This is a genomic window from Wolbachia endosymbiont (group A) of Opomyza germinationis (genome assembly GCF_964264765.1).
Lineage (GTDB): Bacteria > Pseudomonadota > Alphaproteobacteria > Rickettsiales > Anaplasmataceae > Wolbachia > Wolbachia pipientis.
This window is the reverse complement of sequence record NZ_OZ183482.1, coordinates 692,056-1,153,428: the sequence shown is the minus strand read 5'-3', so window position 1 is coordinate 1,153,428 and position 461,373 is coordinate 692,056. Positions and strand designations below refer to the sequence as shown.

Sequence of the window (461,373 nt, the reverse complement as noted above, 5' to 3'; positions counted from 1 at the left end):
TTCATTCCACAACTGTACGAACATTTGTTTTTGTTAAACACAACAAAGATGTCATCCCAGTGCCCTGACTACTTGGATCCAGGAAAGTTTGCTTGTGAGCAAGCAAACTAGCATAGAAAAACGTTTTCGATGAGATTGCAGAAAACCAGTGTCTGGGCACTGGGATGACAAAGGAGGACAGTGTCAAGCACTGACCATTTGCTGTGCAGTTTACCTTTAAAAATGAATGTTCATACAGTAAGCCATAAGATGACAAAAGAGTAAACTTTATCTGTGTGAGCTATAGACGCAAATTACAACAAATGCAGTAGCGTAATCTCCATCGTCACTTAAAGAAAGATGAATTTTGGAGATAAAATCCTTGCTAACGGTAAGATATGGCTTGCCTCTTACATCATTGTATATTTCTATATCTTTCATTGTAATACCCTGACCACTACCTCGTGCTTTAACAAAAGCTTCTTTTGCTGCAAAGCGTTTAGCAAAATACCTTGCTCGCATTTCTTGACTATTATACTTTCTACTTAGCTCTATTTCCTTTTCAGTGTAGATTCTATTGAGAAATTTTTCCCCGTATTTTTGTAATATTCTCAATATTCTTGGTATATATACTATGTCAGTGCCGATACCGTGTATCATTTTGCGCTAAAGTGATTTATTGCTTCCTCAATCTGCATTTCCTTTACCTCTCCAGTTGCTCTATTTTTTACTTCAACTATATTTTCACTTACTGCTTTCTTTCCGACAATTATTTGCCACGGCAAGCCTATCAGATCCATTCTAGAAAATTTTACTCCTACACTCCCTTCCGTATCATCGTAAAGCACTTCATCGCTCTTCAAAGCTTTGTATATTTTATCTGCAGCCTCCGTTACTTTCGTTTGTAAATTGATTAAACCAATTCTGAAAGGAGCTACCTCCTCCGGCCAGATAATTCCCTTATCATCATGAAAAGCTTCTATTATCGCACCAACAAGTCTTGAAACCCCAATGCCATACGAACCCATATGTATATTGACATTTTTTCCATCTTGAGAAGTAACACTTGCCTTCATAGGCTTTGAATATTTGTCGCCAAAATAAAAAATATGCCCTATTTCAATACCTTTACTAACATTTAACTGCTCTTGTGATATAGGGCAAGTCTCAGGATCATGCATATCATCTGCAACTGCGTATATACTCTTTAAACTTTCAATATCTTCACTCTCTAGTAGTTCAGAAAATTTATTGTCATAATATAAAGTGCTCTCACCAGTGTTTGCCAATATATGAAACTCGTGGCTCAAATTTCCTCCAATTGGCCCCGTATCAGCTCGAACTCCAATTGGAGTAAATCCCATGCGTTTGAAGATTTTTATGTAAGTTTTGTACATCAAATTATATGAATTCAGTGCACCTTCGTAATCTACATCAAAACTGTATGCATCCTTCATCAAAAATTCCCTGCCCCTCATAACACCATAACGTGGTCTTACCTCATCACGGAATTTCCATTGAATTTGGTATAAACAAAGTGGCAAATCTTTGTAACTTTTTACCACATCTCTAATTAAATCAGTTGCTATCTCCTCATGCGTTGGACCAAAAAGCATATCTTCCTCATGCCTATCCTTTATGCGTAGCATTTCCTTACCGTAATCATCGTAACGCCCTGATTCTCGCCAAAGACTTGCTGGTTGCACACAAGGCATTAATGCTTCAATAGCACCGGATTTGTTCATTTCATCTCTGATAATATCTTCAATATTCTTAAGCACTAAGAGACCAAGTGGTAACCACGTATAGATGCCAGATGCTATCTGCTTTATTAAACCTGCACGCAAAGAATATTGATGGGAGATAATTTTAGCATGGGCAGGCTTTTCCTTTAGAGTTGGCAGGTAATATTTGGATAAGCGCATATAATAGATCTGATTGTATTAAGTAATCTTAATACAATCAGACCTGTAGGTAAACTTATTTTGAAAAGGAAGGGAAGTGCATGGCTGACCATTTCATAGTTATCATAGTCCTTGTACAACATTTTCCTTTTGGCATCGCAACGCTTTTCCACCAAACTGTGCTATGCGATCCTCAACAGAAAGAGGAGGTGAATCTTGCACCTCATTATCCACTGAGTCAACATTATTTACTTGTGGTGAATCAACACACGAACTTGGCGGTACCGGTGACTCCTCTTCACTATCTGAGAATTGCATGACTGCTGCTCTCTCCTTAAGTCTCTTTGTCCAATCTGAATCATTATCATCCGACTTCTTTCTCTCTGCTTGCTCCCTATCTATTCTTGCAGCAAACTCTTCTGGTGTTTCTTTTTTGTCAGTGCCCCCACTACTTTCTAATTTTGCTTTCAATTCATTTGTAAAATTTTGTTGCTGCCCACTCTTTTTAACGTAGTACCTCCTCTTATCTGTTCAAACAGAGTAGAATGATTATTATTCTCAGGTTCACCAGCCTTCTTCGGTGCATCATTCTTAGGTTGCTCCGTACGCTTGGAAGCTGTAAAAAAATGCGGAGGCGGAGGTGGTAGTGCAGCATCTTGTGGCAATGGAGGAGGTGGCGGCGGTGGACTTGGATTTGGTTGTGTTCCAAACGTTACTGGAGGTGATTGAGGAGTAGGTACATTTGATTTATTCTCCAGATTAGTACAATTTTTACACACAAATTTTTGTGGTTCTTGAGATGGAGTATGGCCGAATTTCTGTCCATTAAGACCTACTTCTTTCTTATTATCATCTCTAGAAATAGCCAGTTTAACAAGATATGTCACTGAAATAAGTGCAACAACCGTAGAAACAGCAAAAATTGCTAAAGGAACTGCTGCAATAGGACCAGAACCAGAAACTGCTATAATAACATAAGGAAGATATTGACCAGATATGAAACTAAATATAGATAATAATGAAACAGCAATTAAAGGTTTCCATATAGTCTGCTTAGTTTTAGTAAGCTCCTGACTATCTTTTAGCAATGAAGAATTATTGGATATCATCATTTCTTTGCCTCACTTGTTAACGATAATTTAATAATAACCCAATTAATAATTTCTGTCAATAATTAATTATGAAAAACAAAGTTGCAATTTGAATAGATAAGCTATAAGTAATATACGACCAGCAATAGCCATACAATAGACTTCTTGTATAACCCACACTAAGTAGAAAAAAGGTGTCATCCAAGTAGCTGACACTGCTCTCCTTTGTCATTCCAGTGCTTGACACTGGAATGACACCGAAGGGGCTACTGCCGTCTTGGATGGAAACCAGTGTCAGAACTAGTTAACCATGGGGCTTCTTTTGCCTTTTTTTCCATTTGGTAAATTTCTTAAATATTTATGGCTAACATGAAGCTAAGTACGAACTTTGTTAAACATAACAAATGGTGCCATTCCAGTGCTCCTTTTTTTGTCATCCCAGTGCTTGACACTGGGATCCAGTTTTCCATATAATCTCATCGAAAATGTTGTAACCACTTTCTGTGCTAGTTTGCTTGCTTACAAGCAAACTTTCCTGGATCCCAGTGTCTGGGCACTGGGATGACATCATAGGGACACTGGGATTACACCCTGACAATCGTCATCCAGCTACTTGTTAGCGGCTAAGAGATACCGCGAATGAATCGCGGTATGACGGTTCGTGGCGGCATGACGATAACCTCGTCTCACTGCCATTAAGTTAAGGAAAAAAGATAGATTTTATGGGATAATGATGTATACCAATAAGTTTAAAGGTAGTATGAGTAAAAAAGGCAGTAATAAAATTTATTCAAAATGAATTGGCAAGTCTAGAATTTATAGAATCCCATAAATCATCTTCAAAAGATTTTATGAGAAAGAGGAAGTTATCTTTTATTGACATATTTATCTTAATTTTAAGAAAAAGTGTAAAGTCGCTGCAAGTAATACTAAACGAATTTATTTTATATAGGAAAAAAGACTATACCGTTACTGCTAGTGCTTTTAGTCAAGCAAGAAAAAAAATGAAACACAGTGCATTTTCAGAAATTAACGAAGGTGTGGTTTCCTTGTACTACCAAGACCAAAAATTTAAAACTTGTTTTGGCTTTAGAGTGTTAGCTCTTGATGCCTCCAAAATCATTTTACCAACAAGCGTTGAAATAAAAAATGAATTTGGCTCAAGAAAAATACGTAACCAAAAACCAAAAGATTTAGGTGATTATGCAAGTGCAACCTTTGCGGTTTGTTAAGATGTGCTAAATAATGTTGCCATAAGGTCAGTGTTAGATAGAGGTAACACTCATGAAATTAACTTAGCAGATGGAATGCTTAAAGTTGTAAATACTAATGACTTACTGATTTGTATATTTATCTTATAAATTTCTTTCTAGCCTTACAAAAAGAAAAATTGCTTATGTCATTCGATGTCCCAGATCATCTTTTAATGAAGTGAATGCTATGTTTGAAGAAAAAAGCCCATCTAGTGTTGAGGTTACCATATGTGCTCAGCGTAAGATAAAACAAGAAAATAGTGGAATAACGCTTCAAAGTGGTACTGCCATCTGGTGAAATTGAAGTGTTAGCTACATCATTAATGGATGAACAAAAGTTTCAAACTGGAGGATTTAAGGAGTTATATTTTTTACGCTGGGGAGTTGAGACATTTTTTGCAAAACTCAAAGGAAGACTAAGTCTAGAAAATTTTACAGGAAAAAGTGTTGAGTCTGTTAAACAGGATTTTTGGTCAGCTATCTTTATTAGCAACCTAGAAAGTGTTATGACAGAAGATGTAGAAGAAGCGTTGAATATGGACTTAACCGATGATAAGCTTAAGAGGAGCATTAACAAATCTGTCTCATTTAACGCGATCAAAAACTTGGCTTTCGACATTTTTGCTACGGAATCAGATACTGACTGCATTATGGATCAATTATCAAAGCTATTTTTGATGAACACTTTGGCGGTAAGAAAGGGAAGGAAAGTTGATCGTCATAAGGTACCTTATCTTCGTTCGTTCAATTACCAAAAAAGGGTTAGAAAACACATATTTTGACTAGAGGTAGTATTCATATCTTCTGATAATAACTGGGTAGCTTATTGCCATAGCTCCTGTAAAATGACTTCTAAACAAACTATTTCTTAAGTAATTTACACTTCAGAGTTTATCTGCTTTAAAGTTTACTCTATTCTGTTTCAGTATTTGTCATAAATCCTTAATTATTTCTGACTTTTTAGTTCAGTTTTTAACCATTCTTTCCTTAACTTAATGGCAGTGAACCTCGTCATCCCGCTACTTGTTAGCGGGATCTCTTGTTAGCGGCTGAGATACCGCGAATGAATCGCGGTATGACGGTTCGCGGCGGTATGGACGTAGGAAAACCTTTCTTGGGTTAGCTATAGAGACTCTCATCTTTAGCGAGCTTCAAGGTAATTGGTTGCTATTTGCGAAAATATTCGCATAATTTAAGTAACATTACTTAATAAAAATTAACTATGGAGCTTAATAAGATTGCAGCATCGATTTTACTTTCTGGGCTAATCATTATGATAGTTAGTAATGTAGTTGATATGCTTTACAGTCCAGAAGAATATAAGATTGAACACCAAACGATAGTAGCTGCTGGCAGCAATGAGTTCCAGCAAAAAATCGAGCAAGTGGCGCTTGATATTGGAGCGCTCATGCAGAATGCTAGCTTTGAGAAAGGTAAATCAGCAGCAAAAAAATGTATAGCCTGCCATAGTTTTGAGAAAGGTGGAATGAATAAAGTAGGACCAAACTTATGGAACATAGTTGGAAATAAAAAGGCCCATCTTGGTAACTCATTCAATTACTCAAAAGCAGTGCTTGAAAGAGGTGGAAAATGGGGGTATGAGGAGCTATTTGCCTTTTTAAAGAACCCAAAAGCCTATATAAAAGGTACACGTATGGCATTTGCAGGTATTTCCAATCCACAAGAAATTGCAGATCTAGTTAGTTATTTGCATCAATTGAGTGATAGCCCGGTTGCTTTGCCAAAGTAGTATGGATTATTGTAAATTGTTTGATGGAAATAATGGTCACATAGCATATCGAAAGCTACAAGGAAAGAAAGCTTCTGTAGTTTTTTTCGGTGGATTTGCATCCAATATGGATGGAACTAAAGCAACTGCTATTTACAAATTTTGCCAAGAAAATGACGTAGCACTTGTGCTATTTGATTATTTTGGTCACGGTCATTCAAGTGGTAATTTTATTGATTACACGATAAGTGATTGGCAAAAAAATTGTGCTAAAGTAATGAGTGAATTAACTAGCGATAAACAAATAATTATAGGTTCAAGTATGGGAGGATGGCTGATGTTGCTCACTGCCCTTCAATTTCCAGAAAAAATTGCAGCACTAATTGGTATATCGTCTGCTCCCGATTTTACTGAAGATTTGATATTCAAGCAATTGTCAGGCAAGCAAAAAGAAGAACTAGATTCTAAAGGTGTAATAGATTTTACTTCAGAGCATTGTACATACAAAATAACTAAAAATTTGATCGCAGATGGCAGAAAGAACCTTCTTTTAAACAAAAAGACAATAGATATAAACTGTCCTGTGCGCTTGCTGCATAGCATTAATGATAAAGATGTTCCTTATCAAACTTCATTGAATTTAGCTGAAAAAATTAAGTCAACCGATGTTGAAGTACACTTAATAAAATCAGCAGAGCACAATATGTCTGACAATCATTCACTGGAAGTTTTATTTAAGACCATTAGAGAATTTTGTAACCAGACTGCATTCTGTGATTTTTAGCAAAACACGATTTTTCATTTGAGCTTTCTTCAACTTAAAATAAATACAGAAAATTGCTGCCTATAGCTAAACTGACTTAGATTTACCGACAATTTGAAAAACCGTCATCCCGCTACGTGTTAGCGGCTGAGATACCGCGGCGGTATGACGGTTCGCACCATCACACTTTGGAACCTTACAGATATTGAGCAAATCCAATAATATCCTTGATTTCTTTTATATTATGGGTTGCAATTTCTGCTGCTTTCTTTGTGCCTTTTTTTAATATTTCATGTAAATGGAATTGGTCTTTTAAAAGATCATTCATTTTCTCACGTATGGGTGATATAACACTGATAATTAAATCAGCTAACTCTTTTTTGAAGTGCTTCATGTCATGTTTGTTCACTTCTTCACATACTTTTTTCACATTTACATTACTAAGCACTGAATAAATGTTTATCAAATTGCTTATTTCTGGTCGGCACTCTAAAGTAGCAAAGCCTAGAATTGAATCTGTTTTTGCTTTTTCTATTTTTTTGACAATTAAGTCATCCGTATCATCAAGGTTAATGCACGAATGTTCTGAAGGATCAGATTTACTCATCTTGCTTGTACCATCTCTTAAGCTCATTATCCTTGATGTGCAATCCAAAGTTAAGATTTCAGGTACGATGAAATGATCCAGCTTATAATGATTGTTAAAAGCTGATGCAATATCACGTGCAAGCTCCAAATGCTGTTTTTGATCATCACCAACAGGAACGTATTTAGTTTGATACAACAATATATCTGCAGCCATAAGTACTGGATAACTATATAATCCAAGAGAGGCTTTTTGTTTATCGCTGCCAGCTTTATCTTTAAATTGAGTCATGCGATTAAGCCAACCAATTGGTGTATAGCACCCAAGCAGCCAGCCCAGTTCTGCATGACCACTAACTGTGGACTGATTAAAAATAATGGACTTTTCTGGATCTATTCCACATGCAATATAAGCTGCTGCTGTTTTGAAAATATTACTTTTTAATTCACTTGCGGGAAGCTTATTTGCTGTGATTGCATGTAGGTCGACAATACAAAAAAGAGATTTGTATTTATCCTGTAAGTCTATCCACTGTTTGATTGCACCAAGATAATTACCTAAATGTAGTACGCCACTTGGCTGGATACCTGAAAAGACAATACTTGTCATTATACATTTACCTCATGCTAATCGTTTCCACAATCAGCAGATTTCTTAGAAAGAATAACCATTGCAGGGCGGAGCAACCTATTTTTGATAGTATAACCAGTTTGTAGTACCTCTACAATGGTGCCAGGCTCTTTTTCATTGTCTTCTCTTTCCACAACAGCTTGGTGTAAATTACTATCAAAAAGCTCACCAAGTGGGTCTACTTCCTCTATTCCATGTTTTTTTAGATCATTTATAATTTTTTGATAAGCTACTTTAATCCCCTCATGAACAGGATCACCGTCTTTCAAAATTTCCATTACTCTTTTTAAATTGTCGCACGAGTCGATCATATCACGTGCAAGTTTTGTGACTGCGTAGTCACTTGCATCGCTAATTTGCTTTTGCATTATACGTTTGACGTTTTCATTATCTGCAACAGCACGGCGTAAATGATCTTCAAGCTGAACTGCACGTTCTTTTAATGTATTGAGATCTTCATTTAAATCATCAGTTTGCTTATGGTTATCACTTTGTTGGTCGTCACCTTTCTGCCTACTTACCATATCAGCAAACTTCTTCTTTTTCTCCTTACTGCTATCTGACATATCATTACCCTTAAGAATCTAATAAATATATAACAATTAATCTGAAAATATCAAGCGCCAGCTACATTCGTCTTTCTATGCTCGCATTTAAAAAGTTAATTAAAGTAGTTTTATAAAAAGAATCAGAAAAAGTACTAATATCATTTTGTGCCATATTAATGTAGTGTCTAGCTTTTTCCATAGAAAGCTGAATGGCATTATGGTGATTAATATAGTGTAATGCTTGGTCAAAATTGTGTCTAGCTGAAGAAAAGCATTTTTCCCAGAATTTTTGCTCTGCTGGACTGCCCTTTTCGTATGCTATAATAGCAGGTAAGGTGACTTTACCTTCGAAAAAGTCTTTTCCGACTTGCTTTCCAGAAGTGCCTTGATTAGCAGTATAATCGAGCATATCATCAACTATTTGAAATGCCATACCAAAATTAAAACCAAAATTCTTTAGCCTCTCTGTTTCGTCATTTGTTGCACCAGATACTGTTGATGCAGCTTCACAGCATGCAGAAAATAAAGATGCTGTCTTTTCTCCAATGATATCAAAATAATTTTCCCTGACTGTGTGGGGGTCAAAGCGTGCTGTCATCTGCTTTATTTCACCCTTCACAAGTAAATGCGATGCTTTAGATAAAATAGAGAGAATATTTAAATTTCCACACTCTATAAGCCATCTAAATGCTAGAGTCAACAATAGATCACCAACTAAAATGCTTGATTTATTTCCCCAAATCTTATTCGCTGTTTTAACTCCATGGCGTGCCTCACTTTCATCGAGCACATCATCATGAAGTAAAGTAGCATTGTGTATAAACTCTACCGATGCAGCAACGTTGATCCTATTCTCCCCAGAATAGTTTAGCATTTTACATATAATAAAAACTAGTTTAGGCCTTATTTTTTTTCCACCTGACCTAACAAGATGAGATATAATATCAGTAGCAAGCTTAGCATCTTCATCATTGACATTTTTGAAGACAAAGTCATTCATAGCTGACAAATCAGAAGATACAATATCGTCTAATTTATCGCTGTTTGTTAAATCAGTATTTAGCATTTTAAGAGACTTATGCCTCTTGCCCTTGTGCTTTCTCGTTCTCTACTTTCTTCTTTTCTGTTTTCTTTGGTTCTGTTTCTAAAGTTACTATGCCTTTTTTGATAAACCACAGTACTCTTTCAGTTGCCTGCGCGCCTACACTTAGCCAATGTTTTAATCTATCAGCTTTCACCACAACACGATTTTTATTGTCTTTTGGTAACATTGGATCATATTGTCCTATTTTCTCAATAAAACGCCCATCTCTTGGTGCTCGTGAATCAGCTACAACTATCCTATAAAAAGGGCGTTTCTTTGCGCCAAACCTCGCCAACCTTATTTTAACTGCCATGTTAACCTTTATTCATATATTAGCCACAATTTTATACAATGAGCCGTTTTAAGTCAAATGAATTATACAGCTTTTGCACCTTATAATATAATTACCAATAATGTAGGGCAGTGCCGGGCGCACAGCTATACGAACATTCATTTTTGAAGGTAAATTGCACAGCAAATGGTGTCATTCCAGTGCTTGACACTGGAATCCAGCCTTTTTTTAATCATTAAAACGTTGTATTTTAACATAAAACGGCTACTTTTATGCTTACCAACTTAATAAAATTCCTGGATCCCAGTGTCTGGGCACTGGGATGACATCCTTTCTAGTGAAGATTGCTCTCAAATCGCAATGTTCGTACAGTTGTGTGTCTGGGCACTGGATGCGTTTGAAGCAGCTTATAAGATTTTTGATTATATATCATCAAGTATAGCGTGATTAACTTCGACTTTATACTTTGATTCCAGATAGCTAATTAATTGCTCTTTTAGCGATATCATCACACGTTTTCCGGTGTCAAGCGTGTTTAATTTGCCATTTGATGAATGCATTTCTTTTAGAACACCTATTATAATTTCATTATTGTATTGAATAGGATCTGTCACTGAACCAGTTGTTTTCATATTGAAAATCTCTTCTACAAAAGAAAAGGGGTAGTTTTGTTGATCCACTTTATTGCGGTGCATCTGCTGACCTTTAACTAATTCCACACCTTGAATTTCTTCCAAATCTGTTTTTTCTCTTAGTTGAACTGCAACCTCTTGCCCGAATTTAAACATTCTTTCTTTTATAAACTCACTACGCCAAAGCTCTACCGCTAATGCCTTGCCTTCTTCAAAACTTTGCAATTTGGGTGGAAAGATATCGACGATTTTTACACTAACAACGGCGTCCCCAACGCCCTTAAAATAACCTTTCTGATCCTTTTCTCGCGAAAAAATGAAAGAAATCAAATCACCAGAATCTCCTACGTTATTACCGCTTTGATCTTTTCCACTCGCATCTACTGGACCAATAGTTTGTATAGGTAAATTATATTCACTCAATATTTCTTCAATTTCTGAACCATTGTATATCTTATAGTTCACTTGGTTTATGAAATCATTGACTCTTTCAAAAGACTTTTGGTTAGTTAGAACTGACTTTATGTCTTTTTTTAAATCAACTAAGTCTTCATCAGAGATTTGATGCGCACTTTCCACTTTTACTATGTGCCAACCAAAACTGCTTGCTAAAACTTCACTTACTTCACCTACTTTAAGAGCAAATACCTTCTCTCTCACGTCTTCTGGTAAAAAATCCTTAGTTATATTATTTACTCTAGTTTCCTCAAGTTTTGCTTTGCCAAACTCTTCTACTATCTGTTCAAAGCTTGTTTTACCCTCCTCAAATGCTCTTCTTGCTGTCTCAGCTTCTTCTTTGGTAGAAAATATTGCATTGAATATATCTCTTTGATTTTTAAGTTCTTGTTGTTCTATTATACCATCAACTTCTTCATCTGAGATCTTGATTTGATCTTCAAAATACTTTTGGCCTAGGGAAATATATTGCGCAGTTCGATACTCAGGATAATAAAAATGGGATTTATTTCTTTCGTACAAATCAAGTAAGGCTTGATCATCTGGTTCAGGAATGTTTGTAACTGCATCTTCAGTTATTTTAACAATATCAACTACTCTAGTTTGGTAGCGACTTTTGTATATCTGCTCATCAATTTTCTCGCCAAAAGTTACTGGATAATTATCTTTAAATAATGAAGTCATGAACATCATTGCAGGCAGGACTTTCTCTAGCTTTGCTATATACTCTTTCTCTGTCATATGCAGGTCATTTAGCGTTTCATAGAATTTATTTTTGTCAAATTCACCTTTATCATTTTGAAAGTATTTGGTGTTTTTAATATGGTTTTTTATAGATTCTTCTCCAACTGTCAACCCCAGCTCACTAGTTAGGTTAAACAATAGTTTTTGCTCTATAAGTGCGTTAAGCAAATCATATTTCAGCTTTTTTACTTGTTCTCTACTCGCATCAGATCCAGAAATTTGTTTTCCATAATTTTGATATAGCGACTTATACTCATCTGACGTTATAACTTCTTTTCCAACCCTAGCTACCTCTTCTTTTTCATCATCACCTGATAAAAGGTTGCCAATTCCCATGAAGATTAACAAGCAAGCTAAAAGGACAACGGTTACTTTAGTGAAAAAATTTTTAACATTCATTTTAAACCCAGTTAATTAATGATTAATTATAGAATAGTGATAATTTAATGCTTGTAAACCTGTTGCTTTATTAGCTAATATATATAATATTACAATATATTAACTTAAAATTTAACTCTCTAATCTTAAATAGGAACATATGTTTAACTGAGTTATACTATACCTTAGGAAGGGGAAATATTTTGTTTAAAATATGCTTAAAGGTAAGCGCATTTAATTAACTTAAGAGGTGGGAAGTGACAAACAAAAAGTTATTGAATGACAAAATTAATGCTTTTTTAGTTTTAATAGTTTATATTTTAGCTCTGTATAACAGTAAGGGATACTTTAAATGGGAGATGCTTTTTTGATGTCAATGGAATCTTCTAAGGGCAATAACGATAGAAATAAACAGTTTCTAGTGCAAATAGCTGCTTGGTTAGTAGACAACACTGGTTTAACTTTTAATCAAATAGCACAATGTTGCAGATTGGCCCTTGAAGAAGTACAAGACATAGCTGATGAGGAAATAGAAGTAGAAAAATATAACCCTATTATTTCTGGAATAATTACTGAAAAAGAAATCGATGATTGCAAAAAAAATCCAAATCGTGTACCAAATTTGATTATAAAAAATATAAAAAAAAGGAGTAAAGCGATTGGTAGCATTCTTGGCTTTGCCTCTACGGCAAGACGTAGAGATAAACCTGATGCGATTTATTATTTAGTAAAAAAATTTCCTATCTTGGACAATAACGTTATAGCTAAATTAATTAGTACAACAAATTACACAGTTGAGCAGGTAAGAGATGGATCTCATCATAACATGCAAAATATAAAACCCCAAGATCCTGTACTACTCGGCTTATGTAGTCAAGAAAATTTAGAAGCAGAAGTGGAAAAAGCAAAAGTAGAAGAGGAGAAGCAAGAAAGGTTAAAAAAATATAAAGAATAGCTATTGAAAATCCTCAAATTTTTGTGTTTTGTTAACATTAAATTAACTTGACTTGCTAGTGTTTATTAGTATAATGTAAGTAAAGTACGGGGTTTAATGATAATTAAGCTTAATACGCACTGAAACTAACTCAGCCTAATTTATTATCTTATAGTCACATTTTAGGTTAGTAAGCATCAATTAAAATTTTTGGAGGATTATGACAACAATCAATGAAGATGTTTTGGCAAAAGGAAAGGTTACAGCTCAACCTGAAAAAAGTGAGCAAATTTACAATAACGATACAGTAAAACAGATGGTCAATGAAGGTACTGAGAAAAACAGAAAAACATTAGATCTGAGCGAATTAAAAGAGAAAACAGCAGAAGAATTGTTAGAGTTAGCTGAAGAAAGAAAAATTTCAACTAACGGTAAAAGCAATGGTAGAATGCTAAAGCAGGAAATAATATTCAGCTTAATGAAAAAAATGAGTGAAGAAGGAGGCATAACCACAGGGAGTGGAATAGTGGAAATATTGCCTGATGGTTTTGGTTTCTTACGTTCAGCAAGTGCAAATTATGCCCCAAGTACCGATGATGTTTATATTTCTAACGGGCAAATAAAGAAGTTTAATTTGCGTACAGGAGATATGGCATATGGAGAAATAAGGCCACCTGGTGATAAAGAGAGATATTTTACTTTAACTAAGGTTCAAAGTATAAACTCTACTGAAGTAAGTGAATTAAGAAAGTACGTCCATTTTGATAATTTGCTTCCTCTTTATCCTGAGGAAAGCATAGTACTTGAGTGTAATAATGGTGATGATAAAAAAGGCTTAAGCATGCGTGCTATAGATATAGTAGCTCCTCTTGGAAAAGGGCAAAGAGCGTTAGTAGTTGCTCCACCTCGCACAGGAAAAACTGTATTGCTTCAGCAAATGGCTAACTCTATAGCTATAAATCACCCTGAAGTAGAATTAATAGTGTTACTTATAGATGAAAGACCTGAAGAAGTAACAGATATGATACGTTCTGTAAAAGGTGAGGTAGTAAGTTCTACATTCGATGAGCCTGCTTACCGTCACGTACAGCTTGCTGAAATAGTAATAGAAAAAGCTAAAAGAATGGTTGAGCATAAAAAAGATGTGGTAATTCTACTTGACAATATTACTAGACTTGCACGTGCTTATAATGCGGTTATTCCTTCGTCTGGGAAAGTTCTAACTGGTGGTGTAGATTCAAACGCACTGCAGAGACCAAAACGCTTTTTTGGAGCAGCTCGTAATATTGAGAATGGGGGTTCTTTAACTATAATCGCCACAGCTCTTATAGAGACTGGTTCAAAAATGGATGAAGTTATTTTTGAAGAGTTTAAAGGTACAGGAAATGCTGAGATCATACTTGATAGAAAACTTTCTGATAAACGTATATTTCCAGCTATTGATATTACAAAATCCGGAACAAGGAAGGAAGAGCTATTAGTTGATAAGGCTATACTAAATAAAATATGGGTGGTGCGTAGGATACTCAATCCTATGGGACCCGTTGAAGCAATGGAATTTTTACGTGACAAACTACTTTTAACAAAGAGCAATGCTGACTTTTTTAACTCCATGAATCACTAAAAGTAAGCCAGTTATGATGGATATGCTGAGCAAAAAGTAAAACGCTCTTATAGCTAAAATAATTTGGATTTACCAAAATATATTTATAGTTAAGTTGGCAATTTACCTTAAGTTAGCGCGTGACACTGGAATGACACCCTTGGTGGCAGACAGCTAAAGGAAAATATCAACTAGGTTTATAATCTATCACTACCGTGTTTGCAATTTTGTCGTGAAAAGCTTGTTTATGTTCATCACCTACTGCACATACTAAAACTAAGATTAGTATAGCTAAGAATAAAATGGGATTACAAAGTGATATGCAATAAATTATAAAAAGAGCTATAGTCCTTTTCATTGCTTGCATTGTAGTGATTGACTCAAATGTATCTTTGTCTTTTACACGCATGCTAAATAACAAGTGTCCTGGAGTGCCGCCAAATTTTACTAGCATGAATATATGAAATATACATGGTATCATTAAAAATAAAGAAAATACAATCGTGGTGATTACAATTATTGCACCCATGATCCCTTGTATTGCGTGTGTAAGTGAGAAATCCACCGCCATTAAACCAAATGGTATTGCGATAAATAAAATACAATCAACTATAAATGCTAGAGTACGTCTTGTCATCGTTGAGTAGTTTACTTTTTTATCCATGTACTACCTATAAAGAAAAATATCAACTAGATTTATAGTCTATCACTACTGTTTTTGCAATTTTATCGTAAAAAGTCTGTTTGCGTTGATCAAATACTGCAAACAAAAATAAAATTAGCACAATTAAAAGATATAGAAAAGTATAACCATGATAATGCAGATGAAGCAAAAAGCGAAAAATAATCCAGATGCTTCCCTTAGAAATACATCTTATTGTTGCTTGCATAAGGGTAACATTTGTAAATGTATTAGCATCTTTAATATGCATACCACACAATAGTTTTCCTGGGGTACCACCAAGTTTTGTTACCATTAATATTTTGGATATTGTTAGTACTAATGTTGCGACCACTGTAGAAACTATAAATGGTATTTCTGTTGCTAGTTGTGCAAGTTCCTGAAAAGAGTCTTTATCTTGATCTTGTAATGATACGATGAATACACCATAGATAAAACCGAAGATAAAATGAGGGGAAAATATGATGAGGTCAAGTATTTCTGCTACAATACGCCTTGTAAATCCTACATAATTTACTTTAACATTTATTTCAGTATTCATAACCCCACCTATATTTCATAATATCATCATATGATATAAAAATACGTTATTAAATAACCGTAAATATACTAACTTGGGTAATATTAGCTACTTGTGCCACTCTATTATTTAAATTAATATTAAATCATTTATAACTAGGGAAGTTATGTCAACACTAATCACAGTTGCATATGGCGACGGTATCGGACCAGAAATCATGGAAGCGGTGCTGTCGATATTGCGCGAAGCAGAAGCGGAAATCTCAATAGATATTATTGAAATAGGGGAGCGTGTTTACAGTAAAGAATGGTCTCACGGAATTTCTCCAAGTGGTTGGGAATCAATTGAAAGGACAAAAATATTATTAAAATCTCCGACAACAACTCCTCAAGGTAAAGGGCACAAAAGCTTAAACGTTGCACTCAGAAAAAATCTAGGGTTGTATGCAAATATCAGACCATGCATTTCATATCATCCTGTTATAGAAAATAAATTCGATAAGTTTGATATCGTAGTGATACGTGAAAATGAAGAGGACGTTTACACCGGAATAGAGCATAGGCTCACTGGTGACTCTTACCAATGCACTAAAATTATTACTAGATCTGGCTCAGAGAAGATATGCAGGTACGCTTTTGAATATGCAAAAAAACACAACAGAAAAAAAGTAACTTGCCTGACTAAAGATAACATCATGAAAATGACTGACGGAACTTTCCATGCCGCGTTTGATCGCATTGCAAAGGAATACCCAGATATAAAGGCAGAACATTATATAGTTGATATTGGAATGGCGCGTGTTGCAACAGAACCGGAGAATTTTGATGTTATAGTAACCGAGAACTTATATGGCGACATATTATCAGATATAGTCGCACAAACCTCTGGATCTGTGGGGCTTGCCGGAAGTAGCAACATCGGGAATGAATACGCAATGTTTGAAGCAGTGCACGGTTCTGCCCCTGATATTGCAGGAAAAAACATAGCCAATCCTTCTGGTCTTTTAAATGCTGCAGTGCATATGCTAATTTACATAGGTCAAGTGGGTACTGCAAAACTAATCTACGATGCATGGCTCAAGACTTTGGAGGATGGAATACACACTGCCGATTTATATAAGGAGAAAAGAAGTAAACAGAAAGTTGGTACAAAAGAATTTGCAGAAGCTGTTATAGACAATCTAGGAAAAAAACCGAAAACATTATCTGAGCTTATAATTGGCAATGATCCAAATAGTAAAGTGGATAAAATACAGGATAATTATGAACAGGATTATAAGATTAAAAAACTAGTGGGTAGCGATATAACGCTTGCCTGGAGTAAGCCGGCTGACTTTGACCAAATAGTGAAGTTGTTTGAAACAAGTAATCCGCAGATTATAGCAATATATTCAAAAGGCCTTGCGATTTGGCCAGGAAGTTCAAAGTCTTCAAGTGACCAAATAACCTGCAGGTTCATTGCAAATAATGAAATTACAAATAGTGATGTGAATAACTTGCTAATCAAATTTGAGGAACATAATTTTGATGTGGTGAGAATGGATAAGTTGTATTTGTATGATGGGAAAGAGGGTTTCTTCTCTTAGTGGTTGCTTGATATTTTTATGCTTGTGTGAAACATTAAATATATTATACCAATAGTATCGTGTATTTATGTGAGGTGTAGTAATGAGTCAACATTTTAAGTTAACTGGTCAGGAGTTTTATGATAATAATGATCTGTTTAACGTACTAGAGATAAAAGCTGAACAAATTGTAGGTAAGGATTATCAAGCTCTTAGCAAGTTTCTGAAAAAACAATATAATAAATTGATACTTGTAAACCATCCTGACAAAGGTGGAGACAAAAATAGATTTGATCAGATTTATAAAGCTTATCAAGAGCTAAAAAAGTACATTGAACCTTTAGAGTCAGGAAATCCTTGTGTTAAAGTCAGTGTTGGTGCTGAAAGTGATGGGCGTTTAACGGCAAGAGAGTTTCACTATAGGAGAAGTTTGTTTAATAAGCTAAAAATAAGTTTAGAGGAAGATGCTGTAGGTAAAGATTTTGATGGATTGATTTCTATACTAAAAAGAAATGACTATTCGTTTAAAAAAGATCTAGAAAAATGCATGAAACTCCAAGCTCAAATAAATAGGATTTTGCAAAATCCAAATTTAGATAATTTTAAGAAGAGTGTAGAAAGTACAAAATTAATGAAAGAGCTATATCAATATATAACAAAGCCAAGCATACAATTATTCAATTATATTACTCCTCTAGAAGAAAAGAGAAGCCTAGTTAAAGAAGATAAGAAAGCATTAGCGTTGAAATTTATAGAGCGTAAAAATGCTCTACTGCTTGTCCCAAAAATAAGTCTTCTGCCTTTAGCTCTATTAACTACAGTTACTATAGGTTGCTATTTTTCATGGTGGATCATAGGATTTAATATCATTGCTGGTAATGCCTCTCATTTATTAGTAAATTATTATATGAAAAAGTATAAAAATTCAGAAATTTCCACTGATGAATTCATGAGTAAAATAAACTATATCACGCTAGGCAATAAGCTTCTTATCAACTATCCTTTAGCTGCTTTTTCTGTTTATCTACTTACAACAAATTTCATTGCTAATAGATTAACTGTTGGTGGAACCATACTTGGTTCACTATTGTTATTGGCAGTATTAATTGAAATGTTAGCTCCTGTTTTCTCAAAAGGCTGTGAAATATATGCTGAAAAGCACACAAAAGATTTACTAGAAGAGGATCCAAGAGATAGGGTACAAAAGGAAACTGACCTGTTAGGATGGTATGATCCACGAAAACTGTTAATGCCAATTGTTATGCCTCTTATTAAAAAGTGTTTTGCGGAAGTGGTAAGCGAATTTGCTGAGAGAAATTTTGATGAAGTGAACACTAATGTGTCTGATGTTAATACTGAAGGACTATCTAAGCCTCAAGGAATTGAATTTGCACAGTAACCAGTGTAGTATAGGCTTTTAGCTCTATGCATGGACTCAAAAAAAGTAGAATTGATATTTGAAAAGTTTCAAGAATCAAATTCTGCACCAAAAATAGAGCTAAATTATATCAATCATTATACGCTTCTGGTCGCAATAGTTTTATCAGCACGGACGACCGATGTAAGCGTTAACAAAATTACAAGAGAACTTTTTAATATCGCTGATACGCCAGAAAAAATGCTGAATCTTGGGCAAAACGAGCTAAAAAAACGTGTAAATAGTATCGGTTTATATAATTCCAAAGCAAAAAATATAATCGGGCTCAGCAAAATATTGATTGAGAGGTACAATAGCAAAGTGCCTACTGATTTCGATGATTTGGTGTCTTTGCCGGGAGTGGGAAGAAAGAGCGCTAATGTGTTCTTAAATTCGGGGCTTGGCATTCCAACATTGGCAGTTGATACTCACGTTTTTAGAGTGAGCAATAGAATTGGGCTTGTGAAAGAAAAAGATGTGTTTAAAACAGAGCAATCTCTTTTAAATGTGGTTCCCAAAAAATACCTGCTTTATGCTCATCATTGGCTAGTTTTGCATGGTAGATATGTTTGCAAAGCACAGAAACCTTCGTGTGAAACGTGCATAATTCATGATTTATGTGAATTTGAGTGCAAAAGGTATAAAGTCTAGTATTTCTTCTTTTGTCATCCAAGTAGCTATAGAAACGAAAAAACTTACTTGACACATTTTGCTGGAATGACACCAGTTGTTATTCAGACAACAGTTATGCAAGAGATCTGATTACATCTAAGCTAACAATGGACCACTAGATATATTACTAACTACGTTGACCTGATTCAATATTTTATTAGTGGGATTGAAATAATTTTCTATAAATTCCTTATATATAGCTGTTAACTTGTGTATATCGTTTACTGATACGCATTCGTTTATCTGATGTGCAGTTTTGTTGATTATACCAAATTCAATCACTGGACAAACATCTTTGATAAACGCAGCGTCAGATGTGCCACCACTTGTGCTAAGTATAGCATCAATGTTGGTAACCTTACTTATTGCATCAAGCATAATATCAGTATTTCTATCGGGAGTAGAGAGGAAAACGTCCCTGCTGCTATGCATAGAAAGTTTATAATCGTTAGTTACACTGGAGCATATTTCATCAATCAGCTTATATAAGCCACCCGGTGTTTGTTCATTGTTATATCGAATGTTAAAACGTGTAGTTGCTGAGCCAGGTATTAGATTGCTAGTATTATTTCCAACATCGATAGTAGTAACTTCGCAATGTGAAGGCTGAAAATATTTATTACCATGATCAAAAGTAGTATTTTTTACCTTACTCAATATCGATATTACCTTATATATTGGATTGTCTGCTAGGTCTGGGTAGGCAACGTGCCCTTGTTTTCCATGGCAAATTAATTCAAATGTTACAGAACCTCTTCTGCCTATTTTTATGGTATCACCTAATTTCTCACTACTGGTTGGTTCGCCAACCACACAAAAATCTATCTTTTTCTGCTTATTTTTCATCCATTCCAAAACTGCCTTTGTTCCATATTCTTCCATGCTTTCTTCAGCACTGGTAATCAATGCACTTATTGAACCATTAAATTGAAACTTCTCTGCAATCAAATTTACCATAGCAGCAATAAATGCAGCTACTCCGCTTTTCATATCAGCGGCCCCTCTTCCATATAGCATTCCATCCCTCACTTCTGGTTTAAATGGACCAAATGCCCAATCTTTTAACTGACCCGGTGGTACAACATCAACGTGCCCAGCAAAGCACAAATTTGGTACTCCATTTATATATTTCGCATAAAGATTTTTAACTTTATCACCAAATTCTAAAATCTCACAATCAAAGCCGCTCTTCTTGAAGATTATTGCTATATACTCTATTGCCCCGCTGTCTTCTGGTGTTATACTCTCAAAAGAGATCAATTTCCTAGTTAGCTCTACAGGGTCAATTTTCATGTCAATCTTAAAATACTTATACTGCTATATTGTAAACACTCTATGCACTATTTAAAACAAATATTACATCAAACCGAACAAACTTTTCTAAGGGAAGTAATAACAGATTACCACCTTGCTGATGATATCTATGAAATATGCACACAACACGGAAATGACATCTTTCTAGTTGCAGATGAAAATACAGCAAAACTTTTAAACAAAAACGTATTTAATAAAATTTCTCATTTAATTATTCCAACCCCACCTGCCATTCCAGTGTCACGCGCTGGGATGACATCAAGTAGAGAAATGACACCAAGCAGAGCTGCCTCTCTTGAAACCGTAAATCTAGTGAGAAACAAAGTAAAAGACAGTGACTTAATAGTTGCATTTGGTAGCGGCACCGTTAACGATATCTGCAAATATGCAAGCTACCTCGAGAAAAAAGATTATATATCCTTTCCAACAGCCGCTTCTATGAATGGATATACATCCGCAAATGCTTCAATATTAGTAAATGGATATAAAAAATCGTTCAAAGCACATCTTCCAAGAGCAATATATATAGATATAGACATACTTGCCAATGCGCCACTGCGCCTCACATTAAGCGGATTTGCAGATTTCATTTGTCGTTCAACAGTTCAGGCTGACTGGCTACTATCTCATTTGTTGCTTAGCACAGAATACAATGAATTACCTTTTACACTTGTTCACGATTTGGAGCAAATTTTGCTAAGAGAATATACGGCGCTTACTAAAAGAAGTGGAAAAGAGGTCCTATTACTTATGGAAGTTCTACTAATTTCAGGACTTGGAATGGTGATGTCAAAAGGCAGCTATTCTGCAAGCCAAGGAGAGCATATGATAGCTCACGCAATGGAAATGGTAACAAAAGATTATTCCTCACTACATGGTGAAAAAATTGCTGTCACAACGATTACTATGGCTAATTTACAGGAAAAGATATTATCAATACAAAACCCGATTATCAAACCGACCACTTTAGATGTAAAACATATAACTCAGTACTTTGATAATATCGAATTTGTAAGAACTTTTGAACAGAAGCAAATTATGCAGCAAAAAATCCAAGAGATTATTTGTAAAGAATGGCATAATATTTCCAGTTTAATTAAGCAAAATTTACTACCTGCAAAACACCTGCAAAAAATATTTGAAGATCTATCAATTCCACACTTACCAGAGCACCTCAGTTGGAATAAAGAACAATATTGTAAAGTGGTCGATCTTGCGTTTACAACAAGAGATAGATTCACCTTTCTTGACTTAGCTAACTGCATAGAAGAAAGTTAAGTTTTGTAGTGAAATTCTGTCATTTAAAGAGATCATAGGCCAAAAGCTAAACCCTTTTCACAATCTCTTATCCATTGTCTCCTCACCTGAGTGGATATACAACTCATTCCAAGTAACTGACACTGGGTTTCACCAATAGCACTGCTTTGCTAAACATAGTTTAGTTCGAGTGGCTGAGGAGGGACTTGAACCCCCGACCAAGAGATTATGATCCTCCTGCTCTACCAACTGAGCTACTCAGCCTAATTAAAAACCTTATTATACACACGATCTATATGTTTCGTATAATACTTCAAATCAAACAAAGATTCAAGTTTTTCCGAGTTAATAACCTTAAGTAAGGGTTTATCTTGTTTCAATTCGGCCAGAAAATCACTGTTGTTTTGTTTCACTTTCATTGCATTGCTCTGAACAATTTTATACGCCTCTTCCCTCGCCAAACCACTATTTACTAACTCAAGCAATACACGCTGTGAGAAAACTAAACCTTTTGAAGAATTTAAGTTCTTTTCAATGTTTTCCTTATTGATCACCAATTTATCTATCAAATCTGTTAATCGCACTAAAGCAAAATCCATTGTTATACAAGCATCAGGAGCAATGCATCTTTCCACAGACGAGTGTGATATATCACGTTCGTGCCACAATGCAACATTTTCTAACGCAGGAAAAACATAACTGCGTATTAAACGTGAGAGTCCAGTCAGATTTTCACTTAAAATAGGATTACATTTGTGTGGCATAGCAGAGCTTCCCTTCTGCCCAGTGGAAAAATGCTCAGAAATTTCGCCGATTTCAGTTCTTTGCAAATGACGAATTTCAACAGCAACATTTTCTATTGAACTTGCAATTACTCCCAAAACTGAAAAGAACATGGCATGTCTATCACGAGGAATGATTTGAGATGATATGGTTTCAGGTATGAGTCCCATTTCTTTCGCTACATATTCTTCAACAAACGGATCAACATTTGCAAAATTGCCTACTGCACCTGATATTTTACAAATTGAGATCTCTTTTTGCGCGCTAATTAATCTCTGATAATTGCGTTTAAATTCAGCATAAAATCTGGCAAATTTTATTCCAAGAGTTGTTGGTTCTGCATGCATTCCGTGACTGCGTCCAACACAAACAATATCTTTATAGTCCTCAGCTTTTTTTTTCAATGCTGCAAGTAAATTTTTTAGATTCTCGAGCAAAATATCACAGGACTCTTTCAGTTGCACCGCAAGGCATGTATCCAAAACATCAGAACTTGTCATTCCATAATGAAGATAACGAACATCAACTCCCGCTTTTTTAGCAATATATGTCAGAAAAGCTATAACATCATGTTTTACAATGGATTCAATTTCGTTGATACATTCAACATCAAATTCAATAGCACCAGAGAGGTTCTCAGCAATATTATTCGGAATCACTCCTAACTTTGCTTGAGCTTCACACGCTAATTTTTCTATTTTAAGCCATATATTAAATTTATTATTTTCCTCCCAAATGGAAGACATTTCTTTTCTGCTATAGCGGGGAATCATTTTTGATTTATTCCAATAATGGTGTCATTCCAGTGCGTGACACTGGAATCCAGATATAAAAGTATTTGCAAATTATTCAATGGACAACGGATTCTAGAAGCATAAAATAATGTCCATGATGAAATAAACTGGATCCCAGTGTCACGCACTGGGATGACATGAGGGAAGCACTGGGATGACACCAGCTTAGCCATGGCAGAAATTTCTTTACGGCTATAGCGTGGGATCATTTTTGATTTACTCCAATAATGGTGTCATTCCAGTGCGTGACACTGGAATCCAGGTATAAAAGTATTTGCAAATTATTCAATGGACAACGGATTCTAGAAGCATAAAATAATGTCCATGATGAAATAAACTGGATCCCAGTGTCACGCACTGGGATGACATGAGGGAAGCACTGGGATGACACCAGCTTAGCCATGGCAGACATTTCTTTACGACTATAACAAGGGATCATCTTTGATCAGCTATCATCACCATCAGTAGCTTCTTTATTCGCATCTTGCTCTGCCTCTTGTTGCTCAGACTTCTGATTTTGCAATTTTACTTGCCTTAGCTCATTTGCATCTGTTTCGGATTTCACGACGTATATAGTAATTGGTACTACTACTTCACTATGTAATTCTACGTTTACTTGGTATTCACCCAAGTTTTTGATGCTTACTCCACCAAAAGATAAACTACGGTGATCTATCACATGTCCTTCTTGTAGTAAAATTTTCGCAATTTCACGTGTTGTTACAGAACCAAAAATTTTACCATCCTCTGAAGCTTGCTTTATTAATACCACAAACTTATCATGTAGTGACAACGCAAGCTCTTTTGCTACATTTAATCTTTTTATATTCTCTTCTTCCAGTAATAAACGTTGCTCCTCTAGCTTTGTTAAATTTTCCTTGGTAGCTTTCACCGCTTTTCTTTGTGGAAAAAGAAAATTACGTGCATAACCTGGTTTAACTTTGACAACTTCACCAAGCTTACCTAAAGTCCTTATATTTTCCTTTAAAATTATCAACATAAATTACCTAAACTTTTTTAGTACAGTAAGGAATAAGAGCTAAAAAACGTGCCCTTATGATCGCTAAGCGTAACTTCCTTTGTTTTTTTGCACATACGCCTGTTAATCTTCTAGGTAATATCCTACCATAGTCAGAGGTAAACTTGGATAATAAATCTATATTCTTATAATCTATGTCTTCATCTTTAGACGCAGCAAGAGGGCAAACTTTAGAACGCCTAAAGCCAGTCCTATTATTTACAGATACGTAAGAATTATTAAAACTATTTCGTCTTTTCATCATTATGCGCTTTGCTCCTCAATTTGTTTATTCATCATATGAGATTTACCTTCAAAAATTTTATCAACCTGCACAGGAAAGTGGCGAATAACGTTCTCATTAAGTTTCATTCTACGCATAAATTCATCCAGAATGCTTGCAGTAGAACTTATGCACATTATACAATAATGACCGCTCTTCATTTTATTTTTGTGATATGCAAAATCCAAAAGACCCCAATGTTCATACTTGATTAATCCTGATGCTTCAATGTTTTTCAAAAGCATTTCCAACGCTTTGCTCGATTGAGTTGGACCGTTTATTCTAAAATCTTTCAAAATATCTTGAAAAATCTTTATTAGATGTTCTGAAATATTTCTCTTCAAAGCATTTACTGCGTTATGGATAAACGCACTTTTAGTACTGCCTCCTAGAAATTTTGTAAAATCTTGCGTTATTCCTAAATCTTTTAGGTCATCTTTCAACTCTTTATCGATTTTTGACTTCACTTCTTTCAAATTTGAAAGATCTTCTTCTAATTCAACCCATAAAATTTTTGTAAGATCTTCCAAGAAATCAGAGTAAGCAACTAGACTTTCTTTAATGTCCTCAGCACGCACTTCTAACTCTTGTTTTGTAAGCTTGTCATTTCCTTTTTTCAGAATATCCCTGATTTGCTGGAACATAATATCTGCTTTAATATTTTTCAATGAAACAGCTAGCTCTTGGACCATCTCCTCTACTTCTTGCTGTAACAATCCTTGTTGTGCTATAAAAGTAAATTCATAAAGATTCACTATATCTTCCTTTAATACCGATTAAATATTTCATTATATAAAGCTTTTTTATATAAGCAAGTTATTTGTATTAATTTCTACGCCTTTAATCCAGCTTAAATTAGATATTTCATAAATTACTTGAGGAGCAATTGAGTATGCACCTGGTAATAAGATGCTCACTTTATGTTTTTCGAGAAGAAGTTTTAGCATTATTTTGGTTCTGCCTTCATCTTTCAATATTGTGTTTAATTCCATAGCGGCTTTTTGCGAATCCGTGCACTCAGTGGTGAGAACTAATTCTTTTATTGTAGAAGTGACTCTTTTTGTAAACTCAGATATATCCTTGCCTGCTAATCTTGTTGTATTTTCCGAAGCTTCAAGATCAATTATCACAAATGTTCCTGGTGAAAATAAATCTCTTTTTTCTTCTATTATTTCATTATTATAGAATGCTATTTCAGAAACGTTATGGGGATCAGAAAGTGTGAGGATAACAAACCTTCCACGCTCTGAAGTTCTCATACGTGCATTTAATATTACCCCAGCAGTTTTTGCTGTTCTATTTTCTCCGATAAACCCAATATTTAACTTTTCCAGAAGAGTTCTAAATTTTTCAAGCGGATGATTAGTTAAATAAAATCCTAGTGAAAATAACTCATGTTCTAATTTTTCCTCTTCATCAAAATCTTCCACATTCTCAAGTTTCGGTTTGAGGACATCAAGACTACCAAACAAAGCAGCTTGACTTGATTCTCTATCCTGTTTGTTTTTATTTGCAAAGTAAATCAGCGTGTCCATTGACTCATATAGCTGCTTTCTGTTCTTATGCACGCTATCGAATGCTCCGGATTTAATCAGGCTTTCTAGCGCTCTCTTATTTATTATATGACCTGAATTTTGAATGAATTCCCATATGTCCTTACAAGCGCTTGAACGTACGTTCACTATTCCTTCCGCTATAGAAAAACCAACATTCCTCAAGGCAGCAATACCATAACGTATGCGTTCATCCTCTATTGAGAATTCAGCTTGAGACTTGTTTATATCAGGTGAAAGAACGGTAACGCCACTAAACTTTGCTGCATGATAAAATAAATTCAGTTTATCTCTATCATCAATATTCAGATTCATTAGTGCTGTAAAAAATTCTAATGGATAATTAGCTTTAAGGTAAGCCGTTTGATAAGATATCACCGCATATGCTGCAGCATGAGATTTATTGAACCCATAACCAGCAAATTTTGCAACAAGGTCAAAGATATAACTTGCCCTGTCGTAATCAACGCCATTCTTCGTTGCCCCTTGGATGAAAAGTTCACGTTGTTTATCCATCTCTTCCTTGATTTTCTTACCCATAGCACGTCTCAGCAAATCTGCTTCCGCTAAGCTATACCCGGAAAGAATACGGGCTATTTCCATCACTTGTTCTTGGTAAATTATTACCCCAAATGTCTCTTTTAATACTTCCTCAAGTAACGGATGAATATAATCTGGCTTTTCAAGTCCGTGTTTTCTTGCAACATAAGTTGGAATGTTATCCATAGGTCCTGGACGATAAAGGGAAATTAAAGCGATAATATCTTCAATGCAGTCCGGTTTTAGTTTAATTAAAGCTTCTCTCATTCCCGAACTTTCAAGCTGAAACACTCCAATTGAATCACCGCTTGAGAGTATCTCATAGGTTTTTTGGTCATTTAAAGGAACTGAAGAAATATCAATCTTTTTTCCATCACGATTAATTAAACGACATACATGATCTATTAGCGTTAGCGTACCAAGCCCAAGAAAATCAAATTTTATTAGCCCAGCTTTCTCCACATATTTCATGCTGTATTGAGTGATTGGCAAAGCCGAATTTGGATCATAGTACACAGGAACAAAATTTTCCAACTTTTGATCACATATTACAATTCCAGCAGCATGAGTTGAAACGTGACGATATATTCCTTCGAGCCTTAGCGATATATCAAGAAGCTTTGCAATTACCTCATCACTATCCCGCTCTTTCTGCAGGTTTTGATCAAACTCTATCGCTTGTGATAAAGTTACAGGATTTACTGGATTAAATGGAACCATTTTAGATATTTTATCCACTTGAGAGTAAGGCATTTGCAATACTCTACCAACATCACGCAATACTGCCCTTGCCTGCAATTTACCAAAAGTGATTATTTGAGCAACATAACCGTACTTTTTCTGAACATAATCAATAACCAGGTCCCTTTTCTCTTGGCAGAAATCGATATCAAAGTCAGGCATCGATACACGATCAGGATTCAAAAATCTTTCAAATATTAGGCCAAACTTTATTGGATCAAGGTCTGTAATCTGCAAGCCCCAAGCAACAATTGATCCAGCACCAGAGCCTCTTCCTGGACCAACTGGAATGCCATTTGCTTTGCTCCAACGAATGAAATCAGAAACTATCAAAAAGTAGCCAGCGTAGTTCATCGAAGTTATCACACTCAGTTCGTAATTCAGCCGATCGTAGTATTGTTTAAGGTCTATGTCTGTCTCATTCGCAATACGGAATTCTAATCCTGCAACTGCCTGCTCCCTCAGTTCTTCATTCTCAGTTTTATTTTCTCGACAAGGAAATTTAGGCAAAATAGGCTGCCTGCTTCTTGGCATGTAAGAGCACCGCTTAGCTATCACTAAAGTGTTATGAATTGCTTCGGGAATGTCGCTGAACAGCTCCTCCATTTCTGCCACAGACTTGAAGTAATGCTCGGTAGTTAACTTCTTTCTGTTATTCTCCAGGGCATAACTCCCCTCCGATATACACGTTAATATATCATAAGCCTCATAGTCAGACCTATTTGGAAAAAACACATCGTTCGTTGCAACTAGTGGTATATTGCGCTGATAAGCAAAGTCTATCAAAGCTTCTTCAAGCTCTAGCTCTTTATTCAGCCCATGACGCTGCAATTCAACATATAAATGACCATTAAATGCTGAAAGCAGTTTTTCAACCGTTTCTTTATCTTGCCCCAACAATAGTTGAGCCAAACATCCACCGGTTAAAGCGATCAGACCCGTACTTAAATTCAATAGCTCATCAAAATCAACGTAAGGAATATCGCTGTTATTCTTGCGCTTTCTAAAAGACTCACTCACCAAAGTGACTAAATTAGTGTACCCTTGCTCATTTTTTGCAAGCAATAATATAGGTAAATTTTGTTCTGAATGTTTAACTATAATATTGCATCCTATTATTAGCTGTATTCCCCTACTTGCCGCATATTCTGCAAATTCAAGTGAGCCAAACAAGTTACCTGAATCAGTAATTGCAACCGCTGGCATTTTATTTCGCAAACAAAGGCCGATCAGCTCCTCAATTTTAACCGAGCTTTCAAGCAGCGAATAAACACTATGAACACGCAAGTGTATGAACATAAAAAACTTTAGATCAACAAAAAAGGATAACATTAATTTACTCATGAGAACATAATTTTCATGAGAACAAAAGCCTATAAAATTCTAAAATTAAAATACAAAAACTTACTTGACAAACTCCGCCAGCTCCCTTATCATGATAGTGAAGCTATTGTATTTGCTTTCGCCAATCTGCAGATTAAAAGGTAAGGATTACTTAATGTATCGGCGTCTTATGTTCAATTTTTTGCAGTATATAGATACTGTATGTCTTTACAAAACTTCATCTACATCTAGATTTTTATCTAAATAAGCTGAACGCGCTTATAAAGCGTTACAAGACATCAAAAAATGCCAATACTCGACAGAGATAGTAAAAGACTAGCTAACTCGGGGATTCTTTGTCTTTTTTTCTGCTTAGTAAATTTCTTAAACATTTGCAGCGTAAGTTAGTTGCAATTAAAAGCGGCTGAATCTCGCTTGTCAAGCGTTTAAAACATAAAAAACGCCAATATTTTAAAGCGGATAATAACCACGGGGCTTCTTTTGCCTTTTTTTTCATTTGGTAAATTTCTTAATGTTTATGGCTAAACGACAACCGTCATCCCGCTGCTTGTTAGCGGGATCTCTTGTTAGCGGCTGAGATACCGCGAATGAATCGCGGTATGACGTAGATTGCTGTCATTCCAGTGCTCCTTTTTTTGTCATCCCAGTGTCTGGGCACTGGGATGACAAGAAAGAGGCTACTTGGATGACACCCTGACAACCGTCATCCCGCTACTTGTTAGCGGGATCTCTTGTTAGCGGCTAAGAGATACCGCGAATGAATCGCGGTATGACGTAGGGATTGCATTAGCTATAATTCTTTAGTTTTCACTTTTCTTTTAACCTTGCAATGATATTTTCTTTGCCGATAAAAATTAATAGTTTAGCGAGCTCTGGTCCTGTTTCTGTTCCTGTTAAAGCTGAACGCAACTGCGTAAATAGGTTTTTTGCCTTTATATCCACTGTTTGTCGAATAGTTTTGACCCATTCTGACAACGTGTTTTCATTACAATCACCTTGGGGCAATGCATTGAACGCAATTTTTATAAGCTCCTTATCAAGAATCACAGGCTCTATATCAGATTTGCATATTTTCCACCACTTGGCCACCTCAGAAAACCTTTCTATATTGTTCCTTATAAAATACCAAAACTCTGAGGAGCCCACTCCAATTTGATTTAAACGGTCTTGCACCATTTCAAATAGCATTTGTTGCAGCACTTTGCTATTTAGCTTATACATTTCACTCAAGCTGAATTGTGCAGATGCTGAGCTAAATTTTTTAATGTCAAATGAATCAATCAAAGATTGCATACAGGCGCAAGCTTCAATTGGATTGGATGTTCCAAGCTTCACTAAATAACTAACTAGTGCCATCGGTTCAATTTCATCTTCTTTTATAGATTTGATATCCAGCCCGCCTTTCCGTTTCGATATCTTGCTATCATCAAAATGTAGCAAAGGCAGGTGAGCAAATGTAGGGATTTTCGCTTTTAATGCTTTAATCATTTGGATTTGCACTGCGGTATTAGTTACATGATCTTCCCCGCGTACAATATGAGTTACATTAAAGTCAACATCATCAGTAACAGAAGGTAACATGTATGTGTAAATTCCATCTTCTCTTTTTACCACAGGGTCGCTGACGCTACTGGTTGCAATATTTATTTCACCTTTAACTTCATCATTCCATTTTACAACTTCATTTCTATCCAATTTAAATCTAAAATGTGGTCTTCGTCCTTCTTGCTCATAACGAATTTTCTCTTGCTCAGTTAGAAGTAACGCGCTTCTGTCATATACCGGGGGAAATCCTTGTTTTAACTGCAATTTTCGTTTAATGTCTAACTCTTCTCTTGTTTCATAGCATGCATAAATATGCCCTTCTTTTATTAACTGCAAAAACACCTCATTGTAACGCTCAAAGCGCTCTGATTGCTTAAAACTTGCATCCCAATCTATGCCAATCCATTTTAGGTCTTCTATGATATCATTTATATATTTGACATCTGAACGCTGAAGGTCAGTATCATCAAAACGGAGTAAAAATTTTCCGTTTTGATTGCGTGTGTACATCCAACAAACCAAGGCAGTTCGTACGTTTCCTACGTGGAGGTAGCCAGTTGGGCTTGGAGCGAATCTTGTTAGCATTTAAATAGCAATATTGTTTACTCTAATTTATTTTAATTTTATATAAATATATGGCTAGAGCAAGCGAGATCTGCTAATACAATTGAGCAAGAGAAGAATAAGTATGGCTATAGCATTGTGGCACCTTTGATATTTGATGGATTAAGACCATATGATAAATTCAAGAAAATTCACAGCTTGACGACAAAGGCTAATGTAGCATTATATTGGTATCATGACTAACTTAGAAAAGATGAGAGAAAAACTGCAAGATCAAATAAATTATCATAATGTTTTGTATCACCAAAAAAATAAGCCAGAAATAAGTGATGCTGAATATGATGAACTGAAGAAAAAGTTAGCTGAAATAGAGCCAGAAATTTATGCAACACAAGATAGTGTTGGTGCTCCACCTGATGAGAGGTTTTCTAAGGTGGAACATCAAGAACCTATGCTTTCCCTTGAGAATGCTTATGATGAACAAGGTGTAGAGAAATTTTTGTCTAAAATAAAGAGGTTTTTAATTGAGGACAAAATAGAGATATTATGTGAACCAAAAATTGATGGGTTGTCGTTTTCTGCAATTTATGAGGATGGAAGATTTGTTAAAGCTGCAACTCGAGGTGATGGTTTTGTAGGGGAAGATGTCACTCACAATGTTGCAATAATAAAAGGCTTTCCTAAGTTTTTGCAAGGTGTGCAAGGAAGACTAGAAGTAAGAGGTGAAATATACATCAGTAACAGCGACTTTTTAAAGTTAAATGAAAACGATGAATTTGCCAATCCTCGAAATGCAGCCGCTGGTTCTCTAAAGCAATTGGATGCAAACATTACAGCAAGCAGACCTCTTAGATATTTTGCTTATTCTTTGATTGGTGGAGCAGAGAAAAGTCAAAGTGAGGTACTAAATAAGCTTGAGGCACTTGGTTTTTGCGTAAATGAGCATCAGTCCTTAACGAGTAGTTTAGATGGAATGCTGAAGTTCTATAATGAAGTCTATAACTGTCGCTATAACTTGGATTATGATATTGATGGAATAGTCTATAAAGTAAATGATTTGGTACTACAAAATCGTCTAGGGAATACTCACAAAGCACCGCGCTCAGCACTTGCATACAAGTTTTCTGCGGTTTATGCAAAAACAAAGTTAAACAAGATATTTATACAGGTGGGCAGAACAGGGGTTTTAACTCCAGTTGCAGATTTAGTGCCAGTCAATGTTGGTGGGGTGCTAGTTAGTAGAGCAAGTCTGCATAACCAAGATGAGATAAAACGTAAAGACATAAGAGAGGGAGATATTGTAACAATCAAAAGGGCAGGTGATGTAATTCCCCAGATCGTTGAAGTAAGCAGAGATTCTCGTCTTCCAAATACACCTGAATTTGTGTTTCCTGAAGTATGCCCTGAATGTGGTAGTAAAGTACGTCAGGTTGAGGGAGAGGCAGCAGTAAGATGTCCTGAGGAATTTGCCTGTAAAGCTCAAATGATAGAAAAACTAAAGCATTTTGTATCGAAAGATGCATTTGACATTGTTGGCCTTGGTGATAAGCAGATAGAGTTTTTTTACGACCTTGGTCTGATAAAACAAATCCATGATATTTTTACTTTAGAAGAAAGATTGGATGAATTTAATCTGGAAGAACAGTCTGGTTGGGGCGAGAAATCTATAGCTAATTTGTTAAATTCTATACAAAGCAGAAGGGTAATAACTCTAGATAGGTTTATATTTTCTTTAGGTATTAGATTTATTGGCCAAGTTGCAGCAGAATTGCTTGCAGATTATTATGTTTCTTATAATAACTGGTATAATTCGATGATTGAACTGTCATTAGATAATACTGAGCTAGTAGGTATAGATGGCATAGGAAAAAAAGGGGCTGAATCTTTGGAATCATTTTTTTCTAAGGAACATAACATCAAAATGTTAAATGATCTTACTGCTTGTCTTCAAATTCTTCCTGTGAGCTCCAACTCTAGTAACTCTGTTTTAAATAATAAAATTATAGTGTTTACTGGTAAGCTACTTGCTATGAGTAGAGGAGAGGCAAAAGTAAGAGCCAAAACTCTGGGAGCAAAGGTCAGCTCACATCTTTCTGCTAAAACTGACTACCTAATTGCAGGAGAAAAACCAGGATCCAAATATAAAAAGGCAGTGGAATTAGGTGTAGAAATTTTAGATGAAGACCAGTGGCATAAAGTGATAAGTTTGGGAGTGTTCAAATGAAACTTGGATTGTATATTAAATCAAAGTTGCAAGACTATTTAGAGAGTAGCCAATTCTTTCCATCCAAGAATCATTTTATTGACTTGCCTCAATTTTTCAACAGAAGGCAAGTCTTCTGTGCTGAGCGGTAGGCGGACAGTTTGATGTTCTATGAGCCCAATATCATGCAAAAGTGCTTTAGTGGGTATTGGGTTGCTGGCAATAAATAGGGCTTCGCAAGCCTGTTGCCAGATATCTGCCTGAGGGTTCCTGCCATTGAGGCACTTCTTAACATATTCATGTGCTACATATGGCCAAACATTGGAAGCAACGGAAACCAGGCCAGCCGCACCATAAGCGGCCATATCGGATATCATATTATCATCTCCACAAAAGACCTCAATATTTGGTGCAACTTTCTTATACTGAGCTAAAGTATCAACAGTGCCACTTGAATCTTTGATAGCCCAAAATTTTTCGTGGCTGGATAAGTTGCGTACAGTTTCAGCGTGAAGATTTATTCCTGCTCTTGATGGAATATTGTAAAACATAACCGGCACATGTGCTTTCTCAAGCAGCTTTTCAAACCATAAAGTCTGCCCCATAATTCCGGGCTTTGCATAAATGGGAGTTGTCATTAGATAGCCATGAATAGGCATACCCTTGCAAAAATCAAGCCATTCAAGAGTCTGATATAGATTCACTCCTGGTACGCCAATTATAATTTTCGTATTTAATTTTAGCTTACATACGAATTCAACTAATGTACGCTTTTCAGAATCAGTAAGCGATAGGCTCTCACCTGTGCTACCCAGCAACACTACGCCATTTTCAGCTTTAACTTGCATTGTCAGTAAACGCTGCAAACTGCTATAATCTATACTATCTCCATTGCAATTAAAAGGAGTAACACAAGCAGTCCATAAAAATGTAGATTTCAATTTAAATTGTTAAAATGGTATTTCATCGTCGAGTAGTTCATCTTTTATATCGTTGTCAAAACTTTCGTGTTTATCTTTTTGTTCTGTTTCACCTTGTTTGTATTCACTTGGCTTGTAATCAGAATTTGGCGCACTATTTCGTGAATCCAAGAGAGTAAGAGCGCTATTAAAATTATATAGAACCACCTCTGTTGTGTATCTTTCACCACCGTTTTGGTCAGTCCATTTTCTAGTTCTCAAAGAACCTTCAACATAAACTTTACTGCCTTTACGTGCAAAATCTTTGACGATTTTTACTAATCCTTCACTAAAAATTACGATATTATGCCACTCTGTCTTTTCAGAGCGCATACCGGAAAGTTTGTCAGTCCAACTTTCAGACGTGGCTATTGAAAAACTTGCCATTTCTTTTCCATTTTGTGTAGTCCTAATTTCAGGATCTTTTCCTAAATTACCAACTAGTATGACTTTGTTTATGGTACCACCAGACATAATTATGCTCTAAATAAATCCTTTTATTATCTTATGTGAAAATACTATTGTCAAATTTAATTAAAAGTGCGCTTGGAGGGATTCGAACCCACGGCCTTTGCCTCCGGAGGGCAACGCTCTATCCAACTGAGCTACAAGCGCATATATATTTAAGTTATTTAATAGATAAGCCATCCAAGTCAAATTTTTGTTTTGGATAAAGCGTAAACATAATACTCCCATATCCAAAATATACATTTTGAGAATCATTCGCATGCTTTTTTATTGCTTTTTGATCTACGGTCCATACAAAAGTTACATAATTTTCAGTGACTGAGTGCACTTTTAAATCCTTAGTATTTATAAACAGTTTTCCATTTACCCATATTTTCCATGTATCGGGAGAAAGATATAAAATTGAGTCTAAACTCACTACCTTACCGTTGAAATTATCTGATACCTCCTCTTTTGCAGCTCTTGAAGATCGTAAATTGAACTTTTCCATTTCATTGACCATTCTATTAACTGGCTCTTCATCAAAAAAAATGCTTTTTACGTTACTATATTGTGACAAAACGTCAAAGTCACTTTCCACTGCTTCTCTTATTATATCGTCCCGATCTGTATAGCTTAGTTTTTGATTGTTGATAAAGAAACACTCTTTTGCACGCAAATTTGCTATATCAATAAAATCGTCGATTTCTTGATTGCCAACTTTAAGAATACTTTCAAAATATCTTTTTTCTATCATCATTCCATACTGAGAATGATGACAAACCATTTCATCATTACCTTGTTTTTCTATATATACGCATAAATTTCCACTATTTAATCCTAATATTTTATGCTCAATAAAATCTTCATTGCCAATATATTGTCGGCAAGAATACTCCTTACAAATTTCTATGCTTTCTATGATATCTTCACAACTGCAATATGCATTAACATTGGAAATGAGTAGCGTAAAAATAAAAAACAGCTTTATGTTCATCACCTTATCTACTTAATATAGTATACCAATCAAAGACTATATTAGCTCTCACTATCTCTATCATATTACCATTCAAAATCTGATTCATAGTTGCAGCATCAATATTTCTCTGCTTATTTAAAATAAGAGATTTGATCATAACATAACCTGGCAGATTTGGAATAGACTGTAGAAATAAAAAAATATGCTTATCGCTGATTGAGCTTAAATTTAGGATCACTTCACTTTTTATTACTTTTGTGCGTTCACTTTTGTTGTGGAGCTCAACTTCTTCGGGTATAGAAATTGATATTTCAGGTTCTAATATATAGTACTTTTTATATAACTTGCTAAGCTCGAAATTTAAATTTGCAATGTATCTGCTACTATGTAAATTTGAAGAGGAAATTTTTTTCCATAAATCTAGGTTTTTATTTAGAACAACTTCCTTTTTTTGAATTCCAGTAATCTGTAAATTAATAGAACGTATTTTATCAATCGCAATTTGGTTTTTATTATAAATCTTTTCGTTATAGATAACAACATATGTTAATAACCCTATTAATCCAACAGATAATAACAAATACGATATAAACTGAATTGTAGCTTTTCTTTTTAATTGAGAGATAGTCATTAATCTACATTGCCTCTCCTATTTCAACATCAATAGATAGATTTTGCTCTTTAGCAGCAGGTAAGCTAGAAATATTAATGTCATAGGTACGAAAATTATCGTTTAAATTTTTTCGTAGTTTCTCGTATTGATGAGAAATATTTTTACCGGATTGAAAATTAAACTTTAAAGTTGTGGTAATATAACTTTTTGCCTCATTATAATTCCATTCAAATGATCGAAGCTCTATACCTGGTATTTTTAACTTTTCTACATACTTAACTTGTGTAAGAGGAGAGTATTCTATTTTTGATAAAATATTATTGATATTAATAAAATCATAAATTTCATCTATTTTTTTTACATTATAGCTTTGGCTAAGTTTTGTTAATTGGTTATTTAAGGTGTTCTGCTTTGCTGATAAATTATCAGCGACATTGAAATTTGAATACAAATTTAGCAAACAAAGGGTGTTTGTTATAACTAAAACCAGGGCGAAGTATAGAAAAATTCGAGGAGAGTTTAAATAAAGGTAATTGAATAGATAAAATTCTTTAGTTTCCTTTGTATTAAAAATAGCTGCTAATTTATTCTTAAAGCTATGAAACAAAATTATGGTATCGCAAAAGTTATCTTTTTCACTTATAGCTAGTTCTGCTCCTAATAGTTTGCCTAACTCATATGGAGTTAATATGTTCACACTGTTCTCTGAAAAATTTATGACTGATAAACTAGCTTTGATATCTTCTGACACTATGATACAAAGGTCGATAGGGTTATTTTTTTCAAACCCAAACTTAGTTAAGGATCGAATAGTATCTTGCACTTCCTGATATATTCCACCAGCGATAATTCCTGGTAAATTATCATTAGTAAATGATGTTAAGCGCGTAAATACCATTTTATTCTCTTTAAGAACCACTTGTCTATAGCCTCCCGTTTTAGTTGCAGCAACTATAATTTTCCAATTATTAGGATCTTTATGTAGAATCTTTTTTGTTATATTACTTATTTCTATAGGAAACATTAATATTCCCTTAAAGTTGGAGCCTATCTCAATAAACACATTCAACCAATATTCTACTAAATGCTTTGCTTTTGATGAAACAAGAAGATAGCACCAGTTTTGATTGAATTTGTTTGGCTTCTCAACCAAAAAAACTGAACTTATGTCATTATTACGAGAAAAATGCTCCATCTTTGTTTTTGCTGATAGATAGGCACTAATCTTGTTTGCCATTGTAATAAACTGTAGCGAGTAATTTTGATCTGCATGATTAAGCACCAGGTATAAAGGTGCTTTTTTATCTGACGAAAGACATGAAATTAAATCGGAAACTGCTTTATCGTTTTTGCCCTTAACAAAATACCTTTTATTTAAAGTATTATTTTTAAAATATAGTAACATTATGCCTTCTTCTCCAATAGAAAGCATAAACTTACTTTTGGATTTTGAACTAAACATATTAACAAAGCATATACTTATCTAGAATTAAAAAGGCGATTTATTGAAATTCATTAAACGTTAGAGGGAAATATTGTTATAAATTTTCGCAGCAACATTATTTATATTATAATTTTTTTATAAAATTACCACTAATATTAAGTTATTTAGATAACAAATTAAGAAAATTCATTAAGACGAATTTGTTGTTTTTCAAATTGTAGGTAAACCTAAGCCACTTTAGCTATATCTGCCGATTGACTTTAATTAATAAGAGTTATTAATCTATTTACTATTCTTGTAATATTATTTCTAATGGTAAAGAAATATATATTTTTCTGGAACAGTTGTTATTTCAGATACAGAATTTATTGTAAGTAAACTAACCATTTGCTGAAGAGCGCTCATCTTCTGTGGTACTTGATGATGGAGCAACTAATTTGCTCAAAATCTCATCTTTTGGTCCCATAGCGTAAATGATACCATCTGACATGAGGATCACCTTATCAACTACGGACAATAACGGTAGCTTGTGAGTGATGATAACAGTAGTAGTATTTTGTTTTCTTGCAATGCCAATTGCATTAATTAAGCATGCCTCTCCATTGCTATCTAAGTTAGCGTTTGGTTCATCAAGTACTAAAAGTTTTGTGTGACCATAAAAAGCTCTGGCAAGTCCAAGAAGCTGTTTTTGGCCGCCAGAGAGCGTTACTCCTCCAGGACCTCCTATTGTTGTATCATATCCATTTGGTAAGCTTAGTATTAGTTCATGTATTCCTGCAATTTTTGCTGCTTTGATTATTTCTTCAGGATTTGGATCTGGCCTCATGCGAGCAATATTAGCTTTGACACTAGTGTTAAATAACTCAATATCCTGAGGTAAGTAGCCAACATAATTACCAAAATTTTCTCGATTCCAAGTATATACATCAGCGCCATCTAGTCTGACTACACCAGATATTGGCTTCCATACACCAACAGTTAATTTTGCGATAGTGGATTTACCAGAAGCACTTGCACCAATAACACCAACTACATCTCCAGGATCTATAATGAATGATATTCCTTTTACTGTCGGCTTATTGCTTCCATAAGGAGTAAAAAATACTCTATCAAATTCCAATTTTCCTTCAGGTTCTGGTAGAGCCATCGTTTGCTCTCTTTTTGGCGATGTTAATATAAGTCTTTGTAGCCTTCCATATGACATTCTAGCCTGATTTAAAAACTTCCAAGTATGAACCGCAGCGTCAAATGGTGCTAATACTCTACCCATTAAAATTGAAGCAGCGATGATGCTACCGGCAGTCTTATGAGCTGTGATTGCAAGTAATGCACCTGTTCCAATTACTGATATTTGCAGAGTTGAGCGCAAAAATTTAGTGATTCCAGTAATTACATTAGAGCGATTTTGTGCTTTAATTTGCATTGCTCGGTTCTGATCATTTCGTTTACACCAATCAGAGACTATGAATTCTGACATGCCCATAGCTTCAACCACTTCTGCATTTCTTGTTGCAACATCTATAGCATTGATATTCCGTATAGTTTCTTCGTTGGTTTCTTGTAATATTCGTTTAGTGGCAAGTTCATTCCATATTGCCATAGAGACTAATATAATAATTCCAGTAATAGCTATAAACCCCGTGGAGGTATGTATCATGAAAATCACAACAAGGTAAATTAACGACCATGGAGTATCAAACAGTGAGAATATACCATTTCCTGTAATGAAATTTTTTATCACTCCGAGATCTCGTATTGCTTCACCACTTGAAGTTGAGCTCTGCACTGACGTTAGCCTGATTGACCTTACTATCAGATCTGGTGTTGCAGTTTTATCGATCCAATCACCTATTTTTGCCATGGCTAAATATCGACAAGTTTCAAGCATTGCAGAACATGCAAATGCAGATAAAGTGATAATTGTCAGCATAGTTAGTGTTGATACACTTTCGCTCGATATCACCCGATCAAGCACTTGAGAGGTATAAAGTGGTAGGAATAACATTAATAAATTGATTCCCGCACTAAACCAAAAGATAAACCAAAATGCACTTTTGCATTTTTCTAGGCAAACATATAGAGTACTTTGCTTCAATTCTTTTTTTATTGATGGCGTAATTTCCACAATCTTCCTCTTAATTTGATTACATGCACCATATACAATTTTTATTACAAAAATATTAATAACGGTAGTTAGCTTACTTTAAGTGAGTAAAATATTAATATATGTGAATAGGAAATATAAACAATGGTAAAAAGAAGTATAGTTAATATTTCCTTCATTGCCTATAGCGAAGCTACGTCATACCGCGATTCATTCCATAGCTGTACGAACATTCATTTTTGAAGGTAAACTGCACAGCAAATGGTGTCATGAAAGTAGCTGACACTGGGATGGCTTTGTTGCATCGCTACTTATGAAAGGCTAACTATAATTAGGATTATAAGCAACTTATTGAAAATCTTGTTTTTTTGCAATCAATCTGATCAAATTTAAGAATAGTAATTTGTTATTTATATTAATAAATTTAATTCTATTGAAAATAGCTAAAGCATTGAAATTCTTGAATTTTAGCCAGATTAGTGAGTGGTAGTGAAATTTCTTTTACTCAAATTTAGGTATTCACTGACCGTTCTTGTTATAAATACCAGAATAATAAGCTACTGATATTCTCCACCTTTTTTATCTTTAATCCATCATAGCTAGCGATGCAACAAAGCCCACCGATTCATTCTACTGCAACGCAGAAAATTCGTACAATTGTGCATAATGTGGGGCTTCTGGCTACATTTTTCTATTGAACTCACCTTTTCTCTATGTGACAGATTTCGTATTAAATTTTAAATTTAATGCGCCTAGATATACAAGCATTCCTAGCAAAACCATAGGTATAGAAAGCAACTGCCCCATAGTTAAATCAAGCCACAAATAGCCAATTTGATAGTCTGGTTCGCGAAAAAACTCAACGAAAAAACGTGCTATTCCATACCACATAACTGCAATACCAGTTAACGCACCGTGATACAGTCTTATTCTAGTTAAGAAAAACAGTGAATTTGCAACTGCAAAAAGTAGCAGTCCTTCAAAAAGTGCCTCATAAAGCTGGCTTGGATGATGCAGCAAATTATCACCACTCTCTGGAAATACCATACCCCATGGCATAGTTGTAACTCTGCCAAATAACTCTCCGTTTATAAAATTGCCTATGCGACCTAAAAATAAACCTATGGGAACTCCGCAAGAAACTAGGTCCAGTGCATAAAATGTAGGGATATTATGTCTTTTACACGAAATTATTACTGCAAGCAAAACTCCTATAGCACCACCATGAAATGACATCCCTCCTTCCCAGGTCTTCAATATCTCAATAGGGTTGCTTATATAAAGAACTGGATCATATATCAATACGTAGCCAAGTCTACCTCCAAGGATAATACCTACAATAGTGGCTGTTAATAACGAATCGTAAAAATTCTTAGTAAATATTTTTTGGTCATCTAGCTTATGTAAATACCAATATGCAAACACTATACCCAAAACGTAGGCTAAGGAATACCAATATATAGAAACAGGACCGATGCTGAAAATTACTGGATTTAAAGACATATTTTGCTATAAATTATTCTTAGACAATCTACTTTTTTCACGATCCCACTCTCTCTGTTTTATGGTTGCTCTCTTATCGTAGAGTTTTTTTCCTTTTACAATGGCAATTTTAGTTTTTGCAAATCCTTTATCGTTAAAATAGACCGAAAGCGGCACAACAGTTATCCCAGCAGTCTTGATTTGACCAATTAGTTTATTTATCTCCTTTTTATGCAAGAGTAATTTACGTTCCCTTTTTGGTTTATGATTTTTTCGGTTCGCAGCTTTATATTCTGCAATATGCATATTGTGCAGCCATACTTCGCTATTCTTTTCAACAACGTAGGCGTCGGAAATATTTACTTTTCTTTCTCTTAGCGATTTAACTTCACTGCTTAATAAGACCATACCCGCTTCAAATTCTTCTAAGATGAAATATTCAAACCTTGCTTTCCTATTTTCTGCAATAACTTCCATATCTAAAGATATCTTTAAGCTTCAATATATTACAGAGTTTTTGACTTAATTCATAATAAAACAGTTATCCCAATAAATATAAGGTGCCAGGCTAGTCTGATAGCAACAGGATAACAAAAATCAAGTAAGTGCTTTTTCTGTCTCTCTAGGCACAGGTTCCTTTACTTCTTTCATTTCAGGTTTAGGCTTTGACATTATATATTGACCAGCACCAACTATGAGCGCAGATCCTGCAGCTAGTCCAATTATTGCTGGTACAGATAGGGCAGTAGCAAATGCAAGTGCAACACCAACTATCACTGCAGTTACAAAACACACAATAACACCTTTTACAATTGCATTTTTTGCAGATTGTTCTTTTTCTTTCACAATTGCATTTTTTCCAATTTGTTTTTCTTCCTTTTTCTCTGGAAGCTGCATTACATCTTTATTTTCAGTAAGATCCTTTGGCGTTTTTTTATTCTCATTTTTTAACGTTTGCTTTTTTTCCGCTTCCTCTAAAAGCTGAATTATACCTTGATCTTTAGTGAGGTCTCTTGGCGTTTTTCCATCAACATCTTTTAATGAAGGGTCTGCTCCAGCTTCTAGCAGAACTTTTACTATACCTTCGTGGCCATTTTTAGCAGCAAGATGTAAAGGAGTACGTCTATCACCATTTTTTGCCTTAACCTTTGCTCCTTTTGCGATTAGAGTTTTTACTACATCTTCGTGGCCATTTGCAGCAGCAACATGCAAAGGAGTCCATCTATCAGCATCCTTTATATTAACATCTGCTTTCTCAACTAGAATTTTTACTACCTCTATGTGGTTCCCTTCAGCAGCAAGATGTAAAGGTGTACATCTATCATCATCTTCTGCATTAACATTTACTTTGTTTGCAATTAGAGTTTCTACTACATCCTTATGGCCCTTTGCAGCAGCAAGATGTAAAGGAGTCTTGTCCTCAATACCTTCTGCATTAACATCTGCTTTCTCAACTAGAATTTTTACTACTTCTATGTGGTTCTTTTCAGCAGCAATATGTAAAGGAGTATATCTTTTATTATTTTGTGCATTAACCGTTGCTCCTTTTGCGATTAGAATGTCTACTACATCTTTATGGCCCCCTCTGGCTGCAAGATGTAAAGGAGTCTCGTCCACAATACCTTCTGCATTAACATTTGCTCCTTTTGCAATGAGAGTTTTTACTACATCTTCGCAGCCCTCTCTGGCAGCAAGATGTAAAGGAGTACATCCATCATCATCTTTTGCATTAACGTTTACTCCTTTATTTAATAGGTTTTTCACCTCCTCCTCATTATTATGTTTAACAGCTGAATGCAAAGCTTTGATGTTCTCTTGTGCCTTTAATAGAGCTCCTTTTACCACTTCATGGCCTTTTTGAGAAGCAAATGTTAAAGGAGTCCATTTATAATGATCTTTCGCATTAACATCTGCTCCTTTTTCAATTAGAGTTTCTACTATATCTTCGCGGCCATTTGCAGCAGCAAGATGTAAAGGAGTCCACCCATCACTATTTTTTGCATCAACGTTGATTCCTTCTGCTTTTGATAGAACTTGTACTATCTCTTTGTGGCCATTTGTAATAGCAAGATGTAAAGGAGCCCATCCTTTATCATTTTCTGCATTAACATTTGCTCCTTTTCCAATTAGAGTGTTTACTACATTTTCGTGGTTCTTTTCAACAGCAAAATGTAAAGAAGTCCATCCATCACCATTTTTTGCATCAACAATTGCTCCTTTTCCAGTTAGAATGGTTACTACATCTTCGTGGCCATAGTGAGCAGCAATATGTAAAGGAGTAATTTTATTATCATGTTCTGCATTAATATCTGCCCCGTTTTCAATCAGAGCTTTTGCTACATTTGCACAGTTCCAATAAGAAGCAAGATGTAACAATTTGACTTCCTTAGAATTTTGACCACGAGATATAGTAAATATGTAATTTATGCCAGATCCACTATCGTTGTCAGGTTTACTCTTTTCCCACTCTTGACATAAATCTGGATCTTCTTCTTGTAACTTAGCTTTTATTTTTTCAACTATATTGTCCTTGCTCAAATCTGAAAGGTCATTTATTTTTTTTAATATTTCCATAAATTTGTCATATTTCATAACTTCCTCACTTAAAATACATAACTTAGTTGTTATATCTTTTAACATAGAAGTCAAGAACCTAAATATTCGTTATTATCTTTCCTTAAAGAGTCATTTAAGTTATATTACAGACTATGAAAAACCTCAACTTTAGGAAGGAAATCAAGTTTTTTTCTCTGTCATTTATAATTTTATTTGTTCTATGGACTGTATTGTCTGGTTATTTTGAGCCGTTTTTTATTTTTTGTGGAGTGTTTTCCTCTATATTCACATCGTTTATCTTTAGAAGGTTGATAAACGCTGAAAGAGCTCTTAGCCAGATTTTAAATAGTACGAGTAGACTGTCGTTTTATAAGTTAGTAAGTTATATACCATGGTTAATGTACCAAATCATTTTATCAAGTGTTTATGTAACAAAAAAGGTGCTACAACTCAAATCTAAGCTTGAGCCAATCATTATTCTAAGAAAATGCAAAGGGCATAATGATGAAAGCATTGCGTTATTTGCCAATTCAGTCACAATCACTCCCGGAACTTTAACTATCAATGTTGAAAGTAAGCAGAAAACATATTTCTCTACCATGTATTTGATAGATAAAGATCTTGAAAGCGGCATTTCTGAAATAGAAAATAAAATCTTAAAAATACTACGTTCAGTTAAGTAATTGCTTTAAATAAGTTAACAGCATCCTTATATTCCCTTACAAGACTTTCAAGCATTTCTTTTGGAAGGCTATTGTTAACAATAGAACATAAATAATTATACAAATCTTCTAACCTTAATACGTTATTTCTCTTCTTGCTGTTGAATTTATACGGAAAAATACCTTCCATAACTTCAATAGTAGTAGCCTTGTTTAAAAATACATTTTCACTTGTCACGCTTATTCTTGCTAAAACAGTGTTAATTTCAGGTTCGTCACTCGTATAAAAATCTGATAGCTGAGTTATTCTAATAACGTACAAAGTTACTATTTTTGACAAGCAATTATCAGCATATTCACAATTTTTTATTACCTCCCACTGAGTAACCTGAGATTTACCTATTTTTGCATTGTTCGGTAATTTACTCATTGAACTTTCTCCATTTAATCCAGTGTAATAAATTATACTAATACTTTGTTAAATAAATAATAACGCGATTACAAAAATATATACTTATAGTAGTATATTATACAAAAATAGCACAATATCTAAGCATTAAAGCTAGTTTTAGCTGGGTACATGGGGCTATTCGTTATTTTGTGTTGTCCAGTGAGGTCCAAAATTAGAGGTCCACTTATATAAAGAGTTTAGTCTGCCTTCTTTGCTATAAAATAAGTTTTCCTTTTGAGCTGTTTTGTTAGTATTAACTAAATTCTAAACTAACTGTGCTATAATGAAAAAGATAAAACTCGGAATACTAATTTCAGGTAGGGGGTCGAATATGCAGGCCTTAATAGAAGCATGTCAAGATCAGAATTTTTCCGCAGAAGTTGCATGTGTTATCACAAATAATAGCGAAGCTGCTGGTCTGAAAATAGCAGAGCAAGCAGGAATCTCAGCGTTTATTGTTAAAGATAAACCGCTTGATGCTGGTAAAATTCACGAAATACTTGTTCAACATAAGGTTGATTTAATTTGCCTTGCAGGGTTTATGAGAATTCTCAAAGCTGATTTTCTGAGTAAATGGCATAACAAGGTGATAAATATTCATCCCTCTTTACTTCCGTCTTTTAAAGGCCTAAACGCTCAAGAGCAAGCTCTAAAAGCAGGTGTAAAAATTACAGGTTGTACTGTACATTATGTCACTCCTGAAGTTGATGCTGGAGCCATAATTGCTCAAGTTGTTGTACCAGTGTTACCAGCTGATGATATTCAAAGCCTCTCAGAACGCATTCTAGCTGAGGAGCATAAGTGTTATGTAGAAGCAGTAAGGTCAATAGCAGAAGATATATGACTGTAATAATTATTGACCTTGAGCGTTTTTTCCAACTTCAACAAAAAATAAATTTTCAGGTTCCAGTAAAGAACTTGCCAGTTCGTTTACTTCCTCTAATTTAACATCATTAATGATATTCGCATAATTATTTATACGGTTAACATCACGATCATTTATCTGCATATTATCTAGCAGCGTTGCTGTATTTGTGTTATTGGACAGGAAAAGGACAAGATTATTTACCAAGCCAATTTTTGCATCCTTGAACAATTGTTCGTCAATTCCTTGCTTTTTTATTCTGCTAAATGTATCTTTTACTGCTGATATAGCTTTGCCAGCAGTAGAACTATCAGTACTTATAAATCCAGATATAATATTTCCATGTTTATTGGAAATAATACTTGCATAAACACCATAAGTAATACCCAAGTTTTGCCTCAGTTCTGTCATTAATATTGAATTCAGCCTCATGCCACCAAGTGCATCAATTAAGACACCAGCGTTATAATAATTAGGATCTTCATAAGCTATACCTTTTTGAGCAAAAAGTATCACACTCTGTGGTATATCCATAAAAATATTCTTACTTTCTGCAGAACCAAAATTATTTTTTACAGGTATTTTTCTAACTTTTGATCTTTTTGACGGCAATTTAGATAAATATTTATCTAATAGCGTAATAATTTCTTCTTTTTTTGTACAACCAGCAACACTGATAACTATGTTATCTTTAGCAAAATTACGCTTTATGTATGTTAAAACATCGTCTCTAGTAATGCTCATTATAGTATCAAGAGTACCGTACACACTTTTTGAGTAAGGATGTTTTTTAAACAATAACGTATCTAATTCTTTTCCAGCAACAAAATAAGGATTTTTTTCAAGATTATTAAAATCAACTTTGGCTTTCTCGAAAACTCTATTCAACCCTTCAGGGTCAACTTTAGGACGCATTATAGTATCGCTCAGTAATGAAATTGCTTCCTCTAGATTGTCAGACAAAGTATTTAATGAAACCCTAAATGCTTCTAAATCAGCAATAAAATTTAAACTAATCCCTTTATCTTCAAGCTTTTTCGCAAAATCTTTGGCATCATTTTTTCCTGCCCCTTCTTGGATTACAAGAGAAGTAAACCAAGCAAGCCCCTGTTTTTCCTTATTCTCATACACATAACCTGCATCCTTGAACGATATATTTAGTGAAACTTTTGGCAAATCATGATTTTCTACAAATAAAAACTTAAATCCTTTACGGGTAGTGACCTCCTCTATATTTAGGTTACCACTTGCTTGTAAATTAAAGCCTAGACAGAAAAAAAATAGAAATATAATTTTACTTATTCTCATTATTATCTCCTTTTGGTAATAAACGACCAATTAACTTATTAGCAGAAAAAATAGCACGGATTTTATTATTTACATCCTCTAGATTGACATCATTAATCTTGCTATATGAAATATCTATTTCATCAAGTGGAATACCAAGTGCAAGGTGTGGCACATAGAACATCGCTATATGAGTTAAGTCAGATAGATTATCAAACTGTGCTGCCTTATACCTATATTTTGAGCTTTGTAATTCCTCGCTCGTCACCCCTTTAGATACGAAGCCATTAATAGCATTATCTAACTCTCTTTCAACAATATCTAAATTAGCGCCACTTTTTGGAATTATCATAATATCAATGTAGCCATCACTAAAAGCTAGGCTATTATAATAAGCAAACACTGATACTGCCACATCTTTATCTAAAACCAAATCTTTATACAGTTTGCTGGATTTGCCGCCACCTAAAATGTCAACCGCTAAATGAGCAGCAGAGGCTTCATTTATGTGATCAAATAAGGGAACACGATAACGAAAATATAAAACTGATTCTTTTACTTCAGTGCTCTCTAAGGTCACCGATAGACCTGCATTATGCACTGGATCCTGATTTGGGTAATTTCTCATTACAGGCTTAGCTTTAATTTCGCCATATTTTTCTTCTGCTAATTTCACTACTTCATCAAGTTCCACATCACCCACAATCAGTAATATTGCATTGCCGGAGTGATAATAGTTATCATGAAACCTCGTTATGTCATCCAAATTGTAAGTTTTGATATCGCTCTCCCAGCCGATAACAGACCTACCATAGCCAGTACGGTAAAATGCACTATCCATTTCTTCCCATAACAAGTTATGAGGTTGGTTATCAAATCTCATCTTTCTTTCTTCTAATACGATGTTTTTTTCTCTATCTATTTTGTCTTGAGTAACATTAAAGCTGCCCATTCTATCTGCTTCAACTTCCATTGCAAGTGGTAAATCTTTTTTGGGGATCAACTCAAAATAACAGGTATATTCTTTAGTGGTAAATGCGTTAAATTGAGCCCCAATGCTACTCATAGTGGCTTCTATATCTGTGAACTTCCCTGTAGTTTCAAACATTAAATGTTCAAAGTAGTGAGCCAATCCTGCTTTGCCGATTGGATCATCCATTCCCCCAACTTTGTATATTACTGCATGTAAAACGGCTGGAATCCGATGATTAGAAACAACATAAACATCTAGTCCGTTACTGAGTTTAGTATATTTTATGTTGTGCTCTATGTTTAAAGCATTCGAAGAAATTGGGTAAGTAAAAAAAAGTACAGGTAGTATAAGAAAACTAAAAAACTTATGAAGCATTATTTCGACCTAATATAAAAACAATTATTTTATTCCTCATTTTGTTTAGAAATAAGCATATCGTATATATACCACTTATATAACAATGTAAACATTCCACAAACTATAGATAAATCTGCTAAATTAAAGGCTGGCCAATACCAATCATCAATATGAAAATATATGAAATCATATACAGCTCCCCAATAGATCCTATCAACTACGTTTCCGATTGCTCCACCAATCATCAGAGAAAAACCAAGGTAAGTTGACTGATCGTCAGACTTGTATATCAAATATGCAAGTATACCAATTATTAGTATTGAAAATGCTGAAAAAAAGAAACCGCCATGTGGTAAAGCGCTACACATTCCAAAACTAATACCTGAATTCCAAACTTCAACTAGTTTTATAAAACTAGCGATCTCAATTGATTCTCCTTCATCAATCAATGAGTTTATGTACAATTTGCTCGTTTGGTCAATCAATACTATAATTAATATAACAACTAAGCATAACTTTTTCATAAATTTGCCTTTAACCTATAAACTTTAAGTATATCATAATTTATCTGTTTTGTTAACTCCTCAATACTATGGAATTTTTTTTCTGACCTTATGAATTTTAAAAGTTGTATATTGACTTTATGACTATATACGTCTTCATCAAAATCGAATATGTGCATTTCTATTATAGGCTTTTTCAGATCCTTAAAAGTAGGTCTCATACCAATATTGACTACTCCATATAACCAATTTGGATTACTATCAGGAAAAGTCACTCTAGCGTAATATGTGCCAAACTTAGGTTTTATCATGCAATCTTCTATAGGAATATTTATGGTTGGAAATCCTATTTCTCTACCTCTACATGCACCTTTTGTCACAACACCAGAAACTTGATAAGGCCTGCCGAGCAATTTATTAGCAATTTCTATTTCGCCCCTTTGTACATACTCCCTTATTGAAGAAGAAGAGCAAATTTTGCCGTCAATTGTTAATGGCTCTAATTTAGTCAAAGAGTATCCATATATTTCAGAATATTTCTCTAGAGTTAATATATTACCCAATCGTTTATGACCAAAAGTGCAATTTTCTCCGACAATTATGTGTTTAGCGCCATATTTATCTATTAAAATCTCACTGATAAAGTCATCGCAGCTAACCTCAGAAAAACCTCTATTAAAATTAATAATATATAAGTAATCTATACCATAGCTGCTGATTAGTTCCTTTTTTTGTTCTTGGTCTATTAACCTAAAATTGTTTCTACCAAATAAAACAGTTGATGGGTGAGGCTCAAAAGTTAAAACTGCAGAGGGTAATCCTCTTTCTTGTGCTACCTTCTTTAGAGTAGAAATTGCAAACTCGTGTCCTAAATGAATGCCATCGAAATTTCCGAAGGTTAGTGCTATATTATTTTCTATTCCTTGCTCACAATTATAAATAATTTTCATACAATTTGATGTTTTTACATGTTTCTTATATATAATAACTATATTTTAGTAAGCTACGGAGATAAATTGTGAAAAATGTTGTGATATATGTAAAGAAGGGCTGTCCATACTGCATAAGGGCAAAGGATTTACTAGATAAAAAAGGTGTGAAGTATGAAGAAATTGATGTGCTCAAAAACTCAGATCTATTTAACGACATAAAATCAAAGTATAACGTTAGAACAGTTCCACAGATTTTTATCAACGATAAGCACATTGGGGGGTGTGACAAATTGATGGATCTTGAAAAAGAAGGAAAGTTGGATGATATGCTAAATAATAATGACAATCACACTGATGTCACAACCTACACAAACAGCAATGATGAATGTGGAGAGTGTGTTATACCACATGATGATTTTATGTAACTTTTTATCTTGTTTTGTCGTGTAATACGTAAATGAAAACTAGTATGCTCACTTTAAACAATTCTTAATGAATTAAAAATACAATTCATTCAGTGAGTTTTTTTAGTGGGAAAAAATGACAAAAAATATTTCAATTATTAGCAGAAACTTAATTAGTATCGAATTAGTTAACAAACAAGATTTAGAGAATTTCATCAAGATTTTCACAGTGCTTGATAAACATATAGCAGCTAAAACACTTTTTACAGAAGAAGTGAGAATAGAGTATAAACAACACAACGGCATAGAAGTTGTTGAATTGCTAAAAGATACAGACTTTACATATCATGAGGTTGAAAATGTATTGAACCACCTGAGTAAACATGGAATGAAGGTGCCCAGCAGTGTTATAGCACACACCCTTTTTGCTGCATACAATCATGCACTTGAATTTAAGGATGTAGCATTTTCCTTTTCTGAAGGCTCTCCACAATTTAACATCAGAGTGAGTAAGAACACCTTCATAATAACTCCTATGAGTGAAGAGAATTTGGAATTGAATTCACAAAATAGCAGAACGCTTATAGAGTCACTAAAGAGCGAAAAAAGTATTTATGATTGTATAGTAGAAGAAAATACCATTAAAGTTATAGTGCATTCTGAAATGCATCAAGCTATAAATTTGATTATAAAATCACTGATAAAGTCTCGCCTTTTAGCAAAAGAGGAAGAAGGAAAATTCAAAGAGAAATTGAGACAACTTGCTTTTAAGGATCAAGCTTTTGTTGAGTATTCTAGCATCAGAACCATCAATAGGTATCCACATAATCATCCTCTGAGGAAGCATGAAAGTGTTACTAAGGATATAGAAAATATTTTATGTGATTTCATAACAAATGAGAACAGCGAGTTTGCTATAGAGCGACTAAATAGGCTGAGCTCAGCAGTTTCTCCGGATACTCCAAGAATCATCACTAAAACTATAGATAAACTTGTTAAGTTTCACTAAGGTATACGAGAGCCAATAGACTTCTTATATTACCTTCTGTCATCCAAGTAGCTTGGCTACTTGGTTCTTTTTTTGGGTTCCAGCTATGTACATAGCTGTATGAACATTGTAGCCGTTATTCAAGTAGCCCGCAGAAGCGAAAAACTTACTTGACAAACTCCGCCAACTCCCTTATCATAAAACTGAAGCTATTTATTTATCTTCTCTGTACAGATTAAATGACAAAAAAACTCACGTATCTGGCGTCTCATGTTTAATTTTTTGCACTATGTGCACCTTATGTCTTTATAAAACTTCTAGGTTTTTACCTAATATAAGCTAAAATGCGCTTATAAAGCATTTAAAACATAAAAAAACGCCAACTTAAAAAATGGATAGTGAATAACTAGCTACCCTAGGGTTTCTTTTGCCTTTTTTTCTGTTTAGTAAATTTCTTAATGTTTATAATTTAGATTAGTTGCGGCTTAAAAGCAACTGAATCGCGGTTATTAAACGTTTAGAATAAAAAAACGCCATACTTGAAAGTATAATGTAAGTAATTAGCCAACCACGGGGCTTCTTTTGCCTTTTTTTTCGTTTGGCAAATTTTTTAACATTTATAGCTAAACGACAACCGTCATCCCGCTACTTGTTAGCGGGATCTAGAGATACCGCGAATGAATCGCGGTATGACGGTTCGTGGCGGTATGACGGTTCGCGGTGGCATGACGATAAGCTCGTCATCCCGCTACTTGTGAGCGGCTGAGATACCGTGGCGGTATGACGGTTCGCGGTGGCATGACGTAGAATTTTATACTCACCAACTCAGTATTCCAACCTGGATTGTATCTTATTGGTAAAAAAGAAGAGCTATTTTAGGAAGTTTTTATAGGACTAAAACCAAAGAAAACTTGCATATAAGTTTATCAAGATGTAAAATTAAAGTTATTTTAAAAGAATAGGTTAATTATGAATCTTGTAACAAAATCTGCTATCGATTTTACTGCTTCATCTGTTCTCTCTGACGGAGAAATTGTTGATGATTTCTGTCTGAGTAAGCGCATAAAAAATAAGTATGCTGTCCTTTTTTTCTATCCACTTGATTTTACTTTTGTTTGCCCAACTGAATTGATATCGCTCAATAATAGAATAAATGAGTTTGCAAAGCGTGGTGTTGAAGTGATAGGAATAAGTGTAGATTCAAAATTTTCACATTATAAATGGCGAAACACTCCAGTTAATGATGGTGGTATTGGAGAGATTAGCTACACTTTAGTGTCTGATATCAAAAAGTCTATATCAAGAGACTATGGGGTCTTATATGATGACTCAATTGCGCTGAGAGCAACTTTCGTTATTGATGATAAATTTATTGTACGTCATCAATCGATAAATGATTTGCCTTTAGGGCGTAATATCGATGAATTCGTTAGAATCGTTGATGCAATTAAACATAATGAGGAGCATGGTGAAGTATGTCCAGCAGGGTGGAAGAAAGGTAAGCCAGCAATGCAGGCAAGCGATGAAGGAGTAGCTGATTATCTAAACTCATACAGTGAAGAATTATAAATTTAGTACAAAAGTTCTTATTATTGGATCTGGGGCAGCGGGTTATGCTGCCGCTATATATGCAGCACGTGCAAACTTAGAGCCAATTGTAGTAACGGGAATGCAGCCTGGTGGTCAGCTTACAATTACTACAGATGTTGAAAACTATCCTGGTTTTGTTTCAATACAGGGTCCAGAACTAATGGAGCAAATGAGGTTTCATGCAGAAAAGGTTGGAGCAAAAATAATAGATGATGAGATAAAAAGCGTTGAACAACTTGAGGACTTTAATGAGTATAGATTTAGATCTTCTGGTAATATCAATGACTACTATTCAGATGCAATTATCATTGCATCTGGTGCGCAAGCGAAGTGGCTTGGTTTAGAAAGTGAAAAGAAATTTCAGGGTTATGGGGTTTCAGCTTGTGCGACTTGCGATGGTGCATTTTTTAGGAATAAAGTTGTAGCTGTGATTGGTGGTGGAAACACTGCTGTTGAAGAAGCAATATTTTTAACTCGATTTGCCAAAGAAGTGATATTAATACACAGGCGTGATAAATTAAGAGCGGAAAAAGTAATGCAAGATAGGCTCTTTAAAAATGATAAAATAAAAGTAATGTGGAACCATACCGTAGAGCAGATTCTTGGAGAAGAAAATCCAAAAAGGGTTGCTGGTATTGCGATTAAATCAGCAGAGATCGATAAAACCCAAGAATTAAAAGTGGATGGAGTGTTCATTGCAATCGGGCATGCACCAAATACGGGTATTTTTAAAGGCTTTGTTGAAATGGATGAGCAGGGTTACATCATTACAAAACCTGGAACAACTTTAACTAGTAGGGCAGGAGTGTTTGCTGCAGGTGATGTTCAAGATAAGGTATATCGTCAGGCAGTAGTTGCAGCAGGAACAGGATGCATGGCTGCGCTTGATGCAGAAAAGTTTTTAGAGTCGTAGTTAATTCTAGGATTTTGAATAAATCGCTTGCAATTTTCCTTTTCTTTTTCATAATTATATTAGTAAATTATTAGGTAGGTTTAATATGCTTTATGGAGGGGATGGGATAAATACTAATGGTTATAGATATAATCAGACAACTTCAAGACAGCTCGATGAACCAACACAAAAGTTATTTAAGGCTATTGATAACGAAAACCCGGAAGCTTTTAAACAAGCTCTGAAAGAAGGTGCGGATGTTAATGCGTTTGATAAGGAGGGCATGACACCTTTGATGTCTATTGTCAATGTCTGCGCTGTCAGCGGTGATGGACAGGCTACGTTAGAGAAAATGGCTAAATTGCTTATACAAAACAGAAGTATCAATATTAATGCTCAGAGTAAGCAATCTGTGTCTACAACACGGACGAGATATGATCCTAGTACACAAAGTGAAATATCAGAATTTATAACAACATCTAATATGCGCAAAGACACAGCTTTACATATTGCTTGTCAAGTTGGGGCTAAAGATGTGGTAAAAATATTGCTCACGCACCCAGATATAAAAACTGATATCAAAAATTATGAATATAAAAGCCCTGAAGATTGTATTGCAAGAGGATTTGAGCGCGTAATAAAATTAGAATTTAAAAAAGCACAAAAAGCAAACGAGTTGTTAGGTGCTCTTTCTAGCAGAAACATTTACCAAGCGAAAAGACCATTAAATCAAGAGTTTAACCCTAATTGCTGGAAAAGAAGCCGAAATGAAGAAATAGAAACGCCGCTTAGCTTAATTATTCAATCATGTTTACAAGGAATAACATCAGATAACAAAGAAGTATTGACAAAACTTTTAAAACATAAAGAGCTAGATTTTAGTCAAATAAAGCCAATACAAGCTATAGAGCAAAATTCGTGGGTGAAGCAAATAATTGAACAAGCCATTACAGAGCGATTAACCGCTACTATTAATAAAAAAGATTTAGATGATGTAAAAAAATTAGTAGAAGATAATTGCTTCATGAGTCATGCAATTGTTACTGCTGCATTGAGGGGTGTTAATAATCCAATCGAATCTATTACAAATTATCTAAATGAAAAATTTCCTGCAAATACATTACAACCTTTGGCAAGTACGAATGATATACCGGTAGGTTCTGAGCAAGTTATACAAGAACTTAAAGGTGAACTTGAAAGAACGAAAGCTCAACTCATAGAAAAAGAACGAGAGCTGGATAGGGTCGTACGCGAAAGAACGAGAGGCATTAACAAAATTTCACAGTTAGAAGAAGATTTAAGGCAGGAAAAATCGGCTCAAAAAACAAAAATCAATGATCTAAATAGTGAAGTAACTCGACTTAATAGAATTGTGTATGGAAGAGCAAGCGACACTGTCGAAATTTCACGATTAAAAAGAGATTTGAAACAAGTAAGGGAAGAAAGAGATAGGCTTTCATCAGAAAATAGACTGCTCCGTAGTAATAAAAACGAAAAATCCTCGCAAGCAATTTCTTCTGGTAGAAAACTGAGCAACTACGCTTCTGCATGTTTTATATTGCTTGGAGTATATACTGTTGTTGCATGTTTAGTAATAGAAGATTATCCAGGGATAATAAGTGCTTTCTTTACAGCAGTTGCACTGGCTTTTTTTTTATTAGGATGTTGTAGTTTATATAAAGCAAACACAATACTTAGTGATGTTGAAAGCACTCAGCTTGGTGGTTTAGAACGAAGTTAAAGTTTTGATTTCTTCTCCAGGCCCTGCTGAAAATTTTTGTACATGTTAAAAACATCTTGATAATTGAGGTGAGTGTAAATTTGAGTAGTTTCCAGGCTTGAGTGACCAAGCAGTTGTTGTATTGATCTTATGTCAATATCTTCCTGAAGCAAATGAGTAGCAAAACTATGGCGAAATGCATGTGGAGATAAAATTTCTGGTAAATTTAACATTCTCCTTATTTTTTGCAAACGATTGGCCACATAAGTTCTTCCCAATTTTTTTCCTCTTACTCCCAAAAAAAGATATTGTGTTTCATTATTAGTGCCAAGATAAGGACAGGCTTTTACATATTCTTGTATACACTTTTTTACTACCGGAAGAATGAATACCTGCCTTTGTTTATCTCCCTTACCTGTTACTATTAAACTTTCATTGTTAATATCACTAACCCTAAGGTTCAACGCTTCGCTGATTCTTAAGCCTGTACTATATAGCAGGACGATAATCGCAATTTCTCTTTTTACCACCCAAGATTCGCCCAGATCGGATAGTTTCATTTCTTTCAATAAAGTTTTTATATCAGGTATTGATAATGCTTTGGGCAAAGTTCTTCTCTGAATTGGCCTTGATAAGGAAAATACAGCTTCATTGTCTATATTGTGGTTATTTTTTATGTACTTGAAGAAATTTCTGATTACTGAGAGTGCTCGAGTGTTGGATCTTGCGTTTACACTTCTTGCGTAACGAGAGGTAAGCCAACTTCTTAACTCAGGTACGCTCAATTTTTCCAAAGTGCCGACATTTACTTCTCCACCAATGTGAGTATTTAGGAAACTTATAAGATCCTTCAAGTCCCTCATGTATGACTCTAAAGTGTTTGGTGAATAAGATCTGTTGCACCTCAGCCACTCATACCATTTTTCAATGATTGAACCGAGGTCCACAATTATTTTTTAAAGAAAGCATCGATGCACGCATCTCGAAAGGCTTCATTTATATCAGGATGAGAGTGACAAATTCTGTATATATCCTCTGCTGCTGCGCTATATGCCATTGCAACTGCTGCTTCGTTGATTAGCGTATCAGCGTATGCTCCTATGATATGCACACCTAGTATTGTATCTGCTCTGCTACAAGTCAGCACTTTCACGAATCCTTCAGCATCATCAGTGATTTTTGCTCTGCCGTTTGCAGCAAATTGACATTTACCAACTTTGTACTTACGGCCAGCATTTTTGAGTTCCTCTTCGGTTTTACCAATCGAAGAAACCGCAGGGTGAGTGTAAATGACAGATGGTATGATTCCATAATCAACGTGAGGTGACTGTCCTGCTATTATCTCTGCAACTGCCACTCCTTCTTCCTCTGCTTTATGAGCAAGCATTGCTCCACCGATCACATCACCAATAGCAAATATTCCTTTCACATTAGTTTCATATCTGTTGTTAACTTGAACGAAACCGCGATTATCTTTTTCTATTTTTTCATCAATACCAAGATTCTCAGTGCATGGTTTGCGTCCTGCTGCCACCAATACCTTATCCGCCTCTATAGTGTTTGTTTGATTATCTTTTACAGAGCAAACTTTCACACTCAAAGAATTACTACTTTGTTTTATCTCCTCAACTTTAGTGCTAAGTAAAAATTTTATTCCTTGTTTTTGTAGACTAGAAAGTAGAGACTTACTTAATTCTCCATCCATTGCTGCAGCGATTCTGTCAAAAAATTCTACTACAGTGACTTCAGACCCTAGCCTCCTCCATACAGAAGACATTTCAAGCCCTATTGCCCCGGCTCCGATTACGACAAGTTTTTTTGGTACTTCAGTTAAAGATAATGCACCAGTTGATGAAATAATACTTTTCTCATCGATATTAATTCCTGGCAAAGAAATAACGTCAGAACCGGTTGCAATTACTATATTTTTTGTCTTCAGCACCTTACCTTCAACTGAAACTTCAAGATTACCTTGGTCAAAAGAAGCAAGCCCATTGATTTTAGTGATTTTGTGAAGGTTAAACAGATATTCTATACCTTTTCCAAGTTCCTGAACTCTGGCGTCCTTATAGCCTAGCATTTCTTTTAAATCGAAACTTGCATCCTTAATTTTTATGCCAAGCTTCGACAGATCATTTTTCGTGTGAGCATACTGATAGGAAGAATGAAGTAGTGCTTTGGAAGGTATGCATCCAACTCGCAAGCATGTACCACCAAAAATGCTATTTTTATCTATGCAGGCAACTTTCAATCCAAGTTTTGCAGCAGCGATAGCACACTTATAGCCTCCTGGGCCACCACCTATAACAATTAAATCATAATCAGTCATAAAAAACAAACCTATTTTCTAAAGAATAAACACCTTTTCCCTCAGTTGTTACATATATCTTATTGCGAGTAAACACTGGAGTGTGAAACACATTACCAGGTACTTTGACTACCTTTCCTGCACTTTCAGATCCCGGAAAAGCAAACATTGAACCTTTATTGCTTGTCACCCACAGTGTATGGGCATGCATAATTGGAGCAAACAATTGCGTATTTTCTATTAAATCAGATGCCCAGACTGTTTCTCCATTTTTTATATCCAGGCCAATTATTTTATCGTCTTTAGTAACTATAAAAATTCTTCCGCCTTCTTTTTGTTTCTCTGCAGGAATAAGAGGACTATAATATGACTCAATGTCTGATACACTTTTTACTTGCAGTGACTTTGACCATAAAATATTTCCTGATTTCACGTCAATGCTATAAATATAAGAATTATTTGTAGCTATTAAAGTATCGCCAAGCACTCTCGGTGTAGTAGTTACATCTGTGAGCTGTGTATCCAAAAGGTTTGTAGCCAATTTTTGGCTCCACAATTTTTTACCGTCTTCATTAAAAGCTATTAACTCACCATTTGAAAATGGTGCTATTATTTTATCATTAGAAATTGCTGGCGATATGGAATACAAACCTCGAACCTCATTGATGCCGTTTTGATAAGTCCAAACGAAGCTGCCATCTTTTATATCAAACACGTACAGATAATTATCAATAGTCAATACTACCAATTTATTGTTTATTACTGCTGCTTTCCCTCTTACTGGAGCTCTCAATTCTTTTTCCCACTGAATCTCGCCGGTTTTTGCATCTATTGTGTGTAGAACGTTATCCACTATAAAGAAAACGTTTCCTCTGTGACGCAATAGGCTCATGTTACTAATTTTTTTTCTGTGTGAGAGGTGTAATTTCCAATTCATAGCCTTTGAGTTATCAATATCAAAGGAATATAAAGCGCCGTGCTTGTCTGATAAAATAACGCTATCTTCTGTAAGCACTGGAGCTACATATCCTTGAGATAGTTTTTTATCCACTAGACTTATTCTCTCGCTTGCCATTGTGTAACTGCTACACAATAACATTATCATGACAATTATTACTTTCATTATTTATTGAAAACAAGATTCATTAATATACATCTTAAGAACCTTAATTACAACGGAAATGTTCTTGCTGCATGTTAAAAACGTTGATTTATGAACGAAATATTATATTATTATGTGAGATAATGTATACTCTTAGAGGTAGTACACCTCATCCACTATGCGGCAACGTGCATAGCTGTACGAACATTGAGATATAAAAGTAATTTATACCAAGAAGAAAGATGTCATCCAAATAGCCTCTTTTCCTGTCATCCCAGTGCTTGACACTGGGATGGCTCTGTTGCATCGCAACTGAAAAAATCTGGTGGCTACTGACAAAATTCATTATAAAATAGCCATTTAACCGCTTAAGGAAAAATATGCCACAAAAAATGAGAGTTAGTAACTGCCATGAATATAACAAATTTCTAGAAAAAAGAGGAAATATTTTTCGTTACATCGATAAAGCTATCGAAAATTGGTATGAAAATAGTCCAAAAATGCAGGGCGGCAACTATATTTATAGTGATAAAGTTGTGATTTTAGTGCATATAATCGTTAATCTTTTTAGAATTGGCTTAAGACAAACAGTCGGGTTTATAAAAGGATATTTGCAACAAATAGGAAGAGATTTAGCAGTTATCAGCTATTCGCAAGCTTCAAAAAAAACTTAATATTAAGATCAATGATTGCAGAATTGATAAAAATAATATGGAAGATATCGAAATTGCCATAGATAGCACAAGCATCAGCATTTATAACAACACACAGCAAGGAAAATAGCGCTGACAGAAAATATCGTGGTTATGAACAGACAAGAAAATTGCATGTAATGTTGAATATAAACAGCAAAAAAGCCATAGCTGCAAAATACAGTAACGGTCTGATCACTATGGAGCTTGCGATTTACTTAAAGGAGTTAATTTTCAGCATGCCATAAAAGCACTATATGCAGACAGAGCATATGACAGACATAAACTCTATAAATTGTGTGATGAATGCGGCATAAAGACAAAAATTCCTCCAAAAAAACAATGCAGCAGAGCATCCAAAGTATGGCAGAGAGAAATGCTGCAATTAGACTAATAAAGTCATACAGCGAAGATGGAATGAAGAGGTGGAAAAGGCAAACAAACTACGGAAAAAGATCTTATGTAGAAAGTTTTTTCTCGCGACTGAAACAAACATTCGGGTTTAATTTTCGGAACAAATCTGAAATTAATCGTGGGAAGGAACTGCTACTCAAGTGTTATTTGCTTAATCAATTTACTGACATTGGTATGGCTAAATTTGAAATGGCTACATGAATTTATCGTAAATTACCACCGCATAGTTGTAACATTGTACCATATTACAATGTTCGTACAGTTGTGTGCGCGACCGGGGGTTTTATACTATTCTAGAAGTAACATACGGAAAAGGGGGGATTCGAACCCCCGACATATTTTCATATGTGCACGCTTTCCAAGCGTGTGCTTTAGACCACTCAGCCACCTTTCCATGCTTATTCATAATATTGAAAATTGTACTGCTAAACAATATAAAAACCTGGTATATAGGGTTCACCACGAAAATTCACAGTATTGTTAAACTTGCTTCTGCAAGTTGGAAATGTTTTATCGCAACCTGCGAGTATTGAATATTTATCTCCAGCAAAAATTTGGTATGGAGGCGAAGTAAACAACGTAACTACTTTATTTTTATATTCTTTTACTACACCTTCAAACGCTATTGAGCCAAAGAATTTTACTACTCCGTGCTTATAATATTCATCACTCTCAGTTAAATTCGTGTCTTCAAATCTTCTTTCGTCTATTACTTTAGTGATTGTACTTATTTTACTAAATTTTTTAGTATCGGCTTTACATTTATCATCGCAAAATTGTGCTCTGCATGCAGGAGAGTATAATTCTGCTATGCTTCTCTCAAGCTTTGCTGAAAGCCCTCTAATTTCAACAATAAATCTTCCACTACTTAATGTCACTTTACCAAAAATTCCTGAATGTAGATTCATTGTTCCCTGGGTCAAGTCTTTATAATTCACAAGAAATATTTCAATATTTGCAAAGTCGTACTTTCCTGATAAAACATCTTCTTCTTTAATATCAGCACTATTTAATATCCCTTCAATTTCTAGATTATCAGTTTTCAAATCGCTGTTTAATATTATACTACTGGCTGTAAATCCACTTGAAGATTTATAGAGTATATTATCAATATTTAAATCTTCATCATAGTCAGTGAATCCCATTACTTCTCCACCTGCGAGCTTTAATTTCCAGCACGTAGCGGTGGTAAGTAATTCTCCAGCTAAATGATTTTTTAGTGTGGTTTGCATAGGGGCCTCCTGCTTAATTGATTAAATTTGAAAGTAGCTATACGGCCAGTAGAATAAGGGCAGTGTGTTCTTTTCTCATCATCTAAGTAGCCATAAAGCGTCATTCCGGTGACCATAGGGTGTCATTCCAGTGCTTGACACTGGAATCCAGGAAATTTTGCTTGTAAGTAAGCAAACTGATTTGGTGAGCATAAAAAGTGGCTGATCTTATGCTGAATAAACGCTTTTGATGAAGTTGCATGGAAAGCTGGATCCCAGTGTCTGGGCACTGGGATGACATCCTTCTTGGTGGAGTGTCCTCAAATCACAATGTTCGTACAGTTGTGTGTCACGCACTGGGATGACAGGAGAGAGGACACCATATGTTTATTTGATCGACAAATAAACACTAACAGACAAGAATACACCACAGTTAACTGTGGTGTGTACTGGCTGGTTAGAAAGAAAACTTCACACCAGTAAGAAGGAGAATTCCTTGGTTAGAAGGTACATCAGCATCAGACTCATCTTTCAGCTTACCTGTTTCGTTAGTCATAAAATAATGGAGAGCTGCGTAAGGAACAAATTTGCTCTTACTGCATGCAGGAGACAGATCATATTGAACGCCAAGTGCACCATCATGAAGCATATCTTTGTCATTCATTCTGCTGCCAAAATACGTCAAACTTGTGTAGATATTCTCATGTTGATACCCAGCTCCTACAGTCCAATACATGGTATCTATACTATCTTTACCAAATTGAGCTTTCAGCCCTTCCACTCTTTTGCCATCAGTAGCATCTTTACTATCAATTTCCGTGTAGGTATCACCAATTAATTTTTTAATACCCTTCGGTTGACCAGATTTGCCCAAGTATGCAAAAGAGGCAGCAAACTTTACGCCTTGATCTTCATTAATCTTATAATCAGCGCTTACACCAAAATTAACACCCATCAGGTCATTATACTCCACAAATTCCTTATAAAGATGCTTATCTTTACTTGGTTGCTTTGGAAAGCCATATTCACCAACTGCAGAAGTTTTAACTTTTATGTTATGTTTATCAAAGTCATATTCATATGATGCACCAGCACTTACTATGTGCTCATAGTCTGGGCCGACATGCTTTATCGTTTCCTTATGTTCTATCTTACCGCCTTTATCTTCTGAAACTGTTTCTTTTACAGTAAACAAACCACTATCATAACGAGGTGAGTAGCTGATACCAAATCTTGCGCCCATATAATTTGGTGAGTAGTAAGCAACTCTAAATGGCAGTGTAGTCATAACGCCTTTGTTATATTTCCCTGCCATGCGGAAAGAGAATTTTTCACTTTCACTCGAAAAACTTTCAGTGTAAAGACGTGGTGTTACATAAAATGGAAAGCTAGCAGCGCTTCCTTCTAAGTTCACTTTTCTGAACCAGTCACTATCTGCAGCTCCGTCAACAGTCGCAATTCTTGTTGCATCAAGCCTCATCAGAGCCTCAGGACCAAATTGGTAACCAAGCTTCACGTCACCATATTTTGAGTTAACAAACACATGCGCACTTCTGCCTTTTGCAGCATAAACACCCTGTGAAGCTCCCTTACCTTCGGTCACTGGAACATGAAACTGCACGTCAGCACCATAAAGAAGACCTAAATCTTCATTCTTATTTTCTGCTCTGAGGTGCAATATTGCATCAGCAATCATACCCATATCGTTGCTGTAATCACCAATATTTCCTATTCCTTCATAGAATATTGGATTTGCTCCTCTTGTTATATCTGGAGTGGCATTATAATACTCTGTAGATCTGTTTGGCATAACGTTATAACGTTTATAATCTGCGCCACTTGGTCCAGCTTTGCCATAACCTTGAGCATCAACAACACCACCAAAAGTTATTCTTAAATTACTTTGCCCTTGATTGGTATCGATAATATCAACTCCACCAACTGAAACAACAGGACTTGCCTTACCTTTTTCCTCTGTATTTTTGTTAACAACTTTTATATCCTTCTTTACATCTTTAGCTTCAACTTTAGCATTCTTAGTTTTAGAACGCTTAGTTTTTGAAACTTTACCTTTTTCTATATTAGAATTCTTAGCGTTTAGAGCTTTCGCTTTTGAATCCTCTATAAGCTTTGCTTTTTTCTCATTTGCTAGCCTGATCTCCTCTTTTTTCTTCTGCTCGGCTGCTAATCTTAGCTCCTCTTTTTTCTTAAGCTCTTCAGCTTTTTTTCTTGGATCAGCATTACATATTCTGTCCATCTTTTCTTTCAGTTTTTTATTTGATGTTTTCATAACTTCCACTTTTCCAGAAGTTTTTGTGCTCTCTTGCTTTTTTATTTCCTTCATACTCTCATCAGGAAAGTCAGCTGCAAAACTGCTGAAAGAACATAAAGTTAATAAAGAAACTAGAGCAGTTCTAGTATACATAGACTTTTTCATGAAGTGCCCCCAAAAAATTTCGAAATCATATCTTAAATGTAAATAGTATAAAAATGTTGAAAATTCAACTTAAAGCAACCTTATAACGAAAATAAAAGTAAAATGCAATACCTTAAAAGCAACTTTCTTAATATGCTCAACGTGTATATTAACCAAAATTTAGTACAGAGGTTCGCTTGTTAGTGCATTATAACTCGACTATTTATTCTATGGAAGTAAAATTTTTCCACCACAAGTTATTTGCCATTCTTCTTTAAATTTCTTTAGGTATTCTTTTTTTTCGCACTCTAAAAGTAGCTCTTCCACACTTTTGTTGTAGCTTTCAGTAGTAATCCTTCCCTGATGATGCATGAACCTTAAGTAAATCAAATAAGTGTTAATTACATCTGTTTCACAATAATCTCGAATCTCTTGTATCTTGCCGCTATCGTATAAGTCCATAACTTGTGACCCATCAACTCCAATCTTACCAGGAAGATTAAATGCTGCACAAACTTCGTTCATTTTTACTCTCGCAGAAGCTCCAAAATCAGAGAGGGATTCAAGCAAATCACAATGCCAATCACTGCTATATCTCTGATTGTAACTATTCCACTTATCGCCAGCTTTATGAAAATATTCTGCTTGAATGCCATGGACCATAGCACGATACTTCAGCACTGGTATATCAAAAGTGCGTCCGTTGAACGAAACTAATCTTGGCTTTTTCTCTGATATGTAGTTAAAAAATCCTTTCACTAGCTCCTTTTCACTGGAATTTAGTGTGCCTCCAGATCTTATTTCTTGCAGTGTGAACACCTCATAACCACTCTGGTAGCTTATATTGCAAAGTAAAAAACTAATAACTACAACAAGGTGAAAAGGCTGACGCAGAAAAGAGTTTTGCCCGTTTGTTATTTCAAGATGATATTTTGTTAATGCATCCCTCTTCTCTTCTACACTACTATCATCACTAATATTGAGTAAATTTTTGCAGGAATTTACATCTGGTATAGTTTCAATATCAAATACCAATAAAGAATTAAGCATTGCCTATATACTCCTCCGGACGGTCGATCCAAGGTCGCACTTTCACAAATAAAAAGAGGTGTACCTTGCACTCAAATAATTTTTCTAGTTCAGCACGCGCTTCGATATTAATTTTTTTAATATTACTGCCATCTTTTCCTAGTACTATTTTTTTATGACTATCTTTCAACACAAATATGATCTGTTTGATGACTAAACTCTTATCTTTTTTTTCCTCAAATTGTTCAGTTATAACAGCTGTAGAGTATGGCAATTCTTCACGCAAGTTCAAGAATAATTTTTCTCTCGTAATTTCTGCTGATAAAAAATTTGTCGAGGAATCGGTTATTTGATCTTCTTCATAAAACCAGGGGCTCACCGATGCAACTTCAGACAAGTAATTCATCAAATCAGAAAGTCCATCATTCTTTAATGCTGATATCATAAAAACCTTTTCAAATTTATAAAGCAAATTCAGATGCTCATGCGCCATCTTTAATTCAGGCCTTTTTACCAAATCAGTTTTATTGATAACCAAAATGCATCTGCCTTTTGTGCGCTGCAGCCGCATAAATATAGTCTTAATTCTTTCTATATTTTTCAAATAATTGCTTACATCAACAAGCAACAAAGTGATGTCACTATCCTTAACTGCCGACCATGCAGATTTGACTAAAGCTTTTTCAAGTTTTGTTTCTGCTGAGAAAATTCCTGGGGAGTCAGTAAAGACAATTTGTGTGTTGTTGCATGTTGCAACACCCCTTATTTGCGTCCTTGTTGTTTGCACTTTAGGGGTGACAATTGCAATTTTCTTGCCTATGATGCTGTTAATTAATGTAGACTTCCCAGCATTTGGTAAGCCAGCTATGGTTACAAATAAGCATTTTTGTTCTTTCACAAAGAAAATTATAAAGAAAACTGAATGCCCGCGTCAAGCTACTTATATGACAAGAAGGATGACAGAACCCTTTTTGGTTAGCATGCAAAAAGGAAAAAAACTTATTCTACAAATTAAAAATACAATATACTCAAAAACTTTTCAGAAAATCCATAGGAGGGTTTGCTAATGAAGGCTCTTGAGTTGACGCCATTGCCTGAACGACTGCTTGATTTAAGGGTAACGTTTTAACCATAAGGTCACTAACTCCTTAATATGTGTGTTCATAATTTGATTTTCCACGAAAGACATAATAGCAATAACCAGTGTAAGTTAAAATGATTGGTAAAAGCGGTATTATAACAATGAGCATTAAAGATAAACTTGGCCCAGAAGCAGCTGCATCCAGAATGGTATATTGAAAAGGTATAATCCATGGGTAGATACTAATTCCTAAACCTAAATATCCCATAAAAAAAATAGCAATACTGAGAAAGAATGGACGGTACTCCCGTTTAGTATTCTGAAGATCAAACCACAGCATGAAAAATAGCCAAGATGTGAGTAATGGAATAGAAAATAAATAATAAAAATTTGGCATGCTAAACCAAAAGTTTTTAATACGTTCATTTAAAAATGGTGTCACTACACTCACTAGTCCCATGAAAATACCTACAAAACCAAGCGTATAAGAAGCAACCTTGCGTGCCCATTCTTGTGTTATATTTTCTGTCTTCATTATGAGCCATGTAGAACCTAAAAGTGCATATCCAAATATCACAGCAATGCCTGTCATTACACTAAAAGCACTTGCCCAATCAAATTGGCCACCAGAAAAGTTGCGTCCGTTTACTTCTACACCATGTATAAATGCACCTAAAATCATGCCTTGGCAAAATGCAGCACCAAGTGACCCAAAATGAAAGGCATAATCCCATAATCGCCTGTATTTTCCTTCTGCCTTAAAACGAAACTCAAAGGATACTCCGCGCACTATAAGGCCAAGCAGCATAATAATGATTGGAATATAAAAAGCAGGCATTAATATTGAATATGCAAGAGGAAAAGCAGCAAACAACCCTCCACCACCCAATACCAACCATGTTTCGTTTCCATCCCAAAATGGTGCAATTGAGCTTATCATGTGATCACGGCATTTATCTGACGGTGCAAAAGGAAGTAAAATACCAATACCTAAATCAAACCCATCCATTAAAATATACAGTAAAACAGCTATGGCAATTAGTAATCCCCAGATTAGGGGTAAATTAATTAAGGAAGAAAAATCAAACATGATTGTTGTCCTTTCCAGATGTACCAGCATCAATCACTGAAGCTCCAATACCGTGTTTATAAAATTGCTCTTCTTCTTTAATGACAGGAATTCCTTTGTATATAAGTTTCAGAATATAGTAACTACCTGCTCCAAATATAAGGGTATACATAACGATAAATGCAATCAAAGACCATGCAACCTGAGGACCGGTAATCGCAGATGAAAATGATTCAATTGTGCGCATAATTCCATATACAGTGTAAGGTTGACGGCCAATTTCAGTAGTAAACCAACCTGCAAGTAACGCTATGAACCCAGACGGCATCATTGATATCCACCATCCATGTAAGAAACAACTTTGGAATAATTTGCCACGAAGATACTGTATAACACTTACTGACCCAATTATGATCATTAAAATTCCAACTCCAACCATTATACGGAAGGACCAGAATACCCATACTACAGGTGGTCTATCTTCTTTTTTCCATTCCTTTAATCCTTTTACTTCTCCTAAAAAATCATGTGTTAAGATCAAGCTGGCAAGATTAGGAATTTTTATCTCGTAGTGATTAATTTCATTTTGCTGATCCGGATAAGCAAATAAAAGTAAGCCAGCCCCTTTTTCGGTTTCCCATATACCTTCCATTGCAGCAATCTTAGCAGGTTGATGCTTTAGTGTATTTAATCCATGCCTATCTCCCATGAACAGCTGAAATGGTGCAGCTAAAGCTACCATAATGGTTGCCATACCAAGCATAATTCTTGCTTGAGGAGCATGTCGTTTTCTCCAAAGATAAAATGCTCCTACACCACCAACCACAAAAGCTGTTGTAAGATAGGCTGCTGTTACCATATGAATAAAGCGATAAGGGAAAGAAGGATTAAAAATAATCTCTAACCAATTGGTTGGATATAGGAGACCATTCTCACCAATCGTGAATCCAGCGGGTGTTTGCATCCAACTGTTGGCCGCAATAATCCAAAAAGCTGAAATAAGCGTTCCCACTGCAACAATACAAGTAGAAGCAAAGTGCATACGAGAACTTACTCTATTCCATCCAAATAGCATAATACTCAAAAAAGATGCCTCCAGAAAAAAGGCTGTTAAAACCTCAAAGGAAAATAGAGGGCCGAGAACATTGGCTATGCGGTCAGAAAAAATCGACCAATTGGTACCAAGTTGATATGACATTACAACTCCAGATACCACTCCCATGCCAAAAGCAACGGCAAAAATCTTGATCCAGAATTTATAAACATCACGGAAACGTGTATCACCAGTCTTAAGCCAACACCATTCCAAAAAGGCTAGAAAACTTGCAAGCCCGATCGTGAAAGCAGGAAATATAATGTGAAAGCCTATTGTGAAGGCAAACTGAATTCGAGCTAGCAGCACAGAACTAAATTCAAACATTTTATCCAATACCCATGTATTACAAATAATAGCCAAATCTACCTATAATTCAATCCATTTTTTCACAAAATTGACCTTACCCAGAAAAAGTAGAGAGAAAGTTAAGACGTTTTTGTCATGAGAATAAATTGTGCAGGAATACAACTGTTCTCCCTTGTCATACCGTCACGGTATCTCTAGATCCCGCTAACACGTAGCGGAATGACGAATTACTTAACCATCATTACACCGTCATACCGCGATTCATTCGCGGTATCTCAAAGCATAGATCCCGCTAACACGTAGCGGGATGACGGTTGTTGTTTAGCTATAAATATTAAGAAATTTACCAAATGAAAAAAAAGGCAAAAGAAGCCCTGGGGTTATTATCCGCTTTAAAATATTGGCGTTTTTTATGTTTTAAACGCTTGACAAGCGAGATTCAGCCGCTTTTAATTGCAACTAACTTACGCTGCAAATGTTTAAGAAATTTACTAAGCAGAAAAAAAGACAAAGAATCCCCGAGTTAGCTAGTCTTTTACTATCTCTGTCGAGTATTGGCATTTTTTGATGTCTTGTAACGCTTTATAAGCGCGTTCAGCTTATTTAGATAAAAACCTAGATGTAGATGAAGTTTTGTAAAGACATACAGTATCTATATACTGCAAAAAATTGAACATAAGACGCCGATACATTAAGTAATCCTTACCTTTTAATCTGCAGATTGGCGAAAGCAAATACAATAGCTTCAGTTTCATGATAAGGGGGTTGGCGAAGGGTGTCAAGTAACTTTTGCATTTAATCCATTTCTATGGCTTATATAATAATCGTTATTGTAGTATAATTTAGAATAATGCAATAGATACCTAAATGTTTTAGCTATTAATTATATGTTGCACAAAAGCATATATTGCCCTACCATCCAAGTAGGTTAGAAATAAAGAGGTTTTTATGAGTTTTACTTTACCTGAATTACCATACGATAAAACAGCTTTGGAGCCTTATATATCTGCAAAAACCTTAGATTTTCATTATGATAAGCACCATAAAGGATATTTAAATAAACTCAATGAGCTAGTTGAAAATACGGATTATCAACATGTAAAAATTGAGGAATTAATAACAAAAGTGCATGGTAATAGCGGCAACTTGCCTATATTTAATAATGCAGCACAAGTTTGGAACCATACTTTTTATTGGAATTCAATGAAAAAAAATGGTGGTGGTAAGCCTAAAGATGGTAGTCTTCTAGCAAAAAAAATTCAAGACGATATCGGTGGCTTTGATAAATTTTATGAAGAATTTTCGAGTCATGGAGTAAGCCAGTTTGGCAGTGGATGGGTATGGTTAGTGCTCGAAAAAGGTAGGTTAGGAAAGCTCAAAATCACCAAGACTCCAAATGCAGATTTGCCAATAATTTATGGCCAAGTGCCACTACTCACTATGGATGTGTGGGAGCACGCCTATTATTTAGATTGTCAAAACCGTAGAATTGACTACATAAAAGTTTTCCTTGATCATTTGATTAATTGGGATTTTGCAGAAGAGAACTTAGAAGAATATATGAGATGAATATACCCCGGGTAACAAAATTAGATAATGGTCTGCGCATAATAACTGAGCAGGTGCGTGATATTGATTCCGTAGCTTTAAGCATACGAGTTGGTGTTGGCAGTAGAGCAGAAAGTGCAAAGCAAAATGGAATATCCCATTTTTTAGAACACATGGCTTTCAAAGGGACGAAGACAAGAACTGCCTTTGAAATTGCAAAAGCTTTTGATGACATAGGTGGAGTTTTCAACGCTAGCACCGGTAGGGAAAGCACCACCTATTATGCAAAAGTCCTCAAGAAAGACATAAAAACTGGTATTGATATATTAATAGATATATTGATGAATTCCACGTTTCCAGAAGATGAATTGGAACGTGAGAAGGGTGTTGTAATACAAGAGATTTTTCAAACTAATGATTCACCAAGTGACATTATTTTCGACAAATATTTTGAGGCAGCTTATAAAGACCAACCATTTGGTAGGTCAATCTTAGGCACGCAAAATACTGTAAAATCTTTTACTCGAGGAGATCTAGATAATTACATAAATGAGCATTACTTTGGTGAGAATATGCTATTTGCCGTTGCAGGAAATGTTGAACATGAAGAAGTTGTTGCATTAACCAAAGATTTTCTCTCAAAGATTCATTCTAAAAAGCTGAAAAAAAGCCAAAATGCGAGCTGTACTGGTGGTGAGTATTTAGAACATCGTAAATTAGATCAGGTACACTTGCTAATTGGTCTACCTAGTGTTTCTCGCCATGACGATAAATATCACACGTTTCAAGTGCTTGATTCTATATTAGGGAGCGGAATGTCATCACGTTTATTTCAGGAAGTAAGGGAAAAGCAGGGATTAGCTTACTCTGTTTATTCATTTAATTCCAGCTATACTAATACAGGAATGTTTTCCATTTTTGCTGGTACAGACAGTAGTAACTTAGATAAGCTTTTAAAATCTATAACGACAGAGTTGAAGAAGTTGTCTACAGATGATCTGAAGGAAGAAGAAGTAAATAGAGTGAAAGAGCGAGTAAAATCCCAAATTTTAATGTCACGCGAAAGTGTTAGCTCACGTGCTGAAACATTGGGACACTACTACGGTAACTATAATAGGTACATCAGTAAAAATGAATTAATAGAAAAAATTAGTGCAGTTACCACTGCTAACGTAAAAAAAGCAGCAGAAGAATTGTTATCTCAGCATGAAAAAACCACTCTAGCTGCAATTGGAGAAATTGAATCATTGCCAAGTTACGATAAAGTGGTTTCTATGCTTAAAGCTTAGTGTACTTTAATTATGTTGCTTAAGCTCACTAAAAAGTTCAATGAACGGTTGCAAAATCCTTTCTATAAAAAGTTTGCTTTCTGGTTCATCGCGTATATTACTTATCAGTTTATTCAAAGTTTTCTCGCTGTTTCGTAAAAATAAATAGCTTTCTACTGCTTGCACACCAGACAAGACAGTCAAAATTCCTCCTATCACTAGACAAGCAGCTATAGCAGGTACGGTACCCACTGCAATTGCAGTTGCGATTAATGATAACCCAGCTAAGAATGTAACGGCTGAAACGCAAAACGCTATTTGATGTTTTTCTTTATTGTTAACCATAAATACCTCACAAAAACTATATTTTTAACATACCAGTGTTGTCATGTATTGTCAAGTTTTTAAAGAAGATTAAAAAATGCAACGCACATGTGCAAAAAACGCTAACTATGGATTAGCCAAGGAAGAAAGAGTAGGAAGAGGAAGGCTTTTTCTGTTTTAGGGAATATAAAATAAGCGTAGAAAAATATGAACTAGGTGTATAATTCACAGTGTAGTGGTGTCTCACTAATCCAATTATTTTTCTCCCGATCTAGCCTATCATCTAATATAGCCTGCCTTATTGATGCCATTAACTTATTCATAAAGAAAATATTATGAATGGTAACGAGCGTGTAAGCCAGGAGCTCTTTAGCTTTCAGTAAATGGTGTATATAAGCTCTTGAATGTTTTCTGCAGGTAAAACATAAACAGTCACTTTCAATTGGGTTGTTGTCCAGCTCAAATCGTTGATTCCGCAAATTAATATGCTCTTTGCACTTTGAAGAAATAGAATTTCTGTTTTTTACTTTAACAAGTGCGCCACCATGCCTTGCTAAGCGGGTTGGATGCACGCAATCAAACGTGTCAATTCCAAGCTCTACTCCGCGAAAGATGTCCACAATTCCACCAATACCAAGCAAATGAGTAGGCCTGTCTTTTTTCAGGTGGTCCATAGTGAAAGAAACTACATCATGCATCTGCTCTTTACTTTGACCAAGTGATCCACCTATTGCTTGACCAAAAAATGGCAAATCGTTGATAAAATCACAACTTTCTCTACGTAAATCTTGATACACTCCGCCTTGACTAATTCCATACAGTGCCTGCTTGCCATTATTGTTTTTTTCAAATTCATTTAAAGAACGTTCAGCCCATCTGTGGCTCATGAGCATTGATTTTGCTGTGTATTCTTTGCTTACGTGAAATGGAGTGCATTCATCTAAAACTAGGATTAAATCTGCACCTAATTTCTGTTGAATTTGTACAGATTTTTCAGGAGTTAAGCAATAAATTTTACCATTAATGTAAGAACGGAAAATTGCCCCATCCTCATTAATTTTGATCAAAGTTTTTTGTTTTTTTCTTATTCCTTTTATCTCTTCCGAAACTGATCCGTGGCCTAAGCTAAATATCTGATATCCACCTGAGTCAGTTAGCATTGGCCCATTCCATCCTATCATCTTGCGCAAACCACCAAGTTTTGCAACAGTATTCTCTCCTGGTTGAAGCATTAGGTGATAGGTGTTGGAAAGTATGATTTGGGTACCAGCTTCACTTATTCTTTCAATATCTGCAGCTTTAATTGCAGCTTTTGTTGCGCAGAATATAAAAGCGGGGGTTTCTACGCTTCCATTTGGAGTTTTAATTGTTCCAACTCTTGCAGAACCTGATTGCTTGATTCTCTTGAATGAAAATTCTTCTTTCATCTATTTGCCTGAAAGTTCTGTTATGATGTTTTCTACTTTCTCAGGAGTAAGATTTTCATAGAAGTCATTATTGATCTGCACAACGGGAGCATTAACGCATGCACCTAGGCATTCAACTTCTTTTAAAGTGAACAAATTATCTTTAGTAGTCTCACCGATATTGATTCCAAGTTTTTTTTTAAAGGTATTTAAAACTTCTTCACTATTGCACAACCAGCAAGGAGTTGTTCTACAAATTTGTATTAGATATTTGCCTACTGGTTTTAAATTATACATGGTGTAAAAATTTGCCACTTCATATACACGAATATGTGGAATATGCAGCATATCAGCAACATAACGCATAGCAGATTCAGAAACCCATCCGCATTGCTCTTGAACCAGATATAGTAAAGGCATAACAGCACTACCTTCTCTACCTTTGGGATACATCTCTATAAACTTTCCCGCTTTCTTGAGGTTTTCTGATGTAAAACTAAACTGCTCTTCTTTTTCTATCATTCATGAGACTCGTGTAAACTTTAACAGATTATACCTGTAGAACCAATGATTGCAATTGTTGGTTTTTTGAGAAATAGCATAAAGCTTCTTAGCCCTCTTCAAGCTTATATTTACCTTTTAGTATAAAATATTATATTAATTTTTTAATTTTAGTTAAAATTTTCATTGACATTAACACACAGGAGTAATCATAATAGCATTTTATTAATATTTTAAATAAAATTATGTCTATATTAAGAAGATTGCTCGGGATCAACTCAAATACACCGGAAATTAAAGAAGCGATAGGTTTTAATCCAACAAACGTAGAATTAATTGAGGGGAATGGAGTTGCTTACGGACTCAGCTATCAAGATAATGGTAATGGGAGCAGTAAAGTAAAATTACTTATTAGTCCATTATATCAATCAAAAACATACGAATGTGGTACAAATATCAGCGTAGCAAATGAATTCAAAGATCAATTATCTCTCACATTAATAGAAGATTCAGCTGAAATAGATAAAGTTGGAGTTATCTTTCCTGAAGAAGGAATTAGCGAAGAAGGAGAAAAATGCGTTAAAGGCTTATCTTTTAACACTTACGGAATTAAACAATCAGTTAATACTCCTTCAGTTGAACATTTAGATAAAAGAAAATTACAAAAGAATATTGATAATAATAGTCTTGCAAATGTGGGCAATAGTTACTTTCAACCAAGAGCAGTGAAAGTTGGTAATGGTGACGTAATTGTAATCGCCCATAACTTAAAGGATCAAACTTTAGTTTCTTGGTACTTAAAGTCAAGCGAGAGCGGAAAATTTAAGGTATTGACTGGAGAAAAAGGTGTTACAGAAAGAAAATTGTTCAATTTTGATAATCAGGGGCAATTGGCATTAAATGGAAACACGATGCTTTATTCGCAAGTGAGCAAAAGGATTACTAAGGAAAATCAAGAGGTGAGAAAAACACGTATTTTTAAATTTGATATGGCTAAAGTGATTCAGGGTCTGAAGGATAGAGTTAATGGCTTTTTACTTGGTAATCGAAAAGGTCAAATAGATAATAAAGCACTATCTCTTTCTAGAGAACATGAAATAAGCTTTTTGCAGTATGTTGAACAAACGGAAGGAAATGATCTAGTTGCTTTTCTTGAAAATGACCAATCAGCTAATGAGCAGAGGTTACATATAGCAACTCTACTTAAAAATGGATCAGTGTCAGATTTTCCTATCTATCAATTTACAGATCCTATAGAGCAATTATATATTAAAGGCAACGGTCAGGGTGGTTTTATCGTAACTGCGGTAAGTGGAGAAAATATTGTAACTTTTAATCAAAACGGCTCTGGAAAATCTTCTGAAGCAACAATAATACCGGCAAATAGCATCAAAACTCTCAGTGATTTTGTTAATATCATTAACGGTCGATTAACGCCAGATATTATTTCTAGTAGTACCGTGGCTCCTATAACTGTTGCAGAAACGGTTGTGACTTCTAAGAAGACGCCGACTGCTGCAATTACTAGCACAGCAGAAACCGACGCTGTGAAGACTACTAAATTGACAACGGAAGCCGTTGCACCTACTTCTACAATGAATAAACCTTCAACAGAGTCAACGACTCAAACAAGTACAGTAACAGTGGAGCCAACAACAGCAACAAAAACAACTGCTACTTCACAAGCAACCACGATTACTGCAACGTCAACTAATGTGCCTTCGGAAACTGAAATAAGTACTGTAAAACCTACAGCAGCGACTGGTGCGTCGACTTCTACGATGAGTAAACCTTCAACAGAGTCAACGACTCAAACAAGTACAGTAACAGTGAAGCCAACAACAGAAGCCGTTGCACCTACTTCTACAACGAATAAACCTTCAACAGAGTCAACGACTCAAACAAGCACAGTAACAGTGGAACCAACTGCGCCAACAACAAGCTCAGAGAAAACTACACAAACAGTATTTAGTATACCAAGTACTAGAACAAAAGAGTCAACAACTCCTATATTCACCACGACTTTACTTCCTCAGTCTACTTCTTCACCACAACCTACTCAACTTGCTATAGGGTCTAATAAGGCAGGAATGATAGGGGGATCTTTGGTTGGAGCAATAGGTATTGTTGGAATTATAGGATTCATAGCATATAGATATGTTAAGGGTCGTAATGCTGCTCCTGTATTAGAACTAACTGATTTGGGTTATAGAAGGCGATCATCTTCAAGTAGCGATGAAGAAATTTTTACCACTGGTAACAGAATGCGAACTATATATCAATCTGAAACAGTGCTAAATAGTATATCAGTAGAAAGTAGTAGTCGATCAAGAAGTAGCTCATCGTCTTCAAGCGGTGGACCAGGCTCTTGACTAACTGAAGCGGAGTCTAAAAGTGAAAAAAGCTTATCTTGGGATAGTGATGATGTGCCGGAATATCACCTTTAGCTATTTGTCTAAATGTTTTTAATATGTAGACTGTTAGGAAATTGTCTTTTGCTTTTGTGATTTTCATGTTAAAGTATAATTCCTAGGTGAAATAAGTAGCTGCTGTTGTGTGATAAACATAGCAGAGGAAAGTCCGGGCTCCAAGGAAAAATAGTGACGGGTAATGCCCGCCGGAGGTAACTCCAGTTATAGGGCTACAGAAAATTACCGCCTAAAATATTTTTAGGTAAGGGTGAAAAGGTGTGGTAAGAGCACACCATGGCAATGGCAACATTGGTAGTCGAGTAACCAACACTAGGAGCAAGATTAAATAGAAGTAGATTTTATGTTTTCCTCATATCTACTCGGGTAAATCGCATGCGGTAAATGGTAACATTTACTCCAGATAAATAGCTACATAAACAGAACTCGGCTTATATTTCACCTAGGCGTTCACATGATACGTGCGATATAAGCCATGCTATATTTAAATGTGTAGGCATTTCATGCGTTGTCCTTCACTTGTTCTGCTTGATAGCCATCACTACTTTCGCCTACATTAACATTAGAATATTCATCATCATCAATATACTCTTTCAGAACATACCCTCTGCCCCAAACGGTTTCTATGTGGCTTTTTCCATCATTTGCACTTTCAAGTTTCTTACGTAATTTGCACATAAAAACATCAACTATCTTGTTATCTGAAGGTTCATCCAAGCCATTGTAAAGATGATTTAAGAACATTTCTTTTGTTAGTACTGTTCCTTTACGCAGTGCTAGCAATTCTATCATAGAATACTCTTTATTAGTAAGGTGAACCGTTTTACCTTTCACCTCAACAACCCTGTGATCAAAATTGATATTTATATTACCAATCTTTATCACCGATTCAGGATGGCCTTTAGTACGACGCACTATGGCCTTAATTCGAGCTAATAACTCGCTTTTATGAAATGGCTTGGTTAAGTAATCATCGGCACCATACCCGAGTCCTTTAGCTTTGTGATTGACAGCGGATATGCATGAAAGTATTAAGACAGGAACTTTGATTTTTGCACTTCTTAGTCTTAACAATATATCATATCCGTCAATATCACCAGGTAAGTGTATATCTAAAATAACTAGGTCATAGTAATCTCCGTTTGAGGAAACCATATTATTGTTATAATCTTGTGCAGAAGTAACAACGTCACAGAAGTGTCCATCAGAAGTTAAGGCGTTAACTACAGTCTTTGCACTTACTTGATCATCTTCAATTAATAATATACGCATATTTTACACCCCATAAATAATTTATAATTTTAGTAATATATATAACTAAGGAAAGTAATAAATCAAATTTTTATTAACAAATGATCAAAATTACACTTATTAATTAATAGTAAATATATTGTTCCAAAGTTATATAAATAGATCTAAAATATAATAGACATACCATGATAGTAATAATATTTTTAGTAAATATTGAATTAAAGTTACTATTATTAAAAGAATACTTCGGTTAATAAATATTTAACTATTCTATATGTCTGTGTTATATTTTTAATTTACTTATCCTACTATTTTAAAGTATAAGTAATATTTTCAGGAATATTGTGTGGCAATATCAATTTTAGGTGCTGGTGCATGGGGTACAGCAATCGCAATTTCATTAGGTAGTAAGAAAGATGTGATTTTGTGGACTCACAATGAAACTACATTTGAATCAATCAACGGGAAAAGAGAAAGTGACAAGCTACCCGGTTGTCGAATTTCTGATAATGTGTCAGTAAAATTGGCTATTGAAGACATAATTAATGCTTCAGTAACAATCCTCGCTGTTCCCACTCAGTCTCTGAGGAAGGTATGTCAGCAATTGCATAATTGTAATCTGAAAAAAGATGTAGCAATAATTTTAGCTTGTAAGGGAATAGAAAAGTCTACATTAAAATTACCTAGTGAAATAGTAAATGAAATTTTACCTAACAATCCTATTGCTATTTTTTCAGGTCCTAGCTTTGCTGTAGAAGTTGCAAGAAAATTACCCTATTCAATGGTTCTTGCATGCCAAAATAACACATTAGGTTCAAAGCTAGTATCAGAGCTGCAACAAGAAAATGTTAAATTGGAGTTTAGTAACGACATTATAGGAGTACAGATTTGTGCAGCGTTAAAGAACGTTTTTGCTATAGCGTGTGGGATTGTTCTAGGTAGTAAACTTGGGTTTAATGCTCATGCAGCATTGATTACGAAAAGTATGAGCGAAATTAAGGCTTTATACTCAGCAAAAATTGGTGACGGTAGTGTGGATATAAATACACTACTTGGGCCAGCATGTCTGGGTGACCTAATTATGACATGCACATCCTTGAATTCAAGAAACTTATCTTTTGGGTTTAAAATAGGTAATAGTGACAATGGCTTTAATGTTCAGCAGATTTTGTCAGAAGGCAAGTCAGTGATTGAAGGTTTTAGCACTGCTGAGTCCATATTTAATTTAGCAGGAAAGCTAAAGATAAAAATGCCTATATGTGAAGCGGTCTATAGATTATTGTATGAAAGCGCCTCTATAGAGGATACTCTTTCTGTTCTTATAAGTTAATTTTGTATTTGGATATATTGTGAAATTTTTATATAAATTAATATCAACGTGGTGGCTGTCTGGAACAGTAAAAAAAATGCCAGGTACTGTGGGTAGTTTGGCTTCTTTTCCGCTTGTTCCTGTAATCCTGAGCAACAAAATTTTAGGTGCAGCAATTATTTCTTTTTTATTCTTAATTGGATTATGGTCTACAGGTAATTATATAAAACATTACAAGACTTCATGTGATCCAAAAGAGGTAGTAATTGACGAAGTGGTTGGTCAATTGCTGACGATACTTTTAGTTTCGATATTGTTAAGCCAAGAGATGAATTGTTCTTCATTGTTGTTGTGCTTTTTTTCTTTTAGGTTTTTTGATATAATAAAAACGTGGCCTATAAATTTAATCGATAAAAATACCAAAGGTCCTTTAGGTATTATGCTAGATGACGTTATAGCTGCAATTTTAGCCTGTGTTCTTATAGGAGCCTTTTATTGTTTATTGTTGGTGTATGCAGGATAAAAAAATTTATTATTCAAGCTTAATTGTTCAAAATCTAAAGGATTATATACTGTACACAGCGAATTTATCTGAGTGGGAAGTACACGATGAATTTGATAACATCATATTTACAATAAATGGTACCAGGGAGTCATTATTTAATTTTGTGTTCTGTGGAGATCAATGTACCGAGCTTTCTATACAAAAAACTCTAGATTATCTCAGAACAAGAGATATAGAAGCAACATGGGTAATAAATTCACATATGAAAATAAGAGATATTTTAGAAAAGTGTGAAATAAAACACGTTAGCACACCAAAAAAAGCTTTACTTAATATGAAAAATTACTTTTTACCTGCTGATGTTATTCCAAACTTGAGGTTAAATGCTGTGAATGGTAGCAACCTCTTAGAACAGTTAGATCTACACACTTCTAAAATTTTTTATCATGGCGTTGGAATTGTCAGCACATTTTTTCGCGGATTATCAAATTATGATGATAAGAACTCAAGATTAAGATTTTTTCTTGTAACACTAAATAATGAAATTATTGGGACATGCGGTCTTTATGTTCAAGATAGCGTAGCTGGTTTTTATAGTGATGGAGTTTTACCAATTTACAGGAATCGTGGAATAGGTACCCAAATGGTTTTAGAAAGAATAAAGATAGCTAAACAGCTTGAATGCAAATATATAGTAGCACATTGTATGAAATCTTCTGTGAACCTTTATAAGAGATTGGGCTTTCAAATGTTAGGCAATCTTTACTTATATACCTCTTCAGCATAATTCTGAGCGGTTACAAATTTTTACATTTGTTTTAAAAGTGCTATGTTTTTTTTGTATGAAGTGGTTTTAATATTGATTCTAATATTATTCTTTCTCTCTTATTCTAAATTAAAAATTAGTAATAAGATTAAGAACTTACAGCATCAAAATGTTATCATAAATAATTTAATTGATACTGTGAATGATGGGTTTTATATTTGGGATGCAAAAAAACGTATAGAAAAGTTCTCTCCCAATTTACTAATTTTGCTTAATACTGTTTTTTACTCATTTAATGAGTTTGTGAATTTTTTTGAGCAATCAGAAAGCTTAATCAAAAATTTTGTTGAGGCAAAGGAAATAAATAAATCTTTTACTCTAGATTTAAAGTCAAAAGACAGTGAGGTTTATTGCATATGTTACGGTAGAAGCATAATAGATGATTCTAACAATGTGATAGGTGTGCTGTTATGGATAAGGAATGTCTCAGACTGTAAGATAAAGGCTAACGGACTTGAGTTAGAAAATAGTAAGCTTACACAGGAAGTGGAGAGCTATAAAAACGTTTTCAACTCTTTACCATTTCCAATACTAAGATATAACAAGAGTAGAAAGGTGGAATTTTATAACTTGTTTTATGATAAATATGTAGATGGTTCTAAGAAATTTGCTATTACCGGTAGCGCTCATAGCACAAAACCAGGAAGACATGTCATAACTTATAAGAACGAACCTAAGGTTTTCGATTTTGTTAAAATTCCAATACAAGGTTCTGGTAGCATAGTAATGTATGGGAAAGATGTTAGTGATGCAGAGAAATTATATACTGAATTAAACAGTTATTTAGCTACACAGAAAAATTTGCTTGAGAGGTTACCGGTTGCTATAGTAATATATAGTAAGAATCAAAAGCTAAAATTTTATAATAATGCTTTTATAAAAACCTTTCAATTTGACCCAAAATTTTTGGCATCTTACCCAACTTATCACGAAGTTATGCTTTACCTCTTCGAATCTAAAAAGCTTTTAGAAAAAGAGGATTTTCAAACTATTAGTAACCAAAGACATGAGTTGTTCAAAAAATTATTTGAATCGTACGATGATACGATGCACTTCACAAACGGAAAAGCGTTCAGGGTATTAACAATACCCTACGCTTCGGAAGGTTTGCTGTTCTCTTACGAAGAATGCAAAAGATAATACTTAAACTCCTTCTCTCTCTACCATGAGCTGTTTTACTTTCGCTATTGCTCTTGCTGGATTAAGTCCTTTAGGACAAGTTTTTGTGCAATTCATTATTGTATGACAACGATACAACTTGAATGGGTCGTTTAAAACATCAAGTCTTTCACCTGTCTTATTATCACGGCTGTCAGCAATCCATCTGTAAGCTTGTAATAGTATTGCTGGTCCTAAAAATTTATCACTATTCCACCAGTAGCTTGGGCAACCAGTCGAACAGCAAGCACATAATATACAGTCGGACAAGCCATCTAATTTTTTTCTATCTTCAGAAGATTGAGAGTATTCTTTATTTGGTAGGGCAGGCTTATCTGCTTGTAACCAAGGTTTAATTGATTTGTATTGCTCATAAAATTGGCTCAAATCCGAGACTAGGTCCTTTATTACATACATGTGAGGTAATGGATATATTTTTACGTCACCTTTTATATCATGTATAGATCTAGTACATGCAAGAGTATTGGTTCCGTCAATATTCATGGCACAAGATCCACATATGCCTTCTCTACAAGAACGTCTGAAAGTTAAAGTCGAATCTATTTCATCCTTTATTTTTATTAATGCATCAAGTACCATAGGGCCACAACTATCCATATCAATAAAAAATGTGTCTATTCTAGGGTTTTTCTCGTCATCAGCAGACCAACGGTAAATTTGAAATCTTCTGATGTTTTTTGCTCTAGCAGGAATAGGATAAATTTTGCCCTTTTGATTAATTTTAGAATTCTTTGGCAAAGAAAACTGAACCATATCACTTACCTTTTATTGTTTATAGCTAAAACCCTTTGTAGATAACATATTTTATTATCATCTACTATATTTTTATTAAATTCCTTTTAAATCGCACACATATTGTAGCCAAGCGAAGCTAAAATCTCTCTTTCTAGATTTTTCATTATAATTTCTTCATCTTTTTTTTGGTGATCATAACCAAGTAAATGCAGTAATCCATGCACTAACATGTGTGCAATGTGAGCAAGAATGGGTATATAATACTCATGCGATTCTCTTTTTATTGTGTCTATTGAAATTGCTATGTCTCCTAAATCGCACTCATTAGACAATTGTTCATACGGAAATGATAGTACGTTAGTTGGCTTATCCATTTCTCTAAATTTTAAATTAAGTTGATGTAGCAAGTCATCATCAGCCAGAGCTATTGATATATTTGGTTTATAGTGGTCTATTTTTAATTCTTTTAGAGAAGCATTGATGACACCTAATACAAAATTTTTAGGATTTTCTATAATGCTGCACCATTTCTTGTCAAGAATATTTACTTCTAACATGAGTGACACATCAGTAAGGGTGTCATGCAAATAGCTGACACTGGAATCCAAAAAAGAAGAGTTATAGACCCTTGTGTCATGTACACAACTGTACGAATATTGTACACTAGAAGGATGTCATCCCAGTGTCTAGGCACTGGGATCCAGGAATTTTGATTAGACATCAAGTTAGTGAATATAAAAGTAGCTAATCTTATATTAAAACACAACGGCTTTAATGTGGTTGCATTAAGGCTGGATTCCAGTGTCAAGCACTGGAATGACACCTTTGTGTTTGATGCAAAATCGGCTATAACGTTTAATGCACTGCCTTCGAGACAAATATTCATACAGCTGTGCGTTGTGTGCTGAGATGACATCATTTAGGAACTGAAATGACAGGTATTACACATCACTCATCCTTATTATTTCATTCCATTCAATTTCCGAAACTGGGGCAATTGATAAACGTGGTTGTTTTAATATAGTCATATTTTTCAAAAGTGGGTTTTGTTTTATATTATTTAACGTTACTTGGTTATTTAAAGGTTTCAAAAACTTTACATTCACTAATCCGAACTTGGGATCATTAACATGATAATACTCTTTAAATACTTCAACGATTCCAAGTATTGCTTTCTCTTTACCTGTATGATAAAAAAACGCAAGATCGCTTGCTTTCATAATTTTCATGTAATTTTGAGCTTGATAATTGCGCACACCATCCCACTCAACTACCTGCTCCTTTTCCATTTTTTGCCATGAGTATTCACTTGGCTCTGACTTAAGTAGCCAAAATTGCATTATTTTTTTCTTCTTAAGTAAGCTGGTATATCATAGATATTGCTGCCCCACTTAGCTCCTTCGCTTACCTGTTCAGCTGGTTTTGTTTCCAGTGTTTTGTCTTGTGTACTTTCACTTTGACTATATGGCCACTTAAATTTCTCTTTCTCTGAGTCTTCGCTCTGACTTATAGGTGAAGTTTCTGATTTATTATTGCGACCATCAATGCCAGTTGCAAGAACAGAAACTCTAACTCTTCCCTCCATCGCTTGATCAAAAGTAGCACCAAATATTATATTTGCATTTTCATCTACTTCTTCACGCACTCTATTGGCTGCAGCATCAACTTCAAACAGAGTCATATCTCCGCCACCAGTAATGTTAATTAATATTCCTTGCGCACCTTTCATTGATACATTATCAAGCAATGGATTAGATATTGCAGCCTCTGCAGCACTAATTGCTCTATCTTCTCCTTCTGCCTCTCCGGTGCCGATCATCGCTTTGCCCATCTCGCTCATTACTGTTTCTATATCAGCGAAGTCAAGATTGATAAGCCCTGGCATGACCATCAAGTCAGTTACTCCTCTGATGCCAATGTGCAGAACATTATCAGCAAGTTTAAATGCATCAGAAAATGTAGTTTTTTCATTTGCAATTCTAAATAAATTCTGATTTGGAATGACAATAAGTGTATCCACGTATTTTTGCAGTTCTTCAAGTCCAAGCTCTGCAATGCGCATACGGCGCACACCTTCAAAACCGAACGGTTTAGTTACAACTCCAACAGTCAATATCTTTTTTTCTTTTGGCGCTCTATCCTTAACTGCGGCTCTTGCTTCTCTGGCTGCTTTTGCAATTACCGGTGCTGCACCGGTTCCAGTACCACCGCCCATTCCTGCTGTGATGAAAAGCATATGACTATCTTTTATATGCTCCATAATCTCATCAATTGACTCTTCTGCTGCACCTTTGCCAACATCAGGCAAAGCACCAGCACCAAGCCCCTTAGTTAAATTAATGCCAAGCTGAATTTTTTTATCACATAACGACTTTTCTAGTGCTTGAGCATCGGTATTTGCGACAACAAAATTCACTCCTTGCAAATTAGATTGGATCATGTTATTCACAGCATTTCCACCAGCACCACCCACTCCCACAACGGTAATCCTTGGGTGTAATATAGGCAACTCCGGCAGACTAAGATCAATAGACATTTAAATTACTCAAATTTAGCGAATTCACTTGATAATAAGTTACCGCTTTTTTAATAATATGCAAATACTTTTCACTTCTATAGGCGTAAATAGTAAACGGGATTTACTTATTCTTAACATTTATACTAATAAGTGCCGTTAATTATAATAACTAGATTCTTAGATGACATCACTTAACCGATGCAAAAAATAGAAAACGTTTATAAAAAGGGACAGAAACCTATCCCTTTTTATTTTGTTGAAGATTATTATATTGTCTGATCTTTCCCTTTCAATGCTTCAACTGCAACATCTTTTAATTTTGAGGCAACTTGATATGTTCCATAAACAGCAGCAACTGCAGCAATTGCCATTATGGCACCCGCAACTATCTGACCAGCAACACCTGTTCCGATAAATCCAGGTAATGAAGCAGCTATTGCTTGATTTGTTCCAACAAAGTAACTGGCAGTCTTAGCAAGAAACCCAGAAGCTTCTGCTGCACTAACAAAGCCTGCTTTCATATGCATTGCTGTAAAGACAACACTTGCAACTGCAAGCGGAAATAATGCTGTTCTCCCTTTATTATGCATAGCGTACTGACCAGCTCCACCAGCAGCACCAGGAATTCCCCAGTATTTTTCAGCTTGTATATATCCTTCTGAAATAGCATGAAAAATGCCATCCTCTTTTCTATACTCATAATTTGTTAATGCCATAACTCTACTCCTTAAATAGAATGTTAAAATTTCATTAAGGAAGCATATAGTAAAAAAAATTGCCTGTCAAGTAAACTAATTTTTTAATATACCTTTATTCTGTAATTGAGCGCTTCAGCAATGTGTGCTCTTTTTACTTCTTCACTTTTTGCAAGATCTGCAATAGTTCTTGCAACTTTTAATACGCGTGTGTAGCCTCGATTGGAAATGTAATTTTCTTTCAGTACGTATTTTAGCAATTCTAACCCTGCCTGATCTGGTTCAGTAAATTTATTAAATGCTTCACCGCTTACTTCTGAATTGCAACGAATATTTAATTCACTATAGCGCTCAGTTTGAACTTTTCTTGCTGCTATCACTCTTTCTCTTATAATTTTAGTACTTTCTCCCTCCACAGAGATTTCAGGAGAGAGTATGCTAACGTTTGGCATTTCAATGCATATGTCTATTCTATCAAGCAATGGGCCTGATATTTTGTTTTTGTAATCTGTGCCACACTTTGGAGCTTTGTTGCACGATCTGCTTGCATCACCTAAATAACCGCACCTGCAAGGGTTCATTGCAGCTATCAGTTGAAAATTGGCAGGGTAGGTTATGTGAGCATTTGCCCTTGCAACGGTAACTTTTCTATCTTCAAGTGGTTGGCGCAGAGAATCAAGCACGAGTCTTGGAAATTCAGGTAGCTCATCAAGAAATAACACGCCATTGTGAGCCATGGTAATTTCTCCGGGTTTTGCATTCTTTCCTCCTCCTATCATTGCTGGCATGGAACATGAGTGATGAGGTTCACGAAAGGGGCGAGTTACTTTGAATATTTCATTACCAGTTTTTGTTATGCTGGAAATAATATTAACATCAATCATCTCCTGTTCGGTTAAATCAGGCAGCAATCCTATAAAGCGCTTAGCAAGCATTGATTTTCCAGTACCAGGAGGGCCAACAAGAAGCATATTATGCCCACCTGCTGCTGCAATTTCAGCTGCTCTTTTTGCAACAACTTGGCCTTTAATATCCTTCATATCGGGAACCAATCTTTTTTCTTTGGGTGCATCACTATATTTAAAAATTACTGGCTGAATTAATTGCTCACCCTTAAAGTGTCTGATAATATCAGTTAATTTCTCTATAGCTAGAATTGAAACATTCTTTACCCATGAAGCCTCTACTCCATTTCCCCTTGGGCAAATTACTCCTTTATTTGCCTGTTTTGCATTGATCGCTGTTGGCAGCACTCCTGAAACTGGAATAACTCTGCCATCAAGGGCAAGCTCACCCATAATGATATAAGACTGAACTTTTTCAACTGGTATCACATTCATTACAACAAGTAGTCCAATAGCAATAGCCAAGTCATAATGACTACCTTCTTTCAGTAAATCCGCAGGGGAGAGATTAACTGTAATTCTTTTTGGAGGTAGTAGTAGATTGATTGAATTTAACGCTGCTCTGATGCGTTCTTTGGATTCCGCAACAGTTTTATCTGGCAATCCAACAATATTAAAAGCTGGAATACCATTTGCCATATGAATTTGTGCATTGACATTTACTGTGCTAATTCCCTGAAGCGCAACGGTATTTATATTTGCAATCATAATATATTATATAAAATTGTTAATACAATATATTAAAGAAGCGATGAAGTAAAGGCTACAGCAATTAAAGATGGCTTAACTTAGCAAAAAAGTGTAGTATTCTATCACTTTGCTGATTACAAATGTTTATAAGGATAATCACTTTTTTCTTACTATATTCAAGTACGGCTTTTTGTAGTGATTGTAATTTTAATTTACCATACTGTGGGCTCAGTTGTAATCTAGATCTATCATATAGAAATTTAAGTAATATAAAAAAATTATTGAATAACGACGATAAGTTTGTTGCGCTTACGTTTGATGATGGACCGTCTAACAATAGAGTAAACGATATTATTAATGTTCTGGAAAGCTATGAAGCAAAAGCAACATTTTTTGTGCTTGGTGAACGTATAAATGAAAAAACGTCTGAAATAGTAAAGAAAATTCATGAATCAGGTCATGAGTTAGGCAATCACTCTTGGTCGCATAGGAAGTTGACATCACTTTCAAGTGAGGAACAATTGCAAGAATTGGAAAAGACAAATACAGCAATTAAAAATGCAATAAAACAAGATGTAAAATGGTTTCGTCCGCCATATGGATGTTATGACGATAATCTGATTGAAAATACTGATCAATTAAATACGTATTCAATATTATGGACAGTTGATTCGCTAGATTGGCAAGGTGATAAGCCAGAAACTTTAGTTGAAAGAGTTTTAAGTAATGTACATAATGGAGCAGTTATACTGTTTCATGATCACAATAACAGGTCAAACACAATTGAAGCTTTACCTCATATTATTAAAATACTAAAAAAATCAGGTTATAAGTTTGTGACCTTAAGTGAGTGGGAAAAAAGGGTTTGTAATACGGTAAAAGCCAGAAGTGTAACAATAAAAGAGGGGAAAAAAGTGTGTTTTGAAGGAATGTTATGTGGACAAAAAACAAAGTCTTTAACCGCAGAGCATTCATATTAGGTGGTATTCAGCTTACCATTTCTGCGGTTTTTAGTTGCAGGTTATATAATTTACAAATACGAAACAGACAAAAGTACGAAGCACTATCTAATAGTAATAGAATAAGAGTTGCTACTATTATGCCTAAGCGGGGCAAAATTTTAGATAGGAATAGCATTGAACTTGCGGTAAACAAAATTTCGTATGTTGTTTTGTTTGATGGTTCTGGTAAGGAAGTTGATTTGCAGACATTATCAGAAGTCGAGTCTAAAATAGCAAAATCGTCAGAAAAAATAACTGCTCTTTATAAACGTTATTACCCGTTTGGTTCAATGTGTTCTCATGTAATCGGATATACAAAAAGACAGCAAGGCATAAGCGAAGTAGGAATCAGCGGTATTGAATATACATATGATCATATATTGAAAGGCAAGTCAGGAAAATCTGAGCAGGAAATAAATTCTAAAAAACGCGTCATAAAAGAATTATCAAGCATACCACAACAAGACGGACAAGATGTACAACTGACAATTGATATTAATCTGCAAGAGAAAACCGCAGAGGTATTTAAAGATCACCAAGGCTCCGCAGTGGTAATTGATGTAAATAATGGAGAAATTTTAGCATTATATAATTCACCTTCTTACGATAATAATCTTTTTGCTAGCAGGCTATCAAATGAGACTTGGGAGAGCTTGAATGCTCCTTCATTGCCGCTCGTGAATCGTGCGTTATCATATCAAATTCCACCTGGTTCAATATTTAAAGTAATAGTTGCGCTTGCGGGTTTAAAAGACGGGATAATAACACCAGAAGAGAAATTCTCGTGCAAGGGCTATATGAAAATAGGTGAGCGGAAATTTCGTTGTCTGAAAAGCAAAGTCCATGGGTATGTATCTTTAAATGAGGCAATGGCATTATCATGCAACACTTACTTTTATAATATAGGGAAAAAAATAAGTGTAGACTCTCTAGTAGAAATGGCCAGAAAATTTGGTATTGGAAGTGGGCCACTGATTGGAACGTTTAAAGAAGAAGCTCCAGGGTTGTTGCCAGATAGAGATTGGCGTACACGAAAGCTATATTCGCAGTGGTATTTAGGTGACACTATCAACTTAGTTATAGGACAAGGGTATATGCTTACAACACCACTACAGCTTGCAGTTCTTGCAGCGAGGATTGCAACAGGAAAAGAGGTAATTCCCCGCATTAAGATGAATGAAACGATACAAGATTTTCCCGATATTGATGTGGATTGTGAGCATCTTAGCATAGTTCGAAAAGCTATGTTTGACGTGGTGAATTCTAAAACTGGAACCTATAAGAAAGGGCTAAGCGGTATACAAATTGCTGGCAAAACCGGTACACCAGAAATAAACTCTAAGGGCGAAAGTCATAAGTTATTTATCGCCTATGGCCCTTACCATAACCCGCGCTATGCAATCTCTGTGTTTATAGAACACGGCAAAGCCCCACGCCAAGATGTTGCTATAGCTAATGAAATATTTCAGTATATGCTTGAAACTATGAGTATTAAACTTCTTGCATAACCATATAACAAACTTTTATTGGGAATAGAAACGAAAAAACTTACTTGACACCCTTCGCCAGCGCCCTTATCATGATAGTGAAGCTATTGTATTTGCTTTCGCCAATCTGCAGATTAAAAGGTAAGGATTACTTAATGTATCGGCGTCTTATGTTCAATTTTTTGCAGTATATAGATACTGTATGTCTTTACAAAACTTCATCTACATCTAGATTTTTATCTAAATAAGCTGAACGCGCTTATAAAGCGTTACAAGACATCAAAAAATGCCAATACTCGACAGAGATAGTAAAAGACTAGCTAACTCGGGGATTCTTTGTCTTTTTTTCTGCTTAGTAAATTTCTTAAACATTTGCAGCGTAAGTTAGTTGCAATTAAAAGCGGCTGAATCTCGCTTGTCAAGCGTTTAAAACATAAAAAACGCCAATATTTTAAAGCGGATAATAACCACGGGGCTTCTTTTGCCTTTTTTTTCATTTGGTAAATTTCTTAATATTTATAGCTAAACAACAACCGTCATCCCGCTACGTGTTAGCGGGATCTATGCTTTGAGATACCGCGAATGAATCGCGGTATGACGGTGTAGATGATGGTTAAGTAATTCGTCATCCCGCTACGTGTTAGCGGGATCTATGCTTTGAGATACCGCGAATGAATCGCGGTATGACGGTGTAGATGATGGTTAAGTAATTCGTCATCCCGCTGCTTGTTAGCGGGATCTATGTTAAGGTATAGTAGGGGATCTATGTTAAGAGATACCGCGAATGAATCGCGGTATGACGGTGTAGATGATGGTTAAGTATCCCGCTACGTGTTAGCGGGATCTATGCTTTGAGATACCGCGAATGAATCGCGGTATGACGGTGTAGATGATGGTTAAGTATCCCGCTGCTTGTTAGCGGGATCTATGCTTTGAGATACCGCGAATGAATCGCGGTATGACGGTGTAGATGATGGTTAAGTATCCCGCTACGTGTTAGCGGGATCTATGCTTTGAGATACCGCGAATGAATCGCGGTATGACGGTGTAGATGATGGTTAAGTATCCCGCTGCTTGTTAGCGGGATCTATGCTTTGAGATACCGCGAATGAATCGCGGTATGACGGTGTAGATGATGGTTAAGTATCCCGCTGCTTGTTAGCGGGATCTATGCTTTGAGATACCGCGAATGAATCGCGGTATGACGGTGTAGATGATGGTTAAGTATCCCGCTGCTTGTTAGCGGGATCTATGTTAAGGTATAGTAGGGGATCTATGTTAAGAGATACCGCGAATGAATCGCGGTATGACGGTGTAGATGATGGTTAAGTATCCCGCTGCTTGTTAGCGGGATCTATGTTAAGGTATAGTAGGGGATCTATGTTAAGAGATACCGCGAATGAATCGCGGTATGACGGTGTAATGATGGTTAAGTATCCCGCTGCTTGTTAGCGGGATCTATGTTAAGGTATAGTAGGGGGATCTATGTTAAGAGATACCGCGAATGAATCGCGGTATGACGGTGTAATGATGGTTAAGTAATTCGTCATCCCGCTACGTGTTAGCGGGATCTATGTTAAGAGATACCGCGAATGAATCGCGGTATGACGGTGTAATGATGGTTAAGTAATTCGTCATCCCGCTACGTGTTAGCGGGATCTATGTTAAGGTATAGTAGGGGGATCTATGTTAAGAGATACCGCGAATGAATCGCGGTATGACGGTGTAATGATGGTTAAGTAATTCGTCATCCCGCTACGTGTTAGCGGGATCTATGTTAAGGTATAGTAGGGGATCTATGTTAAGAGATACCGCGAATGAATCGCGGTATGACGGTGTAGATGATGGTTAAGTAATTCGTCATCCCGCTACGTGTTAGCGGGATCTATGTTAAGAGATACCGCGAATGAATCGCGGTATGACGGTTAAGTAAGGTGTCATTCCAGTGCTCCTTTTTTTGTCATCCCAGCGTCACGCGTTGGTTTCAACATTATATCATGAACTTTCTAAAATTCATTGAACTGTGCTTTCAAACGGTAGTGCCGGGGTGTGAGTATAACGATTATCAGTATATAAAAGTCATAGCAGACAGGCTGGAAGCAGCGAGCGCTGGTGAAGTGAAACGAATAATATTCAATATGCCTCCGCGCTCGATGAAGTCCATGTGCATAAGCGTTGCGTGGCCCGCATGGATACTGGGAAACCAACCAACTGCGAGAATAATAGTTGCAAGTTATTCTCAGCGGCTCAGCGAAAAGCACTCGCTCGACACCAGGTGCGTGATGCAGTCTAGTTGGTATAGAGCGCTATTTCCAGAGATAGAACTATCCAAAGACCAGAATACCAAATATAAATTTCAAACAGTGCAGAGAGGATACAGAATCGCAACATCAGTTGGTGGAACACTAACTGGTGAAGGTGGTGATTTTATCATTGTGGACGATCCGCTCAGTTCTGCTCAAGCTTTGAGTGAAACGCTTAGAAAGCGTGCCACAAACTGGTTTGATCAGACTTTAGTAACCAGGCTGAACGATAGAAAAAAAGGAGTCATCGTTCTTGTAATGCACAGGCTACACCAGGAGGACTTAACTGGACACCTTCTCTCCAAGCCAAAAAACATATGGCATCATATTTGTTTGCCAATGATTTCTGAAAATAAGCAGGTTATTTATTCAATCAAAAAGCCAATGCCTCCCGTTCCTGTCATCCGAGTAGCTCAGCACTGTGCGACCAGGCGATTATATAATAAACCAGCGTCACCTGTAAGGATATTATATTCAAGAGAAGAAGGTCAGTTGTTATATCCCCTCGATGGAGGAAAAGAAGAAGTTGAGATAATAAAAGCTGAACTTGGGAGTTACGCTTTTGCTGCTCAATATCAACAAAACCCTCTGCCGCTTTCAAGTGGTATAATTAAACCAGAGTGGTTGAAACGCTATAAAAAATTTCCTGATAATCTCTCGCATATAACACAAAGTTGGGATACTGCGGTTTCAACAAGTAACATGAGCAACTTTAGTGTCTGCACCACCTGGGCAAAAATAGATAATAAATTCTATTTACTCGACGTATATCGCGCAAAGCTTGAGTATCCAAAGCTTAAAGAACAGGTTTTGTCACTAGCTGCAAGATGGACGCCACACGCAATTTTAATCGAAGCAAAAACAAGTGGTCAACAATTGGTGCAAGAGCTAAAGACAAACAGTGATTTACCGATTATTGAAATAGTGCCACATGATGACAAGCTCACTCGATTTCATCAAATTGTTCCGATTATAGAGTCTGGCAAGGTTTTTCTGCCACATCAAGCAGTATGGCTGAACGATTTTGAGTATGAGATTTTAATGTTTCCTGAAACGCGCCACGACGACCAAGTGGACAGTACCGTGCAATATTTGCAGTGGGTGAGAAACAGTACCTCCAGGGTTGCAGCTATACGAGCATTGTGATTTGAGTCTACCAGTACTGGGATGACAGCTAGGAGACAACCGTCATCCCGCTACTTATTAGCGGCTGAGATACCGCAGCGGTATGACGGTTCGCGGCGGCATGACAATAAGCTCGTCATTCCGCTACTCGTTAGCGGAATCTATGCTGAGATATCGCGGCGGTATGATGTAGGGAAACCTTTCTTGGGTTAGCTATATCAATAGCATTGCTTTAAAAAGAGTGCCCATATTTTCAGTCAACCTTAAGAATTCACTAAAGATCCTATTCTTTTGTTCATCACTTGCGCTTTTCATTAAAGCCTGGGTTCTTTCTTTTATGCCAAAAAGATATAAAAATTCCCTTTGAGTTAAAATCTCACAATCTACATGCTTTAATGGATCTCTTAACGCTTGAAAGTTCACAAGTGCGGTAATATCACTATTACCAACATTCTCAAGAAAATTAGCATACTTATGTTGTTTTATCGATTGCAAAGTGCTCTTATATGCGGGGTATACATAACCGTAATCTACAATCAAAGCAGCTCCTTTATTATTATATATCTTCTTCTCAAGTTTTTTTAATATTTCAACCCCAACTGAACATATTTCCACCACTGCACCATTAAAAAATTTTCCATTTGTCATCTGAGTAGCTGACACTGGAATCCATGATTCTTTTTTTCTGGATTCCAGTGTCACGCACTGGCATGACACCAAGAGACTGCCATCATCTTGTTTTGTCACCATATTTTCATACCACCCCTCATCATGATATACAAACTGATCTATCGGAAGAGCGTCAAAGAACTCATTTGCTAAAAAAATGGTTGGTTGTTCTGGTAGGTTGTCAATATTTTTGTGCCAATTAACATCTAAGCTTTTTAATTTTTCCTTTTGTATCTTCCGTAAAGTAGGGCTTATTTCAACTAAGTGGATCAACATTGAATTAAAAAAGCTGCTGTATTTTTTAGTGACTCTTATTATATCGTGAATGAGTGTTCCTTTGCCTGGCCCAAGTTCAACTAGAGAAAATTTTGATGGCTTTCCTAATTTTTCCCATGTATGCATTATCCAAACTGCAATTACTTCACCAAATAATTGGCTGATCTCAGGTGCGGTAGTAAAATCACCATCCTTACCAAGCGGTAATTTACTTGTATAATAGCCGTATTTTTCATGGTACAAAACGGCATTCATGAAATCACTGATGGATATTGATCCTTGACTTTTGTCAATTAATTCGTGTATATAAGTGAGCATGTTATTAATAAATGTTTAACTATAGCGTGCCATAATATAAAATAGTAGAGTATTTATATATATAGTATAAACTTAAGTTTGTGAGTAATAGTGCTTCAGTTATGGACGACAAAAACACCGATTATGTTGCCCTTATACCTCAAGATGATAGTATTGAATACAAATTTGAAGAAGCTGTCAATTTTATAGAAAACAAGGTTATAAATGCTGATGGGCTAACTTTAGCGGAAGTGTTTCAAGTGCTAGTTCAAATGCTAAATGGTGATCTAGAATTGGTAAAAAAAGTACTAGCATGTGCTAATATTATGGCAAAGCATGGAATGAAGGTAGCAAAAGAGTCGCAATTAAGCAGAGCTGATGTTCGCCGAGCTTTGGAAGGTAGAGAAAGTGTTGTCAATAGACAAGATTTTATAAAGAAACCACCTCTTCCACCTGCTATAAAATCGACCAAAAAGAAAAGTAGAGGTCTTTAAATGGCCGAATCTATAAAAAAATTTACTGTACAATGTGACTTCAAAGGGCAAAGTTCACCTTTTGCAATATATATAGGAAATCCAAAAAGCGATGCTCATCCAATTCATCATCAAGATTCCTGGCTTGTAAAAGAACGTGGAGGGAATATCCCTAATAAAGTAAAAGAAAGTCTACAAAAATTATATAAACTATCTCAAGAAAATGGAGTCTCTTTCTCAGAGTTATGCGCGTATGCCATTACTGTGGTTAGTAATAATGATAAAAAAAGTGACGACAAGGAGTAAGATAGTTTAATCCCTCAATATTTCATTTATAGAGATTTTCGATCTCGTCTTTTCATCCACTTTTTTTACTATGACTGCACAATAGGTTGAAATATTATTTTTAGATGGAATAGACCCTGGTACCACTACAGAATAAGGTGGCACTTCGCCGTAAAATACCTTGCTAGTTTCTCTATCAATAATCTTTGTTGATGCCCCAATAAACACGCCTATGCCAAGGACTGATCCTTCTCTCACTACCACACCCTCGGCCACTTCGCTACGTGCTCCAATAAAGCAATTATCTTCTATAATGACAGGTGAAGCTTGAATAGGCTCAAGAACTCCACCTATTCCCACTCCACCAGAAATATGACAGTTTTTTCCTATTTGCGCACAGCTACCAATCGTTGACCAGGTATCTATCATTGTTCCTGAATCAACATATGCACCAACGTTGATAAAACTTGGCATTAGAACAACATTTGTACCTATATAAGCAGATCGGCGAACAAAACACCCAGGAACTGCTCTAATTTTTAACCGGCGAAATTTCTCCTCATTCCATTCACTAAACTTGTTACCGATCTTATCAAACCAGCAATTGGTATTATCTATTATTTTATTTTCTTCGGTGAGAAAATGTAATAATATTGCTTGCTTTATCCACTTATGTACTACCCATTCTCCACTTGATAGCTTTTCTGCTACTCTAATTTTGCCACTATCAAGGAGCTCAATTACCTCTTTAATTGCTATTCTTGCTGTTTTCTTTAGATTACAGTCATTAAATTTTTCTCTATTTTTCCAAATATCTTTTATCTCACTCTGTGTTTTTTTTAGTTGCAAACCTTCCATTTGTTATATATATATTGATATTAAATTTGTAGCTCGTATCATTTGGGCTTGTTACTACTTATATGTAAGTGCTATGAAAATACAATGTAATAGTTGTACTAAAACTTACTTAGTATCTCCTAAGCAAATTGGCGCGTCTGGAAGAAAGGTAAAATGTACGAACTGCAATCACATATGGCATGAATATCTAGAAGAAGTGTCAAACAAATCGCACTCTGCTAATATACAGGAAAAAAAAGTTAGTGGAAGGAATTTTTTACAAAATCTAGCATTTACCACTCTAGCTTTTGCAACAGCTACAGGGTTATGCGTCGTAATTGCTAACGGCATCTTTCCTAGAGAGATGAACAAAGCATACAAAACGATCAGTTTATACAAGGATTCAATAAGCTATAAATTAGGGTACAAAAAAGAACAAACAGAAAGTCCAAATGTAAAAAAACTTGCTGTAAATAAGTTTTATCAAGACTACCTTTTTTTATCTAATTTAAGATCTAGTTAAATAGGCATACCGATATCGGTCTCTAGCTACTCAGATGGTGCTTAGGGTGACAGAGTTTTGAAAATAAGTTATTTTTTAGCAAAAAAGGCAGCTCATGAGTATTAAAATTGCACCTTCTATACTTTCAGCAGATTTTGCAAAATTAGGGGAAGAAGTAAGAAAAATTAGCGATTTAGGTGTGGATTACATACACATAGACGTTATGGATGGGAATTTCGTTCCAAATATTACAATTGGTCCTAGCGTTGTTTCTGCAATACGTAAATATAGCAATCTTCCTTTTGATGTGCATTTAATGGTCAAATCTCCTGGTAACCACATTGAAAGCTTTATAAATGCTGGTGCTGATATTATCACTGTACATGCAGAAGCAGAGACACACCTTGAGAGGTTGATAAGAAAGATAAAGTCATACAAAAATGTAAACGACGAAAAAAAACCGATTCAAGTTGGAGTTTCAATTGTTCCTTCAACTTCTCCAAGTGTGCTTGAATATATAATACATGAGCTAGATATTGTGCTGATTATGACAGTCAACCCTGGCTTTGGAGGGCAGGAATTCATTCATTCACAGTTGAACAAGATATCTACTATAAAAAAAATGATACAAGAGCGTAACCTTAAAACACAAATTTCAGTAGATGGTGGAATTAACTTTTTTAACGCAGCTGATATAATAAAAGCAGGTGCAGATATTTTAGTTGCGGGATCGGCGATATTCAAGGCTGAAGATATTAAGAAGGCCATAAACTATCTTAAAAATCCATCGTAGTAATCCTATATAGCTAAAGTGGCTTAGGTTTACCTACAATTTGAAAAACAACAAATTCGTCATTCCGCTACTCGTTAGCGGAATCTATGCTGAGATACCGCGGCGGTATGACGTAGAAAAACCTTTCTTGGGTTGTATCCGTTCAGCTAAGCGGTGTGAGAGATGATAGATAAGAGGTTTTGGAAAGGATTGAGACCCCTTTGTTTCCATGTCAAGTATAATGAAATTATCCGTTCAAGTTCCCCACTTCGATTGGGTAAAATATGAATTTTTGCGATAAACGACATAATGCCGTATCTGCTGTTCAGCATGGTTGTTTGTCAGCGGAATGTTTTCTGGGTCATCTAAAAATTTCCACATCATTCTTTCAGATTTCAAAATATTCTTTGCAACTCGAGAAGCTCCAATTGCTTCAGGTAAACGGCTTCAAGTAATACCTTGTACGTTTTCGCAACTTTCTGGCACGTCTGGTAAATCTAAAAACATCTATCTCATTTTTTAGCAAGGCCTTTTTTAGTGCAAATAATTCAGTGGCTACGTTTCTTAAGTAACAGCCCAGAACTTTAACTTCAACTATGTGCTAATCTTTCAAAATCTCTTGATAAATGTGCCCAACAGATTTGCCTATTCTTATCGGCAAAGTAGTTGTATGCTGCGTACCTGTCGTAAGCTATTGCGATTGCAGAACTTACTATTTTGTAAAACCTTCATTCCTCTTGACTCTGTCAATTTTATAAAACTTGCTGTATTACTGGCAAACATCCAGCACCAACCAAGTTTACCTTTGTTATAATGGCTCGTTTCATCGATATGCAGAACTTCACTTTTACTTACTTCTTGCTCGATTTGCTCATATGCTTCTTGGCATTTTTCTGCAACTCTAGCCTCGCTATTTGACACGCTACCAACACTGATGTCCAGGTTGAAAATATTTTTTATAATATTTGCTACTTCTCTTTTCGAGTTCTTGTAAAATCCGCTCAGCGCCGCAATTGTTGACTTAACTTTTGGACCAAATGTATCCGCAGTAACACCTTCTGGTAGCCTGCTACTTTTTCTTTTTCCACACTTGCAACAGCGGCCATTGGTATTCCACAACATAAGCTGGCAAATCAACTTTTTGATGAATGTATGGCTCTTTCGATATCGCAATTTCTCCTCCGCACTCGCAAGAACTCTATTTTCACCACTTCATCTGCTTCCATTTTAGGGCGATACTTTCCTTCATGCCCAATCTGTGCCCCTATTTTCCTGTCACTTTTTTTCTTTTTCTTCTTTAGCTTGTATAACTCTTTTGAGCTCGGTATCGATGAATTTTGTGAATTCAGACCTAGTCTTTCTTTCAATTCAGCATTTTCGATTCTTAGCGCCTTATTCTCAGATCTAAAATTTTCGTTTTCTATCTCTAACCTCTTTATCTCTGCTTTTAGTTGCTCTATCTCTATTTTAAAGCTTTCACAGAGCTTGAGAAGACTAGCTAGTAGATCAGACATATTTACCACACATACTACTTGTGATATTATGTTTTTAGCACTCCTTGTCTACTTTTTATTTTACCGCTCCGCTGAACGGATACCTTTTTTTTACTGTTTGAGTATGTAAGGATTATGACGACCTATCCCAAACCTCAACTATATCCTCACTAAACTCTATTATCTTTGTTTTTTTAAACTGATAACAGTTGTTAATGAATTGAATCCCTAAATCTCCTACAAAAGGAGTGGCATCATTGCCTAAAATTTTACCACTGCGGCATATTATCAACCTGTCGATTAAATTACACTTTAATAGTTCTGTGATTAACACTCCTCCACCTTCAACTAATAATCTTGTTATACCAATTTCTGAAACAAGTTTTAATGCCATGTCCTTTAGGCAAACCTTACCTGCGTTGCTTGAATTAACTACTAAGTAGTTAATGTTTTTTATTTTTTTCTCTACTTCTTTATTTGTGATGACCCAAGTTATTACTTTGTCTGCAGTCTTTGCAATGTTATGCTCTTCCTTTAATCTCCCTTGACTATCTATAATTAGCCTTATTGGCGATCTACTTCCGAGTCCTGGTAATCTGCAAGTTAAGAGTGGATCATCATTAATAAGAGTATTGCTGCCAATCATAATTGCATCATATTTCGTTCTGAGCTCATGCACCCAGTTTCTCGTATTTTCACTTGTTATCCATTTGCTATCGCCTGTAAATGTTGCGATTTTTCCGTCAAGAGTTGTTGCGACTTTGCAAGCTATAAATGGTCTATGTAATTCTTTAGTGGTGAAAAAACCGACATTCAGTTCTTTTGCCTCTTTTTGCATAATACCTTGCTCAACTTCAATTCCTGCTTCTTTCAGAGCTTTCATGCCTCTGCCTGAAACTCTACTATCTGGGTCAATAGTTGCAATTACTACTCTTTTTATGCTAGCTTTTATGATTTTTGCAGTGCAAGGCCCCGTGACTCCGTGATGACAACATGGCTCAAGAGTGATATATATAGTTGCGCCATGAGTTGAATCTTTAGCGTTTTGCAAAGCGACTACCTCCGCATGCGGACGCCCACCAATCCCTGTGTATCCCTCACTAACAATTGTACCATCCTTTACAATAATACACCCGACAGCAGGATTTGGTGCAACATTTCCAAGATTTTTTTCTGCAAGCCTTAATGCAATTGACATGAAATGATCATCAGTCATTAGAAAGAAGTCATTTCGTATGAGGTATCAAAAATTCTTCTGTGCTCGTGTATAGCAAATCTATCTGTCATACCTGAGATATAGTCACATATTATTACTGAACGCTGAGATTCACAAGCGAGTTTGCTCCACTCTGTGGGAAGTAATCCTGGGTTTTCATAAAAACATTGAAAGAGTTCCTGTATTATGCGTTTTGCTTTGTTCATCGTTCTACTCAGTTTATAGCTTCTGTATATTTTCTCCATGTTGAATCTTTTCATTTCTTTTGTAGCATTCGCAACTTCTGGTGAAAATGTGACTAGCATTTTATTTAGACTTCTTACGTCTTCTACGCTTTTTATTTTGTGATCTTCAATATTTCTTTCAGTCTGAGAAACAACATCACTTATCATAGTTCCTATAGTTCCACTCAGTGATTCATGTATGAGTTTGCTCTGAGGCAATTCTGAATATCTGCTCCTTATGTCTTTAAACATTTTTTCAATTAAAGGAACATTCAGCAAATCTTCGATGGTTACTAAATTCGCCCTGAGTGCATCATCAAGATCGTGAACACTGTAAGCAATATCATCGGCAATTGAAGCAACTTGCGCTTCAATGCTTGAAAATTCTTCAAGTTTTAGATCATATTTTTTGTTGTATTCTAATAACAGCTGATTATTTGTAGAAGACTCCGCGTTTTGACCAAGCAAGGGACCGTTATGTTTTGCAACTCCTTCAATCACCTCCCAACTTAGATTCATACCATCAAAATCAGCATGTTTTTGTTCGAGGTAAGTTAAAATCCTTATAGCTTGAACATTATGATCAAACTCATACTTCTCGTTATCAAGATTCAAATCTTGAACTGATTTCTTTAGAGCATCTTCACCTGCATGACCAAATGGAGGATGACCAAGATCATGTGCGAGCGCTATGCATTCAGTGATATCCTCATTTAAGCCAAGTCTACGCGCAATGGACCTTGCAATTTGTGCAACTTCAAGGCTATGAGTAAGCCGAGTGCGATAGTAGTCGTGCTCATAATTGATAAAAACTTGTGTTTTGTACTCCAATTTTCTAAACGCATTAGAGTGAATGATACGGTCCCTATCACGCTGAAAGCAGCTGCGATTCTCATCTTCTGGCTCTTTGAAGTATCTCCCTTTTGTTTTGCTTGGAAAACATGCATAATTTAATAGAAAGTTATTGTTTGACATGTAAAATTTCTACTATAATAAGTTATCAATAATAAACGGTGGTTACTATGTCAACAAATTACAACATCAACTTAACTGATAATGCACTAAAAAAAATCCACTCTCTTGCAGAGCAGGAAGGGGATAAGAGTTCCATTTTACGGGTTGCAGTTTCAGGTGGTGGATGTTCTGGCTTCAAATACAATTTTCTTATGGATCAAATGAATAAAAATCTATCTTTGGATGATGAAGACGATGATTACGATGATGAGTTTGATGACGAAGACGAAGATGATGACTATGAAGAAAGTGAGGACTATAGAAGCCACTCCAGTTTTAGCGAAAAAGGTAAAGATATAGTAATTAATGATGAAAATGGAAACCCTGTATTAATGGTTGATAATTGTTCAGCAAAATTTTTAAATAACTCAGTTATAGATTATACTGAGGATCTCAGTGGTTCTGGTTTTCAAATAAAGAATGCCTTTGCTAAGTCTCAATGTGGTTGTGGTAACAGTTTTTCGGTTTAATTATTACTAAAACTTAGATGCCTTCTGGATCTTTTAAACATGGGTGGTAATGTAGCACTAGAACTAACTTCCGTAGATAAAAGCTTCAAGAACAATTCTGCTGTTGTAAAGGATATCAACTTAAGTGTCACAAGAGGGCAAGTAGTAGCGCTGATTGGCGATTCAGGTGCAGGGAAAACAACTATATTGCAAATCGCAGGCTTGTTGGACAAGCCAACTTCAGGTATAGTTACGATAGATGGAATAAATTGCACACAAGCCAGTAATAAGCATAAAACTCATGTAAGAAGAAATTTTCTTAGTTTTGTTTATCAATTTCACTATTTGTTACAAGAGTTATCGGTGTTGGAAAATATTATGCTTCCTCAACTCATTGCAGGAAAAAGCAAAGCTGAAGCAAAAAAAAATTCGCAAGCAATGTTGGAAAAATTTGGTCTGGAAAACAAAGCAAGTAGCATGGTATCTGAAGTTTCGGGTGGGGAAAGGCAGAGAGTTGCAATTGCAAGAAGCATTGTAAATTCTCCAAAGCTTTTACTTGCAGATGAGCCAACAGGAAACTTAGATCCAACAAATTCTTTTAACGTGTTTTTACTGCTACATTCATACGTAAAGGAAAATAACAGCTCTATGCTTATAGTAACACACAATCATCTCCTTGCAGAAAAGGCAGACTGCATTTTCCAATTGAGAGATCGATCATTAGTGAAGTTGTGAATAGGAAAAATAGCACAATTTCTATGCCTTATACTTATCTAACCAATGATCATTAACAGAGTACAACTCGCATGAAATGCTTTCATTGCTTTTTATACACGGACTTTTTAACTTACGCTGTTTACTTAGGGAACACCCCGATAACATAAACACAGCTAAAACAAAAAATAATAGCTTTTTAAACATAACAAAACCTTTTCATTTATATTACTACACTCATTTCTCTTGTTTGTAAAGATTAGGCATATTCTTTTACCCTTACCTCTTTTTTGACCTTTTGAAAAGAAATAGTTGCACTATTCAAGCGCAGTTTTATATAATTGTCCACGATTTGAGTCACTTCCTCTTCTTTATCCTTTAGAAAGTGATTAGTATCATCTATTATATAGTATTTCATGTGATCACTTCTTACTGAATTTATCAACCTTTTTGCTAATTCTGTTACATCGCTTTCTTCTGAGATTGTATCATTACTGCTTTGTATTATAAGCCCAGAAACTGGACAGGGAGAAAGAAAAGAAAAATCGTACTTAGTTACCGGAAGAGAAAGAGCAATAAAACCCACTATCTCAGGGCGGCGCATTGTTAGCTGCATAGCCACCCATGCTCCAAAAGAAAAACCAGCGATCCAAATTGGAACATTGCTAGGATTATGTTCCTGAAGCCAATCAATGGCTACCGCAGCGTCAGTTAATTCTCCTATACCCTTATCAAAAGTTCCGGTAGATTTTCCCACACCACGAAAGTTAATTTTCAATGCAGAAAAATTGTTATCGATAAAAGACGTATATGTACTATGTACAATTTTACTATCCATATTACCACCATATTGAGGATGATGATGTAAAACCAGCACAACCGGCGCGTTGGCATCTTTGCTTTGGTGGTATTCACCTTCTATCTTTCTTGTTGCATTATTCAAAAAAACTTCAACCATGGTAACCCCTAATAAGAACCCGCTTGACAGGTATTAATGACGTGAGTTATTAATTATGTATTAATTTCGCTGTTTTTGCAATAAATTTTTTATCGTGTTAAAGCTAACGTACATAGTTATGGCTATAGTTGATGGTAAACTTATTTAAGTGACAGATGAGTCCATTCTCTTTAGAAAATAGTGGTTGCGTATATGCTGATTACAATGCAACTGCTCCAATTAGTGAAAATGTAAAAAAAAGTATATTTGAGGTCTTGTTAAAACAAACGCTCAATCCATCATCACTACATAAAAGAGGACAAGAAGCGAGGAAGATTCTTCAGGATGCAAGAGATAACGTACGTGGTGCTATTGGCGTCTCAAGTGATAAAGAAATAGTTTTTACGTCTGGTGCAACTGAAGCGAATAACCTTGTTATGAGAGGAATAGCAGGCTACCTGCATATAATTTCAGCTATAGAGCATCCTTCAATTCTTAATTCTGCATGTAATCCATATATAATACCTGTTAATCAGGAGGGCATTGTTGACTTTTTAGAGCTAGAAAAAATTCTAAGCGAACTTAAAGGAAACAAAGCAATAGTTTCAGTTATGATGGCAAATAACGAAACCGGAGTTATTCAACCTATTGAGGAAATAGCTGAAATAGCCCACAAATTTGGAGCAATTTGCCACACTGACACTGCTCAAAGTGTTGGGAAAATTAAAGTTAATATGGAAGATTTAGGAGTGGATTTACTCACTTTATCCGCCCATAAATTTGGCGGTGTAGCAGGCAGTGGAGTTTTAATATTCAATAAAGAACTTGCGATAGAACCTATTATAATAGGTGGTGGACAAGAGAAGGGATTTCGTGGTGGTACGGAAAATATTGTTGCGATTGCAGGCCTTTCTGCTGCACTGCAAAATATTCCAGACCTTCTATCAAAAATGGATGAAGTAAAGGAGCTACGTGATCAATTAGAGTGTGAATTATTAAATCTTGCCAGTGACATAAGAATCTTCGGTAAAAACTCTAAGAGGCTGCCAAACACAAGTTTTATTTATATGCCAGGAGTAAAGAGTGATGTGCAGCTTATGCATTTTGACTTGAATCATATTGCAGTTAGTAATGGCTCCGCATGTTCTTCTGGAAAAGTTGAGCCTTCCCATGTTTTGCTTGCAATGGGGGCAACAAAAGAGCAAGCAGAGTGTTCAATTAGAATCAGTATAGGTCCAGAAACTAAACCACAAGACATAAAAAAAATAGTGGATTGTTGGTATAATATCTACAAGCAGAACACCTTGGTATAGATAATACGTGGTATCATGCAGGCACTGGCCGAGCATTAGATGTAAAAAATTACTTTACAACCCCGCGGTATCTCTAGATCCCGCTAACAAGCAGCGGGATGACGGTTGTTAGGCTAGCTGTCATCCAAGTAGCTGACACTGGTTCCTTTATGACGGCAGTGCCCCTATGGTGTCATTCCAGTGTCCTGACTACTTGGATCTAGCAAGCTTTGCTTGCAAATAAGTCTAATACGTGTCGCGTTTTATGCCAAAACACAATTGGAGTTACATGCAAAATAGATCCCAGACTGGGATGACAAAAAAAGAGCACTGGAATGACACCATTTGCTGTGCAATTTACCTTCAAAAATGAATGTTCGTACAGCTATGGATTCATTCGCGGTATCTCACCATAGATCCCGCTGACAAGCAGCGGTATGACGGTTATCAGTAAACATGAATTACTTTAGCTATGCAATCAGGCTTCCTAAAAACACTTTGTAGCCAATCAATTCTTGAGTATAAAAAGAATTCCTTTAATAATAAGGTATGCTAATCAGGAATTTAATAAAACAAGCAACTCAAGTAGGAAGCAGTGAAAATGCAATACGGTATGTCGAATATCTCTATCAATTTGAGAAGTTTAGAAACACATTAAACCTCACTTTATCACTAATAAAGCAAAACAGGCTCTCATTTGAAATATACCAAGAGGGATTAGTGGATATGGAAGAGGGAGTGTGTAAGACAATCAGGTCTTCCAGTGTAAATAGATATGTTATTGTACTGAGGAAGTCAAACCCATACATTATAGTGCATGAACTTTCACACATGGTTGAAAATGAACTGAACTTAAGTTTGGAACAGGAATTTCTCCATAAAGTTTACCAGGATATTGAGCAGAACCTAAAGCAAGCAAATATTCTTGTGCAGAAAATTATCGGCCAAGTTATATTTAAGGAGATACAGGCTTATCAAACTGCAAAATCACGTGCATCTGAATTATTTGCACGCTATTTTGAGCTATTTGCTTGGGCGCAGGAGGTTTACCCTAAAGATAAAGAATACTTAATCCGCACTCAAGACTTAAACAAAGTGTTCCTTGCTACTGGCCAATGGAAAAAGAGCTACCTTGATTCACAAATGATGGAGAGAATAGATAAGGAAATCAAGGAATACAGCAATAAAACTGCCACTAAAGACGTAACCAAAGTGCAAAGCAGTTGGACTAATAAATTTTCTCCTGGGGGCAAAAAAATTAGCTCTATATTTGGAGATGATGATTAGCTTATAGTGCAGGTTTTCCTACGTCATGCCGCCGCGAACCGTCATACCGCGATTCATTCTTTTGGTGTACGAACATTGCAATTTGCAGGTAATTTGAGTAGTAGATGGTGTCATTCCAGTGCTTGACACTGGAATCCAGGAATTTGGATTGGGCACTAAGTTGGTGAGCATAAAAGTGGCTGATCTTATGTTAAAACACAACGTTCTTGATGAGATTACGGCAAGGCTGGATTCCAGTGTCAAGCACTGGAATGACACCATTTGCTGTGCAGTTTACCTTTAAGAATGAATGTTCGTACAGTTGTGCGCGGTATCTCATCAGCTAACACGTAGCGGAATGACGGTTGTCGGTAAATCTTTTAGCTATAGAAGTTAACTTTGCAGTTAACTTCTACAGCGTTTCAAAGTATAGTTTTGGTAATACAGTAACTAAATATACATGAAAACCATTTTAGCTGTTGAAACAAGCTGCGACGAAACTGCAGTAGCGATTGTAAATAGTGACAAGCAAGTCCTTGCTCACGAAATTCTCTCCCAAGCAGAACACAAAAAACGTGGTGGGGTGATCCCTGAAATAGCTTCACGTGCTCATATGGAGCATTTAAGTGGTCTAATAAAAAGCGCCGTGGAAAAATCTAACCTTAACTTTTGTGACCTCAATGCAATTGCAGCAACATCAGGACCAGGACTCATAGGTGGATTAATAGTTGGTACAATGATGGCTAAAGCAATTGCGCATGTAGCACAAAAACCATTCATTGCAGTGAATCACTTAGAAGCGCATGCATTGGTTATTAGGTTACTGCATGAGGTAAAATTTCCATTTTTAGTCCTACTAATATCAGGTGGTCACTGTCAATTTTTAATTGCACAGGATGTAGGTAAATACATTAAACTTGGAGAAACGCTCGATGATTCACTAGGAGAAGCATTTGATAAAGTTGCTAAGATGCTGGGTTTAAGCTACCCAGGAGGCCCATTAATTGAAAAGTTGGCTAAAAAAGGCAATGGCACAAGATTCAAACTGCCAAGGGCAATGATAAAACGTTCTGGATGTAACTTTTCGTTTTCTGGGATTAAAACAGCAGTAAAAAACTTAGTACAAGAACTTAAAATGAGCGAGCAAGATGTGTGTGATGTATGTGCTTCGTTTCAAGAGTGTATTAGTGACATACTGCTGGACAGGGTTAGTAATGCAATTATTATGGCCGAATCTTTAAATATCAAAATCAATGACTTTGTGATTACCGGCGGAGTTGCAGCAAATAATTTCTTGAGAGAAAAATTAAAACAACACATAAACTTAAACATATTTTTTCCCCCTAACGACCTATGTACAGACAATGCAATTATGGTTGGATGGACAGGAATTGAAAGGTTACAGAAAAATTATATAGATCCACTTAATTTTGCACCAAGACCTAAGTGGGAGTTAGAGAGTTATTAAAAGCTCTCAATTCTGAATTATAGCTAAAGTGACTTAGGTTCTCTAATTGCACATAAGTCAACAATAATTTTCACACAAATCAAAACAGCATATCTTCTCCATAATCCTTGGTAATTTTACATAAGTGAAAAGTAGCATATGGTTCTCTCCGCGGTCTGAGATGACAATAAACTTGTCAAGCCGCATTATACTTGTTAGGCGGAAGTGGACGGTAACATGTTTACCACGAAGTCTAACTAAGTTCTTGCTTGTCCCTTCCATCGGCATTGCTATCTTTATTTTCAATAAAATTATTGTCCTATGCTCTTTTGATGTTTATTGATAATAAAATTCTGTTTTATCAACCAACATCCTATGCATAATTACAGCTAATTTTCTTGCTACTGCTACAATTGCTTTTTTCATTCCTTTTTTCTTCGCAACTCCAGTTTTTTAATTTAAATGTCCTCTTGGTAACTGTAAGCATTGTTTGTGCAGCTTCATATAACATACTTCTACATTCCGCTGGTCCCATCTTTGATATGCTGCCATGCCGATCAACTTCTCCAGAAGAATATTGCCTTGGTGTCAACCCTATATATGCTCCAACTGTATCAGATTTCTCAAACCTATGTGGGTTATCAATTGCAGCTTTATACGTCATTGCTACTATAATCCCCACTCCTGGAACAGTAGTTAACAATTTACAATCATCGTCTTTTTCACCTTGTTCTGAAAGCATTTTGTCAAGCTTTCTTAATGACTTTTCTATTGCTTCCAAACTACAAACTAACGCTTCAATTGAACTCCTACTGATTTCATCCAAATTATTTATTGCCTCTTGTATTCTTAAAGCGAAAGTTTCAAATTTTGATCCTTTACCGACCATGTATCTTCAACAACCCTCTTATTGTTCCAATAACCTGCTGTTTGCTACACATTAGCTGTCTTCTGCTTCCAAGCGCTATTTTAATTTGACAACTGATTTTACTAACACTTCTCATCATCTGCGCTATACCCCTCGCATCGTTTTTATCATTCTTATTGATTCTTGCAGACAACGCTGCTGCCATATGCCTTGCATCTACACAAATTACTGGTAATCCAAAACTCCTTAACTCTTTGCACATTGATATTGACAACTATCCACTTTCTATTCCTATGGGTTCGTATTTTTTGCCTTGGCTAATCTGCTATTGCCTTACTTTCGCTTGCAACAACTTCTTCCTTAACAACTTTTCCTTTCTCATCAACGATACTTATAAAAGTTTCTTTTAATGAGATCGCTATAATATTTCATGACCTACTGTAAAAGTTTAAATTATTTTTGAAGAACCAATTCATTGAATTTGTTACTTCGTGCTAAAATAATGGAGTATGTCTCTCCATCATTCAATAGCAATTACAGTATGTTTAGCTATAATTTGAAAAACAAAAATTCGTCATTCTGCTACTAGTTAGCGGGATCTAGAGGTACCGCGGCGGCATGACGTAGGATTGCTGTCATCCCGCTGCTTGTTAGTGGCTAAGAGATACTGTGAATAAATCACGGTATGACGGTTAAGTATCCCGCTACGTGTTAGCGGCTGAGATAACGCGAATAAATCGCGGGATGACGTGTTGCTTGGGTCAGCTATAGAAGCAAAACTCATCATTTTGAAAGAGGAGGAGATTTTTCCGGACCCTCAGCAGGGATTGATTTTGGATCTGATAATTCTGTATTTACCTTGATTGGCTCTAATGGAGTTTTCTGCTCTTCCGGTTTATCATCTGGAATTGGAACAGGCCAATCCATAATGTTTTGCGGTATAACTTTTGCTTCTTTAGCTTCTTTTTGACCTGTTGAAGATGATGCATCAACTCCTGCATTTTTGGTAACTTCTTGTTTTAGTTGTTTATTTTCTTCTTGCAGTTGCTTTAAATTTTTCTTTAACTCGTCAATCTCTCTTATTTTTTGTTTTAATTGTTCAGATATAGTTAGTTTGTCTCTAGTCAATTTTTTGTTTTCTTGTCTTAACCCACTAGCTGTTCTGCTTGAGTTGTTGTTTACAGCTTGTATACCTTGGTCTTGCTGCTGCATGCTTGTTCCTCTACTTTCATATTCAACTTCAGTTTGAGTTGCCTGACCTTTTTCCTGCTGTAATATGTTCTGCAGTTGCTCTAGACTCTCTTTGACAGATGCCAGCTCTTCCTGTGTACACGTTAACATCCCTTCCTTTTCCTTAAGTTGATATTGAAGTTTTTCTATTTCCCTCTTCGTATTTTCTTCGCTTAGCTCATCTGCAAGTGATCTTCCAGGTTCAAGTTGTCGAATTTCCCTCTCTAAATCTTCCTTTTCTCTCTGTAATTCATTTAATTCTTTAGACAATTGGCTCGCCGTTTCAGCCAATGTATTGTTTTCCTTTTTTGTTTCCATTAACTGTTCTGCCAACTGCTTTTTATGATCATCCTTTAAACCTTCCACTATTTTCTTCAGGTCATTCTCCAAATTTGCATTCTTTTCCTTTAGTACAGTTAAATTAGCTTCACTTTGCTTCAATTTTCTCTGTAATTCTTTATTTGCCTCATTTGTTTCACCTTCCTTATCTTTCAACTGATCATTTAAGTTCTTTATTACATCATTTTTATCCTGTAGTTCTTCCTCTTGTTCCTTTATTCTTTGACCTCTTTCAAATATCGCTCGCTGTTGTTCATTGACTTTATCTCTCAAGGAGTCACGTTCTAATCTTAGATCCTCAAGCTGCTTTGCCTGCACTGCAAAATATTTAGCAAATGTTTCTTTTTCTTCCTCTAATTCCTCAACTTCATCTTTTAATCCTTCTTGCTCATACTCTTCTTCATCACCAGACATATCATCCTCAAATATTTCATCTTCATCACTAAATTCACTGCTGGTGGATATAGAACTTCTACGTGAAGAAGGTGTGCTAGGAGAGGAATACCCACTGCTGCTTGGTGTAGGTGACTGTGGTGATATATGTAGATCTTTTGTAAATATTTCCTCTGCTGGTACTTGCTGATCGTCTACACTCTTGGATATGCCAGTAAAAGCTTGATACAGAGTTTTTCCGTTGATAAAAACTTCTTTATTTTGTCCAACTAACTTTAATACTTCTTCTGAACTCGTTATTCCTCCAAATTTTGGCTCACCAATAACACTCTGTATACCACCAGAATCCAATTTTACGGTCATGCTACAGTCTATGCTGTTACCTTCAGAATCCTTAGCCTGCCAATTAATGGTCATTTCACATGAGCTTGAATCAGTAAAATCATAGTGCCTTTCGCTGCCTTTTTTGGTTGCAGTTATTTGACTATCTTTCCCTAAAGATATGTTATAAACCTTACCTTCACTGCTGGTCCTTAAAATATTGCTAATTTCTATTGGTTTTTCTTCATTTTCAAATCTAATTTTGAAGTCATTATCCTTTGTTGGATACACTAAGAAATTTTGACCAGGCAGAGACGACTTAAGTTCTTTATGCATTGCGTCTATTGATTGCTCAAATTTTTGGAACTCCTTTTCCCACTTTAAATTTATCTGTCCTGTAATGTCCTCATCTTTGCGTAAAGGACCAATAAAGTACCAGATTAAATTTTCTTCCTCCAGTCTTTTGATAAAATCCTGAAGATCGTTGCAAGATTCAATGACATTTAAAGTATCATTTTTCTTTTGTTCATCTACATCTAAACTTTGACTTTCAGCTATAAATACATTTTCGTTTTCCTGTGGCATAATTTTACATTTTAAAAAATATACTATAATATTAACAGATTTCTTTAAAAAATCAACTAATTGTTGGATAAATAAACTTGAGCATTTGGCCAAAATGTTATATAGTAGTCACTTCAAGAAGTACAGTATGGACAATACCATTATAAGAAAATACGATATTAGAGGTATAGTAGGCAAAGATTTGCAGATTAATGATGGGTACGAGATAGGTAGAAAGTTTGGCCAAACCGTAGCTAGTGTTTGTGTCGGCTACGACAGCAGAATAGATTCACCAGGTATAGAAAGAGAATTAATTAGGGGCTTAACTTTATCCGGTGCAAATGTTATACGCGTTGGGCTATGCTCTTCACCTATGCTTTACGCTGCAACACAAATCACACAGGCGGATCTTGGTATCATAATAACTGCCTCTCATAACCCCAGCGAATATAATGGCTTTAAATTTTTTAGTAATAAAAAAGTCTTCTCAGATCAAGAAATGAAGGAAATTATAAGCAGTCCAATTAAAAACAGCACAAGAATTGGAAGCTTAATTAACATAAATATATATAGTGAGTACATTAGCATATTGAAAAGTGCAGTGAAGAACGATACTACACAGAAATTAAAAATAGCCTGGGATTGTGGAAATAGTCCAGCAAGTGGAATTATAAGGTATATTGAAAAGATCTTGCCTGGTCATACGCACATCGTAACCAATAACTCTATAGATGGGGCATTTCCACTGCATGATCCAGATCCCATAGAGGAAAAAAATCTTGCTCAATTAATTGACATTGTGAAGGAATATGGATGTGATCTTGGCATTGCGCTAGATGGCGATAGCGATAGGGTGCGCTTAATTGATAATAAAGGCAACGTTGTTTCCAATGACCATTTATTTATAATTTTTGCACGTGAAGTGTTGGAGGAATATCCAGAAAGCAAAGTTATTGCTAACGTAAAAATGAGTATGAAAGTGCATGATTTTGTTAGCAAGTTAGGAGGGCAAGTTATCACCTGTGCTACTGGACATTCACTAGTTAAGAAGAAGATGGTAGAGGAAGAGGCAAAGTTTGCTGGTGAATTAAGCGGGCACTTCTTCTTTTCTGAGCTAAGTTTTGATGATGGGCTATATTCTGCTGTTAAAGCAGTTGACATTTTGCTTAAGAAAAACCAAAGCCTATCTCAGGTGATTGAGGATTTACCGAAGTTATATATCACTCATGAAGTGAAGATTGTAGTGAAAGATGAGAAAAAGTTTCAAATAATTGAGTCAATAAAGAAAACACTGGAGCAGCAAAATATTGTATTTTCAGATCTTGATGGTGTTAAGGTAACCGATAATAAAGGTTGGTGGCTTCTTAGGGTATCAAATACGCAAAACTGCATTACAGCAAGATGCGAAGGAGAGACTTTAGAGGGTTTTGAACTTACTAAAAAGGTTTTGTTCCATTACATTGATGAAGCAAGGTCTTTAAATTGTAGCTACTCACAGAAATAAATTTGATTTATAAAATTGACATGAAAGTATAAAGATAAATAGGCTAAATGTACTTATCACCTGGTCAGGCTGCAGCATTATTTCGTGTAACCGTTTGCGGGTCCACTTAATTCTGCAATTCTTTGATCTCACTCATGGAGAGGCCAGTAAACTTAACAATAGTGGTGACATCAACATTATTAGCTAGCATTGTTTTTGCAACTTCAATTTTTCCTTCCTTTTTAGCATCATCAAGTTTTTGTTCAAGAACAGCCCGTTCATCACGAATACGTTTTATTTCCTGTTCGTAGGCAATAAATTCTTTCTCTGACCAGTTGAATCTATTTAGTTCTTCATATGCCTTTTTAATTATTACATCACTACCTATTATCTTTTCCAATTCTTCTTCACTAGTTTCATCTGCATATTTAAAATAATAGATCCATTTTTCAACTATACTCTCCAATTGGTCTTCTTTAGTTTTAGGAAATTTTGGTAACTCAATAAATGTAAAATAAAAATCTTTTAAATCATGTTCATAGCTATCTTTGTCTAACATTACATGATCTGACTTATACTCAGATTTATTAGGAAAGAGAATACAATCAGCAATAGCTATAAAAATGATTTCTTTAAGACCCTGATATTGATCACCTTTATCAGCTTGCCTTGAATAAGCTTTAGCAGCGTAATATTGAGCGCGTTTTTCAAAGCCTTTAGTTTTGGCAACTTGGTTAGGTAAGGAAGTAGTATTGCTACTACTCCCTCCCTTAGAAACGCAGCATGCAGGTTTCCCCACACTACGCTTGAGCCCCTTATCTAAGTCCTTCTTTTCTCGAACCGGCTTGTCCTTCATGATTCCTCAGAAAACATCATTCTTAATGGTGACACCAACAGTAGAGAACCTTCTCTTGAGAAAGAGCTTGCTAACATTTTTGTTTGTTTCACTCTTTCATCAAAATACTTTTTCCATTTTAAGTCAAGTGGATTTGCATCCGCCCTGATTTTAACATGTCGTCTGATAGGTATATCAATCAACCTAAGCAGTCTTAAATACCTTATCTCTTTCGGTTTGTTCTTGCATATGGGTGCAGCAAAGACCCATTGGCGTTGTTTCATTACCTTGAAGTAACGATTCTTTATCCAACGTAATCCTTTACGAGGATGTCTTTTCTTTGCCCATTTCCATAGAGCACACATAATTTCATGGTCTATTTTGTTAAAAGCTCTTTTCGCACACACATGGCTGTAGTAATTTCCCCATCCCCTTAATAGGGAATTGAGCAACTTGATTAGTACGGCCTGAGTGTTCGCTATGTTTGCCTTTATCAATGTACGTGCTTTATTAAGAAGTTTCTTAATACTTTCTTTTGAAGGTTTTATAATTAACTTCTTATTATACCTGCGTACATTACAACCAAGAAAGTCAAACCCTGTTGTAATAGATGTAATTTTTGTTTTCTCTTCGGAAAGGATAAGACCTCTCTCCTGAAGAAAGGACGATACTAGAGGTTTTACTTCATTTTCCAGTACTTCACGTGTGATTCCTGAAATGATAAAGTCATCTGCGTACCTGATTACATTTACTCCACTTCTGATTTTGCTTCTTCTTTTACTGCCAAGTTTACCAAATTGACTTTCCAATGATTTTTCAAGTCCATTTAGGGCTAGATTTGCTAGTATTGGAGAGATGATACTACCTTGTGGGGTACCTGCAGTTGTGGAATACAGAGTTTTTGATTCTAGGAAGCCAGCTTTTAACCAGCTATGAAGAATTTTCTTCTCCATAGGAATATGCTTCATGAGCCATTCATGGTTAATGTTATCAAAACACCCTTTAATATCACCTTCGAGTATCCATTGTAGTTGGTTACGGCTTGCCAGTAACAAGTGACAAGCCACAGTAGCGTCTGCGCAGGATCTTTTTGGTCTAAAACCATAAGAGTGACGATCACTGATCGTTTCAGCTATCGGTTCCAAAGCAAACAAGTATAATGCTTGCATGGCTCTATCTTTTATCGTAGGGATTCCAAGAGGTCTTCTTTTGCCATTAGACTTACTGATGTATATCCGTTTTAGCGGAGAAGGTTTGTATCCTCTTTGTTTTAATAGCTTTATTCCTTGAAATTTTGTGTTGCAAGTTGACCATATTTGACGATCTACACCTGCTGTGTTTTTTCCTTGGTTTTCAGTTACTCTCTTAACCGCCAAAGCTTTGCCGCTAAAAGAGCGTGTGAGAAGGTGTTGTAAAGTTTTCACCTTACCCCATCTGCCTTGTTGGACAGCCTTAACAATACGCCTCTGTAGCCTCATAACAACTTTTTGGCATTTCTTCCAGGGTAACTGGTTCCATGCTTCGGAGTTATTGGTAGGTGCACTTACAGTTGTACTTGTAATCATCTGCTTTCCTACCTTAAGTGGTTAACAAAGTTTCTTGTCATGAGGGACCAAATGGAAGTCTGCTCGTTTTCACGCGAATTAATGTTACAAATTCTATCCATTTCGTTACAAAATGGCATTCGCTTTCTCCATTATCCTTTACCTGCACATCCATCAGCATTCCTTGCGGGTTGCCTGCCATATAGGCGAAAATACAGGCTTATCCTGTTCCTTTTGTCATACAATAGTGGGTTAGGTGGCTTCTCTATACCGGTGGAATTATTATTTGCGTACATCCAGAAATGAAAAATGTAACTCATCCACATTACCTTTTGGTCGGAGCTTATCAGCATCTTTAGCTCTTTAATCGTTACGATACTTATGAAGCTTCACTTACGTTCACCATACCACTAAGCCTAGCCCTCCAACCACATGATGCTTGTAGTTTATGCTTTCTCTCACGATTGAGCATCTTCTTTATCAAGAGGAGGTTCATTGTCCGCGTCGCTCGGCACCAACTGGTTACCCAATTCGCACTGATGCGTAGACTCAGATGGCAAAACATCTGGTTCAATAAGCTTTAGAATCCTTTCAGTTTCTTTCTGAATGAATTCCTCTCCTTTTAAACAATATGACCGAAGGCTTTCAGGTCGCACCATTTCTGCTATATATCTATTTCCGTGAGAATCCTTGCAGAGAACATCAACAATACTTTGTTTATCAGAGGCAACTTCGGGATCCATAATAGTGCTAAGAAACTCAACTTCTTGTATTGCATTTATCTCAGTAAACCCTAAAATATCGTTCAAAAAGTGGATCAGGATATTCTTATTTTTTTCCGTTCCAAAGATTTTTTTGAAACACAAATCATTGCGAGGATCGAGAAATTTTGAAAGAGCCATAGCCAAAGTGCTTAAAAATATTAATAATTATACACTATTATTAACAATTATTCAACCATATTTTTGAAGATAGCTATAGCTAACACGTCATAACCGCCACGAACCGTCATACCGCGATTCATTCGCGGTATCTTAGCATAGATCCCGCTAACAAGTAGCGGGATGACGAGCTTATCGTCATGCCGCCGCGAACCGTCATACCGCGATTCATTCGCGGTATCTTAGCATAGATCCCGCTAACAAGTAGCGGGATGACGATTGTGTATCGTGCTTTGCTAAAAATCACAGAATGCAGTCTGGTTACAAATAAACTATTTTGACAGTTAATGGGGTCTAGTTTTGATGTATGGACTATCCAAAGAAAAGGGTGGTATCATAACTTCAAAAACTTTTATGCTTTCTTCATTCAGAAATTCATACTTACCCTGCATTATTCCTGACGGTACATTTAAGTATGTTCCACTTGTGTATTTAAATACCTCTCCAGATTTTATCACAGGTTGTTCTCCGATAACACCAACTCCGGCAATTTCATTTACTTTTCCCTTATAATCTATTATTTGCCAATGACGACTTAACAATTGAATAGTTGATTGGCTTTTGTTTTTTATCTTAACGTTATACATCCATACATAGCAATTTTCATAAGGAATGGATTGCTCTTCAATATAAATTGGTAAAACTGTAACTTCAACAAAGTTGGTAGTTAGTGTGTATTCTATCATTATAAAATATTCATGATAAGAAAATAGTATTTTAATTATATACTTTTTTCATAGATTTTTCAAGTATACTTTAATTAGGAAATATCAATTTATAGTATGAATGAACCAGATGCGCTGAGCAAAAAAGTAATAGGAATAATAGGTGGTGGACAATTAGGTAAAATGACTGCTATCGCTGCAACAAAACTTGGACAAAAAATACATGTTTTTGCCAGTGCTAAAGACGATCCAGCTTGTTCTATTGCTGATGATTTCACAATAGCAGATTTCTCTGATAAGAAAGCGCTTGAATCTTTTGCACAGAGTGTGGATTTGGTCACTATTGAGTCTGAAAATATTCCATGTAGTGCAATTGATATCGATGTAAATTTTTATCCGGGTAAAAAAGCGTTACACATTGCGCAAAATAGGCTTAGAGAGAAAGATTTCATTAGAAGCTTGAGTATAAAAACTGCTGAATACAAAAGTATACAAAATTATAATGAGCTACTGAAAAGCAGTAGAGCTTTTGGCTATCCAACAAGGCTGAAAACAACAGAAATGGGTTATGATGGAAAAGGGCAATATGTGCTTGAGAATGATTCTGAAGTGAAGCAATTTGCTTCCTTTGATTGGAATACAGAGTACATTCTTGAAGCAAGTGTTGATTTACTGAAAGAGGTTTCAATAGTCGTTGCAAGAGATAAAAACGGTAAAGTAGCTTTTTTTCCTATAGCAGAAAATTACCACGTTGATGGAATACTTGATACTTCAACAGTGCCAGCTAAAATAGATAGTAAATTAACTCAAGAGGTACAACGAGCTGCAAAGAAAATAGCAAATGCGCTTGATGTAATAGGAATTCTGGCTATTGAATTTTTTGTTACTAAGGATAACGAATTGTTAGTTAATGAACTAGCTCCAAGACCTCACAATTCTTGCCACTGGAGCTTGGATGCATGTAACGTTAGTCAATTTGAACAGCTAGTTAGGATAATATGCGGGCTACCTATGCAGGAAGTAGTATTACGCTTTCCTTGTATGACGAAAAATATAATAGGTAATGATATATATGATTCTCATAAGTATTTGAGCAACGAAAAAGCTAGTTTAACCATATATGGGAAAAAAGAGGTTAGGGATAAGCGTAAAATGGGACATGTCAATATAGATTTAAGTTAACAGTTTTTCTACGTCATACCGCCACAACTGTACGAACATTGTGATATGATGAGATGTTACATAGTAAACGGTGTCATTCTAGCACCTCTTTTCCCGTCATCCCGCTGCTTGTTAGCGGGATCTCATTTCACTTTGTGAAGGTGTCATCCCAGCACCTCTTTTCCCGTCATTCCGCTGCTTGTTAGCGGGATCTCATTTTACTTTATGAGGGTATCATCCGAGTAGCCCCTTTCTCGTCATCCCGCTGCTTGTTAGCGGGATCTCATTTCACTTTATGAAGGTGTCATTCGAGTAGCCTGACTACTTGGATCCAGGAATTTTATTAAGTTGGTAAGCATAAAAGTGGCTGATCTTATGTTAAAACACAACGTTCTTGATGAGATTACAGCAAGGCTGGATTCCAGCGTCAGCTACTTGAATGACAGCAGTCCTACGTCATGCCGCCGCGGTATCTCTAGATCCCGCTAACAAGTAGCGGGATGACGATTGTCGTTTAGCCATAAATGTTTAAGAAATTTACCAAACGAAAAAAAAGGCAAAAGAAGCCCCGTGGTTGGCTAGTTACTTACATTATACTTTCAAGTATGGCGTTTTTTTATTCTAAACGTTTAATAACCGCGATTCATCTGCTTTTAAGCCGCAACTAATCTAAATTATAAACATTAAGAAATTTACTAAACAGAAAAAAAGGCAAAGAAAACCTAGGGTAGCTAATTACTCACTATCCATTTTTTAAGTTGGCGTTTTTTGATGTTTTAAATGCTTTATAAGCGCATTTTAGCTTGTATAGCTAGAAATTTGATAAAGACATAAGGTGCACATAGTGCAAAAAATTAAACATGAGACGCCAAATACGTTGAGTTTTTTTGTCATTTAATCTGTACAGAGAAGATAAATAAATAGCTTCAGTTTCATGATAAGGGGGCTGGCGAAGGGTGTCAAGTAAGTTTTTTCGTTTCTATTTCCAATAAAAGTTTGTATGCAATAACACAGAAGCATGCACTGCTATTCCTTCATTTCTTCCAATATAACCTAATTTCTCTGCAGTGGTTGCTTTGATATTTACAAATTCATCATCAATTTCTAATGCTTTTGATATGAATTTCTTCATTTCTACTTTGTAAGGCGATATTTTAGGCTCTTCACAAACTATAGTAATATCTAAATTAGACACGCTGTACCCTTTTTCTTTTGCTTTTTTAGCAGCAAAGTCAAGAAAGTGAGATGAATTGCAATCTTTCCATTCAGAGGAACTAGGAGGAAAGTGCTCTCCTATGTCGCCACATCCCAGTGCTCCGAGTATTGCATCAACGATTGCATGTATTGCAACATCACCATCAGAGTGCGCTTCTATTGCCATGTTGTGTTCAATTTTCACACCGCAAATTTTTATAAAGCTTTCAGCACCATTTTGAACTTTAATGAACTTATGTATATCATAACCGGCTCCGACACGAAATTTTGGCTCTTCAAAAAGAAGCTTTGCCATATTGATATCCTCTTTTGTGGTTAACTTAAAATTGCTTTTCTCACCTTTAATAATCGCAACATGTTTTTTGTGCTCTACCATTAGTGATGAATCGTCAGTAAATTCTTTGACTGATTGATGGCATGATAATAATTCTTTGAAATTAAAAATTTGAGGGGTTTGTATGGCTCTGAGCTTTCCTCTTGAAATCGTAGATTCAATAAAACTATTACTCACCAATGACATAGTGTCTTCAACTTCTATTGCTGGAACTACTCCTGTATATTGATCATTAATCATAGATTCAACCAAGTTATCTATCAGAACATCTGACACAAAAGGCCTACAAGCATCGTGTATAACTACAAAATCTGGGTTAATTTTTTGTAAGCTTTCAAGCCCTAGTTTAACTGAACTTTGCCTGTTTTCTCCTCCGTATACAGGGCTTAGTAATTTAGTGTCTGTAATTAGTGATATAGCTTTCTCATAGAAACTTTCATGGTCTCTATTAATTGCTATTCTTATGTAATCTATATATTGGTTAGCCAGAAATCTTTTAATTGTATGAAATAAAACAGATTTACCTGCCAGTTTTATATATTGCTTAGGAATCGTAGAATTGCATCTACTGCCTACTCCCGCTGCAACTATTAATGCTGCTATTTTGTATTTCTTAGCGCACATATTTCTTTTTGTAGAAGCTTTCCTCTCTATCCAAGATTCTTTCCGAAAAATAAAATTTCTGACATCATATAAAAGTTACTTCCCCTATTAACTAGCATAATTATAATAGCAAAAGAGATATTTAGAGAGCTCAAAATCTATCTTTGCCTGCGGATTAAACAACTAAATTTTAGTAAAAAATGATAGTATTACAAATCGTAAAATACTTTCAACATAGGAAAAATAAATTGCATATTTTTCAGTAAATTAGCTATGCTAAACACATGCAAAAACGTCATATAACTATTTGTTTCATACTGCTTTTTATAATAGGGATGTTATTCCTGATGCGTCCTATGATTTTTCCATGTTTAATATCTATTATTATTGCATATTTGTTTAATCCGCTAGTAGTCAAGTTTGAAAAGTATAGAATACCACGTTCATGTTCTGTAATTTTTATAATACTTATTTTATTAATAGCTTTTATACTAGTCATAACATTTGTTTTACCTATTATATATGTTCAAATTACTTCAATATTAAATTTCTTAGTGAGTAAAGTGCCTTCATTAAAGTTTAAAGTAATCCCCTCTGTATTAGAATTTCTTAATATGAAAATCGAGGATAGCTTATTTGATCATTTATCTAAAAATCTAGCAGAAAATTACAGCAACTATGTATCTTATTTCATGAATGCTCTTGATATTGCTAGTAACTTTATAATCCAAGTGTTAAGTTCAAGCTTTAACACGGTATCATTAATGGTGATTACTCCTGTAGTGTTTTTCTATATATTACGTGATTGGCCTTTAATTATAGAAAAAGCTAGTAAATTAATCCCTATTCCTTACAGAGGAAAAATTGCAGATTATTTTTCCAAAGTGGATTTCATTATATCTAATTATCTAAAGGGGCAGGTAAATGTATGTATTGTCATGATGGTCTTTTACTCTGTGAGTCTGAGCATAATTGGATTGGAACACTCTATTGTTATTGGAATTTTATCAGGAATGTTAACGTTCATACCTTACGTAGGGCCATTATTATATACCATTATTGGGTTTTTGAGCGCTATCACTCAATTTAGTGGATGGTTTGAAAGTGCTGCTGTTTTGCTATTATTTGGTGTTGGACAATTAATAGATTCAAATATATTAGTTCCTTTATTAATAGGAAAAAAAGTTCATATACATCCAACTGTAATTATTCTGGGAATTACTATATGCGCTTCATATTTTGGATTTACAGGTATATTACTTTTTATTCCAATAATAGCAATGTTCAATGTATCAGTAGAATATGCAATCAATAAATATTTTAAAAGTGAGCTTTATAAAAACGGCTAACAGACCTTTTGCATAATCAATTTATGGTAAGAGGAGAAATGAGCCCAGAATACCTGACACATTTGAGGAGCGTAAGTAAATTTCTGCGCAAAAATTACTACCAGAAAGAGGTTACGTAAGAGGTTCAACGTGCAATTAAATTTATTTAACAACAATCAAGCTGATTATAGCCGGCAAAATTACATCATCTTAGATGAAAATAAGCACGTATATAATTCGGTAGTTAATGATTTATCTTGGAAATGTCTGATTCTTTTTGGACCTAAAAGCTCCGGTAAAACTCATCTTGCTCATATTTGGCAATCAATAAACGATGCAATCTTTATCAATGTGAATAACTTCGTAAGCGAGATTAGGTATAGCGATGCTTTTATTTTAGAAGACGTACAAAACATTAAAGATGAAGCCATGTTATTACATTGTTACAATTACATGAAAGAAAACGACAAGAGGCTGCTAATCACTTCTTCAATTTCACCAAAAAAGCTTAACTTCAAACTAAGAGATTTAAGTTCTCGAATATTATCAACTATCAGCGTAAAAATTTTGCCTGCAAGCGAGGAATTATTAAGAATTATGCTAATAAAACGATTTTCAGATAAACAGTTAAAAATTGATTTAAAAGTGATTAATTATATTTTAGCAAGAATAGAACGTTCTTTCTATAGCATTGATAAAATTATAGAAAAGATAGATAATGAATCTATAGGGTCAAATGTGACCGTTCCTTTTATTAGCACTTTATTAAAAAAAGATGCCATTTGATTTCTTCTTTTGTAAAGGTGTATATTAAAAATTTATTAACACCCATAACACTAACGTAATTGGAATCTCTACCTGTCCATGTTAGAATTATAATCAATGTTATGTTATAATAAATATAGATAGATACAGCTAAGAAGTATTCTATATTTATAGTAGAGCTCACTTTATAAGGTGTTTTTTATAGATTTAACGTTATAATTTAACTATGATAAGAGTAAGATTAAATTTAAGAAAAAGGTTAAAGCAAAAGTTTGTGATGTTCACTCTATTGATAAATGCTTTATTTGTCTCATATTTTCTCATAAGAAACACAGGGAACACTTCTAATCAAATTATAGCCAAAGAAATAAATATAGGAACTGATAATGAAAAATAAACAGTCGCAAAATAAAAAAGAAAATCTTTACATAACATATTACATAGATGCTTTAGCTTCAGAGAGGTCCGCTGCACAAAATACTCTGGAAAGTTATCGTTCGGATTTACACCAGTTTGAAGAATTTTTATTGGAAAGCGGCACTACCTTGGTTGGTGTAAACAAAACCAATATTAAAGATTATGTGAAATCTTTATGTACACAAAAAAAATATAAAAGTAGCTCTATATCAAGAAAAATATCCGCTATGAAAAATTTTTACAAGTGTCTATTTAATGACGGAATAATAGATTTTAATCCAGCGCCGGCTAATGATGCTGAATTAAAGAATCCAAAAGTTTCTCGTCCTTTGCCTAAGTATTTAAGTGTCGAAGAAATATTTTTGCTAATAGACACAGTGAGAAAATCAGCAAGCGAATCGAATAAAGAGATAAGCAGTAAAAGGCTATGTGCGATTTTAGATATCCTTTACTCTTCTGGAATGCGTGTTTCTGAACTAATTAGTATGAAATTATGTGAAGTGTCACATTTAATAAACAGTAATAACAAAGAATGCTATATAATAATAAAAGGAAAAAGTGGTAGAGAGAGGCAAATTCTTTTTAATGAACAAGCATTGCAGAGCCTTAGAAATTATTTATCAGTTCGTGATAATCTGATCTCTAAAGAAAAGGAATCCGATTGGCTATTCCCAGGTGATAAACCTAATAAACCAATTACAAGGCAGAGGGTCGGTCAATTAATGAAGGAGTTGGCAAGAAAATGCAATATTGATGAAAATAAGATCTCTCCACACGTGGTTAGGCATTCTTTTGCTACCCATCTACTAAATAGCGGAGCAAATATTGTGTTGATACAGAAAGTTCTTGGCCATACTAACCTTTCTACAACACAAATATATACTCATATTGCTAACGAAAAGTTAAAGGACAAATTAGCTGATTCGCATCCTATTACTCAGATGATCAATAATTAAATTTATTGTTTTTAATTTGTAATAAAGTTAAATTTAAATAAATTTATGTGAGTTTGTGATTTCAAGTTTATTGTTTAATTTCTTTCTTATATTATGGGAGGTATTCTATACTTTCATTACTCTCCCTGTAATTTTCTTTTCTGAGTGTGTAATAACCATTTTCCTCGTCTGTTCGGTGAGAGTTGTATTATTCATGCTGCGTTTATTATGTGGCATTAAATATGAAGTGAGGGGAATGGAAAACATCCCTAAGCAACCTTTTATCATTGCATCTAAACACCAATCTCCATTTGAAACATTTATTTTTATACTACTATTTAGAAAAGCGGTTTTTATTTTAAAACGTGAATTGAAATGGATTCCATTCATTGGTTTGCATCTTATAGCGCTGAAAATGATTTTTATTAACCGTTCAGATGGTATCAGTTCTATACGCCATATAATCAAACTAGCAAAAATGCGTATAAAAGAAAATAGAAGCATAATAATATTTCCTGAAGGTACAAGAACAACTATAAACCAAAATATAAAATATCAACCAGGTATTGCTGCTTTATATAGCGTATTATCTGTTCCTGTGTTACCGGTTGCTTTAAACACTGGTTTGTTTTGGCCAAAAAGCATACTTTCTCTGAGAAAGAATCCCGGAAAGGCAGTAATAGAAATATTGCCCCCAATATATCCTGGGTTAAACAAAAATGAATTCTTGCAAAGTTTAGAAAAAATTATTGAAGAGAGAAGCAGTAGATTAACCATAGGAAAAACTGATATTGCAAATTAACAAAAAAACTTTATAATTAAAAGAAAAGTACAGTATTTTAGGTATTAATATATGGCAAATCATAAGAGTGCTAAAAAAATGATAAAGGTAATAGCAAAGCGCACTTTAATAAATAAGATGCGGAAAAGTAAAACTCGCACTGCTATTAGAAATTTGGTTGATATAATCAAGTCTGGCGACAAAGAAAATGTTGTTCTGGCATTTCGGAATGCTGAATCTAATTTACACAAGTGTGTGAATAAAGGTGTTATTCATAGGAATACCGCTGCGCGTAAAATAAGTCGCTTAAATGCAAAAGTAAAAGCATTGATGACCGCTTAATACGGTTAATGTAAAGTTAACTGTATTAATATATACTCCTCAGTTTGTATATTCTGTATAAAATTTAAGTAGCTTAAGTGATGGATAAAAAAGTGCTATTAGAACTAAGTAATGGATTAAAAATCGAGCTACCTGTATTAAGCGGAACAACAGGTCCTGATGTGTTAAATATCAAGGATTTATATAAGATGACAGGATTATTCACTTACGATCCAGGGTTTGTTTCTACAGCTTCATGCTCTTCTACAATTACATTCATTGATGGAGATGAAGGAGTTCTTAAATATAGGGGACATAATATAGCTGATTTGGCAGAGAATAATAATTTTACTGCTGTGATTTATTTATTGCTCTATGGTGAATTACCCAGTTCAGAGCAACACAAAAAATTTCTTCTCAAAATACAAGAATCATCCAAAGTATCAGAGCAAGTTACAAATGTAATTAAAGCATTTCCAAAAACTGCTCACCCTATGTCAATCTTAGTTGCATGTTTTGCAAGTTTGTCAGCATCTTATCATGAAAAGCATGGCAACAATGTCAATGGTGAAGACCTAGATTTTGGAATTTCTGCAATAGCGCAAGTTTCCACAATTATTGCAATGATTTATAGGCATATCAACAATCAGGAATTCATAAATGCTAACAATGAATTAAGTTACAGTGAAAATTTCTTAAAGATGATATTTGGCGATGCTGTTGATAATGATAAAAGCGCCCTTTTTGCAAAAGCTCTGGATAAAATATTTACTCTCCATGCTGATCATGAACAGAATGCTTCTACGGCGGCTGTCAGATTGGTGGGATCGGCTGGTTCTAATCTGTTTGCAAGCCTCTCTGCAGGAGTTGCTACACTTTGGGGACCAGCACATGGTGGAGCTAATGAGGCAGTTATAAATATGCTAAAAGAGATAGAGCAAAGTGGAGATATAGATAAATTCATCGAAAAAGCTAAAGATGATAAAGATCCATTTAAATTGATGGGATTTGGACATCGTGTTTATAAAAATTATGATCCGCGCGCGCGTATATTGGAAGGCGCTTGCCATGAGGTTCTAAGTAAACTAGAACAAAATAATGAACTGCTTAAAATTGCAAAAAAACTTGAAGAAATAGCTTTAAAGGATGAATATTTTATCGTGCGTAAGTTATATCCAAATGTTGATTTTTACTCAGGTATAATAATGAATGCTATTGATATCCCCTCAAATATGTTCACGCCTATTTTTGCACTTGCAAGAACCACTGGTTGGGTTACTCAGTGGTATGAAATGATAAATGATAAAGAAACTAAGATCTGTAGACCAAGGCAACTCTATTTTGGTAAATAAATTTATTTTCACTTCATTAGACTTCTTGCATAACCCAAACTAAGTAGAAAAAAGGTGTCATCCGAGTAGCTGACACTGGTTCCTTTACGACGGAAGTGTCCAGAGGTGTCATTCCAGTCTGGAATCCAGAAAAAAGGATGGTGTCATTCCGTATCCGTTCAGCCAATGGCGTCAACTTAAGAACTTTCATTAGCAAACTCTCCTAAAGACATGATGGCGTTTAGGCTTATCTACTTTATTGCGGCTGTCCCGGTCGGATTTTAACTTTAGCGCGTATACTTAAAAAGGGCTTGAAAGTTTTTTGGCGCAATAAGTACCTGATAGAGTTTCTGCCTCATTACACCAAATAAAACTGAAAAATTTAAACGATACTCATACCAATTCTCATTATTAGTGAATCAAATAAGCGATATTGTAGAGTTATTTAATTGTGGAGTGAGAAAGAAAGGCAATAGTATGGCTTTTTTTCCATTGTTATCTATCCGTTTATTGTGCAGTGGGAATTGGTATCAGTAATTTGATCTGGGTTCCAAGGCCCTTGTGCATCACACATATGAAGCGATAATATATTGCACATGACCAAGTTTGCCCAAAATTCTTGTAATACAGCCTCTCCAGAAAAATTCTCTAACTCTGCTCCTACTTTGAGTCGTTTATAGCACTCCTCTATGTGCCACCTTAACACATAAGCTTTGCTCCAAAGTCTCGGTCAAAAACTCTGTTTCTCAGTTGGCTAATGTCAGCACTATAACTCTTACTTTCTGTCCTTTCATTTTATTTTTTAGCTTTTCATTTTCTAATATAAAATCAAAATCTAATTCGCCAGCGTTCCCATAGCTTACTATAATTTCTTTTTTGCAAGCGAAAAATAAAATCTACTTCCAAATTATAATGCTGCTGAATGAATTTTACTGAAGACGATCATAGATAAATAATAATTTCTCTTGATTTAATAAACGCATTTGAGTGATAACTTCGGGTAATTGCTCTGCCGCCAACGTTTGTTCACCTATATTCCAAGCTGCAAGACGAGCACTGCAAATCAATGAAGTACACAAATCAACAAACAAATTGCCAATGGTGCCTGTTGTTCCATTTGGTTCAAACTCGGATACAATTTCCCCAGAGCTGGGTAATCTCATACCAGAACCATCTGCTGCAATAAGTCTATAGCCTCTCCAACTCAGGTTCATCCTGATAGGCTGTTTGGATGCTTAGATTCTTGAAAGCCTGTATGGCAAATCTTATACCTTGCTTTAGAAAAAGCTTGCTTTGAGGGTACATGTCAATGGCTCCATAAGTTCACATTCTATTCCCAAACTTTTTTTAACTAACTTTAAAATCATAGAAAATACTGTCGAAAAAGGAAGTTTTCTTGTTCGTGTAAAACTCAACACAATGGATTTTCTGAAAAGTTTTCGAGTATATTGCATTTTTAATTTGTAAGATAAGATCTTTTCCTTTTTGCATGCCTCACCTAAAAAAGACACATTTTAAACTTTTTTGTTGCAATAAAATAGAAACAAAAGTGCTGTCCCTTGCACTCTTTGGATAATTTAATGATAAAAAATTTAGAGAGAAATTTTATATACTATCGCTGATATTTTTCCTTAAGTTGACGCCATTGCCTGAACACTTACCTAATGATGAAGCTATCGAAAACATAGCAAAGAGACTTCAAAAATCTATAGACGATGCAAAAAAGCACAAGGTCATGTTTAGTGTTGATGTATTCCAAGGAGAAAAAAGTCATCAATAATAGATTATTCGATACTGATCTTATACCACCTCATGGAGCAAGATAAAAATGTTACTGAGACTGGAAAAGAAAAACTACGGCCTCTTATGTTAGAAATGTTTAATCTAGTTTCAACAGGCACTGATGTGAGCCAAGAAGTTCGGAGATTATTGCCAGAAGATATACTGAAAGAACGCGGCGAATATTTGTCACGTCTAAAACAAATTGTAAGTGATAGTATTGAAAATGACAAAAAAAAAGGAATTGTAGTAGAAAGAGATAATAAATTTTATTATGTACAGTGTCCAGAAAAAAGTGTGATCACTCCTGCAAAATTTATGAACTCCCCGGAATTTAAGGACTTAGAATATGGTGCATTGCGAATAGGAGAAGGAGATAATCTAATCTGAATAAAAAGCTGGCAATATCATGATATGCAAGGCAAAGTAAAAATGACCTTTAGGGTAGGCGATGAAAAGATCGAAATGATTTTATCTTCTGAAAAAGCTGAAAGTTTTGGTAAAATAATGGTACATATGGATGACAAAAGTTGTGAAATCTTCTCAAAGTACCTAAAAGAGCTAGAAAAAGAACCTCGTATAAGCAAGGTTGTTGAAGCTGCTAAAAGTTTTGCACAAACGAAAAGCAGTGCAGTTAGTCCACCTCTTTCTAATATGAAAAGAGTTGACACATCGCAACATTTTCAAAGTAGTGACCATGAATCACCAGAGCATTAACAATTATCATACATACATTGTTGCATATAGCAATAGTGTATGTGTATAGTTAGTAGGGTTTGTAAACTTAATAAAGTCTACAACTAATTTGAAAACTACTTTATTGTATGCAAGACTTTAAAATACTAGAAAATCTAAAAACCAAAGCACTAGAAGCTGAAAAAGGAGGCGGTTCTGACAGGATTACCAAACAACATGAAAAAGGGAAATTAACTGCTAGAGAAAGGCTCAGTATATTGCTCGATGAAAGTTCTTTTGCAGAATACGATAAATTCGTAAAACATCATGCAAATGATTTTGGCATGCAAAATGCTAATTTTTTAGGTGATGGGGTAGTGATTGGTCATGGTACTATTTATGGCAGAAAAGTTTTTGTTTATTCTCAGGATTTTACTGTCTTTGGTGGTTCACTTGGTGCGTCACATGCAAAAAAAATATGCAAAATTATGGATATGGCAATTAATGCCAGAGTTCCAATTATCGGACTAAATGATTCTGGTGGAGCCAGAATTCAGGAAGGAGTAAATTCTCTTGCTGGTTATGGAGAAATTTTTCAAAGAAACGTAAATGCATCGGGTGTTATACCACAAATTTCTTTAATTATGGGCCCATGTGCAGGAGGTGCAGTTTATTCCCCAGCATTAACTGACTTTACTTTCATGGTGAAAAACAGTTCATATATGTTTATAACCGGGCCAGATGTAGTAAAAAAGGTTACCTACGAAGATGTAAGTTTCGAAGACCTCGGTGGAGCAAAAATTCATACAAGCAAAACAGGAGTAGCGGATTTTGCATTCAATAATGATGTTGAAATGCTGCTAAAAATGCGTGAATTCTTTACTTTCTTACCAGCAAATAATCAAGAATCACCAAAATCTGCACCAATCTGTAATGATGTTGACGACATTGATGAATCCTTAAACACTCTAATTCCTACCAATCCTAATACTCCTTATGATATGTATGAACTCATTGAAAAAGTTTGTGATGAAAGGAATTTCTTTGAACTGAAACCTGATTTTGCTCGTAATATCATAACTGGTTTTGGTAGAATTGGAGGAAATACTGTCGGTATTGTTGCAAATCAACCTATGCACCTTGCAGGATGTTTGGATATTGATTCTTCAAGAAAAGCTGCGAGGTTTGTAAGGTTTTGTGACGCATTTAACATTCCGATCATCACACTTATTGATGTTCCAGGATTTTTGCCGGGTACAAATCAAGAATACAATAATATAATACAACACGGAGCGAAACTGCTTTACGCTTACGCTGAAGCGACCGTGCCGAAAATTAGCCTTATCACTAGAAAAGCGTATGGTGGTGCATACATTGTTATGAATTCGAAACATCTAAAAGGTGATATAAATTATGCCTGGCCAACTGCTGAAATAGCTGTGATGGGCCCTGAAAGTGCAGTTGAGATTATATTTCGACACGAAAAAGATCAGCAAACGTTAATTAAAGAATATAAAGAAAAATTTGCTAACCCATTTTTTGCTGCATCATATGGATACATTGATGACATTATAGTGCCAAGTAAAACAAGGTATCACTTTTGTAAAGCATTAGAGCTACTCAAAAACAAGAAGGTAGAAAGGATATGGAAAAAGCATGACAACTTACCTCTGTAACTTTCTTCTAAGCCTTGCTTACAAGTTATGCAATATTATAAGTATAATCAGTGTGCCGTTACCAAGACTCGAACTTGGGACCTCGTCATTACCAATGACGTACTCTACCACCTGAGCTACAACGGCAAGTTTATATATTATGATAATGAATAACACAAAAAAGAATAAGGAAAAAGAAGAGGAGAAAAAAAGATTAGCGAAAGCTTTAAAGCAAAATATTTTGAAAAGAAAAAAGCAGCAACAGAGTAGACAGAGAACCCTTTCAAAACTCGTTTGTGGTGAGGAATTTTTAGGAGAAAGCACCGCAGAATACTCGAATGTATTTGAGAACGACAAAATTACCATCAGAAACTTAAGTTTTGAAGGAGGTATCATGCCAGAACTACCGGAAGTGGAAGTAATCTCTAATTTTTTGCTTGATAAAATTAAAAACAAGCAAATCAGTAATGTTATAGTGAATAATTGGAATTTACGTGCCCCAATAACAAAAAATATTGATGATATGCTAAAGGGCAAAGTCATACGCAACATCAAGCGTAGAGGTAAGTATACCATCTGGAATACAGATGGTAGTGTGGCTGTAATCATACATCTTGGCATGAGCGGAAAGCTTATATATGCTGACCACGATCAAATGCGGAATAAGCATGATCACGTGGTATTTTTATTTTCTGACAATACTTCAATAATTTTTAATGACCCAAGAAGATTTGGATTAGTTATCGTTTTAAATAAAGAACAAGAAACGGATTTTTTTAGCGATTTTGGAATAGAGCCCCTCACGGATGAATTCAGTGGAGACTATTTACAGGAGTTGCTGAAAAACAAAAAAGTGAATATCAAATCAGCGTTAATGGACAATAAATCAATAGTTGGCGTAGGCAACATATATGCTTCTGAGAGCTTGTTTAGAGCCCGTATATCACCACTCAGGTCAGCAAAAAACTTGACCTATAGAGAGTGCGAAAAACTTGCTGCTGAAATAAAAAATACTCTGAGTGATGCAATTGCTGCAGGTGGTTCAACACTGAAAGATTATGCACAGCCATCTGGATCTGCTGGATACTTTCAAAATAACTTTTACGTATATGGTAAAGTTCAAAAACCTTGCAAGATTTGCAATAATATCATAACACTTATACGACAAAATGGCCGTAGCACTTATTTTTGCAACGCGTGCCAGAATTAAGATTTTATTTTTTGATATGATATTTTCACTTGAAAAAGATCCATTTGATTTGTTTTCAAAGTGGTACAAAGCAGTACTTAATTCTCCGTGTGAACAACCAACTGCAATGACGCTAGCAACTTGTAGCAAAGACTGTATTCCATCTGCAAGAGTGGTATTACTAAAGGAATATAGCAAAGAAGGTTTTGTGTTTTTCACTAACGTAAACAGTAAAAAAGGGAAAGAATTGACTGAGAACCCCAAAGCTGCGTTAGTGTTTCATTGGATAGAATTTGCTAGGCAAGTGCGAATTGAAGGAGAGGTTAAACTTCTAAACGATGAAAGAACTGACAAATACTTCTCTTCTCGAGCGCTGGGTAGTCAAATTAGCGCATGGTGCTCAAAACAATCGAGCATTCTGAAAGATTGGCAAGATTTTGAGCAAGCTATAAAATTGAAGGAAAAAGAATTTCACAATACACAAGTTTCTCGTCCTGATTTTTGGGTGGGATTTTGCGTAATCCCAAAAGTAATTGAATTTTGGCAAGAAGGTGAATATAGGAAGCATATTAGATTTAGATACACTCTTGTTGAGGGAAGCGATTGGAAAGTGGAACAACTATATCCTTAAAAATGGTTGCGGGAGTAGGATTTGAACCTACGACCTTCAGGTTATGAGCCTGACGAGCTACCGAGCTGCTCCATCCCGCGTCGTTGCTTATTTAGTTATTATATATACAAATAATGAAAAAAGAAAAATAAAATTTCACCACATGCAAATATCGACACACTTATTAACTTTTCTTGACATAATAGTTAGTTATATACGTAACAATCTGCGCAATGAACAATATAACTTGATACTGTGGTTTCCTGTTCTTCAGTGTGCAGGAATTTTAACATATTTTTCCCTAAGTTTTGAACCAAGCTGCATATCTATTTTTCTTTTGCTTTTACCCACACTAATTTTGATTGCAATATTATACAGAAAGTACGCAATATTATGCATTGCTTTAATTGCAGTGCTCATAGGATTTACAGCCAGTAAATTAAGAACAGCTTTAGTTGATACTCAAATTCTTGATAAAGAGAGGTATGTAAAAAATATCGTTGCCACAGTGAAGGATATTAACGACAGGGGCTCATATAAACAATTTCTGCTTTCTGTTGAAAAATCCCCTACTATCTCAAAATCCTCTCCTGTCATCCCAGCGCCCCCTTTTGTCATCCCAGTACTTGATACTGGGATCCAGAAAAAAAAGATATGGATTCCAGCGTCACGCGCTGGAATGACACCGGATAGAGCTCTAGATAACATCAGAATATCAGTTAGAACCAAAGTGGAAAAAGGCATTAAAATAGGCGATCAAGTAAAATTATCAGCAAAACTCTTCCCTCTAAAGATTGCACCTTCGGAGTATGCATACGATTTTGCAAGAATAGCATATTACCAGAAAATAAGTGCAACAGGTTTTGCAACAAGCAAAATAGCCCTACACAAAAAGGCTGAAGCAAGGCAATTTCTAGAGTATATAGAATCTTTCCGTCAATACATTTATGAAAACCTGCAGCAAAATATCAAAAAACCACATGCGGATATAATCTCTGCATTACTGATCGGTAAAAAAGATGGCATAGATCAAAAAACTATGGACGCGATACGAGATTCAGGTATAGCACATTTGTTTGCCATATCTGGTTTGCATTTATCATTTGTTGCTGGTCTGTTTTTTGTAGTGTTTCGTAATTTATTCGCAATATCTGAAACTTTGACTCTTAAGTATAACACCAAGAAAATATCTGCATTCCTTACTATCTTGCCAACCACGTTTTATTTATTGATTACCGGTATGCAAATTTCTGCTCAGCGTGCCTACATTATGGTGATTTTAGTACTCGTTGCAATAATGATAGAGAGAAAATATCGAGGGTTAATAGCAATTGCGTTTGCTGCTTCAGTGATACTCTCAGTAGAACCAGAAGCAATTTTAAAGCCTGGCTTTCAGATGTCATTTTCTGCTGTTTTGGCACTGGTTGCCAGTTATCAAATTAATGCTAATAAGTTGTTCAAAATAAAAATAATGAAATATTTTGTGTCGATAATGATCAGCTCAGTAATAGCAAGTTTAGCAACTGTTCCGTATACGATATATAATTTTAATTATTTTTCAATTAGTGGCATTATCACAAATTTAGTTGCTATACCAATAGTTACATTAATTATTATTCCACTTGGAATAATCTATGTTTTGTTGATTCCTTTGGGTGTTGAATGGATTATAGCGCCATTTATAGAGCGCCCAATTGACAGCATTTTGTATATAACAAATGCAATCGCTAGTCTTCAGTATTTGGTTATTCCCATTCGTACTTTTCCTGCCTCATCAATTATTATAATAACATTTGGGTTATTGTGGCTGTGCTTGTGGGAAAGAAATTGGCGTTTCTTCGGAATTTTCTTTATTGTGCTGGGTATTTTCTCTAGTGCTATGTATAGAACTCCTGATATCTTGATAAATGCTGATAATGTTGCTGCAAAGGAGAGTGATAACTTACTATATTCTCTCACCAGAAAAAATAGGAACTTTGTTGTCAAAACATGGGCGAAGCAAAATGGGCAGAACCAAATTTTGAATCATAAAAAATACAATAACTCAGATAAAAGGCTAAAGTGTAACGATTATGGCTGCATATATAATAAAGGAAATAATAAATTAGTGCTGCTAGCTTATAAAAAAGAAGATATTTCAGAAAATTGTGATAAAGTTGATTTAACAATTCAATTAAGTGAATTCGACTATTCAGCTTGCAACGCTAAAATTATTAAACATGCTGATCTAGAAACGTATGGCACACATTCTGTTTGGTTAACAAATCGTTACGTAAAGATTAATACAGTGCGCTCCAATAGGCCTTGGCACATGTTGAAAAATTAAGAAACTTGATTTTAAGGTTTGGTTAACGTATACCTAAATAAGTTTAAACTAGAAAAATGTTATGGTTACAGACACTCAAGATCCTTTCAAAGACTATTTTGATTTTTTAGGATTTAGAAAACTTTCTGACCAGCCCAGTAGAATTTTGAGCTCTATAAGAAAGTATTCTGGTACTATATCGATAGCAAGTACCATTGCTACTCTTATAGCATTTACTGCCTTTTCTATTCAGCCTGTTACAGTAAGTATTGCTGGGTTTGCGTTCACGCCAGCACCTCTTGCCTTTATTCCTCTTATAGTTCTCTTATTTACTGCTGTTATAAACTTTATAAATACACAAAAAATAAAAGAGAATGAAATAGATAAAAAAATAGGAAACTATCAAGTTGATGAACAGTACAGCCAGATTGCTCAAGAAGCTAAAAAAATTGAAATTGTAACAAATTTAGATAAAAAGGGGGAAAAGCTTTCAATAGTTTTACCAATTTCTAAGACGCAGAGAGAAATACTAGAAGATATAGAAGCAGAAAATAGAAATAGGATTCTCTTGTTTACTGGATCATATGTATTTGGTACTATTATAGTAGTTTCAGCAATATCACAATCCATTAATGCTCCAATAATATTAATAGCTTTATTAGTCGCTATTCTTTTATGCATCATATCAACACTTAGCAATCTAATAAGTAATAGCGTGGATCATGAAAATCATACTATTAGAAAACACAGTTCTTTAGGTCTTCTATTTCCATACTGGTCTGGAAAGGGCATGGTTGTATCAGTAGTAGAAAATAAGCTTGGTAAAAGGGAAAATGAACTAATATCTCTAATGAAAAAACTACTTAGTCCGCTTTGCAACTCATTTGACAGTAACCTTAAAAAAGCTTGCGATTTACTTGATAATAGTCTTTTAAAGCCTGCAAATATTAACATTAAAGAAACGCTTGATCACCTAAAAAAAATCAGAGAAGACATCAAAAAAGATTTAGATTGGCTACATGCAGAAATTTCAGAAGTTTTAAACAACACTAAAGAATTGACAAAAAAAGCACATTCACTAGATATTGAAGGTACTTTTTCTAGGTTAGAGAATGCTATTAAAATTGCTGAAGATAAAATTGAACGATTTGAACCAAGCCGCTTTGTAGGCTGGCTTCAATCAACTACGCAGTCTAATAATAACGAGTTCCTTAGCATGCTAAAAAAGTTAAAAGAGGATACAGAAGAGGAAAAAACGGAATTGAAGGAGCAATTAAACGTAGTAAGGAATGAATTAGAAGAAATAAAAAAGAAGCAAGCTCAACCAAGTACGCCTGATTTAGAAGCTAACAATGGAAATAATACTAATAAATTATTAGTATTAGAAAATAAAGTCAAAGAACTACGTGACACAGTTAGAAAGTTAGAGCTGGAAGCAGAACAAAATAAGCTGCAGCAAAAGAAGGAAAAGTTAGAGCAAAAAAAATCTGAACAAGAAAAAACAGATGAATGGAAAGAAAAAATCAACGGCAAACCAAGTGAATTCTTATATTATTTATTAGAATCTATTAAGCTGGAAGAAAAAGATAATAAAGAAAAAAAGGTTGAGGCAACATTACGAGATTTTGATAATAAAGTTACAATCTACTGGAAAGATGGCTCTCAAACAATTTGCCATATTAAAAAACAAGGTGATCTGCAAATTGAGTCTAGTGCAACAATGTTTACAGACCCAAATGTTCAAGCAGCATGGGAAATGGCGCGGGGTAAATCACTATAGATTACTCAATAATAACCTTAAGTGTTAATAATGATAAAGAGAAATTAAGGTTAGACACCTATATAGCTGAAAAATGCAACATATCACGCAGCAAAGCGCAAAGATTGATACAAAATGAGCAGGTGAAATTACTTGGCACACCGATAATTAATAATGACTACATAGTAAAACCAGATGAAGAGTATGTGGTGCATCTCGTTCAACCTGACATATCCACATCAATTGAGCCTAATTATGACATAAAACTTAATATCGTCTATGAAGATGAGGACATTATAGTTCTGAGTAAACAAAGTGGATTAACAGTGCACCCAGGTGCTGGGACAAACAATGATACGCTTTTGAACGCAGTTATCGCTCACCTTAATGTAAGACCAGGAATTGTTCATAGACTCGATAAAGATACTAGTGGGCTAATGGTAATTGCAAAAAATGAAGCAGCCCATAGTTTTTTGTCTGAATTGTTATCGAATCGCAAAATAAAGCGGGAATACTTAGCAGTAGTTTGGGGAACATTATCTTCTCAGCAAGGCACGATAAAAACTAACATTGCTCCCAAACGCGGTAATAAAGAAATGATGTGTGTAACAAAAATCACAGGCAAATTAGCAATCACTCACTATTTAGTGCAAAAAGTTATAGGACAAGTAAGCCTCGTTAAATGCACTTTAGAGACAGGCAGAACACACCAAATTCGAGTCCACATGAGCCACATAGGACATTCCATAGTTGGTGATCAAGTTTATGGAAAAAATAGTAGTAAAAGCACAAAATATGCTAAAAACTCTAGTTTCATTCGTAATTTCAATAGACAAGCACTACATGCTTATACACTGGGCTTATACCACCCAAAAAGTAAGGAATACATGGAATTTGTCTCTGATTTACCGCAAGATATAAAAACTTTAATTGGTGAGTTTGACAACATATCTTAATAACATTCGTATTAACCTATCAATATTATCATCCATGTTATCAGGAAGTTAATTAATGAAAGAAAAACTGCTGCACTACCTAGATCTTTCACCTTTTTTGAAAGTATGTGTTGTTCACTGGAAATACGCTCAATTGTCGTTTCAAAAGCAGTGTTAACAATTTCCACAATTAACACCAGGAATAGGCTGCTTATCATTACTGCACGTTCTAGATTACTTACATCCAAAACAAACAAAATTGAGACACATACTATAAAAAGCAGTAACTCCTGTCTGAACGCAATTTCTGATATAAAAGCTGATTTTATTCCTTCACAAGAGTATTGAATTGCTTTTATTAGACGAATAATGCCCTTCTTCATTATTATTCACAAAACCCTTTAATCAAAATTTTAACTCATTTAGATTTGCTACACCCTATAGCATTTTTATCATTTGTTCACCCTATTGGTTTTGAAATTAAGATTTACCGCAACTACAATAAGTACTCTTATCATCACATTTTGGTGTTAAGTCAGGATAGAACGTGAGTATAGCATCATTCTTTCTTACAAACACTGATTGATAATTGTCATCTTCCATTTCATATAGACACATTCCATCTTTTCCTAATTCCTTAAACGCCTTAGTTGCAGAAATTATCGGCATGAAGGTTATATGCGTATCCATTTGGGCATTTAACTTTCACTTCCCCATCCTTACCCAAATATTTCATTCCAAATGTATAAACCGGCGGCTTAATATCTGATTCATTGCACAGGATTCCAACTGCCCATTTATCCTCTTGAGCTTCAACATATCTACCTACAAAATGCATACCACCTAATTTATCGTTTGGCTCACCACAAAAAATATGTCCAAACCCTATAGTTTCTTTTTCACTTCCACTATTTGTAAACCAAATGTTAGCCAGTTCATCTTTAAGTAACTCCAAATCCGCATCTGGCGTAATCACTTATATATTCCTTTCACTACTTCTTGATGCTGCGGACAACTAAGTAAAATTTTGAAATCTTCTTTATCTGGATGTGCTCCCCAATCTCCACAAACTTTCAACACTCCTCTATCGAAGTCAGTTAATTCTGAAACGGTGGCTGGTTGTGAACTGAAAAATGGTTCAAAATTGACTTCAACATTTTCTTCTACATAGCCGGTGTGAAAATAATGATCCTTAATATAAAAAATAAATCCTATTATTGGTATTATTAAACACAAAATTAGTTTAACTGTCTTCGACATAATCACGTTCACAAAAAAGCTAGCCTATAAGAAATAATTTAAAAAAGTTTTAATCTAATCGTTTTTGCAGAGCAGCAACTCCCGGCATTTCATCGCCACTTAACCAATCTAAAAATGCTCCTCCACCAGTGGAAACATATGTAAAATCCTTATCGGCAAGGCCTGCAGCGCTTATTGCAGATAGACTATCGCCTCCCCCTATTATGCTGGTTAACTTTCCTTTGTGCGTTAAGTCACTTACGATTTTCATTACCCCTATTGTACCGCTTGCAAAAGCTGAATGTTCAAAAACACCAATAGGTCCATTCCACAGCAGAGTCTTACTGCTTGCTATTATACTGCTTATTGTACTCAAAGTTTGTGGTCCGATATCCAAAATTATATCACCGTCCAAAATGGACTCAGTTCTTCTTGAAATACTAGTGCTGTAATCAGAGTTTACTGCAACCAGAACGTCTTCTGGCACAACTATTTTGCAATTGTTTTTATTTGCTGTTTCAAGAATATTATGCAGAAGGTCGTCAACACCATTTTGAAAGAAAGATTTCCCTATATTTACTTTGCTAAATGACAAAAAATTATTGGCTATTGCACCACCTAGAACTAGGTAATTAACCTTTTCTGTTAGCTTCATAAGCACTTTTATTTTAGTTGATATTTTAGCTCCCCCAACTATCGCAGTAATAGGTTTAGCTTTAAACGATACAGCTTTTTCAAGATACTTTAGCTCATCTTGCAAGCAAAACCCTGCATAAGAGGGTAAAAATTCTGTAATGCGTGAAATAGAAGCGTGAGCTCTGTGAGAGCAAGAAAATGCATCATTTACATATATATCCGCTAGAGATGCTAGTTGTTTGGCAAAATTTGAGTCACTTTGCTCTTCCTCTTTATAAAATCTTAGATTCTCTAGTAATATTATATCTCCTGCATCCATAACACTTACTGCTCTTTGTACTTTTTCACCAAAGCAATCGTCAATGAATTTCACTTTTTTATTTAGTAACTGCGATAAAGTGTCAATTACATTTTTTAGCGACAGATTATTGTCTCTGGCCTTTGGGCGTCCAAAATGTGATATAATAATAATCTTTGCACTCGCATTCACTAAATACTGAATAGTAGGCAATGCTCTCAAAATACGAGTGACGTCACGAATTTCTCCATCTTTTATAGGAACATTGAAGTCAACTCTGAGTAAGACGGTTTTATTGTGAAGATCACAATTTTCTATACTAGGTATATTCATTACAAAATTGAAGCTATAAAGTCACTATACAGCAGTTTGATCTAAAGTAAAGTTTTAAGCTTACGAACGTTTAAGGAAATTTGCATGCCAAACGCTTGACACTGGAACCTTATCGTCATGCCATCACGAACCGTCATACCGCCGGGTATCTCTTAGCCGCTAACACGTAGCGGGATACTTGACCTTTACAGGGATGACGATTGTCGTTTAGCCATAAATATTTAAGAAATTTACTAAACAGAAAAAAAGGCAAAAGAAGCCCCGTGGTTGGCTAATTACTTACATTATACTTTCAAGTATGGCGTTTTTTTATTCTAAACGCTTAATAACCGCGATTTAGCTGCTTTTTAATGCAACTAACCTTTAGTCATAAATATTTAAGAAATTTACTAAACAGAAAAAAAGGCAAAAGAAACCCTAGGGTAGCTAATTATTCACTATCCATTTTTTAAGTTGGCGTTTTTTGATGTTTTAAATGCTTTATAAGCGTATTTCAGCTTGTATAGGTAAAAACCTAGAAATTTGATAAAGACATAGAGTGCACATAGTGCAAAAAATTAAACATGAGACGCCAGATACGTTGAGTTTTTTTGTCATTTAATCTGTACAGAGAAGATAAATAAATAGCTTCAGTTTCATGATAAGGAGGCTGGCGGAGTTTGTCAAGTAAGTTTTTCGTTTAATCCGTTTCTTGATTTAGGTGCCCTTGACTTCCGGCTGGGTCGAATTTGTATAGCTACATTGTCGGTAAATCTAAATTGCTTTAATGATTTTGATTGAAAAATAGTTTTTCTATTATATAAATGCTACTTTAGGGTAATCAAAATGGAAGACGATAAATATAGCCTAGGTTTAAGAGTTATCCATTGGTTGATGGCTGTTTTTATTATCGGTATGCTTTGTTCTGGACTTTATATGAAAAGCCTGCCACTTAGCAATGAAATTAAGTTCAACATATACGCTATTCATAAGGCTTGCGGTATCACTATTCTTGGATTAATCATAGTACGCATATTTTTTCGCGTCTTTACTTATGTTCCACCACTTCCAGCAAATTTTTCTCGGTTTGTAATCAATATAAGTAAAGCAGTACACTTTGGTTTATATTCTTTGATGGTGCTAATGCCACTATCTGGCTATGTCATGTCTTCTGCTTCTGGCAAACAGATCAAATATTTTTTTCATATCCCTTTGTTGATTAATCAAAACAAAGATCTAGCTAACACGGCTAACGAGCTACATTCGATGCTTGCATATTTTATGGTACTCTTTATAATCTTACATATACTTGGCGCCTTAAAACACACATTTATAGATAAACAAAACATTTTTAAACGTATGATATAGGTTATATGTTAAGTAGCCTCTGGAAAAAAGGAACAGATTTTCTTAGCAGTGAGTTTGCTATAATGGGTGGTGCTATGAGCTGGGTTTCAGAGAGAAACTTGGTCTCAGCAATCTCAAACGCTGGTGGTTTTGGTGTGATTGCATGTGGTGCAATGTTTCCAGACTTGCTAAAAAAAGAAATCATAGAGACGCAGCAATTAACTAACAAGCCATTTGGTGTAAATCTAATTACTATGCACCCAAAGTTGAGTGAGTTGATAGATGTGTGTATTGAAACGAAAGTGAGCCATATAGTGCTTGCCGGTGGACTGCCAACAAAGCCTAATATAGAAAAAATCAAGGGTGCAGGCATTAAAGTTATGTGCTTTGCACCAGCATTAAGCCTTGCGAAAAGGTTAGTAAAAATGGGAGTAGATGCATTAATAATAGAAGGAATGGAAGCAGGTGGGCATATAGGTCCAGTTAGCACTTCTGTTCTTGCACAAGAGATATTGCCTCATTTTAAAAATGAACAAATACCAGTGTTTGTTGCAGGTGGAATAGGAAGAGGTGAAATGATAGTTAATTACCTGGAAATGGGAGCAAGTGGCTGTCAAATAGGTACATTATTTGTCTGCACTAATGAGTCAATTGCCCACAAAAATTTTAAGGAAGTGTTTATTAAATCGGCCGCACGTAATGCAATACCTTCTGTACAGATAAGTGCTGATTTTCCTGTAATTCCAGTAAGAGCTATAGCCAACAAAGCAAGCGATGACTTTATGAAGCGTCAAAAAGAAGTTATTGATGAATACCAAAAGGGACAGATCTCAAAAGAAGATGGGCAGCTTGAAATAGAAAAATTCTGGGCTGGAGCTTTAAGAAGAGCAGTAATTGATGGAGATGTTGAAACGGGATCTTTAATGGCTGGCCAAAGTGTTGGCATGGTTGATAAGGAAAAGCCTGTAAAAGAAGTAGTGGATATGTTAGTTCAACAAGCAAAGAATCATATTAATAGCAAATCTGTAGAAGTAGAAAGCCCAGAAAGCAAATAGTTAAGCGACCTTCCAATAAGCAAGTTGCCGCAATTATTTATAATATGGCATAATTGCCCAGTTTTAATGTAAAATTAACGCTAAAGAGGTATCTATACATTTTGTTATGTATGGAGGAGTCTATGCTAAGTTCTAAAAAAGATATTAACCAACAATTGCACGACACTATATACAAAAAGGTAACAAAAGAAAATCATAAATATGGAAGCCCACAAAAGGGAGATGGAACTATCAAAAAATGCATAGAGTTGTTCAAGGAAGGAGCTAGTCCTGAGGTATTAACTGAATTAGAAAAATCGCTGAGAGAACAATTAGAAAAATCACCAGAAAAACAAGAGGAATATCAAAAACATTATAAGTATTATATCGAAAACTTTCTTCCTGCATTGAAAGATGAAGTAATAAAATCAGAAGAACTAGCTGTACCTACAGTATTTAACAATGAAAGAGAACAATCACAAAGACCACAAACAATAAGAGGAAAAATAGTAAAAACAATTTTGGATATTACTAACAGGAGCAGCAGTGTAAGCTCAATACCAAATGCTGTTGAAGAAAATATTGAAGATCAAATGCAGCTAAAACATATTGAAGAGCAAAACAACACACAAGAAACACCCTTGAATGTAGCTGAGAAAAAAAGTGGTGATAATAAAATACTTAGTAATTCAGATGTTGCAGAGGAAGTGTTTGAAAAATATAGCAAGGTTGTGAAAGAAATAGAGGAGAAGAAAACTTCTAAACTCAGTAGTGGCAATGACTCAGATAGTGGAATAGACTCACCTAGAACGAGTAAAGAAAGTTTGAAATCACCAGTAAGTAGCAGAAGGAGCAGTTTAACTTTAGTAACAAGCACTTCATCTGAGGAAAGTTTAAACTCAACATTGAGCTCTGTTGAAGGAGATAATGGCTTACAACCAGAGGGTGGAGAAAAAACTGAGTTATTAGAATCAAATTTGGAATCCCCAAAAGAAAACGAGACTCAAGTGCAGCCAGAGCAGACTGTAAAAAAAGAGCCAAAAATGCAAGAAAATGAAAACTCAGATGGTCAAGCAAATCCAGATCAAGTTAAGAAAGATATCCTACTTAAAAACCAACCCAATAACAGAAATCTTCACGTTGCACTTGTAGCAGGTTGTGCTCTCTCCACAATAGGGTGCATTGTTGCAGGAGCAATGACATCAGGATTGATAGGAGCAGGACTACTTGCTATGGCTGCAGTGTTTGCTATAGCAGCAGTAGCTGAATTGCATTCAAACTTCCTATCAAGTAAATTAACATCCATTAATGTGAGTCCTCTTGTTGATGATAAAGAGCTTACAGCATGTTCACGTCTGTAAAAATTAAATATGTGTTACTTGTAGTGGATAAGTGAATTCAGTTCTTGCCTATTGATATAAAAGTTGTTATATTTAAGAAATGTTTAAAAGGTATTTAGTTGATGCGCATTCAATTGAATAAAGTTTTGGTTTTTATAGCCTTATTAAGTTTCATTTTTGCATCATATTCTAGCGAAGCAAGTTCGGCGAGTGATGAATTAAAGGGTATACAAGAAACGGTAAAAAATTTTATTTCTTCATTTTCAGTTAAAGATACTGTAGAAAATATGAGTCCTTCAACAATCATAGGGTTGTGTATAGCTGCAGTGATACTTGCAGTAGTGTTCAGAGGTCTAATCTTTTTTATGATAATGTTTGGTGTACTGGTCCTGATGTTCGGTAGTACAGAAAAGGCAACAGACTACTTAAAAGAAAAATTTAACTTTGCAAAAGATATAAAATTACAATCCGATAGCGAAAAAAAAGATAAAAATTAAGATAGTATTTTTATCTTTTTTAATTATCTTTATTGAATACGCATATGCAGTTAAAAGTACCAACAGTTAACTCTAAGCTTAAAAAAAAGAACAACTTAGCATTACTAGAAAGCATTGATTTAGATTTTGTTCCTTATGCTTGTCATTACGATGAAGAAACCATACTAACAAAACAGGGAGAATTGTTAAAAATAATCAAGTTAGAAGATTATTCTTCTGTTGATAACTACAGCGACCTCAGAACTGAAATTAGAAAAAGCATATCAAAAAATATTAATAGCCTGTGTTTTACCGTTTGGATTCATACCGTTAGAAAGCGCAATAAACTGAGCTTGAAATGGAATAAAACTGAAGACTTCTCTGACAACCTACATTCAACGTGGTTTAATAAACTAACTGATAGTAAATTACAGTATATAAATGAACTATACATTGTAATATTGTTTAGCGATTTTGGCAAGCATACTAATAATTCGTTTTTTTTCAATAGAATAAAGAATAAGCATAAGTTGTCTTTACAAGAAAGCCATCAGGAGTTGCAAAAGATAACTGACGTAATTCAAAATGATTTAGGACCTTTTGGAGCTAAAAAACTGAGTCTAAGGTTTAGTGAAGGTAAAATATATTCTGAAATGATAGAATTTCTCCACTATATTGTTACATTAACGCACAAAGATTATCCAATACATGAAAGGGACCTGTCGCAATATATTAGAAATTTTAAAATAGCTTTTGGTTTCAATACGTTTCAAACAATATTTGAAAATCAACAGAAATTTGGCTCTATTTTCAGCATAAAAGAATACCGGGAAATCTCTTTAGGTAATATAGATAGATGCTTGCAGCTTGAATCTGAATTTATCATTACAGAAATAATGATATTTACTAGTAATAACAAAGCAATAAAAGAATTTAAAAAACAAATCAACATGCTGCAAATTAGTGAGGATAATACCTTACTTAAAAGCTCAGGAATTGAAGAAATAATAGAGCTTGAAAAGACCTCTAGTATAGACTTCTGCCAACAGAAAATTATTTTTACAATATTTGCAGATGATAGGAATAAGTTAGCTGAAAGTATTAGTGATTTATCTTCTATAATGTCATTAGTTGGCTTCATGATGTTTAGAACTGATTTACATATGGAAAGTCATTTTTGGGCACAACTTCCAGGCAATTTTGCTTTTATTACGCAACCGAAAAATATCTTAACAAAATACGCTTGCAGCTTTGCTATGCTGCACGATTTTACGTCAGGTACATTAAAAGGAAGAAGGTGGAAAGAAGCGGTAATGATTTTTTTTTCAAAAAAAGGAAATCCTTACTTCTTTAATTTTCATGGAAAAAGAAATAATGGCCATACTACGATACTCGGAGCTCCAAATTCAGGCAGAACTTCACTCATTAATTTTCTATTATCAGAATCAAGAAAGTTTAACCCAAGAATTGTCATATTGGATAACACTGGAAAATCAATAATTTTTACTAAAGCAGTGAGTGGTAAATATTACATAATCGATCCAAAATATAAGGACAAAAGCCTAAAATTTAATCCACTAAACATTGAAGATAGTGCTTCCAATCGCAATATGTTGGTTGAACTGATCAGAAGAATGGTAGCCGATACGAGCTTGGTGGACGTAGAAGAAAAGATAAGAAAAATTGTGGATTCTATATTTGCTATACCCAAGGAATCACGTTCTATTTCACAAATTTCTGAGGTGCTCTTGCTCCTTGGGGGTAAGATAAGTAGATGGTGTGACGATGGTGACTTTGCTTACTTATTTCAAGATGGTGATGAATCAGATATTGACTGGGAAACAAAAATTATATCTCTCAACACCGCAAACCTTACAAAACAAAAGGAATGTATGTCCGTGATACTTTACTATTTTTTATATTCTTTTGAGGCAAAATGTGATGGCTCGCCTGCAATACTTGTTTTGGATGAAGCATGGGAGATAAGTAATATTTTTCCTACAGAGAAAGAGTTTGATAACTGGATGCAAAGAATGACGGAACTAAATGTTGTAGTAATCCTAAGTACTGAGAATTTAAATCTCGCATTTGCTAGCAAATTTACTCAATATTTAGATAAACATGTTGATACAAGAATCTTGATGCCGAACGTCAATGCAAATAGATTATACATGAAGGCATTTTCTCTATCGAAAGAGGAGCTGAATATAATTCTGCAGACGCCAACACAGGAAGGTTTATTTTTGATAAAACAGTACAAAGGATTAGTAACCTTAAATCTGGATTTGAAGGATATGCAAGAAATACATGTACTTTCAGCTAACAAAGAGACTATAAAGTATATGTATGAGGCAATAAAAGAAAAAGGAGAAGAAGTTAATGAGTGGTTACCGGTATTTTATGAGAAGTGTAAGGCTTAATTTCTTATTGATATTTTTTTTGATACTTGGTCTTTCGTATCAAGGATATGCTGATTGTCCAACATTTGTAGAAAGTAATACTTGGTGGGAAGCAATAGTTGGTGGAGATTGGGTAAAGGAAATTAAGGTGCAAGCAATAAAAGATCAAGGAGTTGATGGTTACTTTAATCCCAAAATTAGAGTATGTGCTTATGATGGACAAAGTTATTGTTATGACTTACAAAGTGGGGAATCCTGCCGCCAGATGTATGGAACGCAAGGTACAGGAGCTGGAGTTTCTGCTGCAGCTTTTATCGACTGGGAAGGAGATAAAACAAAAGCTGGAGGAGAAATTGCTCGGGGTCTTAAATGGGAATGGGCAGACGGTGTTACTGATGAGGAAAAAAGAAGATTCGCTAACTCTCCTAAAATATGTGCTTGCAGTCAAAAAGTGGCTTGTATGTCAGGAATTTCTTCATGGGGTTCTAGAGTATTTTCGGGTGAGAATATTTTCCGTCCTGGGGAGATGGAAAAAGTCTGTGATACCTGCTACCAAACGGCAGTAAAATGTGCTCCTGTTCCACTTGCACCTGGCCCCCCTCCATTTTGTGAACAACTTGCAATGTCGCTTCCACAAGTTAGAATTGTTCCTATAACAGATAAAGACAATGATTACTTTAATCCTAAGGTTAAGGTAATCATTGGTGATCTGAAAGGAAGAGACGGAGAGATTGGAGAAAAATTAGATTTCCCTAAAGGGTATGGAGAAAATAAAGCTGAGTGGCGCTCTATTTTAGACAAAGATGGCATCACGTACTACTTCAAAACTTATAGAGAAAAAGATAAGCTCTGCGCTGAATACCTTGGAACTCAAAGTATAGATGAAAACAATCCACAGTTCATCCGCTGTTTTCCTGCACCACCTGCTCCAGAACCTGAGATAGTGGAGATAGTAAATGCAAATACATTGAAAGTAGAAATGAAGATGAGTGAGAGCACTTGTGCTAAAGCACATGGAACCTATAGTAATGGTTCCTGTACTTTTAATGTTAATACTGACCTCAACCATCCTATAAACATTGGCCCCCTATCTTTAAAAGTAGTAAAACCAGCAATAGTAGCAAAAACAACTGATAGTAATATTGATAATATTATAGAAGGTATATTAGAAAGTAATCCGCAACAATTTAAAGTTCTGAAAGAATATGGCTATGTTCCTGATGTGCAAATTAAATGTTCTAAAGGCGGAAGTTTTTATAGTTTTAATGATTTTGAGAAAAAGTTAAAAGACAAATCTATTCAATGTGAATTTAATAACTCTGGGCAGCCGGAAATAGAAGTAAAGTATAAAGGAAATTCTAACAGTAAAATGCTTTGTCTTTCTGGATGGCAGCCAGAACCAGAGGAGTTTGTTCTTAAAAGAGAAAATAAAATAATACCACTAAAATTAATGGGAACAAGATATACTAAATACAATGCTGTTTACTCCAAGGAATCAAATCAGTTCTATTATCTTCCAAGCAAGGAAATAGTTTACCCTTTGAAAGAAACTCAAGAGAGGTTGGATAAAATAATATTTAATAAGCAAGAGTATGTTTTCTTCCCTGATGAAAATGAGCAGAAGAAGGAAGAATGCAGTTATTGTGTGAAGAAAGATAGCAAAATAGACGAAAAATTAAAATCTGGTGAAGGACTGAAAGTAGTATACAAATTGACGGATGTAGAGCATAAAGAAGGATGTGAGCAAGGTGATGATGGTTGCATCTGCTTTGATGGAAAGTGTAGCCGTTCAAAACAATATTTGAATAAAAATGAAGATGATAAGCCATTCTACTTAAGGTATGAGGAAGTGGATTGTAAAGATAAGGATGGTAAAGTATTAAGAGATGAAAAAAATGAAGTACGAAAGTGTACACAATTAAAAGATCAACTGATTAAAGCAAACAGAACAGAGGTTTTTTACGCTGATAAATTGTGTAGGTTCGATTTAGAAGGTCTCAAAAAGAAATTAAAAGAAAAATTAAAAGAGATAATCAAGGAACATCTGAAAAATAAGAAACCAGATCTTGAAAAAAATAATGAAAAATCCTATGATCATAAAAATAAAGATGTTTATACAGATGACTTATCAATAAAATTTGATCGTATTAAAATAGAAGCGTGGGGAAGTGGTGAAGCAGGTCATATACAAGGTAGTGGCTGTGACAATCAAAAATGCCATTCTACTGAAAGCAGAGTAGGGATGCCAGGAGATTATATTAAAGCTAAACTGAAAATCGATCCTAATTATCCTATAATTAAGGTGCAAGTCACAGAGGGAGGGGGTAACCAGGAAAGTAACTTCTCAGATAAGGACGGGGGACCTGTTTTCATAGAAATGTGCAATTCGCAGAAGCAACATTGCCAGCAACTGATTACTGTTGCAGGTGGAGGTGAGTATAGAACATACGGTGGTAAGGGTTATGAGGAAACAGTAATTCATAAGCAAGATTTAAAGCTAGAGGAGAAAATTGTAAAGGCAGATAAACTGAAGTCTACACAAGACAATCAAATAGCATATATAGAAAATGGTGAAATCAAGTATGAAACAGTAGAGTGTGGAAGTGGTTTGAGAAGCAGTAGATCTGGTGCAGGTGGCTGCATTAATAAAAGCAAAGGAATTTATGGTAAAGGCTCTCCAGGGTATGTGAAGATTAGACCTATTATAAAGGAATTTGACGAAGAAGAAATAAATGCTGCTATTAAAAAAGTAATAGAGGATCTATACGATCTTGAAACTATGACTGATTTTTGGGTAGGGGATCTTAACGTGAATATAAGTGGGATAATTAAAGAGGAAGTCAAAAAAGAATTATCAAGGTAAAAAGATATAGCTCTGGAAATGATGCTCTTGTTTTAATAATTAATTAAAGTAAAGCATGTAGTAAATGGTGTAATTGCTGTATCTTAACAAAAAGGTATAACGAATGTAGGAGGGTGCTTTATGTCTCTAAAGAATAAAATTTCTGAGTTAATAGAACAACAATTTAGCATTAAATACCATGACAATTATTTGGCTTACACTATACATAATTGGGCTGCAAGCGAAATATCTGATTCTATTACTTTTTGCATAATTGGTTGTGGAAATTGCAAGATTGGATATCAAGATGTTGCAAAGTCATTCAACATAACAAAAGAAGAAATTGACCAAGGTAATATTGCAAGCATAGAAAGTAAAATAAAAAGTGAAGCTGAAAAATCAGGTAGCGAGTTTTCTGAGTTGATTTCTAGAGTGGATCAATCGCTAAAAGAGCAGAGTGAAAAGTCTATTGTACAAATTTTAGATTCATCCGCTGAGGAGATGTTAAGGAGTTTCTGTGATAGCCCTGTACAGTCTCCAGAGCCTCAAGAACCCTCTGCTTCATCTGAAGAGCATGCTACAGAAGGCCCAGAAACTAGTGTTAATTCAGATCTTTTGTCAACCTAATCAACCCCATATATATGTTTTTTTTGTACCCATGCTTTGCGTTTTGGGGTGGAAAGAAAGCACCATTCTTCGTTGCATTTTTCTATCTTCATCACAACAAACTTGTCTATTTTCATAGTAATCTTGCTGTCTACACTCTGTTTTTGATATCCATAAGTATCTTCTTTTACAATCGCGTAGCGCTTATCACTAAGAAGATTGCCTTTTATCCATCCGCAGTCTTCATCTATATCGCAGACCTTTTTCCAACTCTCAAACTCTTCTATCACTTTCAGGGGCAGATTTTTGCAAGTGTATATCCATTTTACAGGATAGTGAAACCCTGGCCCCGTTCTCATGTTGATCTTATTTGATTTGGTTGAAACAAAGTTGTTAGCAAACAAGCTATGGCTAAATAATAAAAACAATAGGATAATAGTACTGAACCAAGATCCCAGTGTCACGCACTGGGATAACGTGAGGGATAGTGTAACAGACTTATTCATCATAATTCACGATTAGGTTGACATAAGATAAAGAGTAAATTAAAAATTGAATAGATCTTTAAATGCAAAATCAATGCCTATAGAAATATTAATGCCTGCTCTTTCACCAACAATGAGCAAAGCTGGAGGAAAAATTGTAAAGTGGCATAAAAAAGAACAAGACAAAGTTGAAGTAGGCGACGTAATTGCTGAGATAGAGACTGATAAAGCCATAATGGAGTTTGAATCTATAGATGAAGGAGTTTTAGCAAAAATTTTAGTAACAGAAGGAACAAGTGGCGTGCCTGTAAATCAACCAATAGCTTTAATGCTGGAAGAAGGAGAAGATGAAAGTGCACTTAACAACTATACTTCAACTTCCATCAATAGTGCAGTTAAAAAGGAAGTGACAAAAAGTGCTGTTGATAATCAAAAATCAGAACACCAAGATTTAAACGGAAAGCCAATAAGTCATTCTTCGGTGTCATTCCAGCGCGTGACGCTGGAATCCAACCCCTCAATGTCATCCCAGTGCTTGACACTGGGATCTAGAAAAGAAGAATGGATCCCAGTGTCAGCTACTCAGATGACAGAGGGTTATGCAGAAGGTAGAACAAAAATAAGCCCATTAGCTAAGAAAATAGCTCAAAATGAAGGGGTTAATGTGCAGCAATTAAAAGGTACAGGACCATATGGTCGCATAATTAAGGCTGATGTGTTGGAGTTTTTAGGCAGTGGTATACATACTGAAAGTCCTGAGAAAGATACCATAGTTGAAGTAAGCAACATGCGCCAAGTGATAGCACAGCGCCTGACTGAATCAAAACAGAATGTTCCACATTTTTATTTAACTGTAGACTGCCAGGTTGATAAGTTAATATCGTTAAAAAACGAGATTAACTCAGCAGATGAAAACAATAAAGTAACAATTAATGATCTAATCATAAAAGCTGCAGCTTTCAGCATGAAAAAATTTCCTGATATAAATTCTTCGTGGATAGATAATAAAATACTGAGATATTCAAATATAGATATTTCAATCGCTGTGGCACTTGAAGATGGGCTAATTACTCCTATAGTAAAAAATGCTGATAAAAAGGGTATTTTATCTATATCAAAAGAAGTGAAAGATTTAGTAAGCAGAGCAAGATCTGGAAAATTGAAACCTGAAGAGTTTCAAGGAGGAGGGTTTACTATCTCCAACTTAGGGATGTTTGGTATAAAAGCCTTCAGTGCTATAATCAATCCGCCGCAATCTTGCATTATGGCAGTTGGTGCATCTAAAAAACAACCAATTGTTATGAATGAGAAAATAGAAATAGCAGAAATAATGACAGTAACGCTCTCTGTTGACCATAGAGCAGTTGATGGGGCACTCGGAGCAAAGTTTTTAAATGCCTTTAAGCATTATATAGAGAATCCTCTGGTGATGCTTATTGAAACTGCGGTAATCTATTAGCATTGTTATTACAAAATTAATACCTCTAAGTTTATACTTTTATTAGTTAATAGGTTTAGAGGTAAAAAAATGAATACTACAGTAGAAAAAAATAATCCAAAAATTTTTCCTCAAAATGAAGGAAAGATTAACTCAAAAGGCATGGTTGCCCCACCTGTTCCTCCGAAATCTTCCCAAGCTAAATTTGCTGGAATAAAAGCAATTTTTGAGCGAAATGTACCTCATTCTCAAGCAAATGATAGTAATAAAACAGTGAGTAGCAATCTTGGAAGAACATTTGGCCCAACAATGCAAAAACTCATGGAAGACAACATTCATAGCACTCCTAACAAACAACGCCGCAATTCAGGGGATAGTGGTATCAGTGATATTAGTAGCAGCACTTCTGATGATGAGGATAGAACAATAAAAGATAAAATGATGGAAAATGTTAAGCAGGATAACCATCAAAAAGGCTTTGATTTACATAAAGTACAAGCAACTGATGAATTAGAAACCGTAAAATTTCTCAAAACGCTAAGCAAGAAAGAAAGAGAAAAACTTGGTTTTTCTCCTAAACAGCAAAATAACCAAAAGGTTGAGACTAGCAAAAAAACTTATAATCCACTTGATTGGAATCCAATCTATCAAGGTAAAAAGCTCTTTAGCTTAGGCAATATGTCGAGTAATTCGTCTTCATGTAGTGAAAAAAGCAATATTTCAGATGTAAGCGATAAGTCTAATAATTCAAACATTGTTAGATGTAATATTACTAGGAGTAACAGTAAGGAAGACCTTCGTAAACCTGATGCTTCACATAATGACAAATCTGCAGGTAAAAAATTATCTAATGTCAATGTAAGCGAATTAATCAGAAAGTTTGAACAAGGTAATGACATAGTAAAAGGGCGTTAATCAAATGTTACCCTATCTTTGTATATGTAAAGGTAGGGTATCTTTTCAAAATAGTATATCCTTTATAGCTTTGTTAATTTTTGACTCCCTCTCTGCAAAAGCAGTTTCTAGAGAGGTTTTAAGTTTTTCCCATTCTTCTTGACCATTTAGAACTAAAGATTTATATTCATTTTCAATTTTTTCCAATGCTCTTTGATATGAAAAACCTAATTCCTCATATATATCAATATTTATCGATTGCAGTATTACCAAAAATGAAAACAAATTCGGATCAGGTAATTCTTCTCTTGTGTGATTCAGAAGACACAGCTTTATTTTTTTTACGCAGTATTCTATTGTTTTTAACGATAGTGACAGGCTTTCTGCATAAAATATAAAACTATCTACAATCAAATTTTTTGACTTTTTCGGTAATTTAATATTTTCAAATAGTTCTTTTGTAAATTTTTCTATCGGTTGTTTTGGCAAATGTAAAGAGAGATCAGTAAAAGATTTTAGGTCAAAATTTGGTCCAAGTATTGTGCTGATTGCTCTTTGTACATTACTCTTATCTTTACTTACAGAAATAATGAAAACCAGCCCCTCCACATCAAGCATATACTTTATAGATTCCAAAAAATCGACAACGAATTTAGGACGGCACACATCAAGATTATCCACCATTATATAAATGTTTTTGTCTTTTCTGATTTTATTAACCACATCCGCTAACTGTGTTTTAAAATCTCTAGTACTCTCTTTTCTTCTTTGGAGAAGACTTAATTCACTCAAGACAAAACCTATGTCTTTTTTATCAGCCTCTTTTGCAGCATCAAGAAATACTGAAAGCATAGCAAGTGGAGATTTACTGATCAGCTTTCCTAGTGTGTTTAGAGAAAATAGCTCTTGGTTTATGTTCTTGAACTGTTGTATAACACTTCTTTTTACTTTATACGATACAAATAAATCTTCAAATAGGAAATTTAAAAAAGAAGGCAGTGGTTGGTCCAATGCATTGATATCCCATGCACTATAATAAGCTGCAATTTCATTTTGCTGTTTTAACTCTTTTACCCATTCTTTCAAAAAAAACGTCTTGCCCCATCCATCATATCCTTCCAAAGATATTATTGTAAAAGACTGATCAATTGTTTTAATTATAGTGTTGAATTTACCTGAAAATTGCTTATAGTTTAGGTGGTTATTTTCCCAAGCCACCACTTTAAGTGGTGGCACTATTTTTTTCTTTTTGAATGTTATTAGCGATATAAGTTTTTTTAAGCACATGTCTTATTTTATATTTAACTCATATTCTTGTCTTGAAGTAAGTGCTATCCTCAGCGTTCCTTCATCAAGATAGTCAATTTCTCCGCCCATTGGTATGCCGCAAGCAAGGCGTGATATTTTCACATCCAAATTTTTTAGCAATTCAATTATATATTGTGCAGTAACTTGGCCCTCTAATGTCGGATTAATTGCGATAATTATCTCTTCAATTTTAGACTCTGTCACTCTTTTCAGAATAGTGTCAAGGTTGAGTTCTTTTGGACCTATGCCATTTATTGCAGACAATCTGCCACCCAAAACATGGTATAAACCTGAATATATATTTCCTTTTTCAAACGCCCATAGATCACCTAATTCTTCTACTACACACAGTAACTTAGTGTCACGTTTTGGGTTAGTACAAATAGAACAAGGTGACTTAGTATCTAGATTTCCGCAAACTTCACACTCTATTATAAGATCTGCTAGCTCTTTAATCAAAGATGCAAGTGGTAGCATAACTTTTTCTTTGTTTTGGAGTAAATGTATAACTAACCTGCGTGATGATGATGGCCCTAAACTTGGCAATTTAGAGAAAGCATGAACTAGATTCTTTATGTTAACGTTCATTCAATAAATTCAGAATAGGCAGTCAAATGGTAACATCAAACCCTTTGTAAAGAAAGTGGTAAGTTTCTCTTGATCCCACTTTGATTAGCTATAGAAAAAATTTTTTACTCTAACGCAAAAAATTACTTCCGCACACTTAAAGCCTGATTATAATAGACTTCTTGCATAATCCAAACTAAGTAGAAAAAAGGTATCATCCGAGTAGCTCTCCTTTGTCATCCTAGTGCCTCCTTTTTTGTCATCCCAGTGCCCAGACACTGGGATGGCTTTGTTGCATCGCTAGCTATGATGGATTAAAGATAAAAAAGGTGGAGAATATCAGTAGCTTATTATTCTGGTATTTATAACAAGAACGGTCAGTGAATACCTAATTTTGAGTAAAAGAAATTTCACTACCACTCACTAATCCGGCTAAAATTCAAGAATTTCAATGCTTTAGCTATTTTCAATAGAATTAAATTTATTAATATAAATAACAAGTTACTATTCTTAAATTTGATCAGATTGATTGCAAAAAAAACAAGATTTTCAATAAGTTGCTTATAATCCTAATTATAGTTAGCCTTTCATAAGTAGCGATGCAACAAAGCCCACTGGGATCCAGGAATTTTATTAAGTTTGTAAGCATAAAAGTATAGCTAACGTGAGCTCTACGTCATACTGCCGCGAACCGTCATACCGCGATTCATTCGCGGTATCTCTTAGCCGCTAACACGTAGCGGGATGACGGTTGTCAGGCTAGCTGTCATCCCAGTGCCCAGACACTGGGATCCAGAAATTTTAATTGTAAGTAAGCATACTGGGTTGATAAGTATAAAAGTAGCTAGAAAATAAACATTTTTGATGAGATTATATGGAAAACTGGATGCCAGTGTCAAGCACTGGCATGACACCCTTCACGGACTTTTAAATTACTTTAGCTATAAATATTAAGAAATTTACCAAATGAAAAAAAAGGCAAAAGAAGCCCTGGGGTTATTATCCGCTTTAAAATATTGGCGTTTTTTATGTTTTAAACGCTTGACAAGAGAGATTCAGCCGCTTTTAATTGCAACTAACTTACGCTGCAAATGTTTAAGAAATTTACTAAGCAGAAAAAAAGACAAAGAATCCCCGAGTTAGCTAGTCTTTTACTATCTCTGTCGAGTATTGGCATTTTTTGATGTCTTGTAACGCTTTATAAGCGCGTTCAGCTTATTTAGATAAAAATCTAGATGTAGATGAAGTTTTGTAAAGACATGCAGTATCTATATACTGCAAAAAATTGAACATAAGACGCCGATACATTAAGTAATCCTTACCTTTTAATCTGCAGATTGGCGAAAGCAAATACAATAGCTTCAGTTTCATGATAAGGGGGCTGGCGAGGTTTGTCAAGGAAGTTTTTTCGTTTCTATGTTGTCAGCTACTTGGATGACGCCAATCTGAGTTGACTACACCAACTCACATTCAGCAAAAAAGAAAGCTATCTCCTTACGAGCATTTTCTAGACTATCTGAGCCGTGAACTCTATTTTCACTAATATCATCAGCAAAATCACCCCTGATTGTGCCTTTATCTGCCTGCTTTGGATCGGTAGCTCCCATGATTTGTCTGTATTTACTTACTGCATTTTCACCAACTAAAACTTGAACTACCACAGAACCAGAGGTCATAAACTCTACTAATTCCCCAAAAAAAGGCCTATCTTTATGAATTTCATAAAACAGCTCTGCTTGTTTTTTTGTTAGTAACATCATTTTTTGTGCTGTGATTTTCAGCCCAGATTGTTCGATGTAGGAATTTATATTGCCTGTAATATTATTTTTTACTGCATCAGGTTTTAATATCGAAAGTGTTCTCTCAATTGCCATATTATTTCCTTATATAAAATAGTATATTTATAGATTTATTTTATTGTAAATTTTGATTTGATAAAAGCAGTTTTTTATTTATAGTTAAGAATAAACCATCAAGGAGGTATTGTATGGGTGAATGTTGTAAAAATAACACTACTAAACAAGCTGAGCCTACCACTAAAAAACAAGCTAAATCTACTACTAAAAAATTAGTAAGTAACTTTAAGTCATCACTTTTTTGTGGAACAAAAGGGTTTTTGACTTTTAGTCTGGCATTTTTAAGTTATTTGGAATATAGTTCACATCATAATACAAAATTAAAAGAAGGTGCTGCCTTTGCAATGAAAAGAAACACTATTCCATTTCTTGAAATGACAATCATAGCACCGCTTGTTTGTTTTGCACTGCCAGCTATGCTAGGCAGTATGAGCCTCATGCAATGCGCACTTTTATGTGCTTCCTTAATGATTGCCACATGTTTTATTGTCAGAACTTTTCATCTGCGTGAGAAGTTAATGGAAAAAATCACTAACCATAGTAGAAAAGAAATAGACGCGGAATTTAAGAAAGATACTATAAAATTTCCTATCTTTGATCAAAATAGAAAACACACCGAGTATAATTCGCCTAACTCAGGGCGACTACTGGATGAAACAAGTAGCACCTCTCTTTTCGTTAAAGTTTTACTTTTTCCCCTCAAGGTTCTTCTGAATGTCCTGCAAAGTTGTATAATGCTATCTTTAGCTGCTGTTGAACTTCTTGAAACGGTACCAAGTCTTTTTGTCGATACATTTTTCGATTGGAACTTCACATCCACCAAGAGTAACCTGAAGAGATCAGGCCACTTATTGTATGCCAGTGTAAGAAATTTAGTGCCTATAACTAAATTTGATGAGTGTGTAGCTAATTTTATAGGCACCCCAGAAGTAACTTGTTGTAGTAGTGCGTAGGTGAAAAAGGCAGTTATCTTATTTAATCTTGGCGGGCCTGATTCACTAAATGCGGTCCGTCCTTTTTTATTCAACCTTTTTTATGACAGGAGAATAATCAATCTACCGAATCCCTTTCGGTTTCTTTTAGCAAAGTTTATATCTGCGAAACGAGAAAATACTGCACGAAAAATATACGAGGAAATTGGAGGTAAATCGCCAATTCTAGAGAATACAAAAATGCAAGCTAATGCTTCAGAACTAAAATTAAACGAAAATAGAAACCATGTACACAAGGTATTCATCTGCATGCGCTATTGGCGTCCATTTGCTGACGAAGTTATTGAAAGTGTAAAACAGTTTGATCCTGACGAAGTAATTCTGCTGCCACTGTATCCACAATATTCAACTACCACAACTCTGTCATCCATCGAGAATTGGCAAAAAAATGCTAAACGGTATGGCCTAAAATGCAATACAAAAATGATTCACCGTTATTATGATAACCAAGATTTTATTGAAGCTCACACTAATCTGATAGCTAAGTACTATAAATTGGCTAGAAAAATCGGTAAACCAAGAGTCCTATTTTCAGCCCATAGCTTACCTCTTAGTATCATTAAAAAGGGCGACCCTTACGCTTCACAGGTAGAAAGAAGCGTAGAGTTAATAGTAGAAAAGTTAGCTATCAATAACTTAGATTGGTCAATATGTTATCAGAGTAAGATTGGTCCTGTAAAATGGCTAGAGCCAAGCACTGAAAGTGAGCTATTACGCGCAAAAGCTGATGGTGTACCTGTAGTTCTATCACCTATATCTTTTGTTTCTGAGCATTCAGAAACTCTAGTTGAACTTGATATAGAATATAAAGCAATTATCAAGGATGGATATTACTTTCGTGTGCCAACTCTCAGTACCGATCCCTTGTTTATAAAATGCTTAGCCGATTTGTGCATAAATCTCCCTTAAAGTCCTGATTCATAGGGCTTTTCTTTTAGGATTTTATGTGATAGAATAACAGGAAGTTATTAACTATTTCATGCCAAACAAGCTAAAAAAGAAATCTAACATACTCGCACAAAGGGTGCATGATATTTATGATCATGATTTCAGGAAGGTAATCTGCATCACAACAGGTTTAACAGCCCTATTGTGTAAGATTTCACTGCAATTTTGCTGCGAGTTCATTGACAATAATAGATCCAATATCTTTCTTATACGGAATGTTGCTCGACTAGTAAAGTTTCCGACATCTATTCTATACATTGCCCATTCTGCATTTACTCTACAGGATCTAATTAAGGATTACAGAAACCCTGAGAGTAAAAAAGAGCTGGCAAAAATTGTGGGTAAATCGGCTAATCTTGCAAGCAGCACCATAGAAGCATTGATGATGTTGAAAGTCATCCATTTTTTGGCTAGAGGTAATGCAGATGTAACAAGTTATATTAGTTCAACATCAACGATCCTATTTTTGTTCATTTCAGAACCTATAAGCTATTATTATACATGCAAGAAATATCTGGATAATAAGGATCCTGAAAAGTCTGCTAAGTGTAAGAAGGACCTTATTATCAGCACATTAACTTTGTCGTTAGGTTTATTAAACTTCATATTAAGAAGGATAGAAACTCCAACTATACCAATAAACTTGGGTAGTGGTATAATCTATAATTTCAACTTAAGCGTAACAGTCAGCATAATATATAGTGCAGTATTTCTTGCAGTTCAACTTGATAAGTTGTTTAATCAACCTGTCAATGATGATCCTTCCACTGAACTTGATGATGTTCATAATATAAACGGTCATTCTAATGACAGCACTGTAGAGGTATAAGAATTAGGGATGAAAAGATTTTATTTCTACTGCCAACGCTAGTACTGCTAATTTGCTAACAATACTCCAAAGTGATAGAATTTTACCTTCTACAACCTGGCTAACATCATGAAACTCACAGTCAGTGGCATTCAAGCTAGAATATACATCTTTTCTGCTATTACATCGGTATAAGTAACATGTTGAAGTATCTCCTATATAGTATATTAGCGGTTCTGCAGAACTGCTTTTAAACATGTCAATGGTTGGTACACCTTCTTGTATAATAACGCTATTGATTGCTATTCCTTCTTTTATCTTTTTCATTTTATGACGCTTTTTTTTATTGAGGTTTAATATTTCCTCTCCACTTGTTGCTGTTATAATGCCCATCCCATATGTGCCATTGCTTGCTTTGATAAAAACGTAAGGTTGTGTTTTTATTTTATATTCTTCGTATTTTTTTTGCACTAGAGATAATATTTGGTCAACTTTAGTTGCTACTGCTCCTAGTGACAAATCATCATCAAAATCAACTCCATCACAGCTCTCTGTAAGCACAGAAATTAGCCATGGGTCTATTTTAAATTTGCCACAAAACTCAGATGCTAATTCTTGATAGATTTCAAAATACTTAAATTTCTGCCTGCTATGCCAACCGTATAGTGGGCTTGGTACTATATCTTGCTTTACGTCTTTCAGCGTGTCTGGAATGTGGCTCGTCATATCACGGTTCAGTATAATAACATCAGGCACAAATCCTGAAGTTGTCTTTAGCAGAGAGTTTTCTTTCACAACAGTTTCATACTGTTCTATTAAATTGTATACTTCATTATATAAAAGGCCAATTCTAGTCTCAAAACCTGCGAGTTGTAGTATTTTCTCTATAACAAATACGTTTTCTATATACATTTTATTGCGTGTATAATTTTCCGGTATTATAAGAACCTTTTTGTATTGATGTCTTTTAAAATAGCTTTTTATCAATCTTGCTGCCATCGTTCTTGATTCTTCACTTAAGTTATTGAACCCCGCAGGAAATAAATTAGCGTCTACTGGAACGATTTTATAGCCAGAGTTTCTAAGATCTATAGAGCTATAAAATGGCGATGTAAGGCCATTAAATTTTGCTTCGAACCAATTATTTATACTTTTTTCCAAATCTGGGTGAATTATGTTTTGCATCTGCACTTTAAATGTTATAAGGAAGGTATTATATTATAAGCTATAGTTGAACATATTTAGTAAATTTGACTAAAGATTAAAGTATAATGAGATTCTTATTTAAAGTGATAGAAAAATGATTCAACACGATAACAATAAAATGTATGGCACTACTATATTATCAATTAGAAAAGATAAAAGTGTAGTAGTAATAGGTGACGGACAAGTTTCACTGGGCCACACTGTTATAAAATCTGGAGCAAAAAAAGTTAGGCGTCTTTCTGGTGATTCCGTAATTGCTGGATTTGCCGGGGCAACAGCCGACGCATTTACTCTTTTTGAAAGATTAGAATCTAAACTTGACAAGCACCCAGGGCAATTAATGAGAGCATGTGTTGAACTTGCAAAAGACTGGAGAATGGATAAATATCTGAGGAAATTAGAAGCTATGATGATCGTTGCAGATAAATCTATTTCATTAGTAATTACGGGAACAGGTGATGTTCTTGAACCTGAAGATGGAGTCGCAGCTATTGGCTCTGGGGGAAATTTTGCTCTATCTGCAGCAAGAGCTTTAATTGACATTAAAGGAATATCAATAGAGGAAATTGCGAAAAAGGCTATGAAGATAGCTGGCGATATATGTGTTTATACAAATCATAATGTAGTTATTGAAAAGATAGAGGAGTGATATGTCTTCCAAGCAAAAAACTTTATGCACCAATTTTTCCAATCAGCCCATAACCCTTTCAGAAGGGCGGTCTTGTAGTAGTGACACCTACGATGAAAAAGATAACCTCTATAAAGATACTAAGAGTGGTTTTGATTCAAATGACAGCGATGTTCAAGTTAATGACAGCACTCAAGTTTTGTTAGATGACCTGCCACCACAGAAGATAGTTAAAGAATTGGACAGATTCATAATCGGACAGGATGATGCAAAGCGTGCTGTTGCTATTGCGCTCAGAAATCGTTGGCGTCGCAATCAGGTTCCATTTCCATTGCGTGATGAAATCATACCTAAGAATATATTGATGATCGGTCATACAGGGGTTGGTAAAACTGAAATAGCTCGTCGCTTAGCAAAACTTGCCGGTGCACCGTTCATAAAAATTGAGGCAACGAAGTTTACTGAAATAGGGTACGTTGGACGTGACGTTGATTCGATAATACGCGATTTAGTTGATGCAGCAATAGTTTTAGTTAAAGAGAAAGCCCGTAAAGCCTTAGCTAAAAAGGCTTTAATTTTAGCTGAGAAAACAATAGTAAACTCTATGGTAGGCGAAAATGCAACCGAAGAGAGTAAAAAAATTTTTAGAGAAAGGTTGAGGAATAAAGAGTTTGAGGACGGAGAAGTTTCTATTAACGTCAGAGAGAGCAAGAGTATGTTACCTACTTTCGATATACCAGGCATGCCAGGTGGGCAAGTTGGTGTGATGAATGTAACAGAAATAATGGGCAAGATGTTTAACGGGAGCAAAAAAACAAAAACTATTACGGTGAAGGTAAAAGAAGCGCGTGAAATATTAATTAATGAAGAAAGTGAAAGGCTAATGGATGAAGATAAGATAATCAAAGAAGCCATTGATCTTGTTAGTAATGACGGTATAGTATTTTTGGATGAAATAGACAAAATTGCAGCGCGTACAGAAGTAAAAGGTGAAGTAAACAGAGAAGGAGTGCAACGCGATCTGTTACCATTACTTGAAGGAACAACTGTTACAACTAAGTATGGCCATGTAAAAACAGACTATATATTATTTATTGCATCTGGTGCTTTTCATCAGTCTAAACCATCTGACCTCTTACCGGAATTGCAGGGCAGATTACCGATCAGGGTAGAACTTAAGGCACTTACTCAAGAGGATTTAATAAGAATATTAAAGGAACCAGAATCTAGTTTGTTAAAGCAGTACATAGCTTTAATGAAAACAGAAAATGTGACACTTGAGTTCACTGATGATGGTATAAAAACCATAGCTGAAATAGCGTTTACAGTTAATAGGCAAGTGGAAAATATAGGCGCAAGAAGGCTTCACACTGTCATGGAGAAGCTTTTAGATGAAATAAGTTTCATTGCTTCTGAGAAAAATAGCGAAAAATTCATTATAGACAGCAAGTATGTAAAAGATAAACTTGAGTCAATTTCGAAGCAGCTTGATTTATCTAAGTTTATACTTTAGGAAAAACGAAAAGCCTACTTTAAGTAGTATAGAGAGTGTTCAGAAGATTAGCCAGTAGACCTAAAATTTCAGCTATATTCTTTAGGCTGTTTTTCAACAGTAGAATGGTGTGCTGCGACCTCTTGCTTAACATCTAAGCTTAAGTCAATTATTGAGATATTTTCTTCATCATAATCTATGTCTTTTATTAACATATCGTCAGTAATAGTCAAAAGGTCAGGCGGAGAAAGAATAGTTCTTTTATTACCAGCTCTCATTCCCACAACTCCAAGCTCTATAGCAAGTGGTATTTTTTTATCGCCAACCCTAAATTGCACTGTTTGATCTTTGACTATATATTCCCCATTATGCTCCTTTACGCTATATTTAACCGATATCTCATCACCGCACCTTACTTGTTTTCCAGTCTTGTTAATTAAGTCATTAAAAACCATCAGATTATTTACTGAGTCGGGATATTTATCCTTTACTTCGATCAGTTTGACGTAATAAGAATTAAAATTCATTTTGTTCTCATTGGCAATAGTAACTACACGCTCTCCGCCTTCTTTCATACCTATTACCCCTAAACTCACTTCTTTTAGGTCATCTTGACCTATTTTCAAAGTAACATCAGAAACTTTGCTAGGGAGTGTTGCTGAGTTATTATTAGAAATTTTATATATTTGCAATAGGACTTCCAGGCCACAAAAAGCCTTGCTGCCACTGCCTTCAGTAATTTCATAAAAATTTATTGAATCTTCTTCCTTTTGCTGCGTTATTTCTTCTAAATATTCTGTCAGCCCATGCTTTTCAATATAGCGGTCAAGTGCTGATTCAAGTATTGGCTTCACTAGGTAATGTGCTATCGTCTGTATCAAACCACCATGCGTGGCATTTATCTCATAAAGCTTGTCCTTTTTTTCCGGTTTACCTTTGTTTATATAGACAATAGTAAACACAAAAGCAGAAGTTAAAGTGAGAATCATTACTACGGAAATAAGCATTTGTAATATAATTTTTCTAACCATCTTTCTTTACTTGATTCAATAAATCATATAAATAATTAGTATCCCCTGAAAGCGCACTCAAATTATCCAAGCCTTGTTTAAAGAGGCCGTCTATATAGTCCTCTACTTCACTTTTACCAAGCACAGACATAAGATTATTTGTTTTATCTTGTTCGTAGTCTTCAATATCATCCTTAGCTTGAAAGATAAGCCCTAGATTTATTCCATAGTTATATAACGCTTTACGTTGCTTGTCTGTAGCACCCCCTATTATAGCACCTATTTCACATGAAGCTGCAAATAGTTTTGCGGTTTTCATCAAATGAATTTCTTTTATTTTATCAGCTTGGCCCGACGTCATTCCAGCGTCATACATACAGCCGTACGAATGTTGTAGTTTTAAGGTAGAAAGGGTGTCATGCAAGTAGCTGACACTGGAATCCATTTCATGTTCAGCTCCACTATCGCATGGCTTTTTGCACGAAATGCTTGTAGGCAAAGCCTTCTGGATCCCAGTGTCCGCTACTTGAATGACAGAGGGTTGGGGGCTAAAATCTATATGCTCACTGTTAATATCTAAAGCCTGTCCTCCCACCATTCCCCTAATTCCTATTGCCTGAGAAAGAACTTTTATGATCTCACAGCGTTTCTCATTTAACGAAGATAATACCTCAAAAGCCAGAGTAAGTAGTGCATCTCCGGCAAGCACTGCTGTTGCTTCATCAAATTTTTTATGGCAGCTTAGCTGGCTTCTGCGAGTATCACTGTTGTCCATGCACGGTAAATCATCGTGAATTAGAGAGTAAGCATGAACAAATTCAATTGCTGCAGCAACTGATATTACTTTTTTAGCTTCCGCGTTAAACACTCGCGATGAAGCTAAGACTAAAAAGGAGCGTATATGTTTTGCAGGAGCAAGGAGTATATAACGCATAGCTGATATAAGCTTATTCTCGCTATTTTCGGGTAAGAGTTTATTTACTTCTACAATAAGCAAATTTTTTGTTGTTTCGTCTAGCATTTTTGAATTGTTAATTGTTTAGCACGTAACGCTAGCCAGCTAGGGCAGTAGAAAACTTTACTGTAGTTTACCAGTTATAAAAGATATTGCAAACATAAAAATTTTTTATAACATCAAAGAATAGGTTATTTTTTTGGTAAGAAATGTGAATAGCGAACTAGCAAAGAGCACTAGAGAAGACATAGAAGAAAAAGTGAAAAAGATTATACTAGAGCATATTAGTAAGGATGTAGAGAAATTCAACAGCTCTTCAAAGCTTTCGGAGCATGGTACAGACAGCTTAGATGCAGTTGAAATCATCATGGCAGCAGAAGAAGAGTTTGGAATAGAAATTCCAGATGAAGACGCACAAAAAATGGAAACTATGGAGCAAATAGTTGAGTACATTAATAATAAAAAAGGCTAATAGTTAGTGTTAAATGAGCAGAAGAGTAGTAGTCACTGGTGTTGGTTTAATCACTCCACTAGCGGCAGATGTTGACAACACTTGGTCAAGGCTAATAAAAAGTGAGTCTGGCATAAAAGCAATCAATACGGATAGATTTGACTCTTCTGATCTTGCTTGCAAAATTGCAGGGCAGGTGCCGTTGCAATCAGACAACATTGAGCACCATTTCAATCCACTAGATTATATTTCTGAGAAAGACTCAAAAAGGACAGATCGTTTTATCCATTACGGTATTGCAGCAGCTATTCAGGCAGTAGATGATTCATTAATTTTGGAAAGCCAAAATATCAATCGGGAACGTGTTGGTGTGACTATTGGCTCTGGTATAGGTGGTCTTCCGTCAATTCAGGAAAATGTTATTACCATGCAGGAAAAAGGGCCCAGACGTGTCAGTCCATTTTTTGTCCCTGCAAGTCTAATAAATTTGATATCTGGCCATATTTCTATTAAATACGAATTTACAGGTCCAAACGATTCAGCAGTAACCGCATGTGCAACAGGTGCGCATGCAATCATAAACTCAGCAAGAACTATAAAACTTGGTGAAGCGGATGTTATGATTGCAGGTGGAGCAGAAAGTGCACTGTGTAGAGTTGGAATTGCAGGTTTTGCATCTATGAAGGCGTTATCAACTAAATTTAACGATAAACCGGAAGAAGCTTCAAGGCCATGGGATGAAGAACGCGATGGTTTTGTTATGGGTGAAGGAGCAGGTATATTGGTGCTGGAGGAATACGAACATGCGAAAAAAAGGGGGGCAAAAATACATGCTGAACTGGTTGGGTACGGACTCACAGGAGATGCGCACCACATTACAGCACCACATCCAGAAGGAAGAGGCGCATTTAAGGCAATGCAGCTTGCTTTAAAGAGCGCACAAATTAATCCCAATCAAGTAGGGTATATCAATGCACATGGAACTTCAACGCCACTTGGAGATAAAATTGAAGTAATAGCAATGAAACAGTTATTCGGTGACTACGTTTATAAAATACCTGTTTCTTCAACTAAATCTTCTATAGGACATTTACTTGGTGCTGCAGGGAGCGTTGAAGCAATATTCAGTATTCTTGCGTTAAATAATGGAATTATTCCGCCAACCTTAAATTTACACAAGCCTTCAGAAGGATGTGATTTAAATTTTGTACCGTTTAAAGCTCAGGAGCATAAAATTCAATATGCACTTTCTAATTCGTTTGGTTTTGGTGGCACTAATGCATCGCTCATATTTGGACAAGTTTAGTTGATGTCACCCCAGTGTCTTCCTCTTGTCATTCCAGTACCCTCCTCTTGTCATGCAAGCAGCTCTCCTACTGTCATCCCAGCACGTGACACTGGGATGACAAACGGTTGTGAAAGGGAATACATATAAAAATTAAACTATCAATAGCAATTCAAAAAGAAAAAATATTCTATTCATCCCTGAAGAAGTATTTTATTGACAATTTATGAATAAAGATCAATAATGCAGAAAAGGAATTGATGGGCGTATGCATGAATTTAACCACTATTAATTGTACATTATTTGTTGTAATTACATATTTTTTGACGTGCATTATAGCTTGGTGCTTACCTTTCAAAGACATAACATTATTAACAACATTTGTTCCGGCTTCAGTTGCAATTTTGCTAACCATTTATAATAAACAGAAGGTAAGGGATCTTTTTAAACTTAGTTCGCCAAAAAACTGTCTATTAGGGTTTATACTTATTCTGGTAAGTATGCTAATTTCCAATGGTCTTTTGTCAATTTATTGCGGTTTTTCATTTTTCCGAGAGTCTTTTACGTTAGACCGTGTAAAGGATTTGAGTGCAGTTTTGAGTCCATTAGTGATGTTATTTGTTTTATTATCAACCTTTGTGATGTGGATCATTATGTCTCTTGGTGAAGAGATCGGTTGGCGTGGCTATCTTTTGAAAAATCTTAAAAGCAAAATATCAAATTTTTATATCAGAGCAATTATTGTCGGTATTATTTGGTCAGTATGGCACATACCAACTTATGTGGTTGCTGGCTCAGCTTTGTGGAAGGATGGCTTTACATTCCCGACTATTTGTGCTTATACCCTTTATATTTGTGCAATGTCTATAATGTTTACCTGGTTGTTTGAAAAAGACAACTCGATTTGGCCAGTAACTATTGCTCATGCAACAAATAATCTTGTGTATAGTGTTTTGAGCATTCTAATGCCGTCTCCTCCTCTGTCAACTTTCGATGCAGTAATTCGCCTTACATTAGGAGCAGCTGGTTATTTCATTGTTGCAATTGGTGTTATTTGGTTTGATAAAGCTCGAGAGCGTCATTTGAGTAATTCATAGTATAAAATTTCGGGGGCAATTCGCATCAGGTGTCATGCAGGTAGCATGACACTGGGATGATGAGGAAGAAAAAGCAAATTTTGCCTTTTACGGTCAATCTATTATACTTAGTAAGACTTCAATAAACTAATGAATTATACTTTATATCTAATTAAATGCACAAGATATTAATAAGAAATAACTACAAACCTTTGGTCGGAAAAATCAAGATTAATGGCTCAAAAAATGCTGTTTTACCAATAATGGCAGCAAGTCTATTAAGTAGCTCCCCGGTAATTTTGCATAATGTACCTGATTTAATTGATGTGCATCTAATGTCTAAGTTGCTTGAAAGTCTTGGAGCAGAAGTGAACTTTATGCACAATAAAAATTATAAAGCGAACCATACTTTGAAAATTGACTGCAGCAATATCAACAATCACGTGATGCCATATAAAACCGCAAGTAAGCTAAGAACTTCTTTTCTAATATTGGGTCCAATGCTTAGCAGATTTGGCAAAGCGAGAACAGCATTTCCTGGTGGATGCAACATTGGAAAGCGTCCCGTTGATATGCATATTAAAGCATTAGGAGAAATGGGAGCTAAAATTGAAATTGACGGCTATAATATAATTGCAACAGTGAAAGGAAAGCTACAAGGAAAAGAAATCACATTTGAGAAAATAAGTGTTGGCGCAACAGAAAATGTAATAATGGCAGCAACATTTGCAGAAGGAGTGACAACAATAAACAATGCTGCAACTGAGCCGGAAGTTCTTGATTTAATAGATTTTCTGAAGAAAATGGGTGCTGATATTGAAATTGATAATACAAAGGTCATAATAACAGGAGTTGAAGCACTAAATGGATGTGTTCATAAAATAATACCAGATCGCATAGAAGCAGGCACCTATGCACTAGCTGCTATAATAACCGGTGGTAAGTTGGAGTTGGAAGGAATAAATCTATCTGATATAAGGTGTATTACAAATGAGTTGGAGACTATAGGAGCTATGGTTGAACTGTATGATGGAGGCATTGTTATTTCCAGAAAAAATGGCTCTATTAAGTCTGCTAACGTTGCGACAGATCCATATCCCAATTTTCCCAGTGATATGCAACCACAACTGATGTCTGCAATGTGCATCGCTGATGGGATATCAGTAATTGAAGAGAACATTTTTGAAAACAGATTTACACATGCAGATGAATTGAGAAAGTTAGGTGCTAATATCAGCATCGAGAAAAGCAAAGCTACTATAAGTGGAATAAAAAGCTTATCTGGAGCTAATCTATATGCTACTGACTTAAGATCAACAGCAGCTTTGGTGCTTGCTTCTTTGGTAGCCGGTGGAGAAACTATAATAAACAATTCACATCATTTATGGAGAGGATATGAAGCAATGCATGAAAAACTCAATTCATGTGGAGCTGATATCTCCATTTCGTCTTGAGGATATTTTATGAATGAAGCAACCAAACGAACTATAGTAAAAGAAATAGATGCAATCTTATATGAAGAACATAAGGTATTAGACCATGGATTTATTCGAGTAGTGGATTATATGGGCTCTGATAGCGCTATAGTTCAAGCTGCTCGTGTTTCTTATGGCAAGGGAACAAAACAGATAAGTCAGGATGAAGCACTTATAAAGTATTTAATGAGACATCATCATACAACTCCATTTGAAATGTGTGAAATTAAGTTTCACGTGAAACTTCCAATTTTTGTTGCAAGGCAATGGATAAGGCATAGAACTGCAAATGTGAATGAATATTCAGCAAGGTATTCAATACTTGATAATGAATTTTATACACCTAAACCAGAACAAGTTGCAAAACAATCTGACAATAATAAACAAGGTAGCGGGGAAGCTTTTGATCCAGATACCTCAAAGGAAATAATAGATTCTCTAATAAATGACTCTAATTTAGTATATTCTCATTATGAAAAATTTATTGAGCAGGGGCTTGCAAGAGAAATTGCCAGAACTAACCTAATGCTTAATTACTACACGCAATTTTATTGGAAAATAGATCTGCATAATCTCCTTCATTTTTTGAAGCTTAGAGCTGATAAGCATGCCCAATATGAAATCAGAGTTTATGCAGAAGTTATGCTGGATATAATAAAAAAATGGGTTCCACTGGCCTACAATGCCTTTGTTGAATATTGCCTAGAATCAGCCTGTATTTCAAGAACTGGTCTAGAAATAATTCGCAAATTAATTAAAGGGGAAAACGTTACTAGAGAAGAAAGTAATATTGGTAAAAGAGAATGGGGCGAGCTGATGTCTATACTTGATAAACAATCTTAAAGATAAAGGCATACGTGTCAATCTCCTCTGTCAGTTAACTCTCGTTCACCAGATTGAATCTTGCTTTTTACATCACATTAACTCATCACTTTTATAGAACATCTCATTAAAATCATTTAGAGTTCCAAAATCCTGACCCTTGATAAACAGGTGATCATTAGCAACATGTGCTTCATCAAGAGTAAACAGCTCGTAATGATGATTGTGAGCGGGCCTAACAATTTCATTATATAAAACCATTACTTGTTCGTAGTTATATCCATCGCCAGCATGATATTTACCACGTACGGTATCATAAAAATTCTTTACATCATCATATGTCACTTGCAGCTCCACCTTATACTTTCCCACTTCAAGAGGACTTCCTGTCTTTATTTTTAAGGGATGTTGTGAATTTGCAACACTGTTAGAAGTTTCTGCTTCAATATCAGAATTTTTATCCATATTTTCTATCACACTTGCCATAACAGTTTCTTGTTCATCTTCTGTTGGTTTTGTTTGTTTTTCAGTCTTATTACTGCTACTGTCAGTTTCCACAGTTACTTTTTTTACTTCTATATCTTTTTGAGCTTTCTCATTACTTTGCTTGTGTATTTCATCTCCATGCAATTTTTCCTGCAGAGCTTTTTTCGTATCAGCATAATCATCACGATTGCTTTGCAAAGCTGGTTTATAACTGCTGCTATCATCCGCTTGCATTTGATCTATATAGTTAGATTCTTCTTCCTGTATAGTATTTTTTGCGTTATCCTCACCAACCGTTCCTTTCTCCCCAGACTTGGCTTCACTCTCTACCACAACTTCTTCGTCTACTTGCTCATCATCAATTGTAAATTCAGTACCTATCTGATTGCTATCTTCCTCCAATTCATTAGATAATTTTTCAGATAGCTGGTCACCACTCAAATATGGTTCCTTTGAATATTTAGCATAATTATGGGGATCGGTTCTGTTTTCTGAATAAAACCCACTTTCAAAGTCTGAGTAGGAGCTTTGATTGAGCACAAAAAATAAGTTTTCATAATTAACCAGCATATCACTATCAGGGCTAACAAAATTTAAATATTCATCGCCTTCCCATTCTGGGTGGTGTCTATACTCTGCTATGTAGTATTTACTAGAGTCGAGAGGTATCTTGTCACCTTCTTCCCCATCAAGTTGTAAAACTACTGCTGAATGCCCATTACCTAAATCATTACCTTTTACCACTTTGAATATTTTAATCTCATCCTTTTCTACAAGTTCTTTTAACTCCTCGTTCTTTTCATTTAACTCTTCCTCCCTTTGTCTTTCTGCTTCTCTCTCTCTTGCCAATCTTTCTGCTTCTTCATCAGCTTTCTTCTGCAGTTGTGAGAATACATTTTGTAATATATCTTGTGTGGTTAAGCTATTTGTGTTGCTTAAAAAATTATCTAACACATTTGATGCAATTGGTGACAATTCACCGTGATCATCAAATACTTTTTCCTTTGCTTTATCATAGTGATTTGGGTTATAGATTGCATACAGAGGATAAAAACCATAATCTGCAATTGACGCTCCGTCAGGTGATAGTTCCATTGAGAATCCATAGTAATTAAGTGGAAGATTGGAGGTTAAATATTTACCGTTATCATCCCTAACGTGTAGCTCACTTCTACCATTGTGCTCACTATATTTGTTGTAGTAGATATAAAAATTCTCATGGTTAAGATTGAAGTGATCATCTAGATTATCGAATTGAATTGTACTGCCAAGCTTCTCGCGCAAAAGATTTTTGCTTTCATCTGTAAGCTTTATATGTGCAGAAAAGTAGTATCGATCTATAGGTTCGCCTTTTTCTATTTCAAAGTTCAAAGTAATCTTGTCGTTGACCATTGGTAGCCTCCACAAATTCTATAAATCATTTTATTTATCAATCATACGGTCTGTACTATGAAAAATGTGTTAAACGTTAAGATTTTCTCTGTACCGATTCATCTATATTGCCAAGCTTAATAAAGTTACAAGCTCTTTAAAACAATGTTAAACTCAATCACTATGGCAAAAACAGTTGACGTATTACTACCACTTCCAATTGATCAGTTATTTTCATATGCAATTGAGGAAAATACTGAGATTTTACTTGGAGATTACGTAGTGGTGCCATTTGGCAAAAAACGCTTAATCGGAATAGTTTGGAAATACAGTGATAAAAGTAACCGAGAATTAAAATTTATTGAGCAAAAAATTGATTTACCAAATATTAGACCAAAATTGATCGCATTTGCAGAGTGGGTTGCGCAGTATAACTTAATACCTGTTGGTATGCTTGCCAAAGTGATAATGGGAGGAGTGTTAAAAGTAAATCACATAGATAAATTGGTTTGTGCTAAGCAGAAGCAGGAAATAAGTGAAATAAGTTGCCAATTAAGCCCTGAACAGCAGGTAGCTAGTGATAAAATAATCAGCAGTTTGAATGAGTATTCAGTGACTTTGCTTGATGGTGAGACAGGATCTGGAAAAACGGAAGTTTATCTCTCTGTGATTGCACAATTGATTAAGAATTACACTGCCGTTCCAAATGCTGCTCAGACTTTACCATCCCAGTGCCCAGAGACACAACTGTACGAACATTGTGATTTGGGTCTACCAAGAGGGTGTTATCCGAGTAGCCTGACACTGGGATCCAGTTTTTCATATAACCTCATTACAAATGTTTATTTTAACTTAAAACCAATACCTAATTTACAATCAAAATTCCTGGATTCCAGTGTCAAGCGCTGGAATGACACCTTTATACTCAAGGCAAAACCCACTGTAACATTTAGCATACCGTCTTTGCCACGTACTAGTATGACACCAGAATATGTTGAAATGACATCAGGAGAAGGTAATACACAAATTTTAATCCTCCTACCTGAAATTGTTTTAACTTCACAATTGGTAAATCGTGTTCGCGGTCAGATATCAAAAAACTTAGTTGAATGGCACTCAGGACTCACTCCAAAAACTCGCCGGAATAATTGGCTCAATATAGCAAGTGGAAATGCGCAGATAATTATTGGTGCACGATCAGCACTTTTTTTGCCTTATAAAAACCTAAAATTGATTATCGTTGATGAAGAGCACGACTCATCTTTTAAACAAGAACAGGGAATTATATATAATGCTCGAGATATGGCGATAATCTTAGCCAAATTTGAAAATATTCCGATTATTTTATCATCAGCTACTCCACTGCTTGAAACGATTCATCATGTTAAAAACGGGAATTACAATCATGTAAAGCTAACTAAACGATTTGGTGGTGCAGAATTGCCACTCATTAAAGTAGTAGATATGAGGAACAACAAGCAATGGATCTCCTCTGAGCTTTTTGAAAGCATCAAACAAACCATAGAGAAAAAACAGCAGGTTATGCTTTTTCTAAACCGCAGAGGGTATGCACAACTGGCAATTTGTAAAAAGTGTGGATATAAAATTTCCTGCTTAAATTGTGCTGTTTGGCTTACATATCACAAGAAAAAAAATGCTCTTTTGTGCCATCATTGCTCTTATCAATTAAAACTTCCAGAGAAATGCTCTAATTGCCAAAGTGAACAGCCATTGTCCCTCTACGGCATAGGAATTGAAAGGTTGCTTGAAGAAATGGTGAAATTAATACCAAACGCAAAAACTGCGATGATAAGCAGCGATCAGAAGTCGGTTAGTAACGTAATTGACTTGATATTGAAAGAAGAGGTGAACATTATAATCGGCACACAAATAATTGCTAAAGGGCACAATTTTCCCAAATTAACTTTGGTTGGAGTAATGAATGCAGATTTGAGTCTCGAAAATTCTGATTTGAGAGCAGCGGAAAAGACGTATCAATTATTGCACCAAGTTGCAGGCAGATCAGGAAGGTTTAATGAAAAAGGAATGGTAATAGTGCAAACCAATAATCCTGAAAGTTCAATAATAAAAGCATTGCTGCATCAAAAAAGAGACTCATTTTATGAAATCGAACTTAAGTCAAGACGCGAAGCCAAAATGCCACCATTTAGCAGATTAATAGCGCTTATAATCTGTGGTAAGAATCAGATTGCAACACAAAAAGCAGCGAATGAAATAGTAAAATCTCTTCTCTGTCATTCAAGTAGCTCAACTATTTGTATCCAGGAAAAAAATGTAGGTGTAGACAAAAAGGAATTTGAAATTCTTGGCCCATCACCAGCAGCGATAAATTTTTTAAATAATAAGTATCGGTATAGGGTATTATTAAAAATACACAATAAGCATAGTCTATCCATACAAAAAAAGCTGAAATATTGGATTAAAAATTGTAACTTGAATTCGAGTATTGCAGTGATAATAGATGTTGATCCTGTGAGTTTTTTTTAACGAGTTTATTTATATTCGTTAAGCCTTCTTGCCAATTACCACAACATTCTCACTGGGAAAAAAATAATCAGGTACAGCCATATTTTTCGGTGCAGGACCCCCAATTACTCGACCTGATGTATCATAATATGAACCGTGGCAAGGACAGAACCAACCATTACCATCTCTTGTAGCGTGGTCAACCGGTACACACCCAAGATGTGTACATATTCCAAGCATAATTAACCATTCGTCTTTTCCTTCGTATACTCTCTGCTCATCTAATTGAGGATCCCTCAAGCTCTTCACATTCACAGCTCTTGCAGCCTCAATTTCTTGCTTTGTGCGTCTACGAATGAATACTGGTTTACCTTGCCACTTTACTTTTACTCCGTGTCCTTCCTGAATTCCAGACAAATTCACCTCCACTGTGGAAGTTGCTAGAACTTCAGCAGAAGGATTCATAGATTTAACCAGTGGCCAAAGTCCGCTTGCAGCTCCTATACCTGCCATAGCGCATGTAGTTAATGTTATAAAATCTCTCCTACTCTTATTTTTAGTAAGATCTTTAACAGGAGGTGTTTTTTTATCCTCTTTGTCTGCCAGTGGTTTTTTATTTTTAGTTAATTTTTTGTCCATTGATCTTTACTTAGCCATAAGTATATATTTTAATTTAAATACTGCGTATTAATCAACAAAAACTTGCGCTTTTTGTTTAACCTATACTACGGTTAAGAAGCGATAGAGTTTTCAACTTCAAAAATACTATCTTCAGTGGAATCAGGATCTTCAATTTTCGCTACTGACACCACTTTTTCTCTACTTTCTGTTTTAAACAGAGTGACTCCTTGAGTGCTGCGTCCTGCAATTCTAATCTCATTGACCGAAATGCGAATTAACTTTCCTTTATCTGTAATAAGCATTATATTATCACCCTGCTCAACTGGAAAACTAGCAACAACATTACCGTTTCTGCTAGTAGTAAGAATATTGGTGATACCAACACCACCCCTGTTAGTTACTCTATACTCATACGCAGAAGTTCTTTTACCAAAGCCATTTTCAGTAATAGTTAATATAAACTCCTCATTCACTGCAAGTTTTAAGAATAATTCGTTATCTATTCCTAAATCATTCAAAGTCTTTTCCAATTTAGAATCAATGGAGTTATTAATTGCAGTCCCCAGTCTTTTTGCAAGTGGAACTTTTAAGTAAAGTTCTTTTGTTTCTGTTGCTACACCTATCCCATTTAATATGGTCATGGATATCACGCTGTCATTCTTTACAAGTTTGATACCTCTTACGCCATCTGAATTGCGACTCTTAAATTGACGCACATCACTTACAACAAATCTGATACTTTTTCCAAGCGTTGTTGAAAGTAAAACATGGTCAATTTCATTACATACCTTAACCGATACTAATTTGTCTCCTTCATCGAGCTTTATTGCTATTTTTCCATTGCTTGGAATATAGTGAAAGTCCGCTAAGGAGTTACGCCTTATGTTTCCATAGGCAGTAGCAAAAACTATGTTTTGATTTTCGTCATTTTCACTTGGCAATGGCATGATATTAGTTATAGTTTCACCATCGCTAAGCGGAAATATGTTAACAAGTGCTCTTCCACGTGCGGTTGGCTCTGCAAGAGGTAACTTATAAACTTTTAATCTATAAACTCGACCAATGTTAGAAAAGAATAAAAAGCTAGTATGGGTATTTCCAACAAATAATTCTGTGATTACATCCTCTTCTTTTAATCCCTGTCCTAGCTTTCCTTTTCCACCACGACGCTGAGTTCTGTAGTGAGAAAGTTTTACACGCTTGATATAACCATTCATAGTTACGGTTATCACCATATCCTCTTGTGGAATTAGATCTTCAGCTTCAATGTCCGCGTCTGACTCTTCTATTGAAGTTTTTCGCGGCACAGCAAATCTGTTCTTTATTTCTTGTAGATTGTTTTTTATTTCTTTCATCAACTTCTCTCCTGAGCCAAGAAAAGCGATATATTCTTTTATCAGGTTGATCATTGAACTTAGCTCAGCTTCTAATTTGTCTTTTTCAAGGCCTGTTAAACGCTGCAGTTTCATATCAAGGATAGCTTTAATTTGTAGTTCAGTTAATCTATACACTCCATCTTTCAAAAAGCTTGCGCTATCTGAAATCAACTCGATAATAGTATTGATTTCATTCGAAGTTTTCCATTCTTTATTTAAAAGTTCTCTACTTGCTTCCGCAGGATCTTTTGCACCGCGGATGATTTTTATCACTTCATCTATGCTGAGGACCGCAATGTAGAGCCCTATATATATATGAGCTTTTTCCCTCGTTTTTCTTAGACGAAATTCTGTTCTCCTGATTAATACTTCTTTTCTAAAATCAACAAAAGCAGTTATGATTTCTTTCAATGACATCAAAGCAGGCCTGTTGTTATTGAGCACTAAAGTGTTAACACTAAAACTACTTCTTAGTGGAGTTAGCCCCAATATTTGATTAAGTATAAAACTTGCTTCAGCATTTCTTTTGAGGTCAATTACTACTCTAATACCAGACTTATCGGACTCATCCCTAATTTCTGTTATACCATCAATTCTTTTTTCTTTTACAAGCTCACCTATCTTCTCAATTAATTTTACTTTATTTACCTGGTAAGGTATTTCATCAATCACTATTGCTTGCCTATCTTGTGGCAGATCTTCTATATGAGTCTTGCCTTGCACAACAATTGATCCACGACCAGTTGCAAATGCTGATCTTATTCCAGACCTTCCAAGAATTGTTCCCCCAGTTGGAAAATCCGGCCCTGGCATCACTTCAAGTAACTCATCCAAAGTAACTTCAGGATTATTTACATATAATATACAAGCATCTATTATTTCTCCAAGATTATGAGAAGGAATATTGGTTGCCATACCAACTGCAACACCACTTGCACCGTTTACCAATAGATTCGGAAACTCTGCAGGCAGCACAACTGGTTCTGTTTCATTTCCATCGTAGTTTGGCCTAAAATTAACTGTATCTTCATCAATATCATTCAGTAAAAAGTGCGACACTTTTTGAAGTCTTGCTTCTGTGTATCGCATTGAAGCTGGTGGATCTCCATCTATCGAACCAAAGTTACCTTGCCCATCAACAAGTGGTAAAAGAAGAGAGAAATCTTGGGCCATTCTAACCAAGGAATCGTAAATAGCTGCATCACCATGTGGGTGATATTTCCCCATTACATCCCCAACTATACGAGCTGCCTTTTTATATGGCTTACCGGCATCGAATCCAGCTCTTGACATTGCATATAATATGCGCCTGTGAACAGGTTTAAATCCATCCCGCACGTCAGGTATAGCCCGGCTTATGATAACGCTCATTGCGTAGGAAAGATAAGAATCTTCCAGCTCTTTTACTATTGAGATTGGTACTATATTATCCTGCATTTTCTATACTTTAATTGAAGTAATTAATAATACTAACATTCAGTTAAGCAAATGGGCAATGACAGACTTGAACTGCCGACCTCCTCGGTGTAAACGAGATGCTCTACCAGCTGAGCTAATTGCCCCTTTAGATCTAATTCTATAGCTCAATATTATTATTGTAAACAAAAATAGCAATAAATTGTATCCGTTCAGCAGAGTGGCAAAATAGGTAGACAAGGTGATCTAAAAAGATAATCATAGAGTAAATGTGAGGTAAGTCCTTACAATAAATGGTGTCATCCAAGTAGCCGACACTGGGATCCAGAAAAAAGAATGGTGTCATTCCAGTGCTTGACACTGGAATCCAGCTTTTTCATAATCATTAAAACGTTGTATTTTTACATAAAACAGCTATTTTTATGCTCGCCAACTTAATAAAATTCCTGGATCCCAGTGTCAAGCACTGGGATGACACCCTCCTGATGGGCCAAAATCACAATGTTCGTACAGTTATGCATTTGTTGTGTAAATTACCTTTGCAAACAAATGTTCGTACATCTGTGTTTCACACACTTTGCTTCAATATTTGCACATTAGCCACTCCCTTGAACAGATACGATAAATTAGATTTAGGTGAGCTATAAGCTTTTATGAAATCTTTGAGTGCGTGCTGTGAAGTTTTATAAATTTTAGTCTTGCTGTCACTTTGTATAAAGGTATTTTTTCACTCACATCTTTCGAAGTTGTAGCCATGTTCAACAATTTTAAGTAGAATATTGTAGCATTTTGAAAATCTGAAAGTTTATCTAGAATAACAGCTAAATTATAAGTATAAAAAATATTGTTTTCATCGAGGGAAATAGCAGTTATCATATACTCTTTACCTTTTACATAATCCTCCTTTTTCATATAGATCATACCTAAATTTGCTAATAAAGGAGCATAATTTTTATGTATATCATACAATTTTAACATTTCACTCAACGCCAGATCAGGATTATATTGTGAGATTATCGTCAGAAAATTTTTTAATATGTAAGGGTTACTAGGGTGTTCTTTTAACAGTCTTGTGTAAATCTCTACAGCTTTTTTGTATTCTTTATTAGCGTAATAAATATTTCCCAATCCAATTAAAGCATTTTTATGATAAGGAAACTTTGCAATGATCTGATTAAGGAGAGAAATAGCTGTTTCATTATCTCCTGATTCAAAGGAATCTTTTGCTTTTTTTAAAGTAGAGTATATGTCAAAACTCTTGCCAGAATTCTGCGCAATTTTGATGTTAAATTTATCACTTTTTCTCTCAATAACATCAAGATCTTTATATTTTTTATCAGCTTTTATATGCTTGACAACACTATCAAAGGCCTTCTGTATCTCCAAATTTTCACTAGCATAGGTAACAGAAGACCTCCATAAAATCACAACGCAAATTAACATGCAGATAAACATAGGTCCTAGTGTTGTGGCATTGGCTGCAGCGTGTAACCAGTAAACCTTATTTCTTTGAGCTATATGCAACACATTACAAATTCATAAATGCTAAATTACCTATCTCATACAATAATAAAGATATTATTAATTAGCGGGACGAACATGCTGTGTAGCCTTTCAGAATGCATTTATCTTTTGTCTTCCATATTTCGCTTTATTTCCACAAAAATGCTTCAATTTATCTTAACATTTTGTCAACTACCTTTGTAGATTTAAAAGGGCATTTTTACATATTCCATATGGCTGCCAGTTGCACCCCTCACATGCGTACTCGAATTTCTCTAAAGACATTTTCTCCCTAATCTTTTCTACCGCTTCACTCCAGGTCAAAGTCTCGCCAATTTTAATTCCTAAAATTTCCATATGCCTTCTATCTAGCTCTAAAACTTTAGCTTGTTCGGTGCATTTACCTTGTTTAGTCTGGTTTGGGCAAGCACTACAAATACTATCAAGGTTACCAACTACTTCGATTTGAGTACTAACCACTTCACTTGCTATCTTCCTATAATTTTCTACAAAACCCTGAGAATACCCATATCCCCGAAACGCGAGGGTGCACATAAAATGATGAGGGCGAAATTTTATCATTTTTTCAAATATTGCAAAGCTGCTACAAGTAGAAAAATTTTTATCAAACCAGGAAGGATAAATGGTAAAACACCCACCATTATTGCTTGTCCCAGACCCAAGTAAACAGCAAGCCAACTAACACCACAAATAAAGATTACAACTGTACCAGCCAGACAACTTAAAGAATTACACACAAATGATTTATATTTAGAGTTCAGTAATTCATTTACTTTGCTCATTACCATAACAGCAGCTAAACAGCCAATTAAATATCCACCTGTTGGTCCAAGGAGAGCGTGATAACCACCAGAAAAATTTGCAAGAACAGGCAATCCTGCTGCACCAAGTGATAGATATGTAAGCACAGAATAGAATGCTGTTCTGCGGTTAAATTTAAGCCCAATAAGCATTACTCCTAAAGTTTGCAATGTGATAGGCACAGGCTGCAATGGTATACTTATTTGAGCCATCAAGAATAAAAGTAAAACGCAAGACAATATTTCAGCCAGTGTTGATCTGCTGCTAGATTGTGTTATAAACATACCTTCCCAATAAAAATAACTTATTAAATGTAATATATGTGTATGAGAGGTTTTGCAATTTAAATTTTGCTTATATTGTGCTACAATGAATTATTTATGCACTATTAAATTAAAAATGATGAGTAAACAAGATCTATTATCGTTGATGAAAGCAAGACACAGCGGACGTTCATACGATCCTACAAGAGCAATATCTCAGGAAGACATGGATATTTTAATGGAAGCTGTAAGGCTGACTCCCTCATGTTTTGGTGATGAACCCTGGAGATACGTAATATGCAACAAACAGAACAATCAAAGCGCATGGGAAAAGCTGCTAAATTGCCTTGATGAATCTAATCAAAAATGGGCAAAAGATGCACAAGTGTTAATCATATCTTTAAGCGCTAAGAATTTCCGCAAATCTGATAAAGGTGAAAATTTTTGGGCTAATCACGATACTGGTGCAGCGAATTATGGACTTATGTTACAAGCTGCAGTTATGAACTTAATGGCCCATCAAATGGGTGGATTTGATAGAGATAAAATAGTGAAAGAGTTCAATATACCCAATGACTTTAACGTAATGTCAGTGATAGCGGTTGGTTACGAAGAAGAGGGTGCTGAAACAAGTAAGAAGAAAAGAAGACCAATAGAAGAAATATTTTTTTATGATGAGTGGCCAAAATTCTGAAAATTTTATCAAAATGCACGGCACTGGTAACAATTTCGTTATCATAGACTCACGTTCAACAAACAATTTAGACTGGAACCATAGACAAATTGCTGATCAAAGCAGTTGTGATCAAGTGATAATTATAACAATGTCTAATGCTGCAGACTGTTTTATGCATATCTATAATGCTGATGGCAGTCGAGCTGAAATGTGCGGAAACGCAGCACGCTGTGTTGGATATTTGATAATGTCAGAAAAAGGTGCTGAATACTCCATTATTGAGCTAACAAGCAAACGCATTTTAGAGTGTTTTAAAGTGGGTGATAAATCCATAAAGGTTAACATGGGTAAACCTTTGCTAAAATGGCATGAAATTCCCTTATCTACTGAGTGTGACACTCTTCACTTACCTATAGAGCTTGAAATGCTAAAAGATCCTGTTGCAGTAAATATTGGCAATCCTCACATAGTTTTTTTTGTTGATAACATAAGTGAAATACCATTGCGAAATTTAGGACCAAAGCTAGAAAATCACGCATTATTTCCTCGGAAAATTAATGTTAGTATTGCACAAGTTGAAAAGTCTGGAGAAATAGCTTTAAGAGTTTGGGAAAGAGGTACAGGCATTACTGCATCATGCGGTAGTGCAGCCTGTGCAGCACTTGTTGCATCCACACTACGTGGATATCTGGTTGCCCAACAGACTTCAGTAAATTTACCAGGAGGCAAGTTATTAATCGAATGGGCAAATAACGTATTCATGACCGGTGATATAGGGTTTTTGTGACCCTAATTCTAGTGATGCATTACTTCCAATACCTTCTTACCAATTACTGCAGGGGTTTCAGCAATTGCAATTCCAGCGCTCCGCATAACTTCTAGTTTTGCACCAGCACTTCCACCGCTGGAAGAGATGATTGCTCCAGCGTGTCCCATACGTCTTCCTGGAGGTGCCGTTTGGCCTGCTACAAAACCAACGATTGGCTTTTTAGTTTTTTCTGTTTTCACAAAATGTGATACATCTTCTTCTTCGTTTCCACCTATTTCACCAATAACTACAATACCATGAGTATCGTTATCTTTTAAAAAGAGCTCCATACAGTCGACAAATGTTATACCATGAACTGGATCCCCCCCAATTCCGATACACGTGGATTGACCAAGACCAACAGCGGTTGTTTGTGCTACTGCCTCGTAAGTTAAAGTTCCGGAGCGAGACATAATTCCTATGTGTCCACGCTTATGGATATGGCCAGGCATAATTCCTATTTTGCATTCTTCAGGGGTAATAATTCCCGGGCAGTTGGGACCAATCAATCGACTTTTTGAGCCGATAAGCGCACGCTTAACTTTCACCATATCAAGTATAGGAATGCCCTCTGTAATACAAATTATCAATTCTATTTTTGCATCTATTGCTTCAAGTATTGCAGCAGCAGCAAATTTAGCAGGTACATATATAACTGTAGCATTTGCACCGGTTTTTTCTTTGGCTTCTGCTACAGTATTAAAAACCGGTAAATTAAGGTGAGTGCTCCCACCCTTTCCAGGAGTTACACCTCCCACCATTTTCGTTCCGTAATCAATTGCTTGCTCTGAATGAAATGTGCCTTGTGCGCCAGTAAAACCCTGGCATATTAATCTTGTATCTTTGTTTACTAAAACGGACATGCTTTATTTTACCTCTTTTACTATCTTTTGCGCAGCTTCATCTAGCTCATCTGCAGCAATAATATTTAATCCTGACTCTTCTAAAATTTTTTTTCCTTCTTCAAAATTAGTACCTGATAATCTAACCACTAGAGGAACTTTAATGCTCATTTCTTTTGCAGCCGCAACAATTCCACTTGCGATAATATCGCAACGCATTATACCACCAAATATGTTAACCAGAATTCCTTTTACGTTGCTATCAGACAATATGATTTTAAATGCTTCAGTTACAGTTTCTTTACTCGCTCCACCACCAACATCCAAAAAGTTAGCAGGCTCTGCTCCGTAGTATTTTATTATATCCATTGTTGCCATAGCAAGACCTGCACCATTTACCATGCAACCAATACTGCCATCCATTTTGATGTAACTGAGCCCATACTTTGAAGCCTCTATCTCTTCTTTCACTTCCTCATCATAATCACGAAGTTCCATAATTTCTGGGTGACGATATAAAGCATTATCATCGAAATTAATTTTTGCATCGAGCGCAATAAAATCTCCAGAATTTGTTTCAACCAGTGGATTAATTTCAATTTGGCTCGCATCAGTTGCAATAAACGCATCATATATTTTTTTTGCAATGTTCGATATCTTTTCTATTTGTTCTGGACTCAAATGAAAACTGCTGCTTAACTTGCTGCTATCAAAACTTGTAGCAGGATCAATATCAAATTTCACAATTTTTGCAGGAGAATTTTTTGCCACTTCTTCGATGTCCATTCCACCTTCTGAGGAAAATATGAATATTGGCCTACTGAGCTTCGGGTCGATTACCAGGCTTAAATAATACTCTTTCTTAATGCTTGAGCCTTCTTCAACGTACACTTTTCTTACTTGCTGCCCGCTTGGCCCTGTTTGATGAGTAACTAAAGTCATACCAATCATGTCCTTTACAAACTGTTGAGCTTCTTCAACTGACTTTGCTAGCTTTACGCCACCGGCTTTACCCCTACCACCTGCATGAATTTGAGCTTTAACTACAAACACGTCAGATTTTAATTGACTTACTTGAGTCTTTACTTCTTCTGCAGATGTAGCAACAAAACCTTTTGGCACTGGGACATTAAATTTATGCAAAACTTCTTTCGCTTGATATTCGTGAATATTCATAAAATAACCAATGATAAACTATTAACTTGAGTACAAACTACCAACCATAACGTTGCCTTCTGCACTCTTGTTGGTACCTCTTTTTTTTAGCTTCAGCTTTCTTTTTAGCTCTTTTTTCTGATTTTTTTTCATGATATTGTTTTTTCATTTTCAACCCTCTTCCTTCCTTTTGAATTGTTTTTTTCAATACTGGAAGAGCTCTGTCTACATCACCATAATGGACTGATACTTCTATCAAACTCTATACCTCCTTCGGTAATCATTTCAAAATCTATTTATAAATTAGAAAATTAACATTGTCAATTATTTTATAAACTTGAGCGTTAAAATGTAATATGCCATAATTTACATGGTAAATAATGTCATTCCAGTGTCAGCTACTTGCTTACTGATGGAGATTGCTCTTATGTTACAGCGTTCTTACAATTATACTAACATCGGGGCGGAGAGATTTGAACTCCCGACCCTTTGGTCCCAAACCAAATGCGCTACCAGGCTGCGCTACGCCCCGACTTCTTTACTCAGAGTATCAATAACTCAGGCAAAATGCAAGATTCATTTGTTTACTTTAGAAAAAATATAATATGAGATTTAATATTATCTTAGAATATGTTTTTTATTAGCTCCTCTTTAACAACAGACTGCTTCGTAGAAAGTCTACAGGGTTTTTGTGCGCGCAACACTGAACCAGATTTCTTTATGACCCAAACCTTAGTCATATTTAAAAATCTAGCTACACCAATTGGTGAAAGTGAGTGCAGCAACTACAGCAGTATCGACCCTTAAAATTCTTTTTCCTAGACTCAATTTTTGACAAAACTTATCGGCAAGATCAAGTTCATAAGATGAAAAACCACCTTCAGGGCCAACAATAATAGCAACATTTTTTTTGCCTTTCAGCACTTTGTCAGCTTTACCTGTTTCATCACACAAAACAAAATTTTTACTCTGGGAATCAGGTAACTCACAAAAGTTAATAGGAGGCAAAATCTCTGGTATACTTATCCTACCTGATTGTTCCGCTGCTTCGATTGCTTGTAATTTTGCTCTACTTAGGTTAATATTTTTTACCACTGTACGTTCCGTTGAAATAAATTGAATGCAGATTACTCCCATTTCAGTTGCCTGTCTTACTATGTTGTTCAAAGCAGCACTTTTTACCATGGCACAATACAGGTATAAATTTTCCTCATATTGCTGTTGTTTAGTGCATTCTTTGGGTGTAACTTCTGTCAATTTACGCGATATATTAACTACTTCTCCTAACCATTCTCCATCTTTTCCATTAAAAAGAGAGAGATTATCATACTTCTTAAGCCGCATTACATTGCAAATATAGTGACTTTGTTGTGGATTAAGTGCTAAACTCACGCCTTGTGATAAAGCTTCTTCAACATAGAGCCTAATTTTTCCCATTCAAAACTTTAATTATATTCTACTTGAGTGACTCTTACGGGATTTGAACCCGTGTTACCACCGTGAAAGGGTGGTGTCCTAACCACTAGACGAAAGAGTCAACTTGAATCTAACTAGGTTATATCGATTACATATATAAAGTCAATTCAATTATTTTGAATCACATAGTTAGAGGGATATATCAGTAATCTTATATCGACAGCCTCCTATTACTCCATGCTCAATACTCACTGAACCTATCTCAGATTTAGGAGCTAATTCTAATTGTTGTTCAACTTTTGTATCGGAATCATAGCCAGAATCGTAGCCAGAATCTCTACGCTCATATTTCTGCCTTATTTCTTCTACACTAAAGCCAGCCTTGGTCTTAATTTTTTGATCATTAGTCTGTTGCTGACTTATCGACTTATTAGCACTTAGCTCATTTAGCTTCACTTGCCAATCATTCACTTTATCTTGCACTAACCCATGGCAAGTTCCAGAATTAGCTTTTATGTCTTTTGCTTTTCTTTCTGCTCTTTTCTTGGACAAATCTACCCTAGCATAAATAGGTTCTGACGACTGTTCTGGCTCTTTCTGTTTTAGGCTAGTAGGCTTTTTTTGTTCTGAAAGATCATCTATAGTGCAATAAATAGGTTCTTCTGATATACTCAAATAACCACTATCTTCCAATGATAAATTTTCAGTGGATTTTTTATGTGAATCATATATTTCAGCATAAATAGATTCTTCTGATACACTCAAATAACCATTCTCCCCTAATGAGTTACTAACCTTAGCATCATACACCTCAGCGTAAATTGGCTCTTTTGAAGGCAAAGCATCATAATTAGTGCTCTTTGGCTTATACTCAAAAGTTCTAGAAGGTTTTTGAGGTGGTATTACATTGTTGTTCACCTCAGCGTACATAGTTATTGGCTCATATTCAGAGGTTCTAGGAGGTTTTTGTTGTATAGCTTCAACATTCAAATCATCTGTAGAATAATACTCTGCGCCTTTTCCTAGTAAAAAGGAAACTGTGGGGTGAAGAATTATCTCTGCTGGTAAGTTTTTCTCACTATCCAATTTTAGATTTTTTGATTCTGCTAAACTCTCAATAACACGAATTATAACATTCTTTCCATTCTCATCTATTGAGTGGATATCAGCTCCACGATTAATCAGCAATTCCATTATTTTGTGATCTGTAGCATGTCCTAAAGCCTGATTTAAAGCTTGATTATTATTTATATCAAATGATCCTGTATTCTTGAGAGACATAGTCTTTGAAAAGAATTTTCTAAAACTATTTAATGCATCATAGAGAATTAGAGTCAGTTTAACACCTTTTATGTCATTGTTTTTGACAGATTTAATTAAAAAATTATCTATTATGCCCATGATTATACCCCCTATATAAAAGCTCACTACCATGGTACAATTTTAAACTATGATGATTTATTTTCTACTAATAGCAGCTCTCTATAACCACTTAACAAGTGGTGGCATTGACATCATAATTGCATCTGGATTGCCGTCAGTCATTAAACCAAACCTTGTGCCACGATCGTATAACAGATTGAATTCTACATATCTGCCACGTTTTATTAATTGATTTTCTCGTTGTTCTTTTGTCCAAGATTTTTGTATATGTTTACGTATGATGTGCAAATAAATTTCCAAAAAGGCTTCACCTACTGCTTTTGTGAACTCAAAATCGTTTTCCCAGTTGCTAGAACTCAGATTATCATAGAAAATGCCACCAATACCACGCGGCTCTTTTCTGTGTTGTAAGAAAAAATAGTTGTCACATTGCTCTTTAAATTTTGGATAATATCCGGTGTCAAATCTATCACATGTCATTTTGATTGATTCATGAATATACTTGCAATCTTCTTCATTTTTATATATTGGCGTAAAATCCATTCCTCCACCAAACCATTGTTTTGAAGTATATATCAGCCTTGTGTTCATATGTGCTGCAGGGATAAGGGGCGATTGCATATGAGACACTAAAGATATACCGCTTGCCCAGAACTCTCCGTTACTTTCACTTGCACCAGGAATTTCATTAATGGCTGAATCTGCAAATTTTCCGTGTACTTTTGAAACGTTTACTCCAACTTTTTCAAAAACATTACCAAAAATAATTGTAGATTCACCACCTCCACCACCTGGGCGATCCCACTTTCTCTTTTCGATTTTTGGCTCTGCGGATGATTGTTTTTCAATTAATAAGAAAGATTCTATAATCTTATCTCTTAGTGCACAGAACCATTTAAATGCTTGTGTTTTTTGTTTTTCCATAATATCCTCTTGCTAGCTTATTAACATTGTTATATCTGATATTTAAGGAACTTAATTAGATTTGGATGATAATTATCTATCAAAGACGTTAATAAATCTATAATAATTAAATCAATATAATAGAACATTTTCGTATGTACAACAATGCCAAGTAACAATAATGAATAAAAGATACATAGATAACAAAAAAGAGAACAGGGTTGACTTCATACTAAGAAATTATGGAATGTCAATTGTTGTGATGGCAGTTATTATGCTCTTACCTCCAGTAGCAATATCGATACTCTACTTTTTTGATATATATAGTCAGCATATTAATATAGAGATTAATTTATTAGTTAGCATTCTAACAACTCTCTTTATGATGTATAATGTAAAACGCTACAGATACCTACTTAATACTATAGAATTTCAAAATGCAATATTTGCAAATGCACTAAATCATAATACAGAATTTTGCCTTATTTTACATAAAGATGAAGGTATTATTTATGCTGATGCAAGGTTCTACGAAAGGTTTAAAGATCATATAGATGATGACATTACGTTAGACAAGATTCTTGAAATAGGAGATGTTTCAGAAGCAGACAAAAAAGTACTCTATCATGCACTAAAAAATAACTCTTCTGTACAGGTATGCATTTCCTTAAACAAGAAGAATAGAGTATCTAACTTTCTTTTGCTCTTTGAGCCGATACCAGATAATCCCCAAATTGCTATAAATAGTAATAAGATTTTAAATTTATCATTAGTGCCAATAGCAAGGCCAGATGGGTATTTTGTATTAAAAGCAACACAGATAAACAAGGAGCAGATATATGAAGAGTTAATAGAAAAACACAGCATAGGAACTTACATTGCAAATGCCAAAGGGGTGATTTTATCTGTAAATAAAAGATTTTTAGACATATTTGAACTAAAAAAACTGGAAAAAGGTAGCTCAATCAGTGATTTTATATCTCAATCTAAATATAACAATACAACAACCGATAATGAAATTTTGTTTTTTACTATAAGTGGTATTCCATTCAAGGCTTATATGAGCACTGCTATATTTTGTGATAAATACAACCATAGCTATATATATGGCTTTATAACACCAACCGAATCAAATATTGTTGATTATCAATTACACCCTTGTTTTGCAAATTCATCAATTGCTATTGCACAATGTGACATAAACGGCAACTTTGTAAAGAAAAATACGGCACTAATAAAGCTTGCAGGGTCAGATAATAATTCAATCTTTACGTTGATATTGGATAGTTATCATGTGAAAATACGTGAATATTTTTCGAGTAATAGAATAAATAATGCGTCTTTTGATGTACAGCTCAACGGCGGTAATAACATAAAAATATATTTCAATAAGTTTCTTCATAATAAAATGATCTTCATACTTTGTTATTTTATTGACAATACTGAACACAAAAACCTAGAGATAAAGCTTGAGCATTATCAAAAGATGCAAGCTATAGGGCAGTTAGCAGGTGGTATTGCGCATGATTTCAACAATATATTGACTGGGATAATAGGATTTTGCGATTTGCTTTTACTCCAACACTCAGCTGGTGACCCATCTTTTGGAGATATAATACAGATACAGCAAAATGCAAAGCGTGGATCAAATTTAGTAAGACAATTGCTTGCTTTCTCAAGAAGACAGACCTTGCAGCCAAAAATTATTGATGTAAATAATACTATAGCTAATCTTTATGAAATGATAAAAAGATTAATAGGTGAAAATATAAAATTTAATATTTATTATGGTAGAGACTTGGGTGCTGTTAGGGCTGATCAAGGGCAATTAGAGCAAGTTATACTTAACTTAGCAGTCAATGCTAGTGCTGCTATGGAAAAGGGCGGAGAATTAACTATACGAACCTTTAATCAAAAGATTGACTCATTAAATTCTACACCTCAGGATATGTTTTCTCCAGACAAGGAAGCGATTGAACATGGAAATTATGTTGTGATTGAAGTAATTGATACTGGATGTGGAATGACGAGTGATACAACTGAAAAGATCTTTGATCCATTTTTTTCTACCAAAGATATTACCTCTGGTACAGGTCTTGGCCTCTCTACTGTATATGGCATTATTAAACAAACTGAAGGATACATCTATGTTGCTAGCAAAGTAAATCATGGAACTAAATTTAGCATATTTTTGCCCATGGTTTACATATCAGATGAAAATGATAGAGAGGAAGATAGTGAAGAAACAGAAAAACCGGTAGTAAGTGAAATTAAAGGTAATGGTATAATTTTATTAATCGAAGATGAAGATTCAGTAAGGGAATTCATCTCTAAAGCACTCAAAAGAAAAGGATTTGATGTAATAGAAGCAAGCATAGGCAGCGAGGCGCCAGAAATAATCAGTAAAAAAAGTCAACGTATAGATCTTATAATCACTGATGTAATCATGCCAGAGGTGAGCGGCCCAGAAATAGTTAAAGAAGCATTGATCCATAGGCCAAATATCAACGTTATTTTTATTTCTGGGTATGCAGAAGATGCTTTTTTAAAGAGTGATGACATCAATATAGAAGATTTTCACTTTTTGCCAAAACCATTCACTCTGAATGAATTAGGAAACAAGGTTCAAAGTGTGTTACACAAAGCAAAAAAGACAGTCTAATTTTAGTGTGGTTAGCAACAAAAAAATTTTCTAATGCAAAAGTTTCTTGCATATATACAATAGAATTATTTTATACATAAGATAAAAGGCGTGAGCAAGATTATTGCAATAGTAAATCAAAAGGGTGGAGTTGGCAAAACCACAACTAGTATAAATTTGTCGACAGCCTTTGCTGCTGTGGGAAAAAGCACTTTATTGGTAGATCTTGATCCTCAAGGAAATGCTAGCACCGGACTCGGGATTTCTTATCGTAGTAGGGAAGAAAAAAACATATACAAAATACTACTAAGCAGCGAAAATAAATTGATAGAATCGGCAATTTTCAATATAAAGGAAATTCCGAATTTATCGCTAATTTCGTCAGTAGTTGATTTGTCAGCTGCAGAAATTGAATTATCGCAACTTGAGCGAGGAAAATTCGTACTAAAAAGCGCATTGGAGAAGATACGCGATAATTATGAGTATATAATCATCGATTGCCCTCCATCACTTGGGCTTCTGACCATAAATGCTTTGACTGCTGCTAATTCTATTATTGTTCCTCTTCAGTGTGAATTTTTTGCTCTGGAAGGATTAAGCCATTTAGTTAAAACTGTGGAGCTAATAAAAAGGAATAACCTAAACCCTTTTTTGGCAATAGAAGGGATAGTGTTAACAATGTATGACAGGCGCAACAAACTCAGTGAACAGATTAAAAACGATATTTGCCAGTATTTAAATGATAAAGTATACAAAACTATCATCCCATTGTATGAGACTGTTATTCCACGTAACGTACGGTTATCAGAAGCGCCTTCTCATGGAAAACCCGCTATTGTGTATGATCTTAAGTGTCCTGGTGCACAAGCATATATAAGTTTGGCAAGGGAAATTTTAAAAAAGCACGCGAGCAGTTGTAAGGAGAAGAAACTAGTAAGCGAGGGCGTAGTATGAAGGATGATAGACGCCTCGGCAGAGGTCTTGCCGGCCTCATAGGCGATAATTATGATAATAAAGAAGATCGACAAGAGCATTTGCCTATTTCATTACTGCACCCAAGCAAATTTCAACCGAGGAAACATTTTGACGAGGAGTCATTAAGAGAACTTGCAAATTCGATAAAGAAAAGTGGCATTATACAGCCTATCGTGGTACGCAAAGATTCAAATGATGATGATTATGAAATAATAGCTGGAGAACGTCGTTGGCGAGCAAGCAAGATTGCAAATCTTGATAGTGCACCGGTTATCATAAAAGATCTGAGCGACAAGGAATGCTTGGAAGTATCCATTATTGAAAACATACAAAGGCAAGATATTAATCCAATAGAGGAAGGTGAAGCTTACAGAAAACTGATAGATGAGTTTTTCTATACACATGAGGAATTAGCTTCAGCTATAGGCAAAAGCCGCAGCCACATAACCAATATGATTCGGATGTTGTTGCTCCCTGATAGGGTGAAAACAATGATCAATGAGAAAAAATTGTCTATGGGTCATGCAAGAGCGTTGATTAATGTTGAAAATGCGGAAAGTATTGCAGAAAAAATAGTTTCTCAGGGCTTAAGCGTTAGACAAACTGAAAAACTGATAAAGGACCTACATCAAAACAACAATCAAAAAGAGCAGAGATATACTAGAAATCAAGATATGACAGTAATAGAAGGCGCTATATCTTCTCAACTTGGTTTAAAGATCAAAATTAATGACAACAATTCTAAGGGTAAAGTTATGATACGGTATGATAATCCAAATGAATTGGATTTGATATTGAAAATTTTGAATAGGAAACTTGAGGCATAGCTAGTAGTTGGCTAGCAAAGCAACAAACCAATATCAACTGTTGGTGTCATGAAAGTAGCTGACACTGGAATCCAGGAATTTTATTAAGTTGGTAAGCATAAAAGTATAACTTCTACGTCATACCGCCGCGGTATCCGCTAACAAGCAGCGGGATGACGATTGTCAGGGTAGCTGTCATCCCAGTGCCCTGACTACTTGGATCCAGGAAAAAGAATGGTGTCATCCAAGTAGCTGACACTGGGATCCAGAAGACTTAATTTCAACCAAGTGGCTGCATAATAAAGGCTGGATTCCAGTGTCACGCACTGGGATGACACCCTAGTAGAAATCGTTTTTGTAATTGCAACATTCGTGCAATCTTTAGCCATAAATATTAAGAAATTTACCAAATGAAAAAAAAGGCAAAAGAAGCCCTGGGGTTATTATCCGCTTTAAAATATTGGCGTTTTTTATGTTTTAAACGCTTGAAAAGCAAGATTAAGCTGCTTTTAATTGCAACTAACTTACGCTGCAAATGTTTAAGAAGTTTACTAAGCAGAAAAAAAGACAAAGAACCCCCGAGTTAGCTAGTCTTTTACTATCTCTGTCGAGTATTGGCATTTTTTGATGTCTTGTAACGCTTTATAAGCGCGTTCAGCTTATTTAGATAAAAATCTAGATGTAGATGAAGTTTTGTAAAGACATACAGTATCTATATACTGCAAAAAATTGAACATAAGACGCCGATACATTAAGTAATCCTTACCTTTTAATCTGCAGATTGGCGAAAGCAAATACAATAGCTTCACTATCATGATAAGGGCGCTGGCGAAGGGTGTCAAGTAAGTTTTTTCGTTTCATCCGATGCGCTGCCAAAAGCTATGCAAAAAGTCCAATGAGTTAACTCCCATATATCCTGAGTAATTCTTGTGCATTAGCTTTGATTAGGATAGGGCATTTTCTATCATTTAATAGGGAACGCAATATTTCAGTTGCACCTTTAATGTCGTTATTATGTATCTTTACTACAGCGATAGCTTCTTGGCTTGAATAAGGATACACTGTGCTTGATTCTAAATTATCAATTTTGTCTTTATTTATTTTTTCACCGTTGGAGTGAAGTAAGCTCATTACTTCTAAATATTGTGCTAACTCACGCAAAACATTAGGAGCATCTTTATCATCTGCCAAATCATTATAAATAGATGCTGTGTCTGTTGGCATTGAATCTGAGATATGATTGAATGCGCGTTCAAAATTTGCTAAATACTCCCAATTTGAATCTATTTCTTCTAGCAGCGGCTTATTATCTTTTTTTAAGAATAATACTTCGTAAAACTTGTCACCTGCAGTTATAGATTGTTTTGTGTTATCAATGTTGCGCAATAAGTATAATGTGATGCCAACTAACATTGGCGCGAGTGCAAGCAGAAAGATGTATTTTTTCATGGTAATATTCTGAATAGTTATATATTTATACATTAATGCTTTTGATTTGCAAAAACATATTGACATAGTGATTATATCACATAATAATATTCTTAAAGTTGTTTGAATAGTTGGAGATTAAAATATTTCTAAAGTAGAAATAAAGACAGCAGTATTAAGCTAAATTATTTTTTGTCGGATTTATCCGATGTACCCTCAACCTTTTATAGGTTGAAGTCTAAATTTGAGAGTTTGATCCTAGCTCAGAATGAACGCTGGCGGCAGGCCTAACACATGCAAGTCGAACGGAGTTATATTGTAGCTTGCTATGGTATAACTTAGTGGCAGACGGGTGAGTAATGTATAGGAATCTACCTAGTAGTACGGAATAATTGTTGGAAACGGCAACTAATACCGTATACGCCCTACGGGGGAAAAATTTATTGCTATTAGATGAGCCTATATTAGATTAGCTAGTTGGTGGAGTAATAGCCTACCAAGGCAATGATCTATAGCTGATCTGAGAGGATGATCAGCCACACTGGAACTGAGATACGGTCCAGACTCCTACGGGAGGCAGCAGTGGGGAATATTGGACAATGGGCGAAAGCCTGATCCAGCCATGCCGCATGAGTGAAGAAGGCCTTTGGGTTGTAAAGCTCTTTTAGTGAGGAAGATAATGACGGTACTCACAGAAGAAGTCCTGGCTAACTCCGTGCCAGCAGCCGCGGTAATACGGAGAGGGCTAGCGTTATTCGGAATTATTGGGCGTAAAGGGCGCGTAGGCGGATTAGTAAGTTAAAAGTGAAATCCCAAGGCTCAACCTTGGAATTGCTTTTAAAACTGCTAATCTAGAGATTGAAAGAGGATAGAGGAATTCCTAGTGTAGAGGTGAAATTCGTAAATATTAGGAGGAACACCAGTGGCGAAGGCGTCTATCTGGTTCAAATCTGACGCTGAGGCGCGAAGGCGTGGGGAGCAAACAGGATTAGATACCCTGGTAGTCCACGCTGTAAACGATGAATGTTAAATATGGGAAGTTTTACTTTCTGTATTACAGCTAACGCGTTAAACATTCCGCCTGGGGACTACGGTCGCAAGATTAAAACTCAAAGGAATTGACGGGGACCCGCACAAGCGGTGGAGCATGTGGTTTAATTCGATGCAACGCGAAAAACCTTACCACTCCTTGACATGGAAATTATACCTATTCGAAGGGATAGGGTCGGTTCGGCCGGGTTTCACACAGGTGTTGCATGGCTGTCGTCAGCTCGTGTCGTGAGATGTTGGGTTAAGTCCCGCAACGAGCGCAACCCTCATCCTTAGTTACCATCAGGTAATGCTGGGGACTTTAAGGAAACTGCCAGTGATAAACTGGAGGAAGGTGGGGATGATGTCAAGTCATCATGGCCCTTATGGAGTGGGCTACACACGTGCTACAATGGTGGCTACAATGGGCTGCAAAGTCGCGAGGCTAAGCTAATCCCTTAAAAGCCATCTCAGTTCGGATTGTACTCTGCAACTCGAGTGCATGAAGTTGGAATCGCTAGTAATCGTGGATCAGCACGCCACGGTGAATACGTTCTCGGGTCTTGTACACACTGCCCGTCACGCCATGGGAATTGGTTTCACTCGAAGCTAACGACCTAACCGCAAGGAGGGAGTTATTTAAAGTGGGATCGGTGACTGGGGTGAAGTCGTAACAAGGTAGCAGTAGGGGAATCTGCAGCTGGATTACCTCCTTAGGCTTTGCACATAATTTACCATTTTTAATGATGGTGTTGTTATGTGCTATACTGCTGTCTTTACTTCTACTTTATTTTAATTTCCCGATAACGGAATTTTATGAGTGATAGACCTCTTTCTCCACATTTACAAATATATAAAGTACAAGTTACTAGTTTTTTCTCTATTATGCATAGATTGACTGGTATCTTGCTATTCCTTTTATTAATGATACTTTCTTGGTATTTCATATTACATGTTTACTTTCCTGAGTTACTTATAGTAAGGTACTTAAATGCATTATTATTCACTCCTGTTGCTAAATTAGCTTATGTCTTATGTTTTATAAGTTTTGTATATCATTTTCTTAATGGTATTCGTCATTTATTGTGGGATGTTGGGCTTAATTTAGAAATTACTGGCGTTTCAAGGAGTGCTATACTGCTGACAGTAACGCTACTTCTTTCTACTATGGCTTTTTTATTTATGTTTATATGAGTCAGTCTGGAAATTCAGTACATCATTGGTGGGTTCAGCGTGTTTCTGCGGTAATTTTACTGTTCCTGTTTCCTTGGTTTATCTATTCATTTTCTTGCACATTTTATACTGATAGCTCTTTGTCTTTTAGTGAAAAATTTATTAATCACCCTCTAGAGCTTTTATTTTTTGTTGTATTGTTGTTTTGCATTTTTTGGCACGCAGTTCTTGGAATGCAGGTAGTATGCGAAGATTATATACACAGCGTACCTTTGAGGATTTTTACAATTACATGCATAAAGTACTTATCAAGCATTACTTATATAACCCTCGCTTTTACAATCTTTATCTTCTACAGGCATATTTTCTTGTAAAATCACCGGTGCTGTGTTAATATATTATTAGTGTACTAGTTTTATTATTGAACTATAGCATTATAGCGATTTTGGTTTGACAATATGTTTGAAGCATTAAAAAAGGGAGCAATAGATCTTACACTTAAAGCAAAAGGTCTGCTTACTTCACCTGAATCTCAAGTTTACGTCGAAGACCTTAGAAAGGTAATGATGTATGATGGAAGGAAATGCCAGTATCCAAAAAATTATGATCAAATTGTACAGTCTGCTAAAATCATAGAAAACAGGGATATGCATGGAAATGCTATACTAGATAAAGATAAAAATCCAACCTATAAACTTTTGTATGGTCAAAAAGATGAGAATGGAGAACAACCAAGTTTCAGATTATCTTTAGTTACCAAAGATAAAGATAATGATAGATCTTATTTTACTATCAATTATATAGACAATCAGGGTAAGCAAATTCCGATAAATGAGTTGCATAAGTCATATTTTGAGCCATTAGGCTTTTCGAGAATGGATTTGAAAAAACACGTGCCAATTTTTGAAGCTGAAAAAACTAAGGATCCTCAATATCCATTTGAATTAACTAATTCTTCTGTGCTAACTAAAGAGGTAAAAAATAAAGAAGGTAAAGTTCAGGAAGTTGTTGATGAAAAAGGAAGAAATGGAGAATTATTATACACTAGTGATTACAAGAAGCTAAGCACCCATTTTTCAGAAATTAGAGATCAGAATGGTAATCTAGAGCTAGATAAAAGTCTTATATCTGTTCCTATCGTTTTTGCTACAAGTTTAGCTAAAGTTTGTACTAAATTGTTGACTTCTCTTCCTATAAAGTTAGGGGAGCATTTAATAAGCGAACAAAACCCAATTGCAAAGTCTTTTGGTTATCTTTTATTTACTCCTGCAATGGCAGTAAAAAATTTAGTGGATATGGGAGCTACCATACTTAAGGCTCCAATTTTATTGTTTGTAGCAAATGAGAAAAAATATGGTGATGCTTACTACACCATGTGGAAACACCAACTGAAAGGATGTTTGGAAGAAGCAAAAAGTGACTTTAATGTTATTAAAGGTGAAGAAAGGCTAAAGCCGGATCATGGGAATCGTGATTCACTAGTGGGCACATGGGATGAGCTTAACGCTAGAAGGCCAAAGAAACAAGGGGATGATAAAGAAGTTAGCAAGAGTAATGAAATACTAAAGAGTCCTGAGGAAGAACAAAATAAGGGTAATGAAATATTAAGTGATAAAAGAAAAGGTCATGTTGAGGAATTACAAAATAGAAGAAATTCACAGCAAGGGCAAGGCGCTACACATGATCACTCTCATTAGCAATTACTTTAAATCAACATTTACTTTCTTTATTAACTATTCCACAACAAAAACTTGCATGTATTTTGCCCTCAGTATAAGATATTAATTATTTAATTAATATCTTAACTAAATGCGCCCTGTAATATTGTGTGGTGGTAGTGGTAGCAGACTTTGGCCTTTATCTAAGCCAAAGCAATTTCAGAAAATATTTAGTCAGAACACTATGTTTCACAACACTTTGTTGAGGCTAAAAAGCGATTATATGCCGCCCATAATTGCTACAAATATACAGTACGAGTCATTAGTGATGGAGGAATTGCATGCACTGCAAGAATATAAAGTGATTTTCGAACCAGTGAAAATTGGAACAGCAGCGGCAATATTAATTGCTGCACTTCTCTGCAATGAAAACGAGACAATGTTAATTCTGCCTTCAGACCATTTTATAGGTGATTTGAATAGTTTTTATGCTTCTACTCAAAAAGCGTCTAAGTTAGCCTCTGAAACTAACTCTATAGTCACTTTTGGGGTTAAGCCTCATGAATTCAATTCTGAATACGGCTATATAAATGCAGTATATGATCAGAAAGAAAAATGTCATATAGTGAAAGATTTTACAGAAAAGCCCGAGCGTAAGTTAAGTAACGATCATTATTGGAACTCTGGAATATTTGTGTTTAGAGGTTGTCCGGAAACAAGTAAAAGGCTATAATATCTGAAATTTTAGTACGGGGTAAAGATGAGAAAAAAGTATCCAACAGATCTAAGCGAAAGGGAATGGGCAAGAATAGAAAAACACTTCAGAGTATCATACAAGAAAGGAGGAAGGCCGCCAAAGTATAGCAAAAGAGAAATATTAGAAGCAATTTTCTATGTATTGCGTACAGGGTGTCAATGGCGGTATTTACCAAATGATTTTCCGCTATGGAAGACTGTGTATGAGCAGTTCAGGCAATGGAAGAAGCAGGGAATTTTTGAGAAAATGAATTATGAAATTACAAAATATAGTAGAAGAAAAATAGGAAGGAATGAGCAGCCGAGTGCCTGTATAGTAGATAGTCAATCTGTAAAGACTACAGAAAAGGGGGGATCAAAGGCTATGATGGAAGTAAAAAAGTAAAGGGTAGAAAAAGGCATATAATTACAGACACTCAGGGTTTTATACTAGGTTGTTACGTAGGCGCTGCTAACGAAAATGATAGAGATGGTATTAAAATAGCATTAAACAATATGAGAACAAAATATACTAAAGTTAAAAAAATGTGGGCTGACATGGGATACCAAGGAAGAAATTTAAAGAATCACATAAAGGAAGAATATGACATAGATATTGAAATTGTTAAAAGGCCTCCATGTAGATTTTGGGTGCACAAAGATACGCCACCTGAGCTACTACCAACAAGAGAACAAGGGTTTAAAGTACAGCCAAGAAGATGGGTTGTAGAAAGGACTTTTGCTTGGGTTAATAGGAATAGAAGGCTATCGAAGGAGTATGATTTACTCACAACATCCACTGAGAATTTCATATACCTAGCTATGAGTAGGGTTATGTTAAAGAGGGAATATGCTTGAATTTACTAGTTTCCGGACAACCTCTTAAAGCAAAACGCTACATAGATGAGATTAAAAAATCTGCCCCGAATCTTTACAATTTATGTTTTAAATATTTCACACCGCAAGAGAGATTTCTGTATTTAAAACAACGAGATTTTGCAGGAATTGAAGGCATATCCATTGATTACTTGGTGATGGAGAAAGCAAAAAACGTTGCAATGATAGAAGCTAATTTCGATTGGTTGGATGTTGGAACTTGGAATTCAGTTTTAGAATTGAGTGAGAAGTTTAGTAAAGAACCGGCATCATTTCAGCATGTGATTAGAGAAAAAGAACCAGTTTCAACGACAGAAAGTAATAAAAATTTATTGAGTGGAGCTTGTAAGCAACCAAACAAAAGTCTAATTTCATTTATTCATAAAGTTAAGAAAGTAAAGGTGATAAGGAAAGAAGTTAAACCATGGGGATTTTGTAGTATAATTTTAATGAGCGAAAATTTTCTTATAAAATATCTTTTTATCAATCCATTAAGCTGCACTTCTAAGCAATTCCATCACTATAGAGATGAATACCATATAGTGCTATCAGGAGTTGGATATGTTAGTTTAGAAGACAAAGAATATGCTATAGCAAAGGACCATATGATAGAAATCCCAAGGGAAGTTTCCCATAGGATTGAAAATAGAAGCACAAGCTTTCCACTTGAAATAGTTGAATTTCAGATAGGAGAGCATTTATCTGATAATGATATAGTGAGATTGGATGATGTATATGGAAGAATATGGTAACGCCATAAATGCATTTGTTGGCAATTTATAATATGGGTATAGCTGCTTTATGTAAAAAATAATATTTACTAAATCTTAATATTTTAAACCTATACCCATATTTTAATAAATAATGAGTTGTAATTAATATGAAGGATCCATTTAAAAGTGACAATTATAGAGAAAATCTCGGTTTCCTTAAAGAAGCTATAAAAGCAAGAGATGAGTTAGTAACTATTAGACATTATAATAAAACGGTAAGGGATTTATCTCAGGCATTAAAGCGTTTTACAGATAAGGCAGAAGATGTAGCTAAGTTTGTTATACGTAGTGACTCAATTGATTATGTAAAATCGATGAATGGAAAGCCATCAGGTCTTAAGATATTAAAGGAAATATTGAATAGAATCTCGGGAAGAAATGTTCCAGTTAAGAATATAAGTAGTTTTATTGATAAATTACCTCCTCCTACTTCAATGACAATCTTTGAATATCTAGAGGCTTATCGTAAAATTTCAGGTTTGGAGCAAGTTGAAAGAGGAAATATTGCAATAGCTCCAGAAAAGCCAGAACGCAGTTTTCTAAAAGAAGATAGACAAGTAGAAGTTAATTATAATGATTCAGGCCATGGAAATTCATTAGATGAAAAGCCTGGATACAAAGAGATATCAAATTATCAAGAGAAGAAGAGTAAAATTTTAACAGAAAATTCACAAAGTTCAAAATCGCCTAGAGAAGAGCTAATTTATGTAACAGTTCCTAAAGAACATATGGAAGCAAAAAGAGAACTTAAACAAAAACAACAATCTAAACCTCCAATATTGCCAAAACCATCAATAGCACCCCCATTGCCAAAAAAAATGTTTACTGCTGGTCAAGAAGTTAGACAAAAACCAAAAGTAGTAGGAACTGTTCCTAAATCAACTAAAGATAAACCTGAATTACCACTAAAACTTAAAAAGTTAGGTCATACTGATCAAAAATCAAGCACAAAGCTAGAAATGGTAGTATCTTCTATGGAAAAAGAAATTAATTATAATATCGATATTAAAGTACAAGAGATAAGAAAAAAATTCAAACAAAATCAAGCAAAAGAAAGTCCTAATGCGCAAACTATTGAAAGCAGGACCCCTCCTGTTGCACAAGTGAATATAGATGTGGAGAAAAAAACTAGGCCATCACCAAAAGTTGCTTCCCAATCTCGCTTATTTCCAATGAGGGATGAAATATCTCAGATGAATCCCTTATCAGCAAAATCTGATCCGAGACCTCATGTTAGCAAAAATGCTCTTCTCACAGATGTAAATGTAAAGCAACTAGTTGTACAATTTGAAAATTATGGAAGGAAAGAATTATAACTTATTGAATAAACCCAATAATATTCTTGATTTTTTCTATGTTATAAAAGCACAAGCTCTCCACTTGAAATAGTTGAATTTCAGATAGGAGAGCATTTATCTGATAATGATATAGTGAGGTTGGATGATGTATATGGAAGATTTTGAAATTCTAATGTTAAAGATACTCTATAAGTCTGCTAAATTTAAGGAAGCAAAAATCTCTAGTTTTTAAATAAAGAAAAGTCTACAATTATACGAAGTTTCAAAAATATAATGTCTAACCTCAAAATATTTTGTAATGTCCATTGCCTTTGAAATTACTATGGCTGCTTGCTATTTGCGAGCAAGAAATGCCAGATTTTGCTCTATAATGACTTTGTTCTCTATTATCGGCATTGCCCTTGGAGTTGCAACACTAATAGTGGTGATGTCTGTGATGAACGGATTCAGAGCAAAGTTGCTTGACTCAATACTTGGCATTGATGGCCATATTAACGTTTATTTTGATAGGAACATAAATTCAGATTACTACGCAGTTTCAAAATCTATTGAGAGAATTCCTGGTATATTAAAAGCTACTCCTATGACCAATGATCAAGTTATTATTGTAGCAAATGGTAAAATTGCAGGTAGCGTAGTGCGAGGTGTGTCAACTAAAGATTTGCTTGATAGTACTGCCGTTACAAATAATGTAATTATAGGTGATGTAAAAAAATTTGATGAAGGGATAATAATAGGAGCACGCTTAGCAGAAGTTTTGAACATTGACTATGGCGACGAAATTACGTTTATATCATCTGAAGAATTTGATGCATTACTTGGTGAAATGCCGCGAATGAAAAAATATAAAGTTATAGCAATATTTGATATGGGTATGTTTGAGTATGATAATACCTTGATATATATGCCTCTAAAATCAGCACAAGCCTTTTTTAATTATAAAAATAGCATAAAAAATATAGAAGTACTTGTAGACGACGTTACTAGAGCTGATAAGCTGGCAGATGCTATAGAAAAAGAAATAGGAATGGAAGCTGAAAGTTGGCAATCACAGCAAAGCCATTATTTTAGTGCTTTAAAAACTGAAAGAAATGTGATGTTTTTAATTCTCACTTTGATTATAGTTGTAGCAGCGTTTAATATTATCTCAAATTTAATGATGATAGTGCAAGAAAAGAAATCCGCGATTGCAATTATGCGTACATTTGGTGCAACAAGTGGAAGCATTATGCGTATATTTTGCGCTTGTGGTCTATTAATCGGTTTTACGGGAACTTGTCTTGGCTGTATTATAGGTGTCGTTTTTTCTCTCAATATCGAAAGCATTAGAGTGTTTTTAGAAAACATTACTAACGTCAAGCTGTTTGATCCTATGATATACTTTTTTTCAAGTTTGCCAGTGATATTAGTACCCCAAGACGTAGTAAATATTTCTGCACTTGCGTTACTCTTATCATTTTTAGCGACAATTGCTCCTGCGTTGCAGGCAGCTGCACAAGATCCTGCGGAGATACTACGTTATGAATGATACTCAGCAAAAGTACATAGGTTGGTTCTTAATTGTATTGTTATTTACCGGTTACATCACAATAAATAACATAATCTTTTTAAAAATAAATCAGCAAGAGAGTGAAAACAATGTGAAAGCTTTAACGGAAAACATGGATGAATTTAGAATGTTGCTTGAAGTTAATCAATCTAGAATAGAAAAAAAGATATTTGACCTCAAGAGAAGTCAGCATACTCAATGTGAGCAAGGTGATAATAACTCAAGATGTAAGAACCTTGCAAAATTGCTATTACTTGTGGTTAAAATGAAGAATTCGTTATTGCGAGAAGCAAAATTTGATAACCATATAAATTCAATAAAGCCTTTGATATCAGAGCTTGACGATCCAGAGATAGAAAATGCAGTAGATGAATTAGAAAATTTGAAAGAGATAAATACCTTACACGAATTGAAGTTATCTTTTGAAAAAACTATTGATACTATCGATTACAACAAAAGTACATTGTCTAAAAAAATCATTTCAAACTGGATAAAGGTAGACGACCGAAATGATCCATTAAGAGTAAAATTCGCAGAAATTGAGGAGTCAATAAATGATAATGATTGGCAAAATATAACTGTTACAGTAAGCAATTTAACGCATTCAGAATTCAAGCTATGGCTGAATAAATTGAATGGTTTTATTGTAGCTTCTAAGAATATTTCAACAATATATCATCACTTATTACAATATATCTCATGATTTATTTTATAATTTTCGCTTTTTCGTTTTTATTTGGTATATGGGTCAAGGTAAGTGGTGAAGTAATAAAATTGGAATTAGGCAATTACACTATAAGTATTGATCTATATTTCATTATTTTTACTTGTGTAGTTTTATTATTTTTATTAATTACACTTGTACGCTTTTTTTCCTCCATTTCATCAACATTTGCCAACATAAGAAATAGAAGAAGGGATAGGGAAGAATTGCTTCTCTTTGAAGCTTTCTTTAGCATAGACTTAGACAATATAGAGAATGCCCAAAAGCTAGTTAAAAGTCTGAGTGAGGAGAGCGATAGGTTGTCTTTAATAAAGCTCTTTAACTCAGGTAAGACGGGAAATTACAGCTTTTTCAGTAACGGTTTAACAAATATTGCAAATAAAAATCGTAACTTAGCTCTACTTCTAGCCAATAAGCTGATTGTCCACCTCAAACAAGAAAAAGTAGTCTTTCAAAAATTTATAGAATATTGCTCTAGTTCAATTAACGATAAAATGCTATCTATTCCCTTTCAAATAGAGCATTGCATATTGAAAGAAGATTGGATTAATGCAATTTTGAGGTTGAAGGAAGCAGTTAAGTCCAATATTTTTCTCCCCTTTGATCATAAAGAAATGTTTGCAGTGTTTTATTGCGCTTTAGCAAAGCAATATGAAAGTAAAGGAAATTTTAAGGAGGCTATAAAGTCTTTATTTAGAGCACAACGTTATAGTGCAATTTTTCAGCCCATCAATTATTTAAAGGCAGAATTATATATTAAACTTGGAAAAATCAGAAAAGCTTCTGCAGTGCTAGAGGCAGAGTATACAGTAAATCCTACTCCTCAGTCAGCTAAAATGTACATCAATTTAAATAGTAAAGGTGCTGAAAGACTATACAACTTACGCCCTGATTATTATTTTAGTTACTGTTTACTTGCTTTGTCCTCAATGAGTTCAGGTAAATATGATCTTGCAAGTCAATATTTAGATACTGCTATGAAAAAAGCTAATTACATGTCAATCTACTTTATTGTAATACAACTCAAGGTTACATTGCAAGAACACGACAAGGTAATTTATTGGCTAAACAAGATGGGCTCAGAAGCTTTGCCTGATCCAGGCTGGAAATGTAAAAATTGTAACAGGGAACTAGAACAATGGGATCATAAGTGTTCAAGTTGTAATAGTTTTAATTGTGTTTATTATATATTATAAAATTCCACAAAGTGTAGAAATTACCATTAGGCTACTTTCACATTGATATTGCTGAAGTTAGAGCACTTTCTTAATATAATCCTTATCTCCAAACAATAAACCTGCAAGTTTCTTAGCTAGACTTGGTTTTAATGTCAAAAAAACTTGCTTTTAGACACTAACAGTTATATATTTTAATAAATCAGGGTTGTATACAAAATGAAGAGCTTAAAGGAATTATCCTTAAGAATTAAGAATATTAGGTCTGTACAGAAAACCACGAAAATAATGCAAATGGTTTCTGCAGCAAAGTTGTTACAAAGCCAAAAGAAGTTATTAAATTCAAAATTATATGTATCTAAGCTGCATAACATTATTTTTTCATTAATGCTATCAGTTGATCAAGAATTACTGGCAAAAATTCTAAATGTCAGTAACGACGGTTCTTACCTAGTATTCATTATTGCGTCTGATCGTGGCTTGTGCGGCAACTTTAACTCTTCTATTGTCAAATTTAGTCAAGAGCGTGTAAATAAGTCAATCGCAAATGGCAAAAAAGTAGATATTGTATTTCTTGGTAAAAAAGCTTTTGATGTAGGTAAAAATAGATTTGACTCTAAAAGTATCTTAAAAATTGAAAATAGTAAGGGAATCACGTTAAAGCACGTAGAAGCTTTGGTTGATGGTATAGATTTAAGTAAATACGATAAAGTTAAAGTTTTTTATAGTAAATTCTATAATACCTTCACGCAAAAACCAATGTTGGAAACAATAAAACCATGGAGTAAAGACTCATCCTTGATTGATAGCTCTCTGGCTGGTCCAACAACAGATTACGGCTATGAGTATGAACCACAAAATATTGAATTTATTTTAAAATCTTTGGTTCAAGATTACGTTGTAATTGCTCTTTACTCTGCTTTACTTGAAAGTGCAACGAGTGAGAATAGTGCTAGAATGGTTGCTATGGAATCAGCAAACAGAAACACTAAAGAGATACTGAACAAATTAGCATTGCTTTATAATCGTTCTCGTCAAGCAGCGATTACGACTGATTTAATTGAAGTTATAGGTGGTGCAGAATCTTTATAGAAATCTAAGGAATAGAAAATGAATATATTAAATATTGCAGCAGATATTACTAAACTAATAAAAAAGCAAAATCAAGATGCGGAAGTTACAATATATGAAACTAATAAGACTTCAGTTTCTCAGCGTCTATCAAAAATTGAGCAAATATCACAATCTAAAAATTGCACTGTAGGAATCAGAGCTATAGCAGGTAAAAACAAAGCTGCGTATATTTCTACAAACGATTTGAATAATCTGAGTGATACAGTAAGCCAAGTGGTAGAAATGGCAAAGAATGCGCCAGAAGATCCTTGCATTAATTTTGCTGTAAATGGTAGTAATTATATCTCTTCTGCAGATTTAAGTATCTCAGATAATAATGTTGTAACCGTTGATAACCTAAAAGAAATTGCTGAAGCTGCAGAAAATTCAGCCCTTGCACATAAGAGTATCACTAATTCTGAAGGAGCCTCTTCTTCATACGCTTTAGTGAATACAGTATTATCGACTGTTTCTGGTTTTATTGGCTCGTTTAGTAAATCAACCTTTGCTAATCAGGTCTCTGTTGTTGCTGGAAGAGAAAGTGAAATGAAGGTTGGTTACGATTATGATATAGCATGTAATTTTAGTGATTTAAAGTTGCCAGAGTTAATGGGAAAAGAAGCAGCAAAAAGAGCAGTTGATCAATTGAATTCACGTACAATGAAAACTGGTAAATTTCCAGTTATTTTTGAAAAAAGAGCAGCAAAAGGGCTAGTAAAAAGTTTTGCTTCTGCTATAAATGGGAGCAGTATTATAAGCAACAGTTCTTTCTTGAGGGGTAGTTTAAACGCTCAGATTTTCAACGATAGAATTAATATTATCGATGATCCATTGTTGCCAAGAGGCATAGCATCGAGACCATTTGATGGAGAAGGGATAACTAGCAAGAAAAATATATTTGTAAAAAACGGAATATTACAAAATTGGATTTTAGACTTATACTCGGCTAGAAAATTAGACTCAGAAACAACCGGAAGTGCAACTCGTGCAAGTAATGCTGCAGTTATTCCTGCAGCTAGTAACCTCTACATTGAGAATGGTGATGTATCGTTTGAAGAATTAATTCAGGAAGTGAAAGAGGGAATATATGTAACTGATTTATTTGGTTTTGGTGTCAATTTAATCAATGGCGATTACAGCCAAGGCGCTTCCGGATTTTTTATAGAAAATGGAAAAATAACGTATCCAATACATGAGATTACCATTGCTAGCAATTTGAAGGATATGTTTAGCAATTTAGTCGTTGCAGATGATCTAACTTTTTGTGGGCAATTTAATTCACCAACGATTAAAGTTAGCGAAATGACGGTTGCAGGTTCGCTTAACGATTAAAAAATTTATTTGCATCAAGTACAACAATTGTGTATTATTGTCATGTAATGTTAAGAATAGACTATGGAGTATAAAGGTTTAGTTTCAATAGCTAAGCTTAAAGCATTCTCAATCGTAATTTCAAAGTTTTTCATCACATTAGTAATGTTAGTTAATAATTTAGGAGTTGTTTAAATGGAATTTGGTAATGTAAAATGGTTTAATGCCGAAAAAGGCTATGGTTTCATCAAGCCAGAAGGTAAAGGGGGTGACGTTTTTGTACATATTAGCACATTGGAACGTTCGGGAATAAGACCTGAGGCACTTAAAGGAGAGAATAAAGAGAAGGGAATAAAAGGAGAAAGGGTGAGTTATGAGGTTAAAGAGGAGCGCGGTAGAAACGGAGAAGATAAAAAATCTGCAATAAATTTAAGATTGGAAGATTAATCTATTATGAAGTCTTTTAACAGGATTAACGTATTGTGAATAATTTTCATGAGATGGGTCTCCCAGCTTCGCTTAGACAAGCTCTAGATAAAAATAATCTTTTCGTCCCAACTCCGATTCAAATACAAGCGATTCCCTTAGCGCTACAAGGTAAAGATATTCTCGGATCTGCTCAAACGGGGACTGGAAAAACTTTAGCATTTGCTATTCCGTTGGTTGCTAAGTTGCTGAATGAGCCTAACACTGGTTCAGCTTTAGTCATCATGCCAACCAGAGAGCTTGCGCATCAGGTAACAAATGAGATAAGAAAACTCTTATCTCAAAATTCTGCACTAAGGGTCGCTTTGTTGATTGGTGGTGAGCCTATTTTTAGGCAGCTAAATCAGCTTCAGAAAAAACCACAAATTGTAATAGGTACTCCTGGTCGTATTATAGACCATATTGAGCGTAAAACTTTGATTACTCGCAATGTTAGCGTTCTTGTGCTTGATGAAACGGATCGTATGTTTGATATGGGCTTTGGAGTTCAGATTGAAGAAATTATGAAGCATTTGCCTAAAATAAGGCAAACTCTTATGTTTTCTGCAACTCTTCCTGGAGATATAGTAAAACTTGCTGAGAAGTACCTTAATCGACCAGAACGTATTTCTGTTGATTGTGAGGTTACAACTTCTGTAAAAATTAAGCAAGAAATTGTTTATGCATCAGAATCAGAAAAATATGAAAAGCTTGTTACACAACTATGTCAGCGCGAAGGATCAATCATTATCTTTGTCAAAACAAAGCGAGGAGCGGATCAGCTAGCTAACAGATTGCACAAAGATGACTATAGCGCTTTAGCAATTCATGGTGATTTAAGGCAGCACAAGCGCGAAAGGGTCATTAATTCTTTTCGTCGTGGCCGTAATCAAATCATGGTTGCAACAGATGTTGCTTCTCGCGGCCTTGATATTCCCCACATTCAACATGTTATCAATTATGATGCACCACAATCGCAAGCTGACTATATTCATCGTATAGGTAGAACTGCACGCGCTGGAGCTGAAGGGTATGCGCTATCTTTTGTTACACCTCAAGATAAGAGAAGACTGCCTGCACTGGCAGACAAAGAAGGAGAGCTAAATTTTGATTGTAGTGTGCAATTTAAAAAACGTAACAGCAAAAAGGTCTTTAAAAGGCCAAGTACGTTAAAGACTAAATACGGTAGAAAAAAGATCAATGCATTTAAGAAGAAAAGCAGAGTACTAGAAAAAGCGTATTAAATAGGATTTACCTACAATTTGATAAGCGTAAAACTCGTCATTCCGCTACTCATTAGCGGAATCTATGCTGAGATATTGCGGTGCTATGACGTAGATCCAGAGTGGGATTCAAATTGGCTACAGCGAACTGCTGGATTTCAATTTTTTTAATAATTGTGTGCTATTCATTATATATGAGTTCCCACTTTTAAAGAGAATAGGAGATGATTTCCAAAAACTTAGAGGCAAGTTTGAATAGAGCACTATTCATTGCTTCTAATTTTAATCTTAAATATGCGAAAGTAGAACATTTATTGCTGGCGTTAACTAAAGACGTGGATGTAAATTACGTTTTATCAAGATGTAATATCAGAGCCGATGAAATCATCAGTATGGATAACATTCTATCAAGATGCAATATTAAGGCTAATGATTATAATAATAATATAAAAGGGTTTTTACAAAGCAGTTCTGAATTGATTATCAGTGGAGTTAAACCTAGCTCAATGTTTCAATGCATAATACACAGAGCAATAATACGGGCTCATAGCTTGGGGAAAAAAGAAATAAATGGAGCAAGTGTTCTAGTAGAAATTTTGTCTGGGCAAGATTTATACGTTGAAGATCTATTGCAGAAACAAAGTGCGAAAGATTCCAATTTGATTTACCACATATCTAACATGAAATACTCTAACGATATAGATGAATACACCACTAATCATAAAGTAAAACTTGATAAAAATAATGATGCTCCTACTACAGTAAATAAAGGTGAGCTACTAAAAGATGAGGAAATTCTACAAAGTTATTGTAAAAATTTAAATGACTATGCAAGAAGCAAAAAAATAGATTATGTTATTGGTCGTGATTATGAATTAAATCGCACTATAGAAATATTATTGAGGCGTAGAAAAAACAACCCTTTATATGTTGGAGATCCAGGTGTTGGCAAAACCACAATAGTTGAGGGTTTGGTACTCAAAATCATTGAAAACAGTGTTCCAAGTGCGCTCAGGTCCAGTATAATTTATGCTTTGGATTTAGGGTCACTCCTTGCAGGGACACGCTATAGAGGTGATTTTGAAGAGAGAATAAAATCTATAATAAAAGCGATTGAGGCAAAACCAGGTGCTATCCTTTTTATTGACGAAATACACACTATCATTGGAGCAGGTTCTACAAGTGGTAGCTTTCTTGATGCAGGTAACCTACTCAAACCTGCGCTTGCAAGAGGTACACTGCGTTGTATAGGTGCAACTACATATAGAGAATACAGCAATAGTTTTGAAAAAGATAAAGCATTAGCGAGGAGGTTTCAAAAAATTAATGTTAAGGAATCTTCTGTTAACGAAACGATAAAGATACTAGATGGTATAAAGCACTACTATGAAGGGTATCATGGAGTATATTATACAAAGAATGCCATTAGGTCTGCGGCTGAACTTTCGCATAAGTATATTACTGGGCGAATATTACCTGATAAAGCGGTTGATGTTATTGATGAGGCAGGGGCATATTGTAAATTGCTAAGAAACAGGGGTAAAATTGTAAATAGTAGAGATATTAAGAATACCATTACTAGAATTACAAATGTGCCTTGCGGATCTGAATCTGATGATTTGCAGAAAGTAAAGTCTTTAAAAGCTAATCTAGAGAAGGTGATTTTTGGCCAAGAGCAGGCAATAGAATCTCTTGTTAATTCTATTAAAATTGCTAAATCTGGGTTGAGAAATTACAATAAGCCTTTAGCAAATTATCTTTTTGCAGGGCCAACCGGTGTTGGTAAAACCGAGCTAGCAAAACAATTAGCAGAAAGCATGGGCATGAATCTTATACGCTTTGATATGTCCGAATATATTGAGTCTCATACGATATCAAGGATGATTGGTTCTCCTCCTGGATATGTAGGTTATGATCAGGGTGGATTACTCACAGAGTCTGTATCTAATAATCAATATAGTGTTGTGCTGCTTGATGAAATTGAAAAGGCTCATAGCGATATCTATAATATATTGCTACAAATTATGGATTATGGTTGCGTTACAGACACTTACGGACGTAAAGTTAACTTTTCCAATATAATCTTAATTATGACAACTAATGCAGGAGCAGCTGAACGCAGCAAAAGTTTTGTTGGCTTTGGGCATAAAAAATTTAACACTGGTGATAGTGAAAAAGCGATAGAACAGGTTTTTAGCCCTGAATTTCGTAATCGTCTTGATGCGATTATTTCTTTTTCTGACTTAAATGCGGATATAATTCTGCATATTGTAGATAAATTTATTCAGGAACTGAAAAAGCAGCTGACGCAAAAAGGCATAAACTGCTTGGTAGAAGATGAAGTGAAATCTTATCTTGCACAAACAGGTTATAGTAAGGAAATGGGAGCACGTCCGATAGAGAGACTTATTGAAAAAGAGATAAAAAGTTACTTAGCGGAAGAAATACTGAATCGTAAATTAATAAAAGGAAAGAAATTAAGAATCTATATGAATAAAGTAGAAAATAAAATTGCTTTTGATATAGTTTAAAATCCTTGTATTGAACTTCATCTTTGTTACAATCTATAACTTAAATTCAATTTGAATTATAGTGATAAGTGATAAAGTAAAACAAGTCCTAAGCTACTACGAAAGTGAAAACCCTGGGGTAAAAGCAAATCTTACTCGTATTCTCATGCATGGAAAGCTTGGCGGCACTGGCAAGTTAGTGATTCTGCCAGTAGATCAAGGATTTGAGCATGGTCCAATTAAAAGTTTTGAAGTTAACCCTGATGCTTATGACCCACATTATCATTTTCAGCTTGCGGTTGATTCGGGAGTAAGTGCATATGCTGCTCCACTTGGTATGATTGAAGCTGGTGCTGCAACTTATGCTGGAATGCTCCCACTTATTTTGAAACTTAATAGTTCCAACTCTTTACATTCAAAGGATCTAACCTCTGATCAGGCAATAACCTCTTCTGTGAAAGATGCGCTGCGTTTGGGATGCTTAGCTGTCGGATTTACTATATATCCTGGTTCTGCTAAGTGTTTCGATATGATGGAGGAAGCCCGTGGAATCATAGCTGAAGCCAAATCTTATGGACTTGCAGTAGTGCTATGGTCTTATCCACGCGGTGAAGGGATTTCCAAAGAAGGTGAAACAGCAGTTGATGTTATTGCCTATGCTGCGCACATGGCAGCTTTGCTTGGCGCTAATATAATAAAAGTAAAACTTCCAACTAAATATTTGGAAAGGGAGAAAATAGAAACAGAAAATATTGAATCATTATCTAAAAGAATTGAATATGTTAAAAGGTCTTGTTTTGCAGGGAAAAGAATAGTAGTTTTTTCTGGTGGTGAATCGAAGGAAGTAGATAACATATACAATGAAGCGAAAGAAATTAAGCAGGGTGGCGGTAATGGTTCAATCATTGGACGTAACACTTTTCAACGCAAAAGGGAGGAGGCTTTATCTATGCTAAAAGATATAATGGATATCTACACATAAAAAACGGCTGGGTGGCAGAATGGCTTATGCGGAGGACTGCAAATCCTTTTATACCGGTTCAATTCCGGTCCCGGCCTCTTTCATTCTCTATATCTTGTAAAAGTTAACAGTAGCTTTAAGTGTGTAACCTATAGAGAAAGCTTGTCCATAGTAAAATCAATTTCTTTTCAAGTTATGGTTATACTCTTATAGCGTTTCATGGTAAAAAATAAACTAAAAATAAGCAAAGTGTTTTACAAACGTAATTTACTATTTTTACTACCGCCCGAAGTTGCTCACTCTTTGGCAATTATGGCATTAAAGAAAATGCCTTATAAGAATCCTATAGAGCTACCAGAATCTTTGAGTGTGAATTTTTTTGGTAATAAGCTCAGAAGCCCCGTAGGTCTGGCTGCAGGTTTTGACAAGAATGCAGAAGTTATAAGGCCTATGCTCTCATTTGGTTTTGGGTTTATTGAAACTGGTACTGTAACTCGTAATCCACAATATGGAAACAAAAAGCCAAGAATTTTTCGGTTAATTAAAGATCAAGGGGTAATTAACAGATTGGGATTTAACAATAAAGGAATAGACTATTTTCTTAAACAAATAGGTGAAACCAAGCTTGATGACTGCATTTTTGGCATCAACATAGGAAAAAACAGTACATCAAAGGACCAAATCAGCGATTATGTTGACTTAATAAAGATAGTATATGGAAAGAGCAATTATATAGTGCTGAACATCTCATCCCCAAACACGCCTAATTTACGCAATCTGCACAATAAGCAAGAATTATCGGAATTGTTGAAATCCGTAACTCTAACCCGAAAATCAATTGATAATTCTAAATCCATACCAATAATATTAAAAATCTCACCAGATGTAGATCAGCAAACGAAAGAAAATATCGCTGAGCTTGCGTTGGAATATAAGATTGACGGATTAACAGTAAGCAACACTACGGTAAGTAGAGATAATCTGCATTCTCACCATAATGAGAGTGGTGGGTTGAGTGGCAAACCGCTGTTTAAACTTTCAACCGAGTTATTGGGCGATATGTACAAATTTACTAAGGGCAAAATATTATTGATAGGGTGCGGAGGAATCTCAAGTGGTGCTGATGCATATAAAAAAATAAAGGCAGGAGCTTCTTTGGTGCAGTTGTACACTGCTCTCATATACCACGGACCTCAAGTTGTAAACAAAATTAATCTAGAACTTGCAGAACTAATAAGGAGAGATGGATTTAGTAACATTAATGAGGTGGTGGGTTGTATACATTAATTTTGAAAGTTGGTGGTATTATTTTAATAAAATAAAACTAATTCTCTGGTATAAAGGTGGTAGAAAGTGCTTTTCTTTTAAATAATGGGTATGAAGAGTTTGAATGATGCAATATCTAAGATCATTGATTATAAATTTACAAATTATGCAATATTAGAAGAGGCACTAACTCACCCAAGCGTAAATAAAAGGAATAGCAAAAACCAGATTGTAAGCTACGAAAGACTAGAGTTTTTGGGCGATAGTGTTTTGAATATGGTTGTATCTGCCACACTGTTTAAACTATTTCCTGAAGAAAAAGAAGGAGCATTGGCAAAAAGAAAGACGGATTTAGTTTGTGGCAACACCATTGCTAATGTTGCTAAAGAAATAAAATTAGGCAGCTTTATCATCATGAATAATAGTGAACGCTGCAATGGAGGGAGATGTAACTTAAAAAATTTAGAAAACTCGCTTGAAGCACTAATAGGTGCAATTTATATTGATGGCGGGCTTGAAAATGTTGAAAAATTTATTATCCAATATTGGGAAAAGCTAGCTAAAGGCATGCTTGACCCCCCTCAAGATCCTAAAACCTCACTGCAAGAGTGGACTCAGAAAAACAAATTGCCTTTACCAGAGTATGAGCTTGTAAAACAAACTGGACCAGCGCACAATCCTGAATTTACTATATCAGTTTGCATAGAAGATTATGGTAAAGTTTCTGCATGCGCTTCTAGTAAAAAGATTGCTGAACAAAAAGCTGCTGAGTTGATGCTAGAAAAAATTGGAAAAGACGCTTCAGTTTAGGCAAAATAGGCATTAATGTAAATTTTAAGGAAGCTAATAGCGTTTAGGGTAAATGGTCAATTTAAGGAGAAGCATAGTATTATTCATAAAAAAGTTGATTTACCAAAAATCAAGCCTTATGTAGTGGAATATCAATGGCTGTTGTCGGAGATGCGGAAAAAAAGAAGTAGCAAGTTACCAAAAGGTGTTATGCCAGATACATTTGGTCCAAGAGTTGTTTTGTGAAGTTGACAGAGTCAATGAGAATGAAAGTTTTAAAAAATAGCATATTTTTTAATTATAAAAATTTGATATTAACTGTTGTTGGTTGATTGAGTAAAAACCAGTGAATGGTCACGTTAAAACATATTTTTAAATTTCTGCCAAAATCCTGGTTTATTATCATTAACCTTTGTAAATGTTATATTTAAACTGTATTTCGGATCATTTGGCACGTCGTATTTTATGCTAAATGTTGAAACTTTATCGTTATTGTAAATATGTACATCATCATATGATAGCTTTGTTGTGTAACACTTTACATACTTTTGCTTATCATGCACTAAATCACCTGACTCCCTTTCTAGTTCCACAAATTTCGTTTTTTTCTGACATTCCTTCATTTTTATTAAATCCTTATCTAGTGATATTGAAACTGGCAACGTATTTCCAGCATATTCTTTAGCTAAAAGTTCACTTTGAGGATACATTTTTATTTCCCTGCCAAAATGTGAGTCTATGAAATTATTACTCCAAAATTTATCGCCAGAATGCACGTACTCATCAGTAGCATACGGCACCCCACCATAATTGCATTGAACTTTGTAATCTCCAACACCGTTGTTTTGAAAAAAATCATGAATAGCAGTGTAGCTACCGGCAGCATCATTTATATAATCCATTACTTTATTCCTTAAATTTTTAGTTCATTATATCATAATCATTATGCCAATCAATCAAAAAAGCTCTCCCTTGCTGTTTTTAAAACTGATTTTGAGCAAGCGCTCTCGATTAGTTGGGAGCGTATTTGTAAGATTGTGACATTCGTGCCTCCCAGTTTTTCACATACTGCTGAATCAATTCAGGATAATCTGTAATAATTAATAAATTTTCAGCATTTCCTTTTTTAGCTGTCTTACTAAGGTTAAATGACCCTGTGATGACTTTTTGATTGTCAGCAATCATTATCTTATTATGAGCAATCTTTGGCTTATCATCGATCCAAATTGGTACTCCACCTGAAAATAATTCATTTATAACACTATATTTTGAGTAGAGTTGCGATTTATCTAAGATGACTTTAACATCAACACCGCGTTCTTTAGCATTAATCAAAGATTTTGCAACTGTTCCAAGAGTAAATGTATATTCTTGAACTAAGATAGATTTTTTAGACTGATCTATTACGTTGATTATCGGTACAGCACAATCTTCTCCAGGTGAAAAGCAAACCGTAGCTTTTGGGCAGGGCGAAAATATAAAACCCGCATAGTAATACAGAGAAAAACACATTAACAAGAATAAAAAGTGAAAAAGCCTCACAACAACCCACCCCCGGATATACGGCGATAGGCTACATTATAATTTAATCACCTGTCAATAGACTTCTTGCATAGTTTTTGGCAACAACCGTTAGAAACGAAAAAACTTACTTGACAAACTCCGCCAGCCCCCTTATCATGAAACTGAAGGTATTCAGTTATCTTCATCTGTGCAGATTAAACAGCAAGAAAACAACGTAGTTGGCGTCTTATTTTTAATTTTTTGCACTATGTGCACCTTATGTCTTCACAATATTTCTAGGTTTTTACCTACACAAGCTGAAACGCGCTTATAAGTCGTTTAAGACAGTATAGTACGCCAATTTGCAGGATTAGGGAGTGACAACTAGCTAACACGGGGTTTCTTTTGCCTTTTTTTCTGCTTAGTAAATTTCTTAAACATTTAAACTAAGGTGAGTTGCATTTAAAAGCAGCTAAATTGCAGTGTTTAAGACTTAAAAAACGCTAATGTTCTAAAATAGATATTAGCTGGGGCTTCTTTTGCCTTTTTTTTCGCTTGGTAAATTTCTTAATGTTTATAGCTAACATGAAGCTAAGTACGAACTTTGTTAAATACAACAAATGGTGTCATCCCAGTGCTCCTTTTTTTGTCATCCGAGTAGCTGACACTGGGATCTATTTTGCATGTAACTCCAATTGTGTTTTGGCATAAAACGCGACGCGTATTAGACTTATTTGCAAGCAAAGCTTGCTAGATCCAAGTAGTCAGGGCACTGGGATGACATCATAGGGACACTGGGATGACACCCTGACAATCGTCATCCCGCTACTTGTTAGCGGATGAGATACCGCGGCGGTATGACGGTTTGTGGCGGTATAATGAAGCTTGAAAGCGGATCACCTTTCACGACCCGTGTTTACTTCATTCACTTTAGGAGTATTAACAGGCGTTATTGCCGGGTTTTCAAGCTTTGTTGCCTGCTTCAAACCCTCGCTTACACTTTTGTCCTTTAAAATTTCATCAAGCTGCTTACTCTTTTGTTGCTCTTCGTTATTTGACGTATCTCTTTGAGCATCTTCTTTCATGCCACGAGCATTCTCTACATCCTTTTCACCTTCACCTAAAAATTTTTCTAATATTTTCTTAACAAAGCGCTTCAGAAGACTCAAAAACCCTTCTTCTTTTTGATTTTCTTGTGGTTGAGGCGTGTTATCTTTTTTGTCCGGCTCAGTGTTGAGCTTCTCTTTTACAGAACTCTTGCTTACTGAGGGATTAACGGTTTGTGAATCGTGCTCTGATGCTGTTTGCACAGAAGCTTCAGTAGTCTTTTTTTGTGTATTATGTTCAAGGTCTTTAACTGCTGTTGTAGTTTTTCTCGGAGTGTCTTGGAGTTTTTTGTCACTTTTTGGCTCTGCAACTTTTTCACTTGTGAAGATGCCCTTCCCTTTATATTGTTGGTCAAGCTCAGCAATTCTTTCAAAATCTTGACGTACTTTTTCATCTGCACGTCCTTTTTGACTTTCAAATCTCTGACTCAATTCTGCAACGTTTTTCATTTTGTTCTCAAGCTCCTTACTTTTCACAGCTTTTAGAGCCTCTGTTCCTTTTGCGATATAATTAACCTTCTTTTCTAATGAGGTACCTTCTGGAAAAGCACCTGGAGAACGTTCAAAAACATCTTTAAACTTTTTTTCAACACTTTCTTTAGATGTCTGGGCCATACCTGTTACCTATTAAAACATATCATATAATCAGTATATTAGCTAATTATATAAAAAACAGTTAACATAACTTGTGGTAAAAAGTGTTTATCAAGGGCGTCCTATTTATATCTTTTTCATTAAAATGCTATTTACTTATTAAGTTAAAATGTATAATTATATAAGAGATGAAAGATAGCTCATTAGCAGTAGTATTCGATTGGGATAATACCTTAGTTGACACTCAAGATAATATTTTTAATGCTATTAAGCATACCATAAACTCAATGGGGTATAGTAATAAAGCTGCTGATAGAAATTCCCATGAGTCGAGAAAGAGCTATATGGTCAATTTATTTGGCGATCAGTGGAAAAAAGCGAATCAGATATATCAACAATATTTAGATGATGCACTATTGCAAAACATTGCTTTGAATCAAGGAGTAGAGAAAATGTTGCAGACACTGAAAAGCCACAATATTTATCTAGCAATAGTAAGTAATAAGAAAAATACTAATTTACGTAAAGAAGTTGCCTATTTTAAACTAGATTCCTACTTTGAAAGAGTGGTTGGGTCATGCGATACTGCAGAAGATAAACCATCTGCAACCCCACTGCTATTTGCACTAGAAGAGAGTACGTTGCCTATAAATAGAGAAAATGTGTTTTTCGTTGGTGATAGCATCACAGATGTTCTGTGTGCACAAAATGCCAATTGTTTACCTATTATATACGGTCAATCAATAAGCGGTTATGAAGATTTGTTATGTTTTCAACATTTTGATAAACTTACAGATTTTATAATAAAGTATTTAGAAGATAGGTAATGACCACTGTTACAGAGATTGCCAGTATAATAAGACGCTTTTGCGCATATTTGATAGATAGAGCAATTTTATTAATTCCAAACTTATTAATCAGACTATTGTTAAAGAATTTTCCGTTAATTTCATCTATGTGTATAGATTGCAGTTACTTCACATATTTTATATCTTCAAAAGCCCAAGCAACTCCTGGTCAGCAATTAATGAACATACATACCATAAGCTTGGACGGTTCTAAAATAGATTTGAGTTTAGCATTTGATAGAAGCATTTCTCAGTTTTTTCTTTCTCTATTATATAACATAATAGTTATCCTCATCGAGCTTTTCCAAGAACAGGACGTGTTAATAAACGCTTTCGATATATTAATAGTGCTACTCACTATATTAACGGTGCTGCTCACTCTTTGCTGGTATCTAGTTGCTTGCTTCTCTAAGAAAAAACAGACATACCACGACATGCTATTTAATACGGTTGTTATCAAAGGAAATATTAAATGAGTTGCTATAACTATCGTTATCATATAAATTATGCTGATGAATTGAACTAAGGGAAGATTATGAATGAAGAGATAGTAAAACATTTGAACAAATTATTGACCAATGAGCTAACTTCTGTACGCCAGTATCTTTTGCATTTTGCGATTCTCAAAAACAATGGAATTAATAGATTTGCAGAAAAGGTAAAAAATGAGCTTAACGAAGAACTTGAACATGCAAACAAGTTGGCAGAAAGAATTTTGTTATTCAAAGGAGTTCCAAATTTTCAGGATACAAACGAAATATCAAAGCATGATGGAAAGTTTACAAAAGACACAATACGGAAAATCTTAGAAGCTAATTTGAAATTAGAGGGAAAAGGTATTAAGGATATCAAAGAAACGATTTCTATCGCTGAGAAAGAAAAAGATTTTGTTAGTGTAATGTTATTAGAAGAGATGTTAAAAAATGAAGAAGAGCACTTCCATTGGATTGAAAAACAGATTGACCTTATTGAACTAATGGGTGTTGAAAACTATTTAAGAACACAAATATAGAGTGTTAAAAAAAATAGTATTTATTTTAATTGTACCTTGCTTGCTCCTTTTTTTATTAGGATTATGGCAAGTATTCAGATTGAACTGGAAGAATAATATTATCAAAAATATGAGTCTTCCTGTTGTTCATCTGTTGCCCAATAACGACCTTGAAAAATTTAACTATAGGCATGTCAAGATTGATGGGATTCTAAGTGACATAGAACTATATGTTTTTGCAGGGCAACACGGCTATCACGTGCTGTCTCCTATGTTGCTCACCACTGGACGTTACATGTTGGTGAATAAAGGAATAGTCGGAGAAAAAAAGGAGAAAAAAGTAAAAATTGAAAAAGTAGTTGCAGATGGAATTTTATATTGCGATAGCAATAAAAGTAAAAATTGGTTTATCAAGAACGATACTGCTTCGAATACATGGTTTACCCTGAGTACAGAAGAAATTTCCAATGAGTTAGGTATTAAGCTAGAGAAGTGTGTATTGTGGCCGAACAATTTTGGCAGCAAAGTAGCTATACAGCCAATGAAGCATTTGGAATATGCAATCACTTGGTTTGCACTTTCCTTAATTTGGTTGATTATGTGCGTAATTTACTATAGGCAAAACCTCAATAAAGCTTGAAGCTTTCTGTACATAAAATTAGAGAAGTAGTTATTCATCTTTATCACTACCAAGGTCTTTTAACATACTGTAATTGCCTTTTCTGAATCTACTTTTTAAAGACGTAACTCCACTTTCGCTAATACCACTAAGGCTCAGTGCAGCTCCACCTAGCTGCAATCCTATCTCAGATGTTTCAGGAATAATTTTACTAGCTCCTAGATCTCTATAAACCTCCACATTACTCAGATCTGGTAAGCGTATTACAATATTTACATGCGGAAAATTTGCTGCAACTAAAGAAACAACTTTTTTTATAGTAACTTCATTCTTTATTGAAATAACGAGAGCTTGAGCTCTTTCTATTCCTACCGATTTTAAAATTTCACATCTTGTAACATCTCCAAGATATATAGGAAAACTATCACTTTTTCCTTCTTTGACTATTTTCGATTGAATATCTACAACAACGTAACTTAAATGCTCTGCCGTAAGCATTTTTGTTACCATATATCCCACTCTACCAAATCCAGCAACTATCACATGGTTATAAAGATCTTGTGTATCTGTTTCAACAGCTTCATCATCTAATATTGTTTTCTCAGTGCTAAATGAGTTTGCTATCCAATCTCCAAGCCCCGATAAAAGAGGAGTGAAAGCCATGGTTACTGTAGTTACCATCATAAGTACTTGAGCGATTTCACTTGGTAGCACATTTAGCTCATCTGCTAAGCGAAACAAAATAAACGCAAATTCACCGCCTTGTGAAAGCAGTAACCCAGCTTGTATAGCAGGTGCACTCTTAAACCCAAAAAATCTACACAATATATATATAATAGATGTTTTTAAAACGATAAGGATAATCGATAATAAAGTAATTAGTGGTAACTTATTGAGTAAAAGTTCGGTATTGATGGACATACCAACAGTCATGAAAAATAAGCCAAGAAACAAATCTTTAAATGGCAATACTGCGTGTTCTACTGAGTGTCTATATTCTGTTTCTGCAACTAACAATCCAGCAACAAATGCACCTAATGCTAACGATAAATGGAATTGCTCAGTAATAAATGCTGCTCCTAATACTATTAAAAGCGTTGTTGATATAAAGATCTCATTACTTTCCATTTTAGCAATAACCGAAAATAAAGGTCTAAGCAATAATCTACCAGTTATAAATATCAGCACTAATGCAATAGCTGCTTGCACCAATGAACCTGCCAATGAGCTTATCAGGCTGTGCTCAGAATTGCCAGTAAGTAAAGGTACCAATACTATTAATGGTACCACTGCAAAATCTTGCATTAATAGCACTGCTATCGACAACCTACCAACCTGACTTGCTTGAGAACCTTTTTCTTGCAGAACCTGCAACACTATTGCTGTTGAGGATAGCGCAAGCCCACCACCAATAACTGTTGCTATATTCGTATTCACTCCGAAAGCAAGAGCGATGCACCATATTGCTACCATGGTAACTATAACTTGAAGAGAACCGAACCCAAATACATGAATACGCATAGCGATCAGGCGTTCAAATGTCAATTCAAGGCCTATAATGAATAATAGAAAAACTACACCAAATTCTGCAAGATTATCCATTGCTTCAGCTGAGTGTATCAGATTAAATCCGTGAGAACCAATAACTGCACCTGCAACGAAGTAACCAAGCACTGGACTAATATTCATTTTCCAAAATGCTATGACTATAAACACAGCAGCAGAAAGCAAAATTATAATATCAAACAAATGCTGAGAGCCACTGTGCATGATATTTAACCTGTAGAATTAGACCATTTAATTGAGCAGCCAATACTTGATTTTTGGTCAATTGGAGAATTACCAGTTTCTGCAATAAATTTCATAGCTTGAAATAAGTCACTACTTCCTACTTCATAGCTTTGAACCTTTTCTTTTTTTGTGTCGTTAAAACGTCCACGATAGCAAAGGTTTAAATTGGAATTAAAGCCGAAAAAGTCAGGAGTGCAAACAGCCCCGTATTCTTTAGCTATTTTCTGTGTACTATCAATTAAATATGGAAATATAAACTTATTTTCCTTGGCAAAATTAATCATATTTTCAAAGGAATCTTCTGGATATTCATTTACATCATTTGGCATTATTGCAATGGTGTTTACCTGATAATCTTTTTTCAATTGATCAACATCGCTTACCAGATTGCTAATAATTGACTGAACGTAAGGACAGTGATTGCATATAAACATTATAATAAGACCATTTTTTCCACAACAGTCACTTAATGCATAATATTTATTGTCTACTCCCAAAAGATTAAAATCTTTTGCAGTAAAACTAAAATCGACTTTAGGAGTATTCAGAGCAACCATAGACTATTATTATACCACATGTAATTTACGGTCTTATTATTTAAATGTCAAACGGTTTCTATGTATACTGTTTGCATATTCTTTTTTAGTATTATAATTATGAAACTTATGTTCATAACTTTCGAAGGAATAGACGGCTCTGGTAAAACAACACAATCTAAGCTACTTGCAAATCATTTTAAGCAAATTCGCGGCGAAAATAATGTGGTATTGACTCGAGAACCAGGTGGCACTAACTTTGCAGAGAAGGTAAGAGGAGTATTGTTAACGAATAATATTGATTCTATTTCTGAACTCTTGCTACTTATCTCGATGAGGCGCGAACATATGAAAAAATTAATATTACCAGCTCTTGCAGAAGGAAAAATAGTGATTTGTGATCGGTTTATTGATTCAACTATTGCATATCAAGGATATGGGTTTGGAGTTGACTTAGGGCTAATAAGGGACTTACATAAGCTAGTGGAAATTAAATATCCAGATATTACATTCATTCTAGATATTGATGTTAAAGTTGGGTTAAATAGAGCAAAAGACAAGAATAAATATGAAGAAATGGATGTTAATTTTTACAATAAGGTCAGAAAAGGATTTCAGGAAATAGCCATAAAAGAGCCCGTTAGGTGCAGTGTTATCACTGGAATTGAAACAAAAAATGATAATCACGTACACAATGAAATTATTGATAAAATCACCTAGCTTGTGATAGAAAATTATCAATTTCAGGTAACATTATTTCATATGAATAACTTTTTGTTTGAGTAGCTAAAAAATCCTGTATTTTGTCTGGATCTTCTTCACTTATCATCTTATATGCCCTTGCGAGGTTCATTAATTCACTTCTATTTTTTTTATTGCTTACTTCAGTAATAGTAAAAAATTGATCAAAATGGTCTAAGAGGTCTTTATTTTTTATTGAAGACACAATATCGTCAATTTCTTTCACATATAATGCAAGTTTGTGTGCTTTACTACGATCTTCAAAACAAAGATTAACAAGCACGTTACGAAACCTATCTTTCGTAGTACTTCTCACTTCTGCTAATAAGGACTTAATATTTTCTTGGCAATGCACTCTCTTTACCGATTCAGCCGGTTCAACCATACCAAGAACATTCTTTACCAAAGATTTTTCTTCACAACTAAATATGAACATGTAATAACCCATCGATAAAGTGAAGAGCAAGAACATAGCCGGAAGTAAAAACGGAGCTAATACATTTTGTGACGCAGGGAAAATAAACCAGGTAACAGTTGCTATTGACACAGTTACAAATAATCCTGATAAACATAATTGTGCTTTTCTTCTATAATTCTGATCAATAACTGTACTTACACCAATAGAAGCTATATCAATCATTACTCACACCTCATTAAACATTAATACTAACTGAATGATAGCATTATTGTGATGAAAATGCAATATTATGAATATTTTAATACAATTTATATTGACAGTTACAATTCTGAATGTTTTATTGCAGCGTTAGCTGATTAGCATTTTTAAGATGAGGTCAACTCTCATAGAGAGAGGATTTTTTTACTTTCTCATTCTTCTCATTTTCTTCTCTAACAATTTTTTTTCCGTTTAGTATATCCTTTATTTCATCTCCTGTTAAAGTTTCAAACTCCAGTAGATTTTCAGCAATAAGCTCTAAGCCTTTCTTATGCTTGGTCAAAATGTCTTTTGCTTTTTCATAGCAAGAAGATATGATTTTTTTCACTTCTTCATCTATGAGCTTTAGCGTATCTTCAGATGTCATATGAGGATGTTGTGGATCTTGCTGCTCACGATTGTGATACACTAGCCCTATCTCATCATTCATTCCACATTTTTTTACCATAGCACGTGCTATGTTAGATGCTTGTCGTATATCAGAAGACGCGCCACTTGTAACTTTATCGTAGCCAAAAATTAACTCTTCTGCTGCCCTGCCACCCATGGCAACAGTTATATCTGCTATCAGCTTTTCTCTTGTGTGGGACACTCTATCTGTTTCCGGTAGTCTCATAACTAAACCTAAGGCCATACCTCTTGGAATGATTGTTGCCTTGTGTATAGGATCAGAAGCAGGCATATTAACCGCAATTATCGCATGACCAGCTTCATGGTATGCAGTCAGTCTCTTTTCCTCTTCTGTCATAATTAGGGATCGTCTTTCTACGCCCATCATTACTTTATCACGTGCATATTCAAAATCATCCATGGTAACAATTTTCTTGTTTCTTCTTGCAGCGATAAGTGCAGATTCATTCACCAAATTTGCTAGATCAGCCCCTGAAAAACCTGGTGTTCCTCTTGCAACTGTTTTCACGTTTACATCTGGTGCTATTGATATTTTCTTTATATGAGTATTTAATATCTTTTCACGCCCATTTATATCGGGTAAAGAAATAGTAATCTGTCGGTCAAAACGACCAGGTCTAAGCAGTGCTGGATCTAAGACATCCGGACGGTTAGTCGCAGCAATTATTATTACACCTTCATTAGACTCAAAGCCATCCATCTCAACTAATAACTGATTTAATGTTTGTTCTCTTTCATCATTGCCGCCACCAAGACCAATGCCACGATGTCTACCCACCGCATCTATCTCATCTATAAAAATTATACAAGGAGCATTTTTCTTGCCTTGATCAAACATATCACGAACACGGCTCGCACCAACACCAATAAACATTTCAACAAAATCAGATCCAGAAATGCTAAAGAATGGCACATTAGCTTCTCCTGCAATTGCACGAGCAAGTAAAGTTTTACCAGTTCCAGGAGAGCCAATTAAAAGGCACCCTTTTGGTATTTTTCCACCTAATATTTGAAATTTTTGCCTTTGTTTAAGGAAATCAACGATCTCTACTAGCTCTTCTTTTGCTTCATCAATTCCAGCAACATCATCAAATGTTACTTTTTTTCCACTAGTCATGAGTCTAGCCCTTGACTTGCCAAAGCTTATAGTGCTGTTGCCTCCCGCTTGTGTTTGTTTAAGAAAGAATAGCAAAAAGCCAATAAAGATAAATGTTGGGACCCATGAGATAAGTAATCCACCAATTACGTTCATGGCAGAATCTCCAGTTGAAAAGGAGAATCTCACTTTTCTATCATGTAAATTTTTTATTAGGTCGCTATATATGACACCGCTTGAATTGAAACTTGAACCGTCCCTGAACTTGCCTTCAATGCTCTGGTTTTTTATGACAATATTTTCTACATCATTGTCTTCTAGTCTAGTTAAAAATTCCGAAAAAGGTATAATTGTTTTACTTTTACCTACATTTCCGCTGAATTGAATATAAGCAACTGAAATAAGAACAATAATTACTAACCAGATCAATAAGCCTTCTAAAAATTTTTTCATTTCTATTTCTAACTAAATACTAATCAAGCTTACCAAATTTTGTTTTATCGTGCTATTAATAATGCATTGAACCTTATCGTCATTGGTATTTTTTCCGTTATAATTTACATCAGGATAAGCAAGCACCTTGCTATCTTTTTGTACTGTAGGCAAAGAGTAGAAAACTTCAGGGCAGCAGTTGTAATCCTTCAGAAATTCAGGAACTTTTTGTGTTTTTTTTAATGGAGCGATGATAACTGAACACCCTTGATTTCCGAGTATTGTGCAGCTAAATCTGTTATCCCATTGGGTAGGTTCATTTAAAGGTAGGTTTACGGTAATTTCTTGTATCCTTGACGATTCTCTAATTATTAAGATATTTTCTCCATACTTTCTTATTTTACACCCAGAAAGTGTACAGTTAACATTACTATCCTTTTGCAATATTCTATTAAATATTGCAATGAGGCTGCTGTACCTTGGTTTATAATGTTTACTGGCAATTGCCATTATAGAGTAAAGAAGAAGCCTCAAGGCTATTTCCTCTGGCAATTGATAAAATTCACTTAGTTTAATTTCAATATAACCAAGATCATGCACATTAACGCAGTCATTAAACGCAAGGCGTGTGTAGTGCATCAACGCTTTTGCAGCTCTTTTCATATGAAGGGCTGTGAGGCATATTCGCTCTGTTAAAATCTCTTGATTATCACTTGCTTTAAGTAAGTTACGGTATAAAGTTCGTCTGTATTTTAAGTCATGATTGCTTCTATCTTCGATCCATTTTAACCGATGAAGCTTAGCGTACTTTTCTATTTCACTACGACTAAAATTTAACAATGGCCTAAATATATAAATACCATTTAGGAAAGACTTGTAGTCCATTGATGATAATCCATCTACGCCACTACCTCGCTCTAATCTTAACAAGAACGTTTCTGCTTGATCATCTTTGTGATGAGCAACAAGTAAATATTTAACATTATTATTTTTACACCACTCTGCTAGTAACTTATACCGTGCTTTTCGTGCCTGTAACTGAATATTGCCTTTAATATTTTGCTTCTCCCAATTTAATATGAACGATTCCTTTGCTCCAAGTTCCTTTGCATAACTTACAACAAAATCAGCTTCTTTTTGAGACTCTGGACGTAATCCATGATTTACTGTTAATGCTATAGGAAGTGAAAGCTTGTTTTTTTTTGCCCAGTTAGTCATTAAGTGCAGTAAGACTATACTATCTACACCACCTGATACTGCAACTGCAACTTGATTGTTATAGAAAGCAAAACTATTAACCACATTTTGAAATAATAACTCTAATTCCATTATGTCTCTTGATGGCCAGACAGGTCAGATCTCTTACGTCATACCGCGACTTATTTGTGGTATATATAGATCCCGCTAACAAGCAACGAAATATGACAAGTTTGTCCTTTTTTGTCTACCCCAGTGCCCTTTCTTTATGTCATCCCAGTGTTTGACACTGGGATCCAGGTTTTAATGCAAGAAACTATTTCTTTATTCCAGAAAATGAAAATTCCACTCTACGATTTTTAGCATGCTCTTTTTCATATTTAGAATTTCTAGAATCATCTTTTACATTAACCAAAGGCTCAGTTTCACCTTTAGAAGCAGTTTTTATTCTGTTTTCTATGTAGGGTGTACAACTAACCATAAATTTTTTAGCTGCATCAGCCCTTCTAGCGCCTAGCGCAAGATTATATTCATGAGAACCACGGTTGTCAGTGTGACCAGTTAAAGTAACCTTCGCGTCAGGGTTATCTTGTAACACCTCCATTACGTCAAGTAATGCATCTGCACTTACTTCAGCAATACTAGATTCATCATAACCAAAGAAAACTCTTTTATCACCTATCTGCTTAACAACAGAATTTATTTTATTTGTTGTATTTGCTCCTTTTTTTGGGCAAGAACTTACACCAGTAAGTAATAAACAAAAACAGCACATTATAACCAGTCTACTCCACATTACTAAACCTCCATAAATTTTAAATAGTGCGTAACTTTAATTTCAGTAGCTAATATCTCTCCATATTGTAATATAGTCAAGAGAAATAAAATACTAAATACTTTTTCTACAACCTTACAATTAATTTTCCTATAATATGCTGGACTCTGAGTAGAAAAATCCAATAAAAGAATAAAAAGTACAATTTTTTATTGTACTTTAAGCAAATATACTTTTAACTTTATTATTAATCTATTACGGTATTAAACAGATGTTTTCTAAAATAATGAACAAATATGCAATCTTATAAGTTTTTAGAGGAAGTATTATATAGGGTAAAGAATATCGAAAATACGCTAAAAGTACTAAACCAAAGCCAATTGAATATAGAGGACAAAGTTGAACAAATGAGTCTTCTAGAAGAAATCAGACATGAAATTATCTCTCATGACGCAATAAAGGAATCATTAGCAGATGCTCTTGGTAACAAAAAAAGTGCAAATACTCAGCAGCTAAAGTTAATAGAGAGAATACATAAAAGCAACAGTGCTGTTCCTATTGATTTAGTAAAGTCTTTATCCAAAGCTAAGGTTGAATGCCAAAATTTATGGAAGCTATCTCATTCTGAAACCAGTAACTTAGAAAAACTAAAAGAACGTTTTACTGATTTAATCACACTCATTCGCGAAGTAGCTTCTATAAAATCGCAGCAATTAAAATGCTCAAAATACGACTCACTGCTTGCTGACTATGACTCTGATATCACAGAAAAGAATATAAGGGAAGTATTCCCCAAGGTAGGCAAATTTTTTAGCGAAAATGTAGATAAAATAATTGAAAAGCAGAAAAAGGATAAGGTTACTAATATACAAAAAGTTGCTACTCAGAAACAGATTGAACTTGGCTCATTATGTTTACAGCAAATGGGTATTGCACTAAATGAGATTCGTACTTCTTATTACTACCCTATAGATTATGATGAATCTGATTTTTGTTATGGTTTATTTTCACTTTTACGGCATAGTGGTTATGCAATTTATCAAAAATGTTTAGCGCAAAATTCTATAAGTAGTCCAATTACGAGACATGTTATGTATGAAACTCAAGGGTTATTCATGGAAAGGATGATTGGAACATCCAGAGAATTTATTGAGTTTATTCAACCACACATAAAAGAGAAATTTGCTATAAAAGGCAAAACTAACGAGAAAGTTAGCAGTGTTGAAAATTTGTACTTGATTTTCAATGAAATAAACCTTTCTTCTTTTTTAAAAAATGCAGATGAATTTAGTCTGTTAGCTCATATTATGTTGAGAACTAGGTTAGAACAAGATATAATAAATGGTACATTGGAAGTCAAAGACCTGCATGATGCGTGGCTGGAAGGTATGAAGCACTATAAAATTCCAGTAAAAGCTGAAAATGAGCTAAACACTTATTTTCAAGATGAATATTGGGCAAGCGGTGTTATGGGCTACTTTCCTATAAAAATTATTGCTTTAATTGCTGCTGTGCAGATTTTCTCTTGCGTTAAAAAGAATCATTACGAATCATTAAGTGCTATAATAAAAGGAGATTTTAGTTTACTTATCAGTTGGTTATCTCAAAATATATACAGTGCAAAGTGTGGCCTGGAACTGCTAAAAAAAGTAACAGGTAAGGGTTTAGACGTTGAGTGTGTTACTTACTACTTATCTGAAAAGTATAATTTGTCTTAATAAATGGTTTTCTTGAGTTATGTATGAATTTTGTTCGAAAATTAACCGGAAAGTTTTATAGCCTTTTTACTTTCAAAGGTTTGTTTGCTAGCGATATTGCTATAGACCTTGGTACTGCAAACACTTTAGTTTATCAGAAAAATCAGGGAATAGTGCTTGATGAGCCTTCAGTTGTAGCAAGAATAAAAGAAAAAGGAAGTTACGTTCCTTATGCTTTTGGTAAAAAAGCTAAAATGATGCTTGGGAAAACGCCTGGAGAAATAGAGGCGATAAGGCCCTTAAAGGATGGAGTTATTGCTGATTTTAAAAGTGCGGAAGAAATGCTAAAATATTTCATACGCAGTGCAAACACAAAATTCACTGTTAATAAACCTAATATTATCATATGCGTTCCATCTGGATCCACGCCAGTTGAAAGGCGTGCTATACAAGATGCAGCAGAAAGTGCTGGTGCAAATGAAGTATTTTTAATTGAAGAACCAATGGCTGCAGCAATCGGAGCTGGGCTCCCGGTTACTGAACCTGAGGGTTCTATGATTGTTGATATAGGAGGCGGTACAACTGAAGTTGCAATTATTTCTTTAGGCGGAATTGTTTATTCACGTTCTGCCAGAGTAGGTGGCGATATTATGGATGAGGCAATAAAGTCATATATTCGTGAAAATCATAAATTATTAATCGGTGAAACAACCGCTGAGAAAATTAAGAAAAGCATAGGTTCAGCCAGTCTGCCAGGTGAAAATAACAAAGAGGGAATGATAATTAAGGGCAGGGATTTAGTGAGTGGCATGCCAAAAGAAATGCTTTTATCAGAATACCAAGTTGCAGAGAGTTTAATAGAGCCTGTACATCAGATAATTTCTGCTATTAAGACTGCGCTGGAGAGCACTCCACCTGAACTTTCTTCTGATATAGTCGATAGAGGAATAGTTTTATCCGGTGGTGGTGGATTATTACGTAATCTAGGTAAAGTTATCAGTGAAACAACAAAATTACCGGTTCGTGTTGCAGATGACCCACTTTGTTGTGTTGCTCTGGGTAGCGGAAAAGTGCTTGAAAACATGGATTATTTTGGCCATGTTTTATTTAAGCAGGATTAAATTATTTTTAAAGGTAGTTCATCGAATTTTATAGCAAATTTTACCTCAAGCATAAAGATGTCATCCAAGTAGCCAACACTGGGATCCAGAAAAATTGACTATAAACAAGTATGCTGTTTCGATGAAATTGTGTAATAGAAACTAGATTCCAGTGTCAGCTACTTGCATGACACCAAGTTTGTGTTTATAAATTAAGGCGATTATGCTAAAAGAATTTGAAATAGAACCTCTGCTAAAAGATAAAGCTCCGCACCAGACCAAGGCTGTTGTTGCAATGTCCGGGGGAGTTGATAGCTCCGTTGCTGCAGCACTGCTACATAACCTTGGGTACAAAGTGGTAGGTGTGACTCTTCAACTCTATGGCACCGACGGTAATGCTAACGCAAGAAAGGGCGCATGCTGCGCTGGACAGGATATTTATGACGCTAAGCGTGTAGCTGAAAGTGTTGGCTTTCCTCACTATATTTTAAACTATGAGGAAATATTCAAAAAGGAAGTAATAGAGGATTTTGCGAGTACCTATATGCGTGGGGAAACTCCCATACCATGCGTGAGATGTAACCAAACGGTAAAATTTCGTGATCTATTGCAAGTTACAAAAAATCTTGGTGCGGATGTGCTCGTAACAGGACATTACGTGAGAAGGTTAGAAAAAAATGGTGAGGTAAAGTTGTGCAGAAGCATTGATAAAAGTAAAGATCAAAGTTATTTTTTGTTTGCTACAACTCAAGAGCAATTGAAGCTTTTGCGATTTCCACTAGGTGGGTTCTATAAAAGTGATATAAGAAAATTAGCAAAGTATTTCAGCTTACAAATTTCTGAAAAGCAGGACAGTCAAGATATATGCTTTGTTTCCGAAAGCTATAGTAAAACAATAGCTAAATTAGCTCCACAATCTGTACAGAAAGGTAAAATAGTGGATGTTAATGGAAAAGTGCTAGGCGAGCACAGTGGCATAGTAAATTTTACAGTGGGGCAAAGAAAGGGCTTGGGTATCGCACACAATGAACCTCTTTATGTGATAAAAATTAATACAGAAAATAATGAGGTTATAGTAGGTCCGATCAACGTATTAATGCAAAAAAAAATATTGATCAAGGAGTTAAATTGGTTAGAACAACCAAAGGAAGGTATGGAAGTAACTGTGAAGCTGAGATCATCACATGTGGGAAGTTTAGCAACAATACATTCAACTGACGAAAAAAATAAAGCCTGTGTCATTTTAAACGACGATTACTTTGGCATCAGTCCAGGTCAAGCCTGTGTAGCGTATAAAGATGAGCAAGTTATCGGCGGTGGATGGATATGCTCTTAACTAAAAGCTTTAATGCAGAGTGTAAACATACAATAGACTTCTTGCATAACCATATAACAGAAACGAAAAAACTTGCTTGACAAACTCCGCCAGCCCCCTTATCATGAAACTGAAGCTATTTATTTATCTTCTCTGTACAGATTAAATGACAAAAAAACTCACGTATCTGGCGTCTCATGTTTAATTTTTTGCACTATGTGCACTCTATGTCTTTATCAAATTTCTGGGTTTTTACCTACACAAGCTGAAATACGCTTATAAAGCATTTAAAACATTAAAAAACGCCAACTTAAAAAATGGATAGTGAATAACTAGCTACCCTAGGGTTTCTTTTGCCTTTTTTTCTGTTTAGTAAATTTCTTAACGTTTATAATTTAGATTAGTTGCGGCTTAAAAGCAGCTAAATCGCGGTTATTAAGTGTTTAGAATAAAAAAACGCCATACTTGAAAGTATAATGTAAGTAATTAGCCAACCACGGGGCTTCTTTTGCCTTTTTTTTCGTTTGGTAAATTTCTTAATGTTTGTAGCTAAACGACAACCGTCATCCCGCTAGCGGGATCTCTTGTTAGTGGCTGAGAGATACCGCGAATGAATCGCGGTATGACGGTTCGCGGCAGCATAAAGATAAGTCTCGTCATCCCACTGCTTGTTAGCGGGATCTGGAGATACCGCGGCGGTATGACAGTTCGTGGCAGCATGAAGATAAGCTCGTCATCCCGCTAGCGGGATCTCTTGTTAGCGCCGCGGCGGTATGACGTAGGATTGTTGTCATTTCGCTACTTGTTAGCGGCTAAGAGATACCGCGGCGGTATGACGGTTCGTGGCAGCATAAAGATAAGTCTCGTCATCCCGCTACGTGTTAGCGGGATCTATGTTGAGAGATACCGCGAATGAATCGCGGTATGACGGTGTAGATAGTATCCCGCTGCGTGTTAGCGGGATCTCTTGTTAGTGCCGCGGCGGTATAGCTATACCTTTTTCTACTTAGTTTGGGTTATGCAAGAAGTCTAATAACATTTATTGCTATTTTGCCATGTATCCCTTATACTATAAAGTAGAACATTATAGGTTTCAGCAATGATAAAAGAAATTGAAGAACTAATAAAAATTGTTGGTAAGGGTAATTTATTAGAGACGTTATTTATTTTTTTAGGTAGCTTTCAACATGCTGACTTAGGTCGTTTTATGGATCACAGAAATCATTTTGGTTTGTCTGAATTCATTAGAAAAAAAGAGGAACCATTAGATAAATATTTTAACTTAAAATTTAGTCTACAAGGGCTGTTTTTAATTTATGCTCAAGCTTATCAAATTCTAAGTGAAAACAATAACCTGAATACTAAAGATGTCATAGATAAAATATATGAAGTTATTAAAGGATCTGAGTTAAATGAATATATAAATGAAGTAGTAGATGGAAGAAAATTAGATTTACTTAACATCTTAGCAAATCCAAAGAGAGAACCAATATTTAAAACAGAAGAAGATTTTGAAAATAAAGTACTCATTGGTCTTAGAAAGTTACTAAGTGAAGGAAATACATTAAACAAATATGACAGAGAATTTGCATTAAATAAGTGCGTTATCAGCAGCTATTATTCCATTCATGACATAAAAGCAGATAAAGATATAGCATTGTTCTTTTCTTTGGGTGGTCACTATAAAGAACTTTCGTCATCTAACAAAACAGTAAAAAGAGAAGTATTAGAGATATGTGAGAATCAGTTAATAGAGAGCTATATAATGTTCTTAGCTGGCAAACTACACATGATCGGATTATCAAGTAGAGATAAATATACAATCGACCATGAGAATGTGGATCGGCAAGAGAAAGCATTGAAAATGGATGGATTAATATATCCTATAAATACAAAAAACACCCTAGAGCAACTGTTAAAAAACCAAAATAGTGATGAATTTGAACAATTAATAACGAGCCCTGATAATATATACTACTCAGTGCTGCAAGAAGAGAATGAATGTAGGCCAAATCCTATCACCAGCAAGAAAAAAGAAAAAGACCATAAAAACACAGTCTGTAAACTTATTTTAGGTATGTTTGTATTATCTGTTGGGTTATATGTTGCTGATTATTTCTTTATGGAGCAAAAATTATTTAATCCAATAAAAGGTGTCCTACCACAGGATAATTTTGCTAATCTAGTAATTGCTGCAGTGCTTACTATCGTAATAGTATATGCTTTATTTCAATTATCACAGGAACCACCACTTTCAACAGTCAATAAGATGACGAATGAAAATTTAGGACAGCCCGTGCAAAATAAGTTTAGAATTACATAAATGTAGCAACTTAAAAGCATATATTGTATAATGCTTATTCTTAAGTTAAGAGGTAATTTATGGATTTAAGTAAAATAACAGCAGGACCAAATGCGGTGAATGTGGTAATTGAAATAAGTGCGAATGCTGAGCCTGTAAAGTATGAATTTAATAAAGAGTTTAGGTTGTTACAAGTTGACAGATTTTTATCTACCTCAATGACTTATCCTTGCAATTATGGGTTTGTACCAAATACCTGCGCAGGTGATGGTGATCCTGTGGATGTTTTGGTGCTAACTCAATTTCCCTTAGCATCTAGTGTTTTAATATCGGTGCGTCCAATAGGCGCATTACTCACTAAAGATGAAAAAGGAGAAGATGAGAAAATATTAGCAGTGCCTGTTTCCAGTGTTGATAGCTATTATGACAATATAAAGGACTATTCTGACTTATCTAAAAGCCTACTAGATAAAATTACTCATTTCTTTTCTCATTATAAAGATCTGGAAAAGGGAAAAACGGTAGCAGTTGGAGAATGGGTTGGTGTGGAAGAAGCAAAGAAAATCATTGAAAAAAGCAGAAATTAGTTTTTATTGATTTATAGCTAAAGTGGCTTAGGTTTGCCCACAATTTGAAAAACAACAAATTCGTCATTCCGCTACTTGTTAGCGGAATCTATACCGCGCACAACTGTACGAACATTGCAATATGGCACATAGTAAACGATGTCATTCCAGTGCGTGACACTGGGATCCAGACTTTCCGTAAAAACGTTATATTTTAACATAACACTTATATGCTCACCAACTTAGTGCTAATCAAAATCCTGGATCCCAGTGTCTGGGCACTGGGATGACAAGAAAGGGAGCACTGGAATTTTTGTTTCAGCATTAGCCATGCATCTGAACAGATACAAATATTGCAATTAAAAGCATTAGACAGGTGGTAGAGGTCTTGGTATTATATAATCTTTAGGTTCTAAATTTGGAAGGGTGGCCGAGCGGCTGAAGGCGGCGGTTTGCTAAACCGTTATACGACCCAAAAGTCGTATCGAGGGTTCGAATCCCTCTCCTTCCGTATACTGTTTTTAGCACGGTTTAAATTCGCTATATTAGCATGTTTTTAGCCTATTTACCAGCGTACCTGATTTTGTTGCAATGGTTTTTATTTCCATTGTCACTGAGATCACTATTAAAAAGTTGGCTAGCATTGACTCAGTATTTATTATAGAATTGGTTATTAACTTTACTTGTATGTATAAAATACTAATTTTACTGTTGATAGTGTTGCCACTTAGGTTGCTTGCAACCGAGATTGAAATTGTTGCAGATGTAAATGGTGAACCAATTTCAAATTTAGATATCGAAAAACGCATCAACTTTATAAATTCATTGTTTGGCACTCAAAGTGTTAATCAAAAAGAAGCAAAGCCTCAAGTGCTTAGGGAGCTAATAGACGAAATTATCATTATCAATGAAGCACAGAGGCTGAATATAAAATTGAGCAACGAGGAGTTAGATAATGCTATTATGTTATTTTTAACCCAAAGTTTTAAACTTAAGGCTAATGAAGTTGATCAATACATAGAGAAGCATAATATAGATCTTGGTATTTTAAGAAAACAAATAAAATGTCAGTTACTGTGGAGCAAAATTATTGAAGTAAGAATTGTGCCATTTATTAATATAAGCGATAAAGAAGTAGATGATGTAAAAAGGCAAACAGAAAAGCCGGATTATCTTATCACGTTCCAAGAGTTTATAATTCCTGATCAAAAAGACAAGGACGTTTATGGTATAGCTGAAGATTTAGTAAAAAAATTACGCAACAGTGATAACCCAGAATCTCCAATAAAGATGCGTAAAGCAACAGTTAATTTAAGTCAGCTAAAAGGAAAACTCAAGAGCGTTTTAGAAGGATTAGAAACCAGCGACATAGCAGGTCCATTCAGTTTCAGTGAAGGTTACTCCGTTATAAAAGTAATAGATAAAGTACAACTTAATCATGCACTGCTGGAAAGCACTTTAAAATTAAAACAGATTGTGGTTGAAGGTTCAGAAAGTTTATTAGATAATCTCAAGGAGCAAAAGGTCAGTTGTTTAAATTTTGATAAATTGGCAGATAATTTTAAGCTGCCAAACGCAAAAGAATTTGAAATAAAAATGCGAGATTTAAATCCTGATTTACAGATTTTATTTAGTAAAACAAGTGTGAATGAAATAGTAGAATTGAGAGAAAATGGCACTGCAAAGTTGATGATGTTGTGTGATATCAAGAGTAATGTAGCGGGTATAGAAGCAATCAAACAGAAAATGTACCAACAAAAGATTATGATACAAAGCAACTTGTTATTAGATGATATGCGTAAAAATGCAGCTATCAGTTATCGGTATAGTTGAAGTCAGAGAGTGTTCTTGTCTTTGTGTATAGAACTATATAAATTACTTTGTTCTATAAAATTTCAAAAAATTTGAACAAATGCAGTTAAAATAGCACATGAAGAATATAATGCTAATTGGTGGTGGAGTTGGAAATGCAGTGTTATTTTCGATAGGGAAGGCATGTCTTGAAAATAATAACAAGGTTTTGTACTTTGCTGGCTATAAGAAGTTAAGTGATGTATTTAAACGAGCACTGATAGAGCGTGCATCAAATGCAGTAGTTTGGGCATGTGAAGAAGGATTGATAGAAACAAGCAGAGATCAAGATAAATCCTTTCATGGTAATATAGTTGATGCAATAGTCTCTTATCAACAAGGAAGATTAGGTATTAATTTGAACGTTATAGATAAAATTATCACTATTGGTTCTGACAAAATGATGAAAGCTGTGAATGAAGCTAGAAAAACAATTTTAAAGCCATATCTGAAATCAGGCCACATAGCGATATCATCAGTTAATTCTCCTATGCAGTGTATGATGAAAGAAATCTGCGCTCAGTGTGTGCAGCAACATATAAATGCGAAAACAGGAGAAAGGAGTTTTGTTTATAGTTGCAGTAATCAAGACCAGGATATGGGGTGTGTTGACTTTGACTTTTTAAGTGAGCGCTTGAAGCAAAATAGTTTACAAGAAAAACTTACTGCAAAATGGATAGATCATGTTCAAAGATATTAAACAGCACAAAAAGGAAATAAGAGAGCAATATAGAGCTATAAGAAAAGATATTGATGAAAGTTATTCCAGTTATGCGGCAAATTCCCTTATTAATCTCTTTAATCAGAACTTAAGCTACGTTAAAGGCAAAACAATAGCAGCTTACATTCCAATGGATGAGGAAATAGATGTTGTGCCTTTGATGCATAGTTTACTCGATTTAGATTATAAAGTAGCAATTCCTAATAAAAATAAGTTACTAAAATTTGAGGAATGGAACAAAACAAATGAAGACGTAATTCCCGACACAATCATTACTCCTGTTATTGCTTTTGATGATCATTTTAATAGATTGGGTTTTGGCGGTGGTTGGTATGATACAATGATAGAAAAACTGCGGCCACTTGGAAAAATATTTATAGGTGTAGCCTATGAGAAACAATATTGTAAAGATTTACCTGTAGAAAAACATGATCAAAAATTGGATATTATAATCACTGAGATGTGTGTTAGATGTGGAAGTGGATTGCTCAAAAAAGTGGATAAAAAAGAATAGATCTCTACCTTTTCCATTCCCTCCCTCTCCAAGCCATCAGAGGGTTTTGGTTTCTCCTGTACTCGCTTGTTCAGAACTTGGACTATCTAATTGAGGAACTGGTGACTTCATTTGGTTAACTTTATCATTAACCATTTTTTCTACCTCCTCTATTTTACCCTCACCAATGGCCATAATTTTAGATTGAAATTTCTCCATAAGTTCCTCAAGTGCTTCCTTATCACTTTCATAAGTACTAGTACCTTTTTCTCTAAGCTTTTTCATGTCATCTTCTGAAAAATTTTGAATAGTTCCATTCTTTACTAACTCTTGTATAGCAGATCGCTGCCCTTCATTTTGAAGCATGCCTATGACCTTTGCTTTACTCTGGGCGTTTTTTATTTTTTCACCTTCTTCGGACATATTATAGCCTATAATCTCTTGAGCCAAACTGTTGTATAATTTACTAAAGTTATCTTTTTTTGGCCCAACCTCAGGCAATTTATCCCCTAAATTTTTAGATAAACTTTTCACTGCTTTTCCTGCATCAATCGCACCTTCTTTTATTTTTTCCCCTGCCTTTACTATACCTATTCCTGCATAACGTGCTCCAATACCTACAAGTGCTATTAATGTAGCAAGCACAATAAGTGGAGAAAATGCTGCTCCTAATACCATTACGGCAGAAGCTATTCCAATTTTTTTATTTGCAGATGCTGATTTAAAATAATTGACTAGATTGTCCAGTGGACCTTTATTATTATTTATAACATTACTTATTGCTTGCTGATTAACAGATTTTAACGCCTCTTCTATTATTTTTGAGTCAACATTTTCAGAAGTTAAACCTTCAAGCGCTTCTTCAATGAATTTTATAAATAATTCTTTGTTGACCTCCTTTTGCAAGCCTTGGTCATTAATCGCTAAACCTAAATCTTTGAGGTTCATCCCTTTAACTTGTTCTGATAGGGTTGTAAATAACTCTTTTTTCCCCTCTTGTGAGGATTGTGCAATACTTTCTATTATATCTGAAATAGCTTTTCTTAGTTCTGGATAGTCAGTGTCAAAAAACATACTATTGCTAGATTCCATATTCAGCTTCGTTGATTATAAATATGCCTAATTATACATACTAATCATTAATTATATTATAATTGATATAACACACCCCTTTCCAAATATAGAATTTGTATTAAAATATCTAGATTATATGAAATCAAGGTACTTTATGGGTGAAAAAAAATTAAAAGCTGCTGTGGTCTTATCAGGGTGTGGTCACCTTGACGGTGCAGAGGTAAGAGAAGCGGTTTTAAGTTTGCTTGTGCTTGATCAGCAGGAAGTGGATGTTAAATGCTTTGCACCTGATATCAATATCACACAAGTTATGAATCATAGAACAAAAGAGGCAACAAAAGAAAAAAGGAATGTACTTGTGGAAGCAGCAAGAATCGCAAGAGGCGAAATATATGACTTAAAAGAAGCCAAAGCTGAAAATTTTGACATGCTAGTTGTACCTGGTGGATACGGGGTTGCGAAAAATTTATCTGACTTAGCTGAAAGTAAAGACATGGTGACAGTAATGCCTGAATTTGAAAGATTAGTTTCAGAATTTTTTGTTACAAAAAAGCCAATAGGAGCGATATGCATATCTCCAGCCATCATTGTTTCAATTTTAAGTAGCAAGATAGGTAAAGAAGAAAGTAAGGTTAAGGTAACTATAGGAGATGACAGAGAACAGTTGATAGAAAGGCTTGGCGGCGAGCACATAAAATGCGATACAGAGTTATCAATAGAAGACGAAGAACATAATGTATTTTCCTGTTCTGCTTATATGCGTAGCGACGAAAGTACATACTCTGTATATCAAGGGATAAAGCATATGATTGACAGCATGGTAAAAAAGATTAACAAAAAAACTAAACAGCCATTCCTATAAGGTGTACTAAATAAGACTTCTCTATTAATCACACAATTAACTGTTGAATTTTACATTTCTAGCTGTATTATGGCTACGTAGCTAAAGTAACTTAGGTTTATCGACGCTTTACTACTTGTTAGCGGTGTGGTGTAGTGGCCATATATGTTTAGTTCTTTTTTTTAAGGTATTTTGTATGTCAGATCTTTTCTATATTGAAACTACGTGTTGTGTGGACGGTCAGTGTGATGTCTATACAGGGGAAGTGAGTTTTAATGATGTCATGTTAGGCAAGTTCAGTCTAAATTCGTGCAGCGGGAAAGAAGCTATGATAAATCTAGACATTATTACATTCGATATTAATATCGCTATTGATGGTCAAAATGGAAAGACAATAAAAAAAGACCTTAAAGGTCTTGAATTTGTAACTAAAGATGATGGTTCTTGGTATATTAATAAGGATTTTGGTGATGATAAATTTGAAGTTGTAGTAAAGCAATCATAATTTTACATCTCAGGTGTAACATTTAGTATAGGCGCTATTCTATTTATAATGTTCTTTACTATAGGCGCAGCAATTATTCCCCCGGTATGGTGCATCCCTTGAGGCTCATCAATAGCAATTAGCACTATGTACCTTGGGTCAAGCATAGTTAGCACTCCTATAAATGATGCTATGTTTGCATCTTTGCTATATTTACCATCTACAACTTTTTCCGCCGATCCAGTTTTTCCTCCTATTGAATATGCCTTTATTTTTGCTTTTCTGCCAGTGCCATCTGTTACTGCTGCACGTAATAATTTTCTCATTTCCCTGGAAGTTCTTCTTGAGATAATTTGCTCTCCTATACTTCTTTTATTCAACATCAAGGTTGCGTTATGAAATATCCCATTGTTGATTAATGCTGCTGCAGTTTGTGCAAGATGTATAGGAGTTACAGCTATGCCATAACCATAAGATGCTGTTATTAAAGTGGTTTCACTCCATTTATCCGGGATTATCGGTGTGGATTTTTCTGGTATTTCTATTTTCAAAGGAGAAAATAGCTTCATAGCTTTAAAGTATTCTACCTGTTTTTCAATACCTAGTTTGACTGCAATTTTTGCTGCACCAATGTTGGATGATTTTACAAATATATCTTGCACAGTAATTTTTGGAATTTTAGATTTATGAAAATCCTGAATTTTATACTTTCCGATGGTGATTGGTGTTGATACGTCATATAAATCGCTAGTTTTTGTAGCGTTCGCATCAAGCGCTGCGGCTATTGTAAAGTATTTTAATACCGACCCCATCTCATATACCCCAAGACTGGCGCGATTAAACTTTTGTACGTCTTCTGCCTTATTCTGTAAGTTGGGATTAAAATCAGGTAGGCTGACCATCGAGATAACTTCACTATTTCTCACATTTAAAACAATTCCTACTCCGCCAAGTGCCTGATATCTGCTTACAGCTTTAGTTAGCTCTTCATGCACTATGCTTTGCACTCGTGTATCTAAGGATAGTATTATGGGCTTTTCTTGCTCATTGTTTTTACTTATATACGCCTCAACTCCTGCAATACCATTGCCATCTATGTCAGTGTAACCAAGCACGTGTGAAAATAAATTACTGTGAGGATATATACGCTTTATGTCGTCATCAAAATTTACTCCTGGTACACCAGCGTTTTTGATCGCTAGTAATTCTTTTGGAGTCAAGTGCCGCTTTATCCAAGCAAATTTCTTTTCTGAAGTAAGTACTCTATATAAGTTCTTGTATTCGAGGTCATGCAAAGTAGAACACAGTTGTGCTGCTATACTTTCCGGATTCTTTACTTTGGTTGCATCTATATATAGTGATGTTGTGGGCACATTTGTTGCTATTACCACTCCATTTCTATCTAAAATATCAGATTGTTTATGTACTATATTATCTTTTCTAAAATTTTCTGAAGTAGTAAGTTGATCAAATGTTAAAGAGAATATGCGAAAAATAATTATTATATAAAATATAAATAATGGTACTATAAAACACAGTGAGCGGAGCTTATTTTTAAGTAATGCTTGCATATTTACTTGATTTGACAAAAATGGAAATCATCTTAGCTGAACCACGAGGTTTTTGTGCCGGGGTAAAAAGAGCTGTGGACATATTAGCTATTACTTTAGAAAAATACAAAAACGAGCGCCAAGTTTATGTGCTACACGAAATTGTTCACAATAAATATATAGTAGAGGACTTTAAGAAACAAGGAGTGGTTTTTGTAAGCAGTATCGAGGAAATTGAAGATAATGAAGGAATACTGATCTTCAGCGCGCACGGAGTATCAAAAAATATAGAAGATGAGGCAAAAAGAAAGGGTATTCAAGTGATTGATGCAACATGTCCTTTAGTCAACAAAGTGCATAAAGAAGCAAAAAGGTATGAAAACAGTGGTAAAGAATTAATTCTCATTGGGCATGAAAACCATCCAGAAGTTAAGGGAATTAGGGGAAGAGTAAACAATCCTATCACTTTAGTGCAAACTTTGCAGGATGTATATGATTTAAAGGTTAAAGATCCAGATAATTTGTCTTATGTTACACAAACTACGTTAAGCATCGACGATACCCGTGACATTATTGCTGCCTTGAAATTAAGGTTTCCAGGCATAACAGGTCCAGATTTAAAGGACATATGCTATGCAACGCAAAACAGACAAAATGCTGTTAAAAAGCTAGCTGAAATTGTAGACATGGTATTAGTTGTAGGAAGTAAAAATAGCTCAAATTCAAACCGCTTATTAGATCTGTGCACTGCCAGAGGAAAAAGAGCCTACTTGATTGATAATTACAGCTGTGTGAATAAAAGCTGGTTTCAGGGCGTAGAAAAGATAGGAATCACCGCAGGTGCTTCCGCTCCTGACATATTAGTTGATGAATTAATAGACTACCTAAAAGTAAACCTGAGTGTAAAAATTTCAGTTATGCCAGGTGGTATTACTGAAAATGTTCAGTTTAAAATACCGAATCTGGTTTAAAACACAACTTATCTACTAAACTTCTCTTGAAATCACACAAACCAGCATCTATAGCTAAGACGTCATACCGCGATTCATTAGACTTCTTGCATAACCATATAACAAACTTTTATTGGGAATAGAAACGAAAAAACTTGCTTGACAAACTCCGCCAGCCCTCTTATCATGAAACTGAAGCTATTGTATTTGCTTTCGCCAATCTGCAGATTAAAAGGTAAGGATTACTTAATGTATCGGCGTCTTATGTTCAATTTTTTGCAGTATATAGATACTGTATGTCTTTACAAAACTTCATCTACATCTAGATTTTTATCTAAATAAGCTGAACGCGCTTATAAAGCGTTACAAGACATCAAAAAATGCCAATACTCGACAGAGATAGTAAAAGACTAGCTAACTCGGGGATTCTTTGTCTTTTTTTCTGCTTAGTAAATTTCTTAAACATTTGCAGCGTAGGTTAGTTGCAATTAAAAGCGGCTGAATCTCGCTTGTCAAGCGTTTAAAACATAAAAAACGCCAATATTTTAAAGCGGATAATAACCCCAGGGCTTCTTTTGCCTTTTTTTTCGTTTGGTAAATTTCTTAATGTTTGTGGCTGAACGACAACCGTCATCCCGCTACTTGTTAGCGGGATCTCTTGTTAGCGGCTGAGATACCGCGAATGAATCGCGGTATGACGGTTCGCGGCGGCATGACGATAAGGTTTATACCTTGTCATCCCAGTGCCCAAACACTGGGATCCAGTTTTCTTTACAAATTCACCAAAAGTGTTTCATTCTATAACATAAAACCCATACTCACCAAATCCAATGCATTACTTGCAATTAAGTTTCCTGGATCCCAGTGTCTGGGCACTGGGATAACAAAGGAGGACGTTATTCCAGTGCCAAGCACTGACCATTTCTGGTCTCTTAAATTGCAACTAATCTAAGTATTAAAAAATTTACCAAACGAAAAAAAAGGCAAAAAAAGCCCGATGGTTGGCTAGTTACTTACATTATACTTTCAAGTATGGCGTTTTTTTATTCTAAACGCTTAATAACCGTGACTCAGCCGCTTTTAAGCCGCAACTAATCTAAATTATAAACGTTAAGAAATTTACTAAACAGAAAAAAAGGCAAAGAAACCCTAGGGTAGCTAATTATTCACTATCCATTTTTTAAGTTGGCGTTTTTTGATGTTTTAAATAGCGTATTTCAGCTTGTGTAGCTAGAAATTTGATAAAGACATGAGGTGCACATAGTGCAAAAAATTAAGCATGATTTACGCCAAATACATTAAGTTTTTTTGTCATTAATCCACTGCAGAGATTGCGAAGATAAATAAATAGCTTCAGTTTCATGATAAGGGGGCTGGCGAAGGGTGTCAAGGAAGTTTTTCGTTTCATCCAATGCGCTGCCAAAAGTTTGTTATGCAAGAGATCCCATAAATTGGGTGTCATAATAACTACACCCACATTAATTTTGGTATACGTGACCTTGAAAGATCGTGATTCAATACTTAAATTATTAGGGTAGTAGGCAAATAATGGAGCTCAAAATGCATAATGTACAAGAAACTGAAAATTTAAAATTTGACGCTGAGGTAGGGAAAGTACTGAATATAGTGATTCATTCACTTTACACCAATAAAGACATTTTTCTGCGTGAATTAATATCAAATGCATCAGATGCATGTGATAAGTTGCGCTATGAATCTCAACTAAACCCTAATTTGCTAGATTTGAGTGACGAATTAAAAATCACTATCAGCTCCAATAAAGATAAGAACGAGCTATATATCACTGATAATGGCATTGGAATGAATAGACAGGATTTAATAGACAATCTTGGTACAATTGCAAGCTCTGGTACGCAAAAGTTCTTGGATGCGATTAAGAATAGCAAGGATTCAAGCCAAACTGTGGAGCTGATTGGGAAGTTTGGTGTTGGTTTTTACTCAAGCTTTATGGTTGCATCAGAAGTAATAGTAGAATCGAGAAAAGCTGGAGAAGAGGAGTCTTGGATCTGGCAATCCAAAGGAGATGGGGAATATTCAATCAGCAAGTCAGATAATCAAGTCCCTCGCGGAACCAAAATTACGCTCATTATGCATCCTGAAGAAAACGAGTTTTTAGATAAATTTCGTGTTGAAAATATTGTCACTACTTACTCTGATCACATAAATTTTCCTGTTGAATTTATAGACGAAGAAGGAAAAAGTGAAAAGTTAAACAGTAAGGCTGCAATTTGGACTAAGCCAAAAAATGACGTTACTCAAGAGGAGCACAACGATTTTTTCCGCAGTGTTGCCCACGTTGGCGGGGAGCCCTGGATGATATTGCATAATAAAAATGAAGGTGCAATAGAATATACAAATTTGCTTTATGTTCCTTCTATAAAACCTTTTGATTTATTCCATCCAGATAGACGTTGCTCTGTTAAGTTATATGTAAATAAAGTATTTATCACTGAAGATAATGTACAGATCATACCGCAGTATTTACGTTTCTTGAAAGGTATTGTTGATTCACCGGACTTACCTCTTAATATCAGCAGAGAAACGTTGCAGAATAATCGTGTTGTTGAGCAAATCAGGAAATCCCTCACTAAACGCGCGATATCAGAGCTCGGTAAAAAGGCAAAAGAGAATTTAGAGGAGTACACAAAATTCTGGACCAATTTTGGTGCAGTATTAAAAGAGGGTCTTTGTGAAGCTATGCCAACTGATGAGAGAGAAGCGCTGCTCTCGATTTGCAGATTTCATAGCACTGGTGATGAGAAATTAGTCAGCATTGATGACTATATAAGCAGAATGAAGCCTGAGCAGGAGCATATCTATTATCTCACTGGAAATAGCTTGGATTCAGTGAAAAACAGTCCGCAACTTGAGGGATTCGTCAGTAAAGGACTAGAAGTGCTCCTATTTGTTGATCCAGTTGATGACTTTTGGACTAGTGTAATTCATGAATACAAAGATCAGAAAATCAAGTCTGTAACCCGTGCAGATGTTGATTTGGAAAAATTCTCTTCAGAAGAAGATAAGACAGATGAAGAAAATAAATCGAATGAAGAAAAAACTGAGGAAACTATACTGCAATATTTTACCACAGTGCTTGGAGATTCAGTAAAAAGCGTAAAAATTTCCAAAAAATTGACTGATAGTCCCGTATGCCTAGCGGTTGATGAAGGTGCTATGGATCTTCGCATGGAGCGTTTTTTGCGTGAACAAAAGCAGCTAAATTACCGCACGCCAAAGGTGCTTGAAATTAATACTAAGCATCCTGTAATAAAGAGTATAATGAAATCTTATGCTGAAAGTGGTGAAAACCCAACATTGGAAGACATGATTCATTTATTATTTTACCAAGCTTGCATCGTGGAAGGTGAAGAGATGGATGATGTAAGTCTGTTTGCTAAGAGATTGAATAATTTGCTTGGCAAGATTTCTGTTTAATGCTATACTTAGCTTAGCTGCTAGTTAGGAGGTAAAACATGTTTGGTTCCAATTTTAGAGACTTTGTATCACAGGATACAACTTCACAGGGCCAATCAAATTCTGAAAGATTAATCAAAAGTTGGCATGGTTTTGAAAAACCAGATTCTGAAGATTCAGGTATTGAAGAAGAGTTTGAAGTTTTAGATAGCGAAAGTCAAGAGATACCAGCTACTCCATGTAGCACACCCTCTGAAGATCTAAGTTTAGAGAATGCAATACTTGCAAACTTTCCTGATGGTTGTGATAGGTCGTTTACCGTAGAATCAAAAGATGAAGGTTCATTTGATACCATTCCTAAAAGTTTAACTTTCGCTGAAATAACAAATATCCTAAATCAAGCTATACAAGAAGATAATTGTGAAGAACTAGACAAGGTTGTACAAAATATTGAAGATTATGAAGGCAGGTCTATTACGCTGGATAATGTAAATTTAAAGAGTTTTTGTGAGCAACAACTTAACTTAGATTTACAAGATAGAAGCGATCATCAACATATATACTCAAATGTACTATCACAGTATAAATTTGATCAGGAGAATTTTGAGTGTGATTATTCAGTAAAAGAATTGGTATTATTGGCAATTGCAGCTAATGACAAGCTAGTAGAGCAATATCAGGATTTTCTTTTTGCTGAAGAAAATTTAAGTCTTTTACCTGTACTTGTTGGTGGTCAAAAATATATTGAAGCTTTTATAGAAAAATTCCATGGTACTGATGGAGTTTATGGAAGATTAAAAGGTCAAGCTATACAACTTGTCGAACCTAATAAGATTGACTTTTTCTCAGTTATAGCACTAAGAAAAGAGCAAGAATTACTAGAGACAGTTTTTGTCGAATACGTTTTAAGAGATTTTGGACAGGTGTTAAAAACAAGTAAACCTAATCCTTTGTATGGTGCGCTTGAAACAGCATCTCTGATCAAAAATGAAGAATTCATCACGATAGTGCTAGATGCATTTGAAAGATATATTAATGAGCTAACTAAAAAAGCCTCAACAGAAGAGTTATTAAAAAAGAGCTTTGCTACCTTGTTAGAAACTGCGATAAGCCAGGAACACACATCTGTCATTGAATACCTGTGCAAACGATACACTAATAGTGCAGATCGTGCCATTTACGATGTATATGAACAAGCATTTGCAGATGATAAAGTTATTACAATACTAAGGCAACAAATCCTGAAAAACATAGGAGCTCGTGGCAGAAAAGAAATTTATGATTTAATTCTGAAAACTGCATTGGATGCTGGTAATATTGCATTTATCGAGCACTTGTGTGAAAAATGTGCTAAATGCAGCAATGATGTTATTAATTATCTTGATCATAAATCTAAAAACAACGAGTTTGATGAAATATATGAATCAATTCTGATTGCATTGTCTAATACTGAAAGTCAAGACATTATAGTCAGTGTTCTAGCTCATGTTCAAATTTATCAAAGCATACTCAATAATAAACAGCAAGTAGTCAGGCAAACCATACAAAATATACTGAGAAATGCAATAAAAGAAGCTAGTTATGGAGTTGTTGTACCCTTATGTCAGCATGTTGACCTAAAATTCGCAGCTCTTCAGGCAATATGCAAGGAAGAATTTGAGAAAGCTTTACCAGTAATTGCAGAACAGCTTGAAAAAATAAGTATGGAACTTTCTCCAAGTATGACTCGTAATGAGTATCAAAAAAATAGAGATACTTTGAGTCATCTATATCTAATTAGAAATTTGTTAGAAAGTAGTAAATTAATCAATACTTCCAGTAAAGCAAATATACAGACACAAGCGAATACACAAGTTAATAAAAGAAGCAGCAGTGATAATGCAGTATCACCTGTTATAAAAGGCGATACGGCTGTAGTAAATGAAGAGAATAACAATCAACCAAGCAGTCAAAGAAACCCAAAATCCAAAAGTGCTGGCAGTCAACAGACAGAAAAAAATGTTCTTGCAGGGGAGGAAGAAAATGCTATCTTAAATAACACAGGGGTTTCAACGCAGGAGCCTTTAATTAATAATTTTGAGGAGGGTGAAATCAAAAAAGGCAGCGGAAAAAAAGGTGTTAAGCAACTTGCCAGTCCTGTTAAGAAAAAGATTGATGGACTTATAAGCAAAACCAGTACTAACTCAAGAGAAGAACTCGAAAATATTCTAAAAAGTAACTCTCCTACTCTTGTACTACAATATGTAAAAAATAAAGACGGTCCCTTTAAGGGTAAAGTAGAAGAAATTAAAAAAGAAATTAAAAACCATAATACAAAACAAGGTAATGTTAATATTTCACTGAACAACGATTTGCCAAATTCAGGAGACCAATCTACAAGTTCTAATAATACCGGAAGCAATAGTACACTTACCACAACTCCAGAAATTACGGGTTGTGAAAAGAAGTTGGGGGTAAGTGAAGTTTCTTCGAATGCTGACAATGTGTCTACAATTGGAGGTGTTATTAACAGTAAGGAAAAGCCTGCAGCAGTAGAAAAAACTAGTGCTATAAACAATCAATCAACCTCTATTACTGCAACACAAAATACGCAAAAGAGTAAGTGGCCTACCATAGCTACATGGACGTTAGCAGTAGCTGGAGTTGTTTCAGGAGTAGCTATTGCAGTTTATTTGGAAATGCTAGCTGCAGGAATAGCAGTTGGAGCTTGTTGTCTGGTTGCCGCTGCAATTATATACTGCTGTACACCTAAAAGCCAAGTTGAAAACAACAAGGTTGACAAACCTTTCAACACGGGGAAAGTACCTACTGCCGTACATGTATAATAAATATAGTAGTTTACCATTTAATAATTTATTATAATTATGTTAATTATCGGTAAATAAGGACTTGGTAAACTACGAAGAAATATTCTTGAATAAAATAAAAGATATAAAAGATGAGGGGCGCTACCGTGAATTTACGCACTTTGCGTCATTACCAGGTAGGCTCCCCCACATTATGGACTATGAAAGAAATAGGGAAGTAATAGTCTGGTGCAGTAATAACTATTTGGGAATGTCACAAAATGAGAGTGTAATTGCCGCTATCCAAAATTCATCTGTTGGTGCTGGAGGAACAAGAAATATATCTGGTACAACAAAAGAGGTTGTTGAACTTGAAAAATCCTTAGCTTGTTTGCATAAAAAAGAGGCTGCTTTAACTTTTGCTTGTGGCTACCTCGCTAACCAGACAACACTTAGCACTTTATCGTCTGTTATTCCGGGCGTAGTAATTTTTTCAGACGAGAAGAACCATTCTTCGATGATAGAAGGCATAAAATCAGGAAAAAGGCCAAAACATATATTTAAACACAATGATGTTAATCATCTAGAGCAGTTACTCAAGTCTATAGACAAAAAGACACCAAAAATAATAGCACTTGAATCCGTATATTCAATGGATGGTGATGTAGCTCCGCTTAAAGAAATATGCGACCTGGCAGATCAACATAATGCAATTACCTATTTGGATGAGGTGCACGCAGTTGGCATGTATGGTTCACATGGTGGCGGAATTGCAGAAAGAGAAGGTCTGATGGATAGAATAACCGTTATTCAAGGTACACTATCAAAGGCTTTTGGAGTGATGGGTGGGTATATAGCGTCTTCAAAGAGCTTGGTAGATGTAATAAGAAGTTCCGCTCCAGGATTTATTTTTACCACTGCTATGTCGCCTGTTTTAGCAGCGGCAGCAAAGGCAAGCGTTGAGCACCTAAAATCGAGCAACATTGAAAGGGAAAAGCAAAAGCAAGTCGTTGAAAAAGTAAAAAACTCACTGAGAAATGCAGGAATTAACTTCATTCCAACAGAAACTCATATAATTCCAATAATAATTGGCAACTCAGAGTTATCCAAAAAAGCATCAAAATTATTATTTGATGAGTATGGAATATATGTTCAACATATAAATTACCCGACAGTTCCAAGAGGAACTGAGCGTTTCCGTATTACCCCTACACCTTATCATACCGATGAAATGATAGAGCATTTAACAGAATCTCTTGTAAAAGTTTTCGAAAAGTTGTCTATCTCTGTAGCCTGTTTATGCTATAGCTAGTACAGCCCTACGTCATACCGCGATTTATTCGCGGTATCTCAGCATGAATTCCGCTAACAAGTAGCGGAATGACGAGTTTTACGCTTATCAAATTGTAGGTAAACATAAATTACTTTAGCTATAGTTTTATATCTCCAGCAATGATTAGCCCGTTGTCTTCCGTTAGCCTTCCACCGCTTTCTTGCAGAAAAAGTCTACCGAGCAAGGCTTTATATTTGTTAACTCCAGAGTAAATTATTCCACTGTGCCTTCCTGCCGCAAGGTATGCAAAGCCTAAAATTGTTGAACCTATGGAGCGTACATTACTATTGCCAGGCAGCAATTTATTTAACAAATTACCACTTACATCTATTAGACCCCCTTCACGGCTTTTCACTCGCATTTTTACATGACGAGATCTAAAATCCTCAAGAAAAGCACCTTTCTTTTCTTCTGCCCAAAAAGTTTCTCTAAGAGCCGGAGCATCAATTACAGCTGCCACAACTTTATTTTTATGAATGAGACAGACTGATACTGCAAAATAAACCATGCAACTAGAAAAGTTCTCCCTGCCCTCTATAGGCATAATAAACCAGGTATAAGTGTTATCTTTTACTTCTTGATCAGTATCATCTTCAAAAATAAAACCATAGTCTCGTTTGTAGTCGTGCAAGCAATCGTATATGGTTTGCTTGGATTTTGAATAAGTTTTATTAATAAAGTCTGCTGATTTAACATTAGAAATTTGCAATTCATTAAAATCGCGCATAAGCTGCTTGGAAGCATTACGCACAGAATCAAGCATCACATTAATTCGTGGTGATGAGAGGGACATTCTTCCTTTTACTCTTTCACTCTTTCATAATAGCTGTCACCTGGAGTATATACTACAATTTTATCCTCTTCTTTTATAAATTGAGGCACGTTAACGCGCATTCCGTTTTCCAAAATTGCAGGCTTATAAGAAGCAGTAGCAGTTTGTCCTTTAATAACAGACTCTGTTTCTTTCACAGCAAGTGTAACATAATCAGGCACATGCGCAGAAATTATTTTGTCTTGATAAGCTACAACTTTAATTTTCATGTTATCCTGTAAATAAATTTTTTTTTCTCCCAATAAGTCCAAATTTATAGTGATTTGCTCGTAATTACTTGGATGCATAAGATTTACAATGTTTCCTTCAGTGAAAAGGTAAACATATTCCTCTTCATCTAAAATTGCCCTTCTGATTGTTGCATCAGAACGAAATCTTTCATAGTGTTTTGCTCCGGTTTTGATGTTTTTCATTTCGGCTTGTATGTATGCACCACCTTTACCAGGTTGAGTATGCATAATACCTACAACCAAAAATAATCCGCCGTTATGTTCCAACACCTGACCTGGTCTGATATCGTTAGCTCTTTCTGCCATAATTACATTTTCAATTTGATCTTATAATTATAAATAGCTTTATATAAATATCAAAGTCTTTATTAGTCAATAAATTCTGGTATATTTAATACTATATACCTCCCCTTTATATTTATATGTGGAAATATCTCTTTAGTGAAAGACAGCATAATACGTTTTTTTGTGCTGATAACTAAAATTTCTAATATATCCCCTGAGCCGAAATTATACACAGATTTTACATAGCCATATAATTCATTACTTTTCAGCCTTACTTCCATATCTACAAGGTCACTTTGGTAAAATTCATCCTCATCATTTAGCTCTGGTAACTTGCTTCTTTCTATATATAGCTTCTTATTCCTTAAAAGCTCTGCTTCATTACGGGAATTTACTCCGCTTATTGTAGCTATTACTAAATTATCACCTATGACGGATACTGAGTCTATTTTATAATTCTCATCACCACTTATTAGCTTACCATATAAGGAGATATTTTCAGGCTTTTCAGTAAAGGTTTTTACTTTAACAGCTCCTTTAATTCCGTGAGGAGAGGTAATAATTCCTAAGCATACCAGATTGTCGTTCATATTAATGCAAGTATCTAATCAGAAGATTTCTCAGATAAATATTGAGTCAAAATCTCGATGCCTTCATCAATCTCTTTTTCAGTGATAATGAGTGGAGGTAAAATTCTCACAACGTTATCTGATGTTACCCCAACAGTAAGCAAGCCGCGATGACTTAACTCTTCTGCAAACTTTTGATTGTCTGCTTTCACTTTTATTCCAAGCATTAACCCTTTCCCTCTTACTTCCTCTATTATTGGAAATTTACTTGCTAAGTCTTCTAGTTTATTTTTTAAGTATTTACCTCTAATTTCAACATTTTTCAAAAAGCCGGGGCTGAGCAATTCTTCGAGCACAGCATTACCTACTGAGGTTGCAAGCGGATTGCCACCAAAAGTGGAACCGTGCATACCGACCGCCATATATTTAGCAGCATTTTCAGTTGCAAGACAAGCCCCCAGCGGAAACCCCCCGCCTATTCCCTTTGCAAGAGCACATATATCAGGTTCCACTCCTATATGTTCGTATGCGAATAATTTTCCTGTCCTACCAGCACCGCATTGTACGCAATCAAAAAATAACAATATGTCATTTTCATCACACAGCCTTCTTAGTTCTTTCATAAAGACTTCATTCATTACTTTGATACCACCTTGCCCTTGTATTGGTTCTATTAATATAACGCCTATACCACTTGAAATTGCTTTCTTTACGCTCTCAATATTGGGCTCGATGTTATCACACCAATCAATGTAGGGATTTAGTAATTCAGAAAATTTCTGTTTATCGTTTGTAGCACAAGTTAAAAAGGTTCTTCCATGAAATGCACCATGAAATGTTAAAATTCTGTGACGATTTTTATTGCCTTTTCCATTTTGATAGATCCTAGCAATCTTAAGTCCACATTCTACTGCCTCTGATCCAGAATTTGAGAAAAATACAGTGTCAGCGAAACTATTGTTTATTAATTTTTCTGCAAAATTATTGGCAGCAGGTATATTATAGGTATTTGATATATGCCATAATTTTTCTCCTTGCAATTTAAGAGCACTAATTAATCGCGAATTAGTGTGACCTAAGCTACTAACGGCTATTCCGGAGTGAAAATCTACGTAGCGCTCACCATCAACATCATATAGGTAGATACCTTTGCCATGAGAAAAATTTATATTAACAGGAGAATAAACTGGCAAAATAGGAGAAATTGTCATAAAATATTATATGCTAAATTTTATTATTAATAACATAAAAACCGTTGTTTCACAATAAGAAGGATATGTATAAGCTAGGTAAATTGATGTTTTCTGCGTTGAAGAAAAACAAATACACAAAAGTTATTGTATTACTCTCATCGATCTTTATGATTTTATTCAGTGTGATATATTGTAATCATTTACTAAGGAGTAATTTCCTTTCTTCTTACCGTGATTCAAGTGTAAACTTAAAAAGCGTACTGGAAAATGGCATAATAAAAAAATACCATTATTTACTAATAGAAAAGCATCACATTAAATACAAAAATTTTGACTACATAAACCAACTAGTAAAACTACGTGCTGAATTATTACAATCAGTGAGCAAAGTAAAGGATTTCAGCTTAATACTGTATGATCAAAACGGCAGAATAATATTCAGTAATTTTAACACTCAAGATTATGATTATGAACAGTTACTTACAAACGATGAAATTGATAAACTATTAAGTAACCAAGAAATATTTTATACTACAGGAAATACATTAACTTCTATTTTCCCTATATTCCATGAAAATAGCGTTAAACCGTCGTTTTTTTTGAAGATTCTTCGAAACTACAATAATTCTTATGTTATAGCATATGGCCTGTTTTTAACATTTTTGGGCCTATTATTAATAATCTTAATATTAATAATGTTCTATTTGCACTTTTCTAATACCCAAATGCTAGCCAAGCAACATAAAACTAACATTGAATTACAGCAGATAAAAGAGACATTAGAGCAAGAAAATGCAAACAAGCTAAAGTTTTTTGCAAGCGTTACACATGAATTACGCACACCTCTTAATGCTATTATTGGATTTGCAGAGTTGATCAAAAATGAAACTTTAGGTTCAATGGATAACTCTCAATACAAGGAGTATGCAGACGATATATATAATGCAGGGACACACTTACTTGCCTTAATTAATGATGTGTTAGATTTTTCAAAAGCTGAATCAAGTAGTTTAACAGTAGAAAAAGTGAAGTTTAACCTGAACAAAATAATAGATTCATGTGTAAATATGCTATTGCCTAAATTAAAAGAAGCCGGGATTAATTTAAAAAAAGAGATGACTAATAAACAATTATTAGTCATTGCAGATCCCAAGAGAATGAAACAAGTTATAATAAATTTATTATCAAACTCAATCAAGTTTACTCCCAAAGATGGTTTAATAAGAATGGTGATAAAAGAAAATATAGAAAAAAACTTATTAACTATTGAGTTTCATGACAATGGAATAGGAATAATGCAGCAGGACATATATAAAGTTATGTCTGTTTTTGGCCAAGCAGATTCGGGGTATAGAAACGAAGGTACGGGCATCGGATTGCCGCTAAGCAAGAAATTAGTAGAGTTAATGGGTGGAACTTTTGACATTAAAAGTGAAGCAAAACTTGGTACTACGATAACATTGAACTTCTTTTATGAAGAACAAACATGTGAAGATTCGATTGATTTTTAATAGGATCTATTTGATATGGCCTTACATCAGACGAAAACCACACTTTATCAAGAGCGGCAAGCCGAGAAGGTAGGCAGAAATTCATCAATAAGCCCCCATCAAGAATCTTATCTGTTAGCTATATATAAAATTTGATACTCTGACTACAATATACTACTATAGATGGAAGTGTTATTAATGGAGCAAGGTATGGAATTAGCAGTAGGAAATAATGCACCCGATTTTAGCTTGCCAGCAGATTCTGGTGAAAATTTATCACTGAGTGAATTTTTTGATAAAAAAAATGTAGTTCTTTATTTTTATCCTAAAGACGATACTCCGGGTTGTACAATGGAGGCAAAAGGCTTTAGAGATAAAATAGATGATTTTTCTTTCCTTGACACAGTGATAATTGGTGTATCAAAAGATAGTGTTAAGTGTCACACTAACTTCAAAGCAAAATATTCTCTGCCGTTTTCTTTAGTTTCTGATGAGAATGCTGAAATGTTGGGAAAATATGGTGTTTGGGTAGAGAAAAGTATGTTTGGCAAAAAGTATATGGGAATAGAACGCACTACTTTTTTAATAGATAAAAAAGGTAAAATAGTGAAGATCTGGAAAAATGTAAAAGTTAGTGGACATGTTGATGAGGTTCTGGAAGAAGTAAAGAGAATATAAACTAAAGAATAGGTTAATGGCTACCCATTGCTACATAAAAAAGCTGAAATTACATAATTTTCGTAGCCACTCAAACTTTGAACTGGATTCAGATGATAGCTCAGTTGTAATAACTGGCAAAAACGGTATTGGTAAAACTAATATACTTGAAGCAATCTCGTTGCTTGCTAAAAGCAATGGAATGAAAAAAGCAAAAGCCAGTGAGATACAAAATAGATTCAGTAATGAAGATTGGGTAGTGCACTATGATTTTTTTAATGGAATGGATTTTAATTCAATTGGTATCGCAAAGAGTTTTGATAAGAAACTAATACAAATTGATGGAAAAACGCAATCGAGTTATTCATCTTTGTATAAGATATCCAATGTAATATGGCTGATTCCACAAATGGACTATGTTCTTCTTAATTCTCCAAGTGACAGATTAAAATTTTTAGACCGTATAGTCTCACTGTTTGAGGAAAATTACACTTGCTGCTACATGAAACACAGAAAAGCTAAACGTGAGCGAAGTAAACTGTTGAGAGAGAACACCTTGGACGAAAATTGGCTCTCTAGTCTTGAAAACATAATGGCCGTTAATGCAGTTAGTATTTTACGTATGCGATCGTCTGTTTTAAAGACACTACAAGACACAATTGATAACCATTCCAGTGAGTTTTTTCCGAAGGCAAGTTTGAAATTCAGCAGCCAGCTAACTTTGGACGATACTGCAGAATATTTTCAGAATCGTCTAAAGGAAAACAGAGAAAAAGATTCATTGACTGGTAGAGTAACCTTTGGTGTGCATAACGATAATTTTCGGGTTTTTTGTCAAAAAAGAAACGTACCAATAAATCTGTGCTCCACTGGAGAACAAAAGTTATTACTGCTTTCTATTATTTTATCCAGTGTAAAAGCAAGGTGTATTCATTACAATAAGGCACCACTTCTTCTACTTGATGATATAATGTCTCATCTGGATAAACATTACAGAAAGGCGTTAATGGAGGAAGTGTTAAGTATTCAATGTCAAACTTGGATAACTGATGTAAATCAAGATAATTTCAATAGCTATCTTTATTCTTTCAAGTTTTTTGAATTATCAAATGAATTAAATGCAAAACTTCCTTGACAAACCTCGCCAGCCCCCTTATCATGATACTGAAGGTATTCAGTTATCTTCATCTGTGCAGATTAAACAGCAAGAAAACAACGTAGTTGGCGTCTTATTTTTAATTTTTTGCACTATGTGCACCTTATGTCTTCACAACATTTCTGGGTTTTTACCTATATAAGCTGAAACGCGCTTATAAGTCGTTTAAGACAGTATAGTACGCCGATTTTGCAGGATTAGAGAGTGACAACTAGCTAACACGGGGTTTCTTTTGCCTTTTTTTCTGCTTAGTAAATTTCTTAAACATTCAAACTAAGGTGAGTTGCATTCAAAAGCAGCTAAATTGCAGTGTTTAAGACTTAAAAAACGCCAATACTGAAAATAGACAATGACCAGGGCTTCTTTTGCCTTTTTTTTCGTTTGGTAAATTTCTTAAATATTTATGACTAAACGACAACCGTCATCCCGCTACTTGTTAGCGGCTGAGATACCGCGAATGAATCGCGGTATGACGGTTCGCGGTGACATGACGATCAGCCTTGTCATTCTAGCGCGTGGCGCTGGAATCCAGACTTTAACTGATATGATTACAGAAAGAGAATTTATTAGGTAGTTATAGACACTGAAAGTGGTAAAACTTACCACTTTCAAGTAAAGAAAACTACGTTTACGCCTTCTATAATTTCTATGGATTATTCACTACTGCACCGTCTTCACAAATCACACCTCCTGGTGTTATTTTTGAAACGACTACAGGAGCGCCAAAAAACACAGCAGTAAATGCACCGAGTGCAAAAAGCGCTGGCCATGGCATTCTGCCAAATATCGCAAGCAAAGCTGCACCTATTATCACTATTGTGATCATCGGCCCACCTATGCCGTGAGTATAGCCTATTATCTTGCATATCACTGATGATGTTATATCACTTTCATCAACAAAAACGGTGTTGGTGGTGCCACCACTAGTATTAGCATTTGCATCAAACGCAAAGGAGAGAATTAACGCCACAAGTAGAAGAAAATTTTTCATTACGCCTCCTATAATTTCTGTTTCATGTTTGATTATCTATCGCTTTGATTAAATTTAAGTAAATGGTGAGGGTTCTAGTAAATTTGTCATCCTATCAGTTTATAAAAATTCCCGGATCTCAGTGTTATTCACTTGGACAACATTTATACAATTGTGGAATAATGGTGCTCCTTTAAGGAGCACCATTTAGCTAATGTTTTTCTGAAATTTTAGTGCCTAGTTGCATGTATTTGTTGTTGCATTCCATACTTTACCATCAGGGCAAGCAGTTGCACCATTTTTACAAATCACACCGCCTGGTACTATTTTTGAAACAACTACAGGCGCACCAAAAAACACAGCAGTAAATGCACCGAGTGCAAAAAGCGCTGGCCACGGCATTCTGCCAAATATTGCAAGCAATGCTGCACCAATTATTACTATTGTGATCATCGGTCCACCTATGCCGTGAGTATAGCCTACTATTTTGCATATTGTATTTGACGTTGCGTCATCAGTAACACTGCTAGCAAAAGCATTATCAAATGCAAAGAAGAGAATTAACGCCACTAGTAGAAGAAAATTTTTCATTATGCCTCCAATAATTTCTATGGCTTATTCGCTACTGCACCGTTTTGACAAATCACACCTCCTGGTGTTATTTTTGAAACGACTACAGGAGCGCCAAAAAACACAGCAGTAAATGCACCGAGTGCAAAAAGCGCTGGCCACGGCATTCTGCCGAATATTGCAAGCAACGCTGCACCTATTATCACTATTGTGATCATTGGTCCACCTATGCCATGAGTATAGCCTATTATCTTGCATATCACCGATGATGTTGTATCATTTGTATCAACAAAAGTAGTAGGAGGAGCATTTGCATCAAATGCAAAGGAGAGAATTAATGCCACAAGTAGAAGAAAATTTTTCATTATGCCTCCGATAATTTCTATTTAATGCTGGATTATCTACCATTTTGATTAAATTTAAGTAAATGGTGAGGATTTTTTTGCTTAAAAGTATCCTTTATTTCATTTAGAATACTTTTCTTGGTTCGTTTATATTACAGTGCCACAGAAATTTTACAGCATCGTTTATTGTCTTTATCGTGCTTTGATTGACACAATTTATAATGATGGAGTGGAGCATGCAGGGTATTTATCATTTTTAATTCTGTTATCAATATTTCCTTTTCTCATCGTTTTAATGGCTGTGGCGTCAACATTTGCAAATTTTTTAGACCAGTACAACATTGGCTGGGTATTTATCATTGATAACATGCCACAGGATATTTTATCATCTTTGATGCCGCGTATTAGGGAGATAATATCAGGCCCGCCGCAAAGCTTACTAACTTTAGCAATTGTAGGTGCTGTTTGGACCGCTTCATCGACAATTGAAGGGCTTAGAACAATACTCAATAAGGCCTATAAAGTTCCGGTTTCGCCGCCTTATATATTAAGAAGAGTACTAAGTATATTACAATTTTTAGTAATCACGCTTATTATAACTCTAACTATAGTGTTTTCTACACTAGTACCAATGCTAATTGATTTTTCCTATCAGGGACTAAGTTATACTAGGTATTTACTTATTGAATTTGTACTTTTCACAGTAGTCTCTTGGCTATATTTTATGTTGCCAAACATAAAACAAAATTTATCAGACGTATTTCCTGGATCTTGTGTAGCTGTTATTCTTTGGACGATTTCTGCTTCAGCTTTTAAGCAATACTTAAAAGCTTCCTTTGACCAACTGGATTTGATATATGGAAGTTTAGGTGGTGTGGTAGTGTCATTACTATTTTTTTATATGCTAAGTTTGATTTTTATATATGGAGCAAAATTCAATTTTCAGCTAAAATATTTCAATGAATCTCGCTAAGGAGAAAGAAATGGGTAAGTTAGAAGGTAAAGTAGCTTTAATCACCGGAGCTTCAGGTGGAGTAGGCTCTGCTGTTGCAAAAAGGTTTATAAGAGAAGGTGCATGTGTGATTCTGATTTCAAGATCTCTTGATAATCTCAAGCCACTATATAATGAAATTGAAGAGCTTGAAGAATTTAAAGAAGGCTCTGTGAAACTAATTCAGCTTGATCTTTTAGACTTTGAGAATGTAAAGATACTGACAAACATGATAGAAAGCCTGAAATTATCAGAATCTGGAGCACTTGATATATTAGTTGCGTGTGCTGGAATTTTAGGCAAACTGAACCCCATTCATGACTGTGAGATTGAAGAGCTACAGAACGTAATGAATACAAATTTTACTGCCAATTGGTACTTACTAAAAAACTTAGATCCAATGCTAAAAAAGTCTAATGCTGGAAGAGCGATATTCATGACCTCAGAAGTGACACTTTCTCCTTCCTCTTATCCATATTGGATGCCGTATGCTGCAAGTAAAGTTGCACTAGAAATAATGGTGCAGATATATGCATCTGAGACAAAACATACAAAATTATGTGTAAATGCTGTATACACGGAAGGACCTGTGGGTAGTGAGCAGGCATTTCCTGGATCTGAATTGGTGTCACCTGATAAACTAACAGATAAATTTGTGGAATTAGCTTCTGAAGACTGCAGCATATCAGGAAAAATCTTACCGCTCAGCAAATCTCCCGAATAAATTACCATAGTATCTGCAAAGATACCGTTAAGCCCACAATTGTATGAACATTGTGATTTGAGAGTAATCTCCACTAGGAAGGATGTCATCCCAGTGCCTCTATGGTGTCATTCCAGTCTGGAATCTAGTCTTTATTATGCAGCCACTTATTTAAAGTTAAGTTTTCTGGATCCCAGACTGGGATGACACCTCTGGGCACTGCCGTCATAAAGGAACCAGTGTCAGCTACTTGAATGACATCATTTGCTGTGCAATTTACCTTCAAAAATGAATGTTTGTACAGCTGTGTGTCAAGCACTGGAATCTGCCACGCAAATTGCAATGTTCGTACAGTTATGCGTCAAGCCTAAAAGTAATTAGCTAATAGGTTTAATAAAAATTCACATATACAGGAAAGATTGGTAACATTACTTGAATAGAGACCGTTATTGTAATTATGCCGAAACGCACAGATATAGAATCTATATTAGTAATAGGAGCAGGCCCAATAGTTATAGGTCAGGCATGCGAGTTTGATTATTCCGGAACGCAAAGCTGTAAAGTATTAAAAAGCGAAGGTTATAAAGTCATTTTGGTTAACTCCAACCCCGCAACTATAATGACAGATCCTGAGTTTTCTGATGCGACGTATATTGAGCCGGTACTGCCTGAAATCATAGAGAAAATTATAATTAAGGAGAGGCCAGACGCAATATTGCCAACAATGGGCGGGCAAACAGCGCTCAATTGTGCAATAAAACTTGCAGATGATGGAGTGTTAGACAAATACAACGTAGAATTAATAGGGGTAAATAGAGAAGCAATAAAAAAAGCAGAGGATAGAGAGTTATTCCGTCAGTCCATGGATAGAATAGGACTGAAATACCCCAAAAGTATCATTATAAAAAATCAAGAACAAATAAAAAAGGCTTTGGATTACGTTGGATTACCAGCAATCATTCGTTCATCATTCACTCTTGGTGGTGCAGGTAGTGGCATAGCATATAATAAAGAGGAGTTTTTCAATATCGCAGAAAGTGCTCTCAAAATTTCGCCAATAAATGAAGTTCAGATAGATGAATCAATTATCGGCTGGAAAGAGTATGAAATGGAAGTTATCCGCGATTGTAAAGATAACTGCATAATAGTCTGTTCGATAGAAAATGTTGATCCGATGGGAGTGCACACCGGAGATAGTATTACGGTTGCTCCTGCTTTGACTCTGCGTGACGTAGAATACCAACAGATGAGAAATGCATCTATAGCAGTGCTGAGAGAAATTGATGTTAGTGCCGGTGGTGCAAATGTTCAATTTGCAGTGAATCCTAAAGAAGATGGAAGCCTCGTTGTGATTGAGATGAATCCAAGGGTTTCTCGCTCTTCTGCACTTGCTTCGAAAGCAACAGGCTATCCTATTGCAAAAGTTGTAACTAAACTTGCTATTGGCTATTCGCTCGACGAAATACGTAACGACTGTGCTCCAATAATACCAGCAGCATTCGAACCAGTGATTGATTATATCGTCACTAAAATTCCTCGATTTGAGTTTGAGAAATTTAAGGGGACGAATTGTGAATTATCAACCTCCATGAAATCAGTGGGAGAAGTGATGTCTATAGGCCGCACTTTTAATGAGTCACTACAGAAAGCTTTCCGTTCACTTGAAACTGATTTTACAGGACTTGATGAAGTATTTCCTGAGAACATTGATATTGATCACATAAAATCTCAATTAGCAAAATTGCTACCAAACAGATTACTGATTGCTGCTGACGCAATGCGCCACGGAATTAGCATAGAAGAAATAAATTCGATTACAGGATATGACTTATGGTTTCTGCAAAATATACAGCAAATTATATTAACTGAACAAAAAATCAAGGAAAATGGATTTCCTGGAACTGCGTACGAAATGTTAGAGCTGAAAAAAATGGGATTTTCAGATGCAAGATTAGCAAAGTTAAGTAATAGACCTACCTCTGTCATTCCAGTACCCTCTAATGTCATCCCAGTGCGTGACACTGGGATCCAGCCAGCGTTACACGCTGGAGATCGAGTAAAACAAATCGAAGAAATAAGAAAAAAATTTGGCATTAAACAAGTTTATAAACGCGTAGACACCTGTGCAGCTGAATTTGAATCGAGCACTGCTTATATGTATGGCTGCTATGAGGGTGATGTTGAAAATAAAACGGAATGTGAGGCGAATATTTCTGACCGAGAAAAGGTTGTCATTTTAGGAAGTGGTCCAAATCGCATTGGTCAAGGTATTGAGTTTGATTATGCATGCGTACATGCAGCTTCTGCCGCCAAAGAAATGGGGTATGAAACAATAATGATCAACTGTAATCCCGAAACTGTCTCAACTGACTACGATACCGCTGATCGTTTATATTTTGCACCACTCATTGCAGAGGATGTGCTTGAAATACTAAGTAAAGAGCAAGAAAATGGCACACTGGTTGGTGTAATAGTTCAAATAGGCGGTCAAACACCTTTAAAGTTAGCCAAAGTGCTTAACGAGAGAGGTTTCAAAATTCTGGGAACTTCGTTTGATTCTATTGACCTTGCAGAAGATCGCATGAGGTTTAAAAACCTTGCTTTGCAACTTAATTTAAAACAACCTGAAAATTCTATCTGCCATTCAGTAGAAGAAGCGTTAACCAACGCAGAAAAGGTGGGGTTTCCACTAGTAGTCAGGCCATCATATGTCCTCGGCGGTCAGTCTATGTCGATTAGACACGATACTCAGAGCTTTAAAGAGTACGTCTTAGATCAAACTAAAATCTTTGAGCATGGTTCGCTGCTTCTTGATAAATTTTTAGTCAATGCAGTTGAGGTTGACGTTGATGCTGTATGTGATGGGGAAAAAGTTTTCATTGCAGCGGTCATGGAGCATATTGAAGAAGCTGGTATCCACTCTGGTGATTCAACATGCTCAATACCGACAAATACATTGAGTGACGAAGTAATAAAAGAGATCGAGCTCCAAACTGAGAGAATAGCATTAGCATTAAAAGTGAAAGGTCTGATAAACATTCAGTTTGCTGTTCAAGAGAATAGACCTCTTGCAGAACCTGTTTGTGATGAGAAATCTTTAGGAAAAGTGCAGATGAGCACCACAGAATACTCGAATGTATTTGAGGAGCGCAGACAAGCTTTGACGACAAAATTGCCTTCAGAAATCGAGTTATGCAAGAGGTCTAGTGATGTATACATACTTGAAGTGAATTTAAGGGCTAGTCGAACCGTTCCTTTTATTTCCAAGGTAATCAATATTCCTATTGCAAAGCTTGCCACTCAGGTTATTTTGGGTAAAAAATTGAATCAGGAAAACAAGCCTTTCAATCATTTTGCAGTTAAAGCTGCTGTTTTTCCATTTACCCGCTTTGCAGGAGTTGATACTTTACTTGGTCCTGAAATGAAATCAACAGGAGAAGTGATGGGAATTGACTCATCATTTGAAGCTGCACTTGCAAAAACGCACATGGCTGCAGGATACAAGTTACCAACAGAAGGAACAGCTCTGGTTTCAGTAAAAGATGATGATAAAAAGTATATATTGCCAGTTGCACGAATGTTGAAAGAACTGAGTTTTGAAATATATGCCACCAAAGGCACAGCTTCGTATCTGAACAATAACGGCATTGCTGCACAAGCTGTAAATAAAGTAAGAGAAGGCAGACCCCACATAGTTGATATGCTCAAAGATGGAAAAATAAATCTAGTGATTAATACTTCAAAAGGTGTAAAGTCAGTCTCAGACAGCAAAGATATCAGGAGAACTGCTATTTTGCAAAATATAGCTTACAGCACCACAGCTTCCGGAAGTAAAGCGTTAGTGCTTGCAATTCAATATGTAAAGAATAGCAAACTGGAAGTGAAATCATTACAGCAGATACAAAACGTTTAAATATCAAAACTAGAATAATTCACTCTCAAAATGCTAAAGAGAACATAATAAAAAGATGGAAATTTTGAAGGAAATAGTATACCTAAAGAATCAACTAGCGTAATTGAACAGCCAAATGCTGCAACGAATGCTCCACAATCTCACCTAGAGGACACTTCCCTTATATGTTAAGAACAAGTCTTTATAAATATCAAAGTAGTGAGATTAAAGACACACAGAGAAGAGGAATCGTCACGCCCCTTGATTATAAGAATCGTTGTTCAGCAAGGTTCTCTTCTCTGGTTTATTATACTGAAAGTTCCGAACAACTGATTGAGCTTTTAGGCTCGTATATAAGGCTGGAAAATGCAGTATATGTTATTATTACGGAGGAATTATGAATTCATCAAACATTATTGCTGGCATTGATGTTAGCAAAAGTAAATTAGATCTCCACATTCACCCACTTGAGCATTATAAAATATTTGAAAACAATGTACAATCCATTGATGAAATGCTGGACTTTTTACGTTTGCATAATGTAACCAAAATTGGTCTTGAGGCAACTGGTGGATACGAAAAATTATGTGCCTATACTTTACTAAGCAATGGTTTTGAGGTGTACGTCATTCAACCAAGGTGGGAGAGACTATGCTAAAAGCCTTGGTATTACTACAAAAACTGATAAAATAGACTGCAGTATCATCTCACGTTATATTAATAATACAGATATGCGTGTTACTCCTTTAACAGTTAGTAATGGTAATATTGATTGCTTGAAACAAAAATTATCTCGTAGAAACCAACTTGTAGAAATAGCAAAAATACAAAAAACCCAAATCCAACAGGTAACTGATACATCTATAATCAAACAAATAGAGGAACTTCTTGCAATTTTACGTAATCAAATTAAAACTTTAGAAGATGAAATGATTACATTTATCGATCAAAACCAAGAGCTTAAAAGAAAATATATATCAATAACTATATAGTAGCGGGATGACGGTTTTTCAAATTATCGGTAAATCTAAGTCAGTTTAGCTATAGGCAGCAATTTTCTGTATTTATTTTAAATTGAAGAAAGCTCAAATGAAAGATCGTGTTTTGCTAAAAATCACAGAATGCAGTCTGGTTACTATTTAAAAGGATATGTTCAAAAAACTGTGTCAAATCAACTCATACACTTCATTACCAACTTCATGATGAAGTTCCGCAGTTGGATGGAAATAATCAAAAAAGAAATAATCCTTTAGTGTTTCTTTGCTACACCCAGGGTTATAGTGAACGTCAAGTTCCCCTTTAAATATCAACTTTAAGAGTATTTTTATATTTTCTTTAAATCTCCCAACTTGGTCTGCAATGTTCGATGTGCATGCATCTTGACAATTTAAACCTTTGCTCTTGTATTCGCTAAACATACTTCTCATTTTAGAGTTAAGATCAAATGCTTTTATTTCAAGATTTGTACTTTTCTTCATATAATCTAAGCCTTTAGCCAGTTTTGCATTGAAACTCTCCGTGAGCTTTGTAGCTAGTTCCCTTGCTTCTTCATCTCTATTAAAAGCTGGTATTGAGCCAACTTCAGGTGCATTTGCAACAACTACATGCTTAACACCATGTTCATTTAGAACCTTAAGTGCATTACATATTTCACTCACTGCTTGTTCCAACACTTCTTCCGCTTTAGTATCGTCATAAGCAGTGGCAACCATAACATCATTTCCGCCGATTATGATGCAAAATAAATCTTCTTTACCTATATCTGGATGATGTTTAATTACCGCATCTAGCTGGTTAGCTAAACGAAATTTATTGAAGAAATAAGAAAAAATAGGGTCAAAAATTTCAGATGCTGTTGCATATGAAACTGCGTAATTCTGACCTTGCTGTTCGTGGCATCTCCCAAAAAATGAATAACTCCACCCAGGTTTAAATTCATCTAAATCTAAATATTTTGCTATATATTCAACAGCAGTAGGGCCATTGCTAAAAGATCTTCCTTGATAAAAAGGATCATCAAATTTTACGCTTTTTGCAAAGGATAAATTATTTAAAATTCCAATGATTGCGCCATTATCGGATAAGCTATCACCCAGAACATAAAAATTTCTATACTTTGAATTAGAATTGTCATTTTTGTTTGTCATAATATTTACCGTAGATTAGCATGTTGTTTCATTAGATTCATAGAAAAAGAAAAATAGCGGTGAAATTATACAACTTTGGCCTAACTTGCTCTCCACTTTTTCCGGGCAAAATCAGCTTCTTCTTAACTTGACACGTATACTTAAAAGAACCCTCTAAGTTTTCTAGCACGGCTTGGATGTTTCAACTTGCGCAGTGCTTTTGCCTCTATTTGCCTAATTCTCTCACGTGTTACATTAAAAATTTTTCCTACTTCTTCTAAGGTATGTTCCTTCCCATCTTTACCAAGGCCAAAACGCATTCTTAAAATTCTTTCTTCCTTTGGTGTTAAAGTTGCAAGAACATTGGTTGTAATGCCACGCAAGTCAGCAAGTATTGCAGCATCCTCTGGCCTGGAGACTCGCTTGTCTTCTATACAATCACCAAAGGTACTACTATCATCTTTTCCTGTTGGAGCTTCAAGACTTACTGGATCCCTTGCTATTTTCATAACTTTGCGTATTCTTTCCAGTGGCATTGTCAGTTCTACACTCAATTCCTCTAACGTCGGCTCTCTTCCCATCTCATGAGTCATCTTTCTTAATGCTCTGTTGATTTTACTGATAATTTCCACCATATGAACTGGTATTCTAACTACTTTAGACTGCTCAGGTATTGCTCTAGTGATTGATTGTCTTACCCACCAAGTGCCATAAGTTGAAAATTTATATCCACGTTTGTAATCAAACTTATCCACGGCCTTCATAAGACCAATATTGCCTTCTTGTATCAAATCAAGCAGATCAAGGCCTCTTTTTGAATACTTCTTAGCAATGGAAACTACTAGCCTTAAGTTAGCCTTAATCATTTCTTGCTTTGCTTCAGAGACTTCTCGTTCGTGTTTTTGTATTCTCTTGATTAGCTCCTTAAATTCTTGTACGTTATCTTCCTGTATATGCTGCTTAATACCGTTCAAGGTACTAGCTATATGTTCAGAGTTATCGTCTATAAACCTTAAAAATTTGTTTTTTAATTCACCTGTAAAAGAGGACTGATTTTCATTGATCTTTAAAAGACTTATCTTTTTCAATTCGTGCTTTAAAAGCACGTCATCATAAACTTTATAGAAACTTTCTCTATCGATATCGTATTTTCTAGCCTCAGCAATAAGATTAGCCTCTTCAAGCGTAATGGATCTATTTATCTTATAAAGTTCTTGTGTAATTCTGGCAACAGCAGCATCACTTAACTTAATTTGTAATGCTATAGACCATATTTGATTATACAAATTTTCTAGCTCATTAGAGAAATTTTTAGAATTTTTTCTTAATATCAACGCTTCATTTGTTAAAGTAATTATCTCATCCAATGCAACTATGACCTTTGGCAATAAGTCACTTTCCATTTCAAGAATAGAAACATTTAAATTGACTGAACTTATATCTTCATTATTACCGTCTTTCTCATCATCACTTTTTTTACTATCTTTCTCATCATCACTACAGTACTCAGCATCTTCAGAAACATCCTCAGAATCCTCAACATCTTCAGCACTTTCTTCACTCTCTTCACTTTCTTCTTTGGGTACCACATTAAAATCAGAGTTATAAATTGCATCCAGATCTATAATTTCTCTCAGTAAGAGAGCTCCATTACTTAAATCATCACGCCATACTTTTATCACCTTTAATGTTACTGATGTTTCAATTATTGCACGTAACATGTTATGCTTTTCAGATTCAATTTTTTTTGCTATCTCGATTTCATCTGCCCTTGATAAAAGCTTTACGGAGCTCATGTCTTGTAAATAAATCCTCACTGGATCATCATTTTGTACTAAAGTTGCAGTAACATTTGGCGATGTGTCATCATCATCAAGTTTACTATCATCACTGTTGGAAGGAATATCTTCTTCATCTTCGCTACTTTCAAGCACATTAATTCCGGAATCCTGCAATAAAGATATAGCATCATCTATAAAGTCAGACGAAAAATTTTCATCTGATAATTTATCATTTATATCATCAAAGGTGATAAAACCACCCTTTTTTATACTCTTAGTTACCAGATCTTTGATAATTTTTTTCTTATCTTCTGCATCATTAATAGTTGACATCATTACCTTTATAGTTTATAATTTTATTTCTTATTAACAAACAAACTTACAACGAGCAAGTCTATAATTTTACTTTTAACTTGTGGCTATTTGTTACTTCATATAGTTTAAGATACTGTTAATTTATGTACACTTGTCTTAATCAATTGTTCCATACTTTTCTTCCATTTTTACTGCTATGGATAATCCAACTGAAAATGTTGCAATTCCAACCACTATAGCAGTAAGCATTAAAACATGGGGTATAGGATTGCTATATGAATAAAAATTTGAAACCAATATAGGAGGCAAGGAACTTTTTATATATCCTAGAGATATGTAAAATAACAAAACAGATGCTTGGAAGACGCTTACCCCTATCATTTTCTTGATTAAATTTTTATCGTTTATAATAATATATAAACCTAGCACCATTAATACAATAATAATCGTATAATTATATAAAGTCATTGTTTTTTCCTACGAGCAAAATTTATATATATAATTAACATAGAGGAGCAGACAGTAAATGCTACACCTAATTCCACCAAAAAAATACCTAATTTTTGACCGGTTCTATTATTGGTTAACAAGATATCATAAGATAAAAAATTTTGGCCAAGTAAAGTTGTTGCAACGCCCGTTCCTCCATAAATTAAAATACCTAACACGTTAGTCAATCTAATCACAGAATAAGGTATTGCTTTTAGAGTTGTAGATACACCAAATAGCATTGAATATAATATTATCCCGGAGGCAATAATTATTCCTGCTTGAAAACCTCCACCCGGAGTGTAATCACCGTGAAATTGTATGTATAAACCAAATAAAATGATAAAAGGTATCATCAAAAATGTTACTGCATTTAATATCGGATCTTTAATCATTTTCTTTTTCTTCTTTTAATATCAACGTTATACAAAGCGCAGCAGTAAAAACTACTATAGTTTCTCCAAACGTGTCATAACCACGAAAGCTTGCCAAAATAGCTGTCACTATATTAGGAATACCGGTAGCTTTTTCGGTATTTTCCACATAATAAGGAGCAACATGCAAGTGGATCGGAGCATTGTGGCTGCCAAAATCTGGCAATTGAATCATAAAATATGACAAACATACAGCCAGAAATAACATAAAAAAAAGCGTTATAGGGTTATGAGATAGATTTACTTTATGATTCTTTATCAAGGAGAGTGCTGCAAACGTAAAAACTGTACTGAGCCCCGCACCAACAGAAGCTTCAGTAATTGCAACATCAGGTGCATTCATAATTAAGTATATAAGCGCAATCAGTGAACTAAATACACACATTAGAACAGCACTTACGACTAAATGTCGCGAGAAAACTATAAAAACCGTAACTGTTAGTAACAACAAAAGTAACACTACATTTAATATTTCTAACACCTTAGCCTTCTTTAACAGTTTTTTTCTTAACTTTATAATGAGTGCGCGCTAAAATATAGCTATTAGTTGAGTTAGCTACCCATATTATAAAAATTAATAATACTATTTTAACAGTATTGATTGAAAATCCATTCTGCAAAGCAAAACCAATTAACAATAACGTTGCACCGCTAGAATCTGTAATACCTGCTGCATGTAACCTAGTATAGAAATCAGGAAATCTGATCACCCCTATATTTGAAATAATTATCAAACAAATACCTAAAAATATGAAAATGGATCCTATCATAAATTATCAAAACAACATTAATCTCATTAGTGCTATAGTTGATATAAAGCTAACGCTAGCATACAACAATGCTATATCAATTAAAAAAAAATTATTCAGAATGATTGATATTGCTGTTATAAGTACAACTACTTGCGTTGAGAAATTATTGAACGCTAAAACCTTATTGTACACATCATTTGACTTAGACACTATGCAACACAACATTACACTCATACAGAACAACAGTGTATAGATAGCAATGCAAATCATTTAAAGACTATGTGACTTCAGTAGATTTCTAAACGGATACTTCTTCATCGCCATCTTGATCATTTATTTCATCATCTATTTCACCATCCACTTCATAATCTTGGCTTTCTTGACTTGCATCAAGATCTGTGTTATCAGAAAAATTTAATAAATTCGCTAGCTTACTTGTATTACTGCTGTAAACATTATTCATATTTCCTTTCATGTATTCCTTGCATCTACCTACCAAAAGGCTAAACAGCTCATGATTATCCACCTGTTTTCCTGCTATTTCATGTAAGGAAACTATGGTATTTTTATGACCTTTAAACTTAGCTGCTTGAATTGGATTACTTGCCCCTGTATTTAAATCATGTGTTCTTTGACTTGCCAACAGAACCAATTTGAAACGGTTACTTACCCGTTCTATACACTTTTCTACAATAGACTCAGCCATAAGATACTACCTTAATAAGTTTTATACTATATCACAAAAAACAAGTTGTCAACTTTGTATCTATTGCGATTCAACTTCATGTTTTACTTTTTCTGCCTCAGATTTTATTTCTTGGCTTTCTGTCATCGTGATTGTTATCTCATGATCAAGTTTTTTTAGAAATCCTAACAATCGCTCTAAAGAAAAACCATCTATTTTACCATTTTTAATTTGCGATACCTTTGGCTGATCAATACCAAGTTTCTCAGCTGCAAAAGCCTGAGTCCAAGCATTTTTTTCTATAATTTTATTTATTATATAAAGCAACTTTGTTTTTATTCCTGCACTGTCTAAGTTATTTAACGATATTATTTCCATAATTCTTACACTCACATATCAATTAACTTTATTAAATATTATAACATAATATTTAATATACCAAGATATTAATATCATGTAACTTGTCAATAATTATATGATATCAATATTTAAAACTTTAAGTTGATTATATATTAATATTTTTATCAAATTTCTAGTAATTTTAAATTACCATTTTACCATCAGTCTATCTGAAAAAACCATTTATAGAAAGAACAAGCTAAGATTACAAAGCTTGAAATACAAAAATAATTATTTTATAAATTTATCTTACATAAGAAGTTTATATCTCTATATCTTAATATAAATATTTATTTAAATTTTTAAAATTTCTATTTTAACGAGAATTCTATATATTATATTTATAATATAATTTAAATATTTGTTGCTTTTTAGCTGGAACATTATTTAGTTAGTAAGTAAAATTGTGTTGAATATGACAAAAATAAAAAAAGATGTTGCTGTTATTATGGGAAGTGAGTCAGATTACACCACTATGGTCCATACTGTTGATATGTTAAAAGCATTAGAAGTTTCACATGATATATTCATAATATCTGCACATAGAACACCAGAAAGGCTCTTCAATTTTGCTAAATCTGCACAAGAAGAAGGTTTTAAGGTTATTATAGCTGGTGCAGGAGGTGCAGCTCATTTACCTGGTATGGTTGCGTCACTAACTTGTTTACCAGTTATCGGCGTTCCTGTGCATAGTAAACAATTAAATGGGCTGGACAGCCTACTCTCTATAGTTCAAATGCCAAAGGGTGTTCCAGTTGCAACCATGTCTATAGGGGAAAATGGAGCACATAATGCTGCCATTACCGCCGTATCTATATTGTCAATTTCTAACAGTGAAATTGCAGGTAGGTTAAAAAAGTGGAGAGAGAAGCAGACCAAAGAAGTAAAAGAAAAACCAGTTTCATAATAAATCTATGGCAATAATTCTTTTAGACACAAAAACCATAAACCGTATAGCAGCGGGGGAGGTGATAGAAAGGCCAGCAAGTGTAGTAAAGGAATTAGTGGAAAATGCAATAGATGCTGGAAGTTTAGAAATAGAGATTAAAATAGAAAGTGGTGGGCGTAACCTTATTATTGTGACAGATGATGGTAACGGAGTAGAAAAAAACGATTTAGAACTTGCGTTTATGCGCCATGCTACTTCAAAATTGAGCGACAATGAGTTGATAGAAATCAAGCATCTTGGCTTTAGAGGAGAAGCTCTGCCTTCAATAGCAGCAGTAAGTAGGATAAAATTATCGTCTAAGGCAAGAGAAGCAAATGAAGCATGGTCTATAAGTTATGAGGGTGGAGAGAAAATAGGGGAGCAAACTCCTTACTCTTTATCACAAGGCACACATATTGAAGTACGAGATTTATTTTTTGCCACTCCAAATAGACTAAAATTTCTAAAAACTGAAAGAGCAGAAACTCAAAGCATTGTTGATATTGTAAACAACCTAGCAATGATTAACTATCATATAGGGTTTACTCTCACTTCAGGTAATAAAAAGCTCTTAAAATACGCTAAGCAGACTTCGTTATTTCATAGATTGTGTGAAGTAGAAGAAGAATTTCAGGGCAATTCTTTGGAGATCAATGAAGAAGAAGACGGCATTAAACTTACGGGACACATCTGTAAGCCGACCGTCAATCGTGGTAAGTCCACTCAGATCTATACGTTTGTTAATGGAAGGCCAATTAAAGATAATTTACTTATTGGCGCAGTTAGGTATGCATATCATGATTTTATTCCAAGCGATAGGTATCCTTTTGCAGCGTTACATTTAGAGATACCTTATGATCAAGTAGATGTAAATGTGCATCCAAATAAGTCAGAAGTAAGGTTTCAGAATAAGAAGCTCATATATGAGATAATGACAAGAGGATTAATTAAAGCATTGTCAAGAAGGATAGGCACTTTTCCAGCGCATGACCAGAAAATGGATTCAACATTGCCGGATCCTTTTGATAAACCTAATGTTCAAAAAGAATTTTATGAAAAAAGACCAAGTCCTTTTAAAAATCAACTAATAAAAGAATTTGCTTCTCCAAATGAAAAAGCAAAAGGCTTATCAGAACAGTCAAAATCGTTTGATTATACCGGCATACAGAAATTTCCATCACAAGCGGAGACTATGGTTCTAGAAAAAAAGGTGTTAGAGCAAGTTGATTTGATAGAGAGCCACCCGCTCGGGTTTGCACGCTGTCAGGTCTATAATACTTACATTATTGCCGAGGTAAGAGACAAATTGATTATAGTCGACCAGCATGCAGCCCACGAAAGGCTAGTATATGAATGCTTAAAACAAAAATCAAGTGTAAAAAGACAAAAACTACTTCTTCCTGAAACGGTTGAAATCAAAAATCAAGCCGGAATGGAGATGATTGAAATCTATAAAGATAAGTTATTTGAAATGGGTTTTGATATTGAGATCAAACCAGAAAATAAAGTGATAGTAAAAGAAATCCCTGCAATTTTGGGAGCAATAGATGTGAAAGAGATGCTAATTAATATAGTCGATAGATTAACGGAAATAGAAGATACATTGCCAGTAGAAGATAAAGTGAACAAAATATTGGCCACTATCGCTTGTTATGGATCAATTAGAGCGGGTAGAAAAATGAGATTAGAAGAAATGAATGTGCTGCTTAGACAAATGGAAAAAACCCCATATTCCGGGCAATGCAACCACGGAAGACCAACTTATATAGAAATGAAACTCAGTGATATTGAAAAACTTTTTGAGCGTAGGTAATGAGGTTGCCATAAATATGTAAGTGCTCCTTTCTCGTCATCCAAGTAGCTCATAGAAACGAAAAAACTTCCTTGACAAACTCCTCCAGCGCCCTTATTATAGTATTAAGGGTATTTATAACTCAAAACTTGTTTTTGACCTGCAGGCTCAATGACAAAATTCAGTAAAAAACTCAGGGTATTTTTTGGCGGATTACATAAAATTATAGCGGCTGCATGTCTTTTAAATTTTTTCTACATTCAGCCAAACCGCGCTTAAACTAAGCGTCAGCACATTATTACAGCGCCACTTACAGTAATATAGAGTCAAAACTCGCTACTCGGGGCTTCTTTTGCCTTTTTTTCGTTTGGTAAATTTCTTAAATATTTATGGCTAAAGTAACTTAAGTTCACCGACAATCGTCATCCCGCTACGTGTTAGCGGGATCTATGCTTTGAGATACCGCGAATGAATCGCGGTATGACGGTTCGCGGCGGCGTGACGATAAGCTCGTCATCCCGCTGCTTGTTAGCGGGATCTATGTTAAGGTATAGTAGGGGATCTATGTTAAGAGATACCGCGAATGAATCGCGGTATGACGGTGTAGATGATGGTTAAGTAATTCGTCATCCCGCTGCTTGTTAGCGGCTAAGAGATACCGCGGCATGATGTAGGATTGTTGTCATCCCGCTGCTTGTTAGCGGGATCTATGTGAGATACCGTGAATAAATCACGGTATGACGGTTCGCGGCGGTATGACGTAGAAGCTATACTTTTATACTCACCAACTCAGTATCCAATCTGGATCCCAGTGTCGGCTACTCGGATGACACCATAATAAAGTGAAACTAGATTCCACCTTCACGCGCTGGAATGACACCCTGACAATCGTCATCCCGCTACGTGTTAGCGGCTAAGAGATACCGCGGCATGACGTAGGATTGCTGTCATCCCGCTGCTTGTTAGCGGGATCTATGTGAGATACCGTGAATAAATCACGGTATGACGGTTCGCGGCGGTATGACGTAGAAGCTATACTTTTATACTCACCAACTCAGTATCCAATCTGGATCCCAGTGTCGGCTACTCGGATGACATTATAGGGGCGCTGGCCTGACAATCGTCATCCCGCTACGTGTTAGCGGCTAAGAGATACCGCGGCATGACGTAGGATTGTTGTCATCCCGCTGCTTGTTAGCGGGATCTAGAGATACCGCGAATGAATCGCGGTATGACGGTTCGCGGCGGTATGACGATAACCTCGTCATCCCGCTACGTGTTAGCGGGATCTCTTGTTAGCGGCTGAGATACCGCGAATGAATCGCGGTATGACGGTTCGTGGCGGCGTGACGATAAGCTCGTCATCCCGCTGCTTGTTAGCGGGATCTCTTGTTAGCGGCTGAGATACCGCGAATGAATCGCGGTATGACGGTTCGTGGCGGCGTGACGATAAGGTTTATACCTTGTCATCCCAGTGCGTGACACTGGGATCTAGCCTTTATTATGCAGCCACTTGGTTGAAATTAAGTCTTCTGGATCCCAGTGTCAGCTACTCGGATGACACCATTCTTTTTTCTGGATCCAAGTAGTCTGGGCACTGGGATGACACCATAGGGGCGCTGCCATTATAGAGTGAACCAGTGTCACGCACTGGGATGACACCCTGACAATCGTCATCCCGCTACGTGTTAGCGGGATCTATGTTAAGAGATACCGCGGCGGTATGACGTATAGAAACTAAAAAAGTTCTTTTTTAAAAAACTTAAGTTATACTTATAAGTATTTGATACTTTTTATAGTGATTATGTCGAGTTTAAGCTGCCTTTATGGTGATAATGCAGAATTTGTGGAAGAAATGTATAGCCGTTATTTGCAGGGTGATAAATCAATCGGGGAGGATTGGTATAGAATTTTTTCAAGCAATTTAGAAGTTAATAAAGCGGAGACCTGCGGTGCACAACATGTAACTAAGGTGGATGATTCAGTTTCTAGTTTAGCAAATTTTTTCAGATCTTACGGTCATTTTTTTGCGGATCTTAATCCGTTATTACCCAATGTGAATAAGGAAGTAGATTATCAGAAATATTCGAATCTATATCCGGCAAGTGACGCTGGAATCTATAGAGATATTTACTGCAAGAACATCGGTTTTGAATTTATGCATATCTCCTCTTATGAGGAGAGGATGTGGCTGCAGGAAAAGATCGAAAATCAAACCTATACGCTGAGTTCACAAGATAAAAAGGAAATACTGAGGCACTTGATCGAATCTGAGATGTTCGAGCAATTTCTCCATATGAAATTTCCTGGATATAAACGCTTTTCTATTGAAGGTGGAGAATCAGCTATCGTTGCAATTGAAAAAATCATTAGTGATTCTACGGTTTTTGGTATTGAAGAAATAGTCCTTGGCATGGCTCACCGCGGACGACTCAATGTTCTAACCAAAGTGATGGGGAAAGAATATGCGGCAATGCTGTCTGAATTTCAAGGCAATCTTGCATACCCAAGTGGTCTTGAGGTGTCCGGTGATGTTAAATATCACCTTGGTTACTCTTCTGATCGAGCACTTTCAGGTGGCAAAAAAATACATTTAAGTTTATGCCCTAATCCATCTCACCTTGAAGCGGTAAATCCGGTTTTGGCTGGAAGAATAAGAGCAAAACAGAATATAAGATCTGTGCTTGGCATATCAATTCATGGTGATGCGGCTTTCATCGGTCAAGGAGTGGTTGCTGAAACTTTAACCTTAAGCAATATTGAAGGCTATAAAGTGGATGGCATTGTGCACATTGTCATTAATAACCAAGTTGGTTTTACTGCTAACCCATGTTGCGCACGATCCTCTTTTTATTGCACTGATATAGCAAAATCAATAGAAGCTCCAGTGTTTCACGTCAATGGAGATAACCCGGAAGCTGTGAGTTTTGCTACAAGTCTGGCGATGGAATATAGGCAGAAATTTAAAAAGGACGTAGTAATTGACATAATGTGCTACCGCAAATATGGCCATAATGAAGGTGATGAACCGAATTTCACTCAGCCACTTATGTATAAGGCGATATCAAAGCATAAAACTCCTGGAACATTGTATGAAGAAAAATTGACTGCAGAGAAAGTATTAGATGGCGATGAAGTAAATAAATTGCGCAGTGAATTCAGGGCAAAATTAGATAAAAGTCTTGCTGAATCAGCGGCTTACACTCCAAAAAAAGCTGACTGGTTCGGTGGAGTGTGGTCAAAATTAAGAAGAGCAAAGCTGAACGATTTGAGCGAATACTACACGGATTCTGGTGTTCCGCCAGATGAGCTGAAAAAATTAGGTGTGCGTATAAATAGCAATATCCCAAGTAACTTTAACATTAACAATAAGGTTAGAAAAATACTCGATGGCAGAATAGACAGCATAAATTTTGGTAGTAATATAGACTGGGCAACTGCCGAAAGTCTTGCGTTTGCATCACTGCTCACAGAAAGAATAGGAGTGCGTTTATCAGGACAAGACTCTGGTCGTGGAACTTTCTCGCACCGTCATTCAAGGCTTGTTGATCAGGTAACAGAAGAAGCATTTATTCCGCTAAACAATATAAATGAAAAGCAAGCTCACTTTGAGGTCATAGATAGCGCACTATCTGAGTATGCTGTAATGGGCTTTGAATATGGATATAGTCTTGATTCTCCGTATTCACTGGTGCTCTGGGAAGGACAATTTGGTGATTTTGCAAACGGTGCGCAAATTATGATCGACCAGTTTATCGCATCTGCAGAAACAAAGTGGTTGCGATCAAGCGGTCTAGTTTTATTGCTGCCTCATGGTTATGAAGGACAGGGACCTGAGCATAGCTCCGCACGTATAGAGAGATTTTTGCAACTCTGCGCAGAGGATAATATGCAGGTAGTTAATTGTTCCACTCCGGCGAATTACTTCCATGTCTTACGCAGACAAATGCATAGAGACTTTCGTAAGCCTCTGGTAGTGTTTACACCTAAATCGCTACTGCGCCACAAAAGAGCAGTATCTAACCTATCTGATTTTGAAGGAAAATTCCTCACAGTAATTCCAGAATGTAGAACAGGTTTAGTTTCGAATGATAAAATACGTAAAGTTGTAATATGCAGTGGTAAAGTTTATTACGACATATGTGAAGCACAAAAAATAAACGATATAGCAGTAATACGTTTGGAGCAATTCTATCCTTTTCCTGCAGATAAACTAAGTAATGAACTTGAAAAGTACAAAAACGCTGAAATTATATGGTGTCAAGAAGAACCAAAAAATATGGGAGGATGGTTTTTTGTCAACCCATTGATAGAAGAAGTGTTATCTAATCTCGATATCCAAGCAAAAAGACCTAAGTGTATCGCAAGACCTGCTGCTGCATCTCCTGCATGTGGTTATGTTAGTGTTCACACTCAGCAGCAGGAGGAGATTTTAAAGCAGGTTATGCAGGGGATCTAGCACAATTGTGCAAATATTGAAGCGAAAGCTGGCAAGCGAACATTGTTCATCAGATCTTGACGCTGGGCACTGCAGCCAGGCGCAATAGAAAACGCATTACACCAATAAAGCCCTTTTGGTACTCAAGCAAATATAAAAGATTTTTATTCTATTAAAAAAAATTTAATTTTTATTAAAATTTTCATTTATTTTTATTTAAAAAGTAAACATTATTAATATTTACTTTAATTAATATAGGATATATATGAATACAAAAATATTTGAGATGTTAATAAGGAGAACTGGTCTACGCAGAGATAGCAAAGCTGAGATCATACAGTTAAATAGAAATGAAAAAGCTTTTGTAGATGAGGATAAAGAATCTATCGAATTAGCTGAGGCCATTTTTGAAGAGAATAATATGTTTCGTTTCCGCAAATCAGGTCCTGCTATGGATTACATTTTGCACAAATTAATAAATGATAGGAAGCTTTTCGAGGAAATGAAAGATAGAGGTACAAGTATAATACGTCTTTTTTCTTTGTTATCAATGTATCATGGTCGTCTCAATTGCTGTGTTATAAGAAAAGGAGGGTGTATTACTGAGTGTGGCATACTTGATTACGCTGGCACCTATCCAGAACTAGTGCCTTTAGAGGACTTTATACTTATTGAGCCTTCCTCGTACCTCGAGTACATTGTGTTTGACAATGAGAATATCAGAAATAGGTTAGCTGAAGACTTAACTGAAGATAAAACAAAATTAGATATCTTTTTGAATGGAATTTTAGCAACAAAGAATTCGGATTTAGTATTATCTTGTATTAACAAGATAGAGGTTCTTAATGAGGAAGATAGATATTTTGTTAATCTCTTACAGAAAAACGGCATGCTAGACTACATCTTAAACAAAGATGATACAACACTTGCAAAATCAACTCTAAAGGAGTTGTTGAAGCTTTCTATTTTGCAGGAAGAAAAAAGCACTGAGTTAGAATCTCCCCAAGCTTCAAGTGTAAATGTTAGCAAAGCTCAGCAACATTGTAGTATATAGCTGGTGATAAAGTTTAAAATAATTGCATATACTGAGGCTCATTTAGGTATAGAGCCTCAGTGGTGCTTAATTTTTCAATTTATGGTAGACTAGTAGCCCTACTATGATGTGGATCTATGCTCGCTTATAACTAAAATTTCACTTCCACCAAGGGGATATTATTCCAGCTATTGCTTCCATAGTCATCAATAGAAGCGTTTAAGTAATCTGTATCAAAGCGCACGGGCACATCAAATTCGAAGCTCGCAGTGATTATTGCATCTTTTACTGGCGGTTTCATGAATGTTATTTCTCCCGTTGAATAATTTACTGAATATTCACTCTCTTCTTTACCATTTAAATAAATCTTTACTGTCCCATGCACTGGCTTTTTGATCATACGTATATGCTTATCTTCCCCACTTACATAAGTTTTGATTAGCTGAAAAGTCGTTTTTTTGTTATCTCCTATACCAATCTCTTGGTTGATGGCTATAAAATCCGACCAATCCTTAAAACGAAACCCTATTGCTTTACCTTTTCGTGCATGAAAAAATGTTATTAGTTCTAGTAGCTGCTCGTTTGATCTGACCCCGTAAGCTATGTTGTATCTAGTGCGTGCATGAGACCAATTGATGTTGCGCTGTTCACAACCATTGTGAGTTATTACAACGTCAGTGGAAAATTCCGGTCCTCCAGTGGAACCATAAGATATATTTTCTGGAAATCTAATTTCTGTGAATGACATATGTCCTCCTGTGAAAGTAAAATAGTTTGGTTGAAGAAAATGTTGTAATTTGAAAGCGTTTCACATAGTAAATGACGCTATGGAAAGTGGATGAGACTACTGAGTTAAACTGCTGTCACACCCACAATTACTATACTCAGGTTCATTTGAGTTGTCAAGCAAAAAAATAAAATTTTATGGCAAACTGTAACTAGCCTTGCTTGTGACTTAATTCATCTACTTTTTTGCGTAATACATTCAAATCAGTTGCTCCTACAAACAGGCTATCTCCAATTATTAAAAAAGGTGTACCACCTACTCCCAAATCTCTTACTAGAAGCCTACTGTTGTTTATCATTTGCTCAATTTTGTCCGCGTTATCTTTTATGGAATCATTAAAATCGTCCTCATCAATCCCTATGTTTTTCACTATATCCAATATGCTTTCGTCTGAAAATTCTCCTTTGTGACTTAAAGCAGCATGGTGAAAATCGAAATATTTTTCTTTATCGAGAAAATAGACAGCTAAAGCACTTTTTGCTGCCTTTAAAGAAGCGTTACCAAGTATTGGAGCATCCCTAAAGATATACTTAATTTTGCCGTCGTTAATTAACTGCTTTATATCATTCTTTATAGCTTTGCAATGTCCACAAGAATAGTCAAGGAAGCCTACAGCTATAACACTACTATTTTCATTTCCGGAGTAAGGATAAGTAAGGTCAAATATTTGATCCTTGTATTGTGAAATTTTACTTTTGGTTACATTATCTCGAGCAGCGTAACTACTTTTAATCGACTCCTCTTTGAGAGTTTTTACGATCTTATCAAAATTTCTGCTTATATAATTATCTAATTTCTCACCTATATAATCATCGTTTAGCATTTGGCTGCGATTTGAAAGCCAATTGTTTATTATCGGCAAGCTTGCTATTGCTATTATTAAAATTAATAAAAACGATATTCTAGACATACAATTTATTTAAAAACCTACAATATAAAACTTTTAGTACACATTTATCTATATATTAAAAGAAGCATCTAATGTTAATATATAAAAACATTTATATCAAGTGTATTTTATAACCAGTTTTGCCTCAAATGCAAACTTTACACAATAAAACTCAAGCACATTACCACAAAGTTCATCAGAAGACTTGGTAGCAGAGGCGCGCGGAGCGTAGATTTAAGTTGTTTCCGCTGTGTATAATTTTCCGCGGAATAAACATATGAACGAGCCAATAATTGGTAGAGAAAAAGAAATAGCTATTCTACAAGACAAACTTCTTTCTCAATCAGCCGAATTTATTGCTGTTTATGGTCGGCGTCGTGTAAATGTTGTATTATCTGCATTTTATCAGCATAATATAGAAGTAATGTAATGCAGATATTATGCCGATGCCAAATTATACGATTACTTCTAAAATTGCTAGTTGTCTTATAAGGATTGAAGCAGCAAAAGAAAAAGTGTTACATTTGCCGCTCACTGTATCAATGCTTTTGTCTCTTCGTGAAACTGCACGGCTTTATACCACACACTATTCTACTATGATTGAAGGAAATCGACTTGAACCTAAACAGATTGAAGAGGTTTTAAGTGGTAAAAGCCACTTTCCAAAATATAGGAGAGATGAAAATGAGGTTAAAGGATATTATGCAGCTTTAACTCAAGTTGAACAATGGGCAGCAAGGAGAATACCCATTACTGAGAAAGCTGTTCAAACACTACATGCTCTAGTAATAGCAAGTGGAAAATCTAAAATAAAATCAACACCTTATCGTGATGGTCAAAATGTTATCCGCGATAGTCTTACACGTGCAATAATTTATATGCCACCTGAAGCAAAGGATGTACCAAAGCTCATGAGCAGTATGATTGATTGGATTCGTAACAGTGAGCAAGTGCCTTGCCCAATTATTGCAGGTATTGCGCATTATCAATTTGTAACAATTCACCCTTACTATGACGGTAATGGTCGTACTGCAAGATTGTTGACTACATTAATTTTACACCTTGGTGGGTATGACCTAAAAGGACTTTATTCATTGGAAGAATATTATGCTAAGAATCTAGGAGCTTATTATGAGGCAATCAGTGTAGGTCCATCGCACAATTATTATATGGGACGAGCTGAAGCAGATATCACTAAGTGGGTGGAGTATTTCGTAAAAGGTATGGCAAATTCATTTGAGAACGTTTTACAACGTATAAATGAAGAAGAATACCACACTGATCAGACTGATCTTATACGTAAGCTTGATCCTAAACAACGCAAAGCTCTTGAGCTCTTCCAGGAGTTTTCCGCTATTACAGCTAGTCAGGTTGGCGAACTATTTAATTTTAAGCCTCGTACCAGTGCGCAACTTTGTAAAAAGTGGGTGGAAATGGGGTTTATCAAGATTGTAGATTTTTCCAATAGAGGAAGGAAATACAAACTTAGTAAGCAATATGAAGATTTGATCTCAAATTAACTGAAAGCTCGCTAGACAGTGCATAGGTCAAATTTCAATAAAGTGCTTGAAAACTAGATATAAACTTAAAATTTTAAAAACTGGAATATGTACAACAACTTACGCGACTTCATCAAAGCCTTAGAAGAAAAAAAAGATCTGATTAGGATTAAGGAGGAAGTTTCAACAGTTCTTGAAATGACAGAAATTCATCGCAGAGTTTTGTCAAGCAAAGGGCCAGCGATCATTTTTGAAAATGTTATCACAGAAAATGGCAAAAATTCGATTCCAGTTTTGGTGAATTTATTTGGTACTATTAAGAGGATTGCATTGGGGTTGAACATAAATCCTGATGAACTAAGAGATCTTGGTAAACTTTTAGCATTTTTGCAATCACCTGAGCCGCCAAAAAACTTTAAGGATGCTATAAAAATGTTTCCTTTGTTGAAAGTCGTGTTATCGATGCGAAGTAAAGTCGTGAGCAAGGCTCCATGTCAAGAGGTAGTGCTAACCGGAGATGAAGTGGACCTAAGTCTACTGCCCATTCAAACATGCTGGCCAAATGAACCTGCACCACTTATCACCTGGCCGATTGTGGTAACAAAAGGACCCACGAAAGAAAAGCAAGATAATTTTAATCTTGGAATATATCGTATGCAGGTTATAGATAAAAAAACAACACTAATGCGTTGGCTTGCACAAAGAGGTGGCGCAACTCACCATAAGCGTTGGAAGGAAGAAGGCAGAGATATGAAATTTCCTGCTGCTGCTGTGATCGGTAGTGATCCTGCAACGATTATTGCTGCGGTAACTCCAGTGCCAGAAACATTGTCAGAATACCAATTTGCTGGACTACTGCGAAAGAAGCCGCTTGAGCTTGTAAATTGTAAGACTATTCCACTTCAAGTGCCAGCTCACGCAGAAATCGTTCTGGAAGGCTATGTGAGTTTGGATAGCTATCAAGACGAAGGGCCATACGGAGACCACACTGGCTACTATAATTCTGTTGAGCAATTTCCTGAATTTAATATTACTGCAATTACTATGCGCAAAAATCCAATTTATCTCAGCACTTTCACTGGCAAGCCACCTGATGAACCATCGATTCTTGGTGAAGCACTCAACGAAATTTTTGTGCCCATTCTTATCAATCAATTTCCAGAGATAGTGGACTTTTATCTGCCACCGGAAGGTTGCTCATATAGAATAGCGGTAGTGTCGATAAAAAAATCCTATCCAGGGCAGGCAAAAAGAATTGTTATGGGCATACTTTCCTTTCTAAAGCAATTTTTATACACGAAGTTTATTATCGTTGTTGATGATGATATAAATGTACGTGATTGGAAGGAAGTGATGTGGGCAATGTCAACAAGGATGGACCCTGTGCGTGATACAATCATGATAGAAAATGCACCTATTGATTATTTAGACTTTGCTTCCCCTGAAAGTGGACTTGGAGGTAAGATGGGATTTGATGCGACAAATAAAATCCCGCCTGAAACCAAACGAGAGTGGGGAAAGAAAATTGAGATGAGTGAGGAAATAGTAAGGAAAGTCGCGGAGAAGTGGGAGGAATATATGGACTAGACTTCTTGCATAAAAGCAGAAAAAAGTTTGGCGTTTTTTATAATGCCGCATTAACTGATAATTGTGATTTAAGTTCGTCACAGTGCCCTTTTTTTGTCATCCTATAGCTATACCGCCGCGGTATCTCTTAGCCGCTAACAAGTAGTGGGATGACGAGCTTATCGTCATCCTGCCGCGAACCGTCATACCGCGATTCATTCGCGGTATCTCAGCCGCTAACAAGCAGCGGGATACTTAGGGATGACGGTTGTTGTTTAGCTATAAATATTAAGAAATTTACCAAATGAAAAAAAAGGCAAAAGAAGCCCTGGGGTTATTATCCGCTTTAAAATATTGGCGTTTTTTATGTTTTAAACGCTTGACAAGCGAGATTCAGCCGCTTTTAATTGCAACTAACTTACGCTGCAAATGTTTAAGAAATTTACTAAGCAGAAAAAAAGACAAAGAATCCCCGAGTTAGCTAGTCTTTTACTATCTCTGTCGAGTATTGGCATTTTTTGATGTCTTGTAACGCTTTATAAGCGCGTTCAGCTTATTTAGATAAAAATCTAGATGTAGATGAAGTTTTGTAAAGACATACAGTATCTATATACTGCAAAAAATTGAACATAAGACGCCGATACATTAAGTAACCCTTACCTTTTAATCTGCAGATTGGCGAAAGCAAATACAATAGCTTCAGTTTCATGATAAGAGGGCTGGCGGAGTTTGTCAAGCAATTTTCGTTTCTGCGAGTACCTGAGTTTATTGACTTCATTAGAGCCAAAACTCTTGAGACCTAGGTGATAATTCTATCTAAAAGGATGCCAAAAAAGAGAAGCAACCCTACGTAGGAATTATTTTTAAATATGGACATGCATTGACTGGGATCGTCAGGATTGAAATTTTTGTATTGGCGGTGAAATATGAACCCTACAGCAAGTAGAGCAATATAAAAAATGTTATTTAATGATGATAAGATACCAGCATATAGCCACGTCATAAGAGATATTAAATAAAATCTTTTCAACCAAGATTTTGTTGTATCACCAAAATATAATGCGGTAGATTTCATCCCGAGTTTTTCATCATCTTTTTTATCTTGATGGGCGTATATGGTGTCATAGCTAAGTGTCCAAAAGACGCATCCTATATAAAACAGCAAGGATTCTATACTGATCTGGTTTGTTATTGCTGCTGAGCCCATGAGCGATCCCATATTGAAGGTAAACCCTAAGAACAATTGTGGCCACCAAACATACCGCTTTAATAAAGGGTAAGTAGCTATCATACACATTGAGATTATTCCAAGTATGAGTGTAGTTTTATTAGTTAATAATAAGATTACCAGGGCAATAGACAGTAACAGTGAAAGTAAAGCTAAAGCCTGCTTTATGTTTAATGCACCACTTGCAAGTGGCCTATATTTTGTTCGTTCAACGTGCGCATCTATTTTTCTATCGAAGATATCATTGATTATGCACCCTGCGGGTCTCATTAAAAATGCACCTATAGTAAACAAAACAAGGAGAAAAAGAACCTGATACGATAGAGAAGTTGAGGCTAAAAGAATACCGCTCAAACTGGGAAATAGCACAAGCCACAAACCTGTTAAACTGTGCAACCTCATTAATGAAAAGTAATGGTTGAAATACATTAATTAAGTGTGATTATGTAATATTTTGCTTACATTAACAAAATTATCGAACGCTAAATCAGGCTTGAAAACTAACTCAGGTATAAATCGCAAATCAACATAACACAATATAGATTTACGTATTGACCATGCAGACTGGTTCATTTCATTAACAACAGTGTTAATATCACAATTATTCTCAGAAGGATCTCCAGTGCGTCTTTTTTCTGGATCTAAGTAGTCAGCTACTTGAATATTCAATGAAGATAACACAATATATACATCTGCTTTTTTCAAATCTTTACTTAATTTTACGTCAGATACCGCTACATTTTTATTGAACACCTTACCTTCCATTAGAACTCTTGATATTGCTCTATGCAATACCGATGCTATCTTTAGGTTTCTAATTTCCTTTTTCATATCCAGCTACTATAACACCCTTTCTTCTTGCACTAATTGATAAGCTTCCAAAATATCTCCAACTTTAATATCGACATTACCCTCTAGTGATACTCCGCATTCAAAGTTTACACCTACTTCTTTAACATCATCTTTAAATCTACGTAGTGCTTTTAACTTTCCTTCATGCACCAATTTGCCACCACGCATTACCTTAATTAAAGAATCTTTTCTTATGACTCCATCACTTACGTAACATCCAATGATATTACCAGCTTTAGATACGTTAAATATTTGCCTCACAGATGCAAAGCCAACACGAACCTCTCGTGTAACAGGCTTTAACATTTTAGTTAAATACATTCTCATGTCGTCAATGAGCTCGTATATTATGTTATAAGTATGTATTTCTATACCTTTTTGTTTTGCCAAGTCCCTTATTTTTGAGTCCACTTTTACATTAAAAGCTAAAATTACTGCACTTGATGCTTCTGCAAGCAGCACATCTGAATCTGTTATCCCTCCTACTGCTTTGTGTAGGATATTTAATTTCACTTGGTCTTTACCGAGTTTATCAATTGAACTTGATATTGCTTCAATAGAACCAGTTACATCGCACTTTAAAACTACAGATAGTTCTTCTGTTTCGCTGTTATTACGACTGAATATATCTAAATTATTGTCGCCCAAATCTTCTTTCTTTTTCTTGATTAACTCTAGCCTGTATTCAACAATTTCACGCGCCTGCTTTTCAGAATTTACAACAACAAATTTATCTCCAGCATTTGGTACACCATTTAGACCAGTAATTTCAATTGGAGCGGAGGGTAGTGCTGCTTTTTCTCTTTGACCGAGGTGATTAACCATACTACGTACTTTGCTGTATGTTGTACCAACTACCAATATATCACCAACCTTTAACGTTCCTTCTTCAACTATCAATGTGGCTGATATTCCTTTCGCTTTATCTATTTTGGATTCTATTACCCATCCAAGTGCTCGACAATCTTCTATTGCTTCTAGCTTCATTAATTCAGCGATTAACAAAATCGCCTCTTCTAGTTTATCTAAATTAGTTTTCTTTTTTGCTGATACTGGCATAATCATAACATCACCACCAAGCCCTTCAGGGATGAGATCATATTGAGGCAAACTATTAATTATTTTTTCTACATCACCAGGCTCAGATTTATCAATTTTATTAATAGCAACTATAATGGAAACATTTGCTGCTTTTGCATGATTTATTGCTTCAACTGTTTGTTTCATGATTCCATCGTCAGCTGCAACTACTATTACAACTATATTAGTAATATTGGCACCACGTGCACGCATCGCAGTGAACGCTTCATGTCCTGGTGTATCAATAAAGGTAATTTTTTGCTTATCTTTTGTCGTTATTTGATAAGCACCTATGTGTTGAGTTATGCCACCTGACTCTCTTTCTGCAACATTAGATTCACGAAATGCATCGAGCAATGAGGTTTTACCATGATCGACGTGTCCCATAAAAGTGACGATTGGTGGTTTAGGTTTTTTAGGCAGGCTTTCTCTGCCTTCTATAAAAAATAAATCTTTTTCTCTGTTGGTATCGCTCACTCGTTTAGCCGTATGATTAAATTTTTCCACTATTTCACATGCTATATCTGGATCCACCAGATCATCTACTCTATAACTCTCACCGACTTCTTCTTTGAACATTTTTAGCACACTCTTGCTATCTTCTGCCATGCGAATAGATAACTCCCTGATAGTTATTTTGTCTGGTATAATAACTTCTCTTGATATATTTTTACCCTTAGTAAACTTTGACTTTCTACCTCTTATACCAAACCTTTGCTTAAATACAGGGGGTTGTTCAGTTTTTTCATCTATTGCCTGTGCAATTACCAGTTTAGAATGCTTAGAATATATATCTTTGTTGACTTTAAAAGACTTTTTATCGTTGTCCTCATGGTCAATACTATCTTCTTTTGGTTCAACTAAGTGGGTATTACTTAAAACTTGCTTATTTATTTCCTTAGATAAAGCGTCCGCTTCATTTTTCTCGTCAATCTCTTTATTGCTGTCTTCTTTTGCTGTTTTCTCTTTTTCTTCTCTCTGATTTCTTTCTTTCAGCAAAGCAGCATTCTGCACAGCATTAATGCGAAAAATTTGTTCTTTCTCTGTTAAAGAACATAATTTACTCTCGTCAAATAAATTATGTTCTTCTGCATCATGAGATTTTTTTCTTCTTTTTTTTACTACTGTAGCTCCAGTACTTGGGCTAGCTGAAGAGTTTAAATTGAGGTCTAATTTAAGCTTGCTTAAACCTTGGAGCGTTAATTTTTTATCACTGATATCTTCATTATTCATATTATTTTATTATATTAATCCAAGCTTTTTACGTGCTTCTATGATTATTGAATCTACTGTATCTTTTAGATCTTCTTTGCTATCGGATGAGGAAGAGAGTATGCTGCAAAACTCATAACTTGATAAATCTGCTATGTCCTCTAAAGTCTTAATATCATGCTTACTAAGAGCAATTTTATTGTCTATTGATAAAGTTAAATTGATTACATCATCCTCCATACCTAAACTTTTTAGCTCTTCTATTTTTCTATCATTTTCTGCTTTCAGGTACTTATTTGCTCTATTGTGAAGTTCGTTTGCAATATCTTCATTAAAGCCCTCTATTGAAGCAAGCTCTTTAATTGAAGCGCTAGATATGTCTTCTACACTTGAAAAACCTTCTGTTACCAATAGCTGACCCATAATCTCTTCTAAGTTTAAAGCTTCAGCAAATAAAGCTGAACATTGACTAAGTTCTTTACTTCGCCTTTCTGATTCTTGCTGAGTGCTTAATATCTCAATTTTCCATCCAACAAGCTCTGAAGCTAATCTTACATTCTGGCCCTTTTTTCCTATCGCTAAACTCAATTGATCTTCAGCAACTATTAACTCTATGCAATTTTCATTTTCATCAATAATAACCTTCGATACTTCTGCAGGAGTAATGGCTTTAATAACGAATTGACCCAAATCTGAGGAGTAATTTATAACGTCAATTTTTTCACCATTTAATTCGTGTATAATAGTTTTTATTCTATCTCCCTTAACTCCAACACAAGCACCTACTGGATCAATGTTCTTGTCGGGAGAGAAAACGGCAACCTTAGACCTTGAACCAGCATCTCTAGCTATACCTTTAATTGTCACTAATCCGTCAGCAATTTCTGGTATTTCTTGATTTAATAATGCCTCCAAAAAGCCTTCATGAGTCCTAGAAAGAATAATTTGACGTCCATCATCAGAGCGCTTAACAGTCTGTATGTAAGCTTTAACCTTATCACCTTCACGAAATGATTCACCACCAGTTAAATTTCGCAATGGAAGATATGCCCTAGTGCCATTTATGTCTATAATAAGATCTGAATATTCTACTTGTTTAACAATACCATACCTTATTTCTCCCACTTTATCTTTAAACTCCTCATATTGCTTTTTTGACTCTTCATCTTTAATTACTTGAGCAATCTTTTGCTGGGCAATTCTTGCTGAAGCAAGATCAGTGTTAAGAGAGAGCAATTCACTAACAGTATCTCCAACTTTTGCATCTCCTTTTATTAATTTAGCTTGTGTAAGCGTAATTGATTCACACTCAGTATTCTCTTTTTCATTTGATTCATCATCAATAACTTTTAGTTTTCTATATGAAGTAACTTTGCCTGTGTTTCTATCTATATCAACTACAATTTTACTTTTGCTACCATATTTTTGATGAGCCACTGCTTCTATAGCACTTTCTAGTGCCTTTATTACAACATCAAAATCTAAACCTTTTTGAAGTGAAAGCTCTCCTGCTGTTTTTATTACATCAAGGCTTCCAACTATGTTATTCTTGTTACTTTTCTGCTTAACACTGCTTTTACGATTAGCAATCATAATAAATAAATCCAATGTAATTAGTTATAATTATAGCTCCAATGGGCAAAGAACACTATCTTAAATGTTAAATGATTGCTAATTTAAGTCAAGTTTTTTCATGTTTTTGTATAACAAGCAACGCAGGAGTAAAGAATAAAGTTAAAACCGTTGCAGCCAATATTCCACTTGCTATGGTTGTTGAAATGTCAACCCACCACTGGCTTGATGGAGCATCATATGTGATTTGTAGCGTAAAAAAATTGATATTTAACCTGGTAATCATCGGTATTAAACCAAGAACTGTGGTTGCAACGGTAAGCAATATTGGCCTAACGCGAGAAATTGCAGCGTTTATTACACATCGCTTGATGTCATTTTTGTGTACCTTAATTTGATGATGAAAGGCATCAAGCAATAGTATGTTATTATTCACTATAATTCCTGCCAAAGCAATTATCCCCACTCCACACATAACAACTACGAAAACTTGTTGGATAAGAAAGAAAACAAAAAACACACATGTTGTGGATAAAAACACTGCTGTCATTACGATAAATGTATGGTATACATTATTAAACTGTGTCACTAATACCAATATCATTAGTGTAATCGCTAATATAAAAGCCTTTAACAAAAATGCTCCTGATTTTTGTTGATCTTCTTTGTCGCCTTTAAAATCAATTTTTACTCCCTTGTCCCAATCCTGGGCAATAGAATTCTGAATGAACTTTACTCTTTCATCAACAAGATAGCCAGTATCAACGTCAGCAGAGATTGTCACTGTGCGTAATCCATCAATCCTGTTTAGTTTGTTTACCTTTTTTTCGGGAGCATATTTTACTATGTTGCTCATAGGATACGGGCCATTAACTGTATTGATAAAAAGATTGTCTATAGTCTTCATATTGCGGTCCTTTCTGGGGAAACGGAGTACAATATCGATTTCTTCATCCGTGTTATTTGGTCTATATTTTCCAATCAATACTCCATTTGTAACCATCTTTATAAAATCGCCAATGGTTGCAACACTTACTTCAGAGCTTGTAGCCTTACTCTTATCAACACTCATATTCCACTCTATTTCAGGTGCTGATCTGCTATCTTGAATATTTATAAACCCGGATGAAGGTTGGTTCATAATTTCTAGAATTTTCTCTGCTGCTAAATTCAAACTGGATACACTCCCGCTGAGGTTAATTTGTATTGGCTTGTCAGCCGACGGTCCTGGCTTTTCCTCTTGAACATTAATTATTATTCCTTTCATGTCTTGCACACTGCTCCTTATATCATTTAGTATGTGCTTAGCTTTGCGCCTGAAGCGCCAATCCATAAGTTCTAGTTGTATTCTGGCGATAACGTTGTCTGAAAATGCTCCTGATCTAGCATAAGAAACATGAATTTCTTTTTCAATGCTCAAAATGCGTTCTTCCACTTCTTTGAGTATCAGATCTCGTTCTTTGGCTGATAAGCTTTCTTTTGCTTTAACACTGATTAAAATATTATCTGAATCCACTTTCGGAAAAAACTTTACTCCAGGACCAAAAGTAAAGTACAGCACACTAAATGAAAACAAAACGAATACAGTAGCACATACGAATTTTTTAGGATGATCCAAAACCTTCTCTAGCATGCGTACGTAAGCTCTTATTATAGGCCCAGCATTTTTTATTTCACCACTTTCTATAGCACTCATTTTTTTTATTTCTTTTTTTGAAGTTATCGAAGGCTTACCAAATATTGCACCAAGTGTTGGTATAAAAACCAAAGCCATAATGAGCGATCCAGTCAAAGTTAGGATTATTGTAATTGGTATGTACTGCATGAATTTACCAACAGTATCAGGCCAGAATAATAGAGGAAAAAACACTGCTAATTTAGTTAACGTTGATGATAGAACCGGATAAAACATATCACGAACTGAAGTGTAAAAAGCTTCTACTTTGTCCATTCCGCAGATCATCTTTCTATCGGCATATTCGCTGATCACAATTGCATCATCAACCAGCATGCCAACAGCCATAATTAAACTGAAGAGCACAACGATATTTAAGGTTATACCCATAAAGTAAAGAGCTATTATCCCAATGAGAAAGGAACCGGGTATCGAGAGTGCCACAAGAATAGCAATCCTTGTTCCCATAGAAAGCATCATTATGATCAATATTAACAACACAGCAAATATTATGCCGTTTTCCAAGTCATCAAGCACATCGCGGACGTTTTTTGACTGGTCGTTTAAGTACACCACTTTTAAATTTTCAGGTAATTGATCTTTTGCCTTATCCATTAAGTATTTTACTTGATTTACTGTGTCTATTATGTTTTTTCCGTTACGTTTTGAAATTCCTAGCACGACACTAGGTAATCCATTAATGCGAGCAAATCCTTGGTGATCCTCAAACCTAGGGTATACTTTTGCTATATCTTTGATTCTCAAAACTGCATCGCCTTGAGATCTAATAGGAATATTCATAATATCTTCTATATCTTTTAATAACCCTGATATTTTAATCGAATATTTACCGGTATCATTTTCCAGTGACCCAGCTCCCACTAGTCTGTTATTGCTTGATATAGCTTGGAATATTTCGTTTGATTGAATGTTATATTTTGTTAGAACTGTGGGCTCAACTATCACTTCCACTGTTTCTTTACGCATACCTGCCACTTCAACTTTGAGAACATTTGGCAGAGATTCTATTTCTTTCTTTAGCTTGCGTGCTATTTCAGTTAAGGCTCTTTCTGGCAAATTACCAATTAAGCCGACATTGAGTATCGGAAATAAGCTCAAGTTTATTTCATTGATTATCGGAGATTCCGCTTCAACAGGTAACTTCGATTTTATGTTTGAAAGCTTTGAACGGACATTATCGAGCACTTCTTTATTATCATACTCTGTTCCAAATTCGAGTATCATGTGAGCACCATCATTAGTTGCAAAAGCTCTCAATTCTCTTACACCTTCGATGGATCTTAGTTCATTTTCTATAGGAAGCACTAATAGCTTTTCACTATCTTGAGCAGAAATCCCAGGAAGTCCAACAAACACGCTGATTATAGGAATCTGTATACCAGGATTGCTTTCCCTTGGCATTTTTACATAAACGTATGAACCGAAGATAAAAATTACTATAAGTAATAATACCACCGCCCTGTTTCGCTCTATGAGTAAGCTCTGCATGTTGAATGTTAGCTGAATATGTGCGTTTGTACAATATTATAGTCGAGATACATTGCATATTAATTAATCCTTGTGTAGCTTTAAAACTTTACGCAAATAATTAAAATTTTTGCAAAATTGCAAGTATAAGAAAATTTCTGTATAATAATTCTAGAGCAGTATTTGAGAGGTTATTATGGTGGCAATTCTAAATATAACAAAAGGCAAAAATAAAGTTATTGTGTCTGGATTAGCTGGAGCTTTATCAGCTTTAATATTTTTAACAGCAATCCACATTGCCGCAAAGATAGCCATTATCGTTTCTGCTGCTGCAGTTACTTACTTATTACTTTCGCTGATTCATAAAATAAGAACTAAAAAAGAACAGCCTGCTGAAATTACTGGTGTTTCAGGAGATGAAGGTGAAGAAAAAGGTACCGTAAAAGAACCAAAAAGAACTGAAACTGAGCTAGCAGAAGAAATAATAAGGAAAAGAGCAGAAGAGCGCATGGAGAAAGGATCACTTGGTGGCCCTATAAATGCGTTTGGCGAACCAATTCTTGATGAATTTAAGAACACTGAAGGCAGTCATTCTGCTGATTATACAAAAACTATGGTAGTACCTGAGAAAATTATTCTTGACATGTCAGATGATAGAAATCCTGCACAAAATAACTCTAGCTCTATAAAGAATCAGATGAAATCTCTCCCTGAACACATGGATGTATCTGGTAATCCACTTCCTGAGCAGCCACCGAGCAACCTTACCAATATAGGGCTTGGATCATCTAAAAGTACGCAGAAACTATCTGCTGCAGACTTGCTATTACAGTATGGGAATGTAAATAATGATGTGAGGAAAGTGCTAGAATGGCCAATTACCTCAAAGGAGTTTAATGGGTTAGGGTTTAACAGGTAGTTGCTATATCAAACTCTCCATCTTATATTGAGGATCAGATGCAATGCCATACACTCTATTTGGCGGAGCAATTTTGTTCTCTATACCAAAAACTATACCTTCAATTATTGCTGTGAGTACTTTTTCAAGGTTACAATCTGTTCCAGGAACACGGTGCTCTAGGCGGCATCTTTTGGAATCGTTGCCAAAATAGGGAATTCTTATCGCAGCAGTTCTGTTATTTACTCCCCAACTAATCGTAGTTGGAGTGTGAATATCCGGATACTGAAATCTTAAATATGAATCATCATTTGGAGCAAAAAACAACATATGTTTTTTCATCATTGCACATAATCCACCAATACTATGAATCAGATAGTCACTGTACTTTTGCTCATTGATATAAAATAAGTTACCGTTATTTGAATTCACGAGATTAACATGCACATTTAATGCACTGCCTGCTCTATCCAAATAAGGCTTTGCTTTAAAAGAAACATTCCCACCTAGTTTTTGTGCTGTTTCAGTAAGTGATTGTTTTGCTAACTCAAAATGCTTAATTAAATTGTAGGAGTTCGTATAACAACCACTTTTTATCTCATACTGATGTGTAGAATTCTCCTTCTCGCAAGAAAATTCAAGAGATGCTATTTTATTTTTGATGCTATTCAGAAATAAGTATTCTTTTTCTATTCCTTCAATGTAAAACTCTAGTTCAATACCGAATACAGCATAACAACTCAAATTACTTAATATAATCATAAATTTGCTTCAGTAAATCTATATTAGGTTAGCTATATTTATATGAATACTTTACTTATTTGCCAGTAAATTTAACATCTTATTTATACATAATGTATTACTGTTTTTAATAGCATGCTTCTAATCCTCGATACAAGCGACATTTACAAATTTTTCATTTTTTTGAAATAAAAATGATCAATTTTAATGTTTTTATACCCTTTACAACCCATCAAAAAATCACCATAATTTTTAGTATGTATTAAGTAGTATTAGCTTTTCATTTTGCAGTAAGCTATTGATTATCTTATATTTTTCTAATTATTGCTTTTTTCTTGGTGTGGTATATGAACTTAACTAGCCCTAAGGTTTCTACTATGTTTTTTGATCAGATTATTACAGTAACGGATCACAATGTTACTTGGGAAAAAATCCAAAATTGTCTTTATAATCTTTATGGAGAAGCAACATATAATAGCTGGCTGAGTTCACTAAAATTTGTCAGTAGCAGAAATGGGGAAGTTCTTTTATCCGTGTCAACAAGGTTTATAAAAGAGTGGATTACAGTTCATTACATGAAAAAAATATTATCATTATGGCAAAGCGAAGATAAAAGTATACGTTCTATTGATATTCAAGTAATTGAGGAGAGGAATTCAAATTTTAATGTTATACTAAAAAACAGAGAGGAAAGTAATCATAATCTTGGTTCGCCGCTGGATCCAAGGTTCACCTTTGATAATTTTGTAGTGGGAAAGCCAAATGAATTAGCATTTACGGCGGCAAAGCGTGTGGCAGAATCTATAGATCCAATATTAGGCAGCAATCCTTTGTTTCTATATGGTGGAGTGGGACTTGGTAAAACACATCTAATGCATGCTATAGCTTGGCACATAGTCAATTCCCCATCAGCAAAAAGAAAAGTGGTGTATTTATCAGCAGAGAAATTCATGTACCAATATATTACAGCGCTGCGAAGCAAAGATATTATGTTATTTAAAGAGCAATTTAGATCAGTAGATGTATTGATGGTAGATGATGTGCAATTTATCAGTGGTAAAGATAGTACACAAGAAGAATTTTTTCACACTTTCAATGCATTGATAGACCAAAATAAACAATTGGTTATATCAGCTGATAGGTCTCCTAGTGATCTTGATGGAGTGGAAGAAAGAATAAAATCACGACTCGGTTGGGGGTTGGTGGCAGATATTAATGAAACAACTTTTGAATTAAGGCTTGGTATATTGCAGGCAAAAGTGGAGCAGATGAATATGTATGTTCCGAAAGATGTCCTAGAGTTTTTAGCAAGGAACATAAAATCTAATATAAGAGAATTAGAAGGAGCATTAAATAAGGTTACCCATACCTCATTAATTGGAAGAAGTATGACGGTAGAATCAGCTAGTGAAACCCTAATCGATCTTCTTAGGTCAAATCATAGGTCAGTCACAATAGAAGAAATACAAAAGAAAGTAGCTGAATTTTTCAATATAAAGGTTGCAGATATGCAATCCAATAGAAGGCTTCGCAGTCTTGCAAGGCCAAGACAAATAGCTATGTATTTTGCCAAAAAATTTACGCAAAAAAGCCTACCAGATATTGGGAGAAACTTTGGTGGCAGAGACCATGCTACTGTTATACATGCAGTAAAACAAGTAGAAAATTTTATAAAGACCGACTCAAAATTTGCTGATGAAATCAATCGATTAAAAAAAATGTTTAAGTAGCGTTTTTAAAATAGCTAATAACAAATCCTAAAATGAATCGACTATAGTTTTAATCCGTTTAAGTTTAAAATCTTCTGTTAGCTTCGCAGAATACATTTCCTTATTGTGTTGATTATAGAAGGTAAATTCGTGATCATCTAAATTTAGTATTGCAAAGCCAAAGCCAAAAAAGTTTCTAACCTCGTGTGCTAAGTAGTTTTTACCATTTGAATAGTCAAATTCTACATTTTGATAAACAGATTCTTGATCTTGAGCGTGTAATGATGCACCACCGTTTCCAACTATAATTTGGTCTGGAACATTATCCATTAATAAAATCTGGGCTATATGAATGTGGCCAGAAACTATGGTAGTAACATTGCTTGGAAATTTATCTCCAAAAGCTTCGATTTGTGTAAGATTACCATGGCTTTTTAATGTCAAAAATTCTTTTTTTGGAGATCTCCAAAGCGGTTTATGAGTTAAAAACCACATGGGCTTGTCAGAACTATTTTGTATCAATTTATCAAATTGCCTCTCAAAAGCATCAATTGTGCTTTGGGTTGTAAAAATATCCTCACCGGATGAAGAGTCGAAGATAAAAAATTTCATCGGTCCAGCATCTAAGGACCAACTAGAAACGAAGTTTCCACATTTTTCAGACGAAAAGGGGTATGAATCTAGATACCTGAACCATCCTTCATAAGCTCTATCACAACTCTCATGGTTTCCACGAACAAAAAGGAAAGGGGATTGTGATAAAATATCCTTTGCAGGCTCAAACCAATCAGCGTACCAAACTTCTTTATTATATCCATAAATATCGCCACACTTTTTTGTATTTCTACATTTTGTTTGTCTATAATGATAATCACCAACATGGATAATTAAATCTGGTTTATGAAGGGCGATTGAATCTAAATTTTTTTTTAAAGGCCAGCTATCTACCGAATTACATTCCTGCTGAAATAACATATTTATTCTACAGCCCGTGTCACCAATGAAAGCAATTTTATTAACCTTTTTTGGTAATATAGGAACCCGTAGATCCTCAATACTAATGTTTTTGGCACTTGTTTGTACTGTCAGTTCACAAACTGTTTCGTTATGACCACCATTGTTAATTGAGCTGCGATTCAGCATTTCTGTTTCCTCGCCATCAACATAAACAATGGGACACATGTCATTGTCCGTAATTGCGCGTATGCTTAGTTTATTTTCTGGGATAACTTGAGACCATGTGTATAATATTTGTGCATGGACGAAATGAAAGCTAGTTATAAGAGAGAGAGCTAAAAAAATAAAGATATTAGCTATATTCATTTGTATAAAAACCTAAGTTAAAAATTAGTAGTAAGGTTATCTTAAATGATTAAAATTTATAATCACAAAATTCATAATCAAATTATACAAACAATTTCTAAATTATTCTAGTATCAGATTGACACTCTAGATGAAAAATTCTAAAATGATTAAGTAATTTAAAATAATTATATAAAAACTAGAATATAGTGCGGCCGTGGTGGAATTGGTAGACACGCAGCGTTGAGGTCGCTGTGGCTCATAAGGCCTTGGAAGTTCAAGTCTTCTCGGCCGCACCAGTTTTTATCGCTGTTTAATATGGGTAAAAATGTTTATAGGAAATCAGAGTAGCAATAAGGTAGAAAGAGCTATCAGCGAAATCAGGCGCGGTCGGCCAATTGTAATATATGATGAAAGTAATTACCTATTGTTTGCTGCTGCTGAGGCTTTAGAAAGAGATTTATTTAATCAATACAAGCTTACATCAAGTAATGTATATGTTACTTTAACTTCAAGTAAGGTAAAATACATATCTCAGAATAAAGAACATAACAGCAAACGTCTGTTGGTGAATAATTTTGATGAACTGCTCTATTTAATAAACTGTTCAAAGGAAGATTGCATAAAAGAGTTGCAATGCTCAAAGACAATAGATGAATGTGCTATTGCCTTGCTTAAGTTCTCAGAATTATTGCCATACGCGTTAGTGGCTGATATGACTTTTGAGAATAACCATGAAATGCGAAATTGGTGCGAGAAAAATGACGTTATTGCACTGGACACGTCATTCATAAATAATTTTCAAGAAAATCAGGATGTATATGAAGTGTGCAAAACATCATTATTTTTAAAACAGACTCAAGAAGTAAATATCATATCTTATAGAACCGAAAGTGGTGGAAGAGAACATCATGCAATTATCATTGGCAATCCAGATAAAGATGACGAACCATTAGTGAGAATTCATTCTTCGTGCTATACGGGTGACTTGTTAGATAGCTTGTCATGCGATTGCAGAAGTCAGTTACATCAAGCAATTCAAATGATAGCTGACTCTGGAAGTGGTATTATATTGTATTTGATGCAAGATGGAAGAGGCATTGGTTTAACTAATAAGTTAAGAGCGTACAGTATGCAAAGAGGACATAATCTTGATACTGTTGATGCAAATAGAATATTGGGTTTTGAAGATGATGAAAGGAGTTTTGCTGTTGCAGCTAAAATGCTTAAGAAATTGAACATTAACAAAATCCAATTACTTACAAACAATGATAGGAAATTGTCAGAATTGGAAAGTAGTGGTATAGGAGTTACAAAGTGTCTACCACTTATTGTGGAACGTAATAAATATAACGATTCATATATGGAGACAAAGTTTGGTAAATTAGGCCATAGATTAAGAGTTTTTTAGCTTTTTTGCTGTAACTACTTTGTTAATTTGCTATGTTTATTAACATAAGTTAAGATTTTTAGGAATACTAAAATGCTAAGATTTTTTAAGCGAGAAAAAAATACTGAATCCTTAGATAAGGATATAAATTGGAATTCAAACCGCTACAGCACAGTTATTGCTCAAAGGAATATTCTACTTTTATTTGCATTAATATTATTAGCAACGATCTCTATCAGCATATTAGTCATATTTAAAATTAGCACAAGTAGCACTATTGAGCCATTTGTTATAGAAATTGACAAGAAATCAGGAATAGTGCAATTGGTTGATCCTGTCACAGTAAAACAGTATTCTGCAGATGAAGCGCTAAACGATTATTTTATTTCAGAGTATATAAAAGCAAGGGAGGTTTTTGATCCATATCATTATAATTATAACTATTATACAAAGGTGAGGTTGTTTTCCTCACCTGATGTGTATAATGAATTTAGAAATTATGTAGGATCGCAGAATATGGATGATCTTTTTAATTTATATTCAGATACCAAAAGTGAATTTAAAATTCGCTCAATTCAAAAGTTGGGTAACGATGCTCTTCAGGTGAGATTTTTTGTGGAATTTACACGGAAAGATGGAAGTTCTACGAGAAAAAATAAGATAGTTATTATGTCATATAGATATGCATCGCTTGAAATGGATGATCAGCAAAGATATATTAACCCATTAGGATTTCAAGTTATTTCATATAGAGTAGATGATGAATATGTATAGGATATTATTAGTTTTAGCTTTACTTGTAAGTGGCAATTTAAACGCATCCATTAATTATAATGAGCCTATTTCTATAGATAGTAGAATAAAGACTTTTGTGTATAGCCCTAATGAAGTATTTACGGTGGTTTTTAGTCAGGGTTACTATTCTTATATTGAATTTGCGGAAGGAGAAAAAGTTAAAAATATCGCTGTTGGTGATGCATCAAGTTGGAAAATTAATCCTTATGACAATAAATTGCTTATCATGCCATTTGAAGTTAGTAGTCGCACTAACATGATTATTACGACAACTAAAAAAAGAAATTACATTTTTGATTTAATCTCAAGGCCAAACTACGATAAATACCCGGATACTGATGCTAAGAAAGTAGATCACGATTATTCTGCTGAAAAGGATATATCTTACGTAGTACGTTTTTATTATCCTCAAGAAGAAGGTGAATTTGATGTTGATTTAGATGAGGTTTCTTTACCTACTCAAATGCAATATACTACAGACAAGCTAGAAAAAATAATACAAGAAAATGATACGAAGTACAATTATACATATATTGATGAAGGTGGTAATGCGGATATAGTTCCGATCGAGTTATTTGATGATGGTTATTTAACCTATTTAAAATTTAGAAATAATAATAAAATACCTCAGGTTTTTGTAGAAGGGGAGGATAAACCTTGTAAAAGGCTGTTATTTGATGATTATGTTATAATAAAAGGAGTACATAAAAAGCTATTTATGCGTTATGAAGATGGTGAAGTTGAAATTATAAATAGGTCACTTTAGCTGTGGTACATGCAATATGAATAAAGAAAGGCGTAACAATTCAGAAGATGAATCAGAAATAGAGAATAAGGTAGTAACAGTTGGCTCTAATCAAGGTCATAGGGCATTGATGGTCATTATTTTAGTGCTTCTGGCTGGTGGAGTGTATTATCTCTATTTTAGTCCTTCTCCTAAAGAGGGTTCAGAAGTTATTAAAAAAGAGGAAACAAAGCAAAACGTTCAAGAATTGAAAGGAAAGTTGGAACAAGTTCCAGATAATGTAATGGTTCCTGAAAGAATAATAACTGATCCCTTACCACCCTTACCTCCTCTTCCTACACCACTAATCATACCAGAAATAAAACAAATTAGAAAAGAAGAAGTGATGAAAAAAGAAGAAGAGAAACCAAAAGAAACTCCTGTGTCAAATATACCTATTTTGCCAAAGCAAAATTTTCCTTCTAGTAATGTTATGGGCAATTTACCTACCTCGTTTCCTACAATAGGGGGTGGCGGTTATCCTAGAGACAGACGTAGTGCACAGATGTTGACAATTTCAGGTGGTAGTGGAGAGAACAAGGCTGCTGATGCTATTTTATCCGACACTTCAGCACAATCGAGCAAAGCTACCAGAGTAGGAAAGCTTGGTTTAATGATTACTCAAGGTAAAATTATTGATGCTGTTCTTGAAACTGCAATAAACTCTGATCTGCAAGGAATGCTGCGTGCTATGGTGAGTAGAGATGTTTATGCAGAAACTGGTGATACAGTTTTAATACCTAAAGGCTCAAGATTGATAGGCAGTTATTCATTTGACTCGAATGTTGCTAAATCTCGTGTAAATATAAACTGGAATAGAGTGATTCTGCCACATGGAATAGATATTGCAATCTCATCACTTAGTACTGACGAGCTTGGTAGAGCAGGAATAGCAGGAATAGTTGATAACAAAATAGTAAGTGCGTTATTCTCTTCGGTGACACTTGCTGGTGTTTCGATTGGTTCTGCTGTTATAGGGCAAAAGGCTTCTAATCTTGTTGATACGCTAACTGTCAGAGATGCAGTAAAGTCTATCACTGCAACCGAAATAGATTTTTCTTCTCTCCAACTCATTATTGACCCAGAAAAGAAGATATCTAGTGACAAATGGAAATTAGGCCTTGGGGCTATCGGAAGAATTCGGAGTGCCAAAAGCAGACAAGATTTACTAAAAATAATGAAAGAGGAAATAGCAAAAGCACTAGGAATTGAAGAAGACGAGGTAAATATAAGCCTGGAAATTGTAAATCAACTGTTAGAACAAATTCAAAGAAAAAGCAAGTCTGTTTATGATGAAGCAATCGGGAAATCAATCGAGGATTTTTCTAAAGATATGCGGGATGTAGTGGGCAGATATACAGATAAAAAACCAACTATTTATGTTGATCAAGGCACTGCATTGAAAGTATTTGTTAACCAAGATATAGTATTTCCTCCACAGGCAATATTAAATCAATGAAATGAACTATGCTGCACTTGATACATATTTGGAGCCATTACAAGGCATATTTCAAGAAGAAGGCGTAAATGAAATATCAATAAATAAGCCAAAGGAAGTATGGATTGAAAATCGCGGTGAAATAAGGTGTGAAAAATTAGAAGTATTCGATCTTAACCATTTGAAATCTCTTGGCAGACTGATTGCTCAAGCTACAGAACAAAAACTTAGCGAAGAAGCGCCGTTACTTTCGGCAACATTACCAAATGGTTATCGTATACAGATAGTATTTCCGCCAGCATGTGAACCTGATAAAGTAGTCATGTCGATTCGTAAGCCTTCTAGCATGCAGTTAGCACTCGATGATTACGAAAAAATGGGGGCTTTTTCTGAAACTGTTACAGAAGCAACTGATAATCCAGTTGACCGTCATTTGGATTTATTGTTAAGGCAAAAAAAAATAAAAGAGTTTTTAGAATACGCTGTAATAAGTAAGAAAAATATTATAATTAGTGGTGGAACTTCCACTGGTAAGACTACTTTTACTAATGCTACTTTGCGTGCTATTCCAGATGAGGAAAGAATTATTACTGTTGAGGATGCAAGGGAAATCGTTTTGAACGATCATCCCAATAAAGTCCATCTAATTGCCTCTAAAGGAGGGCAGGGCAGAGCAAAAGTAACCACTCAAGATTTGATAGAAGCGTGCTTACGTTTAAGGCCAGACAGAATAATAGTTGGTGAGCTCCGTGGAGCGGAAGCTTTTAGTTTTCTTAGGGCGATAAATACTGGTCACCCTGGATCAATATCAACCCTTCATGCGGATAGTCCAACAATGGCCCTTGAGCAAATAAAACTGATGGTTATGCAAGCAAACCTTGGCATTCCTCCAGACCAAATTATACCATACATTAGAAATGTGATTGATATTGTTATTCAGCTAAAAAGAACCGGTGGGGGCAAAAGAAGCATTTCTGAGATATTATTTACTAGATCTGCGAGCGAAAATGCTTAAATTTATACATAAGTTAAGGAAGAGTAGTTTATGAGTAATAGAAATCACCTACGTAATATTCTCATAGGAGGTGTAGTAGCTTTTAGCGTACTTGAGTTTTGCTTCTATCTATCTGGTATATTGTTTGTTCTGTTTGCTGATGGTCCGGATGCTGTGGATTTTAAGGCAATTAATCCTAGTTTGACGCCTTTCCCTCAAGCTCTTTGGCCAACGATTTTTGATCATATACAATATTGTTGGCATCATCCAGAGTTATATAGCCTTGAGCTCAAAATCACATTAATTATATCTTCTGCACTGCCTATCATTGTTTTAATGATTATCTTATGGAATTTAAGAGAAAGGATAATTGAGTGGCGACCATTTAAAAAGAAGGAATCACTTCATGGAGATTCGCAGTGGGCATCAGAGAAAGACATACGAAAAGCAGGATTAAGAAGCAAAAAGGGATTATTGCTTGGTAAAGATAAAAGAGGATACTTCATTTCTGATAGGTTTCAGCATGCATTGTTATTTGCACCTACAGGTTCTGGTAAGGGTGTTGGCTTTGTAATTCCTAATTTATTATTTTGGACTGACTCGGTAATTGTACACGACATAAAATTAGAAAACTATGAAATAACAAGTGGTTGGCGAGAACGACAAGGACAAAAAGTATACGTATGGAATCCAGCGCAGCCAGATGGAATAAGTCACTGTTACAATCCATTACAATGGATTAGTGAAAAACCTGGGCAGATGGTTGACGATGTGCAGAAAATAGCTAACCTAATCATGCCTGAACAAGACTTTTGGCAGAATGAAGCAAGAAGCTTATTTGTTGGAGTGGTATTATACTTACTTGCTGCACCAGAGAAAGTTAAATCTTTTGGTGAAGTTGTGCGTACGATGCGTAGTGATGACGTGGTTTATAATCTTGCTGTTGCTCTTGATACAATGGGTAAAATACTACACCCTGTAGCATATATGAATATTGCAGCTTTTTTACAAAAAGCTGATAAAGAAAGGTCAGGTGTTGTATCAACCATGAACTCATCACTTGAATTGTGGGTAAACCCATTGATTGATACTGCAACTGCGTCAAGTGATTTTAATATTCTAGATTTTAAAAAGAAGAAAATTACAGTTTATGTTGGTTTAACTCCTGACAACTTGACTAGGCTCAGGCCTTTAATGCAGGTTTTTTACCAACAGGCAACTGAGTTTTTATGTAGAAAATTGCCATCGGATGACGAGCCTTATGGCGTATTGTTTTTAATGGATGAGTTTCCTACACTTGGAAAAATGGAGCAATTTCAAACAGGTATTGCATATTTTCGTGGTTATCGAGTTAGGTTATTCTTAATTGTTCAAGATACTGAGCAGCTCAAAGGAATATACGAAGAAGCAGGGATGAACTCCTTTTTGTCAAACTCGACTTACAGAATAACTTTTGCAGCCAATAATATTGAAACAGCTAATTTAATATCGCAACTTATAGGAAACAAAACTGTACAACAAGAATCGTTGAATAAGCCTAAATTTTTAGATTTAAATCCTGCTTCAAGGTCATTACATATCTCTGAAATACAGAGAGCATTGCTATTGCCTCAAGAAGTTATTATGTTGCCACGTGACGATCAGATAATTTTAATAGAGTCGACTTACCCAATTAAATCAAAGAAAATTTTGTACTACAGTGATACCACCTTCACAAGAAGGCTGCTCAAACAAACTCGTGTGCCTACACAAGAACCATATGACCCAAACAAAGTTCTTTCTGCCGCTGCGAGCAAAGATAAGGTTAATAACGAGGGGAATAATGTTCTTGAGGGACCTAATTCAGTTGATTATCCTGCTGAAACTAAAACCGAAGATGCAGTATATGATGAATCAGATGAATTTGCAGACGAAGATATTGATGATGAAGATATCGACGATAAGTTTGAAGATGATGACGAGGAAGATGAGGATAGGAGCGATGATGGGTTTGATGACGAAGAAGAGGAGGATGAATTTGAAGATGAGGATAAATTAAAAAATGACGAGAAGTAAGGTTAACTTTGCCTATTTTTAGCTCAGAAAAGTGCAAGTTATGCAAATAATTAGGTTTTTCATATTAAGCCATTTTTAATTAATTAGTATTAGATTAGCTATTTTAACTAGGGGAGTAGTAATGATTAGTAAAAAAACATTAGCGGTTACAGCATTTGCTTTATTGTTGTCACAACAATCTTTTGCAAGTGAAACAGAAGGGTTTTACTTTGGTAGTGGGTATTACGGTCAATATTTAAATAACACAAGCGTACTAAAAACAAGCACTACAGGTATCAAAAATTTGTCTATAAATGACAGGGGTGCTCAGAACACAGAAGGTCAGTCACTAAGTGAGTATAAAGGAGATTATAATCCACCTTTTGCTGCAAATGTGGCATTTGGTTACACAGGGGAATTGGGTAACAACAGCTATAGGGCTGAATTGGAAGGGATGTATTCTTCTGTAAAAGTGGATAATATTGGTTTAACAAGTAGCCAAATAACTGTTTCATACCTAAAGGAGACTGGTGAGGATCCTGATAAAGAAACTTATCTCTATAGTGCTGCAGTTAGTCATGACCAAATTGAGAACATATCTGTAATGGCAAATGTTTATCATCATTGGAAAAGTGACCGTTTCTCTTTTTCTCCTTACGTTGGTATTGGGATCGGTGCAACAAGAATGACGATGTTTGAAAAACCGTCAATAAGACCCGCAGGTCAATTAAAAGCTGGCTTTGACTATCGCATAAACGAAGATGTAAATATGCATATCGGATATAGAGGTTTTGGTGCTATTGGTAGCGATATTAAGCTTACAGCAAAAAGGTTAGGACAAGTGGTAGACGACCCTAATAATGATAAAAAAAAGAAGCTTAATCCTAGCTCAGGTAGCAAAGTAACTGAGGAAATAAATATAGGTAATCAACTATTTCACACACACGGTATAGAGGCTGGTCTTACTTTCCATTTTGCCAGCAAAGCTTAAACATGTTGCCCTTTAAAAAATGCATAAAACCGTTCCTGTCGTCCTATGGCTTGACCATAGGATCTAGTTAAATATAGATCCAAGTAGTCACGCTACTTGGATGACTAGGTAGAGGGTACTGGGATGATATAGGATAATATGGGATGAAGGCAAAAAAACATTAGCTATGTTCTTTTCACAACAATGCATCTCTTCATTCCCGCTAAGTCATATACATATTCCTGAAAAGCTAATTCGTATGAGGGGATTATTTTGTCAATATTGCTTTGATCTTCACCTATCTCCAATATCGCAAACCCATTTTTTTTAAGGCACTTTCTCAATATTGGAAAAATGCTCAAGTAACAGCTCAAACCATCAATACCACCATCAAGGGCAATTCTTGGTTCCTTTTGCACTTCAGCTTGCAAGTCTTTCAATTTGCTTCTTTTAATATATGGAGGATTACTGATTATAAGATCGAATGAACCTCTGCACTCTGTCCACGAACTTGGAAATATTTTGGCTCTGCTGAGAAGATCATGTTTTTTTGTGTTCTGATAGGCAACTTTATATGCTTCCAAGCTTTTTTCAAAACCGACGCCAACAGCATATTCATACTCACTAAGTACGGATATCAATAAACAACCTGTGCCTGTACCAAAATCTGCAATTTTTAGTTTCTGTTTTTTGTTTGGGTAATATTTTAACACTGCTAGGATTATTGTTTCACTATCTGGCCTTGGATCTAAAACATGCTGGTTAACTATAAAATTTTTACTCCAGAATTCACGATTACCTATTATTTGCGATATTGGATATCTTTCCGCTCTTTTTTTTGTTAATTTCCAAAATAAAAGTTCTTTCTCCATCGGCACTTGATCAGCATGGTTCACAATTATAAATGATCTTTCCACTCCAAGTACGTGCTGCATGATGATTTCACAATCTAAATGTGGTGATTCAACTTTATGTGACGATAATAACTCCGATCCTTCTTGAATTAAAGTGCTGATTGTTTTCATTATTCTAAAAATATGTTTCTTTCAGCCAAAAATAGCAAGATGAGCTTCCAGTTTAGGGTAGCTGCACTAAATCCCAGTGTCAAGCACGCAGCTGTACGAACATTGCAATTTGCAGATCCAAGTAGCTTGACTACTTGGATCCAGCTAAGTTGGTGAGCATAAAAGTATAGCTAATGCGAGCTTTACGTCATACCGTCACGGTATCTCTAGATTCCGCTAACACGTAGCGGGACGACGAGGTCAGGGTGTCATCCTAGTACCTTCTCCTGTCATCCCAGTGCCCTGACTACTTGGATCCAGGAAAAAGAATGGTGTCATCCAAGTAGCCTCCCTCCCCTGTCATCCCAGTGCCCAGACACTGAGATCCAGAAAAGTTTGCTTGTAAGCAAGCAAACTAGCACAGAAAGTGGTTACAACATTTTCGATGAGATTATATGGAAAACTGGATTCCAGTGTCAAGCACTGGAATGACACCTTCCTGCCCAGTTCATGTTGCCATAAATATTAAGAAATTTACCAAGCAAAAAAAAGGCAAAAGAAGCCCTAGTCATTGTCTATTTTCAGTATTGGCGTTTTTTAAGTCTTAAACACTGCAATTTAGCTGCTTTTAAATGCAACTCACCTTAGTTTAAATGTTTAAGAAATTTACTAAGCAAAAAAAAGGCAAAAGATATCCCGTATTAGCTAGTTGTCACTCTCTAATCCTGCAAATTGGCGTACTATACTGTCTTAAACGCTTTATAAGCGCGTTTCAGCTTATATAGGTAAAAACCCAGAAATGTTGTGAAGAAGTAAAGTGTGCATAGTGCAAAAAATTAAAAATAAGACGCCAATTACGTAATACTGTTGTCATTTAATCTGCACAGATTGAAGATAAATGAATACCTTCAGTACCATGATAATGGGGCTGGCGAAGGGTGTCAAGTAAGTTTTTTCGTTTCTACTGAATGACAGTTGTGGCTTGGGAGGTAGTGCAAGAAGTCTACTGATGGCTTTCAAGGCAGTTGAGCTTAATTATTAGAGTAGTAATGTTTATTTTTATATTGACTATTGAGGTTTATTATTTTATAACTAAAAACTTAGTTATTTTAATGAGCTTGAGTTTATAACATATGCCTACGATAAATCAATTAATACGTAAGGGTAGATTAGGATTGACCCATAAGAAAAAGGTACCAGCTTTGGGAGAAAGCAACCCTCAAAGGAGAGGTGTTTGCACTAAGGTGTATACTACAACTCCTAGAAAGCCTAACTCAGCACTCCGTAAAGTAGCCAGAGTAAAAATTAGTGGGTATGGTGAAGTGACGGCTTATATACCTGGTGAAGGTCATAATTTACAAGAACACTCTGTTGTTTTGATACGTGGTGGGCGGGTTAAAGATTTGCCAGGTGTGCGTTATCACATAATAAGAGGTGCCCTTGATCTGCGTGGTGTGCAAAATCGAAAGAAAGCTCGTTCAAAATATGGTGTAAAGAAATCTGGTTAAAGTTTATGGCTCGTCGGAATAAAGCAAAAAAAAGAGAAATAAGTCCTGATTCGCGTTACGGCAGTGTTTTGCTGATGCGTTTCATTAATACAATCATGAAATGTGGTAAAAAATCTACTGCAGAAAAGATTATCTATGACGCTTTGTCTTTAGCTGAAAAGAAAATAGGCGAAGGTGGGTTATCAATTTTTGAGACAGCAGTAGGAAATGTTACTCCTTCTATAGAAGTGCGTTCTCGACGCATTGGTGGTGCAACTTATCAAGTACCTGTTGAAGTTCGACAAGATAGAGCGGTTTCTTTAGCGTTAAGGTGGATTGCTAAAGCAACTTCTGCTGCTCGAAAAAAGAGTGGAAAAACCACTGTTGATTGTTTGCAATCTGAAATACTGGATGCTTATAATAAACGCGGTGGTGCGTTTAAGATGTGCGAAGAAAAATATAAAATGGCTGAAGCTAATAAGGCATTTTCTCATCTTCGTTTTTAATGTTAGCTAATTAATTGTGATATGGAAATTGGAATATCTAAATACAGAAATATAGGGATAATGGCTCACATAGATGCTGGTAAGACTACCACAACAGAGCGTATTTTATTTTATACTGGTAAGCAAAATAGAATTGGTGAAGTGCACGATGGTGCAGCTTCTATGGATTGGATGGAGCAGGAAAAAGAGCGTGGTATTACAATCACATCTGCTGCAACAACATGTTTTTGGAATGATCATAGGGTCAATATAATAGACACTCCTGGTCACGTTGATTTCACTATTGAAGTTGAGAGATCTTTAAGGGTTTTGGATGGTGCAGTTGCTGTATTTGATGGAGTTGCTGGAGTTGAACCTCAATCTGAGACAGTGTGGCGTCAAGCTGATAAATATAGCGTTCCTCGTATCTGCTTTGTTAATAAGATGGATAGAATAGGGGCAAATTTTTATCGATGTGTTGATATGATAAAGACGAAGCTTGGTGCAGCACCTTTAGTTATTCATTTACCAATAGGGAGTGAGAAAGATTTCAAAGGTATAATTGACCTTATTTCTATGAAAGCCATTATATGGCAAGAAGAAACGTTGGGCGCTAAATTTTCTTATGAAGATATTCCTTCTGATTTGCTTGATAAGGCTCAAGAATATCGAAATCTTTTATTAGATGCTGCAGCTGAGATGGATGATGAAGCGATGAATACTTACTTTGAGTCTAATGATCTGCCAGTGGATTTACTGAAAAAATGCGTGAGAAATGGGACCATTAAAGGAAAATTTGTTCCTGTGTTATGTGGATCAGCTTTTAAAAATAAAGGCGTACAACCACTTTTAGATGGTGTGGTTGACTTTTTACCTTCTCCTATTGATGTTGATGTAATTGTTGGAATTGATCCTAAAGATTCAGAAAAGAAAATTGAGGTCAAACCTTCAGAAAAAGAGAAATTTGTTGCTCTTGCATTTAAAGTGATGACGGATAAATTTGTAGGCAGCTTGACGTTTATCCGTATTTATTCTGGTAAATTAAAGTCTAAATCTACCGTTTCAAATGCGTTAAAAAACGAAACTGAAGGGATTGGCAGAATGTTACTTATGCATGCAAATAACCGAGAAGATATAACTGAGGCTAGGGCTGGAGATATAGTTGCTTTAGTTGGGCTAAAGAAAACAACCACCGGAGATACTTTATGTTCTGTTGATTTTCCTATATTATTGGAGCGTATGGAATTTCCTGAGCCTGTTATTGAAATTGCTGTAGAACCTAAAACCACTTCAGATCAGGAAAAATTAGGTATTGCTCTAAATAGGTTGGTTGCAGAAGATCCTTCTTTGAGAATGTCAGTAAATGCGGAAAGTGGCCAGACTATATTGAAAGGCATGGGTGAGCTCCATCTTGAGATTATTGTTGATAGAATGAAGCGCGAATTTAACGTTGAGGCTAACGTCGGTGCTCCTCAGGTTGCATATCGTGAAACTATCACTAAATCTGTTGAAATTGATTACACTCATAAAAAACAATCTGGTGGAGCTGGTCAGTTTGCTAAGGTTAAAATAAAATTTGAACCTCTTGAGCCTGGTTCTGGGTTTCAATTTGAAAGTAAAATTGTAGGTGGTGCTATTCCAAAAGAGTATATTCCTGGGGTAGAAAATGGCTTGGAGTTGATAAAAGAAGGTGGTATAATTTCGGGATTTCCGTTGATTGATTTTAAGGCTACCCTTCTTGATGGTGCTTTTCATGAGGTTGATTCTAGTCCTTTAGCTTTTGAACTTGCTGCTAAAGGTGCTTTTAAAGAGATGGCAAATAAAGCTGGTCCAAAAATGCTGGAGCCTATAATGAAAGTTGAAATCATTACTCCTGAAGAATATATGGGTGATGTTATGGGTGATATAAATAGTAGAAGAGGAAATGTTGCTGATATGCTCGATTTAGGTAATAATAGTAAAATAATTACTGCTTCGGTACCTCTTGCAAATATGTTTGGTTATATCAACGTTTTGCGTTCTATGTCTCAGGGAAGGGCGCAGTATAGTATGCATTTTTCTTGTTATGAGCAAGTGCCACAATATGTGGTTGATGAGTTAAAGTTAGAGTATAATTAAGGGTAATAATTATGACAGCAGTAGTGGAAGCATTTGGAAAGCCGCATGTAAATGTGGGAACAATAGGACATGTGGATCATGGGAAGACGACGTTAACAGCGGCGATAACGAAGCATTATGGAAATTTTGTAGCGTACGATCAGATAGATAAAGCGCCAGAAGAAAGGAAGAGGGGGATAACGATAGCAACAGCGCATGTTGAGTATCAGACAGAGAAAAGGCATTATGCACACGTTGATTGTCCTGGACACGCTGACTATGTAAAGAACATGATAGTAGGTGCAGCACAGATGGATGCGGCGATATTGGTAGTGTCGGGGGTTGATGGGCCAATGCCACAAACGAGAGAGCATATATTGCTGGCGAAGCAGGTAGGTGTTGGATATATCGTGGTGTATATAAATAAAGCTGATGTTGCTGATGCTGATATGATAGATTTAGTAGAAATGGAAGTGAGGGAATTACTGAGTAAATACGGATTTCCAGGGGATGAAGTGCCTGTGGTGGTTGGTTCAGCGCTCAAGGCGCTGGAGGATGACAGCAGCGAATATGGAAAGAAATCAATAGATAAATTGATGGAAAAGTTAGATGAATATGTAGCGGTTCCACCAAGGCCTGTGGATTTACCATTTTTATTGCCAATCGAAGATGTATTTTCGATATCGGGGCGAGGAACAGTGGTAACAGGAAGAATAGAGAAGGGAGAGATAAAGACGGGAGAAGAGATAGAGATAATAGGTCTGAAAGCGACGCAAAAGACGATATGCACAGGTGTTGAGATGTTTAAGAAGTTGCTGGATAAGGGAAGTGCAGGACTCAATGTAGGAATATTGTTAAGAGGAACAAAAAGAGAAGAAGTGGAGAGAGGGCAAGTATTAGCGAAACCGGGGACGATAACACCGCATAGAAAGTTTAAGGCGGAGGTTTATATATTAAAGAAAGAGGAAGGAGGAAGGCATACACCATTTTTTGCGAATTACCAGCCACAGTTTTATTTAAGGACAACGGATGTAACTGGGAGCATAAAATTGCTAGATGGGAAGGAGATGGTAATGCCAGGAGATAATGTGAGTGTAGAAGTAGAATTGCAAGTACCGATAGCAATGGATAAGGGATTGCGTTTTGCGATAAGAGAAGGCGGTAGAACTGTTGGTTCTGGTGTTGTTTCTGAAATTTTGGAGTGAGAGTTTGAGTTATAGGAGTGTAGCTCAATTGGTAGAGCGCTGGTCTCCAAAACCAGAGGTTGTAGGTTCAATTCCTATCGCTCCTGCATTAATGTTGTGGTGGAAATGTTAAAAAGTTTGTGTGGTTTTTTCTGTGATATAAAGCAAGAAATACGAAGAATTGCTTGGGTAAAGAAACAGGAGGTGTTGTCATCTCTATTTGTTGTAATGATTGTTATATTATGCTTTTCGATTTTCTTCTGTTTTGTGGATTTTATGTCTCTTTACGTAATTAAGGCTTTATTTGGAATTATTTATGGAATGTGAATATAAATGGTATATCATTAAAGTTGATTATGGATATGAGCAAAACATACGCGAATTGGTAAGTAATGCTGTTTATTTTAAGGAAGTGTTTATTCCTTATCAAACGGTATGTAATTCAAAGTCTGATATAAAAGAATTATGTGAAGTGTATGTATATATGCATCTGTGTGATGAAAGCAAAAATATTTTGAATCAAACGCCTGGATTCTGCAGTGGCGAATCTGGTGATTTTGAGATGATTTCAGATGATGAGATAAGTTTAAAGTGTAAAGAATTTAATAGATATAAATGGTATATCTTGAGAGTTGCTTCCAATTGTGAAGAGAAAGTGCGCCAACATATATTGGAAAATTCTATGAGATTGGGTGTTAATGATTACTTTAAGGAAGTTTTTATTCCATATGAAGAGCTAAGTGAAGTAGAGTTGAAATCTAAGAAAATTGCTACACGAAGGAAATGCTTTCCTGGTTATGTCTTTTTATACGTGAATTTATGCGATGAAGTATTGAATTTTATCAATAATATACCAAAATCTCTTAAGGTTTATGGATTTTTGAAAAACGGTAATATTCCAAAGGTGATTTTGGATGATGAGATTCACTCAATGTGTAATGCACTTTATAATGCTCAAGAGACAAAGAAGTTAGGTTATGGTTATGAAAAAGGTGAAAAAGTGAAAATTAATGATGGTCTTTTTCAAAATTTTACTGGTAAGGTAAATATGGTAAACGATGAGAAAAAAATTATTAATGTGGAAGTATCGATTTTAGGTAAGCCGACAATAATAGAGCTTGATCTGGCTCAAGTAGAGAAAATAGAGGATTAATTATGAGTGTTATAGTTGCTAAGATTAACTTACTTATGGAAGCTGGGAAAGCAGTTCCAGGACCGAAAATTGCTTCAGTACTTGGTCCACGTGGTATACCTGTTCCTAAGTTTTGTGAAGCTTTTAATAAAGTTACTAGTGCTGCTAACGCTAATTATAAAGTAGGCGATTTAGTAACAGTGCGAATTTCCATAAAGGATGATCGCTCTCATGATTTTACTGTCAGCGGTCCGCCTGTGGCTTATTTACTTAAGCAGGAGGCTAAATTAAGTAAAAGTTCTGGTAATCCTGGTAAAGAATTAGTGGCTAAATTACCTATGTCTGCTATAATTAAAGTAGCAAAGTGCAAGATGGTTGATATGAAAGTGGATAATGAAGATTCAGCAGTGAAAATGGTTGTAGGCACTGCAAAATCTATGGGTATAGAAGTTGTGGAAGGTTAGGTAAATGAATACATATAATGATAATCCTAAGCAGTGTTTGAAGAAGATTGTTGAGTCTGCTTCAGCAAAATTTAATGAATCAGTTGATATTGCGGTCAATTTAGGCGTAGATTCACGTAAATCTGAAGAGCAGGTGCGTGGTACAGTAGTTTTGCCTAAAGGTATCGGGAAGAATATTAAAGTAGCTGTTTTCGCTCAAGATAAACATTTATTAGAAGCTGAAAAAGCTGGTGCTGATATTGCAGGAGGAGAGGATTTAGTTGAAGAAATAAAAAAAGGTAGAAAGTTAGATGTTGATTGGTGCATTACTACTCCTGATTTTATGGCAAAAATCACTCCTATTGCAAAAGTATTGGGTGCTAAAGGGCTGATGCCTAACCCTAAATTTGGTACTGTGACTTCTAACATTGCAGAAGCTATTAAAACCATTAAGTCTGGTCAGGTAAAATTTAGAACAGATAAAAATGGTGTTATTCATGGTAAATTAGGAAATATTAAATTTGATATTGATGACTTGCTAGAAAATTTAAAAGCCTTTCTTAAAGTAATTAAAGATAATAAACCTATTTCTGCGAAAGGAATTTACTTTAAGGGTGTTTTTTTAAATTCAACTATGGGTAAAGCTTATAAGATAGGCAAAGTGGAAGATATAATTTAAGGGAGTGATACCGTGAAGCGTAAAGATAAGGATGAATTTATACAGAGCACAATAAACGTATTTGTAAATAATGATTTCTTGATATTAGTAAATTTTAAATCTATAAATGCTAATGATTCATTAACTCTGAGGAATAGTCTGAAGTCTATAGCAGGTGGGGTATTAGTAGTTAAAAACACTCTAGCGCGCTTGGCTTTGGAAAGGACTGGTAAATTCTCTTATTTATCAGGCAAATTTTCCGGTCCTGTTGCTATTATATACTCTAGTGGCATAGTAGAAGCTGCAAAATTAATAGTTGATTTTACTAATGCTAACAAAGAAAAAATGTCTGTGATTTGCGCAGCTCATTTAAATGAATTGTTAACAGTGGAAGATGTTAATAAACTGGCTAAGTTGCCTTCTCTGGATGAATTGCGTGTTAAAATTATGCGTTTAATATCTTATGATATTCCTGCTCGGTTAGCGTTGTCTATTAATTCATCTTCTATGAGGCTTATGAGAGTTTTGGATTATTATAGTTCTAAAAAATAAATTTGTTGTTAAGTAAGGTGGTAATTATGAGTAATGTAACAAGTGATTTGGTTGATAAAATATTATCTTTAAACCTATTAGAGGCTTCTGAACTTGTAAAAGTTTTAGAAGAGAAAATAGGGTTGCCTGCTGGTTCTTTTCTTGGTGGAGCTGTTGGTGCTGGGGCGCCTATTGGTGATAATGCTGCTGCTCCTGCTGCTCAAGAAAAAGCTGAGTATAAAGTTGTGATTAAAGAAATTGATGCGAGTAAAAAAATAGGAGTTATTAAAGCTGTGAGAGAGGTTAATTCTACATTGGGTTTAAAAGAAGCAAAAGAGTTGGTTGAATCTTTACCTAAAGATTTGACTGCTAATGTTCCTAAAGACGAAGCAGAAAAAATCAAGCAAAAACTTATTGAAGCAGGAGCAACTAAAGTGGAGCTTGAATAATATTTAATGTATTAATTTTATATTGATATAGCTCTTTTAATTAGTTTGGGGTATTTTAATGGTTGATTCTTCTTATATGTACGCTTCTGGTGCTTTTGTTCCTAGAGTTTCTTATTCTAGGTCGATTGATTTAAAAGATTCTTTATTGGATTTGGTTAAGGTTCAAAAAGAATCATATGATTCTTTTACTCCTAAGAATAAGGGTAATGAAAGACTTGAAGTTATCTTTCATACAATCTTTCCAATAAATGATCCTTTGCGTAGGGCTACTATTGAGTTTATAAGTTGTAGGGTAGATGATCCTAAGTATGATGAATCTGAGTGTATAAAGCGTGGTGTAACTTTTTCTGCTCAGGTTATTGCTTCTATACGTCTTGTTGTTATGCAGGATGGTATTTCTCTTGATGAATATAAATCGATTAAAGAGAGTGGAGATCATTCTAAACTTGCAACCGTTGTAAAATCTATAGAAGAGCAGAAAGTCCACTTTTGTGGGTTGCCTATGATGACTGATAAGGGCACTTTCATCATTAATGGTGTGGAAAAAGTTATCGTCTCACAAATGCATAGGTCTCCTGGTGTATTTTTTGATAGCGATAAGGGAAAAACTTACAATTCTGGTAAATTGATCTATTCTGCTAGAATTATTCCTTATAGGGGTTCTTGGCTTGATATTGAATTTGATGTTAAAGACCATTTGTATTTTCGTGTTGATAGAAAAAGAAAATTGCCAATTTCAGTTTTATTAAAGGCGTTGGGTCTATCAAATAATGATATACTCGATAGATTTTATGAGAAAATAAAGTATGTAAAACATAAAGATGGTTGGAAAGTGCCTTTTGTTCCTGATAAATTTAAAGGAGTGAGGCTGCCTTTCGACTTAATGGATATTGAAGGTAATGTGCTGCTTAAAGCTAACGTTCGTATTACCTCAAGACTAGCTAAAAAGCTATATGATAATGAATTGAAAGAGTATCTGGTTCCGTTTAATTCTATATGTGGTTTATTCCTCGCAGAAGATTTAATGGATAGTGCTAGCTCTACGAAAATTTTATCTGCTGGTAAATCTATAAAGCTGGAAGACATAAAGAAGCTTGAGTTATTATCTGTAGATGAAATATCAGTGTTGAACATAGATAATTTGTTTGTTGGACCTTATATATTAAATACGCTTTTCTTAGATGAAAACATGTCTTATCAGGATGCACTATATGAAATATATAGAGTTTTGCGTCCTGGTGAAGTTCCTGTTTTAGAGATAGTAGAAGAGTTTTTCCGTAATCTTTTCTTCAGTCCGGAATATTATGATTTGTCTAACATTGGTAGGTTGAAGCTTAACTCTTACCTTGGATTAAATTATGATGAGGATTTAACTGTTTTAACGCATGAAGATATTATTGAAATTGTGAAAAAAATAGTATTGTTACGTGACGGTCAAGGATCTGTAGATGATATTGATCATTTAGGAAACAGAAGAGTAAGATCAGTTGGAGAGTTTATAGAAAATCAATTTAGAACTGGGTTGTTGAAATTGGAACGCGCAATAGTTGATTCTATGTCCACTTCTAGTTTAGATAAAGTTTCTCCATCTGATTTTATTAATCCAAAAGTGTTAACTAATGTCTTAAGAGATTTCTTCAATTCTTCTCAATTATCTCAATTTATGGATCAGACTAATCCGTTATCTGAAATAACACATAAAAGAAGGTTATCCGCGTTAGGTCCTGGCGGTTTAACAAGAGAACGGGCAGGATTTGAGGTGCGTGATGTTCATCCAACTCATTATGGAAGAATTTGCCCTATTGAGACTCCTGAAGGGCAAAATATAGGGTTAATCAACAGCTTAGCTATATACGCGCGTATTAATAAATATGGTTTCATTGAAAGCCCTTATAGAAAAGTAGTCAATAGGGTTGTTACTGATCAAATTGAGTATCTTTCTGCTATAGACGAAGGCTCACATCATATAGCTGACACTAGCGTAAAGCTTGATGAAAATAATTGCTTTGTTGATGACATGCTATACTGTAGATATGCTGGTAGCTTCGTCATGGTAAGTAGCGACCAAGTTAGTTACATTGACGTATCTCCTAAGCAGGTAATATCAGTTGCAGCTTCCTTGATTCCATTTTTAGAAAATGATGATGCTAATAGAGCATTAATGGGCTCAAATATGCAACGTCAGGCCGTACCTTTATTGAAGCCTACCGCTCCTCTGGTTGCTACTGGTATGGAGTCTTTTGTAGCTTCTGGCTCTGGTGCTGTAGTTTTAGCAAAACGCGATGGCATAGTTGATAGTTCTGATAGTAACTCTATAGTTATACGTGCTTTTGATAAAGAAAGGGTTAACTACTTGGACGTAGATATTTATCATCTAAGGAAATTTCAGCGTTCTAACCATAATACTTGTATTAATCAAAGACCGCTAGTGTGCGTAGGTGATTATGTTAAAAAGGGTGATGTAATAGCTGATGGTCCTGCAATTAACAGTGGTGAGTTGGCGCTTGGTAAAAATTTGCTAGTCGCTTTTATGTCTTGGCAAGGTTATAATTTTGAAGACTCTATTATTATTTCTAGTGAAGTTGTTAAAAAAGATCTCTTTACTTCTATTCATATAGAAGAATTTGACTGTGTTGTACATGATACCCCTTTAGGATCAGAAAAAATAACTCGTGCTATACCTGGTGTTAATGAAGAAAATCTATATCACTTGGATGATAGTGGTATAGTGAAAATTGGTACAAGAGTTGGTCCAGGCTATATTCTGGTAGGTAAAGTTACACCTAAACCTTCTCTTTCATTGCCTCCTGAAACGAAGTTATTAATGACAATTTTTGGTGAAAAGTCATTCGATTGTGCGGATTCCTCTTTATATACATCTCCAGATGTTGAAGGGACAGTAATTGATGTACAAGTCTTTACACGCAGGGGGGTTGAAGAAAATGAAAGGGCATTACTCATCAAACAAAAAGAGATAAATGACTTTGAGGAAGAGCGAGATTATATAATCAATGTTACTAGTGAATATTTCTATGATGAACTGAAGAAACTTCTTATTAATTCTGGTTCTCAAGATCGAGAAAAATTTGACTCTATTGAACGTGAGCAATGGTGGGGTATAGGATTAAAAAACCAATCCATTTCTGAGCAAGTTAAGAGCTTAAAAAAAGATTTTGATGAAAAAGTATCACATGCAATAGCACAGTTTAAGCGAAAAGTAGAAAAATTACATGAAGGTTATGACCTGCCTCAAGGTGTGTCGATGTCAGTAAAAGTTTTCATTGCTGTGAAACATAGTCTGCAACCAGGGGATAAAATGGCTGGTAGACATGGAAATAAAGGTGTGATTTCTCGAGTTGTGCCAGTGGAAGATATGCCTTATTTGGAAGATGGTACTCCTGTTGATATTATTCTTAACCCTCTTGGTGTTCCTTCACGAATGAATGTAGGGCAAATACTGGAAACGCATGTAGGTTGGGCTTGTAGAAAATTAGGGGAAAAGGTAAGTAATATTCTCGATGAGATCAATAAGATCAAAAGTGCTTTTTGCAAGGGAATTAGGTCCCTTAACGATGATAATTTTACACAATTTGCAGTAGCATACCTTGATAATAAAAAAATTGAAAATATTGATGATGATGAAATAACGGCTTCTGTTTTAAATACACCTAATAAGAATGCACTAAATGACGAGTTGAATGAGTTAGTAGAGAACTATTTGAACTCTTGTAAAAGTTCATACAGCAATTTACGTAACTTCCTGATTGAGGTTTATAGCTATGGCAGTAACGTATCTATCTGTAATGATATTCGTAATATTAGTGATAATAATCTCATTGAATTTGCACGCAAATTACGTGATGGCGTTCCTGTTGCTGCACCTGTATTTGAGGGTCCAAAAGATGAACAAATAGCAAAATTATTTGAACTTGCTGGTTTAGATAACTCTGGACAAGCTGTATTATATGACGGTTGCAGTGGTGAAAAATTCGACCGCAAGGTTACAGTTGGTTACATGTACATGCTTAAGTTGCACCACTTGGTTGATGGTAAAATTCATGCGCGTTCAGTAGGGCCTTATAGTTTGGTTACTCAACAACCTCTTGGAGGAAAATCTCATTTTGGTGGTCAGCGTTTTGGTGAAATGGAATGTTGGGCATTACAAGCCTATGGTGCTGCTTATACTTTGCAGGAAATGTTAACTGTGAAGTCTGATGATATTAATGGTAGAGTTAAGATTTATGAATCGATAATAAAAGGTGACAGTAATTTTGAATGTGGAATTCCTGAATCCTTTAATGTGATGATAAAAGAACTACGTTCTTTATGTTTAAATGTAGATTTAAAGCAAAATGATGTAGTGATTGAAGATATATCTCACACTAACATTGCACAACCTTTTAATGAGGTTAGCATATCGATTGCTAGCCCTGAAAGTATTAAGCGTATATCTTGTGGTGAGATAGAAGATGTTTCAACTGCAAATTATCGTACGTTCAAAGTTGAGAAAGGTGGATTATTTTGCCCTAAGGTTTTTGGCCCTGTCAATGACGATGAATGTTTATGTGGAAAATACAAAAAAAGAAGACACAGAGGTCGCATATGCGAAAAATGCGGAGTAGAAGTTACATCTTCTAAAGTAAGAAGAGAAAGGATGGGTCATATAGAGCTTGCATCTCCTGTTGCTCATATATGGTTTTTGAAATCGCTTCCTTCAAGAATTGGAGCATTATTGGATATGTCTCTCAGAGATATTGAGAATATTTTATATAGCGATAATTATATCGTAATAGATCCTCTTGTTTCGCCTTTTGAAAAAGGTGAGATTATTAGTGAAAAAGCTTATAATGAAGCTAAAGATAGCTATGGGATCGATAGTTTTGTAGCTATGCAAGGTGTTGAAGCTATAAGAGAGTTGCTAACGCGCCTTGATTTACATGAAATTAGGAAGGATTTAAGACTAGAATTAGAATCTGTTGCTTCTGAGATAAGAAGAAAGAAAATTATAAAGAGATTGCGTATTGTTGAAAACTTCATTAAATCTGGAAATAGGCCTGAGTGGATGATACTTACAACTATACCTATTTTACCACCTGATTTGCGTCCTTTGGTATCGCTTGAGAGTGGTCGTCCTGCAGTTTCTGATCTGAATCATCATTATAGGACTATTATTAATAGAAATAACAGGTTGAGAAAATTGTTGAGCTTAAATCCTCCTGAGATTATGATTCGTAATGAAAAAAGGATGTTACAAGAAGCAGTTGATTCTCTTTTTGATAATAGTCGTCGTAATACTTTGGTAAATAAAGCTGGTGCTGTTGGATATAAAAAGTCCATTAGTGATATGTTAAAAGGAAAACAGGGTCGTTTTCGCCAGAACCTCTTAGGAAAAAGGGTAGACTACTCTGGACGTTCTGTAATAGTTGTTGGTCCAACTTTGAAACTAAATCAGTGTGGATTACCAAAAAGAATGGCTCTTGAACTATTCAAACCTTTTGTTTACTCAAAGCTTAAGATGTATGGTATGGCTCCAACTATTAAGTTTGCTAGTAAGTTGATAAGAGCAGAAAAACCAGAAGTTTGGGATATGCTTGAAGAGGTAATAAAAGAGCATCCTGTTTTGTTGAATAGAGCGCCTACGCTACATAGACTTGGTATTCAGGCTTTTGAGCCAATCCTTATTGAAGGCAAAGCAATACAGCTTCATCCGCTTGTCTGTACGGCGTTTAATGCTGATTTTGATGGTGATCAAATGGCAGTGCATGTGCCAATTTCATTGGAAGCTCAGCTTGAAGCTAGGGTGTTGATGATGTCCACTAATAACGTTTTAAGTCCTTCTAATGGCAGACCGATTATAGTTCCTAGTAAAGATATAGTACTTGGTATATATTATCTGACTTTACAAGAACCTAAGGAAGATAATTTACCATCTTTTGGTGCTTTTTGTGAAGTTGAGCATTCCTTGAGTGATGGTACTTTACATATTCATTCTAGTATAAAGTATAGGATGGAGTATATTAATAGCAGCGGTGAAACTCACTATAAAACTGTTTGTACAACTCCTGGCCGTTTAATATTATGGCAAATTTTTCCTAAGCATGAGAATCTAGGCTTCGATCTAATAAATCAGATATTAACAGTCAAGGAAATAACTGGTATAGTTGATTTGGTATATCGTAACTGTGGTCAAAGTGCTACAGTGGCATTTTCTGATAAATTAATGGTACTTGGCTTTGAGTATGCCACATTTTCTGGTGTCTCTTTTGGTCGTTGTGATATGGTTATACCTGAAACTAAAGCTACACATGTTGATCACGCGAGGGGTGAAATTAAGAAATTCTCTATGCAATATCAAGATGGGCTAATAACTAGAAGTGAGAGGTATAACAAGGTTATAGATGAATGGTCTAAGTGTACGGATATGATAGCTAATGATATGTTAAAAGCAATATCTATATATGATGGAAATAGTAAGTACAACTCAGTGTATATGATGGTTAACTCTGGTGCAAGGGGTTCTACTTCACAGATGAAACAGCTAGCAGGAATGCGAGGGCTCATGACCAAACCTTCTGGTGAGATTATAGAAACACCTATAATTTCTAATTTCCGTGAAGGATTGAACGTATTTGAATACTTTAATTCTACTCACGGTGCGCGTAAAGGTTTAGCTGACACTGCACTTAAAACTGCAAACTCTGGATACTTAACTCGTCGTTTAGTTGATGTATCTCAAAATTGCATAGTTACAAAGCATGACTGTAAAACAAAAAATGGTCTTGTTGTGAGAGCTACAGTTGAAGGAAGTACTATAGTTGCATCTCTAGAGAGTGTTGTGCTGGGTAGAACAGCTGCAAATGATATATATAACCCAGTGACAAAAGAATTATTAGTAAAAGCAGGGGAATTAATTGATGAGGATAAAGTAAAGCAAATCAGCATTGCAGGTCTTGATGTTGTAAAAATTAGATCGCCTTTAACTTGTGAAATAAGTCCTGGTGTATGTTCTTTATGTTATGGAAGAGACCTTGCAACTGGTAAAATTGTTTCAATAGGTGAAGCAGTTGGTGTTATAGCTGCTCAATCTGTTGGAGAGCCAGGTACTCAGTTAACGATGCGTACTTTTCATATAGGTGGAGTAATGACTAGAGGCGTTGAATCCTCGAATATTATAGCTTCTATTAATGCTAAAATAAAGTTAAACAATAGTAATATAATTATAGATAGAAACGGAAATAAAATTGTGATAAGCCGTTCCTGTGAAGTCGTGTTGATTGATAGCCTTGGTAGTGAGAAGTTGAAGCACAGTGTACCTTACGGCGCTAAGCTTTATGTAGATGAGAGTGGGTCAGTAAAAATTGGCGATAAAGTTGCGGAATGGGATCCTTATACATTGCCTATTATCACGGAGAAGACTGGTACAGTGTCTTATCAGGACTTAAAAGATGGAATTTCGATCACTGAAGTGATGGATGAATCTACAGGAATATCAAGCAAAGTAGTAAAAGACTGGAAATTGCATTCTGGTGGAGCTAATTTACGTCCTCGTATTGTGCTGCTTGACGATAATGGTAAAGTAATGACACTCGCAAGTGGCGTTGAAGCATGTTATTTTATACCAATCGGTGCAGTGCTCAATGTACAAGATGGCCAGAAGGTTCATGCAGGTGATGTTATTACAAGAACACCAAGAGAGTCAGTTAAAACTCGTGATATTACTGGTGGTTTACCGAGGGTTATAGAGTTATTTGAAGCACGTCGTCCTAAAGAGCATGCTATTGTTAGTGAGATAGATGGCTATGTAGCGTTTTCTGAAAAAGACCGTAGAGGAAAACGCAGTATATTAATTAAACCTGTAGATGAACAAATTTCTCCAGTTGAATATTTGGTATCAAGAAGTAAGCATGTAATAGTCAATGAAGGTGATTTTGTACGTAAAGGTGATCTATTGATGGATGGTGACCCTGATCTCCATGATATTTTACGTGTGCTTGGGTTAGAAGCTTTAGCGCACTATATGATTTCTGAAATACAGCAAGTTTATAGATTGCAGGGTGTTCGTATAGACAATAAGCATTTAGAGGTGATCTTAAAACAAATGCTACAAAAAGTGGAAATTACTGATCCTGGTGATACTATGTACTTGGTTGGCGAAAGCATTGACAAGCTGGAAGTTGATAGGGAAAATGATGCTATGAGTAACTCTGGCAAACGGCCTACTCATTATCTTCCTATTCTGCAGGGGATTACTAGGGCAAGTCTTGAAACTAGCTCCTTTATTTCTGCTGCCTCTTTCCAAGAGACAACAAAAGTACTTACAGAAGCAGCATTCTGCGGGAAGAGTGATCCTTTAAGTGGATTAAAAGAAAATGTTATAGTAGGAAGATTAATTCCTGCTGGTACAGGTTTGATTATGAATAAGATCAGAGCACTTTCACTTTGTGATAATGTGGATAAATATGAAAAATATTTTGATATTGAAACTTATGACGAGGAATGGTTGATGGATAATGGTTGTCATTTACACTCTGGTGAGGAAGAGAGCGTAGTGGCATACGATCAGTCGAATTGAGTACAGCTAGTGTGTCTCTTGACCAAAAAAGCCAATAATATTTTCTTTCACTTCTGTGCTATCTGTCATGTTATTTACTCTCACACGAAATTCAGATGAGCCTTGAAGCCCGCTACTGTACCAACCTATGTGTTTGCGGGCCATCTTTATTCCTGTGTCATTTCCATAGTACTCAAGAATATTGTCGTAATGCTCGAGTATGATGCTTAATCTCTCTGAAGCTGTTGGCTCAGAAGTTTCACTTCCACTGAGAAAGTTCATTGCTTGATTAATCAGCCAAGGTTTACCGTAGGCACCACGACCTATCATCACTCCGTCTGCTCCAGATTCTTTGAGAGCATTCTGAATATCATTTAAATTTTTAATATCGCCATTTACTATAACTGGAATTTTCACTTGCTCTTTAACATTTCTAACGAATTTCCAATCTGCTTGACCATTATAAAGCTGCGCTCTTGTTCTTCCATGCACAGTGATCATTTTTGCTCCTAAGTCTTCGGCAATTTTCGCAAGTCTCGGGGCATTGCGATTTTCATCGTTCCATCCAGTGCGCATTTTCACCGTAACTGGCATATTCACTGCTTTGACCACAGCTTCAATTATCTCAGCGGCTTTTTTCTCATCACGCATTAGCGCTGATCCTGCATAACCGTTTACAACTTTTTTAACAGGGCAACCAAAGTTTATGTCTATAATTTTTGCTCCCATGTCCTCGTTTAATTTTGCAGCCTCCGCCATAACATCTGGCTCACACCCAGCAAGCTGCACAGCAGTTAATGCATCGACTTTTGCTTTTTGCAAACTCTGGCGAGTTTGCATAATCATAGCTCTGCTTGCGATCATCTCTGAAACTAACAAACTTGCACCAAGTTTCTTCACAATACTTCTAAACGGATAATCAGTCACTCCAGACATTGGAGCTAAAATAACTGGAGAATCAATTGTCAAATTTCCTATTTGGAGGGGCATAAGGTCAATGGTAATTTTTCATTGATTACATAATGCAACACAAACTTGCATTCTCCCTTGAAATAGAAGACTGAGATGTTTTCGTCCTTGGCGGACGCTTACGATTTCTTAGATCTTCCTTACATTTCTCATCTTCCATAAGCGCTCTTGTAAATTCTTCTCTTTTCTCATTCAAATCAAATTTATATTCTGATAACTTTTTGTCAATTTCGTCAAATGATTTGTCTTCGTTAAGCATTTGTGTAATTTTATGAGCATTTTCTAACGCAAATATTCCACAGTTATACCCGTCACTTTGCTGCTTAGTTGGGGAAATTCTTATGTCTAATACCCATTCCTCTTTTTGCAGTTCTCTTTTAACAATATTTAGCACATTATCTGGCAATTGATTACCAAATGAGTCACAGTAATAAGCTCTAAATTTTTTATCACCTGCATCAGGTTTAATAACCAAAGTTACCCAATGATTGTTGTTAATATGAAGAACCGAAGTAAATATCAATTTAGAATTTTGTTTTAATTCACCTCTATAATTCTGAAGAAATTCTTTTGTGAGTTCGTCCCAACCATTAGAATAGCTAGGAGCAAGAAAATAGACATTATTATTACTATGTTCACTTTGTGAGTACCCATACACAACTCTTGCAATATGTGTAATGTCATCATCACATAACCAGTAAGCATAATTTCCTCTGTTTGTCTGATGCACAAGAGTGTCCAAATTTTCATGAAACTCTTTACCACCCAAACCACTATCTTTTGAAGCAATAGAACTTCTGCGACTACTGTTCTCTGAAACAGTTGACCCATCTTCATTATCTGGTCCAGGAAAAATACCACTATCCTCATCTGGAGTTTTTTGCTCACCTTGACTTGCTCTTTTTCCATTAATATAACCCTTCGCTAAGTAAAATAAAGGTTCAACAACCATTTTGTATGCTACTGTAAGAATTGTTCCCATTAAAACCCAAACTACGGGGTTAGAGATGAGCATAGCAAGTGGAAAGGTCAATAGAGGGGATCCTATTACCGCCCCTAAACAGCCAGCAGCGAATGTGGCTGCTAGGCATACACAAGTAGCGTAGATAACGAATTCCTCACCAGCAAAGTAAGTGCTCTCTTTCTGATTATTTTTTGTAATGCCCAACATACTACACCCTATGAACGCTAAGTTAATTAAATTTAAACAAATTCTAACAAAAAAATCAACCATAATAATTTTAGTAGTATGAGAATATATTGAATATTAAGAGCTTTTGGAGTACAGTAACAATGTTAGTAATAGCACAATATATGCACGATATAGAATATATACGCAAAAACCCTGAAGGATTTGAAAAGGCAATGAAAAGCAGGGGAATTAGAGAATCTACTGCGGAAGAGATATTAGAAATCGATCACGAGAAAAGATCATTAACCACTAAACTGCAGGATTTGAATAGGCAGCGCAATGAAATCACAGAGGAAATAAAAAAGCTTAAAATGAGCAAGAGCCCCTGTGAAGAGCAAATAGAGTTGTCAAAAAGCATCACAAATGAGATAGAGGCAATCAGCTTAAAAGAACAAGCAGAAAAGGATAAGTTAGTGAATGTTTTATCTAACTTGCCGAATATTCCTGCGCAAGATGTGCCAATAGGCGCAGATGAGAACTCTAATTTAGAGGTGAGAAGATATGGAGGAAAAAGACAGTTTGATTTTGTACCAGAATCTCATTATGAACTCGGAGAAAAATTAGGTTTAATGGACTTCGAACAAGCGGCGAGAATTTCCGGATCAAGATTTACGATATTAAAAGGACAGTTAGCTAAGCTTGGACGAGCGCTAATAAATTGTATGCTTGAAATGCATGTTAATGAATTTGGCTATACTGAGGTGTACCACCCGGCTTTGGTGAAAAACGAAGCTATGTATAATGTTGGTCAGCTACCGAAATTTTCTGACGATTCGTATTTAACTACCGACGAATTGAGGTTGATTCCCACAAGTGAAGTGTTTTTAACAAATTTAGTTGCTGACAAAATAATGGAAGAAAAAGAACTGCCTATTCGCTTTACTGCATATTCGGAGTGCTTTCGTAAAGAAGCAGGTAGTGCAGGTCGCGATACCAGGGGCATGATAAGGCAACACCAATTTGGTAAAGTGGAGTTGGTAAGCATCACAACTGAAGACCAATCAAATGATGAGCTTGAGCGTATGACGAGTGTTGCTGAAGAGATATTAAAAAAATTAGAATTGCCATACAGAGTAATGCTGCTTTGCAGTGGCGATATGGGTTTTGCTGCACAAAGGACTTATGACATAGAGGTATGGTTACCTGGGCAAAATAAATATAGAGAAATATCAAGCTGCTCAAATTGTGGTGCATTTCAAGCAAGAAGGATGAACGCTAAATACTCTTCAGAAACTGATAAAAAGATGAAAAAATATATTCACACTTTAAACGGCTCAGCTTTAGCTATAGGAAGAACGATTATTGCCATAATGGAGAATTATCAAAATTCTGACGGGTCGATTGCAATACCAAACGTGTTGCAAAAATACATGAGTAATGATACTGTTATAAGCAAATAATAATTTTGACATATAGAAAAGCGAGGAAATAAAGATGAAGGTTCTGGTTATAGGTTCTGGTGGGCGTGAGCACGCTCTACTTTGGGCTCTAAAAAAATCTCCTATCTTGACTGAGTTATATGTAACTCCTGGTCGCCAAGCTATGAAAGATCTTGGGGCTCTTGTGGATGTAAATATTCAAAATTCAGTGGATGTTACACAATTTTGCAAGAGAGAAAATATAGAGTTGGTTGTTATTGGTCCAGAACAACCAATAATTGATGGGCTTGCTGATGATTTAGTTGCAGAGGGAATAAATGTTTTTGCTCCAAGTCAAGCAACTGCAAAACTTGAGGGATCGAAGTCTTTCACCAAGGGACTATGTAAGCGATATGGTATACCAACTGCCAAGTACGAGTGTTTTGTTGATGAAGGGTTAGCTAAAGATTTTGTACGTAGCAATAAAATAAAGTTTCCACTTGTAGTGAAAGCAAATGGAATTGCAGCAGGAAAAGGGGTGGTTATATGTAATACAGAAAGCGAAGCTTTTTCAGCAATAAATTCAATGCTAGTGGAGAAAAAATTTGGTGAATCAGGTGAAGAAATAATCATAGAAGAGTTTTTAGTTGGAGAAGAAGTAAGTTTTTTTGCTCTTATTGATGGGTTGAAAGTAGTAACTCTTGGGTGTGCAAAAGATTATAAGAGAGTTGATGAAAGTAATGAAAGCCAAAATACTGGAGGTATGGGGTCGTACTCATCACCTTCAATTATAAGTAAGGACATGGAGCAAAAAATTATCCAAAAAATAATATACCCTACAGCTCAAGCATTGGTTAACATGGGTACGTCTTATAAAGGAGTACTCTTTGCTGGTTTAATGATTTGCAAAGATAGCCCAAAACTTCTCGAGTATAACGTTAGATTCGGTGATCCAGAAACGCAATCTATATTACCTAGATTTGATTCAAATTGCGATTTGTTAAAATTGATGTTGTCAGTTGCAGAAGGAAAGTTAAATGTCAAAATGGTGGAACTTAACAACAAATCTACAGTTTGTGTAGTTGTTGCAAGTAAAGGCTATCCGGGTGATTATCAAAAGGGAGAAGTAATTAAAGGATTAGATAAGATTGAAAGCATTCCTGGTGTGTTGGTGTTTCATGCTGGTACTAAATTCGATGAAAGTGGTAACTTAGTTTCCGATGGCGGAAGAGTGCTAAATATAGTAGCAGAAGGGAGCACTATAGAGGAAGCCAAAAGTAAGGTGTACTCAGCATTAAATTTTTTAGAATGGCCAGGGGGCTTCTTCAGATACGATATCGGTAGTTAATGTTAGCTGTCGGTTAGCAGGTGGTTCACAGAAACGAAAAACTTCCTTGACAAACTCCGCCAGCCCCCTTATCATGAAACTGAAGCTATTGTATTTGCTTTCGCCAATCTGCAGATTAAAAGGTAAGGATTACTTAATGTATCGGCGTCTTATGTTCAATTTTTTGCAGTATATAGATACTGTATGTCTTTACAAAACTTCATCTACATCTAGATTTTTATCTAAATAAGCTGAACGCGCTTATAAAGCGTTACAAGACATCAAAAAATGCCAATACTCGACAGAGATAGTAAAAGACTAGCTAATTCGGGGATTCTTTGTCTTTTTTTCTGCTTGGTAAATTTCTTAAACATTTGCAGCATAGGTTAGTTGCAATTAAAAGCAGCTAAATCTTGCTTGTCAAGCGTTTAAAACATAAAAAACGCCAATATTTTAAAGCAGATAATAACCCCAGGGCTTCTTTTGCCTTTTTTTTCATTTGGTAAATTTCTTAAATATTTATGGCTAAACGACAATCGTCATCCCGCAGCGGGATCTAGAGATACCGCGGCGGTATGACGTAGGGAAACCTTTCTTGGGTTAGCTATAAAACTAATCAGCATCTTGTTTAGCACATATAAATTAAGTTTCACAAATATAGTGCTAAACCTTGAAAATATGTTATAGCTACTTCTTCCAATTTAGTGGTGGGTTTTGACAGTACACATGTTATTTTACTAGCTACCAACTCAAGTGTCACAGAAGTTGCAATCATTTTAAATGTCACAGAAGTTGCAATCACTGCATTTATATTCTGTACTTTAACATTTACTCTACTTTCTATTAGAGGCTTTACCCCCCTTACATCATTACGTACAGCAGTATGATTTATTTCATTTTCAATTCCACTACTATGCTGCAACAAGATATCCCCATTAACTTTTATTTCAACATTTTTGTCACTACTACCATTGTTAAAATTTAATCCCTCATCTCTTCTACTTTGTCTTTTTTCTTTTAATTTTAATTCAGTTTCTCTTTTATCAAGGGTAGGAAATGGGATGTGAGTTTTTTCCTGACCATCTTGATTTATAGCTCTTGTTGTATTAAAAGCTTCGTTGCTTTTACATGATATTGTATAAGTAAGTGGTGTGTAGATTTTTTCTTCACTATCTGGATATTTTATAGTTATTGTTGCATTAAGAATGTCTTTCAGAATATCATTTTCTCTAGCTATGTCTAAAATTTTTTGAATAACTTTGCGATCATGTAATGCGGCAAGTAACTTATCAGTTACTTTTTGATTATTTTTATGTTTTATGGTTATTGTTGTGTTAAGAATGTCTTTCAGAATACCGTTTTCTTTAGCTACTCTTAACATTTTCTCAACAGCTATACTATCTTTACGTAGTATAGCATAAGCAAGTGGTGTGCAAGTTTCTTCCTGACCATCTGGATATTTTATAGTTGTTGTTGCGTCAAGAATGTCTTTCAGAATACCGTTTTCTTTAGCTACTCTTAACATTTTCTCAACAGCCATACTATCTTTACGTAGTATAGCATAAGCAAGTGGTGTAACAGTTACTCTCCGACCATCTAGACATTTTATAGTTATTGTTGCGTTAAGAATATCTTTCAGAATACTGTTCTCCTTAGAGATTTTTAAAATTTCTTCAATAGCTATACTATTTTCACGCAGTATAGCATAAGCAAGTAGTGTGTAAGTTACTTCCCGGCTATCTGAATGTTTTATAGTTGTTGTTGCGTCAAGAATGTCTTTCAGAATATCGTTTTCTTTAGCTACTCTTAACATTTTCTCAACAGCTATACTATCTTTACGTAGTATAGCATAAGTAAGCGGTGCGCAAGTTTCTTCATGACCATCTGGACATTTTATAGTTGTTGTTGCATCAAGAATATCTTTCAGAATACCGTTTTCTTTAGAGATTTTTAAAATTTCTTCAATAGTTTTGCTATTTTTACATGATATAGCGTAAGTAAGCGGTGTGTAAATTTCTTTCTGACCATCTAGATATTTTATAGTTGTTGTTGCGTCAAGAATGTCTTTCAGAATATCGTTTTCTTTAGAGACTTTTAAAATTTCTTCAATAGTTTTGCTATTTTTACATGATATGGCGTAAGTAAGCGGTGTGTAAATTTCTTCTTGACCATCTAGATATTTTATAGTTGTTGTTGCGTCAAGAATATCTTTCAGAATACTGTTCTCTTCAGCTGCTACTAGAATTTCTTTAATAATTTTGCCATCCTCCCAGAACATAGCATGAGCAAGTGGTGTGTAAGTCACTTCCCGGCTATCTAAATGTTTTATAGTTATTGTTGTGTCAAGAATATCTCTCAGAATACCGTTTTCTTTAGCTACTCTTAACACTTTCTCAACAGCTATACTATCTCTACGTAGTATAACATAAGCAAGTGGTGTGTAAGTCACTTCCCGGTCTAGATATTTCATGGTTGTTGTTGTGTTAAGAATATCTTTCAGAATACTGTTCTCTTCAGCTGCTACTAGAATTTCTTTAATAGCTTTGCTATCCTTCCAGAACATAGCATAAGCAAGTGGCGCGTAAGTCACTTCCTTGTTATCTGGATATCTTATAGTTGCTGTTGTGTTAAGAATATCTTTCAGAATACCGTTCTCCTTAGAGACTTTTAAAATTTCTTCAATAGCTATACTATCTTCATATAGTATAGCATAAGCAAGTGGTGTAACAGTTGCTCTCCGACCATCTGGATATTTTATAGTTGTTGTTGCGTTAAGAATATCTTTCAGAATACCGTTTTCTTTAGAGACTTTTAAAGTTTCTTCAATAGTTTTGCTATTTTTACATAATATGGCATAAGTAAGTGGTGTGCAAGTTTCTTCCTGACCACCTGGATATTTTATAGTTGTTGTTGCGTCAAGAATGTCTTTCAGAATACCGTTTTCTTTAGCTACTCTTAACATTTTCTCAACAGCTATACTATCTTTACGTAGTATAGCATAAGCAAGTGATATAATAGTTGATTCTTTACCCCGATGTTTACTTACTTCCGTAGTAAGAATCCTTTGTTTTTCCTTTTCAGATATTTTTTCTAGTTCTTCAGCAATGCTACTTTTTTTGCCTTCTATTTTTGATGCTAATTTTAAAATACTTTTTTCATCTTTCTCTTTCAATTTCGAATCGTTTACCTGATGAGTCATTTTTTTTCTCAAGGTCTTTCTTATTAAACTAAGCATAACATTTTCTCTCTTCGTGGTTATAATATTTGCTTTTATGAATCAGTTGTGTTGATAATGTATTAATTGCATAGTTCAGACATTGTTTTATAAAGCAAAATTTTAGTAGACCACCTTACAAGAACGTTTCTTGCTAATTCTGAATCCGAAAAAAGGACGCAGTAAAGTTATTTGTAAGGGAAGAATGAAACTTGTAGCTATAGCTAAACTGACTTACGATAATTTGAAAAACCGTCATCCCGCTGCTTGTTAGCGGGATCTAGAGATACCGCGGCGGTATGACGGTTCGCAGTGGTATGACGGTTCGCGGCGGGATGACGATAAGCTCGTCATCCCGCTACATTAATATTGTATTAATAAAAACTTAATAATAATCCTTAATAATATATGAACTAACATGTTTGCAATTTCGTATGACAGAGGAAACAAAAGATGGATATGCTTCCTTATACGTTGCAATTCAGGAAGGTAATATTGAAGCTGCAGAACTACTAATAAAATGTGGCACAAACGTCAATGATCATTATGAACGCAATCGTACGCCACTGCATATTGCCATCGGACGCAAACAATTAGAAATAGCAAAATTGCTGATAAAAAATGGAGCAAACGTTAATGCAAAAACTCAAAATCATGGTAAAGATGATCTAACACCAATGCACTTTGCAGTTTTTGCAAATACGCCAGAATTTATAGAATTACTAGCTAGCCATGGTGCATTGATTAATGAAAGAGAAAGTACCGAAGGGTATACTCCTCTTCACTTTGCTGCTTTATATGGGAACAAAAATATAATACAAGCCTTAATTGATAAGGGACAAGATATTGAAGATGTGGACAATAATGGGCGAACAGCTCTGTTTTTAGCTGCTAGGCAGTGCACTGAAGCAGAAGATGATAGCAGAATAGAAATTATCAAGTATTTGATAGACAAGCTCAAAGCAGATGTAACAAAGAAAGACAATAATAACAATGCAGTACTCTTTCCTGCCGCTAATAATTGCCCTGGAAAAGTGGTAGAATTCATCATTGAGCAATATATAAAAATCTTTGAGTTAGAGAATTTTATCAACCACAAAAATAATGATGGAATGGATGCTTTGGATATTGCGCTGAATAGTGGAAACGAGAAAGCTATTGAAGTATTAAGATCATATGGAGCAGATATCAAGAATAAGGTAGATGGTAGCATTCAAAAAATTACTGCAGAAAAACCAAGTAGTACCCTAGACAGAGCAGAAAGTGCAGAGGTAGCGCCTCCAATTAAGCAAAGAGTATAAAGCTTTTTATAAAGCGATTATAAATTTCAGTAAGTTGCAGAGGCTCTACAATGGGAAGTGTAGTATGTTAGCAGATACAAATGACTAGATAAATTATATTTCATTAAAGTCATTTATCTTGAAACATAAGCAGGATTTTGTATAGTTGTTTCAATTTGGGTCTATATATTGAAACAACACGTGAAAATGACAGGTCATTGTACAAGAGGTATCTAATTCACCGACAAGAATGCTAGATAAAGACACTTACATTTCAATTATTTCACAATTTCTGTATAATCTTAAAAACTCAATTAGTGCGTTATGAAGATAATAATAGGTAATGCTAGTAAGGAATTAGGGGAATCAGTAGTTAACCGGCTAGATGTTCAACCATCCTCTGCTTGGATATCAAAGTTTACCGATGGTGAGGTAAATGTAGAAGTAGCAAATGATCTATATAATCAAGAAGTATATATAATACAATCTCTTTCTCCCCCTGTGAATGATAATCTTATGGAGCTTCTGCTTATAATTGATGCAGTAAATAGATTAGGAGCCAAAAGGATAGTAGTAATTATCCCTTATTATGGATATAGCAGGCAAGATAGAATTATCAAGAACAATAATGTGCAGTCTGCTTTAAGTGCCAAATTAGTTGCAAATCTTATTCAAACTGCAGGTGCAAGTAGCGTTGCAGTTATTGATTTGCACTCAAGTCAAATTGAAGGATTCTTTGATGTACCGATAACTAATTTGAACTGCTTTGAAGCATTTGTTGACTCTATACACACAGAAAATTTGGCAATTGTTGCACCTGATGTTGGAGCAATTGGCAGAGCACGTGCTTTTGCAAAGACTTTAGAGGAAAAGTACAAGATAGGGTTAAATGATAAGATTATTGTAGTAGATAAATATAGGGAGAAAGCAGGCACATCTCAAGTAATGAACATAATAGGAGAAGTTGCAAATAAAAATTGTGTCATTGTTGATGATATAGTTGACTCTGGTGGAACATTGTGTAATGCAGCTCTTGCTTTAAAAGGCCACGGAGCAAAGTCCGTAATTTCATGCATCACACATGGCGTGCTTTCAGGAAGTGCAGTTGAGAAAATTTCTTCCTCTTCTTTAGATAAATTAGTGATTACGGATACCATACTTCACAAATTTGAAAAAACTGGTAAAATAGAAGTTGTTTCGGTCGTAGATATTTTAACTCACTTTATCCAAGGAGGTAAAGATGCCAGCTAAGTCAACAGAAGACGTTATTACTTCACTAATAGAATTTGCAAATAAGAGAAAAATAACAATTACCAAAGAAGAAATGCTTAAAATTGCACAGCTTGTAAGGATTAAGTTATCAAATGACGAGATTGATCACTACTCCAAAGAACTGACAATGCTGGATTGGATACATGATACTTTATTGCAAGTTAATACTGAAGGTGTTTCTCCTATGCGTTATGGCAGCATAGACAAGGACATTCATGTACGCGATGATGTTATAAATTCTCAAAACATTAAAAAAGAGATATTGTCCAATACAAAACCTGAGCATGGGTATTTCGTAGTGCCAAAGGTTATAAGCAATTAAAGTAAAATAAGGCTCATATCAAATCTATAATAGATCTACTTTCAAAAATAAGACCAATCCGGTAAAGAAGCATTTGTGGGAGTGGAAACCATTTTTTGATTTTTCTTTACTAAGTCTACTAAATATAGTTTAGAGTTGCTTGGTGATTCTGTTCTTGTAAAAATGATTTCTCTACCATTTGGTAACCATGCCGGGGATTCAATTTTATGCCCCTCTGAAAGCAGACGTTCTTCTTTGCCATCTGGCTTCATAACTCCTATGTAAAATTTTCCTGACTGAATCTTTGTAAAAGCTATCAGATCTCCTTTTGGCGACCAAACAGGCGTAGCATATCTTCCACTTCCAAAACTAATTCTTTTAGGTTTTTTACTTTTGTTAGTAAAATCGATAACGTACAGTTGCTGACTCCCACTTATATCAGAACTAAAAGCCATATACTTTTGATCTGGAGAAAAAGAGGGAGAAGTGCTTATAGCTGAACCTTTAGTAATTTTTTTTGTTCGTTTACTACTTAAATCCAAAGATAATATATTCGTTTCACCACCCAATGAGTGGGAAATTAAAAGAGATTTACCATCGGGAGAAAATCTTGGTGCAGAAACAACTCCTTCAAATGCGCTGATTATTGATTCAGTGTTATCTTTTAAATTTTTTAATATTATATAACTTTTACCATTTGCGTACGAGATATAAACAATACCCTTTCCATTTGGTGAGAATCTCGGTGTTGACACAAATCTATCGCCATTTGTTAAGTATTTTATATTACTTCCATCTTGATTCATCACAGCAATTTTACGCACAGATTTGTAGTTGCTATCTTTTTCTTCAGCGATATACGTGATTTTTGTGTTGAAGTGCCCTTTCTCACCAATTAATCTATCATGTATCACATCCGAAACGAGGTGACCAATTTTTCTCCAGTCTTTTGCTGGAAAAACAACTGACTGAGTAAGTAATTCTCTTTTTGTAAAAGCGTCAAATAAACGAAATGATAGCTCTAATGCACTACCAGATATTTCGCTTAAACTTACTGTGACTACAGTATCGCTTTTCCAAGATTTAGATTCAGCTTCCGCGCCACGTTTTACATTAAATAAGCCACAATTAGATAAATTTGTTCCTATTACCTTTGCAATATTTTCGCTTAATTCGCTTTCCAACGCTGTTTTACATGTACATTTAGATACAACAAGACCAATGTTACCAACACTGCTTTTTTTTATATCAACATATAAAGCAGCTTTTGTAAAATAAGGAATAAATAACGAAATAAATAACACCAGATGAACGAATAGCTTCATTCATTTCATACCTGTTCTATCTGAACCTCAATTATAGGCCTTTTTAGTAAATATTCCTTTAAGATACTCAATATTGAACTTTCAATCTTATTTTTAATTTTTTTTGTTGGCTGCAAACTAAACAACGACTCAACTTTCTTGACAATTTTCTGTATGGTAGCTGCATCTTCTAGCACTTCAAAAACACCAGGTACAAATACTTTTGGTTTAGCAAGCAATTTATTTTTCTTGTTTACAACTGCTGTTACCACAATAACTCCGGCATCTCTCATTCTTTTACGCATTTTTATAACACTGCTCTCCGGATGACGTAGCAACATACCATCAATACCAAAGTAGTCAACATCAATTGAATCAACCTTTCCTCCGTTCTCCAAATTAACAATATCACCTGGTGCAATCATTATTGCTTTTGCCACACCGCACTCTTTAGCAAATTTTACATGTGCATGCGTGTGAATATATTCGCCGTGAACTGGAATAGACATCTTCGGTTTTATTAAAGAATACATTTCCTTTAGCTCTTCTCTTGTTGGATGCCCAGAAGCATGAACATGCTCTGTTTTTTCAGTAATAACTTCTACCCCCATCTCAATAAAGGCATTGAGCATGTTGTGCGCACGAGTTTCATTTCCAGGAATGATTTTTGACGAAAAGATCATGGTATCACCTTGCTGCATTTTAAATGCTTGATGACTCTTAGCAGCAAGTCTTGCGGTAGCTGCCAGTGGCTCACCTTGACAACCTGTGCAAAGTAGCACCAGTTCTTCCCTTGGAAAATTTACTGCTTCCTTTGCTTCAAGAAACTGAGGAGAATCAGTTAAATAACCACTATCTTGCGCAACTTTCACTATTCTCCATAAAGATCTACCAAGTAAAACTACTTTTCTATTTAGTGCTTTTGCAGCTTGGCTTATCGTTTCAATTCGTGCCACATTTGAAGCGAATAGCGAAACAGCAACTAATTTTTTAGACCGCTTTATTATGTTATAAATATTATTATAAATTTCACCTTCTGACCCAGGGTGATGCTTGCTTAATATATTGGTTGAATCGCAAATTGCTGCAAGCAGGTCACCTTTATCGCCAATTTCTTTTAGACGCTCCATATTAGAAGTTAATCCAACAACAGGTTTTGGATCAAATTTCCAGTCTCCGGTATGGAGTGCACTACCCATTTCAGTGCTAATTAATATTGAATTTGCCTCAGGAATTGAATGAGTTACATTTATAAACTCGACGGTAAAAGGACCCAAATTTATGCTGCCATTTATGTCTACCTCTTTCACAGGCACTATACCTTCCAATCGAAATTCTTTTAGTTTCTCTTTAAGAAAATTAACCGTAAACTTTGTTGTATATATGGAGCACTGCAACTCTTCCCACAAGTGGGGCACTGCACCGCAGTGGTCCTCATGTGCATGTGTAATTATTATTCCAAGTAAATCTTTTTTTCTTTGAGCAATAAAATCTATATCAGCAATGAGCAGCTCAACACCTGGCATAGTTTCATCTGCAAAACCAACACCAAGGTCGATCATAATCCACTTACCTTGGTAATGATATAGGCTAACATTCATCCCGATTCTTCCTACTCCCCCAAGCGGAAGAAATAAAAACTCATTTTTGTTTATATTCATTAAATTTAAATTATTAAAACCTGAGAATAGCAAAACTTCGACCTTAAATAAAGAAATTTATTGCTTTTACATAGTTTTAAGGAACTAAGAAGTTTCTGTTGGCTAATAATAACACTATTGTTAAGTTTTCCATTAATAAGGTCAAAGAATTGCAGGATTAAATGAAAACCCGTAAACAGTTACCCCTTTAATGTCATTTAGCAGATTTCTTATTTTTTTTTTACTTTACTAAAAAACCCTTCAGATTGCTGTTGTACACTTGCATTTTCCTCTTCTTCAAGCGCTTTTAATAGTTCAATTTGCTTTTTAGTTAAATTTTTTGGATTTAAAGTCTCAACTATTACCTGTACGTATAAATCACCACGAGCATGTGAGTTCATATATGGCATACCCTTTTCCCTACAACGTAGTTTGGTACCAGTTTGAGTGCCTTCAGGGACCTTTACTTTTATTTTAGCTCCATCAATTGATTGAATATCGATTTCACCACCAAGCACTGCTAGTGTCATTCTTATAGGCACTTTACAGTGTAAATCTGCTTTATTTCTAGCAAAGATTTTATGGAAAATTATTTTCACGTATACGTATAAATCTCCACTTTTTCCACCTTTTGTTCCAGCTTCTCCTTTACCACTTATCCTTACCTTAGCTCCTTCTTCTATGCCTTTTGGAATTGAAACGGATATATTTACTTCATCTCTTCTACGTCCACTTCCACCACATTTCTTACATTTGTTTTGTATTATTTCTCCTTCCCCATAGCATGTAGTACATGTTCTTTCGATGGTAAAAAAGCCTTGTTGAGTTCTAATCCTACCGCTTCCCTGGCATGTGTGGCACTGAACTGGTTTAATTGCTCCTTCGCCACCTGTGCCTTGGCATGTATCACATTTTACATTTGTCACATAATGTATAGGCGCTTGTATTCCTTTAAATGCATCTTCTAAGGTAATTTCAAGATCATAACGTAGGTCTGCTCCAGATACTCCTGTTGTACTTCTTTTTGCTCTCGATCTACTTGCACCACCACCGAATCCTCCACCAAAGAAGTCATTGAATATGTCGCTAAAATCTCCTGCAGAGCTAAAGCCTTGAAATCCACCAGAAGCACCTTCGTGGCCATAACGGTCATAGCCTGCCCTTTTCTCAGAGTCAGACAGAACTTCATATGCAGCTGTTACTTCTTTAAATTTTTCCTCTGCTTCTTGATTGCCAGGATTTCTATCAGGATGATATTTTAATGCTAATTTTTTATACGCTTTTTTTATCTCATCAATACTGGCATTTCTGCCTACTTCCAGCAGATCATAGTAGTCTTTTTTGCTCATATATAATAGTTTAGTGCTTAACCTTTAAAGATAGGTATTACATATATTAATTTCAAGTGTGACTTCTGTTTCCTATAAAATGTGGTGCACCCTGAGCGACTTGAACGCCCGACCTTTTGATCCGTAGTCAAATGCTCTAATCCAACTGAGCTAAGGGTGCTTTCACAAAGTTAACTTTAGCAGGTTTTGTAGCTTGATTCAATTAATTTGGCTAAAAATAAAACTATTGATTTCTATCATACGTGAACCCCTCACAATTCTCAAACTGCCGTTTCGCATTAGAATTATCAAATTCACTACAAGGAGGAGCAGTTGGAGTAGTATTAGGATCTTGAGAAAAGTAAGGAGGTGGTGCATCATAACGAGAAGAATCTCCATAACCATGCCCTTGTCTAAGACAGCTATCTACCGCTCCTTTAGCTTTCTCGATATTTTCTAATTCTTCCTCATGCTTCATATGAAAAGCTAAACCACCAGCAAAACATACGAGAGAATTAACGCCAAGGATAGCTAAACCCCACACTGGTAAGACTGGGTAAACAGCACAAGCTACCAAAGCTGCCAAAGAAACAACGCCAACCGCAAATTCTATATTTCTGAACGTTTTAAATTTACTATCCAGGTAATCTATTTTTTCTTCTTTTCTAGCCACTTTTCTGCTGCTGTTATACCAAAAACACATACCAGCATGGAAAGCAACACACACAACTGCAGCTACTATACCCAAAGCTAATAGCTTTCTACTGTCTTCTGATTCTTTTTTATTCTCTTTTCTCCCTTGATGAGTGGTATTACCATTGTTAATATTCGTTATATTATTAACCGTAGTGTGACCACGTCCACCGAATAAAGAATCCATCCAGCATTGTAATAGCAAATAATCCCAAAAGTCTAAACCTCTATTGTGTACATGTATATGTGTAATCTGAGAGCCTGTAGGTTGTGCGTTATTCCCTGCGTTATATTGATCATTTCTGCTTCCTGTATCGTGCCTATTGCTTGAATTTGGATGTGTAAATTCTTCATACACATTTTTAAAATTCTCCTTGCTCCAAGTTAAATTCGGTGTATTATTACAATACTGTAGAAACCCTTCAATATTATTATTATTACCTAATTTCTTTATATAGGCTAACGCATACCTTTTTAAAACACTATCACTTGCTACCATAAATACCCTCTTAAGTTAAGATTAAATTAATAAATATTTATTATAACAAGATAACATCTACTTGTCAACTTGAGCCTGATTCAAGTATCCGTTCAGAGTGTGGCAGAAGAACTTATTCAAATAAAGTAGGTGGTAAAATATAAACATTTTATAAAGTGAAAAATGGACTTTTCAGACCACTGCCGAGCTAAAAAAGCCCTGAAAAACGTGATACTTAGGCCACTTCTTGCTTAAGCTGTACAATTTCAGCTTGAGAAAGGCCAGTGGATTCAGCTATTAAATTAACAGATACACCAGCTTTAAGTAAATTTTTTGCAACTTCGATTTTTCCTTTCTCTATACCTTCCTCAAGTTTGTATTCAAGAATGGCTTCTTCTTTCCGCAGATCCATTATTCTTTCTTCATATGCTACTAAATCTTTTTCATTCCAGCTAAACCTGTCTAATTCATCGTAGGCTAACTTTATTATTGGTGATTTTTCTGCTATATTCCTTAGGTCTTCATCTGTAGTTTCATCTGCATACTGTTGTCTAAGTGAAGAAGGTCGCCCCTCCTCACTCGACTTCAAAACCGTACGTGAGACTTTGCGCCTCATACGGCTTCTCTCTAATTTGGTGCTTGTCATGCACACCTCCTGTGTAATTCATCGTGACAATGCCCATGTAACAAAGATAAATTTTTGATCATATTGTTTCGTCTATTCCGGTCTTTATGATGTATTTCTATTATATCATCACTTTCAAACCATAGTCTACAATTACTGCATTTACTTTGTTGTAACTTCAATAGTTTTATTACTCTCGATGGCTTATCTGGTATTTCTCTAAGACGATTACCCCAATATACCCAATCACCATCATATGGAGATCTGGTTTTTTGCACTTTGATATGTCGTTTAATAACATGATCGCTGTGTATAATAAGATGTATCTTGTTACTTGTCATAAAACGCCAGTTATCGTTATTATACTTTTTAAAGTATTTTCTTTTTATCCAGCATTTCCCTTTGTTTGGGTGCCTAAAGACTGCCCACTTCCAGAGCTTTCTATGTATAGTATTATCCAATGAGCTAAAGATTTTACATGAAACTACCGAAGAGTAATATTGACTCCATCCTCTGTTTATTGGATTGAGATTCCTTATTATTACTTCCTGTGGCGCCCCACGCATTTCTCTAAGTTTATGTTTAATAGCAAATGTATGCTGCTTTATAGAATTACGACTTGGTTTTATTAATAATGTGTAACCTTTTTTACTTTCTTTTGTTGGATATTGTCTTATTGAAAATCCAAGAAAATCAAATCCTGGTTTTGTTTCGTCAATGGTTCTTAATGTATGAGAAATTCTTGTTTTAGAGGGCTTTAATTTTAGTCCAATGGTTTCTAACCATTCTTCAACTAAAATTTTTGCTTTAAGAATAATCTCTTCGTTTTCATGTATGATGACAAAATCATCACAGTAGAAAATTACACTAATAGACTTTTGCGCGTTTTTATGCGATATCCTACCATATTTTCTTTTCATGCATTGAAAGAGTTCGTTTGTTAATGCTTTTTTGACATGTTGCTCTAATCCGTGTAATGCAACACAAGCTAGCAACGGTGCCTCCTTGAATTGTACCACGTTTTGTGGATTGAAGCTTTCCATCTTCCATAACACCCGCTTCTAACCATCCTCTTATGATTTTCTTTAACGCTGGTGTGGTTTTCAAGCAGTTTATTATGGTTAATATTGTCAAAGCATCCAGAAATATCAGCATCTAATACATATGCTGTTTTCTGTTTTAGCACATTAAATATGGCTTCAATTGCATCATGACATGATCTACCAGGTCTAAAACCATAAGTGTTTGGCTCAAGTTTTGCCTCCCATTCTGGTTCCAACACCATTTTTACAAGTGTTTGTTTTGCTCGACACGATATAGTTGGTATACCAAGCGGGCGATATTCCGATGGCTTACCAGGTTTTGGGATCCAGACACGTCTTGATGGCTTTGCTTTCTCTCTTATATCTAAGGAGTTTGCCAATTGCAATCTTTCTTTTTGACTAAGGTTAGCTTTTCCATCAATACCTGCAGTTTTTTTCCCTCTGTTGTCCTGAGTTACCCTTCTAACTGCGATCGTTCTTGCACTTGTTGATTTGAGTAATAATCTCTGAAGGTTGTGCATCTTTTTGATATCATTACATTTAGAGGCTTGGTAAATTCGTTTTTGTAGCTTAAATGAAGATTTCTTCAGCTTTCGCCAAGGAATTCCATTCCATTCATACCTAGCTTTTTGCTGGTCCATAACATATTCACTACTATTCACCACTTTACCTTCCAAATTAAAGTGTTTACGTCTGCATATCCCAGATATTACTTTGGGCATTAGCTTCTTAAACAATCCTTCCACATAGCGGCTTGTGGTTGGCTACCTACTTATATTTAATGAATATAAGAGCTTTTATGTGGTTACTCCGTTCCATAGCTTCGTTTCACGTTAAACTTAGATTCCTACTATTTGCCGGAAGCTGGGAACATCAATAACTAAAGTCTTCAATCTTTAGTTCCCCTTTTGCTTCGTACCATTTTGGTCTATGCGTAGTTCAACCTCTTTTCGCATACTATGCTTTGACGACAATTCAAACATAGGTTCCTCTCGTAATCATATCTAACTCTGTTTGCAGGGATTCACCATGAGGTTTAGTGTTACCTGCTTTTATCTCATGCTTGCATCCCAAAGGTTGCCATCCTTTGAAATGTGAGACATACATTATCCCCGATGTCTAGGGAAGATGGAATTTAACCATCACAAAACCACGGCTTTCCGGGTCGCACTGAAGAAAAATAACCAACGATCCACTATGCTTTCTAGCTGTTCTTCCTTATTCTTAGGAAATTTAGGTAGTTCAATAAATACAAATTGAAAATCTTTTAAGTCATGCTCATAGGTTTTCTCATCTCTTATAGTGTGGCTGGATATATAATCAAGCTTATCAGGAAATAAATTACAATTAGAGATAGCAATAAAGAAAACCTTCTTTAAATCAATGTACTTACCAGATTTATCAGCTTGCCTTGAGTAAGCCTTAGCAGCATATAGTTGAGCTCGTTTCTCAAAACCTTTATCACGAGCAAACTGGTCAGGTAAGGAAGCAGTATTACTACTACTCCCTCCCTTAGAAACCTTACTATTACCCACAAATATGAGGTTCATGAGCAAGTCTCCATCCTTCTGCTAGATCAAAGAGACGTCTCCACCCTTTCCAAAGAGTAATTGGTCCTGGTTTTGGGTCGCTTTTTCTTGCTAAATGACCTCCAAGTTCACGAAACGGCTTCTTTTATAGTAGGGGCTATATTTGGACATGGTTTCCTGTGTATTTTAACATATAAAACTTTCCATTCTTCCTCAGCTAATAAGGCAGTACATAGTAATGTTGGGTTAGTTCTTGCAATTGATGTAATAAAGAAAATTCTCCAAGCAATAATGCTCATGACTGTTAAATACCTCATTAATCTTTCTGCTGTTCCAAGTCTACATTCCTCAACTTTGAGACCAGATTTTAAAATCTTATGCAATATCTCTATTTTCCATCTCAAACAATACCAACTAACTTTTTCAACAGCTTCTTCAAAAGTACTGACCGGAAAAAAGCATCCACTCTAGAGGACTTGCTTCGGGAGGAGAGTTTTTTTCAACAACATGAATTGCGTGAAGTTGTAGACTCTGTCGGTTTATATTTTATGTGACCTTCTTTACATTTTATATGGCCTTCATGTGATAAATTTTCCGAATCTAATTTCTAAAAACGCTGTCCTTTTTTGCTTGTTATCTCTAGCAGGGATTTCAACTTCTACTTTTCCAGCGCAAGGGAGGCCTTGGATAAATGACCATAATTTTTGCTTGTTCCTGGTATGCATGAATTTTTTATTTACATTTCTGTTGTGGCGAGCTCTTACTAAAATTGCTGAGTTAAGATTATGTGCAAGTTCAAAAAAATCATGCATATCTGCTTCTCTGTCACATACAGTTATAGCTTCGGTTTGGGCCAGATCTATAATATTATTTGTTTTCTTTAAACTTTCTAGCCATTTCATACTTTCTTTATCCTCAATATGAACGTTGTTACGATGGCTCTTTAGTCTTTTTTCTTCTTCAGAAATGAGTTGCCTCGAGTAAATCTTTTGATCCAGTATTCCCAGCTTCCGTACTAACAGCAAGGGCTGTATGCATTACTGCTCCTTTTCCAGCAATAGTTCCCAATCCGCTTATGGCTTGAGTATGAAATATAAGTTGTATCTTGAATCACAAGAATTCTTTTATGAGCTTTTGTTCTTTCAACTGTTTTATCAATGTGTGAAGCTAGAATATCGACTTCTTTTACGTTCTCATTTTGAAAAAAACGTTATGCTGCTTTTGCTTCTGACCAACTTCCGCATGCCTCATTAATTGAGCTTTCAGGTAAACTTATCAAACTATCAGCAATCTTTACTAATCGGTCAGTTAATCTTTTATCTCCAAGTACAGCATCTCCAAATTCATTTTTAGCCCATTCATTACTCTCGTTTGCCATTTTTATACCCTCAATATTTGCAAACTTTAATATTGTAATACTTTATTTATAAGTACATTTATATTTGTGGGTAATAGTAAGATTTGATATGCTGCCAACACTTATGTTCAAATTAAAAATGTCATTTATGATACTAGCCACTTCACGCTTTGAGTTTTTGTAAAATCCGCTGAGTGCTGCAATTATAGACTTAACCCTTGGACCAAATGTATCTGGCGTAACACCTTCTGGTAACTTGCTACTTTTTCTTTTTCTGCATCTCCAACAACGACCATGTTCCAATTACTACATAAGGCCTAATTTCCGGAAGATCAACTTTTTGGTGAACATAAGGTTTTTCGCATATTACAAGCTCTCCTCCGCATTCGCAAATATTAGGCAACTCTATTTTTACTACTTTATCCGCTTCCATTGTGGCATGAAAATTTCCTTTATGCCCAACCTGATCGCCAACATTCCTTTCGCTTTTTGGCTTGTCCTTTTTTGTTTTGTACAATTCTTTAGAGCTCGGTAGAGATGAATTTTTCGAGTTTAAACCAAGCCTTTCCTTTAATTCAGCGTTCTCTATCTTTAAAGCTTTATTTTCTGCTTTTAAGTTTTCTATCTCTGCTTTCAGTTTTTCTATTTTTTGCTGTAAATTTTTGCAAAGTTCTAAAAGGTTTACCACATTACCTCACTTTTGCTCTATGATTATCTTTATTATCTTGCTTTGTCTACCTTATTCTACCACTCCGCTGAACGGATACAATTTACTAAACAGAAAAAAAGGCAAAAGAAACCCTAGGGTAGCTAGTTATTCACTATCCATTTTTTAAGTTGGCGTTTTTTAATGTTTTAAATAGCGCGTTTCAGCTTGTGTAGGTAAAAACCTAGAAATATTGTGAAGACATAAGGTGCACATAGTGCAAAAAATTAAAAATAAGACGCCAACTACGTTGTTTTCTTGCTGTTTAATCTGCACAGATGAAGATAACTGAATACCTTCAGTTTCATGATAAGGGGGCTGGCGAAGGGTGTCAAGCAAGTTTTTTCGTTTCTATTTCCAATAAAAGTTTGTTATATGGTTATGCAAGAAGTCTATTATAAATGAAATGAATGTGAAAAATATCTTGTTAGCACTTTTAGTACAAATGATATTCAGTTTGCCGCTATTTGCAGCTGATCCTGTTTTGCTCAACTGCATTAAAACTCCGGAAATATATGACCTTGATGCAAGGCCAAAAAATTTTAGCTCTTCAAACAATTTAAGAAGGAAACCTGGTTCTCCAAATAGTGCAATAGGGGAATTAATACACATAGTGGGTAGAATTACTGATATAAACTGCTTACCAATACAAAATGCTGTAGTTTCTATATGGCACGCGAATTCACGCGGCGTGAACCATTACGATAAGAATATAGAGGATGATCTGAATTTTGCTGGATCAGGAAGGTTTGTAGTGAATAATCTTGGCTATTATAATTTTATTACGATAGCACCTGGTAAAATTGGTGATAGAGCTCCACATATCAACTTTCTAGTTCAACATCCGGATTTTCCAGAATTCACAACGCAAATGTTTTTTGCTGACCATAATTGCGATAATTGCGCTGATCCTGTTCTTGAAGATTTTGTTAGTAATGGGCTTGCAAGCCTTCTCATAACACCATTTACTTACAGTGATCAGGTCATAAAAACCTATACGTTTAACATTACCTTGGGCGGATATAATAAGTTCTCTAATAAAAGATAAAAAACCTTGCATGTAAGGGAGTCCATAGTAAACTTAAGTGTTATTGTACTTAGGATGTATATGAAAAATATCTTACTGATGTTTTTGCTATGTTTTATGTACAGTTTACAATTATTTGCAACGGAGATACCAGCAATGAAAATAACAATTTCTAAAATTTCGCCCGATTTTAAAACAATAGTAATGGGTTTATTTGAAGACAACGAAACCGTAAATGATGGCGGAGTTTTGCAAGGAAAACAGGTCATAGATAATATAAAGCAATTTAGCGATTTCAATGGAAGTTTTGGTGAATTTTTCTCTACTGCTTTGCCAGAAGAAAAAAATGTTATAGTTGTTGGACTGGGTAAGAAGGATGAATGGAATGAAAATAAAGAATTAAATATTGGTGGTAAAATATATTGTGAGCTAAGCAGATTAAAAATTAAAAAAGCAGCGGTTTTAATCGAAGGTAGTGCAGCAAATGTTGCATATGGTGCGTTTCTGCGTAGTTTTAAGTTTGATAAGTATAAAACTAAAAAGGATGAGAAAATTACAGAGGTAGAGGAGATTACCGTATTAGTAAAAGATGAACAATTAAGTAATGCTGAAAGATCATTTGAGCACTTAAGGCAAGAAGGTGAGAGTATATTCCTTGCGCGCTCTTTTATAACAGAGCCTCCTAACATTCTATATCCAGAATCCTATGCTGATCATATAAAAAAAGAACTTACTAAGCTTGGCCTTGAAATCGAGGTGCTTGATAAAAAGCAGATGGAAGAGAAAAAAATGGGAGCCTTGCTTGGAGTTGCACAAGGAAGTAGTAAAGAACCAAAATTAGTAGTGATAAAATGGAATGGAGCTTCTAAAGAACAAAAGCCTATAGCTTTTGTTGGTAAAGGTATAACGTTTGACACTGGTGGAGTATCACTCAAACCTTCACGTGGTATGGAGTCAATGAAATATGACATGGCAGGCTCTGCTACTGTGGTTGGGGTGATGCATGCTTTAGCAGGACGAAAAGCAAAAGTAAATGCGATCGGTGTGGTCGCACTTGCAGAAAATGCAGTGGGTGGTAATGCTCAAAGACCAAGTGATGTAGTAACTTCAATGTCTGGACAAACAATAGAAGTGTTGAACACCGATGCAGAAGGAAGGCTCATACTTGCAGATGCTTTATGGTATACGCAAGATAGATTCTCACCAAAATTTATGATTGATCTTGCAACTTTAACTGGTGCTATAGTGGTTGCACTTGGAAATAACGAATATGCTGGTCTTTTTTCAAATAATGATGAATTAGCAAACCGTCTGATTGATGCAGGAAATGAAGTAAATGAGAAGTTATGGCGTTTTCCTATGAATGAAACTTATGACAAAATTATTGATTCACCGATTGCTGATGTTCAAAACATCGCTCCTGCAGGCTCTGGTGGAGATAGCATAATGGCTGCACAGTTTTTACAGCGTTTTGTGAATGAAACTTGCTGGGCACATTTAGATATCGCAGGCACTGCTTGGCACGAGAAAGGTACTGACATTTGTCCAAGAGGAGCAGTAGGTTTTGGTGTAAGGTTACTTAATAAGTTGGTTGAGAAGTACTACGAAGCCAATGATTAAAGGTCTTTATACTGGATTTATGGCTTAGCTACATGAACGTTTATTTTCGAGGCGCAGCAAATGAAAGTAGCTGATACATATTTCTTTTTTTCTGGATTCCAGTGTCAGCTACTTTCATGACACCCTGACAACCGTCATCCCGCTACTTGTTAGCGGCTGAGATACCGCGAATGAATCGCGGTATGACGGTTCGTGGCGGCGTGACGATAAGCTCGTCATCCCGCTGCTTGTTAGCGGGATCTAGAGATACCGCGGCGGTATGACGTAGGACTGCTGTCATCCCAGTGCTCCTTTTTTTGTCATCCAAGTAGCCTCCTATGGTGTCATCCCAGTGCCCAGACACTGGGATCCAGTTGAGCTATTTCAACAAAAATACTGCATTTTGAGATGAACGTTTATTTTCACCAGATTATTTACAAGTATAACAATTAAAGTCTGGATTCCAGTGTCAAGCACTGGAATGACACCGTCTTGGATGGAAACCAGTGTTGGCTACTCGGATGACATCATAGGGGCGCTGGGATGACACCCTGACAATCGTCATCCCGCTGCTTGTTAGCGGCTAAGAGATACCGCGGCGGCATGACGTAGGGAAACCGTTTTTTGGGTTAGCTATAACAGTAGTCAGGAAACAATAGCTTAAAAAGAGACTTAGTGTTAAATTTCTAATAGATTACTTATAAAAATAAATCTTATGGAAAGCAGAGCTAAGGCTTGGTTCATTTGGCTGATTAGTAACTTGGTTGTTATATTCAGCAACATGCAGATAATTTATACCTTTATAAGTGTAAATCTCGAAAAGGAACTTGGACTTACAATCGCGCAAGTTGCACTGGCTAATTCAGCATATACTTGGACTTTCGCCATCTTACAATTTTTTAGTGGAGCAACGTTTAATGTTTTTTCCAGTAAAAAAATTTATTTTTTCTCGTTATCAACTATGATCTTGGGGTTTTTTGTCCTTATTAATAGTGACAATTTCTCCCATTTGATTTTGTCTCAAGTGTTGATTGCAACTGGAGCATCATTTGGTTTTATTGGTGCTGCTCACACAAGTAGCATATGTTTTTCCGCTGCCCAATTTGGACTAATGTTTTCACTAGTGCAGACAATTTCAAGCCTTTCTGCTTTGGTAATTCAAATACTGTTCTCTAACTTGCTTGCCGAAGATGCATATTGGAAAAATCTGATTGTATGCATAATACTATTTGGTGTGTTGATATTTGTACTTACGCTTTTTTGTCCAAACACACTTCCAGAAAGCAGCTCAGAAAAGCGCACAATAAAAAGCTCTATGAAGACAGTAATGTGCTCTATATTAACAGTGCTAAAATTAAGAGATATCTGGATAACTTCAGTGGTGGGTGCTATTACTTTTGGAACATTTTTAGCACTTAATACCTTGTGGGCTCCAAGGTTACTGGGCAACTCAGAACTCAATGCAATGGAGTCAGGTATAGCAACTGCAATACTATGGCTTGGTCTTGCAGTTGGTGCTCCAATTGCAGATCGAATCTCAAACTTATTTAAAAATAGGAAACATGTAATTTCTGCTTTTGCTTTATTGCAAGGCGTCTCAATTATTATTTTACTATACAGCCATTTAACAGTCCACGTTGTGTACTTTTGTATGTTAATGTTCGGGTTTTTTGCGGGAGGACATATGCTTAATTTTACTGTCGGCAGCGAGATTGTGAAACGAAAATACATCAGCACATCATCATCCATTATCAATGGATTTATGTTTATTGGCAGTGGAGTTATAGTGTCAATGTTAGCACTTTTTACAGATCATAAAATGGAACTTTTTGCAATATTTGCGATATTGATAGTTGCCGGTATTTTAAATTATGCAACAAAAGAGACATACTCTAAAAAATAAAGTAGCTGAATCTCGAGTCGATTGCTATATTATATTTACGTATTGTAATATTTATCAATAATGGATCACGTTACAACAAAAGACACAACAGTAACTAAGGCAACGATAGCTGGAGATATAAACCAAGAAATAGGATTATCAAAGGAAGACTCTGTTTCGATAATAGATGATATATTGGACGAAATAAAGACAAGCTTGGTAAAGGATGGAATAGTAAAAATATCGTCATTTGGAACATTCTTGGTTAAGAAAAAGAAGGAAAGACCAGGAAATATACCAAATACATCGGAGAAAGTGATGATTCAGGCAAGAAATTCAGTTTCTTTTAGGCCTTCAAAAATTATAAAAAAATCAATCAATAATTAATGAACAAGGAAAAATTATTTTATACGATTGGGGAAGTAGCTGAAGAGCTACATTTGGAACAGCATGTTTTGAGATTTTGGGAAGGTCAATTTCATCAAATTAAGCCTACAAAGCGTAAAGGAAGAAGGCTATATGATCGCAAGTGTATAGAGGCCATAAAGAAAGTAAAATACATGCTATATGATAAAGGATATACAATAAAAGGAGTGCAAAAAGAATTTGGTAATGATATAAAAGTCACAAAGAATTTGTTGCAAGAACTCACCGATTTGAGGGACTATTTAACTAGTAAAATAAATAACGAGGAAAGTAACAAGCAGGCGTGAAACACTACGTCTCGCTAAAATTTTGGAGTTTTGTGAGAGTTTAAAATGTGGCATATAGCCTCATTTCTTATGTTATTAGCAATATTAATAGGCTGTGGCCTGCAAAAACCTGCACCTGTGCTGCTTAAAGGCGAAGAATTTTACGGAAAAAGAGATCTGGAATATACAAGAGAGTACCATTTAATTAGGGAGCCTTCAGTGCAAAAAGAAAGTAGAAAAGCCATCATAAATAGGATATACAAAGATAACAATAATACACAAAATGTGGGGGTAAATTGTAAATTTGTAATGCCAGTTAAAGGTTCAGCTACCTCTTCTGATGAAATGTGTAAGGATGGCATAAAAATTGCTGCTCAAAATGGAACGAACGTAGTTTCCTCTGCACCAGGCAAAGTGATATATGTAGGCAAAGGGCTGAGATGGTATGGGAATTTAATTATAGTGGAACACAAAGATAATTACATGACTGTGTACTCCTATTTAAAAAACATACATGTTGAAATTGGCGATAAAGTAAAGCAAGGTCAAGTAATTGGATCTGCAGGTAAATCAAGCACACAAGATAAAGATCCACAGATGTGTTTCACAATACGACATAATGGCCAAGCGGTTGATCCTTTGATGCATATGAACTGTAATTGAATTTGGATTTATATGAAATATGATTTTAAAAGTGTTGAAAAATTTTATCAAGATAAATGGGATTTTTCTGTAAGCAAGAGTGGTAAACAAGAAAAGTGTTACGTGTTGGAAATGTTTCCATATCCATCTGGTAAAATTCATATGGGACACTTACGTAACTATGCAATAGGGGATGTGATAGCGCGTTACAAGAGAGCTAATGGATTTGAGGTTTTGCATCCAATTGGCTGGGATGCGTTTGGATTACCAGCTGAGAATGCAGCAAGGGATAACAATATTAGCCCCGAAACATGGACAAAAGAGAATATAGATAATATGCGTACACAGTTGAAATCTATAGGTCTTTCTTATAATTGGGAGCGTGAACTCTCCACATGTGAACCTGACTATTATAAACACGAACAAAAATTTTTCCTGGATTTTTTAAAGCATGGGCTTGCCTATCGAAAAGAGTCATGGGTTAACTGGGATCCAGTGGACCAAACAGTGCTTGCAAATGAACAGGTGGTTGATGGAAAAGGATGGCGATCAGGTGCAGTTGTTGAAAAACGTAAGTTGTCCCAATGGTTTTTAAAGATTACTGATTTCGCTGAAGATTTACTCAAGTGCCTGCAAAGTTTGAAAAATTGGCCAGAAAAAGTCAAAACAATGCAGGAGCGTTGGATAGGAAAATCTGAAGGAGCAACTATAGAGTTTGAAGTAGTTGGCCTGAATAAGAAATTAAAAGTTTTTACAACTTATCCTCATACTTTGTTTGGGGCTTCTTTTTGTGCAGTGGCAGCAGAGCATCCTATTGTGCAGGATTTAAAGAATGGTTCTTCTGTTGTCATCCCAGTGCTTGACACTGGGATCCAGGAAATAAAATCAAAAAGAGAGAACGATGAAAAAATAGGAGTTTACACCGGATTAAACGTCAAACATCCATTTCTTGATAAGGAATTGCCGCTTTACATAGCGAATTTTGTGTTGATGGAATATGGGGAAGGCGCGATTTTTGGTTGCCCTGCACATGATCAGCGTGACTTTGAATTTGCACAGAAATATAATTTGCCGATAATTCCCGTTATTTCTTCAGCCCACTTAGGTGTCATTCCAGCGCGTGACCAGAATTCTTACAATGGATCCCAGTGTCAAGCTACTCAGATGACAAAGGAGGCGTATACTGGAGACGGGACAATGTTTAACTCCGAATTCTTAAACGGATTAATGGTTAGTGAAGCAAAGGAAGCCATAGTTAAAAAATTTGAAGAAAAAAAAATAGGCAAAAAAACAATAAACTATCGTTTGCACGATTGGGGAGTTTCAAGGCAGCGTTATTGGGGATGCCCTATACCTATCATATATTGCAAAGATTGCGGAACTGTTCCAGTGCCAGAAAAAGACCTTCCTGTAGTTCTACCAATAGATGTAGAATTTACAAGTGGTGGCAATCCGCTGGATAAGCACCCAACTTGGAAATTTGTTGATTGTCCAAAGTGCGGAAAGCAAGCAGAGCGTGAAACTGATACATTCGACACCTTTTTTGAATCTTCCTGGTATTTTGCTGCATTCTGTAGTGAAGATAAATCAATAGACAAAGATGCATGTAATCGTTTTATGCCTGTTGATTATTATATAGGTGGGATAGAACATGCAATTCTGCATTTGCTTTATTCAAGATTTTTCTGCCGTGCTTTAACCAAATGTGGCTATTTTGATATTAAAGAGCCTTTCTCTACTTTAATCACTCAAGGAATGGTCTGCCATGCAACTTATAAAGACGAAAATGGTAAGTGGCTATTTCCCGCAGAAGCAAAAGAATTAATAGCGCGAGGTGCAAAAGTTCAAGTGGGCAAAGTTGAAAAAATGAGCAAATCGAAAAAGAATACAGTTGACCCAAACTTTATCATAGAAAAGTATGGTGCTGATACTGCTCGCTTGTTTGTGTTGTCCGACACTCCTCCGGAGAAAGATATGGAATGGTCCGATGATGGCGTGGAAGGTTGTTCTCGTTATGTAAATAAATTGTGGCGTATGGTCATGCAGCTAAGACCTGTAAATATACACTATGATAATGAAAATGTTACGGGTGGACTTCTAGAGTACAGAAAAAAAATTCATAAACTCTTACACGGACTTACAGATGACTTGGAAAACTGCAGATTAAACTGTGTAGTGGCAAAATTTCGTGAGATGACGAATTTAATAGCTGAAATAGACGTAAAAACTGGAAAATCTCTTATTGATGAAGGTATATGTATATTAATCAGAGTAATCGAACCATTCATACCACATCTAGCTGAAAGCCTATGGCAAGAAATAGGAGGTCAACCTTGGCCAAAAGCTGATGAATCATTATTAGTTGACGATACGGTAACTATAGCAGTGCAAATCAATGGAAAATTACGTACAACAATCAAGGTGGCAATTAACTTACCTCAAGAAGAATTGAAGAAAATAGCGATAGACTCTGTGTCCAGTAAGATCGATCAAAGCAAAGTTCGCACTGTATATGCTGTACCAAATAAGATAGTAAATATAGTTATATAAAAGACCTGAGTAGTACGTTTTATATAATCTGATTTTATGGCTATACTTTTTTTGACATGTAGTTATATCTTTTTTAATATAAAGGATATATACTTATGCATTATATATTTTTTTGTATGAGGAGTTATATGAAAATAAAGAGATTGTGCGTTTTGGCTGTGTTGCTTACTTCATCTCTAGCAGGTGCAGCTAGTAATAGTGCAAGTAAGTCAGAAGATAAGTACTATGCAGGTTTAAACTTTGGTGCTGGTTGGGGTGGTGGCTTTAAAATGAAACCTGGTGTTGTTCTTGGTTACCATTATGACCAAAACTCTAAATTTGAACTTGAGGTTCTCAGTAATATTAAGTCATTAAAGAGCATAGGAGCTAGCTTATTGGCAAACTACCGCTTCTATCCTGACCTTGATATTGATCCCGTTAAACTATATGTCAGCGGAGGTTTAGGAGGATATCTCCAAATAACACCTTTTGGCTTTGGTGTTAGTGATACAGTTGATGGTGATGGCAATAGTTCACAAGAAGAAAAAGAAAAGGAAGAAGAAACACAAGGTGCTCCAGAATCAGGTGGTGAAGCTGCTGGTTCATCTGTAGTAGATAAAATACTGAGTTCTATTTCCTATAAACTAAAGTTAGGTGTTGATTATGAAATTACTCCGCAGATAATTGGTGCAGTTGGTATGACCATGGGTGGGCAACTAAGTGGTATAAAAGCAAAACAAATACCAGATGCAACTCTAGAGATAGGGGTACGTTATAATTTTTAATGCTGCTACTTAGTTCATAAAGGTAGAGACGATGTTGAGGATGAAATAAACAGCATTAAAAAAAATCCGAAAACGTATTTTCGAATATGGTTTTGAACGCTAGCTATAGATTAGAAAAATAACAAGAAAAAGGGTAAACATACTGTAATTGCTGTTGAATGATGGAGTCCATTATTTTAGCACGAAGTAACGAATTCAGTAGAATAAGTTCTTCAAAAATAATTTAAACTTTTATTAGTAGGAGCAGTCTCATGGAATATTATAGCGATCTCACTAAAAGAAACTTTTATAAGTATCGTTGATGAGAAAGGAAAAATTGTTAAGGAAGAAGTTGTTGCAAGAGAAAGTAAGGCAATAGCTGAATTTTTTCTTGGTCAAGGCAAAAATGACCTTACCCAGAAAAAGTGGAGAGAAAGTGTGGAATGTTTTTTACAAAAAGAATGATGCATCAAATTGTTCTGGAATGCAATAGTTAATAGTGACGTTGTTTGTTATAAAAAATTTCTATGTATTCAAATATTGCAGTTCTAGTTTGTTGAGCAGAGTGTTGTGAAGTATCAATAAGTATTTCTCTTTTCAATGAGCTAAAGAAGCTTTCTGCAACAGAATTGTCGTAACAACAGCCTTTATTACTCATCTATATTCTTTACAGCTAAGAGATATTGATACCCTTGCGCAGTATATTGTGAACCTTGGTCACTGTGCAGCAGTAGATTTTTAACAGGTTTACGCCTATTAATGGCCATTAATAAAGAGTTCATAACCAATTGTTTATTTATTGCACTACTCATTAACTACCATACGTGAGAATTATTGCTGCCAAATATAGCCATCCCTCCTTGGTTTTGATGTAAGTAATCCCATACTTTATTTGGTTGATCAACAATAAAGTTTTGATCTAGTATATTGGGAGCTACAGCTCTATTATCTGTTTGTTGTTTTTTAATTTTAAACTTTCTTCTCAGTATAGCCCTGATGTCATTTTTCTGCATAATACTTTGCACCGTTTTTAAGTTGCAACTTTTACCCAAAGCCTTTAATTCAGCATGAATTTTAGGAGCTCCATATCTACATTTAGAAACTTGATATATTTTTTGAATAGCTGCGAGTAGCTCTTTATTTGCTGATTCTCTACTGCTTATTTTTCTTGTGGTCCACTTATAGTAGCCACTAGCAGAAAATCCTACATAATTCCTGTACTTTATAGCAGTTACTATACTCTTTTATAAAAAAATATTTTACTCTTTTTGACTGGCCAGGGCTTTTTTTTAAATGTCTCTTTCCCTTGTTACTTTTGCTAACTCTTTCTGTAAATCAAATCTCTCTTTGTCGTAAGGAGCCATGTTACCTCTACCTGGAAATGCATCTGCTGCCGACTTTTTTTCGTTGTGTTTCTTTATCCATTTTCCTAATAAACCACCCTTTATTCCTAAATCCTTTGCTGTTTTTGTAATTGTTTGACCTACCTTTCTTTGTTCATTTGCCAGCTTAACAGCTTCCAATTTGAACTCTGCCGTATATTCTCTTGCCATTTCTAATCCTCCAAAATTTTATTTTACCCAAAAAAACTCTTTTCTTTCTCTCCACTTTTTCTGGATAAGGTCAAACAATGACTATGCAAAAAACCTAATAACATGTATAATCTATAAATAATTTCTGAGGTAGATTGTGAAACTAGGTGTTAATATCGATCACGTTGCAACCCTCCGCAACGCACGTGGAACTTCTTATCCAGATCCATTGAAAGCAGCAGAAATAGCCATTGACGCTGGAGCAGACTTTATTACTGTACACTTACGAGAAGATAGAAGGCATATTAGAGATGAAGACGTATTTAACCTAAAAAAAAGCATTAGCACTGAGCTAAATCTTGAAATTGCAGCCACGGAAGAAATGCTTGAAATAGCAAAAAAGGTAAAACCCTATTCGATTAGTATAGTACCAGAAAAAAGAGAAGAATTAACAACCGAAGGTGGCCTGGATATCGTGAATATGCACAGTAAACTTTCTAGTATAATAGAGGAAATGCATAGCTCTAGCATAAAAGTCTCACTGTTTATCGATCCAAATATTGATCAACTAAAATATCTTGAAAAGCTAGGGACAAAACCTGACATAATAGAAATTCACACAGGGGATTACTGTGATAATCCATCAGAAAAAAAGTTACAGTTAATTACTAATGCTGCAGAGTACGTCAATAAATTAGGAATAGAATGCCACGCAGGACATGGCATAACTTATAAACACGCTAAGAAGATGAAAAGAATACCTCACATCTCAGCTCTTAACATAGGCCACTATTTAATTAGCGAAGCTGTATTTTACGGCTTACACAGCGTAGTAAAAACAATGAAAATGACAATGTCTAACTAACTGCTGCTTTTTCCTTCTCATTTAAAATACTTAAAAGAGTTTGGCTTGCTTTAAATTTTACCCTTGTCTTTTTAGGAACAGTCATGATCTGACCACTTTGGGGGTTACGACATTGTTTTTCCTGACTGATAGCAGTAGAAAATGTTCCTATTCCATGCAAACGTATTTCACCTTTCCCATGCAGCTCATTCTTTATTATTTTAATAAACGCATCATGAATCTTGCTCAAATCAGATTTTGTTATATCTATATTCTGACTAGAACAATCTTCCTTTAATTGTTTTATTATATCTTCTTTACTCATAAATTACCTTAATATTGAAAAAATCACATAAATAGCATATTATGTTGACACCGATAGTCAACTAAATTCATCACAAAAATAGAGGATATCATACATTTTTGCAAATATTTGTATAATACTTACAAAAAAACACCCCTATAAAATAACTATCTCTTAGAAAATTGACACTTTTTCCGAGCTTTATGTTGACCATATTTCTTACGTTCAACAACACGTGAATCTCTAGTTAAGAACTCACCATTACGTAGTATAGAATGCAAATCTTGGCTTACACTACTTAAAGCTCTGCTTATTCCATGAGCTAGAGCACCTGCTTGACCAGATAGCCCTCCACCTTTTACAGTTGCAAATACATCGTATTTATCCAATGTGGAAGTTGCAACAAATGGCATTTTTACTATTTGGCACACTGACTCTCTTTTAAAATAAGAAATTAGATCGCCTTTTTTGTTAACACTAAATTTTCCACTCCCCGGCTTTATCCATACTCTTGCTACAGATTCTTTTCTTCGGCCTGTAGCATATAAACGACCAAGCGAATCAACTGCTGATTTAATTGTCTTTTCTGACCAATCATTGTTATTTATTGTAGAACTCTTCATTTTTACTCCATTACTTTTTATTTTTACGATTCAAAGAGGCAAAATCTATCTTTTCAGGTTGCTGTCCTTGATGCTTATGCTCTGAACCAGAATAAACATACAAATTTTCAAAGCGTCTACGTGCCATAGGCCCATCATCAAGCATCCTTTTCACTGCCATTTCTATTACACGCTCAGGAAATTTGCCATTTAAAATATTATCTGGAGTAGTTTTCTTCAAACCACCAGAATAACCTGTATGCTTATAGTAAATTTTATCTTTAAGCTTCTTTCCGGTGAAATGCACCTTTTCTGCGTTGATAATAATTACATTATCGCCACAATCCATATGAGGTGTATACTCAGGTTTATGCTTTCCACGTAATAGTGTCGCTACAAATGCTGCAAGCCTCCCTACCACTAATCCTTCTGCATCTATGACAAACCACTTTTTATTGATTTGTTTCTTCTTTAAGAAAAAAGTCTTCATTATTTGATCCAACAATAGTAAGCTATGATATACTTAATTTCTCAATAGTGTCAACAATATTAGTTATTGATTATTAAAGTAATTTATGTTAGTAATTGAGCTGCGCAACCAATATGCATAGGAATTAGAATGTTTCGATTGATTATCACACTTGCGATCATTTTTAATACTATAAGTTGCTATGCAACCGATGTGGGAGAAGTGATAAGCAAAGCCATCAAAAATAGCTCAAAAATAAAGTCTCAATTTTACCAATATAAAAGCGCAGAAAAACACTATAAATCTTCTGGGTTAGCTGGATTTTTACCTGACATTAATTTGCAATACAATTTCGATAGTAACTTTAATCTTGATACATCTGAAAAAAAACTTACATTGCGCCAGAAATTAATCGATGGCGGTGGTACCTTTGCCACATTCAGTCGATCAAGCCATCTTCTCAAAGCAGAAAAGATGCGATTTCAGCAATTAAAACAAGAGCTTGCACTTAATGCTGTGAAAGCATATGTTAATGTTTTACAAAAGACAGAAATATTAAAGCTCAGAGAACATAAAGAACGCGTTTCTTTGGAACATTTGTCAGCTATGAAAAAACGCTTTTCCCTTGGAGAGGTAACCAATGCTGAAGTTTTGTTAGCAAAAGCAAAATTTTCGTCTTCTATATCCGAAAGAGTTGATGCTGAAGGTAAATTAAAGTTGGTAAATATTGCTTATTATCATTTGATTGGCGAAGATGCTGATGACCTTTCTGAAGCTAATGATAAACTACCTTCTGTTCCAGAGCTAAATGAATGTTTACAGTTAGCAAAAACCAATAATTTATCTCTAAAAGCAGCAATTTATCAAAAAAGAGCAGCCGGAATGGAAGTGATTGCTGAAAGCTCCAAGTGGCTTCCTTCTTTAAATCTAAGTGCAAGCAAAAATTTTGGGGAGGATGGTATGAAGGTAGACAAACTATTAGAAAATGTTCATGTAGTTTTTACTCTTGATGTTCCAATCTTTAAGAGAGGAGTTAATGCTTTTGGTGTCAGTAAAGCTAAAATGGATGCAAAAAAATCTACCTACGATTATTATGAAACGGTAAAAAATATAGAACAAGCAGTTGTAAATGCTTGGAATAATGTGTTGACAGCAAAGGCCATTATCAAAGCAAGTCAAGAAGCGGAAAAAGCAGCAGCTCTAGCATTGGAAGGAGTTGAGCAAGAAGTAAACTTAAATTTAAAGAGTACATCTGACCTTTTGGACACTGAAGATGCATTATTTAAAGCACGTTCAGACTTAGTTGAAGCAAAAAGCAATTATGTGATTAGTGTTTACAACTTGCTTTTTATGATAAATAGTATAAACCTCTAAATTTAATGGTATTAGCACTATGCATGATGAACAAGGTAATCAATCTGTAAAAGATATCCTAGAAGATATAAAAAAAGCTATATCGGGTAAAAACGCGAGTAACGATAAAGCAGAAATAAAGGATGAAAATGATGATGTGCTATACCTTGAGGAAGAGTATCCAGAAGAAATAGAAGAAGATGGCAAAAAAGAAAATAATGAAAAAGAGGACATTGATAATGATGACCAAAGTGAGGAAATGGCTTGCAACAGTAACCAATTTAATGGCCATAGCTACAATTCAGAAGAAAAAAAAGATATTTATTTGTACGATAATATCCAAATGAGTAATAACAAAGCGAGTAATAGCGGCTTACAAGCGCAAAATAACGATCATCTAATTTTAAAAGAGAATATGGAAGAGATCAAAGCGTTGCTTGGAAAAATGCAAAACGAATTACAGCATAAACAACAAAAAAAAGCGAACCTTACTGTTGAAGAATTAGTTACATCTCTTTTAAAACCTCAGCTCTCAGAATGGCTGAATAAATATCTACATGCACTGGTAAAAGAAGTAGTTGAAAAAGAGCTTAAAGATATAATCAATAATAAGTAGGGTATTAGCAATAAAAACTAGAGTAAAGACGGCTAGAGGCAGAAAACTATCTTCAACAAGGTGGCTACATCGTCATTTGAATGATCAGTATGTGCAAAAAACTAGCAAGGATGGTTATAGGTCACGCTCAGCATATAAGCTGGTAGAAATGGATAACAAATTTAAATTATTCCAAGAAGGGCAAAAAATTATTGATCTTGGTGCTTCTCCTGGTGGATGGTCACAAGTTGCATCTCAGAAAGGTGCAAATGTGGTTGCTCTTGACATAAAACCAATGAACGCAATTAATGGAGTAGAGTTTATACAATGTGATATTATCAATGAGTTTGAAATTTTAAGAGAAAAATTCAAGGATCAAAAATTTGATGTAATTTTATCTGACATGGCGCCCGAATCTTGTGGTTTAAAATCGTTGGATCATATCAGAATTATGCTTTTATGCGAAGCAGCGCTCAATTTTGCAAAGCATTTCTTGAGTCATGGTGGCACGTTTGTAGTAAAAATTTTCCAAGGAGAATCTGACAAAGATTTTTGTAACGAGCTAAAAAAAATGTTTAAAACAGTAAAATACTTTAAACCAAAGTCAAGTAGATCTGAATCTACAGAAATGTATTTGGTAAGTTTAGGCTTTATTGGCAGCAAACCTTCTATATAATATTAATCTAGGTAGTCCGCAGAAACAAAAAACTTGCTTGACAAACCTCGCCAGCCCCCTTATCATGAAACTGAAGCTATTGTATTTGCTTTCGCCAATCTGCAGATTAAAAGGTAAGGATTACTTAATGTATCGGCGTCTTATGTTCAATTTTTTGCAGTATATAGATACTGTATGTCTTTACAAAACTTCATCTACATCTAGATTTTTATCTAAATAAGCTGAACGCGCTTATAAAGCGTTACAAGACATCAAAAAATGCCAATACTCGACAGAGATAGTAAAAGACTAGCTAACTCGGGGATTCTTTGTCTTTTTTTCTGCTTGGTAAATTTCTTAAACATTTGCAGCATAGGTGAGTTGCAATTAAAAGCAGCTAAATCTTGCTTGTCAAGCGTTTAAAACATAAAAAACGCCAATATTTTAAAGCAGATAATAACCCCAGGGCTTCTTTTGCCTTTTTTTTCATTTGGTAAATTTCTTAAATATTTATAGCTAAACGACAATCGTCATCCCAGCGGGATCTGGAGATACCGCGGCGGTATGACGGTTCGCGACGGCATGACGATAAGGTTTATATCTTGTCATCCCAGTGCTTGACACTGGGATCCAGGAATTTTATTAAGTTGGTGAGCATAAAAATAGCTGTTTTACGTTAAAATACAATGTTTTGATGATTATGGAAAGGCTGGATTCCAGTGTCAAGCACTGGAATGACACCATAGGGGCACTGCCATCATAAAGGAACCAGTGTCGGCTACTCGGATGACATCATAGGGGCGCTGGGATGACACCCTGACAATCGTCATCCCGCTACTTGTTAGCGGGATCTGGAGATACCGTGACGGTATGATGAGGGAGAACAGTTAGCGGATGAGATACCGCGAATGAATCGCGGTATAACGGTTCGCGGTGGTATAGTAACTCGTCATCCCGCTACTTGTTAGCGGGATCTGGAGATACCGTGACGGTATGATGAGGGAGAACAGTTAGCGGATGAGATACCGCGAATGAATCGTGGTATGACGGTTCGCGGTGGCATGATGTAGGACTGCTGTGACACCATTATAGAATGAACCAGTGTCAGCTACTTGCATAGAAAATGTTTATGACTAATTTTTAGATCAAACATGGAATTTCGACAAACTTAACTTTTTTGTGAGATGGTTCAGCAATAATAAATAAATTGAGAGGAAAGGTTACGGCAATGGAAAAGAAAAAGTTTTTTGAAATAATAAATGAGGTAAGCAAGAGTGAAGGTTTAAATGAGAATAATTTACTTGAAAGAATAGGGAATAAGCTAAAAGATGCAGACTCAATAGTATATAGCACTTATAACAATTTGAAGATAGATAAGATGTTCAGTATATTAGATTCAGACAAAATTGTAAATTATATGTTGGTACATCTTGCTGTGGAATGTAACAGTGTACCAATAGTAAAACTCCTACTAGCAAAGGAAGCAAAAGTTAATGAACCAATATATGAACTTGATGAAGCTAAGTCTAAGCTAACTGCTTTGCACATTGCTGCTTTGCATGGTCATCAAGAGATAGTTCAGCTTTTATTGAATAATGACGCAAATCCTTTACTAAAAGATAGTCAAGGCCGAACTCCAAGGGATATTGTCGGCGATGTAGAAGGTAAAAAGGCTATAATAAAAATGTTAGAGGAAGGAGAACAACGTTATGCTGAGACAAGAGCTACGAGAAGACAACCTTATAGACAAGGCACTTTACTGCAGCCTAATAATAAAACTCCAGGAAATTTAGCTTTGAACGGAAATAACGTAACTGCTGCAGTACAAGCATGGGGTGCAAAACATCAGGAAGAGAATAGTAGAATTACACCAAACAACAAAAAAGTCTATGTACAAGATGAGGATGAACAGACTTCTTCAAACTCAATCGTTAATGAAAACAATACAGACAAAGTAGATGATACATTAGAAAAAGAACAGGCTATAAGAGAAAGAGATGCTATGGCGCAAAAGTTGCAAGAGGCAGAACAAAGACTTGCCAATAATCAGAAGCGCATAGAACATAATGACTTGCACAGTCAATATCCAGAGCAGTATACTACATATAATGGGGAACAGACCTTTTTAAATAAAAGTAATAGTGGCGATAGTGGAATATATTTTGATGCAGATGAATCTGAAGCTTTAGGCCAATCTATATTAGAAAATGGAGAAGATATTAATGCACAAGATAAAGATGGCGTGACCCATTTACATTGGGCTATTGCAGATAACAATAAAGAATCAGTGGAACTTTTGGTAAAATGTGGAGCAAAAGTTGATGTACAGGATAAAGATGGACTGACCCCTTTACATTATGCTGCTGCATATGGTTGTGTAGAGATTGCAGAATATCTAGTAGAAGGTGGAGCAAATGTTAATGCACAAGATAAAGTTGAGCATACTCCCTTATATTATGCTCTTGCAAATGACAATAAAAAATTAGCAAAGCTTTTGATAAAGCATGGAGCAGATCGCTCATTGATAAAGGATGAAGACCTAATAGATAGACTAAACAGTATGTGTGATCAGCCATCTGAGGTTGTACCTAGTACCTTTTCTCATTCCAAAACACACAACGCAACGGAAACTCCAGAAAAAGCAGAAAAGGTTGAAAAACGTAAAGCTAAGTTAAAAGAATTACGTACTCAGCTAAAGGATGAGCAGAAAAAGAATGAATTGCTAAAACAAAAAATACAAGATCTAGAAAGTAAAAACACAACGCTTAATAGTGAATTAGAAAAAACAAAAACTAAAACAGACGAAGTACCATTAGAAAAAGCGCAAAAGGAACTAACAGAATTGAAAAGTTATATCACTGGACATGGAGCTAGGCTGGACACACTGGAGAAACTCAATGAAGAGAATGAATCACTAAGACAAGAAATAAAAAATCTAAAAAATGAAAACACAACACTTAAGGGTGAATTAGAAAAAACAAAAACTAAAAAAAACGAAGTACCATTAGAAAAAGCGCAAAAGGAACTAACAGAATTGAGAAATTGTGTCACTGAACATGAGACTAAATTGGAAGTACTGGAGAAACTCAATGAAGAGAATGAATCACTAGAACAAAAAATACAAGATCTAGAAAGTAAAAATACAACACTTAATAGCGAATTAGAAGAAAACGAAAATAAGCATTCTAAAACAAAAGTGTTGTTAGAAAAAGCGCAAAAGGAACTAGCAGAATCAAAAAGTTGCATAGTTGGACATGAGACTAAGTTGAAAGAATTCAATAAAGAGAATGAATCACTAACACAAAAAATAAGAAGTCTGGAGAATGAAAACACACCACTTGATGGTGAACTGGGCAAAACTAAAACAAATGAAGTGTCACTAGAAAAAGTAGGAAAAAGACAATTTTCCCCAAAAGTTGCCTATGCGAGCCTTGCAGCTATGTTAGCAGTAGGTGCTGCTCTTAGTATTGCTTCCGGATTGTCTGCTCTATTAATAGTTGCAGCTTCTGTGGTATCTGCACTGATAGCTGGTGGCATTACATACACAATATCAAAACCCATCGCTGAACCAAAACCTACCACTGAATTGAAAGAAGTGAATATTCAAGATTCAGCACAACGGTGTTTGTAAAATTTAATTTGTACACTTGCTATAGATTCCAGCGCGTGACGCTGGAATGTAGTAAAAAGTATTTGTAAGTTACACAGTAGTGTGAATTTTTTACTTCGGTAGTTTTTCATTGTCATTATAATCATAATAATAGTTGAGTTTAATTGATATGAAAACTTTTACGAAAAATTTTAAAAATAACGAAAAAAAGCTAGAGGAGTTTAATAAGGAAATTGAAGATATAACAACTATAGCTCAAGATAAATTTGCACATGAACTTGAAAATATCGCATATGACAGTGTGCAAAAATTTCGCAGTCTGCTTGCTAAAGAGTTAAACTCCACCTTCAATAATATTCATTCTCAAAATGTCAATCTACTAAAATCCAGCCTAGTTGAATATGCTATAAGTTCAAATTTTATCAACAAAAAAGGAGAAACAGCTTTAATACGTTCTCTTCTTAATATATTCATACGATAAAGCACTCAGAGTTGTTGCTGCGCCAATTTAACTTAATGTTGCATGCAAGCTGCATAGCTAAAGTAAGTAAGATTTGCCCCACGCTGTCACGAGGTAAACCTTACTTATTCTAGCTATATCAAAAAGGAGGGTTATTATGTCAATAAGATCTACTTCACCAAGAATATCTGTGCAACGTAAATCTAAGCCTGAATCTTTTCCAGTTACTTTAGAAGAGGTTAAATCTTTTTTACGCATTGAGAACGACCAGGATGATAAGTTGATTTCAGATCTAATTTTTATGGCAACTGATTACGCTGAATGGCATATGGAAAAGTCACTGGTGAAACAAACATGGCAAGTTTCATATGAAGATTATGTACCTCGTAGGATCTATTTAAGCTATGGCCCTGTGAGTAAGATAGTATTGGCTACTGCAATGATGTCTAAAAATCAAGAGAAGAGTACACTTAAGTATTATTTTAGTGATGTAGGGGGCTATGTTGAGTTTTTCAATTGTTTGAATGCAATAAGAGTTGATGTTGTATACGAAGCTGGTTATGACAATGTTCCTGAGCAGATAAAACTAGGTATTATGCGGCATGTTTCTGCTCTTTACAAAAATCGTGAATCGGAGGTAAGTAGCCATTTATCTGAAGTGAAGAAGGTATATTCTCCATTTCGCGAACCAAAGGTTGTTTTGTAGCTCTTTCTGGTCATTCAAACTGGGCTACTACGTCATACCGTTACGGATAGATCTCGCTAACAAGCAGCGGGATGACGAGGTATAAACCTTATCGTCATACCGCCGCGGTATCTCAGCCGCTAACACGTAGCGGAATGACAGCAGTCCTACGTCATACCGTCACGGATAGATCCCGCTAACAAGTAGCGGGATGACGAGGTATAAACCTTATCGTCATACCGCGATTCATTCGCGGTATCTCTTAACATAGATCCCGCTAACAAGCAGCGGGATGACGAGTTTCTATATATCTTTCGAGGGTTAATTATGAAAAAAATTCAAGCTATAAACGAGTTGTACAGTAGCATTTATGAAGCACTAAAAGCAAACTCTGATTTAAGGAAATATGTTACTAACATTTATGACTACTTACCTAAACAGGTCACCATTCCTTACCTGAGATTGTGTGTAGTGAATTATAATAACCTGCATATGCTGTCCAATTTTGCTACAAAGGCAAGATTTTCATGCGACATATATACTTATCATATAGACAGTATGTTTGCCATTATAAGGCATATTAACTTGATACTTAAGAGCATTGAAGGTTTTAATAATGAGGCCATTTTAGAAAGTAATTGTGCTATGGATCAGCACGATGAAATTTTACATTCAACAATTAATTTTGATATTTTAATAAAAGGAGGTGATAATGAGCAAATTACAGCTAAAAATTAAAGATCATGACAATAATTTTATTGTGTTAAATAATATAAGAAACCTAAGGTTTACTTTGCGTAATAACAGAGAAGAGGTGAAAGATATTTCTTCTTTTGGCTGGAGGAAAGTGCTCGATTGTGCTGGAAGCAGACACATTACGATAAAAATTAATGGAATTTTAGACTCTGTATTAGCTGATGAATTATTACGTAATTCTGCTATGCTAAACTCTAATAATGATTATGAAATTAGTTTTAATGCTAAGGAAAAGATAAGGCTTAGGTGTTCAGTTGAATTGTATGAGAGGTATTATGATCCTGTTACTTTTGACAGCTTTACTGTAGTTTTAAATAGTGCTGAAGTTGTAAACGCTTTTCATTAATGTTAATTTAATTTTTTCATATACAATAATAACTGGTGAGAATTTTAACTAAATTAAAAAAAATCATGAATGACGAAAACCTTTTCGAGGAAGACGGTGATAATATTGAAGAAAATAACGATGATAAAAGAGAGAGAAGTTTAGAAAATGAAAATCAGCAAAATCAAGAAGAACAACACAAAGAGGAAGATAAGCAATACATAATACAGTATATTCAAGACTATTTGAAAGTTTTTGAGGATATTCTAAATCAGATCGACGAAGGAATTGATAATTCGGATAGTTACGAAAGGACTATGCAAATAAAGCGAAGCATAGACAGGCTCATAGAGACTTTATATAGTCAGGCTGCGTCCGAAGATATTGATGCAGAATTTGAAACTACCAAACACACTCGCGATAAATCAGAATCTATGAAAAGAGTTAGAGAGAAGAGAAGAAAGCAAGTGATAGAAGAAGTATTAAGTAGCATGTTTGCCCAGCAACAAAAGGAGCTAATGAACGCTAAACACTTAAGTCATGGACATGAAACAGCAAAAGATGGGGATGTCCACGAAGCAAAGGAAAAAGTGAAGTCTTCAATCAGGGGAGTGTTGTTTTCGGTGATTGCTCATAGGATGGATCCAAGAAGGAGGGCAGGGGAAACTGCTGACGGTAACGAAAAGCAAGCTCATATATATGGCAGGGAAGCAGTTGGTGGAGCTTTAGGTGCATTGTTAAAAACGTTTTTAACAGCAGTTATTGCCGTTGTGCGTGAAATTGCTAAGCCACTTCAGAAACCGGAAACATCTTTTGCAAAACAAGTTGAAGAAAGCAGAAACGCAGATTCACAAAAGGGTCGATCTGTGTAGATTTCTCCTTGTAATAATCTTTCGATTCTACTGTCTGTTAATTCAAATTAGGGTTATAAAATTTTAGAAGCCAGCTCTTATATAACCAATTTATAGCAAGAAATTACGATACAAAAATCAGCGTCCGTTAGAAAATAAACATAACACAGGGTGATAGAGTTGCCCCTATCCATAAGCGTCAGTTAAGCTCAAAATTGTAAGCTTAAAATATGGTTGAATAATTATTAATAATAGTATATAATTATTAACGTTTTTCAGGCATTTTTGTTATGGGTGCGCCAAGTAAGCGTTTAGAATACAGTTGGTGAAAATCCAACTTAGGCAAAGTCTAGCCAACAGCCTAGAACAGACCATTATGCTGCGTGAGGTAACGAGCGTAGTAAAGCTAATGGAATGGACAATATAGGGTGCAATGAAAATTGACCTTACCCAGAAAAAGTGGAGAGAAAGTGTGGAATGTTTTTTACAAAAAGAATGATGCATCAAATTGTTCTGGAATGCAATAGTTAATAGTGACGTTGTTTGTTATAAAAAATTTCTATGTATTCAAATATTGCAGTTCTAGTTTGTTGAGCAGAGTGTTGTGAAGTATCAATAAGTATTTCTCTTTTCAATGAGCTAAAGAAGCTTTCTGCAACAGAATTGTCGTAACAACAGCCTTTATTACTCATCTATATTCTTTACAGCTAAGAGATATTGATACCCTTGCGCAGTATATTGTGAACCTTGGTCACTGTGCAGCAGTAGATTTTTAACAGGTTTACGCCTATTAATGGCCATTAATAAAGAGTTCATAACCAATTGTTTATTTATTGCACTACTCATTAACTACCATACGTGAGAATTATTGCTGCCAAATATAGCCATCCCTCCTTGGTTTTGATGTAAGTAATCCCATACTTTATTTGGTTGATCAACAATAAAGTTTTGATCTAGTATATTGGGAGCTACAGCTCTATTATCTGTTTGTTGTTTTTTAATTTTAAACTTTCTTCTCAGTATAGCCCTGATGTCATTTTTCTGCATAATACTTTGCACCGTTTTCAAATTGCAACTTTTACCCAAAGCCTTCAATTCAGCATGAATTTTAGGAGCTCCATATCTACATTTAGAAACTTGATATATTTTTTGAATAGCTGCGAGTAGCTCTTTATTTGCTGATTCTCTACTGCTTATTTTTCTTGTGGTCCACTTATAGTAGCCACTAGCAGAAAATCCTACATAATTCCTGTACTTTATAGCAGTTACTATATAAAAAAATATTTTACTCTTTTTGACTGGCCAGGGCTTTTTTTTAAATGTCTCTTTCCCTTGTTACTCTTGCTTTGTAAATCAAACCTCTCTTTGTCATAAGGTGCTACATCTGGAAATGCATTTGCCGCTGACTTTTTTTCGTTGTGTTTCTTTATCCATTTTCCTAATAAACCACCCTTTATTCCTAAATCTCTTGCTATTTTTGTAATTGTTTGACCTACCTTTCTTTGTTCATTTGCCAGCTTAACAGCTTCCAATTTGAATTCTGCCGTATATTCTCTTACCATTTCTAATCCTCCAAAATTTTATTTTACCCAAAAAAACTCTTTTCTTTCTCTCCACTTTTTCTGGGTAAGGTCAGTTTACTGGCCTCTCCATGAGTGAGATTGAAAAATTAAGTGTGAACGGTTACCTTGGATGACAGAAAAGAGTGTTGGAAGGAGGCAATATTAAAAACTTAATTTCAGTCCAGCCAAGAGCACATAACCAGAGTTGTTATTTTCTATTTTAGGTTCTTTGGTACTAAATTTTACAATATCGAAATAGTATGAAGTACCTAAAAAAAGAGAATTTTCAAGGCTTAAAGCATATGATGTTAACTCGTTTGTACCTTCGCCTGCAATATCCCTACCACTACTAAAATATGTTAAGCTTGATTTGTAAGAATCAGAATGGTAAGCGATACCTGCATTCATATAATACGTATTATTTATTTCAGGATTACGCCTCTCACCAGATTCACCACCATTACCATACGAAAAAATGCAATCAAGATCGAACAATTTTAGCTTCAAACCAAAATTCCAGTGCAGTAATTGATTGCGACATTCATAATTTTTAGAAGTTCCATCTGAGCAACCAGTTAAATTTTCTCTTGCAAATTCACCAGTCAAAGCAGTAGTAAAACCTATATCATTTGACAAGCTGTTTTTATAGGAAAGGCCAGCAGCAATTAAATTGCTGTACTGTAAGTTATTTTTTCCTGGAACATAACTGAATCCGAGTTGAAAGTTATAGATTTCAGGGGAGATGTAGTTAATTGATGATTGTTTTAACCCTAGTTCGAGTTCATTATAATCGCTATAAATATTGGGCTTGACCCAGAACACCTTGTCTTGATTATATCCAGGGTCACCATCTTTTTTATGATCACCGCGCAAATTTGCATAGTTTGTCCAATGACCATTTACTCCTCCAGCAGCTGCATAAATTTTTGAAGTGTTAATTAACATGCTCTGACCAACTAAACTTCTTTTACCATATTCAATTGATCCAAGTTCCTGGTTTTTTATGATAAAATACCATTCCTCCATGTCTAACTTTTCTATGTCTAACGCTTTTAGGTTTGCAATACCAGAAACCCCTGCCTTAACATTAACCCCCATTTGAGTATTTGGATAAACTTGCTGTAAATAAAGAAAGCGCAAGTATGAATAACTTGAAGTTTTATCCTTAGGCTTAGCATTGAAAGAATCTCTGTTGAAGGCGTAGCCGAATCTCAAATCTATTTTTCCGTCTAGTTCTGCATAAAATATTTCCTTATCCAAAATTGTTTTAGAGCTAGCACTATTCTGCAAAAACAATGATGAAAGCAGTGCTACCAGGTAGTACTTTAACTTCATAAATAAACTTAAATCTTTATAAAAATTTAAGTTTAAACTCAATATAAATAAAAAACAACTTTTCAGAAGGCACCGCTGGTAGATTTTGCTGCCTGTTTTTGAGCTATATTCCCATAAATTATTGATACACTTGGTAATTTTCGCTTTAATAACTGCTTATTAATGGCAGAATGTATACGATTAATTATTTTAGATATACTTTTTACATCGCAGTTAATCAAAACAAAAAGCACTTTATTCTCATCAATATACCCTAGAAAATCATCACTACGGCAATTTTTATAAAAATGTTCTATGATAACTTTCAGTGCATTATTTGTCTCACTACAGCTACTATTTAAGCCAATCACTCCTATAGCTGCATTAATTTGATGTTGAAAGGCAAAATTTAATATAACGTATAACTCTAGAATAGTGGACTCATTGCCCGGTATATCGAATAAGTCATGGTTTTTATATTTTTTACCCATTAGATATTTATCTCTAAAGATTCCTAGTTTATGGGACAAACTGATATCACGTATTAATAGCTCATAATTTATTTTATTACTGGCAAATTGTGCAGTGCGGAAAACTTTTACTTTTGTCCTGATATCTTCTCCCTTAGCATCAATTAAGGAAAAATCTATCACTTTAGGTAGTATATCAAGTAAATCGTGTCCATTTTCGGTATACTCTAAATAATTCTTCACGTTGTCAGCTGCTCTTGTGCTTAAGATATTAATTAATGGCTTATTAAGCAAATTCTTCTCTTCATATTTTAACAAATCCCTTGCAACTTGATTGAGCCCTAAAATTAACACGTTTTTTTTCTTATTATCCTGACAAACAGATACCACAGCATCATCTTTTCTTCTTGCAGTTATGAAATCATCCATACTTTCATTCTATACAGCGTATTTATAAGTATAATAAGATTATATTAAGATTTACTTACTTATTAATATGCTTAATTGGGTATAGGCAGAATGTCATATGGAATGGCTTTGTTGTAGAAGAATCAAGATTACTGTTTATAGACTTCAAGTTACTGCAAAAAATATTTTAAAACATAGTGATATCTTGACTTTACCTAGTTAATATTCCAAATTATAAAAAAACAGATAGTTCTATGACGACAAGTCTATTACAAGGCAAAAAGGGATTAATAACCGGAATAATAAATAAGAGATCAATAGCATACGGTATAGCAAAAACTCTCTCAGAGCACGGAGCAGAACTTGCAATCACCTACCAGAATGAAATAATAAAAGAAAAACTATCACCAATAGCAGATGAACTAAATGTGGAGCTAATATTACACTGCGACGTTTCAAATGAAAAAATCATAGATAACGCTTTCGAAATAATAGAGAAAAAATGGGGTACTCTTGACTTTTTGGTGCATGCAATAGCATTCTCCGATAAAAATGAGTTAGATGGTAAATATGTCAATACTTCACTGGATAACTTCCTCAATGCAATGCATATATCGTGCTATTCTTTTACTGCTTTAGCGCAAAGGGCTGAAAAAATGATGTCAAATGGTGGTAGTTTACTTACTTTATCTTATTATGGCGCTGAAAAAGTTATGCCAAATTATAACGTTATGGGTTTATGTAAAGCGGCACTTGAAGCAAGTGTAAAATATATAGCATGTGATCTCGGGCCACAAAATATCAGAGTAAATGCAATTTCCGCTGGTCCAATCAGAACTTTAGCATCTTCTGGAATAAGCGATTTTCACTCCATATCAGAATGGAATAGAAATAACTCTCCGCTCAGACGCAATGTTACAATAGAGGATGTTGGCAAGGCAGCGTTATACTTATTAAGCGACTTAAGTAGTGGCACTACTGGAGAAATTTTGCACGTTGATTCAGGATATAACGTTGTGGGAATGAAGGTGGTTGACTGAGATCTAAATCCTTAATTCAAAGCGCTAGTTCCTTCGGGTTCATACACAACTCTATCAGGAGTTTTGTGACTGTGATTGCAGAAAACATCGAACATAAAATTCCTATTGATAGAGTGACAGAAAAGCCTCTTATTGCTCCACTGCCAATAATGAACATTATTCCTGCAGCAATTAATGTAGTGATATTTGAATCCAGTATTGTCTTTATAGCGTTTTTAAACCCTTCTTCAATAGCACGTTCCACTCTCTTGCCAGATTTGATTTCCTCACGAATTCGCTCAAATATTAAAACATTTGCATCCACCGCCATACCAACAGTAAGTGCAATACCGGCAATTCCAGGTAAAGTTAGAGTTGCTTCAAGCAGAGTGAGAATTGATAATATAAGAACTACATTAGAAAAAAGTGCAACAGAGGCCAATACACCTAATTTGCCGTAAGTGATGATTATAAATAAAGCCACGGCTATAATAGAGATTGTTGCTGCCATTTCCCCTGCCTTTATTGATTCTTCTCCAAGACTTGGGCCAATGTTTTTTTCTTCAATTATTTTAAGTGGTGCTGGCAGTGCTCCAGATTTTAAAAGTATTGCAAGTTCGCTTGCTTGTTTTTCAGTGAAATTACCGCTAATTTCTCCCTCTCCATTTAAAATTGGCTCACGTATTGTAGGTACTGTTAAAACTGTGTTATCCAGAACAATTGCAAAAGGCTTTCCTACATTTTCTTTAGTGATTTTCGCGAATCTTTTACTCGCTATACTGTCAAATTTAAAATGCACTGTCGGTTTACCTAAATTGCCGAATCTAACTGATGCGTTAACCAGCGAATCACCACCTATTTCAGTTTTGCGGAATATTGGATAAGAATTACCTAAAGAATCCTTGAGCATGACAGTGGTTTCATGGTCTATATCCTGCACCTTGGCTATGTTAGTGTTTGCCAAATGAAAAGCTAGCTTAGCAGTTTTGCCAAGCAGAGATTTTATCTGCTTGGTATCTTCTACTCCAGGCACCTGCACTAATATTTTATTCTGCCCTTGTTTTTGAACGCTGACTTCCTTTGTGCCAAGTTTGTCCAAACGGCGCTGGACATTGTTTATTGATTCTGCAGCTACTTCACTGATCAAAGAATTTTTATAATGTGGTTTATACGAAATGAGAATCGAAGAATCTTTTCTATTTAGCTCTAAATTTGGATTTATCGCATTAATCAACACAGATGCTTTTTTATAATCATCAATACTATTTAAAGTTATAACGCTATTTTGTACGTTAGATTCAATATTTTTTGTTAGCAATGTCTCTTTTATTTCGTTAGCTAGCATGCTTAGCTTTTCCTTAAAATAGAAGTCTAAGTCTATGTTTAAAAGCAAAGATGCCCCTCCTTTCAGGTCAAGGCCTAAGTTTATTCTTTTTTTCGAAATAAAAAGCTTATTATCAAAGAAATTTGGCAGTGTTATGTATAAAGCAAATAAACAGATGCATAATACTGAAAAAGATTTGACTATAAGTCTGTTATACATAAGTTGTAGGTTTAAAATTGTAATAATTGATTGTAAGTTAAAAATAGATTTTTGTAAAATTCTCTATTTGACCTTACCCAGAAAAAGTAGAGAGAAAGTTAAGACGTTTTTATCATGAGAATAAATTGTGCAGGAATGCAATAGTTAATAGTAGAATGTCTACGTTATTTGTTATAAAAGATTTCTATGTATTCAAATATGGCAGTTCTGGTTTGTTGAGCGAGAAGTATCAATAAGCAGCTCCCTTTTAAGTGAACTTTTCTGCAACAGAGTTATCGTAACAACAGCCCTTATGGCTCATGCTGGAAATGATGTTTTTTGTATTCAATAGAAATTGGTAATTTTGAGAGGTATACTGTGACCCTTGATCGCTATGTAACAGCAGATTTTTATCGGGTTTGCGTTTATCAACGGCCATCAATAAAGAATCTATAACTAATTATCATGTTACTCATTAACCACCATGCGTGAATATAGGTCAATTATTGCCGCCAACAACCTTCTTTAGTTTTTATGTAGGTAATCCCAAACTTTATTTGGCTGATCAGTAGTAAAATTTTGATCCAATGTGTTCGGAGCCACAACTCGGTTGCTTATTTGCTGTTTTTTATTTTTGAACCTTCGTCTAAACTTGGCTTTAATGCCATTTTCTTGCATAACACTTTGTACTGTTTTAATTTTTGCCTAAAGCTTTTAATTCAGCGTGAATTTTAGGGGCTCCATATCTGCATTTAGAAGCTTGATGTATTTTTTGAATATCTGCTAGAAGCCCTTCTTTTGCTAATTCTTTACTGCTTTTTTCCTTAGCAACCCATACCACCAGTACAAAACCCTACATAGTTCCTGTGTTTTATAGCAATTTCTATATAAAAGAATACTTTACTCTTTTTCTTTGCCCAGGGCTTTTTTTAAGATGTCTCTTTCTCTTATTAGCTCTTTTTTTAGATCAAATCTTTCTTTGTCATAAGGAGCCTTTGCCTGGAAATGCGTATGCTCCAGACATTTTTCCATTATATTTTCTTACTTAACATACTGCCATCTATACCTAGATCTTTTGCTATTTTTGTACTTGCTTGACCTGTTTCTTTAACCAGCTTAACAGCTTCTAATTTGAATTCTGCTGTATATTCTCTTCTATTTGTCATATTTTGAAAAAACGTTTTATTTTACTCCAAAAACGTTTTAACTTTCTCTCTACTTTTTCTGGACTACTCCGAATCGGTTGACAAATTGGACGTTTGATAAGCATAATTTGGAGCTTCTTGTGTAATGACTATATCATGAGCGTGACTCTCTCTTAATCCTGATGCAGTAATAGTAACAAATTTACAATTTTTTTTCATCTCTTCTATATTCCTATTACCAGTATACCCCATTGCAGCTTGCAATCCGCCAATCAATTGATGGATTACTCCTGAAGCTGGACCTTTGAATGGAACTCTTCCTTCCACTCCTTGTGGAACTAATTTGAGTTTTGAATCTTTATCTTGAAAATAACGGCTAGCTGAACCTCGTTTCATTGCACTAATAGATCCCATTCCTCGATAGCCTTTATATGCTCTGCCCTTATACATAATAATCTCACCTGGGCTTTCGTCAGTGCCAGCAAAAATCGAACCAATCATCACAGAGTCAGCACCAGCTGCAATAGCTTTTGCAACATCTCCTGAGTATTTTACCCCACCATCAGCAATTAGTCTGACGTTTCTTGCTCTACACGCCTCTGCAACATTCTTGATTGCAGAGAATTGTGGCACACCAACACCTGTAACTATTCTGGTTGTACAGATTGATCCTGGTCCTATTCCAACCTTCACTGCATCAACACCCGCATCAATCAACGCTTCAGCAGCCTCCTTTGTTGCAATGTTTCCGCCAATTAATTGCGTATTAGGATACATCTTTTTTATTTCCCTAATGGTATTGATAACGTTTTCGGAATGACCGTGAGCAGTATCCACAACAACTACATCAACTTCTTCTCCGATCAAAGCTTCACATCTGTCTATACCATCTTTTTTACCAGTGCCAATTGCAGCGGCAACTCTGAGACGCCCTTTACTGTCTTTACATGAATTTGGGTATCTATTGTATTTTTCAATGTCTTTAACCGTAATTAAACCTATACAACAAGAATTTTCATCTACGACCAAAAGCTTTTCTATTCTATTTTCATGCAACAATTTCATTGCTGAGGCACTATTCACTCCCTGCTCCCGCACTGTCACTAACTTATCTTTTGTCATCACTTCGGAAACTTTTACATTCATGTTCTGGTCTTCAATAAATCTCACATCTCGGTTAGTTAAAATTCCAACTAACTTGCGTTGATCGACTACAGGAATGCCAGAATAATTGTGCTCTCTCATTAATGAAATTGCTTCCGCAACTGTTTTATCCGGTGAAATCGTAATTGGGTTATACACGATCCAACTTTCATATTTTTTCACCCTTCTCACTTCTAAAACTTGTTCATCTATTGATAAATTCTTATGTATGCAACCTATCCCTCCATGTTGGGCAATAGCTATTGCAAAGCCCGATTCAGTAACAGTATCCATTGCAGAGGATATGAGAGGGATATTTAGTTCTATACTATTTGTTAAATAAGTTTTTGTATCTGCATCGCAAGGCAATATATTAGAATAGGCTGGCAAAAGAAGTATATCGTCAAACGAATAACAAGCTTCCATTTTTTTCATAGGCTTTATTTAAAGCTTATACGCCAATTAATTAAATTGCAATAGGCAAAATTAGCTAGGAGCCTTTAATTGTATAGCTCTAACTGTTTTTAGGAGATAGAAAAGCTATATAGTTGCTAATACATTTTATTGCACAATAAGCATTCTACATTATTTGCCAGCAAACAGAACTGCTCAATAGTTAAGTTTTCTGGACGTTCATTTCCACTCAATTTAGCGTTTTCAAGGACAGTTTCAGCGTGGTTCGTTATATTTTGCAAGCTATTTCTCAGCATCTTTCTTCTTTGAGCAAAAACAGCACGTATTAATTTTATTAAGGTTTCCAAGTTTACTACAAACTTTGGGGTAGGCAAAGGATTTACTGTAATTACTGAAGAATGTATTTTTGGTCTTGGAAAAAACTCTTTAGGTTCAATATCAAATTCCTTTTTTATATCGCATAGTAACTGGCTTAGCACTGATAGAGGACCATAATCTTTAGAATTGGGTCTTGCTGTAATGCGATCTGCTACCTCTTTTTGAAACATTAATGTCAAACTCGTAAAAAATTTTATACTATCTAACCACTTTAAAAATAACGCTACCGAGATATTGTAAGGCAAGTTAGCAATAACTTTAACTGGGCGCTCTATCAGCTCTTCTTCTATAATATGCAGTGCATCCGCTTCTATAATTCTATACTTTCCTTGATGCTCATTTAGCAGTTGGTCATGGTGTTTTACTAAATCTCTATCTTTTTCTATAGAAAGTAGAGACTTTGGATTATGCACCAATATTTCTCTTGTTAATGCACCATATCCAGGACCAATTTCAATGACATTAAAATTTTCCAGACTACCAGCTAAAGCGACGATTTTTTTTGTTATCTCACTCGATAAAATAAAATTTTGCCCTAGACTCTTTTTTGGCTTCAGTAAAAATTTTTTCATATTATTTTCATTATACAGTATTTTAAAAATTAGTTGACGAAAATTCATTGATAATTGTATATTATTAATGTGTTTAACGCCGGCTTAGCTCAATTGGTAGAGCAACTGACTTGTAATCAGTAGGTTGTCAGTTCAAGTCCGACAGCCGGCACTCTCGCCCATATAAGTAAAGTTGATGTCCTTTTTAATAGTAGCAAATTGGAAAATGAATGGAATGCGTTCTTCATTTGTTGACTTTATAGGCAAACTTAACAACAAGAGCAACGAAATTACCTCTAAGCTAGTGATTTGCCCTCCTTTTACGTCATTTCCAAGCAGTATAGAGTTGAACAATAATATTAATATAGGAGCACAGAATTGCCATCATAAAAAGTTCGGTTCTTACACAGGTGAAATTAGTGCAGAAATGTTAAAAGAACTAGGGTGTACTTACGTAATACTTGGGCATTCTGAAAGGGCTAATGAAAAAGATAGTGAAATAAAACTTAAGTCGGAAATAGCAATAGAATCAGGCTTACACCCAATTATCTGTGTGGGTGAAAATTCAGAAGATTATAAGAATGAAAAAACAAAAGAAGTAATAGAATATCAATGCAAAAACCGTTTGCCAACACACGGTGAATATACCGTAGCATATGAGCCAATATGGGCAATAGGCACAGGTCATGTGCCAAATAATGATGCAATTGCTAAGGTGATAGAGGTAATAAAATTGTGTACTAGTAAAAAACACATTATATATGGTGGTTCAGTCAGTTCAGAAAATATAGAAAATTTGCTCAGTATCTCAAATTTATCAGGAGTTTTAATTGGCAGTGCAAGCTTAGATTTCGATCACTTTTATAAAATTATACAACAAGTTGAAAAAAAGTTTTCTCTTATCAATTCTAAAATCAGCAACTAAGAATCCTATAACAAATGGCATCATTTCAGTGTCAAGCATATGTCTGTACGAGCATCTAGTATAGCTAAAGTAATCTAGAAAATTAACGATATTTTATTCCCCGGTGAACGCTCTATTTTGTTTTCCAACTCTAGTTCTAAAAGAGCCATTAGAGCTATGTTGGTAGAAAGTCCGCTTGCTAATATAAGTTCATCTATATCAACAGGTACAGAGTTAATATGATCAACTATAACAGATTTTGCCTGTTGTAATTTTTCTTGTTTTTGGTTAACAAAATGGTGCTCAACATCAAATAGGTTTTTTTGCTGCGGAGGTAAACTAAACCTAATACTCTCTATTATGTCATCAGCGGATTCGATAAGCTTAGCACCGTTTTTAATTAAATAATTACTACCACTACAGCGTGAATCTAAAGGGAAACCAGAAACTGCAAACACCTCTCTCCCTTGATTTAAAGCAAAATCTGCTGTTATTAGAGAGCCAGAACGTTTCGATGCTTCAATCACTGCAACACCTAGCGATAGGCCAGATATAATTCGATTCCTTTGAGGAAAATACTGAGGCTTTGGTTTAGTAGCAAATGGAAGCTCAGTAATTACTAACCCACCGTTCCCAGTGATTTTTTTGTATAGATCAAAATTCTCTTTTGGATACACCACATCAATTCCGCTTGCTGTAACAGCAATAGTGGGATGATTTTTGTATATTACACTGTTTGCTGCAGTATCAATTCCTCTTGCAAGTCCAGAAACGATAATAAAACCAGCTTCGCTTAAATCAAGTGCCAACTTATTGGCAAAATTTCTTCCATTCATTGAAGAGTTACGCCCACCGATTATTGCAATTATCTCACGGCTTAATAATGATATATCACCAAGCGCAGTTATTACAGGAGGACAACTAGGGATATTTCTTAAAAGATCAGGGTAATCTGGGTCACATGCGGGTATAATTTTAGCTCCAATTCTTTCTGCATTATTGATTTCTTCTCGTGCATCTTGAATGCCATACACCTTATCATTAGCCACCCTATTGAGATATTTTAGCACCTCATCTAGCGATCCGTGTGTTCTTAGTATACTAAAAAACTTTATTGGTCCTATGGTTCTAGCCAGGCTTAACCATACTTCTAATTCTTTGTTGTTCAATTTATTTATCTTCATAAAAAGCTTGAATTTCTTATCAATTTAGTGTACCCAAGATAATGCAAATATACAGTGTTTTATGACGCATTTTGTTACAGATAAATGCATAAAATGTAAATATACAGACTGCGTGGAAGTATGTCCCGTTGACTGCTTCTATGAAGGCAAAAACATGCTCGTGATTAACCCAGATGAATGTATTGATTGCGGAGTGTGCATACCTGAGTGTCCAGTAGATGCAATTGTAACTGATGATTCCATAAAAGATATTTTAGAACTAGATGAAGAGTTGCTGAGCAGCGAACAAAAAACTTTCAAGTTATTTTACGATATAAATGTAGAATACTCACAAAAGTGGCCAAATATCACAGCTAAAAAGCAACCCCTCTATACTGCAGAAGAGTATAAGGAAAAAAAGGATAAAACAGCTTATTTTGATGAAAATTTAGAATAATGCTACTGAAGGAAAAGAAACTTTTTGTATTTCAGGGTTGTTGTTTTTGGTTGCTGAAAATAGTTGCGTTATCTAAGTTGTTATGCTGATAAATTAGTATCGATTAATTTAAGGATTAAGGAAAAAGGCTTATTGACTTTTGAAATATTTGATTATAAAACTAGCTGTTAGCATTAAATCTTGGGGGTAAGTTATGAGTATAAATAAAAGAGAAACCATTAAAAAGATTGAAGGGTTACTTTTTCAAGCGAACGGTAATCTTGAAAAAGCATGTGATCTATTATCAACAGTAGAGTTAACCGAAGATGATATTAAAATATTGCTGGAAGAGATGATAAAAGAGTATCATAGCTTGTTTGAAAAGATTTCTTGGAGTTGTGGAATTACTGCAGGCAGTGCACAAGATGCCAACGCAAGCAGCTTCAACGAAGTTTTTAAGCTAGGTTCAAAAGAGTTAGCATTGGCAATGACGTCAGATCTCAGAAAGTCTTATGATCAAGAATTATTTAAGAAATATAAAAAAGAAGAAATGTCTTATCCTGAAGGAGAAGGAGTACAATTTATTAGAGAATTGAGAGTTCTAAGTAGAATACTTACTATATCTTTAATAAGGAAACTTGATGAAGTTTACAAGTTTACTCCAGAAGAAATTGAGCGTTTGAAGGAATATATGTTAGTTAGCAACTATGATATAAGCAAAAGTCTTTCTGATATAGACAAATATATGCATGCACTATCTGCCTTAATTAGAAACTCTTCACTTGATACAAAAAAGATATTTGAGCTAAATAATCGAATGATAATACACACTACAGCCTTAATTGATTTAGTAACTAGTGGAGTAGTGAAAAAAGAAGAAGCAAAAGAACAATCTGCTGAGGATTTAGAAAAGCTTATCTGTGAACAGTATAAAGGTGCAGCAAACACGCCACTACCGTTGCAGAGCACGCTATTTGAAGTGGATAAAAAAAGTGCTTGAAGAAAGTTTATAGTTAGCCAAAGTAGGTATTTAATAAGCTTAATGTAACCATTATGTATGCTATATAGCAAAACATAGAATGCTTATGATTCCAACTATAGCAATTTTAAGTGGTGGATTTTCTTGTGAGAGAGAAATATCGCTTATGAGCGGAAAAGCAGTGAAGAAGGCGCTCGATAGCCTTTCATATAATGCAATAGAAATAGATGTTGACAGCAATATTGCTGAAAAGCTTAAAAAAATTAATCCGGGCCTTGCTTTTATCGCTCTGCATGGACCTTATGGTGAAGATGGCTGCATTCAAGGTTTATTGGAAATCTTAGGTATAAAATATACACACTCAGGAGTTATGGCTTCTGCCGTTGCTATAAATAAAGTGATGTCAAAGCATATATTTCGATCCCTTAATATCGACACTCCAAAAGGTTATGTAATTAGCCGAGAAGATGTACTAAAAAATAATATTAAAATCGATTATCCGTACGTCTTAAAACCAATTAATGAAGGTTCAAGTATTGGAGTGTACATAATTTTCTCGCACGAGGATTACTTAGAACTGAAAAATAATAGTTCTACTATAATGGAAAAGATGATCGTAGAAGAATACATACCGGGCATAGAGTTACATACTGCTGTATTGCTGGATGAAGCAATTGGCACTATAGAAGTACGACCAAAAAATAAATTCTATGATTATGAAGCAAAGTATACAGATGGATTTGCAGAACATATATTTCCTGCTAAAATTCCTGACAATATATATAAAATGACCTTGGAACACGCACTGAAAATACATCAATTTTTAGGATGCAAAACTATTTCCCGCTCAGATTTCCGTTATAATCCCAAAAATAACACTTTAAAAATGCTTGAGATTAATACACATCCTGGCTTTACTGAGTTATCGTTAGTGCCAGAAATTGCAAAATTGGCAAAAGGAATCAATTTTAATGAATTAGTTAAAATTATTATTGAAGATAGTTTGCAGCACAAAAATATTAGGGATTTAAGTCATGTTGAGCAGTATTACTAGAAGCCAAAGGAGTTTTTTGCGTAAGTGTGCCTTGGTTGTTATCACAGCACTTTTTCTTACGCTAATACTTTACAGCTCACTTGATAAAATAATAAATCGATTTAATTACTACTTTACTTGGTACAATGACTGCCTATCTAGTTTATTACTCAGTAGTGGATTTTCAATCGACGAAGTAGTCGTGAGCGGCAATAAATTTACAAACAAAAAGGATATTCTAAGTTTGACAGATAGAACGCAACCTATCCTGTATATATCACTTTCAAAACTTGCCGGTAACATACAATCCGTAAGCAGATGGATAAAACACGTAAGAGTTCACAGAATTTTGCCCAATACTCTACACATTAATATAGATGAGCATAAACCGTTTGCTCTCTGGAAAGATAATAACAAAACCTCGGTAATTGATTTTGAAGGTAAAGTGATCGTAGATGACTATCTAGTAGATGATCTTGTTGTAATTACAGGACAAAACTCATTATCAAACCTAGAATTTGTTAAAGATGTGTTAGAGAGTAAAACTCAATTAAGTGACCACATTTCTTCTTTTGCTTATATAGGGAATAGAAGATGGAATATCATACTTGATAACGATTCCACAGTAAAACTGCCTGAAGATAACCCTTATAGTGCATGGGACTATTTAAACCACTTACACAATACAACTGATTTTACTTTCAGCGATTGGAGTATTATTGATATGCGTATTACTGATAAAATCTTTGTGAAGAGGTGATCTGCTGTAATCCAAGTAGCCCCTTTTCCTGTCATCCCAGTGCCCAGACACTGGAATCCCGCCGCGAACCGTCATACCGCGATTCATTCGCGGTATCTCTTAACATAGATCCCTTATTTAACCGCCATACCTTAACATAGATCCCGCTAACACGTAGCGGGATGACGAGGTTATCGTCATGTCACCGCGAACCGTCATATCGCCACGAACCGTCATACCGCGATTCATTCGCGGTATCTCTTAACATAGATCCCTTATTTAACCGCCATACCTTAACATAGATCCCGCTAACACGTAGCGGGATGACGAGGTTATCGTCATGTCACCGCGAACCGTCATACCGCCACGAACCGTCATACCGCGATTCATTCGCGGTATCTCTTAACATAGATCCCTTATTTAACCGCCATACCTTAACATAGATCCCGCTAACACGTAGCGGGATGACGAGGTTATCGTCATGTCACCGCGAACCGTCATACCGCCACGAACCGTCATACCGCGATTCATTCGCGGTATCTCTTAACATAGATCCCTTATTTAACCGCCATACCTTAACATAGATCCCGCTAACACGTAGCGGGATGACGAGGTTATCGTCATGTCACCGCGAACCGTCATACCGTCACGAACCGTCATACCGCGATTCATTCGCGGTATCTCTTAACATAGATCCCTTATTTAACCGCCATACCTTAACATAGATCCCGCTAACACGTAGCGGGATGACGAGGTTATCGTCATGTCACCGCGAACCGTCATACCGTCACGAACCGTCATACCGCGATTCATTCACGGTATCTCTTAACATAGATCCCTTATTTAACCGCCATACCTTAACATAGATCCCGCTAACACGTAGCGGGATGACGAGGTTATCGTCATGTCACCGCGAACCGTCATACCGTCACGAACCGTCATACCGCGATTCATTCGCGGTATCTCTTAACATAGATCCCTTATTTAACCGCCATACCTTAACATAGATCCCGCTAACACGTAGCGGGATGACGAGGTTATCGTCATGTCACCGCGAACCGTCATACCGTCACGAACCGTCATACCGCGATTCATTCGCGGTATCTCAGCCGCTAACAAGAGATCCCGCTAACACGTAGCGGGATGACGGTTGTCGTTTAGCTATAAATATTTAAGAAATTTACCAAACGAAAAAAAAGGCAAAAGAAGCCCCGTGGTTGGCTAATTACTTACATTATACTTTCAAGTATGGCGTTTTTTTATTCTAAACGCTTAATAACCGCGATTTAGCTGCTTTTTAATGCAACTAACCTTTAGTCATAAATGTTTAAGAAATTTACTAAACAGAAAAAAAGGCAAAAGAAACCCTAGGGTAGCTAGTTATTCACTATCCATTTTTTAAGTTGGCGTTTTTTTATGTTTTAAATGCTTTATAAGCGCATTTTAGCTTATATTAGGTAAAAACCTAGAAATTTTATAAAGACATAAGGTGCACATAGTGCAAAAAATTAAACATGAGACGCCAGATACGTGAGTTTTTTTGTCATTTAATCTGTACAGAGAAGATAAATAAATAGCTTCAGTTTCATGATAAGGGGGCTGGCGAGGTTTGTCAAGGAATTTTTATGCAAGAGATCTATTGAAATGCCCCTGTAAAATTATACTATTAATTAGTACACTATAAATTTAAAATTATAGATATGTTAAGCAGATTGGTAATTTTGCTATTAGTTTTTATACTTCCTTTTTCTTCATACTCATACCAGTTTAGAACCAAAGCAAAGCAAGCAGTAGTCTTAGATTTAGCTTCAGACTCATTCATTTTTGACCATAATTCTGATGAAAAAATGGCCCCATCTTCAATGAGCAAGCTAATGACTTTATATATAGCCTTCGATTATCTAAAAGCTGGAATAATACACATGGAGGATAAATTTCGAGTAAGTAGAAAAGCGTGGGAAAGGAGAGGCTCTTCTATGTTTTTGAAAGAAGGTCAATCCGTTACGGTGAGGGAATTACTTGAAGGAATTACAATAGTCTCAGGCAATGATGCCTGCATAACACTAGCCGAGGGCATTGCAGGATCAGAAGAGAATTTTGTGGCTGAAATGAATGAAGTTGCACAAAATTTGAATCTGAATGACAGTCATTTTGTCAACTCAAGCGGGTGGCCAGATGAAGATCATTTTATGAACGCAAAAGACTTGGTAATGCTGGCAAAAAGGATTTTCACCGATTTTCCTGAATATTATGATTTATTTTCCGAACAATATTTGACATATAATGAAATTGTACAAAAGAATAAAAATCTTCTACTTTTTCACGATATTGGGGTTGATGGCTTAAAAACCGGTTATACAAATGCTGGTGGTTACGGCATTGTAGCATCTGCAAAACGAAATGATAGGAGAATTTTTGCTGTCGTAAATGGTTTAAACACTGAGAAAGAGCGAATAGAAGAAGCAAAAAGATTGATACAATACTCCTTAAATCATTTTAACACTAAGAAAATATTCGTTAAAGACAGCGTAGTTGAGGAAGTAAATGTTCTCTATGGAAAAGATAGAAAAGTGCCTATTACAGTTGCAAACGATGTTACCATAACTTACAACCGCAAATTGCATGACCAAATTAAGGTGCGTATTGAATATAAAGATATGATACCTGCACCCATTAAAAAAGGTCAAGAAGTGGGCAAAGTTTTTGTAGAAATACCAGGTATTGAGCAACAAACTACACCACTTTATGCAGCAAATGACGTGCAGGAATTGAATTTCGTAGAAAAGTTTTTTAGGATGTTGTTTTAAGTTTGATATTAAAGCAATTCCGAAAGAGAGATCTATTGCACTTTAGTGTAGTTTTAACTAACAATTTCTGTTACAATACAAGATTGAAATGTTACGAAAATGTGCTGGTTGTATTTGTTGCTGTCTAGTATCCTAGAGATACTGTGGGCTGTAACGCTAAAGTTTAGTAACAGTTTTACTAAAGTTGTGCCTTCGATTGCAACATTGGTAATTATGATCATTAGCATTTACTTTTTATCTCTTGCAGCATGCTTTCTACCTATTAGGGTATGCTATGCAGTTTCCTCTGGAATATGCACAATTGGAATAACTATAATTGGTGCAACCACTTTCACAGAGAATATTAATTTATCTCAAGTTTTATGTATCGTTTTAATTGTAATAGGAAGCATAGGGCTAAAGCTCTCTATTTAAACCTAAAAATTTATGCATGAATTGGATATATTTACTCTTATCGTCACTAATTGAAGTGTTCTGGGTCATAACACTTAAGCATAGTTATGGATTTACTCATCTCGTACCATCAATAATTAGCATACTCTCCATGGCTCTTAGTACATATTTACTTTCGCTCGCTACACGTTCTATACCTATCGGAGTATGCTATGCAATTTGGACTGGAGTGGGCGCTATAGGAGCTTCGATACTTGGAGTTTACCTATTTGATGAACCAGTTAATTTATTCGAAGTAATATGCTTTATTTTAGTTACATTCGGGATTATAGGATTAAAATTGTTTGATACTGCAAAACAAACTGTTGATAAAATGGAATAAAAGATCCCACTGGGATGAAAGAAGCAGATACTCCATATTGTCATGCAAATTGGAATCCAGACTTTTTTCTATATAGCATGGTGAAGACGGGAAACCGTAACCGTTCACACAATGGCGTCAACTTAAGGAAAAATGTCAGAGATTGTGTATAAAATTTCTCTCCAAATTTTTTATCATTAAATTATCCAAAGAGTGCAAGGGACAGCACTTTTGTTTCTGTTTTATTTCAACAAAGAAGTCTAAAATGTGTCCTTTTTAGGTGAAATATGCAAAAAGGAAAAAACCTTATTCTACAAATTAAAAATATAATATACTCGAAAACTTTTCAGAAAATCCATTGTGTTGAGTTTTACACGAACAAGAAAACTTCCTTTTTCGACAGTATTTTCTATGATTTTAAAGTTAGTTAAAAAAAGTTTGGGAATAGAATGTGAACTTATGGAGCCATTGACATGTACCCTCAAAGCAAGCTTTTTCTAAAGCAAGATATAAGATTTGCCATACAGGCTTTCAAGAATTTAAGCATCCAAACAGCCTATCAGGATGAACCTGAGTTGGAGAGGCTATAGACTTATTGCAGCAGATGGTTCTGGTATGAGATTACCCAGCTCTGGGGAAATTGTATCCGAGTTTGAACCAAATGGAACAACAGGCACCATTGGCAATTTGTTTGTTGATTTGTGTACTTCGCTGATTTGCAGTGCTCGTCTTGCAGCTTGGAATATAGGTGAACAAACGTTGGCGGCAGAGCAATTACCCGAAGTTATCACTCAAATGCGTTTATTAAATCAAGAGAAATTATTATTTATCTATGATCGTCTTCAGTAAAATTCATTCAGCAGCATTATAATTTGGAAGTAGATTTTATTTTTCGCTTGCAAAAAAGAAATTATAGTAAGCTATGGGAACGCTGGCGAATTAGATTTTGATTTTATATTAGAAAATGAAAAGCTAAAAAATAAAATGAAAGGACAGAAAGTAAGAGTTATAGTGCTGACATTAGCCAACTGAGAAACAGAGTTTTTGACCGAGACTTTGGAGCAAAGCTTATGTGTTAAGGTGGCACATAGAGGAGTGCTATAAACGACTCAAAGTAGGAGCAGAGTTAGAGAATTTTTCTGGAGAGGCTGTATTACAAGAATTTTGGGCAAACTTGGTCATGTGCAATATATTATCGCTTCATATATGTGATGCACAAGGGCCTTGGAACCCAGATCAAATTACTGAGTATCGTTTAAATTTTTCAGTTTTATTTAGTGTAATGAGACAGAAACTCTATCAGGTACTTATTGCGCCAAAAAACTTTCAAGCCCTTTTTAAGTATACGCGCTAAAGTTAAAATCCGACCGGGACAGCCGCAATAAAGTAGATAAGCCTAAACGCCATCATGTCTTTAGGAGAGTTTGCTAATGAAAGTTCTTAAGTTGACGCCATTGGCTGAACGGATACGATTTATTTCAGTGCATGAGCTGGTCCTTTTCGGGTTTTAGCGCTGTGTACATAACTGCACGAACGTCTAGTTTAGGGGTAAGAAAAATTAGGGCCCGCAAATTAATCCAAACACATAAGTGTAGTGTTACCACCAAATGCTGTAGTGTTAACACTTACAACTTTTTCTGTAGAAAAACGCTGTAAATAATGAGGACCACCAGCTTTTGGCCCAGTGCCAGATAGTCCTCTACCACCAAATGGTTGTATCCCAACTGCTGCACCTATCTGGTTACGGTTGATGTAGACATTTCCAACTGATATTTTTTTACTTATAGTGTCAATTTGACTTTGTATACGACTCTGCAAAGAAAACGTAAGCCCATATCCAGTACTATTTATATCACTTATAACTTCATTTAATTGTGACTTGTTAAAACGTATGATATGTAAAATAGGACCAAATACTTCTTGCTTTAATTGCGAAATTTTTTGTATCTCATAAATATATGGAGGAAAGAAATAACCATTATGAGAATTTGTATCCATGGGTACTTTAAATAACAGATTTGAATCTTCGTCCTCTGACATTTTTTGCGTATGTTGAGTTAGCATATCGATAGATGCTTTGTCAATTATTGGACCAATATCAGTACTAAGTTGTATTGGGTCACCAATCTTGAGTTCTTGCGCTGCACCGCATATCATTTTTATCTGCTTCTCTGCTATGTCCTCTTGAATAAACAGCACTCTAAGTGCAGAACAGCGTTGACCACTGCTACGAAACGCAGAAAGCAAAGCATCCATAGCCACTTGCTCTAAAAGAGCAGAGCTATCAACTATCATAGCATTGAGCCCTCCTGTTTCAGCAATAAGTGGCACAATAGGACCATCCCTATTTGCAAGCATTTTATTGATTATTTGAGCAGTTTGTGTTGAGCCAGTAAAAGCTACTCCGGCAATTCTATTGTCTGGAACTAATATTTTGCCTAAATATCCACCATCCCCAGGAATGAGGTGTAACACATTCTTTGGTATCCCAGCTTCATGTAGTATCTTAACAGCTTCGTAGGCAATAATCGGCGTTTGCTCTGCCGGTTTTGCCAGCACTGCATTACCTGCTGCAAGTGCAGCTGAGACCTGCCCAATGAAGATAGCGAGCGGAAAATTCCACGGTGATATGCATAAGAAAACTCCTCTGCCTTCAAAAAAGATGAAGTTATCTTCACCTGTTGGGCCCGGCAATTTTTTCCAGTCGCTCAGTTCATTTTTTGCTATCATTGCATAATAACGCAGAAAGTCGATTGCCTCTCTTACTTCTGCTATTGCATCGGATAAAATTTTTCCTGCTTCCACAATCAGAATGTAAATTAACTCTTTCATCCTTTCCTCAAGCAAATCTGCAGCTTTTTCAAGGCATTTAGCGCGCTCTTCTGCTGAAACATTCTGCCACTTAGCAAAAGCACTGTGTGCTATTTCAAGAGCGTTTAAAGCTTGATCGCTTGTTGCACTTGACACTTCTCCAATTACATTTTCCAAATGTGCAGGATTCACTACTTCGATAAATTCAGCATTATCAAATAGTGCTTTTCCATCAATTATTGGTCCAATTTGCCACTTTTTTTCACTAAAACCCTTTATATCATCTGCAAATTGTGAGACTATCACAGAATCACTAATATCCATCCCCAAGGAATTTTTTCTTTCTGGTCCCAAAATATCTTGTGGTAATGGAATGCCTGGATGAGGTTCATAATTAAAATTTATAGCTTTTTCCAGTGGATCTGAAATTAACTCATCGATTTTAACGTTAGGATCACTTATTTGATTAACAAACGAACTATTAGCTCCATTTTCAAGAAGGCGTCTTATAAGATAAGGCAACAAGTCACTATGTTCCCCAACGGGTGCGTAGACACGACAGCTAACATTTGTTGCAAGCTCTGACATTGCATAATCATATAAGTCTTTTGCCATTCCATGTAAGCGTTGAAATTCAAATCCAGGGTGGTTTTTATCAGCAAGTTCCATGATAGAAGCAAAAGTATAGACGTTATGAGTTCCAAAGCATGGGTAAAAGCTGTTTGGTTTACTCAAAAGTTTCTGTGCGCACACGAAGTAAGATACGTCAGTATAGCTTTTTCTTGTAAATACTGAGTAATCATTTAATCCCAATTCTTGCGTACGCTTGATTTCTGAATCCCAATATGCACCTTTTACAAGCCTCACCATAATTTTGTGCTTTGATCGGATAGCAACATCTTCAACAAAGTCAAGAACAGATAAAGCGCGCTTTTGATATGCTTGCACAGCCAAGCCAAGCCCTTCCCACTCAGAAAGTGATTCATCAAGCCGTAATTGTTCAAACAAGATTAAGGACATTTCAAGCCTTTCTGTTTCTTCTGCATCTATGCATAATGAAATGTTGTATTTTTTTGCTTCATGACAAAGCTCTAGCAGTTTAGCTCTCAACTCTTCAGCTATATTATCGAATTGACCAAATTCATAACGTGGATGTAACGCAGACAATTTGATTGAAACTCCATGCGATTTAAAACAATCATTTATTTCAGTGGATTCACCTATAGCTTTTATTGAGTGCATGTATGAATTAAAATACTCTTCTGCATCTTCAGCTGTGTGAGCAGTTTCGCCAAGCATATCAAAAGAGTATAAAAACTTACTATTGTCATCTAGTTTTGCATACCTTAAAGCTTCTTCTATGGTTTCTCCAACAACAAAATGATTACCAAGCATAGACATTGCTTGTTTTACTGCTTTGCGAATGATCGGTTCTCCTAAATTCTTAAGTAACTTAGAAATTGCGTAATAGAACTTCGAATCGCCTTCATTATCTCTCAATATACTGCTACCTATCATCAAGCTCCATGTGGAAGCATTGACAAACAACGAAGAAGAGTGCCCTAAATATTTATTCCATTCCTGATTGGCAATTTTATCTTTGATTATTTCGTCTATTGTATAATCATCTGGTATTCTAAGTAGTGATTCAGCAAGGCACATCAATGCTATTCCTTCATCATTGGAAAGCGAGTATTGCTGCATAAAGGAATCTACAATACTTAATTTATTGTGTTTGATTTTTTCAATAACTTGTTTTGCAATATTATAAATTCTATTTTTTGAATCAGCCGAAAGCTCTGCTTTTTCTACAAGATAACGTATATAACTCTTTTCATCAGTACGATAAAATCCTTGTAAACGTTTTCTGAGTTCATTAGGTTCTTGTATAGAGCTTATCATATATAATTATCTCCAAAAAATACTCCGACACCATATGTATGGTGAAATTATATCATAACTTTGTGCAGAGCAAATTGCTATTTACAAAGGGATCAGGGCTGGCTAAAAGAAGTCCATGCAATAACTTCACTAAATCAAAAAGATTGTGCAAGTATGTAGCTCAACACTCCACCACACATCAAGTATTTAGTCTCAGTTGCGGTTTGTACACAGCATTTGAGTTGAATTGATTGTTCAGAATTATCCTTTCCTTTGATGATACATTCTAGATTTCCACCTGGCACTATTTCACCTTTTATGCTTATTACCTTACTACCATCAAATATCTTTCTGGTTATTCCATTTTGGAATATAAGTGGAAGAACACCCATACCAACTAAGTTGGACCTATGTATACGCTCAAAGCTTTCTGCAATTACAACTTTAATCCCCAACAATAAAGTACCCTTTGCTGCCCAATCCCTACTTGAACCTGTGCCATACTCCTTTCCTGCCACAATGATGAGAGCTTCCTTGTAGCGCATCGCCGCATCAAAAATTGGCATAGTTTCTTGAGAAGGAATATATTTTGTATATCCACCTTCGGTGCTAACCATTTCATTTTTTATTCTAATGTTAGCAAAAGTCCCACGCATCATTACATTGTGATTACCACGGCGAGACCCGTATGAATTGAAATCCCGTGGTTCAATTCCAAGCCCTTTTAAATATAGACCGGCAGGACTACTCGAGGCAATATTTCCCGCAGGGGAAATATGATCAGTAGTTATGCTATCGCCAAACATTGCTAATATTTGTGCACCCTTTATATCGATTTTATTATTTTTAGGTGATAAGTTATCAAAATAAGGCGGATTTTGTATGTAAGTACTGTTTGCATCCCAATTATAGATTTCACTTTTTTCACACTTTATCTTCCGCCAATGTTCATCACCAGAAAAAACATCCTTATACTTTTGTATAAACATCTCACGTGTTACCACACTTTTAACACAATCTTCGATTTCATTGTTTGTTGGCCATATATCTTTGAGATAGACATCATTTCCATTCTTATCTTTGCATATTGAATCTTTTGTCAGATCAATTTGCACAGTACCAGCAAGTGCATATGCAACAACAAGTGGCGGAGATGCCAAGTAATTAGCTTTGACTAACGGATGAATTCTTCCTTCAAAGTTACGATTGCCAGATAAAACTGCAGCAACGGTTAAGTTTTTGTTTTTAATGCCATCTTCTATATCTTTATTAAGTGGACCAGAATTCCCAATGCAAGTTGTGCAACCATATCCAACTAGATTAAAACCCAAAGCATTTAGATCTACCTGCAATCCAGACTTTTCTAAATATTCTGTTACAACTTGTGACCCTGGAGCAAGAGAAGTTTTAACCCAAGGCTTTGATTTTAATCCAAGTTTAATTGCATTACGAGCTACAAGACCTGCAGCAATCATCACACTTGGATTTGAAGTATTAGTGCAGCTTGTTATTGCTGCAATAACTACACTTCCATCTTGGAGTTTATCGCTTTCCTTTGACTCATTAACTGAAAATGATTTAGAAAAAGACTCTGCCACTTGTGAAAGAAAAACCTTATCTTGTGGTCTTTTAGGACCAGCCATTACTGGCTTCACGCTCGATAAATCAAGTTCTAGTGCGTCAAAAAATGCTAACTCATTATTGCCACGCCACAATCCTTGCTCTTTCGCATAAGCCTCAACTAACTTAATCAGCTTTTCTGGTCGCCCTGTTAAATGTAAATAATCGAGTGTTTTCTGATCAATTGGAAAAAACCCACAAGTTGCACCATACTCTGGGGCCATGTTTGCTATAGTGGCTCTATCTGCCAAAGATAAATAATCTAAACCATCACCATAAAATTCTACAAACTTACCAACAACGCCTTTTGTTCTTAGGATATTGGTAACCGTCAGCACTAAATCAGTCGCAGTTACTCCTTCCGGCAGTCTGCCAATTAATTTAAATCCAACTACTTCTGGAATCACCATACTAATTGGTTGACCAAGCATCACAGACTCAGCTTCTATGCCTCCAACACCCCAACCAAGAACTGATAACCCGTTAACCATTGTAGTATGGCTGTCAGTACCAACTAAAGTATCAGGATATATGACTCCATCATTATTACACACAACTTGCGCTAAATATTCAAGGTTCACTTGGTGGCAAATCCCTGTGCCAGGCGGCACTACTCTAAAATTTGTGAAGGACGATTCTCCCCACTTTAAAAATTGATATCTCTCCAAATTTCTTTTTACTTCTAACTCAACATTCTTACTGAATGCGGAAACACTTCCATAACTATCTACTTGAACAGAATGGTCAATCACAAGATCAACCGGTACAGACGGATTTATATTGCTTGGGTTTCCTCCATTTTTCTTAACATAGTCCCGCATTGAAGCTAGATCAACAACAGCAGGAACCCCTGTAAAATCTTGCATCAACACCCTTGCTGGTTTATAGCTAATTTCGTGATTAGTGTGTTTATTAACGCAGTCTGCTAGTACTCTTATGTCATCTAGCTTTACGTTTACTCCATCTTCATTGCGCAATAAACTTTCAAGCAGAACCTTAAGTGAGCAAGGCAATTTAGTCACATCTATTCCTAAAAATTCACTAGCACTACTTAGGCTAAAATAGTTGTATGACTTCCCGTCAATGTTTAAAGTCGTTTTTGCATTTAAAGAATTGTTCATCCTATCACACTATATTAGTTAAAATTGGAATTACTACCGTTACTTTTTTGTTGTTGACCTTGCTGCTCATACATAGTTTCAAAATCTATAGGATCTAGCATCAGTGGGGGAAATCCACCACTACTTGTAACTCTTGCAATTATTTCTCTTGCAAAAGGGAAAAGAAAAGTAGGTCCGCCAATAAACAAAGCTTGTCTTACCTCTTCCTCACTCAACTCTTTTAAATTTTCTATTGAAAAAATGCCACAATATTTCGTCTCACAAATGAAAGCTACACCATCTTTTATGCCTTCATCTTTTACCGTTGCTTTGACTTCTATATGCAAAGTAATTTCATGAAAAGATTTTTCTTCATTCACTTCTTCTTTGTTTTTCGTCCCTTCTAATTTTGCTGAATTGATATTAACCATTACATTAATATCTGGAGCTTTACTAGAAGAAAGGAATGGCGAATTCGGATTCTCAAATGATAGATCTTTAACATATTGACCGTGAATTCTCATTTTTTGTTGTGGCATTTCTTACGTCTCCTTTAATTAAGTTGAGATATTTAATACTTTCTTATATAATATATTCATTTACAAACGAATAGCAAACCTGATTATAAGTTGATATGAAAAACATATTTTCATTAATAATTAATAATGTTCGGATACTTTATATGCCAAGGAGTTGAGTTACTATGATAGAGCTTGTAATATATGCTTTATTAGCGGCGTTCATTTTTTCACGTTTGTATAATTCTTTAGGAAGGTCAGCCAACCTCAACCTAAAAAAGCTAACTAATGTATTGGATGTAAGCCGAAGTAGAGAAGATGTAGTAGAAAACATTGAGGGTTACATTGATAGCAATGATGAAAATTCAATAAAAGTTACTTATAAACAAATATTAAAAAAAAACAAAGATTTTTCTATTTCCCACTTTATAGAAGGTTCAAGCATAGCTTTTGAATTAATAATAAAATGTTTCAATCAAGGAAATTTGTCTCAGTTAAAACCACTTCTCGATAAAGACTTATATGATAATTTTGCAGAGAAGATTAAACATCGTAAAGAGGTGCACGAGTCTATAATTGTTTCTATCGTTTCACAAAAGATTTTAGAAATAAAGCTAGTAAAAAACGCAGTGTTTATTGCAGTATATTTCCTTTCAGAGCAAATTAACTTCGTTAAGAACAATGAAGGAGATATAATATCAGGTAGTACATCCACTATTAATAAAGTTGAGGATGTATGGCAATTCAAAAAAAATGTTAATTCATCAGACCCAAGCTGGTTGCTTGTTTCTATTCACTATAAAAAGACAAGTAACGATAAGACAAATGATAAGTAAGATGAGTTTTATTTGAAATGGAAAGCAAGCTACGCGAAATAGTACTTGACACTGAAACGACAGGTCTTGACACTGAATCTGGTCATCGAATTATTGAAATAGGGTGTGTGGAATTAATTAACCGCATTCCAACAGGTAAAGTATTCCATCGGTACCTTAACCCAGAAAGAGATATACCTTATCACTCGTTTAAGATTCACGGTATTAGTGAAGAATTTTTAGAAGATAAACCATTATTTTCAGATGTTGCACTTGAATTTCTTGACTTTATATCTAATGATATTTTGGTAATTCACAACGCTGAATTCGATGTTAAGTTCCTTAACATGGAGTTAAGCAAGCTGAATGCTAGGTTAATTTCCTCAGACAGAGTGCTAGATACATTACCTCTTGCGAGGAAAAAATTCGCAGGATCACCTGCTTCTTTGAATGCATTATGTAAGCGTTTTGATATATCGCTAGAGAATAGAGAATTGCACGGAGCACTAGTTGATGCTCAATTGCTTGCAAAGGTATATGTTGAACTTACAGGAGGGTTACAAACCTTTCTGTTTGATAATGAATGCAATCAGGACAGTAACTCCACATTCGTTCAGCATAAAGTACGTAATCTAACTCCCAGAGAACATTTACCAAATAGTGAAGAAATTGATGAACATAAGAAACTGTTAGACAAAATTAACAATACACTTTGGAATAAATATATTGAATAGGTTAACCAATAAAGATACAATTCAATTTTACTGAGAGCATTCTAATGGTAAGGTTTATAAGATTATTATCTAATGTGCTAGCAGCATTAGCAGTTGTTTTTTTAGGTTATTGTTATTTCACTAAAAAAGGCATATTTGCCCCAGCAGCGATTCACAACGCAGAAGTTAAGATAGGCGGAGATTTTTCTTTAATTAATCAGGACGGACAGATCTTGCGCAGTAGTGATTTTAAAGATAAATACATGATGATTTTCTTTGGGTTTTCCTCATGCAAAAGAATTTGCCCTATGAACCTTGGAATAATTTCAGAAACACTTGCAAAGTTAGATGAGAAAACTAACAACAAGCTACAAACATTCTTCATCACAGTCGATCCTGAGCGCGATAGCACGGAAAGACTTAAAGAATTTCAGCAGCAATTTGACCACAGAATACAAATGTTAACTGGTGAAAGAGAAAAAATAGACGAAGTAATTGCAAAGTATAAAGTATATGCTAGCAAAGTTGGTGGAGAAGAAGAAATCAACCATTCTTCAATAATGTACCTTATTGGCCCTGGAGGAAAATATGTTACACACTTTGCAGCTGATTTAAATTCAGACGAAAGTCAATCTGATAAGATTTTGGCTGAGATAAGAAAATACGTAAACTGAATTATAGATTTTTCTGTTAATTAGTCGAGCATGCAACTGCATGAGCATTATGATTTGAGAGCAATCTCCATGGGAAGACACACACAACTGTACGAACGTTGTAGTTTGGGAGCAATTCCCACCAGTGGGGTGTCATCCCAGTGCCCAGACACTGGGATCCAGCTTCTATGCAACTTAATTAAAAACGTTTGTTTTAGCGTAAGACAACTACCTTTAGCTCATCAGCTCAGTTATAAGCAAAATTTCTGGATTCCAGTGGGCTTTGTTGCATCGCTACTTATGAAAGGCTAACTATAGTTAGGATTATAAGTAACCTATTGAAAATCTTGTTTTTTTGCAATCAATCTGATCAAATTTAAGAATAGTAATTTATTATTTACATTAATAAATTTAATTCTATTGAAAATAGCTAAAGCATTGAAATTCTTGAATTTTAGCCGGATTAGTGAGTGGTAGTGAAATTTCTTTTACTCAAATTTAGGTATTCACTGACCGTTCTTGTTATAAATACCAGAATAATAAGCTACTGATATTCTCCATCTTTTTTATCTTTAATCCATCATAGCTAGCGATGCAACAAAGCCATTCCAGTGTCAAGCACTGGAATGACATCATCTGTTGTGCAATTTACCTTCAAAAATGAATGTTCGTACAGTTATGGAAGACACATTGGAATGACACTATTTGCTGTCTTCAAAAATAAACATTCGTAAAGTTGTGCTTTTAATATGGGTTATCAGTTTAAAAATGTTGCTAATCAGCATATATGAATGTAATATTAATTAACATTCATAAACGAAGCAATACCATGGAAAATAGTTATAATGCCGATGCAATAAAAATCTTAAGGGGTCTTGATGCTGTAAGGAAACGTCCAGGTATGTACATTGGTGACACTGACGATGGATCTGGCTTGCACCACATGGTATATGAGGTTGTTGATAACGCAATAGATGAATCTTTAGCTGGGTATTGTGATAAAATTGAAGTTAGCATAAATAAAGATGGTTCAGTATCAGTAACCGACAATGGTCGTGGCATTCCAACTGACATTCATGAAGAAGAAGGAATATCAGCAGCAGAGGTAATAATGACTCAACTCCATGCTGGTGGTAAATTTGACAGCAATACCTATAAAGTTTCTGGGGGATTACATGGTGTTGGAATCTCAGTTGTGAATGCATTATCAAGCTGGTTGGAATTAATTATTTGGCGCAATAAGAAAGAACACTTTATGCGTTTTGAAGATGGTGAGTCTATTGAACCTTTAAAGGTAGTCAACGAAAATACAAACAAAAGAGGAACTAAAGTCACGTTCATGCCATCAACAGAGACTTTTAATGGCATTAATTTCAGTTACTCAACGCTTGAAAGTCGTATAAGAGAATTAGCATTTTTAAATTCAAATATCGACATTACTTTACGTGATCTGCGCAATGAACCATATACAGAATCTCATTTCAATCAGAGCAATCAATCTAAAGACAATTTTGGTACAGCAAATTTTGTGCAGTATTTAGATAAGAATAAGACACATGTAACTAAAATTGCCAGTATGAAAGGAGATGCAGAAGATCTTGGCATCAGCTTGGAAATATCGATGGAATGGAATGATTCCTACTATGAGAATATGTTGTGTTTCACTAATAATATACGGCAACGAGATGGTGGTACGCATTTGGCAGGATTTAGATCTGCACTAACTAGATGTATCAATACCTATGCAACTAATGAAGGGTTTTTAAAGAAAGCAAAAGTAAATTTAACTGGAGAGGACGTTAGAGAAGGTTTAACTTGTGTTTTATCTCTTAAGATGCCTGATCCTAAGTTTTCTTCACAAACAAAAGATAAACTAGTTAGTTCTGAAGCACGTGCAGTTGTAGAAAGTATAGTTTCTGATAAATTGAGCACAATCCTTGAAACTGATCCCAAATTGGCAGCAAGCATAGTAGAAAGAGCAATCAGGTCAGCAAAAGGAAGAGAAGCTGCAAGAAAAGCGCGCGAGCTAGTTAAAAGCAAAAACAATATTGATATTGCAACTCTGCCAGGAAAGCTTGCTGATTGTCAGGAAAAAGCTCCTGAGTTATCGGAATTATTTATAGTAGAGGGTAATTCAGCAGGTGGTACTGCAAAGCAGGGGCGTAATCGTAAAACACAAGCAGTGCTTGCCTTAAGAGGAAAAATTCTAAACGTAGAACGTGTAAGTTTAGATCGTATTTTTTCATCTGCAGAAATAGGCTCTTTAATTACTGCAATTGGTGCTGGAATAGGGAGTGAACACTTCGATATTGAAAAAGCTAGATATCATAAAATTATCATCATGACAGATGCAGATGTTGATGGTTCACATATAAGAACTTTGATTCTAACTTTCTTTTTTAGACATATGCGTGAAGTTATTGAAAAAGGTTACTTATACATAGCACAGCCACCCCTCTATAAAGTTACAAAGAATGCCAAAGACACTTATATTAAAGATGACGAAACTTTTGAAGAGTATATAATAAACTCAGCAGTTAAAAGATTAACACTAAGTGGTACAGCTACAGAATTTAACAACTTGCGCCTTATTTTGAATAAATGCGTTAGCACTTCTAATATTAGCAAAAATTATGATAGAGAAATACCACAAAATCTCTTAGAGTCATTGCTAATTTTAAGTAAAAAGAATGCTCTATCATCGGCTGATGAGATATTAAAGTATTTGAAGTTAATGTACAGCGAATACACTTGGGAAGTGGAAATAAAAGATGAAGAAAAAGAAATTCATATCTCTAAATTGTTTCAAGGATTGGCAGACAAATATATATTTGCACTTAGTATGCTTGAAGGCAAAGATATGCAAAACATATTAAGTTTGCTTGATGGTATAAGTAATTTATTTAATGGTGATTCATTTTTAAAGTCACAAGAAACTGAAATAAGAATCACTTCTCCAAGTACGCTTGCAAAAATAATAATGGACTATGGTAAAAAAGGTTTAACTCTGCAGAGATTTAAAGGTCTTGGTGAAATGAATGCTGATCAGCTATGGGATACTACGTTAAATCCTGAGGCTAGAACTTTATTAAAGGTTGAAATAAAAGATTGTGAAGAAGCTGATTCCATATTTTCAATATTAATGGGTGATATAGTTGAACCACGCCGTGATTTTATTAATAGCAATGCACTTAATGTGCATGATGTTGATATTTGAACTTTTAGCAAAATGTACGAACGTTACGGGTTTAAGCAAAGACTGTGTCATTCAAGTAGCTGACACTGGTTCCTTTATAACGGTGTCATTCCAGTGCTTGACACTGGAATCCAGGTTGCTCACAAGCAAACTAGCATAGAAAGTGGTTACAACGTTTTCGATGAGATTGCAGAAAGGCTGGATTCCAGTGTCAAGCACTGGAATGAAAGCAGTCCTACGTCATGCCGCGATTCATTCGCGGTATCTCTAGATCCCGCTAACAAGCAGCGGGATGACGGTTGTCAGGGTGTCATCCCACTACCTTCTCCTGTCATCCCAGTGCCTCCCTCCCCTGTCATCCAAGTAGCTTGACACTTGTATCTTTATGATGTGAGGCATTAGAGCTAAAATACCTCACAGGGAGGGTGAAGCTGATGCAACGCTAATGCCATTAAGGCCGAATCCCAGATTTTGCTTCCCTCCCATAGAGTTATAGCTCTTCTCATAATAATCCCAATAAGGTAAGAATGGATTTATGGTAGAGGGGTTTGTATGCCAGCAGCGTATAGTTACGACTTAAGGAAAAAAGCAATGGAAGCAATGGAAGCATTGGATGAAGGAGAAAGTAGAGCAACTGTTGCCAAGTGACCTTACCCAGAAAAAGTGGAGAGAAAGAAAGGAGTTTTTTCGGGTAAAATAAAATTTTGGAGGATTAGAAATGGCAAGAGAATATACGGCAGAATTCAAATTGGAAGCTGTTAAACTGGCAAATGAACAAAGAAAGGCAGGTCAAACAATTACAAAAATAGCAAAGGATTTAGGAATAAAGGGTGGTTTATTAGGAAAATGGATAAAGAAACACAACGAAAAAAAGTCGGCAGCAGATGCATTTCCAGGTAGAGGTAACATGGCTCCTTACGACAAAGAGAGGTTTGATTTACAAAGAGAGTTAGCAAGAGTAACAAGGGAAAGAGACATTTAAAAAAAAGCCCTGGCCAGTCAAAAAGAGTAAAATATTTTTTTATAAAAGAGCATAGTAACTGCTATAAAGTACAGGAATTATGTAGGATTTTCTGCTAGTGGCTACTATAAGTGGACCACAAGAAAAATAAGCAGTAGAGAATCAGCAAATAAAGAGCTACTCGCAGCTATTCAAAAAATATATCAAGTTTCTAAATGTAGATATGGAGCTCCTAAAATTCATGCTGAATTGAAGGCTTTGGGTAAAAGTTGCAACTTAAAAACAGTGCAAAGTATTATGCAGAAAAATGGTATTCAGGCTATATTGAGAAGAAAATTTAAAATTAAGAAACAACAAACGGACAGTAGCTCCCAATATATTAGACCAAAACTTTATTGTCGATCAACCAAATAAAGTATGGGATTACTTATATAAAAACCAAAGAAGGATGGCTATATTTGGCAACAATAATCGATCTATATTCACGCATGGTAGTTAATGAGCAGTTCAATAAATAAACAATTGGTTATGGACTCTTTATTAATGGCCGTTAACAAGCGTAAACCTGCCAAAAATCTACTATTACATAGTGATCAAGGTTCACAATATACTTCGCAAGGTTATCAATATCTCTTATCCATAAAAAACATAGATGAGTTATAAAGGTTGTTGTTACGACAATTCTGTTGTGGAAAGCTTCTTCAGTTCTCTAAAAAGGGAGTTACCAATAGACACCTCTCGGCACTCTAAACAGCATATCAAAACTGCTATATTTGAATATATAGAAATTTTTTATAACAAACAACGTCACTATTAACTATTGCATTCCTGAGCATTTTGATTCATCATTCTCTTTGTGAAAAACATTCCAAACTTTCTCTCCACTTTTTCTGGGTAAGGTCAGTCAAACCTCCATTTTTTTTATATCAATTTATTACTTTTTTTTCGGTTTGACACACTTTTTTGAACATTCCCAACGAAAAAAGAAAAACAAGGTTTAATTTTCTTTTTTATTTGCGATTTATCTATTAATTAACCGTGAAAGGTTACGTGTAATGCTTCTTCACATAATTATCAATAATTGCCTTAAATTCTTCAGAGACATTATCACCTTGTAAAGTTTTGAAATATTTGCCGTTTTTGTAGACTGCTGAAACAGGTTTTTCTCCATATCCAGGTAAGCTGATTCCCAAATTTGCGTGTTTGCTTTCTCCAGGACCATTTACTATGCATCCCATAACAGCAATGTTCATATGCTCTACACCTGGATTTTTTTTCTTCCACATCGGCATATGAGTTTTTATATAGCCATTCACCTCTTCAGTTAATATACGAAAACGATCGCTACTCGTGCGCCCACAACCAGGACATGAATTAACCTGAGGGTTAAAGTGTCGCAAGCCTATAGACTGCAATATTTCCTGACACACCACCACTTCATTAGTACGCGATTCACCAGGACGTTGAGTCAAAGAAGCCCGTATTGTATCTCCAATGCCATTTTGCAATAAATAAGTAAGCCCTGCTGCGGTATTTACCACACCTTTATTGCCCATACCAGCCTCAGTTAAACCCAAATGCAGCGCATAATTGGAAGATTTTGCAAGTGCCATATAAACTAAAATTAAATCTTGTACTTTGCTAACTTTACATGAAATGATTATTTTGTTTGAATTTAGACCAATTTCTTCAGCTTTTTTTGCACTATCAAGAGCAGACATTACAAGTGCTTTGCGCAGTATAACATCAGAAGGCCTTGAATTACTAAGCGAAGAGTTTTCATCCATCAATTTTTGCAAAAGGTATTTATCAAGACTACCCCAATTTACCCCAATTCTAACCGGAAGATCGTGCATTATTGCATACTCTATCACCCTTTCAAACTTCTCATCACGTTTGTCGCCAAAGCCTATATTGCCTGGATTGATTCTAATTTTACCCAGCATTTTGATGTTGTCTGGATAATCTTGAACTAATTTATCTAGCTCATATTGACCGCAGCCTACCAATATTTTACCGTCAAAACCTTCTTTATTTATCTCTTCTACTATATAAGGTATTGCTCTTGCTACCTCCTCTGAGTTCAAGGCAATTCGCACCAATTCTGAACCTGTACGCGCTAGTTCTGTTATCTCTTTTGCATAATGTTTTGCGCTACTTTTTATATTATCAGCATCTATATGCACGCCAAGCGCCATAGATTGTACAACTACAGGATTATTTCCGCCTATCTTTACTTTTCCAACTTCTACAACATGAGTTTTGTGCCTGGAAATCTGCGATAATTCATATGTATTATCATTCAATATCAGGTCTTTATCTAGCATATTATTAATGGCCAATATTGTGATACTATTTTACTGTGTCAGCTACACTGCCAAATGAACTTGAACCATTCAAACTATAAGCATCTACGTTATCCAAATTAGCAATAGAATCATGTGAGCACGTTCTTCTTGATGGAGTTTCTTTTATAGTGACATTTATAGGAGAAACTTTCTTTTCTCGTGTTGAAGTAACTTTCTTCTCTTCTTGTTGTTCACTTTCATGCTGCTTATTTTCATACTGGAAAACTGACTCTTGATCTATAAATACAGCACCCCTTAAACGTGCGATATTAATACCATGCTGATTTATCATAGTGCTCTCTTCATCGTCGACTATGCAAGCTTCCATGTCATTTGGCTCATTATCAAGACTAGCAATTTTTTTCTCTTTTAATTTTTTGATTAGATCTTCTTTATTTATAGCTCGATCTTGTAATTTTTTTTTCTTGAGCAATTCCCTACGCTTCTCATACAGTTTATATGACTCAGCAAAATCCTCATCTGTATGAAAGTTTGCACCACCAGGGTTACCAGGAGGTATGTATCTCTTACTGAGCTTAGATTTAGCTTCAGCACTATGCACAGTAAAAAAGCTAGAAACCAAAAACATTAATATAAATAAAATTTTAGAAAAAACCCTAAGCATATGGTGCTATAGTAAATATCGTGTTTTAAAAGATAGCAATTAACAAACTTTAAGTAAACCAGAATCTTTACTAACTTTACAATACAAATATTTTTCTAAAAAGTGATATGTTTGCTATCAAAAAAACCTACGCAGACTAAGAGAAGAGTAAGGTGTTACAAGTTGCGTAACACCTTTTCAAGAAAAGTGTTATGCAGCTATATGTTTGCAACTTTTAAGTTATTCTGTAGTTTTTCAGTACCATCGGTAGTATCTACATTATTAAGTTTTGCGTCTGGCGTATCTTTAGATAAGTCGTTTTTTTTCTCTTTATCAAGCTTAACTCCCTGATAGATACAGAATGCAACAAAACTAGTTATTGCTATTGCGGCAACAGCACTGACTATGATACAAATTGCCATTATTTTTTGTTGATCTGCTACTGCCTCTGCAAGTGTTTCCACTTTTTCTTGCAGGCCGTTTAAGTGCTCTTGCATAGCTTGAAACTGCTTAGTACCAATCTTGTCTTCTAATGCACTAAAAACTTTTTCAAACTGCTCAACATCTATCTTTTGAGCTTCTTGCCATTCTTTTAATGCACTAAATACCTCTTCAAACTGTTTAGCATCTATCTTTTGAGCTTCTTGCCATTCTTTTAATGCACCAAAAACTTTTTCAAACTGCTCAGCATCAATTTGTTGACTTTCCTGCAATGCTGTTATATCTGACTCATCAAAGCCAAGTACCCATTTAGTTATACCCATTTTTAACCCCCTAGTTAATTAATATATTATAATTTTACATTCCAAATGTTTAAATTATTATTAAATCAATTGTCATTATGTATTGATCTTTTAATAATTTCGTTTGACTTGCTTTTTGAAAGTGCGAAAACTTAAATTAAGGTATTACAAGATTGTTATTCAACCAATATCTCTCTTTTCCCTGAGTAATTTGGAGCGCTGACAATACCTTCCTTTTCCATTCTTTCAACGATGTTTGCTGCTCTGTTATAGCCTATTCTAAGCTGCCTTTGAATGTAACTGGTTGAAACTTTTTGATCTCTTTGAATGATGGCCACTGCTTGGTTATAGAGGTCATTTTCTTCATCCTCCGTTTCATCGTGTGACTCTGTAGAAGAATTTTCATCTTCTTTAGTGATTTCCTCCATGTAGTTTGGCTCACCTTGCATTTTCAGATGATCAACTATATCTTGCACCTCATTATCACTTACAAATGGGCCGTGAACTCGAATGATCTTACCACCAGAGGCCATATAGAGCATGTCACCCATGCCGAGCAATTGTTCAGCCCCTTGTTCGCCAAGTATTGTACGGCTATCTATCTTAGAAGTAACAGCAAAACTGATTCTCGTTGGAAAGTTCGCCTTTATCACACCTGTGATCACATCCACAGATGGGCGTTGTGTTGCCATTATGATGTGTATTCCTGCAGCACGAGCCATCTGAGCTAAGCGTTGAATAGAGCACTCTATTTCTTTGCCGGCAACAAGCATCAAATCTGCCATTTCATCCACGATCACTACAATATACGGAAATGTTTCCATCTTGATTGGTATTTTTTCAAACAGAGGTTTGCCTGTTGTTGAGTTAAAGCCAATCTGCACAACGCGCTCCAATTCTATTCCACTATTCATCGCTTCTGTGATTCTTTGGTTATAGTTTATTACATTGCGCACATTTAAATAGGACATCATGCGATAGCGATTTTCCATTTCTTTCACTATCCACTTAAGAGCGACTACAGCCTTTTTTGGCTCTGTTACCACTGGCGTTATTAGATGCGGTATTGCATCATATATTGAAAGCTCAAGCATTTTTGGGTCGATCATTATCATCTTACATTCATCAGGACTTAATCGATAAACGAGTGAAAGAATCATAGTGTTAATCGCAACTGATTTACCAGACCCTGTGGTTCCAGCAACGAGCAAGTGGGGCATTTTAGTTAGATCTGCAATAACTGGTTTTCCACTTATTTCTTTGCCAAGCGCAATTGGGAGATTTAAGTTTGCATTTTGGTATTCTGGGGATTCAAGCAAATCACGCAGCATTACAATTTCCCGTTCCTTGTTCGGCAACTCTATTCCCATAGCATTTTGCCCACGAATTATTGAAATACGTGCAGAGAGTGCACTCATCGAACGTGCAATGTCATCTGCAAGGCCAATTACTCTTGCAGATTTCGTGCCAGCTTGTGGTTCAAGTTTGTACAAAGTCACAACCGGCCCATAGCATACACTGATAATTTTTCCTTGCACGCCAAAATCACTCAGGACTTGTTCCAGCAGAGATAAATTTTTATTGCTCTCCATTTCATTTAGCTGTTTTCTCTGCAAAGACTCTTCTGCTTTAGAAAGTAAATGGATACTTGGAAACTTAAACTCACTTAAAACCTCCTCGGTAGCTTTTTTCTGTCTTTCTTTTGGTTGTTGTTTAGTAGTGATTTTAGTTCTATGTTTTTCTTCTACTACTAATGGTGCAATTGAATACTCAGTAGTTTTATGTGATCTGAAGAATGGAACATTTACAAATAAGCAAGCTATTTTTTTACATAAGAAGAATAGAGAGTAAATTGTTCTCTTCCAACCAACAGATCCTACAAGACCTATTGATGTTACTATCACAAATATATAAAACGGGCAGTTATTAATTAGTGCATTCCCTATTATTCCACTGTGTCTGTACCTTGCAGTGATGCCTAGCGAAAGTTGTGGTAGTATAGCACATATCCCTAAATTGATTAATATTAAATAGAGAATTTTTAGCAGCCTTTTTGATGGCCTGAAGATCAACAAGTAAACTATGGTTGTAGCTATTGTAACACTAGTTAATCCAAGAAATTGAACCAATATATCAGCTAAATATGAACTTACTATTCCACCTAAATTTGTCACTTCCTCATTTGTAGCTGTGTTTAAGGAAGGATCTTTATAGTTATAGCTAAAAACTGATATATATATATATATTAAAAGGGATAGATATATTGCTGATTTTAGATATTTTTTTAACATCTACCTAAAGTAGTAAGCTACTGTATATTTTACAAAGTGAATTGTTATTAGCAATATCATTATAGATAAATCTAATCCGTTGAACGGTGGTATATATCTTCTAATAATCTTTAGTGGTGGATATGTCAATTGGTTCAAGATGTGCATTATGCTACTGACAGTTTCATTATATATGTTCACCATATTAAGTTTAACCAGCCAGTTTAGGACAACCCAACATATTAGAATGAAGCTATAAAGATCAAGTAACGTATTGAGTAGATATATGATTGGATGCATACATATCTATTACACGAAAGTTATATAAAAGACAAGTATTTAGCCTTTTCAAACTCAAAATGTTGTTTTTGCTGAACCAAAAAAAACTTCATTTTTTGAGCTGCGCAAAGCCACCTAAAGTAGAGAATGGACAAGGAAGGAGGGGTGTATAATATATATTAATGTTGATATTTATTTCTTATAAATATCATCTCTATGTCCTATCTCTGTGATAGTTACTATATGATCTAATTGATTTACTCTGTAAATTACACGATAGTCACCAACTCTTAGCCTTCTACATCCTTTTAAGTTATGATGTAGTGGTTCACCAAAATTTATTGGGTCAACTGTAAGACGTTCTTTTATAGCCTTTTGAACTCTTAGCCTTATTATCTTTGGAAGGTTTGGTAAATCTTTTTCAACAACACTCTTTAGAGACTTAACCTTGTAACGCTCTAATCCCACTTAATATCTTCAAAATCAACTGTTTCTGCACCTTCAACATCACGCTCATCAGAAATTTTAGATACTAAAAAATCCTCCATTTCAAGCTCAACTGCTTCTCTAAATAGTTTTCCTGCTAATTCTTGAACGGGCTGTTTAGTAAATTCAGATAATTCAGCAAGATGCTTTAAAGTTTCTTCGCTAAGAGCTATGTTAATGCCTGAATTTGCCATATGTTTTACCAAAGTCCACTAATAATTATACAACATTTTTTTTAATTTTTCAATAAAGAAAGGAGTGGTGTATAAAAATATATTTAATGTTTCAGTAGGTCCAATATTGCCTGCTTGTAAATATTGTCCCTGTGTCCTATTGAAACAATAATTACTATACGTTTTACAGTATTTACACGGTAGACAATACGATAATCATCAGCAACTTTTATTCTTCTATGTTCCTTTAATCTCTTGCGTAGCAACACACCGTTACCAATAGGATCAGTCTCAAGATACTCTTTTATTGCATCTTTAATACTTGGCTTTACATCTTCCGGCAAGGAAGGCAAATTTCTTTTAAGAACATGCTTTAGATATTTAATGGTGTATTGCTTATTTCCAGATGTCTTCACTATCCTCTACTTCTTCTGCATCATCAGAATTTAACTCCCTAATAATTTTGGAAAATGCAATATCTTCCGCTTCAAGTTCGATTGCTTCCTTGACTAGCTTTTCTGTTAATTTTTGAACAGACTGCTTGGTGGCTCTAGCTAGTTCAACAAGATGCTGCGAAGTTTCTGGGTTGAAAGTTACACTAACTTTTGAATTTACCATCAGTTTTACCAAAGTCTACTACTATAGCTATTTTACAACATTTTTTTTAATTTTTCAATAAAGGAAGGAAGGAGGGCTGTATAAAAATATATTTAATGTTTATCAAGTAGCCTTCTCATAAATGGTGTCTCTATGTCCTGCTGTAGCAACAAATACCTTATGTTTTGCAATATTTACAGTATAAATAATTCGATAATCACTAACCCTTATTCTTCTATACCCTTTTAGCCTGCCACGTAATGGTTTACCAAATTTAATTGGATCAGTTGTAAGCCGCTCGTTTATCGCTTTTGTAATCCTTGATCTTATTGTTTTTGGAAGATTTAGAAAATCTCTTTCAGTAAAGTTTTTTGAGTAGACAATATCGTATTTCAGTTTATGTCCTCTCCCTTTCAGATAGTACTGTATTCCAGTCTACATCCTCACATTCCTTAATAGTTTTATATAACGCAATATCTTCTACTTCGCACTCGATTCCTTCGATGACTAACCTTTTTGCTAGTTCTTGAACGGATTCCTTGGTGATTTCAGCTAACTTAGTAAGGTTATGTGAAGTTTTTGGGTCAAAAGTTATACTAATTCCTGAATCTGTCATATGTTTTACCAAAGTCTACTAATAATTATACAACATTTTTCTGAATTTTTCAATAAAGGAAGTTGATGATATGTAAGAAAAATTTTGCCACCTGCGTTAATAAATAATTAAAGATTTAGCATATTTATCTACCCTCTATTCTATTACTTAAGTTAGACCACTTTTTTCTATTAATATTTTTTGTTTATAAAGATGAGCAGTTACTCATCACGCAGTTGATCTATGGATATAATACTACCGTTTGATAGTTTTTCAGTACATTTTTCACTTTTGTATTCTTTATCAGAGTCGATACTGATTTTGTCAAATATTAAAACATCTCCTGAAATTTTATCACGAAACTCACTAATAGCAAAAAACGGTATAGTAATTCGCTCTTGTTTTCCTTGAAAACTCAAACTGACGCTAAATTTATCCTCAGAAACTTTTAAATCATAGAATTGATGCTGTAATATAATAAGCATTTGAGTAGGGTATGACTTTTTCAAACGATCTGGCATGGTCACACCATTAAAATATGTGAAAAATAATATTTCTAAGTGAGGGATAAAACCATTACCTGATATAACATCTAAAGTCTTTTTGATAACTTGAAACTTAGCAGAATTAAGCAGTTTTTTGTAATCTGTTTGCTCCATATAACTTTCACATACGTAAATTTTGGGGAACTTCTGTTACCCGGCGTTCCCTGAACCGTGCTTATAGCAATGAAGTTATAGTGCTTAAATTAAGCAGCTATTGCGTCGACATTGTCTTCAGCAGCAAAATTATCGTTTGCATTTAAATTATGAACTCTTAGCGGTGGTGTCTAACCGAGCAAAGCTACCATCTTTACTATGCATGTCGATCCTTATTCGTCCCCATATAAATTAAAAAACATGGTGGAGACGCCGAGTACTGCCCTCGGGTCCAATACACCTATTACAAGGTAATTTTATTGCTATAGTACACAAAATGTACATAGCTATTATATAGCAACATTAAATAAATGTCAAGATATTATGACCTTAAGTTGATTTATTGCTAAAACAAAATTAATATTTCCAGTAAAAAATTCTGTGCTCTTAACCTGACACATATGGCTTTTTGAATACTCCCAATGAAAATATTTATAAATAAATATTTACTCTTCTTTTTTATTGTTTTTAGGTTTTTCTTGATCAACCATTTCTCCACCGATCTCTTTTATTTTTAGTATCAACGACTCTGGTACATACATGTCAATTACTTCTTCTGCTGTCACAAATAAAGCCTGATAAGAGTGTGAATTTATTATCCAATTAGGCAATATGTCTTCTGCTTCTATTTTATACTCTCCCTCTTTTTTGTCATATACTGTGTAGCAATATAAGTGCACAGCAAAAAATAATACATAAGAGAGCAATATTCCTTTAAGCACTCCGAGAAAGATTCCAGTAACTCTATCGATAAACCCCAACCTTATGGGTGATAATATGTACATTAGCCAGTTATTTATTATCATGAATATAAGATTAAGTATAATAAATACAGAGATTGTAGAAAGTATGTTTAGTGTAACTTTAGAATCAAAATATTTACTATAATTTGGAGCGAAAAAATCATAGTGATTAGCTGTCAGAAAGACCGATAAAAATAGAAACATTAGTGCGCATAGCTCTTTTATAAAGCCTCTAGTTACCGAGATTATTACGCATAGAACAACAATGAAGATAATTAGGCTATCGAAAAGCATGTTTTATATCTATATGGTTTTCAAGATATAATAGTTGTAAATAACAAGGTTGTAAAATTAATTGTATTTATGCTGCATCAATTGATCTAAATACCTAGCGATCATGTCAATTTCTAAATTCAAATAATCATTTACTTTGTTGTACTGAAAAGTTGTATTTTCCCATGTATAGGGAGTGATATTTACTGTAAATTCCTGATTAATAACTGAATTCACTGTGAGGGAAACCCCATCTAGTGTAACGGAGCTTTTTTTTGCAACAAATTTAATTAATTCTTGTGGGCACGATAGTTTGATTTCATGAGAATCTAAATTTTGATTAATTGTTAAAAATTTTACTATCCCATCAACATGACCCTGAACCAGGTGGCCATCGATCTTATCGCTTAATCTCATTGCTTGTTCGAGATTTATTTTTTTTCCTATTCTCCACGTATTTAAGTTAGCAACCTTCATAGTTTCTTGAGATGCTTGGACTGTAAATGTATCGCTCATTATATCAACAACAGTTAAACACACACCAGAGCAAGCTATTGAATCTCCTTTATTTATAGAGGATAAATTTTGTGTCTTGATATGGAAAATTTGATCAGAGTTGGAGTGAGTGGTAGTATCAGTTATAGTCCCGATATCCGTGATAATTCCTTTAAACATATGGTGAAAATAAATAATTTTACCATGAAAAATTTTTTACAACAACTTATTTCTATTTTGTTATAGTTAAAGTAATTCTGGTTTACCGACAATTTAAAAAACGACAAATTCGTCATCCCGCTACGTGTTAGCGGGATCTAGAGATACCGTGACGGTATGACGTAGGAAAACTGAGCCTGCACTAGCTATAGGCGCGAGAAAGGGGATCGTTTTCACTTACTTGTTCAATAGATTCTATAGAATATTCAGAATATATGAAATAAGCCAAACTCAGAACACATAATGCAGTTAATATTGGTAACCCTATGTTCAATGCTAGCCCAATACTTTCTCTTTTTTCTGGTGGCACTAATCCTTTTAACATTGACACTTTTCCTAACGGAAAATGCCATAAGCAAAGTGTTGATGCAGATGCTACTATTATAAATAGACAAAAATAAGCCTTTTTTGAGGAAAATACAGTTTTTAATGATGATTTGAGTGTAATGTTAGTAGGTGGTAGAGTTTTAGCTTCATTTGTTGCTGGTGAAAGATCTTTAATTGGTAAAGGGTTTGTAGATTTATGAGGAGTATTTTCATGTTGTGGAGAAGGTTGTTGTATATAAACACCTGAAACTAATTTAAGCAATTGCTCTTTTTTTCTATATACTTGTTTTTGTAAATATTCTTTACCTAAAAGTGAGTTACTAAGAGGTTGTGGCCTTTCGAGTATCTGTAATACTTCTGATATCTCGCCTGGCTCTAATATTGCATGTAATTGTTTATCTTGAAAGTAAACAATATTGAATACTGAGCTGAAAATATTGCAAAATGTTTCTGGATCTTGATTTTTGTATCCACTCATCACTTCAATAAATATTTTATCGAGTTTTTTCCCCCTGTGCTCAATTTGGTTATCTATCATAGCTACTCTAGCATCATTTTGTGCTTGTTTTATGGCTAATGGTTTTTCTTTCTCTGATAGTTCTTTGGTCTGCTTTTTTGACTTCTTTTTTCTGTTAGCCTTAAAATACTCTGTGTGCGAAGTAGTTTGACCTACATTCTGTTCTGCTTCTTGAGGTATTGGATTTTCTATACTACCCCCTGTCATCCGAGTAGCTTGACTACTTGGATCCATGTTTCTTTTTTCCTGGTCAAACGCTGGAATAACACCAAATGGTATATTGTTGCTCTGTATAGAAAATTTTGGCAATTGTTGGGAAAAGAATTGTGACGTATTAAAAAAATTGGGTAGACAGAAAAAAGATCTAAACCAGAAAACGTTTTCATGCATTGCAGCAACTACTATCGAAACACGTGTAACTTGTTTTCCATTATTTGTTACATCGAAGCCAAATGAGCCTGTAACTGGTACGATTTGTTTATTTTGTGCATTTTTTTGGTTAGTTTCACTCTGTTCTTTTTTGTCTTCATTTTCAGTTTTTTCTGCATGTTGTAGCTTTTCATTTAGAAATAACTCGATTTGGTACAAGTTGTCCAGGTTAATGTTTTCAACGTCTGTTTGTAGCGTTATCGTTGTGCCCTGCAGAAGGATTTGAGGCGGAGCACTATTTACGAATTCTTCTACAGTTTTATAACTGTTAGTTTTACAGTAGTTATTATATAGTTCACTGCTTTCTTTGGGCACTTTTATGTTGGCTGTAAAATTTTTTTCCCGGGAAAGGCAGATTTTGAAAAAATTAATTAAAGAGTTTATTCGAAATAATCTTATATTAAAGGTGTCTTTATCTGTTGCTGTTAGCTCAAATGAAAATTCTTGTATATTACTTTCAATACTTCTCGAGCGAATAGTACTGATCTTAATTGTTTCGCTAGAAAATGCTTTACTTATGTTTCTGGATTTTTCCTTAAAGAGCTTAGGTAAATCCTCTATTTTATACTTATTCTTAGTTTCAGTATTACTGTTGTGCATAGTTGATACAGCAAATTCATCAACGCAAAGGTAAATAAAAAAGATTAATCAGTCAATAAATTAATAATCAGAATAGGGCAATTTTTCGGATTGTTGATGATATTTAAAATTTCACTATAATGAAAGTTTAAGCCAGCGTTTTTAAGATGAATAAAGAGTTATTAGATGACATACTTTCACTTGAAGATAAAGCAGTTTCCGAAATTGAGAATGCTTCTTCTTTACAAGATTTAGAAAAAGTTAGGCTATCATATTTGGGAAAAAAGGGTGTAATTAAAGCTTATTTTGACAACTTAAAAGAGATAGAAGACGCAGGAAAAAAGCGCAATTTAGGCGAAGTTATCAACGTTTTACGTAATAAGCTAGATCAGCTTATAATGAATAAGGAGAATATACTAAAAGCCGAAGAAGTTAACTTTAAATTGCAGAACGAGGCAGTTGATATCACGTTGTCTGCGAGGCCAGAAAAAATTGGCAAGGTCCATCCACTCAGTAAGGTTCTAAATGAAGTAAAGCTTATTTTTGCACATATGGGTTTTAAGGCAGTTGATGGCCCTGACATTGAAGATGAATTTCATGTATTTGATGCACTGAATACTCCAAGTCATCATCCTGCACGAGAGGAGCAAGATACCTTCTACTTAAAGAATAAAATAGATGATAAAAGAATGGTACTGCGCACTCACACCTCATCTGTACAGATTAGAACCATGGAAAAAACAAAAAAATTCCCAATTAAAATAGTAGCCGCAGGTAGAGTATACAGAAACGACTTTGATGCAACTCACACCCCTATGTTCCATCAAATAGAGGGGTTATATGTCGATGAGAATGTCAATATGGGCCAGTTAAAATTTACTATTCATCACTTCCTTAATAAGTTCTTTGGCGATAAAGGGCTGAAGATACGTTTTCGTAATAGTTTTTTCCCTTTTACCGAGCCTTCTGCGGAAGTGGACATAAGTTATAAAGGTAGTAAATGGATAGAAGTACTGGGATGCGGTATGACGCATCCAAATGTATTTCAAAATGTTGGAATAGACCATACTAAATACAACGGTTTTGCGTTTGGCATTGGTATAGAAAGGCTTGCAATGCTAAAATATCAAATTAGCGACTTGAGGAGCTTTTATGACAACAAAATCAGCTGGCTTGATCATTACGGTTTTCATTTTTCATCTTTAAGATAAGTGATAAGTAAAACTCATACGTTCGTTATACTTGCTTCAGGGCATGGCAGGCGGATGAATTCAGATTTGCCTAAGGTCCTACACAAAATAGGCAGTTTTTCCATGCTCCAGCATGTCATTTACAATGCAAAACAGTTAAATCCTGAAAATATTGCTGTTGTAGTTGATCAGCCTTTAATTGAAAGACTAAAGTGTTTTAAGGATATACAGTTAATTACACAAGAATTAACACTTGGCACGGGAGATGCGGTCAAAACTGCGATGAGAAACCTAAGAGAATTGCCAGATTCAAGCATAGTTGTTGTGCAGTATGGGGATACTCCGCTCATAAAAAGCAGCACAATAACTAAAATGATTAGTTATTTAGAAGGCAAGGCTCTAGTTTGCCTAGGTTTTAGGACAAGCAATAAAGAATACGGTAGGTTAATTATTGAGAATGGTTCCTTAAGAGAAATCGTAGAAGCAAAGAGTGATAAAAATAATCATGAAGAATTTCTTGCAAATGCTGGAATAATGGTTGCATGTGCAAAGAATTTACGTGAATTGGTGGAGAAAATAGAGTGCAATAGCTCAACTCATGAATATTACTTGACCGATATAGTTTCCATTGCAGTGAAGAGTAATTTAAATGTCGGTTACGTTATTACCGGTGGAGAAGAAGCAACGGGAATAAATAACAGAAATGACCTTATAAAAGCTGAGTTTTACTTTCAAGAAAATAAAAGAAAAATTTTTACCGACTCCGGAGTAACGCTTGTTGCACCAGAGACTGTTTTCTTTTCTCTTGATACGCAAATTGCCAGAGATTCAGTTATTTACCCATATGTTTTTTTCGGTACTGGAGTGAAAATAGAGTCTGGTGCGAAAATACTGCCATTTTCGCATTTAGAAAACTGCTTAATTAAAAGTAATGCTGAGGTCGGTCCATTTACCAGAATACGCGGAAACACAACAATTGGTAATAAGGCAAAAATAGGAAATTTTGTGGAAGTGAAAACAAGTGAAGTTGGTCAAAACACTAGAATAAAACACTTAAGTTATATAGGAAATGCTAAAGTAGGGCAGGAGAGTAATATAGGAGCAGGCACTATTGTTTGTAATTATGATGGGAAAAATAAACATGAAACGAATATAGGGAGCAATTGCTTTGTTGGCGCCAATAGCTCACTAATTGCGCCGCTTAATATTCATGATGAATCTGTAATTGCAGCAGGTAGTGTTATAGTTGAGGATGTACCAGAAAAAAGCCTTGCAATAGCAAGAGAAAAGCAAGTAACTAAGAGAATAAAGTAGTCTAATTTAATTATGTTGTTGTGTCATTTTTAATATTAGACTTCTTGCATAACCATATAACAAACTTTTATTGGGAATAGAAACAAAAAAACTTCCTTGACAAACTCCGCCAGCCCCCTTATCATAACAGTGAAGCTATTGTATTTGCTTTCGCCAATCTGCAGATTAAAAGGTAAGGATTACTTAATGTATCGGCGTCTTATGTTTAATTTTTTGCAGTATATAGATACTGTATGTCTTTACAAAACTTCATCTACATCTAGATTTTTATCTAAATAAGCTGAACGCGCTTATAAAGCGTTACAAGACATCAAAAAATGCCAATACTCGACAGAGATAGTAAAAGACTAGCTAACTCGGGGGTCCTTTGTCTTTTTTTCTGCTTAGTAAATTTCTTAAACATTTGCAGCGTAGGTTAGTTGCAATTAAAAGCAGCTAAATTGCAGTGTTTAAGACTTAAAAAACGCCAATACTGAAAATAGACAATGACTAGGGTTTCTTTTGCCTTTTTTTTCATTTGGTAAATTCCTTAATGTTTATGGCTAAACGACAATCGTCATCCCGCTGCTTGTTAGCGGGATCTATTGCTGAGATACCGCGAATGAATCGCGGTATGACGGTTCGCGGCGGTATGACGTAGGACTGCTGTCATCCCAGTGCGTGACACTGGAATCCCAAAAAAGGATGATGTCATCCTAGTGCTCCTTTTTTTGTCATCCGAGTAGCTGACACTTGGATGACATCGTCATAAAGGAACCAGTGTCAAGCTACTCGGATGACAGGAGAAGGGGCTACTTGCATGACGGTGTCGGTAAACTTAGAGCTATAATAACTATTTGCCTTTTTTCTGCTTAGGTTATGCAAGAAGTCTACTGTCTGAGAAAAGGTAGATAAAAGATGAAAACAGATAGAAGTATTTTAGTAGCTCAAAAAGAACGTTAAGTCATGCTTTTTATTTATATTGACAGCGTATATGACATCGTTTACGATTAAAGTTAATAACAATAATTTATATTTATCATGTTTGCAGTAATTGAGACTGGTGGAAAGCAATATTTAGTAAAAGAAGGTAGTATAATAAAGGTAGAGAAGTTAGAAGCTGAAGAAAAAAAAGAGGTGGAAATCAATAAGGTGATTTGTATTTCAAATAGTGGCTTATCTTATTCATCTAATGCTACTGTTAAAGCTGAAGTGTTGGAGCAGTGCAGGGGGGAAAAAATTATAATCTTTAAGAAGAAAAGAAGAAAAAATTACCGTAGGAAAACTGGTCATAGGCAGTATATAACTGTTCTTCGTATAAATGAAATTAGTCTTCAAAAGTAAGAGGTAAGATATGGCAACTAAAAAATCAGGTGGTAGTTCCTGTAATGGTAGAGATTCAGCGGGTCGTAGGTTAGGAATAAAGAAGAATGGGAAGGTTATTCCTGGTAACATAATTGTGCGCCAAAGAGGCACAAAATTCCATCCTGGAAAGAATGTTGGTATAGGTAAAGATCATACGATTTTTGCTAAAATAGAAGGCTGGGTCAGCTTTAGAAGATCAGCAAATAAAAAGACTTTTATTGATATCTTGCCTACAGATAATATGAAAGCTTCAGCTTGAATAAATCAGGGGTCTGTAGCTCAGGTGGTTAGAGCGCACGCCTGATAAGCGTGAGGTCGGAGGTTCAACTCTTCCCAGACCCACCATTTAGTAGTTACTAACTGTGTTTTCTATAGCGGTTTTGATATTGTATAAGCAAAAACATGAGTTTATATAAAAATTTAGTAACCAGTGAATCAGTGGCGGCTGGTCATCCAGATAAAGTAGCAGATCAAATTTCAGATGCAATACTTGATGAGTACCTTTTTACTGATCCTTTTGCGCGAGCTGCAATAGAGACTTTAGTCACCAAAGATAACGTTATTATAGCTGGGGAAGTGTTTGGGCCTAACATCAAAAATAGCAGGATTGAAAGTATTGTACGGAATACAATAAAAGATATTGGTTACAAGCACGATGGGTTCCACTGGAGAAAAGTGAAAGTAAATATATTGCTGCATGAGCAATCAAATGACATTGCAATAGGGTTGGATCAAGGTGCTGGAGATCAGGGCATAATGTATGGCTATGCAACAACAGAGACAGAAAACCTTATGCCGGCACCCATTTTTTATGCACACTCGATTCTGAAAAATATCATGAGCGCAGTTAAAGAAGCAAAACTTGGTCCAGATGCAAAGTCACAAATCACTTTGGCATATGAGAATAACCTCCCGGTACGTGCTGAAAGTATTATTGTCTCAATACAGCACCCTGAGGATTTGGATCAATCAAAAGTAAAAGAAATAATTTACCCTTACATAGTTTCATCTTTACCTGAAGGATGGATGTGTCCTGAGGAAAATCTCTTAGTCAATCCAACTGGTAGATTTGTTATTGGTGGACCGGTTAGTGATTGTGGATTAACCGGACGAAAAATTATGGTTGATACTTATGGAGGTTATATTCCACACGGTGGAGGAGCGTTTTCCGGAAAAGATGCAACCAAAGTTGATAGATCTGCGGCTTATATGGCAAGATATCTTGCTAAAAATATTGTCTTTGCAGGTTTGGCTGAACGTTGTCTTGTGCAGCTTTCTTATGCAATTGGTGTATCAAAACCTACTTCACTCTATATTGATACATTTGGTGCGAATAAGGTAGAGGAAAGAGTAATTAAAAAGTTTATCGAGAATAATATAGATTTATCAACAAAAGGCATAATCAAGCATTTATCGCTTAATCATCCTATATATAAACGTACAGCCTGTTATGGACATTTTGGTAAAGAGTCAGAAAGTGACGGTGGATTTTCTTGGGAAAGCATAAACTTGTCTGCTGATCTTCGTAGAGAATTCAATATAGAAGGTAATAGTAAAATTTCTTTAGATTGCTAAAATTTTTGATTTACAGCCCCATATTTATATACTAGCTTATTGTTAAAGCATAGCACGCTTTTTCATAATAATTATACCATATTAGTAATAATTTTTATATTCAATTTTTATTGTGAGGCTTATAAAGTGTATAACGAAATAGAAGGAGAACTGTACAACGTAATTGTAAAAGAGTTTTCTGATCTTATTGATAAAATAAAAGAACACCCTTTTAATGTTGAATTGATAAATAATACATTAGATTATGAAAAATTCAAATTCTACCTTCAGCAGGATTTTCTGTATTGTATAGATTGCGCTCGTGCTTTTTTAATTGTTGCAGCTAGAGTTGATGATATTGAAATGATGAGTAGTTTAATCAATTTGGCACAAGGAGCATTTTATGTTCGAGAACAGTATAAAAAATATTTTGAAGATTGTGATCTATCTGATGATCACAAAAAGTCAAGAGCTTGTTCTGCCTTTACTGACTTTTTCATGAGTGCCGCATATCACAATTCTGTTAATGAAGCTTTAGTAGCATCTTATTCTTGCTTTAACATATACCAAATCGTTATACGCCATATGGTAAATGAGATAACAACTAAAGGGGTTAAAAATAACAAATACAAAGAGTGGATCAACATTTATAGTAGCGAAACAGTAAATGCTGTAATTGATGAGGTTACTGATATTACAAATAAGCTATATAAAAAAGCTAGTGACTGTGAAAAAAAGAGGATGTATGAGTTTTTTAAGAAAGGGCTGGAATTAGAAATAATGTTTTGGGATGAGGCATATTACTCTAATATATCTAGCAAAGAATATTAGCAGCGGATTATTTACGTTAACTTGATCTTTTATCGGTAACTACAGTGTTCAGTGGCATAATTAGGAGCTGTTACGGGTCAAATCTTTTAAAGGATATAATTGAGCATCCTTTTAATGTTGAGTTAGCGAATAACACCCTAAATATAGAGAACTTCAAATTCTATGCTCAACAAAAGACGTTGTTCTTAGGTGATTATATTCGTACCACCTTAATTACTGCATCCAAAATGGAAGATTATAGTAGTATTATCTCGCTTGCTGAAGTAGCCCAAAGAGTAGTGACTGTTAATAGAATGCTATATGACTACTACTTTACTATGTACGGTATAAGTCGCGAAAAGAAATCTCTTGAGTGTTTTAATTTCACTAATTTTCTTTTATCCATCTCGCATAGTAATACCTATGAGGCTATGACGGTTTTGTATTCTTGCATGTTTATATACGAGACTGTCGTTGATAGCATGAAAAATAGATTCAAGAAAAATAATAGATATAGGGATTGGTTTAATTTTTGTTACAGTGATTCAGTAAAGTCTGGATGCATTATTTTGGAAAATATTGTTGATGGATATTGCAGCAGAGCAAGAGAAAACGAAAAGAGCAGAATGCTTGAGTTGTTTAGAATAACTGCACAATTTGTGTTAGATTTTTTGAACGGTGCATATAATTTTTCAAGATTCAATCAATTTCCTAAGGAACATTGACAATTTTAAGCTAATTTGTATCCTTAATAAGTATTTTTTAAAATGCTATGAAAAGTAAAGAACATGATTTTCATTTAGTGGATCCAAGCCCTTGGCCAATTGCTGTATCAGCAGCAATTCTTATTCTTGCACTTGGATTAGTTGGCGCGCTTCATAAACAAATTGTCGGAATGTTTTGTTTAGTTTTGGGAATCTCCGCAGTATCAGGGGTGCTGTTTTATTGGTGGAGAGATGTAATAAGGGAGGCCATTTATGACAAATGTCACACTGCCATTGTAAAACATGGACTCAAATTTGCAATGTACTTGTTTATTCTCTCGGAGGTCGTATTTTTTATAGTGTTCTTTTGTTCATTCTTTAAGGCCTGGCTTGATCCAGTTTTTTTATTTGAGGCGTTTTCTCCTGCAAAAAAAGTTGAATGGCCCCCTGAGGGAATTTTGCCACCTGATCCGTGGTCACTACCATTCATGAATACATTAATATTATTGCTTTCTGGTACAACAATTACTTGGGCAAATCACTCTTTACTTAAAAATGATAAAAAGAGCATGATTAAAATGCTGTCCATAACTATATTGCTTGGAGTTTTTTTTATAATAGTGCAAGCAATAGAGTATCATGAAGCGAGTTTTTCTCTACAAGAAACAGGAGAAAAGCTTATTTATACATCCAATTTTTATATGATTACCGGTTTTCACTGCGCACACGTTATAATAGGAATAATATTTTTATCAGTGTGTTTATTTAGAGCACGGAAAGGCCAATTTACACTTCAGGACCATTTGTGCTTTGAGTTTGCCTCCTGGTATTGGCACTTTGTAGATGTAGTCTGGATATTTTTATTTTTGTTTGTCTATTGGTTAAGCGTTTATTAAGTGGTTAAAATAATAGGTCTAGATCCAGGAATAAGCAAGACTGGGTGGGCCATTATCAGCCTGAACGAAAAAAATAATATTGAATTTTTGGGCGGCGGTACCATATCAACTGATGGTAAATTGGGTACAGGTGAACGCCTACATATAATTTTTGAACAATTAAAGAAAGTAATTTCCCTATACTCTCCGAATGAAGCTGCGGTGGAGAAAATTTTTGTTAATAAAAATCCTAAATCTTCACTAACTTTAGGATATGCAAGAGGGGTTGTAATTTTAGCGTTAAAAATAACAAAGCTAACTATGAATGAATATGATGCAAACTATGTAAAAAAAAGCATTACCGGAAATGGCCATGCTGATAAGGATCAGATTATATTTATGGTGAAGCAAATAGTTAAAAATTTGAGTATAAAATGCCACCATGCTGCTGACGCTCTTGCTGTAGCAATTTGTCATGCTTATACGAAAGGTTCTTGTTTTGTTGAGTAACTTTTATATGGGATTCAGTTTGAAGATTTCCAGATCTGGAAAAACTATTTGATTGTATTTATCTTGTCTAACGTTCGTTGCAAAATAATACATGCGGAGATTTTATCATCTATTTTTTTCGATTTTGTGATTGATATTCCAGTAATTTTTAGTGTATGAGTTGCGATAGATGTTGAGAAGCTTTCGTCTTGTAAGTATATATTTACTTTATATTTTTTTATTATTTTATTTGCGAATTGGATTATAGTTTTACACCATTTAGTTTCTTGCTCGTCCATTTTTAATGGTAGTCCTATTACCATTGATCCAGATTCATTTTCTTTGAATATTCTATGCAGATAACCTAAATCTTTGCTCATATTTTTTCTGTGATATATGCTATGAGCTGTGGCTATGAGCTGTATTTTATCGCTAAATGCTATGCCTATTTGCTTTTCTCCCATGTCAAGGCACATTATGCGCTTATCTTTTGGAATAGACTTTAGAAACTCATCTGGATTTCTATGTAGCATCTATTAGACTTCCTTTAAAGTGACCTTACCAAAAAAGTGGAGAGAAAGTTAAGAAAATTTTTTACAAAAAGAATAATGAATCAAATTGCTCAGGAATGCAATAGACTTCTTGCATAACCCAAACTAAGTAGAAAAAAGGTATCATCTAAGTAGCTGACACTGGTTTCCATCCAAAAGGGCAGTGCCCCTATGATGTCATTCCAGTGCTTGACACTGGAATCCAGACTTTAATTGTTATACTTGTAAATAAGTCTGGTGAGAATAGACGTTCATCTCAAAATGCAGTATTTTTGTTGAAATAGCTCAACTGGATTCCAGCGTCACGCGCTGGAATGACACCTTTGTGTTTGCATAGCTGTACGAACATTGTGATTTGAGAGCAATCTCCACAAGGGAGGATGTCATTCCAGTGCCCAGACACTGGAATCCAGGAAAAAGAATGGTGTCATCCAAGTAGCTGACACTGGGATCCAGAAGACTTAATTTCAACCAAATAATAAAGGCTGGATCCCAGTGCTTGGCACTGGAATGACAGCAATCCTACGTCATACCGCAATTCATTCGCGGTATCTCGGCCGCTAACAAGTAGCGGGATGACGGTTATCGTTTAGCTACAAACATTAAGAAATTTACCAAACGAAAAAAAAGGCAAAAGAAGCCCCGTGGTTGGCTAATTACTTACATTATACTTTCAAGTATGGCGTTTTTTTATTCTAAACACTTAATAACCGCGATTCAGTTGCTTTTAAACCGCAACTAATCTAAATTATAAACGTTAAGAAATTTACTAAACAGAAAAAAAGGCAAAAGAAACCCTAGGGTAGCTAGTTATTCACTATCCATTTTTTAAGTTGGCGTTTTTTTATGTTTTAAACGCTTTATAAGCGCGTTTCAGCTTATGTAGGTAGAAGTTTGATAAAGACATAAGGTGCACATAGTGCAAAAAATTAAACATGAGACGCCAGATACGTGAGTTTTTTTGTCATTTAATCTGTACAGAGAAGATAAATAAACAGCTTCAATTTTATGATAAGAGGGCTGGCGAAGCTTGTCAAGTAATCTTTTGCATTTAACCCGTTTCTATGGGTAAAACAATCTGCATACCACTTAGCTAACATGAGTTTTGTTTTGACTTTTTGTGCTAATTTTGCAGAATATTAAGATTATCATTTAAATAAAATACATGACGAAAGAGGATTGGGAAGCGGTAATTGGGCTTGAGGTGCATGCTCAAGTTTCTTCTAATACGAAGCTATTTTCTAGCTCATCAACGGAATTTGGTGCTGAGCATAACACTCAAGTTTCTCTAGTTGATGCGGCAATGCCAGGTACGCTGCCAATACTAAATTATTACTGCATAGAGCAAGCAATACGCACTGGTCTTGCACTTTCTGCAGAAATTAATAAGTATTCTTACTTTGATCGGAAAAATTATTTTTATCCTGATTTACCGCAAGGTTACCAGATAACCCAGTTTTTTGAGCCAATAGTTAAAAATGGTAGAGTATTTATCAACGACAATGAAAAGGAAATAAGAATTGCGAGAATTCATTTAGAGCAAGATGCAGGAAAGAGCGTTCATGAGGAAAGCAAAACTTATGTAGATTTAAATCGTGCAGGGGTTGCTTTAATGGAAATTGTTTCAGAACCAGATCTCCGTTCATCTGCGGAAGCTGCAGAATGCATGAAAAAATTGAGGCAGATTTTGCGTTACATTGGTTCGTGTGATGGTGATATGGAAAAGGGATCACTTCGTTGTGATGCAAATGTTTCTGTCCGCCTAAAAGGCAGTAGTACATTTGGCACTCGTTGTGAAATAAAAAATCTGAACTCGATACGTTATATTGTGCAAGCTATAGACTATGAAATACAAAGACAAATTGAAATTTTAGAAAGTGGAGAAGAAATAAGTCAAGATACCTTATTGTTTGACGTTGCTTCGGGAAAAACAAAAGTGATGAGAAGCAAAGAGGATGCAAGCGATTATAGATACTTCCCTGAGCCTGATTTATTACCTGTTGAGGTAAGCCAGGATAAAATTGATTTAATTCAATCATCTTTGCCCGAGTTGCCAGATCAAAAAAAGCTGCGATACATTGAGGAATTGGGTATCAATGAATACGATGCAAACGTCATTACCTCCGATAAAGCAATTGCTGATTATTTTGAGGAATTGATAAAAAAACATGATTCAAAGCTCGCCGTTACCTGGTTAACCGTAGAGCTTTTTGGTCGTTTGAATAAAGCAGGTATTGATATTGTGAGCTCCCCAATCAAAGCAAATGCTTTGTCCGAACTCTTAGATTTTATCGTTGATGGAACAATCTCTGCTAAACTTGGCAAGCAGGTATTCGATAGTATGTTTGAAACTGGCAAACCTGCATCTTTAATTATAGAAGAGCAAGGCCTAAAACAAATAACCGATAGAGGTCAAATATCAGAAGTTATCGACAAAATCATCAATAACAACCAAGATAAAGTTCAAGAATACAAAAGCGGTAAAACAAAGTTATACGGATTCTTTGTCGGCGAAGTTATGAAACTTACCAAGGGAAAAGCCAGCCCTGATGTCGTGAATTCAATTTTGAGTGAAAGATTAAGTAATTAGTCACATTTTTTTATTTACATAACAGCACATCTCGTAGATATTCTCAGATTTACGCTACGATATCTGTATATCATGACATATAACTTTTTTACCATTTGTTGGTACTATTTTTAAAATTATGTGAGGTTGAGGATGCTTGAAGATCATCCTGTTTAGGGGGCAAAATGTTCTCGCCATGGTATTGACTATCAAGAGTTGTGGCTCATATTATTTCTCATGCGTGTGATGGATAAAAAATGTCCTTTCCGCTTAGCTACAGAATTGAAGTCAGCTGCAGGCTTTGATGATGTTGTTCTCCAATGTAAGCAAAATAAAACAACAATACATAGGTTTGTGCAAGTCAAACACAAACAAGATGGAACTGAAAAAATCAGTGTAGGTAGCTTATTAACAAAGAGTGGTGAGTTTAATTTGTTGAAATACTTTATTGCTTATTTAAAGATCAAAAGTAATGGAAAGTTTAAGGGTGAGATGAAGTATTTTGCTATTGTTACGAATATTGATTTTGATTTCACAGATTCAGCACAACATGAAGTGAGAAAGCTGAGAATGATGTCGAGTGGAAAGAATAAAGAAAAGGAAATTTCAGTTATAAGAATAGACACACAAGATGAGTTTCTGGATGTAGGTGATGGTGTAAGATATAAATTTGATAATAGTATTATCTCATACTTGCAGGAAAATAAGGATTTTATAAAGGGTAAGGTAGGTAGAGAAGTCAGTGATAAAGAAGTCGAAGACTTTTTAAATGAACTAGTGTTTGCGGTTAATTTGCCCAATGAAAGTCAGCTAAAAGAATTGTTTAAAGGTGAGATGAGTGGTAGATTGGCCAAAAAGTTTGGCTATGTTGGTGACAATGAAATCTTTTGCAATGACCTTCTGGAGAAAATATCAGACTGGGTGAAAGATATAAAAGGACGTTTTCTTTCGCCAGAAGAAGGAAAAGAATTTTTCCAAAAAGTGGAGCTATGGGCCAGCACTCTATGTGGGATAGAACGAGGGGTAAAGAAAGGGAATAAAGGAATTGATAAAATAGCAAAACAACAGCATAAGGATAGTAAAACACTGAATGAAATACATGCAGCTGTAACAGCGCAAAATAACAAGCAAAGACCCCATAAGAAACCTTATGGTCCTCGTGACAAAAAATCGAAAGCAAGAGAAGAAGGAGATATAGAAGAATCAGATGAATTTGATGAAATAGAAGCTTTAGAATTTGTTAAAAGGGCTTTGAATATAGAAAACAATTTACAGAATAAGGAAATAAAAAAGCTAGCACAGGAACTACAATATTCCCAATTGGCTTTAAAACTAGCGGTTACATATATTAGTGAAGAAAATATTGTATTTAGTCATAGGGGTAGAAAAAGGATTAGAGTTGGTGGCTATCTGAAAAAGTGTGAAAAGATAGCAGAGAAGCTACTTGACTTTAAGTCCGAATATAAAAGTGATCGTTATGCTAAGGCAACTTTCATAACTTGGAAAATTACAATTGATGCTATAGTGCAAAAAAAATTTGGGCCGGAAGCATTGAGCATTCTCGAGATAATGGCCTATTTTTCTCCTAATGAGATTTATATAGAAGAAATCTTTTCACAGCAAGTAGCTAATGATAAAGAAGCGTTGTGGAATGCTGTTGAGTTACTTAATCGATATTCAATGATTAAATTAAGGAAAGGAGTAGTAAATATTTACAGACTAGTGCAAAAGGTGACTAGATTAAAATTACAAGAGAAAGGCCGAGAAGAAGAGGTCTTAAGGAAAGCTCTAGAATTGATAAACAGTTATGATGTATTAATAGATAATTCTATTGTTGCATCTGTTTGGGGATATGTGAGTAAGTATGGTGAGTTAATTGACGAATTTTACTTTAATCCTATTTATGGTAAATGGAAATATACACCGTTGCATTCACTTGCCGAAAGTGGCAGTTATGAGGCAGTTAGGTGCGTATTAACACATATGGAAGAAAAACACCCAGATAAATTTAATTGTGTTGTTAATGCTAGGGATGGATCTGACAGCACTCCATTGTGTTCAGCTGTTGAGAGTGGAGGATTGGACATAGTGCAATATTTTATCAATAAGGGTGCAGATGTCAATGCTAAGAGCAGATATGGTATCACTCCGTTACATCAGGCTGTTTATGATGGAAGGGTTGATATAGTAGAATACCTTATAGGCAAAGGGGCGGACATTAACGCTAAAGATGAAAGTGGCTTCACTGCGTTACACTGGGCTACTATGATGTATAGGGTTGACGTGGCTAAGGTACTATTAAAACATAATGCAGATGTTAATGCTAAGGATAAAGATGGCGATACTTCGCTACATCTTGCTACTAAGATGGGTAGGGTTGCCGTAGCTAAGGTACTATTAGAACATAATGTAGATGTTAATGTTAAGAACGAACAAAATAGAATTTCGCTGCACTATGTTGCTAGAAGTGGAAGTATAGAAACGATAGAATGCCTCATTGAAAAAGGTGCCGATGTTAACGCTAAAGATGAAAATGGCAACACTCCGCTACACTTTGCTGCTATTATGGGAAATTTTGACACGGCTAGAGTGCTACTAAAACACAATGCAGATGTTGATACTAAGAATAATAGGGGAATGACAGCATTGCATTATGCCACTGATTTTGATCACCAAGAACTTGTGGAGTTACTTTCAGCTCGTGATACAAATTCTATTGACGATGGGATGTGTATGGTTGCTTTAGCTAAGACACTATTGAAACACACCACAAATGTTAGTGTTAAGAACGAATGCAATAAAACTCCACTGCACCATGCTGCTAAAATTGGAAGTGAAAAATTAACAAAATACTTCATTAAAGAAGGGGATGATGTTAACGCTAAAGATGAAAATGGCAACACTCCGCTACACTTTGCTGCTATTATGGGAAATTTTGACACGGCTAGAGTGCTACTAAAACGCAAAGCAGATGTTAATGCTAAGAATAATAGGGGAATGACAGCATTACATTATGCCACTGATTTTGATCATAGGGATCTTGTGGAATGGCTTTTAGCTCATGGTGCATCCATCCTGTGACTACTGAAATTTTGCATTTAATTTATAGCTCCGCTTCTATCAGGGCATAGGATGACAGAAGTGGGCTTTAATGGCTGTAGTACTATAGCTGTTATACTCCAAAAGTAAGTATTAGATATAACAAATAGAAGAAATTAGATAGAATGATTAAAGGGGCAAGGGTATAAAGGTTTAACTTAAAATAACCTGATAAAATTTGAATCACACTTCCAAGTGCTGGCACCCATGAAAGTAATGTAACTGCACAAATCAGTAGATTTTTTACGATTTTTGGTGTTTTATGCTCGTTCTCTAGTTTGCGGTATGATTTTCGTATAGAGATTGTTATTCTACCTAAATACCAGTTAACTATTCCACCAAGGCTTGATCCTAGTACTCCAAAAAATAACATCAGTAGTGGAGTGTGATACGACCTGAAATAAAGCATGGTATTGAACACAAAACCTTGATGTATGGGTAAGACTAATGATGATACTAGACTATCTGTGAATAACAGAAAGTAATTTTCCATATGAGTTTACCAGGTTGTTGTACCATCTTCATTGTCAGAAATTGTAATCCCCATTTGTTTCAACTGATCCCTTATTTTGTCTGCAGTATCGTAATTTTTATTTTTTTTTGCAATTTTTCTTAAGTCTATCAACCTTTCTATTTCTTGATGATTTACATCCACAGCAAACCACTTTTCATAACTTGACTCAAGAAGACCAATAAATCTGGCACTCTTAACAAAACTCTCAGTTAATTTTAGCTTTTCACTTTCATTACTCATTTTGTTAATTTTTGCAGCCATTTCATGTAATATAGCTAGAGCTTCAGGAATGTTTAAGTCGTTTTTTAAAGCGTCTATAAAATCTTTAGAAATCTCTGCGTTACTTTCATCAATATTTATTGTATCTAAACCACGTGATAGCCGATAAAATTTATTTAAGGTTTCCTGTGCGTCAGAAATAACGTTTTCTGTCCAATCAAGTGGTTTTCTGTAGTGAGTTTTGAGCAGTGCATAGCGTATTACTTCACCCTTTATTCCACTATCTAGCAAATCTCTTACTTTGACTATATTAAATAAGGACTTGCTCATTTTCTCTTCATTTACTGTAAGAAAACCGTTATGTATCCAGTATTTTGCAAACATTGATCCAGCAAATGCAGACTTACTCTGTGCAATTTCATTTTCATGGTGAGGAAATTGTAAATCTATGCCGCCACCATGAATATCAAAATCTTTGCCAAGGTAAGCATATGACATTGCTGAGCATTCTATATGCCATCCAGGTCTGCCCTCTCCCCATGGGCTATTCCAATAACTTGAAAGTTTGTAGTCAATATCATTTGCAGGCTTCCACAGCACAAAATCTCCCGGGTGCTTTTTATTTTCATTAACTTCAACTCTGCTACCTGGAACCAATTCATCAGTTTTTTTTCCTGATAAAGCACCATATTCATGGTAAGATTCTATATTAAAATACACATGTTTGTCAGATTCATAAGCGTGGCCTGATTGCAGCAAATGTTCAATTAATTTTATAATATAATCTACGTTTTTCGTTGCTTTTGGCTCGTGTGTTGGCTCTGCACAATTTATGCTTCTCATATCTTCATGAAAAGCCTTGGTGTAATATGTGCTGATACTTTCTATGTTGCTATTTTTTTCACTTGCTGCATTAATTATCTTATCATCAATGTCGGTTATGTTACGCACATAGGTAACTTTGCCATAACAAAACTTAAGTAGCTGAAATAACACATCATACACAACAACAGACCGTGCATTGCCTATATGTGCTGTGTCATATACTGTTGGTCCGCAAACATACATTTTCACATGATCTTTATCGATAGGTGTAAAAAGCTCCTTTTTTTTTGTTAAGGTGTTGTAAAGCCTAACCATATACGAAGCTTTTGAGAAAAGAAAATGCCCCAATGATAAGTTGTGGCCCTTTGACTACTACAACAAGAGTAAGCAATAGCCCACACAATGATATTAAAACTCCCAATATGGATAGAAACCCATCTTTACTCATAATGCCAAGCGAAATAAGAGTCGTACCAATTGCAGGAATGAAGTTAGTAAGAGGCAATGGAAGAGCTATCGATAATGCAGAAAGCAACATTACAAAAGCTAAAATCTTTTCACCGGGCCCATAGAAAATAAAAGACATTCTTGGTTTCATGAACTTTTCTATTTTTTTTAATGCTGGAGAAGTTTTCTCTACCACAAAAGCTAGTGTTGAACGCTGAAAAGACCTTCTTTCCAACCAATGCGGCATCCAAGGAGAATCAAATCCAAATAGAAGCTGCAGTGAGAATAAGATTAAAGGTATAGAAAGAATAGTTGTATAACCAGGTGGAACCGGTATAGGCACCGATAGCGGCAAGGAGAAGATGATTATTAAAATACCAAAACCACGCTCATGCAAAGCTGTTTTAATGTCAAACAAAGTTACTTTATCGCTATCATTGTTATTGGTATCTGCAACTTCTTTTAGAATATCAGAAGCTAATTTATCACTTTTAGTCAACTTATCATTTTTTGACACGAAAAACCTTTGATAAAAATAATTCTTAACACAATTATTGTTTTATTTCAATATGCATTATTCATTTTGCGCTAGTAATTCGTTCTTTTGTTAAAGTGTTGTAAAGCTTTTAAGAAGAGAAAGTGCTCCGGTTATAAGTTGTGGTCCTTTGACTATTACAACAAGAGTAAGCAACAACGCGCACAATGATACTAAAACTCCCAATATGGATAGAAACCCGTCTTTACTCATAATGCTAAGTGAAATAAGAGTTGTGCCAATTGCAGGAAGGAAGTGAGTAAAAGGTAATGGAAGAGCTATTATTATTGCACAAAGCAACATCATAAAAGCCAGAATCTTCTCACCAGGCCCATAGAAAATGAAAGACAGTCTTGGCTTCATGAATTTTTCTATTTTTTCTAATACAGGGGAAGTTTTCTCTACCACAAGAGCTAGTGTTGAACGCTGAAAAGATCTTCTTTCTAGCCAACTGGGCATCCAAGGAGAATCAAATCCAAATAGAAGCTGCAGTGAGAATAAGATTAAAGGTATAGAAAGAATAGTTGTATAACCAGGTGGAACCGGTATAGGCACCGATAGCGGCAAGGAGAAGATGATTATTAAAATACCAAAACCGCGCTCATGCAAAGCTGTTTTAATGTCAAACAAAGTTACTTTATTGCTATCATTGTTATTGGTATCTGCAACCTCTTTTAGAATATCAGAAGCTAGTTTTTTATCTTTAGTTAGTTTCTCACTTTTTTGCACAATTATCCTTTAATAAAATATTCCTCTTAAGCTAACATAGTTGTTGCTGTATTTCAATATTTGTTATTTATTTCATACCAACACTTCATCTCTTTCATTCTTTAACCTGACTAAGTTTTTAAACAGATGACATGCACTAAGGTGCATGTCACGAAGTATGAGGACGCTAACGATCTGGTTCATTAGACGATAATTTTTCTGAGTCCTTAAGCTCCTGTTTAAGGTTTTTGATGCCTTTTCCTAAATCACCCATAACTTGCGGTAATCTGCCTGCACCAAACAGAACTAAAATTATTATTAAGACTAGAAACAATTGCCATGGTCCTAAACTCATTTTCACCTCCATTTAAAATATTGACCTTTAAATATTAAAACTTGACTGAAGTCAAGTAACACATAGATTATATCACCTTTATTTAATTATAAATCAAGGTTTTTTAATTATTTTATAACAATCCCAAACTAGATTATTTTCTTGCAGCGAATAAGTGGAAACTTTTCGCTTAACTGTAGAGTAGAAGAGAGCTCACTAAAAAACTTTGCTAGCGTATCATCTTTAGGCTTATGGTATATATCGCTAGAAACTCCTGATTGAATAATTTTACCATTTTTCATTACGTAGATAAAATCTGCAACTTTCAATGCTTCTTGCGGGTCATGAGTTACCATTAGCACAGGGATATTTTTACTTCTAAAAAGGGACAATATATGTTGTCTTATTCGGCACTTGAGCAGTATATCTAAATTAGAAAATGGTTCATCTAACAACACAACATCAGGGTTTTGTGCCATCACTCTTGCTATTGCAACTAATTGTTGCTGTCCTCCAGATAAGGCGTTAGGGTACATATTTTCATATTTTTCTATATTGAGTAACTTCAAGATTTCCAATGCAATTAGGTGCTTTTCTCTCTTGGAAGAGCTGCGGATAGCAAAGGTTATATTTTCTACTACTGTTTTATGAGGAAATAATGCAGAATGCTGAAAAATCAATCCGATATTTCTATGCTCTATAGCGACTGATGCCTTATTACTTGCAACTAACCTATCATTTATAAAAATAGTTCCAGATTTTGGATTTTCTATCCCCGCAATTAATTTCAAAATTGTTGACTTGCCACAGCCAGAATGCCCCAATAAACATGCAACATTTCCTTTCTTTACTTTAATGTTTATATTGCTTAAAGCAAAGTCGTTTTGATTGTTATAGAAATAACCAATATTGTTAACTAGCATTAATCTTACTTAAACCATGTTATTAAATATAATAGCATTATACTCAAGAAGTACAGAAATGTTTTTTGTCGTCATAAATTGGTTATGCAAGAAATCTAGAAAAGAAAGGATTTTTTGCTATAACTTTACATGAATGGTAGGAAATACGGGACTATAGCTCAGCAGGATAGAGCGTTGGACTCCTAATCTGAAGGTCGTGCGTTCGAATCGCACTAGTCCCACCACATTGCTTCACAAATTTTATGGAGATTTTTTTTCACAAATACGCACACCTTTTTTTGCGGTTTTAAGATATAAATTCCCTAATAATAAAACGGGTTTTGTGTCATTCCAGTACTCCTCTCTTATAATTCACGTATTTAAGAATGACTTCTGCTAAACCTTTACTAATTCCAGGTACGTTTTGAATTTCAGCCAGAGAAGCTTTGCTTATATTTTTCACTGAACCAAAATAAGACATCAACGCTTTTTTTCTTTTGTTGCCAATGCCGGGTATTTTGCTTAATTGTGAAACTATAAACTGTTTATCGCGTTTTTTTCTATGTGAAGTTATCGCAAAACGGTGGGCTTCATTACGCAGCGATTGTAAGTAAAGCATGACTTTGCTGTCATTTGCCAGACTGAATTCTTCCCTGCCCAGCATATAAAATCTTTCATTTCCTGCGTTACGATCAGGACCTTTTGCCATACAAGCAAAAGGAACGTTTATATTCAATACTTCCAGTACATTCTGTACTATGGAAACATGTCCTGGTCCACCATCAATCAGTAAAAAATCAGGTATTATGCCTTTTATATTGCCGGAGAAACGTCTGGTTAGCACTTCCCTCATCATTTTATAGTCATCGCCTGAAAATTTTTCCTTTATAGTAAATTTTCTGTACTCACTCTTTAAAAAACCCTCCTGCCCTGCAACAATCATCACACCAATTTGCTGGCTTCCAGAAATATGGCTATTATCATAAACCTCGATACGCTTTGGAATGTTTGGTAACAAGAAGATTTTGCTAAGCTCCTCAAGCTTTTCTAGGTTATTTCTATAATCGATAAGCTTCTGCTCTAAGCTATGCTGAGAGTTATCATAAACAAATTTCAATAAATCACGCTCTTTTTTATTCTTTGCATGCAGAACTTTTACTGGCTTTTGAGCAACCTTATATAGTGCTTGTTCTATAATTTCCTTATCCACAATAGAATCTGGAACGTAAATTTGTATTGGAGGTATGTTAGCTGAATTATAAAAATTGACCAAAAAGGTGGATAAAATTTCATCATTTGAGTGATCACCACAGTTCTCGGCAAAGTAAGGAGTGCTGCCGTAGTTGTCTTTATTTCTAAACGATAACACACTAATACATGCTAGATCCTCTTCACGTACAATACTGAAGAAATCTGCATCTTTTTCAAAAGAAAAATCCGTGTGCTGTATTTGAATTTGCTCAAGAAACTTTACCCGATCTCTATATATAGCAGCAAGCTCATAGTTTTCTTCACTGCTGCACTTTCTCATTGTGAAAAGTAACTGTTCTTTCACTTCCTTATTTCTTCCAAGCAATGTATTTCGTGCCTGTTTTACTGATTGGCAGTAGTCGTCTTTTGTGATTTTGTTTATGCATGGTGCTGAGCAGCGCTTAATTTGATATTCAATACATGGTCTTTTTGTTGAGGAAAAGTATTGATCTGAACATACTCTTAGGAGAAAAGCTTTTTGCAATGACAATATAGTTTGCTTAACAGCAGCGGCAGATGTAAAGGGACCATAATAATGAAACTCATTTTTCTTAAATTTGCCTCTATATTTTGCTATTCTTGGATAATCGTGCTTGGAAATTGTTATATAAGGATAAAATTTTCCATCCTTGAGCACAATATTATAAAGTGGTTTCAATGATTTTATTAGCTGTGCTTCAAGAAGCAGTGCTTCGATTTCATTCTCAGTGATGAATATTTCAACCTTAATAACCTGTAAGAGCATAACTCTAATTCGTTCAGAAAGGTTTTCGAATTGAAGGTAGTCGGATAACCTTGACTTTAAGTTTTTTGCTTTTCCAACATATAAAACTTTATTCTTATCTCCAACCATCTTATACACGCCACAGGATTGTGGAGATGATTTGATTTGTTCTTTATATTGCCTGAGCATTTATCCATTGTTTAACCTGTATGAGGTTAAAATCTGCTACTAAATGAAAGATGGAAACTACATTTTCAAGCAAAGATAATCTGTTTCTTCTCAGCTTATCAGAATCACAGTTAATCTTTATACTGTCCATAAACTGATTGATAAACGGAGCAAAACCAGCAAGTTCATCAAGTGCTACATTAAAGTGGTTATTTTTTATCGCTTGTTTTATGTTTTTACAAGCAGTTATAGCACAATTTGATAGCGCAATTTCTTCACTTTCAATCAAAAACCTCTTACCGTAAGATGCACTATAAGTAGTGCCATCACTTTTCCTTGCTTTGCTCATCATGTTACTGACTCTTTTGTAAGTGCTTAGAATTTGTTCACCTTCTGGAGTACTAAGATAACGATCCAATATAACAGTTCGCTTTTCTGCTGTCAGCAGATCATTAATATCGATTTTATATAGTATTGAATCTACAACATCTTGCCTTATATCTCTATTTTTTAAAATAACCTTGAATCTTTCTAAGCAAAATCTAAATACTAGTTCTGAAATTTGTTTTCTATTCGGCTTATCAACTGACGCTGTATTTTTATTAAATAGAAGCCTTGAATATAAAGATACTGACTTGTCTATCATTAGCCTAATTGGAACATGCAAATTATTTTCAAGTATTGTCCTAATTATACCAATTGTCATTCTCCGCAAACCAAATTGATCATACGAACCAGAGATTTTCTCACCTGCTGCAATTAAACCAACTAAGCTATCCACTTTGTCTGCAATTGACACAGCAATTGCAGAAGGAGATTTAGGACACTCCTGCTCTGGCCCGATTGGCTTATAATGCTCAGTTATAGCTTCCACTACTTCTTTATCTTCTTGAAAATAAGAAGCATAATATCCACCCATTACTCCTTGTAATTCTGGAAACTCTCTGACTATCGATGTTGCCAAATCAGCTTTTGCCAAATATGCAGCACGTTCAACTTTTATCAGCGAAGCATGTGGAATAAATATAGCTATATACTTTGACAGAGCCGTAATACGCTTCACCTTTTCCCCCACGCTGCCAAGTGAAGCATGAAATAATATCGAACCTAATTTTTTGACATAATAATCTAGATTTTCCTTTTTATCTTGAGATATTAAAAATTGGGCATCAGCAAGACGTGCTTCTAATATTCTTTCGTGCCCTTTAACAACTTCACCATTGTTGACGTTGACAACAGTGACAAAGTGTGAAATTCTCTTTCCATTACTTAAAGCAAGGTATTTTTGTTGTGTATTAACTATACTAAGTATTACTTCCTTCGGTAATCCAAATGACTTTTCTTGATTCACTTCACCAAACAGTACGATTGGCCACTCTATAAGCCCTGTCAATTCATTTAGTAAATAATCATTTTTCTCAAGTTGTAAATTCTGCTCTTTTGTGAATTTATTAATCTGATCTAGTATAAATTGCTTTCTTTTGTCCATTTGGAGAATTACACTGTTTTTTTCTAGCAATTCAAAATAGTCTTTAGGTGCTTTAACAGTTAACGCTGTACCACTTGAGAGAAATCGATGGCCATATGTTGTGTTAGATGCTGTGATCCCTGCAAAAGACACAGGTATTATTTCGTCATTTAAAATGCATAAAATGTTTTTGATTGGCCTAACCCACCTTTCTTTTCCTTCGCCCCATCTCATGCTCTTCAACCAAGAAAAGTTTTTGAGCATTTCCTCCAGTTGATTTTTGAGGAATTCTCTGATGTTAAATGAGCAGCTTTCTCTTTTAATGAAGTAAAAATCCTCATTATTTACTTTTCGAACGAGCAAATCTTCTTCATTTTTCTGATATTTTCTTAAAAAACCTTCGATAGCACTTTTTGGTGCGTTAATGTTTGGTCCCTTAACTTCGTTATTGGAATCCTTTAGCTCCAAAGCATTTATGTTGTCGACAAATAGGGTAATGCGACGTGCCGTTATAAAAACCTCCATTGATGTAAATTTTACATTATTTTTGTTAAAAACATTGGCAATACAGCTTTTAACTTGAGTTGCAACTACATTCTGCATTCTCGGTGGTATTTCTTCTGAAAGGCACTCAAATAATAACTGCAACGACATACGCTATTTACTCATGTACAATTCACAACATTTTTTTGTTAGCTCTCTAACTTTACCAATATAAGCTGTACGTTCATTCACACCAAGCACACCTCTTGCATCAAGCAGATTAAGTAGGTGACTAGTTTTAATACATTGGTCATAGGCTGCCATTGGTAGCTCCTTTTCAATAAGGAACTTACACAATTTTTCCGTATCTTCGAATTGCTGCTGTACCACTTTAGTATCATAATAATCTAACGCTAGATAAGAAAATTCATATTCTCTTTGTTTAAAAATATCTCCGTAAGTTACACCGTTATCGTTCCAAATTATATCGTAAACATTATCTACACCTTGTATGCACATTGCTAAACGTTCCAACCCATATGCCACCTCACCAGGAATCATCTTGCAGTCAATCCCTCCAACTTGCTGTATATAAGTAAGCTGTGTTACTTCCATTCCATTGCATGTAACTTCCCATCCAAGTCCTGATGCACCAACGCTCGGATTTTCCCAATCATCTTCAACAAACTTAATATCATATTTTTCTGTAGATATGCCAAGAACTTTTAAGCTATCTAAATAGACGTCTTGTAAATTATTACCAGATGGCTTTATTATAACTTGATATTGGTGATGTTGATACAAACGATTAGGATTATCACTATAGCGTCCATCTGCTGGCCTAATTACTGGTTGTAGATATGCAATTTTTGCCGGTTTTGTATCAATTGCAGACATAATTGTTGCAGGATGTAATGTGCCAGCACCAACTTCAGATGTGTATGGGTGAAGTATAACACATCCTTCACTAGCCCAAAAATCTTGTAACTCTTTTATTATACTTTGTAAGTTCACACAAATTGTACACTTTTTATACTAAATATATAAATAAATAAGTACTATTCAATACCTATTTTTTTAACAGTATCATGTAAATAATCACCTAAAACTGCTGAACTTTCCCTCACATACTGAATTATGCTTTTATTTAGGACAATTGCATCATGCATAGTTAAATCGCAGAATATAAATGCTGTTAAATACAGTAAAATCACCGCATAAAATGTGTGAAAAATCCCCTCAAATGTAATTGACATTGCATTATTATAGCTGAGCTGTATTGAACTTATTGGCCATGGTTTTATCACTTCTACGACATTAAAAAATACGTAAGGTATCATAAGAAAAAAGAAAAAGTGCATAAAATCATTAAACCAAAATGGGCATTGAAACATCTGCTTACATATATTCCCATAGAGTTTACTTACAGCATAATAAATCGACATCATTGCCGGCATTGAAAGTGCTACAGTCAGTACTTGCCCTGACGCTATTTGTATTACTATTTCTTCACCACTGTTTGCTGAAGGGTCTTGAGCATGAAAAATAAATATTCCAATTAATTGCATTACTAACATAACTATTGCCAATTTTGTAAAAACAGCAGCTACAACTATTCCTGAGTCTGGCATTTTATATAGTAAGTATTCGCCTCCATATGTAAGAATTAATATAACATCGACAATAAATAATATTAAAAAAGAAGACCAATAGTTCTGCCAACTTGGTAAATATCCTATTCCTAAAAGAGAGCTTACTGTTTTAGCAGGAAAAACCTTGCCTAGCATCTTTCCCAAAAATTTAAAAAAAATCCCCATGTTCTAAGTAACACTTGGTTTATATTATTTATAATACTGTATTGTAACGGACTTATCAACAACTTAAAACATGTATTGGAAAACTTTAAGTAATATGCAGCAACAGTAGAAGAACGTGCGCCAAAAATTTAATAATTTTATAGGGCTTATGCACTTAAATTTTTTGCAATATCAAGTGCAGCGTAAGTGAATATTGCACTTGCACCCGCACGTTTGAAACCAATCAAAGATTCATAAATCACCTTGTCATAATCTAGCCAGCCATTATTTGCAGCAGCTTTTATCATTGCGTACTCACCGCTTACTTGGTAAGCAAAAATCGGAAAATTAAACTTATCACTTGCTGTTTTGATAATATCTAAATATGGCATACCTGGTTTAATCATAATAAAATCTGCACCTTCATTTATATCCATTTCAATTTCGCACATTGCTTCGTGCGCATTTTTATAATCCATTTGATAACCACTTTTGTCTATAGAATGTGATAGCCCACATGAACCAACGACTTGCCTGAATGGAGCATAGAAGCTAGAGCAGTATTTCACTGCATAAGATAATATTAATACGTCTTGAAAGTTGTTATCATCTAATGATTTTCTGATTCTTCCTACTCTACCATCCATCATATCAGAAGGAGCAACTATATCACATCCTGCCTTCGCTAAAGCAAGTGCTTGCTTACACAGTACTGATATAGTTTCATCGTTTTCTACATCCATCTGATTATCTTTTAAAATGCCGTCATGGCCATGAATAGTGTATGGATCCAGTGCAACGTCTGCAATAATACCAATTTCAGGTACCTTTAATTTTACAGCACAAATTGCTCTGCAGATTAAGTTGTCAGAATTATATGCTTCTTCAGCGTTTTCAGATTTTAGTTTACTATCAACTACAGGAAAAATTGCAACAGCATTAATTCCTAAATCTTTAGCTTCCTTAACTATAGACACTAATCCATCTATTGAATAACATTTTACGCCTGGTAAGCCAGAAATTGGTTCAGTTGTTTCTTCTCTGTCATGAACAAACAGAGGAAGAACCAGATCATTTACTGATAAACTATTTTCACTTGTTAAATTGCGAACCCATTTGCTCGAGCGCCTGCGTCTTAATCTTGTATTTGGAAAATTAAACATTGGATCCAGGCAAGTTCCCAGTAAAGAGCAACACCCCTGAAATGAGTATCACCCAAAGCACCGATATTGGTAGAAATACTTTCCAACCAAGGCGCATTAGCTGATCATATCGATAACGAGGTATTGTTGCTCTAATCCAAATAAATATAAACAAAAGTATAACTATTTTCAAAATGAACCAAATTAAACCTGGAATTTTGTAAAGTAAACTGAACTCCAGCGGCGGATACCATCCTCCTAGAAAGAATATCGTCATCATAGCACTTGCTAGAATCATATTTGCATATTCTCCAAGAAAAAAGAGGGCAAAAGGCATGGATGAATATTCAACGTTATATCCAGAGACAAGCTCTGCTTCAGCTTCTGGTAAATCAAATGGGTGACGATTAGTTTCTGCAAGCAAAGAAATAAAAAATATTATTCCTATAGGCATTAGTAGCAAATCAACCCAAAATGGCATATTGTGTTTCGCTACCACCATCTCTCCAAGATTTAATGTTCCAGTGGTAATAACGACTGCAGCAACTATTAAGCCTATTGAAACTTCATATGAAATCATCTGAGCAGCCGACCGTATAGCGCCAAGGAATGCATAATTGGAGTTGCTTGACCAGCCTGCAATAATCACGCCGTATACTCCCAGCGACGATATAGCTAGCACGTAAAGCACTCCAACATTAATATTTGCTATAACCTTAGGAATAACTACTTGCTGGCCATTTTCTACAATTACTTCAGCACCAAACGGTATAACTGCCCAGGCAATTAATGCCAAGATAAAGGTAAGCATTGGAGCCATAATGAACAGTATGGTGCTCGCTCTAAATGGTATTATCGGCTCTTTAATCAGTAGCTTAATAGCATCTGCAAATGGCTGCAATAGCCCAAAAGGTCCAACTACACTCGGGCCGTGCCTTAGTTGAATTGCAGCAAGGACCTTACGCTCAAAGTATGTCAAATATGCAACTGAAAGTAGTAGCGGTACTAAAATAAATAAAATATTAACTAGTGTGTTCATAAAAAGCTTTAGTACAATCTGCCATTATTTTTGAAGCGCGACTTATTGAATCCGTCATATAAAAATTACACTCCTTTAAAGTAAAAGGTGTATCACTTAAATTTATTTTACCATTGCTAATTGGCACCCATGTGTTTTTTATCACTTGATCAGCATTTCTAAACTGTGGACCGATAGTATCTAATTTTTTTCTCACGTCAAATAAACTATCATATGGTAAGGAGAGATCCAAATATTGCGAGAGATTTTTAATAATTAACCAGTCCTCCTTTGCTTCACCTGGAGGAAATACAGCTAAATTTGTTCTTTGCACTCGACCTTCAGTGTTTACATAAGTTGCATATTTTTCTGTATATGCAGCACCAGGCAAGATAACATCTGCCACATGTGCACCCTTATCACCGTGATGACCTTGATAAATTACAAATGTGTTTTCTAACTTTGATGTGTCAATTTCATCTGCACCAAGAAGATAAACAACTTCTATTTCACCACTTTCTGCATGTTCCAATATTTGATTAATATCCCTTTCGCCTTTTTTAGGAACAAACCCAATATCTAGCCCACCAACTCTTGCTGCAGCTTTATGCAGCACATTAAAGCCATTCCAGTCATCTCTGACCATGTTAAATTCTTCTGCAATTTTGCCAGCTAGAATTAGAATTGATTCAGAATCGTCTCTTACTAATGCATCTTGACCGATAATCAGCATAGGGCTCTGAGCAGCACTCAGCAGCTTACAGAACTTATGATTTCCATTTGCTATTTCACTCAAAATATCAGGATTATCGCCCAATTTCTCAACATGATACAAATATTCAATGTTAGGACCAACACTTGCAACAGGAAAGTTGCCCTGTAAATATCTCTTTCTCAATCTTACGTTAATGATCGGTGCTTCTATCCTTGGGTTTGTATTTATAAGCAGACACAAATCCGCATTCTCTATACCTTCAATAGTGGTATTGAACACATACGATCCACGATTATTTGGTATAAGTTTTGCACCATCCTGCCTGCAATCTATATTTCCCGAGCCGAGCTTCTGCATCATTTCTTTAAGTAGAAGCATAGACTCACAATCTGCTAAATCACCTGCAATTGCAGCTATTTTATTTGATTTTGTATTCTTTAATTTCTTTGCAGCAACAGTTAATGCCTCATTCCAATCAACTGGGGCTAATTTACCATCTTTTTTTATATAAGGTCGATCAAGACGCTGAACTTTTAGTCCATCATAGGCAAAGCGGGTTTTATCTGATATCCATTCTTCATTTACCTCTTCGCTCAGCCTTGGTAATATCCTCATAACCTCCGGGCCACGATAATCAACTCTAATTGCGCTACCCACAGCATCTAGCACATCTATAGTCTCACAATGTGATAGCTCCCATGGACGCGCTGTAAAGGAGTAAGGCTTTGAAGTTAAAGCTCCTACCGGGCAGAGATCTATGATATTTCCGGATAATTCAGAACTAATATGCCTTTTTATGTAAGTGCTAATCTCTACATTTTCTCCCCTTCCGATTCCTCCAAGTTCATTTGTACCTGCAACATCAGACAAAAATCTAACACACCGAGTGCAATGAATGCATCGATTCATCGCGGTCTCAATCAGTGGTCCGAAGTGTTTTTTTGGCACAGCCCTCTTATGCTCATCAAGTCTGCTGGTTCCTTTCCCATAAGCCATCGTGATATCTTGCAAATCGCATTCACCACCCTGATCGCAAATTGGGCAATCAAGCGGGTGGTTAATTAGCAAAAACTCAAGCACACCTTCACGTGCTTTTTTAACCTTAGGGGTATCAGTGTGAATAACCATCCCTTCTGCAACTGGCATTGCACAAGAGGCTACTGGTTTTGGAGGTCCACCCTCCACTTCAACCAAACACATTCTGCAATTACCAGCAATTGCTAAACGCTCATGATAACAAAAACGTGGAATTTCAACGCCCACGACTTCACAAGCTTGAATTATAGTGAGCCCATGCTCTACTTCACATTCCTTAGAATTAATAGTAACTTTAACCACAACTATTATACAGCTTCCCACTTTATAGGATTGCCGCTTACCTCATCTTCAACCAGATTGCCGTTGTCATATTGAGCAGACATATAATTCATGCGCGAATCACGATCTATATATCTAACAGGTTTTACCGGTTTATCTTTATACATTTTTTGCTCAGCTTTCTTACGCTGAGTAGGGTTATTTTTACTAGCTGTCTTTGCTTTCCCACCTGCTGCCATATAAACTCCTAAAAACTTTTCATTCTATTTTAACACTTAAGTATATAGCGTCAATATTTAATAACTTTAAAATTTCAATAGATCTCTTATTATAATCATTTTACAATCATTGTTTAAATAAAAAGTTACCCCTTGATGCCATTCCAGCGCATGACGCACAGCTGTACGAACATTGCAATTTGCAGGCAATTTGCGTGGCAGATTCAAGTAGCTGACACTGGTTTCCATCCAAGACAGCAGTAGCCCTTTCGGTGTTATTTCAGTGCTTGACACTGAAATCCAGGATTTTGATTGGATACTGAGTTGGTAAGCATAAAAGTGTAGCTAACGCGAGCTCTACGTCATACCGCGATTTATTCGCGGTATCTCAAAGCATAGATCCCGCTGCGGGATGACGATTGTCGTTTAGCTATAAACATTAAGAAATTTACCAAACGAAAAAAAAGGCAAAAGAAGCCCTGGGGTTATTATCCGCTTTAAAATATTGGCGTTTTTTATGTTTTAAACGCTTGACAAGCAAGATTAAGCTGCTTTTAATTGCAACTAACTTACGCTGCAAATGTTTAAGAAATTTACTAAGCAGAAAAAAAGACAAAGAATCCCCGAGTTAGCTAGTCTTTTACTATCTCTGTCGAGTATTGGCATTTTTTGATGTCTTGTAACGCTTTATAAGCGCGTTCAGCTTATTTAGATAAAAATCTAGATGTAGATGAAGTTTTGTAAAGACATACAGTATCTATATACTGCAAAAAATTGAACATAAGACGCCGATACATTAAGTAATCCTTACCTTTTAATCTGCAGATTGGCGAAAGCAAATACAATAGCTTCAATTTTATGATAAGGGGGCTGGCGGAGTTTGTCAAGGAAGTTTTTTCGTTTCTAACGATTGTTAACATGCTGCAAAAAACTATGCAAGAGGTCTACCACTTTATTAGGTATTTGTGCAGTTATTGGTGTTATCAAGATACTCCCTAATCTTCTTCAAGTCCTCCCAGGCTAAACGTTTTTGTGCCGGTTGGCGAAGTAGGTAAGCTGGATGAAATATAGCGGCTGTGGTGATTGAATTGGACAAATATTGGTTAGTGTACGTATGAAATCTACCACGCAAATTCGATATAGTTTTTGTGCTGTCAAGAAGGCTATAACATGCGATTCCCCCGACCAAAATTAAAATTTGTGGTGAAACTAGTGCAACGTGTTTTTCGACAAATGGTCTGCACATATCAAGCTCTAGGTCGGTTGGCTTTCTATTGCCAGGTGGACGCCAAAATACAGTATTGCTTATGTATACCTTAGTGCGATCAAGATTGATTGCATTTAACATTTTATCGAGCAACATTCCACTTGCACCACAAAATGGTATGCCTTGAAGGTCTTCATTTGCTCCTGGAGCTTCACCAACGAGCATAACTTTTGCGTTTGGATTACCATCGGAAAAGACAGTATTAGTTGCAGTTTTTTTTATCTCACAACCTTCAAATGATTCAACTGCACTTCTTAGTTCATCCACACTATTACATTTGCTTGCAAGTTTCCTTGCTTCGATTATCCAGTCACTTGGAAACATGTCTTTTCCATCTTTAGTGTCACCCCAGCGCGTATCTGCATCTTTCTTCTTGGTCCCAGTTTGGATAACAGAGGGTTGTACACTCTCTTTGCTCTCCAATTTTTTTTCCTCTTCACCCTCTGTTAGTGTGCAATCAACGCCCACTTCATGGTAAAATTTTAATAATTCTAGGTCTTTATTGCTCATAATGCTTTTTAACCTTTTGTGCTTTTTTCATGGCCATATCATACTTTAATTTAGATAAATGTCTAATATATAATATGCCGTTTAAGTGATCTAATTCATGCTGAATACACCTTGCAAGCCAACCACTAGCTTTTAGTGTTTGTTCTTCATTATCTAAGTCTTTATATTTCACAGTTAGATACTTTGGACGCTTAATTTCATGACTTTGCTCTGGAATTGAAAGGCATCCTTCCTTGAGAATTACTTGTTCATCGGATAATTCTGTAATCTCAGGATTAATCATGTAAAATTTGCCAGTTGAGCCATATCCTGCTGGCTCATTTTCAATCGTTTCTAGCTGAATATCCATAACAAAAATTCTCTTTAACACTCCAACTTGCACTGCAGCAAGGCCAAGACCTTCTGCATCATACATAGTTTCGAACATGTCGTTTACTAATTCTTTAATTTTATCGTTTATATCTGTTACTTCACTGGCACGTGTGATTAGTCTTTCATCAGGGGCAATTACAATTGGTAATATGGACATAAAAATTATAATTCTATGTTTTGCTTTTCCTTTTGTCCAGAATTTAGTGTATATTAAAATGTTGCTATATCTATAATAGAAATATAAATTATTAAAGGAAGCTACAATTTAAATGAAATTGCGTAATAAGGTTAACTAATGTACTCTGCAGTAATAGCAAAACCAAAGAGAAATGTTTTTGCTGTTTTAGACATAGGTACAACAAAGATTATTTGTCTAATCGTTAAGATAAATGGCAACTTCAGCTATAAAGTAACAGGAACGGGTTATAAGATTGCAGAAGGTGTAAACGGTGGATCAATAACTAATGTAAAACACGCAAATTACTCTATCTCATCAACTATAGGTTTAGCTGAACAAGTATCAGAAGAAACCATAGATCAGATATATGTGAACATTGCTGGATGTGGCATCTCATCTTTCAATGTACATAATGAAATTATTGCAGCTAACCATGAGATTTCTGAGCGTGATATAAGACGTGTAGTTTTTCAAACATTTGAGAAATATATTGAAGACAATGTTATCATTCACAATATACCACTAAAATATCACTTAGATGACATGACTGACATAAAAGAAGTTGGTGGATTGTACGGAAAAAGACTATCTGCTGATGTTAATGTTGTCACTGCTTCGCGTCCAGCGCTTACCAATATTGAAAACTGTATTACCAATAATGGTGGATTAAATATGGCAGGTTGTATTGCTTCTGCATATTCTGCAGGTCTTGCCTGTCTGAGTGGAGATGAAAAAGAGCTCGGGACTGCTATTGTTGATATAGGCGGTGGGTGCACTGCAATTGGAATTTTCAAAAGAGGGAAACTTGTGTATGCAAGCAGCGTTCCAATTGGTGGTGTTCATATCACTCGAGATATTGCTTACGGGCTATGCACAAGCATAGAACGTGCAGAGTATATAAAAATACTGTATGGCAGCACTATCGTAACTTCAATAGATGAGAATGAGTACATTACAATGCAAAACAACGAAAATGATGAACCTACTCAAGTATTCAAATCTGAGCTTATTAACATCATAAGACCAAGAGTTGAAGAAATACTTGAAATGGTAAGAGAGCAATTTCAAGAGCAGAAAGATCCAATTAATAAAGTAGTGATCACAGGTGGAACTAGTCAACTCACAAGCATGAAGGAAATTGCAGGCTATATATTCAATAAGCAAGTTCGAATTGGGTGCCCTGAGTCTTGTAGCGGTCTTGATGGCGAATATGATAAAAATCCTGTATTTTCTGCTGCTATAGGCTCTATAAAGCTAATAGTTGACACTTTTTATAAAAATAATTCTGGTATTTTAGGTCAGGATGGTAAAATGAGTAAATTGTATAATTGGGTTAAATCAAAAGTTACAGTCTAGATTTCTGTTTTACCACCTTTCATACAAATGACTTGACACTAGGATCCATAGGACTTATTTTTATAATATGTAAAATTATTATGTTTATGTACTTGCGAGTAAGCGTACCAATTACAATAAGACATGGAAAATATGAACATAACTATACACTCACAAGAAGATTTTGAATTTATGCGCAAGGCTGGCAGGCTTGCTGCTGAAACTCTTGATTTCATTGCACCGTACGTAAAGGTAGGGGTGACAACTAATGAATTAAATGATCTATGCCATGACTTTATAATTAATGCAGGTGCAATTCCAGCACCACTAAATTATAGGGGGTATCCAAAATCAATCTGCACCTCAAAAAATGCCGTTGTGTGCCATGGTGTTCCTGATGATACACCGCTTAAAGATGGGGATATTTTGAATATTGACGTTACGGTGATTTTAAATGGCTGGCATGGTGATACAAGTCGCATGTTTTGGGTTGGCAAGCCATCAATAAAAGCAAAACGTTTATGTGACGCTACTTATAATGCGTTGATGGAAGCAATCAAACAAGTTAAGCCCGGCAATAAGTTAAATGAAATAGGGCTTGCTATAGAGAAATATATTAGAGATTTTGGATATTCTATCGTACGCAGCTACTGCGGACATGGTATAGGAAAAGTCTTTCATGCTCCACCAAATGTAGTGCATTTCTATGATCAAGATGAAGATCTTGTCTTAAAGGAAGGTATGTTTTTTACAATAGAGCCAATGATTAATGCTGGAAAACATGAGACTCTGCTCAGTAAACTCGATGACTGGACAGTAACAACACGCGATCTTTCACTTTCTGCTCAATTTGAGCATACACTTGGAGTAACAAAAGATGGTGCTGAAATATTCACATTATCACCTAAGAATTGGCATTTCCCACCTTATAATTAGATTTTTTTAAATTCTGCTATACTGCAACTATACTTGGTTTACTTTGGGTAATTTTGAAGAAAGCTCACCCTTAATTTGCGATATAGCAACTAGCCCAATTAATGCACAGAAAATCATGTAAAAACTAGCTGAAGTCTCTTGTCCTGTAACCTTGATAATTGTTGTGCATATAAATGGTGCAAGGCCGCCAAAAAATCCAGCAGCTATATTTCTTGATAAACCAAATCCACTGTACCGAACCTTTGTTGGAAATAATTCGCACATAAGTGCACTGACAGGACCAAGCGATGCAGCTATTGGAATTATAAAAAGAATGTGTGCCAGCAAGTAATTGCCACTACATAACATTGAAAAAACTGGATAACTCACTATTACAAAAGCTATAAATGCAAATTTCATAACTTTTTCTCTTCCTACCTTATCAGAAAGTATTGCAAACAATATTGTCAATCCTCCGAGCGCAATTTGACTCAGTATTTCCACTATATGATTAAAATGAGTATTTACTGTTAATATTTTATTCGTAAGCACATTGAAAAATACCAAATATATATAGAGAGACGCATTTTCAACCAAGTCAATACCTATTGATATTAGAACAGGCTTTTTGTAATTGTTTAATAACTCTTTTAGTGGCAATTTAGACGGATTTTTTTGTCTTTTATACTCTGGGCTTTCATCAAGTATATATCTCACATATATGCTAATTAATCCCATTGCTAAACTGAAAATGAAAGGTAATCTCCACCCCCAAGATTCAAAATCAGATACTTTTTTGCATATGAGTACCGCTATCAGGCTTAATACTGAACCAAAAATTGCGCTTAATACTTCAATGCTGCCAAAAAATCCTTTTTTGTTTTTAGGAGCATGTTCTATTAAAAATGGTGCATTTCCTGCTTCTCCTCCAAGGGATATACCCTGCAATAGCCTTAAACAAACTACCAGAATTGATGCTAGTATTCCAATGCTTTGATAACCTGGAACAAAAGCAATTAATACGGTTGATAAAGTCATTAATATAATCGAGAGCAATAAGGCAACTCTTCTGCCATGTTTATCACCAATGTGACCAAATATAGCAGCACCGACTGGTCTCATTAAGAAACCCACTGCAAACACTCCAAAAGCCTTCAATACGCTGGTTAGTTGATCATCCGATGGAAAAAACACACCACCTATTATGTTTATTAAGTGGCCAAAAAGCATGTGGTCATACCACAATAAAGTGTTACAAATCAAACTTGAAAATATTACTTTTGTTATTTGCTGCATAATTTCCCTATAGCCTGTTTGATCTTATATATAAAAAAAAATGTGAACGTTATGTGAATATTATATTAACAATATTAAACCTTGATTTTAATATTATTGCTCATATATTCCGATAAGATACCATATTTTGGCAAGAAAATCTATGTACATAAATAAAATTGATGTGAAGAGTAGAGTAGAGTAGGATATCTACACCAACTGTACTTAAATTTTTTGATATGACACACACTCCAGTTTTGTTAAAAGAGATGCTATCACTACTATCACCGCAGGATGGTGGCATATACGTGGACGCCACATTTGGAGCTGGAGGGTATAGCAAAGCAATATTGGAGTCAGCTGATTGCAAGGTATATGCAATTGATAGAGATGAAACGGTAACTAAGTTTTATGATGATTTAAGCGTTAGATATCCCGATAGAATAAAACTATTCATTGAGAAGTTTAGTAATATTAAAAGTATACTAAGCAGCGTTGAGCCATCTCCTGTCATCCCAGTACTTGATACTGGAAAAAATAACTGGTCACGCGCTGGAATGACATCAAACGGAGTGGATGGAGTGGTCTTTGACATCGGAGTTTCATCTATGCAGCTTGATAACGGAGATAGAGGGTTCTCATTTTTACATGATGGTCCACTCGATATGAGCATGGATAACTCTTCTTATATAAACGCTTCAACGTTTGTTAACGCTTTACGCGAAGAAGAAATCGCAAATACTATATATAACTACGGAGGCGAACGTCATTCTCGCAAAATTGCAAGAGCAATAATAAATGCACGGAAGAAGAAAACTATCAAAACTACATTTGAGCTTGCGGATATTGTACGTTCCGTGGTATTTCGTGGAAAAAGCAAAATTGATCCTGCAACCAGAACATTTCAGGCAATCAGAATATGGGTAAACGATGAGCTGGAAGAACTTGAAAAGGGTATTAAAGCTGCATCTGAGATTTTAAGTGAGAATGGCAAATTAATTGTCGTCACCTTTCATTCCTTAGAAGATCGTATAGTCAAAACTTTTTTTAAAGATTTATGTGCTACTGATTGCAAGACATTCTCTCTGCTAAATAAAAAAGTGATCGAAGCAAGTATAGAAGAAGTAAGTGCAAATCCGCGTTCACGCTCAGCAAAACTAAGAGCTATACAGAGGTTGTCGTGAGAACTTTCTGCATCATCTCAATAGTTATGTTTTTTCTTAGCATTGTAGGACTATTTAAGGTAAAATTACATGTTCAGTCGTTAAATAGAGAGCTAATAAAAATAAAAAGTGAAATTAATTTAGTACAAAGTGATATGAAAGTTTTACAAGCAGAATGGAGCTATTTGAATAATCCAAAAAGACTTGCAAGCCTTGTAAAGAAATACCTGAAAAATAACTCTTTAATACTGGCTAGCCAGGTTAAAAATCTTGACTCTCTAAATGGCCGCAGTGTGCTAGCACAACTTAAAATCCATGATCAACAGTGAGATTAAGTCTTATTTTTTACAGATGAGCACATCACAATAAAACTTACTTTGTATCCGTTCAGGATAGCGGCAAGGTAGTATAACCATAGAGTAAAAGTGAGTTTACAACAAATGGTGTCATCCCAGTGCTTGACACTGGGATCCAGCCTTTCCATAATCATCAAAAACATTGTATTTTAACGTAAAACAGCTATTTTTATGCTTACCAACTTAATAAAATTCCTGGATCCCAGTGTCTGGGCACTGGGATGACAAAGGAGAGCAGTGTCAGCTACTTGCATAACACCATTTGTTGTGCAACTTACTTTAGTATGAAATTGCTTGCGTAAGATTTTGGCAGCCTCTTAACATTTTTTGGCATTTCAATTATGTATTTAACGTTGCGTTTTTTTGCGTAGAATACTGCTTTTTCAAGAGAATCAAACTTTAATACAATCTGTTTTTTTGGATCTTTTGAGCCAACCCACCCCATCAAAGGTTCAATGTAGTAAGAGCCAGATTCAATTTTTAGGTGCCAGAAATTTGTATTACCTAAACCAGATTGTGTTGCAGTTCTTGTTGGTTTATAAATCCTAAAAACTACTTTATCGTCAATGCCCATAGTTCTTGTTAAATAAGCTTAAATATATATCTAAATAAATCCTTTCACAAACAATTAGTATGAAAGAATGAAGTTTGAAATAAATATTTTTATGTTATATTATTGTTAAATTATATTAAAAGGATTAGCTGAATAGGAGTAACCGATGACGCAACAGGAAATAGTAACAATTAATGCAGAGTTACGTGATATAACAAAAACAAAAGCGATGCATTCTCTAAGGAAGAAAGGAAACATCCCTGGAATCATATATGGAAAGGGCCATGATAATGTAAATTTGACATTGTCTGCAAAGGAATTCACAAAGCAATATAAGTCAGGCTCTCTTTCTGCACATTTGATAGAGCTGAATATTTCGGGCAAAAAGGAATATGCTCTTGTTCGCGATATCCAATTGCATGTAGTAAAGGATACTGTGCAACATGTTGATTTTCAGTTTGTTGATAAAGGCAGTGAAATTAAAATAGACATACCTCTATCATTTGTGAATGAAAGTAAAGCTCCAGGAATCAAATTAGGTGGAGTGCTTAATGTTTTGTGTCGTTCTATTGCTGTTAAATGCTCTCCTGATAAAATACCTCAGGTTATTGAAGTTGATTTATCCGGTAAAATGATTGGCCAATCTATACATATCAATGATGTAAAATTACCAGAAGGTGTTAAGTTTGTAGCTCATGAAGAAGAAAATTTTACCATTGTTACAATTTCTGCTGCCGATAGTGACGTTGAAGAACCTCAAGCAGAAACAGAGGAATAGTGCACCTGATAGTTGGGCTTGGTAACCCTGGTAGTCAATATGAGTTAACTCATCATAATATCGGCTTCATCGTAGTTGATACAATTTGCAAATATTGGAATTTCCATTCGTTCTCTAAAAAAGCCGATTATCTGATAACCTCTGGCATAATTAATGATAATAAAATTATGTTAATAAAGCCTTATTCATTTATGAATAATTCAGGCATCCCTGTTGCAAAAATACGAAACTTTTACAAATTATCGCTAGATAATATCGTTGTCATACACGATGACGCTGATTTGGAACTTGGAAGAATAAAAGTAAAGAAAGGTGGTAGTTCTGCTGGACATAATGGACTTAAATCCATAGATAGTTTTATTGGCAACGATTATTGGCGCTTGAGATTTGGAGTGGGTAGACCTGAAGATCAAAGAAGCTTAGCAGATTATGTGTTATCAAAATTTTCAAATTTTGATAATGTTACTCCCTTAGTGGAAAAAATAGCAAAAAATATACACTTAATGCTGCAAGGAGATAATACAGCTTTTATCAATTTGATTGTATAATATTACGAAACACAGGAAGTGTATGGTCCCAGAGTGTGATGGTGTGGATTTAGTATGAACAATTCAGGAGATTTTGTCCACTGTAAAGATATAAACTCAAAAGGTGTAAGACCCTTAAGAGTTTTGAGTCTTTTAGCATAATTGTAGGCCATAACAAAGTCATAAAGATGCTCTTTGAGTTGCTGGTGAGACTGATAGTAATACTTCTTAACAGTGGCATTCTTTAAAGTTTTGTTCATACGCTCAACTTGCCCATTTGTCCAAGGATGGCTAACTTTTGTTAGACGGTGTTCAATGTCATTTTCTTCACAAGCTCTATCAAATATATGTTGAAAAGCGTATTTATGGCGTTTTTGGTTGGTAAATTGTACACTGTTATCTGTCAAAATAGTGTGGATTTTATATGGTAAAATTTTAATCAAATTACGTAGAAACTCAGCAGCTATAGGTTTTGTAGCACTTTTATGCAACTCAACATACGTAAATTTGGATGTTCTATCTATTGCAACAAACAAATATAACTTTCCTTCTTCTGTTCTGACTTCTGCAATATCAATATGGAAATAGCCTATAGGATATTGTTTGAATTTCTTTTTTGGTTTAACTTCGCCATCAACATCTGGTAGTCTGCTAATGCTGTGCCTCTGTAAGCAACGATGTAGACTAGAGCGAGTCAAGTGTGGGATTGAGGTTTGCAAAGCGTAGAGACAATCATCTAATGGCAATAGAGTATGCTTACGAAATGCAACAATTACAGCCTCCTCTTCTAAAGTTAAAACAGTTGATCTTGCATGCTTCGGACCCATATCAGCGTCTTTGGCAAAAGACCGTTTTCTCCATTTAATGATAGTTTTTGGATTAAGGTTATAGTACCTGGAGAGTTTTGCTATGCTCTCTTTACTATTTTGTATTGCTCTACGAATTGTCTCTGTTGTTTTGGCGCACCCATGTAATATTTGTCCCATAATTCCTCCTTTGATGGTATTGTTTTCTCATATTTTATCATACCATCACACTCTGGGACCATACATCCCCCCCCTCCCCCCCTAATTCCTATATCAAACCTTTCTTTACTAGATTATATAGTCAATATAAAAAGCCATATAAAATTGCTTCCACTGCTGCCATGAGGAAATTGCTTATTCTTGCTAACTCTTTAGTCAGAGATGACAGGGTTTTTACTGAGGAATATAACTCTCTGTCTGTTTCTATCTAAGAGCCAGTATAGCTGTGGATAAGCACGTTTATACAGATAAAAGTACTTATCCACAGCTACATCAATTTTTCTATTGACTTTTAACACAACTGCTGAACAGATACATTCGTCATCCCGCTACGTGTTAGCGGCCAAGATACCGCGGCGGTATGCCGTGGGAAACCTGACTTGCATTAGCTATAAAATAGTGATTTATATAAATCCCATAGCATGCCGAATGAAGCGTTTTTTGAGGAAATTTGAATTTTCAACTGCAATCAAGCCAAGATTTCTTAGTGCTTTAGCGCAGAATATTCTGTTGGAAAACATCCTATTTAATCCATCAGTTGCAAGCGCCATTGTAAAATTATCAAAGTATCTGTTACGTGAAATTTTCTTTAATAAATAACTACTGCCAACATCAATACCAGATGCTTTTGCGGCAACTACGTGCTTTATAATACTTTCTACATCTCTAATTCCAAGATTAAGCCCTTGACCTGCAACTGGATGAATTGAATGTGCTGCATCGCCGATAAGCAAAACTCTACCCTTATATAACTTTTTTGCGAAAACAAAACTTAAAGGATAAAGTTTTCTTTCACCCTCTAATTTTATCTCTCCTAAATAAGAACCAAATCTTTTTTTAAGCTCTATAATAAATTCTTCTTCAGACAGATCCATTAGCATTTTTGAAATTTCAGATTTTTCTGTCCAAACTATCGAAGAAGTATAGCCACCCTTCATCGGTAGAATTGCAAATGGACCGCCAGGGAAAAAACGCTCCACAGCTAAGTTTTGGTGATGCAGTTCATGCTTTACATTAAATACTATGCTACTTTGTTTATAGTCAAATTTCACTGTCGGTATAGAAAATAACTCTGGTAATTTAGAGTTTTTGCCTTCAGCACAGATAAGTAGCGATGATATTAATTCCTGGTTATTATCAAGAATCACTTCCACATATCCTGAATCACAAGCAATTGTTTTATAGGAATGTGGAGAGTATATATTCAGTTTATTTAGAAAATTATTGTTGATTGCATTCCATATAGTAGCATTGTTGATAACATAACCCATTGGCTCTTCGCTAACCATTTTATGATTGTAATGCACAGTAACCGCATCTAATATGCATATATCAAGTATTGGCTCAGCTTCACTTTCCACAAACTGCCAAATCCCTAACTTTTCCAATATTTTTTTCGAGCCTTGAGAAATAGCAAATGCTCGATTATCATCTACTACACGTGGTAGACTATTTTTTTCAATCACAGCTACAGACACAGAGTCACAACTGAGGCCAATGGCAGTAATAAGACCAAGTAACCCACCACCTGAAATGATTACATCATAATTCATTTTATTTACGCTAATTGTAAAATTATATTTTATCTGTTTTGAAAATAGTTTAAACAAACTTTATAGACAAAGACCTATAGCTAACCCAAGAAAGGTTTCCCTACGTCATACCGCGATTCATTCCATAGCTGTACGAACATTGCAATGTGGCACATAGTAAACGATGTCATGAAAGTAGCTGACACTGGAATTCAGAAAAAAGGATGATGTTATTCCAGTGCCTCTATGATGTCATCCCAGTGCTTGACACTGGGATCCAGCTTTTTCATAATCATCAAAATGTTGTATTTTAACATAAAACAGCTACTTTTATGCTTACCAACTTAATAAAATTCCTGGATCCCAGTGTCTGGGCACTGCCCACTGGTGGCCCAAACTACAACGTTCGTACAGTTGTGCGCGGTATAGATTCCGCTAACTAGTAGCGGAATGACGGTTTTTCAAATTGTCGGTAAACCTAAGCCACTTTAGCTATATCATCTTGAGAACACCTAAAAGTAAACTTCTGTAATAAAATGTTAATTACTTCATGCTAAGATAGATCTTATTTTATTAAAGGTATTAGTTTATGACTACAGATTGCAAAGCAAAAATGTTAAATTGCATTAGTAAGTACAGAGAAGAACTTGGAGAAAACAAAGCAGCAATCAAACAAACTTTAACTAATGATAAAATCAATATAAGCGATCACTTTTACCAGGGTGATAAAATCTGCAACGAAGAAATATTTAATGTAGGAGGCGAGTGTCAAGATACAAAACATGGTAACTCAGAATATACGTATGATGACTGGAAGCAAAAAATTGAAAAATCTCATGCTAAAGATTTGCTAAAAATGCTACAAGATAAAGCAAAAGACAAAATATTAAAGAGTTTTGAAGATTATGAAAAGTATCATGAAAATGCTGTTGAAGCTATAAAAAGAGAATTAGACATAGATTCGAAATTAAAGGCAATATTCAGAGAAAAGCAACAACCAGAAACTGATGAAACTCGAGCATATTATGACATTATACGAGGTTTGTATGAAAATGGAGACATGGATTCTCAATTAAAGTGCAGAGATCTTGATTGTTTTGATAGAACAATAAAGGATAATCTATCCCAAAAACAATCGGAATTAACTAATATAAAGAATAACTTTTTAGATGATACACAAAACATCTTTAAATATATTCAAGTTGAAGATAATATTTGATAGACGAATATCTATTTTATAGTAAAGAGGACAGACGAATTCTTAAAGTCTCTTTGCGTAAAGCTGTGTTTTTTTTAGAATTTTACAGCTATGCAATGTTTTACTGTTTCCAAAGCAATATCTTTATAAATTTTTGCCAAATCCTCACTTAACATTAAAGGATTTCCGCAATCAGAAGCATGGCATATTTGTGGATCTAGAGGAACTCTGCCTAGAAGTTTGATGCCCAGCTCCTCAGACATTTTTTTTGCACCGTCTTTTCCAAATATGTATATTTTTGAGCCGCTTTGAATGAAATAACTCATATTTTCTACAATGCCAATAACCGGTACGCTGAGCTTTGTAAACATATCATAAATTTTGCGAGCATCGATTAAAGAGAGCTCCTGTGGAGTTGAAACTATTATCGCCCCAGTTAAGTTAAAATTTTCCATAAGACTTAAATGCACATCGCCAGTTCCAGGTGGTGTATCAACTATCAAATACTCTATATCGGACCATTTTGTTCCCATTAGCAGATTATAAAGTGCTTTTGTAATCATAGGTCCGCGCCATATTGCTGCACGATCTTTATCGATAAAATAGCCAATTGAAATAGTATGCAGTCCATACTTTTCTATAGGCATTGCTTTACTATCCTGTATTTCTGGCTTTAATTTTTCAGCGCCAAGCATTTTAGGAATTGAAGGACCATATATATCTGCATCAACCAGCGCAACTTTGTGTTTTAACTTTGCTAATGAGAGAGCAAGATTTAGCGCAACTGTGGACTTGCCCACACCGCCTTTACCAGAGGCCACAACGATTATATTTTTCACTCCTTCGATATGTAATTTAGCTTTTTGTTGCCCAGTTTGTTTTTGACAAGTAGCAACCACGGTCACTTTTGTCACCCCCGGTATAGCTTTAACAGCTTGCTCACAATTTCTTCTTAATTCTTCATTTGCTTGCGTGTTACCGGCAACTTCAAGCACAAAACCAACATCTTGACCTTTAATAATAATTGAGGATATTATGCCAAGAGCGATCACATCTTTACCGCTTTTTTGCTCTATGACTTTTTTTAAGTTCTCTCTTACAATTTTTTCGTTGATCATTAGCCTTTTAGGTGATTTCTTCCTGAAGTCGTTTAATCTCAGCTTGAGGAAGGCCGGTTGTCTGAGAGATAATATCAATAGAGATGTCAGCCTTAAGTAGGTTTTTTGCTACTTCAATCTTTCCTTCAATCTTTCCCTCATCAAGTTTTTTAGCGAGGATGCCTTCTTCTTTCCGCAGATCCATTATTCTTTCTTCATATGCTACTAAATCTTTTTCATTCCAGCTAAACCTGTCTAATTCATCGTAGGCTAACTTTATTATTGGTGCTTTTTCTGCTATTTTCCTTAAGTCTTCTTCCGTAGTTTCATCTGCATATTGTTGTCTAAGTGAAGAAGGTCGCCCCTCCTCACTCGACTTCAAAACCGTACGTGAGACTTTGCGCCTCATACGGCTTCTCTCCAATTTGGAGCTTTTCATGCACACCTCCTGTGTAATTCATCGTGACAATGTCCATGTAACAAAGATAAGTTTTTGATCATGTTGTTTCGTCTATTCCGGTCTTTGTGATGTATTTCTATTGTATCATCACTTTTAAACCATAGTCTACAATTATCACATTTACTTTGTTGTAACTTCAATAGTTTTATTACTCTTAATGGCTTATCTGGTATTTTTCTCAGACGTTTACCCCAATAAACCCAATCACCATCATATGGAGATCTGGTTTTTTGCACTTTGATATGTCGTTTAATAACATGATCGCTGTGTATAATAAAATGTATCTTGTTACTTGTCATAAAACGCCAGTTATCGTTATTATACTTTTTAAAGTATTTTCTTTTTATCCAGCATTTCCCTTTGTTTGGGTGCCTAAAGACTGACCTTACCCAGAAAAAGTGGAGAGAAAGAAAAGAGTTTTTTTGGGTAAAATAAAATTTTGGAGGATTAGAAATGGTAAGAGAATATACGGCAGAATTCAAATTGGAAGCTGTTAAACTGGCAAATGAACAAAGAAAGGCAGGTCAAACAATTACAAAAATAGCAAGAGATTTAGGAATAAAGGGTGGTTTATTAGGAAAATGGATAAAGAAACACAACGAAAAAAAGTCGGCGGCAAATGCATTTCCAGATGTAGCACCTTATGACAAAGAGAGGTTTGATTTACAAAGCAAGAGTAACAAGGGAAAGAGACATTTAAAAAAAAGCCCTGGCCAGTCAAAAAGAGTAAAATATTTTTTTATAAAAGAGCATAGTAACTGCTATAAAGTACAGGAATTATGTAGGATTTTCTGCTAGTGGCTACTATAAGTGGACCACAAGAAAAATAAGCAGTAGAGAATCAGCAAATAAAGAGCTACTCGCAGCTATTCAAAAAATATATCAAGTTTCTAAATGTAGATATGGAGCTCCTAAAATTCATGCTGAATTGAAGGCTTTGGGTAAAAGTTGCAATTTGAAAACGGTGCAAAGTATTATGCAGAAAAATGACATCAGGGCTATACTGAGAAGAAAGTTTAAAATTAAAAAACAACAAACAGATAATAGAGCTGTAGCTCCCAATATACTAGATCAAAACTTTATTGTTGATCAACCAAATAAAGTATGGGATTACTTACATCAAAACCAAGGAGGGATGGCTATATTTGGCAGCAATAATTCTCACGTATGGTAGTTAATGAGTAGTGCAATAAATAAACAATTGGTTATGAACTCTTTATTAATGGCCATTAATAGGCGTAAACCTGTTAAAAATCTACTGCTGCACAGTGACCAAGGTTCACAATATACTGCGCAAGGGTATCAATATCTCTTAGCTGTAAAGAATATAGATGAGTAATAAAGGCTGTTGTTACGACAATTCTGTTGCAGAAAGCTTCTTTAGCTCATTGAAAAGAGAAATACTTATTGATACTTCACAACACTCTGCTCAACAAACTAGAACTGCAATATTTGAATACATAGAAATTTTTTATAACAAACAACGTCACTATTAACTATTGCATTCCAGAACAATTTGATGCATCATTCTTTTTGTAAAAAACATTCCACACTTTCTCTCCACTTTTTCTGGGTAAGGTCACTGACTCAATACCCAGTCAATATCCTTTCCACCAGTTCTTTTACTGCCGGTACGTAGCCATTCTCATAAAATGGATCTTGCTTAAATTTGTACACATTGTGCCCGGAAAACATGAGTTCGTTCTCAATATCACCATCGTGTATAACGTTTTGCAGTGTTTTTTGTATGCAAAAACTACGCGGATCTGGCTTTCGTCCTGTTGAATGGTCACCATGATCTTTCCAATTGCTAAACAAACAATGGCTCAAACATCCCATACAATTGATTTGATCTTCTCTTATTTGTTTAAATTTATCTGGCGTCACAAAAATAACAGTTGAATCTGGGGTTTTCATTGCTTCTGTGTACCCTGCTTTAGTCCATGTATTTGCCAGTTCTTTGTCTTTTGCAGTAAGGTAGATCTTCCTACCTCTGCTACCCATTGCAAATTCACTATTGGATTCTTCGCTGGCATTTTCTGAAAAATTTACTTGATGTAATTTTCGTTCCTGTAACTCACGTATAAAATTATTCCTCACCGCAGATGAGTAAAACCCTGTTGGACTGAATTTATTTAAAAATACATCACCTTCTTCTAAAGTGAGTAGCTTCTTTTTCCACTCTGCAGAAATTGGGCTTTCTTTCGTCAAAAGTGGACGAGTGCCAAACTGAAAAGCTATTGGTCCAATTTGCAGATTGTCAAACCAATGTTCCCAATCTTTCAAATGCCACACTCCTCCTGCCATAACAATTGGTGTTTCTGAAAGACCGATCTCGTTCATGAAAGATCTAAGCTCTGCAACTCTTTCAAATGGAGCCTGTGGTAGCTCTGGGTCTTCACTGTTACTCAGTCCATTGTGCCCTCCAGCAAGCCATGGATCTTCATACACTACTCCACCAAGCAAATAGGAAGATATTCTTTGGTAAGCACGCTTCCATAATGCTTTAAAAGCACGCACCGATGAGATAATAGGGTAATAATAAACCTGATATTTAGCTGCAATTTCTCCAAGCCTATAAGGCATACCAGCACCGCAGGTAATACCATGAATCAAACCTTTCGCTCCTTCTAATATGCCATGAAGTACGCGTTCTGCTGCTCCCATCTCCCAAAGTACATTCATGTGTATTCTTCCATGACCTTTTGATATTTCATTTGCTATTCTTGCCTGACTAATTCCAGCTTCAATACTATACTCAATCAATTCACTATGCTTTTCATTTCTTGTTTTGCCTTTATAAATTAGTGGCACTAACTCGCCATTATCATCAATAAGCTTAGCATTTGCACCAGAAAATGTACCCACAGCATCTGCTGCAGCAAATGCTCCGCTTGATCTCCCATCACTAACTGCAATGCCTTTACCACCTTCGATGATTGGCCACACTTCCTTTCCTGAAATTACTATCTTTTTTATCTTATTTTTCAAAACTTCCTCGCAATCTTTCACTCTATTTTACTTAATTACTAAAAAAATGATAGCTGTTTATTTTTTCTTGTATCATTAAAGCTTCTGTAGCTACTCATGCTGTTGTAGTTTGAGAGCAGTTCCCATCGGAAGGGTGTCATTCCAGTGCTTGACACTGGAATCCAGTTTTTGATCAAAAATGTTGCTATAGTGCACAATCAATTTTCCTGGATCCAAGTAGTCTGGGCTACTTGGATGACACCATAGGGGGCTACTTGGATGACAGGGGAGGGAGGCTGCTGGGATCCTGACAACCGTCATCCCGCTGCTTGTTAGCGGGATCTAGAGATACCGCGGCGGTATGACGTAGAGCTACGTGTTTAGGTTTAATGAATCCACTATATCTTTTACTTGAGAAAAAACATACTCTTTGCTTACACTGGTATCGATAATAAAGTCACTCATCTTCCTTTTCTCCTCAATAGATAACTGAACATCGGAGATTAGATTAAGCTTTTCTTTATCTATGTTGCGTTCGTTAAGTCTTTGAGCTTGCACAACGCTATCTGCATGAACAAAAACAATAAGGTCGCAATATAAATAAAATTTTGTTTCTAATAGAAGTGGCACATCTAAAACTAAAAGTTTTCTATCGATCTTTTTTTCCTTGGCAATAAAAAATTCTAATTCACGCAGCACAGCAGAGTGAACCAAAGATTGAAATTGTTTCCAATTTTCATCGTAGGCTAAGAAATATTTAGACAGTACTGTTCTATCTATTTCACCATTTACTACCACTCCAGGAAAATTTTTCTCTGCATAACTTATTATGCTTTTATCCACTTTATAAAGTTGGTGTACAACAGAATCAGCATCAAATACAACAGCACCAAACTCTTGAAAGCAATTAGCTACAAAGCTCTTTCCTACCCCAATTCCGCCTGTTAGACTTATAATCATATAACAAAATACATTCGACTTCTTTTGAAACTATAGCTAAGGTTTCTCTATATATATTAACTAGATTTTCTAGATCTCAGTGTCAAGCACATAACTATACGAACATTGCAATTTGTAGGTGGTGTTATTCCAGTCTGGAATCTAGCTTTTATGTTGTATAGTGCACAATCAATTTTCCTGGATCCAAGTAGTCAGGGCTACTTGGATAACACCCTACTTAACCGTCATACCGCCGCGGTATCTCTTAGCCACTAACACGTAGCGGGATGACGATTGTCGATAAATCTAAGTTACTTTAGCAACAGTTATTCTCCACTAAATTACTCTGAATTTTGGTTATATTATTTGCGGATTTCACTGCTGAAATCTCAAATTTTGAGCTTGTGTTCAAAAATGATTCAACTGACCTGCCAAAAAAATCATATCTCCATCCCTTGAATAATTTATCTGTCTGTCCAGATATTGACCCGGTTAACTCATCTTTTGAAGAAACTAATTTCCTTGATATGTTACTTTCTTTACATTTACTATCTAAAATAATTGAGAGTATATCAAGTACAGATTTGTCATAATTACTCGATAAGGTGTTGTTTTGCTGCATCCAATTTCTCTCATTTTCATTAAAAATATTCACAAACTCTAGTAAATCCGCATCTTTTATATTTTTTGTATTCCTCTTGAGATCATCTAAAATCTCATCAACATGCTCTACATTTTTTTCAATAAAATCAGCTATTACAGCATTATTGATTATTTTATTACGGTTCATATTATAGCGCTGTGCTAAGGTTTCTTGCCACTCACTAACTGCTTTAACAGTTAGTATCAATCTTGGATTTACTTCATAATTAAATTTAATCCTCTTCCATGCATCTTTTGGGCTATGTAAATACTTATTTATATCAACTATTGATTCCATCTCTTCTTGAAACCAACCCATCCTATTATTTTCTTCAAGTTTATTGCACAATATTTGGTATAGGTCATATAGGTGTACCACGTCGTTTACTGCATAATCTAACTGATCTTCGGACAACGGACGCCTTAACCAATCTGAATTTTTAGCTTTAATTTTATCCAGTGCTATTCCTTGATATTGCTCCACTACTTTTGAGTAACCAATAAAGTCATGATAATAATGACAAAACATAGCAGCAACTTGGGTATCAAAAATGGGAGTGGGAATACATTTAAACACAGTGAGTAAGGATTCTATATCCTGCCGGCAGCTATGAAACACTTTGGTTATCCCCTGATTTAGCATTATTTTCTTAATGAATGATAAATCAATTTCTGGCACTAATGCGTCTACAATAAAACTCTTCTCTCCGTAAGAAATTTGAATTAACGATAATTTTGGGTAGTAGATTAAATTATTTCTAATGAACTCCGTGTCAACTGCTATAAATTTCGGCTTTTTTGCTATTAACTCTTCACATGTATTCTCCAGTTCTGATGTTGTACTAATTAGCATATATTTTTTATTCAGTGGATTTATTTTATAATTTATATTAAATTTTTGCAATTAATGACTTCTTGCAGAACTTTCTATCACTCATTGGCATCACACAAATAGCCTTTTCCATCCCAATCCCAGTGCTTCCTTCTCCTGTCATCCCAGTGCCCTGACTACTTGGATCTAGCAAGCTTTGCTTGCAAATAAGTCTAATACGCGTCGCGTTTTATGCCAAAACACAATTGGAGTTACATGCAAAATAGATCCCAGACTGGGATGACAAAAAAAGGAGCACTGGGATGACAGCAGTCCTACGTCATACCGCCGCGGTATCTCTAGATCCCGCTAACAAGTAGCGGGATGACGATTGTCGTTTAGCTATAAATATTAAGAAATTTACCAAATAAAAAAAAAGGCAAAAGAAGCCCTGGGGTTATTATCCGCTTTAAAATATTGGCGTTTTTTATGTTTTAAACGCTTGACAAGCAAGATTAAGCTGCTTTTAATTGCAACTAACTTACGCTGCAAATGTTTAAGAAATTTACTAAGCAGAAAAAAAGACAAAGAATCCCCGAGTTAGCTAGTCTTTTACTATCTCTGTCGAGTATTGGCATTTTTTGATGTCTTGTAACGCTTTATAAGCACGTTCAGCTTATTTAGATAAAAATCTAGATGTAGATGAAGTTTTGTAAAGACATACAGTATCTATATACTGCAAAAAATTGAACATAAGACGCCGATACATTAAGTAATCCTTACCTTTTAATCTGCAGATTGGCGAAAGCAAATACAATAGCTTCACTATCATGATAAGGGAGCTGGCGAAGGGTGTCAAGTAAGTTTTTCGTTTCTATAGCTACTACCACGATTGTATAGGTAATTCTTCACTTATAATAATGATTCAAGCCTTCAGCTCCTCAAACACTTCACTTGCTCTATTTAAAACAGAATCAGGAAAACCAGCAAGTTTTGCTACATGTATTCCATATGACTCATCTGCAATGCCTTCAATTACTTCATGTAGAAAAATAACCTCTCCGTTCCACTCTCTTATTTTTACACAAAAACATTTCACGTTCTTCAAGTATTTGCTTACTTTAGTTAATTCATGATAATGAGTTGCAAAAATGGCGCGGCACTTATTTACATTGTGAATATGTTCAATCACCGCCTGTGCAATAGA

Annotated in this window: 446 protein-coding genes, 16 tRNA genes, 1 rRNA gene, 2 other RNA genes and 10 pseudogenes (1 of these 475 only partly in view); 242 read left to right on the top strand and 233 right to left on the bottom strand. The window is 35.2% G+C overall.

Annotated features, from left to right (window positions below; all coding sequences use genetic code 11):
• Window position 1: 1 nt before the first annotated feature.
• The 6 genes from ACFEL3_RS05725 to ACFEL3_RS05700 all read right to left on the bottom strand — a co-directional run bounded on the left by ACFEL3_RS05725 (window position 2) and on the right by ACFEL3_RS05700 (window position 3,572).
• Window positions 2-256, bottom strand: coding sequence for a hypothetical protein (locus ACFEL3_RS05725; protein ID WP_010962852.1), 255 nt, complete (start codon window positions 254-256; stop codon window positions 2-4).
• A gap of 11 nt (window positions 257-267) precedes the next feature.
• Window positions 268-639 carry a holo-[acyl-carrier-protein] synthase gene (locus tag ACFEL3_RS05720; RefSeq protein WP_010082456.1) on the bottom strand — a complete coding sequence of 124 codons (372 nt, stop codon included), beginning with the start codon at window positions 637-639 and terminating at the stop codon, window positions 268-270.
• Window positions 636-1,904 (bottom strand): proline--tRNA ligase, encoded by a 1,269-nt coding sequence (gene proS, locus ACFEL3_RS05715; protein WP_022626352.1) that lies wholly within the window; start codon window positions 1,902-1,904, stop codon window positions 636-638. The genes ACFEL3_RS05720 and proS overlap by 4 nt, the downstream gene beginning before the upstream one ends.
• A 102-nt stretch (window positions 1,905-2,006) precedes the next feature.
• Complete coding sequence (locus ACFEL3_RS05710) at window positions 2,007-2,354, bottom strand: hypothetical protein (RefSeq protein ID WP_010962849.1); 348 nt, start codon at window positions 2,352-2,354, stop codon at window positions 2,007-2,009.
• Complete coding sequence (locus ACFEL3_RS05705) at window positions 2,351-2,995, bottom strand: hypothetical protein (protein WP_010962848.1); 645 nt, start codon at window positions 2,993-2,995, stop codon at window positions 2,351-2,353. Before ACFEL3_RS05705 ends, ACFEL3_RS05710 begins: the two co-directional genes overlap by 4 nt.
• A 412-nt stretch (window positions 2,996-3,407) precedes the next feature.
• Entirely contained in the window at window positions 3,408-3,572 is a 165-nt protein-coding gene (locus ACFEL3_RS05700; protein ID WP_162829040.1) for a hypothetical protein, read from the bottom strand.
• Between the two features lie 181 nt (window positions 3,573-3,753).
• On the opposite strand from ACFEL3_RS05700, the pseudogene ACFEL3_RS05695 reads away from it, so the two are divergent.
• The 4 genes and pseudogenes from ACFEL3_RS05695 to ACFEL3_RS05680 form a co-directional block, all read left to right on the top strand.
• Window positions 3,754-4,451 (top strand): annotated as a pseudogene (locus tag ACFEL3_RS05695) (IS4 family transposase); the annotation flags it as partial.
• A 51-nt stretch (window positions 4,452-4,502) separates the two neighbouring features.
• A pseudogene (locus ACFEL3_RS05690) lies at window positions 4,503-5,009 on the top strand (transposase); the annotation flags it as partial.
• A 440-nt stretch (window positions 5,010-5,449) separates the two neighbouring features.
• On the top strand, window positions 5,450-5,977 hold the full coding sequence (locus tag ACFEL3_RS05685) for a c-type cytochrome (RefSeq protein WP_010082469.1): 528 nt from the start codon (window positions 5,450-5,452) through the stop codon (window positions 5,975-5,977).
• Window position 5,978: 1 nt separating this feature from the next.
• Window positions 5,979-6,740 (top strand): alpha/beta hydrolase, encoded by a 762-nt coding sequence (locus tag ACFEL3_RS05680; RefSeq protein WP_010082470.1) that lies wholly within the window; start codon window positions 5,979-5,981, stop codon window positions 6,738-6,740.
• Between the two features lie 175 nt (window positions 6,741-6,915).
• On the opposite strand, the gene trpS is transcribed toward ACFEL3_RS05680, so the two are convergent.
• The 5 genes from trpS to ACFEL3_RS05655 form a co-directional block, all read right to left on the bottom strand.
• Window positions 6,916-7,914: a tryptophan--tRNA ligase gene (trpS, locus tag ACFEL3_RS05675; protein ID WP_070356910.1), complete on the bottom strand. Its 999-nt coding sequence runs from the start codon at window positions 7,912-7,914 to the stop codon at window positions 6,916-6,918.
• Window positions 7,915-7,931: 17 nt separating this feature from the next.
• Window positions 7,932-8,501 (bottom strand): nucleotide exchange factor GrpE, encoded by a 570-nt coding sequence (locus tag ACFEL3_RS05670; protein WP_182282656.1) that lies wholly within the window; start codon window positions 8,499-8,501, stop codon window positions 7,932-7,934.
• A gap of 61 nt (window positions 8,502-8,562) precedes the next feature.
• Complete coding sequence (locus tag ACFEL3_RS05665) at window positions 8,563-9,549, bottom strand: polyprenyl synthetase family protein (RefSeq protein WP_010962840.1); 987 nt, start codon at window positions 9,547-9,549, stop codon at window positions 8,563-8,565.
• 10 nt (window positions 9,550-9,559) lie between these two features.
• A complete protein-coding gene (gene rpsP / locus ACFEL3_RS05660) occupies window positions 9,560-9,880 on the bottom strand; it encodes a 30S ribosomal protein S16 (RefSeq protein WP_006279266.1) in 321 nt (106 codons plus the stop codon).
• A 401-nt stretch (window positions 9,881-10,281) separates the two neighbouring features.
• Window positions 10,282-12,090, bottom strand: coding sequence for a peptidylprolyl isomerase (locus ACFEL3_RS05655; protein ID WP_095742751.1), 1,809 nt, complete (start codon window positions 12,088-12,090; stop codon window positions 10,282-10,284).
• A 331-nt stretch (window positions 12,091-12,421) separates the two neighbouring features.
• On the opposite strand from ACFEL3_RS05655, the gene ACFEL3_RS05650 reads away from it, so the two are divergent.
• Window positions 12,422-13,024, top strand: a complete 603-nt coding sequence (locus ACFEL3_RS05650) for a cell cycle transcriptional regulator TrcR (protein WP_010082495.1) — start codon at window positions 12,422-12,424, stop codon at window positions 13,022-13,024.
• 199 nt (window positions 13,025-13,223) lie between these two features.
• Window positions 13,224-14,627, top strand: a complete 1,404-nt coding sequence (gene rho / locus ACFEL3_RS05645) for a transcription termination factor Rho (protein WP_007549497.1) — start codon at window positions 13,224-13,226, stop codon at window positions 14,625-14,627.
• A 166-nt stretch (window positions 14,628-14,793) separates the two neighbouring features.
• On the opposite strand, the gene ACFEL3_RS05640 is transcribed toward rho, so the two are convergent.
• Together ACFEL3_RS05640 and ACFEL3_RS05635 are read right to left on the bottom strand one after the other, a co-directional pair.
• A complete protein-coding gene (locus tag ACFEL3_RS05640) occupies window positions 14,794-15,270 on the bottom strand; it encodes an RDD family protein (protein WP_010082496.1) in 477 nt (158 codons plus the stop codon).
• Window positions 15,271-15,292: 22 nt separating this feature from the next.
• Window positions 15,293-15,829 carry an RDD family protein gene (locus ACFEL3_RS05635; protein WP_006279799.1) on the bottom strand — a complete coding sequence of 179 codons (537 nt, stop codon included), beginning with the start codon at window positions 15,827-15,829 and terminating at the stop codon, window positions 15,293-15,295.
• A 145-nt stretch (window positions 15,830-15,974) separates the two neighbouring features.
• Here ACFEL3_RS05635 and icd point away from each other — a divergent pair, with 145 nt between their 5' ends.
• The 3 genes from icd to nth all read left to right on the top strand — a co-directional run bounded on the left by icd (window position 15,975) and on the right by nth (window position 19,440).
• Window positions 15,975-17,393: an isocitrate dehydrogenase gene (icd, locus tag ACFEL3_RS05630; protein ID WP_265017982.1), complete on the top strand. Its 1,419-nt coding sequence runs from the start codon at window positions 15,975-15,977 to the stop codon at window positions 17,391-17,393.
• 82 nt (window positions 17,394-17,475) lie between these two features.
• Entirely contained in the window at window positions 17,476-18,771 is a 1,296-nt protein-coding gene (locus ACFEL3_RS05625) for a molecular chaperone DnaJ (protein ID WP_208571620.1), read from the top strand.
• Between the two features lie 30 nt (window positions 18,772-18,801).
• Window positions 18,802-19,440: an endonuclease III gene (gene nth / locus ACFEL3_RS05620; protein ID WP_010082499.1), complete on the top strand. Its 639-nt coding sequence runs from the start codon at window positions 18,802-18,804 to the stop codon at window positions 19,438-19,440.
• Between the two features lie 117 nt (window positions 19,441-19,557).
• On the opposite strand, the gene dapE is transcribed toward nth, so the two are convergent.
• Window positions 19,558-20,754, bottom strand: coding sequence for a succinyl-diaminopimelate desuccinylase (dapE, locus tag ACFEL3_RS05615; protein WP_375316753.1), 1,197 nt, complete (start codon window positions 20,752-20,754; stop codon window positions 19,558-19,560).
• Between the two features lie 42 nt (window positions 20,755-20,796).
• Between dapE and ACFEL3_RS05610 the strand changes: the two genes are divergently transcribed.
• Entirely contained in the window at window positions 20,797-22,053 is a 1,257-nt protein-coding gene (locus ACFEL3_RS05610) for an iron-containing alcohol dehydrogenase (protein WP_010082501.1), read from the top strand.
• Between the two features lie 170 nt (window positions 22,054-22,223).
• Here the strand turns inward: ACFEL3_RS05610 and ACFEL3_RS05605 are convergent.
• The 9 genes from ACFEL3_RS05605 to gltX form a co-directional block, all read right to left on the bottom strand.
• Window positions 22,224-22,296, bottom strand: a tRNA-Met gene (locus ACFEL3_RS05605).
• Entirely contained in the window at window positions 22,296-23,588 is a 1,293-nt protein-coding gene (gene purB, locus ACFEL3_RS05600; protein ID WP_010962833.1) for an adenylosuccinate lyase, read from the bottom strand. Before purB ends, ACFEL3_RS05605 begins: the two co-directional genes overlap by 1 nt.
• Window positions 23,585-23,818 carry a hypothetical protein gene (locus ACFEL3_RS05595; protein WP_138344574.1) on the bottom strand — a complete coding sequence of 78 codons (234 nt, stop codon included), beginning with the start codon at window positions 23,816-23,818 and terminating at the stop codon, window positions 23,585-23,587. The genes purB and ACFEL3_RS05595 overlap by 4 nt, the downstream gene beginning before the upstream one ends.
• Complete coding sequence (locus tag ACFEL3_RS05590; protein WP_182282649.1) at window positions 23,815-24,048, bottom strand: hypothetical protein; 234 nt, start codon at window positions 24,046-24,048, stop codon at window positions 23,815-23,817. The genes ACFEL3_RS05595 and ACFEL3_RS05590 overlap by 4 nt, the downstream gene beginning before the upstream one ends.
• 6 nt (window positions 24,049-24,054) lie before the next feature.
• Entirely contained in the window at window positions 24,055-24,609 is a 555-nt protein-coding gene (gene rplI, locus ACFEL3_RS05585) for a 50S ribosomal protein L9 (protein WP_006279792.1), read from the bottom strand.
• A 7-nt stretch (window positions 24,610-24,616) separates the two neighbouring features.
• The gene (gene rpsR, locus ACFEL3_RS05580; RefSeq protein ID WP_007548890.1) at window positions 24,617-24,892 is read right to left on the bottom strand and encodes a 30S ribosomal protein S18; all 276 of its coding nucleotides are present in this window, start codon (window positions 24,890-24,892) and stop codon (window positions 24,617-24,619) included.
• Window positions 24,892-25,665, bottom strand: a complete 774-nt coding sequence (locus ACFEL3_RS05575; protein WP_010082465.1) for a 30S ribosomal protein S6 — start codon at window positions 25,663-25,665, stop codon at window positions 24,892-24,894. The genes rpsR and ACFEL3_RS05575 overlap by 1 nt, the downstream gene beginning before the upstream one ends.
• 48 nt (window positions 25,666-25,713) lie before the next feature.
• Window positions 25,714-29,043 carry a DNA polymerase III subunit alpha gene (gene dnaE / locus ACFEL3_RS05570; RefSeq protein WP_182282684.1) on the bottom strand — a complete coding sequence of 1,110 codons (3,330 nt, stop codon included), beginning with the start codon at window positions 29,041-29,043 and terminating at the stop codon, window positions 25,714-25,716.
• Between the two features lie 852 nt (window positions 29,044-29,895).
• Window positions 29,896-31,218 carry a glutamate--tRNA ligase gene (gene gltX / locus ACFEL3_RS05565; protein WP_010962828.1) on the bottom strand — a complete coding sequence of 441 codons (1,323 nt, stop codon included), beginning with the start codon at window positions 31,216-31,218 and terminating at the stop codon, window positions 29,896-29,898.
• A 214-nt stretch (window positions 31,219-31,432) separates the two neighbouring features.
• Here gltX and ligA point away from each other — a divergent pair, with 214 nt between their 5' ends.
• Window positions 31,433-33,421, top strand: a complete 1,989-nt coding sequence (gene ligA / locus ACFEL3_RS05560) for an NAD-dependent DNA ligase LigA (RefSeq protein WP_265039578.1) — start codon at window positions 31,433-31,435, stop codon at window positions 33,419-33,421.
• 38 nt (window positions 33,422-33,459) lie between these two features.
• Here ligA and dapA read toward each other — a convergent pair whose 3' ends face one another.
• The 10 genes from dapA to ACFEL3_RS05510 form a co-directional block, all read right to left on the bottom strand.
• Window positions 33,460-34,341 (bottom strand): 4-hydroxy-tetrahydrodipicolinate synthase, encoded by an 882-nt coding sequence (dapA, locus tag ACFEL3_RS05555; RefSeq protein ID WP_038199100.1) that lies wholly within the window; start codon window positions 34,339-34,341, stop codon window positions 33,460-33,462.
• A 9-nt stretch (window positions 34,342-34,350) separates the two neighbouring features.
• Window positions 34,351-34,833, bottom strand: coding sequence for a single-stranded DNA-binding protein (ssb, locus tag ACFEL3_RS05550; protein WP_010082448.1), 483 nt, complete (start codon window positions 34,831-34,833; stop codon window positions 34,351-34,353).
• Window positions 34,834-34,900: 67 nt separating this feature from the next.
• A tRNA-Arg gene (locus tag ACFEL3_RS05545) sits at window positions 34,901-34,974 on the bottom strand.
• A gap of 13 nt (window positions 34,975-34,987) precedes the next feature.
• Window positions 34,988-35,803, bottom strand: a complete 816-nt coding sequence (locus tag ACFEL3_RS05540) for a hypothetical protein (RefSeq protein ID WP_010082449.1) — start codon at window positions 35,801-35,803, stop codon at window positions 34,988-34,990.
• 4 nt (window positions 35,804-35,807) lie between these two features.
• Window positions 35,808-36,416, bottom strand: coding sequence for a hypothetical protein (locus ACFEL3_RS05535; RefSeq protein ID WP_010082450.1), 609 nt, complete (start codon window positions 36,414-36,416; stop codon window positions 35,808-35,810).
• Between the two features lie 4 nt (window positions 36,417-36,420).
• Complete coding sequence (locus ACFEL3_RS05530; protein WP_265017981.1) at window positions 36,421-37,860, bottom strand: hypothetical protein; 1,440 nt, start codon at window positions 37,858-37,860, stop codon at window positions 36,421-36,423.
• 361 nt (window positions 37,861-38,221) lie between these two features.
• Window positions 38,222-39,967 (bottom strand): type I secretion system permease/ATPase, encoded by a 1,746-nt coding sequence (locus ACFEL3_RS05525; RefSeq protein ID WP_010962824.1) that lies wholly within the window; start codon window positions 39,965-39,967, stop codon window positions 38,222-38,224.
• A 690-nt stretch (window positions 39,968-40,657) separates the two neighbouring features.
• On the bottom strand, window positions 40,658-41,449 hold the full coding sequence (lgt, locus tag ACFEL3_RS05520) for a prolipoprotein diacylglyceryl transferase (RefSeq protein WP_010962823.1): 792 nt from the start codon (window positions 41,447-41,449) through the stop codon (window positions 40,658-40,660).
• Between the two features lie 6 nt (window positions 41,450-41,455).
• Complete coding sequence (smpB, locus tag ACFEL3_RS05515) at window positions 41,456-41,905, bottom strand: SsrA-binding protein SmpB (protein WP_007548863.1); 450 nt, start codon at window positions 41,903-41,905, stop codon at window positions 41,456-41,458.
• A 120-nt stretch (window positions 41,906-42,025) separates the two neighbouring features.
• Entirely contained in the window at window positions 42,026-44,068 is a 2,043-nt protein-coding gene (locus tag ACFEL3_RS05510; protein ID WP_265041302.1) for an ankyrin repeat domain-containing protein, read from the bottom strand.
• A gap of 68 nt (window positions 44,069-44,136) precedes the next feature.
• On the opposite strand from ACFEL3_RS05510, the gene ACFEL3_RS05505 reads away from it, so the two are divergent.
• Entirely contained in the window at window positions 44,137-44,667 is a 531-nt protein-coding gene (locus tag ACFEL3_RS05505; protein ID WP_010962821.1) for a Na+/H+ antiporter subunit E, read from the top strand.
• Here the strand turns inward: ACFEL3_RS05505 and ACFEL3_RS05500 are convergent.
• Window positions 44,660-45,076 carry a hypothetical protein gene (locus ACFEL3_RS05500; protein WP_010082489.1) on the bottom strand — a complete coding sequence of 139 codons (417 nt, stop codon included), beginning with the start codon at window positions 45,074-45,076 and terminating at the stop codon, window positions 44,660-44,662. The two genes, ACFEL3_RS05505 and ACFEL3_RS05500, sit on opposite strands and share 8 nt — an antisense overlap.
• Before the next feature lie 304 nt (window positions 45,077-45,380).
• Between ACFEL3_RS05500 and purN the strand changes: the two genes are divergently transcribed.
• On the top strand, window positions 45,381-45,941 hold the full coding sequence (gene purN / locus ACFEL3_RS05495) for a phosphoribosylglycinamide formyltransferase (protein WP_010082490.1): 561 nt from the start codon (window positions 45,381-45,383) through the stop codon (window positions 45,939-45,941).
• Window positions 45,942-45,950: 9 nt separating this feature from the next.
• Here purN and ACFEL3_RS05490 read toward each other — a convergent pair whose 3' ends face one another.
• The 4 genes from ACFEL3_RS05490 to ribF are packed head-to-tail and all read right to left on the bottom strand — an operon-like array spanning window position 45,951 to window position 50,032.
• Complete coding sequence (locus ACFEL3_RS05490; protein ID WP_010962819.1) at window positions 45,951-47,270, bottom strand: M16 family metallopeptidase; 1,320 nt, start codon at window positions 47,268-47,270, stop codon at window positions 45,951-45,953.
• Window positions 47,257-48,597 carry a M16 family metallopeptidase gene (locus ACFEL3_RS05485; RefSeq protein WP_010082492.1) on the bottom strand — a complete coding sequence of 447 codons (1,341 nt, stop codon included), beginning with the start codon at window positions 48,595-48,597 and terminating at the stop codon, window positions 47,257-47,259. Before ACFEL3_RS05485 ends, ACFEL3_RS05490 begins: the two co-directional genes overlap by 14 nt.
• Before the next feature lie 29 nt (window positions 48,598-48,626).
• A complete protein-coding gene (lspA, locus tag ACFEL3_RS05480; protein WP_006279329.1) occupies window positions 48,627-49,103 on the bottom strand; it encodes a signal peptidase II in 477 nt (158 codons plus the stop codon).
• The gene (gene ribF / locus ACFEL3_RS05475; protein WP_010082493.1) at window positions 49,100-50,032 is read right to left on the bottom strand and encodes a riboflavin biosynthesis protein RibF; all 933 of its coding nucleotides are present in this window, start codon (window positions 50,030-50,032) and stop codon (window positions 49,100-49,102) included. The genes lspA and ribF overlap by 4 nt, the downstream gene beginning before the upstream one ends.
• A gap of 68 nt (window positions 50,033-50,100) precedes the next feature.
• Here ribF and grxC point away from each other — a divergent pair, with 68 nt between their 5' ends.
• The 5 genes from grxC to ACFEL3_RS05450 all read left to right on the top strand — a co-directional run bounded on the left by grxC (window position 50,101) and on the right by ACFEL3_RS05450 (window position 55,629).
• Window positions 50,101-50,439 carry a glutaredoxin 3 gene (grxC, locus tag ACFEL3_RS05470; RefSeq protein WP_007550037.1) on the top strand — a complete coding sequence of 113 codons (339 nt, stop codon included), beginning with the start codon at window positions 50,101-50,103 and terminating at the stop codon, window positions 50,437-50,439.
• Window positions 50,440-50,554: 115 nt separating this feature from the next.
• Entirely contained in the window at window positions 50,555-51,427 is an 873-nt protein-coding gene (locus tag ACFEL3_RS05465; RefSeq protein WP_070356897.1) for a hypothetical protein, read from the top strand.
• 948 nt (window positions 51,428-52,375) lie between these two features.
• Window positions 52,376-52,975 carry a peroxiredoxin gene (locus tag ACFEL3_RS05460; protein ID WP_012673206.1) on the top strand — a complete coding sequence of 200 codons (600 nt, stop codon included), beginning with the start codon at window positions 52,376-52,378 and terminating at the stop codon, window positions 52,973-52,975.
• Window positions 52,962-53,909, top strand: a complete 948-nt coding sequence (gene trxB, locus ACFEL3_RS05455) for a thioredoxin-disulfide reductase (RefSeq protein WP_010962814.1) — start codon at window positions 52,962-52,964, stop codon at window positions 53,907-53,909. Before ACFEL3_RS05460 ends, trxB begins: the two co-directional genes overlap by 14 nt.
• An 85-nt stretch (window positions 53,910-53,994) precedes the next feature.
• Window positions 53,995-55,629 (top strand): ankyrin repeat domain-containing protein, encoded by a 1,635-nt coding sequence (locus tag ACFEL3_RS05450; protein WP_208571626.1) that lies wholly within the window; start codon window positions 53,995-53,997, stop codon window positions 55,627-55,629.
• On the opposite strand, the gene ACFEL3_RS05445 is transcribed toward ACFEL3_RS05450, so the two are convergent.
• Genes ACFEL3_RS05445 through ACFEL3_RS05435 form a run of 3 tightly spaced genes read right to left on the bottom strand, consistent with a single transcriptional unit; the run spans window position 55,626 to window position 59,039 of the window.
• Window positions 55,626-56,555, bottom strand: coding sequence for a tyrosine recombinase XerC (locus tag ACFEL3_RS05445; RefSeq protein WP_265017979.1), 930 nt, complete (start codon window positions 56,553-56,555; stop codon window positions 55,626-55,628). The two genes, ACFEL3_RS05450 and ACFEL3_RS05445, sit on opposite strands and share 4 nt — an antisense overlap.
• Window positions 56,556-56,557: 2 nt before the next feature.
• Window positions 56,558-57,937 (bottom strand): dihydrolipoyl dehydrogenase, encoded by a 1,380-nt coding sequence (lpdA, locus tag ACFEL3_RS05440; protein ID WP_010082459.1) that lies wholly within the window; start codon window positions 57,935-57,937, stop codon window positions 56,558-56,560.
• A complete protein-coding gene (locus ACFEL3_RS05435) occupies window positions 57,930-59,039 on the bottom strand; it encodes a PQQ-binding-like beta-propeller repeat protein (RefSeq protein ID WP_038228167.1) in 1,110 nt (369 codons plus the stop codon). The genes lpdA and ACFEL3_RS05435 overlap by 8 nt, the downstream gene beginning before the upstream one ends.
• A 359-nt stretch (window positions 59,040-59,398) precedes the next feature.
• Between ACFEL3_RS05435 and ACFEL3_RS05430 the strand changes: the two genes are divergently transcribed.
• The 3 genes from ACFEL3_RS05430 to ACFEL3_RS05420 all read left to right on the top strand — a co-directional run bounded on the left by ACFEL3_RS05430 (window position 59,399) and on the right by ACFEL3_RS05420 (window position 60,325).
• Window positions 59,399-59,692, top strand: coding sequence for a transposase (locus ACFEL3_RS05430; protein WP_080717625.1), 294 nt, complete (start codon window positions 59,399-59,401; stop codon window positions 59,690-59,692).
• A 262-nt stretch (window positions 59,693-59,954) separates the two neighbouring features.
• Window positions 59,955-60,104 (top strand): hypothetical protein, encoded by a 150-nt coding sequence (locus ACFEL3_RS05425; protein ID WP_285520262.1) that lies wholly within the window; start codon window positions 59,955-59,957, stop codon window positions 60,102-60,104.
• Entirely contained in the window at window positions 60,053-60,325 is a 273-nt protein-coding gene (locus ACFEL3_RS05420) for a hypothetical protein (protein ID WP_227738602.1), read from the top strand. Before ACFEL3_RS05425 ends, ACFEL3_RS05420 begins: the two co-directional genes overlap by 52 nt.
• Before the next feature lie 106 nt (window positions 60,326-60,431).
• On the opposite strand, the gene ACFEL3_RS05415 is transcribed toward ACFEL3_RS05420, so the two are convergent.
• The 7 genes from ACFEL3_RS05415 to ACFEL3_RS05385 form a co-directional block, all read right to left on the bottom strand.
• Window positions 60,432-60,518, bottom strand: a tRNA-Ser gene (locus tag ACFEL3_RS05415).
• Window positions 60,519-60,549: 31 nt separating this feature from the next.
• Window positions 60,550-61,356, bottom strand: coding sequence for a DUF2163 domain-containing protein (locus ACFEL3_RS05410; RefSeq protein WP_010962809.1), 807 nt, complete (start codon window positions 61,354-61,356; stop codon window positions 60,550-60,552).
• A 436-nt stretch (window positions 61,357-61,792) separates the two neighbouring features.
• Window positions 61,793-63,772, bottom strand: a complete 1,980-nt coding sequence (locus ACFEL3_RS05405; protein ID WP_010962806.1) for a porin — start codon at window positions 63,770-63,772, stop codon at window positions 61,793-61,795.
• 207 nt (window positions 63,773-63,979) lie between these two features.
• Window positions 63,980-64,801 carry a 3'-5' exonuclease gene (locus ACFEL3_RS05400; protein ID WP_006279435.1) on the bottom strand — a complete coding sequence of 274 codons (822 nt, stop codon included), beginning with the start codon at window positions 64,799-64,801 and terminating at the stop codon, window positions 63,980-63,982.
• Window positions 64,794-65,678, bottom strand: coding sequence for a GTPase Era (gene era, locus ACFEL3_RS05395; protein WP_010082484.1), 885 nt, complete (start codon window positions 65,676-65,678; stop codon window positions 64,794-64,796). The genes ACFEL3_RS05400 and era overlap by 8 nt, the downstream gene beginning before the upstream one ends.
• 250 nt (window positions 65,679-65,928) lie before the next feature.
• Window positions 65,929-66,951 (bottom strand): cytochrome d ubiquinol oxidase subunit II, encoded by a 1,023-nt coding sequence (gene cydB / locus ACFEL3_RS05390; protein WP_010962802.1) that lies wholly within the window; start codon window positions 66,949-66,951, stop codon window positions 65,929-65,931.
• The gene (locus tag ACFEL3_RS05385) at window positions 66,944-68,350 is read right to left on the bottom strand and encodes a cytochrome ubiquinol oxidase subunit I (RefSeq protein ID WP_138264951.1); all 1,407 of its coding nucleotides are present in this window, start codon (window positions 68,348-68,350) and stop codon (window positions 66,944-66,946) included. The genes cydB and ACFEL3_RS05385 overlap by 8 nt, the downstream gene beginning before the upstream one ends.
• A gap of 930 nt (window positions 68,351-69,280) precedes the next feature.
• On the opposite strand from ACFEL3_RS05385, the gene ACFEL3_RS05380 reads away from it, so the two are divergent.
• Together ACFEL3_RS05380 and ACFEL3_RS05375 are read left to right on the top strand one after the other, a co-directional pair.
• On the top strand, window positions 69,281-69,901 hold the full coding sequence (locus tag ACFEL3_RS05380; RefSeq protein WP_010082437.1) for a superoxide dismutase: 621 nt from the start codon (window positions 69,281-69,283) through the stop codon (window positions 69,899-69,901).
• Window positions 69,898-71,169, top strand: a complete 1,272-nt coding sequence (locus ACFEL3_RS05375; RefSeq protein ID WP_010962800.1) for a M16 family metallopeptidase — start codon at window positions 69,898-69,900, stop codon at window positions 71,167-71,169. Before ACFEL3_RS05380 ends, ACFEL3_RS05375 begins: the two co-directional genes overlap by 4 nt.
• A 6-nt stretch (window positions 71,170-71,175) precedes the next feature.
• Here ACFEL3_RS05375 and ACFEL3_RS05370 read toward each other — a convergent pair whose 3' ends face one another.
• From ACFEL3_RS05370 to nuoE, 3 genes are all read right to left on the bottom strand, one after another.
• Complete coding sequence (locus ACFEL3_RS05370) at window positions 71,176-71,493, bottom strand: hypothetical protein (RefSeq protein WP_010082444.1); 318 nt, start codon at window positions 71,491-71,493, stop codon at window positions 71,176-71,178.
• Between the two features lie 191 nt (window positions 71,494-71,684).
• Window positions 71,685-72,899: a tRNA guanosine(34) transglycosylase Tgt gene (gene tgt, locus ACFEL3_RS05365; protein ID WP_010082445.1), complete on the bottom strand. Its 1,215-nt coding sequence runs from the start codon at window positions 72,897-72,899 to the stop codon at window positions 71,685-71,687.
• Window positions 72,900-73,400: an NADH-quinone oxidoreductase subunit NuoE gene (gene nuoE, locus ACFEL3_RS05360; protein ID WP_010962799.1), complete on the bottom strand. Its 501-nt coding sequence runs from the start codon at window positions 73,398-73,400 to the stop codon at window positions 72,900-72,902.
• 224 nt (window positions 73,401-73,624) lie between these two features.
• Between nuoE and ACFEL3_RS05355 the strand changes: the two genes are divergently transcribed.
• Window positions 73,625-75,751: a hypothetical protein gene (locus tag ACFEL3_RS05355; RefSeq protein WP_095742742.1), complete on the top strand. Its 2,127-nt coding sequence runs from the start codon at window positions 73,625-73,627 to the stop codon at window positions 75,749-75,751.
• Window positions 75,752-75,908: 157 nt separating this feature from the next.
• Window positions 75,909-76,258: RNase P RNA component class A (gene rnpB, locus ACFEL3_RS05350), an RNA gene on the top strand.
• Window positions 76,259-76,309: 51 nt separating this feature from the next.
• Here the strand turns inward: rnpB and ACFEL3_RS05345 are convergent.
• A complete protein-coding gene (locus ACFEL3_RS05345; RefSeq protein ID WP_010962797.1) occupies window positions 76,310-77,080 on the bottom strand; it encodes a response regulator transcription factor in 771 nt (256 codons plus the stop codon).
• 325 nt (window positions 77,081-77,405) lie between these two features.
• Here ACFEL3_RS05345 and ACFEL3_RS05340 point away from each other — a divergent pair, with 325 nt between their 5' ends.
• The 4 genes from ACFEL3_RS05340 to ACFEL3_RS05325 are packed head-to-tail and all read left to right on the top strand — an operon-like array spanning window position 77,406 to window position 80,839.
• Window positions 77,406-78,389, top strand: coding sequence for an NAD(P)H-dependent glycerol-3-phosphate dehydrogenase (locus ACFEL3_RS05340; RefSeq protein WP_010962796.1), 984 nt, complete (start codon window positions 77,406-77,408; stop codon window positions 78,387-78,389).
• A gap of 19 nt (window positions 78,390-78,408) precedes the next feature.
• Entirely contained in the window at window positions 78,409-78,891 is a 483-nt protein-coding gene (locus tag ACFEL3_RS05335; protein ID WP_006279290.1) for a phosphatidylglycerophosphatase A, read from the top strand.
• Complete coding sequence (locus ACFEL3_RS05330; protein WP_006280097.1) at window positions 78,881-79,660, top strand: GNAT family N-acetyltransferase; 780 nt, start codon at window positions 78,881-78,883, stop codon at window positions 79,658-79,660. The genes ACFEL3_RS05335 and ACFEL3_RS05330 overlap by 11 nt, the downstream gene beginning before the upstream one ends.
• A 42-nt stretch (window positions 79,661-79,702) precedes the next feature.
• Entirely contained in the window at window positions 79,703-80,839 is a 1,137-nt protein-coding gene (locus tag ACFEL3_RS05325; RefSeq protein WP_010962793.1) for a hypothetical protein, read from the top strand.
• A 3-nt stretch (window positions 80,840-80,842) separates the two neighbouring features.
• Here the strand turns inward: ACFEL3_RS05325 and ACFEL3_RS05320 are convergent, their stop codons facing one another.
• Both ACFEL3_RS05320 and ybeY read right to left on the bottom strand, forming a co-directional pair.
• Window positions 80,843-81,631, bottom strand: coding sequence for a succinate dehydrogenase iron-sulfur subunit (locus tag ACFEL3_RS05320; RefSeq protein WP_010082472.1), 789 nt, complete (start codon window positions 81,629-81,631; stop codon window positions 80,843-80,845).
• Window positions 81,632-81,717: 86 nt separating this feature from the next.
• Window positions 81,718-82,170 carry an rRNA maturation RNase YbeY gene (gene ybeY, locus ACFEL3_RS05315; protein ID WP_010082473.1) on the bottom strand — a complete coding sequence of 151 codons (453 nt, stop codon included), beginning with the start codon at window positions 82,168-82,170 and terminating at the stop codon, window positions 81,718-81,720.
• Window positions 82,171-82,194: 24 nt separating this feature from the next.
• Between ybeY and ACFEL3_RS06860 the strand changes: the two genes are divergently transcribed.
• Window positions 82,195-82,326: a hypothetical protein gene (locus ACFEL3_RS06860; protein WP_255322244.1), complete on the top strand. Its 132-nt coding sequence runs from the start codon at window positions 82,195-82,197 to the stop codon at window positions 82,324-82,326.
• A gap of 15 nt (window positions 82,327-82,341) precedes the next feature.
• The gene (locus ACFEL3_RS05305; protein ID WP_022626337.1) at window positions 82,342-82,521 is read left to right on the top strand and encodes a hypothetical protein; all 180 of its coding nucleotides are present in this window, start codon (window positions 82,342-82,344) and stop codon (window positions 82,519-82,521) included.
• Window positions 82,522-82,554: 33 nt separating this feature from the next.
• Here the strand turns inward: ACFEL3_RS05305 and ACFEL3_RS05300 are convergent, their stop codons facing one another.
• The 4 genes from ACFEL3_RS05300 to ACFEL3_RS05285 form a co-directional block, all read right to left on the bottom strand.
• Window positions 82,555-82,953 (bottom strand): EVE domain-containing protein, encoded by a 399-nt coding sequence (locus tag ACFEL3_RS05300; protein WP_007549395.1) that lies wholly within the window; start codon window positions 82,951-82,953, stop codon window positions 82,555-82,557.
• A complete protein-coding gene (ftsZ, locus tag ACFEL3_RS05295; protein WP_010962790.1) occupies window positions 82,953-84,149 on the bottom strand; it encodes a cell division protein FtsZ in 1,197 nt (398 codons plus the stop codon). Before ftsZ ends, ACFEL3_RS05300 begins: the two co-directional genes overlap by 1 nt.
• A 248-nt stretch (window positions 84,150-84,397) precedes the next feature.
• The gene (locus ACFEL3_RS05290; RefSeq protein WP_264329516.1) at window positions 84,398-84,847 is read right to left on the bottom strand and encodes a hypothetical protein; all 450 of its coding nucleotides are present in this window, start codon (window positions 84,845-84,847) and stop codon (window positions 84,398-84,400) included.
• 83 nt (window positions 84,848-84,930) lie between these two features.
• On the bottom strand, window positions 84,931-86,439 hold the full coding sequence (locus ACFEL3_RS05285; protein WP_095742738.1) for a YifB family Mg chelatase-like AAA ATPase: 1,509 nt from the start codon (window positions 86,437-86,439) through the stop codon (window positions 84,931-84,933).
• 122 nt (window positions 86,440-86,561) lie between these two features.
• On the opposite strand from ACFEL3_RS05285, the gene ACFEL3_RS05280 reads away from it, so the two are divergent.
• The 3 genes from ACFEL3_RS05280 to terL all read left to right on the top strand — a co-directional run bounded on the left by ACFEL3_RS05280 (window position 86,562) and on the right by terL (window position 92,358).
• Window positions 86,562-87,401, top strand: coding sequence for a polysaccharide deacetylase family protein (locus ACFEL3_RS05280; protein ID WP_265017977.1), 840 nt, complete (start codon window positions 86,562-86,564; stop codon window positions 87,399-87,401).
• Window positions 87,356-88,930 (top strand): penicillin-binding transpeptidase domain-containing protein, encoded by a 1,575-nt coding sequence (locus ACFEL3_RS05275; protein ID WP_006280388.1) that lies wholly within the window; start codon window positions 87,356-87,358, stop codon window positions 88,928-88,930. The genes ACFEL3_RS05280 and ACFEL3_RS05275 overlap by 46 nt, the downstream gene beginning before the upstream one ends.
• 1,976 nt (window positions 88,931-90,906) lie before the next feature.
• A complete protein-coding gene (gene terL / locus ACFEL3_RS05270) occupies window positions 90,907-92,358 on the top strand; it encodes a phage terminase large subunit (protein WP_208571654.1) in 1,452 nt (483 codons plus the stop codon).
• Between the two features lie 192 nt (window positions 92,359-92,550).
• On the opposite strand, the gene ACFEL3_RS05265 is transcribed toward terL, so the two are convergent.
• On the bottom strand, window positions 92,551-93,600 hold the full coding sequence (locus ACFEL3_RS05265) for a class I SAM-dependent methyltransferase (protein ID WP_010962785.1): 1,050 nt from the start codon (window positions 93,598-93,600) through the stop codon (window positions 92,551-92,553).
• A gap of 101 nt (window positions 93,601-93,701) precedes the next feature.
• Here ACFEL3_RS05265 and ACFEL3_RS05260 point away from each other — a divergent pair, with 101 nt between their 5' ends.
• Both ACFEL3_RS05260 and ACFEL3_RS05255 read left to right on the top strand, forming a co-directional pair.
• Complete coding sequence (locus ACFEL3_RS05260) at window positions 93,702-94,073, top strand: hypothetical protein (RefSeq protein WP_022626336.1); 372 nt, start codon at window positions 93,702-93,704, stop codon at window positions 94,071-94,073.
• Window positions 94,074-94,358, top strand: coding sequence for a DUF2610 domain-containing protein (locus ACFEL3_RS05255; protein WP_010962783.1), 285 nt, complete (start codon window positions 94,074-94,076; stop codon window positions 94,356-94,358).
• Window positions 94,359-94,364: 6 nt separating this feature from the next.
• Here the strand turns inward: ACFEL3_RS05255 and dapD are convergent, their stop codons facing one another.
• Window positions 94,365-95,195 carry a 2,3,4,5-tetrahydropyridine-2,6-dicarboxylate N-succinyltransferase gene (gene dapD, locus ACFEL3_RS05250; RefSeq protein WP_010962782.1) on the bottom strand — a complete coding sequence of 277 codons (831 nt, stop codon included), beginning with the start codon at window positions 95,193-95,195 and terminating at the stop codon, window positions 94,365-94,367.
• Window positions 95,196-95,268: 73 nt separating this feature from the next.
• Between dapD and ACFEL3_RS05245 the strand changes: the two genes are divergently transcribed.
• Complete coding sequence (locus tag ACFEL3_RS05245) at window positions 95,269-95,697, top strand: zinc-ribbon domain-containing protein (protein ID WP_010962781.1); 429 nt, start codon at window positions 95,269-95,271, stop codon at window positions 95,695-95,697.
• Window positions 95,698-95,791: 94 nt separating this feature from the next.
• Window positions 95,792-96,469 (top strand): ribulose-phosphate 3-epimerase, encoded by a 678-nt coding sequence (rpe, locus tag ACFEL3_RS05240; RefSeq protein WP_038198978.1) that lies wholly within the window; start codon window positions 95,792-95,794, stop codon window positions 96,467-96,469.
• Between the two features lie 146 nt (window positions 96,470-96,615).
• Here rpe and tnpC read toward each other — a convergent pair.
• The 3 genes and pseudogenes from tnpC to ACFEL3_RS05225 all read right to left on the bottom strand — a co-directional run bounded on the left by tnpC (window position 96,616) and on the right by ACFEL3_RS05225 (window position 100,356).
• Window positions 96,616-97,962: pseudogene (gene tnpC, locus ACFEL3_RS05235) on the bottom strand (IS66 family transposase).
• Between the two features lie 112 nt (window positions 97,963-98,074).
• Window positions 98,075-99,157 carry a bifunctional diaminohydroxyphosphoribosylaminopyrimidine deaminase/5-amino-6-(5-phosphoribosylamino)uracil reductase RibD gene (gene ribD / locus ACFEL3_RS05230; protein WP_010962779.1) on the bottom strand — a complete coding sequence of 361 codons (1,083 nt, stop codon included), beginning with the start codon at window positions 99,155-99,157 and terminating at the stop codon, window positions 98,075-98,077.
• The gene (locus tag ACFEL3_RS05225) at window positions 99,157-100,356 is read right to left on the bottom strand and encodes a deoxyguanosinetriphosphate triphosphohydrolase (RefSeq protein ID WP_070356885.1); all 1,200 of its coding nucleotides are present in this window, start codon (window positions 100,354-100,356) and stop codon (window positions 99,157-99,159) included. The genes ribD and ACFEL3_RS05225 overlap by 1 nt, the downstream gene beginning before the upstream one ends.
• A gap of 47 nt (window positions 100,357-100,403) precedes the next feature.
• Between ACFEL3_RS05225 and ACFEL3_RS05220 the strand changes: the two genes are divergently transcribed.
• Window positions 100,404-100,865 (top strand): HesB/IscA family protein, encoded by a 462-nt coding sequence (locus ACFEL3_RS05220; RefSeq protein WP_010081891.1) that lies wholly within the window; start codon window positions 100,404-100,406, stop codon window positions 100,863-100,865.
• Between the two features lie 39 nt (window positions 100,866-100,904).
• Window positions 100,905-101,579, top strand: a complete 675-nt coding sequence (locus ACFEL3_RS05215; protein WP_010962776.1) for an ABC transporter ATP-binding protein — start codon at window positions 100,905-100,907, stop codon at window positions 101,577-101,579.
• A gap of 238 nt (window positions 101,580-101,817) precedes the next feature.
• Here ACFEL3_RS05215 and ACFEL3_RS05210 read toward each other — a convergent pair whose 3' ends face one another.
• The gene (locus ACFEL3_RS05210) at window positions 101,818-102,516 is read right to left on the bottom strand and encodes an alpha/beta hydrolase (RefSeq protein WP_010081989.1); all 699 of its coding nucleotides are present in this window, start codon (window positions 102,514-102,516) and stop codon (window positions 101,818-101,820) included.
• Between the two features lie 155 nt (window positions 102,517-102,671).
• Between ACFEL3_RS05210 and ACFEL3_RS05205 the strand changes: the two genes are divergently transcribed.
• The 4 genes from ACFEL3_RS05205 (at window position 102,672) to tsaD (ending at window position 106,521) form a co-directional block, all read left to right on the top strand.
• Window positions 102,672-103,808: a cysteine desulfurase family protein gene (locus ACFEL3_RS05205; protein ID WP_010081988.1), complete on the top strand. Its 1,137-nt coding sequence runs from the start codon at window positions 102,672-102,674 to the stop codon at window positions 103,806-103,808.
• Window positions 103,809-104,336: 528 nt separating this feature from the next.
• Window positions 104,337-105,074: a hypothetical protein gene (locus tag ACFEL3_RS05200; protein WP_010081987.1), complete on the top strand. Its 738-nt coding sequence runs from the start codon at window positions 104,337-104,339 to the stop codon at window positions 105,072-105,074.
• A gap of 118 nt (window positions 105,075-105,192) precedes the next feature.
• Window positions 105,193-105,357 (top strand): hypothetical protein, encoded by a 165-nt coding sequence (locus tag ACFEL3_RS05195; RefSeq protein WP_022626335.1) that lies wholly within the window; start codon window positions 105,193-105,195, stop codon window positions 105,355-105,357.
• 156 nt (window positions 105,358-105,513) lie between these two features.
• Window positions 105,514-106,521, top strand: coding sequence for a tRNA (adenosine(37)-N6)-threonylcarbamoyltransferase complex transferase subunit TsaD (tsaD, locus tag ACFEL3_RS05190; RefSeq protein ID WP_010962772.1), 1,008 nt, complete (start codon window positions 105,514-105,516; stop codon window positions 106,519-106,521).
• A 352-nt stretch (window positions 106,522-106,873) separates the two neighbouring features.
• Here tsaD and ACFEL3_RS05185 read toward each other — a convergent pair whose 3' ends face one another.
• The 3 genes from ACFEL3_RS05185 to ACFEL3_RS05175 all read right to left on the bottom strand — a co-directional run bounded on the left by ACFEL3_RS05185 (window position 106,874) and on the right by ACFEL3_RS05175 (window position 110,236).
• Window positions 106,874-107,389 carry an IS110 family transposase gene (locus ACFEL3_RS05185; protein WP_022626334.1) on the bottom strand — a complete coding sequence of 172 codons (516 nt, stop codon included), beginning with the start codon at window positions 107,387-107,389 and terminating at the stop codon, window positions 106,874-106,876.
• Window positions 107,379-107,630, bottom strand: coding sequence for a hypothetical protein (locus tag ACFEL3_RS05180; protein WP_010081945.1), 252 nt, complete (start codon window positions 107,628-107,630; stop codon window positions 107,379-107,381). Before ACFEL3_RS05180 ends, ACFEL3_RS05185 begins: the two co-directional genes overlap by 11 nt.
• A gap of 521 nt (window positions 107,631-108,151) precedes the next feature.
• Window positions 108,152-110,236 (bottom strand): hypothetical protein, encoded by a 2,085-nt coding sequence (locus ACFEL3_RS05175; protein ID WP_375316752.1) that lies wholly within the window; start codon window positions 110,234-110,236, stop codon window positions 108,152-108,154.
• A 127-nt stretch (window positions 110,237-110,363) separates the two neighbouring features.
• Here ACFEL3_RS05175 and ACFEL3_RS05170 point away from each other — a divergent pair, with 127 nt between their 5' ends.
• Complete coding sequence (locus tag ACFEL3_RS05170) at window positions 110,364-111,719, top strand: phosphomannomutase/phosphoglucomutase (RefSeq protein ID WP_022626332.1); 1,356 nt, start codon at window positions 110,364-110,366, stop codon at window positions 111,717-111,719.
• Between the two features lie 106 nt (window positions 111,720-111,825).
• On the opposite strand, the gene ACFEL3_RS05165 is transcribed toward ACFEL3_RS05170, so the two are convergent.
• The 5 genes and pseudogenes from ACFEL3_RS05165 to apaG all read right to left on the bottom strand — a co-directional run bounded on the left by ACFEL3_RS05165 (window position 111,826) and on the right by apaG (window position 115,704).
• Complete coding sequence (locus ACFEL3_RS05165; protein ID WP_007550709.1) at window positions 111,826-112,554, bottom strand: Rpn family recombination-promoting nuclease/putative transposase; 729 nt, start codon at window positions 112,552-112,554, stop codon at window positions 111,826-111,828.
• Complete coding sequence (ltrA, locus tag ACFEL3_RS05160; protein WP_006280223.1) at window positions 112,551-114,098, bottom strand: group II intron reverse transcriptase/maturase; 1,548 nt, start codon at window positions 114,096-114,098, stop codon at window positions 112,551-112,553. Before ltrA ends, ACFEL3_RS05165 begins: the two co-directional genes overlap by 4 nt.
• 37 nt (window positions 114,099-114,135) lie before the next feature.
• Entirely contained in the window at window positions 114,136-114,279 is a 144-nt protein-coding gene (locus ACFEL3_RS05155; protein ID WP_173862902.1) for a hypothetical protein, read from the bottom strand.
• 454 nt (window positions 114,280-114,733) lie between these two features.
• A pseudogene (locus ACFEL3_RS05150) lies at window positions 114,734-114,979 on the bottom strand (PD-(D/E)XK nuclease family transposase); the annotation flags it as partial.
• A gap of 323 nt (window positions 114,980-115,302) precedes the next feature.
• Window positions 115,303-115,704, bottom strand: coding sequence for a Co2+/Mg2+ efflux protein ApaG (gene apaG / locus ACFEL3_RS05145; RefSeq protein ID WP_007549064.1), 402 nt, complete (start codon window positions 115,702-115,704; stop codon window positions 115,303-115,305).
• Window positions 115,705-115,800: 96 nt separating this feature from the next.
• Between apaG and ACFEL3_RS05140 the strand changes: the two genes are divergently transcribed.
• Window positions 115,801-116,865 carry a 5-(carboxyamino)imidazole ribonucleotide synthase gene (locus ACFEL3_RS05140; RefSeq protein ID WP_010082017.1) on the top strand — a complete coding sequence of 355 codons (1,065 nt, stop codon included), beginning with the start codon at window positions 115,801-115,803 and terminating at the stop codon, window positions 116,863-116,865.
• Between the two features lie 958 nt (window positions 116,866-117,823).
• On the opposite strand, the gene ACFEL3_RS05135 is transcribed toward ACFEL3_RS05140, so the two are convergent.
• Window positions 117,824-119,017 carry a bifunctional 2-C-methyl-D-erythritol 4-phosphate cytidylyltransferase/2-C-methyl-D-erythritol 2,4-cyclodiphosphate synthase gene (locus ACFEL3_RS05135; protein ID WP_010963060.1) on the bottom strand — a complete coding sequence of 398 codons (1,194 nt, stop codon included), beginning with the start codon at window positions 119,015-119,017 and terminating at the stop codon, window positions 117,824-117,826.
• Window positions 119,018-119,280: 263 nt separating this feature from the next.
• Here ACFEL3_RS05135 and ACFEL3_RS05130 point away from each other — a divergent pair, with 263 nt between their 5' ends.
• The 7 genes from ACFEL3_RS05130 to ACFEL3_RS05100 all read left to right on the top strand — a co-directional run bounded on the left by ACFEL3_RS05130 (window position 119,281) and on the right by ACFEL3_RS05100 (window position 124,895).
• Window positions 119,281-120,345: an AI-2E family transporter gene (locus tag ACFEL3_RS05130; RefSeq protein WP_010963061.1), complete on the top strand. Its 1,065-nt coding sequence runs from the start codon at window positions 119,281-119,283 to the stop codon at window positions 120,343-120,345.
• A gap of 129 nt (window positions 120,346-120,474) precedes the next feature.
• Window positions 120,475-121,110 carry a DnaA ATPase domain-containing protein gene (locus tag ACFEL3_RS05125; protein WP_006280257.1) on the top strand — a complete coding sequence of 212 codons (636 nt, stop codon included), beginning with the start codon at window positions 120,475-120,477 and terminating at the stop codon, window positions 121,108-121,110.
• Between the two features lie 205 nt (window positions 121,111-121,315).
• Window positions 121,316-121,486: a hypothetical protein gene (locus ACFEL3_RS05120; RefSeq protein ID WP_007549057.1), complete on the top strand. Its 171-nt coding sequence runs from the start codon at window positions 121,316-121,318 to the stop codon at window positions 121,484-121,486.
• Window positions 121,476-122,462, top strand: coding sequence for a site-specific tyrosine recombinase (locus tag ACFEL3_RS05115; protein ID WP_138264755.1), 987 nt, complete (start codon window positions 121,476-121,478; stop codon window positions 122,460-122,462). The genes ACFEL3_RS05120 and ACFEL3_RS05115 overlap by 11 nt, the downstream gene beginning before the upstream one ends.
• A 55-nt stretch (window positions 122,463-122,517) precedes the next feature.
• Entirely contained in the window at window positions 122,518-123,243 is a 726-nt protein-coding gene (locus ACFEL3_RS05110) for a lysophospholipid acyltransferase family protein (protein WP_010963063.1), read from the top strand.
• Between the two features lie 51 nt (window positions 123,244-123,294).
• Window positions 123,295-123,564, top strand: a complete 270-nt coding sequence (rpsT, locus tag ACFEL3_RS05105; protein ID WP_010081981.1) for a 30S ribosomal protein S20 — start codon at window positions 123,295-123,297, stop codon at window positions 123,562-123,564.
• A gap of 80 nt (window positions 123,565-123,644) precedes the next feature.
• Window positions 123,645-124,895 (top strand): citrate synthase, encoded by a 1,251-nt coding sequence (locus ACFEL3_RS05100; protein ID WP_010081982.1) that lies wholly within the window; start codon window positions 123,645-123,647, stop codon window positions 124,893-124,895.
• Between the two features lie 189 nt (window positions 124,896-125,084).
• Here the strand turns inward: ACFEL3_RS05100 and ACFEL3_RS05095 are convergent.
• Both ACFEL3_RS05095 and ACFEL3_RS05090 read right to left on the bottom strand, forming a co-directional pair.
• Window positions 125,085-125,269, bottom strand: a pseudogene (locus tag ACFEL3_RS05095) (IS4 family transposase); the annotation flags it as partial.
• Between the two features lie 137 nt (window positions 125,270-125,406).
• Window positions 125,407-126,365: pseudogene (locus ACFEL3_RS05090) on the bottom strand (transposase); the annotation flags it as partial.
• 321 nt (window positions 126,366-126,686) lie between these two features.
• Between ACFEL3_RS05090 and ACFEL3_RS05085 the strand changes: the two are divergent.
• From ACFEL3_RS05085 to ACFEL3_RS05075, 3 genes are all read left to right on the top strand, one after another.
• On the top strand, window positions 126,687-127,043 hold the full coding sequence (locus ACFEL3_RS05085) for a hypothetical protein (protein WP_223823154.1): 357 nt from the start codon (window positions 126,687-126,689) through the stop codon (window positions 127,041-127,043).
• Between the two features lie 24 nt (window positions 127,044-127,067).
• Window positions 127,068-127,370, top strand: coding sequence for a hypothetical protein (locus tag ACFEL3_RS05080; RefSeq protein WP_010963066.1), 303 nt, complete (start codon window positions 127,068-127,070; stop codon window positions 127,368-127,370).
• Between the two features lie 107 nt (window positions 127,371-127,477).
• Entirely contained in the window at window positions 127,478-129,004 is a 1,527-nt protein-coding gene (locus tag ACFEL3_RS05075) for an acyl-CoA carboxylase subunit beta (protein WP_015589410.1), read from the top strand.
• Between the two features lie 53 nt (window positions 129,005-129,057).
• On the opposite strand, the gene ACFEL3_RS05070 is transcribed toward ACFEL3_RS05075, so the two are convergent.
• Window positions 129,058-129,130, bottom strand: a tRNA-Thr gene (locus ACFEL3_RS05070).
• Window positions 129,131-129,377: 247 nt separating this feature from the next.
• Here ACFEL3_RS05070 and mutM point away from each other — a divergent pair.
• Entirely contained in the window at window positions 129,378-130,193 is an 816-nt protein-coding gene (gene mutM, locus ACFEL3_RS05065; RefSeq protein ID WP_010963068.1) for a bifunctional DNA-formamidopyrimidine glycosylase/DNA-(apurinic or apyrimidinic site) lyase, read from the top strand.
• A 16-nt stretch (window positions 130,194-130,209) separates the two neighbouring features.
• Window positions 130,210-130,803: a pyridoxamine 5'-phosphate oxidase gene (gene pdxH, locus ACFEL3_RS05060; protein ID WP_022626142.1), complete on the top strand. Its 594-nt coding sequence runs from the start codon at window positions 130,210-130,212 to the stop codon at window positions 130,801-130,803.
• A 3-nt stretch (window positions 130,804-130,806) separates the two neighbouring features.
• Here pdxH and ACFEL3_RS05055 read toward each other — a convergent pair.
• Window positions 130,807-130,883, bottom strand: a tRNA-Met gene (locus ACFEL3_RS05055).
• A 62-nt stretch (window positions 130,884-130,945) separates the two neighbouring features.
• Here ACFEL3_RS05055 and ACFEL3_RS05050 point away from each other — a divergent pair.
• The 3 genes from ACFEL3_RS05050 (at window position 130,946) to ACFEL3_RS05040 (ending at window position 135,802) form a co-directional block, all read left to right on the top strand.
• Entirely contained in the window at window positions 130,946-133,108 is a 2,163-nt protein-coding gene (locus ACFEL3_RS05050; RefSeq protein WP_265017999.1) for a ComEC/Rec2 family competence protein, read from the top strand.
• Window positions 133,109-133,169: 61 nt separating this feature from the next.
• Entirely contained in the window at window positions 133,170-134,867 is a 1,698-nt protein-coding gene (locus ACFEL3_RS05045; RefSeq protein ID WP_010082004.1) for a hypothetical protein, read from the top strand.
• Window positions 134,858-135,802, top strand: coding sequence for an RluA family pseudouridine synthase (locus ACFEL3_RS05040; protein ID WP_038227940.1), 945 nt, complete (start codon window positions 134,858-134,860; stop codon window positions 135,800-135,802). The genes ACFEL3_RS05045 and ACFEL3_RS05040 overlap by 10 nt, the downstream gene beginning before the upstream one ends.
• 11 nt (window positions 135,803-135,813) lie before the next feature.
• Here the strand turns inward: ACFEL3_RS05040 and ACFEL3_RS05035 are convergent, their stop codons facing one another.
• From ACFEL3_RS05035 to ACFEL3_RS05015, 5 genes are all read right to left on the bottom strand, one after another.
• Complete coding sequence (locus ACFEL3_RS05035) at window positions 135,814-136,164, bottom strand: diacylglycerol kinase (protein ID WP_007549043.1); 351 nt, start codon at window positions 136,162-136,164, stop codon at window positions 135,814-135,816.
• Between the two features lie 97 nt (window positions 136,165-136,261).
• Window positions 136,262-136,450 (bottom strand): hypothetical protein, encoded by a 189-nt coding sequence (locus tag ACFEL3_RS05030; RefSeq protein WP_010082006.1) that lies wholly within the window; start codon window positions 136,448-136,450, stop codon window positions 136,262-136,264.
• Window positions 136,428-136,757: an EndoU domain-containing protein gene (locus tag ACFEL3_RS05025; RefSeq protein WP_010082007.1), complete on the bottom strand. Its 330-nt coding sequence runs from the start codon at window positions 136,755-136,757 to the stop codon at window positions 136,428-136,430. Before ACFEL3_RS05025 ends, ACFEL3_RS05030 begins: the two co-directional genes overlap by 23 nt.
• Entirely contained in the window at window positions 136,754-137,041 is a 288-nt protein-coding gene (locus tag ACFEL3_RS05020) for a hypothetical protein (protein WP_012673373.1), read from the bottom strand. The genes ACFEL3_RS05025 and ACFEL3_RS05020 overlap by 4 nt, the downstream gene beginning before the upstream one ends.
• A 49-nt stretch (window positions 137,042-137,090) precedes the next feature.
• Window positions 137,091-138,287 (bottom strand): phosphoglycerate kinase, encoded by a 1,197-nt coding sequence (locus ACFEL3_RS05015; protein ID WP_010963073.1) that lies wholly within the window; start codon window positions 138,285-138,287, stop codon window positions 137,091-137,093.
• Between the two features lie 825 nt (window positions 138,288-139,112).
• Between ACFEL3_RS05015 and ACFEL3_RS05010 the strand changes: the two genes are divergently transcribed.
• The 7 genes from ACFEL3_RS05010 (at window position 139,113) to ACFEL3_RS04980 (ending at window position 148,331) form a co-directional block, all read left to right on the top strand.
• Window positions 139,113-139,634 carry a cytochrome b gene (locus ACFEL3_RS05010; protein ID WP_010082022.1) on the top strand — a complete coding sequence of 174 codons (522 nt, stop codon included), beginning with the start codon at window positions 139,113-139,115 and terminating at the stop codon, window positions 139,632-139,634.
• Window positions 139,635-139,639: 5 nt separating this feature from the next.
• Window positions 139,640-140,668, top strand: a complete 1,029-nt coding sequence (locus tag ACFEL3_RS05005; protein ID WP_010082023.1) for an NAD(P)H-dependent flavin oxidoreductase — start codon at window positions 139,640-139,642, stop codon at window positions 140,666-140,668.
• A gap of 122 nt (window positions 140,669-140,790) precedes the next feature.
• Entirely contained in the window at window positions 140,791-142,008 is a 1,218-nt protein-coding gene (locus ACFEL3_RS05000; RefSeq protein ID WP_038199547.1) for a hypothetical protein, read from the top strand.
• Between the two features lie 101 nt (window positions 142,009-142,109).
• Window positions 142,110-142,484, top strand: coding sequence for a hypothetical protein (locus ACFEL3_RS04995; protein WP_022626145.1), 375 nt, complete (start codon window positions 142,110-142,112; stop codon window positions 142,482-142,484).
• 44 nt (window positions 142,485-142,528) lie between these two features.
• Window positions 142,529-144,883: a hypothetical protein gene (locus ACFEL3_RS04990; protein WP_010082026.1), complete on the top strand. Its 2,355-nt coding sequence runs from the start codon at window positions 142,529-142,531 to the stop codon at window positions 144,881-144,883.
• Window positions 144,864-147,725 (top strand): hypothetical protein, encoded by a 2,862-nt coding sequence (locus ACFEL3_RS04985; protein WP_375316751.1) that lies wholly within the window; start codon window positions 144,864-144,866, stop codon window positions 147,723-147,725. Before ACFEL3_RS04990 ends, ACFEL3_RS04985 begins: the two co-directional genes overlap by 20 nt.
• 120 nt (window positions 147,726-147,845) lie before the next feature.
• On the top strand, window positions 147,846-148,331 hold the full coding sequence (locus ACFEL3_RS04980; RefSeq protein ID WP_010082090.1) for a hypothetical protein: 486 nt from the start codon (window positions 147,846-147,848) through the stop codon (window positions 148,329-148,331).
• Here ACFEL3_RS04980 and ACFEL3_RS04975 read toward each other — a convergent pair.
• Window positions 148,328-148,669: an SH3 domain-containing protein gene (locus tag ACFEL3_RS04975; protein WP_010082091.1), complete on the bottom strand. Its 342-nt coding sequence runs from the start codon at window positions 148,667-148,669 to the stop codon at window positions 148,328-148,330. The genes ACFEL3_RS04980 and ACFEL3_RS04975 overlap by 4 nt on opposite strands.
• Between ACFEL3_RS04975 and ACFEL3_RS04970 the strand changes: the two genes are divergently transcribed.
• The 3 genes from ACFEL3_RS04970 to ACFEL3_RS04960 all read left to right on the top strand — a co-directional run bounded on the left by ACFEL3_RS04970 (window position 148,668) and on the right by ACFEL3_RS04960 (window position 151,148).
• The gene (locus ACFEL3_RS04970) at window positions 148,668-148,832 is read left to right on the top strand and encodes a hypothetical protein (RefSeq protein WP_010082092.1); all 165 of its coding nucleotides are present in this window, start codon (window positions 148,668-148,670) and stop codon (window positions 148,830-148,832) included. The genes ACFEL3_RS04975 and ACFEL3_RS04970 overlap by 2 nt on opposite strands.
• Before the next feature lie 57 nt (window positions 148,833-148,889).
• The gene (locus ACFEL3_RS04965; protein ID WP_010963079.1) at window positions 148,890-150,254 is read left to right on the top strand and encodes a pyruvate dehydrogenase complex dihydrolipoamide acetyltransferase; all 1,365 of its coding nucleotides are present in this window, start codon (window positions 148,890-148,892) and stop codon (window positions 150,252-150,254) included.
• A 69-nt stretch (window positions 150,255-150,323) separates the two neighbouring features.
• A complete protein-coding gene (locus ACFEL3_RS04960) occupies window positions 150,324-151,148 on the top strand; it encodes a hypothetical protein (RefSeq protein ID WP_375316750.1) in 825 nt (274 codons plus the stop codon).
• Between the two features lie 45 nt (window positions 151,149-151,193).
• Here the strand turns inward: ACFEL3_RS04960 and ACFEL3_RS04955 are convergent, their stop codons facing one another.
• Window positions 151,194-152,414, bottom strand: coding sequence for a P-loop NTPase fold protein (locus ACFEL3_RS04955; RefSeq protein ID WP_010082095.1), 1,221 nt, complete (start codon window positions 152,412-152,414; stop codon window positions 151,194-151,196).
• 3 nt (window positions 152,415-152,417) lie between these two features.
• Window positions 152,418-153,023, bottom strand: a complete 606-nt coding sequence (gene recR / locus ACFEL3_RS04950; RefSeq protein WP_010963080.1) for a recombination mediator RecR — start codon at window positions 153,021-153,023, stop codon at window positions 152,418-152,420.
• A gap of 723 nt (window positions 153,024-153,746) precedes the next feature.
• Between recR and ACFEL3_RS04945 the strand changes: the two genes are divergently transcribed.
• Window positions 153,747-153,857 carry a WPE palindromic element domain-containing protein gene (locus ACFEL3_RS04945; RefSeq protein ID WP_080717651.1) on the top strand — a complete coding sequence of 37 codons (111 nt, stop codon included), beginning with the start codon at window positions 153,747-153,749 and terminating at the stop codon, window positions 153,855-153,857.
• 599 nt (window positions 153,858-154,456) lie between these two features.
• On the opposite strand, the gene ndk is transcribed toward ACFEL3_RS04945, so the two are convergent.
• Window positions 154,457-154,876: a nucleoside-diphosphate kinase gene (gene ndk / locus ACFEL3_RS04940; RefSeq protein WP_010082097.1), complete on the bottom strand. Its 420-nt coding sequence runs from the start codon at window positions 154,874-154,876 to the stop codon at window positions 154,457-154,459.
• 113 nt (window positions 154,877-154,989) lie between these two features.
• On the opposite strand from ndk, the gene ACFEL3_RS04935 reads away from it, so the two are divergent.
• From ACFEL3_RS04935 to ACFEL3_RS04925, 3 genes are all read left to right on the top strand, one after another.
• Window positions 154,990-155,811 (top strand): hypothetical protein, encoded by an 822-nt coding sequence (locus ACFEL3_RS04935; protein WP_182282735.1) that lies wholly within the window; start codon window positions 154,990-154,992, stop codon window positions 155,809-155,811.
• On the top strand, window positions 155,812-156,759 hold the full coding sequence (gene hemH, locus ACFEL3_RS04930; protein WP_010082099.1) for a ferrochelatase: 948 nt from the start codon (window positions 155,812-155,814) through the stop codon (window positions 156,757-156,759).
• A gap of 70 nt (window positions 156,760-156,829) precedes the next feature.
• Window positions 156,830-157,627 (top strand): hypothetical protein, encoded by a 798-nt coding sequence (locus ACFEL3_RS04925; RefSeq protein WP_208571599.1) that lies wholly within the window; start codon window positions 156,830-156,832, stop codon window positions 157,625-157,627.
• 3 nt (window positions 157,628-157,630) lie between these two features.
• Here the strand turns inward: ACFEL3_RS04925 and gshA are convergent, their stop codons facing one another.
• Window positions 157,631-158,791 carry a glutamate--cysteine ligase gene (gene gshA, locus ACFEL3_RS04920; RefSeq protein WP_010963085.1) on the bottom strand — a complete coding sequence of 387 codons (1,161 nt, stop codon included), beginning with the start codon at window positions 158,789-158,791 and terminating at the stop codon, window positions 157,631-157,633.
• A 115-nt stretch (window positions 158,792-158,906) separates the two neighbouring features.
• Between gshA and hslV the strand changes: the two genes are divergently transcribed.
• Together hslV and hslU are read left to right on the top strand one after the other, a co-directional pair.
• A complete protein-coding gene (gene hslV / locus ACFEL3_RS04915; protein WP_006280198.1) occupies window positions 158,907-159,461 on the top strand; it encodes an ATP-dependent protease subunit HslV in 555 nt (184 codons plus the stop codon).
• 1 nt (window position 159,462) lies between these two features.
• The gene (gene hslU, locus ACFEL3_RS04910) at window positions 159,463-160,953 is read left to right on the top strand and encodes an ATP-dependent protease ATPase subunit HslU (protein WP_006280200.1); all 1,491 of its coding nucleotides are present in this window, start codon (window positions 159,463-159,465) and stop codon (window positions 160,951-160,953) included.
• Window positions 160,954-161,021: 68 nt separating this feature from the next.
• On the opposite strand, the gene ACFEL3_RS04905 is transcribed toward hslU, so the two are convergent.
• Both ACFEL3_RS04905 and ACFEL3_RS06855 read right to left on the bottom strand, forming a co-directional pair.
• Window positions 161,022-161,963 (bottom strand): FKBP-type peptidyl-prolyl cis-trans isomerase, encoded by a 942-nt coding sequence (locus ACFEL3_RS04905; RefSeq protein ID WP_010963087.1) that lies wholly within the window; start codon window positions 161,961-161,963, stop codon window positions 161,022-161,024.
• Entirely contained in the window at window positions 161,956-162,963 is a 1,008-nt protein-coding gene (locus ACFEL3_RS06855; protein ID WP_265018002.1) for a polyprenyl synthetase family protein, read from the bottom strand. Before ACFEL3_RS06855 ends, ACFEL3_RS04905 begins: the two co-directional genes overlap by 8 nt.
• Before the next feature lie 181 nt (window positions 162,964-163,144).
• Here ACFEL3_RS06855 and acpP point away from each other — a divergent pair, with 181 nt between their 5' ends.
• From acpP to ACFEL3_RS04875, 3 genes are read left to right on the top strand one after another with little or no spacing between them, the layout of a single operon-like run.
• The gene (acpP, locus tag ACFEL3_RS04885) at window positions 163,145-163,369 is read left to right on the top strand and encodes an acyl carrier protein (protein ID WP_213863337.1); all 225 of its coding nucleotides are present in this window, start codon (window positions 163,145-163,147) and stop codon (window positions 163,367-163,369) included.
• Window positions 163,370-163,382: 13 nt separating this feature from the next.
• Entirely contained in the window at window positions 163,383-164,654 is a 1,272-nt protein-coding gene (gene fabF, locus ACFEL3_RS04880) for a beta-ketoacyl-ACP synthase II (RefSeq protein ID WP_010082030.1), read from the top strand.
• Between the two features lie 3 nt (window positions 164,655-164,657).
• The gene (locus ACFEL3_RS04875; protein ID WP_255322260.1) at window positions 164,658-164,783 is read left to right on the top strand and encodes a hypothetical protein; all 126 of its coding nucleotides are present in this window, start codon (window positions 164,658-164,660) and stop codon (window positions 164,781-164,783) included.
• Window positions 164,784-164,823: 40 nt separating this feature from the next.
• On the opposite strand, the gene ACFEL3_RS04870 is transcribed toward ACFEL3_RS04875, so the two are convergent.
• Entirely contained in the window at window positions 164,824-165,048 is a 225-nt protein-coding gene (locus ACFEL3_RS04870) for a hypothetical protein (protein ID WP_010082031.1), read from the bottom strand.
• Window positions 165,049-165,286: 238 nt separating this feature from the next.
• Here ACFEL3_RS04870 and ACFEL3_RS04865 point away from each other — a divergent pair, with 238 nt between their 5' ends.
• The 3 genes from ACFEL3_RS04865 (at window position 165,287) to thyX (ending at window position 168,027) form a co-directional block, all read left to right on the top strand.
• On the top strand, window positions 165,287-165,730 hold the full coding sequence (locus tag ACFEL3_RS04865; protein ID WP_231115834.1) for a CPBP family intramembrane glutamic endopeptidase: 444 nt from the start codon (window positions 165,287-165,289) through the stop codon (window positions 165,728-165,730).
• Window positions 165,731-165,885: 155 nt separating this feature from the next.
• Entirely contained in the window at window positions 165,886-167,163 is a 1,278-nt protein-coding gene (gene murA, locus ACFEL3_RS04860) for a UDP-N-acetylglucosamine 1-carboxyvinyltransferase (protein ID WP_265018003.1), read from the top strand.
• Window positions 167,164-167,172: 9 nt separating this feature from the next.
• The gene (gene thyX, locus ACFEL3_RS04855; protein ID WP_010082033.1) at window positions 167,173-168,027 is read left to right on the top strand and encodes an FAD-dependent thymidylate synthase; all 855 of its coding nucleotides are present in this window, start codon (window positions 167,173-167,175) and stop codon (window positions 168,025-168,027) included.
• A gap of 72 nt (window positions 168,028-168,099) precedes the next feature.
• On the opposite strand, the gene ACFEL3_RS04850 is transcribed toward thyX, so the two are convergent.
• Window positions 168,100-169,884 (bottom strand): hypothetical protein, encoded by a 1,785-nt coding sequence (locus ACFEL3_RS04850; RefSeq protein ID WP_010963093.1) that lies wholly within the window; start codon window positions 169,882-169,884, stop codon window positions 168,100-168,102.
• Between the two features lie 144 nt (window positions 169,885-170,028).
• On the opposite strand from ACFEL3_RS04850, the gene priA reads away from it, so the two are divergent.
• Complete coding sequence (gene priA, locus ACFEL3_RS04845; RefSeq protein ID WP_010963094.1) at window positions 170,029-172,371, top strand: primosomal protein N'; 2,343 nt, start codon at window positions 170,029-170,031, stop codon at window positions 172,369-172,371.
• An 18-nt stretch (window positions 172,372-172,389) separates the two neighbouring features.
• On the opposite strand, the gene petA is transcribed toward priA, so the two are convergent.
• From petA to ACFEL3_RS04825, 4 genes are all read right to left on the bottom strand, one after another.
• On the bottom strand, window positions 172,390-172,989 hold the full coding sequence (petA, locus tag ACFEL3_RS04840; RefSeq protein WP_010963095.1) for a ubiquinol-cytochrome c reductase iron-sulfur subunit: 600 nt from the start codon (window positions 172,987-172,989) through the stop codon (window positions 172,390-172,392).
• Between the two features lie 92 nt (window positions 172,990-173,081).
• A complete protein-coding gene (gyrA, locus tag ACFEL3_RS04835; RefSeq protein ID WP_070356997.1) occupies window positions 173,082-175,784 on the bottom strand; it encodes a DNA topoisomerase (ATP-hydrolyzing) subunit A in 2,703 nt (900 codons plus the stop codon).
• Between the two features lie 52 nt (window positions 175,785-175,836).
• Window positions 175,837-175,909, bottom strand: a tRNA-Val gene (locus tag ACFEL3_RS04830).
• Between the two features lie 14 nt (window positions 175,910-175,923).
• Window positions 175,924-176,124 (bottom strand): hypothetical protein, encoded by a 201-nt coding sequence (locus tag ACFEL3_RS04825; RefSeq protein WP_152550490.1) that lies wholly within the window; start codon window positions 176,122-176,124, stop codon window positions 175,924-175,926.
• Window positions 176,125-176,185: 61 nt separating this feature from the next.
• Here ACFEL3_RS04825 and ACFEL3_RS04820 point away from each other — a divergent pair, with 61 nt between their 5' ends.
• Window positions 176,186-176,410, top strand: a complete 225-nt coding sequence (locus ACFEL3_RS04820; protein ID WP_152550491.1) for a hypothetical protein — start codon at window positions 176,186-176,188, stop codon at window positions 176,408-176,410.
• A gap of 4 nt (window positions 176,411-176,414) precedes the next feature.
• On the opposite strand, the gene ACFEL3_RS04815 is transcribed toward ACFEL3_RS04820, so the two are convergent.
• The 3 genes from ACFEL3_RS04815 to ACFEL3_RS04805 form a co-directional block, all read right to left on the bottom strand.
• A complete protein-coding gene (locus tag ACFEL3_RS04815; RefSeq protein WP_010082043.1) occupies window positions 176,415-177,290 on the bottom strand; it encodes a tetratricopeptide repeat protein in 876 nt (291 codons plus the stop codon).
• A 168-nt stretch (window positions 177,291-177,458) separates the two neighbouring features.
• Entirely contained in the window at window positions 177,459-177,848 is a 390-nt protein-coding gene (locus ACFEL3_RS04810) for a DUF1284 domain-containing protein (RefSeq protein WP_010082044.1), read from the bottom strand.
• Window positions 177,845-178,372 carry a biotin transporter BioY gene (locus ACFEL3_RS04805; RefSeq protein WP_015589442.1) on the bottom strand — a complete coding sequence of 176 codons (528 nt, stop codon included), beginning with the start codon at window positions 178,370-178,372 and terminating at the stop codon, window positions 177,845-177,847. The genes ACFEL3_RS04810 and ACFEL3_RS04805 overlap by 4 nt, the downstream gene beginning before the upstream one ends.
• 85 nt (window positions 178,373-178,457) lie before the next feature.
• On the opposite strand from ACFEL3_RS04805, the gene ACFEL3_RS04800 reads away from it, so the two are divergent.
• Both ACFEL3_RS04800 and dapF read left to right on the top strand, forming a co-directional pair.
• Window positions 178,458-179,045, top strand: coding sequence for a nitroreductase family protein (locus ACFEL3_RS04800; RefSeq protein ID WP_095742826.1), 588 nt, complete (start codon window positions 178,458-178,460; stop codon window positions 179,043-179,045).
• On the top strand, window positions 179,026-179,814 hold the full coding sequence (dapF, locus tag ACFEL3_RS04795; protein ID WP_006279822.1) for a diaminopimelate epimerase: 789 nt from the start codon (window positions 179,026-179,028) through the stop codon (window positions 179,812-179,814). Before ACFEL3_RS04800 ends, dapF begins: the two co-directional genes overlap by 20 nt.
• 8 nt (window positions 179,815-179,822) lie before the next feature.
• Here dapF and sucD read toward each other — a convergent pair whose 3' ends face one another.
• The 8 genes from sucD to hemF form a co-directional block, all read right to left on the bottom strand.
• Window positions 179,823-180,698: a succinate--CoA ligase subunit alpha gene (gene sucD / locus ACFEL3_RS04790; RefSeq protein ID WP_010963102.1), complete on the bottom strand. Its 876-nt coding sequence runs from the start codon at window positions 180,696-180,698 to the stop codon at window positions 179,823-179,825.
• A gap of 3 nt (window positions 180,699-180,701) precedes the next feature.
• Window positions 180,702-181,853 (bottom strand): ADP-forming succinate--CoA ligase subunit beta, encoded by a 1,152-nt coding sequence (gene sucC / locus ACFEL3_RS04785; RefSeq protein ID WP_006279820.1) that lies wholly within the window; start codon window positions 181,851-181,853, stop codon window positions 180,702-180,704.
• Window positions 181,854-181,890: 37 nt separating this feature from the next.
• Window positions 181,891-182,091 (bottom strand): 30S ribosomal protein S21, encoded by a 201-nt coding sequence (gene rpsU, locus ACFEL3_RS04780; protein ID WP_006279819.1) that lies wholly within the window; start codon window positions 182,089-182,091, stop codon window positions 181,891-181,893.
• A gap of 199 nt (window positions 182,092-182,290) precedes the next feature.
• Window positions 182,291-182,364 (bottom strand) — tRNA-Pro (locus ACFEL3_RS04775).
• Between the two features lie 218 nt (window positions 182,365-182,582).
• Complete coding sequence (locus tag ACFEL3_RS04770) at window positions 182,583-183,269, bottom strand: 16S rRNA (uracil(1498)-N(3))-methyltransferase (RefSeq protein WP_006279818.1); 687 nt, start codon at window positions 183,267-183,269, stop codon at window positions 182,583-182,585.
• 28 nt (window positions 183,270-183,297) lie between these two features.
• Window positions 183,298-183,369: transfer RNA gene (locus ACFEL3_RS04765), tRNA-Glu, on the bottom strand.
• Between the two features lie 68 nt (window positions 183,370-183,437).
• Window positions 183,438-184,649 (bottom strand): hypothetical protein, encoded by a 1,212-nt coding sequence (locus tag ACFEL3_RS04760; RefSeq protein WP_022626153.1) that lies wholly within the window; start codon window positions 184,647-184,649, stop codon window positions 183,438-183,440.
• Between the two features lie 81 nt (window positions 184,650-184,730).
• Complete coding sequence (gene hemF, locus ACFEL3_RS04755) at window positions 184,731-185,555, bottom strand: oxygen-dependent coproporphyrinogen oxidase (RefSeq protein ID WP_022626154.1); 825 nt, start codon at window positions 185,553-185,555, stop codon at window positions 184,731-184,733.
• Window positions 185,556-185,715: 160 nt separating this feature from the next.
• Between hemF and ACFEL3_RS04750 the strand changes: the two genes are divergently transcribed.
• The 3 genes from ACFEL3_RS04750 (at window position 185,716) to ACFEL3_RS04740 (ending at window position 189,977) form a co-directional block, all read left to right on the top strand.
• Window positions 185,716-188,196 carry an ATP-binding protein gene (locus ACFEL3_RS04750; protein ID WP_265018004.1) on the top strand — a complete coding sequence of 827 codons (2,481 nt, stop codon included), beginning with the start codon at window positions 185,716-185,718 and terminating at the stop codon, window positions 188,194-188,196.
• 90 nt (window positions 188,197-188,286) lie between these two features.
• Window positions 188,287-189,129, top strand: a complete 843-nt coding sequence (locus ACFEL3_RS04745; RefSeq protein ID WP_006280226.1) for a ParA family protein — start codon at window positions 188,287-188,289, stop codon at window positions 189,127-189,129.
• Entirely contained in the window at window positions 189,126-189,977 is an 852-nt protein-coding gene (locus ACFEL3_RS04740) for a ParB/RepB/Spo0J family partition protein (RefSeq protein WP_265018005.1), read from the top strand. Before ACFEL3_RS04745 ends, ACFEL3_RS04740 begins: the two co-directional genes overlap by 4 nt.
• Window positions 189,978-190,168: 191 nt before the next feature.
• Here ACFEL3_RS04740 and ACFEL3_RS06850 read toward each other — a convergent pair whose 3' ends face one another.
• On the bottom strand, window positions 190,169-190,345 hold the full coding sequence (locus ACFEL3_RS06850) for a hypothetical protein (protein WP_410176927.1): 177 nt from the start codon (window positions 190,343-190,345) through the stop codon (window positions 190,169-190,171).
• A 511-nt stretch (window positions 190,346-190,856) separates the two neighbouring features.
• Complete coding sequence (locus ACFEL3_RS04730; protein ID WP_010963111.1) at window positions 190,857-191,471, bottom strand: hypothetical protein; 615 nt, start codon at window positions 191,469-191,471, stop codon at window positions 190,857-190,859.
• Window positions 191,472-191,624: 153 nt separating this feature from the next.
• On the opposite strand from ACFEL3_RS04730, the gene ACFEL3_RS04725 reads away from it, so the two are divergent.
• The 20 genes from ACFEL3_RS04725 to rnc all read left to right on the top strand — a co-directional run bounded on the left by ACFEL3_RS04725 (window position 191,625) and on the right by rnc (window position 212,033).
• A 16S ribosomal RNA gene (locus tag ACFEL3_RS04725) occupies window positions 191,625-193,129 on the top strand.
• A 100-nt stretch (window positions 193,130-193,229) separates the two neighbouring features.
• Window positions 193,230-193,607 (top strand): succinate dehydrogenase, cytochrome b556 subunit, encoded by a 378-nt coding sequence (gene sdhC, locus ACFEL3_RS04720; RefSeq protein ID WP_010963112.1) that lies wholly within the window; start codon window positions 193,230-193,232, stop codon window positions 193,605-193,607.
• The gene (gene sdhD, locus ACFEL3_RS04715) at window positions 193,604-193,960 is read left to right on the top strand and encodes a succinate dehydrogenase, hydrophobic membrane anchor protein (RefSeq protein ID WP_010963113.1); all 357 of its coding nucleotides are present in this window, start codon (window positions 193,604-193,606) and stop codon (window positions 193,958-193,960) included. The genes sdhC and sdhD overlap by 4 nt, the downstream gene beginning before the upstream one ends.
• A gap of 84 nt (window positions 193,961-194,044) precedes the next feature.
• The gene (locus ACFEL3_RS04710; RefSeq protein WP_010082038.1) at window positions 194,045-195,283 is read left to right on the top strand and encodes a hypothetical protein; all 1,239 of its coding nucleotides are present in this window, start codon (window positions 194,045-194,047) and stop codon (window positions 195,281-195,283) included.
• A gap of 112 nt (window positions 195,284-195,395) precedes the next feature.
• Window positions 195,396-195,977 carry a sugar phosphate nucleotidyltransferase gene (locus ACFEL3_RS04705; protein WP_010963115.1) on the top strand — a complete coding sequence of 194 codons (582 nt, stop codon included), beginning with the start codon at window positions 195,396-195,398 and terminating at the stop codon, window positions 195,975-195,977.
• 27 nt (window positions 195,978-196,004) lie between these two features.
• Window positions 196,005-196,837, top strand: a protein-coding gene (locus ACFEL3_RS04700; RefSeq protein ID WP_094189578.1) for an IS5-like element ISWpi1 family transposase whose coding sequence is annotated in 2 segments (ribosomal slippage) — window positions 196,005-196,374 and window positions 196,374-196,837 — 834 coding nt in all. Because the reading frame shifts where the segments join, the coding sequence is not laid out codon by codon here.
• Complete coding sequence (locus ACFEL3_RS04695; protein ID WP_010963116.1) at window positions 196,834-197,607, top strand: cupin domain-containing protein; 774 nt, start codon at window positions 196,834-196,836, stop codon at window positions 197,605-197,607. Before ACFEL3_RS04700 ends, ACFEL3_RS04695 begins: the two co-directional genes overlap by 4 nt.
• A 128-nt stretch (window positions 197,608-197,735) precedes the next feature.
• Window positions 197,736-198,944 carry a hypothetical protein gene (locus ACFEL3_RS04690; protein WP_070357004.1) on the top strand — a complete coding sequence of 403 codons (1,209 nt, stop codon included), beginning with the start codon at window positions 197,736-197,738 and terminating at the stop codon, window positions 198,942-198,944.
• A gap of 280 nt (window positions 198,945-199,224) precedes the next feature.
• Window positions 199,225-200,454, top strand: coding sequence for a lipoprotein-releasing ABC transporter permease subunit (locus ACFEL3_RS04685; RefSeq protein WP_070357005.1), 1,230 nt, complete (start codon window positions 199,225-199,227; stop codon window positions 200,452-200,454).
• Complete coding sequence (locus ACFEL3_RS04680; RefSeq protein ID WP_038199598.1) at window positions 200,447-201,178, top strand: hypothetical protein; 732 nt, start codon at window positions 200,447-200,449, stop codon at window positions 201,176-201,178. Before ACFEL3_RS04685 ends, ACFEL3_RS04680 begins: the two co-directional genes overlap by 8 nt.
• A complete protein-coding gene (locus ACFEL3_RS04675; RefSeq protein ID WP_007548692.1) occupies window positions 201,175-202,395 on the top strand; it encodes a hypothetical protein in 1,221 nt (406 codons plus the stop codon). Before ACFEL3_RS04680 ends, ACFEL3_RS04675 begins: the two co-directional genes overlap by 4 nt.
• Window positions 202,396-202,593: 198 nt before the next feature.
• Window positions 202,594-203,466, top strand: coding sequence for an ATP synthase F1 subunit gamma (gene atpG / locus ACFEL3_RS04670; RefSeq protein ID WP_010081973.1), 873 nt, complete (start codon window positions 202,594-202,596; stop codon window positions 203,464-203,466).
• 18 nt (window positions 203,467-203,484) lie between these two features.
• Window positions 203,485-204,819 (top strand): TldD/PmbA family protein, encoded by a 1,335-nt coding sequence (locus ACFEL3_RS04665; protein ID WP_010081974.1) that lies wholly within the window; start codon window positions 203,485-203,487, stop codon window positions 204,817-204,819.
• A gap of 174 nt (window positions 204,820-204,993) precedes the next feature.
• The gene (locus ACFEL3_RS04660) at window positions 204,994-205,245 is read left to right on the top strand and encodes a cold-shock protein (RefSeq protein WP_006279919.1); all 252 of its coding nucleotides are present in this window, start codon (window positions 204,994-204,996) and stop codon (window positions 205,243-205,245) included.
• A gap of 35 nt (window positions 205,246-205,280) precedes the next feature.
• Window positions 205,281-206,507: a DEAD/DEAH box helicase gene (locus ACFEL3_RS04655; protein ID WP_265039599.1), complete on the top strand. Its 1,227-nt coding sequence runs from the start codon at window positions 205,281-205,283 to the stop codon at window positions 206,505-206,507.
• 203 nt (window positions 206,508-206,710) lie between these two features.
• Window positions 206,711-209,017, top strand: coding sequence for an AAA family ATPase (locus ACFEL3_RS04650; protein WP_070357007.1), 2,307 nt, complete (start codon window positions 206,711-206,713; stop codon window positions 209,015-209,017).
• A gap of 64 nt (window positions 209,018-209,081) precedes the next feature.
• Complete coding sequence (locus ACFEL3_RS04645; RefSeq protein WP_038228077.1) at window positions 209,082-209,978, top strand: class I fructose-bisphosphate aldolase; 897 nt, start codon at window positions 209,082-209,084, stop codon at window positions 209,976-209,978.
• A 5-nt stretch (window positions 209,979-209,983) separates the two neighbouring features.
• Window positions 209,984-210,055: transfer RNA gene (locus ACFEL3_RS04640), tRNA-Cys, on the top strand.
• A 121-nt stretch (window positions 210,056-210,176) separates the two neighbouring features.
• Window positions 210,177-211,244, top strand: coding sequence for a quinone-dependent dihydroorotate dehydrogenase (locus tag ACFEL3_RS04635; protein WP_010082053.1), 1,068 nt, complete (start codon window positions 210,177-210,179; stop codon window positions 211,242-211,244).
• 90 nt (window positions 211,245-211,334) lie between these two features.
• Entirely contained in the window at window positions 211,335-212,033 is a 699-nt protein-coding gene (gene rnc / locus ACFEL3_RS04630; RefSeq protein WP_006279914.1) for a ribonuclease III, read from the top strand.
• A 338-nt stretch (window positions 212,034-212,371) separates the two neighbouring features.
• Here rnc and ACFEL3_RS04620 read toward each other — a convergent pair whose 3' ends face one another.
• Complete coding sequence (locus ACFEL3_RS04620; RefSeq protein ID WP_006279913.1) at window positions 212,372-212,914, bottom strand: hypothetical protein; 543 nt, start codon at window positions 212,912-212,914, stop codon at window positions 212,372-212,374.
• A 109-nt stretch (window positions 212,915-213,023) separates the two neighbouring features.
• Window positions 213,024-213,554 (bottom strand): phospholipase D family protein, encoded by a 531-nt coding sequence (locus ACFEL3_RS04615; protein ID WP_010963125.1) that lies wholly within the window; start codon window positions 213,552-213,554, stop codon window positions 213,024-213,026.
• Between the two features lie 546 nt (window positions 213,555-214,100).
• On the opposite strand from ACFEL3_RS04615, the gene ACFEL3_RS04610 reads away from it, so the two are divergent.
• Entirely contained in the window at window positions 214,101-214,226 is a 126-nt protein-coding gene (locus tag ACFEL3_RS04610) for a hypothetical protein (RefSeq protein ID WP_255511221.1), read from the top strand.
• 185 nt (window positions 214,227-214,411) lie between these two features.
• Here ACFEL3_RS04610 and ACFEL3_RS04605 read toward each other — a convergent pair whose 3' ends face one another.
• Window positions 214,412-215,236, bottom strand: a complete 825-nt coding sequence (locus ACFEL3_RS04605; protein ID WP_265039600.1) for a hypothetical protein — start codon at window positions 215,234-215,236, stop codon at window positions 214,412-214,414.
• A 167-nt stretch (window positions 215,237-215,403) separates the two neighbouring features.
• Between ACFEL3_RS04605 and ACFEL3_RS04600 the strand changes: the two genes are divergently transcribed.
• From ACFEL3_RS04600 to ACFEL3_RS04585, 4 genes are read left to right on the top strand one after another with little or no spacing between them, the layout of a single operon-like run.
• Entirely contained in the window at window positions 215,404-216,042 is a 639-nt protein-coding gene (locus tag ACFEL3_RS04600; protein WP_010081930.1) for an HAD family hydrolase, read from the top strand.
• On the top strand, window positions 216,042-216,539 hold the full coding sequence (locus ACFEL3_RS04595) for an RDD family protein (protein ID WP_010081931.1): 498 nt from the start codon (window positions 216,042-216,044) through the stop codon (window positions 216,537-216,539). The genes ACFEL3_RS04600 and ACFEL3_RS04595 overlap by 1 nt, the downstream gene beginning before the upstream one ends.
• Before the next feature lie 59 nt (window positions 216,540-216,598).
• The gene (gene bfr / locus ACFEL3_RS04590; RefSeq protein ID WP_010081932.1) at window positions 216,599-217,075 is read left to right on the top strand and encodes a bacterioferritin; all 477 of its coding nucleotides are present in this window, start codon (window positions 216,599-216,601) and stop codon (window positions 217,073-217,075) included.
• A 1-nt stretch (window position 217,076) separates the two neighbouring features.
• Window positions 217,077-217,694 (top strand): SURF1 family protein, encoded by a 618-nt coding sequence (locus ACFEL3_RS04585; protein ID WP_070357010.1) that lies wholly within the window; start codon window positions 217,077-217,079, stop codon window positions 217,692-217,694.
• A gap of 30 nt (window positions 217,695-217,724) precedes the next feature.
• Here the strand turns inward: ACFEL3_RS04585 and ACFEL3_RS04580 are convergent, their stop codons facing one another.
• Window positions 217,725-219,443: a monovalent cation:proton antiporter-2 (CPA2) family protein gene (locus ACFEL3_RS04580; RefSeq protein ID WP_010963130.1), complete on the bottom strand. Its 1,719-nt coding sequence runs from the start codon at window positions 219,441-219,443 to the stop codon at window positions 217,725-217,727.
• A 5-nt stretch (window positions 219,444-219,448) separates the two neighbouring features.
• The gene (locus ACFEL3_RS04575) at window positions 219,449-220,021 is read right to left on the bottom strand and encodes a thioredoxin family protein (RefSeq protein ID WP_010081997.1); all 573 of its coding nucleotides are present in this window, start codon (window positions 220,019-220,021) and stop codon (window positions 219,449-219,451) included.
• Between the two features lie 108 nt (window positions 220,022-220,129).
• Here ACFEL3_RS04575 and tmk point away from each other — a divergent pair, with 108 nt between their 5' ends.
• Entirely contained in the window at window positions 220,130-220,720 is a 591-nt protein-coding gene (tmk, locus tag ACFEL3_RS04570; RefSeq protein WP_010081998.1) for a dTMP kinase, read from the top strand.
• Here the strand turns inward: tmk and ACFEL3_RS04565 are convergent.
• From ACFEL3_RS04565 to ACFEL3_RS04550, 4 genes are all read right to left on the bottom strand, one after another.
• A complete protein-coding gene (locus ACFEL3_RS04565) occupies window positions 220,713-221,381 on the bottom strand; it encodes a hypothetical protein (protein WP_010081999.1) in 669 nt (222 codons plus the stop codon). The two genes, tmk and ACFEL3_RS04565, sit on opposite strands and share 8 nt — an antisense overlap.
• Window positions 221,382-221,535: 154 nt before the next feature.
• A complete protein-coding gene (gene ftsH, locus ACFEL3_RS04560; protein ID WP_265018009.1) occupies window positions 221,536-223,377 on the bottom strand; it encodes an ATP-dependent zinc metalloprotease FtsH in 1,842 nt (613 codons plus the stop codon).
• Between the two features lie 12 nt (window positions 223,378-223,389).
• Window positions 223,390-224,685, bottom strand: a complete 1,296-nt coding sequence (tilS, locus tag ACFEL3_RS04555) for a tRNA lysidine(34) synthetase TilS (protein WP_208571594.1) — start codon at window positions 224,683-224,685, stop codon at window positions 223,390-223,392.
• 184 nt (window positions 224,686-224,869) lie between these two features.
• On the bottom strand, window positions 224,870-225,349 hold the full coding sequence (locus tag ACFEL3_RS04550) for an OmpA family protein (RefSeq protein WP_010081889.1): 480 nt from the start codon (window positions 225,347-225,349) through the stop codon (window positions 224,870-224,872).
• Between the two features lie 275 nt (window positions 225,350-225,624).
• Here ACFEL3_RS04550 and ACFEL3_RS04545 point away from each other — a divergent pair, with 275 nt between their 5' ends.
• From ACFEL3_RS04545 to ppa, 5 genes are all read left to right on the top strand, one after another.
• Entirely contained in the window at window positions 225,625-227,046 is a 1,422-nt protein-coding gene (locus ACFEL3_RS04545; RefSeq protein ID WP_010963135.1) for a carboxypeptidase, read from the top strand.
• Between the two features lie 23 nt (window positions 227,047-227,069).
• Window positions 227,070-228,146: a rod shape-determining protein gene (locus ACFEL3_RS04540; protein ID WP_007548791.1), complete on the top strand. Its 1,077-nt coding sequence runs from the start codon at window positions 227,070-227,072 to the stop codon at window positions 228,144-228,146.
• A 202-nt stretch (window positions 228,147-228,348) separates the two neighbouring features.
• Window positions 228,349-229,461, top strand: a complete 1,113-nt coding sequence (gene mnmA, locus ACFEL3_RS04535) for a tRNA 2-thiouridine(34) synthase MnmA (protein WP_038199627.1) — start codon at window positions 228,349-228,351, stop codon at window positions 229,459-229,461.
• A gap of 1,078 nt (window positions 229,462-230,539) precedes the next feature.
• Entirely contained in the window at window positions 230,540-231,763 is a 1,224-nt protein-coding gene (locus ACFEL3_RS04530; RefSeq protein WP_208571592.1) for a hypothetical protein, read from the top strand.
• Between the two features lie 59 nt (window positions 231,764-231,822).
• Window positions 231,823-232,329 (top strand): inorganic diphosphatase, encoded by a 507-nt coding sequence (ppa, locus tag ACFEL3_RS04525; RefSeq protein WP_010082061.1) that lies wholly within the window; start codon window positions 231,823-231,825, stop codon window positions 232,327-232,329.
• Between the two features lie 71 nt (window positions 232,330-232,400).
• Here ppa and ACFEL3_RS04520 read toward each other — a convergent pair whose 3' ends face one another.
• A complete protein-coding gene (locus ACFEL3_RS04520; protein WP_256437680.1) occupies window positions 232,401-232,529 on the bottom strand; it encodes a hypothetical protein in 129 nt (42 codons plus the stop codon).
• 199 nt (window positions 232,530-232,728) lie between these two features.
• Here ACFEL3_RS04520 and ACFEL3_RS04515 point away from each other — a divergent pair.
• The 4 genes from ACFEL3_RS04515 (at window position 232,729) to ACFEL3_RS04500 (ending at window position 235,394) form a co-directional block, all read left to right on the top strand.
• A tRNA-Ser gene (locus ACFEL3_RS04515) sits at window positions 232,729-232,819 on the top strand.
• 176 nt (window positions 232,820-232,995) lie between these two features.
• A complete protein-coding gene (locus ACFEL3_RS04510; protein ID WP_095742874.1) occupies window positions 232,996-234,141 on the top strand; it encodes a SurA N-terminal domain-containing protein in 1,146 nt (381 codons plus the stop codon).
• Window positions 234,142-234,238: 97 nt separating this feature from the next.
• Window positions 234,239-234,859 carry a hypothetical protein gene (locus tag ACFEL3_RS04505; RefSeq protein ID WP_006279429.1) on the top strand — a complete coding sequence of 207 codons (621 nt, stop codon included), beginning with the start codon at window positions 234,239-234,241 and terminating at the stop codon, window positions 234,857-234,859.
• The gene (locus ACFEL3_RS04500; protein ID WP_010963143.1) at window positions 234,843-235,394 is read left to right on the top strand and encodes a 5-formyltetrahydrofolate cyclo-ligase; all 552 of its coding nucleotides are present in this window, start codon (window positions 234,843-234,845) and stop codon (window positions 235,392-235,394) included. Before ACFEL3_RS04505 ends, ACFEL3_RS04500 begins: the two co-directional genes overlap by 17 nt.
• Window positions 235,395-235,430: 36 nt before the next feature.
• Here ACFEL3_RS04500 and ACFEL3_RS04495 read toward each other — a convergent pair whose 3' ends face one another.
• Window positions 235,431-236,465, bottom strand: coding sequence for a hypothetical protein (locus ACFEL3_RS04495; protein ID WP_070357017.1), 1,035 nt, complete (start codon window positions 236,463-236,465; stop codon window positions 235,431-235,433).
• Between the two features lie 118 nt (window positions 236,466-236,583).
• Between ACFEL3_RS04495 and elbB the strand changes: the two genes are divergently transcribed.
• Together elbB and ACFEL3_RS04485 are read left to right on the top strand one after the other, a co-directional pair.
• On the top strand, window positions 236,584-237,309 hold the full coding sequence (elbB, locus tag ACFEL3_RS04490) for an isoprenoid biosynthesis glyoxalase ElbB (protein ID WP_006279595.1): 726 nt from the start codon (window positions 236,584-236,586) through the stop codon (window positions 237,307-237,309).
• Window positions 237,310-237,484: 175 nt separating this feature from the next.
• Window positions 237,485-237,793, top strand: a complete 309-nt coding sequence (locus tag ACFEL3_RS04485; RefSeq protein ID WP_010081942.1) for a hypothetical protein — start codon at window positions 237,485-237,487, stop codon at window positions 237,791-237,793.
• Window positions 237,794-237,795: 2 nt separating this feature from the next.
• Here the strand turns inward: ACFEL3_RS04485 and ACFEL3_RS04480 are convergent, their stop codons facing one another.
• On the bottom strand, window positions 237,796-239,343 hold the full coding sequence (locus ACFEL3_RS04480; RefSeq protein WP_265039602.1) for a peptidoglycan D,D-transpeptidase FtsI family protein: 1,548 nt from the start codon (window positions 239,341-239,343) through the stop codon (window positions 237,796-237,798).
• Window positions 239,344-239,363: 20 nt separating this feature from the next.
• Here ACFEL3_RS04480 and ispH point away from each other — a divergent pair, with 20 nt between their 5' ends.
• From ispH to hemA, 5 genes are all read left to right on the top strand, one after another.
• Complete coding sequence (gene ispH, locus ACFEL3_RS04475) at window positions 239,364-240,293, top strand: 4-hydroxy-3-methylbut-2-enyl diphosphate reductase (RefSeq protein ID WP_010963148.1); 930 nt, start codon at window positions 239,364-239,366, stop codon at window positions 240,291-240,293.
• 661 nt (window positions 240,294-240,954) lie between these two features.
• Window positions 240,955-241,224, top strand: a complete 270-nt coding sequence (locus tag ACFEL3_RS06845; protein WP_244663114.1) for a hypothetical protein — start codon at window positions 240,955-240,957, stop codon at window positions 241,222-241,224.
• 608 nt (window positions 241,225-241,832) lie between these two features.
• Entirely contained in the window at window positions 241,833-243,728 is a 1,896-nt protein-coding gene (htpG, locus tag ACFEL3_RS04465) for a molecular chaperone HtpG (RefSeq protein WP_095742876.1), read from the top strand.
• A gap of 38 nt (window positions 243,729-243,766) precedes the next feature.
• Entirely contained in the window at window positions 243,767-246,532 is a 2,766-nt protein-coding gene (locus ACFEL3_RS04460; protein WP_208571591.1) for a hypothetical protein, read from the top strand.
• A 64-nt stretch (window positions 246,533-246,596) separates the two neighbouring features.
• Window positions 246,597-247,805, top strand: a complete 1,209-nt coding sequence (gene hemA / locus ACFEL3_RS04455; RefSeq protein WP_006279721.1) for a 5-aminolevulinate synthase — start codon at window positions 246,597-246,599, stop codon at window positions 247,803-247,805.
• 118 nt (window positions 247,806-247,923) lie between these two features.
• On the opposite strand, the gene ACFEL3_RS04450 is transcribed toward hemA, so the two are convergent.
• From ACFEL3_RS04450 to ACFEL3_RS04435, 4 genes are all read right to left on the bottom strand, one after another.
• Window positions 247,924-248,619 carry an inositol monophosphatase family protein gene (locus ACFEL3_RS04450; RefSeq protein ID WP_006279720.1) on the bottom strand — a complete coding sequence of 232 codons (696 nt, stop codon included), beginning with the start codon at window positions 248,617-248,619 and terminating at the stop codon, window positions 247,924-247,926.
• 8 nt (window positions 248,620-248,627) lie between these two features.
• Window positions 248,628-249,194, bottom strand: a complete 567-nt coding sequence (gene efp / locus ACFEL3_RS04445) for an elongation factor P (RefSeq protein WP_006279719.1) — start codon at window positions 249,192-249,194, stop codon at window positions 248,628-248,630.
• Between the two features lie 62 nt (window positions 249,195-249,256).
• The gene (gene rimM / locus ACFEL3_RS04440; RefSeq protein WP_006279718.1) at window positions 249,257-249,763 is read right to left on the bottom strand and encodes a ribosome maturation factor RimM; all 507 of its coding nucleotides are present in this window, start codon (window positions 249,761-249,763) and stop codon (window positions 249,257-249,259) included.
• Window positions 249,764-249,777: 14 nt separating this feature from the next.
• Window positions 249,778-250,953 carry an aspartate aminotransferase family protein gene (locus ACFEL3_RS04435; RefSeq protein ID WP_010963155.1) on the bottom strand — a complete coding sequence of 392 codons (1,176 nt, stop codon included), beginning with the start codon at window positions 250,951-250,953 and terminating at the stop codon, window positions 249,778-249,780.
• Window positions 250,954-251,018: 65 nt separating this feature from the next.
• Between ACFEL3_RS04435 and ACFEL3_RS04430 the strand changes: the two genes are divergently transcribed.
• From ACFEL3_RS04430 to recF, 3 genes are all read left to right on the top strand, one after another.
• Complete coding sequence (locus ACFEL3_RS04430; RefSeq protein ID WP_038198431.1) at window positions 251,019-252,446, top strand: sensor histidine kinase; 1,428 nt, start codon at window positions 251,019-251,021, stop codon at window positions 252,444-252,446.
• Between the two features lie 189 nt (window positions 252,447-252,635).
• Window positions 252,636-253,103 carry a thioredoxin-dependent thiol peroxidase gene (bcp, locus tag ACFEL3_RS04425; RefSeq protein WP_010963157.1) on the top strand — a complete coding sequence of 156 codons (468 nt, stop codon included), beginning with the start codon at window positions 252,636-252,638 and terminating at the stop codon, window positions 253,101-253,103.
• Between the two features lie 16 nt (window positions 253,104-253,119).
• Window positions 253,120-254,217 carry a DNA replication/repair protein RecF gene (gene recF / locus ACFEL3_RS04420; protein ID WP_138264925.1) on the top strand — a complete coding sequence of 366 codons (1,098 nt, stop codon included), beginning with the start codon at window positions 253,120-253,122 and terminating at the stop codon, window positions 254,215-254,217.
• Between the two features lie 667 nt (window positions 254,218-254,884).
• Here recF and ACFEL3_RS04415 read toward each other — a convergent pair.
• From ACFEL3_RS04415 to ACFEL3_RS04405, 3 genes are all read right to left on the bottom strand, one after another.
• Window positions 254,885-255,229, bottom strand: a complete 345-nt coding sequence (locus ACFEL3_RS04415; protein WP_038198436.1) for a TrbC/VirB2 family protein — start codon at window positions 255,227-255,229, stop codon at window positions 254,885-254,887.
• A gap of 216 nt (window positions 255,230-255,445) precedes the next feature.
• The gene (locus ACFEL3_RS04410) at window positions 255,446-255,799 is read right to left on the bottom strand and encodes a TrbC/VirB2 family protein (RefSeq protein WP_010081965.1); all 354 of its coding nucleotides are present in this window, start codon (window positions 255,797-255,799) and stop codon (window positions 255,446-255,448) included.
• Window positions 255,800-255,816: 17 nt separating this feature from the next.
• On the bottom strand, window positions 255,817-256,143 hold the full coding sequence (locus ACFEL3_RS04405; protein ID WP_010081966.1) for a TrbC/VirB2 family protein: 327 nt from the start codon (window positions 256,141-256,143) through the stop codon (window positions 255,817-255,819).
• 136 nt (window positions 256,144-256,279) lie between these two features.
• Between ACFEL3_RS04405 and ACFEL3_RS04400 the strand changes: the two genes are divergently transcribed.
• Window positions 256,280-257,095, top strand: coding sequence for a YihY/virulence factor BrkB family protein (locus ACFEL3_RS04400; RefSeq protein ID WP_095742838.1), 816 nt, complete (start codon window positions 256,280-256,282; stop codon window positions 257,093-257,095).
• Complete coding sequence (locus ACFEL3_RS04395) at window positions 257,082-257,837, top strand: SDR family oxidoreductase (protein WP_022626173.1); 756 nt, start codon at window positions 257,082-257,084, stop codon at window positions 257,835-257,837. Before ACFEL3_RS04400 ends, ACFEL3_RS04395 begins: the two co-directional genes overlap by 14 nt.
• A gap of 124 nt (window positions 257,838-257,961) precedes the next feature.
• Here the strand turns inward: ACFEL3_RS04395 and ACFEL3_RS04390 are convergent, their stop codons facing one another.
• Window positions 257,962-258,102 carry a hypothetical protein gene (locus ACFEL3_RS04390; protein WP_186799898.1) on the bottom strand — a complete coding sequence of 47 codons (141 nt, stop codon included), beginning with the start codon at window positions 258,100-258,102 and terminating at the stop codon, window positions 257,962-257,964.
• Window positions 258,103-258,273: 171 nt separating this feature from the next.
• Between ACFEL3_RS04390 and carB the strand changes: the two genes are divergently transcribed.
• The 4 genes from carB to ACFEL3_RS04370 all read left to right on the top strand — a co-directional run bounded on the left by carB (window position 258,274) and on the right by ACFEL3_RS04370 (window position 262,700).
• Complete coding sequence (gene carB / locus ACFEL3_RS04385) at window positions 258,274-261,729, top strand: carbamoyl-phosphate synthase large subunit (RefSeq protein ID WP_138265033.1); 3,456 nt, start codon at window positions 258,274-258,276, stop codon at window positions 261,727-261,729.
• A 164-nt stretch (window positions 261,730-261,893) separates the two neighbouring features.
• Entirely contained in the window at window positions 261,894-262,109 is a 216-nt protein-coding gene (locus ACFEL3_RS04380) for a hypothetical protein (RefSeq protein ID WP_080717592.1), read from the top strand.
• Window positions 262,106-262,366, top strand: a complete 261-nt coding sequence (locus ACFEL3_RS04375) for an IS110 family transposase (RefSeq protein WP_010082049.1) — start codon at window positions 262,106-262,108, stop codon at window positions 262,364-262,366. Before ACFEL3_RS04380 ends, ACFEL3_RS04375 begins: the two co-directional genes overlap by 4 nt.
• Complete coding sequence (locus ACFEL3_RS04370; protein WP_227738615.1) at window positions 262,317-262,700, top strand: hypothetical protein; 384 nt, start codon at window positions 262,317-262,319, stop codon at window positions 262,698-262,700. The genes ACFEL3_RS04375 and ACFEL3_RS04370 overlap by 50 nt, the downstream gene beginning before the upstream one ends.
• Before the next feature lie 174 nt (window positions 262,701-262,874).
• On the opposite strand, the gene ACFEL3_RS04365 is transcribed toward ACFEL3_RS04370, so the two are convergent.
• The 9 genes from ACFEL3_RS04365 to ACFEL3_RS04325 form a co-directional block, all read right to left on the bottom strand.
• Window positions 262,875-263,855 (bottom strand): SGNH/GDSL hydrolase family protein, encoded by a 981-nt coding sequence (locus tag ACFEL3_RS04365; protein WP_010082050.1) that lies wholly within the window; start codon window positions 263,853-263,855, stop codon window positions 262,875-262,877.
• 140 nt (window positions 263,856-263,995) lie between these two features.
• Window positions 263,996-265,948, bottom strand: a complete 1,953-nt coding sequence (rpoD, locus tag ACFEL3_RS04360; protein ID WP_012673419.1) for an RNA polymerase sigma factor RpoD — start codon at window positions 265,946-265,948, stop codon at window positions 263,996-263,998.
• A 138-nt stretch (window positions 265,949-266,086) separates the two neighbouring features.
• Window positions 266,087-266,398 carry a cation:proton antiporter subunit C gene (locus ACFEL3_RS04355; RefSeq protein ID WP_006279706.1) on the bottom strand — a complete coding sequence of 104 codons (312 nt, stop codon included), beginning with the start codon at window positions 266,396-266,398 and terminating at the stop codon, window positions 266,087-266,089.
• Window positions 266,395-266,814 carry a Na(+)/H(+) antiporter subunit B gene (locus tag ACFEL3_RS04350; RefSeq protein ID WP_006279705.1) on the bottom strand — a complete coding sequence of 140 codons (420 nt, stop codon included), beginning with the start codon at window positions 266,812-266,814 and terminating at the stop codon, window positions 266,395-266,397. The genes ACFEL3_RS04355 and ACFEL3_RS04350 overlap by 4 nt, the downstream gene beginning before the upstream one ends.
• Window positions 266,807-267,334, bottom strand: a complete 528-nt coding sequence (locus tag ACFEL3_RS04345; protein ID WP_015589497.1) for a DUF4040 domain-containing protein — start codon at window positions 267,332-267,334, stop codon at window positions 266,807-266,809. Before ACFEL3_RS04345 ends, ACFEL3_RS04350 begins: the two co-directional genes overlap by 8 nt.
• Before the next feature lies 1 nt (window position 267,335).
• Complete coding sequence (gene mnhG, locus ACFEL3_RS04340; protein WP_006279703.1) at window positions 267,336-267,623, bottom strand: monovalent cation/H(+) antiporter subunit G; 288 nt, start codon at window positions 267,621-267,623, stop codon at window positions 267,336-267,338.
• A 6-nt stretch (window positions 267,624-267,629) separates the two neighbouring features.
• Window positions 267,630-267,875 carry a monovalent cation/H+ antiporter complex subunit F gene (locus ACFEL3_RS04335; RefSeq protein ID WP_007548527.1) on the bottom strand — a complete coding sequence of 82 codons (246 nt, stop codon included), beginning with the start codon at window positions 267,873-267,875 and terminating at the stop codon, window positions 267,630-267,632.
• Between the two features lie 28 nt (window positions 267,876-267,903).
• Window positions 267,904-268,311 carry a DNA-directed RNA polymerase subunit omega gene (gene rpoZ / locus ACFEL3_RS04330; protein ID WP_375316749.1) on the bottom strand — a complete coding sequence of 136 codons (408 nt, stop codon included), beginning with the start codon at window positions 268,309-268,311 and terminating at the stop codon, window positions 267,904-267,906.
• Between the two features lie 60 nt (window positions 268,312-268,371).
• A complete protein-coding gene (locus ACFEL3_RS04325; protein WP_010081926.1) occupies window positions 268,372-268,668 on the bottom strand; it encodes a helix-turn-helix domain-containing protein in 297 nt (98 codons plus the stop codon).
• 436 nt (window positions 268,669-269,104) lie between these two features.
• On the opposite strand from ACFEL3_RS04325, the gene purE reads away from it, so the two are divergent.
• Together purE and mutL are read left to right on the top strand one after the other, a co-directional pair.
• Complete coding sequence (gene purE / locus ACFEL3_RS04320; RefSeq protein ID WP_179943748.1) at window positions 269,105-269,596, top strand: 5-(carboxyamino)imidazole ribonucleotide mutase; 492 nt, start codon at window positions 269,105-269,107, stop codon at window positions 269,594-269,596.
• A gap of 7 nt (window positions 269,597-269,603) precedes the next feature.
• The gene (mutL, locus tag ACFEL3_RS04315; protein WP_138265030.1) at window positions 269,604-271,430 is read left to right on the top strand and encodes a DNA mismatch repair endonuclease MutL; all 1,827 of its coding nucleotides are present in this window, start codon (window positions 269,604-269,606) and stop codon (window positions 271,428-271,430) included.
• A 1,524-nt stretch (window positions 271,431-272,954) separates the two neighbouring features.
• Here mutL and ACFEL3_RS04310 read toward each other — a convergent pair.
• Window positions 272,955-273,086, bottom strand: a complete 132-nt coding sequence (locus tag ACFEL3_RS04310) for a hypothetical protein (protein WP_255322263.1) — start codon at window positions 273,084-273,086, stop codon at window positions 272,955-272,957.
• 127 nt (window positions 273,087-273,213) lie between these two features.
• Here ACFEL3_RS04310 and ACFEL3_RS04305 point away from each other — a divergent pair, with 127 nt between their 5' ends.
• Window positions 273,214-275,868, top strand: coding sequence for a 2-oxoglutarate dehydrogenase E1 component (locus ACFEL3_RS04305; RefSeq protein WP_095742843.1), 2,655 nt, complete (start codon window positions 273,214-273,216; stop codon window positions 275,866-275,868).
• Window positions 275,869-276,112: 244 nt separating this feature from the next.
• Window positions 276,113-276,901: a hypothetical protein gene (locus ACFEL3_RS04300; RefSeq protein WP_038198464.1), complete on the top strand. Its 789-nt coding sequence runs from the start codon at window positions 276,113-276,115 to the stop codon at window positions 276,899-276,901.
• Window positions 276,902-277,031: 130 nt separating this feature from the next.
• Here ACFEL3_RS04300 and ACFEL3_RS04295 read toward each other — a convergent pair whose 3' ends face one another.
• Both ACFEL3_RS04295 and ACFEL3_RS04290 read right to left on the bottom strand, forming a co-directional pair.
• Complete coding sequence (locus ACFEL3_RS04295) at window positions 277,032-277,628, bottom strand: TIGR02217 family protein (protein ID WP_375316748.1); 597 nt, start codon at window positions 277,626-277,628, stop codon at window positions 277,032-277,034.
• A 190-nt stretch (window positions 277,629-277,818) separates the two neighbouring features.
• Entirely contained in the window at window positions 277,819-278,577 is a 759-nt protein-coding gene (locus tag ACFEL3_RS04290; protein ID WP_010963174.1) for a DsbA family protein, read from the bottom strand.
• Between the two features lie 256 nt (window positions 278,578-278,833).
• Here ACFEL3_RS04290 and ACFEL3_RS04285 point away from each other — a divergent pair, with 256 nt between their 5' ends.
• The 3 genes from ACFEL3_RS04285 (at window position 278,834) to ACFEL3_RS04275 (ending at window position 281,642) form a co-directional block, all read left to right on the top strand.
• The gene (locus ACFEL3_RS04285; RefSeq protein WP_010081826.1) at window positions 278,834-278,986 is read left to right on the top strand and encodes a hypothetical protein; all 153 of its coding nucleotides are present in this window, start codon (window positions 278,834-278,836) and stop codon (window positions 278,984-278,986) included.
• Window positions 278,987-279,002: 16 nt separating this feature from the next.
• Window positions 279,003-280,076 (top strand): Fic family protein, encoded by a 1,074-nt coding sequence (locus tag ACFEL3_RS04280; protein ID WP_375316747.1) that lies wholly within the window; start codon window positions 279,003-279,005, stop codon window positions 280,074-280,076.
• Between the two features lie 87 nt (window positions 280,077-280,163).
• Window positions 280,164-281,642, top strand: a complete 1,479-nt coding sequence (locus ACFEL3_RS04275) for a UbiD family decarboxylase (protein ID WP_038198474.1) — start codon at window positions 280,164-280,166, stop codon at window positions 281,640-281,642.
• Window positions 281,643-282,420: 778 nt separating this feature from the next.
• Here ACFEL3_RS04275 and ubiA read toward each other — a convergent pair.
• From ubiA to ACFEL3_RS04250, 5 genes are all read right to left on the bottom strand, one after another.
• On the bottom strand, window positions 282,421-283,278 hold the full coding sequence (gene ubiA, locus ACFEL3_RS04270; RefSeq protein ID WP_010963177.1) for a 4-hydroxybenzoate octaprenyltransferase: 858 nt from the start codon (window positions 283,276-283,278) through the stop codon (window positions 282,421-282,423).
• A gap of 3 nt (window positions 283,279-283,281) precedes the next feature.
• Window positions 283,282-283,680, bottom strand: coding sequence for a ribosome-binding factor A (locus ACFEL3_RS04265; protein WP_006279769.1), 399 nt, complete (start codon window positions 283,678-283,680; stop codon window positions 283,282-283,284).
• Between the two features lie 9 nt (window positions 283,681-283,689).
• Window positions 283,690-286,014, bottom strand: coding sequence for a translation initiation factor IF-2 (gene infB, locus ACFEL3_RS04260; protein WP_070357031.1), 2,325 nt, complete (start codon window positions 286,012-286,014; stop codon window positions 283,690-283,692).
• Window positions 286,015-286,023: 9 nt separating this feature from the next.
• Window positions 286,024-287,586 carry a transcription termination factor NusA gene (nusA, locus tag ACFEL3_RS04255; protein ID WP_070357032.1) on the bottom strand — a complete coding sequence of 521 codons (1,563 nt, stop codon included), beginning with the start codon at window positions 287,584-287,586 and terminating at the stop codon, window positions 286,024-286,026.
• Between the two features lie 88 nt (window positions 287,587-287,674).
• Entirely contained in the window at window positions 287,675-290,749 is a 3,075-nt protein-coding gene (locus ACFEL3_RS04250; RefSeq protein WP_208571588.1) for an efflux RND transporter permease subunit, read from the bottom strand.
• Between the two features lie 175 nt (window positions 290,750-290,924).
• On the opposite strand from ACFEL3_RS04250, the gene ACFEL3_RS04245 reads away from it, so the two are divergent.
• Window positions 290,925-291,647 (top strand): hypothetical protein, encoded by a 723-nt coding sequence (locus ACFEL3_RS04245; RefSeq protein ID WP_138264854.1) that lies wholly within the window; start codon window positions 290,925-290,927, stop codon window positions 291,645-291,647.
• Window positions 291,648-291,650: 3 nt separating this feature from the next.
• Here ACFEL3_RS04245 and ACFEL3_RS04240 read toward each other — a convergent pair whose 3' ends face one another.
• Window positions 291,651-292,388, bottom strand: a complete 738-nt coding sequence (locus tag ACFEL3_RS04240; RefSeq protein WP_010963182.1) for a glutamine synthetase — start codon at window positions 292,386-292,388, stop codon at window positions 291,651-291,653.
• A gap of 326 nt (window positions 292,389-292,714) precedes the next feature.
• On the opposite strand from ACFEL3_RS04240, the gene dnaA reads away from it, so the two are divergent.
• Window positions 292,715-294,097 (top strand): chromosomal replication initiator protein DnaA, encoded by a 1,383-nt coding sequence (gene dnaA / locus ACFEL3_RS04235; RefSeq protein ID WP_010962298.1) that lies wholly within the window; start codon window positions 292,715-292,717, stop codon window positions 294,095-294,097.
• 27 nt (window positions 294,098-294,124) lie between these two features.
• Here dnaA and ACFEL3_RS04230 read toward each other — a convergent pair whose 3' ends face one another.
• Window positions 294,125-295,399 (bottom strand): metallophosphoesterase, encoded by a 1,275-nt coding sequence (locus tag ACFEL3_RS04230; RefSeq protein ID WP_022626184.1) that lies wholly within the window; start codon window positions 295,397-295,399, stop codon window positions 294,125-294,127.
• A 190-nt stretch (window positions 295,400-295,589) separates the two neighbouring features.
• On the opposite strand from ACFEL3_RS04230, the gene ACFEL3_RS04225 reads away from it, so the two are divergent.
• The 8 genes from ACFEL3_RS04225 (at window position 295,590) to ACFEL3_RS04190 (ending at window position 303,804) form a co-directional block, all read left to right on the top strand.
• A tRNA-Leu gene (locus ACFEL3_RS04225) sits at window positions 295,590-295,677 on the top strand.
• A gap of 29 nt (window positions 295,678-295,706) precedes the next feature.
• Complete coding sequence (locus ACFEL3_RS04220) at window positions 295,707-296,789, top strand: GTP cyclohydrolase II (RefSeq protein WP_010082649.1); 1,083 nt, start codon at window positions 295,707-295,709, stop codon at window positions 296,787-296,789.
• Between the two features lie 72 nt (window positions 296,790-296,861).
• Window positions 296,862-297,542: a virB8 family protein gene (locus ACFEL3_RS04215; protein WP_010082650.1), complete on the top strand. Its 681-nt coding sequence runs from the start codon at window positions 296,862-296,864 to the stop codon at window positions 297,540-297,542.
• Window positions 297,529-298,329 (top strand): P-type conjugative transfer protein VirB9, encoded by an 801-nt coding sequence (gene virB9, locus ACFEL3_RS04210; RefSeq protein WP_174515708.1) that lies wholly within the window; start codon window positions 297,529-297,531, stop codon window positions 298,327-298,329. Before ACFEL3_RS04215 ends, virB9 begins: the two co-directional genes overlap by 14 nt.
• 16 nt (window positions 298,330-298,345) lie before the next feature.
• The gene (locus tag ACFEL3_RS04205) at window positions 298,346-299,806 is read left to right on the top strand and encodes a TrbI/VirB10 family protein (RefSeq protein WP_010962301.1); all 1,461 of its coding nucleotides are present in this window, start codon (window positions 298,346-298,348) and stop codon (window positions 299,804-299,806) included.
• A 1-nt stretch (window position 299,807) separates the two neighbouring features.
• Complete coding sequence (gene virB11, locus ACFEL3_RS04200; RefSeq protein WP_010962302.1) at window positions 299,808-300,800, top strand: P-type DNA transfer ATPase VirB11; 993 nt, start codon at window positions 299,808-299,810, stop codon at window positions 300,798-300,800.
• A gap of 30 nt (window positions 300,801-300,830) precedes the next feature.
• Complete coding sequence (locus ACFEL3_RS04195; RefSeq protein ID WP_095742602.1) at window positions 300,831-302,834, top strand: type IV secretory system conjugative DNA transfer family protein; 2,004 nt, start codon at window positions 300,831-300,833, stop codon at window positions 302,832-302,834.
• 121 nt (window positions 302,835-302,955) lie between these two features.
• Entirely contained in the window at window positions 302,956-303,804 is an 849-nt protein-coding gene (locus ACFEL3_RS04190; protein WP_010962304.1) for a P44/Msp2 family outer membrane protein, read from the top strand.
• 164 nt (window positions 303,805-303,968) lie between these two features.
• On the opposite strand, the gene prmC is transcribed toward ACFEL3_RS04190, so the two are convergent.
• The gene (gene prmC, locus ACFEL3_RS04185) at window positions 303,969-304,808 is read right to left on the bottom strand and encodes a peptide chain release factor N(5)-glutamine methyltransferase (RefSeq protein ID WP_010962305.1); all 840 of its coding nucleotides are present in this window, start codon (window positions 304,806-304,808) and stop codon (window positions 303,969-303,971) included.
• A gap of 434 nt (window positions 304,809-305,242) precedes the next feature.
• Here prmC and ACFEL3_RS04180 point away from each other — a divergent pair, with 434 nt between their 5' ends.
• The 13 genes from ACFEL3_RS04180 to ACFEL3_RS04120 all read left to right on the top strand — a co-directional run bounded on the left by ACFEL3_RS04180 (window position 305,243) and on the right by ACFEL3_RS04120 (window position 321,825).
• A complete protein-coding gene (locus ACFEL3_RS04180) occupies window positions 305,243-305,395 on the top strand; it encodes a hypothetical protein (protein ID WP_007549315.1) in 153 nt (50 codons plus the stop codon).
• Window positions 305,396-305,920: 525 nt separating this feature from the next.
• Window positions 305,921-306,295 carry a 30S ribosomal protein S12 gene (rpsL, locus tag ACFEL3_RS04175; RefSeq protein WP_006279787.1) on the top strand — a complete coding sequence of 125 codons (375 nt, stop codon included), beginning with the start codon at window positions 305,921-305,923 and terminating at the stop codon, window positions 306,293-306,295.
• A 5-nt stretch (window positions 306,296-306,300) separates the two neighbouring features.
• Window positions 306,301-306,780 (top strand): 30S ribosomal protein S7, encoded by a 480-nt coding sequence (rpsG, locus tag ACFEL3_RS04170; RefSeq protein ID WP_007549313.1) that lies wholly within the window; start codon window positions 306,301-306,303, stop codon window positions 306,778-306,780.
• Window positions 306,781-306,801: 21 nt separating this feature from the next.
• The gene (fusA, locus tag ACFEL3_RS04165) at window positions 306,802-308,877 is read left to right on the top strand and encodes an elongation factor G (protein ID WP_010962308.1); all 2,076 of its coding nucleotides are present in this window, start codon (window positions 306,802-306,804) and stop codon (window positions 308,875-308,877) included.
• Between the two features lie 11 nt (window positions 308,878-308,888).
• Window positions 308,889-310,061 carry an elongation factor Tu gene (gene tuf, locus ACFEL3_RS04160; RefSeq protein ID WP_010962309.1) on the top strand — a complete coding sequence of 391 codons (1,173 nt, stop codon included), beginning with the start codon at window positions 308,889-308,891 and terminating at the stop codon, window positions 310,059-310,061.
• 13 nt (window positions 310,062-310,074) lie between these two features.
• A tRNA-Trp gene (locus ACFEL3_RS04155) sits at window positions 310,075-310,147 on the top strand.
• Window positions 310,148-310,166: 19 nt separating this feature from the next.
• On the top strand, window positions 310,167-310,367 hold the full coding sequence (secE, locus tag ACFEL3_RS04150) for a preprotein translocase subunit SecE (RefSeq protein WP_022626186.1): 201 nt from the start codon (window positions 310,167-310,169) through the stop codon (window positions 310,365-310,367).
• Window positions 310,357-311,193, top strand: coding sequence for a transcription termination/antitermination protein NusG (nusG, locus tag ACFEL3_RS04145; protein ID WP_070356705.1), 837 nt, complete (start codon window positions 310,357-310,359; stop codon window positions 311,191-311,193). The genes secE and nusG overlap by 11 nt, the downstream gene beginning before the upstream one ends.
• A 2-nt stretch (window positions 311,194-311,195) precedes the next feature.
• Entirely contained in the window at window positions 311,196-311,636 is a 441-nt protein-coding gene (locus ACFEL3_RS04140; RefSeq protein ID WP_006279541.1) for a 50S ribosomal protein L11, read from the top strand.
• Between the two features lie 4 nt (window positions 311,637-311,640).
• Window positions 311,641-312,294 carry a 50S ribosomal protein L1 gene (gene rplA / locus ACFEL3_RS04135; RefSeq protein ID WP_065094732.1) on the top strand — a complete coding sequence of 218 codons (654 nt, stop codon included), beginning with the start codon at window positions 311,641-311,643 and terminating at the stop codon, window positions 312,292-312,294.
• Between the two features lie 12 nt (window positions 312,295-312,306).
• Window positions 312,307-312,825 carry a 50S ribosomal protein L10 gene (gene rplJ, locus ACFEL3_RS04130; protein WP_006279539.1) on the top strand — a complete coding sequence of 173 codons (519 nt, stop codon included), beginning with the start codon at window positions 312,307-312,309 and terminating at the stop codon, window positions 312,823-312,825.
• 26 nt (window positions 312,826-312,851) lie between these two features.
• The gene (rplL, locus tag ACFEL3_RS04125) at window positions 312,852-313,253 is read left to right on the top strand and encodes a 50S ribosomal protein L7/L12 (protein ID WP_007551887.1); all 402 of its coding nucleotides are present in this window, start codon (window positions 312,852-312,854) and stop codon (window positions 313,251-313,253) included.
• 58 nt (window positions 313,254-313,311) lie between these two features.
• Window positions 313,312-321,825, top strand: coding sequence for a DNA-directed RNA polymerase subunit beta/beta' (locus ACFEL3_RS04120; RefSeq protein ID WP_265018018.1), 8,514 nt, complete (start codon window positions 313,312-313,314; stop codon window positions 321,823-321,825).
• Between the two features lie 6 nt (window positions 321,826-321,831).
• Here ACFEL3_RS04120 and dusB read toward each other — a convergent pair whose 3' ends face one another.
• Together dusB and ACFEL3_RS04110 are read right to left on the bottom strand one after the other, a co-directional pair.
• Window positions 321,832-322,794, bottom strand: a complete 963-nt coding sequence (dusB, locus tag ACFEL3_RS04115) for a tRNA dihydrouridine synthase DusB (RefSeq protein WP_010962313.1) — start codon at window positions 322,792-322,794, stop codon at window positions 321,832-321,834.
• A gap of 25 nt (window positions 322,795-322,819) precedes the next feature.
• On the bottom strand, window positions 322,820-323,944 hold the full coding sequence (locus tag ACFEL3_RS04110) for a Ulp1 family isopeptidase (protein ID WP_182282775.1): 1,125 nt from the start codon (window positions 323,942-323,944) through the stop codon (window positions 322,820-322,822).
• 143 nt (window positions 323,945-324,087) lie between these two features.
• Here ACFEL3_RS04110 and serS point away from each other — a divergent pair, with 143 nt between their 5' ends.
• Window positions 324,088-325,365 (top strand): serine--tRNA ligase, encoded by a 1,278-nt coding sequence (gene serS, locus ACFEL3_RS04105; protein WP_038198549.1) that lies wholly within the window; start codon window positions 324,088-324,090, stop codon window positions 325,363-325,365.
• 34 nt (window positions 325,366-325,399) lie between these two features.
• Entirely contained in the window at window positions 325,400-326,671 is a 1,272-nt protein-coding gene (gene purD, locus ACFEL3_RS04100; protein ID WP_138264878.1) for a phosphoribosylamine--glycine ligase, read from the top strand.
• Window positions 326,672-327,299: 628 nt separating this feature from the next.
• Here the strand turns inward: purD and ACFEL3_RS04095 are convergent.
• Window positions 327,300-329,885: a hypothetical protein gene (locus ACFEL3_RS04095; RefSeq protein ID WP_265018020.1), complete on the bottom strand. Its 2,586-nt coding sequence runs from the start codon at window positions 329,883-329,885 to the stop codon at window positions 327,300-327,302.
• A gap of 413 nt (window positions 329,886-330,298) precedes the next feature.
• Here ACFEL3_RS04095 and ACFEL3_RS04090 point away from each other — a divergent pair, with 413 nt between their 5' ends.
• From ACFEL3_RS04090 to gatC, 3 genes are all read left to right on the top strand, one after another.
• Window positions 330,299-331,165 carry an ankyrin repeat domain-containing protein gene (locus ACFEL3_RS04090; protein WP_006280296.1) on the top strand — a complete coding sequence of 289 codons (867 nt, stop codon included), beginning with the start codon at window positions 330,299-330,301 and terminating at the stop codon, window positions 331,163-331,165.
• A 303-nt stretch (window positions 331,166-331,468) separates the two neighbouring features.
• The gene (locus tag ACFEL3_RS04085; protein WP_010962322.1) at window positions 331,469-332,395 is read left to right on the top strand and encodes a ribose-phosphate diphosphokinase; all 927 of its coding nucleotides are present in this window, start codon (window positions 331,469-331,471) and stop codon (window positions 332,393-332,395) included.
• Window positions 332,385-332,738 (top strand): Asp-tRNA(Asn)/Glu-tRNA(Gln) amidotransferase subunit GatC, encoded by a 354-nt coding sequence (gatC, locus tag ACFEL3_RS04080; protein ID WP_010962323.1) that lies wholly within the window; start codon window positions 332,385-332,387, stop codon window positions 332,736-332,738. Before ACFEL3_RS04085 ends, gatC begins: the two co-directional genes overlap by 11 nt.
• Before the next feature lie 41 nt (window positions 332,739-332,779).
• Here gatC and ACFEL3_RS04075 read toward each other — a convergent pair whose 3' ends face one another.
• The 11 genes and pseudogenes from ACFEL3_RS04075 to ACFEL3_RS04025 all read right to left on the bottom strand — a co-directional run.
• Window positions 332,780-334,042 carry a Tol-Pal system protein TolB gene (locus tag ACFEL3_RS04075; RefSeq protein ID WP_006279726.1) on the bottom strand — a complete coding sequence of 421 codons (1,263 nt, stop codon included), beginning with the start codon at window positions 334,040-334,042 and terminating at the stop codon, window positions 332,780-332,782.
• Window positions 334,043-334,047: 5 nt separating this feature from the next.
• Window positions 334,048-335,682: a ribonuclease J gene (locus ACFEL3_RS04070; RefSeq protein ID WP_375316746.1), complete on the bottom strand. Its 1,635-nt coding sequence runs from the start codon at window positions 335,680-335,682 to the stop codon at window positions 334,048-334,050.
• 209 nt (window positions 335,683-335,891) lie between these two features.
• A complete protein-coding gene (gene dnaJ, locus ACFEL3_RS04065) occupies window positions 335,892-337,010 on the bottom strand; it encodes a molecular chaperone DnaJ (RefSeq protein ID WP_012673045.1) in 1,119 nt (372 codons plus the stop codon).
• Between the two features lie 82 nt (window positions 337,011-337,092).
• Window positions 337,093-337,170 (bottom strand) — tRNA-Arg (locus ACFEL3_RS04060).
• Between the two features lie 63 nt (window positions 337,171-337,233).
• Entirely contained in the window at window positions 337,234-338,181 is a 948-nt protein-coding gene (locus ACFEL3_RS04055; RefSeq protein ID WP_070356716.1) for a hypothetical protein, read from the bottom strand.
• Between the two features lie 214 nt (window positions 338,182-338,395).
• Window positions 338,396-338,806 carry an Rpn family recombination-promoting nuclease/putative transposase gene (locus ACFEL3_RS04050; RefSeq protein WP_095742612.1) on the bottom strand — a complete coding sequence of 137 codons (411 nt, stop codon included), beginning with the start codon at window positions 338,804-338,806 and terminating at the stop codon, window positions 338,396-338,398.
• Window positions 338,803-339,828, bottom strand: coding sequence for a group II intron maturase-specific domain-containing protein (locus ACFEL3_RS04045; protein ID WP_265018022.1), 1,026 nt, complete (start codon window positions 339,826-339,828; stop codon window positions 338,803-338,805). The genes ACFEL3_RS04050 and ACFEL3_RS04045 overlap by 4 nt, the downstream gene beginning before the upstream one ends.
• The gene (locus ACFEL3_RS04040; protein ID WP_213863355.1) at window positions 339,774-340,550 is read right to left on the bottom strand and encodes a reverse transcriptase N-terminal domain-containing protein; all 777 of its coding nucleotides are present in this window, start codon (window positions 340,548-340,550) and stop codon (window positions 339,774-339,776) included. Before ACFEL3_RS04040 ends, ACFEL3_RS04045 begins: the two co-directional genes overlap by 55 nt.
• 450 nt (window positions 340,551-341,000) lie before the next feature.
• Window positions 341,001-341,348: pseudogene (locus ACFEL3_RS04035) on the bottom strand (PD-(D/E)XK nuclease family transposase); the annotation flags it as partial.
• A 7-nt stretch (window positions 341,349-341,355) separates the two neighbouring features.
• A pseudogene (locus ACFEL3_RS04030) lies at window positions 341,356-342,735 on the bottom strand (IS4 family transposase).
• A 54-nt stretch (window positions 342,736-342,789) separates the two neighbouring features.
• Window positions 342,790-343,402: pseudogene (locus ACFEL3_RS04025) on the bottom strand (DUF6444 domain-containing protein); the annotation flags it as partial.
• A 296-nt stretch (window positions 343,403-343,698) separates the two neighbouring features.
• On the opposite strand from ACFEL3_RS04025, the gene ACFEL3_RS04020 reads away from it, so the two are divergent.
• The 9 genes from ACFEL3_RS04020 (at window position 343,699) to ACFEL3_RS03980 (ending at window position 352,576) form a co-directional block, all read left to right on the top strand.
• Window positions 343,699-343,821 (top strand): hypothetical protein, encoded by a 123-nt coding sequence (locus ACFEL3_RS04020; protein ID WP_255322264.1) that lies wholly within the window; start codon window positions 343,699-343,701, stop codon window positions 343,819-343,821.
• A gap of 5 nt (window positions 343,822-343,826) precedes the next feature.
• Window positions 343,827-344,468 (top strand): protocatechuate 3,4-dioxygenase, encoded by a 642-nt coding sequence (locus ACFEL3_RS04015; protein WP_010962336.1) that lies wholly within the window; start codon window positions 343,827-343,829, stop codon window positions 344,466-344,468.
• A gap of 135 nt (window positions 344,469-344,603) precedes the next feature.
• Window positions 344,604-346,067 carry a leucyl aminopeptidase gene (locus ACFEL3_RS04010; protein ID WP_233395611.1) on the top strand — a complete coding sequence of 488 codons (1,464 nt, stop codon included), beginning with the start codon at window positions 344,604-344,606 and terminating at the stop codon, window positions 346,065-346,067.
• A 694-nt stretch (window positions 346,068-346,761) separates the two neighbouring features.
• Window positions 346,762-347,949: an MFS transporter gene (locus ACFEL3_RS04005; RefSeq protein WP_138264764.1), complete on the top strand. Its 1,188-nt coding sequence runs from the start codon at window positions 346,762-346,764 to the stop codon at window positions 347,947-347,949.
• Between the two features lie 60 nt (window positions 347,950-348,009).
• Window positions 348,010-348,315, top strand: a complete 306-nt coding sequence (locus ACFEL3_RS04000; protein WP_006279881.1) for an integration host factor subunit alpha — start codon at window positions 348,010-348,012, stop codon at window positions 348,313-348,315.
• The gene (locus ACFEL3_RS03995) at window positions 348,315-348,641 is read left to right on the top strand and encodes a MerR family transcriptional regulator (protein WP_006279880.1); all 327 of its coding nucleotides are present in this window, start codon (window positions 348,315-348,317) and stop codon (window positions 348,639-348,641) included. Before ACFEL3_RS04000 ends, ACFEL3_RS03995 begins: the two co-directional genes overlap by 1 nt.
• A gap of 45 nt (window positions 348,642-348,686) precedes the next feature.
• Window positions 348,687-349,283 (top strand): murein hydrolase activator EnvC family protein, encoded by a 597-nt coding sequence (locus ACFEL3_RS03990; RefSeq protein WP_006279879.1) that lies wholly within the window; start codon window positions 348,687-348,689, stop codon window positions 349,281-349,283.
• A gap of 12 nt (window positions 349,284-349,295) precedes the next feature.
• Window positions 349,296-351,812: a leucine--tRNA ligase gene (gene leuS / locus ACFEL3_RS03985; protein ID WP_010962340.1), complete on the top strand. Its 2,517-nt coding sequence runs from the start codon at window positions 349,296-349,298 to the stop codon at window positions 351,810-351,812.
• 128 nt (window positions 351,813-351,940) lie between these two features.
• The gene (locus tag ACFEL3_RS03980; RefSeq protein WP_010962341.1) at window positions 351,941-352,576 is read left to right on the top strand and encodes a membrane protein; all 636 of its coding nucleotides are present in this window, start codon (window positions 351,941-351,943) and stop codon (window positions 352,574-352,576) included.
• A 472-nt stretch (window positions 352,577-353,048) separates the two neighbouring features.
• On the opposite strand, the gene ACFEL3_RS03975 is transcribed toward ACFEL3_RS03980, so the two are convergent.
• From ACFEL3_RS03975 to ACFEL3_RS03960, 4 genes are all read right to left on the bottom strand, one after another.
• Window positions 353,049-353,213 (bottom strand): IS3 family transposase, encoded by a 165-nt coding sequence (locus ACFEL3_RS03975; protein WP_010082072.1) that lies wholly within the window; start codon window positions 353,211-353,213, stop codon window positions 353,049-353,051.
• Complete coding sequence (locus ACFEL3_RS03970; RefSeq protein ID WP_167347065.1) at window positions 353,206-353,337, bottom strand: transposase family protein; 132 nt, start codon at window positions 353,335-353,337, stop codon at window positions 353,206-353,208. The genes ACFEL3_RS03975 and ACFEL3_RS03970 overlap by 8 nt, the downstream gene beginning before the upstream one ends.
• Window positions 353,338-353,370: 33 nt before the next feature.
• Entirely contained in the window at window positions 353,371-353,667 is a 297-nt protein-coding gene (locus ACFEL3_RS03965; protein ID WP_094189604.1) for an IS3 family transposase, read from the bottom strand.
• Between the two features lie 177 nt (window positions 353,668-353,844).
• Window positions 353,845-354,108, bottom strand: coding sequence for a transposase (locus ACFEL3_RS03960; RefSeq protein WP_236515149.1), 264 nt, complete (start codon window positions 354,106-354,108; stop codon window positions 353,845-353,847).
• A gap of 136 nt (window positions 354,109-354,244) precedes the next feature.
• Here ACFEL3_RS03960 and ACFEL3_RS03955 point away from each other — a divergent pair, with 136 nt between their 5' ends.
• Entirely contained in the window at window positions 354,245-354,952 is a 708-nt protein-coding gene (locus ACFEL3_RS03955) for a pyridoxine 5'-phosphate synthase (RefSeq protein ID WP_265018024.1), read from the top strand.
• Here the strand turns inward: ACFEL3_RS03955 and ACFEL3_RS03950 are convergent.
• From ACFEL3_RS03950 to rplM, 3 genes are all read right to left on the bottom strand, one after another.
• Complete coding sequence (locus tag ACFEL3_RS03950) at window positions 354,945-355,256, bottom strand: HU family DNA-binding protein (RefSeq protein ID WP_010082594.1); 312 nt, start codon at window positions 355,254-355,256, stop codon at window positions 354,945-354,947. The genes ACFEL3_RS03955 and ACFEL3_RS03950 overlap by 8 nt on opposite strands.
• A 146-nt stretch (window positions 355,257-355,402) precedes the next feature.
• The gene (gene rpsI, locus ACFEL3_RS03945; protein ID WP_006279875.1) at window positions 355,403-355,858 is read right to left on the bottom strand and encodes a 30S ribosomal protein S9; all 456 of its coding nucleotides are present in this window, start codon (window positions 355,856-355,858) and stop codon (window positions 355,403-355,405) included.
• A gap of 10 nt (window positions 355,859-355,868) precedes the next feature.
• A complete protein-coding gene (gene rplM, locus ACFEL3_RS03940) occupies window positions 355,869-356,327 on the bottom strand; it encodes a 50S ribosomal protein L13 (RefSeq protein WP_265039604.1) in 459 nt (152 codons plus the stop codon).
• A gap of 129 nt (window positions 356,328-356,456) precedes the next feature.
• Between rplM and ACFEL3_RS03935 the strand changes: the two genes are divergently transcribed.
• The 9 genes from ACFEL3_RS03935 (at window position 356,457) to ACFEL3_RS03895 (ending at window position 365,617) form a co-directional block, all read left to right on the top strand.
• Window positions 356,457-357,680 (top strand): TolC family protein, encoded by a 1,224-nt coding sequence (locus ACFEL3_RS03935; protein ID WP_375316745.1) that lies wholly within the window; start codon window positions 356,457-356,459, stop codon window positions 357,678-357,680.
• Between the two features lie 19 nt (window positions 357,681-357,699).
• Window positions 357,700-358,275, top strand: a complete 576-nt coding sequence (locus ACFEL3_RS03930) for a PopZ family protein (protein WP_375316744.1) — start codon at window positions 357,700-357,702, stop codon at window positions 358,273-358,275.
• Between the two features lie 76 nt (window positions 358,276-358,351).
• Window positions 358,352-358,930: an RlmE family RNA methyltransferase gene (locus tag ACFEL3_RS03925; protein ID WP_010962344.1), complete on the top strand. Its 579-nt coding sequence runs from the start codon at window positions 358,352-358,354 to the stop codon at window positions 358,928-358,930.
• 1,207 nt (window positions 358,931-360,137) lie between these two features.
• Entirely contained in the window at window positions 360,138-362,540 is a 2,403-nt protein-coding gene (locus tag ACFEL3_RS03920; RefSeq protein ID WP_265018025.1) for an ankyrin repeat domain-containing protein, read from the top strand.
• 148 nt (window positions 362,541-362,688) lie between these two features.
• On the top strand, window positions 362,689-363,000 hold the full coding sequence (locus tag ACFEL3_RS03915; RefSeq protein WP_015588824.1) for a hypothetical protein: 312 nt from the start codon (window positions 362,689-362,691) through the stop codon (window positions 362,998-363,000).
• A gap of 136 nt (window positions 363,001-363,136) precedes the next feature.
• Entirely contained in the window at window positions 363,137-363,685 is a 549-nt protein-coding gene (locus tag ACFEL3_RS03910) for a head-tail connector protein (protein WP_095742630.1), read from the top strand.
• A gap of 306 nt (window positions 363,686-363,991) precedes the next feature.
• The gene (locus ACFEL3_RS03905; protein WP_010962350.1) at window positions 363,992-364,402 is read left to right on the top strand and encodes a hypothetical protein; all 411 of its coding nucleotides are present in this window, start codon (window positions 363,992-363,994) and stop codon (window positions 364,400-364,402) included.
• On the top strand, window positions 364,377-364,766 hold the full coding sequence (locus ACFEL3_RS03900; RefSeq protein WP_010962351.1) for a phage tail tube protein: 390 nt from the start codon (window positions 364,377-364,379) through the stop codon (window positions 364,764-364,766). The genes ACFEL3_RS03905 and ACFEL3_RS03900 overlap by 26 nt, the downstream gene beginning before the upstream one ends.
• A 65-nt stretch (window positions 364,767-364,831) precedes the next feature.
• On the top strand, window positions 364,832-365,617 hold the full coding sequence (locus tag ACFEL3_RS03895; protein WP_070356729.1) for a hypothetical protein: 786 nt from the start codon (window positions 364,832-364,834) through the stop codon (window positions 365,615-365,617).
• Window positions 365,618-366,123: 506 nt separating this feature from the next.
• Here ACFEL3_RS03895 and ACFEL3_RS03890 read toward each other — a convergent pair.
• The 6 genes from ACFEL3_RS03890 to ACFEL3_RS03865 form a co-directional block, all read right to left on the bottom strand.
• A complete protein-coding gene (locus tag ACFEL3_RS03890) occupies window positions 366,124-366,288 on the bottom strand; it encodes an IS3 family transposase (RefSeq protein ID WP_010082072.1) in 165 nt (54 codons plus the stop codon).
• Window positions 366,281-366,412, bottom strand: a complete 132-nt coding sequence (locus ACFEL3_RS03885; protein ID WP_167347065.1) for a transposase family protein — start codon at window positions 366,410-366,412, stop codon at window positions 366,281-366,283. Before ACFEL3_RS03885 ends, ACFEL3_RS03890 begins: the two co-directional genes overlap by 8 nt.
• A gap of 33 nt (window positions 366,413-366,445) precedes the next feature.
• Window positions 366,446-366,742: an IS3 family transposase gene (locus ACFEL3_RS03880; protein WP_094189604.1), complete on the bottom strand. Its 297-nt coding sequence runs from the start codon at window positions 366,740-366,742 to the stop codon at window positions 366,446-366,448.
• A gap of 122 nt (window positions 366,743-366,864) precedes the next feature.
• Entirely contained in the window at window positions 366,865-367,158 is a 294-nt protein-coding gene (locus ACFEL3_RS03875) for a transposase (RefSeq protein WP_264374331.1), read from the bottom strand.
• 162 nt (window positions 367,159-367,320) lie between these two features.
• Window positions 367,321-368,493 (bottom strand): porin, encoded by a 1,173-nt coding sequence (locus ACFEL3_RS03870; RefSeq protein WP_070356730.1) that lies wholly within the window; start codon window positions 368,491-368,493, stop codon window positions 367,321-367,323.
• A gap of 62 nt (window positions 368,494-368,555) precedes the next feature.
• A complete protein-coding gene (locus ACFEL3_RS03865) occupies window positions 368,556-369,371 on the bottom strand; it encodes a PAS domain-containing protein (RefSeq protein WP_010962355.1) in 816 nt (271 codons plus the stop codon).
• Between the two features lie 233 nt (window positions 369,372-369,604).
• Between ACFEL3_RS03865 and ACFEL3_RS03860 the strand changes: the two genes are divergently transcribed.
• Window positions 369,605-370,390: an enoyl-ACP reductase gene (locus ACFEL3_RS03860; protein ID WP_006280349.1), complete on the top strand. Its 786-nt coding sequence runs from the start codon at window positions 369,605-369,607 to the stop codon at window positions 370,388-370,390.
• 16 nt (window positions 370,391-370,406) lie between these two features.
• Here ACFEL3_RS03860 and secD read toward each other — a convergent pair whose 3' ends face one another.
• Entirely contained in the window at window positions 370,407-371,762 is a 1,356-nt protein-coding gene (secD, locus tag ACFEL3_RS03855; protein ID WP_244263392.1) for a protein translocase subunit SecD, read from the bottom strand.
• Here secD and ACFEL3_RS03850 point away from each other — a divergent pair.
• Window positions 371,749-372,030 carry a hypothetical protein gene (locus ACFEL3_RS03850; RefSeq protein WP_039964338.1) on the top strand — a complete coding sequence of 94 codons (282 nt, stop codon included), beginning with the start codon at window positions 371,749-371,751 and terminating at the stop codon, window positions 372,028-372,030. The two genes, secD and ACFEL3_RS03850, sit on opposite strands and share 14 nt — an antisense overlap.
• A 129-nt stretch (window positions 372,031-372,159) precedes the next feature.
• Here the strand turns inward: ACFEL3_RS03850 and ACFEL3_RS03845 are convergent, their stop codons facing one another.
• The 6 genes from ACFEL3_RS03845 to rsmA all read right to left on the bottom strand — a co-directional run bounded on the left by ACFEL3_RS03845 (window position 372,160) and on the right by rsmA (window position 375,543).
• Window positions 372,160-372,330, bottom strand: a complete 171-nt coding sequence (locus ACFEL3_RS03845; protein ID WP_080717647.1) for a DDE-type integrase/transposase/recombinase — start codon at window positions 372,328-372,330, stop codon at window positions 372,160-372,162.
• 255 nt (window positions 372,331-372,585) lie between these two features.
• Entirely contained in the window at window positions 372,586-372,732 is a 147-nt protein-coding gene (locus ACFEL3_RS03840) for an IS3 family transposase (RefSeq protein ID WP_080717648.1), read from the bottom strand.
• A gap of 59 nt (window positions 372,733-372,791) precedes the next feature.
• A complete protein-coding gene (locus tag ACFEL3_RS03835; protein WP_255322265.1) occupies window positions 372,792-372,923 on the bottom strand; it encodes a hypothetical protein in 132 nt (43 codons plus the stop codon).
• The gene (locus tag ACFEL3_RS03830; RefSeq protein ID WP_007548354.1) at window positions 372,923-373,057 is read right to left on the bottom strand and encodes an IS3 family transposase; all 135 of its coding nucleotides are present in this window, start codon (window positions 373,055-373,057) and stop codon (window positions 372,923-372,925) included. Before ACFEL3_RS03830 ends, ACFEL3_RS03835 begins: the two co-directional genes overlap by 1 nt.
• Before the next feature lie 63 nt (window positions 373,058-373,120).
• Window positions 373,121-374,614 carry an IMP dehydrogenase gene (gene guaB / locus ACFEL3_RS03825; protein ID WP_065095043.1) on the bottom strand — a complete coding sequence of 498 codons (1,494 nt, stop codon included), beginning with the start codon at window positions 374,612-374,614 and terminating at the stop codon, window positions 373,121-373,123.
• 116 nt (window positions 374,615-374,730) lie between these two features.
• Window positions 374,731-375,543: a 16S rRNA (adenine(1518)-N(6)/adenine(1519)-N(6))-dimethyltransferase RsmA gene (gene rsmA, locus ACFEL3_RS03820; protein ID WP_038228092.1), complete on the bottom strand. Its 813-nt coding sequence runs from the start codon at window positions 375,541-375,543 to the stop codon at window positions 374,731-374,733.
• A gap of 78 nt (window positions 375,544-375,621) precedes the next feature.
• Here rsmA and ACFEL3_RS03815 point away from each other — a divergent pair.
• Window positions 375,622-375,694, top strand: a tRNA-Thr gene (locus tag ACFEL3_RS03815).
• 24 nt (window positions 375,695-375,718) lie between these two features.
• Window positions 375,719-376,447 (top strand): triosephosphate isomerase, encoded by a 729-nt coding sequence (locus tag ACFEL3_RS03810; RefSeq protein WP_015588848.1) that lies wholly within the window; start codon window positions 375,719-375,721, stop codon window positions 376,445-376,447.
• A gap of 74 nt (window positions 376,448-376,521) precedes the next feature.
• Here the strand turns inward: ACFEL3_RS03810 and dprA are convergent, their stop codons facing one another.
• Window positions 376,522-377,610 (bottom strand): DNA-processing protein DprA, encoded by a 1,089-nt coding sequence (dprA, locus tag ACFEL3_RS03805; protein ID WP_038199450.1) that lies wholly within the window; start codon window positions 377,608-377,610, stop codon window positions 376,522-376,524.
• A gap of 61 nt (window positions 377,611-377,671) precedes the next feature.
• Between dprA and ACFEL3_RS03800 the strand changes: the two genes are divergently transcribed.
• From ACFEL3_RS03800 to ACFEL3_RS03765, 8 genes and pseudogenes are all read left to right on the top strand, one after another.
• Window positions 377,672-378,046, top strand: a complete 375-nt coding sequence (locus ACFEL3_RS03800) for a ferredoxin family protein (protein ID WP_010082601.1) — start codon at window positions 377,672-377,674, stop codon at window positions 378,044-378,046.
• 193 nt (window positions 378,047-378,239) lie between these two features.
• Window positions 378,240-379,025: a hypothetical protein gene (locus ACFEL3_RS03795; RefSeq protein ID WP_010082602.1), complete on the top strand. Its 786-nt coding sequence runs from the start codon at window positions 378,240-378,242 to the stop codon at window positions 379,023-379,025.
• 79 nt (window positions 379,026-379,104) lie between these two features.
• Window positions 379,105-380,058, top strand: coding sequence for a D-alanine--D-alanine ligase (locus tag ACFEL3_RS03790; RefSeq protein WP_010082603.1), 954 nt, complete (start codon window positions 379,105-379,107; stop codon window positions 380,056-380,058).
• Complete coding sequence (locus ACFEL3_RS03785; protein WP_010962363.1) at window positions 380,039-380,797, top strand: cell division protein FtsQ/DivIB; 759 nt, start codon at window positions 380,039-380,041, stop codon at window positions 380,795-380,797. The genes ACFEL3_RS03790 and ACFEL3_RS03785 overlap by 20 nt, the downstream gene beginning before the upstream one ends.
• 1,679 nt (window positions 380,798-382,476) lie before the next feature.
• On the top strand, window positions 382,477-383,583 hold the full coding sequence (locus ACFEL3_RS03780) for a D-alanyl-D-alanine carboxypeptidase family protein (RefSeq protein ID WP_010082605.1): 1,107 nt from the start codon (window positions 382,477-382,479) through the stop codon (window positions 383,581-383,583).
• Between the two features lie 99 nt (window positions 383,584-383,682).
• Complete coding sequence (locus ACFEL3_RS03775) at window positions 383,683-383,997, top strand: DMT family transporter (protein ID WP_010082606.1); 315 nt, start codon at window positions 383,683-383,685, stop codon at window positions 383,995-383,997.
• A 16-nt stretch (window positions 383,998-384,013) separates the two neighbouring features.
• Entirely contained in the window at window positions 384,014-384,358 is a 345-nt protein-coding gene (locus ACFEL3_RS03770; protein ID WP_006279756.1) for a DMT family transporter, read from the top strand.
• Window positions 384,359-384,624: 266 nt separating this feature from the next.
• Window positions 384,625-385,768 (top strand): annotated as a pseudogene (locus ACFEL3_RS03765) (transposase).
• A 141-nt stretch (window positions 385,769-385,909) separates the two neighbouring features.
• Here ACFEL3_RS03765 and putA read toward each other — a convergent pair.
• From putA to secB, 3 genes are all read right to left on the bottom strand, one after another.
• Window positions 385,910-389,050 (bottom strand): bifunctional proline dehydrogenase/L-glutamate gamma-semialdehyde dehydrogenase PutA, encoded by a 3,141-nt coding sequence (putA, locus tag ACFEL3_RS03760; RefSeq protein ID WP_190321123.1) that lies wholly within the window; start codon window positions 389,048-389,050, stop codon window positions 385,910-385,912.
• 134 nt (window positions 389,051-389,184) lie between these two features.
• On the bottom strand, window positions 389,185-391,770 hold the full coding sequence (gene acnA, locus ACFEL3_RS03755; RefSeq protein WP_038199466.1) for an aconitate hydratase AcnA: 2,586 nt from the start codon (window positions 391,768-391,770) through the stop codon (window positions 389,185-389,187).
• Between the two features lie 14 nt (window positions 391,771-391,784).
• Window positions 391,785-392,288: a protein-export chaperone SecB gene (gene secB, locus ACFEL3_RS03750; RefSeq protein ID WP_006279761.1), complete on the bottom strand. Its 504-nt coding sequence runs from the start codon at window positions 392,286-392,288 to the stop codon at window positions 391,785-391,787.
• A 164-nt stretch (window positions 392,289-392,452) separates the two neighbouring features.
• Here secB and ACFEL3_RS03745 point away from each other — a divergent pair, with 164 nt between their 5' ends.
• The 11 genes from ACFEL3_RS03745 (at window position 392,453) to ACFEL3_RS03695 (ending at window position 399,422) form a co-directional block, all read left to right on the top strand.
• Complete coding sequence (locus ACFEL3_RS03745; RefSeq protein WP_010962367.1) at window positions 392,453-393,103, top strand: Tim44/TimA family putative adaptor protein; 651 nt, start codon at window positions 392,453-392,455, stop codon at window positions 393,101-393,103.
• A gap of 17 nt (window positions 393,104-393,120) precedes the next feature.
• Complete coding sequence (gene dnaQ, locus ACFEL3_RS03740) at window positions 393,121-393,816, top strand: DNA polymerase III subunit epsilon (RefSeq protein WP_010082574.1); 696 nt, start codon at window positions 393,121-393,123, stop codon at window positions 393,814-393,816.
• A gap of 44 nt (window positions 393,817-393,860) precedes the next feature.
• Window positions 393,861-394,469: an SCO family protein gene (locus ACFEL3_RS03735; protein ID WP_010962368.1), complete on the top strand. Its 609-nt coding sequence runs from the start codon at window positions 393,861-393,863 to the stop codon at window positions 394,467-394,469.
• Window positions 394,470-394,499: 30 nt separating this feature from the next.
• On the top strand, window positions 394,500-394,760 hold the full coding sequence (locus ACFEL3_RS03730) for a hypothetical protein (protein WP_010962369.1): 261 nt from the start codon (window positions 394,500-394,502) through the stop codon (window positions 394,758-394,760).
• A gap of 299 nt (window positions 394,761-395,059) precedes the next feature.
• Entirely contained in the window at window positions 395,060-395,182 is a 123-nt protein-coding gene (locus ACFEL3_RS03725) for a hypothetical protein (protein ID WP_010962370.1), read from the top strand.
• 95 nt (window positions 395,183-395,277) lie between these two features.
• Window positions 395,278-397,665, top strand: coding sequence for a DNA topoisomerase (ATP-hydrolyzing) subunit B (gene gyrB, locus ACFEL3_RS03720; protein WP_010962371.1), 2,388 nt, complete (start codon window positions 395,278-395,280; stop codon window positions 397,663-397,665).
• A gap of 93 nt (window positions 397,666-397,758) precedes the next feature.
• Window positions 397,759-398,016 (top strand): hypothetical protein, encoded by a 258-nt coding sequence (locus tag ACFEL3_RS03715; protein WP_010962372.1) that lies wholly within the window; start codon window positions 397,759-397,761, stop codon window positions 398,014-398,016.
• A gap of 346 nt (window positions 398,017-398,362) precedes the next feature.
• The gene (locus ACFEL3_RS03710; protein ID WP_010082386.1) at window positions 398,363-398,626 is read left to right on the top strand and encodes a transposase; all 264 of its coding nucleotides are present in this window, start codon (window positions 398,363-398,365) and stop codon (window positions 398,624-398,626) included.
• A 51-nt stretch (window positions 398,627-398,677) separates the two neighbouring features.
• Window positions 398,678-399,019: an IS3 family transposase gene (locus tag ACFEL3_RS03705; RefSeq protein WP_081420820.1), complete on the top strand. Its 342-nt coding sequence runs from the start codon at window positions 398,678-398,680 to the stop codon at window positions 399,017-399,019.
• A 114-nt stretch (window positions 399,020-399,133) separates the two neighbouring features.
• Complete coding sequence (locus ACFEL3_RS03700; protein ID WP_375316743.1) at window positions 399,134-399,268, top strand: hypothetical protein; 135 nt, start codon at window positions 399,134-399,136, stop codon at window positions 399,266-399,268.
• Complete coding sequence (locus ACFEL3_RS03695; protein ID WP_080717620.1) at window positions 399,258-399,422, top strand: IS3 family transposase; 165 nt, start codon at window positions 399,258-399,260, stop codon at window positions 399,420-399,422. The genes ACFEL3_RS03700 and ACFEL3_RS03695 overlap by 11 nt, the downstream gene beginning before the upstream one ends.
• A 229-nt stretch (window positions 399,423-399,651) precedes the next feature.
• Here the strand turns inward: ACFEL3_RS03695 and ispG are convergent, their stop codons facing one another.
• From ispG to ACFEL3_RS03615, 16 genes are all read right to left on the bottom strand, one after another.
• The gene (gene ispG / locus ACFEL3_RS03690) at window positions 399,652-400,932 is read right to left on the bottom strand and encodes a flavodoxin-dependent (E)-4-hydroxy-3-methylbut-2-enyl-diphosphate synthase (protein ID WP_070356735.1); all 1,281 of its coding nucleotides are present in this window, start codon (window positions 400,930-400,932) and stop codon (window positions 399,652-399,654) included.
• Between the two features lie 25 nt (window positions 400,933-400,957).
• Window positions 400,958-401,578, bottom strand: coding sequence for a TRP75-related protein (locus tag ACFEL3_RS03685; RefSeq protein ID WP_070356736.1), 621 nt, complete (start codon window positions 401,576-401,578; stop codon window positions 400,958-400,960).
• Window positions 401,579-401,775: 197 nt separating this feature from the next.
• Entirely contained in the window at window positions 401,776-402,321 is a 546-nt protein-coding gene (locus ACFEL3_RS03680; protein ID WP_095742623.1) for a hypothetical protein, read from the bottom strand.
• 155 nt (window positions 402,322-402,476) lie between these two features.
• A complete protein-coding gene (locus ACFEL3_RS03675) occupies window positions 402,477-404,591 on the bottom strand; it encodes an FtsK/SpoIIIE family DNA translocase (RefSeq protein ID WP_010962378.1) in 2,115 nt (704 codons plus the stop codon).
• Window positions 404,592-404,870 (bottom strand): YggT family protein, encoded by a 279-nt coding sequence (locus ACFEL3_RS03670; protein ID WP_006279515.1) that lies wholly within the window; start codon window positions 404,868-404,870, stop codon window positions 404,592-404,594.
• 171 nt (window positions 404,871-405,041) lie between these two features.
• On the bottom strand, window positions 405,042-405,317 hold the full coding sequence (locus ACFEL3_RS03665; RefSeq protein ID WP_007550684.1) for a type II toxin-antitoxin system RelE family toxin: 276 nt from the start codon (window positions 405,315-405,317) through the stop codon (window positions 405,042-405,044).
• A complete protein-coding gene (locus ACFEL3_RS03660) occupies window positions 405,308-405,529 on the bottom strand; it encodes a hypothetical protein (protein WP_006279415.1) in 222 nt (73 codons plus the stop codon). The genes ACFEL3_RS03665 and ACFEL3_RS03660 overlap by 10 nt, the downstream gene beginning before the upstream one ends.
• 83 nt (window positions 405,530-405,612) lie before the next feature.
• On the bottom strand, window positions 405,613-405,924 hold the full coding sequence (locus tag ACFEL3_RS03655; RefSeq protein ID WP_010962380.1) for a type II toxin-antitoxin system RelE family toxin: 312 nt from the start codon (window positions 405,922-405,924) through the stop codon (window positions 405,613-405,615).
• Complete coding sequence (locus tag ACFEL3_RS03650) at window positions 405,905-406,126, bottom strand: hypothetical protein (RefSeq protein ID WP_095742622.1); 222 nt, start codon at window positions 406,124-406,126, stop codon at window positions 405,905-405,907. The genes ACFEL3_RS03655 and ACFEL3_RS03650 overlap by 20 nt, the downstream gene beginning before the upstream one ends.
• Window positions 406,127-406,228: 102 nt before the next feature.
• Entirely contained in the window at window positions 406,229-406,435 is a 207-nt protein-coding gene (locus tag ACFEL3_RS03645; protein WP_231115925.1) for a type II toxin-antitoxin system RelE family toxin, read from the bottom strand.
• Between the two features lie 67 nt (window positions 406,436-406,502).
• Window positions 406,503-406,721 carry a hypothetical protein gene (locus ACFEL3_RS03640; RefSeq protein WP_006279413.1) on the bottom strand — a complete coding sequence of 73 codons (219 nt, stop codon included), beginning with the start codon at window positions 406,719-406,721 and terminating at the stop codon, window positions 406,503-406,505.
• 200 nt (window positions 406,722-406,921) lie between these two features.
• Entirely contained in the window at window positions 406,922-407,359 is a 438-nt protein-coding gene (locus ACFEL3_RS03635; RefSeq protein ID WP_006279412.1) for a ClpXP protease specificity-enhancing factor SspB, read from the bottom strand.
• Between the two features lie 21 nt (window positions 407,360-407,380).
• Window positions 407,381-407,720: a transfer-messenger RNA gene (ssrA, locus tag ACFEL3_RS03630) on the bottom strand.
• Between the two features lie 124 nt (window positions 407,721-407,844).
• Entirely contained in the window at window positions 407,845-408,435 is a 591-nt protein-coding gene (locus tag ACFEL3_RS03625; protein ID WP_010962383.1) for a CvpA family protein, read from the bottom strand.
• Between the two features lie 57 nt (window positions 408,436-408,492).
• On the bottom strand, window positions 408,493-409,089 hold the full coding sequence (locus tag ACFEL3_RS03620) for a riboflavin synthase (RefSeq protein WP_010082169.1): 597 nt from the start codon (window positions 409,087-409,089) through the stop codon (window positions 408,493-408,495).
• Window positions 409,090-409,270: 181 nt separating this feature from the next.
• Window positions 409,271-411,001, bottom strand: a complete 1,731-nt coding sequence (locus ACFEL3_RS03615) for a hypothetical protein (protein ID WP_138264796.1) — start codon at window positions 410,999-411,001, stop codon at window positions 409,271-409,273.
• 146 nt (window positions 411,002-411,147) lie between these two features.
• Here ACFEL3_RS03615 and pheS point away from each other — a divergent pair, with 146 nt between their 5' ends.
• The 10 genes from pheS (at window position 411,148) to ruvC (ending at window position 419,281) form a co-directional block, all read left to right on the top strand.
• Window positions 411,148-412,191, top strand: coding sequence for a phenylalanine--tRNA ligase subunit alpha (gene pheS / locus ACFEL3_RS03610; RefSeq protein WP_010082249.1), 1,044 nt, complete (start codon window positions 411,148-411,150; stop codon window positions 412,189-412,191).
• Window positions 412,192-413,484, top strand: coding sequence for a bifunctional UDP-N-acetylglucosamine diphosphorylase/glucosamine-1-phosphate N-acetyltransferase GlmU (glmU, locus tag ACFEL3_RS03605; RefSeq protein WP_010962387.1), 1,293 nt, complete (start codon window positions 412,192-412,194; stop codon window positions 413,482-413,484). It begins immediately after the preceding gene.
• Window positions 413,485-414,504: 1,020 nt separating this feature from the next.
• Window positions 414,505-414,807 (top strand): 50S ribosomal protein L21, encoded by a 303-nt coding sequence (gene rplU, locus ACFEL3_RS03600; protein WP_010082251.1) that lies wholly within the window; start codon window positions 414,505-414,507, stop codon window positions 414,805-414,807.
• 10 nt (window positions 414,808-414,817) lie between these two features.
• Window positions 414,818-415,087, top strand: a complete 270-nt coding sequence (gene rpmA / locus ACFEL3_RS03595; RefSeq protein ID WP_010082252.1) for a 50S ribosomal protein L27 — start codon at window positions 414,818-414,820, stop codon at window positions 415,085-415,087.
• A 9-nt stretch (window positions 415,088-415,096) separates the two neighbouring features.
• Window positions 415,097-415,173 (top strand) — tRNA-Ile (locus tag ACFEL3_RS03590).
• 57 nt (window positions 415,174-415,230) lie between these two features.
• Entirely contained in the window at window positions 415,231-416,403 is a 1,173-nt protein-coding gene (gene metK, locus ACFEL3_RS03585; RefSeq protein ID WP_375316742.1) for a methionine adenosyltransferase, read from the top strand.
• 126 nt (window positions 416,404-416,529) lie between these two features.
• Window positions 416,530-417,213 (top strand): TenA family protein, encoded by a 684-nt coding sequence (locus tag ACFEL3_RS03580; RefSeq protein WP_038249063.1) that lies wholly within the window; start codon window positions 416,530-416,532, stop codon window positions 417,211-417,213.
• Window positions 417,214-417,257: 44 nt separating this feature from the next.
• Window positions 417,258-417,917 (top strand): TenA family protein, encoded by a 660-nt coding sequence (locus tag ACFEL3_RS03575; RefSeq protein ID WP_010962391.1) that lies wholly within the window; start codon window positions 417,258-417,260, stop codon window positions 417,915-417,917.
• Between the two features lie 47 nt (window positions 417,918-417,964).
• Window positions 417,965-418,792 (top strand): cytochrome c oxidase subunit 3, encoded by an 828-nt coding sequence (locus ACFEL3_RS03570; RefSeq protein ID WP_006279354.1) that lies wholly within the window; start codon window positions 417,965-417,967, stop codon window positions 418,790-418,792.
• Window positions 418,793-419,281, top strand: coding sequence for a crossover junction endodeoxyribonuclease RuvC (gene ruvC / locus ACFEL3_RS03565; protein ID WP_038199503.1), 489 nt, complete (start codon window positions 418,793-418,795; stop codon window positions 419,279-419,281).
• 44 nt (window positions 419,282-419,325) lie between these two features.
• On the opposite strand, the gene ruvX is transcribed toward ruvC, so the two are convergent.
• A complete protein-coding gene (ruvX, locus tag ACFEL3_RS03560; RefSeq protein WP_265018027.1) occupies window positions 419,326-419,793 on the bottom strand; it encodes a Holliday junction resolvase RuvX in 468 nt (155 codons plus the stop codon).
• A gap of 303 nt (window positions 419,794-420,096) precedes the next feature.
• Window positions 420,097-420,282 carry a hypothetical protein gene (locus ACFEL3_RS03555; protein ID WP_138264918.1) on the bottom strand — a complete coding sequence of 62 codons (186 nt, stop codon included), beginning with the start codon at window positions 420,280-420,282 and terminating at the stop codon, window positions 420,097-420,099.
• A gap of 694 nt (window positions 420,283-420,976) precedes the next feature.
• Here ACFEL3_RS03555 and gatB point away from each other — a divergent pair.
• Both gatB and ACFEL3_RS03545 read left to right on the top strand, forming a co-directional pair.
• Window positions 420,977-422,401, top strand: a complete 1,425-nt coding sequence (gatB, locus tag ACFEL3_RS03550) for an Asp-tRNA(Asn)/Glu-tRNA(Gln) amidotransferase subunit GatB (protein WP_010962393.1) — start codon at window positions 420,977-420,979, stop codon at window positions 422,399-422,401.
• Window positions 422,402-422,662: 261 nt separating this feature from the next.
• Complete coding sequence (locus ACFEL3_RS03545) at window positions 422,663-425,461, top strand: ankyrin repeat domain-containing protein (RefSeq protein ID WP_375316741.1); 2,799 nt, start codon at window positions 422,663-422,665, stop codon at window positions 425,459-425,461.
• A gap of 91 nt (window positions 425,462-425,552) precedes the next feature.
• Here the strand turns inward: ACFEL3_RS03545 and ACFEL3_RS03540 are convergent, their stop codons facing one another.
• From ACFEL3_RS03540 to ACFEL3_RS03515, 6 genes are all read right to left on the bottom strand, one after another.
• Window positions 425,553-425,972, bottom strand: coding sequence for a YqaA family protein (locus ACFEL3_RS03540; protein WP_010962395.1), 420 nt, complete (start codon window positions 425,970-425,972; stop codon window positions 425,553-425,555).
• A gap of 6 nt (window positions 425,973-425,978) precedes the next feature.
• Window positions 425,979-427,352, bottom strand: coding sequence for a cysteine--tRNA ligase (gene cysS / locus ACFEL3_RS03535; RefSeq protein ID WP_010082300.1), 1,374 nt, complete (start codon window positions 427,350-427,352; stop codon window positions 425,979-425,981).
• A complete protein-coding gene (locus ACFEL3_RS03530; RefSeq protein WP_010962396.1) occupies window positions 427,345-428,001 on the bottom strand; it encodes an exopolysaccharide biosynthesis protein in 657 nt (218 codons plus the stop codon). Before ACFEL3_RS03530 ends, cysS begins: the two co-directional genes overlap by 8 nt.
• A 90-nt stretch (window positions 428,002-428,091) precedes the next feature.
• Window positions 428,092-428,748 carry an exopolysaccharide biosynthesis protein gene (locus ACFEL3_RS03525; protein WP_010962397.1) on the bottom strand — a complete coding sequence of 219 codons (657 nt, stop codon included), beginning with the start codon at window positions 428,746-428,748 and terminating at the stop codon, window positions 428,092-428,094.
• A gap of 166 nt (window positions 428,749-428,914) precedes the next feature.
• Window positions 428,915-429,082, bottom strand: coding sequence for a twin-arginine translocase TatA/TatE family subunit (locus ACFEL3_RS03520; protein ID WP_006013840.1), 168 nt, complete (start codon window positions 429,080-429,082; stop codon window positions 428,915-428,917).
• 128 nt (window positions 429,083-429,210) lie between these two features.
• Window positions 429,211-429,984 (bottom strand): ABC transporter ATP-binding protein, encoded by a 774-nt coding sequence (locus ACFEL3_RS03515; RefSeq protein WP_006280146.1) that lies wholly within the window; start codon window positions 429,982-429,984, stop codon window positions 429,211-429,213.
• Between the two features lie 147 nt (window positions 429,985-430,131).
• Between ACFEL3_RS03515 and ACFEL3_RS03510 the strand changes: the two genes are divergently transcribed.
• Window positions 430,132-430,208: transfer RNA gene (locus ACFEL3_RS03510), tRNA-Arg, on the top strand.
• 101 nt (window positions 430,209-430,309) lie between these two features.
• Here ACFEL3_RS03510 and uvrC read toward each other — a convergent pair.
• From uvrC to def, 10 genes are all read right to left on the bottom strand, one after another.
• Window positions 430,310-432,127, bottom strand: coding sequence for an excinuclease ABC subunit UvrC (gene uvrC, locus ACFEL3_RS03505; protein ID WP_010082305.1), 1,818 nt, complete (start codon window positions 432,125-432,127; stop codon window positions 430,310-430,312).
• Complete coding sequence (gene glyS / locus ACFEL3_RS03500; protein WP_038199670.1) at window positions 432,111-434,228, bottom strand: glycine--tRNA ligase subunit beta; 2,118 nt, start codon at window positions 434,226-434,228, stop codon at window positions 432,111-432,113. The genes uvrC and glyS overlap by 17 nt, the downstream gene beginning before the upstream one ends.
• A gap of 3 nt (window positions 434,229-434,231) precedes the next feature.
• On the bottom strand, window positions 434,232-435,071 hold the full coding sequence (locus ACFEL3_RS03495) for a glycine--tRNA ligase subunit alpha (RefSeq protein WP_010082308.1): 840 nt from the start codon (window positions 435,069-435,071) through the stop codon (window positions 434,232-434,234).
• A 44-nt stretch (window positions 435,072-435,115) separates the two neighbouring features.
• Window positions 435,116-435,874 carry a phosphatidylglycerophosphatase gene (locus tag ACFEL3_RS03490; RefSeq protein ID WP_138265045.1) on the bottom strand — a complete coding sequence of 253 codons (759 nt, stop codon included), beginning with the start codon at window positions 435,872-435,874 and terminating at the stop codon, window positions 435,116-435,118.
• A gap of 146 nt (window positions 435,875-436,020) precedes the next feature.
• Window positions 436,021-437,016: a porphobilinogen synthase gene (hemB, locus tag ACFEL3_RS03485; RefSeq protein ID WP_010962401.1), complete on the bottom strand. Its 996-nt coding sequence runs from the start codon at window positions 437,014-437,016 to the stop codon at window positions 436,021-436,023.
• Window positions 437,009-438,034, bottom strand: a complete 1,026-nt coding sequence (gene nuoH / locus ACFEL3_RS03480; protein WP_038199678.1) for an NADH-quinone oxidoreductase subunit NuoH — start codon at window positions 438,032-438,034, stop codon at window positions 437,009-437,011. Before nuoH ends, hemB begins: the two co-directional genes overlap by 8 nt.
• Window positions 438,018-440,087, bottom strand: coding sequence for an NADH-quinone oxidoreductase subunit NuoG (gene nuoG, locus ACFEL3_RS03475; protein WP_245994755.1), 2,070 nt, complete (start codon window positions 440,085-440,087; stop codon window positions 438,018-438,020). The genes nuoH and nuoG overlap by 17 nt, the downstream gene beginning before the upstream one ends.
• Window positions 440,072-440,284, bottom strand: a complete 213-nt coding sequence (locus tag ACFEL3_RS03470) for a hypothetical protein (RefSeq protein WP_006279675.1) — start codon at window positions 440,282-440,284, stop codon at window positions 440,072-440,074. The genes nuoG and ACFEL3_RS03470 overlap by 16 nt, the downstream gene beginning before the upstream one ends.
• A gap of 934 nt (window positions 440,285-441,218) precedes the next feature.
• Window positions 441,219-442,040, bottom strand: a complete 822-nt coding sequence (locus ACFEL3_RS03465) for a uracil-DNA glycosylase family protein (protein ID WP_010082207.1) — start codon at window positions 442,038-442,040, stop codon at window positions 441,219-441,221.
• Window positions 442,030-442,569 carry a peptide deformylase gene (def, locus tag ACFEL3_RS03460; protein WP_010962405.1) on the bottom strand — a complete coding sequence of 180 codons (540 nt, stop codon included), beginning with the start codon at window positions 442,567-442,569 and terminating at the stop codon, window positions 442,030-442,032. Before def ends, ACFEL3_RS03465 begins: the two co-directional genes overlap by 11 nt.
• 138 nt (window positions 442,570-442,707) lie before the next feature.
• Between def and ftsA the strand changes: the two genes are divergently transcribed.
• Both ftsA and map read left to right on the top strand, forming a co-directional pair.
• Complete coding sequence (gene ftsA / locus ACFEL3_RS03455) at window positions 442,708-443,946, top strand: cell division protein FtsA (protein WP_010962406.1); 1,239 nt, start codon at window positions 442,708-442,710, stop codon at window positions 443,944-443,946.
• A 132-nt stretch (window positions 443,947-444,078) separates the two neighbouring features.
• Window positions 444,079-444,861: a type I methionyl aminopeptidase gene (map, locus tag ACFEL3_RS03450; protein WP_095742848.1), complete on the top strand. Its 783-nt coding sequence runs from the start codon at window positions 444,079-444,081 to the stop codon at window positions 444,859-444,861.
• A gap of 27 nt (window positions 444,862-444,888) precedes the next feature.
• On the opposite strand, the gene ACFEL3_RS03445 is transcribed toward map, so the two are convergent.
• Window positions 444,889-446,136, bottom strand: coding sequence for an MFS transporter (locus ACFEL3_RS03445; protein WP_010962408.1), 1,248 nt, complete (start codon window positions 446,134-446,136; stop codon window positions 444,889-444,891).
• A 218-nt stretch (window positions 446,137-446,354) separates the two neighbouring features.
• Between ACFEL3_RS03445 and rsmH the strand changes: the two genes are divergently transcribed.
• Both rsmH and ACFEL3_RS03435 read left to right on the top strand, forming a co-directional pair.
• Complete coding sequence (rsmH, locus tag ACFEL3_RS03440; protein WP_010962409.1) at window positions 446,355-447,299, top strand: 16S rRNA (cytosine(1402)-N(4))-methyltransferase RsmH; 945 nt, start codon at window positions 446,355-446,357, stop codon at window positions 447,297-447,299.
• Window positions 447,296-447,607, top strand: coding sequence for a hypothetical protein (locus ACFEL3_RS03435; RefSeq protein WP_010962410.1), 312 nt, complete (start codon window positions 447,296-447,298; stop codon window positions 447,605-447,607). The genes rsmH and ACFEL3_RS03435 overlap by 4 nt, the downstream gene beginning before the upstream one ends.
• A 301-nt stretch (window positions 447,608-447,908) precedes the next feature.
• Here the strand turns inward: ACFEL3_RS03435 and ACFEL3_RS03430 are convergent, their stop codons facing one another.
• On the bottom strand, window positions 447,909-448,208 hold the full coding sequence (locus tag ACFEL3_RS03430; protein ID WP_010962411.1) for an NADH dehydrogenase ubiquinone Fe-S protein 4: 300 nt from the start codon (window positions 448,206-448,208) through the stop codon (window positions 447,909-447,911).
• Window positions 448,209-448,353: 145 nt separating this feature from the next.
• Here ACFEL3_RS03430 and ACFEL3_RS03425 point away from each other — a divergent pair, with 145 nt between their 5' ends.
• Window positions 448,354-448,965 carry a 50S ribosomal protein L25/general stress protein Ctc gene (locus tag ACFEL3_RS03425; protein ID WP_010962412.1) on the top strand — a complete coding sequence of 204 codons (612 nt, stop codon included), beginning with the start codon at window positions 448,354-448,356 and terminating at the stop codon, window positions 448,963-448,965.
• Entirely contained in the window at window positions 448,965-449,513 is a 549-nt protein-coding gene (gene pth / locus ACFEL3_RS03420) for an aminoacyl-tRNA hydrolase (RefSeq protein ID WP_070356754.1), read from the top strand. The genes ACFEL3_RS03425 and pth overlap by 1 nt, the downstream gene beginning before the upstream one ends.
• Window positions 449,514-449,515: 2 nt before the next feature.
• Here pth and ACFEL3_RS03415 read toward each other — a convergent pair whose 3' ends face one another.
• Window positions 449,516-450,478, bottom strand: a complete 963-nt coding sequence (locus ACFEL3_RS03415; protein WP_006279689.1) for an IS481-like element ISWpi4 family transposase — start codon at window positions 450,476-450,478, stop codon at window positions 449,516-449,518.
• A gap of 443 nt (window positions 450,479-450,921) precedes the next feature.
• Window positions 450,922-452,070, bottom strand: coding sequence for a 2-octaprenyl-6-methoxyphenyl hydroxylase (gene ubiH, locus ACFEL3_RS03410; RefSeq protein ID WP_010082229.1), 1,149 nt, complete (start codon window positions 452,068-452,070; stop codon window positions 450,922-450,924).
• A 568-nt stretch (window positions 452,071-452,638) separates the two neighbouring features.
• Between ubiH and ACFEL3_RS03405 the strand changes: the two genes are divergently transcribed.
• A complete protein-coding gene (locus ACFEL3_RS03405; RefSeq protein ID WP_010082230.1) occupies window positions 452,639-453,268 on the top strand; it encodes a hypothetical protein in 630 nt (209 codons plus the stop codon).
• 74 nt (window positions 453,269-453,342) lie between these two features.
• On the opposite strand, the gene ACFEL3_RS03400 is transcribed toward ACFEL3_RS03405, so the two are convergent.
• From ACFEL3_RS03400 to ACFEL3_RS03390, 3 genes are read right to left on the bottom strand one after another with little or no spacing between them, the layout of a single operon-like run.
• A complete protein-coding gene (locus ACFEL3_RS03400) occupies window positions 453,343-454,365 on the bottom strand; it encodes an Mrp/NBP35 family ATP-binding protein (protein ID WP_010082231.1) in 1,023 nt (340 codons plus the stop codon).
• Between the two features lie 7 nt (window positions 454,366-454,372).
• Window positions 454,373-454,783: a hypothetical protein gene (locus ACFEL3_RS03395; protein ID WP_010082232.1), complete on the bottom strand. Its 411-nt coding sequence runs from the start codon at window positions 454,781-454,783 to the stop codon at window positions 454,373-454,375.
• Complete coding sequence (locus tag ACFEL3_RS03390) at window positions 454,780-455,103, bottom strand: HNH endonuclease (RefSeq protein ID WP_022626216.1); 324 nt, start codon at window positions 455,101-455,103, stop codon at window positions 454,780-454,782. Before ACFEL3_RS03390 ends, ACFEL3_RS03395 begins: the two co-directional genes overlap by 4 nt.
• A gap of 154 nt (window positions 455,104-455,257) precedes the next feature.
• Between ACFEL3_RS03390 and ACFEL3_RS03385 the strand changes: the two genes are divergently transcribed.
• The 4 genes from ACFEL3_RS03385 to ACFEL3_RS03370 are packed head-to-tail and all read left to right on the top strand — an operon-like array spanning window position 455,258 to window position 456,300.
• Window positions 455,258-455,602 carry a transposase gene (locus ACFEL3_RS03385; RefSeq protein WP_265039609.1) on the top strand — a complete coding sequence of 115 codons (345 nt, stop codon included), beginning with the start codon at window positions 455,258-455,260 and terminating at the stop codon, window positions 455,600-455,602.
• Complete coding sequence (locus tag ACFEL3_RS03380; RefSeq protein ID WP_156518115.1) at window positions 455,556-455,978, top strand: IS3 family transposase; 423 nt, start codon at window positions 455,556-455,558, stop codon at window positions 455,976-455,978. Before ACFEL3_RS03385 ends, ACFEL3_RS03380 begins: the two co-directional genes overlap by 47 nt.
• Before the next feature lie 33 nt (window positions 455,979-456,011).
• Window positions 456,012-456,143: a transposase family protein gene (locus ACFEL3_RS03375; protein WP_167347065.1), complete on the top strand. Its 132-nt coding sequence runs from the start codon at window positions 456,012-456,014 to the stop codon at window positions 456,141-456,143.
• On the top strand, window positions 456,136-456,300 hold the full coding sequence (locus ACFEL3_RS03370; RefSeq protein WP_010082072.1) for an IS3 family transposase: 165 nt from the start codon (window positions 456,136-456,138) through the stop codon (window positions 456,298-456,300). The genes ACFEL3_RS03375 and ACFEL3_RS03370 overlap by 8 nt, the downstream gene beginning before the upstream one ends.
• A gap of 91 nt (window positions 456,301-456,391) precedes the next feature.
• Here the strand turns inward: ACFEL3_RS03370 and ACFEL3_RS03365 are convergent, their stop codons facing one another.
• The 6 genes from ACFEL3_RS03365 to mutS all read right to left on the bottom strand — a co-directional run.
• Window positions 456,392-457,795 carry an NAD(P)H-dependent flavin oxidoreductase gene (locus tag ACFEL3_RS03365; protein ID WP_138265073.1) on the bottom strand — a complete coding sequence of 468 codons (1,404 nt, stop codon included), beginning with the start codon at window positions 457,793-457,795 and terminating at the stop codon, window positions 456,392-456,394.
• 90 nt (window positions 457,796-457,885) lie between these two features.
• Window positions 457,886-458,095 (bottom strand): hypothetical protein, encoded by a 210-nt coding sequence (locus ACFEL3_RS03360; protein ID WP_167480072.1) that lies wholly within the window; start codon window positions 458,093-458,095, stop codon window positions 457,886-457,888.
• A 51-nt stretch (window positions 458,096-458,146) separates the two neighbouring features.
• Window positions 458,147-458,734, bottom strand: a complete 588-nt coding sequence (gene coaE / locus ACFEL3_RS03355; protein ID WP_006280338.1) for a dephospho-CoA kinase — start codon at window positions 458,732-458,734, stop codon at window positions 458,147-458,149.
• Window positions 458,735-459,029: 295 nt separating this feature from the next.
• Window positions 459,030-460,208: a ribonuclease D gene (locus ACFEL3_RS03350; RefSeq protein ID WP_010962422.1), complete on the bottom strand. Its 1,179-nt coding sequence runs from the start codon at window positions 460,206-460,208 to the stop codon at window positions 459,030-459,032.
• Window positions 460,209-460,245: 37 nt separating this feature from the next.
• Window positions 460,246-460,380, bottom strand: a complete 135-nt coding sequence (locus tag ACFEL3_RS03345; RefSeq protein WP_010962423.1) for a hypothetical protein — start codon at window positions 460,378-460,380, stop codon at window positions 460,246-460,248.
• Between the two features lie 711 nt (window positions 460,381-461,091).
• A protein-coding gene (gene mutS / locus ACFEL3_RS03340) for a DNA mismatch repair protein MutS (RefSeq protein ID WP_095742633.1) crosses the window boundary here: on the bottom strand, window positions 461,092-461,373 show its 3' end. It continues 2,214 nt past the right edge of the window; the window shows 282 of its 2,496 coding nt (coding positions 2,215-2,496); its start codon lies beyond the right edge, outside the window; the stop codon is at window positions 461,092-461,094.

Coding starts and splice junctions, on each gene's coding strand:
- ACFEL3_RS05720 (WP_010082456.1), bottom strand. CDS start 639: ATGATACACGGTATCGGCACTGACATAGTATATATACCAAGAATATTG.
- proS (WP_022626352.1), bottom strand. CDS start 1,904: ATGCGCTTATCCAAATATTACCTGCCAACTCTAAAGGAAAAGCCTGCC.
- ACFEL3_RS05705 (WP_010962848.1), bottom strand. CDS start 2,995: ATGATGATATCCAATAATTCTTCATTGCTAAAAGATAGTCAGGAGCTT.
- ACFEL3_RS05685 (WP_010082469.1), top strand. CDS start 5,450: ATGGAGCTTAATAAGATTGCAGCATCGATTTTACTTTCTGGGCTAATC.
- ACFEL3_RS05680 (WP_010082470.1), top strand. CDS start 5,979: ATGGATTATTGTAAATTGTTTGATGGAAATAATGGTCACATAGCATAT.
- trpS (WP_070356910.1), bottom strand. CDS start 7,914: ATGACAAGTATTGTCTTTTCAGGTATCCAGCCAAGTGGCGTACTACAT.
- ACFEL3_RS05670 (WP_182282656.1), bottom strand. CDS start 8,501: ATGTCAGATAGCAGTAAGGAGAAAAAGAAGAAGTTTGCTGATATGGTA.
- ACFEL3_RS05665 (WP_010962840.1), bottom strand. CDS start 9,549: ATGCTAAATACTGATTTAACAAACAGCGATAAATTAGACGATATTGTA.
- rpsP (WP_006279266.1), bottom strand. CDS start 9,880: ATGGCAGTTAAAATAAGGTTGGCGAGGTTTGGCGCAAAGAAACGCCCT.
- ACFEL3_RS05655 (WP_095742751.1), bottom strand. CDS start 12,090: ATGAATGTTAAAAATTTTTTCACTAAAGTAACCGTTGTCCTTTTAGCT.
- ACFEL3_RS05650 (WP_010082495.1), top strand. CDS start 12,422: ATGGGAGATGCTTTTTTGATGTCAATGGAATCTTCTAAGGGCAATAAC.
- rho (WP_007549497.1), top strand. CDS start 13,224: ATGACAACAATCAATGAAGATGTTTTGGCAAAAGGAAAGGTTACAGCT.
- ACFEL3_RS05640 (WP_010082496.1), bottom strand. CDS start 15,270: ATGGATAAAAAAGTAAACTACTCAACGATGACAAGACGTACTCTAGCA.
- ACFEL3_RS05635 (WP_006279799.1), bottom strand. CDS start 15,829: ATGAATACTGAAATAAATGTTAAAGTAAATTATGTAGGATTTACAAGG.
- icd (WP_265017982.1), top strand. CDS start 15,975: ATGTCAACACTAATCACAGTTGCATATGGCGACGGTATCGGACCAGAA.
- ACFEL3_RS05625 (WP_208571620.1), top strand. CDS start 17,476: ATGAGTCAACATTTTAAGTTAACTGGTCAGGAGTTTTATGATAATAAT.
- nth (WP_010082499.1), top strand. CDS start 18,802: ATGGACTCAAAAAAAGTAGAATTGATATTTGAAAAGTTTCAAGAATCA.
- dapE (WP_375316753.1), bottom strand. CDS start 20,754: ATGAAAATTGACCCTGTAGAGCTAACTAGGAAATTGATCTCTTTTGAG.
- ACFEL3_RS05610 (WP_010082501.1), top strand. CDS start 20,797: ATGCACTATTTAAAACAAATATTACATCAAACCGAACAAACTTTTCTA.
- purB (WP_010962833.1), bottom strand. CDS start 23,588: ATGATTCCCCGCTATAGCAGAAAAGAAATGTCTTCCATTTGGGAGGAA.
- ACFEL3_RS05595 (WP_138344574.1), bottom strand. CDS start 23,818: ATGATCCCACGCTATAGCCGTAAAGAAATTTCTGCCATGGCTAAGCTG.
- ACFEL3_RS05590 (WP_182282649.1), bottom strand. CDS start 24,048: ATGATCCCTTGTTATAGTCGTAAAGAAATGTCTGCCATGGCTAAGCTG.
- rplI (WP_006279792.1), bottom strand. CDS start 24,609: ATGTTGATAATTTTAAAGGAAAATATAAGGACTTTAGGTAAGCTTGGT.
- rpsR (WP_007548890.1), bottom strand. CDS start 24,892: ATGATGAAAAGACGAAATAGTTTTAATAATTCTTACGTATCTGTAAAT.
- dnaE (WP_182282684.1), bottom strand. CDS start 29,043: ATGTTCATACACTTGCGTGTTCATAGTGTTTATTCGCTGCTTGAAAGC.
- gltX (WP_010962828.1), bottom strand. CDS start 31,218: ATGCTAACAAGATTCGCTCCAAGCCCAACTGGCTACCTCCACGTAGGA.
- ligA (WP_265039578.1), top strand. CDS start 31,433: ATGACTAACTTAGAAAAGATGAGAGAAAAACTGCAAGATCAAATAAAT.
- ssb (WP_010082448.1), bottom strand. CDS start 34,833: ATGTCTGGTGGTACCATAAACAAAGTCATACTAGTTGGTAATTTAGGA.
- ACFEL3_RS05540 (WP_010082449.1), bottom strand. CDS start 35,803: ATGAACATAAAGCTGTTTTTTATTTTTACGCTACTCATTTCCAATGTT.
- ACFEL3_RS05535 (WP_010082450.1), bottom strand. CDS start 36,416: ATGACTATCTCTCAATTAAAAAGAAAAGCTACAATTCAGTTTATATCG.
- ACFEL3_RS05530 (WP_265017981.1), bottom strand. CDS start 37,860: ATGTTTAGTTCAAAATCCAAAAGTAAGTTTATGCTTTCTATTGGAGAA.
- lgt (WP_010962823.1), bottom strand. CDS start 41,449: ATGTCTTTAAATCCAGTAATTTTCAGCATCGGTCCTGTTTCTATATAT.
- smpB (WP_007548863.1), bottom strand. CDS start 41,905: ATGGAAGTTATTGCAGAAAATAGGAAAGCAAGGTTTGAATATTTCATC.
- ACFEL3_RS05510 (WP_265041302.1), bottom strand. CDS start 44,068: ATGTTAAAAGATATAACAACTAAGTTATGTATTTTAAGTGAGGAAGTT.
- ACFEL3_RS05505 (WP_010962821.1), top strand. CDS start 44,137: ATGAAAAACCTCAACTTTAGGAAGGAAATCAAGTTTTTTTCTCTGTCA.
- ACFEL3_RS05500 (WP_010082489.1), bottom strand. CDS start 45,076: ATGAGTAAATTACCGAACAATGCAAAAATAGGTAAATCTCAGGTTACT.
- purN (WP_010082490.1), top strand. CDS start 45,381: ATGAAAAAGATAAAACTCGGAATACTAATTTCAGGTAGGGGGTCGAAT.
- ACFEL3_RS05490 (WP_010962819.1), bottom strand. CDS start 47,270: ATGAGAATAAGTAAAATTATATTTCTATTTTTTTTCTGTCTAGGCTTT.
- ACFEL3_RS05485 (WP_010082492.1), bottom strand. CDS start 48,597: ATGCTTCATAAGTTTTTTAGTTTTCTTATACTACCTGTACTTTTTTTT.
- lspA (WP_006279329.1), bottom strand. CDS start 49,103: ATGAAAAAGTTATGCTTAGTTGTTATATTAATTATAGTATTGATTGAC.
- ribF (WP_010082493.1), bottom strand. CDS start 50,032: ATGAAAATTATTTATAATTGTGAGCAAGGAATAGAAAATAATATAGCA.
- ACFEL3_RS05465 (WP_070356897.1), top strand. CDS start 50,555: ATGACAAAAAATATTTCAATTATTAGCAGAAACTTAATTAGTATCGAA.
- ACFEL3_RS05460 (WP_012673206.1), top strand. CDS start 52,376: ATGAATCTTGTAACAAAATCTGCTATCGATTTTACTGCTTCATCTGTT.
- ACFEL3_RS05450 (WP_208571626.1), top strand. CDS start 53,995: ATGCTTTATGGAGGGGATGGGATAAATACTAATGGTTATAGATATAAT.
- lpdA (WP_010082459.1), bottom strand. CDS start 57,937: ATGACTGATTATGATTTAATTGTTATAGGTGGTGGCCCAGGAGGCTAT.
- ACFEL3_RS05435 (WP_038228167.1), bottom strand. CDS start 59,039: ATGAAAGTAATAATTGTCATGATAATGTTATTGTGTAGCAGTTACACA.
- ACFEL3_RS05430 (WP_080717625.1), top strand. CDS start 59,399: ATGCCACAAAAAATGAGAGTTAGTAACTGCCATGAATATAACAAATTT.
- ACFEL3_RS05420 (WP_227738602.1), top strand. CDS start 60,053: ATGCAGCAGAGCATCCAAAGTATGGCAGAGAGAAATGCTGCAATTAGA.
- ACFEL3_RS05410 (WP_010962809.1), bottom strand. CDS start 61,356: ATGCAAACCACACTAAAAAATCATTTAGCTGGAGAATTACTTACCACC.
- ACFEL3_RS05405 (WP_010962806.1), bottom strand. CDS start 63,772: ATGAAAAAGTCTATGTATACTAGAACTGCTCTAGTTTCTTTATTAACT.
- ACFEL3_RS05400 (WP_006279435.1), bottom strand. CDS start 64,801: ATGCTTAATTCTTTATTGGTATTTGATATTGAAACTATACCAGATGTA.
- cydB (WP_010962802.1), bottom strand. CDS start 66,951: ATGTTTGATTTTTCTTCCTTAATTAATTTACCCCTAATCTGGGGATTA.
- ACFEL3_RS05385 (WP_138264951.1), bottom strand. CDS start 68,350: ATGTTTGAATTTAGTTCTGTGCTGCTAGCTCGAATTCAGTTTGCCTTC.
- ACFEL3_RS05380 (WP_010082437.1), top strand. CDS start 69,281: ATGAGTTTTACTTTACCTGAATTACCATACGATAAAACAGCTTTGGAG.
- ACFEL3_RS05375 (WP_010962800.1), top strand. CDS start 69,898: ATGAATATACCCCGGGTAACAAAATTAGATAATGGTCTGCGCATAATA.
- ACFEL3_RS05370 (WP_010082444.1), bottom strand. CDS start 71,493: ATGGTTAACAATAAAGAAAAACATCAAATAGCGTTTTGCGTTTCAGCC.
- tgt (WP_010082445.1), bottom strand. CDS start 72,899: ATGAAAGAAGAATTTTCATTCAAGAGAATCAAGCAATCAGGTTCTGCA.
- nuoE (WP_010962799.1), bottom strand. CDS start 73,400: ATGATAGAAAAAGAAGAGCAGTTTAGTTTTACATCAGAAAACCTCAAG.
- ACFEL3_RS05355 (WP_095742742.1), top strand. CDS start 73,625: ATGTCTATATTAAGAAGATTGCTCGGGATCAACTCAAATACACCGGAA.
- ACFEL3_RS05345 (WP_010962797.1), bottom strand. CDS start 77,080: ATGCGTATATTATTAATTGAAGATGATCAAGTAAGTGCAAAGACTGTA.
- ACFEL3_RS05330 (WP_006280097.1), top strand. CDS start 78,881: ATGCAGGATAAAAAAATTTATTATTCAAGCTTAATTGTTCAAAATCTA.
- ACFEL3_RS05325 (WP_010962793.1), top strand. CDS start 79,703: ATGTTTTTTTTGTATGAAGTGGTTTTAATATTGATTCTAATATTATTC.
- ACFEL3_RS05320 (WP_010082472.1), bottom strand. CDS start 81,631: ATGGTTCAGTTTTCTTTGCCAAAGAATTCTAAAATTAATCAAAAGGGC.
- ybeY (WP_010082473.1), bottom strand. CDS start 82,170: ATGTTAGAAGTAAATATTCTTGACAAGAAATGGTGCAGCATTATAGAA.
- ACFEL3_RS06860 (WP_255322244.1), top strand. CDS start 82,195: ATGCAAATAGCTGACACTGGAATCCAAAAAAGAAGAGTTATAGACCCT.
- ACFEL3_RS05300 (WP_007549395.1), bottom strand. CDS start 82,953: ATGCAATTTTGGCTACTTAAGTCAGAGCCAAGTGAATACTCATGGCAA.
- ftsZ (WP_010962790.1), bottom strand. CDS start 84,149: ATGTCTATTGATCTTAGTCTGCCGGAGTTGCCTATATTACACCCAAGG.
- ACFEL3_RS05290 (WP_264329516.1), bottom strand. CDS start 84,847: ATGGCATTAACAAATTATGAGTATAGAAAAGAGGATGGCATTTTTCAT.
- ACFEL3_RS05285 (WP_095742738.1), bottom strand. CDS start 86,439: ATGATTGCAAATATAAATACCGTTGCGCTTCAGGGAATTAGCACAGTA.
- ACFEL3_RS05280 (WP_265017977.1), top strand. CDS start 86,562: ATGTTTATAAGGATAATCACTTTTTTCTTACTATATTCAAGTACGGCT.
- ACFEL3_RS05275 (WP_006280388.1), top strand. CDS start 87,356: ATGTGGACAAAAAACAAAGTCTTTAACCGCAGAGCATTCATATTAGGT.
- terL (WP_208571654.1), top strand. CDS start 90,907: ATGAACTTTCTAAAATTCATTGAACTGTGCTTTCAAACGGTAGTGCCG.
- ACFEL3_RS05265 (WP_010962785.1), bottom strand. CDS start 93,600: ATGCTCACTTATATACACGAATTAATTGACAAAAGTCAAGGATCAATA.
- ACFEL3_RS05260 (WP_022626336.1), top strand. CDS start 93,702: ATGGACGACAAAAACACCGATTATGTTGCCCTTATACCTCAAGATGAT.
- ACFEL3_RS05255 (WP_010962783.1), top strand. CDS start 94,074: ATGGCCGAATCTATAAAAAAATTTACTGTACAATGTGACTTCAAAGGG.
- dapD (WP_010962782.1), bottom strand. CDS start 95,195: ATGGAAGGTTTGCAACTAAAAAAAACACAGAGTGAGATAAAAGATATT.
- ACFEL3_RS05245 (WP_010962781.1), top strand. CDS start 95,269: ATGAAAATACAATGTAATAGTTGTACTAAAACTTACTTAGTATCTCCT.
- rpe (WP_038198978.1), top strand. CDS start 95,792: ATGAGTATTAAAATTGCACCTTCTATACTTTCAGCAGATTTTGCAAAA.
- ribD (WP_010962779.1), bottom strand. CDS start 99,157: ATGACTGATGATCATTTCATGTCAATTGCATTAAGGCTTGCAGAAAAA.
- ACFEL3_RS05225 (WP_070356885.1), bottom strand. CDS start 100,356: ATGTCAAACAATAACTTTCTATTAAATTATGCATGTTTTCCAAGCAAA.
- ACFEL3_RS05220 (WP_010081891.1), top strand. CDS start 100,404: ATGTCAACAAATTACAACATCAACTTAACTGATAATGCACTAAAAAAA.
- ACFEL3_RS05215 (WP_010962776.1), top strand. CDS start 100,905: ATGGGTGGTAATGTAGCACTAGAACTAACTTCCGTAGATAAAAGCTTC.
- ACFEL3_RS05210 (WP_010081989.1), bottom strand. CDS start 102,516: ATGGTTGAAGTTTTTTTGAATAATGCAACAAGAAAGATAGAAGGTGAA.
- ACFEL3_RS05205 (WP_010081988.1), top strand. CDS start 102,672: ATGAGTCCATTCTCTTTAGAAAATAGTGGTTGCGTATATGCTGATTAC.
- ACFEL3_RS05200 (WP_010081987.1), top strand. CDS start 104,337: ATGCTAATCAGGAATTTAATAAAACAAGCAACTCAAGTAGGAAGCAGT.
- tsaD (WP_010962772.1), top strand. CDS start 105,514: ATGAAAACCATTTTAGCTGTTGAAACAAGCTGCGACGAAACTGCAGTA.
- ACFEL3_RS05185 (WP_022626334.1), bottom strand. CDS start 107,389: ATGGTCGGTAAAGGATCAAAATTTGAAACTTTCGCTTTAAGAATACAA.
- ACFEL3_RS05180 (WP_010081945.1), bottom strand. CDS start 107,630: ATGTGCAAAGAGTTAAGGAGTTTTGGATTACCAGTAATTTGTGTAGAT.
- ACFEL3_RS05175 (WP_375316752.1), bottom strand. CDS start 110,236: ATGCCACAGGAAAACGAAAATGTATTTATAGCTGAAAGTCAAAGTTTA.
- ACFEL3_RS05170 (WP_022626332.1), top strand. CDS start 110,364: ATGGACAATACCATTATAAGAAAATACGATATTAGAGGTATAGTAGGC.
- ACFEL3_RS05165 (WP_007550709.1), bottom strand. CDS start 112,554: ATGAAGGACAAGCCGGTTCGAGAAAAGAAGGACTTAGATAAGGGGCTC.
- ltrA (WP_006280223.1), bottom strand. CDS start 114,098: ATGATTACAAGTACAACTGTAAGTGCACCTACCAATAACTCCGAAGCA.
- ACFEL3_RS05155 (WP_173862902.1), bottom strand. CDS start 114,279: ATGGCAGGCAACCCGCAAGGAATGCTGATGGATGTGCAGGTAAAGGAT.
- apaG (WP_007549064.1), bottom strand. CDS start 115,704: ATGATAGAATACACACTAACTACCAACTTTGTTGAAGTTACAGTTTTA.
- ACFEL3_RS05140 (WP_010082017.1), top strand. CDS start 115,801: ATGAATGAACCAGATGCGCTGAGCAAAAAAGTAATAGGAATAATAGGT.
- ACFEL3_RS05135 (WP_010963060.1), bottom strand. CDS start 119,017: ATGTGCGCTAAGAAATACAAAATAGCAGCATTAATAGTTGCAGCGGGA.
- ACFEL3_RS05130 (WP_010963061.1), top strand. CDS start 119,281: ATGCAAAAACGTCATATAACTATTTGTTTCATACTGCTTTTTATAATA.
- ACFEL3_RS05120 (WP_007549057.1), top strand. CDS start 121,316: ATGATAAGAGTAAGATTAAATTTAAGAAAAAGGTTAAAGCAAAAGTTT.
- ACFEL3_RS05115 (WP_138264755.1), top strand. CDS start 121,476: ATGAAAAATAAACAGTCGCAAAATAAAAAAGAAAATCTTTACATAACA.
- rpsT (WP_010081981.1), top strand. CDS start 123,295: ATGGCAAATCATAAGAGTGCTAAAAAAATGATAAAGGTAATAGCAAAG.
- ACFEL3_RS05100 (WP_010081982.1), top strand. CDS start 123,645: ATGGATAAAAAAGTGCTATTAGAACTAAGTAATGGATTAAAAATCGAG.
- ACFEL3_RS05085 (WP_223823154.1), top strand. CDS start 126,687: ATGGAGCAAGATAAAAATGTTACTGAGACTGGAAAAGAAAAACTACGG.
- ACFEL3_RS05080 (WP_010963066.1), top strand. CDS start 127,068: ATGCAAGGCAAAGTAAAAATGACCTTTAGGGTAGGCGATGAAAAGATC.
- ACFEL3_RS05075 (WP_015589410.1), top strand. CDS start 127,478: ATGCAAGACTTTAAAATACTAGAAAATCTAAAAACCAAAGCACTAGAA.
- mutM (WP_010963068.1), top strand. CDS start 129,378: ATGCCAGAACTACCGGAAGTGGAAGTAATCTCTAATTTTTTGCTTGAT.
- pdxH (WP_022626142.1), top strand. CDS start 130,210: ATGATATTTTCACTTGAAAAAGATCCATTTGATTTGTTTTCAAAGTGG.
- ACFEL3_RS05050 (WP_265017999.1), top strand. CDS start 130,946: ATGCAAATATCGACACACTTATTAACTTTTCTTGACATAATAGTTAGT.
- ACFEL3_RS05045 (WP_010082004.1), top strand. CDS start 133,170: ATGGTTACAGACACTCAAGATCCTTTCAAAGACTATTTTGATTTTTTA.
- ACFEL3_RS05035 (WP_007549043.1), bottom strand. CDS start 136,164: ATGAAGAAGGGCATTATTCGTCTAATAAAAGCAATTCAATACTCTTGT.
- ACFEL3_RS05030 (WP_010082006.1), bottom strand. CDS start 136,450: ATGCCGATAATTTCTGCAACTAAGGCGTTTAAGGAATTAGGAAAAGAT.
- ACFEL3_RS05020 (WP_012673373.1), bottom strand. CDS start 137,041: ATGTCGAAGACAGTTAAACTAATTTTGTGTTTAATAATACCAATAATA.
- ACFEL3_RS05015 (WP_010963073.1), bottom strand. CDS start 138,287: ATGAATATACCTAGTATAGAAAATTGTGATCTTCACAATAAAACCGTC.
- ACFEL3_RS05010 (WP_010082022.1), top strand. CDS start 139,113: ATGGAAGACGATAAATATAGCCTAGGTTTAAGAGTTATCCATTGGTTG.
- ACFEL3_RS05005 (WP_010082023.1), top strand. CDS start 139,640: ATGTTAAGTAGCCTCTGGAAAAAAGGAACAGATTTTCTTAGCAGTGAG.
- ACFEL3_RS05000 (WP_038199547.1), top strand. CDS start 140,791: ATGCTAAGTTCTAAAAAAGATATTAACCAACAATTGCACGACACTATA.
- ACFEL3_RS04995 (WP_022626145.1), top strand. CDS start 142,110: ATGCGCATTCAATTGAATAAAGTTTTGGTTTTTATAGCCTTATTAAGT.
- ACFEL3_RS04990 (WP_010082026.1), top strand. CDS start 142,529: ATGCAGTTAAAAGTACCAACAGTTAACTCTAAGCTTAAAAAAAAGAAC.
- ACFEL3_RS04985 (WP_375316751.1), top strand. CDS start 144,864: ATGAGAAGTGTAAGGCTTAATTTCTTATTGATATTTTTTTTGATACTT.
- ACFEL3_RS04980 (WP_010082090.1), top strand. CDS start 147,846: ATGTCTCTAAAGAATAAAATTTCTGAGTTAATAGAACAACAATTTAGC.
- ACFEL3_RS04970 (WP_010082092.1), top strand. CDS start 148,668: ATGTTGATCTTATTTGATTTGGTTGAAACAAAGTTGTTAGCAAACAAG.
- ACFEL3_RS04975 (WP_010082091.1), bottom strand. CDS start 148,669: ATGAGAACGGGGCCAGGGTTTCACTATCCTGTAAAATGGATATACACT.
- ACFEL3_RS04965 (WP_010963079.1), top strand. CDS start 148,890: ATGCCTATAGAAATATTAATGCCTGCTCTTTCACCAACAATGAGCAAA.
- ACFEL3_RS04960 (WP_375316750.1), top strand. CDS start 150,324: ATGAATACTACAGTAGAAAAAAATAATCCAAAAATTTTTCCTCAAAAT.
- ACFEL3_RS04955 (WP_010082095.1), bottom strand. CDS start 152,414: ATGTGCTTAAAAAAACTTATATCGCTAATAACATTCAAAAAGAAAAAA.
- recR (WP_010963080.1), bottom strand. CDS start 153,023: ATGAACGTTAACATAAAGAATCTAGTTCATGCTTTCTCTAAATTGCCA.
- ACFEL3_RS04945 (WP_080717651.1), top strand. CDS start 153,747: ATGACGGTTGTCAGGCTAGCTGTCATCCCAGTGCCCAGACACTGGGAT.
- ndk (WP_010082097.1), bottom strand. CDS start 154,876: ATGGCAATTGAGAGAACACTTTCGATATTAAAACCTGATGCAGTAAAA.
- ACFEL3_RS04935 (WP_182282735.1), top strand. CDS start 154,990: ATGGGTGAATGTTGTAAAAATAACACTACTAAACAAGCTGAGCCTACC.
- ACFEL3_RS04925 (WP_208571599.1), top strand. CDS start 156,830: ATGCCAAACAAGCTAAAAAAGAAATCTAACATACTCGCACAAAGGGTG.
- gshA (WP_010963085.1), bottom strand. CDS start 158,791: ATGCAAAACATAATTCACCCAGATTTGGAAAAAAGTATAAATAATTGG.
- hslV (WP_006280198.1), top strand. CDS start 158,907: ATGATTCAACACGATAACAATAAAATGTATGGCACTACTATATTATCA.
- hslU (WP_006280200.1), top strand. CDS start 159,463: ATGTCTTCCAAGCAAAAAACTTTATGCACCAATTTTTCCAATCAGCCC.
- ACFEL3_RS04905 (WP_010963087.1), bottom strand. CDS start 161,963: ATGGTTAGAAAAATTATATTACAAATGCTTATTTCCGTAGTAATGATT.
- ACFEL3_RS06855 (WP_265018002.1), bottom strand. CDS start 162,963: ATGCTAGACGAAACAACAAAAAATTTGCTTATTGTAGAAGTAAATAAA.
- fabF (WP_010082030.1), top strand. CDS start 163,383: ATGAGCAGAAGAGTAGTAGTCACTGGTGTTGGTTTAATCACTCCACTA.
- ACFEL3_RS04875 (WP_255322260.1), top strand. CDS start 164,658: ATGTCACCCCAGTGTCTTCCTCTTGTCATTCCAGTACCCTCCTCTTGT.
- ACFEL3_RS04870 (WP_010082031.1), bottom strand. CDS start 165,048: ATGGTTAGCAAAATTGCAACTGAAGCCGGAACAAATGTTGTTAATAAT.
- ACFEL3_RS04865 (WP_231115834.1), top strand. CDS start 165,287: ATGTCTCTTGGTGAAGAGATCGGTTGGCGTGGCTATCTTTTGAAAAAT.
- murA (WP_265018003.1), top strand. CDS start 165,886: ATGCACAAGATATTAATAAGAAATAACTACAAACCTTTGGTCGGAAAA.
- thyX (WP_010082033.1), top strand. CDS start 167,173: ATGAATGAAGCAACCAAACGAACTATAGTAAAAGAAATAGATGCAATC.
- ACFEL3_RS04850 (WP_010963093.1), bottom strand. CDS start 169,884: ATGGTCAACGACAAGATTACTTTGAACTTTGAAATAGAAAAAGGCGAA.
- priA (WP_010963094.1), top strand. CDS start 170,029: ATGTTAAACTCAATCACTATGGCAAAAACAGTTGACGTATTACTACCA.
- petA (WP_010963095.1), bottom strand. CDS start 172,989: ATGGACAAAAAATTAACTAAAAATAAAAAACCACTGGCAGACAAAGAG.
- gyrA (WP_070356997.1), bottom strand. CDS start 175,784: ATGCAGGATAATATAGTACCAATCTCAATAGTAAAAGAGCTGGAAGAT.
- ACFEL3_RS04820 (WP_152550491.1), top strand. CDS start 176,186: ATGCTCGCCAACTTAATAAAATTCCTGGATCCCAGTGTCAAGCACTGG.
- ACFEL3_RS04810 (WP_010082044.1), bottom strand. CDS start 177,848: ATGATAAAATTTCGCCCTCATCATTTTATGTGCACCCTCGCGTTTCGG.
- ACFEL3_RS04805 (WP_015589442.1), bottom strand. CDS start 178,372: ATGTTTATAACACAATCTAGCAGCAGATCAACACTGGCTGAAATATTG.
- ACFEL3_RS04800 (WP_095742826.1), top strand. CDS start 178,458: ATGAATTATTTATGCACTATTAAATTAAAAATGATGAGTAAACAAGAT.
- dapF (WP_006279822.1), top strand. CDS start 179,026: ATGAGTGGCCAAAATTCTGAAAATTTTATCAAAATGCACGGCACTGGT.
- sucD (WP_010963102.1), bottom strand. CDS start 180,698: ATGTCCGTTTTAGTAAACAAAGATACAAGATTAATATGCCAGGGTTTT.
- sucC (WP_006279820.1), bottom strand. CDS start 181,853: ATGAATATTCACGAATATCAAGCGAAAGAAGTTTTGCATAAATTTAAT.
- ACFEL3_RS04770 (WP_006279818.1), bottom strand. CDS start 183,269: ATGGGAAAAATTAGGCTCTATGTTGAAGAAGCTTTATCACAAGGCGTG.
- ACFEL3_RS04760 (WP_022626153.1), bottom strand. CDS start 184,649: ATGGGCATAATAGATAATTTTTTAATTAAATCTGTCAAAAACAATGAC.
- hemF (WP_022626154.1), bottom strand. CDS start 185,555: ATGGAAAAACAAAAAACACAAGCATTTAAATGGTTCTGTGCACTAAGA.
- ACFEL3_RS04750 (WP_265018004.1), top strand. CDS start 185,716: ATGAATAAAAGATACATAGATAACAAAAAAGAGAACAGGGTTGACTTC.
- ACFEL3_RS04740 (WP_265018005.1), top strand. CDS start 189,126: ATGAAGGATGATAGACGCCTCGGCAGAGGTCTTGCCGGCCTCATAGGC.
- ACFEL3_RS06850 (WP_410176927.1), bottom strand. CDS start 190,345: ATGGCTAAAGATTGCACGAATGTTGCAATTACAAAAACGATTTCTACT.
- ACFEL3_RS04730 (WP_010963111.1), bottom strand. CDS start 191,471: ATGTCAATATGTTTTTGCAAATCAAAAGCATTAATGTATAAATATATA.
- sdhC (WP_010963112.1), top strand. CDS start 193,230: ATGAGTGATAGACCTCTTTCTCCACATTTACAAATATATAAAGTACAA.
- sdhD (WP_010963113.1), top strand. CDS start 193,604: ATGAGTCAGTCTGGAAATTCAGTACATCATTGGTGGGTTCAGCGTGTT.
- ACFEL3_RS04710 (WP_010082038.1), top strand. CDS start 194,045: ATGTTTGAAGCATTAAAAAAGGGAGCAATAGATCTTACACTTAAAGCA.
- ACFEL3_RS04705 (WP_010963115.1), top strand. CDS start 195,396: ATGCGCCCTGTAATATTGTGTGGTGGTAGTGGTAGCAGACTTTGGCCT.
- ACFEL3_RS04690 (WP_070357004.1), top strand. CDS start 197,736: ATGAAGGATCCATTTAAAAGTGACAATTATAGAGAAAATCTCGGTTTC.
- ACFEL3_RS04685 (WP_070357005.1), top strand. CDS start 199,225: ATGTCCATTGCCTTTGAAATTACTATGGCTGCTTGCTATTTGCGAGCA.
- ACFEL3_RS04680 (WP_038199598.1), top strand. CDS start 200,447: ATGAATGATACTCAGCAAAAGTACATAGGTTGGTTCTTAATTGTATTG.
- ACFEL3_RS04675 (WP_007548692.1), top strand. CDS start 201,175: ATGATTTATTTTATAATTTTCGCTTTTTCGTTTTTATTTGGTATATGG.
- atpG (WP_010081973.1), top strand. CDS start 202,594: ATGAAGAGCTTAAAGGAATTATCCTTAAGAATTAAGAATATTAGGTCT.
- ACFEL3_RS04665 (WP_010081974.1), top strand. CDS start 203,485: ATGAATATATTAAATATTGCAGCAGATATTACTAAACTAATAAAAAAG.
- ACFEL3_RS04660 (WP_006279919.1), top strand. CDS start 204,994: ATGGAATTTGGTAATGTAAAATGGTTTAATGCCGAAAAAGGCTATGGT.
- ACFEL3_RS04650 (WP_070357007.1), top strand. CDS start 206,711: ATGATTTCCAAAAACTTAGAGGCAAGTTTGAATAGAGCACTATTCATT.
- ACFEL3_RS04635 (WP_010082053.1), top strand. CDS start 210,177: ATGGTAAAAAATAAACTAAAAATAAGCAAAGTGTTTTACAAACGTAAT.
- rnc (WP_006279914.1), top strand. CDS start 211,335: ATGAAGAGTTTGAATGATGCAATATCTAAGATCATTGATTATAAATTT.
- ACFEL3_RS04620 (WP_006279913.1), bottom strand. CDS start 212,914: ATGGATTATATAAATGATGCTGCCGGTAGCTACACTGCTATTCATGAT.
- ACFEL3_RS04610 (WP_255511221.1), top strand. CDS start 214,101: ATGAAGCTAAGTACGAACTTTGTTAAATACAACAAATGGTGTCATCCC.
- ACFEL3_RS04605 (WP_265039600.1), bottom strand. CDS start 215,236: ATGGCCCAGACATCTAAAGAAAGTGTTGAAAAAAAGTTTAAAGATGTT.
- ACFEL3_RS04600 (WP_010081930.1), top strand. CDS start 215,404: ATGAAAGATAGCTCATTAGCAGTAGTATTCGATTGGGATAATACCTTA.
- ACFEL3_RS04595 (WP_010081931.1), top strand. CDS start 216,042: ATGACCACTGTTACAGAGATTGCCAGTATAATAAGACGCTTTTGCGCA.
- bfr (WP_010081932.1), top strand. CDS start 216,599: ATGAATGAAGAGATAGTAAAACATTTGAACAAATTATTGACCAATGAG.
- ACFEL3_RS04580 (WP_010963130.1), bottom strand. CDS start 219,443: ATGCACAGTGGCTCTCAGCATTTGTTTGATATTATAATTTTGCTTTCT.
- ACFEL3_RS04575 (WP_010081997.1), bottom strand. CDS start 220,021: ATGGTTGCTCTGAATACTCCTAAAGTCGATTTTAGTTTTACTGCAAAA.
- tmk (WP_010081998.1), top strand. CDS start 220,130: ATGTTCATAACTTTCGAAGGAATAGACGGCTCTGGTAAAACAACACAA.
- ACFEL3_RS04565 (WP_010081999.1), bottom strand. CDS start 221,381: ATGATTGATATAGCTTCTATTGGTGTAAGTACAGTTATTGATCAGAAT.
- ftsH (WP_265018009.1), bottom strand. CDS start 223,377: ATGAAAAAATTTTTAGAAGGCTTATTGATCTGGTTAGTAATTATTGTT.
- tilS (WP_208571594.1), bottom strand. CDS start 224,685: ATGGAATTAGAGTTATTATTTCAAAATGTGGTTAATAGTTTTGCTTTC.
- ACFEL3_RS04550 (WP_010081889.1), bottom strand. CDS start 225,349: ATGTGGAGTAGACTGGTTATAATGTGCTGTTTTTGTTTATTACTTACT.
- ACFEL3_RS04545 (WP_010963135.1), top strand. CDS start 225,625: ATGCAATCTTATAAGTTTTTAGAGGAAGTATTATATAGGGTAAAGAAT.
- ACFEL3_RS04540 (WP_007548791.1), top strand. CDS start 227,070: ATGAATTTTGTTCGAAAATTAACCGGAAAGTTTTATAGCCTTTTTACT.
- mnmA (WP_038199627.1), top strand. CDS start 228,349: ATGCTAAAAGAATTTGAAATAGAACCTCTGCTAAAAGATAAAGCTCCG.
- ACFEL3_RS04530 (WP_208571592.1), top strand. CDS start 230,540: ATGATAAAAGAAATTGAAGAACTAATAAAAATTGTTGGTAAGGGTAAT.
- ppa (WP_010082061.1), top strand. CDS start 231,823: ATGGATTTAAGTAAAATAACAGCAGGACCAAATGCGGTGAATGTGGTA.
- ACFEL3_RS04520 (WP_256437680.1), bottom strand. CDS start 232,529: ATGTTAAAATATAACGTTTTTACGGAAAGTCTGGATCCCAGTGTCACG.
- ACFEL3_RS04510 (WP_095742874.1), top strand. CDS start 232,996: ATGTATAAAATACTAATTTTACTGTTGATAGTGTTGCCACTTAGGTTG.
- ACFEL3_RS04505 (WP_006279429.1), top strand. CDS start 234,239: ATGAAGAATATAATGCTAATTGGTGGTGGAGTTGGAAATGCAGTGTTA.
- ACFEL3_RS04500 (WP_010963143.1), top strand. CDS start 234,843: ATGTTCAAAGATATTAAACAGCACAAAAAGGAAATAAGAGAGCAATAT.
- ACFEL3_RS04495 (WP_070357017.1), bottom strand. CDS start 236,465: ATGGAATCTAGCAATAGTATGTTTTTTGACACTGACTATCCAGAACTA.
- elbB (WP_006279595.1), top strand. CDS start 236,584: ATGAAATCAAGGTACTTTATGGGTGAAAAAAAATTAAAAGCTGCTGTG.
- ACFEL3_RS04485 (WP_010081942.1), top strand. CDS start 237,485: ATGTCAGATCTTTTCTATATTGAAACTACGTGTTGTGTGGACGGTCAG.
- ACFEL3_RS04480 (WP_265039602.1), bottom strand. CDS start 239,343: ATGCAAGCATTACTTAAAAATAAGCTCCGCTCACTGTGTTTTATAGTA.
- ispH (WP_010963148.1), top strand. CDS start 239,364: ATGGAAATCATCTTAGCTGAACCACGAGGTTTTTGTGCCGGGGTAAAA.
- ACFEL3_RS06845 (WP_244663114.1), top strand. CDS start 240,955: ATGAATCGCGGTATGACGGTTCGCGGCGGCATGACGATAAGGTTTATA.
- htpG (WP_095742876.1), top strand. CDS start 241,833: ATGCATAATGTACAAGAAACTGAAAATTTAAAATTTGACGCTGAGGTA.
- ACFEL3_RS04460 (WP_208571591.1), top strand. CDS start 243,767: ATGTTTGGTTCCAATTTTAGAGACTTTGTATCACAGGATACAACTTCA.
- ACFEL3_RS04450 (WP_006279720.1), bottom strand. CDS start 248,619: ATGTCCCTCTCATCACCACGAATTAATGTGATGCTTGATTCTGTGCGT.
- efp (WP_006279719.1), bottom strand. CDS start 249,194: ATGGCAGAAAGAGCTAACGATATCAGACCAGGTCAGGTGTTGGAACAT.
- rimM (WP_006279718.1), bottom strand. CDS start 249,763: ATGAACGACAATCTGGTATGCTTAGGAATTATTACCTCTCCTCACGGA.
- ACFEL3_RS04435 (WP_010963155.1), bottom strand. CDS start 250,953: ATGACAATTTCTCCTATTTTGCCAGTTTATTCTCCTGTTAATATAAAT.
- ACFEL3_RS04430 (WP_038198431.1), top strand. CDS start 251,019: ATGTATAAGCTAGGTAAATTGATGTTTTCTGCGTTGAAGAAAAACAAA.
- bcp (WP_010963157.1), top strand. CDS start 252,636: ATGGAATTAGCAGTAGGAAATAATGCACCCGATTTTAGCTTGCCAGCA.
- recF (WP_138264925.1), top strand. CDS start 253,120: ATGGCTACCCATTGCTACATAAAAAAGCTGAAATTACATAATTTTCGT.
- ACFEL3_RS04415 (WP_038198436.1), bottom strand. CDS start 255,229: ATGAAAAATTTTCTTCTACTTGTGGCGTTAATTCTCTCCTTTGCGTTT.
- ACFEL3_RS04410 (WP_010081965.1), bottom strand. CDS start 255,799: ATGAAAAATTTTCTTCTACTAGTGGCGTTAATTCTCTTCTTTGCATTT.
- ACFEL3_RS04405 (WP_010081966.1), bottom strand. CDS start 256,143: ATGAAAAATTTTCTTCTACTTGTGGCATTAATTCTCTCCTTTGCATTT.
- ACFEL3_RS04395 (WP_022626173.1), top strand. CDS start 257,082: ATGAATCTCGCTAAGGAGAAAGAAATGGGTAAGTTAGAAGGTAAAGTA.
- carB (WP_138265033.1), top strand. CDS start 258,274: ATGCCGAAACGCACAGATATAGAATCTATATTAGTAATAGGAGCAGGC.
- ACFEL3_RS04380 (WP_080717592.1), top strand. CDS start 261,894: ATGTTAAGAACAAGTCTTTATAAATATCAAAGTAGTGAGATTAAAGAC.
- ACFEL3_RS04375 (WP_010082049.1), top strand. CDS start 262,106: ATGAATTCATCAAACATTATTGCTGGCATTGATGTTAGCAAAAGTAAA.
- ACFEL3_RS04370 (WP_227738615.1), top strand. CDS start 262,317: ATGGTTTTGAGGTGTACGTCATTCAACCAAGGTGGGAGAGACTATGCT.
- ACFEL3_RS04365 (WP_010082050.1), bottom strand. CDS start 263,855: ATGACAAACAAAAATGACAATTCTAATTCAAAGTATAGAAATTTTTAT.
- rpoD (WP_012673419.1), bottom strand. CDS start 265,948: ATGTCAACTATTAATGATGCAGAAGATAAGAAAAAAATTATCAAAGAT.
- ACFEL3_RS04355 (WP_006279706.1), bottom strand. CDS start 266,398: ATGACTTTATATAATTATACGATTATTATTGTATTAATGGTGCTAGGT.
- ACFEL3_RS04350 (WP_006279705.1), bottom strand. CDS start 266,814: ATGATTAAAGATCCGATATTAAATGCAGTAACATTTTTGATGATACCT.
- mnhG (WP_006279703.1), bottom strand. CDS start 267,623: ATGATAGGATCCATTTTCATATTTTTAGGTATTTGTTTGATAATTATT.
- ACFEL3_RS04335 (WP_007548527.1), bottom strand. CDS start 267,875: ATGATTTGCATTGCTATCTATACACTGTTGTTCTGTATGAGTGTAATG.
- rpoZ (WP_375316749.1), bottom strand. CDS start 268,311: ATGGCTGAGTCTATTGTAGAAAAGTGTATAGAACGGGTAAGTAACCGT.
- ACFEL3_RS04325 (WP_010081926.1), bottom strand. CDS start 268,668: ATGGAAATAATATCGTTAAATAACTTAGACAGTGCAGGAATAAAAACA.
- purE (WP_179943748.1), top strand. CDS start 269,105: ATGACAAAAATAAAAAAAGATGTTGCTGTTATTATGGGAAGTGAGTCA.
- mutL (WP_138265030.1), top strand. CDS start 269,604: ATGGCAATAATTCTTTTAGACACAAAAACCATAAACCGTATAGCAGCG.
- ACFEL3_RS04310 (WP_255322263.1), bottom strand. CDS start 273,086: ATGACGATTGTCAGGGTGTCATCCCAGTGCGTGACACTGGTTCACTCT.
- ACFEL3_RS04305 (WP_095742843.1), top strand. CDS start 273,214: ATGTCGAGTTTAAGCTGCCTTTATGGTGATAATGCAGAATTTGTGGAA.
- ACFEL3_RS04300 (WP_038198464.1), top strand. CDS start 276,113: ATGAATACAAAAATATTTGAGATGTTAATAAGGAGAACTGGTCTACGC.
- ACFEL3_RS04295 (WP_375316748.1), bottom strand. CDS start 277,628: ATGTCATTCACAGAAATTAGATTTCCAGAAAATATATCTTATGGTTCC.
- ACFEL3_RS04290 (WP_010963174.1), bottom strand. CDS start 278,577: ATGTCTAGAATATCGTTTTTATTAATTTTAATAATAGCAATAGCAAGC.
- ACFEL3_RS04285 (WP_010081826.1), top strand. CDS start 278,834: ATGAACGAGCCAATAATTGGTAGAGAAAAAGAAATAGCTATTCTACAA.
- ACFEL3_RS04280 (WP_375316747.1), top strand. CDS start 279,003: ATGCCAAATTATACGATTACTTCTAAAATTGCTAGTTGTCTTATAAGG.
- ACFEL3_RS04275 (WP_038198474.1), top strand. CDS start 280,164: ATGTACAACAACTTACGCGACTTCATCAAAGCCTTAGAAGAAAAAAAA.
- ubiA (WP_010963177.1), bottom strand. CDS start 283,278: ATGTATTTCAACCATTACTTTTCATTAATGAGGTTGCACAGTTTAACA.
- ACFEL3_RS04265 (WP_006279769.1), bottom strand. CDS start 283,680: ATGAAAAAGGAAATTAGAAACCTAAAGATAGCATCGGTATTGCATAGA.
- infB (WP_070357031.1), bottom strand. CDS start 286,014: ATGAATAATGAAGATATCAGTGATAAAAAATTAACGCTCCAAGGTTTA.
- nusA (WP_070357032.1), bottom strand. CDS start 287,586: ATGATTGCTAATCGTAAAAGCAGTGTTAAGCAGAAAAGTAACAAGAAT.
- ACFEL3_RS04250 (WP_208571588.1), bottom strand. CDS start 290,749: ATGCAGAGCTTACTCATAGAGCGAAACAGGGCGGTGGTATTATTACTT.
- ACFEL3_RS04245 (WP_138264854.1), top strand. CDS start 290,925: ATGGTGGCAATTCTAAATATAACAAAAGGCAAAAATAAAGTTATTGTG.
- ACFEL3_RS04240 (WP_010963182.1), bottom strand. CDS start 292,388: ATGATTATATTAAGTAATTTGAGTTGTTATGCTGTATTCGGTATTGAA.
- dnaA (WP_010962298.1), top strand. CDS start 292,715: ATGAACTTAACTAGCCCTAAGGTTTCTACTATGTTTTTTGATCAGATT.
- ACFEL3_RS04230 (WP_022626184.1), bottom strand. CDS start 295,399: ATGAATATAGCTAATATCTTTATTTTTTTAGCTCTCTCTCTTATAACT.
- ACFEL3_RS04220 (WP_010082649.1), top strand. CDS start 295,707: ATGTTTATAGGAAATCAGAGTAGCAATAAGGTAGAAAGAGCTATCAGC.
- ACFEL3_RS04215 (WP_010082650.1), top strand. CDS start 296,862: ATGCTAAGATTTTTTAAGCGAGAAAAAAATACTGAATCCTTAGATAAG.
- virB9 (WP_174515708.1), top strand. CDS start 297,529: ATGAATATGTATAGGATATTATTAGTTTTAGCTTTACTTGTAAGTGGC.
- ACFEL3_RS04205 (WP_010962301.1), top strand. CDS start 298,346: ATGAATAAAGAAAGGCGTAACAATTCAGAAGATGAATCAGAAATAGAG.
- virB11 (WP_010962302.1), top strand. CDS start 299,808: ATGAACTATGCTGCACTTGATACATATTTGGAGCCATTACAAGGCATA.
- ACFEL3_RS04195 (WP_095742602.1), top strand. CDS start 300,831: ATGAGTAATAGAAATCACCTACGTAATATTCTCATAGGAGGTGTAGTA.
- ACFEL3_RS04190 (WP_010962304.1), top strand. CDS start 302,956: ATGATTAGTAAAAAAACATTAGCGGTTACAGCATTTGCTTTATTGTTG.
- prmC (WP_010962305.1), bottom strand. CDS start 304,808: ATGAAAACAATCAGCACTTTAATTCAAGAAGGATCGGAGTTATTATCG.
- ACFEL3_RS04180 (WP_007549315.1), top strand. CDS start 305,243: ATGGAAAACTGGATTCCAGTGTCAAGCACTGGAATGACACCTTCCTGC.
- rpsL (WP_006279787.1), top strand. CDS start 305,921: ATGCCTACGATAAATCAATTAATACGTAAGGGTAGATTAGGATTGACC.
- rpsG (WP_007549313.1), top strand. CDS start 306,301: ATGGCTCGTCGGAATAAAGCAAAAAAAAGAGAAATAAGTCCTGATTCG.
- fusA (WP_010962308.1), top strand. CDS start 306,802: ATGGAAATTGGAATATCTAAATACAGAAATATAGGGATAATGGCTCAC.
- tuf (WP_010962309.1), top strand. CDS start 308,889: ATGACAGCAGTAGTGGAAGCATTTGGAAAGCCGCATGTAAATGTGGGA.
- secE (WP_022626186.1), top strand. CDS start 310,167: ATGTTAAAAAGTTTGTGTGGTTTTTTCTGTGATATAAAGCAAGAAATA.
- nusG (WP_070356705.1), top strand. CDS start 310,357: ATGGAATGTGAATATAAATGGTATATCATTAAAGTTGATTATGGATAT.
- ACFEL3_RS04140 (WP_006279541.1), top strand. CDS start 311,196: ATGAGTGTTATAGTTGCTAAGATTAACTTACTTATGGAAGCTGGGAAA.
- rplA (WP_065094732.1), top strand. CDS start 311,641: ATGAATACATATAATGATAATCCTAAGCAGTGTTTGAAGAAGATTGTT.
- rplL (WP_007551887.1), top strand. CDS start 312,852: ATGAGTAATGTAACAAGTGATTTGGTTGATAAAATATTATCTTTAAAC.
- ACFEL3_RS04120 (WP_265018018.1), top strand. CDS start 313,312: ATGGTTGATTCTTCTTATATGTACGCTTCTGGTGCTTTTGTTCCTAGA.
- dusB (WP_010962313.1), bottom strand. CDS start 322,794: ATGCCCCTCCAAATAGGAAATTTGACAATTGATTCTCCAGTTATTTTA.
- ACFEL3_RS04110 (WP_182282775.1), bottom strand. CDS start 323,944: ATGTTGGGCATTACAAAAAATAATCAGAAAGAGAGCACTTACTTTGCT.
- serS (WP_038198549.1), top strand. CDS start 324,088: ATGCACGATATAGAATATATACGCAAAAACCCTGAAGGATTTGAAAAG.
- purD (WP_138264878.1), top strand. CDS start 325,400: ATGAAGGTTCTGGTTATAGGTTCTGGTGGGCGTGAGCACGCTCTACTT.
- ACFEL3_RS04095 (WP_265018020.1), bottom strand. CDS start 329,885: ATGCTTAGTTTAATAAGAAAGACCTTGAGAAAAAAAATGACTCATCAG.
- ACFEL3_RS04090 (WP_006280296.1), top strand. CDS start 330,299: ATGACAGAGGAAACAAAAGATGGATATGCTTCCTTATACGTTGCAATT.
- ACFEL3_RS04085 (WP_010962322.1), top strand. CDS start 331,469: ATGAAGATAATAATAGGTAATGCTAGTAAGGAATTAGGGGAATCAGTA.
- gatC (WP_010962323.1), top strand. CDS start 332,385: ATGCCAGCTAAGTCAACAGAAGACGTTATTACTTCACTAATAGAATTT.
- ACFEL3_RS04075 (WP_006279726.1), bottom strand. CDS start 334,042: ATGAAGCTATTCGTTCATCTGGTGTTATTTATTTCGTTATTTATTCCT.
- ACFEL3_RS04070 (WP_375316746.1), bottom strand. CDS start 335,682: ATGAATATAAACAAAAATGAGTTTTTATTTCTTCCGCTTGGGGGAGTA.
- dnaJ (WP_012673045.1), bottom strand. CDS start 337,010: ATGAGCAAAAAAGACTACTATGATCTGCTGGAAGTAGGCAGAAATGCC.
- ACFEL3_RS04055 (WP_070356716.1), bottom strand. CDS start 338,181: ATGGTAGCAAGTGATAGTGTTTTAAAAAGGTATGCGTTAGCCTATATA.
- ACFEL3_RS04050 (WP_095742612.1), bottom strand. CDS start 338,806: ATGACAAGCACCAAATTAGAGAGAAGCCGTATGAGGCGCAAAGTCTCA.
- ACFEL3_RS04045 (WP_265018022.1), bottom strand. CDS start 339,828: ATGGAAAGCTTCAATCCACAAAACGTGGTACAATTCAAGGAGGCACCG.
- ACFEL3_RS04040 (WP_213863355.1), bottom strand. CDS start 340,550: ATGCCCAAAGTAATATCTGGGATATGCAGACGTAAACACTTTAATTTG.
- ACFEL3_RS04020 (WP_255322264.1), top strand. CDS start 343,699: ATGAAGATAACTGAATACCTTCAGTTTCATGATAAGGGGGCTGGCGAA.
- ACFEL3_RS04015 (WP_010962336.1), top strand. CDS start 343,827: ATGAATGTGAAAAATATCTTGTTAGCACTTTTAGTACAAATGATATTC.
- ACFEL3_RS04010 (WP_233395611.1), top strand. CDS start 344,604: ATGAAAATAACAATTTCTAAAATTTCGCCCGATTTTAAAACAATAGTA.
- ACFEL3_RS04005 (WP_138264764.1), top strand. CDS start 346,762: ATGGAAAGCAGAGCTAAGGCTTGGTTCATTTGGCTGATTAGTAACTTG.
- ACFEL3_RS04000 (WP_006279881.1), top strand. CDS start 348,010: ATGGATCACGTTACAACAAAAGACACAACAGTAACTAAGGCAACGATA.
- ACFEL3_RS03995 (WP_006279880.1), top strand. CDS start 348,315: ATGAACAAGGAAAAATTATTTTATACGATTGGGGAAGTAGCTGAAGAG.
- ACFEL3_RS03990 (WP_006279879.1), top strand. CDS start 348,687: ATGTGGCATATAGCCTCATTTCTTATGTTATTAGCAATATTAATAGGC.
- leuS (WP_010962340.1), top strand. CDS start 349,296: ATGAAATATGATTTTAAAAGTGTTGAAAAATTTTATCAAGATAAATGG.
- ACFEL3_RS03980 (WP_010962341.1), top strand. CDS start 351,941: ATGAAAATAAAGAGATTGTGCGTTTTGGCTGTGTTGCTTACTTCATCT.
- ACFEL3_RS03975 (WP_010082072.1), bottom strand. CDS start 353,213: ATGAGTAATAAAGGCTGTTGTTACGACAATTCTGTTGCAGAAAGCTTC.
- ACFEL3_RS03970 (WP_167347065.1), bottom strand. CDS start 353,337: ATGAACTCTTTATTAATGGCCATTAATAGGCGTAAACCTGTTAAAAAT.
- ACFEL3_RS03960 (WP_236515149.1), bottom strand. CDS start 354,108: ATGGCAAGAGAATATACGGCAGAGTTCAAATTGGAAGCTGTTAAGCTG.
- ACFEL3_RS03950 (WP_010082594.1), bottom strand. CDS start 355,256: ATGAGTAAAGAAGATATAATAAAACAATTAAAGGAAGATTGTTCTAGT.
- rpsI (WP_006279875.1), bottom strand. CDS start 355,858: ATGAAGAGTTCTACAATAAATAACAATGATTGGTCAGAAAAGACAATT.
- rplM (WP_265039604.1), bottom strand. CDS start 356,327: ATGAAGACTTTTTTCTTAAAGAAGAAACAAATCAATAAAAAGTGGTTT.
- ACFEL3_RS03935 (WP_375316745.1), top strand. CDS start 356,457: ATGTTTCGATTGATTATCACACTTGCGATCATTTTTAATACTATAAGT.
- ACFEL3_RS03930 (WP_375316744.1), top strand. CDS start 357,700: ATGCATGATGAACAAGGTAATCAATCTGTAAAAGATATCCTAGAAGAT.
- ACFEL3_RS03920 (WP_265018025.1), top strand. CDS start 360,138: ATGGAAAAGAAAAAGTTTTTTGAAATAATAAATGAGGTAAGCAAGAGT.
- ACFEL3_RS03915 (WP_015588824.1), top strand. CDS start 362,689: ATGAAAACTTTTACGAAAAATTTTAAAAATAACGAAAAAAAGCTAGAG.
- ACFEL3_RS03910 (WP_095742630.1), top strand. CDS start 363,137: ATGTCAATAAGATCTACTTCACCAAGAATATCTGTGCAACGTAAATCT.
- ACFEL3_RS03905 (WP_010962350.1), top strand. CDS start 363,992: ATGAAAAAAATTCAAGCTATAAACGAGTTGTACAGTAGCATTTATGAA.
- ACFEL3_RS03900 (WP_010962351.1), top strand. CDS start 364,377: ATGAGCAAATTACAGCTAAAAATTAAAGATCATGACAATAATTTTATT.
- ACFEL3_RS03895 (WP_070356729.1), top strand. CDS start 364,832: ATGAATGACGAAAACCTTTTCGAGGAAGACGGTGATAATATTGAAGAA.
- ACFEL3_RS03890 (WP_010082072.1), bottom strand. CDS start 366,288: ATGAGTAATAAAGGCTGTTGTTACGACAATTCTGTTGCAGAAAGCTTC.
- ACFEL3_RS03885 (WP_167347065.1), bottom strand. CDS start 366,412: ATGAACTCTTTATTAATGGCCATTAATAGGCGTAAACCTGTTAAAAAT.
- ACFEL3_RS03875 (WP_264374331.1), bottom strand. CDS start 367,158: ATGGTAAGAGAATATACGGCAGAATTCAAATTGGAAGCTGTTAAGCTG.
- ACFEL3_RS03870 (WP_070356730.1), bottom strand. CDS start 368,493: ATGAAGTTAAAGTACTACCTGGTAGCACTGCTTTCATCATTGTTTTTG.
- ACFEL3_RS03865 (WP_010962355.1), bottom strand. CDS start 369,371: ATGGATGATTTCATAACTGCAAGAAGAAAAGATGATGCTGTGGTATCT.
- ACFEL3_RS03860 (WP_006280349.1), top strand. CDS start 369,605: ATGACGACAAGTCTATTACAAGGCAAAAAGGGATTAATAACCGGAATA.
- ACFEL3_RS03850 (WP_039964338.1), top strand. CDS start 371,749: ATGTTTAAAAGCAAAGATGCCCCTCCTTTCAGGTCAAGGCCTAAGTTT.
- ACFEL3_RS03845 (WP_080717647.1), bottom strand. CDS start 372,330: ATGGCCGTTGATAAACGCAAACCCGATAAAAATCTGCTGTTACATAGC.
- ACFEL3_RS03835 (WP_255322265.1), bottom strand. CDS start 372,923: ATGGAAAAATGTCTGGAGCATACGCATTTCCAGGCAAAGGCTCCTTAT.
- ACFEL3_RS03830 (WP_007548354.1), bottom strand. CDS start 373,057: ATGACAAATAGAAGAGAATATACAGCAGAATTCAAATTAGAAGCTGTT.
- guaB (WP_065095043.1), bottom strand. CDS start 374,614: ATGAAAAAAATGGAAGCTTGTTATTCGTTTGACGATATACTTCTTTTG.
- rsmA (WP_038228092.1), bottom strand. CDS start 375,543: ATGAAAAAATTTTTACTGAAGCCAAAAAAGAGTCTAGGGCAAAATTTT.
- ACFEL3_RS03810 (WP_015588848.1), top strand. CDS start 375,719: ATGTCCTTTTTAATAGTAGCAAATTGGAAAATGAATGGAATGCGTTCT.
- dprA (WP_038199450.1), bottom strand. CDS start 377,610: ATGAAGATAAATAAATTGAACAACAAAGAATTAGAAGTATGGTTAAGC.
- ACFEL3_RS03800 (WP_010082601.1), top strand. CDS start 377,672: ATGACGCATTTTGTTACAGATAAATGCATAAAATGTAAATATACAGAC.
- ACFEL3_RS03795 (WP_010082602.1), top strand. CDS start 378,240: ATGAGTATAAATAAAAGAGAAACCATTAAAAAGATTGAAGGGTTACTT.
- ACFEL3_RS03790 (WP_010082603.1), top strand. CDS start 379,105: ATGCTTATGATTCCAACTATAGCAATTTTAAGTGGTGGATTTTCTTGT.
- ACFEL3_RS03785 (WP_010962363.1), top strand. CDS start 380,039: ATGTTGAGCAGTATTACTAGAAGCCAAAGGAGTTTTTTGCGTAAGTGT.
- ACFEL3_RS03780 (WP_010082605.1), top strand. CDS start 382,477: ATGTTAAGCAGATTGGTAATTTTGCTATTAGTTTTTATACTTCCTTTT.
- ACFEL3_RS03775 (WP_010082606.1), top strand. CDS start 383,683: ATGTGCTGGTTGTATTTGTTGCTGTCTAGTATCCTAGAGATACTGTGG.
- ACFEL3_RS03770 (WP_006279756.1), top strand. CDS start 384,014: ATGAATTGGATATATTTACTCTTATCGTCACTAATTGAAGTGTTCTGG.
- putA (WP_190321123.1), bottom strand. CDS start 389,050: ATGATAAGCTCTATACAAGAACCTAATGAACTCAGAAAACGTTTACAA.
- acnA (WP_038199466.1), bottom strand. CDS start 391,770: ATGAACAATTCTTTAAATGCAAAAACGACTTTAAACATTGACGGGAAG.
- secB (WP_006279761.1), bottom strand. CDS start 392,288: ATGCCACAACAAAAAATGAGAATTCACGGTCAATATGTTAAAGATCTA.
- ACFEL3_RS03745 (WP_010962367.1), top strand. CDS start 392,453: ATGATAGAGCTTGTAATATATGCTTTATTAGCGGCGTTCATTTTTTCA.
- dnaQ (WP_010082574.1), top strand. CDS start 393,121: ATGGAAAGCAAGCTACGCGAAATAGTACTTGACACTGAAACGACAGGT.
- ACFEL3_RS03735 (WP_010962368.1), top strand. CDS start 393,861: ATGGTAAGGTTTATAAGATTATTATCTAATGTGCTAGCAGCATTAGCA.
- ACFEL3_RS03730 (WP_010962369.1), top strand. CDS start 394,500: ATGCAACTGCATGAGCATTATGATTTGAGAGCAATCTCCATGGGAAGA.
- gyrB (WP_010962371.1), top strand. CDS start 395,278: ATGGAAAATAGTTATAATGCCGATGCAATAAAAATCTTAAGGGGTCTT.
- ACFEL3_RS03710 (WP_010082386.1), top strand. CDS start 398,363: ATGGCAAGAGAATATACGGCAGAATTCAAATTGGAAGCTGTTAAACTG.
- ACFEL3_RS03700 (WP_375316743.1), top strand. CDS start 399,134: ATGGACTCTTTATTAATGGCCGTTAACAAGCGTAAACCTGCCAAAAAT.
- ACFEL3_RS03695 (WP_080717620.1), top strand. CDS start 399,258: ATGAGTTATAAAGGTTGTTGTTACGACAATTCTGTTGTGGAAAGCTTC.
- ispG (WP_070356735.1), bottom strand. CDS start 400,932: ATGCTAGATAAAGACCTGATATTGAATGATAATACATATGAATTATCG.
- ACFEL3_RS03685 (WP_070356736.1), bottom strand. CDS start 401,578: ATGCTTAGGGTTTTTTCTAAAATTTTATTTATATTAATGTTTTTGGTT.
- ACFEL3_RS03680 (WP_095742623.1), bottom strand. CDS start 402,321: ATGGGTATAACTAAATGGGTACTTGGCTTTGATGAGTCAGATATAACA.
- ACFEL3_RS03675 (WP_010962378.1), bottom strand. CDS start 404,591: ATGTTAAAAAAATATCTAAAATCAGCAATATATCTATCCCTTTTAATA.
- ACFEL3_RS03670 (WP_006279515.1), bottom strand. CDS start 404,870: ATGCATCCAATCATATATCTACTCAATACGTTACTTGATCTTTATAGC.
- ACFEL3_RS03660 (WP_006279415.1), bottom strand. CDS start 405,529: ATGGCAAATTCAGGCATTAACATAGCTCTTAGCGAAGAAACTTTAAAG.
- ACFEL3_RS03650 (WP_095742622.1), bottom strand. CDS start 406,126: ATGGTAAATTCAAAAGTTAGTGTAACTTTCAACCCAGAAACTTCGCAG.
- ACFEL3_RS03640 (WP_006279413.1), bottom strand. CDS start 406,721: ATGACAGATTCAGGAATTAGTATAACTTTTGACCCAAAAACTTCACAT.
- ACFEL3_RS03635 (WP_006279412.1), bottom strand. CDS start 407,359: ATGGAGCAAACAGATTACAAAAAACTGCTTAATTCTGCTAAGTTTCAA.
- ACFEL3_RS03625 (WP_010962383.1), bottom strand. CDS start 408,435: ATGCTTTTCGATAGCCTAATTATCTTCATTGTTGTTCTATGCGTAATA.
- ACFEL3_RS03620 (WP_010082169.1), bottom strand. CDS start 409,089: ATGTTTAAAGGAATTATCACGGATATCGGGACTATAACTGATACTACC.
- ACFEL3_RS03615 (WP_138264796.1), bottom strand. CDS start 411,001: ATGCACAACAGTAATACTGAAACTAAGAATAAGTATAAAATAGAGGAT.
- pheS (WP_010082249.1), top strand. CDS start 411,148: ATGAATAAAGAGTTATTAGATGACATACTTTCACTTGAAGATAAAGCA.
- rplU (WP_010082251.1), top strand. CDS start 414,505: ATGTTTGCAGTAATTGAGACTGGTGGAAAGCAATATTTAGTAAAAGAA.
- rpmA (WP_010082252.1), top strand. CDS start 414,818: ATGGCAACTAAAAAATCAGGTGGTAGTTCCTGTAATGGTAGAGATTCA.
- metK (WP_375316742.1), top strand. CDS start 415,231: ATGAGTTTATATAAAAATTTAGTAACCAGTGAATCAGTGGCGGCTGGT.
- ACFEL3_RS03570 (WP_006279354.1), top strand. CDS start 417,965: ATGAAAAGTAAAGAACATGATTTTCATTTAGTGGATCCAAGCCCTTGG.
- ruvX (WP_265018027.1), bottom strand. CDS start 419,793: ATGCTACATAGAAATCCAGATGAGTTTCTAAAGTCTATTCCAAAAGAT.
- gatB (WP_010962393.1), top strand. CDS start 420,977: ATGACGAAAGAGGATTGGGAAGCGGTAATTGGGCTTGAGGTGCATGCT.
- ACFEL3_RS03540 (WP_010962395.1), bottom strand. CDS start 425,972: ATGGAAAATTACTTTCTGTTATTCACAGATAGTCTAGTATCATCATTA.
- cysS (WP_010082300.1), bottom strand. CDS start 427,352: ATGGTTAGGCTTTACAACACCTTAACAAAAAAAAAGGAGCTTTTTACA.
- ACFEL3_RS03520 (WP_006013840.1), bottom strand. CDS start 429,082: ATGAGTTTAGGACCATGGCAATTGTTTCTAGTCTTAATAATAATTTTA.
- ACFEL3_RS03515 (WP_006280146.1), bottom strand. CDS start 429,984: ATGCTAGTTAACAATATTGGTTATTTCTATAACAATCAAAACGACTTT.
- uvrC (WP_010082305.1), bottom strand. CDS start 432,127: ATGCTCAGGCAATATAAAGAACAAATCAAATCATCTCCACAATCCTGT.
- glyS (WP_038199670.1), bottom strand. CDS start 434,228: ATGTCGTTGCAGTTATTATTTGAGTGCCTTTCAGAAGAAATACCACCG.
- ACFEL3_RS03490 (WP_138265045.1), bottom strand. CDS start 435,874: ATGGGGATTTTTTTTAAATTTTTGGGAAAGATGCTAGGCAAGGTTTTT.
- hemB (WP_010962401.1), bottom strand. CDS start 437,016: ATGTTTAATTTTCCAAATACAAGATTAAGACGCAGGCGCTCGAGCAAA.
- nuoH (WP_038199678.1), bottom strand. CDS start 438,034: ATGAACACACTAGTTAATATTTTATTTATTTTAGTACCGCTACTACTT.
- ACFEL3_RS03470 (WP_006279675.1), bottom strand. CDS start 440,284: ATGGCAGCAGGTGGGAAAGCAAAGACAGCTAGTAAAAATAACCCTACT.
- ACFEL3_RS03465 (WP_010082207.1), bottom strand. CDS start 442,040: ATGAGCAATAAAGACCTAGAATTATTAAAATTTTACCATGAAGTGGGC.
- def (WP_010962405.1), bottom strand. CDS start 442,569: ATGTCCATATTACCAATTGTAATTGCCCCTGATGAAAGACTAATCACA.
- ftsA (WP_010962406.1), top strand. CDS start 442,708: ATGTACTCTGCAGTAATAGCAAAACCAAAGAGAAATGTTTTTGCTGTT.
- map (WP_095742848.1), top strand. CDS start 444,079: ATGAACATAACTATACACTCACAAGAAGATTTTGAATTTATGCGCAAG.
- ACFEL3_RS03445 (WP_010962408.1), bottom strand. CDS start 446,136: ATGCAGCAAATAACAAAAGTAATATTTTCAAGTTTGATTTGTAACACT.
- rsmH (WP_010962409.1), top strand. CDS start 446,355: ATGACACACACTCCAGTTTTGTTAAAAGAGATGCTATCACTACTATCA.
- ACFEL3_RS03430 (WP_010962411.1), bottom strand. CDS start 448,208: ATGGGCATTGACGATAAAGTAGTTTTTAGGATTTATAAACCAACAAGA.
- ACFEL3_RS03425 (WP_010962412.1), top strand. CDS start 448,354: ATGACGCAACAGGAAATAGTAACAATTAATGCAGAGTTACGTGATATA.
- ACFEL3_RS03415 (WP_006279689.1), bottom strand. CDS start 450,478: ATGGGACAAATATTACATGGGTGCGCCAAAACAACAGAGACAATTCGT.
- ubiH (WP_010082229.1), bottom strand. CDS start 452,070: ATGAATTATGATGTAATCATTTCAGGTGGTGGGTTACTTGGTCTTATT.
- ACFEL3_RS03405 (WP_010082230.1), top strand. CDS start 452,639: ATGACTACAGATTGCAAAGCAAAAATGTTAAATTGCATTAGTAAGTAC.
- ACFEL3_RS03400 (WP_010082231.1), bottom strand. CDS start 454,365: ATGATCAACGAAAAAATTGTAAGAGAGAACTTAAAAAAAGTCATAGAG.
- ACFEL3_RS03395 (WP_010082232.1), bottom strand. CDS start 454,783: ATGAAAAGCTCCAAATTGGAGAGAAGCCGTATGAGGCGCAAAGTCTCA.
- ACFEL3_RS03390 (WP_022626216.1), bottom strand. CDS start 455,103: ATGACAAGTAACAAGATACATTTTATTATACACAGCGATCATGTTATT.
- ACFEL3_RS03385 (WP_265039609.1), top strand. CDS start 455,258: ATGGTAAGAGAATATACGGCAGAATTCAAATTGGAAGCTGTTAAACTG.
- ACFEL3_RS03375 (WP_167347065.1), top strand. CDS start 456,012: ATGAACTCTTTATTAATGGCCATTAATAGGCGTAAACCTGTTAAAAAT.
- ACFEL3_RS03370 (WP_010082072.1), top strand. CDS start 456,136: ATGAGTAATAAAGGCTGTTGTTACGACAATTCTGTTGCAGAAAGCTTC.
- ACFEL3_RS03360 (WP_167480072.1), bottom strand. CDS start 458,095: ATGACGGTTGTCAGGATCCCAGCAGCCTCCCTCCCCTGTCATCCAAGT.
- coaE (WP_006280338.1), bottom strand. CDS start 458,734: ATGATTATAAGTCTAACAGGCGGAATTGGGGTAGGAAAGAGCTTTGTA.
- ACFEL3_RS03350 (WP_010962422.1), bottom strand. CDS start 460,208: ATGCTAATTAGTACAACATCAGAACTGGAGAATACATGTGAAGAGTTA.